At 27.5% G+C, this 461,373-nt stretch carries 456 protein-coding genes, 1 tRNA gene, 9 pseudogenes, 3 riboswitches and 2 other annotated features (2 of these 471 cut by a window edge); of the genes and pseudogenes, 180 read left to right on the forward strand and 286 right to left on the reverse strand.

Annotated features, from left to right (window positions below; genetic code table 11):
• From BTM21_RS04810 to BTM21_RS04885, 16 genes are all read left to right on the forward strand, one after another.
• A protein-coding gene (locus BTM21_RS04810) for a UDP-N-acetylmuramoyl-L-alanyl-D-glutamate--2,6-diaminopimelate ligase (protein ID WP_021875841.1) crosses the window boundary here: on the forward strand, positions 1-640 show its final stretch. 803 nt of this gene lie to the left of the window's left edge; only the last 640 of its 1,443 coding nucleotides appear in the window; its start codon lies beyond the left edge, outside the window; it ends in the stop codon at positions 638-640.
• Between the two features lie 15 nt (positions 641-655).
• The gene (locus BTM21_RS04815; protein WP_079481410.1) at positions 656-2,020 is read left to right on the forward strand and encodes a UDP-N-acetylmuramoyl-tripeptide--D-alanyl-D-alanine ligase; all 1,365 of its coding nucleotides are present in this window, start codon (positions 656-658) and stop codon (positions 2,018-2,020) included.
• 36 nt (positions 2,021-2,056) lie between these two features.
• Positions 2,057-3,031: a phospho-N-acetylmuramoyl-pentapeptide-transferase gene (gene mraY, locus BTM21_RS04820; RefSeq protein ID WP_021875839.1), complete on the forward strand. Its 975-nt coding sequence runs from the start codon at positions 2,057-2,059 to the stop codon at positions 3,029-3,031.
• 23 nt (positions 3,032-3,054) lie between these two features.
• On the forward strand, positions 3,055-4,179 hold the full coding sequence (gene spoVE / locus BTM21_RS04825; protein WP_021875838.1) for a stage V sporulation protein E: 1,125 nt from the start codon (positions 3,055-3,057) through the stop codon (positions 4,177-4,179).
• 127 nt (positions 4,180-4,306) lie between these two features.
• On the forward strand, positions 4,307-5,056 hold the full coding sequence (locus tag BTM21_RS04830; protein ID WP_021875837.1) for a cell division protein FtsQ/DivIB: 750 nt from the start codon (positions 4,307-4,309) through the stop codon (positions 5,054-5,056).
• Positions 5,057-5,071: 15 nt separating this feature from the next.
• Complete coding sequence (locus BTM21_RS04835) at positions 5,072-5,791, forward strand: DUF881 domain-containing protein (protein ID WP_021875836.1); 720 nt, start codon at positions 5,072-5,074, stop codon at positions 5,789-5,791.
• 12 nt (positions 5,792-5,803) lie between these two features.
• On the forward strand, positions 5,804-6,157 hold the full coding sequence (locus tag BTM21_RS04840; protein WP_021875835.1) for a small basic family protein: 354 nt from the start codon (positions 5,804-5,806) through the stop codon (positions 6,155-6,157).
• Complete coding sequence (locus tag BTM21_RS04845) at positions 6,154-6,885, forward strand: DUF881 domain-containing protein (protein WP_079481409.1); 732 nt, start codon at positions 6,154-6,156, stop codon at positions 6,883-6,885. The genes BTM21_RS04840 and BTM21_RS04845 overlap by 4 nt, the downstream gene beginning before the upstream one ends.
• Positions 6,886-6,962: 77 nt before the next feature.
• Entirely contained in the window at positions 6,963-7,619 is a 657-nt protein-coding gene (locus tag BTM21_RS04850; protein ID WP_021875833.1) for a YggS family pyridoxal phosphate-dependent enzyme, read from the forward strand.
• 12 nt (positions 7,620-7,631) lie between these two features.
• On the forward strand, positions 7,632-8,081 hold the full coding sequence (locus tag BTM21_RS04855) for a cell division protein SepF (RefSeq protein ID WP_021875832.1): 450 nt from the start codon (positions 7,632-7,634) through the stop codon (positions 8,079-8,081).
• A gap of 30 nt (positions 8,082-8,111) precedes the next feature.
• Positions 8,112-8,360 (forward strand): YggT family protein, encoded by a 249-nt coding sequence (locus tag BTM21_RS14210; RefSeq protein ID WP_350481884.1) that lies wholly within the window; start codon positions 8,112-8,114, stop codon positions 8,358-8,360.
• Entirely contained in the window at positions 8,357-9,127 is a 771-nt protein-coding gene (locus BTM21_RS04865) for a YlmH/Sll1252 family protein (protein ID WP_021875831.1), read from the forward strand. Before BTM21_RS14210 ends, BTM21_RS04865 begins: the two co-directional genes overlap by 4 nt.
• An 18-nt stretch (positions 9,128-9,145) precedes the next feature.
• Positions 9,146-9,742: a DivIVA domain-containing protein gene (locus tag BTM21_RS04870; RefSeq protein ID WP_021875830.1), complete on the forward strand. Its 597-nt coding sequence runs from the start codon at positions 9,146-9,148 to the stop codon at positions 9,740-9,742.
• Between the two features lie 139 nt (positions 9,743-9,881).
• The gene (locus BTM21_RS04875) at positions 9,882-10,793 is read left to right on the forward strand and encodes an RluA family pseudouridine synthase (protein ID WP_021875829.1); all 912 of its coding nucleotides are present in this window, start codon (positions 9,882-9,884) and stop codon (positions 10,791-10,793) included.
• 11 nt (positions 10,794-10,804) lie between these two features.
• The gene (pyrR, locus tag BTM21_RS04880) at positions 10,805-11,353 is read left to right on the forward strand and encodes a bifunctional pyr operon transcriptional regulator/uracil phosphoribosyltransferase PyrR (RefSeq protein ID WP_021875828.1); all 549 of its coding nucleotides are present in this window, start codon (positions 10,805-10,807) and stop codon (positions 11,351-11,353) included.
• A gap of 14 nt (positions 11,354-11,367) precedes the next feature.
• Positions 11,368-12,525, forward strand: coding sequence for a THUMP domain-containing class I SAM-dependent RNA methyltransferase (locus BTM21_RS04885; RefSeq protein ID WP_079481407.1), 1,158 nt, complete (start codon positions 11,368-11,370; stop codon positions 12,523-12,525).
• Positions 12,526-12,564: 39 nt separating this feature from the next.
• On the opposite strand, the gene BTM21_RS04890 is transcribed toward BTM21_RS04885, so the two are convergent.
• Positions 12,565-14,316, reverse strand: a complete 1,752-nt coding sequence (locus tag BTM21_RS04890) for an Rqc2 family fibronectin-binding protein (RefSeq protein ID WP_079481406.1) — start codon at positions 14,314-14,316, stop codon at positions 12,565-12,567.
• 273 nt (positions 14,317-14,589) lie between these two features.
• Between BTM21_RS04890 and BTM21_RS04895 the strand changes: the two genes are divergently transcribed.
• From BTM21_RS04895 to BTM21_RS05090, 41 genes are all read left to right on the forward strand, one after another.
• On the forward strand, positions 14,590-15,114 hold the full coding sequence (locus BTM21_RS04895) for a hypothetical protein (protein WP_096145358.1): 525 nt from the start codon (positions 14,590-14,592) through the stop codon (positions 15,112-15,114).
• A gap of 95 nt (positions 15,115-15,209) precedes the next feature.
• The gene (locus BTM21_RS04900) at positions 15,210-15,572 is read left to right on the forward strand and encodes a hypothetical protein (protein WP_096145359.1); all 363 of its coding nucleotides are present in this window, start codon (positions 15,210-15,212) and stop codon (positions 15,570-15,572) included.
• Between the two features lie 221 nt (positions 15,573-15,793).
• Positions 15,794-16,054: a hypothetical protein gene (locus tag BTM21_RS14130; RefSeq protein WP_341429545.1), complete on the forward strand. Its 261-nt coding sequence runs from the start codon at positions 15,794-15,796 to the stop codon at positions 16,052-16,054.
• Positions 16,051-17,109: a GspE/PulE family protein gene (locus BTM21_RS04905; RefSeq protein ID WP_423236783.1), complete on the forward strand. Its 1,059-nt coding sequence runs from the start codon at positions 16,051-16,053 to the stop codon at positions 17,107-17,109. Before BTM21_RS14130 ends, BTM21_RS04905 begins: the two co-directional genes overlap by 4 nt.
• Positions 17,078-17,413, forward strand: coding sequence for a type II secretion system F family protein (locus tag BTM21_RS04910; protein WP_096145361.1), 336 nt, complete (start codon positions 17,078-17,080; stop codon positions 17,411-17,413). The genes BTM21_RS04905 and BTM21_RS04910 overlap by 32 nt, the downstream gene beginning before the upstream one ends.
• Before the next feature lie 224 nt (positions 17,414-17,637).
• Positions 17,638-18,132: a type II secretion system F family protein gene (locus BTM21_RS04915; protein ID WP_161493124.1), complete on the forward strand. Its 495-nt coding sequence runs from the start codon at positions 17,638-17,640 to the stop codon at positions 18,130-18,132.
• Positions 18,129-18,575, forward strand: a complete 447-nt coding sequence (locus BTM21_RS04920) for a prepilin-type N-terminal cleavage/methylation domain-containing protein (RefSeq protein WP_161493097.1) — start codon at positions 18,129-18,131, stop codon at positions 18,573-18,575. The genes BTM21_RS04915 and BTM21_RS04920 overlap by 4 nt, the downstream gene beginning before the upstream one ends.
• Before the next feature lie 12 nt (positions 18,576-18,587).
• Positions 18,588-19,055, forward strand: coding sequence for a hypothetical protein (locus BTM21_RS04925; protein ID WP_021875821.1), 468 nt, complete (start codon positions 18,588-18,590; stop codon positions 19,053-19,055).
• The gene (locus tag BTM21_RS04930) at positions 19,012-19,515 is read left to right on the forward strand and encodes a type II secretion system protein (RefSeq protein ID WP_079481401.1); all 504 of its coding nucleotides are present in this window, start codon (positions 19,012-19,014) and stop codon (positions 19,513-19,515) included. Before BTM21_RS04925 ends, BTM21_RS04930 begins: the two co-directional genes overlap by 44 nt.
• Positions 19,512-19,961, forward strand: coding sequence for a hypothetical protein (locus BTM21_RS04935; protein ID WP_131431625.1), 450 nt, complete (start codon positions 19,512-19,514; stop codon positions 19,959-19,961). The genes BTM21_RS04930 and BTM21_RS04935 overlap by 4 nt, the downstream gene beginning before the upstream one ends.
• Positions 19,962-19,973: 12 nt before the next feature.
• Positions 19,974-20,663 carry a hypothetical protein gene (locus tag BTM21_RS04940; protein WP_021875818.1) on the forward strand — a complete coding sequence of 230 codons (690 nt, stop codon included), beginning with the start codon at positions 19,974-19,976 and terminating at the stop codon, positions 20,661-20,663.
• Entirely contained in the window at positions 20,590-20,997 is a 408-nt protein-coding gene (locus BTM21_RS04945; RefSeq protein ID WP_079481399.1) for a hypothetical protein, read from the forward strand. The genes BTM21_RS04940 and BTM21_RS04945 overlap by 74 nt, the downstream gene beginning before the upstream one ends.
• Positions 20,990-21,352: a hypothetical protein gene (locus BTM21_RS04950; RefSeq protein ID WP_079481398.1), complete on the forward strand. Its 363-nt coding sequence runs from the start codon at positions 20,990-20,992 to the stop codon at positions 21,350-21,352. The genes BTM21_RS04945 and BTM21_RS04950 overlap by 8 nt, the downstream gene beginning before the upstream one ends.
• 163 nt (positions 21,353-21,515) lie before the next feature.
• A complete protein-coding gene (gene efp, locus BTM21_RS04955) occupies positions 21,516-22,073 on the forward strand; it encodes an elongation factor P (RefSeq protein WP_021875815.1) in 558 nt (185 codons plus the stop codon).
• Between the two features lie 150 nt (positions 22,074-22,223).
• A complete protein-coding gene (locus BTM21_RS04960) occupies positions 22,224-22,586 on the forward strand; it encodes a CD1247 N-terminal domain-containing protein (RefSeq protein ID WP_079481397.1) in 363 nt (120 codons plus the stop codon).
• Between the two features lie 140 nt (positions 22,587-22,726).
• Positions 22,727-23,650 (forward strand): stage III sporulation protein AA, encoded by a 924-nt coding sequence (gene spoIIIAA / locus BTM21_RS04965; protein ID WP_079481396.1) that lies wholly within the window; start codon positions 22,727-22,729, stop codon positions 23,648-23,650.
• Positions 23,638-24,156: a stage III sporulation protein SpoIIIAB gene (gene spoIIIAB, locus BTM21_RS04970; protein ID WP_079481395.1), complete on the forward strand. Its 519-nt coding sequence runs from the start codon at positions 23,638-23,640 to the stop codon at positions 24,154-24,156. The genes spoIIIAA and spoIIIAB overlap by 13 nt, the downstream gene beginning before the upstream one ends.
• A 16-nt stretch (positions 24,157-24,172) precedes the next feature.
• Positions 24,173-24,370, forward strand: a complete 198-nt coding sequence (spoIIIAC, locus tag BTM21_RS04975; RefSeq protein ID WP_021875811.1) for a stage III sporulation protein AC — start codon at positions 24,173-24,175, stop codon at positions 24,368-24,370.
• 8 nt (positions 24,371-24,378) lie between these two features.
• Positions 24,379-24,762: a stage III sporulation protein AD gene (gene spoIIIAD, locus BTM21_RS04980; RefSeq protein ID WP_021875810.1), complete on the forward strand. Its 384-nt coding sequence runs from the start codon at positions 24,379-24,381 to the stop codon at positions 24,760-24,762.
• 9 nt (positions 24,763-24,771) lie between these two features.
• On the forward strand, positions 24,772-26,004 hold the full coding sequence (spoIIIAE, locus tag BTM21_RS04985; protein WP_021875809.1) for a stage III sporulation protein AE: 1,233 nt from the start codon (positions 24,772-24,774) through the stop codon (positions 26,002-26,004).
• 3 nt (positions 26,005-26,007) lie between these two features.
• Positions 26,008-26,592 carry a stage III sporulation protein AF gene (spoIIIAF, locus tag BTM21_RS04990; RefSeq protein WP_021875808.1) on the forward strand — a complete coding sequence of 195 codons (585 nt, stop codon included), beginning with the start codon at positions 26,008-26,010 and terminating at the stop codon, positions 26,590-26,592.
• A 10-nt stretch (positions 26,593-26,602) separates the two neighbouring features.
• On the forward strand, positions 26,603-27,211 hold the full coding sequence (gene spoIIIAG, locus BTM21_RS04995) for a stage III sporulation protein AG (RefSeq protein WP_021875807.1): 609 nt from the start codon (positions 26,603-26,605) through the stop codon (positions 27,209-27,211).
• Positions 27,212-27,249: 38 nt separating this feature from the next.
• Entirely contained in the window at positions 27,250-27,801 is a 552-nt protein-coding gene (locus BTM21_RS05000; RefSeq protein ID WP_079481394.1) for a SpoIIIAH-like family protein, read from the forward strand.
• An 89-nt stretch (positions 27,802-27,890) separates the two neighbouring features.
• Positions 27,891-28,277 (forward strand): Asp23/Gls24 family envelope stress response protein, encoded by a 387-nt coding sequence (locus BTM21_RS05005; protein WP_021875805.1) that lies wholly within the window; start codon positions 27,891-27,893, stop codon positions 28,275-28,277.
• A 124-nt stretch (positions 28,278-28,401) separates the two neighbouring features.
• Positions 28,402-28,806: a transcription antitermination factor NusB gene (gene nusB / locus BTM21_RS05010; RefSeq protein WP_021875804.1), complete on the forward strand. Its 405-nt coding sequence runs from the start codon at positions 28,402-28,404 to the stop codon at positions 28,804-28,806.
• A 30-nt stretch (positions 28,807-28,836) separates the two neighbouring features.
• Complete coding sequence (locus BTM21_RS05015; RefSeq protein WP_021875803.1) at positions 28,837-29,685, forward strand: bifunctional methylenetetrahydrofolate dehydrogenase/methenyltetrahydrofolate cyclohydrolase; 849 nt, start codon at positions 28,837-28,839, stop codon at positions 29,683-29,685.
• Complete coding sequence (gene xseA / locus BTM21_RS05020) at positions 29,675-30,871, forward strand: exodeoxyribonuclease VII large subunit (protein ID WP_079481393.1); 1,197 nt, start codon at positions 29,675-29,677, stop codon at positions 30,869-30,871. Before BTM21_RS05015 ends, xseA begins: the two co-directional genes overlap by 11 nt.
• Positions 30,872-30,884: 13 nt before the next feature.
• Positions 30,885-31,106: an exodeoxyribonuclease VII small subunit gene (xseB, locus tag BTM21_RS05025; protein WP_021875801.1), complete on the forward strand. Its 222-nt coding sequence runs from the start codon at positions 30,885-30,887 to the stop codon at positions 31,104-31,106.
• Positions 31,096-31,965, forward strand: coding sequence for a polyprenyl synthetase family protein (locus BTM21_RS05030; protein WP_079481842.1), 870 nt, complete (start codon positions 31,096-31,098; stop codon positions 31,963-31,965). Before xseB ends, BTM21_RS05030 begins: the two co-directional genes overlap by 11 nt.
• Positions 31,966-31,986: 21 nt before the next feature.
• Positions 31,987-33,840, forward strand: a complete 1,854-nt coding sequence (gene dxs / locus BTM21_RS05035; protein ID WP_021875799.1) for a 1-deoxy-D-xylulose-5-phosphate synthase — start codon at positions 31,987-31,989, stop codon at positions 33,838-33,840.
• 16 nt (positions 33,841-33,856) lie between these two features.
• Positions 33,857-34,666: a TlyA family RNA methyltransferase gene (locus tag BTM21_RS05040; RefSeq protein ID WP_021875798.1), complete on the forward strand. Its 810-nt coding sequence runs from the start codon at positions 33,857-33,859 to the stop codon at positions 34,664-34,666.
• 118 nt (positions 34,667-34,784) lie between these two features.
• On the forward strand, positions 34,785-35,636 hold the full coding sequence (locus BTM21_RS05045) for an NAD(+)/NADH kinase (protein WP_021875797.1): 852 nt from the start codon (positions 34,785-34,787) through the stop codon (positions 35,634-35,636).
• 1 nt (position 35,637) lies between these two features.
• Positions 35,638-36,087 carry an arginine repressor gene (locus tag BTM21_RS05050; RefSeq protein WP_021875796.1) on the forward strand — a complete coding sequence of 150 codons (450 nt, stop codon included), beginning with the start codon at positions 35,638-35,640 and terminating at the stop codon, positions 36,085-36,087.
• A 21-nt stretch (positions 36,088-36,108) separates the two neighbouring features.
• The gene (recN, locus tag BTM21_RS05055) at positions 36,109-37,809 is read left to right on the forward strand and encodes a DNA repair protein RecN (protein ID WP_021875795.1); all 1,701 of its coding nucleotides are present in this window, start codon (positions 36,109-36,111) and stop codon (positions 37,807-37,809) included.
• Positions 37,810-37,984: 175 nt separating this feature from the next.
• Positions 37,985-39,175 (forward strand): SpoIVB peptidase, encoded by a 1,191-nt coding sequence (spoIVB, locus tag BTM21_RS05060; protein WP_079481392.1) that lies wholly within the window; start codon positions 37,985-37,987, stop codon positions 39,173-39,175.
• A gap of 391 nt (positions 39,176-39,566) precedes the next feature.
• On the forward strand, positions 39,567-40,373 hold the full coding sequence (spo0A, locus tag BTM21_RS05065) for a sporulation transcription factor Spo0A (RefSeq protein ID WP_021875793.1): 807 nt from the start codon (positions 39,567-39,569) through the stop codon (positions 40,371-40,373).
• 148 nt (positions 40,374-40,521) lie between these two features.
• On the forward strand, positions 40,522-41,523 hold the full coding sequence (locus BTM21_RS05070; protein ID WP_079481391.1) for a tyrosine-type recombinase/integrase: 1,002 nt from the start codon (positions 40,522-40,524) through the stop codon (positions 41,521-41,523).
• Between the two features lie 66 nt (positions 41,524-41,589).
• Positions 41,590-42,777, forward strand: coding sequence for a hypothetical protein (locus BTM21_RS05075; RefSeq protein WP_079481390.1), 1,188 nt, complete (start codon positions 41,590-41,592; stop codon positions 42,775-42,777).
• Between the two features lie 349 nt (positions 42,778-43,126).
• A complete protein-coding gene (locus tag BTM21_RS05080; RefSeq protein WP_021875790.1) occupies positions 43,127-43,321 on the forward strand; it encodes a hypothetical protein in 195 nt (64 codons plus the stop codon).
• Positions 43,322-43,434: 113 nt separating this feature from the next.
• Positions 43,435-44,175 (forward strand): helix-turn-helix domain-containing protein, encoded by a 741-nt coding sequence (locus BTM21_RS05085; RefSeq protein WP_079481389.1) that lies wholly within the window; start codon positions 43,435-43,437, stop codon positions 44,173-44,175.
• 11 nt (positions 44,176-44,186) lie between these two features.
• The gene (locus BTM21_RS05090; RefSeq protein WP_021875788.1) at positions 44,187-44,327 is read left to right on the forward strand and encodes a DUF1848 family protein; all 141 of its coding nucleotides are present in this window, start codon (positions 44,187-44,189) and stop codon (positions 44,325-44,327) included.
• 91 nt (positions 44,328-44,418) lie between these two features.
• On the opposite strand, the gene BTM21_RS05095 is transcribed toward BTM21_RS05090, so the two are convergent.
• Positions 44,419-45,687 (reverse strand): IS3 family transposase, encoded by a 1,269-nt coding sequence (locus BTM21_RS05095; RefSeq protein WP_021875787.1) that lies wholly within the window; start codon positions 45,685-45,687, stop codon positions 44,419-44,421.
• 238 nt (positions 45,688-45,925) lie between these two features.
• Here BTM21_RS05095 and BTM21_RS05100 point away from each other — a divergent pair, with 238 nt between their 5' ends.
• The 10 genes and pseudogenes from BTM21_RS05100 to scpB all read left to right on the forward strand — a co-directional run bounded on the left by BTM21_RS05100 (position 45,926) and on the right by scpB (position 54,467).
• Positions 45,926-46,300, forward strand: coding sequence for a gliding motility protein GldB-related protein (locus BTM21_RS05100; protein ID WP_021875786.1), 375 nt, complete (start codon positions 45,926-45,928; stop codon positions 46,298-46,300).
• A gap of 78 nt (positions 46,301-46,378) precedes the next feature.
• Complete coding sequence (locus tag BTM21_RS05105; RefSeq protein ID WP_021875785.1) at positions 46,379-46,816, forward strand: hypothetical protein; 438 nt, start codon at positions 46,379-46,381, stop codon at positions 46,814-46,816.
• Positions 46,817-46,828: 12 nt separating this feature from the next.
• Entirely contained in the window at positions 46,829-47,347 is a 519-nt protein-coding gene (locus BTM21_RS05110) for an NUDIX domain-containing protein (protein WP_021875784.1), read from the forward strand.
• Between the two features lie 145 nt (positions 47,348-47,492).
• Entirely contained in the window at positions 47,493-48,128 is a 636-nt protein-coding gene (spoIIM, locus tag BTM21_RS05115) for a stage II sporulation protein M (protein WP_021875783.1), read from the forward strand.
• Positions 48,129-48,198: 70 nt separating this feature from the next.
• Positions 48,199-49,077, forward strand: coding sequence for a tyrosine-type recombinase/integrase (locus tag BTM21_RS05120; protein WP_021875782.1), 879 nt, complete (start codon positions 48,199-48,201; stop codon positions 49,075-49,077).
• Positions 49,078-49,124: 47 nt separating this feature from the next.
• Entirely contained in the window at positions 49,125-50,291 is a 1,167-nt protein-coding gene (locus BTM21_RS05125; protein ID WP_021875781.1) for a phosphopentomutase, read from the forward strand.
• Between the two features lie 61 nt (positions 50,292-50,352).
• The gene (locus BTM21_RS05130) at positions 50,353-51,657 is read left to right on the forward strand and encodes a pyrimidine-nucleoside phosphorylase (protein WP_021875780.1); all 1,305 of its coding nucleotides are present in this window, start codon (positions 50,353-50,355) and stop codon (positions 51,655-51,657) included.
• A 99-nt stretch (positions 51,658-51,756) separates the two neighbouring features.
• Positions 51,757-53,010, forward strand: a complete 1,254-nt coding sequence (locus tag BTM21_RS05135; protein ID WP_021875779.1) for a D-alanyl-D-alanine carboxypeptidase family protein — start codon at positions 51,757-51,759, stop codon at positions 53,008-53,010.
• A gap of 110 nt (positions 53,011-53,120) precedes the next feature.
• Positions 53,121-53,863: pseudogene (locus BTM21_RS05140) on the forward strand (segregation/condensation protein A).
• Entirely contained in the window at positions 53,856-54,467 is a 612-nt protein-coding gene (scpB, locus tag BTM21_RS05145; RefSeq protein ID WP_079481388.1) for an SMC-Scp complex subunit ScpB, read from the forward strand. The pseudogene BTM21_RS05140 and the gene scpB overlap by 8 nt, the downstream one beginning before the upstream one ends.
• Before the next feature lie 59 nt (positions 54,468-54,526).
• Here scpB and ytfJ read toward each other — a convergent pair whose 3' ends face one another.
• Genes ytfJ through BTM21_RS05160 form a run of 3 tightly spaced genes read right to left on the reverse strand, consistent with a single transcriptional unit; the run spans position 54,527 to position 55,614 of the window.
• Positions 54,527-55,027 (reverse strand): GerW family sporulation protein, encoded by a 501-nt coding sequence (gene ytfJ / locus BTM21_RS05150; protein WP_021875776.1) that lies wholly within the window; start codon positions 55,025-55,027, stop codon positions 54,527-54,529.
• Positions 55,028-55,036: 9 nt separating this feature from the next.
• Positions 55,037-55,393, reverse strand: coding sequence for a DUF2953 domain-containing protein (locus tag BTM21_RS14215; protein WP_096145468.1), 357 nt, complete (start codon positions 55,391-55,393; stop codon positions 55,037-55,039).
• The gene (locus tag BTM21_RS05160) at positions 55,363-55,614 is read right to left on the reverse strand and encodes a hypothetical protein (protein ID WP_096145363.1); all 252 of its coding nucleotides are present in this window, start codon (positions 55,612-55,614) and stop codon (positions 55,363-55,365) included. The genes BTM21_RS14215 and BTM21_RS05160 overlap by 31 nt, the downstream gene beginning before the upstream one ends.
• A 114-nt stretch (positions 55,615-55,728) precedes the next feature.
• Between BTM21_RS05160 and BTM21_RS05165 the strand changes: the two are divergent.
• Positions 55,729-56,685 (forward strand): annotated as a pseudogene (locus tag BTM21_RS05165) (D-alanyl-D-alanine carboxypeptidase family protein); the annotation flags it as partial.
• 314 nt (positions 56,686-56,999) lie between these two features.
• Here BTM21_RS05165 and BTM21_RS05170 read toward each other — a convergent pair.
• Together BTM21_RS05170 and BTM21_RS05175 are read right to left on the reverse strand one after the other, a co-directional pair.
• Positions 57,000-58,283, reverse strand: coding sequence for an FAD-dependent oxidoreductase (locus BTM21_RS05170; RefSeq protein WP_079481840.1), 1,284 nt, complete (start codon positions 58,281-58,283; stop codon positions 57,000-57,002).
• The gene (locus BTM21_RS05175; protein WP_021875772.1) at positions 58,283-59,275 is read right to left on the reverse strand and encodes a sulfide/dihydroorotate dehydrogenase-like FAD/NAD-binding protein; all 993 of its coding nucleotides are present in this window, start codon (positions 59,273-59,275) and stop codon (positions 58,283-58,285) included. Before BTM21_RS05175 ends, BTM21_RS05170 begins: the two co-directional genes overlap by 1 nt.
• A 182-nt stretch (positions 59,276-59,457) precedes the next feature.
• Between BTM21_RS05175 and BTM21_RS05180 the strand changes: the two genes are divergently transcribed.
• From BTM21_RS05180 to BTM21_RS05200, 5 genes are all read left to right on the forward strand, one after another.
• A complete protein-coding gene (locus BTM21_RS05180) occupies positions 59,458-60,009 on the forward strand; it encodes a TetR/AcrR family transcriptional regulator (protein WP_021875771.1) in 552 nt (183 codons plus the stop codon).
• A gap of 150 nt (positions 60,010-60,159) precedes the next feature.
• The gene (locus tag BTM21_RS05185; RefSeq protein ID WP_079481386.1) at positions 60,160-61,722 is read left to right on the forward strand and encodes a ClC family H(+)/Cl(-) exchange transporter; all 1,563 of its coding nucleotides are present in this window, start codon (positions 60,160-60,162) and stop codon (positions 61,720-61,722) included.
• Positions 61,723-61,780: 58 nt separating this feature from the next.
• Positions 61,781-62,365 (forward strand): hypothetical protein, encoded by a 585-nt coding sequence (locus BTM21_RS05190; RefSeq protein WP_079481385.1) that lies wholly within the window; start codon positions 61,781-61,783, stop codon positions 62,363-62,365.
• Between the two features lie 100 nt (positions 62,366-62,465).
• The gene (locus BTM21_RS05195) at positions 62,466-62,657 is read left to right on the forward strand and encodes a hypothetical protein (RefSeq protein ID WP_021875768.1); all 192 of its coding nucleotides are present in this window, start codon (positions 62,466-62,468) and stop codon (positions 62,655-62,657) included.
• Between the two features lie 6 nt (positions 62,658-62,663).
• Positions 62,664-63,212, forward strand: coding sequence for a hypothetical protein (locus BTM21_RS05200; RefSeq protein ID WP_021875767.1), 549 nt, complete (start codon positions 62,664-62,666; stop codon positions 63,210-63,212).
• A 39-nt stretch (positions 63,213-63,251) separates the two neighbouring features.
• On the opposite strand, the gene BTM21_RS05205 is transcribed toward BTM21_RS05200, so the two are convergent.
• On the reverse strand, positions 63,252-63,710 hold the full coding sequence (locus tag BTM21_RS05205; RefSeq protein ID WP_021875766.1) for a hypothetical protein: 459 nt from the start codon (positions 63,708-63,710) through the stop codon (positions 63,252-63,254).
• A 203-nt stretch (positions 63,711-63,913) separates the two neighbouring features.
• Here BTM21_RS05205 and BTM21_RS05210 point away from each other — a divergent pair, with 203 nt between their 5' ends.
• Positions 63,914-64,561 carry a hypothetical protein gene (locus BTM21_RS05210; RefSeq protein WP_021875765.1) on the forward strand — a complete coding sequence of 216 codons (648 nt, stop codon included), beginning with the start codon at positions 63,914-63,916 and terminating at the stop codon, positions 64,559-64,561.
• Positions 64,562-64,864: 303 nt separating this feature from the next.
• Here the strand turns inward: BTM21_RS05210 and BTM21_RS05215 are convergent, their stop codons facing one another.
• Positions 64,865-66,304, reverse strand: coding sequence for a DDE-type integrase/transposase/recombinase (locus BTM21_RS05215; RefSeq protein WP_079481036.1), 1,440 nt, complete (start codon positions 66,302-66,304; stop codon positions 64,865-64,867).
• Between the two features lie 178 nt (positions 66,305-66,482).
• Between BTM21_RS05215 and BTM21_RS05220 the strand changes: the two genes are divergently transcribed.
• The 5 genes from BTM21_RS05220 (at position 66,483) to BTM21_RS13570 (ending at position 69,394) form a co-directional block, all read left to right on the forward strand.
• Positions 66,483-67,115: a hypothetical protein gene (locus BTM21_RS05220; protein ID WP_079481384.1), complete on the forward strand. Its 633-nt coding sequence runs from the start codon at positions 66,483-66,485 to the stop codon at positions 67,113-67,115.
• 2 nt (positions 67,116-67,117) lie between these two features.
• Positions 67,118-67,501, forward strand: a complete 384-nt coding sequence (locus BTM21_RS05225) for a GntR family transcriptional regulator (RefSeq protein ID WP_021875763.1) — start codon at positions 67,118-67,120, stop codon at positions 67,499-67,501.
• Positions 67,502-68,401 carry an ABC transporter ATP-binding protein gene (locus BTM21_RS05230; RefSeq protein ID WP_021875762.1) on the forward strand — a complete coding sequence of 300 codons (900 nt, stop codon included), beginning with the start codon at positions 67,502-67,504 and terminating at the stop codon, positions 68,399-68,401.
• On the forward strand, positions 68,382-68,909 hold the full coding sequence (locus tag BTM21_RS05235; RefSeq protein ID WP_096145364.1) for a hypothetical protein: 528 nt from the start codon (positions 68,382-68,384) through the stop codon (positions 68,907-68,909). Before BTM21_RS05230 ends, BTM21_RS05235 begins: the two co-directional genes overlap by 20 nt.
• Positions 68,910-69,079: 170 nt before the next feature.
• Positions 69,080-69,394 carry a hypothetical protein gene (locus tag BTM21_RS13570; RefSeq protein ID WP_151901570.1) on the forward strand — a complete coding sequence of 105 codons (315 nt, stop codon included), beginning with the start codon at positions 69,080-69,082 and terminating at the stop codon, positions 69,392-69,394.
• On the opposite strand, the gene BTM21_RS05245 is transcribed toward BTM21_RS13570, so the two are convergent.
• Positions 69,387-69,776 carry a PadR family transcriptional regulator gene (locus BTM21_RS05245; RefSeq protein WP_079481382.1) on the reverse strand — a complete coding sequence of 130 codons (390 nt, stop codon included), beginning with the start codon at positions 69,774-69,776 and terminating at the stop codon, positions 69,387-69,389. The genes BTM21_RS13570 and BTM21_RS05245 overlap by 8 nt on opposite strands.
• 171 nt (positions 69,777-69,947) lie before the next feature.
• Here BTM21_RS05245 and BTM21_RS05250 point away from each other — a divergent pair, with 171 nt between their 5' ends.
• Positions 69,948-70,190 (forward strand): ground-like protein, encoded by a 243-nt coding sequence (locus tag BTM21_RS05250; protein ID WP_096145366.1) that lies wholly within the window; start codon positions 69,948-69,950, stop codon positions 70,188-70,190.
• Between the two features lie 278 nt (positions 70,191-70,468).
• Here the strand turns inward: BTM21_RS05250 and BTM21_RS05255 are convergent, their stop codons facing one another.
• Positions 70,469-71,908, reverse strand: a complete 1,440-nt coding sequence (locus tag BTM21_RS05255; RefSeq protein WP_079481036.1) for a DDE-type integrase/transposase/recombinase — start codon at positions 71,906-71,908, stop codon at positions 70,469-70,471.
• A gap of 178 nt (positions 71,909-72,086) precedes the next feature.
• Here BTM21_RS05255 and BTM21_RS05260 point away from each other — a divergent pair, with 178 nt between their 5' ends.
• The 4 genes from BTM21_RS05260 (at position 72,087) to BTM21_RS05275 (ending at position 77,117) form a co-directional block, all read left to right on the forward strand.
• Positions 72,087-72,605, forward strand: a complete 519-nt coding sequence (locus tag BTM21_RS05260) for an ECF transporter S component (RefSeq protein ID WP_079481379.1) — start codon at positions 72,087-72,089, stop codon at positions 72,603-72,605.
• Positions 72,606-72,623: 18 nt separating this feature from the next.
• Positions 72,624-73,460: a pyridoxamine kinase gene (locus BTM21_RS05265; RefSeq protein ID WP_079481378.1), complete on the forward strand. Its 837-nt coding sequence runs from the start codon at positions 72,624-72,626 to the stop codon at positions 73,458-73,460.
• Positions 73,461-73,530: 70 nt separating this feature from the next.
• On the forward strand, positions 73,531-74,427 hold the full coding sequence (locus tag BTM21_RS05270; RefSeq protein ID WP_021875757.1) for an HD domain-containing protein: 897 nt from the start codon (positions 73,531-73,533) through the stop codon (positions 74,425-74,427).
• Between the two features lie 110 nt (positions 74,428-74,537).
• A complete protein-coding gene (locus BTM21_RS05275) occupies positions 74,538-77,117 on the forward strand; it encodes a 3'-5' exonuclease (RefSeq protein WP_021875756.1) in 2,580 nt (859 codons plus the stop codon).
• Positions 77,118-77,146: 29 nt separating this feature from the next.
• Here BTM21_RS05275 and BTM21_RS05280 read toward each other — a convergent pair whose 3' ends face one another.
• Positions 77,147-78,097, reverse strand: coding sequence for an L-lactate dehydrogenase (locus BTM21_RS05280; protein WP_021875755.1), 951 nt, complete (start codon positions 78,095-78,097; stop codon positions 77,147-77,149).
• A 264-nt stretch (positions 78,098-78,361) separates the two neighbouring features.
• Here BTM21_RS05280 and BTM21_RS05285 point away from each other — a divergent pair, with 264 nt between their 5' ends.
• The 8 genes from BTM21_RS05285 (at position 78,362) to BTM21_RS05315 (ending at position 85,007) form a co-directional block, all read left to right on the forward strand.
• Positions 78,362-78,691, forward strand: a complete 330-nt coding sequence (locus BTM21_RS05285; protein ID WP_079481377.1) for a hypothetical protein — start codon at positions 78,362-78,364, stop codon at positions 78,689-78,691.
• Positions 78,692-78,828: 137 nt separating this feature from the next.
• The gene (locus tag BTM21_RS05290; protein WP_079481376.1) at positions 78,829-79,770 is read left to right on the forward strand and encodes a hypothetical protein; all 942 of its coding nucleotides are present in this window, start codon (positions 78,829-78,831) and stop codon (positions 79,768-79,770) included.
• A gap of 87 nt (positions 79,771-79,857) precedes the next feature.
• Entirely contained in the window at positions 79,858-80,382 is a 525-nt protein-coding gene (locus BTM21_RS05295) for a FliH/SctL family protein (protein ID WP_079481375.1), read from the forward strand.
• A 239-nt stretch (positions 80,383-80,621) separates the two neighbouring features.
• Complete coding sequence (locus tag BTM21_RS13660; protein ID WP_021875751.1) at positions 80,622-80,789, forward strand: hypothetical protein; 168 nt, start codon at positions 80,622-80,624, stop codon at positions 80,787-80,789.
• Positions 80,790-80,871: 82 nt separating this feature from the next.
• Entirely contained in the window at positions 80,872-81,084 is a 213-nt protein-coding gene (locus BTM21_RS05300; RefSeq protein WP_021875750.1) for a hypothetical protein, read from the forward strand.
• Between the two features lie 192 nt (positions 81,085-81,276).
• Positions 81,277-83,355 carry a nitrate reductase gene (locus tag BTM21_RS05305; RefSeq protein WP_021875749.1) on the forward strand — a complete coding sequence of 693 codons (2,079 nt, stop codon included), beginning with the start codon at positions 81,277-81,279 and terminating at the stop codon, positions 83,353-83,355.
• A 12-nt stretch (positions 83,356-83,367) separates the two neighbouring features.
• Complete coding sequence (locus BTM21_RS05310) at positions 83,368-83,781, forward strand: 4Fe-4S dicluster domain-containing protein (protein ID WP_096145367.1); 414 nt, start codon at positions 83,368-83,370, stop codon at positions 83,779-83,781.
• The gene (locus BTM21_RS05315; protein WP_021875747.1) at positions 83,781-85,007 is read left to right on the forward strand and encodes an NAD(P)/FAD-dependent oxidoreductase; all 1,227 of its coding nucleotides are present in this window, start codon (positions 83,781-83,783) and stop codon (positions 85,005-85,007) included. Before BTM21_RS05310 ends, BTM21_RS05315 begins: the two co-directional genes overlap by 1 nt.
• Positions 85,008-85,069: 62 nt before the next feature.
• Here BTM21_RS05315 and BTM21_RS05320 read toward each other — a convergent pair whose 3' ends face one another.
• A complete protein-coding gene (locus tag BTM21_RS05320; RefSeq protein WP_021875746.1) occupies positions 85,070-86,029 on the reverse strand; it encodes a TDT family transporter in 960 nt (319 codons plus the stop codon).
• 203 nt (positions 86,030-86,232) lie between these two features.
• Here BTM21_RS05320 and mobB point away from each other — a divergent pair, with 203 nt between their 5' ends.
• From mobB to BTM21_RS05370, 10 genes are all read left to right on the forward strand, one after another.
• The gene (mobB, locus tag BTM21_RS05325) at positions 86,233-86,724 is read left to right on the forward strand and encodes a molybdopterin-guanine dinucleotide biosynthesis protein B (protein ID WP_079481374.1); all 492 of its coding nucleotides are present in this window, start codon (positions 86,233-86,235) and stop codon (positions 86,722-86,724) included.
• 9 nt (positions 86,725-86,733) lie between these two features.
• A riboswitch (molybdenum cofactor riboswitch) is annotated at positions 86,734-86,868 on the forward strand.
• Between the two features lie 94 nt (positions 86,869-86,962).
• The gene (locus BTM21_RS05330; RefSeq protein WP_021875744.1) at positions 86,963-88,162 is read left to right on the forward strand and encodes a molybdopterin molybdotransferase MoeA; all 1,200 of its coding nucleotides are present in this window, start codon (positions 86,963-86,965) and stop codon (positions 88,160-88,162) included.
• 16 nt (positions 88,163-88,178) lie between these two features.
• A complete protein-coding gene (locus BTM21_RS05335) occupies positions 88,179-88,739 on the forward strand; it encodes a molybdenum cofactor guanylyltransferase (RefSeq protein WP_079481373.1) in 561 nt (186 codons plus the stop codon).
• Complete coding sequence (locus BTM21_RS05340; protein WP_021875742.1) at positions 88,739-89,230, forward strand: MogA/MoaB family molybdenum cofactor biosynthesis protein; 492 nt, start codon at positions 88,739-88,741, stop codon at positions 89,228-89,230. The genes BTM21_RS05335 and BTM21_RS05340 overlap by 1 nt, the downstream gene beginning before the upstream one ends.
• Positions 89,215-89,988, forward strand: coding sequence for a molybdate ABC transporter substrate-binding protein (gene modA, locus BTM21_RS05345; protein ID WP_079481372.1), 774 nt, complete (start codon positions 89,215-89,217; stop codon positions 89,986-89,988). The genes BTM21_RS05340 and modA overlap by 16 nt, the downstream gene beginning before the upstream one ends.
• Before the next feature lie 8 nt (positions 89,989-89,996).
• Positions 89,997-90,653, forward strand: a complete 657-nt coding sequence (gene modB / locus BTM21_RS05350) for a molybdate ABC transporter permease subunit (RefSeq protein ID WP_021875740.1) — start codon at positions 89,997-89,999, stop codon at positions 90,651-90,653.
• A 23-nt stretch (positions 90,654-90,676) separates the two neighbouring features.
• Positions 90,677-91,693 carry a molybdopterin-binding protein gene (locus BTM21_RS05355; protein WP_021875739.1) on the forward strand — a complete coding sequence of 339 codons (1,017 nt, stop codon included), beginning with the start codon at positions 90,677-90,679 and terminating at the stop codon, positions 91,691-91,693.
• A gap of 17 nt (positions 91,694-91,710) precedes the next feature.
• Positions 91,711-92,187, forward strand: a complete 477-nt coding sequence (gene moaC / locus BTM21_RS05360; protein ID WP_021875738.1) for a cyclic pyranopterin monophosphate synthase MoaC — start codon at positions 91,711-91,713, stop codon at positions 92,185-92,187.
• A gap of 40 nt (positions 92,188-92,227) precedes the next feature.
• The gene (gene moaA / locus BTM21_RS05365) at positions 92,228-93,199 is read left to right on the forward strand and encodes a GTP 3',8-cyclase MoaA (protein WP_021875737.1); all 972 of its coding nucleotides are present in this window, start codon (positions 92,228-92,230) and stop codon (positions 93,197-93,199) included.
• Positions 93,200-93,203: 4 nt separating this feature from the next.
• Positions 93,204-93,650: an MOSC domain-containing protein gene (locus tag BTM21_RS05370; RefSeq protein WP_021875736.1), complete on the forward strand. Its 447-nt coding sequence runs from the start codon at positions 93,204-93,206 to the stop codon at positions 93,648-93,650.
• A 48-nt stretch (positions 93,651-93,698) separates the two neighbouring features.
• Here BTM21_RS05370 and BTM21_RS05375 read toward each other — a convergent pair whose 3' ends face one another.
• On the reverse strand, positions 93,699-94,103 hold the full coding sequence (locus BTM21_RS05375; RefSeq protein WP_079481371.1) for a hypothetical protein: 405 nt from the start codon (positions 94,101-94,103) through the stop codon (positions 93,699-93,701).
• Between the two features lie 127 nt (positions 94,104-94,230).
• On the opposite strand from BTM21_RS05375, the gene BTM21_RS05380 reads away from it, so the two are divergent.
• The 5 genes from BTM21_RS05380 (at position 94,231) to BTM21_RS05400 (ending at position 97,648) form a co-directional block, all read left to right on the forward strand.
• The gene (locus BTM21_RS05380; RefSeq protein ID WP_021875734.1) at positions 94,231-94,791 is read left to right on the forward strand and encodes an ATP-binding cassette domain-containing protein; all 561 of its coding nucleotides are present in this window, start codon (positions 94,231-94,233) and stop codon (positions 94,789-94,791) included.
• Positions 94,792-94,842: 51 nt separating this feature from the next.
• On the forward strand, positions 94,843-95,355 hold the full coding sequence (locus BTM21_RS05385; protein WP_021875733.1) for a hypothetical protein: 513 nt from the start codon (positions 94,843-94,845) through the stop codon (positions 95,353-95,355).
• A gap of 73 nt (positions 95,356-95,428) precedes the next feature.
• Positions 95,429-96,436, forward strand: a complete 1,008-nt coding sequence (locus tag BTM21_RS05390; RefSeq protein ID WP_131431621.1) for a hypothetical protein — start codon at positions 95,429-95,431, stop codon at positions 96,434-96,436.
• Positions 96,437-96,555: 119 nt separating this feature from the next.
• Positions 96,556-96,666, forward strand: a complete 111-nt coding sequence (locus BTM21_RS14135; RefSeq protein WP_341429546.1) for a hypothetical protein — start codon at positions 96,556-96,558, stop codon at positions 96,664-96,666.
• Positions 96,667-96,904: 238 nt separating this feature from the next.
• Complete coding sequence (locus BTM21_RS05400; RefSeq protein ID WP_021875731.1) at positions 96,905-97,648, forward strand: hypothetical protein; 744 nt, start codon at positions 96,905-96,907, stop codon at positions 97,646-97,648.
• Between the two features lie 182 nt (positions 97,649-97,830).
• On the opposite strand, the gene BTM21_RS05405 is transcribed toward BTM21_RS05400, so the two are convergent.
• The gene (locus tag BTM21_RS05405) at positions 97,831-98,844 is read right to left on the reverse strand and encodes a DUF1002 domain-containing protein (RefSeq protein WP_021875730.1); all 1,014 of its coding nucleotides are present in this window, start codon (positions 98,842-98,844) and stop codon (positions 97,831-97,833) included.
• A gap of 173 nt (positions 98,845-99,017) precedes the next feature.
• Between BTM21_RS05405 and BTM21_RS05410 the strand changes: the two genes are divergently transcribed.
• The 6 genes from BTM21_RS05410 (at position 99,018) to BTM21_RS05435 (ending at position 103,918) form a co-directional block, all read left to right on the forward strand.
• Positions 99,018-99,266, forward strand: a complete 249-nt coding sequence (locus BTM21_RS05410; protein ID WP_021875729.1) for a TIGR04540 family protein — start codon at positions 99,018-99,020, stop codon at positions 99,264-99,266.
• A gap of 101 nt (positions 99,267-99,367) precedes the next feature.
• A complete protein-coding gene (locus BTM21_RS05415; protein WP_021875728.1) occupies positions 99,368-100,264 on the forward strand; it encodes an AEC family transporter in 897 nt (298 codons plus the stop codon).
• Positions 100,265-100,352: 88 nt separating this feature from the next.
• Positions 100,353-101,774 (forward strand): transcriptional repressor LexA, encoded by a 1,422-nt coding sequence (lexA, locus tag BTM21_RS05420; protein WP_021875727.1) that lies wholly within the window; start codon positions 100,353-100,355, stop codon positions 101,772-101,774.
• 11 nt (positions 101,775-101,785) lie between these two features.
• On the forward strand, positions 101,786-102,343 hold the full coding sequence (locus BTM21_RS05425) for a metal-binding protein (protein WP_021875726.1): 558 nt from the start codon (positions 101,786-101,788) through the stop codon (positions 102,341-102,343).
• 23 nt (positions 102,344-102,366) lie between these two features.
• Positions 102,367-102,705, forward strand: a complete 339-nt coding sequence (locus BTM21_RS05430; protein ID WP_021875725.1) for a hypothetical protein — start codon at positions 102,367-102,369, stop codon at positions 102,703-102,705.
• Positions 102,706-103,099: 394 nt separating this feature from the next.
• On the forward strand, positions 103,100-103,918 hold the full coding sequence (locus BTM21_RS05435; protein ID WP_021875724.1) for a ZIP family metal transporter: 819 nt from the start codon (positions 103,100-103,102) through the stop codon (positions 103,916-103,918).
• Between the two features lie 59 nt (positions 103,919-103,977).
• On the opposite strand, the gene BTM21_RS05440 is transcribed toward BTM21_RS05435, so the two are convergent.
• Positions 103,978-104,319 (reverse strand): hypothetical protein, encoded by a 342-nt coding sequence (locus BTM21_RS05440; RefSeq protein WP_079481369.1) that lies wholly within the window; start codon positions 104,317-104,319, stop codon positions 103,978-103,980.
• A gap of 223 nt (positions 104,320-104,542) precedes the next feature.
• Here BTM21_RS05440 and BTM21_RS05445 point away from each other — a divergent pair, with 223 nt between their 5' ends.
• The 4 genes and pseudogenes from BTM21_RS05445 (at position 104,543) to BTM21_RS14145 (ending at position 108,065) form a co-directional block, all read left to right on the forward strand.
• Positions 104,543-105,877 (forward strand): APC family permease, encoded by a 1,335-nt coding sequence (locus BTM21_RS05445; RefSeq protein ID WP_021875723.1) that lies wholly within the window; start codon positions 104,543-104,545, stop codon positions 105,875-105,877.
• A 128-nt stretch (positions 105,878-106,005) separates the two neighbouring features.
• Positions 106,006-106,377 carry a DUF1540 domain-containing protein gene (locus BTM21_RS05450; protein ID WP_161493095.1) on the forward strand — a complete coding sequence of 124 codons (372 nt, stop codon included), beginning with the start codon at positions 106,006-106,008 and terminating at the stop codon, positions 106,375-106,377.
• Positions 106,378-106,557: 180 nt separating this feature from the next.
• Positions 106,558-107,498: pseudogene (locus BTM21_RS14140) on the forward strand (DUF1846 domain-containing protein); the annotation flags it as partial.
• A gap of 48 nt (positions 107,499-107,546) precedes the next feature.
• Entirely contained in the window at positions 107,547-108,065 is a 519-nt protein-coding gene (locus tag BTM21_RS14145; RefSeq protein ID WP_341429547.1) for a DUF1846 family C-terminal domain-containing protein, read from the forward strand.
• 24 nt (positions 108,066-108,089) lie between these two features.
• Here the strand turns inward: BTM21_RS14145 and BTM21_RS14220 are convergent, their stop codons facing one another.
• Complete coding sequence (locus BTM21_RS14220; RefSeq protein WP_079481367.1) at positions 108,090-108,599, reverse strand: DUF6512 family protein; 510 nt, start codon at positions 108,597-108,599, stop codon at positions 108,090-108,092.
• A 163-nt stretch (positions 108,600-108,762) separates the two neighbouring features.
• On the opposite strand from BTM21_RS14220, the gene BTM21_RS05465 reads away from it, so the two are divergent.
• The 9 genes from BTM21_RS05465 to BTM21_RS05505 all read left to right on the forward strand — a co-directional run bounded on the left by BTM21_RS05465 (position 108,763) and on the right by BTM21_RS05505 (position 117,752).
• Positions 108,763-109,548: a CPBP family glutamic-type intramembrane protease gene (locus tag BTM21_RS05465; RefSeq protein WP_021875719.1), complete on the forward strand. Its 786-nt coding sequence runs from the start codon at positions 108,763-108,765 to the stop codon at positions 109,546-109,548.
• Positions 109,549-109,621: 73 nt separating this feature from the next.
• Positions 109,622-111,286 (forward strand): ribonuclease J, encoded by a 1,665-nt coding sequence (locus BTM21_RS05470; RefSeq protein WP_021875718.1) that lies wholly within the window; start codon positions 109,622-109,624, stop codon positions 111,284-111,286.
• A 69-nt stretch (positions 111,287-111,355) separates the two neighbouring features.
• Entirely contained in the window at positions 111,356-112,150 is a 795-nt protein-coding gene (locus tag BTM21_RS05475) for a nuclease-related domain-containing protein (RefSeq protein ID WP_079481366.1), read from the forward strand.
• Between the two features lie 110 nt (positions 112,151-112,260).
• Positions 112,261-112,989, forward strand: coding sequence for an HAD-IB family hydrolase (locus tag BTM21_RS05480; RefSeq protein ID WP_079481365.1), 729 nt, complete (start codon positions 112,261-112,263; stop codon positions 112,987-112,989).
• Positions 112,990-113,148: 159 nt separating this feature from the next.
• Positions 113,149-113,508, forward strand: coding sequence for a hypothetical protein (locus tag BTM21_RS05485; RefSeq protein ID WP_021875715.1), 360 nt, complete (start codon positions 113,149-113,151; stop codon positions 113,506-113,508).
• A 90-nt stretch (positions 113,509-113,598) separates the two neighbouring features.
• Positions 113,599-114,840 carry an MFS transporter gene (locus tag BTM21_RS05490; RefSeq protein WP_096145368.1) on the forward strand — a complete coding sequence of 414 codons (1,242 nt, stop codon included), beginning with the start codon at positions 113,599-113,601 and terminating at the stop codon, positions 114,838-114,840.
• A gap of 203 nt (positions 114,841-115,043) precedes the next feature.
• Positions 115,044-115,577, forward strand: coding sequence for a hypothetical protein (locus BTM21_RS05495; protein WP_021875713.1), 534 nt, complete (start codon positions 115,044-115,046; stop codon positions 115,575-115,577).
• A 100-nt stretch (positions 115,578-115,677) separates the two neighbouring features.
• Positions 115,678-116,376: a M48 family metallopeptidase gene (locus BTM21_RS05500; protein WP_021875712.1), complete on the forward strand. Its 699-nt coding sequence runs from the start codon at positions 115,678-115,680 to the stop codon at positions 116,374-116,376.
• A 74-nt stretch (positions 116,377-116,450) separates the two neighbouring features.
• Positions 116,451-117,752, forward strand: a complete 1,302-nt coding sequence (locus BTM21_RS05505; RefSeq protein ID WP_021875711.1) for a hypothetical protein — start codon at positions 116,451-116,453, stop codon at positions 117,750-117,752.
• A gap of 72 nt (positions 117,753-117,824) precedes the next feature.
• Here BTM21_RS05505 and ilvA read toward each other — a convergent pair whose 3' ends face one another.
• Positions 117,825-119,024: a threonine ammonia-lyase gene (gene ilvA / locus BTM21_RS05510; protein WP_079481363.1), complete on the reverse strand. Its 1,200-nt coding sequence runs from the start codon at positions 119,022-119,024 to the stop codon at positions 117,825-117,827.
• 143 nt (positions 119,025-119,167) lie between these two features.
• On the opposite strand from ilvA, the gene BTM21_RS13775 reads away from it, so the two are divergent.
• Positions 119,168-119,308 (forward strand): hypothetical protein, encoded by a 141-nt coding sequence (locus BTM21_RS13775; RefSeq protein ID WP_021875709.1) that lies wholly within the window; start codon positions 119,168-119,170, stop codon positions 119,306-119,308.
• A gap of 3 nt (positions 119,309-119,311) precedes the next feature.
• A complete protein-coding gene (locus BTM21_RS05515; RefSeq protein WP_021875708.1) occupies positions 119,312-120,184 on the forward strand; it encodes an SDR family oxidoreductase in 873 nt (290 codons plus the stop codon).
• Between the two features lie 68 nt (positions 120,185-120,252).
• Here the strand turns inward: BTM21_RS05515 and BTM21_RS05520 are convergent, their stop codons facing one another.
• A complete protein-coding gene (locus tag BTM21_RS05520) occupies positions 120,253-121,065 on the reverse strand; it encodes a TIM barrel protein (protein ID WP_021875707.1) in 813 nt (270 codons plus the stop codon).
• Positions 121,066-121,420: 355 nt separating this feature from the next.
• Here BTM21_RS05520 and BTM21_RS05525 point away from each other — a divergent pair, with 355 nt between their 5' ends.
• The 18 genes from BTM21_RS05525 (at position 121,421) to BTM21_RS05610 (ending at position 144,307) form a co-directional block, all read left to right on the forward strand.
• The gene (locus BTM21_RS05525) at positions 121,421-122,143 is read left to right on the forward strand and encodes a pseudouridine synthase (protein WP_021875706.1); all 723 of its coding nucleotides are present in this window, start codon (positions 121,421-121,423) and stop codon (positions 122,141-122,143) included.
• Between the two features lie 11 nt (positions 122,144-122,154).
• Positions 122,155-122,697: a tRNA 5-(aminomethyl)-2-thiouridylate-methyltransferase MnmM gene (gene mnmM, locus BTM21_RS05530; RefSeq protein ID WP_096145369.1), complete on the forward strand. Its 543-nt coding sequence runs from the start codon at positions 122,155-122,157 to the stop codon at positions 122,695-122,697.
• Positions 122,698-122,836: 139 nt separating this feature from the next.
• On the forward strand, positions 122,837-123,733 hold the full coding sequence (locus tag BTM21_RS05535; RefSeq protein ID WP_021875704.1) for a MurR/RpiR family transcriptional regulator: 897 nt from the start codon (positions 122,837-122,839) through the stop codon (positions 123,731-123,733).
• A 134-nt stretch (positions 123,734-123,867) separates the two neighbouring features.
• The gene (locus tag BTM21_RS05540) at positions 123,868-125,088 is read left to right on the forward strand and encodes a BaiN/RdsA family NAD(P)/FAD-dependent oxidoreductase (RefSeq protein ID WP_021875703.1); all 1,221 of its coding nucleotides are present in this window, start codon (positions 123,868-123,870) and stop codon (positions 125,086-125,088) included.
• Between the two features lie 122 nt (positions 125,089-125,210).
• A complete protein-coding gene (gene cmk, locus BTM21_RS05545) occupies positions 125,211-125,855 on the forward strand; it encodes a (d)CMP kinase (RefSeq protein ID WP_021875702.1) in 645 nt (214 codons plus the stop codon).
• 92 nt (positions 125,856-125,947) lie between these two features.
• Positions 125,948-127,855 (forward strand): bifunctional 4-hydroxy-3-methylbut-2-enyl diphosphate reductase/30S ribosomal protein S1, encoded by a 1,908-nt coding sequence (locus tag BTM21_RS05550; protein WP_021875701.1) that lies wholly within the window; start codon positions 125,948-125,950, stop codon positions 127,853-127,855.
• A 165-nt stretch (positions 127,856-128,020) separates the two neighbouring features.
• Entirely contained in the window at positions 128,021-128,974 is a 954-nt protein-coding gene (locus BTM21_RS05555) for a GNAT family N-acetyltransferase (protein WP_021875700.1), read from the forward strand.
• 18 nt (positions 128,975-128,992) lie between these two features.
• A complete protein-coding gene (locus BTM21_RS05560; protein WP_021875699.1) occupies positions 128,993-129,280 on the forward strand; it encodes a hypothetical protein in 288 nt (95 codons plus the stop codon).
• A gap of 281 nt (positions 129,281-129,561) precedes the next feature.
• The gene (locus BTM21_RS05565) at positions 129,562-130,551 is read left to right on the forward strand and encodes a ComEC/Rec2 family competence protein (RefSeq protein WP_423236784.1); all 990 of its coding nucleotides are present in this window, start codon (positions 129,562-129,564) and stop codon (positions 130,549-130,551) included.
• Positions 130,552-130,827: 276 nt separating this feature from the next.
• The gene (gene miaB, locus BTM21_RS05570) at positions 130,828-132,159 is read left to right on the forward strand and encodes a tRNA (N6-isopentenyl adenosine(37)-C2)-methylthiotransferase MiaB (protein ID WP_372450466.1); all 1,332 of its coding nucleotides are present in this window, start codon (positions 130,828-130,830) and stop codon (positions 132,157-132,159) included.
• Positions 132,160-132,246: 87 nt separating this feature from the next.
• A complete protein-coding gene (locus BTM21_RS05575; protein ID WP_021875696.1) occupies positions 132,247-132,750 on the forward strand; it encodes a hypothetical protein in 504 nt (167 codons plus the stop codon).
• Between the two features lie 70 nt (positions 132,751-132,820).
• Entirely contained in the window at positions 132,821-136,072 is a 3,252-nt protein-coding gene (locus tag BTM21_RS05580) for a DEAD/DEAH box helicase (protein WP_021875695.1), read from the forward strand.
• Positions 136,073-136,133: 61 nt separating this feature from the next.
• The gene (locus BTM21_RS05585) at positions 136,134-136,928 is read left to right on the forward strand and encodes a class I SAM-dependent methyltransferase (protein WP_021875694.1); all 795 of its coding nucleotides are present in this window, start codon (positions 136,134-136,136) and stop codon (positions 136,926-136,928) included.
• A gap of 119 nt (positions 136,929-137,047) precedes the next feature.
• Positions 137,048-139,702, forward strand: a complete 2,655-nt coding sequence (mutS, locus tag BTM21_RS05590; protein WP_079481361.1) for a DNA mismatch repair protein MutS — start codon at positions 137,048-137,050, stop codon at positions 139,700-139,702.
• A gap of 15 nt (positions 139,703-139,717) precedes the next feature.
• Entirely contained in the window at positions 139,718-141,631 is a 1,914-nt protein-coding gene (gene mutL / locus BTM21_RS05595; protein ID WP_021875692.1) for a DNA mismatch repair endonuclease MutL, read from the forward strand.
• Between the two features lie 33 nt (positions 141,632-141,664).
• Positions 141,665-142,600: a tRNA (adenosine(37)-N6)-dimethylallyltransferase MiaA gene (gene miaA / locus BTM21_RS05600; RefSeq protein WP_021875691.1), complete on the forward strand. Its 936-nt coding sequence runs from the start codon at positions 141,665-141,667 to the stop codon at positions 142,598-142,600.
• Positions 142,601-142,640: 40 nt separating this feature from the next.
• Positions 142,641-142,871 carry an RNA chaperone Hfq gene (gene hfq, locus BTM21_RS05605; RefSeq protein WP_021875690.1) on the forward strand — a complete coding sequence of 77 codons (231 nt, stop codon included), beginning with the start codon at positions 142,641-142,643 and terminating at the stop codon, positions 142,869-142,871.
• Between the two features lie 158 nt (positions 142,872-143,029).
• Positions 143,030-144,307 (forward strand): methionine gamma-lyase family protein, encoded by a 1,278-nt coding sequence (locus BTM21_RS05610; RefSeq protein ID WP_096145371.1) that lies wholly within the window; start codon positions 143,030-143,032, stop codon positions 144,305-144,307.
• Positions 144,308-144,334: 27 nt separating this feature from the next.
• Here the strand turns inward: BTM21_RS05610 and BTM21_RS05615 are convergent, their stop codons facing one another.
• Together BTM21_RS05615 and lexA (BTM21_RS05620) are read right to left on the reverse strand one after the other, a co-directional pair.
• Positions 144,335-144,919, reverse strand: coding sequence for a metalloprotease family protein (locus BTM21_RS05615; protein ID WP_021875688.1), 585 nt, complete (start codon positions 144,917-144,919; stop codon positions 144,335-144,337).
• A gap of 75 nt (positions 144,920-144,994) precedes the next feature.
• Positions 144,995-145,609 (reverse strand): transcriptional repressor LexA, encoded by a 615-nt coding sequence (gene lexA, locus BTM21_RS05620; RefSeq protein WP_021875687.1) that lies wholly within the window; start codon positions 145,607-145,609, stop codon positions 144,995-144,997.
• 173 nt (positions 145,610-145,782) lie between these two features.
• On the opposite strand from lexA (BTM21_RS05620), the gene BTM21_RS05625 reads away from it, so the two are divergent.
• The gene (locus tag BTM21_RS05625; protein WP_079481360.1) at positions 145,783-146,166 is read left to right on the forward strand and encodes a hypothetical protein; all 384 of its coding nucleotides are present in this window, start codon (positions 145,783-145,785) and stop codon (positions 146,164-146,166) included.
• Between the two features lie 67 nt (positions 146,167-146,233).
• Here the strand turns inward: BTM21_RS05625 and BTM21_RS05630 are convergent, their stop codons facing one another.
• The 11 genes and pseudogenes from BTM21_RS05630 to BTM21_RS05680 form a co-directional block, all read right to left on the reverse strand.
• Positions 146,234-147,187 (reverse strand): tyrosine recombinase XerC, encoded by a 954-nt coding sequence (locus BTM21_RS05630; protein ID WP_242944855.1) that lies wholly within the window; start codon positions 147,185-147,187, stop codon positions 146,234-146,236.
• 1,013 nt (positions 147,188-148,200) lie between these two features.
• A complete protein-coding gene (locus BTM21_RS05635; RefSeq protein WP_021875684.1) occupies positions 148,201-149,667 on the reverse strand; it encodes a DUF2828 family protein in 1,467 nt (488 codons plus the stop codon).
• Positions 149,668-149,861: 194 nt separating this feature from the next.
• The gene (locus tag BTM21_RS05640) at positions 149,862-150,047 is read right to left on the reverse strand and encodes a hypothetical protein (protein WP_021875683.1); all 186 of its coding nucleotides are present in this window, start codon (positions 150,045-150,047) and stop codon (positions 149,862-149,864) included.
• 22 nt (positions 150,048-150,069) lie between these two features.
• On the reverse strand, positions 150,070-151,194 hold the full coding sequence (locus tag BTM21_RS05645; protein ID WP_242969959.1) for a DHHW family protein: 1,125 nt from the start codon (positions 151,192-151,194) through the stop codon (positions 150,070-150,072).
• Between the two features lie 15 nt (positions 151,195-151,209).
• Positions 151,210-152,588: pseudogene (locus BTM21_RS05650) on the reverse strand (MBOAT family O-acyltransferase).
• A gap of 75 nt (positions 152,589-152,663) precedes the next feature.
• Positions 152,664-153,152, reverse strand: a complete 489-nt coding sequence (locus tag BTM21_RS05655) for a DUF4358 domain-containing protein (protein WP_021875679.1) — start codon at positions 153,150-153,152, stop codon at positions 152,664-152,666.
• Between the two features lie 144 nt (positions 153,153-153,296).
• The gene (locus tag BTM21_RS05660) at positions 153,297-155,219 is read right to left on the reverse strand and encodes an ABC-F family ATP-binding cassette domain-containing protein (RefSeq protein ID WP_021875678.1); all 1,923 of its coding nucleotides are present in this window, start codon (positions 155,217-155,219) and stop codon (positions 153,297-153,299) included.
• 100 nt (positions 155,220-155,319) lie between these two features.
• On the reverse strand, positions 155,320-155,820 hold the full coding sequence (locus tag BTM21_RS05665; protein WP_242944843.1) for a QueT transporter family protein: 501 nt from the start codon (positions 155,818-155,820) through the stop codon (positions 155,320-155,322).
• A gap of 278 nt (positions 155,821-156,098) precedes the next feature.
• Complete coding sequence (locus tag BTM21_RS05670) at positions 156,099-157,571, reverse strand: nicotinate phosphoribosyltransferase (RefSeq protein WP_021875676.1); 1,473 nt, start codon at positions 157,569-157,571, stop codon at positions 156,099-156,101.
• A 34-nt stretch (positions 157,572-157,605) separates the two neighbouring features.
• Positions 157,606-158,247 carry a cysteine hydrolase family protein gene (locus BTM21_RS05675; protein WP_021875675.1) on the reverse strand — a complete coding sequence of 214 codons (642 nt, stop codon included), beginning with the start codon at positions 158,245-158,247 and terminating at the stop codon, positions 157,606-157,608.
• A gap of 156 nt (positions 158,248-158,403) precedes the next feature.
• A complete protein-coding gene (locus BTM21_RS05680; protein ID WP_021875674.1) occupies positions 158,404-160,566 on the reverse strand; it encodes a Superfamily I DNA and RNA helicase and helicase subunits-like protein in 2,163 nt (720 codons plus the stop codon).
• Positions 160,567-160,733: 167 nt separating this feature from the next.
• Between BTM21_RS05680 and BTM21_RS05685 the strand changes: the two genes are divergently transcribed.
• Positions 160,734-161,717 (forward strand): alpha/beta hydrolase, encoded by a 984-nt coding sequence (locus BTM21_RS05685; protein ID WP_096145372.1) that lies wholly within the window; start codon positions 160,734-160,736, stop codon positions 161,715-161,717.
• 32 nt (positions 161,718-161,749) lie between these two features.
• Here BTM21_RS05685 and BTM21_RS05690 read toward each other — a convergent pair whose 3' ends face one another.
• The 25 genes and pseudogenes from BTM21_RS05690 to BTM21_RS13830 all read right to left on the reverse strand — a co-directional run.
• Entirely contained in the window at positions 161,750-162,268 is a 519-nt protein-coding gene (locus tag BTM21_RS05690; RefSeq protein ID WP_197685102.1) for a putative ABC transporter permease, read from the reverse strand.
• Between the two features lie 154 nt (positions 162,269-162,422).
• Complete coding sequence (gene pyrE, locus BTM21_RS05695) at positions 162,423-163,109, reverse strand: orotate phosphoribosyltransferase (protein WP_021875671.1); 687 nt, start codon at positions 163,107-163,109, stop codon at positions 162,423-162,425.
• Positions 163,110-163,358: 249 nt separating this feature from the next.
• Positions 163,359-163,784 (reverse strand): DNA/RNA non-specific endonuclease, encoded by a 426-nt coding sequence (locus tag BTM21_RS05700; protein WP_079481357.1) that lies wholly within the window; start codon positions 163,782-163,784, stop codon positions 163,359-163,361.
• 85 nt (positions 163,785-163,869) lie between these two features.
• Positions 163,870-164,424, reverse strand: coding sequence for a hypothetical protein (locus tag BTM21_RS05705; protein WP_021875669.1), 555 nt, complete (start codon positions 164,422-164,424; stop codon positions 163,870-163,872).
• Between the two features lies 1 nt (position 164,425).
• Positions 164,426-165,259, reverse strand: coding sequence for a hypothetical protein (locus tag BTM21_RS05710; protein WP_079481356.1), 834 nt, complete (start codon positions 165,257-165,259; stop codon positions 164,426-164,428).
• Positions 165,260-165,384: 125 nt separating this feature from the next.
• Positions 165,385-165,816, reverse strand: a complete 432-nt coding sequence (locus tag BTM21_RS05715; RefSeq protein ID WP_021875667.1) for a EutP/PduV family microcompartment system protein — start codon at positions 165,814-165,816, stop codon at positions 165,385-165,387.
• A 9-nt stretch (positions 165,817-165,825) separates the two neighbouring features.
• The gene (locus BTM21_RS05720) at positions 165,826-166,185 is read right to left on the reverse strand and encodes a BMC domain-containing protein (protein ID WP_021875666.1); all 360 of its coding nucleotides are present in this window, start codon (positions 166,183-166,185) and stop codon (positions 165,826-165,828) included.
• A 24-nt stretch (positions 166,186-166,209) separates the two neighbouring features.
• On the reverse strand, positions 166,210-166,758 hold the full coding sequence (locus BTM21_RS05725; protein WP_079481355.1) for a BMC domain-containing protein: 549 nt from the start codon (positions 166,756-166,758) through the stop codon (positions 166,210-166,212).
• A 2-nt stretch (positions 166,759-166,760) separates the two neighbouring features.
• Positions 166,761-168,092, reverse strand: coding sequence for a 4Fe-4S dicluster domain-containing protein (locus tag BTM21_RS05730; protein ID WP_021875664.1), 1,332 nt, complete (start codon positions 168,090-168,092; stop codon positions 166,761-166,763).
• A gap of 27 nt (positions 168,093-168,119) precedes the next feature.
• Positions 168,120-168,368 (reverse strand): EutN/CcmL family microcompartment protein, encoded by a 249-nt coding sequence (locus tag BTM21_RS05735; protein ID WP_079481354.1) that lies wholly within the window; start codon positions 168,366-168,368, stop codon positions 168,120-168,122.
• Positions 168,369-168,416: 48 nt separating this feature from the next.
• A complete protein-coding gene (pduL, locus tag BTM21_RS05740; RefSeq protein ID WP_079481353.1) occupies positions 168,417-169,052 on the reverse strand; it encodes a phosphate propanoyltransferase in 636 nt (211 codons plus the stop codon).
• Positions 169,053-169,068: 16 nt separating this feature from the next.
• Positions 169,069-169,347 carry a BMC domain-containing protein gene (locus tag BTM21_RS05745; RefSeq protein ID WP_021875661.1) on the reverse strand — a complete coding sequence of 93 codons (279 nt, stop codon included), beginning with the start codon at positions 169,345-169,347 and terminating at the stop codon, positions 169,069-169,071.
• Between the two features lie 27 nt (positions 169,348-169,374).
• Positions 169,375-169,680 (reverse strand): BMC domain-containing protein, encoded by a 306-nt coding sequence (locus BTM21_RS05750; RefSeq protein ID WP_021875660.1) that lies wholly within the window; start codon positions 169,678-169,680, stop codon positions 169,375-169,377.
• Between the two features lie 11 nt (positions 169,681-169,691).
• Complete coding sequence (locus BTM21_RS05755; RefSeq protein WP_021875659.1) at positions 169,692-170,885, reverse strand: zinc-dependent alcohol dehydrogenase; 1,194 nt, start codon at positions 170,883-170,885, stop codon at positions 169,692-169,694.
• Between the two features lie 17 nt (positions 170,886-170,902).
• Positions 170,903-172,339, reverse strand: a complete 1,437-nt coding sequence (locus BTM21_RS05760; RefSeq protein WP_021875658.1) for an aldehyde dehydrogenase family protein — start codon at positions 172,337-172,339, stop codon at positions 170,903-170,905.
• A complete protein-coding gene (locus tag BTM21_RS05765) occupies positions 172,315-172,761 on the reverse strand; it encodes a GlcG/HbpS family heme-binding protein (protein WP_079481352.1) in 447 nt (148 codons plus the stop codon). Before BTM21_RS05765 ends, BTM21_RS05760 begins: the two co-directional genes overlap by 25 nt.
• Complete coding sequence (locus BTM21_RS05770) at positions 172,754-173,068, reverse strand: hypothetical protein (protein ID WP_021875657.1); 315 nt, start codon at positions 173,066-173,068, stop codon at positions 172,754-172,756. The genes BTM21_RS05765 and BTM21_RS05770 overlap by 8 nt, the downstream gene beginning before the upstream one ends.
• Positions 173,068-174,897: a diol dehydratase reactivase subunit alpha gene (locus BTM21_RS05775; protein WP_079481351.1), complete on the reverse strand. Its 1,830-nt coding sequence runs from the start codon at positions 174,895-174,897 to the stop codon at positions 173,068-173,070. The genes BTM21_RS05770 and BTM21_RS05775 overlap by 1 nt, the downstream gene beginning before the upstream one ends.
• On the reverse strand, positions 174,894-175,307 hold the full coding sequence (locus BTM21_RS14225) for a diol dehydratase small subunit (protein ID WP_079481350.1): 414 nt from the start codon (positions 175,305-175,307) through the stop codon (positions 174,894-174,896). The genes BTM21_RS05775 and BTM21_RS14225 overlap by 4 nt, the downstream gene beginning before the upstream one ends.
• Entirely contained in the window at positions 175,286-175,870 is a 585-nt protein-coding gene (locus tag BTM21_RS05785; protein WP_021875654.1) for a propanediol/glycerol family dehydratase medium subunit, read from the reverse strand. The genes BTM21_RS14225 and BTM21_RS05785 overlap by 22 nt, the downstream gene beginning before the upstream one ends.
• Before the next feature lie 18 nt (positions 175,871-175,888).
• Positions 175,889-177,553: a propanediol/glycerol family dehydratase large subunit gene (locus BTM21_RS05790; protein WP_079481348.1), complete on the reverse strand. Its 1,665-nt coding sequence runs from the start codon at positions 177,551-177,553 to the stop codon at positions 175,889-175,891.
• A complete protein-coding gene (locus BTM21_RS05795) occupies positions 177,553-178,347 on the reverse strand; it encodes a class II aldolase/adducin family protein (protein WP_021875652.1) in 795 nt (264 codons plus the stop codon). The genes BTM21_RS05790 and BTM21_RS05795 overlap by 1 nt, the downstream gene beginning before the upstream one ends.
• A 376-nt stretch (positions 178,348-178,723) precedes the next feature.
• Positions 178,724-179,488, reverse strand: a complete 765-nt coding sequence (locus tag BTM21_RS05800) for a DeoR/GlpR family DNA-binding transcription regulator (protein ID WP_079481347.1) — start codon at positions 179,486-179,488, stop codon at positions 178,724-178,726.
• A gap of 83 nt (positions 179,489-179,571) precedes the next feature.
• Positions 179,572-180,324, reverse strand: a complete 753-nt coding sequence (locus tag BTM21_RS13825; protein ID WP_197983195.1) for an FGGY-family carbohydrate kinase — start codon at positions 180,322-180,324, stop codon at positions 179,572-179,574.
• Positions 180,316-180,983: pseudogene (locus BTM21_RS13830) on the reverse strand (FGGY family carbohydrate kinase); the annotation flags it as partial. The gene BTM21_RS13825 and the pseudogene BTM21_RS13830, both read right to left, overlap by 9 nt.
• Before the next feature lie 176 nt (positions 180,984-181,159).
• Here BTM21_RS13830 and BTM21_RS05810 point away from each other — a divergent pair.
• A complete protein-coding gene (locus BTM21_RS05810) occupies positions 181,160-182,941 on the forward strand; it encodes an L-fucose isomerase (RefSeq protein ID WP_021875649.1) in 1,782 nt (593 codons plus the stop codon).
• Between the two features lie 147 nt (positions 182,942-183,088).
• Here BTM21_RS05810 and BTM21_RS05815 read toward each other — a convergent pair whose 3' ends face one another.
• The 3 genes from BTM21_RS05815 to BTM21_RS05825 all read right to left on the reverse strand — a co-directional run bounded on the left by BTM21_RS05815 (position 183,089) and on the right by BTM21_RS05825 (position 186,660).
• Entirely contained in the window at positions 183,089-184,087 is a 999-nt protein-coding gene (locus BTM21_RS05815; protein ID WP_021875648.1) for an ABC transporter substrate-binding protein, read from the reverse strand.
• 80 nt (positions 184,088-184,167) lie between these two features.
• Complete coding sequence (locus BTM21_RS05820; protein WP_021875647.1) at positions 184,168-185,145, reverse strand: ABC transporter permease; 978 nt, start codon at positions 185,143-185,145, stop codon at positions 184,168-184,170.
• Between the two features lie 15 nt (positions 185,146-185,160).
• Entirely contained in the window at positions 185,161-186,660 is a 1,500-nt protein-coding gene (locus BTM21_RS05825; protein ID WP_242944842.1) for a sugar ABC transporter ATP-binding protein, read from the reverse strand.
• A gap of 184 nt (positions 186,661-186,844) precedes the next feature.
• On the opposite strand from BTM21_RS05825, the gene BTM21_RS05830 reads away from it, so the two are divergent.
• The gene (locus tag BTM21_RS05830; protein ID WP_096145375.1) at positions 186,845-187,270 is read left to right on the forward strand and encodes an RbsD/FucU family protein; all 426 of its coding nucleotides are present in this window, start codon (positions 186,845-186,847) and stop codon (positions 187,268-187,270) included.
• Between the two features lie 172 nt (positions 187,271-187,442).
• Here BTM21_RS05830 and BTM21_RS05835 read toward each other — a convergent pair whose 3' ends face one another.
• The 21 genes from BTM21_RS05835 to BTM21_RS05930 form a co-directional block, all read right to left on the reverse strand.
• Entirely contained in the window at positions 187,443-191,681 is a 4,239-nt protein-coding gene (locus tag BTM21_RS05835; protein WP_096145376.1) for a glycosyl hydrolase family 95 catalytic domain-containing protein, read from the reverse strand.
• Positions 191,682-191,901: 220 nt separating this feature from the next.
• Entirely contained in the window at positions 191,902-193,068 is a 1,167-nt protein-coding gene (locus BTM21_RS05840; protein WP_161493092.1) for an MFS transporter, read from the reverse strand.
• 99 nt (positions 193,069-193,167) lie between these two features.
• Entirely contained in the window at positions 193,168-194,337 is a 1,170-nt protein-coding gene (locus BTM21_RS05845; protein ID WP_079481344.1) for an aminotransferase class I/II-fold pyridoxal phosphate-dependent enzyme, read from the reverse strand.
• Complete coding sequence (locus BTM21_RS05850; protein ID WP_021875640.1) at positions 194,334-194,816, reverse strand: Lrp/AsnC family transcriptional regulator; 483 nt, start codon at positions 194,814-194,816, stop codon at positions 194,334-194,336. The genes BTM21_RS05845 and BTM21_RS05850 overlap by 4 nt, the downstream gene beginning before the upstream one ends.
• A 73-nt stretch (positions 194,817-194,889) precedes the next feature.
• Positions 194,890-195,148, reverse strand: a binding site (T-box leader).
• 113 nt (positions 195,149-195,261) lie between these two features.
• Entirely contained in the window at positions 195,262-196,107 is an 846-nt protein-coding gene (locus BTM21_RS05855) for a TerC/Alx family metal homeostasis membrane protein (RefSeq protein WP_021875639.1), read from the reverse strand.
• Between the two features lie 111 nt (positions 196,108-196,218).
• Entirely contained in the window at positions 196,219-196,599 is a 381-nt protein-coding gene (locus BTM21_RS05860) for a hypothetical protein (RefSeq protein ID WP_079481343.1), read from the reverse strand.
• A gap of 93 nt (positions 196,600-196,692) precedes the next feature.
• On the reverse strand, positions 196,693-199,842 hold the full coding sequence (locus tag BTM21_RS05865) for a DEAD/DEAH box helicase (RefSeq protein WP_096145377.1): 3,150 nt from the start codon (positions 199,840-199,842) through the stop codon (positions 196,693-196,695).
• Positions 199,843-200,029: 187 nt separating this feature from the next.
• Positions 200,030-200,215 (reverse strand): ECF transporter S component, encoded by a 186-nt coding sequence (locus BTM21_RS05870; protein WP_021875636.1) that lies wholly within the window; start codon positions 200,213-200,215, stop codon positions 200,030-200,032.
• A gap of 147 nt (positions 200,216-200,362) precedes the next feature.
• Positions 200,363-202,510 (reverse strand): ABC transporter permease, encoded by a 2,148-nt coding sequence (locus BTM21_RS05875; RefSeq protein WP_242969960.1) that lies wholly within the window; start codon positions 202,508-202,510, stop codon positions 200,363-200,365.
• 35 nt (positions 202,511-202,545) lie between these two features.
• The gene (locus BTM21_RS13915; RefSeq protein ID WP_242969961.1) at positions 202,546-203,616 is read right to left on the reverse strand and encodes an ABC transporter permease; all 1,071 of its coding nucleotides are present in this window, start codon (positions 203,614-203,616) and stop codon (positions 202,546-202,548) included.
• Entirely contained in the window at positions 203,616-204,320 is a 705-nt protein-coding gene (locus BTM21_RS05880) for an ABC transporter ATP-binding protein (protein WP_079481342.1), read from the reverse strand. Before BTM21_RS05880 ends, BTM21_RS13915 begins: the two co-directional genes overlap by 1 nt.
• 328 nt (positions 204,321-204,648) lie before the next feature.
• Positions 204,649-206,343, reverse strand: a complete 1,695-nt coding sequence (locus tag BTM21_RS05885) for a M3 family oligoendopeptidase (protein ID WP_079481341.1) — start codon at positions 206,341-206,343, stop codon at positions 204,649-204,651.
• Between the two features lie 83 nt (positions 206,344-206,426).
• The gene (locus BTM21_RS05890) at positions 206,427-206,750 is read right to left on the reverse strand and encodes a thioredoxin family protein (RefSeq protein ID WP_021875631.1); all 324 of its coding nucleotides are present in this window, start codon (positions 206,748-206,750) and stop codon (positions 206,427-206,429) included.
• 107 nt (positions 206,751-206,857) lie between these two features.
• Positions 206,858-207,193 carry a hypothetical protein gene (locus tag BTM21_RS05895; protein ID WP_021875630.1) on the reverse strand — a complete coding sequence of 112 codons (336 nt, stop codon included), beginning with the start codon at positions 207,191-207,193 and terminating at the stop codon, positions 206,858-206,860.
• 113 nt (positions 207,194-207,306) lie between these two features.
• Entirely contained in the window at positions 207,307-207,780 is a 474-nt protein-coding gene (locus tag BTM21_RS05900; RefSeq protein WP_021875629.1) for a threonine/serine exporter family protein, read from the reverse strand.
• A gap of 2 nt (positions 207,781-207,782) precedes the next feature.
• Positions 207,783-208,547, reverse strand: a complete 765-nt coding sequence (locus BTM21_RS05905) for a threonine/serine exporter family protein (RefSeq protein ID WP_021875628.1) — start codon at positions 208,545-208,547, stop codon at positions 207,783-207,785.
• A 129-nt stretch (positions 208,548-208,676) separates the two neighbouring features.
• Positions 208,677-210,092 (reverse strand): aminotransferase class I/II-fold pyridoxal phosphate-dependent enzyme, encoded by a 1,416-nt coding sequence (locus BTM21_RS05910; RefSeq protein ID WP_021875627.1) that lies wholly within the window; start codon positions 210,090-210,092, stop codon positions 208,677-208,679.
• Between the two features lie 69 nt (positions 210,093-210,161).
• Positions 210,162-211,379, reverse strand: coding sequence for a M16 family metallopeptidase (locus tag BTM21_RS05915; RefSeq protein ID WP_021875626.1), 1,218 nt, complete (start codon positions 211,377-211,379; stop codon positions 210,162-210,164).
• Between the two features lie 20 nt (positions 211,380-211,399).
• Positions 211,400-212,755: a thioether cross-link-forming SCIFF peptide maturase gene (scfB, locus tag BTM21_RS05920; RefSeq protein WP_021875625.1), complete on the reverse strand. Its 1,356-nt coding sequence runs from the start codon at positions 212,753-212,755 to the stop codon at positions 211,400-211,402.
• A gap of 66 nt (positions 212,756-212,821) precedes the next feature.
• Positions 212,822-212,959 (reverse strand): six-cysteine ranthipeptide SCIFF, encoded by a 138-nt coding sequence (gene scfA, locus BTM21_RS05925; protein ID WP_021875624.1) that lies wholly within the window; start codon positions 212,957-212,959, stop codon positions 212,822-212,824.
• A gap of 79 nt (positions 212,960-213,038) precedes the next feature.
• On the reverse strand, positions 213,039-214,205 hold the full coding sequence (locus BTM21_RS05930; protein ID WP_021875623.1) for an AI-2E family transporter: 1,167 nt from the start codon (positions 214,203-214,205) through the stop codon (positions 213,039-213,041).
• 219 nt (positions 214,206-214,424) lie between these two features.
• Here BTM21_RS05930 and BTM21_RS05935 point away from each other — a divergent pair, with 219 nt between their 5' ends.
• Positions 214,425-214,847, forward strand: a complete 423-nt coding sequence (locus BTM21_RS05935; protein WP_021875622.1) for a zinc ribbon domain-containing protein — start codon at positions 214,425-214,427, stop codon at positions 214,845-214,847.
• Between the two features lie 37 nt (positions 214,848-214,884).
• On the opposite strand, the gene BTM21_RS05940 is transcribed toward BTM21_RS05935, so the two are convergent.
• The 5 genes from BTM21_RS05940 to BTM21_RS05960 form a co-directional block, all read right to left on the reverse strand.
• Positions 214,885-215,517: an ABC transporter ATP-binding protein gene (locus BTM21_RS05940; protein ID WP_079481340.1), complete on the reverse strand. Its 633-nt coding sequence runs from the start codon at positions 215,515-215,517 to the stop codon at positions 214,885-214,887.
• A complete protein-coding gene (locus BTM21_RS05945; protein WP_021875620.1) occupies positions 215,507-217,171 on the reverse strand; it encodes an ABC transporter permease in 1,665 nt (554 codons plus the stop codon). Before BTM21_RS05945 ends, BTM21_RS05940 begins: the two co-directional genes overlap by 11 nt.
• 2 nt (positions 217,172-217,173) lie before the next feature.
• Positions 217,174-218,223, reverse strand: a complete 1,050-nt coding sequence (locus BTM21_RS05950; RefSeq protein ID WP_021875619.1) for a Fe(3+) ABC transporter substrate-binding protein — start codon at positions 218,221-218,223, stop codon at positions 217,174-217,176.
• A 173-nt stretch (positions 218,224-218,396) separates the two neighbouring features.
• Complete coding sequence (locus BTM21_RS05955) at positions 218,397-219,572, reverse strand: MFS transporter (protein ID WP_021875618.1); 1,176 nt, start codon at positions 219,570-219,572, stop codon at positions 218,397-218,399.
• Positions 219,573-219,667: 95 nt separating this feature from the next.
• A complete protein-coding gene (locus tag BTM21_RS05960; RefSeq protein WP_021875617.1) occupies positions 219,668-221,467 on the reverse strand; it encodes an LTA synthase family protein in 1,800 nt (599 codons plus the stop codon).
• Between the two features lie 157 nt (positions 221,468-221,624).
• On the opposite strand from BTM21_RS05960, the gene BTM21_RS05965 reads away from it, so the two are divergent.
• Entirely contained in the window at positions 221,625-222,395 is a 771-nt protein-coding gene (locus BTM21_RS05965) for a 3'-5' exonuclease (RefSeq protein WP_079481339.1), read from the forward strand.
• 70 nt (positions 222,396-222,465) lie between these two features.
• Here the strand turns inward: BTM21_RS05965 and BTM21_RS05970 are convergent, their stop codons facing one another.
• Positions 222,466-223,047 (reverse strand): NUDIX hydrolase, encoded by a 582-nt coding sequence (locus BTM21_RS05970; protein ID WP_341429541.1) that lies wholly within the window; start codon positions 223,045-223,047, stop codon positions 222,466-222,468.
• Positions 223,048-223,262: 215 nt separating this feature from the next.
• On the opposite strand from BTM21_RS05970, the gene BTM21_RS05975 reads away from it, so the two are divergent.
• Entirely contained in the window at positions 223,263-224,552 is a 1,290-nt protein-coding gene (locus tag BTM21_RS05975) for a dicarboxylate/amino acid:cation symporter (RefSeq protein ID WP_079481338.1), read from the forward strand.
• 117 nt (positions 224,553-224,669) lie between these two features.
• On the opposite strand, the gene BTM21_RS05980 is transcribed toward BTM21_RS05975, so the two are convergent.
• From BTM21_RS05980 to BTM21_RS06015, 9 genes are all read right to left on the reverse strand, one after another.
• On the reverse strand, positions 224,670-224,903 hold the full coding sequence (locus tag BTM21_RS05980; protein WP_021875613.1) for a TIGR04540 family protein: 234 nt from the start codon (positions 224,901-224,903) through the stop codon (positions 224,670-224,672).
• Positions 224,904-224,993: 90 nt separating this feature from the next.
• Positions 224,994-227,093 carry a sodium-translocating pyrophosphatase gene (locus BTM21_RS05985; protein ID WP_021875612.1) on the reverse strand — a complete coding sequence of 700 codons (2,100 nt, stop codon included), beginning with the start codon at positions 227,091-227,093 and terminating at the stop codon, positions 224,994-224,996.
• Between the two features lie 183 nt (positions 227,094-227,276).
• Positions 227,277-228,209, reverse strand: coding sequence for a glycyl-radical enzyme activating protein (locus tag BTM21_RS05990; RefSeq protein ID WP_021875611.1), 933 nt, complete (start codon positions 228,207-228,209; stop codon positions 227,277-227,279).
• A gap of 100 nt (positions 228,210-228,309) precedes the next feature.
• Positions 228,310-230,721, reverse strand: a complete 2,412-nt coding sequence (locus BTM21_RS05995; protein ID WP_021875610.1) for a glycyl radical protein — start codon at positions 230,719-230,721, stop codon at positions 228,310-228,312.
• A 225-nt stretch (positions 230,722-230,946) separates the two neighbouring features.
• A complete protein-coding gene (locus tag BTM21_RS06000) occupies positions 230,947-231,411 on the reverse strand; it encodes a response regulator transcription factor (RefSeq protein ID WP_242969962.1) in 465 nt (154 codons plus the stop codon).
• A gap of 5 nt (positions 231,412-231,416) precedes the next feature.
• On the reverse strand, positions 231,417-231,653 hold the full coding sequence (locus BTM21_RS13920) for a response regulator (protein ID WP_242969963.1): 237 nt from the start codon (positions 231,651-231,653) through the stop codon (positions 231,417-231,419).
• A 9-nt stretch (positions 231,654-231,662) separates the two neighbouring features.
• Positions 231,663-232,853 carry a PocR ligand-binding domain-containing protein gene (locus BTM21_RS06005; protein WP_021875608.1) on the reverse strand — a complete coding sequence of 397 codons (1,191 nt, stop codon included), beginning with the start codon at positions 232,851-232,853 and terminating at the stop codon, positions 231,663-231,665.
• Positions 232,854-233,037: 184 nt separating this feature from the next.
• The gene (gene htpG, locus BTM21_RS06010) at positions 233,038-234,909 is read right to left on the reverse strand and encodes a molecular chaperone HtpG (protein WP_021875607.1); all 1,872 of its coding nucleotides are present in this window, start codon (positions 234,907-234,909) and stop codon (positions 233,038-233,040) included.
• A 239-nt stretch (positions 234,910-235,148) separates the two neighbouring features.
• Complete coding sequence (locus tag BTM21_RS06015; protein ID WP_079481337.1) at positions 235,149-236,000, reverse strand: hypothetical protein; 852 nt, start codon at positions 235,998-236,000, stop codon at positions 235,149-235,151.
• Positions 236,001-236,140: 140 nt separating this feature from the next.
• Here BTM21_RS06015 and BTM21_RS06020 point away from each other — a divergent pair, with 140 nt between their 5' ends.
• The gene (locus BTM21_RS06020) at positions 236,141-236,755 is read left to right on the forward strand and encodes a superoxide dismutase (RefSeq protein ID WP_021875605.1); all 615 of its coding nucleotides are present in this window, start codon (positions 236,141-236,143) and stop codon (positions 236,753-236,755) included.
• 238 nt (positions 236,756-236,993) lie between these two features.
• On the opposite strand, the gene BTM21_RS06025 is transcribed toward BTM21_RS06020, so the two are convergent.
• The 3 genes from BTM21_RS06025 to BTM21_RS06035 form a co-directional block, all read right to left on the reverse strand.
• Positions 236,994-238,232, reverse strand: a complete 1,239-nt coding sequence (locus BTM21_RS06025) for an IS256 family transposase (protein WP_079481332.1) — start codon at positions 238,230-238,232, stop codon at positions 236,994-236,996.
• A gap of 112 nt (positions 238,233-238,344) precedes the next feature.
• Entirely contained in the window at positions 238,345-240,057 is a 1,713-nt protein-coding gene (locus BTM21_RS06030; RefSeq protein WP_021875604.1) for a S8 family peptidase, read from the reverse strand.
• 16 nt (positions 240,058-240,073) lie between these two features.
• Entirely contained in the window at positions 240,074-241,795 is a 1,722-nt protein-coding gene (locus BTM21_RS06035; protein ID WP_021875603.1) for a S8 family peptidase, read from the reverse strand.
• 164 nt (positions 241,796-241,959) lie between these two features.
• Here BTM21_RS06035 and BTM21_RS06040 point away from each other — a divergent pair, with 164 nt between their 5' ends.
• The gene (locus BTM21_RS06040) at positions 241,960-242,262 is read left to right on the forward strand and encodes a hypothetical protein (RefSeq protein WP_021875602.1); all 303 of its coding nucleotides are present in this window, start codon (positions 241,960-241,962) and stop codon (positions 242,260-242,262) included.
• Positions 242,263-242,639: 377 nt separating this feature from the next.
• A complete protein-coding gene (locus BTM21_RS06045) occupies positions 242,640-243,932 on the forward strand; it encodes an NCS2 family permease (RefSeq protein WP_021875601.1) in 1,293 nt (430 codons plus the stop codon).
• 182 nt (positions 243,933-244,114) lie between these two features.
• Here BTM21_RS06045 and BTM21_RS06050 read toward each other — a convergent pair whose 3' ends face one another.
• From BTM21_RS06050 to BTM21_RS06060, 3 genes are all read right to left on the reverse strand, one after another.
• Positions 244,115-245,599 carry a methyl-accepting chemotaxis protein gene (locus BTM21_RS06050; protein WP_079481336.1) on the reverse strand — a complete coding sequence of 495 codons (1,485 nt, stop codon included), beginning with the start codon at positions 245,597-245,599 and terminating at the stop codon, positions 244,115-244,117.
• Between the two features lie 119 nt (positions 245,600-245,718).
• Positions 245,719-246,405, reverse strand: a complete 687-nt coding sequence (locus BTM21_RS06055; RefSeq protein ID WP_021875599.1) for a tetratricopeptide repeat protein — start codon at positions 246,403-246,405, stop codon at positions 245,719-245,721.
• Positions 246,406-246,834, reverse strand: coding sequence for a hypothetical protein (locus tag BTM21_RS06060; RefSeq protein WP_242944841.1), 429 nt, complete (start codon positions 246,832-246,834; stop codon positions 246,406-246,408). It lies immediately after the preceding gene.
• Between the two features lie 711 nt (positions 246,835-247,545).
• On the opposite strand from BTM21_RS06060, the gene BTM21_RS06070 reads away from it, so the two are divergent.
• On the forward strand, positions 247,546-248,028 hold the full coding sequence (locus tag BTM21_RS06070; protein ID WP_096145379.1) for a hypothetical protein: 483 nt from the start codon (positions 247,546-247,548) through the stop codon (positions 248,026-248,028).
• A 71-nt stretch (positions 248,029-248,099) separates the two neighbouring features.
• Here the strand turns inward: BTM21_RS06070 and BTM21_RS06075 are convergent, their stop codons facing one another.
• Positions 248,100-249,296 carry a DUF6398 domain-containing protein gene (locus BTM21_RS06075; RefSeq protein WP_079481334.1) on the reverse strand — a complete coding sequence of 399 codons (1,197 nt, stop codon included), beginning with the start codon at positions 249,294-249,296 and terminating at the stop codon, positions 248,100-248,102.
• 254 nt (positions 249,297-249,550) lie between these two features.
• On the opposite strand from BTM21_RS06075, the gene BTM21_RS06080 reads away from it, so the two are divergent.
• On the forward strand, positions 249,551-250,186 hold the full coding sequence (locus tag BTM21_RS06080; protein ID WP_079481333.1) for a GerMN domain-containing protein: 636 nt from the start codon (positions 249,551-249,553) through the stop codon (positions 250,184-250,186).
• A gap of 151 nt (positions 250,187-250,337) precedes the next feature.
• The gene (locus tag BTM21_RS06085) at positions 250,338-251,576 is read left to right on the forward strand and encodes an IS256 family transposase (protein ID WP_079481332.1); all 1,239 of its coding nucleotides are present in this window, start codon (positions 250,338-250,340) and stop codon (positions 251,574-251,576) included.
• A gap of 188 nt (positions 251,577-251,764) precedes the next feature.
• Here BTM21_RS06085 and BTM21_RS06090 read toward each other — a convergent pair whose 3' ends face one another.
• The 5 genes from BTM21_RS06090 to purB form a co-directional block, all read right to left on the reverse strand.
• Positions 251,765-253,057 (reverse strand): hypothetical protein, encoded by a 1,293-nt coding sequence (locus tag BTM21_RS06090; protein ID WP_079481331.1) that lies wholly within the window; start codon positions 253,055-253,057, stop codon positions 251,765-251,767.
• 150 nt (positions 253,058-253,207) lie between these two features.
• Entirely contained in the window at positions 253,208-253,363 is a 156-nt protein-coding gene (locus BTM21_RS13665) for a hypothetical protein (RefSeq protein WP_161493090.1), read from the reverse strand.
• A 159-nt stretch (positions 253,364-253,522) separates the two neighbouring features.
• A complete protein-coding gene (locus BTM21_RS13780; RefSeq protein WP_021875592.1) occupies positions 253,523-253,663 on the reverse strand; it encodes a hypothetical protein in 141 nt (46 codons plus the stop codon).
• A 281-nt stretch (positions 253,664-253,944) separates the two neighbouring features.
• Positions 253,945-257,172, reverse strand: coding sequence for a ligand-binding sensor domain-containing protein (locus tag BTM21_RS06095; RefSeq protein ID WP_021875591.1), 3,228 nt, complete (start codon positions 257,170-257,172; stop codon positions 253,945-253,947).
• 147 nt (positions 257,173-257,319) lie between these two features.
• A complete protein-coding gene (gene purB, locus BTM21_RS06100) occupies positions 257,320-258,750 on the reverse strand; it encodes an adenylosuccinate lyase (RefSeq protein ID WP_079481330.1) in 1,431 nt (476 codons plus the stop codon).
• Positions 258,751-258,889: 139 nt separating this feature from the next.
• Here purB and BTM21_RS06105 point away from each other — a divergent pair, with 139 nt between their 5' ends.
• On the forward strand, positions 258,890-259,108 hold the full coding sequence (locus BTM21_RS06105) for a DUF378 domain-containing protein (RefSeq protein ID WP_021875589.1): 219 nt from the start codon (positions 258,890-258,892) through the stop codon (positions 259,106-259,108).
• An 86-nt stretch (positions 259,109-259,194) separates the two neighbouring features.
• On the opposite strand, the gene BTM21_RS06110 is transcribed toward BTM21_RS06105, so the two are convergent.
• The 20 genes from BTM21_RS06110 to rnpM all read right to left on the reverse strand — a co-directional run bounded on the left by BTM21_RS06110 (position 259,195) and on the right by rnpM (position 280,027).
• Positions 259,195-259,455, reverse strand: coding sequence for an HPr family phosphocarrier protein (locus tag BTM21_RS06110; protein WP_021875588.1), 261 nt, complete (start codon positions 259,453-259,455; stop codon positions 259,195-259,197).
• Between the two features lie 160 nt (positions 259,456-259,615).
• On the reverse strand, positions 259,616-259,876 hold the full coding sequence (locus BTM21_RS06115) for a stage V sporulation protein S (protein ID WP_016206312.1): 261 nt from the start codon (positions 259,874-259,876) through the stop codon (positions 259,616-259,618).
• Between the two features lie 198 nt (positions 259,877-260,074).
• On the reverse strand, positions 260,075-261,619 hold the full coding sequence (rny, locus tag BTM21_RS06120) for a ribonuclease Y (protein WP_079481329.1): 1,545 nt from the start codon (positions 261,617-261,619) through the stop codon (positions 260,075-260,077).
• Between the two features lie 322 nt (positions 261,620-261,941).
• Positions 261,942-262,994, reverse strand: coding sequence for a recombinase RecA (recA, locus tag BTM21_RS06125; protein ID WP_021875586.1), 1,053 nt, complete (start codon positions 262,992-262,994; stop codon positions 261,942-261,944).
• Between the two features lie 163 nt (positions 262,995-263,157).
• Entirely contained in the window at positions 263,158-263,748 is a 591-nt protein-coding gene (gene pgsA, locus BTM21_RS06130) for a CDP-diacylglycerol--glycerol-3-phosphate 3-phosphatidyltransferase (RefSeq protein ID WP_079481328.1), read from the reverse strand.
• On the reverse strand, positions 263,732-265,069 hold the full coding sequence (rimO, locus tag BTM21_RS06135) for a 30S ribosomal protein S12 methylthiotransferase RimO (RefSeq protein WP_079481327.1): 1,338 nt from the start codon (positions 265,067-265,069) through the stop codon (positions 263,732-263,734). The genes pgsA and rimO overlap by 17 nt, the downstream gene beginning before the upstream one ends.
• Before the next feature lie 82 nt (positions 265,070-265,151).
• Positions 265,152-267,572, reverse strand: a complete 2,421-nt coding sequence (locus tag BTM21_RS06140) for an FtsK/SpoIIIE family DNA translocase (protein ID WP_021875583.1) — start codon at positions 267,570-267,572, stop codon at positions 265,152-265,154.
• A 167-nt stretch (positions 267,573-267,739) separates the two neighbouring features.
• Positions 267,740-268,477, reverse strand: coding sequence for a ClpP family protease (locus BTM21_RS06145; protein WP_021875582.1), 738 nt, complete (start codon positions 268,475-268,477; stop codon positions 267,740-267,742).
• Positions 268,478-268,524: 47 nt separating this feature from the next.
• Positions 268,525-269,727, reverse strand: coding sequence for an aspartate kinase (gene dapG, locus BTM21_RS06150; protein WP_021875581.1), 1,203 nt, complete (start codon positions 269,725-269,727; stop codon positions 268,525-268,527).
• Positions 269,728-269,747: 20 nt separating this feature from the next.
• Positions 269,748-270,074, reverse strand: a complete 327-nt coding sequence (locus BTM21_RS06155; RefSeq protein ID WP_021875580.1) for a YlmC/YmxH family sporulation protein — start codon at positions 270,072-270,074, stop codon at positions 269,748-269,750.
• A 67-nt stretch (positions 270,075-270,141) separates the two neighbouring features.
• Entirely contained in the window at positions 270,142-271,449 is a 1,308-nt protein-coding gene (locus BTM21_RS06160; RefSeq protein WP_021875579.1) for a M16 family metallopeptidase, read from the reverse strand.
• A gap of 118 nt (positions 271,450-271,567) precedes the next feature.
• Positions 271,568-273,691, reverse strand: coding sequence for a polyribonucleotide nucleotidyltransferase (locus BTM21_RS06165; RefSeq protein WP_021875578.1), 2,124 nt, complete (start codon positions 273,689-273,691; stop codon positions 271,568-271,570).
• A gap of 143 nt (positions 273,692-273,834) precedes the next feature.
• The gene (gene rpsO / locus BTM21_RS06170; protein WP_021875577.1) at positions 273,835-274,098 is read right to left on the reverse strand and encodes a 30S ribosomal protein S15; all 264 of its coding nucleotides are present in this window, start codon (positions 274,096-274,098) and stop codon (positions 273,835-273,837) included.
• A gap of 131 nt (positions 274,099-274,229) precedes the next feature.
• Positions 274,230-275,153, reverse strand: coding sequence for a bifunctional riboflavin kinase/FAD synthetase (locus BTM21_RS06175; RefSeq protein WP_021875576.1), 924 nt, complete (start codon positions 275,151-275,153; stop codon positions 274,230-274,232).
• A gap of 11 nt (positions 275,154-275,164) precedes the next feature.
• On the reverse strand, positions 275,165-276,043 hold the full coding sequence (gene truB, locus BTM21_RS06180; protein ID WP_079481326.1) for a tRNA pseudouridine(55) synthase TruB: 879 nt from the start codon (positions 276,041-276,043) through the stop codon (positions 275,165-275,167).
• A complete protein-coding gene (locus tag BTM21_RS06185) occupies positions 276,043-277,017 on the reverse strand; it encodes a DHH family phosphoesterase (protein WP_021875574.1) in 975 nt (324 codons plus the stop codon). Before BTM21_RS06185 ends, truB begins: the two co-directional genes overlap by 1 nt.
• 1 nt (position 277,018) lies before the next feature.
• Positions 277,019-277,369, reverse strand: coding sequence for a 30S ribosome-binding factor RbfA (rbfA, locus tag BTM21_RS06190; protein WP_021875573.1), 351 nt, complete (start codon positions 277,367-277,369; stop codon positions 277,019-277,021).
• Between the two features lie 17 nt (positions 277,370-277,386).
• On the reverse strand, positions 277,387-279,438 hold the full coding sequence (gene infB, locus BTM21_RS06195) for a translation initiation factor IF-2 (RefSeq protein WP_079481325.1): 2,052 nt from the start codon (positions 279,436-279,438) through the stop codon (positions 277,387-277,389).
• A 15-nt stretch (positions 279,439-279,453) separates the two neighbouring features.
• A complete protein-coding gene (locus BTM21_RS06200; RefSeq protein ID WP_079481324.1) occupies positions 279,454-279,768 on the reverse strand; it encodes a L7Ae/L30e/S12e/Gadd45 family protein in 315 nt (104 codons plus the stop codon).
• Complete coding sequence (gene rnpM / locus BTM21_RS06205; protein WP_021875570.1) at positions 279,761-280,027, reverse strand: RNase P modulator RnpM; 267 nt, start codon at positions 280,025-280,027, stop codon at positions 279,761-279,763. Before rnpM ends, BTM21_RS06200 begins: the two co-directional genes overlap by 8 nt.
• 178 nt (positions 280,028-280,205) lie before the next feature.
• Between rnpM and BTM21_RS06210 the strand changes: the two genes are divergently transcribed.
• Positions 280,206-281,645: a DDE-type integrase/transposase/recombinase gene (locus BTM21_RS06210; RefSeq protein ID WP_079481036.1), complete on the forward strand. Its 1,440-nt coding sequence runs from the start codon at positions 280,206-280,208 to the stop codon at positions 281,643-281,645.
• Between the two features lie 159 nt (positions 281,646-281,804).
• Here BTM21_RS06210 and nusA read toward each other — a convergent pair whose 3' ends face one another.
• The 17 genes from nusA to BTM21_RS06295 all read right to left on the reverse strand — a co-directional run bounded on the left by nusA (position 281,805) and on the right by BTM21_RS06295 (position 303,070).
• Positions 281,805-282,914, reverse strand: a complete 1,110-nt coding sequence (nusA, locus tag BTM21_RS06215) for a transcription termination factor NusA (protein WP_021875569.1) — start codon at positions 282,912-282,914, stop codon at positions 281,805-281,807.
• Positions 282,915-282,931: 17 nt separating this feature from the next.
• Entirely contained in the window at positions 282,932-283,390 is a 459-nt protein-coding gene (gene rimP, locus BTM21_RS06220; RefSeq protein ID WP_021875568.1) for a ribosome maturation factor RimP, read from the reverse strand.
• Between the two features lie 284 nt (positions 283,391-283,674).
• A complete protein-coding gene (locus BTM21_RS06225) occupies positions 283,675-288,000 on the reverse strand; it encodes a PolC-type DNA polymerase III (RefSeq protein WP_021875567.1) in 4,326 nt (1,441 codons plus the stop codon).
• 104 nt (positions 288,001-288,104) lie between these two features.
• Positions 288,105-289,154, reverse strand: a complete 1,050-nt coding sequence (gene ispG / locus BTM21_RS06230; protein WP_021875566.1) for a flavodoxin-dependent (E)-4-hydroxy-3-methylbut-2-enyl-diphosphate synthase — start codon at positions 289,152-289,154, stop codon at positions 288,105-288,107.
• A 12-nt stretch (positions 289,155-289,166) separates the two neighbouring features.
• Entirely contained in the window at positions 289,167-290,186 is a 1,020-nt protein-coding gene (rseP, locus tag BTM21_RS06235) for an RIP metalloprotease RseP (RefSeq protein ID WP_021875565.1), read from the reverse strand.
• Positions 290,187-290,198: 12 nt separating this feature from the next.
• Positions 290,199-291,359: a 1-deoxy-D-xylulose-5-phosphate reductoisomerase gene (gene dxr, locus BTM21_RS06240; RefSeq protein WP_021875564.1), complete on the reverse strand. Its 1,161-nt coding sequence runs from the start codon at positions 291,357-291,359 to the stop codon at positions 290,199-290,201.
• A 10-nt stretch (positions 291,360-291,369) separates the two neighbouring features.
• The gene (locus BTM21_RS06245) at positions 291,370-292,338 is read right to left on the reverse strand and encodes an AI-2E family transporter (protein ID WP_079481323.1); all 969 of its coding nucleotides are present in this window, start codon (positions 292,336-292,338) and stop codon (positions 291,370-291,372) included.
• 111 nt (positions 292,339-292,449) lie between these two features.
• Complete coding sequence (locus BTM21_RS06250; RefSeq protein WP_021875562.1) at positions 292,450-293,244, reverse strand: phosphatidate cytidylyltransferase; 795 nt, start codon at positions 293,242-293,244, stop codon at positions 292,450-292,452.
• 17 nt (positions 293,245-293,261) lie between these two features.
• A complete protein-coding gene (locus BTM21_RS06255) occupies positions 293,262-294,023 on the reverse strand; it encodes an isoprenyl transferase (RefSeq protein WP_079481322.1) in 762 nt (253 codons plus the stop codon).
• 53 nt (positions 294,024-294,076) lie between these two features.
• Positions 294,077-294,634, reverse strand: a complete 558-nt coding sequence (gene frr, locus BTM21_RS06260; RefSeq protein WP_021875560.1) for a ribosome recycling factor — start codon at positions 294,632-294,634, stop codon at positions 294,077-294,079.
• A gap of 11 nt (positions 294,635-294,645) precedes the next feature.
• Complete coding sequence (gene pyrH / locus BTM21_RS06265; RefSeq protein WP_021875559.1) at positions 294,646-295,362, reverse strand: UMP kinase; 717 nt, start codon at positions 295,360-295,362, stop codon at positions 294,646-294,648.
• A gap of 72 nt (positions 295,363-295,434) precedes the next feature.
• Entirely contained in the window at positions 295,435-296,343 is a 909-nt protein-coding gene (gene tsf / locus BTM21_RS06270) for a translation elongation factor Ts (RefSeq protein ID WP_021875558.1), read from the reverse strand.
• Positions 296,344-296,423: 80 nt separating this feature from the next.
• Entirely contained in the window at positions 296,424-297,125 is a 702-nt protein-coding gene (gene rpsB, locus BTM21_RS06275; RefSeq protein ID WP_079481321.1) for a 30S ribosomal protein S2, read from the reverse strand.
• A 219-nt stretch (positions 297,126-297,344) separates the two neighbouring features.
• Positions 297,345-298,121 (reverse strand): GTP-sensing pleiotropic transcriptional regulator CodY, encoded by a 777-nt coding sequence (gene codY, locus BTM21_RS06280; RefSeq protein WP_021875556.1) that lies wholly within the window; start codon positions 298,119-298,121, stop codon positions 297,345-297,347.
• Positions 298,122-298,322: 201 nt separating this feature from the next.
• Positions 298,323-300,440 (reverse strand): type I DNA topoisomerase, encoded by a 2,118-nt coding sequence (topA, locus tag BTM21_RS06285; RefSeq protein WP_021875555.1) that lies wholly within the window; start codon positions 300,438-300,440, stop codon positions 298,323-298,325.
• A gap of 43 nt (positions 300,441-300,483) precedes the next feature.
• Complete coding sequence (dprA, locus tag BTM21_RS06290) at positions 300,484-301,536, reverse strand: DNA-processing protein DprA (RefSeq protein ID WP_021875554.1); 1,053 nt, start codon at positions 301,534-301,536, stop codon at positions 300,484-300,486.
• A 16-nt stretch (positions 301,537-301,552) separates the two neighbouring features.
• Positions 301,553-303,070: a YifB family Mg chelatase-like AAA ATPase gene (locus tag BTM21_RS06295; protein WP_021875553.1), complete on the reverse strand. Its 1,518-nt coding sequence runs from the start codon at positions 303,068-303,070 to the stop codon at positions 301,553-301,555.
• Between the two features lie 131 nt (positions 303,071-303,201).
• On the opposite strand from BTM21_RS06295, the gene BTM21_RS06300 reads away from it, so the two are divergent.
• Positions 303,202-303,573 (forward strand): YraN family protein, encoded by a 372-nt coding sequence (locus tag BTM21_RS06300; RefSeq protein WP_079481320.1) that lies wholly within the window; start codon positions 303,202-303,204, stop codon positions 303,571-303,573.
• Here BTM21_RS06300 and BTM21_RS06305 read toward each other — a convergent pair.
• From BTM21_RS06305 to smc, 11 genes and pseudogenes are all read right to left on the reverse strand, one after another.
• Positions 303,570-304,381 (reverse strand): annotated as a pseudogene (locus BTM21_RS06305) (ribonuclease HII). The gene BTM21_RS06300 and the pseudogene BTM21_RS06305 overlap by 4 nt on opposite strands.
• Complete coding sequence (ylqF, locus tag BTM21_RS06310; protein WP_021875551.1) at positions 304,381-305,271, reverse strand: ribosome biogenesis GTPase YlqF; 891 nt, start codon at positions 305,269-305,271, stop codon at positions 304,381-304,383. Before ylqF ends, BTM21_RS06305 begins: the two are co-directional and overlap by 1 nt.
• A 130-nt stretch (positions 305,272-305,401) precedes the next feature.
• The gene (rplS, locus tag BTM21_RS06315; RefSeq protein ID WP_021875550.1) at positions 305,402-305,752 is read right to left on the reverse strand and encodes a 50S ribosomal protein L19; all 351 of its coding nucleotides are present in this window, start codon (positions 305,750-305,752) and stop codon (positions 305,402-305,404) included.
• Positions 305,753-305,854: 102 nt separating this feature from the next.
• Positions 305,855-306,574 carry a tRNA (guanosine(37)-N1)-methyltransferase TrmD gene (gene trmD / locus BTM21_RS06320; RefSeq protein ID WP_079481319.1) on the reverse strand — a complete coding sequence of 240 codons (720 nt, stop codon included), beginning with the start codon at positions 306,572-306,574 and terminating at the stop codon, positions 305,855-305,857.
• On the reverse strand, positions 306,564-307,061 hold the full coding sequence (rimM, locus tag BTM21_RS06325) for a ribosome maturation factor RimM (RefSeq protein WP_021875548.1): 498 nt from the start codon (positions 307,059-307,061) through the stop codon (positions 306,564-306,566). Before rimM ends, trmD begins: the two co-directional genes overlap by 11 nt.
• Before the next feature lie 100 nt (positions 307,062-307,161).
• A complete protein-coding gene (locus BTM21_RS06330) occupies positions 307,162-307,401 on the reverse strand; it encodes a KH domain-containing protein (protein ID WP_021875547.1) in 240 nt (79 codons plus the stop codon).
• Positions 307,402-307,448: 47 nt separating this feature from the next.
• A complete protein-coding gene (gene rpsP / locus BTM21_RS06335) occupies positions 307,449-307,694 on the reverse strand; it encodes a 30S ribosomal protein S16 (protein ID WP_021875546.1) in 246 nt (81 codons plus the stop codon).
• 36 nt (positions 307,695-307,730) lie between these two features.
• The gene (ffh, locus tag BTM21_RS06340) at positions 307,731-309,083 is read right to left on the reverse strand and encodes a signal recognition particle protein (RefSeq protein ID WP_021875545.1); all 1,353 of its coding nucleotides are present in this window, start codon (positions 309,081-309,083) and stop codon (positions 307,731-307,733) included.
• 16 nt (positions 309,084-309,099) lie between these two features.
• Positions 309,100-309,429, reverse strand: coding sequence for a putative DNA-binding protein (locus tag BTM21_RS06345; protein WP_021875544.1), 330 nt, complete (start codon positions 309,427-309,429; stop codon positions 309,100-309,102).
• 82 nt (positions 309,430-309,511) lie between these two features.
• Positions 309,512-310,423: a signal recognition particle-docking protein FtsY gene (ftsY, locus tag BTM21_RS06350; protein WP_021875543.1), complete on the reverse strand. Its 912-nt coding sequence runs from the start codon at positions 310,421-310,423 to the stop codon at positions 309,512-309,514.
• Positions 310,424-310,435: 12 nt separating this feature from the next.
• Complete coding sequence (gene smc, locus BTM21_RS06355) at positions 310,436-313,999, reverse strand: chromosome segregation protein SMC (protein WP_021875542.1); 3,564 nt, start codon at positions 313,997-313,999, stop codon at positions 310,436-310,438.
• Positions 314,000-314,284: 285 nt separating this feature from the next.
• On the opposite strand from smc, the gene BTM21_RS06360 reads away from it, so the two are divergent.
• A complete protein-coding gene (locus BTM21_RS06360) occupies positions 314,285-315,724 on the forward strand; it encodes a DDE-type integrase/transposase/recombinase (protein WP_079481036.1) in 1,440 nt (479 codons plus the stop codon).
• Positions 315,725-315,948: 224 nt separating this feature from the next.
• On the opposite strand, the gene BTM21_RS06365 is transcribed toward BTM21_RS06360, so the two are convergent.
• The 8 genes from BTM21_RS06365 to pta all read right to left on the reverse strand — a co-directional run bounded on the left by BTM21_RS06365 (position 315,949) and on the right by pta (position 322,376).
• On the reverse strand, positions 315,949-316,983 hold the full coding sequence (locus BTM21_RS06365; RefSeq protein WP_079481318.1) for an elongator complex protein 3: 1,035 nt from the start codon (positions 316,981-316,983) through the stop codon (positions 315,949-315,951).
• Complete coding sequence (gene rnc, locus BTM21_RS06370) at positions 316,976-317,674, reverse strand: ribonuclease III (RefSeq protein ID WP_021875540.1); 699 nt, start codon at positions 317,672-317,674, stop codon at positions 316,976-316,978. The genes BTM21_RS06365 and rnc overlap by 8 nt, the downstream gene beginning before the upstream one ends.
• A 108-nt stretch (positions 317,675-317,782) precedes the next feature.
• Entirely contained in the window at positions 317,783-318,013 is a 231-nt protein-coding gene (acpP, locus tag BTM21_RS06375; RefSeq protein ID WP_021875539.1) for an acyl carrier protein, read from the reverse strand.
• Between the two features lie 77 nt (positions 318,014-318,090).
• Entirely contained in the window at positions 318,091-319,092 is a 1,002-nt protein-coding gene (gene plsX / locus BTM21_RS06380; RefSeq protein ID WP_021875538.1) for a phosphate acyltransferase PlsX, read from the reverse strand.
• 55 nt (positions 319,093-319,147) lie between these two features.
• Complete coding sequence (gene rpmF, locus BTM21_RS06385; protein WP_021875537.1) at positions 319,148-319,333, reverse strand: 50S ribosomal protein L32; 186 nt, start codon at positions 319,331-319,333, stop codon at positions 319,148-319,150.
• Positions 319,334-319,335: 2 nt separating this feature from the next.
• A complete protein-coding gene (locus BTM21_RS06390) occupies positions 319,336-319,848 on the reverse strand; it encodes a YceD family protein (protein WP_021875536.1) in 513 nt (170 codons plus the stop codon).
• Between the two features lie 301 nt (positions 319,849-320,149).
• Positions 320,150-321,355, reverse strand: a complete 1,206-nt coding sequence (locus BTM21_RS06395) for an acetate kinase (RefSeq protein ID WP_079481317.1) — start codon at positions 321,353-321,355, stop codon at positions 320,150-320,152.
• Between the two features lie 25 nt (positions 321,356-321,380).
• Complete coding sequence (pta, locus tag BTM21_RS06400) at positions 321,381-322,376, reverse strand: phosphate acetyltransferase (RefSeq protein WP_079481316.1); 996 nt, start codon at positions 322,374-322,376, stop codon at positions 321,381-321,383.
• A gap of 234 nt (positions 322,377-322,610) precedes the next feature.
• Between pta and BTM21_RS06405 the strand changes: the two genes are divergently transcribed.
• Complete coding sequence (locus BTM21_RS06405) at positions 322,611-323,816, forward strand: nucleotidyltransferase (RefSeq protein ID WP_021875533.1); 1,206 nt, start codon at positions 322,611-322,613, stop codon at positions 323,814-323,816.
• 48 nt (positions 323,817-323,864) lie between these two features.
• Entirely contained in the window at positions 323,865-325,052 is a 1,188-nt protein-coding gene (gene ylbJ, locus BTM21_RS06410; RefSeq protein WP_079481315.1) for a sporulation integral membrane protein YlbJ, read from the forward strand.
• On the opposite strand, the gene BTM21_RS06415 is transcribed toward ylbJ, so the two are convergent.
• From BTM21_RS06415 to BTM21_RS06440, 6 genes are all read right to left on the reverse strand, one after another.
• Positions 325,038-325,574 carry a V-type ATP synthase subunit E gene (locus BTM21_RS06415; RefSeq protein ID WP_079481314.1) on the reverse strand — a complete coding sequence of 179 codons (537 nt, stop codon included), beginning with the start codon at positions 325,572-325,574 and terminating at the stop codon, positions 325,038-325,040. The two genes, ylbJ and BTM21_RS06415, sit on opposite strands and share 15 nt — an antisense overlap.
• A gap of 15 nt (positions 325,575-325,589) precedes the next feature.
• Positions 325,590-326,069, reverse strand: a complete 480-nt coding sequence (coaD, locus tag BTM21_RS06420) for a pantetheine-phosphate adenylyltransferase (protein WP_021875529.1) — start codon at positions 326,067-326,069, stop codon at positions 325,590-325,592.
• A 21-nt stretch (positions 326,070-326,090) separates the two neighbouring features.
• Entirely contained in the window at positions 326,091-326,642 is a 552-nt protein-coding gene (rsmD, locus tag BTM21_RS06425; protein WP_021875528.1) for a 16S rRNA (guanine(966)-N(2))-methyltransferase RsmD, read from the reverse strand.
• Between the two features lie 64 nt (positions 326,643-326,706).
• Positions 326,707-328,737 (reverse strand): ATP-dependent DNA helicase RecG, encoded by a 2,031-nt coding sequence (gene recG / locus BTM21_RS06430; RefSeq protein ID WP_021875527.1) that lies wholly within the window; start codon positions 328,735-328,737, stop codon positions 326,707-326,709.
• A gap of 102 nt (positions 328,738-328,839) precedes the next feature.
• Complete coding sequence (locus BTM21_RS06435) at positions 328,840-330,468, reverse strand: DAK2 domain-containing protein (RefSeq protein WP_021875526.1); 1,629 nt, start codon at positions 330,466-330,468, stop codon at positions 328,840-328,842.
• An 11-nt stretch (positions 330,469-330,479) separates the two neighbouring features.
• Positions 330,480-330,830 carry an Asp23/Gls24 family envelope stress response protein gene (locus BTM21_RS06440; RefSeq protein ID WP_021875525.1) on the reverse strand — a complete coding sequence of 117 codons (351 nt, stop codon included), beginning with the start codon at positions 330,828-330,830 and terminating at the stop codon, positions 330,480-330,482.
• Between the two features lie 254 nt (positions 330,831-331,084).
• On the opposite strand from BTM21_RS06440, the gene rpmB reads away from it, so the two are divergent.
• Positions 331,085-331,276: a 50S ribosomal protein L28 gene (gene rpmB / locus BTM21_RS06445; protein WP_008678335.1), complete on the forward strand. Its 192-nt coding sequence runs from the start codon at positions 331,085-331,087 to the stop codon at positions 331,274-331,276.
• Between the two features lie 275 nt (positions 331,277-331,551).
• On the opposite strand, the gene BTM21_RS06450 is transcribed toward rpmB, so the two are convergent.
• The 78 genes and pseudogenes from BTM21_RS06450 to BTM21_RS06835 all read right to left on the reverse strand — a co-directional run bounded on the left by BTM21_RS06450 (position 331,552) and on the right by BTM21_RS06835 (position 410,054).
• Positions 331,552-332,187: a thiamine diphosphokinase gene (locus BTM21_RS06450; RefSeq protein WP_021875524.1), complete on the reverse strand. Its 636-nt coding sequence runs from the start codon at positions 332,185-332,187 to the stop codon at positions 331,552-331,554.
• Positions 332,188-332,835, reverse strand: coding sequence for a ribulose-phosphate 3-epimerase (rpe, locus tag BTM21_RS06455; RefSeq protein ID WP_079481312.1), 648 nt, complete (start codon positions 332,833-332,835; stop codon positions 332,188-332,190).
• The gene (gene rsgA, locus BTM21_RS06460; RefSeq protein ID WP_021875522.1) at positions 332,829-333,698 is read right to left on the reverse strand and encodes a ribosome small subunit-dependent GTPase A; all 870 of its coding nucleotides are present in this window, start codon (positions 333,696-333,698) and stop codon (positions 332,829-332,831) included. The genes rpe and rsgA overlap by 7 nt, the downstream gene beginning before the upstream one ends.
• A gap of 162 nt (positions 333,699-333,860) precedes the next feature.
• Positions 333,861-335,846 carry a Stk1 family PASTA domain-containing Ser/Thr kinase gene (pknB, locus tag BTM21_RS06465; RefSeq protein WP_021875521.1) on the reverse strand — a complete coding sequence of 662 codons (1,986 nt, stop codon included), beginning with the start codon at positions 335,844-335,846 and terminating at the stop codon, positions 333,861-333,863.
• A 4-nt stretch (positions 335,847-335,850) separates the two neighbouring features.
• Entirely contained in the window at positions 335,851-336,570 is a 720-nt protein-coding gene (locus BTM21_RS06470; protein WP_021875520.1) for a Stp1/IreP family PP2C-type Ser/Thr phosphatase, read from the reverse strand.
• Positions 336,571-336,583: 13 nt separating this feature from the next.
• On the reverse strand, positions 336,584-337,615 hold the full coding sequence (gene rlmN / locus BTM21_RS06475) for a dual-specificity RNA methyltransferase RlmN (protein WP_096145380.1): 1,032 nt from the start codon (positions 337,613-337,615) through the stop codon (positions 336,584-336,586).
• Between the two features lie 8 nt (positions 337,616-337,623).
• Positions 337,624-338,943 carry a 16S rRNA (cytosine(967)-C(5))-methyltransferase RsmB gene (rsmB, locus tag BTM21_RS06480; protein WP_021875518.1) on the reverse strand — a complete coding sequence of 440 codons (1,320 nt, stop codon included), beginning with the start codon at positions 338,941-338,943 and terminating at the stop codon, positions 337,624-337,626.
• Between the two features lie 12 nt (positions 338,944-338,955).
• Positions 338,956-339,654, reverse strand: coding sequence for a zinc metallopeptidase (locus BTM21_RS06485; RefSeq protein ID WP_021875517.1), 699 nt, complete (start codon positions 339,652-339,654; stop codon positions 338,956-338,958).
• 22 nt (positions 339,655-339,676) lie between these two features.
• On the reverse strand, positions 339,677-340,603 hold the full coding sequence (gene fmt / locus BTM21_RS06490; RefSeq protein ID WP_021875516.1) for a methionyl-tRNA formyltransferase: 927 nt from the start codon (positions 340,601-340,603) through the stop codon (positions 339,677-339,679).
• A 17-nt stretch (positions 340,604-340,620) separates the two neighbouring features.
• Positions 340,621-341,064, reverse strand: a complete 444-nt coding sequence (def, locus tag BTM21_RS06495) for a peptide deformylase (protein ID WP_021875515.1) — start codon at positions 341,062-341,064, stop codon at positions 340,621-340,623.
• Positions 341,065-341,075: 11 nt separating this feature from the next.
• Positions 341,076-343,276, reverse strand: a pseudogene (gene priA, locus BTM21_RS06500) (primosomal protein N').
• A gap of 63 nt (positions 343,277-343,339) precedes the next feature.
• On the reverse strand, positions 343,340-344,539 hold the full coding sequence (gene coaBC, locus BTM21_RS06505; RefSeq protein WP_372450487.1) for a bifunctional phosphopantothenoylcysteine decarboxylase/phosphopantothenate--cysteine ligase CoaBC: 1,200 nt from the start codon (positions 344,537-344,539) through the stop codon (positions 343,340-343,342).
• On the reverse strand, positions 344,539-344,757 hold the full coding sequence (rpoZ, locus tag BTM21_RS06510; protein WP_079481311.1) for a DNA-directed RNA polymerase subunit omega: 219 nt from the start codon (positions 344,755-344,757) through the stop codon (positions 344,539-344,541). The genes coaBC and rpoZ overlap by 1 nt, the downstream gene beginning before the upstream one ends.
• Positions 344,738-345,379, reverse strand: coding sequence for a guanylate kinase (gene gmk, locus BTM21_RS06515; RefSeq protein WP_096145381.1), 642 nt, complete (start codon positions 345,377-345,379; stop codon positions 344,738-344,740). The genes rpoZ and gmk overlap by 20 nt, the downstream gene beginning before the upstream one ends.
• Entirely contained in the window at positions 345,379-345,648 is a 270-nt protein-coding gene (remA, locus tag BTM21_RS06520) for an extracellular matrix/biofilm regulator RemA (protein ID WP_008678315.1), read from the reverse strand. Before remA ends, gmk begins: the two co-directional genes overlap by 1 nt.
• Positions 345,649-345,662: 14 nt before the next feature.
• A complete protein-coding gene (locus BTM21_RS06525; RefSeq protein WP_079481310.1) occupies positions 345,663-346,544 on the reverse strand; it encodes a YicC/YloC family endoribonuclease in 882 nt (293 codons plus the stop codon).
• Positions 346,545-346,768: 224 nt separating this feature from the next.
• On the reverse strand, positions 346,769-348,112 hold the full coding sequence (locus BTM21_RS06530) for an NCS2 family permease (RefSeq protein WP_372450488.1): 1,344 nt from the start codon (positions 348,110-348,112) through the stop codon (positions 346,769-346,771).
• A gap of 128 nt (positions 348,113-348,240) precedes the next feature.
• Positions 348,241-348,342: riboswitch (purine riboswitch) on the reverse strand.
• 73 nt (positions 348,343-348,415) lie between these two features.
• A pseudogene (locus BTM21_RS06535) lies at positions 348,416-349,386 on the reverse strand (asparaginase).
• Between the two features lie 211 nt (positions 349,387-349,597).
• Complete coding sequence (locus tag BTM21_RS06540) at positions 349,598-350,002, reverse strand: PBECR3 domain-containing polyvalent protein (RefSeq protein WP_021875506.1); 405 nt, start codon at positions 350,000-350,002, stop codon at positions 349,598-349,600.
• A gap of 170 nt (positions 350,003-350,172) precedes the next feature.
• Complete coding sequence (gene spoIVA / locus BTM21_RS06545) at positions 350,173-351,651, reverse strand: stage IV sporulation protein A (protein ID WP_021875505.1); 1,479 nt, start codon at positions 351,649-351,651, stop codon at positions 350,173-350,175.
• Positions 351,652-351,862: 211 nt separating this feature from the next.
• A complete protein-coding gene (locus BTM21_RS06550; RefSeq protein WP_079481308.1) occupies positions 351,863-352,861 on the reverse strand; it encodes an NAD(P)H-dependent glycerol-3-phosphate dehydrogenase in 999 nt (332 codons plus the stop codon).
• A 2-nt stretch (positions 352,862-352,863) separates the two neighbouring features.
• Positions 352,864-354,180, reverse strand: a complete 1,317-nt coding sequence (gene der / locus BTM21_RS06555; RefSeq protein ID WP_021875503.1) for a ribosome biogenesis GTPase Der — start codon at positions 354,178-354,180, stop codon at positions 352,864-352,866.
• Positions 354,181-355,518 (reverse strand): DUF512 domain-containing protein, encoded by a 1,338-nt coding sequence (locus tag BTM21_RS06560; RefSeq protein ID WP_079481307.1) that lies wholly within the window; start codon positions 355,516-355,518, stop codon positions 354,181-354,183.
• A 143-nt stretch (positions 355,519-355,661) separates the two neighbouring features.
• A complete protein-coding gene (phoU, locus tag BTM21_RS06565; protein ID WP_079481306.1) occupies positions 355,662-356,318 on the reverse strand; it encodes a phosphate signaling complex protein PhoU in 657 nt (218 codons plus the stop codon).
• A gap of 31 nt (positions 356,319-356,349) precedes the next feature.
• Positions 356,350-357,114 carry a phosphate ABC transporter ATP-binding protein PstB gene (gene pstB / locus BTM21_RS06570; RefSeq protein ID WP_021875500.1) on the reverse strand — a complete coding sequence of 255 codons (765 nt, stop codon included), beginning with the start codon at positions 357,112-357,114 and terminating at the stop codon, positions 356,350-356,352.
• A gap of 18 nt (positions 357,115-357,132) precedes the next feature.
• On the reverse strand, positions 357,133-357,957 hold the full coding sequence (pstA, locus tag BTM21_RS06575; RefSeq protein ID WP_021875499.1) for a phosphate ABC transporter permease PstA: 825 nt from the start codon (positions 357,955-357,957) through the stop codon (positions 357,133-357,135).
• Between the two features lie 2 nt (positions 357,958-357,959).
• The gene (gene pstC, locus BTM21_RS06580; protein ID WP_021875498.1) at positions 357,960-358,850 is read right to left on the reverse strand and encodes a phosphate ABC transporter permease subunit PstC; all 891 of its coding nucleotides are present in this window, start codon (positions 358,848-358,850) and stop codon (positions 357,960-357,962) included.
• Positions 358,851-358,928: 78 nt separating this feature from the next.
• A complete protein-coding gene (locus BTM21_RS06585) occupies positions 358,929-359,762 on the reverse strand; it encodes a phosphate ABC transporter substrate-binding protein (RefSeq protein ID WP_021875497.1) in 834 nt (277 codons plus the stop codon).
• Positions 359,763-359,943: 181 nt separating this feature from the next.
• Positions 359,944-361,632, reverse strand: a complete 1,689-nt coding sequence (locus BTM21_RS06590) for a sensor histidine kinase (RefSeq protein ID WP_021875496.1) — start codon at positions 361,630-361,632, stop codon at positions 359,944-359,946.
• 3 nt (positions 361,633-361,635) lie between these two features.
• Positions 361,636-362,334 (reverse strand): response regulator, encoded by a 699-nt coding sequence (locus BTM21_RS06595; protein WP_079481305.1) that lies wholly within the window; start codon positions 362,332-362,334, stop codon positions 361,636-361,638.
• Between the two features lie 15 nt (positions 362,335-362,349).
• On the reverse strand, positions 362,350-363,084 hold the full coding sequence (locus BTM21_RS06600; protein WP_021875494.1) for a purine nucleoside phosphorylase YfiH/LACC1 family protein: 735 nt from the start codon (positions 363,082-363,084) through the stop codon (positions 362,350-362,352).
• Between the two features lie 134 nt (positions 363,085-363,218).
• Positions 363,219-363,674 (reverse strand): transcriptional regulator NrdR, encoded by a 456-nt coding sequence (nrdR, locus tag BTM21_RS06605; protein ID WP_079481304.1) that lies wholly within the window; start codon positions 363,672-363,674, stop codon positions 363,219-363,221.
• A 76-nt stretch (positions 363,675-363,750) separates the two neighbouring features.
• A complete protein-coding gene (locus BTM21_RS06610) occupies positions 363,751-364,074 on the reverse strand; it encodes a YlmC/YmxH family sporulation protein (RefSeq protein ID WP_021875492.1) in 324 nt (107 codons plus the stop codon).
• Positions 364,075-364,249: 175 nt separating this feature from the next.
• Entirely contained in the window at positions 364,250-365,023 is a 774-nt protein-coding gene (gene sigG, locus BTM21_RS06615) for an RNA polymerase sporulation sigma factor SigG (RefSeq protein ID WP_021875491.1), read from the reverse strand.
• 81 nt (positions 365,024-365,104) lie between these two features.
• Positions 365,105-365,812: an RNA polymerase sporulation sigma factor SigE gene (sigE, locus tag BTM21_RS06620; RefSeq protein WP_021875490.1), complete on the reverse strand. Its 708-nt coding sequence runs from the start codon at positions 365,810-365,812 to the stop codon at positions 365,105-365,107.
• Between the two features lie 9 nt (positions 365,813-365,821).
• Entirely contained in the window at positions 365,822-366,622 is an 801-nt protein-coding gene (locus BTM21_RS06625) for a sigma-E processing peptidase SpoIIGA (RefSeq protein WP_079481303.1), read from the reverse strand.
• A 226-nt stretch (positions 366,623-366,848) separates the two neighbouring features.
• Entirely contained in the window at positions 366,849-367,970 is a 1,122-nt protein-coding gene (gene ftsZ, locus BTM21_RS06630) for a cell division protein FtsZ (RefSeq protein ID WP_079481302.1), read from the reverse strand.
• An 871-nt stretch (positions 367,971-368,841) separates the two neighbouring features.
• The gene (locus BTM21_RS06635; protein ID WP_079481301.1) at positions 368,842-369,897 is read right to left on the reverse strand and encodes a type IV pilus twitching motility protein PilT; all 1,056 of its coding nucleotides are present in this window, start codon (positions 369,895-369,897) and stop codon (positions 368,842-368,844) included.
• A 109-nt stretch (positions 369,898-370,006) separates the two neighbouring features.
• The gene (gene sigK / locus BTM21_RS06640; RefSeq protein ID WP_021875486.1) at positions 370,007-370,702 is read right to left on the reverse strand and encodes an RNA polymerase sporulation sigma factor SigK; all 696 of its coding nucleotides are present in this window, start codon (positions 370,700-370,702) and stop codon (positions 370,007-370,009) included.
• Between the two features lie 173 nt (positions 370,703-370,875).
• The gene (locus BTM21_RS06645; RefSeq protein WP_372450486.1) at positions 370,876-372,501 is read right to left on the reverse strand and encodes a penicillin-binding transpeptidase domain-containing protein; all 1,626 of its coding nucleotides are present in this window, start codon (positions 372,499-372,501) and stop codon (positions 370,876-370,878) included.
• Positions 372,502-372,545: 44 nt separating this feature from the next.
• A complete protein-coding gene (gene udk / locus BTM21_RS06650; protein WP_021875484.1) occupies positions 372,546-373,163 on the reverse strand; it encodes a uridine kinase in 618 nt (205 codons plus the stop codon).
• Positions 373,164-373,186: 23 nt separating this feature from the next.
• A complete protein-coding gene (locus BTM21_RS06655; RefSeq protein ID WP_021875483.1) occupies positions 373,187-374,422 on the reverse strand; it encodes a peptidase U32 family protein in 1,236 nt (411 codons plus the stop codon).
• Positions 374,423-374,428: 6 nt separating this feature from the next.
• Positions 374,429-375,073, reverse strand: a complete 645-nt coding sequence (locus BTM21_RS06660; protein ID WP_021875482.1) for an O-methyltransferase — start codon at positions 375,071-375,073, stop codon at positions 374,429-374,431.
• A gap of 1 nt (position 375,074) precedes the next feature.
• The gene (mltG, locus tag BTM21_RS06665) at positions 375,075-376,097 is read right to left on the reverse strand and encodes an endolytic transglycosylase MltG (RefSeq protein ID WP_021875481.1); all 1,023 of its coding nucleotides are present in this window, start codon (positions 376,095-376,097) and stop codon (positions 375,075-375,077) included.
• A gap of 100 nt (positions 376,098-376,197) precedes the next feature.
• Entirely contained in the window at positions 376,198-378,024 is a 1,827-nt protein-coding gene (gene typA, locus BTM21_RS06670; protein ID WP_021875480.1) for a translational GTPase TypA, read from the reverse strand.
• Positions 378,025-378,188: 164 nt separating this feature from the next.
• Complete coding sequence (locus BTM21_RS06675; RefSeq protein ID WP_021875479.1) at positions 378,189-379,856, reverse strand: ribonuclease J; 1,668 nt, start codon at positions 379,854-379,856, stop codon at positions 378,189-378,191.
• A gap of 76 nt (positions 379,857-379,932) precedes the next feature.
• Positions 379,933-380,391 (reverse strand): Fur family transcriptional regulator, encoded by a 459-nt coding sequence (locus BTM21_RS06680; RefSeq protein WP_079481300.1) that lies wholly within the window; start codon positions 380,389-380,391, stop codon positions 379,933-379,935.
• 30 nt (positions 380,392-380,421) lie between these two features.
• Positions 380,422-380,697 (reverse strand): DUF1292 domain-containing protein, encoded by a 276-nt coding sequence (locus BTM21_RS06685; protein ID WP_021875477.1) that lies wholly within the window; start codon positions 380,695-380,697, stop codon positions 380,422-380,424.
• A 78-nt stretch (positions 380,698-380,775) separates the two neighbouring features.
• Positions 380,776-381,192 (reverse strand): Holliday junction resolvase RuvX, encoded by a 417-nt coding sequence (ruvX, locus tag BTM21_RS06690; RefSeq protein WP_021875476.1) that lies wholly within the window; start codon positions 381,190-381,192, stop codon positions 380,776-380,778.
• A gap of 46 nt (positions 381,193-381,238) precedes the next feature.
• On the reverse strand, positions 381,239-381,496 hold the full coding sequence (locus BTM21_RS06695) for an IreB family regulatory phosphoprotein (RefSeq protein ID WP_021875475.1): 258 nt from the start codon (positions 381,494-381,496) through the stop codon (positions 381,239-381,241).
• Between the two features lie 132 nt (positions 381,497-381,628).
• Positions 381,629-384,268: an alanine--tRNA ligase gene (alaS, locus tag BTM21_RS06700; protein WP_096145382.1), complete on the reverse strand. Its 2,640-nt coding sequence runs from the start codon at positions 384,266-384,268 to the stop codon at positions 381,629-381,631.
• An 89-nt stretch (positions 384,269-384,357) separates the two neighbouring features.
• Positions 384,358-384,531 (reverse strand) — a binding site (T-box leader).
• 60 nt (positions 384,532-384,591) lie between these two features.
• On the reverse strand, positions 384,592-385,623 hold the full coding sequence (locus BTM21_RS06705; RefSeq protein WP_079481299.1) for an AI-2E family transporter: 1,032 nt from the start codon (positions 385,621-385,623) through the stop codon (positions 384,592-384,594).
• Positions 385,601-386,098, reverse strand: a complete 498-nt coding sequence (locus tag BTM21_RS06710) for a PRC-barrel domain-containing protein (protein WP_079481298.1) — start codon at positions 386,096-386,098, stop codon at positions 385,601-385,603. The genes BTM21_RS06705 and BTM21_RS06710 overlap by 23 nt, the downstream gene beginning before the upstream one ends.
• Before the next feature lie 100 nt (positions 386,099-386,198).
• Positions 386,199-387,278 (reverse strand): tRNA 2-thiouridine(34) synthase MnmA, encoded by a 1,080-nt coding sequence (mnmA, locus tag BTM21_RS06715; RefSeq protein ID WP_021875471.1) that lies wholly within the window; start codon positions 387,276-387,278, stop codon positions 386,199-386,201.
• A gap of 10 nt (positions 387,279-387,288) precedes the next feature.
• Positions 387,289-387,723 (reverse strand): Fe-S cluster assembly scaffold protein NifU, encoded by a 435-nt coding sequence (nifU, locus tag BTM21_RS06720; RefSeq protein WP_021875470.1) that lies wholly within the window; start codon positions 387,721-387,723, stop codon positions 387,289-387,291.
• Between the two features lies 1 nt (position 387,724).
• Complete coding sequence (gene nifS / locus BTM21_RS06725; RefSeq protein ID WP_021875469.1) at positions 387,725-388,906, reverse strand: cysteine desulfurase NifS; 1,182 nt, start codon at positions 388,904-388,906, stop codon at positions 387,725-387,727.
• 1 nt (position 388,907) lies between these two features.
• Positions 388,908-389,360 carry an RrF2 family transcriptional regulator gene (locus BTM21_RS06730; protein ID WP_021875468.1) on the reverse strand — a complete coding sequence of 151 codons (453 nt, stop codon included), beginning with the start codon at positions 389,358-389,360 and terminating at the stop codon, positions 388,908-388,910.
• Positions 389,361-389,470: 110 nt separating this feature from the next.
• Positions 389,471-390,715 (reverse strand): replication-associated recombination protein A, encoded by a 1,245-nt coding sequence (locus BTM21_RS06735; protein ID WP_021875467.1) that lies wholly within the window; start codon positions 390,713-390,715, stop codon positions 389,471-389,473.
• A gap of 20 nt (positions 390,716-390,735) precedes the next feature.
• Positions 390,736-391,218, reverse strand: a complete 483-nt coding sequence (locus BTM21_RS06740; protein ID WP_079481297.1) for a hypothetical protein — start codon at positions 391,216-391,218, stop codon at positions 390,736-390,738.
• 179 nt (positions 391,219-391,397) lie between these two features.
• On the reverse strand, positions 391,398-394,028 hold the full coding sequence (gene adhE, locus BTM21_RS06745) for a bifunctional acetaldehyde-CoA/alcohol dehydrogenase (RefSeq protein ID WP_021875465.1): 2,631 nt from the start codon (positions 394,026-394,028) through the stop codon (positions 391,398-391,400).
• A gap of 498 nt (positions 394,029-394,526) precedes the next feature.
• On the reverse strand, positions 394,527-394,940 hold the full coding sequence (locus BTM21_RS06750; RefSeq protein ID WP_021875464.1) for a HutP family protein: 414 nt from the start codon (positions 394,938-394,940) through the stop codon (positions 394,527-394,529).
• A 93-nt stretch (positions 394,941-395,033) separates the two neighbouring features.
• Positions 395,034-395,849, reverse strand: coding sequence for an acetyl-CoA carboxylase carboxyltransferase subunit alpha (locus BTM21_RS06755; RefSeq protein ID WP_079481296.1), 816 nt, complete (start codon positions 395,847-395,849; stop codon positions 395,034-395,036).
• Complete coding sequence (gene accD, locus BTM21_RS06760; protein WP_079481295.1) at positions 395,842-396,717, reverse strand: acetyl-CoA carboxylase, carboxyltransferase subunit beta; 876 nt, start codon at positions 396,715-396,717, stop codon at positions 395,842-395,844. The genes BTM21_RS06755 and accD overlap by 8 nt, the downstream gene beginning before the upstream one ends.
• Complete coding sequence (locus BTM21_RS06765; protein ID WP_021875461.1) at positions 396,710-398,062, reverse strand: acetyl-CoA carboxylase biotin carboxylase subunit; 1,353 nt, start codon at positions 398,060-398,062, stop codon at positions 396,710-396,712. Before BTM21_RS06765 ends, accD begins: the two co-directional genes overlap by 8 nt.
• A gap of 9 nt (positions 398,063-398,071) precedes the next feature.
• Positions 398,072-398,494, reverse strand: a complete 423-nt coding sequence (fabZ, locus tag BTM21_RS06770; protein ID WP_021875460.1) for a 3-hydroxyacyl-ACP dehydratase FabZ — start codon at positions 398,492-398,494, stop codon at positions 398,072-398,074.
• Positions 398,495-398,496: 2 nt separating this feature from the next.
• Complete coding sequence (gene accB, locus BTM21_RS06775) at positions 398,497-398,994, reverse strand: acetyl-CoA carboxylase biotin carboxyl carrier protein (protein ID WP_021875459.1); 498 nt, start codon at positions 398,992-398,994, stop codon at positions 398,497-398,499.
• Between the two features lie 18 nt (positions 398,995-399,012).
• Entirely contained in the window at positions 399,013-400,248 is a 1,236-nt protein-coding gene (gene fabF, locus BTM21_RS06780) for a beta-ketoacyl-ACP synthase II (RefSeq protein ID WP_021875458.1), read from the reverse strand.
• 14 nt (positions 400,249-400,262) lie between these two features.
• Complete coding sequence (gene fabG / locus BTM21_RS06785; RefSeq protein WP_021875457.1) at positions 400,263-401,003, reverse strand: 3-oxoacyl-[acyl-carrier-protein] reductase; 741 nt, start codon at positions 401,001-401,003, stop codon at positions 400,263-400,265.
• A gap of 9 nt (positions 401,004-401,012) precedes the next feature.
• Positions 401,013-401,942 (reverse strand): ACP S-malonyltransferase, encoded by a 930-nt coding sequence (gene fabD / locus BTM21_RS06790; protein ID WP_079481294.1) that lies wholly within the window; start codon positions 401,940-401,942, stop codon positions 401,013-401,015.
• Positions 401,935-402,873: an enoyl-[acyl-carrier-protein] reductase FabK gene (gene fabK / locus BTM21_RS06795; protein ID WP_079481293.1), complete on the reverse strand. Its 939-nt coding sequence runs from the start codon at positions 402,871-402,873 to the stop codon at positions 401,935-401,937. The genes fabD and fabK overlap by 8 nt, the downstream gene beginning before the upstream one ends.
• 57 nt (positions 402,874-402,930) lie before the next feature.
• Positions 402,931-403,152, reverse strand: a complete 222-nt coding sequence (gene acpP, locus BTM21_RS06800) for an acyl carrier protein (RefSeq protein ID WP_021875454.1) — start codon at positions 403,150-403,152, stop codon at positions 402,931-402,933.
• A gap of 61 nt (positions 403,153-403,213) precedes the next feature.
• The gene (locus BTM21_RS06805) at positions 403,214-404,191 is read right to left on the reverse strand and encodes a beta-ketoacyl-ACP synthase III (protein WP_021875453.1); all 978 of its coding nucleotides are present in this window, start codon (positions 404,189-404,191) and stop codon (positions 403,214-403,216) included.
• Between the two features lie 9 nt (positions 404,192-404,200).
• A pseudogene (locus BTM21_RS06810) lies at positions 404,201-404,652 on the reverse strand (MarR family winged helix-turn-helix transcriptional regulator).
• Positions 404,653-405,018: 366 nt separating this feature from the next.
• Positions 405,019-405,936, reverse strand: a complete 918-nt coding sequence (locus tag BTM21_RS06815) for a tetratricopeptide repeat protein (protein ID WP_021875451.1) — start codon at positions 405,934-405,936, stop codon at positions 405,019-405,021.
• A 16-nt stretch (positions 405,937-405,952) separates the two neighbouring features.
• On the reverse strand, positions 405,953-406,285 hold the full coding sequence (locus BTM21_RS06820) for a hypothetical protein (protein ID WP_079481292.1): 333 nt from the start codon (positions 406,283-406,285) through the stop codon (positions 405,953-405,955).
• Positions 406,286-406,317: 32 nt separating this feature from the next.
• A complete protein-coding gene (locus BTM21_RS06825; RefSeq protein ID WP_021875449.1) occupies positions 406,318-407,451 on the reverse strand; it encodes an SEC-C metal-binding domain-containing protein in 1,134 nt (377 codons plus the stop codon).
• 76 nt (positions 407,452-407,527) lie between these two features.
• Entirely contained in the window at positions 407,528-409,753 is a 2,226-nt protein-coding gene (gene clpA, locus BTM21_RS06830) for an ATP-dependent Clp protease ATP-binding subunit ClpA (protein WP_021875448.1), read from the reverse strand.
• Position 409,754: 1 nt separating this feature from the next.
• Entirely contained in the window at positions 409,755-410,054 is a 300-nt protein-coding gene (locus tag BTM21_RS06835) for an ATP-dependent Clp protease adaptor ClpS (protein WP_021875447.1), read from the reverse strand.
• A gap of 187 nt (positions 410,055-410,241) precedes the next feature.
• On the opposite strand from BTM21_RS06835, the gene BTM21_RS06840 reads away from it, so the two are divergent.
• Positions 410,242-411,870 carry an IS1182 family transposase gene (locus BTM21_RS06840; protein ID WP_096145471.1) on the forward strand — a complete coding sequence of 543 codons (1,629 nt, stop codon included), beginning with the start codon at positions 410,242-410,244 and terminating at the stop codon, positions 411,868-411,870.
• 177 nt (positions 411,871-412,047) lie between these two features.
• On the opposite strand, the gene BTM21_RS06845 is transcribed toward BTM21_RS06840, so the two are convergent.
• The 7 genes from BTM21_RS06845 to BTM21_RS06875 all read right to left on the reverse strand — a co-directional run bounded on the left by BTM21_RS06845 (position 412,048) and on the right by BTM21_RS06875 (position 424,942).
• Positions 412,048-412,236, reverse strand: coding sequence for a hypothetical protein (locus BTM21_RS06845; RefSeq protein ID WP_079481291.1), 189 nt, complete (start codon positions 412,234-412,236; stop codon positions 412,048-412,050).
• Between the two features lie 137 nt (positions 412,237-412,373).
• Entirely contained in the window at positions 412,374-412,934 is a 561-nt protein-coding gene (locus BTM21_RS06850; RefSeq protein WP_021875446.1) for a sugar O-acetyltransferase, read from the reverse strand.
• A 30-nt stretch (positions 412,935-412,964) separates the two neighbouring features.
• Complete coding sequence (locus tag BTM21_RS06855) at positions 412,965-415,850, reverse strand: penicillin-binding transpeptidase domain-containing protein (protein ID WP_079481290.1); 2,886 nt, start codon at positions 415,848-415,850, stop codon at positions 412,965-412,967.
• A gap of 239 nt (positions 415,851-416,089) precedes the next feature.
• Positions 416,090-418,843, reverse strand: coding sequence for a polysaccharide lyase 8 family protein (locus BTM21_RS06860; protein ID WP_096145383.1), 2,754 nt, complete (start codon positions 418,841-418,843; stop codon positions 416,090-416,092).
• A gap of 159 nt (positions 418,844-419,002) precedes the next feature.
• A complete protein-coding gene (locus BTM21_RS06865) occupies positions 419,003-420,973 on the reverse strand; it encodes a bifunctional 2',3'-cyclic-nucleotide 2'-phosphodiesterase/3'-nucleotidase (RefSeq protein WP_096145384.1) in 1,971 nt (656 codons plus the stop codon).
• A 335-nt stretch (positions 420,974-421,308) separates the two neighbouring features.
• Positions 421,309-423,630 carry a bifunctional glutamate--cysteine ligase GshA/glutathione synthetase GshB gene (gshAB, locus tag BTM21_RS06870; RefSeq protein WP_079481288.1) on the reverse strand — a complete coding sequence of 774 codons (2,322 nt, stop codon included), beginning with the start codon at positions 423,628-423,630 and terminating at the stop codon, positions 421,309-421,311.
• On the reverse strand, positions 423,614-424,942 hold the full coding sequence (locus BTM21_RS06875) for an MATE family efflux transporter (protein ID WP_021875441.1): 1,329 nt from the start codon (positions 424,940-424,942) through the stop codon (positions 423,614-423,616). The genes gshAB and BTM21_RS06875 overlap by 17 nt, the downstream gene beginning before the upstream one ends.
• Positions 424,943-425,116: 174 nt before the next feature.
• On the opposite strand from BTM21_RS06875, the gene yjeM reads away from it, so the two are divergent.
• Positions 425,117-426,616 carry a glutamate/gamma-aminobutyrate family transporter YjeM gene (gene yjeM / locus BTM21_RS06880; RefSeq protein ID WP_079481821.1) on the forward strand — a complete coding sequence of 500 codons (1,500 nt, stop codon included), beginning with the start codon at positions 425,117-425,119 and terminating at the stop codon, positions 426,614-426,616.
• A 51-nt stretch (positions 426,617-426,667) separates the two neighbouring features.
• Here yjeM and BTM21_RS06885 read toward each other — a convergent pair whose 3' ends face one another.
• Positions 426,668-428,038, reverse strand: a complete 1,371-nt coding sequence (locus tag BTM21_RS06885; RefSeq protein ID WP_021875439.1) for an MATE family efflux transporter — start codon at positions 428,036-428,038, stop codon at positions 426,668-426,670.
• A 92-nt stretch (positions 428,039-428,130) separates the two neighbouring features.
• Positions 428,131-428,676 carry a nucleotidyltransferase family protein gene (locus BTM21_RS06890; protein WP_021875438.1) on the reverse strand — a complete coding sequence of 182 codons (546 nt, stop codon included), beginning with the start codon at positions 428,674-428,676 and terminating at the stop codon, positions 428,131-428,133.
• 307 nt (positions 428,677-428,983) lie between these two features.
• On the opposite strand from BTM21_RS06890, the gene BTM21_RS06895 reads away from it, so the two are divergent.
• Entirely contained in the window at positions 428,984-431,017 is a 2,034-nt protein-coding gene (locus BTM21_RS06895; protein WP_021875437.1) for a methyl-accepting chemotaxis protein, read from the forward strand.
• Between the two features lie 37 nt (positions 431,018-431,054).
• On the opposite strand, the gene BTM21_RS06900 is transcribed toward BTM21_RS06895, so the two are convergent.
• From BTM21_RS06900 to BTM21_RS06995, 21 genes are all read right to left on the reverse strand, one after another.
• Entirely contained in the window at positions 431,055-431,741 is a 687-nt protein-coding gene (locus tag BTM21_RS06900; protein ID WP_096145385.1) for a hypothetical protein, read from the reverse strand.
• Positions 431,742-431,945: 204 nt separating this feature from the next.
• A complete protein-coding gene (locus BTM21_RS06905; RefSeq protein WP_079481287.1) occupies positions 431,946-432,641 on the reverse strand; it encodes a CbiQ family ECF transporter T component in 696 nt (231 codons plus the stop codon).
• A complete protein-coding gene (locus BTM21_RS06910) occupies positions 432,616-432,897 on the reverse strand; it encodes an energy-coupling factor ABC transporter substrate-binding protein (protein ID WP_021875434.1) in 282 nt (93 codons plus the stop codon). The genes BTM21_RS06905 and BTM21_RS06910 overlap by 26 nt, the downstream gene beginning before the upstream one ends.
• A 34-nt stretch (positions 432,898-432,931) precedes the next feature.
• On the reverse strand, positions 432,932-433,621 hold the full coding sequence (locus tag BTM21_RS06915) for an energy-coupling factor ABC transporter permease (protein WP_096145386.1): 690 nt from the start codon (positions 433,619-433,621) through the stop codon (positions 432,932-432,934).
• Position 433,622: 1 nt separating this feature from the next.
• Positions 433,623-434,402, reverse strand: a complete 780-nt coding sequence (locus BTM21_RS06920) for a cobalt-precorrin-6A reductase (RefSeq protein ID WP_079481286.1) — start codon at positions 434,400-434,402, stop codon at positions 433,623-433,625.
• Entirely contained in the window at positions 434,399-435,115 is a 717-nt protein-coding gene (gene cobJ / locus BTM21_RS06925; RefSeq protein ID WP_021875432.1) for a precorrin-3B C(17)-methyltransferase, read from the reverse strand. The genes BTM21_RS06920 and cobJ overlap by 4 nt, the downstream gene beginning before the upstream one ends.
• Positions 435,116-435,129: 14 nt before the next feature.
• A complete protein-coding gene (cbiG, locus tag BTM21_RS06930) occupies positions 435,130-436,098 on the reverse strand; it encodes a cobalt-precorrin 5A hydrolase (protein ID WP_021875431.1) in 969 nt (322 codons plus the stop codon).
• A gap of 2 nt (positions 436,099-436,100) precedes the next feature.
• Positions 436,101-436,847, reverse strand: a complete 747-nt coding sequence (gene cobM, locus BTM21_RS06935) for a precorrin-4 C(11)-methyltransferase (protein ID WP_021875430.1) — start codon at positions 436,845-436,847, stop codon at positions 436,101-436,103.
• Positions 436,848-436,857: 10 nt separating this feature from the next.
• Positions 436,858-437,523 carry a cobalt-factor II C(20)-methyltransferase gene (locus tag BTM21_RS06940; RefSeq protein WP_021875429.1) on the reverse strand — a complete coding sequence of 222 codons (666 nt, stop codon included), beginning with the start codon at positions 437,521-437,523 and terminating at the stop codon, positions 436,858-436,860.
• Positions 437,523-438,101, reverse strand: a complete 579-nt coding sequence (cbiT, locus tag BTM21_RS06945) for a precorrin-6Y C5,15-methyltransferase (decarboxylating) subunit CbiT (protein ID WP_021875428.1) — start codon at positions 438,099-438,101, stop codon at positions 437,523-437,525. The genes BTM21_RS06940 and cbiT overlap by 1 nt, the downstream gene beginning before the upstream one ends.
• Positions 438,102-438,116: 15 nt before the next feature.
• A complete protein-coding gene (cbiE, locus tag BTM21_RS06950) occupies positions 438,117-438,719 on the reverse strand; it encodes a precorrin-6y C5,15-methyltransferase (decarboxylating) subunit CbiE (RefSeq protein WP_021875427.1) in 603 nt (200 codons plus the stop codon).
• Positions 438,720-438,723: 4 nt separating this feature from the next.
• Positions 438,724-439,809, reverse strand: coding sequence for a cobalt-precorrin-5B (C(1))-methyltransferase CbiD (cbiD, locus tag BTM21_RS06955; protein ID WP_021875426.1), 1,086 nt, complete (start codon positions 439,807-439,809; stop codon positions 438,724-438,726).
• A 7-nt stretch (positions 439,810-439,816) separates the two neighbouring features.
• Positions 439,817-440,440, reverse strand: a complete 624-nt coding sequence (locus tag BTM21_RS06960; protein WP_021875425.1) for a precorrin-8X methylmutase — start codon at positions 440,438-440,440, stop codon at positions 439,817-439,819.
• Positions 440,441-440,452: 12 nt separating this feature from the next.
• The gene (locus BTM21_RS06965; RefSeq protein ID WP_079481285.1) at positions 440,453-441,739 is read right to left on the reverse strand and encodes a cobyrinic acid a,c-diamide synthase CobB; all 1,287 of its coding nucleotides are present in this window, start codon (positions 441,737-441,739) and stop codon (positions 440,453-440,455) included.
• Complete coding sequence (locus tag BTM21_RS06970; protein WP_021875423.1) at positions 441,708-442,565, reverse strand: sirohydrochlorin cobaltochelatase; 858 nt, start codon at positions 442,563-442,565, stop codon at positions 441,708-441,710. Before BTM21_RS06970 ends, BTM21_RS06965 begins: the two co-directional genes overlap by 32 nt.
• Before the next feature lie 178 nt (positions 442,566-442,743).
• Positions 442,744-442,934: riboswitch (cobalamin riboswitch) on the reverse strand.
• Positions 442,935-442,983: 49 nt separating this feature from the next.
• Entirely contained in the window at positions 442,984-443,316 is a 333-nt protein-coding gene (locus tag BTM21_RS06975) for a PTS lactose/cellobiose transporter subunit IIA (RefSeq protein WP_021875422.1), read from the reverse strand.
• Between the two features lie 53 nt (positions 443,317-443,369).
• The gene (locus tag BTM21_RS13670) at positions 443,370-443,522 is read right to left on the reverse strand and encodes a PadR family transcriptional regulator (RefSeq protein ID WP_131431612.1); all 153 of its coding nucleotides are present in this window, start codon (positions 443,520-443,522) and stop codon (positions 443,370-443,372) included.
• A 116-nt stretch (positions 443,523-443,638) separates the two neighbouring features.
• Positions 443,639-445,648, reverse strand: a complete 2,010-nt coding sequence (feoB, locus tag BTM21_RS06980) for a ferrous iron transport protein B (protein WP_021875420.1) — start codon at positions 445,646-445,648, stop codon at positions 443,639-443,641.
• A gap of 40 nt (positions 445,649-445,688) precedes the next feature.
• Positions 445,689-445,907: a FeoA family protein gene (locus BTM21_RS06985; RefSeq protein ID WP_021875419.1), complete on the reverse strand. Its 219-nt coding sequence runs from the start codon at positions 445,905-445,907 to the stop codon at positions 445,689-445,691.
• Positions 445,908-445,924: 17 nt separating this feature from the next.
• On the reverse strand, positions 445,925-446,146 hold the full coding sequence (locus BTM21_RS06990) for a FeoA family protein (protein WP_021875418.1): 222 nt from the start codon (positions 446,144-446,146) through the stop codon (positions 445,925-445,927).
• Positions 446,147-446,162: 16 nt separating this feature from the next.
• Positions 446,163-446,423: a hypothetical protein gene (locus BTM21_RS06995; RefSeq protein WP_021875417.1), complete on the reverse strand. Its 261-nt coding sequence runs from the start codon at positions 446,421-446,423 to the stop codon at positions 446,163-446,165.
• Positions 446,424-446,676: 253 nt separating this feature from the next.
• On the opposite strand from BTM21_RS06995, the gene BTM21_RS07000 reads away from it, so the two are divergent.
• A complete protein-coding gene (locus BTM21_RS07000; RefSeq protein WP_021875416.1) occupies positions 446,677-447,471 on the forward strand; it encodes a TIGR00266 family protein in 795 nt (264 codons plus the stop codon).
• A gap of 58 nt (positions 447,472-447,529) precedes the next feature.
• Here BTM21_RS07000 and BTM21_RS07005 read toward each other — a convergent pair whose 3' ends face one another.
• Complete coding sequence (locus BTM21_RS07005; protein ID WP_079481284.1) at positions 447,530-448,303, reverse strand: endonuclease/exonuclease/phosphatase family protein; 774 nt, start codon at positions 448,301-448,303, stop codon at positions 447,530-447,532.
• 274 nt (positions 448,304-448,577) lie between these two features.
• Here BTM21_RS07005 and pflB point away from each other — a divergent pair, with 274 nt between their 5' ends.
• Positions 448,578-450,809 carry a formate C-acetyltransferase gene (pflB, locus tag BTM21_RS07010; protein WP_021875414.1) on the forward strand — a complete coding sequence of 744 codons (2,232 nt, stop codon included), beginning with the start codon at positions 448,578-448,580 and terminating at the stop codon, positions 450,807-450,809.
• Positions 450,810-450,904: 95 nt separating this feature from the next.
• The gene (locus BTM21_RS13675) at positions 450,905-451,051 is read left to right on the forward strand and encodes a hypothetical protein (protein WP_021875413.1); all 147 of its coding nucleotides are present in this window, start codon (positions 450,905-450,907) and stop codon (positions 451,049-451,051) included.
• A 49-nt stretch (positions 451,052-451,100) separates the two neighbouring features.
• Here the strand turns inward: BTM21_RS13675 and BTM21_RS07015 are convergent, their stop codons facing one another.
• Complete coding sequence (locus tag BTM21_RS07015; RefSeq protein WP_021875412.1) at positions 451,101-451,298, reverse strand: hypothetical protein; 198 nt, start codon at positions 451,296-451,298, stop codon at positions 451,101-451,103.
• A gap of 32 nt (positions 451,299-451,330) precedes the next feature.
• On the reverse strand, positions 451,331-453,073 hold the full coding sequence (locus BTM21_RS07020; RefSeq protein ID WP_079481283.1) for a hypothetical protein: 1,743 nt from the start codon (positions 453,071-453,073) through the stop codon (positions 451,331-451,333).
• Between the two features lie 130 nt (positions 453,074-453,203).
• Here BTM21_RS07020 and BTM21_RS07025 point away from each other — a divergent pair, with 130 nt between their 5' ends.
• Positions 453,204-454,064 (forward strand): S66 family peptidase, encoded by an 861-nt coding sequence (locus BTM21_RS07025; protein ID WP_021875410.1) that lies wholly within the window; start codon positions 453,204-453,206, stop codon positions 454,062-454,064.
• A 75-nt stretch (positions 454,065-454,139) separates the two neighbouring features.
• Positions 454,140-454,607: a hypothetical protein gene (locus tag BTM21_RS07030; RefSeq protein ID WP_096145387.1), complete on the forward strand. Its 468-nt coding sequence runs from the start codon at positions 454,140-454,142 to the stop codon at positions 454,605-454,607.
• Here BTM21_RS07030 and BTM21_RS13925 read toward each other — a convergent pair.
• The gene (locus BTM21_RS13925) at positions 454,585-454,743 is read right to left on the reverse strand and encodes a hypothetical protein (RefSeq protein WP_221255662.1); all 159 of its coding nucleotides are present in this window, start codon (positions 454,741-454,743) and stop codon (positions 454,585-454,587) included. The genes BTM21_RS07030 and BTM21_RS13925 overlap by 23 nt on opposite strands.
• On the opposite strand from BTM21_RS13925, the gene BTM21_RS14230 reads away from it, so the two are divergent.
• The gene (locus BTM21_RS14230; RefSeq protein ID WP_375792606.1) at positions 454,742-455,086 is read left to right on the forward strand and encodes a hypothetical protein; all 345 of its coding nucleotides are present in this window, start codon (positions 454,742-454,744) and stop codon (positions 455,084-455,086) included. The genes BTM21_RS13925 and BTM21_RS14230 overlap by 2 nt on opposite strands.
• A gap of 53 nt (positions 455,087-455,139) precedes the next feature.
• Here BTM21_RS14230 and BTM21_RS07035 read toward each other — a convergent pair whose 3' ends face one another.
• Positions 455,140-455,721: a hypothetical protein gene (locus BTM21_RS07035; protein WP_021875408.1), complete on the reverse strand. Its 582-nt coding sequence runs from the start codon at positions 455,719-455,721 to the stop codon at positions 455,140-455,142.
• Between the two features lie 188 nt (positions 455,722-455,909).
• Here BTM21_RS07035 and BTM21_RS07040 point away from each other — a divergent pair, with 188 nt between their 5' ends.
• From BTM21_RS07040 to BTM21_RS07060, 5 genes are all read left to right on the forward strand, one after another.
• Positions 455,910-456,461, forward strand: a complete 552-nt coding sequence (locus tag BTM21_RS07040; protein ID WP_021875407.1) for a hypothetical protein — start codon at positions 455,910-455,912, stop codon at positions 456,459-456,461.
• A 23-nt stretch (positions 456,462-456,484) separates the two neighbouring features.
• The gene (locus tag BTM21_RS07045) at positions 456,485-456,679 is read left to right on the forward strand and encodes a hypothetical protein (protein WP_079481282.1); all 195 of its coding nucleotides are present in this window, start codon (positions 456,485-456,487) and stop codon (positions 456,677-456,679) included.
• Positions 456,680-456,781: 102 nt separating this feature from the next.
• Positions 456,782-457,903 (forward strand): bifunctional aspartate transaminase/aspartate 4-decarboxylase, encoded by a 1,122-nt coding sequence (locus tag BTM21_RS07050; RefSeq protein ID WP_278336960.1) that lies wholly within the window; start codon positions 456,782-456,784, stop codon positions 457,901-457,903.
• 135 nt (positions 457,904-458,038) lie between these two features.
• Positions 458,039-459,706 (forward strand): DUF2207 domain-containing protein, encoded by a 1,668-nt coding sequence (locus BTM21_RS07055; protein WP_021875404.1) that lies wholly within the window; start codon positions 458,039-458,041, stop codon positions 459,704-459,706.
• Positions 459,707-459,976: 270 nt separating this feature from the next.
• Positions 459,977-460,051, forward strand: a tRNA-Glu gene (locus BTM21_RS07060).
• A gap of 63 nt (positions 460,052-460,114) precedes the next feature.
• Here the strand turns inward: BTM21_RS07060 and BTM21_RS07065 are convergent.
• The 3 genes in view from BTM21_RS07065 to BTM21_RS07075 are tightly spaced (at most 54 nt apart) and all read right to left on the reverse strand, a layout consistent with a single transcriptional unit that may run on beyond the window.
• A complete protein-coding gene (locus tag BTM21_RS07065) occupies positions 460,115-460,663 on the reverse strand; it encodes a hypothetical protein (protein WP_021875403.1) in 549 nt (182 codons plus the stop codon).
• A gap of 9 nt (positions 460,664-460,672) precedes the next feature.
• Positions 460,673-461,011, reverse strand: a complete 339-nt coding sequence (locus BTM21_RS07070) for a hypothetical protein (RefSeq protein WP_021875402.1) — start codon at positions 461,009-461,011, stop codon at positions 460,673-460,675.
• A gap of 54 nt (positions 461,012-461,065) precedes the next feature.
• A protein-coding gene (locus BTM21_RS07075) for an endonuclease/exonuclease/phosphatase family protein (RefSeq protein WP_079481280.1) crosses the window boundary here: on the reverse strand, positions 461,066-461,373 show its final stretch. 481 nt of this gene lie beyond the right edge of the window; only the last 308 of its 789 coding nucleotides appear in the window; its start codon lies off the right edge, out of view; the stop codon is at positions 461,066-461,068.

Genomic DNA, 461,373 nt, shown 5'->3' on the forward strand with positions numbered 1-461,373 from the left:
TGACATTACATTAAAAGAAGGAGATATTCACTTCAAAGTAAATGGTGTAAACTTTAATTCATTATTACCAGGAGAATACAATGTTTATAATGCTTTAGGTGTTATAGGCGCTATGAGAGTAGAAGGTATTGATGATAAATTTATAAAAGCAGGGCTAATGGATGTAATTGTTCCAGGTAGATGTGAAAGAGTTGGATACAAATATGATATTCCATACGAAATAATTATAGATTTTGCTCATACTCCAGATGGACTTAAAAATATATTAGAAACATTAAAAGGATTTACTAAAAATAGATTAATAGCAGTTTATGGCTGTGGTGGGGATAGAGATAAAGTAAAAAGAGCAGAGCTTGGTAGAATAGGAACAGAAATAGCAGATCTTGCAATAATTACTTCAGATAATCCAAGAAATGAGGATCCTATGGCTATTATTAGAGATATAGTAGCAGGTATTAATAGAACAAACTATATAGCAATTGAAAATAGAATTGAAGCTATAAAGCTAGCTATAAAAATGGCAGAACCAGGAGATGTAATAGTACTTGCAGGTAAGGGTCATGAAAATTATCAAATAACTAATCAAGGATATATACATTTTGATGAAAGAGAAATTGTAGAAGAAATTTTAACAAAATAATCTGAGGTGATTTAATTGGAACTAAATTTTTTAGAACTTTTGGAAGCTATTGATGGTGATATAGTAATTGAAGCTGAAAAAAAAGAATTTAATAAGCTTTCAACTGATACTAGAAAAATAGAAAATAATAATATATTTTTAGCTATAAATGGTGAAAACTTTAATGGGAATAAGTATGTAAAAGAAGCGATGCAAAAAGGAGCCTCTATAGCAATAGTAGATGAAATTCTTTTTAATAAAGAAGAGTTAAATAACAATATAACAGTTATAAAGGTTAATAATACAGAGGTTGCTTTATTAAAACTTGCTAATTATTATAGAAATAAATTAGGAGTAAAAGTAGTTTCTGTAACGGGATCTTGCGGAAAAACATCAACTAAAGATCTTATAGCTGGATTTTTAAGTTATAAATATAAGGTTTTTAAGACAAAAGGAAACTTTAATAATCAAATTGGATTACCTCTTATGATTTTAGAGTTAGATTCAAGTATTGATGTTGCAGTCTTAGAAATGGGAATGAGTGACTTAGGAGAAATACACACTTTAGCAGAAACAGCAAGACCAGATATTGCAGTAATTACTAATATAGGATTATCACATATCGAAAATTTAAAAACACAAGATAATATTATGAAAGCTAAATTAGAAATTACAGATTTTTTCAATGAAAATAATACACTTATTGTTAATGGAGAAGATGAAAGACTTAAAGAATTAAGGAATAAAAGTTTTAAAGTTTCAAAAATTGGATATAATGATGAATATGATGTATATGCTACTAATATTATACTAGAGGAGGAGCAAACAAAATTTGATGCTCATCTAAATGGTGAAACATATACTTTCGCTTTAAAAATACCAGGAAAGCATAATGTACTTAATGCTATGCTTGCAATAAAAGTAGCTGATGAACTAGGAATTTCTTTAGAGGATATGAATAAAGGAATAGCTAATATAGAAGCTACATCAATGAGATTGCAGGTTATAAAAAAAGATAAAATAACAATAATAAACGATTGCTATAACGCTAGTCCTGATTCTATGAAATCATCATTAGATGTATTAAGTATGTATAAGGCGGGTAGAAAAGTAGCTATATTAGGAACTATGAATGAACTGGGAGAAGAATCTAAAGTAGCTCATAAAGATGTTGGAACATATGCAACAAGTAAAGTAGATTTATTAATAGCAATAGGTAGCTATAGTCAATCCTTTAAAGATGGTTTTAAAGGAAAGGCAATTGAGATTTATGACACTAAAGAAGACTTTATAAACAATGTACATTTATTAATTAAAGAAAATGATACAATTTTAGTTAAGGCTTCAAGAGGAATGAAATTTGAAGACATTGTTAATTCTTTAGAAGAAATCTCAGTATAACGAAGGAGGTGAGCTGCTTAAAAATAGCAGCAAAACATGGGGGATAAATTAATAGATATAATAACATCAAATTTGGCGATAGCATTAGTATTAGGAGTTTTAATATCCTTAGTACTTGGGCCAATTACAATACCAATACTTAGAAGATTAAAGTTTGGTCAAAATATAAGAAAAGAAGGGCCAAAAAGCCATTTAAAAAAAGCAGGAACTCCTACTATGGGTGGTGTTATATTCCTTTTATCAACAACTATTACTATGATAGTAATGCGCTTTAATCCTACAGATGAAGCTATGATAGCTTTATATTCATTTATAGCTTTTGGTTTTATTGGATTTTTAGATGATATGCTAAAAATAATAAAAAAGGAAAGTGAAGGTTTAAAAGCATGGCAAAAAATGCTTTTACTTTTAATATTCTCAACAGCTATTGCTATTTATGGATATTATAATTTAGGAACTAACCTTAAAATTCCGTTTATAGGAACTGAAATTCCTTTAGGAATTTTATATATTCCATTTGTTATTGTATATTATGCAGCTACTACAAATGCTGTAAATCTTACTGATGGATTAGATGGTTTAGCTTCAACAGTAACAGTTTTAGTTCTTACATTCTTTACAGTTGTAGCATTTACTATGAAACAAAATTCAATAGCGATATTTTCAATAGCTTTAATTGGAGGACTTTTAGGTTTCTTGAAATATAATGCATATCCAGCTAGAGTGTTTATGGGAGACACAGGATCCCTTGCATTAGGAGGTGCTATAGCAACTATAGCATTAGTATTAGAATTACCGTTAATTTTATTCATAGTAGGTGGAATCTATGTTATAGAAACACTATCTGTTATATTACAAGTAGGATCATATAAGTTAAGAGGAAAAAGATTATTTAAAATGGCACCAATACATCATCACTTTGAACAAGTAGGATGGAATGAAACAAAGATTGTTACGATATTTTCAGTTATAACAGTTATATTATGTTTTATTGGTTTTATAGCTCTTTAATCAATTGATTTGGAGGAATATTAATGAGAAAAACTAGGCCTAAAAGAAAAATGGGTGAAATAGATTATGGTATTTTTTATGCTATTTTAATTCTTTTGGCAATAGGAGTAGTCATGGTGTATTCTGCAAGTTCATATTATGCTATGTTTAAAGAGGGCGATAGTATGTTCTATCTTAAGAGACAAATAGTATGGGCTACACTAGGATTATTATCTATGGTTTTTATGATGACAATAGATTATCATAAATTAAGAAGATATACTAAATTATTAATAATAATTACAATACCGTTGCTTATTGCAGTACATTTCTTCCCAGCAGTTAATGGAGCAAAAAGATGGATTCAATTAGGTCCAGCGTCATTCCAACCTTCAGAACTTGCAAAATATGTAGTAGTAATATTTTTAGCAAAAAGTATAGATATTAAAGGTGATGGAATTAAGAAGTTTACTACAGGGATACTTCCTTATTTAGCAGCATCAGGTATGTTTGCAGCTTTAGTACTTGCTCAAAAGAATTTAAGTATAGCATCTATAATAATGATAGTTACATTTATAATGCTATTTGTAGGTGGAGGAAGAATAAAAGATTTATTTGGAAAACTAGCACCAGTACTTCTTGCGGCTGTTGGATTATTTATAGTTCTAGAACCTTATAGAATGGCAAGACTTATGAGTTTTACAAATCCTTGGAAGGATGCAGCAGGAGACGGGTATCAATTAATACAATCTTTTTATGCATTAGGGGCAGGTGGAATTACTGGATTAGGATTAGGTCAATCAAGACAAAAAACATTATATATGCCAGAACCACATAATGATTTTATATTTTCTATAATAGGTGAAGAACTAGGTCTTATAGGTTGTTTATGTATTATGGCATTATTCTTATTCTTTATTTGGAGAGGTATAAAGGTTGCTATGAATGCAAAAGATACGTATGGTACTTTATTAGCAACAGGAATCACTTCAATTATTGCAGTGCAAGCTATAATAAACATAGCGGTTGTTACTGGTTCAATGCCTGTAACAGGTGTACCAATGCCTTTTATAAGTTATGGGGGAACATCTCTTGTAATTAATATGATGGCTATGGGCATACTTTTAAACATATCAAGGCAAACAGAGGGAAAAGAAGATAGAATTTAAAAAGAACACCCCTTTACAGGGTGTTCTTTTTTTGTAAATAAGGTAAAAAGTTAACAAAATAGTAATGAAAAAGTGTGAAGAAAGTGTTATCATATAATAAATTATATTTAAAAAAAGAGAGAGAGATATGAATAAGAAGGCACAAGAATTTATAAGAAAGAAAAAAAGAAAAAAAGCACTTAGAAAATTAGCTGTGGCAATTTTTATATTTATTATTGCTTTAGTAATTTTTATTTATAAGTCACCTATATTTAATTTGAAAACTATTAATTTTGAAGGCATAATAACATTAAATGAAGAGGAATTACAAGAAAACTTAAGAGAATTTAATGGTAAAAATATTTTTACTATTAATTATGATAAGATAAAAAGCAAAATTAAGCAAAATCCATATATTAGTGAAGTTTCAGTAGAAAAAGATGGTGTTAATAGTTTAAATATAACTATTAAAGAAAATAAAATAGCATTTTATATTGAGGATGGAGAAACTAAGAATATAATAAACAATGACTTAGTTTTAGTTGAAAAGGTTCCTAGTATTGAAGGAAGAAACTTAGTAAAATTATTAGGAATCAAAGCTGAAGTAAATGAAATAGGTAAAAAAATAATAGATAATAATCACTTAACTAAAATATTAAATGATTTTTATCCTATTATAGAAAATATGCCGAAGGAGCATAAATTAGAAAGTATTGATGTAGCAGATATAACAAATATAAAAACTAATATTGAAAATGTGAAAATATTTTTAGGTGATACAGAAAACTTAGTAGATAAAATGAATTTAGTATTAAATGCAATAGACCAAGGAGCGATAACGAAGGGCTATATAGATTTAAGCTTTGATGGTCCACCTGTAATAAAAGAAGAAAATTAATAGAGGGGGTACAAAATGAAGAGAGCCACTTCACAAATAGTAGTAGCAGTTGTATGTGCATTATTAGGGTTTTTACTTGCACACCAATTTAAACTTTTAAACAAAAAAGAACAAACAAATTTAAATAGTCAAAATTCAAATATAATAGCAGAAATTGATAGTTTAAAAAAGGAAAAAGAAGAATTAATGAAATCTAATGGTACTTTATTAGAACAACTTAAAACATTAGAAGAAGCAGCAGCTAAAAAAGGGGAAGTTGAAGGGGAAGTAAAAAAACAATTAGATAATGCAAGAATGCATTTAGGTTTAGTAGATGTTAAAGGTCCAGGGATGACTATAACAATAACACCTAAAACTAATATTTTTGGATCAAGTGGAAGTGATTCAGCTAGAGATATTAGTGAAGAAGAACTAGTTCATATAGTTAATTTACTATGGTATTCAAGAGCTGAGGCTATTTCTATAAATGACTTTAGAATAACACCTCAAACTGGCATAAAGAATTCAGGTAATTATATTTGGATTAGTTCAGTTGGTAAAATAGATCCTAAAGATAAAATAGTAATTAAGGTTATAGGTGAAAAAGAAAAGTTGAATGTTGGAATGACTTTTCCAGGATCACTTGATTACGCAGCTCTTCAAAACTACAATGCAGAAGTCAAAACTAGTGATGATATTGTAATAAACAAAACAACACAATCACTTAAATCAGAGTTTATTAAACCAATAAATTAAGGAGGGAAAACAATGATAGCGTTTATAGGATTACTTTTAGGGATTCTTTTAGGACTTATATTAGATGTTAATATACCAGATACTTTTTCTCCTTATATGTCGGTAGCAATACTTGCTTGTTTAGATTCAGTATTTGGTGCTGTAAGAGCATCAATGTCTAAAACTTTTAAAGCAGATATATTTATATCGGGTTTTTTTGGAAATGCAGCATTAGCTGCAGGGCTTGCATATCTTGGAGATAAACTTGGAATTCCAATATATATAGCTGCTGTAATAGTGTTTGGAGGTAGAATATTTGATAACTTTGCAACTATAAGAAGGTTAGCAATTGAAAAAGCGAAGTCATACAAGAGAGGTATGAAATGAAACGGGCAACTGGAAAAATATTAATATTTTTTGGGTCCATACTTCTTGGATTTTTTATAATAAATGGAATAAGCTTAAAAAATATGCCAAGAATGGTTCAGTTAAATGCTATTGAATATAAAAAGGCTATAGATGAGAGGAATCAGTTATATAAAGAAGTAGAAGGATTAAGAGAAGAGAATTATAAAAATAAAGAAAAAATGAACAGCTACAATCATGATGATAAAAGACAAGAAAAAGTTTTTGAAGATATGAAAAATCAAGTGAAAGATTATGGAATGATAACGGGACTAAGTGATGTAAAAGGTCCTGGTGTAGTTCTTAAAATAACAGATGGAGATATAAACTTAAAACAAGATACACAATTTGAAACTTGGAGAAAAATATTACATGATAGTGATATGGCTTTAGTTTTAAATGAAGCTAGGAAGGCTGGAGGAGAGGCTATAGCTGTAAATAACCATAGAGTAATTCCATTAACAGGAGTTGTTTGTAATTGGGCTTTTATAGGTTTTGATGATGATTCAATGGAGTATGCTCCCTTTTATATTTATATAATAGGGGATCCAGAACAATTAAAAACAGCTCTATTATCTGAAGATAGCCATATACAGAAATTAATTTTACGGGAATTAAAAGTAGAAATAGAAATTAAGGATGAAATTACGATTCCAGGTACAATACAAAATTTGGAATCGAAATATATGGAAAGACATGAAGGAAATTAAAAAATAATTAAAAAATAAAGGAAATATTAATTTTTTGTAGAATATTTAACTATGATAAGTCTATAGGGGGAAGCATTTTGAAAATTGAAGACAATATTAAATTAATATCAGAAAAAATTCCAGATAACGTTATGCTTTTAGCTGTTTCAAAAACAAAACCACTAGAAGATTTAGAAAGAGCTTATAAAAGTGGCATAAGAGATTTTGGAGAAAATAAAGTGCAAGAACTATTGGCAAAGGAAGAAAACTTTCATAAAGATATAAGGTGGCATTTTATAGGCAATTTACAATTAAATAAAGTTAAATATTTAGTTAATAAAGTATACCTTATACATTCTCTTTCAAGTATAAAATTATTAGAAAAAATAGAAAAAGAATTTGCAAAAAAGGATTCTATAGCAAATACTTTAATTCAAATAAATATTGGAAGAGAAGAAAGTAAAGGTGGTATTTTACTAGAAGAATTAAATAACATTATAGAATGTGTAGAACATTGCCAGCATGTTAAAGTAAAAGGAATAATGACAATTATTCCAAAAGGTAATGATGAAAGTAATAGACATTACTTTAAAGCAATAAAAAAAGTTTTCGACAATATAAAAACATATAAATACAAGAATATATCTATGGAAATACTTTCAATGGGAATGACAAATGATTATGAAATTGCTATTGAAGAGGGATCTAATTTGGTGAGAATTGGATCAGGTATATTTGGAAAAAGAAACATATAGGGGGATTAAAAAATGGGCAATATGTTTGGAAAATTTAAAGATTTAATAGGAATGGGTGACTATGAGGATGAATTCGATGAATTCGATGAAGTAGAAGGGAAAGAAGAAGAAGAGGAAGTTGAACCAATAATTCCAAATACAAAAGGAACAAAGGTAGTTAATATTCACTCAGCAGCTACTGCAAAAGTAATGGTAACTAAGCCAGTAGGATATGATGATGCGAGAGAAATTGCAGATGCAATAAAGGCAAGAAAAATTGTATTAGTAAATGCTACAGGATTAGAAACTAAAACAGCTCAAAGACTTGTAGATTTTATAAGTGGTTCATGTTATGTATTAGGAGCAACTTTACAAGAAATAGAGCAAAGAGTTTATTTATTATCACCTTCTAATGTAGAAGTAACAAATGAATTGAAAAATGAATTAAGTTCAAAGGCTTTATTTAATTGGAGCAATAAATAGGAGGGGATAATAATAGATATAATTATTACAATTGTAAATTTATTAGTAAGATTATTAGAATTTACAATTTTAGCAGAGGTTTTATTAACTTTAATTCCAAGTTTTAGAGAAAGTGCTATTTATAAATTAATAGAAACCTTTAATAATCCTGTTTTAGAGCCCTGTAGAAGGCTTCAACAAAGAATATTTGAAAATAGTATGATAGATTTTTCGCCTATAATTGCTATAATATTTATTAATATATTAAGAAATATTATATTTATGGTGATGCTTAAATGATGGATAGAGAGTATGTTTTAAAGGCTTTTTCTAAAGAGGAAAGTAATGATGTTATAAAAATTTATGAAAAGATGAAGATAGCATCAGAAAGAGGATTTAATACTTTTACAAACTCTTTCTATCCTCCTAATATATGGAGTTTTTTTGTTGAAAATTATAACTCGAAAATTTTAAAAGTAGAAGCATCTGGTTTCTTTGAAGAAAGTGAAAGAAGAATTATAGCCTTTAATAATATATATGGTATTAATTATCCATTTGTAGTATTAGAAATTATAAATAACTCTAAGTTTACAAATCTATCCCATAGAGATTATTTAGGTGCTATTCTTTCATTAGGTATTGAAAGAGAGAAGCTTGGAGATATAAAGGTAGATAAGGATAGAGCATTTGTCCCTGTAATCGAAGATATATGGAATTATATATATATAAATTTATCTAATATAGGAAAGGCACCTGTTGAAGTAAAGATATTAGAAGATTATAAAAAGGTGCCAAGTACTAATTTCAAAGAAGAGATTTTAATTGTGTCATCACTTAGAATAGATAATTTTGTTTCTAAGCTTGCAAAAGTGTCAAGAGGAAAAGCTATAGAACTTATAGATAGCGGAAAAATTTTGGTTAATTATTCTAAATCTACAGATAAGAGTCAAGATATAAAAAGTGGGTTTAGAATTACAATTAGAGGAACAGGAAAATTTATTATAGGTGATATTGTTGGTGGAACAAGAAGTGGTAAACAGAGAGTAATTATTAAAAAATATACATAAATTTAGAGGTGATTAAATATGAAGCTTACTCCAATGGATATAAATAATAAGGAGTTTAAGAAGGTACTAAGAGGATATAGCCAAGAAGAGGTTGATGAATTTTTAGATGAAATAGTTGAGAATTATGAAGAGTTATATAAAGAAAATTCAAGATTAAAAGAAGGTTTAGCAAGATCTAATGATCAAATTGAACATTATTCTAAAATAGAAAACACAATTCAAAATACATTGTTATTAGCACAAAATGCAGCTGAGCAAGCAAGAGAAAATTCTCAAAAAGAAGCTGAGATTATAATAAAAAACGCAAATGAAACAGCTCAAAAAATTGTAGACAAAGCACATGCAGATGTGATTCATATAAATGATGAGTATGAGAAAGTAAGACAAGAATTTATAAAGTTTAGAGCTAAATTTAGGAACTTTATGAATACTCAAACTGAAACTTTTGATGAATTAGAAAAAGATTTAACTAAGAATTATAGTGTAGCTCAACCTATTGAAGAAATGTTAGAAGAAAAGAACATTCAATTATCAGAAGCGGCTATAGAAATTGTTACAGAAGAAACTTCAACAGAAGATATGGAAGAAATAAAAAGTTTTTTTGCTAAAAATTAACCTTAAAAATCCGTTTTTACGGATTTTTTTATTTGTTTTTTATTTAAATATATAAAGAATGTATATAATATATTGAGTAAGGTTAGTTAATATATTATAATGTGTTAAGAATTACATAAAGAAATGGAGAATTCTATTTATGAATGAATTTATTTTTACAATAGAAGAAAATTACAAAGGATTTAGAATAGATAAATATCTTTCAGAACTTATAGAAGGTAAATCAAGATCTTTTATTCAAGGATTAATTGATAATGAAGGAGTAGAAGTTAATGAAAAGATAGTAAAAAGTAATTATAAACTAAAAATTGGTGATAAAATTATAGTTAAAATGCCTGAAGCTATAGAACTAGATGTAGAAGCAGAAAATATTGATTTAGATATAATATACGAAGATGAAGATGTTGTTGTTGTAAATAAGCCACAAGGAATGGTTGTTCATCCAGCACCAGGGAATTATACAGGAACTTTAGTAAATGGATTATTATATCACTGTAAGGATTTATCAGGAATTAATGGAGTAATAAGACCTGGTATAGTACATAGAATCGATAAAGATACATCAGGGATATTAGTTGTTGCAAAAAATGATGAAGCACATAACGATTTAGCAGCACAATTTAAAGCACATAGTATAAAAAGAGAATATTATGCTTTAGTTAATGGAAAGTTTAGCAAAGTTGAAGGAACTGTAGATAAACCTTTAGGAAGAAATAAAAAAGATAGATTAAAAATTGCAATTATAGAAGAGGGGAAAAGAGCTGTAACTCATTATAATGTGTTAGAACAATATAATAGTGGCATTTCCTTAGTTAAATGTGTTTTAGAAACAGGAAGAACTCATCAAATAAGAGTTCATATGGCATCCATAGGGCATCCTTTAATAGGAGATCCTTTATACGGACTTAAAAAGCAAAAATTTAAACTTAAAGGTCAAGCTTTACATGCAAAAACTTTAGGATTTATACATCCAAGAACAAAAGAATATATGGAGTTTAATTCAGAACTTCCTAATTATTATATTGAGTTATTAGAAAAATTAAGAAATTAAGGGGGATAAATATGAATTTAAAAGCTAATTTATTAGATGATAAGGCAATTAAAAGAAGTCTTATAAGAATATCTCATGAAATTATTGAAAAAAATAAGGGCGTAGAAGATATAGTGCTAGTAGGAATAAAAAGAAGGGGCTATCCATTAGCAAAAAGAATAGCAAAAAATATAGAAGCTATAGAAGGAATAAAGCTACCGGTAGGATATGTAGATATAACATTATATAGAGATGATATTACAGAGATAAGAGATATGCCAAAAGTAAAAAATGAAGATATAGGTGGAGTTGAAGTAAAGGGGAAGAAAGTTATATTAATAGATGACGTATTATACACTTGTAGAACTGTAAGAGCTGCAATTGATGCAATTATAGATGCAGGAAGACCAAAACAAATACAATTGGCCGTATTAATAGATAGAGGTCATAAGGAGTTACCGGTAAGAGCAGATTTTGTTGGGAAAAATATACCAACATCAAAAAATGAAATTATAGCAGTAGAAATAGAAGAAATAGATGGAACAGATTCAGTAAAAATCTATGAAGGTGAAACTGTATAAAGGAGCAAATGAAAATGGAATATAATTTAATTGCAACAACTACCTTTGGTTTAGAAGGAATAACGGCTAAAGAATTAAAAGCTTTAGGATATGAAGATTTAAAAACTGAAAATGGAAAGGTGCATTTTTCAGGAGATGAAATGGATATCGCTATTGCAAATATTCATTTGAGAACAGCAGATAGAATATTAATAAATATGGGAGAGTTTGAAGCTAGAAGCTTTGAAGAATTATTCCAAGGAACAAAAAAAGTTAAATGGAATGAATTAATCCCTAAAGATGGAATTATGCATGTTAATGGTAAGTCAGTAAAATCAACTTTACATTCTGTACCTGATTGTCAATCAATAGTTAAAAAAGCTATAGTAGATAGTATGAGTGAAGCGTATGGCATATCACATTTTGAGGAAGTTGGACCACTATACAAAATAGAAGTATCTATTTTAAAAGATAAAGTAACATTAACAATAGATACCTCAGGACCAGGATTACATAAAAGAGGGTATAGAGAAGAAGCGGGGGCAGCTCCATTAAAAGAAACATTAGCAGCGGCTATGGTTTTAATTTCAAGATGGAAAGAGGATTTTATATTAGTAGACCCTTTCTGTGGATCAGGAACGATTTTAATTGAAGCTGCAATGATAATGCAAAATATAGCTCCAGGAATGTGTAGAAGTTTTACCTGTGAAACATGGCCAACTATGGATGCTGACATCTTTGAACAAGTTAGAGAAGGTGCTGAAAGGGGTATAAAGCACAAGGATATAAAATTGCAAGGATATGATATAGATGGTAGAATATTAAAAGTAGCTAAAAGTAATGCTCAAAAGGCTGGAGTTTATGATTATATAGAATTCCAAAAAAGAGATTTTAATGAATTTTCAAATAGTAATAAACATGGTTTTATAATTTCTAATCCTCCATATGGTGAAAGACTTGGAGAGAAAGAAGAGGTAGCAAAACTTTATAAAACCTTTGGAATGTATAAAAGAAGATTTGAAGGCTGGGATTATAATATATTAACTTCTTTTGAAGGATTTGAAAATCCTTTTGGAAGAAAATCTTCTAAAAATAGAAAATTATATAGTGGTAAAATAAAGTGTTATTATTATCAATATTTTGATAACAATCTAATCAAAAATGACGGAGACATGGTAATTAATCATATATAAATAAAAAGGCTTAAGATTTTTTTATCTTAAGCCTTTTTGTTATTTGATTATTTTTCCATTTTCAATAGTTAACTTTTTAAAATCTGTAGGTTCAGCATATAGTGTAAAATTAGTATGATAAATTACCATACCTGGCTTAGAACCGTTAGGTTTTTTTAAGTTTTTAACCTTTGTATAGTCTACAGGAACTTTAGTAGAATCTTTTGCTTTACTATAATAGGCTGCTAAAATAGCGGCTTCTTCAAAAGTATTATCAAGAAGTGTATCAGTACAAACAATCACATGAGAACCTGGAATGTTTTTTGTATGAAACCACATATAATTTTTATTAGCAAATTTTAAACTTAAATAATCATTTTGAAGATTATTCTTACCAACATAAATATCGATTCCTTCTGAAGAAATAAAATGTAGTGGTTTAGAACTCTTCTCTTTTTTAGAATTTTTATTTTTATTTCTAAACCTTAAGTATCCAGTTTCAATTAACTCCTTTTTTATATCGTCTATTTCAATATAGTTTTCACAATTTAAAATATTTGTAAGTACAGAGTTTAGATATTCTAACTCTTCTTTATTTTTTTCTAGTTGTTCTATAGCAGATTCTTCAGATTTTTTCAATTTATTATATTTTTTATAATAAAATTGTATATTTTCAGATGGTGTTTTATATTCATCTAAAGATATAGTAATATATTCTTCATTTTCGCTATAGAAGTTTAATAAAGTAACTTCCTTATCACCCTTTTTTAGAGTGTATATATAAGAAGTTAAGAGATCTGCCTCAATTCTAAAAATATCTTTTTTTTCACATTCCTTTAAGATATTATTTAATTTCATAGCCTTTTTAGTACATCTATCAATATTTGTATGGATAAGTCTTTGAAGGTCTATAGACCTACTATTTATTCTTTCTTGTTTATCTTTTATAGCAAAGAATTCATCTAATAATTCATGAGTATTACTAAATTCTATATATGATAGGCCATTATCATATGTTTCTAAAGGTAAACAATAGAAATCTTTATATATTTCATTGTTTTTATAAATTCTATAGGAAATTTTCTCATTTAAATCTAAAATAAATTTATTAGTAAAATCAAAAATGTTTAAAATAGTAGGTGTTGAATATGATGCTATAAGCAAGTTATAAAGATTTATAGATAAAATCTTACTAATTCCAGTAAAAGTTTGTGTGAAAAATAATTCGTTCATTGAAATACTAATATCATTTTTATCAATAAATTCTTCTAAATCTTTTAAAGTGAAGTTAAAAGGATTTAATTTATGAGATTTAGGCGGATAAACATAATTTACTCCAGGATATAATATTCTAAATGTATTTATATCAGGAGTAATATGTTTTATGCATTCCATTACTTTATTATCACGCTCTCTAATAAGGGTTATATTGCTGTGTCTTCCCATAATTTCAATAATTAAAAAATACTTACTATCAAAACCAAGTTCATCAGTAGCTTCAACCTCTAACTTAACAACTCTATCACCATCTAATTGTTGAATTTTAGTTATTTTCCCACCAATTAAGTATTTTCTTAAAACCATAGTAAACATAGGTGCTTGAAGAGGGTTTGGTTTAATTGTATTTGTTAAATGAATTCTTGGAAATTTAGAACTTGCTGAGATTAGTAATTTAATATTTTTTCTATCTTTACGTAAAGTTAAAATTACTTCATCTTTTTCTGGTTGATTTATTTTATCAATTTTAGAATTTAAAATTGTTGAATTTAAATTGTCTACTAAACTATATAAGTATATTCCATCTAAAGCCATTATTGTCATCCTTTCTTTAGTTATAAGATTAAAAATAGTATAACATTTAAGTATATAATATAGCAATGGTATAGAAAACTTAGAGTTTTCATTAAAATTATAATTTGAAGTGGGATATGCTATTGTAGTAGATAAAAATCAAGAGTATAATATTTAATGAGAATAGTATATAAAGGAATATTGAATATATACAAAGGATAAATGTTAGGTGAATATAAAATTTTATGTTCATTATATAAAGTAAGTATTAGCAGTAATAGAAGAGGTAAAAAAATGAAAATTAGCAAAAAATATATCCTTTTAATATTGGGGTTAACATCCACTAGTTTAATTTTAAATGGTTGTAGTAAGAAAAATATTTCAGTAGAAAGTATTCAATTATCCAAAGGGTCAATTGTCAAGGAGGTAGATGGAACCTATTCTAATTACAAATTTGAGTCAAATGAATATTCCAAAATAGAAACTGAAAAAGTTATACTTTCTTATGATTTAGATAGTGGAAATTATATCTATAACTCTAATGGAAAAAATGGAGTTGTAGCTAAAGATAATGAAATTCCAATAGATTACAATAACCCGAAGGATTTGAAGTTATCTAAAGGAGGAAATTATTTTTCATATTTTAAAGATGAGAGTTATATGGAATTAGTTATTAGAGATGTGAAAAATAATAAGGATATACAAATTAATAGCAATGTGGCTATTTCAGGAACTTTAGTAGAATGGTTAAACGAAGATACATTAGTTTATTATGGAATTGATGATAAAAGAATAATGGAATCTTTACTTATAATCTAAAAGAAAATAAGGAAGAATTAATATATAAATTACAAAATGGATTTATACAATTTTTAAGGACTTATGAAGAAAATGTTATATTTGTTCAACAAACAATGGAGAATAATCGTTATTTAAAGATTATAGATTTAAATAAGAACGTTAAAGATATAACAAGTGAAATTATAGAGGTAAGTGATGTTTTATCAACTGAAAAAGGATTATTTGTATTAGGAAAGATGAAAGATAATAATTACTCTATATATAAAATTGAAGGTGGAAATGTAAAAAGATTAGTATTTGATTTTCCTAATATTATACATTTGGAAAAAGGACTTTCTTGTGATAAAGATGGAAATCTACTATTTATAGGAAGTACAAGTAGTTTTTCTAAGGAAAAAGTATATACTTATGTAGATGGATCAATAACGAGTTTAACAAACCTAGAAAGTAAATATCATTTTATTGAAGTAAAATAGATTTTAAATAACACTCATGATTAATATATCATGGGTGTTATTTTTTTGTTTAAGAAAAGTTAACAATTAAAGTGTATTTAAATGGTATGAAATGTAAAATATTTAAATAACGAGAAAATTTATTTTTAGATAAATTATGTTTTAAATAATTTAAGGAGGAGGTAATTATAAGAAGTTTAAAAAGAATTTTAGAAAAATTAGATTTAAATATTGCTAGAAAAATAAATAGGAAATTTGCTTTAGAACATAAGGTAGTACCTATATGTAAAAGTGAAAATTCAATAATAGCTTTAGTAGTATTAGAAAGTGAAGAAATAAAGAAAGAATTAACATTTATTTTTAATACAAAAATAGAATTTATATTCCAAGATGACAAAGCTATAGAATCTATTATAAAAGGGGTGTTTAGTGGAGAAGAGGATGATTTAGAACTAGATATAATAAAAAAGCAATATCTCTGGGGGCATCAGATATTCATATAGAAACTAGAGAATCTGATGTAATTATAAGATTAAGAACAGATGGAATTTTATCTATAGAAAGAAAAATAAAAATTAATGAATACAATGTGTTATTATCTAAAATAAAAATTAAAGGGAATATGGACATAACAGAAAAAAGAAGACCTCAAGACGGAAAATATTCTATAGTTTTAAACTCAAGTGAATATAGTTTGAGAGTATCCACAATACCAATTATTTATGGTGAAAAACTTGTTATAAGAATACTGTATGGTATGGTTTTTAATTATACTATAGAAAATTTAAATCTAAACATGACACAAATAAAAAAATTAAAAAGAATAATGTCTTTGAAAAATGGACTTGTAATAGTTAATGGACCAACAGGTAGTGGTAAATCTACAACCTTATATGCTATGTTGCAATATATAAATAGAGATGAAATAAATATAACAACTTTAGAAGACCCAATAGAAACTATAATTCCAGGAATAAATCAAATGAATTTAAATAGAAAAGCAAATATAACTTTTGCAAATGGTCTTAGAAATATTTTAAGGCAAGATCCAGATGTGATTATGGTAGGAGAAATAAGAGATGAAGAAACAGCTGAAATTGCAGTAAGAGCATCATTAACAGGTCATAAAGTATATTCAACTATTCATACTAAAACACCTAGAGATATATATTTAAGGCTTGAAGATATGGGGATTAAACCCTATCTTATAAAGGACTCTTTAGTTGGAATAGTTTCTCAAAGATTAATAAAAATTTTATGTGATGATTGTAAAAGTAAAATTAAAACTATAGATATAGATGGAAATAATATAGATCTATATGATAAGTGCGGATGTATTAAGTGTAATAATACAGGATATAAAGGTAGAGCTATGATAGCAGCTATACATATTATAAATTCAAATATTTTCCAGGAAATAAAATCTTTAAATAACGATGAGATGATAGATGGATTAATTTGTTTGTTAAAAAATGGATATATAACTCAAGAAGATTTTAAGGATTTTATAATTATGGAGGGCTTTAATGAAAAAAAGTATAAGCAATATTTTCTGTAGAAAAAGTGATAGAGCTTTAGCTTTAATAGCTGAAAATATATGTAGGCTTCATGAAGAGGGGATAGATCTTTTATCTATTATGGATTTATTATTAGAGCTTCCTTTACCTAGGAAATATTTAGATAGTATAAAAGATACTAAATCTTCAATAGCACAAGGGAATACATTAGCAGAATCTTTGAAAGTAAATAATACTATATATCCAGAGTTTTTTATTTCTATGATAGATATGGGAGAGAAAAGTGGGAAATTAAGCACTATTTTAAAATGTTTAGAGCAGTATTATAAAAAATTAATTCAATAAAGAAAACTATAGCTAATGCGTTGAGTTATCCTTTTATTATTATAATAGCAATGTTTTTATTACTTATATTTTTAGCTTTATTTATAATTCCTAGTTTTTATGATGTGTATATGTCTTCAGGTAGTGAAATTCCTAGGAGCTGTTTATTTATATATAAATTTGTAGAGTTTTTTAAAGAAAATAAGTTTATAGGAATTACATATATTTTTTGTTGGGGAATAATATTGCCAAGCGTAATATTTAAATTAATATATAACCTCTATTTAAAAGAAAGACTACTTAAAATTCCAATAGTAAAAAAATTTAATGAGTATATCTTTGTATCATTATTATCTATTATTACAAATAGTGGAGTGAATTTATCTAATGGACTAAACTATTGTACAAATAGTTTTAAATCTAAAATCATTAAAAATAAATTTTTAATGATAAATAAAAAAATTTTACAAGGGAATTCCTTAGGAGATAGCTTGATAGATATAGGGGGTTATTCTAAGTACACTATTGCTGTAATAAAGCTTGGAGAAATGGGGGGAAGTATGGATGAAAGACTAAAAAATCTATCTATATATTTAGAAAATGAAATTAATTTATATATTACAAAATGGATAAATTTAATTCAACCTATGACTATATTATGTATGGCTGGAATAGTGCTTATATTTATTGTTATTTTTGTACTGCCATTATTTGATTCATTATTAGGAGGTATTGGGTGAGTAAAAAGACTGGCTTTACAATAATAGAGTTAATTGTGGTTATTTTTATAATAACTATTGTTATAACTGGTGGATTTAGTATGATAGCATCATTTCAAAAAATTAGAGAAAAGGAAAATATAAATAATGCTATTTATGAAGTGGTAGATACATTAAGTTATGCAAAGGCATATTGTAGGAAAAATTCAAGAGAAGGTGTTGTAGCTATAAATGCTAAAGAAGATTATATAGATTTTTCTTTTGATAGATATAATTATAAGTTCAAAAAAGTATATATGCCTAAAGGAATAAAACTAGTTAGCAATTTTACTTCAGGAACTAGAATAAAGATATCAAAAGATGGATACATAAAGAACTCTGGAACTATAGAAGTAAGATATAAGAAAAAAATAGTAGCAACAATAACTGTATCCGTAGGTAATGACATAATAAATATAAAATAGGATGGCAAGTTAATGAAGAAAAAAGGTAGTTTAATAATAGAAACTTTAATGGGGATTATGTTTTTAACTATAGCTGGAACTATAATGTTAAAGTCTATAATAGGAGGTGAAATGTCTAAGGAAGTACGGAAGATTAGAGAGGAATTAAGTAGAGTATCTCATAGTATTATGAATGAAATAAAGTATAACTATACCTTAGAGAATCTTAATGCAGTTAATAACATTGAACTTAAATATTATGATAATTTTATGATAGATTTATTAACAAAAGATTTAAGTGAAATGCCATTAGGAAATGATATTAAAATAACAAAGGTAAAAACCATTTTGGAGCTAGATAGTAAAGATTTAGAATTCATAAATGGAAGTGAAAAAATAGAAGCGTTAGCTCAATACAAAATAGATATAAATTTAAATGTTGGAGATGTTGGAATAAATGAAAATAGAGAATTCTATAAGAGTTTATGGATGGAAATGTAGTAAGAAAAGAGGATATTCATTAATTGAATTAATAGCTACTTTGTTTATGTCAACGATAATTTTAACTATAGGGGTAAAACTTGTTATATCTTCATATAAAGCTTATAGAGAATTAGAAAATGTAAGTCTTCAAAATAACTTTATTGATGATGCATGTCTAACTATAAATAGATTAACTAACGAGATTATGATTGCTGATATAGTTTGTAGTGATGAAACAATGAAAAATAAAAATGAAATAAAAATTTCCTGTGTGTATAAAAATAATAATAAATATTTTATAAAAGATAAAATTATAAAGTTAAATAGAAGTAAACATCTTATAATAGATATTCCAAATGAAACTGGTACTAATTTTATATTAAAGGATCTTAAAGAATTTAAAGTTATAAAAAAGAAGAATATAAATTATATTTTTATTAAGCATAAGTCAGGAGAAATAAGAGTTCAATGTATATGATAAAAGAAAAAAAGAAAGGATTCGTACTTATTGAATCTTTAGGTATTTTACTTATGGTATCTTTCTTTTCGCTATTTTTAAATAAAATAATTGTTAATAATATTAAAAAATCTAATGTCTATTACACAAAAGAAGATATAAGAACTTTAAGTTTAAATCAAGAAGAAGTTTTAATTGAAGCTATAACATATATAAATAAAAATAGTGAATTAAAAGATAAGATTAAAGGAAATATTGAAAATGATAAAAATGAGTATTTTAAAGAAATAATTAAATCTTCAAAATATAAAGATTTATCTATAGTAGTAAGTAATGAAGCTATTTATATAGAAGAGATAAAAAGTAATTTAAAGAAAATTATAGTTTTAGAAAGTAAATTAAAATTTATAAAGAATCAAGAGATTATAATGCTTATTCCTAAATATTATGAAAGTGATTATATTTAAAAGGAGTATAAAATGAAAAATATAGTAGAAATTCAAGGGAGAGAATGTATCTACAAAGGAAAGACACTTAAATCTAAAGATGAACTAGAATTAATTAAAATTCTAAATAAAAATTTAGAAATAATAATAATAGGAGAACCATTACTTATAAAAATATATGATTTTAATAAAGATGACAAAAATTTAGAAGAATTTATAGAAGAAAATCTAGAAAAAGAATTTTTAGTAAATAGTGATATGCTTTTTCACTACGAATATTTTAAAAAGAATAATTTAGTATATATATATTCTATAAAAAGAGGATTAACAGTAGAAAAACTAAGTAAAGATGCTAAAAAACTTAAGGTAATACCGATTCAGTTCTTAATAAAAGATCTGATAAATAGAAAGTTTAAAAAATATAAAGATATTATTTCAATTACTAAGTTTAGAGATATATATTATTTAACAAGCATCAAAAATAAGATGATAGTAGATTGTGACATTTTAGATATAAATAAAGATATTAATGATATTTTAGTCAGTTATGGTAGTAATAATTTAATTGTCCTAGATGATGATATAAAAGAAAAAATAGATACTTCCAAATTTAAATTAATAAATTTTTTAAAGATAGGAGAAATTATTGATGAAAGGATTTATAAAAAACAAAGACTTTATACCAAAGAATTTTTCAAAAAAGAGAGAAGAAAAGTTAACTAAAGAGGATAATAAGGGAATATTACTTTTGATTTTAATAAATATTTTTATATTACCAATGACAATAAGTAGTATATTTTTAAAAGAAGAACCAGAGATAATAGAAGAGAAAAGTGAAATAGAAGAGATATCTAGTGAAAATATAAAGACATTTATAGATGAAATAGATGATAATTTATTATCTATAAAAATAAAAGATGGAATAGGTGAAATATTAGTAAAGGGAAAAGAAAAAATATTTTCTTTAGAAGAAAATAGAAATATCCTAATTGATAATATAAAAAAATTAGAGGATAATAAATTTTTGCTTTCTATAAAAGGTAATATAGATGAATAATAAGAAAAGTTTATACTTAAAGGGGATTATTATTTTAATAACAATAATTCAAGTTGGTGTTTTAGTTTTATATAAATTAGGAAGTCAAAATCTATATGAAGATACTGAAGTGTTTATAAATAATGCTTATGAGAAGTCTATTAAGGAAATAGAAATGGATTTAGAGAATATTAAAAATTATAGTATAGAAAATTACTATAAAGTAGAAGAAAGTTGGTTAATAGACTTAAATTTAGAAGGACTTGAGAATATATTAGCTAATTTAGATAATATAAATAAATTTTATATAAAAAACTATGATTTTTTTTATGAGAATTCTAAATCTATACTGAAATTAACTTTAAAAAGTAAATAAATTGACTATTATTAATTAAAGTTAGCTTAAATAATTGCATTTATTTATTAATTTTGATAAAATATTTTTGTTATGTCAATAAGATATAATAAATTATGATTAGTTAGTTAACCTATGGGTTATAATAAATAATGAATAAAAGTTATTTTTGGAGGGATATTATATGATATCAGCAGGAGATTTAAGAAAAGGTACAACTTTCGAACATGAAGGACAAGTGTATACAGTTATTGACTTTTTACACGTAAAGCCAGGTAAAGGTGCTGCCTTTGTTAGAACAAAATTAAGAAATGTTATCTCAGGTGGAGTTACAGATACTACATTTAACCCAACTGCAAAATTACAAGAAGCAGTAATTGAAAGAAAAGAAATGCAATATCTTTATTCAGATGGAGAATTATATTACTTCATGGATCAAGAAACTTTTGAGCAAATACCTTTAAACTATGAAAAAGTTGAAGATGCTATAAAATTCTTAAAAGAAAACATGTTTGCAATAATTAAATTCTATAAAGGTGAAGCTTTCTCAGTAGAAGCACCAAACTTTGTTGAATTATTAATAACACAAGCAGATCCAGGAATAAAAGGAAATACAGCTACAAATGCAATGAAACCTGCAACATTAGAAACAGGTGCTGTTGTTAACGTTCCTATGTTCGTTAATGAAGGAGATACTATAAGAGTAGATACTAGAACTGGAGAATATATGGAAAGAGTATAATCTCAGTTAGATGCTAAGTTCTTAAGAACTTAGCATTTTTTTAAATAATTTGATACTATTAGCAAATTATAGGTTATAATTATAATATAAGTTAATTATTTAAATCATTTAGTAGTATAGTGTAGTATTTTAAATTAAGGATGTGTGAAAATGCAAAAAATAAAAAGTAATATTCAATTGTTTAAAGGTAAGTTAGAGTTAATACAAGACAAAGAATATAAGGATTTATTTTATAACATATCATCCATATTAGATTCACTTTCAGAAAAGGTAGAAGAGACTTTAGTAAAACAAGAATATTTAGAAGAAAATGTTCAATATATGGATGAAGATTTAACTGATTTACAAGAGGAGCTTTTTGAAGAAGTATCTTTTGAAGAGTTAGATGACTTTGAAGATGAGTATATAGAGATAAATTGTATTAATTGCAATAAACCAATGTTTATAGAAAAGGAATCTTTAGAAAAGAATAAAAATATTTCGTGTCCTTTTTGTAAAAAGAATATTAAATAACACAAATAATCCCATTTGTTATGGTAATAGCAAATGGGATTATTTTTTTAAAAATATTTTACATATTTAATTATAAGTTTGAATATTATTTGATAGTGAGAAATAAGTTTATATAAACAATAGAGTAGGAAGTGATGATTATGGGAAGAGAAGAAGAAATTTTAAAAGTATTACCTTTAAAGGTTGGAAGTTTAATAAGACATAAGGATTTAAAAGATTCTATTCAAGAAATTAGACTTAAAATTGGTAAACCAATTATCATTTATACTTTTAAAGGAGAAGAAGTTTTAAGTTATGTAACAACAGCAGAAGATATAAAACAAACACTTGTTAAAATTTCAAATTATTCTTTATATGCATATGAAGAAGAAATAAAACAAGGTTATATAACCATAAGAGGTGGGCATAGAATAGGTATTGCAGGAGAATGTGTAATTGTATCAGGAACTATAAGAACAATTAAAAATATATCATCTTTAAATTTTAGAATATGTAGAGAGGTAAAAGGTTGTTCTAATGAAGTTATGAGATATATAACTGAAAATGATAGAGTATATAATACATTAATAGTGTCTCCTCCTAAATGTGGAAAAACTACTATATTAAGAGATGTAGCAAAGAATATATCATCGGGGATGAACATAAGAAATTTAAAAGGAAAAAAGGTATGCATAATAGATGAAAGAAGTGAAATTGCAGCAAGTTTTAATGGAGTACCTCAAATGGATGTAGGAATACGAACGGATGTCTTAGATAATTGCTTGAAAAAAGAAGGCATGATAATGGCAATAAGAAGTTTATCACCAGAAGTTTTAATTTGTGACGAAATTGGAACAAATGGGGATATAGAAGCATTGCAAATGGCATTTAATTCAGGGGTAAATGTTGTAGTAACTTTACATGGATACAGTATAGAAGATATTTATAAAAGAAAAGTTTTTAAAGAAATATTATATTCTTCTATTTTAGATAGAATCGTGATATTAAGCAATAGAAATGGAGTTGGTACATTAGAAAATATATATGAAGTAGGAATGGAGGGGAAATTAAAATGCTTAAAATAATAGCGATTTTAATAATATTTTTAGCATGTACCTACATAGGATTTTATTATGGAGAAAACTTTAAAAAAAGAAGTAGTCAATTAAGTGAGATATTAAAAGGGTTGCTACTTTTAAATAATGAGGTTATGTACACAAATACCCCATTACCAGAAGCACTTAGATATGTTGCCCTTAAAGTAGATTATCCTTTAAGAAATTTACTTTTAAAGGTATCTGAGAATCTTGTTAAAGGAGAGTGTGAAAGTGTATATGAAGCCTTTAAAACAGAATATAAAAAAGAAAAACATGAATTTAGAATTATTGAAGAAGACAAGCTGATAATAAGTGATTTTTTAAAATCATTAGGAGAATCAGGAGTATACGGACAAGATAAAATTTTTAATTTGGCAATAGAAAATATCAAAGGGAATTGTAAAACATCAGAGGTTATTGCTAGTAAAAATACAAAAATGTATAGAGCTTTAGGGTTATGTATTGGAGCTATGCTTAGCCTATTCTTAATGTAAGGGGGGAGTAAATTTTATGCTAGATGTAGGAATCTTATTTAAAATAGGAGCTATGGGTATTTTGTTGGTAGTACTAGATAAAGTTTTAAAAAGTAGTGGAAAGGATGATATAGCAGTAATTACTAACATAGCTGGAGTTGTAATTATTTTAATTACCTTAGTTGGATTAATAGGAAATTTATTTAACACAATAAAGACTATGTTTATGTTGTAGGTGATAATATGGAAATTATAAAAATAGTATCCTTTGCTTTTATAGGGTTATTTCTTTTTATGATATTTAAAGATAGAAGAAGTGATCTTGCTATTTCCATATCAATAGCAGTGGGGGTAATTATATTCTTATTTATAATAGGACAACTAAATGATGTTATATATTTTGTTAAAAATATAGCTGATAAAGCAAATATAGATATGGTTTATATAGGAATAGTTCTTAAAATTTTAGCAATAGCATATTTAACTTCTTTTTGTAGTGAAATATGTAAAGATGCAGGGGCTGGAAGTATAGCTTCTAAGGTTGAATTTTCAGGGAAAATATTAATTTTAGCTTTAGCAATACCAATTTTAATGGCAGTACTAGAGTCAATCTTACAGATATTATAGGTGTTAAATATGAAGAGGATAAAAAAGTTAACAAAAAAAGTTATTTTTATATTTTTATTAGGATTATTTTTAGGGTCTTTATCTTCAATTAAAGTAATTCATGCTGAAGAAAATAGTATAAATAAAGATAATGAATATAATTTAAATATTGAAGATGAAGATATATTAAAGGATGAAGGAGTACAAGAAAAACTTAATGGATTATACAGTTATATAAACAATATGAAAACAGATGTAGAATTAATAAATCAATTAGATCCAATTGAATATTTTAAAAACTATATTAAATCAGGAGAAGGAAATTTATCTTTTAAAAGTATTGTAGGAGCAATAGTAAGTTTTTTATTTAGAGAAGTAAAAATAGTTTTATCACTATCATTATCTATCATAGTTATATCTATAATTTGCTCTTTATTAAAGAACCTTCAATCATCATTTTCAAATGAAAGTATTTCTAATATAGCATTTTTTGCTTGTTATGCTTTGTTAATTGTAATATTATCTAAAAGTTTTTTGGTTTCAATAGAGCTTGCTAAAAATGTAATAATAGAAATATCAGATTTTATGGCTGCTGTATTACCAGTTTTAGTAGTTATGTTAGGAACTGCAGGTGGATTTACTCAAGCAGCAACTATGGATCCAATAATTCTTGGTGCTACATTTATAATTCCAAGAATATATTTAAATATAATAATTCCTTTAATCTTAATGACCTTTGTTCTTCAATTTGCAAATAATATATCAACAGAATATAAAATAGATAACCTTTGCAAGTTAATGAAACAAACAACATTAATACTCCAAGGATTAATTTTAACAATCTTTATTGGATTATTAACAATAAGGGGAATTACAACGTCAACTATAGATGCAGTTACCCTTAAAACAGCTAAGTTTGCAGTTGATACTTTTGTCCCAATAGTAGGGAAATCCTTATCTGATGCAATATCAACAGTTGCAGGATATTCATTAATAATAAAAAATGCAGTTAGTTCTATTGGATTAATTGTAATAATATTAATTATGATATATCCAATAATTAAATTAGCATTAATGTCATTAGTTTACAAATTGACTGCAGCTTTAATTGAACCAATAGGAGATAAGAGAATAACAAATTCAATATCAGCAGCAGGAGATGCGTTGGTTCTTATAATGTCAACAGTAATATCGGTTAGTGTAATGTTTTTTATACTAATTGCAATTATGGCATCAGCAGGAAAGTTTGTCATAGGAGGATAAGATATGGAGACATTAACTAATTTTGTTGTAACTTTAGTAACTATGATTATACTAATGACAGCTATAGAATTAATAGCTCCAGATAATAGTATAAAAAAATATTTAAAATTTGTTTTAGGTTTAATACTAATATCAGTAATGCTTACACCGATTATATCTTTAATATCCAAAGGTGAAAAACAAATAACAAGTGCTATATCTAAATATACAGAAAATCCTTTAGATTCTATAAAAAAAGATAATGATAATTCAGTAAATCAAACAAAAGAAAAAACTTTTGAGAAGAATCTAGAAAAAAATTGCGAGAAAATATTAAAAAGTCAATTTACAAATAGGGATTTTCAAAGTGAAGTTACTTGTAATTTGGATTTAGAGAATATGACGTACTCAATAGATAAAGTATCCATAGGAGTAAAAGATAAGTCTATAAAAAAAGTACAAAAGATTGAAATAAATACAAAAGAAAATGTAAGTGAAGCACTAGCTTTAGATGATAAAGTAGAAAACGAAGAGGAGATTAAAAAGTATATAGGAGAAGCTTTGAATATACAAGCGGATAAAATAGAGATATATAGTATTGATAGATAGGAGGGGGAAAATGGGGAAAGATAACTTTAAAAAAGAGGTAGCTGGCATTTTAAATAATCCTAAATTTCTAAATATCGTAAGTATAGCTTTAGTAATTGCCTTTGTATTACTCGCCATTAGTTTTTTATCGAACAATAGAAAAAAAGAAGTTAAAGAAACTGATGGAACCAATATATCAGAACAAGGCAATGAAGATAAGTCTAATGTACCTAAAGAAATTTTAGATTATGAAGAACAACAGAAAAAGAACCTTAAAGATATACTAAGTAAAATGCATGGTGTTGGTGAAGTAGAAGTAATGATGTATTTTGAAACTGGAGAAATAAAAGTACCAGCCATGAATGAAAATAAACAAGTATCTGAAACAGAAGAATCTGATAAAGATGGGGGAAAAAGATTAAACACTCAAAAAAACGATGGAAGCGAAGTTGTTATGAGCGGTAATGGATCAGAAAATGAACCATTTATATTAAAGACATATAAGCCACAAATAACAGGTATAGTAATAGTAGCAGAAGGGGCTGAAAGTAGTAAAATCAAATATGATATACAAACAGCCGTTGCAAGTTTATATGGAATTTCATTAGATAAAGTTAATGTATATTCCATGAAAAGCTAGCATATAATTTAAAAGAAAGTAGATGGAGGGAGATTATCATGACAAAAAAACAATTTGGAATTATTTTCACACTAATGGCTCTTATAGTATGTGTAGGAGTGTTATCAGCAAAACTAAACAAAAATGGATTAAGTGATCCAACAGATTTTAGTCAAGTATTATCAGAGGATACAGTTGGAGATAAGAAAGATGATGCAAACAAAAAAGAAGAAAAGAAAGAAGAGAAAAAAGATAAACAAACTTTAAGTACTCAAGATTATTTTTATAACATAAAAAGTGAGAAGGAACAACAATCAGCAGCAACTAAACAACAATTAAATGCTATAATATCTGATCCTAACACTTCTCAACAACAAAAAGATGTAGCAACTAATGAATTAACAGAAAAGACAATGCTTGAAGATAAAGAAGGAAGAATTGAATTAAGTGTTAAAAATAAAGGCTTTGAAGATGCGTTATGCTTTATTGAAGGAAATAATGTTAGAGTAGTTGTTAAAGCTGACGAAGTATCAGAAGCAGATAATGCAGTTATTCAAGAAATAGTAGAAGACATTTCATCAATAAGTGATGTAATAATCGAAAAGAAATAATTACATTGTAATCTAACAATTGGTTTGATATAATAAACATAAGAAAAATGGTTTTACTATAATGTAAAACATCAAGGAGGGTAAAGTGAATGGAAAATATGAACAATGAGGCAAACCTTGGAATTGTAAAAATTTCAGATGAAGTAGTAAGTGTAATAGCTGGAATTGCTGCTGGTGAAATTAAAGGTATAGTTGAAGGTCAACAAGCCATTAGTAACAACATATCACATTTATTAAAAGGTAAGAAAAGCGTAGGAAAAAATATTAAAGTTACATTAAATGAAGACAGTGCAGTAATAGATTTAAGTGTAGCTGTAGAGTATGGAATTAAGATACCAGAAGTAGTAAGCTTAGTACAAGAAAATGTAAAGAAAACAGTAGAAGCAATGACAGGATTAAAAGTAGATTCTGTAAACATAAGTGTTCAAAGCATTTACTTACCTAGAAACGAAAAACAAGAATGTAAGGAAGATTAATTTCACCCTCTGACTTTCAGAGGGTGTTTCCTTGTGCTTTAAAGAATTTTATTGTAGTATATACATGATTAATACATTTTTAAAAGGTTAATAATATAATTATGAACATACCTAGGAGGATATAATGAATAGAAAAAAATCAAGAGAATTAGCGATGGAATTACTTTTTGGGATGACATTAAGTAAAAATACTTTAGAAGAAACTATGGAGACATTCATAGAAGACTATGAAATGAATTTAAATACGATAGATTTAGATTACATAAAAGAAATATTATTAAAGGTTCAAGAAAACATAGAAGTAGTAGATTCTAAAATAGAAGCAGCATTAACTAATTGGAAGATAGAAAGAATATCAAAAGTTAATTTAACTATTTTAAGAATAGCTGTAGCAGAAATGATGTTTTTAGATGATGTTCCAAGTAAAGTTGCAATAAATGAAGCAATAGAAGTTACAAAAAGATATTCAGATGAAAAAAGTGTATCATTTATAAATGGTGTATTAGATAAAGCTTTAAAAACTATGTAATTAAAACTAGGTATAGAGGGGGATTGTTTTATGGGACAAATGATAAATGGTAAAGAAATTGCTTTAAAAATAAAAGGTGATATAAAAAAATACATAAAAAATAGAGAAGACAAGGGGCTTAAAGCTCCAAAGATAGCATCTATACTTGTAGGTAATGATGGTGGATCAATTTACTATATGAATAATCAAGAAAAGGTTGCTACATCATTAAATTGTGGATTTGAAAAAATAATATTAGAAGATACTATTAAAGAAGAAGACCTTATTAATGTTATAGAAAACTTAAATAATGATGAAAGTTTTCAAGGAATAATGTTACAACTTCCATTACCTAAAAATTTAGATGAGAAAAAAATAATTTCTCATATATCTCCTAGAAAAGATATAGATTGCTTAACATATGAAAGTCAAGGAAAGTTATATATGGGTGAAAAAGGCTTTTTACCATGCACACCTAATTCAGTAATAACTTTATTAGAAAGTTTAAATATAAAATTGCAAGGAAAAGAAGTCGTAGTATTAGGTAGAAGTAATATAGTAGGAAAGCCAGTTGCACAATTATTACTAAATAAGAACGCAACTGTTACAATTTGTCATTCAAAAACAAATAATTTAAAAGAAGTGTGTAAAAGAGCAGATATACTTATAGTTGCTATAGGAAAGCCTAAGTTTATAACTAAAGAATATATAAAAGATGGAGCAATTATAATTGATGTTGGAACATCATCTTTTGAAGGTAAAATAACAGGAGACGTTAACTTTGAAGATGTAGTAGAAAAAGCATCATTTATAACACCAGTTCCAGGTGGAGTAGGAGCGTTAACTACAACACTATTAATTAAAAATGCATGTGAGGCTATGGAAAACAATGAAGATTAAAACATTGTCAGTTTCAGAAGTGAATAATTATATAAAAAAGACATTAGATAATGATTTTATTTTAAATAATCTCTCTGTAAAGGGAGAGATTTCTAATTTAAAATATCATACAAGTGGACATATATATTTTTCATTAAAGGATTCTAATGGTAAATTAAATTGTATAATGTTTAGAAATAGAGCTATGGAATTAGATTTTGACTTAGAAGAAGGAATGGAGGTTACTGTTAAATGCAGATGTTCAATTTATCCAGGTAACGGATCATTACAACTGTATATAGATGAAATTTCTAAAGATGGATTAGGAGCATTATATATAAAATTTGAAAAATTAAAAGCAAAACTATTAAAAGAAGGATATTTTGATGAAGAATATAAGAAACCTGTGCCTTCTATGCCTTTAAGAATAGGAGTTATAACTTCTGAAACTGGTGCTGTTATTAAGGATATAATAAATGTAACTAGAAGAAGAAATAAAATGGTTGATATAGTTTTATATCCAGCTAATGTTCAAGGAAATGATGCTTATAAAAGCATAATAAAAGGTTTAAAGTTTTTTAACAATAAAAGAAATGTAGATGTTATAATAGTAGGAAGAGGTGGAGGTTCTTTAGAGGAACTTTGGAATTTTAATGAAGAGGAATTAGCCATCGAAATATTTAAATCTAACATTCCAGTAGTTTCAGCTGTAGGTCATGAGGTTGATTACACCATATCTGATTTTGTAAGTGATTTAAGAGCGGCAACACCATCACAAGCAGCAGAGATAGTTGTTCCAATAGAAAGTGAAATAAAACAAGAATTAATAGATATAAAATATAGATTAAATGAATTAATAGAAAATAAATTTATACAAGAAAAGTATAAAGTAGAAAACTTAAAGAAAATATTAAACCTAAATACGCCTATGTCTAAGGTAGCAAATGCCTATATGGAGATAGATAGTATAAAAAATAGATTAAATATTAGTATGTTAAATAAGATTAATAACGAAAAACTTAAGCTAGAATCATTAAATGATATTTTAAATGCTCATAACCCAGTAAATATATTGCAAAAAGGTTATACAATTGTAGAGAAAGATGGAAAGATAATTTCATCCAAAAATGAGCTAATAGGAAATGATGAAATAAAAATCTTATTTAAAGATGGATTCTTAAATGGAACATTTACATCTATAAAGTAAGGAGTTGTTTAGCATGGCTAAAAAAGAAACTTATAATGATATGTTAGAAAAGCTTCAGGAAGTTTTGAAAAATTTAGAAGAAAAAGAACTTAATTTAGAGGAATCTATGAAAGAATATGAAGCAGGTGTTAAGCTTGTAAATAAGTTATATAAAACATTGAATTCTTTAGAAGGAAAGTTAATGGTAATAAAAGATAATACAGAGGTGGAAACAACAATTGGAAATGATAATTAATGAGTGTAGGAAAGATATAAATGAATATTTAAGCAATTATTTTAAAGATAAGGGTAGCTATAATAAAGTAATATACAAATCAGTAAGTTATAGTCTAAATGTTGGTGGAAAAAGAATAAGACCAATACTATTATTACTTACTTATGGATTATATAATGAAAATTACAAAGATGTAATGGAAATGGCTGCAGCTTTAGAAATGATTCATACATACTCATTAATACATGATGACTTACCATGTATGGATAATGATGATTTAAGAAGAGGTATGCCAACTAATCATAAAAAGTTTGGAGAGGATATAGCTGTATTGGCGGGAGATACTCTTTTAAACGAAGCAATGATTTTAATGATGAACTATTCTTTAAAACATGGAGAAAGAGCTTTAATAGCATCAAAAGAAATAGCAGAAGCAGCTGGACCTGAAGGAATGATAGGTGGTCAGGTAGTTGATATAATTAACGAAGGAAAAGAAATATCAAAACAAGAATTAGAATATATGCATTTAAAGAAAACAGGCGAATTAATAAGAGTTTCTTTAGTTGCAGGAGCAATTTTAGCAGAAGCACCAAAGAAAGATATAGAGCTTTTAAATGAATTTGGAAAGAAGCTTGGGCTAGCTTTTCAAATAAAAGATGATATATTAGATTTAGTTGGAGATGTAAAGAAATTAGGTAAAAATACAAAAAGTGATGAAAATAATCAAAAGACTAATTTTCTTTCAATATATGGACTAGAATATTGTAAAGAAAAGTGTATCTCTTTAACTAAAGAGTGTATCCACTTATTAGATAGTCTTTCTGTAAATGCAAATATAATAAAAGAATTAACCCTGGAATTATTAAATAGGGAAAATTAAATTGAAAGAAAGGGTTTCAATATGGGAAGATTATTAGAAATGATAAAATCTCCAGAAGATGTAAAAAAATTATCAATAGTAGAGTTAGAAGTTTTAGCTGGAGAATTAAGAGAATTTTTAATTGATAGTGTTTCAAAAACTGGTGGACATTTAGCTTCAAATCTTGGGGTGGTAGAATTAACAATCAGTTTGTTTAAAAATTTAAATTTAGATAAAGATAAAATTGTTTGGGATGTTGGACATCAAAGTTATGTACATAAAATTCTTACAGGAAGAAGAGATGGTTTTAAAACTTTAAGACAATTTAATGGAATGAGCGGATTCCCTAAAAAATGTGAAAGTAAGTATGATTCATTCCAAACAGGACATAGCAGCACTTCAATTTCAGCAGCATTAGGAATGGCAAGAGCTAGAGATGTTATGGGAAAAGATAATCATGTAGTGGCTGTTATAGGTGATGGAGCATTAACAGGAGGAATGGCATTAGAAGCTTTAAATGATGTTGGCTTTAACAAAACCAAAATGATTGTTATATTAAATGATAATCAAATGTCAATTTCTCATAATGTAGGAGGCTTATCTCTTCACTTAAATAACTTAAGAATGGAACCTAGATATAATAAATTAAAGTCAGATATAAATGAAACTTTAAATACGTCTAATACAGGTAAAAAGTTAGCACATTATATATCAAGATTTAAAGATAGTGTTAAACAATTTATAGTTCCATCTATGTTATTTGAAGATATGGGATTAAAATATATAGGTCCTATAGATGGGCATAATATTAAATTAATGAATGAAGTTATAAAAAAAGCTAAAGAAATAGAAGAACCTGTAATTATTCATGTTATGACTAATAAGGGAAAAGGTTATGATTTAGCAGAACAAAATCCAAACAAATTTCATGGAGTATCACCTTTTGATTTAGAAAGTGGAGAATCATATATTCACAAATCTAAGAATTACTCTAAAGTGTTTGGAGATGCCATGATTAATTTAGCTAAAAAAGATAATAGAATAGTAGCAATAACAGCAGCTATGCCAGATGGAACTGGTCTTAAAGATTTTGCAAAAGAATTTCCAAATAGATTTTTTGATGTTGGAATTGCAGAAGAACATGCAACTACACTAGCAGCAGGTATGGCAACAGAAGGAATAAGACCAGTATTTGCAGTCTATTCAACCTTCTTACAAAGAGCTTTTGACCAAGTGATTCATGATGTTTGTATTCAAGAATTACCAGTAGTGTTTGCAATAGATAGAGCTGGGATAGTAGGAGAAGATGGTGAAACTCACCAAGGAATATTCGATTTATCTTATTTAAGTCAAATTCCTAATATGAATATATTAGCACCAAAACATTTAGATGAAATGGAGATAATGCTTCAGTGGGCAGTTAATAGTAATAAGCCAGTTGCAATTAGATACCCAAGAGGTGGAGATATTGATACTTCTTTAGAGCCGATAAAAGAAGTTAAATATGGTAAATGGGAGAAAATATCTAATGGAGAAAAAATTGCTATAATATCAGTAGGGAAGATGACACAGCATGCAATAAAAGCAAAAGAAATATTACTTAAGTCAGGAATAAATCCATTAATAATTGGAGCAACCTTTATAAAGCCATTAGATACAGAAATGTTGAAGGAGCTTGTTATAAAAGGATATAATATAGTAACAATAGAAGATAATATTATTAAAGGTGGATTTGGTAGCTATGTATTATCAGCTATATATGAGTTAGGTTTTAATAAGAAATTTAAAGCTATAGGATATGAAGATAAATTTATTCCTCATGGAGAAGTAGGATTATTATATAAAGAAGAAAAATTAGATGCAGAAGGAATAGCAGAAACTATTTTAAAACTTTAAGATAAAGGAGAATAAAATGGCAGCAAAAAAAGAACGATTAGATATACTTCTAGTTGATAAAGGAATATTTACATCAAGAGAAAGAGCAAAAACTAATATAATGGCTGGAAAGATATTTGTAGATGGCCAAAGAGTTGATAAAGCAGGAGAAAAGGTTAGCGTAGATGCAGATATAATTTTTAAAGGTCAAGAAATTCCTTATGTTAGTAGAGGTGGCTTAAAGTTAGAAAAAGCTATGAAAGAATTTAATATAGGATTGCAAGACAAAGTATGCATGGATATAGGTGCTTCTACAGGTGGATTTACTGATTGTATGCTTCAAAATGGCGCTAAAAAGGTATTTTCAGTAGATGTTGGGTATGGTCAATTTGCATGGAAGCTTAGAACTGATGATAGAGTAGTGTGTATGGAAAGAACCAACATAAGATATGTTACTCCAGAAGACATAGGAGAAAAGTTAGATTTTGCATCTATTGATGTTTCATTTATTTCTTTAAGAAAGATAATGCCTGCAACATTAAATTTACTAAAAGATAACGGTGAAGTTGTTGCTTTAATAAAGCCACAATTTGAAGCTGGTAGAGAAAAAGTAGGTAAAAAAGGTGTAGTTAGAGATATAAATGTTCATAAAGAAGTTGTAACAACTATCGTAGAATTTTTAATTAAAGAAAATATTAATATTCTTGGTGTTAGTTATTCACCTATAAAAGGTCCAGAAGGAAATATAGAGTATTTAGTTTATTTTACTAAGGATCAAGATAAAGAATCTAAATTTACAATGGAAGATATAGACATAGTTGTTGGAGCATCTCATGAAGCGCTTTAATAGCTTATTGAATACTATACAATAAGATATATAAAAAAGAGGCTCCAGAACATAAGGTTTTGGAGTTTTAAGCTATATATAATCATTGTTAAGTATGCGTTTAATAAGGGGATGGAGTATGAAAAATATTGCGATTGCTATAAATCCTTCTAAGGATAATAATGGTGAAATTGTTAAAAAAGTTAGAAATGAAATTCTGAAAGAATTTAAAAATGCTAGCATATGCATATTAAATAGTTATGAGATATTAAACTATAAATTTGACACTCCTATAGATTTTATGGTAGTACTAGGTGGAGATGGAACGATTCTTGGAGTTGCTAGACAGATAAATGGTAAAATGGATATACCACTTTTAGGAATAAACATTGGGAATTTAGGGTTTATTTCAAGTGTTGAAATATCAGATATTAGTAAAGCTATGAAAAAACTTAAAGAAGGAAATTATAAAATAGAAAATAGAATAATGCTTGAATGTGAATTTTCATTGCAGGAAACAAAAGATAAATGTAAGGCTTTAAATGATGTAGTAGTAGCTAGAGGAACTTTATCAAGAATGGTGAAATTTCAAGTTTTTATAGATGGTAAACGTTACTATACCTTTAAGGGGGATGGTCTTATTGTAGGGACTCCAACTGGATCAACAGCATATTCATTTTCTGCAGGAGGACCTTTTGTTTACCCAGATGTTGATATAATTACTTTAACTCCAATTTGTCCACATACTAAAGGAATGCAGACTATTGTATTAAATAGTGATAGTGAGATAGAAATACAAGCTGAAAATGGAGAAGAAGAAATATACATTACTTTTGATGGACAAAAAGCAGTAAGATCCAATCATGAAGCACTTATAAAAGTAAAAAAATCAAAAGAATATGCGAAAATAATATTATTTGATGATTATGATTATTTTAAGGTACTTAGGACGAAAATAATAAATAATTCAAAAGAATGTGAAGGTGATTAGCATGAAGTCAAAAAGACATAATAAAATATTGGAAATAATAAATGAAAAAGATATAGAAACTCAAGAAGAATTAGCTGAAGAGTTAAAGATGGCAGGATTTGATGTTACACAAGCAACAGTTTCTAGAGATATAAAAATTTTAAAATTAATAAAAATGCAAGGTGTATCAGGAAAATATAAATATATAACCTCATCAAAAGAACCAAAAGATATAAATGACAAGCTTGCAAGTATTCTTTCAAATGCAGCTGTATCAGTAGAAAATGTAGATAAATTTGTAGTAGTAAAAACATTAACAGGATCTGCAAATGCAGTTGCAGAAGCTATAGATACATTATTTGATACAGATGTAGCAGGAACTATAGCAGGAGATAATACTATATTTATTTTAGTTAGAAATATAGAAAAGGCAGAAGAATTAGTAACAAGAGTAAGAAAAATGATTATATAATATGTTAAAAGGTGGAGTAGAATGTTATTACAATTAAATATAAAAAACTTTGCTCTAATTCAAGAGATTTCTGTAGAGTTTGGAGAAGGTTTTAACATACTATCAGGTGAAACAGGAGCCGGTAAATCAATTTTAATAGATACGATAGATTATGTTTTAGGTGGGAAATTTTCTAAAGATTTAATTAGATATGGAGAAAGCAAAACCTTTGTAGAAGCTATATTTTCTATAGAAAATGAAGAATTATTTGAAATACTAAGGGAATTAGAAATTGAAATAGATGAACTTTTAATAATTTCAAGAGAAACAACTATTTCAGGAAAAAGTATAATTAAAGTAAATGGAAAGTCTGTAGTTCTTGCACATTTAAAGAAAATTAGAGAAAAATTATTAGATATTCATGGTCAACATCAAAATCAGAATTTATTAAATAGATCCAGCCATATAGCTTATTTAGATAGCTTTTGTGGATTAGAGATAGAAAAATTATTAGATAAATATACTGTTTTAAGGGAAGAATATGTTTCAATTAATGAAAAAATAGAAAGTTTAAAAGGCAATGAGGATAGAGAAAAGCTTATTGACTATATAAAATTTCAAATAGAAGATATAGAGAAGGGAAATTTAAAGATAGGTGAAGAAGAGAATTTAAAAGAAGAATTTAATCTTTTATCAAATGCAGAAAAAATATCGTTATCTTTAAGTAAATCCTATGAAATTTTAGATGCCCAAACACAAGGACTTTCAGTAATAGATGGACTTTCTAAAGTGGTAAATGAATTATTAACAGTTGAAAAACATTTTGATAAATTAAGAGAAAAAAGAGAACAAATAGAAGGTGCATCATATATTTTAGAAGAAGCTTCAAGAGATATTAGAGATATTATGGGAGAAATCTATTATGATGAAGCTGAACTAGAAAAGATTAATGGTAGAATTTACGAAATAAGCTTATATAAGAAAAAGTATGGAGATTCTATAGAAAAAGTATTAGATTATTTAAAGAAACTTAAAAATCAAGAAGAGGAACTTAATAATTCAGAAGAGATCATCTTAAAATTAAAAGAAAAATCTCAAAAAGTTTTATCTGAAATGCAAATACTAGGGGAAAAAATGCATGATTTAAGGGTAGATAAAGCCTTAATATTAGAAAAAGAAATTAAAGAAGAATTATCTTATGTCGGATTAGAAAAGTCTAGAATTAAAATTGAAGTAGAATTAAAAGAAGATTTTAATTTAAAAGGATATGATGAAGTAACATTTTTAATTTCAACAAATCCAGGAGAGCCACTTAAATCATTAGAGAAGGTATTATCTGGTGGTGAATTATCAAGAATAATGCTAGCTTTAAAATGTGTTTTTGTAGATAAGGATAAAATTCCAACATTAATTTTTGATGAAATAGATACTGGGATAAGTGGAGCTGTTGCTAAAAGAGTTGGAGAAAAAATGTATCAAGTTTCTACTAAACATCAAGTTTTATGTATTACTCATTTACCTCAAATTTCAGCATTATCAGACTGTCATTATTTTGTTTCTAAAAAAGTTGAAAATGGCAAAACTTTCACTGAAATAAAGACTTTAAACAAAGAAAATAAAATAAAAGAAATAGCCAAAATGACATCAGGAGATGAATTAAGTGAAGTTACATTAAAAAATGCTTCAGAAATGGTTAACTTTGCTGAAATAAAGAAAAAAGAAATAAAAAATACACACAAATAAATACATAACAATATAATAAATTGTAAACACTAAAATCATGGTATTTTACCATGATTTTATTTTTTATCTTAAAAATCAAATACTTTAAAATATTTAACTCTTATTACAAAGTTACTACAGCATATAAAAACTGTATAAGGGAAAATTAAAAACAGAAGCAAAGGAGGAGATAAAAATGACAGGGAAAAAAATAAAATATTTAAGCATTATAATTGCTCCAATCTTGATTCTGGGTTTAGTTACTTTCTTTAGTGTTGAAAAAATGCCAGAAAAAATATATGTAAATGATGAAATAAGCGTGGATAATATTTCAATACCAAAGACAAGTGCCCTAAGTACACTAAAATATAATCAGGAGGACTTAAAAGTCAAATTTTTAGGTTTAGTAGATTTGAAAACCATACCAGTATTTAAGGTAAATGACTTGCAAGTATATCCTGGTGGAACCAGTGTAGGAGTAAGATTGTCTACAAAAGGAGTTTTAGTAGTAGGACATTCAGAGGTGGAAACTACAGAAGGAAAAGTAGAAAGTCCTGGGAAAAATGCAGGAATAGAATTAGGTGATATTTTAACAAAAGTAAATGGAGAAGAAATTCAAAGCTCTAAAGACCTAGCAAAAAAAGTAAAAGAAATTTCAGAGCCAGTTATAACCTTAGAATTTATAAGAGGAGAAGAAGTTCAATCAAAAGAAGTAAACCTACTAAAAGAAGGCGAAGAATTTAAATTAGGACTATGGGTAAGAGATTCAACAGCAGGCATAGGAACACTAACATTTTATGATAAAGAAAGCTCTATATTTGGAGCATTAGGTCATCCTATAACAGATGGAGATACAAATAAACCTTTTACAATTAAAAAAGGAGAATTGTTACCAGCTTCTGTTATAAGCGTAAGAAGAGGTGAAAAGGGTGCTCCAGGAGAACTAAAGGGATTATTTACAAGCACAAAAGAAAATATAGGTAGTATAGAAAAAAATACTCAATCAGGTATTTTTGGAACTACAAAGGAACCGCTTGTTAATAATTTATATAATAAACCTTTAAAAGTAGGGTTTAGAAATGAGATAAAAGAAGGTCCTGCAAAAATAATAACTACTTTAGATGAGAATGGACCAAGAGAATATGATATAGAAATTGTAAAATTATTATCTCAAGATGAACCAGGCCCTAAAAGTATGGTTATCAAGGTTACAGATAAAGAGTTATTAGAAAAAACAGGTGGTATAGTACAAGGAATGAGCGGAAGTCCAATAATACAAAATAATAAACTTGTAGGAGCTGTAACACATGTTTTAATAAATAAACCAGATGTAGGATATGGTATATATATTGAATGGATGTTACAAGATGCGGGAATACTAAAGTAAAATGTTGATAAAGGAGCATCGATATTTATCGGTGTTCTATTTTTACATTCATAAATATTATTTAATTTAAATGATAATTAATTGAAATAAAATAAAAACAAATTACATATAAATATTATAAACCCTAAAAAATACAATAAACCTCACTTTATGAATAAGTTTCATAATATTTCCTTCAAGAAATTGTAAAAAACCTATCAATTAATAAATAGTTATGATATAATATTGTTAAATTATTCTTTTTAATGGCTATTTAGAATAATTATTAAAAGTAACTAAAGTTTTACTCGAATTAATGAAAAAAATTTAAAAGATAGAAGGAAAAATTCAACTTTAGTAGAATAATATATTATATAAGAATGGAATAAAATGGGAATAAGGGGAGAAGAACATGAATGGAACAAAAATATCAGTTTTAATTGCTGATGATAACAAAGAATTCTGTAGTATCTTAAATGATTATCTATTAAATCAAAGAGATATTGTAGTAACAGGCGTAGCTAAAGATGGAAGGGAAGCTTTAGCATTAATAGAGGAAAAGAAACCAGATTTAGTGGTTTTAGATATAATAATGCCTCACTTAGATGGACTTGGAGTATTAGAAAAGCTAAATACTATGAATTTAGAAAAAATGCCAAGAATAATAGTATTATCAGCAGTAGGTCAAGATAAGATCACTCAAAGAGCTATTACTTTAGGAGCAGATTATTACGTAGTAAAACCATTTGATATGGATGTATTTACTAAAAGAATTAGAGAAATGTTCAACGGTGCTCCTACAGAATCCATTAGAAAAACAACTACAGTTGTAGAAACAGAAGTAGCTACTCAAGCTAAAGGACCTATTGATTTAGAAACAGAAATAACTAATATAATTCACGAAATTGGTGTTCCAGCACATATTAAAGGGTATATGTATTTAAGAGAAGCTATTACTATGGTTGTAAATGACATGGAATTATTATCAGCTGTTACTAAGGAGTTATATCCTTCAATAGCTAAAAAATATAATACAACAGCTTCAAGAGTAGAAAGAGCAATAAGACATGCTATAGAAGTTGCTTGGGGCAGAGGTCAAGTTGATGCAATAAATAAACTATTTGGATATACAATCCATAATGAAAAGGGTAAGCCTACAAATTCAGAGTTTATTGCAATTATAGCTGATAAATTAAGATTAAAAAATAAAGTATCTTAAAGCTAGTAATAGAGCCAAAGTTTGAAAATCTCATACCAACTAACATCAATAATGGGGGTATGAAAATGGAGTTTTCAAACCAATAAATATACAACATATATCACTTCTAATTCATAGGTTGGCAATTTATGATTAGGAGTGATTTTTTGTGCCAAAAATTATTAAAACAAAAACTATTAATAGTATAATTGTAGAATACTTAGAGTATTGCAACTATAAAAATTTAAGATTAAAAACTATAAAATCATATCATCAAACTTTGATGCTTTTTGCAAAATATTTGGAAGAAGAACTAGGAATAATAGATATAAAAAAGGTTAATAAAAAAGTGGTAGAAGACTATTTGGCATTCATAAAAGATATGGGTAAATATAGTTTTGCATCTAGTGAAGCTGGAATAGAAAAAGCAAATTTAGATAAAAGACATGATGTAGGTAAAGAAATATCAGATGTTACTATCAATGGATATTTAAGAAATATTAAAGCATTCTTTACATATGCAGAAGAAAATAATTTAGTTAAGAAAACTAATATTCATTCAATAAAATCATTGAAAGTAAATAGGAGACCAAAGGAACAGTTAACTGATGAAGAGTATAAAAAACTAATTAAAGTATTAGATTTATCAAAGTTTCATGAATTTAGAGATTTTACAATTATTAATTTAATTTTTGACACTGGAATGAGATTAGGAGAAACTTTAGAATTAAGGTTTGAAAATATAGATTTATTTAGATGTACCATATTTCTTGATGGAAATATAACAAAAGGTAGTAAAGATAGAGTGGTTTTCTTTAGTTATGAAATGCAAAAGTTATTACAAAGGTGGATTAAGTTTAAAGATGTAATACAAGAAAGTGATTTATTATTTCCTACACAAAGAACGAATAGAAAGATTGAACAAGGAAACTTTGAAAGAAATTTTAGAGGTTATTTATATAGAGCAAAAATAGATAAAAATATAACTCCACATGGATTAAGAAATAACTTTAGTAGAAGATTTTTACTTAATGGTGGTTCTATTTTTGTTTTATCAAAAATATTAGGTCATAGCAGTGTATCAGTGACCGAAAAGGCATATTTGGATTTACAAGATGAGGATTTAAGAAAAAAATACATGAGATATGCTCCATTAGAAACAATGAGATAAGTATATTGTCTAATTAATAGAAAATTTGTTATAATATCATTAGGGAATTTTTGAGAGGATGATAAGATGAGAGAAATAGAAATACATGAGAAATTGAGGCATTTAACAATGCTTCAAATTGAATCACTAATGAATAAATATTATAACGGAGTAAAAGCAAGTGACATTATCAAAGAATATAATATAGATACTACTAGTTCTAAATTATATACTCTTTTTCCACCTATAATATGTGAAGATATTATATGTCCAGTATGTAATGAACCAATGTATAAAGAAAGAGATTCTAAGTCAAGTTATAGTTGGAATAAAAAGAAGCCTTTTTGTGCAATTTGTGGACATACAGATGAAATAATTTGTAAGTGTAATTATTGTATTGCCGAGAGAGAAAAAGTTAAAAAATTGAATGAAGAAAGAAAAGTGAGAATATTACAAGAAAAAAGAGAAAAAATAAAAAAAGTATATGACTTAAATATAGTACCTGTAAATTATTCAGAGCTTAATTTTAGAGAAAAGGTTTTTTTAGGAGCGTTATTAAGAACTTCATTAAGTGAGGATATGGAGGTTATATTACCTCTAAATGATGCAGAAAGAGAATTGGCTCCAACTATTGGATATATTAAGGAAATCTTAAGTTATTTAATAGGCAGAGGTGTAGTAAGTGTGGATTCAAACTCGAGCATAGATGCTTTTCTTGATTCAAATGAGGAAAAAGATATTGAATTTCCCAATGTATACTATATAACTATGGTTAAATATCGTATCAATATAGTAGGTGATGAAGATATAAAAAATATATTATCTAAAATAATTAATCCTAAAAGTTTTTCCGATGCAGATAAAGAAGATGCATTAAATATATGGAAAGAGATAGCATTAGAAGAATGTATTGAATATTTTGAATATCAAATGAAAAGTGTAAGATTTGATTTTAATATGGGAGAAAAAACAATTGCGATATTTAAAGATTTATTAGAAAATTTTTCTGTATCTCAGATATATGGAATTATTTACAAAAGTGTAGCAAATGCAACAAAGTATTATCAAGAAAATTCAGTTAGTAAGAAACAAGCAGCGAATTCGGTTATAGGTGGTTGTCAAAGATATGCAGAAAGAGCTATGATAAACAATTGGGAGTTGGCAAAGTATAGTAGAATTAAAGAATTATCACAATCTATGATAAGTGAATTTTTCTTTGATAGAGTCATAGGAGTAGGTAGTTTAGGGTTTAATATGCCTCCATCTGAATTATAAATTATGAAATAAAAAATAATATTTATAGATATTTAATAATAATCTAATAGATAATTGATACAAAAAAGCTTCAATCCTTGATATAAAAAGGTTTGGAGCTTTTATTATTACAAAACATATTGCAAATATAGAAGTAGATTAAAAGTATCACAGTGAGCTAAGGAAAAGTATCAAAAAGAATCATTATCTATACTTACTATATCTATACTTAACTTATTAATATATAGAATTAGACTAATTGGAAAATGAATTTCCTATTGGCTTTATTTTGAAAACTATTATAGTCTATGCAAATAACACTAAGTGATGTATAATAATATTAAGATGATTTACTAGGAGGTACTTGAAAATGGCAATTAAAAATAGAAAGAGATTGAGTACATCTTTAAGTTATGAACACTTTGAGTTTTTAACAGAAGTATGTGATAAGAATAAGCAAAAGCAAAGTATAATAATTGAAATGGGATTAGAACTATTAAAAAGAGAACTAGAAAATAAAAATCTATATGAGATAATGGAATCATTAGAAACTGATAAGAATTAAAAAATCTTGTCAGTTTTTATTTTTTTACTTTACAGTAACGTTACTATATATTATTATGTGTATATAAGGTTAGTAACGTATAATAACATCACTAAGAAAGGAGAGAACAACAAATGCAATTCTTAAAATTATCTTATGAATTAATCACTGATAAAAATATCACATCTAATGAATTTCGTATCTATACATACTTAATGAGCCTATACAATGAGAAGCAAGGTTGTTCATTCCCTTCTATAGAAGTAATTGCAGAAAGAACTACTGTATCAATAGCAACTGTGAAAAGAAGTGTTAAAAAGCTAGTTGAGCTTGGTTATATGGTAGTGGAAAAACAAAAAGCAAAGATTGGAAATTATAACAAGTACACTAACTTTAAACATTTAGTTTCAGATAAAAAGTTAGTTACAAAAGAATCTAAAGGTGAAGGTAAAAAGGAATCACCAATAGATTCAAATGGTGAAGCTCCAATAGAAGGGCAAATTCATATTTCTGAAGTAATAGATGATGTTGAAAAAGTTGAAATAAAGACACCAGCAGAAAGAAAAGAGTATGACCAACTTAATAGTGATTCAGTTAGAATTGCAAGAAAATATACTAACGTTGATGGTAATGGTTATTCAATATTAATATTATCTTGTTTAGATTCTCAAATAGTAAGAGAAGCTGGATATAGATTTAAAAACCAACTGGAGTTAGGAAAGCTTAAATTAAATTGTGTGTCCAACTTTCTAAGAGTTGTTGTGGACAAGTATTTTGAAAAAGGAATAGATTTTCCAACTAAAGCATTTAATATGCTTAAAAAATATAACTATGTTACTTGTCAGCCATCTGATGCAAAACTAGCTATGAATTGAAAATTATTCAAATGACATTAGAACATATTAAAGATATTTCTAAAAAATTTTCAGACATAGCTAGTAAATATAGTATGGAAATAGAAACATGTTCTGAGGGATATGATTTATTAGAATTTGGGATTAAAAAAGGAAAGTGTATTGATGATTAAAGTGGTACCTATGTCAAGGACATTTTAAAAAAGAGAGTTAAGAAGCTAAAAGCTGATTTCTGTATTTTACAGGAGTCAGCTTTTTTAAGTTCTACTGACAACGCTCATTGTTATAATAATCAATATAATCATCTATCATTAATTGTAATTCTTCTAAACTCGAGCAAGATTTATAGTTAATTTCATCTTTCATATGTCCAAAAAATGATTCCTGTGGTGCATTATCCCAGCAATTTCCGCGTCTGGACATAGATTGTCCAAGTTTTTTAGATTTCAAAAGTTTTTGGAATATTGGACTTGTATAATGGCTACCTTGATCTGAATGAATAAAAGCTTCTTTAGCGAGTTTTATATTAGGATTTGACATTAACTTATGTATTGTATTTGTAGCAATATCTAAAGTTATTCTATTTGATAAATTATAAGCTAATATTTCATTTGTTGATGCATCTTTTATGGTTGACAAATAGGCGATATTAGAATTTGAATATGGCAAATATGTAATATCAGTAAGTAATACTTTACCTGGTATACCTTGTTTGAAATTTCTATTAAGTAAGTTTGGAACTACAATATGCTCCTTTGTAGCTTTTGCTATACGTTTATATGGATTAGGTTTTCTAATTGGACAAACTATATTAAATTTTCTCATTATTCTTTGTATACGCTTCCTACTATAGTTGATACCGAACTTTTCTTTAAGTGTCATTTTAATAGACCTTGATCCCTTTTTGTAACCTCTGTAATTGAAAGCTTTCAGAACATTATTTTTAATTACTTTATCTTGTTTTTCACGCCTTTTACGATTATTTTTAGATTTCAAATAATTATAATAACCGGAACGTGAAACTCCAGCTACATTACATAGCTGTTTAATTACATTATTTAAATGTAGTTTATTAACTATAGATTTTATTAGCATAAATGCTTGTGCTGCTACTAATTTACCTTTTTTCACCTGCCTTTCGTGCAGCTCTAATTTTTTTAGTAATGCTACCTCGGCCATTAAATACTCAATTTCAGCATTTTGTTTCGCTATTATTTCATCTTTGGTGATTTTACGCTGACGCGGACGACCACTATTATTTCTTCTAGTGTCATCTAAGCCTAGCACACCATTCTCTTTATATGCCTTCCTCCATCTAGTGCCTGCGCAGTCTATACGTCGTACTCCAAGAACATCAACATCAAATCCAGCTTCCTCAAAAATAACCTTTGAAGTTTTACCTTTACTGTATTCAGCTATAAAATGTATCTTAAATTCATTAGTATATGTTATTGCTTTATCACTTACCTTAAGAACATATTTATTTTTTGATAATTTATCTATTTCATTTTTTGAGAATATTATTTTACTCACAACTAATTCACCTCATAAATTTATTGTACAAAAAAAGAACCTATATGAATAGACTCTCTTTTATAAGTGTCTATCTTATAGGTTCCATTTTAGAAATACTATAATTTTATAATAATAAGTTTTTAAATGCTTATGTAGAGGCAAAGGGTTTTGAAGATGGTTTCAAAGAGTTTTCTTTAAGTATATATAATTCCATAGGTAAGTATCCTAATATTTTAGATGAACTCAATAAAGTAGTATGTGGCATTTAATTGAAGAAGGAAGAGCTTCTTATATAACTAATCAATTAGATACAAGAGATGATTTAGGATTACTTATGACTGAAGATGACTTAGAATGGTGTAAGAAAAATGAAAAGTACCTTTTTAATAAAATATTTAATGTTCTTTTGGAAAATGATGAGAATAAATATTCTGATTTTATATGTCCAAGAAAAAATGTAGGAGGTATTTCAAGAACAGGATATTTTATAGGATATAGATTGATTGAAAAGTATATAAATACGTTAGATAAATTAAGTGAAAAAGAAAAAATAAAAAAGTTACTTTTTACAACGGAAACTGAGGTTTATTTTGATGTTTTAAGAAAAATGTGTTTAGAGAATATATCTTAAAATCCCCTTTTAAATAAATGTAACATATAGATAATAGTTACGTAGTAGTGTAAAATTATAAAGGACGGGGGGAGTTTTATGCATTATAATGTTAACGCTAAGTACACAGAACTTGATAATGGAATAGTTAGTTTTTTACAGGCAGTTGTTCCAAGTATTGTAATTCTAGTAAGTATAAATTTAATTTCTATATTTATATTTGAGAAACAACTTTTTTATTGGGCATTTATATTGTTTTTTTCATTAGGATATGGACAAAATAGATCTGTTGGGAATAAAAAAGTTATAGCTACAATACCTTTTAAAATTGATCAAAATACTATGATGAAAATCTTAAAGAGACATAAAGTAAAGTTTGAAGTTAATTCTGAAGAAGTGATAAAAGTTAAGTTGAATTGTATAGCTGCTATGATGAAAATGGAGTTAATAATAAGACTTTTAGATAATAAGGTTGAAATTGAAGGTATAAAGTATATGGTAGAAAATATTATAAGAAAAATAGAAGATATAAGCTAAGGAGGCTTATTTATGGATTTAAATGAAAAAACTTTAAAAGAGAGAGTAATACATAAGGGTAATTTTATGACCTTTATTAATGTAGATGTAGAATTACCAAATGGAAATGTTGGAAATAGGGATATTTTAAAACATCCTGGAGCTTGTGCTATAATTCCATTTTTAGATGATGAAAAAGTTATATTAGTAAAACAGTTTAGAAAACCATTAGAAAAAGTTTTATTAGAAATTCCAGCAGGTAAGCTTGATTTAAATGAGGAACCTAAAGATTGTGCTATAAGAGAGTTAGAAGAAGAAACAGGATATAAAGCTAAAGAAATAATTTATTTAGGTAGTATTGCAACAGCTCCTGGTTTTTGTGATGAGATAATCCATTTATATAAAGCTACTGGATTAATTAAGGGTGAAAAAAATTGTGATGAAGATGAATTTACAGAGTTAGTTGTTATGTCTTTAGAAGAAGTTAAAGAAAAAGTTAAATCAGGAGAGATTATAGATACTAAGACAGTAAGTGTTTTAGCTTATTTATAGATAAAAAGGTATGTAATTTAGATTTTTAAATTACGTACCTTTTTTGTTTAAAAGAAAAAATAGATGTTACATATATTCAATTATGAATAATACGTATTTTATAATCATATGATGTTTTATAGCGACTATAGAGGAGGGTTATAAAATGAGTATAGTAAGTAAATTAAATTCAAATTTAAAAGAAAATAAGGTTCTATATATTTTAGTACTAGTATTTTTCTTTGTTGGTATTATTTTAGGATCTTATGTAGTAAGGTATATGAACGGAGGAGATGCACAAGATTTGTCTAACTACTTTACTGACTTTATTAAAAGTTTAGGAGAAAAACCAATAGATAGAGGAGCATTGTTTTTTGATATATTAAAAAGTAACATTTTTATGATAGCTCTAATAATAGCTTTAGGTTTTACTGTATTTGGAACACCTTTTATATTAATTATAGATTTAATAAAAGGATTTACGTTAGGTTATACATTTAGTTTTTTATTAACAACTTTTAGTGGAAAAGGAATATGGGTAGCACTTGCATCAACTTTGCCGCAGAATATTTTATATATACCATTTTTTATAGGGATAAGTATAATTTCATTAGAAATTTCTTCAAGAAAATTAAAGGAACACTTCTTTAATGGAAATAAGACTAATAGAATAATAACAAACCAATTATTAATGAAACTTAGCATTTTTATTGGCCTCTTTGTGGTCGGGGTTATTGTTGAAACATATATTTGCCCGAGTTTAATTAAAATAATAATCACAAAAGTTTATAAAATAGTATAAACAAATGAAAATAAAAAAAGGGAATTATAAATTTTTGTCGAATAAATATAAAATAGGATAGGGGAGAGTTATGAAAGAGATAGTAAATGATTATAGGGAATCTTTATTAAAAAGTCATAAGAGCGAAAATACAGTATATGCCTATGTAACAGATGTAAATTTGTATGTCAAATATTTAAATAGTAAAAATATGGACATAAATGAAACTGATAATGTTTCAGTTTTAGGGTATATTCAGTACTTATTAGGACAAGGAAAGTCAGAAAGATCAATTAATAGAATAGTTATAAGCTTAAGAAGTTTTTATAATTATTTAAAAGATCAGAAGGTAGTTCAAGAGATTCCTAAGATTTATTACAAAAGTACAGCTACAGCAAAGAAATTACCAGAGATTCTTACTGTAGAAGAAGTAGACAGAATTATCAAGATAGTTGATAAGGATTGTAATAAAGGAATTAGAGATAATGCATTACTTGAGTTAATGTATGCTACTGGAATGAAAGTTTCTGAAATAATTGGTTTAAAAGTATGGGATGTTAACTTAGATTTATCATTTGTTAAATGCCATGATAATAAAAATTACGAAAGATTAATTCCAATTGGAAGAAGTGCATTAGAAGCTTTAAAGGAATATTTTAAAGTAAGAGATCAGATTGCTTCAGCTGGTGTGGACAATCTTTTCGTAAATTTAAATGGAAATCAACTAACAAGACAAGGAGTATGGAGGATAGTTAAGGAATATTCTCATAAGGCGGGAATAAAAAAAGAAGTAAACTTAAATACTTTTAGACATTCTTTTGCTGTACACTTACTTCAAAATGGGGCAAATGTTAGGGCAGTTCAAAAGCTGTTAGGAAATCAGGTTCTTACTTATATGGATACTTACTATGAAATAATAAATAATGATAAAATAAACTTAGTTTATAAAAACTCCCATCCTAGAGCATAATAACAATATAATTTAGGGGCTTTATAAAACGAAAGGAGTTTAATTTAATGAAAAGAGCAATTTTAGTAGTTATGGATAGTTTAGGTGTTGGTGCATTACCAGATGCAGACCTTTACGGAGACGCAGGAAGTCATACTTTAGATCATGTTTATAAAGCTTGTGGGGGATTAGATATACCTAATTTAGAAAGCTTAGGTTTTGGTAACATAGAAGGTGTTACAGAATTAAAAAAAGTAGCTAAAACAACAGGCGCTTATGGAAGATTAATGGAAAGATCAAAAGGAAAAGATACAGTTACAGGTCATTGGGAAATAGGTGGAGTTATCTTAGAAAAACCATTAAATACTTATCCAGATGGATTCTCAGATGAAATAATAAATGAATTCTTAGCAAAAGTAAATAAGAAGGCTGTTTTAGGTAACTGTGTTGCATCAGGTACAGCAATAATAGAAGAGTTAGGGGATGAACATGTTAAAACTGGAAACCCTATAATATATACTTCAGCTGATTCAGTTTTCCAAATCGCAGCTCATGAAGACGTTATTCCACTAGAAGAACTTTACAAGATGTGTCAAATAGCAAGAGAAATGCTTGTTGGAGAACATGCTGTAGGTAGAGTAATAGCAAGACCATTTATTGGTAAATCAGGAGAGTATAAGAGAACTTCTAACAGAAGAGATTATGCATTAGATCCATTCTCAAAGACTATGTTAGAATATTTAAAAGAAGATGGAAAAGAAGTAGCAGCAGTAGGTAAGATTGAAGATATCTACAATCAAAAGGGTGTTACATCAGCTATTCACACAAAAAATAATATGGATGGTGTAGACGTAACTCTTAAATATATGGATACAGTAAAAGAAGGATTAATATTTACTAACTTAGTAGATTTTGATATGTTATATGGACATAGAAATAATCCAGAAGGTTATGGTAAAGCAATCGAAGATTTAGATGGAAGATTAAAGGAAATCTATGCAAAGATGACAGATGAAGATATCTTAATCTTAACTGCAGACCATGGATGTGATCCAACAACTGAAAGTACAGATCATTCAAGAGAATATATTCCAGTTTTAATACATGGAAAGAATATAAAACCAGTTAATTTAGGAACAAGAACAGGCTTTACTGATATTGGTAAGACTATATTAGATTATTTTAATATAGAAAACGATATAGATGGAAAGAGTTTCTTAAAAGAAATACTATAATTTAAATTTAAATTGAAAAAATAGAATGACTTATTATGGGATAAATTAGGAGGCAAATAAAATGAGAATGTACGACGTTATTTTAAAGAAAAGAATAGGTGAAGAATTAAGTAAAGAAGAAATCGAATTCTTTGTAAATGGATATACAAAGGGAGAAATTCCTGACTATCAAGCATCAGCATTATTAATGGCTATTTTCTTTAATAAAATGAATAAAAGAGAAACAGCAGATTTAACAATGGCAATGGTTAGATCAGGAGATGAAATAGATTTAAGCTCAATTAAAGGAGTTAAAGTTGATAAGCATTCAACAGGTGGTGTTGGAGACAAAACAAGTATATGTTTAACTCCATTAGTTGCATCTTTAGGAGCTCCAGTTTCAAAAATGTCTGGTAGAGGACTTGGTCATACTGGTGGAACTATAGATAAATTAGAATCATTCCCAGGATTTACAGTAGAATTAACAGAAGAACAATTTATAAAGAATTCAAATGATATTGGAATAGCTATAATGGGTCAAACTGGAAATATAACACCAGCTGATAAGAAGATATATGCTTTAAGAGATGTTACTGCAACAGTTGATAACCGTTCATTAATAGCTGCAAGTATCATGAGTAAGAAAATAGCTTCAGGCTCAAATGCTATAGTATTAGATGTTAAAGTTGGAGAGGGAGCATTTATGAAAACTCCAGAAGATGCTAAAGCACTTGCACAAGCTATGGTTGATATTGGAACACATTGTGGAAGACAAACAATAGGTGTAATCTCAGATATGGATCAACCTCTAGGATATGCAATAGGTAATGCTTTAGAAGTAAAAGAAGCTATAGAATTATTAAAAGGAAATGGTCCTAAAGACTTATTAGAATTAGTATTAACATTAGGAAGCAACATGTTAGTATGTGGTAAGATAGCTAAAGATTTTGAAGAAGGTAAAAAACTTCTTATGCAAAACATTGAAAACGGTAAAGGTTTAGCTAAATTAAAAGAATTTGTTGCTGCACAAGGTGGAGATGCATCATATGTTGATGATGTAGAAAAACTTCCAAAGGCTAAACATGTAGTAGAAGTTAAGTGTGAAGAAGATGGATTTGTATCAAAGATACATGCTGAAGAATTCGGTTTAATAGCTATGGAACTTGGTGCTGGTAGAGCAACTAAGGAAAGTGAAATAGACTTAGCAGTTGGTATAGTATTAAATAAGAAGAGAGGGGATAAAGTTAGTAAGGGTGATGTATTAGCTTATATCCACAGCAATGATGAAAATAACATAGCTAAAACTTCTAAGAAGATTAAAGAAAACTTTGTTATTACAGAAAAATTTGAAAACAACATTCCATTAATCTATGATATAGTAAAATAGTTTTTAGAAATTAAAAAATATGATAAAAAGAAATTTATTTCTTTTTATCATATTTTTATTTTTTTTGGTAATAATAAGCTTGAAGGGAGGCTATATAAAATGAAAAAGAGTTTTATAAAAAGAATTTCTATCTTTGCTTTGAGTTTATTTTGCCTAACAAGTTTACCAATAAAAGCAGAGGAAAGAAATTATCAAAATGTTGAACAAACATATGAAAATATTGATGATGGTGTTGAGGAAACTTATGAAGAGTGGACTACTGAGGTCTTTAATGATGAAGGTATTGATGTAGAAGCAAGGTCAGCTTTACTTATAGAACCAACCACAGGAAAGTTAATTTATGAAAAGAATATAGATGAAAAATTTGCGCCAGCATCAGTTACAAAAATAATGACTATGCTATTAACTATGGAAGAAGTGGATAGCGGAAAGATAACATTACAAGATAAAGTTACATGTAGCGAAAATGCTAAAAAAATGGGTGGTAGCACTATGCTTCTTGAAACAGGAGAAATTAGAACTGTAGAGGAGTTATTAAAAGGTGTAGCAATTGCATCAGGAAATGATGCGGCAGTGGCATTAGCTGAATATTTAGGAGGTACAGAAGAAGCATTTGTTGGTATGATGAACAAAAGAGCACAAGAGCTTGGAATGACTAATACAACATTTAAAAATTGTAATGGATTACCAGCAGCAGGACATGAATCAACAGCAAGAGATATTTCTCTAATGTCTATGGAATTATTAAAACATCCTCAAATATTAAAATACTCAGGTACATATATGGAAACTATATCAGAAGGTCGTAAATCTCCTATAGAATTAGTAAATCATAATAAATTAGTTAGATTTTTTGATGGTTGTGATGGATTAAAAACTGGTTATACAGAAGAGGCTAAGTATTGTATAAGTGCAACAGCAACAAAAAATGGTGTTAGAATGCTTTCAGTTATAATGGGGGCGCCTACATATAAGATTAGAAATAGAGATGCAGGAATGCTTTTAAATTATGGATTTTCAAAATATGAGGGTAAAAAGCTTGTTGCAAAAGATGAAGATGTTGATACAGTTTATTTAAGTAAACAAACAGATAAATTCTTTATAGCTAAGGCAAAAGATGATTTAATAGTTGTATTACCTAAAGGAAGCAATGGTGAACTAGAAAAGAGACTTGTTATGGATGAAGTTAAAAAGGAATACAAAGCTGGAGAAATAGTAGGTAGATGTGAAGTTTACTTAGGAGAAGAAAAAGTTGGAGAAGTAGAACTATATGCAGATAGAGATATAGAAAAAGGTGGTTTCTTTGAAAACTTTAAGTTTAATATGAAGAATATGTTTAAAAAAGGGATATAATAGAAGTGAACCTTAATAGGTTCACTTTTTCTTGTTCTTTTTTATGAAAGTTGATATTATAGAATATATAATAAAGTACATATATTCTATAATATGGAGGTGATAGTTTAATGGAAATGCCTAAGATAAAAGTGGCAGATTTTGAAGGTCCTTTTGACTTGTTATTACATTTAATAAAAAAGCATGAAATGGATATATATAATATAGAAATATATAAAATCACTAATCAATATTTAAAGTACTTAGAAGAAATGAAAGAAATGGATCTAGAAATAACATCAGAATTTATAGTAGTAGCAGCCACTTTAATAGAAATAAAATCTAAAAAATTACTTCCAAAAGTAGTTATTAAAGAAGAAAACGAAGAAGATGTAGAAAAAGATCTTATGACTAAATTAATAGAATATAAGAAGTTTAAAGGAGTTTCTAGATTCTTTAAAGATAGATATATTAGTTCAGGTGATGTATACACTAAAATGCCTGAATTAATCCAAGAGGAAGAAGAAAAAATAAAGACAGAAGATTTGTTAAAAAATGTTACTTTATTAGATTTATATAAGTTATATAATGAATTACTTGAGAATTATAGGCTTAAACAAAACCGAGAAAATGTAATACAAAAAAGATATTTGTAGATAGGTATAAGCTTGAAGATAAAATGCAATATGTATTAGATAAACTTAATAGTGTTAAAGTATTTGAATTTAATGATTTTATAAAAGAAAGTGAATGTAAAATGGAAACAGTTGTAACATTTTTAGCTTTATTAGAACTTATAAAGTTAAGAATGATTAAGGTTTTTCAAGATAATAGTTTTGGGAACATATTAATAAAAAGGAGAAATAATGAATAAAATAGAAATAAATCAGTTCGAGTTTCAGGGTGCATCTAAAAAGAATAGAATAAAATCTTCAATTGAATCCTTATTATTTGTAAGTGGAGAGCCTTTAAATTTAAAAACATTGAGTTCTAATGTAGAAGTTGCACCTAAAGTATTAGAAAAAATATTAGATGAGATGATGGATGAGTATGAAGAGGAATCTAGAGGGATAAAACTAATTTCTATAAATGGAGAATATCAATTAGTAACTAAAGCACAAAATAGTGAATTTGTACAACGTTTATTAAAGAAAAACAAACGTCAATCCTTATCTCAAGCTTCTCTTGAAAGTTTAGCTATTATAGCATATAAACAACCAATTACAAGAGTTGATATAGATGAAATTAGAGGGGTAAAGTCAGAAAGTGCTATTCAAAGATTAATAGAAAAAGAGTTGATAAAAGAAGTTGGAAGATTAGAGGTTCCAGGAAGACCTATTTTGTTTGGAACAACGGAAGAGTTTTTAAGACAATTCGGGCTTAAGGCTTTAAATGACCTTCCATCTTTAGATTTATATTCTGAAAAAGAACAAGATGAGTCTTTGGAAATTTTAAATAACGCAATGAAAGAGTTATAATATAAAAGTACAGAAATGAATTTATTTCTGTACTTTTTACATTTGAAATGTTATGAAAATTAATGAAGATTATTAGATGAAGAATCAGTATCATCACAGTTACATTGATCAATTGAAGAATCACAAATATTACAACTATCAGATTGATGCTTATCTTTATGTTTTTTATGTTTACCTATATCATTAAAGAAGCCTTTAAACATTTCTAAAACAGTAGGAATAGAATCAACTACTCTATCGCAAGCATTATCTTGATCTACAGGTAATAATCTAACAGAATCTTCTCGTACTACTAGAAATGCTACAGGTTTTACAGTAACTCCTGCACCAGAACCACCACCAAAAGGATGTTTTGCATCTTGATTAGGTGAGGATTTACTTTGATTTCCAAATTCACTACCTCCTGAAGCAAATCCAAATGTAACCTTTGAAATTGGGATGATATAACTGCCATCTCTAGTTTCTACCGCTTCACCAATAACGGTGTTTACATCTATCATATCTCTTAAATTTTCCATAGTACTTCTCATTAAATTTTCTACTGGATGTTCATTTGCCATAATATATCCCTAAACAGGGGACACCTCCTCTATGTTTTCAAAAGAATTATATATTAAATATAATATACGTATAGCATGTGCAAGATTAAAGTAAATTATACTAGAGATAGTAAAATTTAATATTTTATCTTCATTAAAATGAGGATTAATTTGTAATTTGAATTTTTTTACTGAAAAAATCTGATTAAAAACAGCAAAAAGTATAGGGTTAAGATTACATAATAATCCATAACCTATAGCAGTATATGCAGCATCATTAAAGGCGAAATCAAGCTCGCCTTTAAGTTTAAACCAAGGTCTAAATTTATTATTTGTAATACTTCTATATAGTGATATTAAGGAAAGCTTTTTATTTTTTTTGAAAATAGATTATGCTTATTAACTTTAGTATTTATATTTTTATTTGAAGATTTTTTTTCGTTAGGTTTTTTTAATAAATCATTTAATATTCCTTTTTCAGGAGATAATAAAACTAAGTTGAAGACCTTTATATGAAAGTAAGCCTTATTTTTATATATTGTTATTTTTAGTGGAATAGGGAGTAAAAATAATAAAAGTATACATGAAACTATAATAATTATAACCATTAATATCCTCCTAATGAGATTATCTTATAGTATTACCATAAATTATTAAAATAAACTAAAATTTTTTTTGATTATCAGGTTTAAAATTTTACTTTTAGAACACACTAGTCATAGATGGTTAATTTAGAGGGTGATTTTATGAAAAAAATTAAAAAAATACCAATAGTATTAATAACATTGTTATTAACAACACAATGTATTATATTTTCTCCAAAAGCAGTAATTAAAGAAGAAGATATAGATACAGACGATGAAATTATTAATTTAGATGAGGAAGATAGCTATGATGTAGATAATACTAAAGTTGATACTAAGGGGCCATTAAGAGTAAGTGCAAGAAATGCTATAGCAATTGATGCAGAATCAAAGCAAGTACTTTGGGATCAAAAAGGATACGAAATAGTTCCAATGGCAAGTACTACAAAAATCCTTACATCATTGATAGCCATTAATTATGGAGATTTAGATAGAAAAGTAACCATCAGTAAAAATGCTTCATCAATTAGAGGATCAACTGTAGGGTATAAGGCCGGTGAAGAAATAACTATGAGAGAACTTCTATTTGGACTTATGTTTAGGTCAGGAAATGATGCTGCAATAGCAATAGCCGAAGACATAGGGGGATCAGTAGAAGGATTTGCAAATATAATGAATGATTTTGCTAGAAGTATAGGAGTTTTAAATTCACATTTTGAATCTCCTCATGGATTAGATAGTCAAAAGCATTATTCATCTGCATATGATTTAGCTGTTTTAGCTTCAAAAGGGATGGAAAGTGAAGTTTTTAGAGAAATAGTTGGAGAAAAATCTATAGGTAAAGAAAAATATAATTTTACAAGGGATTATCAAAATATAAATAAAATATTATATAGAATTCCAGGAGCTAATGGCGTAAAAACTGGATATACAGGTCAAGCAGGAAAGTGTTTAGTTTCTTCTGTAAATCACGATGGAAGAAATATAATAATAGTAGTATTAAATTGTGTTGATAGATGGAATCAAACAGAAAAAATTTATAATTATGTAATAGAAACAAACACCTTAAAAACAGTATCTAAAAAAGAATTAGTAGAAAAGGAAGGTTTCATGGATTTAGGTGCTGTAATTCAAGATGAAGAATTTAAATATGGATATAAAGAGAATGATAATTTAGAAGTAGAGGTATTTAAACCTGTATTAGATATAAGAGAAGGAGATGTTTTAGGGAAAATAGTTCTAAAAGATAATAATAAAGAACGTTATAAGTCTCCACTTATAAGCAATACTAAAATAGATATTAAGGAATATGAAAAAAAATAATATAACTAAGAAAGCTATATCAATTTATATTAATATAGCTTTCTTGTTTTTAGTTATAGTAAAAACTAATATATAAATTTATATTTTTAATTATTTATAAGTTTTTGAGCAAAAACATTATCTAAATTTACCTTTTTAACTCTTGCTGCAATTTCTTCTTTATCTAAGGTATATAAACCTTGATCAACCATTCGTTTAAAGTATCCAGCTCCAGCAAAGGTATATCTATTTTTTCTACCTTCTCTTGTTTTAGCTTTTTCATTGGCATAAGATATTATATCACCTATAGCTATAGATGCAGGTAGTATTAAAAGAGGTAAACCCATAGCTAATCTAACAGCATTATGACCAGCAAGACTACCAGTGCAAATTGCTTCAGTATGACCAACAAATAATCCACTTTTTTCACCAGCGCAGAAAAGATTATCTACACCTTCTACTTTTAAATCATTAGTTCTTGGAGCTACAGAAAGATATCTTATTGAATTTCCCTTACTTCCGGCATATGGATCTACATATTTCGCTTTTTCCAAGCCTTTTATCTTTCTTAATTTTTGAAGAGGGTAATACGTAGTCATAAGTTTAGCATGTCCAGTATCTAGAAGAATGATATTTTCAGCAAATTCTTTTAAAGCATATTGTTGACATACTTTAGTACTAAGCTTACCATAATTAACATCTTCTTTAGGAACTTGTAGAATAACTTTACCAGTAGTATTTAATTCTTCAAGGATTTCATCAGAAAGACTTTCTTTTGCAAGTTTACAAGAACCTGAAAATGCACCTAAGATATCATCATCTCTTTCACCTTGAATATCAGATACACCACATCTTTCGCTTATACTTAATCTAGGACCAAAAGCAGGGCATCTTAAAACACACATAGAACATCCATTACCATATCTTAAACAGTTACCCATAGGACCTGTAGTTCCTGTAGTTTCCACAAATACATCGCCTTCTACGTAAGAAGCATCACTTAAATATATACCTTTGATTTTCTTTTCTGTTACTTCTACATCAGTAACTCTACTTTCTGTAAAGATATTTATACCAATATTACTTAAATGTTCTCTTACATTACCTTCGATAATATTTACATCATATAAACTAGCGTGTTTATGACCTGGAAAATCAAGATCTTTATGTCTTGAGGAATTATCTACAACATCAATAAGATCACCAGCACCTAATTCTTTTAATTCCTCAGAGGCTGTCCATCTACCATTGTTTCTCATTATTCCACCAACGTTACCTAAACCTAATAGCAAATCGGTTTTTTCATATAGATATACATCAGCACCAGCTTTTTTAGCAGTAACAGCAGCAGCACAACCTGCCCAACCACCACCGACAACTATAACTTTTATCATATAAATCTTCTCCCTTCAAAAACATCTCTTGGATCTGCTTGAACTTTGCAGAATCTTTTAACTTTATGACCTTTAAATCTAGCTGTACAACTACCACAAACGCCTTCACCACAACACATCTTTGTATTATTACAGCAAGATAAGGTTACATCCTTTCTATCTAGTTCATCTAAATAATCAATTACTTTATAAGTTAAAATATCAGCACCAGCAACATGAACATGTGTTATATTTTTTTCGTTTACTAAAGTTTTCAATGCTGTTTTTCCTTCTGCTGATAGTTCACCTTTATCCACCAAATTCATTTCAATTGGAGTTATATTATATTTTTTTAGAAAATTAGTTACATAAATATCTTCATAAGGTTCTCTATCTAATATAAGAGTAATATTGTTATTATTTTCACTAAGTTTTCTTATAACTGGCATCATAGGAGCCATTCCTATTCCTCTTGCCATTACCAAAACATTTTTTTCTTTTTGCTTTTGTATGTTTTTAATACCAAAGACGCCATTCCAATAAGGTCCTCTTATAGTTATTTCATCACCTTGGTTTATATCAAGTAATTTTTTAGTTTTTATACCTCTAACTTCAATCATTATTGAAATAATATTATTTTCTATATCTGATTCTAATATAGAAATAGGGACATCAAAATATACGTTTGTATCTGTTCTAATAAAAACGAAACTACCTGGCTTAACCAAATCTATTGCAAGCTTATGAGGTGCTTCAAATTTAATAAGTAATACATCAGGTTGATGTAAAACTTTTTCCTTAACTAAACAATTATAAGTTTTTCTACCTTCTTTAGCTTTTGAACCATTATACTTAAATTCTTGATAAATACAAACCCCCTTCCAATTAGAACAATCACAAAAACAACTTCCGTGTAATTGAGAACATAATATGCATTCTCCAGATTCTGCTAAGTGACAAGGACAAAATTCTGTACCTGCGTCAATACAATCCATTGCTTCTTTAAACATGTATTCTCTCCGTTTAAATTTCTTACATAGTAATAGATTATTTTAAAATTATAATTTTGTTACAACTTTAAAAAAAGTAAAAATATTACTAATTAATGTATAAAATATAATAAATATATTGGGTTATCTTGTTAAATTTGTTACAATAATATTAAGTAATAACAAAGGAGGCGACTATAGTAATGCCGAAGGTAATAGAAAACCTACAAGAAAAAATATTTGATGCAGCTATAAAACTTTTTGGAGAAAAGGGTTATGAAAATGTAGATATGAAAGCAATTGCAAAAGAAAGCAATATAGCTGTAGGAACATTATATAATTATTATAGTAATAAAAGGGGTTTATATATAAAAGTATTAGAATCTAGTTGGGAAGGTACTTTTAATAAATTACAAAAAATAGTAATCAGTGATTTAAGTGATAGGGAAAAAATAAATAAAATAGTAGAATATTTATATTATGATATTAAAGATAGAAAAGGTTTAGGAAACTATTTTATAACAGGAGATTTTTTACCTAAAGAAAAGGCAGAAATAAATACTGATAAGATAGTTCAAAATATTTTAATATTTTTAAAAGAAAATAATACCATGTTAAAGAATAGAGAGAAGGAAGAGTTAGAAAAATTAATATACATGATTTTATGTACTATAGTTTTATTAGTAAATAAATATGGTGATAAAGATAAAGAAAATTTGAATGCATTAAAGAAACTTTTAGATAGTTTTGTATAATAAAAGCTTAAAGAAAGATAGAAACCTATTAATCTGGGTTTTTGTCTTTTTTTAAGTTAGTTTATCAAAATACAGAAAAATATAGACTTTGATTGATAAGTAAAATAAGTATAAAATATTAAGGTGGAAAATTTAAAAATAGGGGGACATATGAGTACAGAAAATACGTCAAAAGTATTAACAGGAAGAAAGAACTTAAGATTCAAACTAATTGCAGAGGGTGCTGTAATAGGGGTGATTGCAGGACTAGTAATAGTTTTAAACAGAAGATTAGCAGAATGGGGAGGGGAAAAGTTTAAAGGTTTTTATACTTATGCAAGTGGTAACCCCTTTAAAATAGCTATTGTATTTTTTATATTATGTATATTAGGATATATAGTAGGTATTATGGTTGAAAGAGAACCTATGATATCAGGAAGTGGGATACCTCAAGTTGAAGGAATATTAACAAGAAAGTTAAAGGCTAATTGGTTTAAAGTTTTATTCTATAAATTTGTAGGTGGAGTAATAGCATTAGCAGCAGGACTTTCAATAGGAAGAGAAGGTCCTTCAGTTCAAATGGGTGCAGCTATAGGAGAAGGCTTTAGTAAAAAGCTAAAAAGAATTAATATAGAAGAAAAATATCTTATTACATCAGGAGCATCAGCTGGACTTTCAGCTGCATTTAATGCTCCGTTATCAGGAGTTATGTTTGCTTTAGAAGAAGTGCATAAAAACTTTTCACCGCTTGTGTTATTATCTGCTATGGCAGCAGCATTAGCATCTGATTTTATAACAAAACAATTTTTAGGATTAAATACAGCCTTTGAATTTAGTACAGTTTTAGTATTACCTTTAAAGTATTATTGGACATTAATATTATTAGGAATATTAGTTGGTATAAGTGGAGTTCTTTTTAATAAGGGAATACTTAAAACCCAAGATATTTATGGAAAAGCTAAGAAATTAAAAAAACGACATAAGGTAATGATTCCATTTATAATGGCAGGAATAATAGGATTAATAGCACCTATATTATTAGGTGGAGGACATGATTTAATAATGTCATTAGTTACAAGTGGATTCACTTTAAAAGTACTTATTTTATTTTTATTAATAAAGTTTATATTTACATTTTGTAGCTTTGGTTCAGGGGTTCCAGGAGGAATATTTTTTCCTTTATTAGTACTAGGAGCATTGATAGGAAATATTTATGGTTTAATTATTTGTAATTTTACTAATACGCCAGCGTTATTTATAGTAAACTTTATAATATTAGCTATGGCAGGTCATTTTGCTTCAATAGTAAAAGCACCTATTACAGGGATAGTACTTATAACAGAAATGACAGGAAGTTTTGAACATTTACTGCCTTTAACTATAGTAGTAATGGTATCATACATAACTTCAGACTTAATGAAGTCAGAAGGAGTATATGAAAGTTTATTAGAAAAATTATTAAAATCTAAGCCAGAAGAAATAGAAGAAAAACATGAAACCTATAATAAAACACTTTTAGAAATAGGTGTTAATATGGGAAGTATAGTTGATGGTGAAAAAATAAAAAATATAAAATGGCCTAAAAAGGCTTTATTAGTAGCAATAAAGAGAGGCAACAGAGAAATAATTCCAAAAGGAGAAACTGAAATATTATCAGGAGATTATTTAGTAGTTCTTGTTAGTTCAGGAGAAGCAAGTATTATATTGGAGGAAATAAACGAATTAACTATTTAATTAGAATATTTTATGGTAAAATATTAATTAAATAGAGAATTAAGTGGGAGTTGGGATTATGTTTGCATTTGATTTAATGAATATATTTGAAGGTCTAGTTAGAAATTATATTAAATTTGATTTAAATAGAGAAAGTACAAGATATGAGATTCTAAAAAAAGAAATAGATTATATGGTTTCAGTAGGTGAAGTGTTAGGATATTCATCTATAGTTACAGGGATAGATGAAAACAATAATAATATAAATGATAAAATAGAATTGATATGGAGAGATTACGATGATTTAAAGGCTATGCCTAAGGATGTAGTATTTTATTACTCCATAGAAGAGGATTTAGTAAATGATATAAAATCTATAGATAGTTTATTAGAAAATATAGACAAAGAAAAAAGCAATACATCATTTATGCAAGTTGTTGAAGTAGCTTCAACTGAAAGAATACAGTACTTAAATAGGCATATACAAACTTCTAAAAATGTAATAGGGAAAGATACATTAATAATTTATAGAATAAAAGACATATTAGAAGGTAAAAATTATTTATATGCATATCTTTTCAATGGAAATAAAATAGTAAAGGAAAGAATAGCAACATCATATACAGACATTTTCGGATTCTTAAAAGCAAAATTTTCAAAATAGATATAAAAACTCAGTTTATTAAAGACTGAGTTTTTTGTTTAAAACCATATTTAGTAGCAAATAATACTATTATTATATGTTATTCTAAGGAGGTTTTATAATGGATATAGAAAAAGGTAAGATAGTTGAAGTAAGCGATAAGAAAAATAATGTTACTAAATACATTCAAGTAATTAAAAATAAAAATATAAATGAATTAAAAGAGATAGAAGCAGAAAGCTTAAATGCATTAATGTCCAAAGTTAGAGGGCAAATTATAGAATGGGAATCTAATTATAAAATATTAAGGTAGGAAAAGATGATAGATATTTTAAGTTGTATAAAACCAATATCAGAACAAGAATTTAAAAATTTAGTAAATATAAGATTAAATAACATATTTGAAGGATTAGAAAAATATAATAATTCCACTCTTTTAAGTAGCATTAATAAAGATTTTTTAATAAAAGAAAAAAGCTTTATTAGTTTTATGGAAAAATCCTTTGATATAAATAAAGAAAAAAATAAGGATAAGCCATTGATAATAGATTTTTATTTGAAAGATTTAGATTATGAATCCTTTAATAGATTAAGTGAATTATTAGATGAAGAGGATAAATATATTTTAAATAAGATAAAAAATAATATAAATTTAAATACAAATTACTTTATTATTGAGGACAAAAGATTAGTACCTTTTTTTGTGAAGCTATCTACAAGAGAGTTGTTTTTTATAACATTTTATTTTACACAACTACCAATAACAATATGGGGTAATTATGAATTGAAATTTCCAACCTTTTATATAGAAGATGAAGTATTTCAAAAATATAAATTGCTTGCAGAAGATAATAAATTAATTTTATAGCAAATATAAGACTAGTAGGATTTTTACTAGTCTTATATTTTAACTACAAAAATTAGATTTAACTATAGTAGAAAGTCTAAATTCTCCATTATCTAATGCTCGTACATACCAAGATACTGGAGAAGATAATAAGGCATCATAATCATTAAATATTTGAACATAATTTTTTTTAAGAATAGGATATAAAATTTTAATAGTATCACTTTCTTTAATTACAATTAAAGGCATATATTCATTATCTGTACATAAATAATTTAGAGAATCTAAATGAACTTCTAAGATCTTTCCATTAAAATATGAATCACAAATATAAATCTCTTTAGTTTTTATATTCTTAAGAATTACAGTAATATCTCCTAAAGTATCTAATGTTAAAGCTCTAAGTTTAATTTTCAAGGTATAATTTATTAAACTAAAACCATCTATTTCTTTTTTTATAAAATCAGAATTTGATAATTGATTCTTTAAAAAATCGATTTTTTCCAATGTACTTTTCATTATAATCCTCCCATAAATTTTTTTGTTAATAATTATAATATTAAAAATTTCAATTTAGGTTACTTTGATAATAAATAATTATATGAATAAAAAGTAAGTTTTAGAAGAAGTATAAAATTTATTTAATAATAAGTAATAATTTTACAGATATATTTTAATAAAAAATACAAAAAATAAACAAAAGAAGGAGAGGAGGATTTTTTGTGTCAGATAACGTAATTACTACTATAATATCAGCTTCAGCCATTGTAAGTGGATCATTAATAGGTGCTATTTTCAGTTATTATATAAGTAAAAAAACTACATCAAAGTCAATAAAAGAGCAATATAGAATACAAGAAGCTAATCGTGAATATGAAGAGAAATATAAAATAAAAGAAAAATGTACTTATGCCAATGTAGTTAGATTAGACATTTGTACAGCTATATTTCAAAGTATTAGAAGTCTTCAAAATAAAGAAAATATATCATATTTATATATTTTACCTATAAGTAAAGAATATCAAAAGGCTGTTGCATCTTTAAGTGATAAGTATTCTCTAAAAGAGTTAAGTTACATATATCAGCTTTATGGAATTATAGAGAAGGTTAATAAAGATATTTATAATTGGACATATGATAATGTAGAAGGCTACAAAATGATTAAAAGAGGATTTTTAGATATATTAAAAAAATTATACGGAGAAAATTATAAAAAGATATTAAAAATAGAAATTGATAAACTTAGTTATGAAGATCTTTATAATAATGATTTAATAAAAGAAGGGTATAAAGAAGTTTTAATGACATTAGATAATTTATGTTATGCTGAAAATTTAATAAAAGAAAAAGAAGAGCAATCATCAAAATAAGTTGATTGCTTTTTAACTTGCAAAGTATATTAAGGAAAATTTAAGAATTAATAATAAGAATTAAGAAAATTTTAATGCAAAATAGTAAAATAATGTAATATAATAAAGGTGTACTATGTGATATAGTACACCTAGTAATATTAGATAGTGTAAAGTTTCGTATGAAAAAATAGCTTATGGCTAATTTGGAATAATAGTTAAAAATATCTTTATAATATCTAAGAAAATTTTAAAATTGAATATGCTAAAAAGACCTTCGGTAACGGAGGCAAAAACTTAATCAATATTTGATTTTATGATTTATCAAGAAGTTTGTGATTCTTGCATATGTAATATGGTTTGTTGACCGAGACTGATAAGAATTTGCCACTTTGCAGACATATTGTCAATACCATCTAGTTGCTTTAATTCGTTTAAAGGACGCCAGTAATTGTAAGGATGCGGGCGTAAGAAGTTGTAATAAGCAACCCAAAGGGAGAAGCCATAAAGAGCACCTTCATCACTTCCATAACCACAGGTACCCCTGTAGGAAGATTTAAAGGTACGGTTTAAACGCTCTACAACTTGCTTAACCCAACGAAATTCTTCAGATACTGGATCATCGTTAGTAAGTCCGATAACTTGAGTTAGATTAAATTCTTTATTTTTTTCTAATTCAAATTGTTGCTTCGCTAACGGATATGAACTGTAACCATCGGCAACGAAGTTTAAAGCTTTTCCAGGGAAGTCTTTAAACTTATCAAAAGCCATACGCATTGCTAGTATACAAGGGCCAGTATCTCTTGTATCAGATACTTGATAACCTAGAATAGACCTTTTACAAGCATCCATTACAATCCAGACATAATGCTTAATGCCTTTTACTTTTATATAAGTTTCATCGGCAGAAAGTATTTTAGAGGGTTTGTAATCAAAGGTATCAACAAACGGCTTAATAACAGCAGCTGCTGTTAGAGCATAATTAGCAACAGTTCTATGTGAAATTTTTATTCCATGAACTTCTTTTAAAACATGAGCTGTTTGTCTTGTAGACATTTTACAATTAACGTGATAAGTCAAGCATAGTCCCATTATATGCGGGCTAAACTTCTTAAAACTAAATCCGGTAGCATGTTTTGATATTGGATATAGATCCATTTTAAAGAAGTTAATATTAAATTCACGATATATGTAATGAAGCTTATACTTGTATTTATCACAAGGATCAATATTCTTTGGAAGATTCTTAAGATTTCTTTGATAGTATAAGCATTTAGAATTATTGCATTTATGTATTTTAAAGTGCTTGCGTTGCTTTTGTTCCGTAAGCGTAGCACCGCAATAAGGACATATAAATACTATTGGTTTAGTTGTGTGATTAGTTTCTTTAAATGTAAGACCACAAACTTTACATTGAAACTGTCCTTTACTGCCATTGTTATCGTATATATATTCATGTGGTGCACCACACTTAGGACATTTAGTTTTTTTAGGGATAGACTTCCCGTTCCGTCTTTGGACGGGTTTTACGGTCTTGTTATATTTATGTTTGTAATAAGCTAAAAGTAATATATAGTCTACCTTTTCAAATCTAATAATTGTGGGTAGCTTATCTACTTTGAATTTTTGGTATTCTGGACTATTAGAATCATCAAATATCATCTGGTTAAGTGGAATATGTTTTGAGATGAATAAAAGTAATTGACCGATAATGGCAATTAAATATTGATTATAAGTAATTAAATAAGTTATAATTGAATCCATAATAACGACATCCTTTCATGTGTGATTTTGTTTGGTTAGAGATTCAATTTTAACATGAAATTAGGGGGTCGTTATTTTTTTATACAAAAAAACTGGCGAAACCTTGATATATAAAGATTTAAAAAGAAAAGTAGTGTAAAAAACTTTACACTAACTAATATTAAAAGGGAGGGTATTTATGAAGAAACCTACATTAATTGCCACGGCTGCATTATCATTTGCATTATTATTTATATTTACATTTTCAAATAAAGTAGATATGTATGAGAAAAAGGTAATCTATAATGAACCAATTAAAGCGTTGGAAAATTTTATTAAGTATTCTAATATACTTGAGGAAGCTAAAGTTAATAAATCAAGATATAAACTAGTTAGAACTAATGAATTTTATGAAAGTATATCAAGAAGATATAGGCTATATTTAGGAGATAATAAGCAAGAAAATAGAATGATGGGTTTTTATTCAATACCAACATTTATAGAATCTTACAAAATTGAAGAACTTAAAGAAAATCAAGTAGAGAGCATAAAACTTAATCATGAGGAATCTTACTCTATAATAGAAAATTATAAAAGACCAATAGATATAAAGTACTTTAAAGTAACAGGGAAATGTCTTAGAGATTATAATTGGAGTAGAAATAATTTAAATGATAAGGGTGTCCTTAAAAAAGAAGCTTTTGAGAATATCGAAAAAAATACAGGTATATTTAATGGAAATTATGTTTTTATTGTTGTAGATGAAGGTGAAGGATATGTTGTTGATTATTATGAAGAAATAGGTAGTTACGATGTATCTAGGGAGGAATAGATATGATAAAAATAGATGCAAGAAGTAGTACACCTATCTATGAACAAATAATAATTGGAATAAAAGAACTTATATTGAAGGGAATTATTAAACCAGGAGAAAAACTTCCTTCAGTGAGAGAATTATCAGTTATGGTCACTGTAAATCCTAATACGATAAGTAAAGCTTATGGAGAGTTGGAAAAAGATGGAGCAATAGAGAGTTTAAGAGGGAGGGGAACCTTTGTGGTAGAAGATTATAAACCTAAACATTTAGAAGAAAAGTTTAAAAAGATTAAAAATGAATTAAAAAAAATAATGTTAGAAGCAAAATATCTAGGTCTTAAAAAAGAAGATTTAATTAAAGCCCTTAATGAGTGTTTTAACGACATAGAGGGAGGAGAATAGATGCTAGAAGTTAATAGCTTATCATTAAATTTAGGTGATAAATTAATATTAGATGATATAAATTTTACATTAAAAAAGTCAACTATTCTTGGTTTAGTAGGACCAAGTGGTGTAGGCAAAACTTCATTAATTAGAACTTTAGTAGGTATATATGAAGGTACTAAGGGTGAAGTGTTATTAAATGGGAAGAGTATTTATGATAATGCAGAAGCTAAGAAAAAATTAGCTTATGTTCCTGATGAACATAATAGTTTTTATTTAATAACTATTAAAGAAATAGTTAATTATTATAAATCAATATATGATAATTTTGATGAACATAAGTTTAATGAAATAAATAGAATATTTAAAATTCCTATAGATAAGAGGTTTTTTCAATTATCTAAGGGTATGAAGGTTAGAGTTAATTTAATGATATCTTTATCATTAAAGAGTGAATTTTTAGTTTTAGATGAACCAACATCGGGGTTGGATCCTATTTTAAAAGAAAAAGTTCTAAAGCTTATAATGAAAGAAGTATCGGAAGAAGGTAAAGGAGTTATTATTAGCTCTCATAATCTAATAGAACTTGAGAGACTATGTGATGATATAATAATGCTTGATGAAGGAAAAATAGCATATCATAACTCTTTAGAAGGTATTAAGAAAAATATAAAGAAAATACAAGTAGCTTTTGATATGCCTGTTTATAAAGAAGATTTAAGTATTATAGATGGTATATTTAGTATCTCACAAATAGGGAGAGTTTTTACAATAGTTACTGATAAGTATAATAAAGATTTTAAAAAACATTTAAATAAATTTGAACCTTTATTTATAGAAGAAATTGATTTAAGTTTAGAAGAGGTATTTATTCATAAATTAGAAAAGGAGGATGATTATGAGAAAATATTTAAATAGAAGCATTTTTTATCAAGGAGATGCAAATATTATATTACCTTTAGTAGCATGTTATATAGGAGCTTTTATTTTTCAAAGTACCATAATTAATAAGTGGTTTGGATATTTAAAATATCAAGTTTTATATACAACTACAGAAAAATACTTGTCCTCTAGTAATGACATATTTATTTTATTATTATTAGTTTTATATTTAAGTATAATTTATATGATATCAGTTGGAATTTTTAAAAGGAAAAAGTGGTCTACACTTTTATCAGGACCTTTTAGTAAAAAAGATATTAGAAGAAGAGAATTAATTTTGGTAATAATGTCAACAATGGTATTTTTTATTATTTATTATATATTAATAATTAGCGGATATATTAGGAATTCTGAATTAATTAGTTATTTAAATGTATTTAATAATGTAATAATACTTGATTTTATAAGAATGTTTTCAATATCTATTTTAGTAATTGGAGGATTATTTTTTTTAGATTCTCTTTTTCTAATTTATATATGCTAATTTTTAGTGTGGTTTTTATAGGAATTTATTCTATAACATTAATTTTAAATATAGAGTTTTTATTTAATTACTATATACGTTTTAACTCTATAGTTAAACCAATTACGAATTTTATCTTTAATTATAATTACTATAATACAAAAATTATAGAATTTTTTACAGTAGCAATAATGATTATTCTAATTGGAATTATATTAGGTTTAATTTCGAGCTTATTAACTAATAAAATTAAAGTTGAAAATATGACAAATGGAATAATGTTTAAAATACCTAAAAAGGTAGGACTATTTATGATATATACTTTTAATGGGTTATTATTATCACCATTTATAGTAGAAACTATAAATGTAAATTTATTCTACAGTTCAATGGATAGAAATGTTATTTTAATAATAGGAATTATATGTATAATAGTACTATCTGTAATATCATATTTTATTGTAAGAAAAATAAAAGGTAAAAGAAAAAGCGGGTTAATTACTTAACCAGCATTTCTATCATAACATCTAAAGTGGATTTTGTTTTATTTAAATTATTAACATAATCGCTAATATGGTTTTTATAATAATATACTCCTTCGTCAGTGATGGAGTATATTTTTTTACTTCTCTTATTTAAGAATTCATCACCACTCCAATGACTTTTTACATAGCCTTTAGTTTCTAAATCATAAAGAGTTTCATATATAGTACTAGAAGAGACTGGGAAAGGTAATTCAGATCCTTCGAATCTATATTTGAAGGCTTCTAAAACTTTATTACCAAAAATAGTTTCTCCTTTAGCAAGTTCTTTAAGAATATAAAAGCTATAAAGCATTTTCGTATTAACTACGTTTCTAGGTGCAACAAGTCTATTTCTTTTATCCATAAAATTACTCTCCTTTAATTTAATTACATATTAATTTTAACATGTTTTTTATAAAAAATCTACTTAAATAAAATACTCGTAAATGATAATAAATAAAAAAGTTAATTTATAGAACCAAAATAATGATAAAAGAATAATATGTACTATACAAAAGAGTAGGAGTTGATGAACATGTCAAAGAAATCATGTAAGTCATGCTGTTGTTGTAACAGTTGTTGTAACAGTTGCTGTTCACGAGGTTGTGGATGTAGTAATAGGTGTGGTTGTAACTATAATAATTGTGGCGGTGGCTGTGGCGGTTGTGGCGGCTATGGTGGCGGCTGCGGTGGTTATGGTTGCGGCGGAGGATGGGGAGGCGCTTGTGGCGGTTGGTTCCCATTATTATTTATACTATTATTATTTGGCGGCTGTTGATGGTAAAATAAGTAAAAGGGTGCTTTGCACCCTTTTATTTATTTGTTTTACTATAATTGTATCCATACATTTGACTAAAGGAGCTTTGGTAAATATTATATAAACATAAAGAATGTTGGATAGTGTAAAGTTTCGTATGAAAAAATAGCTTATGGCTAATTTGGAATAATAGTTAAAAATATCTTTATAATATCTAAGAAAATTTTAAAATTGAATATGCTAAAAAGACCTTCGGTAACGGAGGCAAAAACTTAATCAATATTTGATTTTATGATTTATCAAGAAGTTTGTGATTCTTGCATATGTAATATGGTTTGTTGACCGAGACTGATAAGAATTTGCCACTTTGCAGACATATTGTCAATACCATCTAGTTGCTTTAATTCGTTTAAAGGACGCCAGTAATTGTAAGGATGCGGGCGTAAGAAGTTGTAATAAGCAACCCAAAGGGAGAAGCCATAAAGAGCACCTTCATCACTTCCATAACCACAGGTACCCCTGTAGGAAGATTTAAAGGTACGGTTTAAACGCTCTACAACTTGCTTAACCCAACGAAATTCTTCAGATACTGGATCATCGTTAGTAAGTCCGATAACTTGAGTTAGATTAAATTCTTTATTTTTTTCTAATTCAAATTGTTGCTTCGCTAACGGATATGAACTGTAACCATCGGCAACGAAGTTTAAAGCTTTTCCAGGGAAGTCTTTAAACTTATCAAAAGCCATACGCATTGCTAGTATACAAGGGCCAGTATCTCTTGTATCAGATACTTGATAACCTAGAATAGACCTTTTACAAGCATCCATTACAATCCAGACATAATGCTTAATGCCTTTTACTTTTATATAAGTTTCATCGGCAGAAAGTATTTTAGAGGGTTTGTAATCAAAGGTATCAACAAACGGCTTAATAACAGCAGCTGCTGTTAGAGCATAATTAGCAACAGTTCTATGTGAAATTTTTATTCCATGAACTTCTTTTAAAACATGAGCTGTTTGTCTTGTAGACATTTTACAATTAACGTGATAAGTCAAGCATAGTCCCATTATATGCGGGCTAAACTTCTTAAAACTAAATCCGGTAGCATGTTTTGATATTGGATATAGATCCATTTTAAAGAAGTTAATATTAAATTCACGATATATGTAATGAAGCTTATACTTGTATTTATCACAAGGATCAATATTCTTTGGAAGATTCTTAAGATTTCTTTGATAGTATAAGCATTTAGAATTATTGCATTTATGTATTTTAAAGTGCTTGCGTTGCTTTTGTTCCGTAAGCGTAGCACCGCAATAAGGACATATAAATACTATTGGTTTAGTTGTGTGATTAGTTTCTTTAAATGTAAGACCACAAACTTTACATTGAAACTGTCCTTTACTGCCATTGTTATCGTATATATATTCATGTGGTGCACCACACTTAGGACATTTAGTTTTTTTAGGGATAGACTTCCCGTTCCGTCTTTGGACGGGTTTTACGGTCTTGTTATATTTATGTTTGTAATAAGCTAAAAGTAATATATAGTCTACCTTTTCAAATCTAATAATTGTGGGTAGCTTATCTACTTTGAATTTTTGGTATTCTGGACTATTAGAATCATCAAATATCATCTGGTTAAGTGGAATATGTTTTGAGATGAATAAAAGTAATTGACCGATAATGGCAATTAAATATTGATTATAAGTAATTAAATAAGTTATAATTGAATCCATAATAACGACATCCTTTCATGTGTGATTTTGTTTGGTTAGAGATTCAATTTTAACATGAAATTAGGGGGTCGTTATTTTTTTATACAAAAAAACTGGCGAAACCTTGATATATAAAGATTTAAAAAGAAAAGTAGTGTAAAAAACTTTACACTAACGAATGTTGCTAGGGGGATTAGAAATGAAATTTAAAACAAAAAGATTAGTAATGATTGCAGTACTTGCAGCTATGTGTTATGTAGGGACATTAATAAATATAAGGATACCAATTGGTGGTTCAATGTCAATGGTTCATTTAGGAACTACTGCAATTTTTATAGCAGCAGTGCTTGTAGGTAAAGATGCAGGTTTAGCTGGAGGAATTGGATGTGCTCTTTTTGATCTTTTAAGTGATTTTGCAGCGTGGACAATACCAACGTTAATAGTAAAGGGATTAACAGGATATGTAGCGGGTAAAATTGCTTTTGCAAATGGAAAAGAAGGAAATAGTTTAAAATATAATGTAATAGGATTTATAGCAGGGGGATTAGTATCTCTTATAGGATATTTTATAAGTAACTTACTTATATTTGGAAAAACATGGGCAGTTGCAATAGCAAGTTTAAGTACATCATTAGTTACAACTACTATAGGAGTAATAATAGCAATACCATTAGCTACAGCAGTAAAAAAAGTAGCACAAAAATCAAATTTAATATAAAGATAAGGAGCGTTAATTTTGAGTAAACCAATTGACAAAATAGCAATCCTTCATGATATGTGTGGTATAGGAAAAGCAGCATTAACCAATATAATGCCAGTAATAAGCGTTATGGGTATAGAAGCTTGTCCTATACCTACTCTTATTTTATCAACACATACAGGAGGATTTGGTAAACCGGTAATTAAATATACAGAAGGATTTATAGAAGAGACAATAGAGCATTATAGAGAAAATGAAATAAGTTTTCAAGGAATATTTGTTGGATATTTAGGAAATAAAGAAAATCTAAATAGTGCTAAAAATTTCATAAAAAAATTTAAAAATGAAAATAATTTAGTTGTATTTGATCCTATTTGTGGAGATTCCGGAAATCTATACTCTAATTTTAATGATGAATATGTAAAAGATTTAAAAGAAATAATAAGATTTTCTAATATAATAACTCCAAATTTTACAGAGGCTTGTTTATTATCAGGTAAAAAAGTAAAAGAAAGTATAAGTGAAGAAGAAATTAAAGATATCTTAAAAAGTCTAATTAATCTTGGTGCTAGAGATATAATAGTTACAAGTATCCCAATGAAAGAAAATGAAATTGGAGTACTTATATATAATAGTAAAATAAATAGTTTTAAAGTAATTTCTCATAAGAAAGAAATAAAAAGTTATCCTGGAACAGGAGATATATTTGCATCTGTTTTAATTGGGAGTTTAATAAAAGGATTATCAATAGAAGAAGCAAGTGAAAAGGCAAGTGATTTTGTACTAGAATGTATAAAAGAAAGCAATAAATATGATTATCCTTCTAAAGAAGGAGTTTTACTTGAAAAGTGCTTATTTAAATTAGTTAATTAAATTATTAATGAATTATAAAGCTTTAATAAAGAAATAATAATTATGTAATAATTTAAGAAGGAGCAAAAAAATGGCATATAGATATTTAAATGAAGCAAAGAGTGGAGAAAAAATAGAAATTTCTTTAATGATAATGAAAATATTATCTAAAGAAGAAAATATTATAACAGCATATATAGGCGATAAAACTTGTGAAGTAAAAGCATTAATAGTAGATTCAAAATTAAATCTTCAAGTAGGAGAAGTAATTAAGGTAAAAGGGGTATTTAAATCACCTTTTAAGGTAGAAGTTATAAAAAAAATAGAAAAATTTGATATATATACATATATACCTTCTGTTAAAAGACCTATTGATGATATACTAAATGAACTTGAAGATATAACAACAAAAGAATTTAAAAGTCCGGATATAATAGCTATTGATAATTATTTTTTTAAAGATGAAGAGTTTTTAAAAAAATTTAAAATGGCTATAGGTGGAGTGTACCATCATCATAATTACTTAGGGGGATTAGCTGAACATACTTTAAATGTAACGTATTTAGCTAAAACTTTTGCAGAGAGATACAATTGCAGATATAAAGAATTAGCAATTTTAGGTGCTAAACTTCACGATATAGGAAAAATAAGAGAGATGTATTATGGAGGGCCTTTTGGGTATACTTTAGAAGGTGAAATGGAAGGCCATATTGTTATAGGAGTAATGATGCTTGAAGAAGCTTTTAAAAAAGAAGCAGAATTATATTCAGATGAATTTAAGGAAAGACTTAAGGGAATAATAGTACAACATCACGGAAAGTTAGAATATGGTTCTCCAAAATCACCTAAAAGTCAAGAATCTTATATAGTCCATTATGCTGATTACGTAGATTCTACATTTAATAAAATAGATATAATTGGAGAAGGGGTAGAACCTGGTCAATGGACAGGATATGAAAGAAGAATAGAAGGGAGAATATTGCTATAGTAAATAGGATAATTTAATATAAGAGACATTTATTCAAAAGGGGATAAATGTCTCTTTTTAATACTATTATGATATAATATTTTAGTAAAGCAAAAATTGGTGGTGAATTAATGGAAACTATACTTAATAAAAAACAAAGAGAAGTAGTAGAAGAAATAGAAAGTAATATTTTACTACTTGCATCAGCAGGAACAGGAAAAACCAATACTTTGGCTCATAGAATTTCTAATATAATAGAAAACAATAAGGCAAAAAGCGAAGAGATACTATGTATTACATTTACAAATAAAGCAAGTAAAGAAATGAAGGAAAGAATTGAAAGTATAGTAAATAAAGATGGTGAAAATGTAATAGTTAAAACTTTTCATAGCTTTTGCTTTGATATTTTAAAAGAAGAAGCAAAAAAGAATACAGATATATATACTGATTTTATTATATGTGATGAAGAAGATTGTAAAGAAGTAATTAAGACAGTAAATTACTATAAATTTTCCTTAGCATCACTTCAAAATTTTATAGCATTAGTAAAAGAATATAAGGGTATATATGATATATATACAGAAGATTCATTAAAGGACTATGAAAAAATCATAAAAAGGTTATATAAAGAACAAAGTGAAAAAATTAAAAATATTTGTATTGGTGAAGAATATTCATTAGATTATAATATGATGAATATTTTAGAAAAAGAAGGCGCTAAAATTGTACAAAGTTACAACAGTGCATTATATAATAATCATAATTTAGATTTTAATGATCTTATTATAAAAGTTCATGAGCTTTTTAAAGATTTTAAAATTATAGAAGGCATAAGGAATAAATTTAAGTATATAAGTATAGATGAAGTACAAGATACAAGTTATTTAGAGTATGAAATAATAGAAAAGCTATTTTATAAAAATAATATATTATTATGTGGTGATCCATTTCAAACTATATATCAATGGAGAGGATCTATACCTAATATAATAATTAAAGAATTCACTGAAAAATATAATCCTATAAAAATAGTATTTAATGAAAATTATAGATCAACTAAAAGACTTATAGAGGCATCTTTTAGATATTTAAAAAATGTATTTTCTTTAGAAGTAGAAGCAACTTATAATAATGAAATAGAGGCAATAAGTAATTTAAATGGAGAAAAAATTTGCTTGAAAGAATTAAACTCTATAAAAGATGAAGCAAATTTCATATTTAGTGAAATAAAGAATTTGAAACTGACGGATGTTTCTAAAGTATGTATATTAACTAGAAATAATAAATATAATATTGATTTATCTAATGAATTAGCAAATATAAATAGAAGTTTAGATGCTTGTGATAAGTTGAACTTTATATTAATTGATGAGTTTAGATTTTTTAGAAGGCAGGAAATTAAAGATGTTTTAGCTGTTTTAAAATTATGTACTAATAAATATGATTCTAATAGTTTAAAAAGAATAATTAAAAGATTTAAAACGGGGATTTCTTTAAGTGCTATAAATACAATTACATCAAAAGATTATAAAGAAGTTGGAATAAATATTAGTGATTTTATAGATAATAAGACTCATGTTTATGGAGATAAATATGGATTACTTATGAAAGAGATAAACAATGATAATGTTATTGTCTTTGATGTTGAAAGTACAGGGGTAAATACTACAGAGGATGAGATTATACAAATTGCAGCTATAAAAATAAATTCAAAGGGTGAAGTTATAGATAGCTTTGAGAAGTTACTTAAAAATAATAAGTCTGTTAGAACTTCAGAAAAGGTACATGGATTCAGTGATGAATATTTAAAGCGCCATGGAGAAGATAAAATAGATGGATTAAAAGAGTTTTTAAAGTTTTCAAAAAGAGCAGTTGTAGTTGGGCATAATGTTCAATATGATATAAATATATTAACTAGTGAATTAAAAAGAAATGGACTTGAGAATCCGAATTTCCTGGATTTTTACGATACATTAGATATTTATAGACGATTCTATCCAAATTTACCCAATCATAAATTAAATACATTAAGTGAGTTATTTAATATAAATAATAAACCAACTCATGATGCCATGGATGATATTTTAGCTACAGCAGAACTTTTACTATTAGCAATAAAAAATAAGATTAAACCATTAGCTTTTGAAAGACAAATGTTAGTAGGAAAACATTTAGAGAGTTTTACAAAACTAAGTTTAAAACTAAATAATATAATAAGATTAAGTGAATTAGAAAGACCTAAAAATATAATAGCTAAAATTATTGAGGAATTTGAAATTAAAAAATTGTATGAGAAAGAAATGCAAAGAGTATATAGATTAAGAGAATTCTATTTAATTGCAAAAGATTTAGATAACCTTAATCTATCACCGCAGGATGCAATGATAGAATTTTTAAAAATAACCTCTCTTTCCAATGGAGATATGGAAAGAATTTTAAAAGGACAAGCAAGAATTCCAATAATAACAGTACATCAAGCTAAAGGGCTAGAGTTTGATTATGTATTTCTAGCAGGAATACAAGAAAATGTTTTTCCTTCCTATCAAGCAATTAAGTCTTCAAATTTAAAGGAAGAAGAACGTGTTTTTTATGTAGCAATAACAAGAGCTAAAAAAAAGTTATACTTAACATATGCAAAAAACTCAAAAGGTAGAAGAAATAATATAAGTAGATTTATAAAAAATATTCCTAACGAGTTTATAGAAAAGTAGCTATCCGTTAATTGATAGCTACTTTTAACTTAGAATTTAGCTTTAGAAAGATGACTTATTAACAAGTCAGAAGACTCTTTAAGCTTAGATATTTCATCAGTTGAAAGAGGAACTTCAAGTATTTTTTTTGCTCCATTTCTATTTAAAATAGTAGGAATGGCTAGATAAACATCATTAATTCCGTACTGTCCTTGGAATAAGGAGGAAACAGTAAGAATAGAGTCTTCATCTCTTAATATAGCTTCAACTATCCTAGTTACAGCTAAAGCAACTGCATAGTTTGTATAGCCTTTTCTATTGATTATTTCATAAGCTGCATTTTTAACTAAGTTAGGAATTTCATATTTGAAATTTTTATCACATTTAGAACACACATTTTGGCAGTAACTATCTGCATTCATACCAGCAATATTAGTTAGACTCCAAGCTGTTATTTCTGAATCACCATGTTCACCAATTATATATGTATGTACATTTCTGGCATCTATATCAAAATGTTCACTTAACATATATTTTAATCTAGATGTATCAAGTACAGTACCTGAGCCAATAACTCTATTTTTAGGGAAACCTGATAATTTATAAGTAATATAAGTCAATATATCTACAGGATTTGACACAACAAGCAGAATAGAATTAGGACTATATTTAACAACTTCAGGAACTATTTCTTTAAAAATGGCTAAATTTTTATTTATAATATCAAGTCTTGTTTCTCCAGGTTTTGGACCTATACCAGCAGTGATGATTATAATATCTGAATTTTTAGTATCTTCATAAGTTCCAGCTTTAATATCCACAGCTTTAACAAAAGCTGCTCCGTGAGAAAGGTCCATTGCTTCAGCTTCAGCTTTATCTTTATTTATATCTACAATTACAATATCAGATGCTAAACCTTGAATCATTAATGAATAAGCAGTAGTAGAACCCACAAATCCAGCACCGATTATAGAAATTTTATTTGCTTTTTCTTTGATCATTGTTATCCCTCCTAAAAACTCTACAAATAAAGCAGAGTAAACAACTAAGATTTATATTAGTATTATATATTAATTAATAATTATTATCAATAGTGATTTGTATATATTTTTATAAAGGTTAAGGATATATACATATATGATTTTTTTATTGTAAAATTATATGAAGATTAATATAATATAAATAAAAATGAACAATAAGTGAAAAGTTATATATAAGAGTTTTATTAGAAATTCAATGGACTATAATTAAAAGACGGAGGTATTATGTTTACTGATAATAGAGGATATTGCGAGAAATGTAAAAAAATAAGATCATATACATTGAAGGAGCATAAAATTGTAAAGGAATTAAATATTGGTAGAATAGAAGTAATAGAGTTATCTGCTCACTGTTTAACTTGTGGGGAATTAATTTATTCAGAAAAAGTTAGAGAAAAAAATAGCAAGGAAGTAGAGCAAGCTATTATGAATTTACAAGAAGAATTAGAGATTTTGCATATGCTTAGAGAAGTTAAAACAAGTGATATTATAAAAGAGAGTTCAGATAAGGAAATTTTGGAAGAAATAAAATCAATATTAAGAGATAAAAAATAAAAGAAACTTATTTAATTAACCTAAAGAAACTGTTAATTAAATAAGTTTCTTTTTAATAGTGTCATTTTAAAATACATTATTAAATATAATATATTGGAATGACTATAGAGTTTCTTAAAAGGGGAAAGGGGGACAGCATGGAAGAGAATCTATTAGATCTCTTTATCTATATTGATGAAGGATTAATTAAAAATATGAATGCATTAGCATTAAATGGATATATAGATATAAGAACAGTTACTAATATAAAAGATAGAACTTTATCAGGAAATGTAAATTTCTCTAATAGAGACGTATATGGAAATAATGAAAAAGATGGTATTGATAAAGTAGAAGGATATAAAACAAAACGTTATTCTTTAGATGATAATTATCAAAATACTAAAGGATCAGATGCTGGAGTAGAAGGTAAAGAGTATGATAGAATTCAAGAACAATTTCAAAGAATAAATACTACTTTTTTATTACATAATCAATTAGTTAGCTCTTTATATAATAATAATAGTATTAGATTAATAGAAAAAAATAATATAATTGAAGAACAACTAAGGGAAGGAGAGATTTTAGAAGTAGAAGGTGAAATTACTACCTTATCTATAGTTCCATATTTAAATACATTAATTAATGTACTTAATTGTTATGGTACTGAAAATCTAAACAATTTATTAAAGGATTCTAATCTTAAGGAGTTAAACTATACAACAATAGTTAAATTGTTGGAATGTATGAAAAATTGTGTTACGGAAAGTGGTACTGAGGAAATGATTTTATCCAATGGAGAAAGTTATTTAATTTTAGTTGTTAACAGCACATATTTTTTAAGTTCTAAAGCATGTATGTATGATTTTATGAATTGTCCATGTAGAGTAATTGGCAAAACTATGAAGGTTTGTTGCGGTAATGAAAAATTAAGTTTATTTAGGAAATCATCCCAAGAAAAATATTATGAAACTTTATTAGAATCAATGAATCCATATTTTGAACTTTTAAATAAAAATGGAATACTGTTGCCAGAAAAACCTAATATAATTATACATGGAAAAGCAACAGTTATGTTACCTATGAGTATTTGCGTATAGCATAAATTTAATTGTTATTAATGTCAAAAATACACACTTGGCATATTATGTTAGTAAAGAAATTAGATTAACTAAGGAGGAGTTTTAATGTGTAACTGCAGTTCAAATAATGGATGTAATAATGTTGCAATAAATAGTAATTGTAGCAATGCTTATAGAATGGGATATAATAGGGGATATTGTTGTGGTAATGAGGAAGGATATAAAGCTGGCTATTTAGATGGTGAAAAAGCTGGATGTCAAAAAGGATATGTTAAAGGATTAAAAGTTGGATGTCAAAAAGGATATCAAAAAGGATATAAAGATGGTGCTGAAAAGGCTTATCAAAAGGGATATGAAAATGGTTATAAAGCAGGATGTCAAAATGGATATCAACAAGGATATAAAGATGGGAAAGAAGCTGGAATAAGAGAAGGCTATAAAAAAGGTAAGGCAGTAGGATATAAAGAGGGAAAAGTAGTAGGATGTAAAGAAGGATATAAGAAAGGTTATAGTGATGGATATAAGGCTGGATTAAATGCTGGTCAAAATAATGGTTGTGATAGTGTTTTAGATAATAATGATTGTGACAATAATAGTTGCAATTTATGGAGTGAAGAAGATTATTGCTAGAAATTATTTTTACAACTTAAATTAAACTAAAATAAAAGAAAGCTTTAAAATGATATGTTATTTTTATAGTAGACAATTTAAATAATAAAATTGTAACTATTAGATGAAAGATATCAAAAAGAGCTTTCTTTTTATTTATAAAATCAAATATTATCACCTATATAGCATATTTTTATAATTTAAAGAATAGATACTATTAAGAGCATAAAAAAGGACAGAAAATATACAGAGGTGATATTATGAACAAAGATAAAATAAAGGAGCTGTATGTAAAGACATTTCATAACTCTAATGATAGTTTATCATTAGATAAAATGGAAAAAGAATTAATTGACTATTATAATGCAGCTGGTTTTGATATTGCTACATTAGAGAAATTAATGGATAGTATAGATCAAGAGCAATAAAAAGTAATAAGGGAACTTTATTTAAATTGTTCCCTTGAAGTTTAATTTCCCAGAGTATATATTTTTATGGAGGTGTATATTTGTGGAAAAAAGAAGGGATCCTAAAAAATTTAAAGAGGTATTTTTAAGTGTAAGAAAAATTATAGCATTATTAGTTACAATAGTATTTTGCTATCTTAGTATTATAGGTAGAATAAGTTCATCAGAATTCATTCCTGTATTTAGTATGATTATAGGGTATTATTTTGGAAAATCTACAGCTTTAGATACTAATATATCAGAAAAAATAGATTAAATATAAAAATTTAAGCCCAATGTAAATAGACTTACATTGGGTTTTTTATATAAAAAACTATATTATAGATTGTTAATAATGTGACAATTATCACGGTTGATTTTATATGGAAATGATAAAATATTTAATGTATAGGATTAAATAATAGTCATAATACTAGATATAAATATAAAAGACTGGAGATGTTATTATATGAAAAAAATACAATCTACTTGTAATTTTTGTGCTTTAGCATGTAATGTGGATTTTTACGTAGAAGATGGGGAAATTAAAAAGATAGCACCAACAGAGCACTATCCTGTAAATAAAGGATTTTGTTGTATAAAAGGCTTAAATTTAGATAAGCAACAAACAAAAATAAAAGCAAGAAAAAGACCTCTTATAAGAAATGAAAAGGGCGAAATGGAAGAGGTTTCATGGGAAAAGGGCTTTGATATATTTGCAACAAAGATGACTGATATTCAAGAAAAATATGGGAAAGAAAGCGTAGCCTTTATTAGTACAGGACAAATGACAACTGAAGATATGGCTCTTTTAGGACACGTTGGCAGAAGTTATATGGGAATAAATGGGGATGGAAACACTAGACTTTGTATGGCTACTTCAGTAGTTGCACATAAGCAAAGTTTTGGCTTTGATGCTCCACCATATACATTAAAAGATGCAGAACTATCAGATACTATTATTTTTATTGGTGCAAATCCTGTTATAGCACATCCTGTATTTTGGGGAAGAGTTAAAAATAATAAAGAAGCTAAAATAATAACTATAGATCCAAGAAAATCAGAAACAGCTTTAAATTCAGATATATGGATAGATATAAAACCTAAGGCTGACTTAGTGTTACTTTATACTTTAGCAAACATATTAATTGAAAAAGGTTGGATTGACACTAACTATATTGAAAATTATACAGAAGGCTTTGAAGATTTTAAAAATCATGTTAGTAAGTTTACCTTAGAATCTGTTGAAGAAGAAACTGGAATATCAAAAGATAGAGTTTTAGAGTTAGCTAAGATTATTCATGAAGGAAAAAAAGTATCATTTTGGTGGACAATGGGAGTAAACCAAGGATATGAGGCTGTTAGAACAGCACAATCAATAATAAATCTTGCAATAATGACTGGGAATATAGGAAGAGAAGGAACTGGTGCAAATTCATTAACTGGACAATGTAATGCAATGGGTTCAAGAGCTTTTAGTAATACTGCAGGGCTTTATGGTGGTGGAGAATACGATAATGCAGTAAGAAGAAAAGCTGTAGCAGAAGCATTAGAAATGGATGAAAGCTTATTACCATCAAAGCCAACATTACCATATAACATGATTATAGAAAAAGTAAAATCAGGAGAGATTAAAGGTTTATGGGTAGTATGTACAAACCCAAGACATTCATGGACAAACAATGAAGAATTTGAGGAAGCTGTTAAGAACTTAGACTTTTTTGTAGTTCAAGATATATATGAAGATACAGATAGTGCTAAACTTTGTGATTTATACTTACCATCAGTACCAGCTATTAAAAAACAAGGGGTATTAATAAACACAGAAAGACGTTTATCATTAGTTTCTCCAGTTTTAGAAAAAGAAGAAGGAGAATTAACAGATTACGAAATATTCCTTGGAATTGGTAGAGCTTTAGGAATGGGAAGTTTATTAGATAATTGGAAGACTCCAAAGGATGCTTTTGAACTTCTAAAAAAATGTTCAAAAGGAATGCCTTGTGATATTACAGGAGTAACATATGAATCTCTTGAAAATTCTAAAGGAATTCAATGGCCTTTTAGAGAGGGAGAAAGTCTTAAAGAAGATGAAAGAAGACTGTTTGAAGACAATAAATATTATACACCATCTAAGAAGGCTAAATTTGTATTTGAAGATATAGCAGAATCTCCAATAAAGGTAAGTAAAGAATTCCCTTATATATTTAACTCAGGTAGAGGCACTGTAGGACAATGGCACACGCAAACAAGAACAAGAGAGATGGATGTAGTTTCTAATATTTCTTCAAAGGAAGCATATGTTTATATAAATAAAGAACTTGCGAAGGATTTAAATATATTACCTAATGAAATAATTAGAATAAAATCTTCAAATGGAGTAGCAAAAGAATTTATAGCAAAGATTACTGAAAATGTTAAAAAAGATCATCTTTATGCACCAATTCATTATATAGAAACTAATGCATTGACACCTTCAATATTTGACCCATATTCAAAGGAACCATCATATAAAACTGTTACAGTAAATATTGAAAAATTAAATGATTAAGGAGCTATTAGGATGAAAAGAATAAAAATAGATAGAAAAAAATGTGTTGGATGCTTAACATGCACTACGGCTTGTATTGTATCACATGAATCAACAGAAACTAGAAGTAGAATAACTATAGATAGCAATTCAAAGTACTCACCAATTTTTTGCAGACATTGTGATAAACCAGAATGTGTTTATACGTGTATGACAGGAGCTATGAGTAAAGATAGAGAAACAGGTCTTGTAAACTATGATAAAAATAAATGTGCTAGTTGTTATATGTGTATAATGGCATGTCCATATGGAGTTTTAAAAGCAGATAGAGAGAAGCATAAAGAGATTATGAAATGTTATATGTGTATGAATACAAAAGAAGAAACTCCTCAATGTGTAGAAAAGTGTCCTATGTCAGCAATTACATTAGAGGAGGTAGAAGAATAATGAGATATATCGTTATAGGAGCTTCAGCAGCAGGAATAAGTGGAGCTAAAACTTTAAGAGAGTTAGATAGAAGTGCAGAAATAATTTTAGTATCAAAGGATACAAATGTATATTCAAGATGTATATTGCATCATTATATTTCTGATCATAGAAATATTGAACAATTAAATTTTACAGATGAAGATTTTTTCACTGAAAATAATATAAATTGGATTAAAGGTGTAGAGGTTGTTTCAGTAAATGAAGATAAACAAACTATATTACTTTCAAATGATGAAGTTTTAGAATATGACAAGCTTTTAATAGCAAGTGGAGCATCGGCATTTATACCTCCAATTGAAAATTTAAGAGAAGCTAATAAAGTAGTAGTACTTAGAAATTTAGATGATGCAATCTTTATAAAAAATGAAATAAAAGACATAAAAAATGTAGTAGTACTAGGGGCTGGACTAGTAGGGATAGATGCAATCAGTGGTTTATTAAACTATGATTTAAATATTTCATTAGTAGAAATGGGTGATAAAATTCTTCCATTACAATTAGATAAATATACTTCAAAAGTTTATGAGGATAAATTTGTAGAAAATAGAGTTAACTTAAAACTTAATGTTAAAGCTGAGAAATTAATATTAGATGAAAATAAAAATCCAAAAGCGTTATTGCTAAATACAGGAGAGGAAGTTCCTTGTGACTTAGTAATTGTTGCAACTGGTGTAAGATCAAATGTTAAGTTCATAGAAGATACGAAAATAGCTACAGACAAATTTGGATTAATTATAAATGAAAAAGGTGAAACTAATATAGGAAATATATATGGTGCAGGGGATGTAACAGGAAGAAATCCTATATGGCCTACAGCGGTAAAAGAAGGAATAATAGCTGCCAATAATATTATAGGAAATGAATTAATAATGACAGACTTTTTTGGAAGTAAAAACACTATGAATTTTGTTGGAATTGCTACAATGTCTATTGGATTAACAGATGCGCCAGATGATACATACAAAGTAGAAATTGAAATAGATGAAAATAATTATAAAAAAATAATCCATAAAGATGGAAAAATATATGGAAGTATAATTCAAGGGGATTTATCTTATGCAGGAGTTTTAACACAACTTATTAAGGCAAATATAGATATTTCTAGAGTGAAAAAGAATATTTTTGACATAGATTATTCAGACTTCTTTAATATAGAAGAAAATCTTGAATACAGTTATAAATAATATTTTTTGCTAAATTAAAAAGGTTATAAAGTAATTTACTTTATAACCTTAAATATGTATTTTTAATTTTCTTCTTTAAATATGTTAGTAAATAATCTTATGAAGTTATAAATAACAAATAAGATTCCAGCACAAGCTAATATAAGTTGTAATGATCCAAATTCTTTTAAGATCATTGAAAATGTGCTTTGTCCAATGTCATTCATCAAAGTACTTACTTTAAAAGTACCAAGAGTTGATATTGCAAGTGGGAATGTTATTCCAGCAAATGATGGTGTAAACTTCATTCTAAATATTTTTGGTAATCTAGTGTACATATATATACAACATAAGATTACTATAAAGTATAAAAATAATGTTAAGTAAACATTTGGTTGTTTAAATAGTGTTAAATAAGCAACTAAGCAAAGACTAGGTGGAGCAGCCATTATACAAAGAGTTGGATATGGTAACTCAGCAACAGGCTTTGTAGCTAATCTATGAATCATAAATGGTAGTATTACAAAATACGCTATAAATGAAAAATAGAATATTACTTTAGTTATTGTTGGTGATTTCATAGCAGGACTAGTTATTACAGCTACTATTATTCCAACAAAAGGTACGAAATAAGGCGGTAAGAATTTATGTATTTCTAATTTTTTTATTAAGTTATTATAAGTAAAGATTATAAGTACTATTACGTTAAGGCATATAGCAAATAACCATAAGGATTTTCCTAATATGAAATTATATTTAACGTAGTAAGCTGCCATTAACATAATTGACATACAAAATGTAGGATAAATGCTTCCTAAAACTGTATCATCAAGTTCTGTAAGTACTTGTTTAGGATGAAATATTAATTTTAAAAAACCAGCTAAGATAATTACTGTACCTATAGCAACTACTAGATGTCTAAAGGAATTAAACCCTAGTATGGCAAATACGTTACTTAGTGTTAAAGCACTTAATAGTGTAGCCATTACACCTATAGGTAAATTTTTAAGTTTTTCTTTAAATATTATTCTTTTGTTTGACAATTTTTTAACCCTCCTATGAGTAAAATTATAAGTTAATTATACAGGAAAAAAAATAAAATTCAAGCATTAAATTGAAAAAATACAAATAAAATACAAAATTTACTTATAAAGGTATAAAATATGTCGATTATAGGATATAATATTCAAGTTAATTGAATTTAATAATTAAATAAAATATAATGATAAAAAACATAAGGAGAAATATGAGTAAAGTAATTAATATAATAGGGGTTGGATCAAACGTTGGAAAAACTATATTAATGGAAGGATTAATAAAGGAGATTAAGGCTAGAGGTTTTAGTGTTGGAACAATAAAACACGATGTTCATAATTTTGATATAGATAAAAAAGGAAAAGATACATATAGACATCGAGAAGCTGGATCAGAAACTGTTATTATATCTTCTAAAAATAGATTAGCAGTAATAAAAGAAATTAAAGAAGAGGCTACTTTAGATAAGTTGATTGAAATAGCAAAAGATAAAGACTTTATTTTAATAGAGGGATATAAAAACAGTAATCTTAGAAAAATAGAAGTTTTTAGAGAAGATATAACTGCTGAAATAATAACACCAAAAGAAAAACTTATAGCTATAGCAAGCAATGTAAAACTAAGTTATTTTGATATACCGGTTATAAAGAAAGATAATTTTAAAGAGTTAGTAGACTTAATTGAGAAAGAAGAAGAGTATTAAAAAATAATAAATTTTAAATTTTCTGGAGCATAATTGACCTAAAGAATATTTCCATGGTTATTATGCCTGAATTATATAATTCACAAGGTTTTGTTTGAAAAAACATAGCCTCCACAATTTGGGAAGGAAAATAGGCAAAGATATGGAATAAATCTATACCTTAAAATAAGCTTATTACTTATACCCAAATATAAGTAATAAGCTTATTTTAAATTACAAGAAGGGAAAAATTTAAGTTATGGAAAAATTTATTACACTAGAAAGAGCTATAGATATTTTAGATAATAATGTACTTAACTTGAATACAGAGGTTATTTCCTTAATGGAATCTGTTAATAGAGTAGTAAAAAATAATATATATTCACCTATAAATAATCCACCCTTTAACAAATCAGCTATGGATGGATATGCCATAAAGCTTTCAAGCTTAGAAAATACTAGATATAGAGTAATAGATAAGATATATGCAGGAGAATATTATAAAAAAGAACTAAAAGATTTAGAAGCTATAAAAATAATGACGGGAGCTCCTATTCCTAAAGGAGCAAATGCGGTAATAAAACAAGAGGATGTTGTTGTTTGTAAAGATTTTATAGAAATAAATAAGTCAGTAAAACAAAATGACAATATATGTTTTAAAGGAGAAGATATTAAAGAAAATCAGCTTCTAGTATCTAAAAATAAAAAATTAAACTATGCAGATATAGGTATATTAGCAAGTGCTGGTATTAGTAAAATAGAAGTTTATAAGAAACCTAAAATAGCAATTATAAGTACAGGTGATGAAGTTTTAGATATAACAGAAAAGTTAGAATTAGGGAAAATATATAATAGTAATAAATATAGCATAATGGCAAGGGTACAAGAGTTAGGTTATGATATATCTAAAATAAATCATATAAAAGATGGAGTTTTAGATATAGCTAAAGAATTAAAAGAAATATCTAAAGAAATGGATTTAATCATAACAACAGGTGGAGTTTCTGTTGGAGAAAAAGATTTACTTAATGATTCTATAGAAGAAAGCAAAGGTACAAGACTATTTTGGAAAATAAAAATCAAACCAGGTTCAGCAGTTTTATGTAGTAAATTAAATAATTCTTTAATAATAAGTTTATCGGGGAATCCAACAGCAGCATTAACTACTTTTGAACTTTTAGTAAGACCAACTTTAGATAAATTAAGTGGAGAGAAAAGAGTTTATATAAAAAGAGAGAAAGCAATACTTTATGATGATATAAATAAAAAAAGTCCTCAAAGAAGATTTGTAAGAGGAAACTTATTAACAGATGAAAATGGGCAAGTAGTTAAAATAACTCAAATAAAAAGTGGAAATGGTATTTTAAGCTCAACTTTAAATTCAAATTGTATAGTTGAAATAGAAGCAGGAAGTATTGGCGTTAAAAAAGGTGAGATAGTAAACATAATAAAACTTTAAAAGAGAGGTATTTTTAATGATTAATAAGACATTGGTCATTCTAGCTGGAGGAAAAAGTAGTAGAATGAATTATAATAACAAGGCCTTTCTTAAATTTAGAGAAAAAACCTTTATAGAAAATATAATTGAAAGTGGAAAAGACTTTAAAGAAATAATAATCGTTGCTAATAATAAAGAAGTTTATAAAAATTTTAATGTAAGGGTTATAGAAGATATATATAAAGAAAAAGGACCTCTTGGGGGAATACATTCTGCATTAAAAAATTCTAAAACAAAATACTGTTTATGTGTTGCATGTGATATGCCCCTTTTAAGCAGAGAGCTTTTAAAAAAGCTTGGAAGTATAGAGGGAGATTATGAAGTTTTAATACCTAAAATAAATGATAAACTTCAACCGTTATGTGCTATTTATTCTAAAAATATAGTTAATAGTTTAGAAGAAAATTTAAAGAAGGATGAAAATAAGTTACAAAGTATAATTTTAGGTTTAAATTATAAAATTATAGAGGGATTATTAGAAAAGGAGTTTTCTAATATTAATACACCAGAAGAATATAGAACTTTGGAGGAAAAGTAATGTATAGTGTTGGAATAATAACAAGTAGTGACAAAGGTTATAAAGGAGAAAGAGAAGATAAAAGTGGAGAGATTATAAAAAAAATATTAAAAGAAAATGGATTTGAAATTAAAAAATATATAGTTCTTCCAGATGATAAGGAAATGCTGGCTAATGAATTTATATACATGAGTGATGACTTAAAATTAAATTTAATTTTAAGTACAGGAGGAACTGGATTTTCAAAACGTGATATTACTCCAGAGGCTACAAAGCTTGTTATTGATAGAGAAGCTCCTGGGATTTGTGAAGCTATTAGATGGTATAGCTTAAATATTACTAAAAGAGCAATGCTTTCAAGAGCTGTTTCAGGTATAAGAAAAGATACATTGATAGTAAACTTGCCAGGAAGCCCTAAAGCCTGCAAAGAAGCATTAGACTTTGTATTAGATGATATTAAACATGGAATAGATATTTTATTAGGAGAGGTTAAAGAATGTGCAAGAAAGTAACTAAGATATTAATAATTTTGTTTTCAATTGGAATTTTATTAACAGGATGCAATAGTAAAGATGTAAATGAAGAGAGTAAGGAAATTACTATTAGTATAGCAGCTAGTTTAAAGGAACCTATGGAAAAATTGAAAAAAGAATATGAGCAAAAAAATAATGTAAAAATAAATTTAAATGCAGCAGGTTCAGGAACATTAAAAAAACAAATAGAAGAAGGTGCCAAGGTAGATATATTCTTTTCAGCAAACGAGAAATACGTAGATCAATTAATAAATAAAGGGTTAGTCTTAAAGGAAGATAAGATAAATCCAATAAAGAATTCTTTAGTATTAATAAAGAATAAAGAATCTAATTATAACATAAGTAATTTACAAGAATTAGCAAATATAGATGGGAAAATAGCTATAGGGGAATGGAATACAGTTCCAGCTGGGGAATATACAAAAGAAGCTTTAGAAAATTTAAATATATTTAATGATATAAAGGAAAAGCTTGTTTTAGGAAAAGACGTTAAAGTAGTAAAAACTTATGTTGAAAATGGAGATGTTGATTATGGGTTCATTTATAAAAGTGATGCTTTAGATTTAAAATCAAGTAATGTTGTTTTAGAAATTCCAAATAATCTTCACAAGGAAATTTTATATTCATTAGTAGCAATAAATTCATCTAGTAATAAAGAAGAATCAAAAAAGATAATTGATTTTATAACATCAAATAAGGGAAAAGAAGTATTTAATGAATTTGGATTTAGCATGTAGGAGTATTTATGATAAAAGAAGCAATATTTATTTCTACTAAGGTGGTAACAATTTCAGTATTTATAACACTAATAATATCAATAGCTTCTTTAAGATTTATTTTAAAGAAGAATACTAAGATAAGAAAGCTTATTGAAACAATAATAATATTACCAATGTTTATACCACCCTCTGCCATTGGATATTTAATTTTACTTATATGTGGCAAAAATGGACCTATAGGAAAGATGGTTAAATATGTATTTAATACATCTATAATATTTACTATTTCTGCAGCTATAATAGCTTCAATTATAGTAACAATTCCTATCATGTATCAAAGTATAAAAACTTCTATTTTATCTGTAGATAAAGAAGTAAAAGAAGCTGCAATGATATGTGGTGCTAATAATTTTCAAATTTTTACTAGGATAATTTTACCGCTTTCCAAAAGAGGAATATTAACAGGAATACTATTATCCTTTGCAAGAGCTTTTGGTGAGTTTGGTGCCACAATCTTAGTAGCAGGTAATATACAAGGAAAGACTCAAACTATACCTATGGCGATGTATTACGCAATTGAAAATAATAATACTAAAGAGGCAATTGAAATATTAATAATAGTATTTATAGTTGCTATATCGTTAATGAGTCTACACAACTATTTGATAAAAAAGTATGATTAACTAAAATTTAGGATGTGATATAAATGAAAATGATAAAAGTTCAAGATGCTATAGGAACTATACTTTCTCATGATGTAACTCAAATAATACCTGGAAAATTCAAAGGAAGAGCTTTTAAAAAAGGACATATTATAAAGGAAGAAGATATAGAAAAATTATTATCAATAGGAAAAGATCACGTTTATGTTTGGGAACCTAAAGAAGGTGAATTACATGAAAATGATGCCGCTAAAAGATTAGTTAATTTAATTAAAGGCGAAGGTATAGCCTTATCAGAAGAAGTTAAAGAAGGCAAGATTGACTTTTTTGCAGATAAAAAAGGTCTTTTAAAAGTAGATAAGGAAAGCTTATTTAAATTAAATTCTTTAGGAGAAATAATAGTTTCAACTATACAAGATAACACTCCAATAAAAAAAGGTGAAAAGATAGCAGCAACAAGAGTTATTCCTTTAATAATAGATGAAAAGAAAATAATACAAGCAGAAAATTTAATAGAAGAACCTATACTATCTATAAAGGAGTACAAAACAAAAAAAGTAACATTAATAACTACAGGAAATGAAGTATATCATGGAAGAATAAAAGATGCCTTTTTACCTGTAATTGAAAGTAAACTAAAGGAATATGGAAATAGTATAGTTAAACAGGTAATATTACCTGATGATAAAGAAAAAATTACAGAAGAGATAAAAAAAGCTATAAGTTGTAAATCAGATCTTATTATATGTACAGGTGGTATGTCTGTTGATCCAGATGATGTTACTCCTACAGCTATTAAAGAATGTGGAGCAGATTTAATTACATACGGATCACCAGTACTTCCAGGAGCTATGTTTTTATTAGCTTATAAAGGAGATTTACCGATATTAGGTGTACCAAGCTGTGCTATGTATTCTAAAAGGACAGTATTAGATTTAGTTTTACCAAGAATTCTTATAGATGAAAAATTAACTTTAGAAGATATAGTCCAATATGGACATGGGGGATTATGTTTAGATTGTAAAGTATGTACATTCCCACATTGTTCATTTGGAAAGTAGAAATATTAGGAGGAATTATGGAAAAAATTTTAACTCATTTCGATGAAAGTGGAAATGCGAGAATGGTAGATGTTTCAGATAAAGATAAAACAAAGAGAGTAGCTATAGCTGTTTCAAAAATAAAAGTTAGTAAAGAAACATTAAAACTTATAGAAAAAGGGGAAATTGGAAAAGGTGATGTTTTAGGAGTAGCAAGAGTAGCAGGAATAATGTCTAGTAAACAAACTTCAAACTTAATCCCAATGTGTCATCCACTTATGATATCAAGTTGTGATATAGAATTCAATATAGATAAAGAAGAAAGTTGTATAAATATAAAAGCTACAGTTAAGATTTTTGATAAAACAGGAGTTGAAATGGAAGCTTTAACAGCTGCAACAATTACTGCCCTTACTATTTATGACATGTGCAAGGCTGTAGATAAGAGAATGATTATAGAGGATACCCATTTATTAAAGAAAACAGGAGGAAAAAGTGGCGAGTTTAATTATTAAGTATAAAGCTTAAAAATTAAATAGTGTAACTAAATAAAGTATGAAGGATAGATTTGGGAGAAACATAGATTATTTAAGAATATCAGTAACAGATAATTGTAACTTAAGATGCATCTATTGCATGAAGGAAAAAAACAATAAGTTTTTAAAGTTAGAAGAGAAACTTACAGATGACGAAATTTATAAAATAGTATATGAATTCTCAAAGCTTGGAATTAAAAAAATAAGAATTACAGGAGGAGAGCCATTAGTTAGAAAAAATATATTAAATTTAATAGAAAATTTAAATAATATAAATGGTATAGAAGAAATATATATAACAACTAATGGAATACTTCTTTTAGATTATGTAGAAATATTAGCTAAAAATGGAGTAAAAGGAGTAAACATAAGTTTAGATTCTTTAAAGGATTATAAATTTAAAGATATAACACGAGGTGGAGATTTAAATAAAGTTTTAAAGGCTATAGATAAGTGTATAGAATGTGGAATAAAGGTTAAGCTCAATACCGTAATAATAGATGAAATAAATAAGGATGAAGTTTTAGATTTTATAGCTTTAACAATTAAAAAGCCTATTGATGTAAGGTTTATAGAACTTATGCCAATAGGAGAAGGTAAAAACTTTAAACCCATAACTAATAGAGAAATATTAGATATAATAAAGAAAAAATACATAGACTTAAAGGAAATAAAAAGAGAAGGAAGTTCTGGTCCTGCAAAATATATAAAAGTAAATAATTCATTAGGGAAAATAGGTTTTATAAGTGCTATGAGTAATTGCTTCTGTAGTGAATGTAATAGAATAAGAATAACTTCAGATGGATTTTTAAAACAGTGTCTACATTGGAATTATGGAGTAGATTTGAAAGAATTATTAAGAAGTGGAATAACAGAAGAAAAATTACAAAAAGTTATAAAAGATAATATTTATAATAAACCTGAAAAACATTTGTTTAATGAAGATACTAAGGATGAAGAATTAAGATTTATGAATGAAATTGGAGGATAATACGATGAATAAATTAATTGCCATATGTACAAGTGAAAAAAAGGGAACGGCTAAAATAATGGTTAATGAAGCAAATGTTATAGAGGATTTTGGAATAGAAGGAGATGCACATGCAGGAAAATGGCATAGACAAGTAAGTTTATTAGCATTAGAAAAAATAGAAGATTTTAGATTAAAAGGAGCAAACGTAGACTTTGGAGCTTTTGGGGAGAACCTAGTTGTTGAAGGAATAGAGCTTAATAAACTTCCAATAGGACAAAGAATTAAAATTGGAGAAGTAGAATTAGAAGTAACTCAAATAGGGAAAAAGTGTCATGATAAATGTGCAATATTTTATCAAGTAGGAGAATGTATTATGCCTACTAATGGAATATTTACAAAAGTAATAAAAGGCGGAAAAATCAAAGTAGGAGAAGAGTGTACTCTTTTAGACTCAGGAATAATCCTTTAAAAAACCACCTTAGAGATATGTATATATTTCTAAGGTGGTTTTTATATATTATTTTATGCAATTTTCACTAGCACTTATTAAAAAACCTATACAAGAACATAAAACATTTTTTAATAATATAAGGAATGGATTATTTACATTAGTATCAAAAATACATGCAAATATAACGACAAATAAAATTATTAGTGCAATAATACCTACAATTAAATTTCTTAAAATAATAACTTTATCTGTACAGACAAAGACCTTTTTCGTAGTATTTTCTAAAAAATATCCTATTATAGATGAAAAAGTATGCCTTATTATAACTAAGTTTCCATTAGCATCTAAATCATTATTAAAAACAGATACTATTATAGAAATCATAGATGCAAAACAAAGAAGGGATAACATTTTAAAACTTATATAAGTAGATTTCCAATATCCTAAAAATTTTAGAAATATTTTTTTCATAAATATCTTCCTCTTTTGTAATTTTTATAATATATACTATGCAATAATGGAGTTTATGTTAAATAAAACCTATTAGTCCAAATATATGATATAATTATTAATAAAATATGAACAAGAGGAGATTGAGATGGAATTAAAATTAGAAAACATAAAAAAGACGTATAGCAATAAGCAAGTTTTAAAAGGGGCATCTTTTAAATTTAAGCAGGGAAAGATATATGGCTTATTAGGTCGTAACGGAGCAGGAAAAACTACTCTTTTTAATTGTATAGGAGGAGAAGTTGAAAAAGATTCTGGGGAAATAATGTTATTAGAGAATGGAAAAGTTTTAGGAGTATTTGATAACTCTAAAGTTGGATATGTATTTTCTGAACCTGTATTACCAGAATTTTTAACAGGCTATGAGTTTTTAAAATTTTATATTGATATAAACAAAGATAAAATAGATAATTTACTTTCTATAGAAGAGTATTTTAACATAATTAAAATAAATGAAGAAGATAGATATAGACTAATAAAGGGATACTCCCATGGAATGAAAAATAAAATTCAAATGTTATGTTTTTTAATAAGTAGACCACCTATAATTTTATTAGATGAGCCATTAACATCTTTTGATGTAATAGTTGCTTTAGAAATTAAGAATCTATTAAAATCAATAAAAAGTAATCATATAATAATATTTTAAATAGTCCTGATTTTGAGGAAAAAATAATGAATATACTAAAGGAGGAACCTAATGATTAAAACATTTATAAATACATATAAAGTAACTTTTGCAGAAGAAGCAAATACATTTATATATTATTTAAAGAAGATTCCTTTTTTAGGTAAGAAAATTTCAGACAATCTATATAGTAAAACTAATATAAAGATAACTTTAGGAGTGATTTCAGAAGTATTTAAATTTGCTTTTGGATTTATAGGGAAAATAATATACACTTATCTTATGATTATGCTACCAATAATGTTATTAGTAAAAGAAGACGTAGATAAAATAACGAGTTTTTTACATATATTTTTCTTTTTAAGCTTGGTTATAGGATCATTAATGGATTCGATAATATTTGATGTTGATAAAACGACTTTTAATATGATAAAGCTAATGAGAGCACAATCTAGAGAATATTATTTAGGTCAGATAATATATATAAAGAATAGTAACCTTTATATTTTTTATTCCAGCATTAATGATGATAGGACTACCTTTTTTAAAAGTTATAATTTTAATGTTAGAATTTACAGCTATTAGAATTATTTCTAACTACCTAGAATTATGTTTCTATAATAAAAGAAAAGTTATTTTGTCAAAAAATGGATGCTTTTTGGTTATAACCGTCCTTAGTGGATTATTATTAGCATATCTATTACCTTATTTAGGATATGTAATAGACTTTAATAATATATTATTTAACAAAGCTATAATACTTAGTATAGTTTTACTTGGGATAGTTGCCTTTATAAGATTATATAAATATAAACATTATAATAAAGTTGCAAAGGAATATATAAAAAAAGAGAAAGTCTTTATTAATGACGGTGTTATGGAAGATATAAACTTTTCAACAGTTAAAATTGATGAAACTAAAATAGATAAAAACGACTTGGTATCTAATATATATGAAGATAAAGAAGGATATGAGTATTTAAATTCTTTATTCTTTTTAAGGCATAAAAATATAATGATAAATTCAATAAAACATATAGGTATAGTGATAGGTATTATATTTATATCTATTATAGTATTTATAATTTTCAAACCTAATGTAAGACCTATAGTAGTTAAAACTTTTATAAATTCAGCACCACTAATGGTATTTATAATGTACACAATATCAACTACTGAAAGAATTTGCAAAGCTATGTTTTACAATTGTGATAAAAGCCTTTTAAGATATTCATACTATAGAAATGAAAAAGTAATTTTAGCTAACTTTACATCAAGATTAAAAAAAGTTATGTCTATTAATATAATTCCAGCTATAGAATTAAGTTTAGCTTTTATAATTATAACAATTTGTTGTGGACAACCTTATTCAATAATTAAAGTGATTCCAACATGTATATGTATAATATGTTTATCAGGATTTTTTTCAATTCATCATTTATTTATGTATTATGTTATACAACCATATACAGCAGAATTAACCATAAAAAGTCCATTATTTAAAACAGTAAATATGGTAATGTATTTTTTAAGTTATATGTGTTTAAGATTAAAAACATCATCGTATTATTTTACTATAGGAGTCATTATTACAACTATAATATATATGATAATTGCACTTATAGTAATCTATAGAGTAGCTCCAAAAACATTTAAATTAAAATAGAAATTAAAAAGAGGGGATTTAATGCTTGAAAAAATAGCTGTAATTTCAGATATACATGGGAATATGCAAGCTTTAGATGGGTACTTAATGATATAAAACAAAGAGGAATAACTAGAATTATATGTTTAGGGGATATAGTAGGTAAAGGCCCTAATACTAGTGAGGCTGTAGATAAAATTAAAAATAACTGTGAAATAGTAATAAAGGGTAATTGGGACTATCTTATATAGAATATTTCAAAGGAAATATCAACAATTACTACAGCAATAATAAGGGTTCCATATGATATAAATAAAGCAATATATGAAGCTAAAATAAGTGGAATGCCTGATATTGATGAATATGTTGAAGAATTAAGATATGCTGTATATAGAGGGTTAGCGAAATAATATTAAAATTAAGTTATTTTTAGACTCAAATAAAATATAAAGACATATATTAATATAAATTAATAATAAGGGTTTTGTTATGATTAAAAGTTTAATAGATAATGATAAAAAAAGAGAGGTTATCATTGAAGTAAAGTATGGAGATACTACGGGAAATGGAACAAATGATCAAATATCATTAATTGAGTTACATGAGAATAACAAAGAGCATAAATTTACTGGTGAAGTATTTATAAGAATCAAAAATATAATGACAGGTGAAGTGTTTACAATAAATTTAGAAAGTCATATAGGTATTTCTTATAAATTGTACATGGGTAAATTTACTAGTGATTATAAAATGGACATATTAGTACAAGGATTTAATTATATTGCCAAAGATGAAAATAATAATTATATATTTTCATATATGAATAGAGCCTATGTAGAAGTATTCAATGGACATAAGTTTTTAAATGAATATAAAGTAGATGCAAATTATAAAGATAATTACTTGGTAGAAGTACTTTGTGAAAAGTTAAAAAAGAAGTATTGTATTAGTATAAAAGAATACGACAAAGAATGGTTATCAAAAGTATATGATAATACAGGAATTTTAAAAGTAAATTCAAAACTTATAAATACAGATTTAAATGCTGTATATCCTATTGGCCCAACTTGGGGAGAAGAATTTGGAGTTCAAACAGAACTATATATATATCAAACTTTAATAAGTCATGATAAATTAAAAGTTATAGCTATAATACAAAATAGACTAAGATGGAAAGATGACAGATTTATAGTTATACTTCAGAATATAGCAGTGCTTGGAAAGGAAATATAAAAAAGCTCATTAATTATTATAAAGAATAAATAAGTATAAAAGTATTTTTAGAGGCTTAGTTTTTAGGTCTCTTTTTTATATAGTATATTATTCCAAAACCTCCAACTGTTAATACAAAAAAACAGTAGATAGTTTTGTTTTTACACAAAACTATCTACTGTCTCGAACCTAAAAGGTTCCTTTTAATTTTGATTATTGTTTTGCATATCAGTTTGTTCTGGAGTTACTGTAGACTCTTTTTTATTTTCTACATCTGTCTTAGGACTTTGATTAGAAGTATTCTGGTCATCTATGTTTGAATTATCTTCAGAAAATAGGGATTTAAAAAAGTCTCCTATAGCTTTGAAAAAATCACCTATAGCATCTGTTATCTTTTTCAATAATCCACTATCTGATAGCTCTTTTCCCGCACTTTCAAGAGCATTTGTTAATTGGTCTCCTAAGTTGTTTAAGGTATCTTTAACTTGGCTATAATCTATATTAAGTCCATTAATTTGAACCATTAAATTCTTAATATCATTTTTTTGAGTATCTGTTAATTCCACTTTATAATCTTTAGTAAGATTATCTACTATTTTATTAACTTCCTTTTCATCTTTAGGAGCTTTTTTTATAACAGCAGTTTTAACATCATTTATAACAGCAGCAGCTTCATCTGCACCAATATCATCAGCTAATTTTGATGTGGTTTCTATTTCTTTTTGAGCTACTTTTTTATTTTTAAGAGATAATTCTTGACCTTTTGCTTGTTCAAATCCTTTTAAAATTCCAGATAAAGCAGAAGTTCCTGTAACTGGAAATGGAGAACTAGCCTTAACTTCTGCATTAGTAACTCCTGATGTTACAAGGGCATTAGAAAGCATTAATCCTGTTACTTCTGTAAGGTTATTAGCTTGTACATTAATTCCTCCATCATTAGTAAGTTTTACATATGATGAAGAATAACAACCACCTTGATAGTTAGATTTATCATTAGGATCAAGTCCTAGTTGTTTTATTATATCATCATTAGTTATTCTATCTATACTAACCTGGTCTTTAGAAACTCCAAACTCTTTTAGCATTTGATCTTCCTGAACATCCGTTAGGTCTGTTCCAAACGTAACTCTCTCTTTATTTTGAGCATGTACATTTACAGTAAAACATGAAGCTACAATAGCAGAAGCTGTAATTAAACTAAAAATCTTCTTTTTCATAATGAATCTCCTTATACATATTATTTATAATTAATATTATTAAACTTTTTAAAATAAAATCAATACTTATTAGTATATTTAAGATTATTTTAAGAAGTACAGTGTTTAAATTAGTAATAAAAAAGTATAGAATATGTATAAAGAATAAATAAACTTAAGATAGGAGAAATAGAATGAGTAGTAATATAAGGATTTTTTATAAAAGTCAATATGATTTAGGATATGCTTTAAGAGGATATATAGACGAATATTTTGATAATAATGTTTCAGATGAGGAGTTAAGAGAAACTATAAAAAAGGTCGTTGAAGAGAATAAAGATAAAATATTTAAAGAAGAAAGCATAGCTAAAAAGCTTCAACAAATTTTAGGGAAAAATAGGTTAAAAATATTACTTTCTATAACTAGTGAAAAAGATAGTTAAAAAAATATATTAAACATTAAAACTAATTGTTCTATGAAAAGTAATATGATATAATTTATAGGTAAATAATGGAAAAACTTCTAAGCTAGGAGGTATCATAAGTGGAATTAGAAAAAGTTTTAATGAAGGTAATATCTGTATTTTTAATTATATTAATAGGAGTTTATGGTAGTAAGAAAAATATAATAACAGAAAGTTTACAAGAGGGTTTAAAAGATTTAATTATTAATATAACTTTCCCTTTTCTTGTGCTTACTTCTTTTAGCTTTAGCTATGATAGTAGTATGCTATCTAATATAGTTAAAGCTTTTATTTATAGTTTGCTTTCTTTTATTATTTTAATAGGTATAAATTATATATTTATAAAACCTGTAAGTAAAGAAAAGAGATTTATAATGAAACTTTCAAATGTATTTTCAAATTGTAGTTTTATTGGAATGATAGCTATAGAAAGTATATTTGGTGCAGAGGGAATGATTTATGCAGGGATTTTCAATATGACTTTTTATTCTTTAATTTGGATATACACTAAATATATATGTATAAAAAATAAAGTAGAGAAAAACTTAAATCCTACAATGCTTGCCATATGTATAGGACTATTTATGATTATCTTAAAAATTCAGTTACCAGTAGGTATATATAATAGTTTTAGTATAATAGGAGAAATTACAACCCCTATAGGATTAATCTTAGTTGGTTCAATAATAAGTAAAATTAATTTGAAAGTAATATTTAGCGATTATACACTATATTATGCTGCATTTATAAAGCTAATAGTAATGCCGCTTATAATATTAGGGGTTTCAAAATTATTAAAGGATGATTCTATGGTTATTTGTACAATAATATTATTACAAGCAATGCCTTCAAGTGAAATTTCAACTATTTTTGCAAAGGAATATGCAAAGGATTATAAATATTCTAGTGAGTTAGTAGTAATTTCAACCTTGCTTTTTATATTAACATTTCCTATAATACTAAAATTAGTAGTGTAACTATAAAATTCTAATTTGACATCTAGAGCTCATAAAGATATTATTAAAATGTAGAATTATATAATTATGAGGGAGAAGGTGACTATATATGGAATTTTCTAAAATACAAAATAAATTTATAAATCAAAAGTCAGTAGGATATAAATTATTAAAAGGAAAAGAAGGTACGGGGAAAAGTATAACATCAATTTATAAGGCTATTAATTTAGAAAATAATTACTGTATTTATGAAGATGATTCTATATTATTTATCTCCTCAGATAGAGAAAATAAAGATAAAGTTACAAGTTTATATAATTTAGAAAAAAATAAAAATCACTTTTATTCATTATTTTCAATGGATAAAGGAAGATTAGAATCCACAGTTTTAAGAGATATTATAGATACTTATTCTAAAGCCTACAAAAGAGAAAATGCTATAAATAATAATTATATAGTAAAAGAAGATATGATAAATATAATTGAAAGTTTATCTTTTGAAATAGATTCTTTAGCTAAAAAGTGTAAATTTTTAAAAAAGACAAGCTGTGAATTTATACTAGACGAAATATTATGGATTAGAGCTTCTAATTTTACGCTAGAAGAGTATTTAAATATAGATAGAAAAGGTAGAGAAAAGAGAATAAATAGAAATTCTTATACGAGAGAATGTTTATTTATTATTAAAGATCTTTATGTAAATCAGCTTAATAAGATGAATCTTAGTGATAAATTCAAAGATCTTCTATATGCTACTGAATATGTGAAGAAATATCATTTAAAATATACGCATATTATCTTAGATGATTCTGAAAAATTAACTAGAGGTGAAATAGAATTTGTAAAATCTATTTATAAAAATAGTCCATATTCATCATTAATCTTTATAGTTAACAGTGAACTTTATAATGATGAATATTCATGGTTAGTTAAAGGGAGAAAGTTGAAAACTTTAGGAGAAGATTTTAAAGGAAAGACATTCTTATATAAAACAACATTTGTAAAGAAAGAGATTATTATGCCAAAGACAATAGATACATATAAATATTTAAATTTAAAAAATAAAAGAGTAGCAAGTTTTGATATAGATACGTCCTCTATAGAAAAGGAAATCTTATTAAATGATGGGTTATCCTTTAAAGAAGAAGAACTTATAGATATTCCAATATTTAATGATATAGCAGCTGGAAGCCCTATAGAAATGAATGATAGTATAGAGGGGGATTTTTATCTTCCTAAAATTTGGCTTGGAAAAGGACCTGATACTTTTATTTTAAAGGTAAAAGGAGACAGTATGATTAACAAGAATATTTGTGATGGAGATTATGTTGTTATTAAAAAGCAATCCACAGCAAATAATAATGATATAGTTGCAGCTAGTTTAGACGGAGAAGCAACTCTTAAAATACTTAATACAAATGGAGAAAATCCTGTACTTACTCCAGCGAACCCATTATATAGCGATATAAATTTAATAAATAGAGAAGTTAATATTTTAGGTGTGGCAATTGGAGTAATAAAGTACAGTTAAGGAGCACTAAAATGGCAAAGGGGAAAACACATGACAAAATAACAATAGCTTTATCCCCTTTAATAGTTATAATATTCCTTATGATTAACGTTAATTTATTTGAAAATAAAAGTCAAATAGTTATTGTAACAGTATTAGCTGTATCAATATATTTATTTGGTGGTTTTATGTTTTCAGGAGATTTAGATATTAAAAGTATGGAATATTACAGATGGGGAAAATTAAAATTTATTTGGAACCCTTATCAAAGTATGTTTAAACATAGAAGTATATTTACACATGGTTTTTTATTAGGGCCTATAATACGTGTTATATACATATATATAATACTTTTAATAGTATGTGGAGTTTTGTATTCTTTAAGAATTATAAACTTAGCAACAGATGAAGTTATAAAAGCTACAATAGAGTATATAAATATAAATAAACTTATCTTTATAAATATAGGCTTTGCATTATTTTTAGGCTCAGGATTACATACAATTACTGATTTTACATATAGCTTTATAAAGAAGAAGTTTACAAATACAAAAGGACATAGAAAAAATAGACGTAAGTTTATAGTATAGTATTACAAATGAGGTGGGTTATTATGAAGGAAACAAAATCGCATATAGCTAAAATATCAAAGGCATCAACATATTTTATATTTAGAAATGGTCCTATTAAAGAAATGTACAAAGAAGGGAAAATTTCAGATGAGGAAATAAAAAATATACAATGTTATATGGAAAATCATTTAGCTTATCTTTATGATGTTTTATTAGAAGAAAATAATATAAATAAGTTTCAATTAATAATGGACACAATGGATAAGTTTTATATAAATGATGCTGAGGAAGTAAAAATAGATGATGAAGGATTTGAGAATTTCTATAATCAGCTATTTCCGAGTGATACAATTAAAAGTAATATAAAAATAGGAAAATAAAATAATTTAATATAACTATATAATAGAAAAAATAATAGCATAATATTACAAATAAAAAAATAAAGCACTAGTTTTATCGAAAGTATTTTAATAATGATAAAAGGTTGTATAATAAGAATTGAGAAATACATAGGAGTAACTTTAAGGGTAATTTAGAAACTATAAAATTGTACGGTTAAATATATTTTATAGTATATATATATTAGTCCTAATATTTCGTAAAGTAACATTATGGTATAAGTTAAATGAGAGATTATGGTTATATTAGGTGAACGGATTTAATAAACTAGTCTACAAATTAAGTAGACTAGTTTATTATTTATGTAACAAAAAGTGATATGAATAAGTATATTAATAATGTAAAGTTTAATAATGTACTTAGGAGGATTAATTAATGGACTGGTTTATTTCATTAAACCCTGTACTTCAAGGACTTCTTGCAACTTTATTTACTTGGTTTATAACAGCATTAGGAGCAGCTTTAGTTTATTTCTTTAAAGAAGTAGATAAAAGAATATTAAATGCAATGCTTGGATTTGGAGCAGGAGTTATGATTGCAGCAAGTTTTTGGTCACTTTTAAGCCCTGCAATAGAACTTTGTGAAGAATTAGGACATAGTGGGTTTATAATACCTGGAATTGGTTTCTTTTTAGGAGGAGTTTTCATTATTGTAGCAGATAAATTAATGGATAAGTATTCATATGGTGTAAGTAATAAGCAATCAACTATTGAAGAGACTACTAAAGCTAAGAATTATAAAAGAAGTATACTTTTAGTTTTAGCTGTAACTCTTCATAATATTCCTGAGGGGCTAGCAGTTGGAGTGGCATTTGGAGGCGTAGCGGTTGGAATACCAGGAACAACTATTATTGCAGCAATGACACTAGCTTTAGGAATAGGACTTCAGAACTTTCCAGAAGGGGCTGCAGTATCTCTGCCATTAAGAAGAGAAGGTTTATCTAGGAATAAAAGTTTTTTCTTCGGACAAGCTTCTGGTTTTGTTGAGCCTTTAGCTGGAGTATTAGGAGTAGTTGCGGCTATAACTATGAGAAGCATTCTTCCATTTTTATTAGCATTTTCAGCGGGAGCTATGATATCAGTTGTAGGATCAGAATTACTTCCAGAAGCGTCTATGGAAAATAAGAATATAACAACTTTAGGCTTAATTCTAGGCTTTTTAGTAATGATGATATTAGATGTGGCTTTGGGTTAGAAATAAAACACCTTAATTTTTTAAGGTGTCTTATTTTGAAAAGAATAGTATATAAAATATTAATTAATAGAATAAAAATTAAGTTTATTTTTAATTTTTATCTTTGCATCAATTAAGTCGCCTGTCAATTTAGTTTCATTATTTAAATTCTTAACATCTATAATTACATCGATATAAACATTATCTTTATTTTGTACATCAATATGAGAATATATTCCTGAATTATTTAAAGGTTCGATTTTTGTTGTAACATAAATTCCAGCTAAATTAAATTCACAAACGTCTCGTACTGTATTATACCTCGTAACAATGAACACTCCATTTTTAGTTGAATATTCTTGAGTATCTGGCTGAATATCTTGAGGTATATTTTTTTCTACAGACTTATTTTGACTTTTCACTTCCTTTTAACTTGTGATGAAGTTGGAATTTGTTATTACTGATATCTTAACATTTAGATATGAGCTTTAATACTTTATAAATTCTAAAGGTTTAATATGTTAATTTTTTATAACCTATCAAGAATATTTCCAGCAAAGACTTTTATTTTTTGACAAATTATGATATATTCATAACAACTATTTATTATTTTAAATAAAGGTTACGTAGGATAGGAGGAATAATATGAAGAAAAATGAATATGGTTTATTTACAGCCATAGGAATGATAGTAGGAGTAGTTATAGGTTCAGGTATATTCTTTAAAAGTGATAATATCTTAATAGCTACTAATGGGAGTGTTAGCTTAGGGGTTTTAGTATTTTGTATAGCAGCTATTGGAATTATTTTTGGAAGTTTAACAATATCAGAACTTGCATCCCGTAACACAAAAGCAGGTGGAGTAATAACATATGCGGAGTATTCTTATAATAAGTCAATAGCGTGCGCATTTGGTTGGTTTCATACATTTTTATATTATCCAGCCCTTATTTCAGTAGTTTCTTGGGTATCAGGAATATATATATGTATGTTATTTGGTTTTGATGGTGGATTAGAAGTTCAAATTTTAATTGGTTTAGCAATTATGATTATAATATTTATACTAAATGTTTTATCAGCTAAACTAGGAGGATTATTTCAAAATGCTTCAACAGTTATTAAAATAATACCATTAGTATTTATAGCAATAGCTGGATTAACTTTTGGAAATCCAACTTCTATATCAATAAGTGATATAACACATATGCAATCTTTTGGATGGATTACTGCAATTGCACCAATAGCCTTTTCTTTTGATGGATGGATTGTTGCTACATCTATAGGACATGAAATAAAAGATTCAAGTAAAAATCTACCAAAGGCTTTAGTGGTAGCACCATTATTTATATTAATAATTTATTTATTATATTTCGTAGGAATAAGCATCTATGTAGGTCCAGAAACAGTAATGAGTCTTGGAGATGCTCACGTTGATCTTGCTGCAAATAGTATTTTTGGATCATGGGGAGCTAAAATAATATTAACTTTTGTTGTTATTTCAATATTAGGAACGGTAAATGGATTAACAATGGGGCTAACTAGATTACCATATTCTCTTTCATTAAGAGGAATGTTCCCTAAATATAAGGTGTTTTCAAAAGTAAATGAAAAATTAGGAATGCCTGTACAATCTTCAATTATTGCATTTATAATATCAGTTTTATGGCTTGGTATTCATTATTTAACTCAAAAATTTGAGTTGCTACCAAATTCAGATATATCTGAAATTTCTATAACTATAAATTATGTTTTATATATATTATTATATGTGAAAGTATTTAGAATGGGGCGTAGTGGAGAAATAAAAGGTTTATGGAAAGGGCTTCTTAATCCATTATTAGCTACGATAGGATCATTAATAATATTAGTAGGTAGTATGGGGAATCCTTTATTTTGGTTAAATGCAAGTATATCTTTAATGGTACTTATAGGCGCAATAGTATTTTGGAATTATCAAAGTAAAAAGATCAATATTGAATAATATGTATAAAGAGATGAAAGAAATATCTTTCGTCTTTTTCTTTATTTAAAATAATGGAATAAAATTCGGAAAGTATGACAATTCTAATAAATATAAGTAGCATAAAATTTATAAAGGTAGGTGAGAAAGTGAATAGACTATCTTGTAATGTAAGGAAATGTAATCATAATTTATTTGGAATTTGTGATATGCATACTATAAGAATTTTAAGTTGTAACAATGAAGCTAATAATATTCCAAGATGCAATAGTTTTGAAAAATATAAAATTTCTAAACGTGTTAGATTAATAGGAAAAACTGATATCTATGAGGATAGATTAAATAACGTTGAAAATAAAGGATTTCAACTAGAGTTACCAGATATTTATTGTGAATTAACAAATTGTAAATATAATGAATGTTCAAAATGTCAATCTAGAACGGTTATGATTGAAGGATTTAAAGCAAAACAATATGGTGATACTAAATGTACTACTTTTTTAATAAATAGTAATATATAAAAGTATAATTAAATTAAAAATAGATAAGTCAGCGTAGATTAATACAATAGTTGCTGACTTATTTATATAAAAAATAGATGCTTTTATAAATTTCAATGTAGAAAATTAGGAAAAAGTGTTGTATAATAAAAACTTAATTACAAGAGATAATAGTAAATTTAAAGTTAGTGAGGCGGTACAATGAAAGCAGGATTTGATCCAAAGAAATATTTAGAAGAACAATCAAAGTACATATTAGAAAGAGTTAATGATTATGATAAGCTGTACCTTGAATTTGGTGGCAAATTAATGTTTGATCTTCATGCAAAAAGAGTATTACCAGGTTTCGATGAAGATGCAAAGATAAAATTACTACATAAGTTAAAAGAAAAAGTAGAAGTTGTTATTTGTGTATATGCAGGAGACATTGAAAGAAACAAAATCAGAGGAGACTTTGGAATAACTTATGATTTAGAAGTTTTTAGACTTATAGATGATTTAAGAGCATATGAGTTAGATGTAAATAGCGTAGTTATAACAAGATACAATGGACAACCAGCTACTACTGTATTTATAAATAAACTTGAACGTAGAGGAATAAAAGTTTATAAGCATAAAGCAACAAAGGGATATCCAGCAGACGTTGATACAATAGTTAGTGATGAAGGATATGGAAAAAATCCATATATAGAAACAACAAAGCCAATAGTTGTTGTAACAGCACCAGGACCAGGAAGTGGAAAGCTAGCAACTTGTTTAAGTCAATTATATCATGAATATAGAAGAGGAAATGTTGCGGGTTACTCAAAATTTGAAACTTTCCCAGTATGGAATGTTCCATTAAAACATCCGTTAAATATAGCTTATGAAGCTGCAACAGTAGATCTTAAAGATGTTAATTTAATAGATTCTTTCCATATGGATGCATACAATAAGCTAGCTGTTAACTATAATAGAGATATAGAAAGCTTCCCACTATTAAAAAGAATAATAGAAAAATAACAGGAGAAGAAGCTGTTTATAAATCACCAACAGATATGGGCGTTAATAGAGTTGGATATGGTATTATAGACGATGAGGTTGTAAAGGAAGCATCAAGACAAGAAATAATAAGACGATACTTTAAAACAGCTTGTGAATATAAAAAAGGTTATGTTGATAAGGAAACTGCAGATAGAGCAAAACTTATCATGGAAGAGTTAAATTTAAAAGAAACAGATAGAAGTGTTGTTATTCCAGCTAGAGAACATGCAGCTAAACTAAAGGAAGCTTCAGATAAAAATGAACTTTGTACAGCTGTTGCTTTAAAACTAACTGATGGAACAATACTAAAAGGTAAAGGCTCAGAGGTAATGGATGCTTCAGCAGCTGTTATATTAAATGCTATTAAATATTTAGCTAATATAAATGATAATATTCATTTAATATCACCTGTTATACTTGAACCTATAATAAACTTAAAATCTAAGACTTTTGGAAATAAAAGTACTGCTTTAACTTGTGAAGAAATACTAATAGCACTTAGCATTTGTGCAGCAACAAATCCAACAGCTCAAGCAGCGCTTGATAAACTATCAATGCTTAAGGGCGGTCAAGCTCATTCAACTACAATAATTAGTGGAAATGATGATCAAACCTTTAGAAAATTAGGTATTGATATTACATGTGATGCAGAATATCAAACAGATAATTTATACTATAATAATTAAAATTAGGCTAGGAACTTAGAGTTCCTAGCCTTTTGTTGTATATTGAATAAATAATTTAGTATTAGGTGGATTATAGGTAAAATAAAAAAAAGAAAGTATTATTAAAGTTGTTAGTAATATACCTAGTATTTCAAAAAAATTAGGTAAAGGAGGAAGGTTTGTTATAAACTTTATAAGTAAAAATGGAAGAATAACTGCTAATATAAAAATAGATATGTCAATTATTAATACTGGTTTTTTTGTAATATAAGTATAACTATAAAATATGGATGGAACTAGTGTTAAAGATAAAAGTAGCGAAAATCCAAGAGAAAAAAATAAATTGTTAATATTTTCATAGTTAAAACAAATAATAATTAGCATAAAAATTAATATAGGAAATATAGAAAGTTTTATATGTTCCCAAACGCTTTCATTTATTGCAGAGAAATATCCAATAAATCTATTATTATTGAATATTTTATAAGTGAAGTGTAGTAGAGTTCCTAAAATAAAACTAAACACAATGCCAATAGTTATAATTTCATTATTCATATATACCCCTATAATTATTATTTATATAGTATATATACAAATAATATAAAAGATTACATTATAGTGTAAATTATATAAAACATATGCAATAAATTTAGACTGAATATATTAAGATGAAAATTCATATATTACTTTGACCAAGAAATTTAAAAGGAGTAATTTTATGAAAAGAATCTTTCTAAATGAGGAATATACTTATAATGAAATAGGTATTAAGCTAGGGTATATGATAATTTCATTTTTAATTTCTATTTTAGTAATGCAAATATTATGTTTATGTAAAGTAACAACATTATTAGATATAAAAATAAATGACATACTTTATATTGGAGAATCAATAGTTATTACTGGGTGTATAATAACTATTTCAGGTGGTAGAAGTTTTTTAAAGAAAAATCTTTTTAGAAGAAAAGAGATTTTTATAGGGATTTTTACTGGAGCTATTTCCGGGTTAATTGTGATGTTTATTACTTATTTATACAGGCTTATTCCAATATGTTTTGGGGAAAGTATAATAGAAATTGGCTCTAATCAAGTTGTAAGTACTTATAAAAATTTTAGTTTTGAAGGGTTGATAGTTACAGCAATTACACCAGCTATATTAGAAGAGACTATATTTAGAGTTGTAGGGTTTTCTATTTTTGCTTGTATATTTAAATTTTGGTTTAGTATAGTAAGAAAAAATGAAATTAAATCAAATAGTATAAATGTATTAAATTTAAAGAGTGGATATGGATTAAGTACTTTATTTATTACTTCGTTAGTATTTGCTCTAATGCATGGGCCAAGCATTTTAAGCCTTCCAATATATTTATTACCAGGATTATTATTTGGATTTTTATATTGTAAGTATGGGTTAGGAGTATCTATATCAGCTCATTGCATTAGTAATTACTTATCATCTTTAGTTTTAACAATAGTAGTATTTTTAATTAATTTATTATTTTAACTTAGGAATTAAATTTAATAATATAAGGAAAACTATTTTTATTAGATATATAAATTAAAAAGGAGGAAACACAATGATATGTAAATCTAATATAAAAGTTATTCCTTTAGGAGGAATTGGAGAAATAGGCAAAAATATTACTGCATTTGAATATAGAGATGAAATAATAGTGATAGATTGCGGAGCCGGTTTTCCCGATGAGAGTATGTATGGAGTAGATTTGATTATTCCAGATATATCATATTTGAAAGAAAATAAAGAAAAAGTAAAGGGGATTTTTTTAACACATGGACATGAGGACCACATAGGAGCTCTTCCTTATATTTTAAAACAACTTAATATACCTGTCTATGGTACTAAATTAACCCTTGGCATTGTTGAAACTAAGTTAAAAGAACATAATATATTATCAGATTGTACCTTAAATAAAGTTGAACCTGGAGATATAATTCAACTTGATAATTTTAAGATAGAATTTATAAGAAGTACTCATAGTATTGCAGATTCTTGCTTTATAGCAATTCATACTCAAGAAGGAACAATTTTGCATACAGGAGACTTTAAAGTAGATTATACACCTATAGATGGTTTAGTTATAGATTTAGAGAGAATAGCTACTATATCAAAATCAGGTGTACTTCTTCTTATGGCTGATAGTACAAACGTAGAACGTAAAGGTCATACAATGTCTGAAAGTATAATAGGAAATACTTTTAATAGAATTTTTCAAGGGGCAAAGGGAAGAGTTATAGTAGCGACATTTGCCTCTAATATACATAGAATGCAACAAATAATTGACTCATCAATATTATATGGTAGAAAAGTAGCTTTTAGTGGAAGAAGTATGGAGAATATATCTACAGTAGCAATAGAGTTAGGATATCTTCATATAAAGCCAGAAAATTTAATTACTATAGATGATATTAAAGATTATCCAAATGATAAAATTACAATAATAACTACAGGTAGTCAAGGTGAACCTATGGCAGCTCTTGCAAGAATTGCATTTTCAAATCATAGAAAAATAAAAATAGAACCTAAGGATTTATATATAATATCAGCATCACCAATACCAGGTAATGGAAAGTTAATATCAAAAGTAATTAATGAGCTTTTCAAAAAAGGGGCAGAAGTTATTTATGAAGATTTAGAAGAAGTACATGTATCAGGTCATGCTTATCAAGAAGAGTTAAAGCTTATACATACACTAGTTAAACCTAAATATTTTATGCCAGTACATGGCGAATATAGACATTTAAAACATCATAGTGAACTTGCTCAAAAACTAGGAATGAGTAAGGAAAATATATTTATTTTAGAAACAGGAGAAGTTTTAAAGGTTAGCAAAGCAGAGGCTAAAATAGATGGAAAAGTTAAAACAGGATCAATATATGTTGATGGGCTAGGAGTAGGGGATGTTGGAACCTTAGTTTTAAGAGACAGAAAACAATTAGCGGAAGATGGAATGGTAACTATTGTAGTAACTTTAGAAAAAGAAACCTTTAGTATAATAGCAGGGCCTGATGTAATTACTAGAGGATTTATATATGTTAAAGAATCAGAAAAATTAATAAATGAATTAAAGGAGATAGCAAGCAAAGAATTAAATAAATGCTTAGAGAAAAACATTATAGAATGGTATGTATTAAAAACTAGTATAAAAAAATCTATAGAAAGATATATCTATGAAAATACAAAGAGAAGACCTAGTGTAATTCCTATAATAATGGAAGTATAATTAATTTTATGTTTAAGTAACAATATATAGGGTAATAATTAGTATAATAGTTTATTTAAGGAGGATGTTATGAGAGAGTTAACAAATAAATTATTATATATATTTACAACTCTAATTTTTGTATTAATAATTTATAATATATCATCAATTTTAATTGATTTTGGAATGATCTCTATTGGGAGACGGTTTTTTCTTATAATAATGACTTTATTTTTGTTTATTCCATATTTTAAAAATAATAAAAAAAGAAATGAAATTATAAGAGAAGGACTATTAGGAGAAGAAAAACTTCAAAATGAAATAAATAAATTAGATATAAATGAAAATAAAATAATAAGTAATGTAATATTAAAGAATAAAAGAAGCAAAAAAGAATTTGATAATCTAATTATAACTGAAAAAGGGATATATAATATAAAATGCACCAATATAAGAGGCGATATTGTAATAGAGAAAGACGGGATTTTAAAAAGGTACTACAATAATCAATACAATACTGTAGATAGTCCTATTAAAGAAATTCAAAGAGAAAGTCTTTTTCTAAAAGAAATTATTGAAGATATAAACATTATGCCTATATTAGTGATTACAAATAAATTTGTATCAATTACAGGTAAAGGAAATTCAAAGATAGCAATATTAACTATAGATGAAATTAATGAATATATAGTTAAGGACAATTTACCTACTAGATATAATAAAGAAGAGCTTTACAATAGAGTAAAGAAAAATATAAAAGAATATAGTAATATATTTTCATTAAGATCAAAATACGATGAATTTAACTATTATTCTTTTGAATACAAAACTAAAATTTCAATTTCATCTTTTTTTATATTATTCTATTTGTTAAATTTAATATAATTTATACCATTATTTTTTAATATTATTTTCATAATTCAAAAAATAATGGTATAATACTATAAATAAAAATCATAGAATAAAAAAACAAATGAAAATTGGAGGAAGTTACAATGGGAAAAATAGCAGCATTCTTTGATATTGATGGAACTATATATAGAGAAGGTCTTATAACTGAAGTATTTAAGAAAATAATTAAGTATGAGCTAGTTAATGAAAATAAATGGTATAGAGATGTTAGACCAGCTTATATAAAATGGGATAAAAGACAAGGAGATTACGATACTTATTTACTAAAAATGGTAGATATCTATACAGAGGCTATTAAAGGAATAGACAAATATCATATAGATTATATAGCTAAAAGAGTAATAGAACAAAAGGGGGATAGAGTATATACATTTAGTAGAGAAAGAATAAAATGGCATAAAGAACAAGGACATATTGTAATTGCTATATCAGGATCACCTATAGAATTAGTAAGAGAGATGTCTAAGAAATATAATATGGATGATTATAGAGGTACTATATACAAGTTAGGAGAAGATAATACCTACAACGGTGATATAATACCTATGTGGGATCACGAAAGTAAATTAAAAGCCATACAAGAATTACAAGATAAATATGATATAGATTTAGAAAAAAGCTTTGCATATGGTGATACTTCAGGAGATTTTACAATGTTTAAATCTGTAGGAAACCCATATGCAATTAATCCAACTAAAGAGCTTATAGGAAAAGCTAAAGAAGATAAGGACATAATGAATAAAATAAAGTTAATTGTAGAAAGAAAAGATGTAACATATAATCTAGACATAAATACTATAGATTTAATATAGAGTATAAATTTAAAATGAAGTTATTATTACAAATAATAACTTCATTTTAAAAAACAAAGTTTTCTGAAAAATCTATTGAAAACGTATTCCATAATTGTTATTATAATAGTATAACTAGAAGTTATATTATTTAACTAGATACTCAGGGAGGGATTTTAAATGAAATTTGATAAATTAGATTTACATTCACCAGTTAAAGTTATGTTAGAGGCAGAAGAGGCTTTTAAAGAGAATTATAGTGAATTTGATGATATGATCAATGGTAGAGTTCATGAAGTGTTTAAAGTTGCAATAAAAGATGAAGACTTTCTAAAAATAGCAGTATTTAATAATGATTATTTAAATATATCACCTGTAGATACTTTTTTATCATATTACTCCAAAAAGCTTCCTAAGCTTTCTGAAAGAAAACTATTATTTGTAAATTCATTATTTAAAAATTTATTTAAATTTGTCCTTAAAAATGAATTTAAAGAAGTTAACTACTCTATTATAAATAAGACTGAAATAGCAAGATAGAAGTAAATAATTAAGATTTTAATATGAAGTTTAGCTTTAATAGACTAAACTTCATATTTTTTTATAACAATAACTATTAGATGCTATTTAATGATTGACAGGAAGTTAAATATTAGATTAATATTACATATAAAGCAATCTACATTAATTTTAAAGAAAAGGAATTTTTATATGAAGAAAAAATCAACAAAGTCTTTACTTATATTAAATTTAGTAATATCAGTAGCATTAAGTATGGCACATCCAGTCACGCCAGCACTTATAAGAAAATTAGGATTACCATCTTTTATGTTTGGTGTATTTTTTGCTACTATGTCATTAGGAAACTTTATTTTTTCACCTATTTGGGGTGGATTATCTGATAAAAAGGGAAGAATTAAGTATTTAATAATAGGTCTTGTAGGATATGGAATAAGTCAATTAGGATTTGGGCTTAGTACAAATACAATTGTTATAGTAATATTTAGATTGTTAGGAGGGGCTTTTGTAACAAGTTACCTAACAGTATCTATAGCCTATTTAACAGATATAACAACAAAAGAAAATAGACTTAAAATAATGTCATATTATGCAGCATGTAACACTATAGGAAGTGCATTAGGATCTCTTCTAGGAGGGGTTATTGGAAATACAAATTATAAAATAGCATTTTTAGTTCAATCTGTACTTTGTATAGTATTAAGTATTTTTATTTATTTTATATTATCTGAAACAATTGTTGATACAGGTGAAAAAGTACGTATAAAATTAAATAAAATTAAGTTTAATAAATTAACAAATAGAGTAGATACTAATTTAATTATGATAATGTTAATGGTTATTATTTTCTATTTTTCATCAACTAGTTATAGTTCATCTATTAATTATTATATAGAATCAATATTGAAGTTACCTCCATCATTTAATGGAGTATTTTTATCTATAGCAGGAATTTGTGGATTCTTAGGAAACTTATTATTGACATCATATATAGGTAAAAAAGTAGATGATAAAGTAAGTTTTAAATATCTAACATTATTATTAGGAGTAATTATATTTTTAGCTTCGATAACTACTAATACAAATTTATTTTTTGTATTAATAATAATTTTTGTAACAATTAGTAGCATATATGTTCCAATTCAACAAAATATAGTAACAAAATTAAGTAAAGATAATTATGGATCTCTTATGGGAATTCAAAATTCAGCTAAGTCCATGGGGATGGTATTAGGGTCATTATTTGCAGGTTTTATATTTGATTTTGGAAGCAAATTGCCATTTATGATAGCTGGTATAGTACTATTTATTGGATTTGGAATTCTTACTAGAACAAAAATAGATATAAAGTAAACAAAAAAAGGTTGCTTATACAACCTTTTTTTGTTTTATTAGAATATAATAAAATATATACCGAAGTATACTCTTATATATAATCCTCGTAAATAAGTATAAATAAAGAAAAAATTTATGATCGCAAGTCTTATGATAGACAACAAGTAAAAGAGATTATATAATATTATTTAAAGTAAAACTTCAATTTAAGGGGATTAAAAATGAATTTAAACGAAAAACATATAGAAGAAAAAATTAAACATTTAAAAAAAGCTATTGAAATAGTAGGAGGAATTGACTTACTAGAAAATAAATTTAAAAATCAAGAAGATTTATTTAAATATATTATTGAAACAGTTTTTAAAGAAGATAAAATAGTATTTGAAATTCAAAATACTATTTTTACAATAAAAGAACTTATGGATATAAAAATAAGATATGAAAAACACTTAATAAAAAATAGATCTAAAGTTATTCAAAGCATAGTTTACAAAATAAATAAGTATAATACAGCTTTAGAGTCATTAGTTAGAAAATATAAGAAAAGTAATAGTATTAGTGAATATAATGAAATAAAAAATCAGATAATACATACATATAGAATGGACATTAACTTATACATATTAAAAGAAATAAATGAAGTAGTACTTAATGATATACGTTTAGCTGACGAAGTTAATTTTTATGGAGAATATCTTACTGAAAAAAGAGAACAATTAGTTATAAGTATTATGAGAAATATTGGAGCAGAATAGAATTTATAAATTAAAAATATATCACCTAGATTAATTTAAAGTCTAGGTGATATATTATTTAAAAGAAAATATTATATTGATTTTAAAAAAGGAGTAAATAGTGAGTTTTTATTATAAAGATGAATTAATAGAATTTGAAATAATCTATAGAAATAGAAAAACATTATCTATAAAAATAGATATAGATGGAAATATAAAAGTGATCTCTCCTGAAAAGTTAAGTGAAAATAATATATTAAATATAGTCGAAAAGAAAGCAAGTTGGATTATTAATAAAAGAAAGATAATGTTAAATAGGAAAAAAGTAATTCCAAAGAATAATTATTTAAATGGAGAGTTTTATCTATATATGGGTGAAAAGTATACTTTGAAAGTGGTTACTACTCCAAAAGATACAGTATTAATTAATCATGAAAATAAAGTTATAGAAATTAGCACTTCTTCTAAAGATAAAATTAGAAATATGCTAGAAAAATTTTATAGAGAAGAAACCTTTAAAATTGTAAAAGAAAGAGTTTGTTATTATCAAAAATACTTTGAAAATACGCCTAAAGAAATAAGGGTTAAACAACAAAAAAGAAGATGGGGTAGCTGTACTTTTGATAATAAACTTTTATTTAATTGGAGATTATCAATGATGCCAAAAGATATACTGGATTATGTTATTGTCCATGAAATGTGTCATATGGTTTATAAGAATCATTCAAAAGACTTCTGGAATGATGTATTTAGAGTTATGCCAAATTATAAAGAAAAATCATTATGGTTAAGAGAAAATGGGATTAAAATTGATTTATAAAATAGAATAATTCGACAAATTTTATTTAAGATGTTAGTATTAAAATATTAGTATATATTTAGGAGAGGTTTAATTTGGAAGATATAACAATTATAGATAAGGTAGCTAATCAAACAAATTTGCCTAATTGGTGGGTTGAATCTATAGCTATTCAATATTTTAATCCTAGAAAAATAACTTTAGAAAAAGAGAACACTTTATGGAATTTAGATTATTCAAAATTAGATGAAGATGAACTAGCTGAAGCATCTATTTATAAAAAAGCTGTAATTTCAAATTACAAAATATTTCATAATGTCCGTAAAGAGATTTTTTATAAAAGATATGTTAAAAATAATAGGCTTAAAGATACTGATAGTCTAATAAAAGAATATAATGAAATAACTGCAAAAGGATTAGTTTCTAAATATTACATAGCTTTTAAAGAATTAGAAGGATATATTGAATCACCAGAACATATATTAAATTCTTATTATCAAGTTTTAGATAATGGAAATATATATCAATGGAGGGTTTTAGATTCAATAAAGTATTGTGAAGAAACTTCTAATTTCAATTATCTTGATGAAATTTTTTCTCTTCAAGATAAACATGATTATTTAGTCAGTCTTTTAATAAATCCAGAAGAAGTTAATAAAGATGAATTAAAAGACAAAATAGAGGAGTATTTAGAATGGTGTAATGTGGTAAAGAGAAGTTTAGTTAAAACTTTATATGATGCACATTTAGCAAGATTAGCTAATTGTAATAAGGAACAATATAAAAATTTAAATACTAGTAACGAAAATTTTCCACCTATAATATCTTCTTATGAAAATTTTACTCTTAGTAAAGGAATTATTAAGAGCAATTATAATTTTGAAGGTATTTTTTATGAAAATTGTTGTAGAAGTTTAGATAAGTCAAAATATCTTGAGAAAGTATCTATTTCAGATACAGAACTTACAAAAAATATAGATAATATCTATAAAGAAAAGATATCTAGTTTAATTATGGGATTAAGTTGTATTGAATCATATATAAATACAGTAGGTTGTATATATTTTGAAAATATTTGGGATGAAACTTTAGATTTTAATTTAAAATCTAAAATCAGGTTTTATATAAAATTAATTAGTAAACGAACTGATTTTTCAGAAGAAGAATTAATTACTATAAATAATATTTATGGTTTAATTAAATTAAAAGAAGAGATTTTTAATAATGATAAATCCTTTGAAGATAGCACTATAGATAATAATACTATTGTGAGTATATTAAATAAAAAACTGTCTAATGAAAACTTAGTAAATATTGATATTATAATTAAAGATTTTATTATTTTAATTTCAAGCATAGGTAATATGAAATTACCTTTTTGGTTAAAAATAAAATAGCCATTTTATGACTATTTTATTTTCAGTTTGTTGAAAAACCCCCTATTAAAAAACAGAGGGTTTTTCTATTATTTAATACATTTGTCTTATGAAAAATCCATAGTTTTTAAAGGCATCTTTAATTATATTTATATGATCAGGACCATTTGTTTCAACTGTTATTTCTAACAAAACATTTTTAAGTCTATTGGTTGCTTTAAATTGATTATGTTCTAATTTTACTACATTTGCAGAGGTTTCTGATAATAATTTAGATATTTCTAATAGTTGACCTGGAACATCAGGTAGTTCTACTGAAAAACAAAATAATCTACCTCTTTCTACTAATCCATTATTTATTAATGATGAAATTGTAAGCATATCTATGTTACCTCCACTAATTATTGAAACTATTTTTTTATCTTTAAAATTTAATTTCTTTAAGGCTGCTAAAGATACAGCGCCTGAAGCTTCTACTAAAAGTTTATGTTTTTCACTTAATATTAAAAAAGCTTCTACTATTTCACTATCGGTTACTGTCACAATATCATCAACATAATCTTTAATTATATCAAAAGTTATATTTCCGGGACTTTTTACTGCTATACCATCTGCTATTGTATTTATTGAGTTAAGACTTATAAGATTTCCATTTTTAAAACTTTGTTCCATGGCATTTGCTCCTTCAGCTTGAACACCTATTATTTTAATATTAGGATTAAGTTCTTTAGCCGCTAATGATATCCCACTTATTAATCCACCTCCACCAATTGGACAAACTATAACATCTACATCATTTAAATCTTCAAATATTTCTAAAGCAATAGTACCCTGACCTTGAATTACAGTTAAATCATTAAATGGATGTAAAAATATAGAATGTTCTTCCTTTTCTATTCGCTTTGCTTCTTTAAAAGCATCATCATAACAATTACCATATAAAACAACATTACCCCCTAAGTCTTTAGTAGATTTAACTTTTACAAAAGGCGTTGTTTTAGGCATTACTATAGTGGCATTAACATTTGATAAAGCAGCTCCATATGCAACACCTTGAGCATGATTACCAGCTGAAGAACAAACAACACCTTTATTTTTCTCTTCATTACTTAATGAATTAATTTTATTTATAGCACCTCTTATTTTATAAGCGCCTGTAACTTGTAAATTTTCACATTTCATATAGATATCATTACCACTTAATATAGAAAAAAAATTGCTATATAACAATGGGGTTTTAATTACAACATCTTTTATTGTTTCTCTTGCCAATTGAATCTTTTCTAGATACATATATATCACCTCTATTACACTAAATTCCATTATATAAAATATTATATCATGACTTGAAGATTAATTCAGAAAATTTAAAATAATGTTTGAAATCACATAAATTAACTATAATAAGCACATAATAAAAATAAAAAGGTGATAATATGAATGATAATAAATTAGAAAATATGAAAAATGTAGGAAATTTTACTAGAGGAGCTATTAAAGAATTCGAAGAAAATATAGTTTCCCAACATAATTACTTAGAAAAGGTAGATAAAAATTTAAAAAGTGGGAGGAAGTAAACTATGTCCTTTGAAGAAAAACTTAAAATTCAAATTTCAGGACAACATCAGAACAAACAACCAGGCGAAGAACATTTAATGAATCCAGCACCTATCTATAATTTAACTAACTATTCTCATCCAGCTTTAAAACTTAAAGACAAAGTAGCTATTATAACTGGAGGAGATAGTGGAATTGGTAGAGCCATTGCTATAGCCTACGCAAAAGAAGGAGCTAAAATAGCAATTGTATATTTGAATGAACATGAGGATGCAAATAAAACAAAAACATTAATTGAAGATTTTAATGGAGAATGTATTTTAATTCCTGGAGATATAGGTGAAGAAGATTTTTGTATAAAAGCTATAAATGAAGTTATAGAAAAGTTTAAAACTATAAATATATTAGTTAATAATTCAGGAGAACAACATACTGCTAATTCTTTAATTGATATTACAAGAAACCAATTAGAAAGAACATTTAAAACTAATTTTTTTGGAGCATTTTATTTATCAAAAGCAGTACTACCTCATTTAAAAAGTGGAGATAGCATAATAAATACTACTTCAATAACTGCATATCATGGAAGTGAAACATTAATAGACTATTCTGCTACTAAAGGAGCTCTTACTTCTTTTACAAGATCATTAGCTAAAAACTTAGCTAAAACAGGTATAAGAGTAAATGCAGTAGCTCCTGGACCTATATGGACTCCATTAATTCCATCATCTTTTGATGAAAATAAAGTTGCAAGCTTCGGTAAAGATACGCCTATGAAAAGACCAGGGCAACCAGTAGAATTAGCTGAAAGTTACGTGTTTTTAGCTAGTGATGGTGCCTCTTACATAACAGGTGAAACTATACATGTAAATGGAGGAGACTTTATAAATTCGTAATTTTAAAGACTAGAATTTAAATCTATTAAATTCTAGTCTTTTTATATGCTTAAATATATATTTAAATTTTATAAGTTTTCATAAGTGTTTTTTAATAGTAAAGCATCGTGTTCAAGAATAGGACTTTCACAAATAAGACAACCCTTTATATTATAATCTATAAAAGCTTTTAAACATGCTTTGTAATTAAAATCACTTTCTTCAAAAGGTAAGTGATGCCTTTCACCTTTATTTGTATATTCAATACCTGACAAGTGAATATGCATATCTTCTAAAGCTTCTCTTCCAAGACCTTCTCCGACTTTTTCTAATATCCTAGCAAAATCGCTATATTCTTTTAATAATCCATTCTCTCTTGCATGTATATGTGAAAAGTCAATACATAATTTACAATAAGGAACCTCTTTGCATAAGGTTATAATTTCATCTATATCTCCAAACTGAGTTGGTTTCCCGGTAGTTTCTAATCTATAATCTATATTACCTGGTAAAGTTAATAAATTTTTTTTAATTTCAGCTAATGCTTCTTCTTTAGATGACTTTAAATAAAATTCTGGATGAAAGATTAAACTTTTTCCACCAATAGATTTTAAAGCCTCTGATCCTTGTAATATTCTATCAATAGACTTTAGCTTTTTTTCTTCTACCTCTGCATTTAAATTAATAAAATATGATCCATGAGCAGAAAGATAAAAATCATATTTTTCTTTTGCTTCAAGTATTGCAGGTCTATTTTTAGGGGTTACATTAACTGATCTAACAAATGGTAATTCCATTGCATCGAGTCCTATACTATGTAAATATTCTATTCCTGTCGGATAAGTAAATTTATCACCTTCTCCAATTGGAAGTCCTGAAATACCAAATAATAATTTTTCCATAATAACTCCTTTTGAATGTTTTTTCTTGAGTATAACAAATAGAAAATATCTTTTCAATATTCTACAGTAAGTACCATATATAGATGTTTCATCCTATTTATCGGAAATTCTTTAGAGGTTTATACTTGCTATTTATTAATAAAAACTAAGAAATACTTTTAAATTCTTCATCTTTTAAGCATATGCTATACAAGAAATTTATTTTAATAAAATACAATAAAAGCCAGAAATAGGGCGTGTTTATTAATAATGTATATACTAGTTCATAAAAATTTATTATTATTTTCTTGTTATTGCATTAAGCCAATTGTAATAGTACTATAATAGTTGGTAATAAAATTATGGAGTGATAATAATGGAAGAAAGATTACAAAAGTATATGGCTAAGTGTGGAGTTGCCTCACGAAGAAAATGTGAAGAGTTAATTTTACAAGGAAAAATAAAAGTTAATGGTATTATTATAAAAGAATTAGGAACAAAAGTAGTGGAAGGTATTGATAAAGTAGAGTTTAATGGAAAAATAATTCATAAAGAAGAAAATAAAATTTATATAATGCTTAATAAACCAGAAGGATATATAACTTCTCTTAAAGATGAAAAAGGAAGGAAAACAATTCTTGATCTTGTAGATGTTAATGAGAGAATATTTCCTATAGGAAGATTAGATTACGATAGTTCCGGTTTATTGCTTTTAACAAATGATGGAGATATATATAATAAAATAATTCATCCACGAGTTAAAATAAAAAAGAAATACATAACTGTATGTGAAGGTGAATTTAGCGAAAGTGATTTAGATAAATTTAGAAAAGGAATTAATATAGGTGATTACATAACAGCCCCTGCAGATATTAAAATTATATCTATTGAAAATATTAGAAATAGAAAAGTCTCAACTGTTGAAATTTCTATACATGAAGGAAAAAATAGACAAGTTAGAAGAATGTGTGCTGCTTTAAATCATCCTGTACTTTCTCTTAAGAGAGTTGCTGTTGGAGATGTAAAACTAGGATATTTGAAAAAAGGAGAATGGAGAAATCTTAGTAAAGCAGAATTAGAATATATTAATTCTTTATAGAAGGAGATATTATGTTTAAGTATGTTGCTGACATTAGTGAGTTATCACATCATATAATAAAAACTTTTTTAGTTAATAAAAAAATTGCTATAGATGGAACCTTAGGAAATGGTTATGATTCTGATTTTCTATCTAAAAACTTTGAAAAGGTATATTCTTTTGAAATACAAAAAGAACCTTGTGATAGATACAAAGAAACTTGTTTGGAAAATGTAATTGTAATTAATGATTCACATGATAAAATTAATGAATATATACTTGAAAATGTTGATTGTATTATGTACAATTTAGGATTTCTCCCAGGAGGAGATAAAAATATTACAACTATGCATGAAACATCCCTAAAGAGTATTAAAACTGGGTTGGAAATTTTAAACTCAGGAGGGATTATGACTATATGTATATATAAAGGACATGATGAAGGTAAAAAAGAAGAAACTTGCATTTTACAATATATAAAAACTTTACCCCAAAAATATTATGGAGTTATGAGTCATAGTTTTTTAAATAGAAGTGAAATGGCTCCAAGTCTTATAGTTATTGAAAAGAAATGATTTTTTCATGATGATTTATATAATCTATATAAATCTTAATTATTAAAGTTATTTCATATAATATGAAATATATATTGATACAGTATTCATAAGGTGCTAAAATAATACTAACTGAAGATTAGAGAAAAGAAGGGATAATATGGATAATAATCTAAATGATAGCTCAAAGGATTTAATGAGATTAATTCAATTAAGATTTTCAAGATTAAGTAAAGGACAAAAGCTTATAGCTGAATATATATTAAAAAATTATGATAAAGCAGCATTTATGACTGCAGCTAAATTAGGAACTTCAGTTGGAGTATCTGAATCAACAGTTGTTAGATTTGCAAACGAACTTGGTTTTACAGGATATCCTAAATTACAAAAAGCTCTCCAAGAACTAATAAAAAATAAATTAACAACTGTTCAAAGGTTGGAACTATCAAATGATTATGTAAGTGAGGGGTATGCACTAAAGGGAGTATTAAAGGCCGATATGGAGAATATAAGGTCAACTCTTGAAAAAATAAACTATAATACATTTGAAGATGTAATTAATAAAATTTTCGAAGCTAAAAGAATCTATATTATAGGACTTAGAAGTTCTACTGCTCTTGCAGAGTTTTTAGGGTTTTATTTAAATATAATACTTCAAAATGTAAAAACAGTAGGATATGGAATATCTGATATATTCGAACAAATGATAAATGTAGGTGAAGGAGATTTAGTTATTGGAATAGGGTTTCCAAGATATGCATCTAAAACAATAGATGCTTTAAGTTTCTCACAAGATAGAGGTGCAAAAGTTGTAGCTATAACAGATAGTTTACTTTCACCACTTGCTTCAAAAGCAGATTATACATTAATAGCTCAAAGTAATATGGCATCATTTGTGGACTCTCTTGTTGCACCATTATCAGTTATAAATGCTTTAATAATCGCTGTTGGAATGAGAGAAAAAGAAAATATAGCAACTATATTTAACAACCTTGAAGAAATTTGGAAAGGATATAATGTATATTCTTATAACAACAGAAATGTTGGAGATGATTAAAAATACGAATTTTTATATAAAGCTTCCTAATCTGTAAATATATGATTTTGGAAGCTTTATTTTGTTGAATAATATAAATTAAAATGATATGCTTTTAAAAGGTATATTTAAATGCCTTAGGAGGATAATAGAATATGAAAACAATAATAGTTATTGGAGCAGGTCCAGCAGGTATGATGGCTGCTATAGCTGCATCCAAAGAAAATAAAGTTATATTATTAGATAGTAATGAACGTATTGGAAAAAAACTTTTTATAACAGGTAAAGGAAGATGTAATGTTACAAATGCAAAGGATATTTCTGAATTCTTTGATTTTATACCTGGTAATCCATATTTCCTATATAGTTCTTTATATACATTTACAAATGAAGACACTATTCGCTTTTTTGAAGATCAAGGAATAAAGTTAAAAGTAGAAAGAGGCGGTCGTGTATTTCCTGAATCAGATAAGTCCTCTGATATAATAAAAGGATTATCTAACGAACTTGCTAAATGTACTATTAAAGTTAGACTTAATAGTAAAGTAACTAATATTATAAGTAAAAACAATATAATTACTGAAGTTGAAATAAATGGTGGCGAAAGAATCAAAGGCGATCATTTTATAATTTGTACTGGTGGAGCATCATATCCTTTAACTGGTTCAAAAGGAGAAGGACAAAAATTTTCAAAAAATTTAGGCCATAATATAGTTGATTTAAAACCTTCTCTTGTACCAATAGAACTTAAGGACACTTGGGTAAAAGAACTTATGGGATTATCATTAAAAAATGTTGAAATATCTATATTTGAAAAAGATACTGTAAAACCAGTTTATAAAAATCAAGGTGAAATGATATTTACTCATTTTGGTATATCAGGTCCCCTTATATTAAGTGGATCAAGATTTATTAAAGAAAATAAGAAATTTTACATAAAACTAGATTTTAAGCCTGCATTAAGTGAAATTGAATTAGATAAGAGAATCCAAAAAGATTTTAAAAAATTTATAAATAAGGATTTTAAAAATGCTTTGGATGAGTTATTACCTAACAAAATCATTCCTTTAATTATTAAACTTTCTCAAATACCTGAAAATAAGAAGGTTAATGAAATAACTAAAGAAGAGAGAAAAAATTTATTAAAATTATTAAAAGAATTTAAAATGGAAGTAAAAGGATTAAGACCAATTGATGAAGCTATAGTTACAGCTGGTGGAGTAGATACAAAAGAAATTGATCCATCTACTATGAAATCAAAAATAATTTCAAATCTTTCTTTTGCTGGTGAAGTAATAGATGTAGATGCATTTACAGGTGGTTACAACGTACAAATTGCTTTATCAACTGGCTATATAGCTGGAAGTAATATTTAATAATTTTAATATCTTATAAAGTATTTATAAAGGAAATACAATTTAACCTTGAGAAAGAAAGTTATAAATTATATAATTTATAAGTAAGTATTTTTGATAAGACGGGAAAGGCGGTAAAAATTTTGAGAATTTCGGTAGCAATAGATGGTCCAGCAGGAGCAGGAAAAAGTACAATCGCAAAATTAGTAGGTGAAAAATTCAATTTAATGTACATAAATACAGGTGCTATGTATAGAGCTGTTGCTTTAAAATCAATAGAAAATAATATAGATATAAATGATGTAGAATCTATATGTAATCTTATAGACTCTATGGAAATGAAATTTGAAAATGACGACTTAATATTAAATGGTGAAAATATACAAAGTAAAATAACTATGCCTGAAATAAGTTCAGTAGTTTCAGCTTATGCATCTATCCAAGAAGTAAGACTTAAATTAGTAAATTTACAAAGAAAAATGTCAGAAGAATTTAACGTTATAATGGATGGAAGAGATATAGGGACGGTAGTTTTAAAAAATGCGCCTTATAAATTCTTTTTAACTGCAACACCTGAAGAAAGAGCAGATAGACGATATAAAGAACTTAAAAATAGAGGACTAGAAGTTAATTATGATAAAATATTAGAAGATATTATAAAAAGAGATTATATAGATACCCATAGAGACGTTGATCCATTAAAGAAAGCTGATGATGCTATAGAAATTGATACAACTGGATTAAATATAGAAGAAGTTACAAACAAGATAATCTCTTATATAAAATAAAAATTTGAAATATATTTTATGATAAATTTATTCTTAAAAATGTAATATAATAATATAAATAATATATATAATTTTTTAACTTAGGAGAAAATATGAGAAAAGTAATTTTAGCTGAAAATGCAGGATTTTGTTTTGGAGTGCAAAGAGCTGTAGAAGAGGCATTAAAAATTAAAAAACACTATAATAAAAAAATATATACACTAGGACCACTTATACATAATAATGATGTGGTTAATTACTTAGAAGAAAATAATATATTTGCAATTGATTTTGAAAATATTGATGAATTAACTGAAGGTGATGTAATAGTTATAAGATCTCATGGTGTACCAAAATCAATAATAGAAGTATTAGATATCAAAGGACTTAAAGTTATTAATGCAACTTGTCCATATGTTACTAATATACATAAAAAGGTTGATAAATATTCTAAAATGGGATATAGCATTGTTATCTTAGGTGATAAGAAACACCCTGAAGTTGTAGGGATTAATGGTTGGTGCGAAAATAAAGCCATTATTACTAAAAATGGTGACTTTAAAGAAAGTCTGCCAAATAAAGTTTGTGCTGTTTCTCAAACTACAGAAAAAGAAGAAAATTGGGAAAATACTTTAGACAATTTATCTAAGAATTGCAAAGAATTATTACCATTCAATACAATTTGTTCTGCTACAGAGGTTAGACAAAAAAGCGCTAAAGAGTTATCAAAAAATGTAGATGCTATGATTGTTATTGGAGGTAAAAATAGTTCTAATACAACTAAACTTTATCAAATTTCTAAAGAGAATTGTGAAAATACTATTCATATAGAGAATTCTAAAGAACTAAAAGAAGATTTTATTAATAACGAAAACTTTAAAACAGTTGGAATAACTGCTGGAGCTTCAACTCCAGATTGGGTAATAAAAGAAATTATAGATATTATGGAGGGGAAATTTAACATGGATGATCAATTAAAATTAATGAATGAACTAGATAGAAGATTTCGTATAGGTGATGAAGTTACTGGTGAAATATTATCAATAACTAGAGATGAAGTAGTAGTATCTTTAGTAGGATACAAATCTGATGGAGTTATTCCTTTTAAGGAATTAACAGTTCTTGAAAATATAGATGATGCTGTAAGTAAATTAAAGGTAGGAGATAGTATTACAGCGAAGGTAATAAAATTACAAAACCAAGATAAAAATGTAGTACTTTCAAGATTAGAATATGAAAAAAATTCTACTATTTTAGAATTAGAGAAATTATTTGAGAATAAAGAAACTTTAATAGTTACAGTAAAAGAAGCTAAAGAAAAAGGATTAGTTGCTTATTATAAAGGTGTAAGAATATTTATTCCAGCATCTCAAATTGATATAAAATTTACTAAAGACAAAGAAATATACGTTAAAAAAGATTTAGAAATTAGATTAATTGACTTTTCTAAAGAAAATCCATCTAAAATAGTTGGATCAAGAAGAATACTTTTAGAAGAAGAAAAAGCTATAAAAGAATCAGCTGTATGGGATAACTTATCTATTGGAGATGTAGTAAAAGCTGAAATAAAGAGATTTACTAATTTTGGTGCTTTTGCCGACATAAATGGGGTAGATGGATTGATTCATCTTTCACAAATTTCTTGGAGTCATGTAAAATCTGCTGAGGATATATTAAAAAAAGGTCAATTTGTAGATGTAAAAATAATTGATTTAAATAGAGAAGAAAATAAGTTGTCTTTAAGCATAAAAGAATTAACTCCTGAACCATGGTCAAATGTAAATGAAAAGTATCCAGAAGGTTCTATTGTATTGGGTAAAGTTGTAAGATTAAATGATTTTGGTGCTTTTGTTGAATTAGAACCAGGAGTAGATGGATTAGTTCATATTTCTAAGATAACTCATGATAGAGTTAATCATCCAAAAGATGTTTTAACTATAGGTGAAGAAGTAAAAGCTAAAATACTTTCAGTTGATGGAGAAAATAAAAAAATAGCCTTAAGTATTAAGGATGCTGAATAATAAATAAAAGAAACTTTTACTAAGAAGATGCATATATATTTAATATGCATCTTCTTTTTTATGTGTTAAAACTAATTATATATCAATTCAATTATTTCAAATATTCTTGACTATAAATAAATGGAAGATTTATACTATTCTTAGAAGGTTTAAAAGGGGATATTTATGATAACATTAGAGAAGCTAACATCAAATACAATGGATATATTTAAAAATCTATATAATAAGAATCAGAAAATAGACAGCTATGATAAGGATTTTTTTTATTTATATGAGCATCAAAATTTTATAGTTAAATATATATTTAGAAAATTTCTTAAATTAATAAGATATAATGATAAAATAATAGGATATATATGGTATGATACACCATTAGATTCAAATATTAGAATTTGGTCTTTATATATTGAAAATGAATATTTAACTATTTTAGATAGAACTATTTTTAATAAATTTAATGATAGTATATTATCTTATGAAGCTATTGATAATACTAGAAATTCAATTATTTTAACTAATTTAGGGTTTAAGCGAGTTAGACCTACTATTTTAATGGAACTTGATTTAAATACTTATCATAGATATGAAGAAATAACTGATTTAAGATTAAAACTTCAATCAAAGAATAGTAATATAAATAACCATTATAACTCTATTTATAATGCGAATTATTCAGAGTCTATCTATCACTTGAAAAAATTTATTATGGGGAAAGATGAAAAATTAAGATGTAAAATTCAGAATAACGTATTTTCTAATTGGAATAGAGAGCCATTAAAAATAGAGGATATTTATAATGACATAAGTCAAGAATATTATATTAATGATTTATCAATATTTGGTATGATTAATGAAAAATGTGTAGGATATGGACAAGTTATCTATAATAGAAATATGTACACAGTTGTTAATTTTGGAATAATAGAAGAATTTAGAGGTTTAGAAATAGGAAAATTACTATTACATGATTTAATACTTCTTTCTAAAGAGAAAGGATTAACTAAACTTTATATACGAGTTGATATAGATAATCTAAGAGCTAGATCATTATATACTTGGGCTGGTTTTATAGATAAATGTACTATTTCTAGATGGGATAGAAGATGTAATACTTATTAATCTATGAGGAGATATATTATGAATGCATTAAAAATAAAAGCCAATATTGAAACAACAGAGGATTTTTCACCTGACATTTTTGAAGAAGCATTTAAAATATCATTTTTTAATACAGGATATAAACTTTATTCTTTAAATATAATTAAGATTTCTGAAGTAACTTATGATGTTATTTATTATGTAGAAGTTACTGAGAATATGAATTTTGTTTTTGCAGTAGAAGCATTAAATAATACTATTAACCAGTATGATACTTTTAAAGTGAATAATGTAGATAAATTACAATTAGTTGAATTTAATAATTAAGGTACGGGATTTTTCTCGTACCTTTTTATTTTTAATAAAAATCTGAATATAAAATATATTTACATAAATTATAAAAAACATTTGAGTTTTATGATAAAATATTACAAATTATATTTATTAATTTTATTCTATATAAATAATTCAACGTAATTTTACAGTAAACGAATTCATTTTAAAAATACTCCTTATTTATCCATGATATAATCAAGTTGAAAATATAAATAAGGAGTTGATATTATGAATAAAATAAAAAAATATTAAGTTTCTTTTTAATTTTATTAATTTCATTTTTTGGTATTCCAGTAATATCACAAGCTAAAGTACAAGATAACCTTGTAGTAAATTATATTGATGTTGGACAAGGTGATTCAGAGTTAATTCAAGTATCTGGTAAAAATATATTAATTGATGCTGGAAATAATGATGATTTAGCTTATAATTATCTAAAAAGTAAAGGAGTAAAGCATTTAGATTATGTAATAACTACTCACCCTCATTCAGACCACATAGGTGGAATGGCAAAGATAATAAACGAATTTGATATTGGAACTTTTTATGCTCCAAAAGTATCTACAACAACTAAAGTATTTGAAGGAATGATAAATTCACTTAATAATAAAGGAATTAAAATTACAGTTCCTAAAGTTGGTGAAAAACTTAATATAGGCAATGCTACTACTTTTGAGTTTTTAGCACCTAATAGTAGTGAATATAAAAATTTAAATAATTATTCTATAGTAACAAAATTAAAATATGGTAATACCTCTTTCATATTTACAGGAGATGCTGAACGCTTAAGTGAAAGAGAGATATTAAATAAACAACTAGATATTAGTGCTGACGTTTTAAAATTAGGGCATCATGGAAGTAGAACTTCAACAAGTACTAAATTTTTAGATGCTGTTAATCCTAAATATGCTGTAGTTTCTGCTGGTGAAGGAAATGATTATGGACATCCTAATAACGAAACTATTGAAAAGTTAAATAAAAGAAATATAGAAATACTTAGAACAGATAAAAGTGGAACTATTATAGCTATAAGTGATGGTAATAAAATAACTTTTAACTGTGAAAGTGATACTACAACTAATATAGAAGATACAAGTAATATAGAAGAACCAACTGAAAATAATGTTGTATGGATATCTAACACTAATTCTAAAGTTTATCATACTAACAATAAATGTAGTAAAATGAAAAATCCTATTAAAATTTTATTAAAAGATGCAGAAACTGAAGGTTTACATCCATGCTCTAGATGTGCAAAATAAAAAAAGTAGGGGTTAACCTTGTTAGTGTTACATTAAATAGATTACTATTGTTTTTTATTAAAAGTGAGTATTATTGAAAAAATTCGATAATACTCACTTTTAATTTATTATACTTTCTTAAACTTTTACAATTCGTATTATAATATGTAAATAAAGTAAATATTTTTAGAAGCTAAACTTTATTTTAAAGACTAAATTTGGTATAATACATTGGAAATTAAATTCTTGGAGGTAATTAAATTGACTATAGAATATAACGAATTAGAAGTTGAAAATATAAGTGAAAATGAAAATAAAACTTTCTTTATTTGTACTTATGGTTGTCAAATGAATGAAGAAGATTCAGAAAAACTTTCTGGAATGCTTAAAAGAAGTGGATATTCTGAAACTGATACTCAAGAAAATGCAGATATTATAATATATAATACGTGTTGTGTTAGAGAAAATGCAGAAAATAAGGTTTTTGGAAACTTAGGTCAATTAAAAAATCTTAAGAAGAAAAAACCTAACCTTATAATTGCTGTTTGTGGATGCATGATGCAGCAAGAAGGAATGGCAGATAAGATTTTAAAAACTTTTCCACATGTTAACATAATTTTTGGAACACATAATGCATATAAATTCCCAGAATATTTAAATAGAGTAAAAACTGAAGGAGTTCAAGTTAAAGAAATTTTTAATAAAGAGACTGAAATAATAGAGGGACTACCAATAGATAGAAAAAGTGATGTTAAAGCATTTGTCACAATTATGTATGGATGTAATAATTTTTGTACATACTGTATAGTTCCATATGTAAGAGGTAGAGAAAGAAGTAGAAAATCAGAAGATATAGTAAAAGAAATTAAAGATTTAGTATCAAGTGGATATAAAGAAATTACTCTTTTAGGTCAAAATGTAAATTCATATGGTAAAGGATTAGAAGAAGATATAACTTTTGCTGGATTACTTAGAAAAATAAATGAAATTGACGGATTAGAAAGAGTAAGATTTATGACATCTCATCCTAAAGATTTAAATAGAGATGTAGTTATGGCTATAAAAGAATGCGATAAACTTTGTGAACAAATCCATTTACCTGTACAAAGTGGTTCAAATAGAATTTTAAAGAAAATGAATAGAAATTATACTAAGGAATCTTATTTAGAATTAATCAAAATGATAAAAGAAGAAATTCCAGGAGTAACTATTACAACAGATATAATAGTTGGATTCCCTGGAGAAACCGAAGAAGATTTCTTAGAGACTTTAGAACTTGTAAAAGAAGTTGAATATTCATCTGCATTTACATTTATATATTCAAGAAGAAATAACACTCCTGCTGATATGATGCCAGATCAAATTTCTGATGAGGATAAACATAATAGATTTAATAGGTTAGTAGATGCTGTTAATGTTGGGGTTATTAAAGGGAATAAACAATATGAAGGAAAAATAGTAGAAGTCCTTGTAGAAGGTCCAAGTAAAAATGATGAAGATAAATTTACTGGTAGAACTAGAAATGGACGACTAGTTAACTTCACAGGAGAAGGGGTTAAGGCTGGAGATATTGTTAATGTTAACATAGTAAGAGCTCAACCATTCTCATTAATTGGAGAAGTTGTTTAAAATATAATACACCTTCCATTAAATACAGATTAAAATTAATATACCCCTATAGTATAATAATAATATATTATTATGCGGGGGTATATTATGCTTTATGAGGAATTAAGCTCTACTGAAATAGGTAATTTAACTAATTATATATGTAAGTTTAAAGATAATATGATTTTTTCAACATTTATTTTAAAAGAAAACAGTTGTAGTATATCAAAAATAAAAAACAATTTAACATTAGAATTAAAAAATATATCATATTTTTCTAATGGACAAGCCGCCTTTCTAATTTTATTTAAATTTAGTGATAATGATAAATTAATTTATGGAAGATGGTTTAATTATGCCGATAAGAATCATAGAGAAAACTTAGAGATGCTTTTATTTCAAAATGAAATACCTATTACTATAGTAGATGAAAATAATAAGAGTATTTGTACAGTTTGGTGTTCAAATATCTTAAAAGATGGTATAAAACAACATATAAAAAAAGCAAGTAGATTACACATAGAATCTACTAAATTTAAAGAATTTACATCTTCTATAGAAAGTAAATTTAAAAATATAATAGATATCTGGAAAGAAAGTAAAATAGATTAAATTTAGAGAAGTAGCACAGACTACTTCTTTTTGTTATAATTAAAGGATATTCAAAATAGAGGAGATTATAATGATAAAACAAACATTACTAGAAAACTTTAATAGAGATACTTCAGGCAGAAATCACATAGCTGGAAAAAGAGTATTTGAAAATGATCTTATATCTAACTTCTCTATAAATTTAGAAGAAGATCTTATACATTTAAAAGGTAATGTAATTTCTGAAAAATTTATTAGTGAATATTCTACTGAAATAGAAGTTGATAGCTATAATAAATCTATAATATCAACGTATTGCACTTGTAAAAATTATGAAAAAAATGAATTTAATAAAGATAATTATTGCTGTAAACATTTAGTAGCAACTTTTTATAAGTTTCTCCAAGAAATAGATAAAAATAAAGGATTGAAAGATAAATTATATTATAAGAAAGATACTTTAGGTATATTTAAGAAAAATACAAGTAGTATTCTAAATATATTATTACCTGATAATAAAAACTTAGATGAACTGAAGATAGAAGTTTTTATTAATAAAAAAGGCTTTAATAATAAAATTACTGCTGATTTTAAAATTGGTGTTAAAGGAATGTCTTCTAATAAATTATATGTTCTTAAAGATTTAAATCAATTTTTAACTGCATATTATAATAAAATTCCAGTTAAATATGGTAAAGATTTTACTTTTGATATAAAAAAACAAAAGCTTTCAACAAAAGATAAAAGACTTTTACATTTTATAGAACAACTTAAAGAACTGGATAATACTTCCGCATTTAATAGAAGACAGGATAAGTATGTAGATGGTAAATCTATAATAATTCCTAAATATTTATTAAGAGATTTTTTTAATATTATAAAAAAACATCGTATTTACTTAAATGAGGGTTTTTATTTAAGGCCAGTAGAAGGAGAAATATTATTAACTTCTCCTGAAATACAATTTGATTTAAAACTTATACAAAATGAATATATCTTAAATATAGGTGAAGGATTACCTGATGTTTTAAGTGAAAATGGTGACGTATTTTTATTTGGAACCACTATTTACTTACCAAACTATGATTTTTGTTATAAAATTGCACCCTATTTAGAGGTATTTAGTAATACAAGAAGTATTTCTATCCCTAAGGATGAAGAAAAGAAGATTTTGATAAGACTTATACCTGAAATTAACTTATTATCAAAAGATCTTTCAATATCAAAAAACATTAGAGATAAAGTTGTATCAGAACCAGTAGAATTTAAGTTCTATTTTGATAAAGAACAAAATAATATTTCCTTAGTTTTAAAAGTTAAGTATGGTAAATATGAATTTAATATATTTGATGATTTTGAAAAAAAGATAATTTACAGAGATTCTAAGAAAGAAGAAGAAGTGTTATCTATTTTAAGATCATTGGGATTTGATGCTCATACAAATAAGTTCTATTTAGTAATGGGAGATGACTATATCTTTAGATTTTTTAAGACTGAGATAGAAAAACTACAAAATTTAGGTGAAGTATTTTATTCAGAGAATTTTAAAGGACTTAAAAATATATCTTCTAAAAATATTAAAGGAGAAATAAGAGCAGGTAAATATAATTATTTCGAAATAGAATTTAAAATAGGTGATATTAGTCCAGATGAAAGTACTAATATATTAAGAGCCTTTAGAGATAATTTAAAATATTATAAATTAGTAAATGGTGAGTATTTAGATTTAGAGCAATTAGAATTAAATAACTTTTTACATCTTTTAGATATAGTATCAAATGTTGATGAAATAGAAAATAATATAATTTCTTTTGACAAAAATAAGGGAGCTTTTATAGATTATTACTTAGATGAAAAGAAAATAAGATATGTAAAGGGAAAAAAAGAGTTATCAGAAATTAGAAACAAATTTAAAGATATTAATAAACTTAAATTTAAGGAGCCTAAAGATTTAAATGCTCAGTTAAGACCTTACCAAAAACATGGATTTAATTGGCTTAAAACTTTAGAATACTTGGGTTTTGGAGGTATATTAGGGGATGAAATGGGCCTTGGAAAGACTCTTCAAATGATAAGCTTTTTATTATCAAATAAAGATAAGTCAACCATAGTTATTACACCAACTTCTTTAGTTTATAATTGGAATTTAGAATTTAAAAAATTTGCTCCTTCTATGAAAATAGCAGTAGTTAATGGGGCAAAAGATGAAAGAGAAGAAATTATAAAAAATAGAGATAAATTTGATGTACTATTAACAACATATAATCTTTTAAAAAGAGATTTGGATTTATATAAAGACATAGATTTTGATTATTGTATTTTAGATGAAGCTCAATATATAAAGAATAATAATTCTCAAAATTCCAAAGCTGTAAAAATGATAAAAGCAAATAATAGATTCGCTTTGACAGGTACTCCTATAGAAAATTCCTTAATGGAATTATGGTCTATATTTGATTTTATAATGCCTGGATATCTTTATGATGAAAAAAGATTTAGTGTACGATATCATAAAAAACTTAAAGAGAGTCCAGAAATTTTAGAGGATTTAAATAGACTTATTAAACCATTTATATTAAGAAGATATAAAAAGGAAGTTATAAAAGAATTGCCTAGCAAAATAGAAAAAAGACTTATTGTCCCATTAAATGAAGAACAAAAGAAAATATACGGAGTATATTCTAAACATGCTATAGAGCTTATTTCTAAAAAAGTAAAAGAAGATGAATTTAAAAATAGTAAAATTGAAATATTATCATATATAACAAAATTACGACAATTGTGTTTAGATCCATCAGTTTTAATTAATGATTATACTGCTGGAAGTGGTAAAATAGATGCCCTTCTTGAACTTTTACATCAAAGTATAGAAGAAGGACATAAAATTCTTGTGTTTTCACAGTTTACATCAATATTAAAAAATATATCTTTAAAATTAAAAGAAGATAAAATAAAATATTGTTACCTTGATGGTTCTATTCCTGCTGATAAAAGAATGCCTATGGTAGAGGAATTTAATAATGGTGATATACCTGTATTCTTAATAAGCTTAAAAGCTGGAGGAACAGGACTTAATTTAACTTCTGCAGATATAGTAATTCATTTTGATCCTTGGTGGAATCCTGCTGTTGAAGATCAAGCAACTGATAGAGCCCATAGATTAGGTCAAAAGAACGTAGTAGAAGTGATAAAAATGATTGCAGAGGGAACTATAGAAGAAAAAATTGTTTCTCTACAAGATGAAAAAAGAAAGTTAATATCAAAATTAATAGGAGAGGACTTAGCAAGTTCAAAAGCTTTAGTTTCTTTAAGTGAAGATGAGATTTTAAATCTATTTAATTAAGAACAATTATAAATTCTAATTAGTATACTACAAATAAATAGACTTTAATTTGGAGGTACTAATGTCATATAGTGATATATATAAATCTTTAGGACTTAATACAGAAATTGAAAGACTAAAAAAACAAGCATATATGGGATGGGATAGAGAAATTAATATGCTTAAGTTCTTAGGTCTAAAAGATGGAATGAAAATTCTAGAAGTCGGTAGCGGTCCTGGATTTGTCACCGAACTTTTACTTAATGAATTTAAAAATAGTAGTGTTATATCTTTAGATGTAGATAAAAATCTTATGGATATTTCAAAAAATAGATTGAAAAATATTTTTAATGAAAGATTAGGATTTGTACAAGAATCAATATTAAATACTTCCTTTAATGATAATACCTTTGATTTTGTATTAGTTAGATTTGTATATCAGCATATTAATAATACTAATACTGCAACTAAAGAAATATATAGAATTTTAAAACCAGGTGGGAAAGTAGTTATAGTAGATATAGATAATGGAATATGGGGAGTTACAAATCCTGAGCTAAAACTAATTCCATATTTAAATAATAACCTAGCTAAATTTCAAAATAGTTCTGGTGGTGATAGAAATATAGGTAGAAAGCTTATCAAGTTATTAAAGTACTCTGGATTTACAAATCTAGATTTTCAAGTAGTAGCAAAGCATAGTGATATTTTAGGTATGGATAAATTTAAAAATTTAAGTAGTATTCCGAATGCTGATAGATTTATGGTAAATCCTCAAATATCAAAAATTATTTCAAGCTATAACAATTTCTATAATTCTAAAGATTCTACTATAATTTTGTTAATTCTTATGGCTTGTGGTGAAAAACCTAATTAATAAGATACGGGCTATTTATTTAATGGCTCGTATTTTCTTAATTATATAACTCTTATTTTAAAAATAGTTTTGTGATAGAATATGATTATATTAATTTTTATATAGACGGAGGATTGAAAATGGCATTAACCCCAATGATGAGACAATATCTTGAGATAAAGGAAAGATATTCTGATTGTATACTTTTCTTTAGACTTGGAGATTTTTATGAAATGTTTTTTGAAGATGCAAAAACAGCTTCAAGAGAACTTGAATTAGTATTAACAGGAAGAGATTGCGGATTAGAAGAAAGAGCACCTATGTGTGGTATTCCATTCCATGCATCTACTTCATATATATCAAGACTTGTAACTAAAGGATATAAAGTAGCTATTTGTGAACAAGTTGAAGATCCAGCAGTAGCTAAAGGAATCGTTAAAAGGGATGTAATAAAAGTTATTACGCCTGGTACATATACAGAACAAAATAATGATAGTGAGTATAAAAATACATATATACTATCATTATACGAAGATGATGAATATTTTGGTATAGCTTCTTCTGATATATCAACAGGAGAATTTAAAACAACATCATTTAAAAATTTAAAATCTACTTTATTTGATGAAATTTCAAAAATAAATCCTAAGGAAATTATAGTTGATTTAAATATTAGTGAATTATTATTAAATGAAATATCATCAATAAATGGTGCATTAATAACTAAGAGGAATTTAAAAGATTTTCATTGTACAGATAATGAGCTTATTGAACAATTTAGTGAGGTAGAAATTATAGGATTACATAATAGTTCAAAACTTGCATCTTCCGTATTACTTAAATATATACATGAAACACAAAAAATAAGCTTAACTAATATAAATACGCTTGAATATTACGATATAGTAAATTATATGACTATAGATGGTAATTCAAGAAGAAACTTAGAGTTAACAGAAAGCCTTAAGGAAAAATCTAAAAAGGGCAGTCTAATTTGGGTGTTAGATAAAACAGCTACTTCTATGGGGGGGAGATCTTTAAGAAAATGGATAGAAGAGCCTCTAATAATAAAAAAGGAAATAGAAAACAGATTATTAGGTGTTGAAGAGTTAACAACTAATCTTTCTTTTAATGATGACTTAAGAACAAGTCTAAAAGATATTTATGATATTGAAAGAATTGTTGGTAAAATATCAAATAAAAATGTTAATGGAAAAGATTTAGTATCCTTAAAAATTTCTCTTGAGAAACTTCCAGGAATTAAAGAGCAACTTAAAAACTGTACATCACCATTACTTAAAACTTGGTTTAATGAATTAGATGAGATTAGGGATATTAAAGATTTATTATCAAAATCTTTATTAAATGATCCATCTATTGCATTAAAAGAAGGAAACATAATAAGAGATGGATATAATAAAGAAGTAGATGAACTAAGAAAAGCTAAATCCCACGGAAAAGAGTGGATAGCTTCTCTTGAAAGTAAAGAAAGAGAGTTTACTGGGATTAAATCTTTAAAAGTAGGCTATAATAAAGTATTTGGATACTATATAGAAATATCTAAAGCCAACTATAGCTCTATTCCTGAAGGAAGATATGTAAGAAAACAAACTCTTTCAAACGCTGAAAGATTTATTACACAAGAGCTTAAGGAAATGGAAGAAAAAATCTTAGGTGCTGAAGAAAAGTTAGTTGCATTAGAATACGAACTTTTTATAGAAATTAGAGAAAAAGTTGAAAAGGAAATTTCAAGACTTAAAAAGAGTGCTAAGATTATAGGGAATTTAGATGCTTTATCTACTTTAGCTTTAGTTGCAGTAGAAAATGATTATGTAAAACCTAATATTAATGAAGATGGAATAATAGATATAAAAGATGGTAGGCATCCAGTTGTAGAAAAAGTAATTGGAAATGGAGAGTTTGTCTCTAATGATACTAGCTTAAATCAAAAAGAAAATCAGTTGCTACTAATTACAGGGCCTAATATGGCGGGTAAATCGACTTATATGAGACAAGTCGCATTAATTACACTTATGGCTCAAGTAGGGTCCTTTGTCCCTGCTAGAGAGGCTAATATAGCCATATGTGATAAAATTTTTACAAGAATAGGTGCCTCTGATGATTTAGCTGGTGGTAAATCAACTTTTATGGTAGAAATGTGGGAAGTTTCTAATATATTAAAAAATGCAACATCTAAAAGTTTAGTTTTATTAGATGAAGTAGGAAGAGGAACTTCAACTTATGATGGACTAAGTATAGCTTGGTCAGTAATTGAGTATATTTCTAAAAATAAAAATCTAAAATGTAAGACATTATTCGCAACGCATTATCACGAGTTAACTAAGCTTGAGGGAGTAATAGACGGAGTTAAAAATTACTCTGTAGCAGTAAAGGAAATAGAAGATAACGTAATATTCCTTCGTAAAATAGTAGAAGGTGGAGCAGATCAATCTTATGGTATCGAAGTAGCTAAACTTGCTGGATTACCTATAGATGTTATTAATAGAGCTAAAGAAATTCTTCAGTCTTTAGAAAATACTACAGATTTAAATAAAAAAACTGAAAATAAATCTGAATCTGAATCAGTTAAGTCTGAAATTTCTATAGATACATATAAAAAAGAAGAAGAAATCCTTAAAAAGGATATAGGAAATAATTATCAAATGGATTTTACTATGATAGAAAAGGAAAATCTTATAAATATAATTTCAGATGTAGATGTTATGGGACTAACACCTATGGAAGCTATGAACACCTTATATAAATTTGTATTAGAAGCTAAGAAGTTTAAGTAAATTTGAGGTGGTTTAATGAAAAGAATAAATTTACTAGATGAAAATACATCAAATAAAATAGCTGCAGGAGAGGTTGTTGAAAGACCTTCTTCTGTAGTTAAAGAATTAGTAGAGAACTCAATTGATGCTAACTCTAAAAATATAATTATAGAAATTGAAGATGGGGGAAGCTCATTAATTAGAATAATTGATGATGGTGATGGAATCCATAAAGAAGATATAAATAAAGCATTTCTTCCCCATGCAACATCTAAAATAAAAACAGTTGAAGATATATATTCTATAAATACCTTAGGATTTAGAGGAGAAGCACTTCCATCTATAGCATCAGTATCAAAAATAACATTAAAAAGTAAACCAAATGATGAGGATTTTGGCAGAGAAATTAAAATAGAAGGTGGAGAAATACTAGGAACTAGTGATATTGGTATGAATAAAGGAACCTTTATAGAGGTAAAAGACTTATTCTATAATGTTCCTGCTAGAAAGAAGTTTTTAAAATCAACTTCAAGAGAAGCAGCTTTAATAAATGATATAATTACTAGAATAGCATTATCTAACGCTGAAATATCTTTTAAATTATATAATAATGGCAAAAAGTTAATTCATACTTATGGAAATGGAAATCTAAAAGATGCAATAAGAACCCTTTATAATAAAACAATTAGCGATAATATAATTTATTTTGAACATCATGAAGATGAAATCTCTTTATATGGGTATATAGGAAAAGAAGATATTGCACGAGGCTCTAGAAATAATCAAAGCATCTTTGTCAATGGAAGATATATCAAAAATAAAACTATTGTTGTTGCTATAGAAAATGCATTTAAATCTTTTTCTACAGTAAATAAGTTTCCTTACTTTGTATTATTTATAGAAGTATATCCAGAATTTGTAGATGTAAATATACATCCAACCAAAGCAGAAATAAAGTTTAAAGATGAACGTTTAATATTTAAAAAAGTATTTGATTCTGTCCATGGAGCTTTTAAAGAAGAAGTATTTAATACTTTTAAAATTAATGAACCTGATGTTAATAAAGATAATGATAATACTATAGAAAACTTAGCTTTTGATATGGATTATAAAGAACCTCTATATGAATATGAGAAGAAATTAAATATTCCATTATTTCAAAATGTAGAAGAAGAGAAAAAAGAAATAATTAATATTGCTAATAATATAACTAAAGAAGATATTAAAAAGGAAGAAGATATTTATAATAGTTTACGTAATTTAAAAGACCATAAAGAATCTATCTCTATACCTGTTGATTTACAATCTAATAATAAAGAATTAGCTGTTAATGAGAATTCATATTCTATAAATGAAAAACTTAATCCTAAATTTCCTAAACTTAAAATAATAGGACAGTTTAATAAAACTTATATTTTAGGAGAATATGATGAAGTTTTATATATGATAGATCAACATGCAGCACACGAAAAAATATTGTTTGAAAAATATTTAAATAATATAGAAAATGGAAGTATAGTAGTTCAAACATTACTAATACCAACATTAATTGATTTAACTATAGATGATTATAGTTACTATGAAGAAAATGTTGAAATCTTTAATAATGCAGGGTTTACAGTAGAAAACTTTGGTGGAAATACTTTATCTTTAAAAGAAGTACCTTATTTTTTAGGAAAACTTGATGCCAAAAGGTTATTTTTAGAAATATTAGATAATCTAAAAATATTAGGTTCAGGGAAAACTACAGAAGTAAAATATAATAAAATAGCAACTATGGCTTGTAAGGCTGCTGTTAAAGCTAATGATTATTTAAATGAAATGGAAATAGAAAAATTAATAAACGATTTAAGATATATAGAAGATCCCTTCCATTGTCCTCACGGGAGACCAATTATAATTAAATTCACAGGATATGAACTAGATAAAAAATTTAGAAGAATAATTTAGTTTAAAACATTAAAATTTTATAAGGAGAATAGGATGAAGGATAAAGTATTAGTTATTGCTGGTCCTACTGCAGTGGGAAAAACAGAGTTATCAATAAAACTTGCTAAAGAGCTTAATGGAGAAATTATTTCAACAGACTCAATGCAAATATATAAATATATGGATATAGGCTCAGCTAAAATATCGCAAGAAGAAATGGATGGAATAAAACATCATATGATAGATATTATAGAGCCTGATAAAGCGTTTTCGGTTTCTGATTATAAAGACATAGCATCAAAATGTATAGAAGATATTTTAAAACGAGGAAAGTTACCTATTTTAACTGGAGGAACTGGACTATATATAAATGCTCTTACATGTAATATGAATTTTACAGATGCAGGAAATGATAAAATTTATAGAGATTTTCTTGAAAAATTAGCTGATGATAAAGGAAATGAATATATCCATGAAATGCTAAAAGATATTGATTCTATAAGTTATAATGAAATACATTATAACAACAGAAAAAGAGTTATTAGAGCTTTAGAGGTATTTAAATTAACAGGTAAACCCTTTAGTTCTTTTAATTCAGGAGAAGACTTCTATAAAGGGAATTATGATGTTTTCTATTATGTACTTAATATGGATAGAGCTATGTTATATGATCGTATAAATAGAAGAGTCGATATAATGATGGAAAAAGGTTTATTAGAAGAGTGTATAAAATTAAAGGAAATGGGATATAATTCATCTATACAATCAATGCAAGGTATAGGTTATAAGGAGATTTTATATCATATTGAAGAAGGTATTCCTTTAGAATCTGCTGTAAATATGGTTAAACAAGGTTCAAGAAATTATGCTAAAAGACAATTAACATGGTTCAAAAGAGATCCTAGAGCTAAATTTATAAATAAAGATACCTTAAATGATGATCAAATATTCAGAAAAATCATTAGTGAAATTAATATTAATTATGTATAATAAACTATATACATAATTTTATTCTTAGGAGGTGTGTAATTTGAATAAAGGATTAAATAATCTACAAGATATTTTTCTAAATGAAGCAAGAAAAAATAGAATTCCAGTAACTATCTATTTATCAAATGGCTTTCAACTTAGAGGTTTTGTAAAAGGCTTTGATAATTTCACAGTTGTTTTAGATTGTGATTGCAAACAAATGCTAGTTTATAAACATGCAATTACTACAATTACACCAGGGAAATCAATTTTATTTAATGAATCAGAATAAAAAAGGCAAATTTAAATTTGCCTTTTTTTAGTACACATTCTATTATATAGGGTGAATACTAGTTAAATACACTATTCTATGTTATTATATTTAAAGTAATATAAATGCCTATTTAAAGAGAGGAGGAACTACATATTAATTTATGTAGTGCTATTTAAATGTTAAACTTAACAGAAGAATTAATGAAAAAAACTTATAATTTTAAAAAAGAAACCTTAGATTTATATGGAAAAGCTCTTAAAGATGTTGAAGAACAATTTAAGATATATAATGAAATAAGAGAGTATAATCAACTTAAAGTATTAAATGCATTCCAAGAAGAAAGAATTAGTGATTCACATTTTACTAATTCATCTGGATACGGATATGATGATATTGGAAGAGATTCATTAGATAAAGTTTATGCAAGAGTTTTTAATACTGAATCAGCTCTTGTAAGACCTCACTTTGTTAATGGTACTCATGCTATTGGATGTGCCTTAATGGGGAATTTAAGAACTGGAGATACTATGCTTGCTATTTCAGGTGCACCTTATGATACACTACATAATATAATTGGTATTAGTGGTAAAGAAAATATAGGTTCACTAAAGGAATATGGTGTTAAATATAAACAAATTGATTTATTAAAGGGTAAATTTGATTTAGAAAAAATAAAAGAAGCTTTAATTTCTGATAATTCAATAAAGCTTATTCATATACAAAGAAGCACTGGATATGGATGGAGAAATTCATTTTTAGTTTCAGAAATAGGAGAAGTTATTAAATTTGTTAAAGATTTAAGAGATGATGTTACTATCTTTGTAGATAATTGTTATGGAGAACTTATTGATACAATAGAGCCTACAGATGTAGGAGCTGATCTTATAGCTGGATCTTTAATAAAAAATATAGGTGGAGGAATCGCTCCAACAGGAGGTTATATTGCTGGTAAATCTAAATATGTAGAACAAGCAGCATTTAGATTAACAACTCCTGGAATAGGAGGGGAGTGTGGCTCTACTTTTGGAGTAATGAGACAACTATATCAAGGGTTATTTCTTGCTCCACATATAGCTATAGAAGCCGTAAAAGGCGCTATATTCTGTGCTAAAATAATGGAACTTGCAGGATTTGAAGTATTACCTAAACCTACTGATAAAAGAAGTGATATAATACAAGCTATAAAGTTTGGAAATAAAGAAAATCTAATTAATTTCTGTAAGGGAATACAAAAAGGTTCTCCGATAGATTCTTTCGTTGAATGTGAACCTTGGGCTATGCCTGGATATACAGATGAAGTTATAATGGCTGCAGGTGCTTTTATTCAAGGTTCATCAATTGAATTATCTGCAGATGCACCTATAAGAGAACCATATATAGCTTATTTACAAGGTGGGTTAACTTTTGATCATGCTAAAATAGGCGTATTAATAGCTTTAAATAATATATTATAAAAATAAAGGCAAAGAAATTCTTTGCCTTTATTTTTCGTTATAATACAATTTTTCATCTTTCATATATATTTTAGAATTATTAGGTGTATTTTTAACTATTAAAAAGAAATTCATAAAATCTTCAGCAGATATTATTGCATTTACAGAAGCTAATACATAAAGATATATGCTAAAACCAAGTATATAACTAATTATAGTAGGAATGATAGTTAATAGTAGTAAAGGCATAGCTAAAGTTAAAAGCATCCTTCCTTTGCTAATTTCTATATTAGAATAAGCATAAATTGATAATCTTTTTAAATTATATCTAATAATAACACTTTCTGATAAACAGTTAGGTAAAATTAAAGAATGAATAAATTCATGTAGCATCATAATTATATAGTAAGTTAAAGCAAATAATATTAAAAAACTAATCCCTGTATAAATAACCTTACCAGTACAATAGGAGAGACTATAGCCAAAACCGAAAGCATATATACTAGCTATAAAAGTCCCTGTTAGAAGTTTTATTGATTTAAATTTATTATCATGCAACTTAGTTATTGATTTAATAGATATAGAATCGATATCATTATCAAAGCTTTGGTTATTATTCTTTAATATTTTCATGTTTTTTCCTCACAATCTAAATAAATTTATATAAAAAATAAGAGTCATATATTAAAATATATGACTCTTAAAATACTAATATGCTCTAAATATACCTATTAACTTACCAAGAATTTTACAATTGTCTACAATTATTGGTGCCATAGTATCATTTTCAGGTTGAAGTCTAATATGATTATTTTCTTTAAAAAATCTTTTTATAGTTGCTTCATTATCTATTAATGCTACGACTATATCTCCATCATTAGCAGTTGCTGATTTTTCTATAATAGCTAAATCTTTATCATTAATACCAGCTTTAATCATACTTTCACCTGTAACTCTTAGAATAAATAATTCTTCATTATGTTTTATATACTCTATAGGTAATGGGAATGTATCTTCTATATTTTCAGTAGCTAAAATAGGAACTCCAGCAGTTACTCGTCCTATTATAGGTATATTAATCATTTCTTTTTTATTTAAGGAATTACCTAAAATCTCAACAGCTCTAGGCTTAGTTGGATCTCTTCTTATAAGTCCATTATTTTCTAATTTTTTTAAATAACTATGTACTGTAGATGTAGATTTTAAAGAAACAGCAGCACATATTTCTCTTACTGATGGGGGATATCCTTTGTTCTCTATATATAACTTTAAAAATTCATAAATTTCAAGTTGTTTATCTTTTACTTTTAATGATTCTCTCATAATATATCACCTCGCTCTTTCTAAATATTATAACATAATTTTTACAACAACTCAAACTTATGTTCTTAACTTTTTAGAATTATTCCTGTTCAATTTGATGTTTTAATAAACTTTTGTTATAATGAAATTTGATTGTTTTAAACAATTATTATAAATTATTAGGTGGTGCAATTATGAAAAAAGATAAATACACTGAAGATGATTATTGTGATTTAAATAAAAATAAAATATGCGATAACTGTGGTAAATGTTTAGAAGAACAAGGCGTAGATATAAGAGCTATAAATATAGAGGATATTGCAAAAACTGTAGAAGAAAATGAATATTTAGAAGCTGAATTAAAAAAAGCTCTAGAGGAGGCTAAAATTACTGAAAACAATTCCCAAATAGCTCAAACAGCAGAAGAATTTCTAAAAGAAAATGAGTCTGACTCTGAATATATAGATGCTTTTGATCATATTGAGTACTTAGAGGATGGAGATTTCTTTGATGAAATGAATTTAGAAGAACTTACTGAGGAAGTATTTCCAGGTGTAAGAAAGTTAAAATCTAAATAATTAATAAAACTACCATTAACTTGGTAGTTTTATTTTTAACTTTACATAATAATTAATACGTATAACTTTATAATTTTGATAGAGGATTTGATTTAGCGGCATCTCTTAAAGTTTCATCATCTACATGAGTATAAATTTGAGTTGTAGATATATTTTCATGACCTAATATATTTTGTAAGCTTCTAATATCAACATTTCCATGTTTATACATAAGTGTAGCAGCTGTGTGTCTTAATTTATGAGGAGTATATTTATTATCTATAAATCCCGCATTTTTTATATGTTTTTTCACTAAAAGTTCAACAGTTCTTTTATTTATAGGTTTATTACGAGAGGAGAGTAGAAGAAAGTTTTTTTCATTATCTATAACCTTAGAATCATCTCTAACAGCCATATAATTTTGTATAGCTTTTAAACAAGCATCATTTAAATATACTGTACGTTCTTTATTACCTTTTCCTATTATAGTTAATGTATCTCCTTTGATTTTATTTATTTGAATAGAGCATAATTCTGAAAGTCTCATACCACAATTTAAAAATAAAATAAGAATACAATAATCTCTTTGAAAATTATTATCATTTCTATCTAAAGAGTTTAACAAATCTATACTTTGATCTAAGGTTAAATACACTGGATGACGTTTATTTATCTTAGGGGATTCCAATTCTAATGTAGGGTTTTCTTCAATAATTTTAGCTTTTACATTTAAAAATTTAAAAAAAGATTTTAAAGTAGCGACTTTTCTAGCTCTTGCATAAGTTCCATTATTTCTTTGTTTTTCAACATAAGCTAAAAATGCATATATGTCAGTTAATTTAACATTCTTTATAAAACTATTATTTATATCAGAAATATCAATTTCTTCAAATTCCATATTTTCATCTATTATAAATCCTTTATATACTTTTAAAAATCTAAAGAATAATGTTAAATCAACTTTATAACCCGCAACAGTATTAGTAGATTTACCTTTAATAGTTTCTAAGTAATTTAAAAAATCAACAACACACTCTGGCATTTTTTCAGTTTCAGATATTTGAATACCAAACTTAGACGCTATGTTAGTTGTATTTGAATTTGATTTTTTAACAGAATCGAAAACTAAATCAATGTTTTTAGCTTTAGTTTTTTTAGCTTTTTTGCTAGTTTTGTTAAGTCCTAATTCTTTTAGCCAATTCTGAACATTTCTCACACCTGTATCATATATGGTAGCTATTTGACTAGTTGTTAGTTTTTGTTTCTCAACTAATATATATAGATCTTTAATTATGTATTTGTATCCACGTTCTGAATTTAATTCATAATAGTTTTTAAAGATTTTATCTATCTTTTTTAAATCAGAATTATTTAATTCTACTGATAATAACTCCTTAATTTTGACTTGGTAATCAAAATCTTTATATTTATATGTTTTATTTCGCGAATTATTCATTTTTTATACCTCCGATACCTTGTAAACCCTTGATTTTATTATATCATAGCCATTTTTATTTTTCAATATAACGAACTTCACTAAATGTATATTTAGCGAAGTTATTTTTATGAAATTATATATAATTAAAGATATTTATTAATCTAGTACTTATATTTTAATTTTAGACTTTATATTAATAAAAGATTTTTTAATTACACTTATAAATGAATCTAACAAAGTTATATTAGCTCTTATTAAAAGCAAATTACTAATTCATTATTGCTAAATCAATTTTATCGATAAAATAAATTTTAAAATTAATTTAATTGAAGTTAAGTATATTTGATTTATTTTGAAATTCATTTTGTAATATAAATTAGAATAATGTTATAAAACATAATTTTATATATTTTACAATATAAAATTGCTATACAGTATTAATGAATAATTATATTCACACATTAATTAACAATTGTTAATTAATTACAAATTCGAATTTATGAACAAGACCCTTTGGTAAATTGTAATTATTTCCCAAATTATCTAAAGTGGTATTTTACCATATTATTTGTTATGTAAAGTAATTTTTATAGACACTCTTAGAGCGTCTATAAAAATTATAATATAACATCTTCATACATATCTTCTAAAGTTTTTATCAATAGCATTTCCTCAGAAACCTCTTCCCCTTTTATAGATAACTTAAACAACTCTTTACTATATCCAGTTATTAAAACATTTTCATTTATATTTTTAATGTTCTTTTCTTTATTAGAATCATCTATTATCCAAATTTTTATCTTAGGTATTAAAAATTTAGCTAATTTCCATTTTTCTTTAATATTTTCTTGTATCTTATTATCTAAATAATCTTTGCAAGTTGGATCATCTGATATAACAAGAATGTTTTGAGGTAATTCTTTATGATTTAACCCTTCTTTTAACGCTGTAAATAATAACATATCCAACGCAGCACTTATATTACATTTAGCAAAAGAGTTTGTATAATGAATATTTTTAATTTGTTGTTGAAAACTATTACATCGAATCTTTCCAAACTTAGGATTTTTATCAAAATACATATAATAATCTTTAAATCTATTTGTATTAAATTTATGATACATAAGAATATTGCTTATAGCAATTTCAAAAGCCTTTTTATAATTATTGCACCCTATTCCACTAACAGCAATAATTATAAAAGTATCTTTAATATAAGGTGTATAGTTATCGCAAACCATATTCCATAGATTAGAATAAATATCATTGTTATTAGAGTTGGTATTTTCTAAAAAATCACTTATGATGTCAACAGGAGTTTGATTTAATGTTTTTTCATTGAAATTAATATTCTTAGTTTTTTTTATTTTCTCAATACTTTTTAAATATTTCTTAAATTCATTTCTGTCATTTCTTATAAAAGCTTTTTTATATCTAATTATAGTCTCTAAGGAGAAATTAAAATATTTTATATCTTCATATTTTTTTCTACTAAGTATATTTTCTATAATACCTATTTTTCTTCTAAGACTACTTAAAATCATCCTATATTCTTTAGAAGAATAACCTAATAATTGTCTAGTTCTTTTAGCTAATTTTCTTGACTCCTTGGATGAGGTATTTTCAGATTTTAACCATTTCCCTAATGTTGTTGGACTTTTACAGTTTGAATCTAATAATATCTGTCTTTTAAAAATTGAAATAACATTATCCTCTAAGGGAGTATAAAATAAGGCATAAAAATCATCCCATCTTCCATATTTAGGTATGAGATGTAGATTCTTTCTAATATCATCTGGGTATGTCAATGCTAAATACTTAATTAACACTCTAAAGATTCTTCTCTCCCCTAGTCCATTTTCTTTATCTCTTACATAAAATAAGGCTTTCATGGATAATGATTTATTTGAAAAAAAAGCTCTCCTAAAGACTTCAATTATATTATCTTCCTCTGAATTTCTAAGTCTTTTAGCTACTTGAAGAAATTCAAGAATAGCAGATGTGTCCTCATCATTTTGTAAGTCTTCTATAGCAGATACTTTGTATAATCCTTCTCTAAATTTACTTATAAAATTACGTGCCATACTATCATCCCTTCTCTATTGTTTTACAAGACACTAACTATTTATAATAAAGGAGATTGTGTATAAAAGCTGTATGTGTCTTTAACAAGATACTATTTTTCACAAGTAATTAATTATATAGCTGTTAGTATCTTAATGTTATAAATATATGAATAAATATTATCTATTAGAACAAAAAAAGTGCCTATTGGCACTTAGTTTTTTTCTTGTATTTTTATTATTAGAGATTTTTTTATTAATTCAGATTTAGAAAATCCCCCTTTAAAAACTCTTATTTGTTTATATTCTACTTGATTTAACGTAAAATCTAAAATATCTATCCTATCTCCTTTATAAATTAAAGGCTCTCTTTGCCCTTTTATCCCAATATGTATTTCCATTATTATTCCTCCCCCATTTACATTAATATTTGAGTTTTGATATATTAACATCATCAGCTATATTTATAAAATTATACATTATTAAAATATCAGTAAAAGAGTTTTCTCTCATAAATTCACTTAATTTTTTATTATAACTTCTCAAATCTATTACGTATATTTCTTCAAAGTTATAAATTAAAAAATCAATAAAACAATTAGAATAAGAGTCTTTAATGACTAATAGTTTTGTTTTCTTCCTATCATTACTTATATCATTATTTTTTATAATTGTTAATCCATTGTTGCCTCTTAAAAAAGCTGAATACTTATCTCTTTTATCAAATTTATTTAAATCATGTAATCCCTTATAACTTTTACCATCTATTAGTATATCTAGATTATCATTTTTAAAATATGTTATAGTATCACTAGATGCATTAAATAACTTAGCTTTTGAAAAATAACTTCCATAAAAATCAGCTACAGTATTTTGTGTTAAGTTATCTACATCTATTGGTTTTAATTGTAAAGATTTTATATACTCACAATAAGCAATATAAGCTCCGTAACTAGTCCAATGATGATCAGTCTTATAATATATATAATTATCTTTATTTTTAATAAGTGGAGTTATAAGATCTGGTATGTTTATATAGTTTTTATAATAACCATTAATCTGATTTATTATCTCTTTTTGATCTACTAATTTTAAACCCACGGGAATTTGTTCACTATATATAGCATAAGAATTTGGTATTATCATTAACGTTGAGTTTATTTTAAAATCACCTAAGAAATTATCTATTATTTCTAAATTAGAGATTAATCTATCCTCATTTAAATTTTGATACTTTTCAAACATAAAATTATCTTTAGTATATACTATACCATTATTTTCATACTTCCCTAAAGTATATTCTATTCTTGATTTTAAATCAATCCAATAATCCCTAAATATAAATTGATCATTAATATACTTATTATACTCATTAAAATAATCATTGTAAAATAAATTGTATAATGTAAATCCAGGCTTTTTAGATAGAGATCTATTTTCAACTTCAGAAAAGTATTTAATTGGTTCTATTAAATCAAAAATAGTAAGACTTACAATTATTAAAATAAAAAATAGTACTAATGGGTATTTAAATATTCTATTTAACATTTAACCTTTCCTCCACTAAAATCTAAAATATAAAAAAGGATTATATGTAGAATCTACAAGATAGGCTATAGATAATATAAATAAAATTAACATTAAAATAGATTTCAATAGTTTTATTTTTCTATATTTAATATATATATTTCTAGGTAAGGGGATTGCAAAAATAAAAGCAGTAAAAATCATTATGATATAATTTTTTAAGTAATATATATATAATCTATACCGCCTTTAAAAACAAAGAGTCTTTTTAAAAACAATGTAAGATTGCTTAAGTCGCTTATGGCAAATATAGAAAATCCTATTATAAGAAAAAATATTACATAAATATGTGATATTATTATATGTTTATCTAAAAATTTTATAAATCCTGCTTTTTCAATAGATATTAAAATAAAGAATAATATTCCCCATATTATAAAATTATATTCTGCTCCATGCCAAAGACCTGTTAAAACCCATACTATTAATAAATTAAAGTACCTTCGTTTTTTAGATACTCTATTTCCTCCTAATGGTATATAGACGTATTCCTTAAAGCAAGATCCAAGAGTAATATGCCACCTTTCCCAAAATTCTTTTATACTTCTAGATATAAAAGGATAATTAAAATTATTTGGAAAATCAAATCCCATCATTTTTCCAAGTCCTATTGCCATATGTGAATATCCACTAAAATCAAAGTATAATTGAAATAAAAAAGCTATAATAGAAATCCAAGCTAAAGGAGTAGAGATATTATTAAATCCTAATAAATTAACTTCATCCCAAAGCATTCCTATGTTATTTGCAATAAGTACTTTTTTTGCTAACCCTACAATAAAATACTCTATTCCCTCTTCAAATTTTTCTAATGTTGTATTCCTTCTTTTTAATTGTTTGTTTATATCAGTGTACTTAACTATTGGTCCTGCTATTAACTGAGGAAATAGTGCTACAAAAGCAGCAAAATCAATAATATTTTTTTCAGCCTTTACTTTACCTTTATATACATCAATACTGTATGATAATGTTTGAAAGGTATAAAAGCTTATTCCTAAGGGTAATGTTAAATACATTTTTGAAATTGAGGTATTAAAAATAATGTTCAAATTCTCTATAAAAAAATCTATATATTTAAAGAAAAATAATATACCTAAATTAAACACCAAAGAGATTATTAACATAAATCTACATAACCTTTTATTTTCTCTATTTTTTTCTATTAGATTTGAAACTAAAAAATCTATTAATGTAGAAATAATAATAATCGGAAAATATTTAGGCTCTCCAAAAGAATAAAATAATAAACTCAAAATGATTATACAAAAATTCTTAAACTTTTTTGGTGTTAGAAAATAAGAAATTATCGCAAAGGGTAAAAATCTAAATATAAATACAATACTACTAAAAACCATATTATCACCTATTTATATAAATCAAAAGCTAGATATTAAGCGTTAACTTAACAATCTAGCTTTTACTAACTCAATTTATTTTTTTGTTTCAAAACAACTATATACAGCTTTTTCTGCTGCTTTTATATCATCATTTATTAATAAAATAACGTAATTACCTTTTACTAATATCTTACCATTAGCTGCTTTTTCTTTTTGATCTGGTAAGTATTGTTCAAAAGATTTTTGAACATCTAATAACCTATTCTCTAAAGATTTTTTCACATCATCTACCTTACCTTCTTTAGCTTTTACAATTACAGTATTATCTGCTGAATTCATTACCATAGCACTTTTTATATAATAATCTTCTATATCATCTAAATTTAAATGATATATATCTTTAGCCATTTCTTCATCAGCTTCCATTGGCATTTGCATTGGTGCAGCCTCTTCTACTTTTGTTATTACATCTTTAAGTGATAAATTATCTTTCAATTCATTTCCACCACTCTTATCTGAACATCCTGCAATAATAACTTCAAGAGTAAATATAGATAATAAAATCATACCTAGTTTTTTCATAATAGCCCCCTAATTTATATAGTATTATAAATATAATATTTATTATGTACTATATTATATTATAAACATATACTTTATTAAATAGCCCTAGTAAAAGTTTACAGTTAATTAATAAGCTCAGTTTTAATATGCTGAGCTTATTAATTAATTTCTATATTTTTCTATCTTTTCTGCTTTATCTTCAAGATACTCTAATCTCTCATACTTTTCTAATAATAATTCCTCTAATGACTCTTTTTCTGTTGTAAGTTCATTTAATAAGCCATAGTTAGAAAAGTTCTTTTCCATCTTTTTATCTATTGCTACTATATTATCCTCTATTTTTTCAATAACTGAATGTATTTCCTCATATTCCTTTTGTTCTTTAAAAGTAAACTTAGGTCTTTCATCTTTCTTTTTAACATATTCTTTTTTAGAATCAGAAGATGATTTTTTAGTAATTAAATTTAATTCCTTTTGCTTATCCTTTTCTATTTCTTTTGTTATTAAAAAATCACTATAATTACCTAGATACTCTTTGATATTTCCATTCCCTTCATAGGAAAATACCTTATGACAAATTCTATCTAAGAAATATCTATCATGGGATACTACTAATACAACTCCTATAAACTCGTCTAGAAAATCTTCCAGTATTTTCAATGTTTCTATATCTAAATCATTTGTAGGCTCATCTAAAATTAATACATTAGGAGCTTCCATTAATACTCTTAATAATTGAAGCCTTCTTCTTTCTCCTCCAGATAGTTTGCCAATTGGAGTGTATTGCATTGTTCCATCGAATAGAAATCTTTCTGCTAATTGAGAAGCTGTAATATCATTACCTTCATCTGTCGGGATTCTTTCTCCCCCTTCTTTTATATAATCGATAGCTCTCATATCTATATTCATATCTATAGAATCTTGAGTAAACGCACCTATCTTAACTGTATCTCCAATTTCTATATCTCCAGAATCTTGTTTAATTAAACCTTGGATTATATTTATTAGAGTTGTCTTTCCCATTCCATTTTTTCCAATTATACCGATTCTATCATCTCTTAAAAATATGTAACTAAAATCATTTATAAGATTTTTATTAGAAAAACTTTTAGATATATTATTTAATTCAATAATTTTCTTTCCAAGTCTTCTCCCTATAAAAGGCATTTCTATATCAGATTTTACTTCAATATACTCTTTATTAACTAACTCATCAAATCTTTGTAACCTTGCTTTTTGTTTAGTTGTTCTAGCCTTTGCACCTCTTTTTACCCATTTTAATTCCTTGATTATTAATTTCTTTCTTTTTTCTTCATTTGCAGTTTCTATTTGTATTCTCTCTGCTTTTTTTTCAAGAAAATCACTATAATTTCCTTCGTAAGAATACATACTTCCTCTATCTAACTCTAATATCTTATTAGCTACACGATCTAAGAAGTATCTATCATGTGTAATCATTAAAAGAGCACCTTTTCTTGAGTTTAAGTACTCTTCAAGCCATTCTATAGATTCAGCATCTAAATGATTGGTAGGCTCATCTAATACTAAAAGTTCACAAGGAGTAATTAAAGCTGATGCTAAGAAAACTCTTTTCTTTTGTCCACCAGATAGCTTCCCCATTTTAGCATTAAAATCATTTATTCCAAGTTTAGTAAGTATTGATTTTGCATCACTTTCTAAATCCCAAAGATTCATAGTATCTATCTTTTCTTGAAGCTTTATTAACTTATCATTACTTTTTTCATCCATTATGCCACTATTTATATTTTCAAGTAAGTTTTCATACTCCATAATTAATTTCATTTCTGGAGTATCCCCTCTAAATATTTGTTCTAAAACTGTTGCTTCAGCTTTAAACTCTGGATTTTGAGATAAGTATTCAATTCTTATATTTTTTCCCTTTACAACTGTTCCTTCAAAAAACTCTTCTCTTCCTGTAAGAATCTTTAAAAAAGTAGATTTTCCTGCTCCATTAACTCCGATTAAACCAATTTTATCTCCAGAATTTATCCCTAAAGACACATCTTTTAATAGAACTTTTTCACTATATGTTTTATTTATATTTTCTAATGTTAATAAATTCATATGACTCTCCCTTTATAAAAAATACAATACTGGTATTATAACATAGTATAATATATAAAAATACCTAGTAAATAACCTTTAGTTAATTACTAGGTACTTTTTATACTATACTTATTTTTTTACCGTACTTTCTCTTTATAATAGTAGCTATTGGAACTCCTATTATAGTTACAACTACAAACTCTCCAAGTGCAACTTGTGACATTGTTAAAACTAGTGGCGCTCCTGCAACAAAGTTTAACATCCATCCTATTATTAAACCATTAAATAATGTTGGCCATATAGAAGCTATTATTAAGGAAAGTTTCTTTCCATTAAATAATTTAGCTGTTAATGCTATGGAAGAAACACTTAAAAATGTAGCAATTGTTCCAAATATCATATCCATAGGTCCATATCCACCAAAAATATTGGATAGTAAACATCCTAATGTTAGACCTCCTATATAGAAAGGGTCGAAAAATGCTAATAAAACCATAAGTTCTGATAATCTAAACTGTATTGGTCCATAACTAATAGGCGCTAATGCTACTGTTAAAACTGTGTATAATGCTGCTACCACAGCTGTTTTTACTAATCTTTTTGTTAAAATGTTTTCCAAATTAAAATCCATCCTTTACTAATTTATAAAATATTAGAGGGAGCTAAATACACTACCCCCTCTAATTAAATTTAATACATAATTATAAAAATAGGAGATTACAACGTGTAACCCCCTAGATAAAATCATTACAAATAATTTATATAACAATGTAATTAATTTAACCTAGTTTTGTTTTGAGACAGGAGGCTTCCGAACTGTCTTATTCTTTTTACTATATTATATAATATACTCTTAAACAAATAAAATCAAGAGGAATTTAAATAAAAAACCAACTTTTAATTAGTTGGTTTTACGCTTAATTTTTTTATTAATTCATCTTTTAAATTCCAAAGATCTGATGATAAGTCAACATAATATGTATGTGGATTTTCAAATCTCTTTATTTCATCCCATAAAGTATCTACTTCTCTTAAACATCTTTCTCTTATTGTTTTAAGATTTGGCGATTCATAAACGAGCTCTCCATTTATAAAGACAGGGACTTGTAACTCCTTTATATAAAAATTAGTTAGTTTTTTCTTCTTCCATATGTGAACAGGATGAAAAATAGTATATGGCTTATTCTCTTCTATTGTTTCATTCGCTAATGTAATTACATCACATAAAGCTTTATTTGAATATTTATCAAAAAATCTGTATACTTTCTTATGTCCAGGATTGCTTACCTTCTCTGGATTCTCTGATATTTTTATTCTTGCTTCAGCAACTCCTTCATTATTTTCTACCGCTACTAATTTATATACACCACCAAATACTGGTTCTGCTTTAGATGTAACTAATCTTTCTCCTACTCCAAAAAGATCTATTTTGGCTCCTTGGTTAAATAAAGAAGTTATAGTATATTCATCTAAAGAGTTAGAAGCAACTATTTTACAGTCAGTCATACCTTGACTATCTAACATTTTTCTAGCCTTTCTTGATAAATATGCCATATCACCACTATCAAGACGAACGCCTTTTAACCTGTATCCCCTAGGCTCTAAAACCTCTTTAGCAACTTTAATTGCATTAGGAATTCCAGATTCTAAAACAGAATATGTATCTACTAAAAGTGTACATGCATCTGGATAGTTTTCAGCATATGTTTTAAAAGCCAAATATTCATTCTCAAATAATTGAACCCAGCTATGAGCCATTGTCCCAAATACCGGTATATCAAATAACTCTCCTGCTAATGCAGTTGCTGTACCTAAAGCCCCGCCTATATAAGCTGCTCTAGCTCCATATATAGCTCCATCATATCCTTGAGCTCTTCTTGCTCCAAACTCCATTACTCCATGCCCATTTGCAGCTCTAACTATTCTATTAGCTTTAGTTGCTATTAAACATTGGTGATTCAATGTTAATAATATCATAGTTTCAATTAGTTGAGCTTCAATAACTGGGGCCTTTACAGTTAAAATTGGCTCATTTGGAAAAATAGGCGTTCCTTCTTCAAAAGAATAGATATCACCAGTAAATTTAAAGTTTATTAAATACTCTAGAAATTCTTCTTTAAATATCTCTAAGTTTCTTAAATAATTAATATCTGCTTCTTCAAAACGTAATCCTTTTATATATTCTATAACTTGTTGAAGACCTGCCATAATAGCAAATCCACCTTTTTCTGGAACTTTTCTAAAAAAAACATCAAAATATACTATCTTATTGCCTAAATCATTATTTAAATAGCCATTGCTCATTGTAAGTTCATAAAAATCCATAAGCATAGTCATATTTCTAGTTTCTGACAAGTTTATTCTGTTCATTTAAAATATCCTCCGATGTTAGTTAGTTAATAATTTAACATAATTCTATATTTTTTACAACTTTTATACCATTTGATTTAAGCTTAAAAAAAGTAATTAAATTCATTAAATCTCCATTATGATTTCCAAAATCATATGTTTCTGCAGTATTTATTGGAACTATTATATCTTTCTCTAAATTCATTTCATTAAAATATGTAGCTAAACTTAGCGTAAATGTTTCTACACAAATATCTGTACATACCCCTGTAATTATAAAAGTATCTATATCTTTATTACTATTAAGCCAATTCTTAAATCCTATTGAATGAAAGCCATTTATTGAATTCTTCTTTACAATAGTTGTCTTATCTAGATTAGTAAGCTCTTGGATTTCATCTATAAGCTTTTCTTCTTCACTATCTTTTATACAATGCTTAGGATAGCTTCTAAATTCAACGGAATTTTCTTTATGACTATCTATAAAAAATAATTTTTCATCATCTTTTAATTTATTTGCTAATTCTACTATTGGATTAATAACTCTAGATACTCTTGGTGAAGATAATGCCCCAACACTATAAAATCCTTTTACCATATCTACAATAATTAATGCCCTCTTACCTTTTATATCATTTATATTTATTTTTTCTATAGAACTAATTTCTTTTTCTATATTTTTTATTGTTTTAATCATAGATTCCTCCTAAATATTGCATATTTATATGTAAAATCTAACTAATATTAATAATATATTAAATATAGGCTATTTTCCTATTTATGTCAACAATTGCATTTGTAAAACTTTCGTATAAAAAATAGGTATCTATATAATACCTATCTTTTATAATAACTATTTAATTATATCATATATACTATTTATAACTAGATTTTTATTTTTCCACCAATCAATACTCCACACTCTAAAATATTTAATATTCATTTTCTCTAAAAGTCTATTAATATATATATCATTCTTTAAAACCCTATAATTTTCACTATAAACAAGATTGTCAAAATCTATAACTAGTATAGGATTTTTATCCTTTTTATCAAATACAACTAAAGGTAATATATTATCTTCTAACAAAATATTAGTTTTCACTAAATATTGAGAATTAATCAAAATATTATATACTTCTTCTTGAATTCTATTATTATAAGTTACATCTTTATTATCATTAATTAATAAAGATAAATTTTTTTCTATATCTATAGTTTTTATAATATGTTGTTTTATATTTTCATCTTTTAAATTTAATTCTTTATTAGAAAAGATTATATATCTAGTATTATTTTTGTCCAATTTATATAAAAACTCATCATTTATATTTTCAGTATTGCATGTAATAATTAAATCAAACTCTTCAATATTATTTTCTATTATATCTTTTGCCATAGAAGAATTTGAAATAACACAAGGAAATGTATTATTTATAATATCTATAATTTTTGAATCTATTTTTATCTCTGATTCCTTTTTTAAATATCTAGTCTCCTCCAAAAAGCCTATTAATTTTTCTAAATTATCATTACTATATTCAATACTCTTTAAGATTTTAGCATCCCATATATATTTTATTCCTTGAGGAATAAGAGCACTTCGATTTTCTATAGTAAGATTTATATTTTCTAAAATATCACTATAAGCTTTATATTTATCAATAATATTACTATGCTTAACTTGTATTTCTTCTATATTAAGCAATATATGAAAATTAGGTATATTTTTTAATAACATTTCCATTTCATTTTTATTTTCTAGATTATTATAACAATAATCTAGAATTTCTCTTTCAGTATCATCTAATTTATTTATACTTTCAGTTATAATATTAAAGTTTTTGAAGATTGTTAGGTTATCTTTTAATGATATTAAGTATTGTGTAACATTATCTTGTTTTAATACTTTTTCAATAAAATGTAGATATTCTTCTTCTACTAAAACATATCTTAAAAAATCGAAAGCCTTTATATATATTTTTATATTCTGTAAGTTTTCTTTATATTCTAAAACCACCCTATCTTCACGTTTTTTAAACTCAATTCTATATTCACTACGCATATTTTTATATTTTCTATAATTAATCCAATACAATGGATTAAATTTTTTATTTAGAGATTTTTTATTAGTTAAAATATATCTATTTAATTTTTCATTTATATCTTTAGCAAAATTCTCAATTTCTATTTCTGAAATATTTTCATTATCTATAAATCTATCTATAAATCTATCTATAAAGTATTCTGTATATTTTGATTTAAATAATGGCAATTCCATAGCTAAAGGATTATTTATTAATACTCCTAATTTTCTTAAAGCTATATCTAGATAATCTTCATTAATATCTGTGTTTAAATTTTTAAATATTTTATTTCCATAAAACTTTCTATACTTAATATAATTTTTAATAATATTATTTTTTAATATGTTACTTATCTTATTGTTTAGTATTTCATAACTATAATTTATAAAAGGTTTTTTTATTCTATACGGTCTATAATAGTTATATTCCTCTATATTATCAATATTATTGCTTAAATTATACATCTCTAATAAAGTAAGTTTACAATATCCCTTGGTATTTAATATATTATGTATATCTACTAAGGAATCTATCTTTTTTTCAATATTTTTTGATAATAAATTTAGCTTGCTTATGGTTGTTTTTCCTGTATTTTGAGATAAATTAAAAATCTCTCTATAAGTTTTCTGAAGTATAGTCATTTTTATATTTTCTTTAATATTAATATTTAAATACTTACCTTTAATAATGGATAAGTGATCTTCAAGTAAATTTATTTCATTAATATCATCATTAACTATTAATACACGCTTACCTTTTATAAGACTATCTATAACTATATTTACTATAGATTCAATTTTATTAGCTTCTCCCTGTGTACGAAATATTAATTTCTTTTCTTTATTGGCTAAGTTAATAGCAATTTCTTCTGTATAATCTGATAAAGATATATAAAACATATCTTTTTTACTAATACTTAAATCCCTCATAAATTTATGCTACAAAGGTAGCTTCATCCCCCTTTGATATATTTTAAAACTATATTCCTCTTACATTCTATGAAAAAAATTTAATATTTATTATTATTAATTATATTTATGGTTATAATATTAATTGAGATAATATAAATATTAAAGAAAGGACTCAGTAATTATTTATGAAAAAAATTTTTAAGATACTTTCTATAACTATTCTCATATGTATAGTAAGCATTGGTACACTATTATTTACTTTTAAAAATCGTATTAACTTATGTGTAAACATAGCGAAAAATTATTTTAAAATAGAAGAAGATTTTGAATCTATAGAAGGTTTAACCTGTTATACACCTTTAGACAATATGGACTATAAAGACGTTGTATATAAAGGTCAAAATGGTGTAGATTTAACACTAGATATATTTGGACCTAAAAAGAAGCTTGAAAATGGCTCTCCAGTTATAGTATTTGTTCATGGTGGAAGTTGGTTATATGGCAATAAAGCAATCCCTAAAGAACTGTCTCCTGTCTTAAATGCTTTTAGAGAATCTGGTTATACCGTAATAAGTACCTCATATGAACTTTTAAAAGATGGTATTACTTTAGATAAACCAATTTCAGATGTAAAAGATACTATAAGATGGATTAATAAGAATAAAGACTACTATGGGTTTAATACCGAAGAAGTAGGTATAATAGGATTTTCAGCAGGAGCTCATCTTTCATTATTATCTGCTTATTCAGATAATAATGAATTTATAGGTGATGAATCTTTATCTAGTTACGCCTCTAAAATAAAATATGTAGTTGATATTTTTGGACCAACAGATTTATCTACTTTAGATATAAAGGCTGTTGATAATGTTATAGCTGAAAAATTATATTCTTTATCAAATTTAAATGATATACAATATAAATATAGTCCAATAAATTATGTAAAAGAAGGCGTTCCTGAAACTCTTATAATAAATAGCAAAAATGATAAACTTGTTCCATACGAAAACTCTACTATTCTTTATGAAAAGTTATTAAATGTATCTACCAAAACAAAATTAGTTTCTTTAGATAAAAGTGATCATGATTTAAGTAGTATAGATACAGAAGATATAACTCCTTTAGCTATAGAACTGCTTCAATTTATTATTAAAAATTCTCCTATATAAAATAATAGAGAGCATTTAAGCCCTCTATTATTTTAATTTAAAATCTCTTTTCTAGTTTTATATAAATTTAAAAAGGTTAGCCCAGTATCTATTATAAATATGGCTAATATTCCTCTAGTAATCTTATTCAATAAATATATAGGTACTTCTATTATAATCATAGATATCATGGGGTGTATAAATTCAATTAAACAAACGGATAAAGATCCAAACATTGTTGAATTTAATAAGCACACTCTACCTTTTATATTTAATTTATTTTTAGAATAATCCCACCATTTGCGATTAAATACTTTTTCTAAACAAAAGGATGTAAAAAATTCTAATATTGATGTCATAATCAAACCCAAAATAAATATAATGAAAATGTTCCCTCTATATTTATCTAATAATGTGATAACAAATAATGCTCCAAATCCATAAATAGGACATATAGGACCTTTTATCATCCCTCTTTTAACAAATTTTTTAGCTGGAATTGAACAGTAAATAGTTTCACATATCCAACCTAAAAAACTATAGATATAAAACCATAACATAAATTGGTACAATTATTACATCCCCTTTATAGTACTAATAACATTATATTATAGTTTGTGTTAAAATTTCACATTAACCAGTTGAATATTACATTAAATTAACAAAAAAAAACAGTTTATTTAAATAGAAAAGTACTATCTAAATAAACCGTATTATTTTCATTATTTATTGAGCTTTATAAGTTACTCCATATTTCTCATAATATGTATTTATAGAATTCTTCATAGCATCATCTATATATACTTTTCCATTTATTTCTCTCATATAAAGATGCTCTACAACTTCTTGCATAGTAACTATAGAATAAGTTGTAATATCAAATACTTCTTTTATTTCTTGCTGAGCTGATTTATCTGATTTACCTTTTTCCATTCTATCTACTGAAATTATAAGTCCTTTTATATTAACATTTCCTTGTGATTTTAATATAGGAGCTGTTTCATATATAGAAGTTCCTGCTGTCATGACATCTTCAACTATTATTACATTTGAATTATCTTGTAACTTAGCACCTAATAATATGCCTCCCTCACCGTGATCTTTTACTTCTTTTCTATTTGAACAATATTCAACGTTCATATCATATAATTCATTCATTGAGATAGCGGTAGTTACAGTTAATGGAATACCTTTATATGCTGGTCCAAATAAAACATCTATATCTTTTCCAAAATGCTTATTTATTGCTTGAGCATAGAATTCACCTAATTTTTTTAATTGCTCCCCTGTAGTATAGTTTCCTGTATTAATAAAAAACGGAGTCTTTCTACCGCTTTTAGTAGTAAAATCACCAAATCTTAATACATTACTTTCAACCATAAATTCAATAAACTCTTGTTTGTATTTTTCCATTAAATATCAGTCCTTTCAAAATCATATCTTCTATAGTATTTCTCTATCTGTGTTTGTCTTTTCCATTTTATCACTAATGTATAAATATTACTAATATTTTATTAATAAGTTTCTGTTAATATATATAGTGAAAATGGAAAAGGTGTTTTTCATTTTGAAGAAAGAAAATTGGTTGTATTAATCTAAAAAGGATAATGATTTTTAAATTCATTATCCTTTTCTTTGTGAATAAAATTAGGCCTTTATTATCTACTTACCTGTTGCTTCTTTATCTAACTCATATAATCTAGCTCTTTCTTCTAAAGTCAAGTCTGTAGAACCTTCTCTTTTTTCTATTAACTTTTGAAGTTCATTAAACTTTTGTTCACCAAGCTTTGTTTTTATTACTTCTGCTTTTAACTCTTTGATTTCATGCTTTTCATGTTCAGATAATCTTTCGCCTTTTTCTACCTTTTCCCTAAATGAATGTATTTTCTCTTTTCCATCGGAAGTTAAAAACCCTTCATTTTCTGGAGTCCAAAACTCATCAAAATTACCTGCAGTTTTAGGTACAGATATTTCACCGGATACTCGAAGACTATTAGGTTTACACTCCATCGCCATAACATTTAGGCTATTAGTTGACCCTATAACCATAGTCGTTAACACTAAAGATGTTAATAATCTCTTTTTCATGCCTTGGTACCTCCTTTATTTTATTCACCTTTATAGTATGTCCTATTTCAAAGAATTTAGGATAAGTAAAAAATGTAATTATTAGCTATATTTCATTAAAAATTTTCATAGTTTTTCTAACTAATAATATTATTAAAATATTAATAATTGTTATTAATATATATACGTACATCAATATCAGTTCAACATATGTACTTAAATTTATATAGAATGCAGAAATAAGCAAAGCAATACAGGTTAAATAAAACTTCAAATTCCACCTAAAACTACAAATATTTTTTAATTCTATATTATTAACTTTTTCACTTTGATTATATATCCCTTTACATATATAGTAATATAATATTAAATTAATTATATTAAATAAATTACTAATTATTAATATAGCGATATTTTCAGTAGAAATAGTAAAATTAAAGTTTGGGAATGGTATAAACAATTTAAATATAGAGAATAATATCATTATTTCTGAATACTTTTTACCTTTTATATACGCTTCTTCTACTTTACTTAACTCTGTCAAAGCATAAGTTATGAGTATATAACCTATAAAATCAGGAAGAATATTTATGTTAAAAAAGGTAAAATTAAAACTTATAAAAATAAGTCCCCAAAACAATTTTTTATATTGTTTATTCATCTTATAAAATTCTCCCTTCTTTTAGCTTATCAATTGATTTTTTATTCATATATTTACTATAATCACTATTTTGATTAGTAAAATATAATTTTTTATAATCTATTGTTCCCTCCGGATCTACGAACTTAAAAGCAATAAACATATTATACATAATCCCAAATCCTACACTATCACTATTTTCATACTTTTTTTTGTAACTTAATTTAATATTTTCGTCTCTTTTAAATTCTATAGGATATGATATATTTTGAATAGGTTCATCATTTATATATATGTAATAATTATCTAATATAAATTCTTTATACTTGCTAGTATACTCTTCTAACTTTACAGTGTCTTTGGCTATAAAACTTATAGTACTAGTATAATTCTGTGTATAACTTAAATTTTCTTTTAAAATTAAATATTTTTTATCATATAGAATTGGTTTAGAGAAATTTATTTCACCTATATTAACTATATTTGTTGCACCTTCATTAGTATAGTATTTTATTTTTGTAACATTAACATCACTTTCTTCTTTTACTAATAAATCATTTATAAAATTATTATCTAATATAATTTCTCTTAATATATATCCATTATTATTCATTATGTTATGATTATTTACATAAAATCTTTCCTCATTTATTTCTGGAAATGAAATTGATACTATATAATCTTCATTATAATCATTGTCTAAGTAATTAATGTACATATTACCATCTGAATCTATATAGTTTTTAAAGAATATTGGATTCTCTAATCGTTTACTGTAAAATAAACTTATATTAACCCCCCAAACTAATATTGTTACTATAGTTATACATAATACAAAAATTTTATTTATCTTCATAAGTTCTCCTTTTCTATATAGCATAGCTGGCAAATTTATATGTAAAATTATATCATCTATTCAATATATTTTCATCAAAAATAATAAGAACTAGTTTATATAAAACTAATTCTTATTATTCATCATTAAATATTTAGATAATCGCTTAATTCAACTATCCCTTCTCCTGTAATAGTTGACACTTTAAAAATTCTTTTTACTCCTGCAGCTTTTAATTGATTCTCAGTAATTTGTATATTGCTATTTTTATCTAACTTATCAATTTTAGTTATAATTCCTATTACTTCTTTACCAAAAGTCCCTGAGAAAGCTGGTGGAATTTTAGTATTAATATCTCCACACTCTTGAACTAGTGCTATAATTTTAGCATCAGCTGCTGTAATTATTAAAGCACTATAATAATGTCTATTCTCTATATATTCTCCTGGAGTATCAATGGAATTTATAAACATTTCTATAGATTGTGTTTTTTTATACTTTAATTTTTCACCTTGAAGCTTTTGACAAAGGGAAGTTTTTCCACAACCACTTTTACCCATAAAAATTACTTTTTTCATATAATTCTCCTAAGAATGCGTTATATCAGTTGTTGTAAATTTCAAATTATCACATAAAACATGTATTACTTCTTTTAAAGCTTCTTTAACAGAAGAAACACTTCCTGTAATAACAAGTGAGCCACTAAATCTATCTATAAATCCTATTGAAACATTTGATGTTTTAGTTGCTACATCTGCGGCAATTATAGATGCTTCACTAGGCGTTATAGTCATTATTCCAAGTGCATTTCTTCCTTCTATTAGTAATCCTAATTTTTCATATAATTCAGGAACTGGATTCGCAATTAAATGCGCTAATGTTACCTGTTTTCCAGGTACATATTCTTGAATAACTCTGGTTTTATCTCCATTATCAAAAATATTCATTTATATTACATCCTCTCTCATTAGTTAATATAAATTATCAATAAAATTCTTATCAGGCTTTGCAATAATAGCTGAGTCTAAATACATACCACTTTTGTATAAAAAATTTTTACTATTATTTATAGCCATATCTACTGCAGCTAATTCACCACCTATAATAAAAAAGCTTTTTCCACACATTCCTCTTGCAAGACGTACTTCTATCAAATCAACTCTTGCAGTTTTAGACGCTATATCAGCAGCTTCTATAATAGATGCTACAGAGTAACTTTCTACTATTCCTATAGCTCCATTTATATTTATCTCACAACTCCCTGTTATAGCACTATAAATTTTTTCAGTTGGATTTCCCAATAAAAAACTATCTACAACAGTATTTTCAAAATTTTTCACTCCAACTTCCAAAGCAGATTTAACAGCTGAAAGGCTGCCTTTAAATAATACTATATATTTACCTGGACATACTGTAGCTGCATGAATTATTTTTATATCAGAGGTCTTTACCATTTTATCTGCAGCAATCATTCCAGTTGGAACTTTTAAATACTCCACTAATCCTAATGCACTATTCAAGGTTACTCCTCCTTTCTTATGGATATGCTATCTTTATCAATATCTATAATTATCCCATCTATTGGTGAATGTAAATATACGCCTAAATCTTTTTCATCAATTACCCCTATTACATCTTTCTTTTTTACTCTATCACCAATTTTGACTACTGTATTAACTAAAATTCCAATAGATTGTTTTTTGTTTATTTTTAATATACTAGGCTTATCTTTTATATCTGCTATTGGTGCATCCTTATCAAATTCTGATAATTTAAGCCTTGATATAACTCTTTTTACAGGAACTCTTCTATATTCTCTTTCCTCTTTAACTATAGCTTCATTATTAAACCTTGGCTTTATTCCTTGTTCTCTTAGTTTAGTTTTCAATTCTGAAATAATAGCTTTAGGATTTAAACTTTGATGACATGCATAGGCAGAGCATAAGTTACATTCACAACAAGCTAAAGCATTTATAAAAACTTCTGAGTTAAAGTCTAATCCAAAGATAAGAGAATTCATTATTTTATGTGGCTCAATAGAATGTCCTACTAAATTTCTTGGACAAAGATCAGTACACATTCTACATTGTGAACAAGTTCCCATAGATCTCTTCACTAAACTATTTAAATTATATTCTTTTAATTCTATTATTGGATTATCTTTTGGTAATATAAATATTCCTTTTGTAGTTTTTGTTACTGTTTCATTTAAATTGCCTATTCTTCCTGTCATTGGTCCGCCAACTAATAATTTATATTCTTCTATATTTATACCATTAACTTCAGGGATTAACTCTTTAAATTTAATTCCAATAGGAACATATAATGTTTTTGGTGTATTTACAGCACCTGAAACAGTTAAATATTTATGTGTAACTGGATTATTTTTTCTTACTGCATTATATACATTAAAAGCTGTTTCAACATTCATAACCATAATTCCAACGTTTAATGGTATTCCACCTTGTGGCACTACTCTTCCAGTAGTTTCATAAGTTAAAATAACCTCATCTCCCGCTGGATATCCATCTTTAAGTAATTTCTTTTTTAACCTAGGAAATGTAGATATTATATTGTCAATAGCTTGATTAGCTTCTATATAATGTTCCTTTATTGCTACTACTCCTTCTTTAGCATCTAATATATCTACTATAAAATTTAAGCCTTCTAAAACTTGTAAAGAATGCTCCTTTAATATGTTTCTATCTACTCTAAAAAGTGGTTCACATTCAGCTGCATTTAAAATAACAGTATCAACTTCTTTTGACAACTTAGCATATAAAGGAAATCCTGCTCCTCCAGCCCCTACTATTCCTTTCTCTTTTAATAACTGTTTAATGTCTTCAAGCTCCATAATAACTTCCTTCCTTCTTTTACAACACTATTCATCTACTATGCCAATTATAGTCGCATCTATTGGAACATTATCCTTATGTAGACCTACTCGAGCACTAGAACCTGTGCTAACTATAACTATACTTTGAATCCCAGCTCCAACTCTATCAATAGCTACTAAATTTTTATTGTTATTATATTCTTCCAACGGTTCTACGATTAACAATTTATAGCCCATAAGGCTCTCTTCTTTACGAGTGCTAACTATGTTTCCTATTACTTTTCCTAATATCATAAATCTCCCTCCTTTAAGGAGAAAAGGCTTTAAATAAATAAAGCCCTCTTAAATTATTTCAACAAATTCTCCATTTTTTATATTTAGCGCATTAGCTTCATCAGTATCTATATGCATCTCCAAATCATATCCTTCTCCAACTCTTATATCTACATCCTCTAACAAAGCTTTTCTTATACCGTTAGTTCTAACTGAAACTATATTTCTCTCAATACCTAATTTAATATAATCTTCTTTAGTCATATGAATATGTCTTTTGGCTACTATACATCCTTCTTCTATCTTTACAACACCTTTAGGGCCTACTATAGTAATATCTTCTGAATTATTAATATCTCCTGATAACCTTATTGGCGCTTTTATTCCTAATGTAATGGCATCAGTTAATGATATCTCTACTTGAGTTTTATCTCTTACTGGACCTAATACTCTTACTTTTTCAATAGCTCTAAGGTTATCCCCAATGATGGTAACGGTTTCTTCAGCTGCAAATTGATTCCCCATTAACTTTTTCTTTATCTTTAACTTATAATTTAATCCAAAAAGAGCTTTTAAATGTTGTTCTGATAAATGAATATGCCTTGCAGATACACCAATTTTCACTTTTTTTTCTTTAGTAAGCTTACTTTTATCTATTTCCTCCACAAACGCTTTGGTAATTAATTCTATTAAAGCTTGGTTCATTTAAATCACCAACCAATTAAATGCTTTTAGGTAATATACATTCAACTGATGAGTGTGGTCTTGGTATTACATGAATGGCTACCACCTCTCCTAATCTAGCTGCTACTTCTGCTCCTGCTTCTGTAGCCGCTTTAACTGCTCCAACATCACCTCTTACCATAATTGTAACAAGCCCTGAACCTATCTTTTCTGTTCCTATTAATACTACATCAGCTGCTTTTACCATAGCATCTGCTGCCTCAATAGCAGCTACTAAACCTCTAGTTTCAATCATTCCTAACGCTTCTTGTTTCATAATAAAATCCTCCTTAAAATTAAGTTTTTATTTAATACAACTCTTATTTATAAAATTTTCAATACCCTTATCCGGATTAGCAATAATTTTGCTACAATTTATTCCAGATATTTTTTTTGCAGCACTTATTGCAGCTTTCATTGCCATTTCAACATCACTTATACTTCCTCTAAACTTTACTATTATAAGTACAGGAACTAACAACTTATCTGCGTTTGCTGGTTTATTATTATCTAAAGCTTCTATCTTTATATTTCCAGCTTTACAAGCTGCATCTGCTGCTACCAATGCTGTTGTTAATCCGAAAACTTCTATAATACCTAAAGCTCTCATAATAGCACCTCTTATTTGTTTATTATTGCTATTTTTATTACCTCTTGTTTGATATTAGTTTCAATAGCTTCCTTAAGTTTTTCTAGTGGAAATTCATGAGTTATTAATTCTTTTATTGGAAGTCCTATACCTTTAGCTCTTTTTAAAAAGTCAAAAGTAGTTAAATAATCTTGTGGTGTATATACCCATGAACCAACTACAGTAATTTCCTTATTACAAATATCAAAATGTGGATTTATAGTTGCATCTCCATTGTCTACAAAAAATCCTACTTCACATAATCCACCACCACGTCTAATAAACTTCCAAATTCCTGACGCTGCCTTAGGGGATCCTGTACATTGAAAAGCAAAGTCTACTCCTATACCATTAGATAGATTCTTTACTTCTTCTAAAGAATTATTTTTCATAATATTTATTATCTTAGTTGCTCCTAACTTTTGAGCCATTTCCAATCTCTTTTCATTTCCATCTACGGCTATTATATTTTCTATACCAAGGGTTCTAAGAACTGATAAAAGTAATAGTCCTATAGGCCCACACCCTTGAACTAAAACTTTTGAATTAAATTTTAATAAACCTGTACTTTTTGCTCTTTCGACAGCATGTACAACTACAGCAGAAGGTTCTATTAATAATCTTGAATGTAAATCCATATCTGATACATTAAATATAGTAGATCCTTTTCTTAAAACTAAGTATTCACTAAACCAACCATTTAAATGAATGTTATCATCACTAATCAATCCATATATGCCCTGATTATCACAAAGATTGGTTTTTTCTGGATGATTTAAGCAAACATCACATTTTCCACAAGGAATAATACATGTTACTATTTTATCTCCTATATTAAGAGGTACACCAGCTGAATCCTTATTAATATTTTTGCCTATTTTTATAATTTCTCCTGTTCCTTCATGTCCTAATACTACTGGTATAATGTTAAAAGGATCCTTTCTATATTCATGTACATCTGTACCGCAAATTCCACATCCTTCTACTTTTATTAAAATTTCATCATCACCTATTTCAGGAATGTCAAATTCTTTTATTTCTATTTCCTCTTTTGCTATAAGCATACCTACCTTAGATGTATTTGTATTTAACTTTGAAGTATTTAAATCACTTTTCTCAGTTTGTTGTGTCATTTCTCTAATTATACTTTTAACTATGTCTTCAATATTAATATTATTAACCTCCATACTAACCTCCCTATTTATTATCTAATTGAAAGACCATCTGATAATACACAACGTCTATTTTTAGTAAACGTTTTAGTGGAACTTAATCCCTCTCCTGTTTTACTAGCTATTGTAAAAGTTGCAAATCCTTCAGCATTTACCCCTAAAGCTGAATAAGATGGAGCATTTTTAACAAAAATAGCTGTATCAATAACTCTCGCAAATGTAGTTAAATTATCTATATTTTTGGAATGCATATGAGCTGAATGTCTATTACCATGTTCAAGCTCTAACGCACATTCTACTGCTTCATCAAAATTATTAACTTTAACAATTCCAAGTATTGGCATCATTAATTCTTCTTTAATTAATAAACTATCCTTATCTCCTTCAAAAATTATACATTTTATAGAATCGTCTACTAAAATATCTATAGAATCTAATATTACTTTTGCATCTTTTCCAACAAAATCTCTATTTAAAGTTACTTTTTTACCATTTTTAATTAGCAATTTATCTTCAAGCCTTTTAATTTGCTCCTTATCTTTTAATAAATAGGCTCCAAATTTAATCATATATTCTATTAACTTGTTACTGACACTATCTATTACTATTACTTCCTTTTCTGCTATACATGGAAGATTATTATCAAAAGTTGCTCCATCTATAATATCTTTAGCTGCTTTTTCTATGTTAGCTGTTTCATCAACTATAACTGGTGGATTGCCTGCACCAGCCCCTAATGCTCTTTTTCCAGATGATAGTGCTTGGTTTACAACTCCGGGTCCACCTGTTGCAGAGATTAATGCTATATCCTTATGTTTCATTAATTCTGTAGTTATATCTATACTTGGCTTTCTAAATGAAACTGCAATATTTTCTGGTCCTCCAGCTTCTTTTGATGCTTCGTTTATTAGTTTTACTGCTAAATTAGAACATTTAACTGCATTAGGATGCGGTGCAAAAACTATAGTATTTCCTGCAGATATCATCCCAATAGCATTACATAAAACTGTAGCTGTTGGATTAGTTGAAGGAGTAATTGCTGCTATAACACCAAATGCCCCTTGCTCAATTAATGTAAGACCACCATCACCACTCCATGCTGTAGTTTTCAAATCCTCTGTTCCTGGAGTTTTTTCTGCTATTAATATATGTTTTGTAACTTTATCTTCAACTTTCCCCATTCCAGTTTCTTCAACAGCCATAATAGATAATTTATCTGCATAGTCTAAACATTTCTTTCTTATATTTTTAATTATCTCCTCTCTTTCTCTAATAGTAAGTTTTTTTAATTCAAAAAATGATTTCTTAGCAGCTGCTACAGCATCATCTACTGACGAGAATATAAATTTATCTTTATTACATCCACAATTACTATTGCAATTTTTATTACATTTAGTTTTTCTGTCAGTATGAATTTCTTCTAATACCTTAATAACAATTTCCTCTATTGACTTTTCATCGCTAAACACTCTATGACCTCCTCACATATCAGCTTACCTAAAAAAGCAAGCTTATTATCATAATCTGATGTTCCACCACTTATCCCAATAGCCCCTATAACTTTCCCATTAACTATTAATGGAAAACCTCCTGGAAAAGCTATAATTTTATTATCATTAGTATTTATTATTCCAAATAAATCTCCATCATCTTTAGATAGATTCCTTAATTCTTTTGTCGATAATCTAGTAGTTGCAGATGTAAAAGCTTTATTTACCGAAATATCAAAACTAGCAGGGAGAGCTCCATCCATAACATGAACTGCTATAGGATACCCCCAATCATTACAAATAGTAATAACTACTGGTGTACCAAGTTCTTTTGCTTTTATTTCAATTCTTTCTATTATAGTAGTAACTATTTTTAAATTTAGATAATTACAATTACTCATCCCAATCACCTTTTAATGGAAACCCTTTAATATATCTACCTATATCAAGACCTACTTCTTTTAAATATTTATTTGATATATTTTCAACATTAAAGTTGATTCTTTTTATAAAGTTTATACTTTTAATTAATATATCTTTGTTATCTATAATTATGGCTAAACTAAATGGATGTTTTTTTATATCTAAATTATAGGCTGACTTTAAAGATAAAATTTCATAACATATTCCTTGCTCTTCTATACCCTCTTTAACCAATTTTAATTTAGTATCATTACTATCGCTATATATCTTTAAAAGATTATTCATTACTTTATTTTAATCCTTTCTATATAATGTAAAACTAACCCTGTAGATACAGCATGTCTAGGCCCTTCTGAATTTCTTATATTTCCACATCCACTAACTATTCCATAATTAGATAGCTCTTGAACAACCATATTAGGAATCTCAAAATCTAATGCTGAACCTCCTACTAAAACAACATTAGGTATAAAATGTAAATTACCCATAGGACTAATTGTTTTTAAACCCCTTATTATATTTTTAATAAATACAGATTCTTTAGCTCTTCGCCTTACTTTAACTACTTCTTCAATTGTTATATTTTTGTATATTGGTAACAATTTATCATTCTTTATAACCACTATTCTCCCATATAATTTAGGATTCAATGGTTTATCAAAAAACTTAACCTCTCCCGCTTCTGTCCTAAGGGTATAAAGAGATTCAACTTTACCAATTATATTTCTTTTTATTTCTTCTGCTAAACTTACATCATTAAGCCCAAGTTCTAAATTAATTATCATAGTAACAAGTTCACCGGCTCCTGCTAAATGAATTGATTTAACCTCTCCTGTTTTTTCTAATATAGCAACATCAGTTGATCCTCCACCAATGTCAACAATTGCAATTGGTAATTTAGTTCCTGGTGTTGTTAACGCTCCTATAGTTGCCATTACGCCTTCAATTCCGTTAATTTCTACTGGTGTCTCCAATTCACTCTCTAGTATACTTTTAATACTATTTAATGGTAGCTTATGGGTTTTAACCATAATTGCAATTGCAACTGCTTTTTCTTTATATGTTTCATTAGCTATTCCTCCTTTTATTTTCAAAGGAATAGTTGTATCTACTGCTAAAATATCTTTTATTTTAACTTTAGATGTGTCTATTTCAGAAATTTCTGACATATGGTTTTTTATGTCATTTATCATAAAGGCTATATTGGTTCCTTTTTCACCATCTACATCTTTAATTTCACCGATTTTATTAACTTTTCTCATTATATATTCAGCACCAGTATTTATATCTACTTCTTCTATTAAATTTTTTCCTATTATTTTCAATGTTCCAGCTTTAATTTTTCTTTCTTTAACTTCACCTTGTGGAGTTCTAATTACGACTCCTGAACGCAAGCCTATAAGTCCCTTTGCAATTGGTACTATCTTTTTTGTTTCCTCTGCTGTTAAAGTAAAAATACTTGCTATCCCAAAGGGATTACATAACTTTTTTATAGTTTGTCCAACCTCTGCTACTTCAATAGCTGCTAGTTTACTTAATGGAACCTTATCTATATTGGAGACTTCATCAATAATAGGGATTTTAATTTTTAATCTATTATTTAAAAGTACACCTTCATCTTCTTCTAAAATTGCTCCTTTGATTTTCACTTCATTTTCAAATAAATTGTTTATTTTTATTGCTGCTTCTTCATAACTGAATTTATTTGAAACTACTACTATATAATCCTTATTAATATCTATTTCATTTAAATATTCAAGGTTTATAGTTTCCCCTAATGCTAATCCATATCCACCAGGAGTTTCAGGATTATGACCAATCATTGCTGAATCAGTGATAATTGTTTCTGATATAGTTTCCATTGCATTTTCACCTATTACAGGAGCTGCTTCATTTATTTTTATTAAGTCTATATCTTGAATTTTAATATTTAAATTCTTGACTAACTTATTTATTGCATTTCTAATTCCAATTACATTATCTTTAGTTCCCTTTATACCTGTTGTTTTTACCGAGAAAGATCCCAAATAGATAATATCTTTATTTAAAAGATTAATATCACATAAGGTTACCTCAGTTGTTGAATTACCAATGTCAACACCGCATATTTTCATGAATTTCTTAAAATACCCCTTTTTTTATAGGTCTTTAAAGCATCCATTATTAATTCACTACACCTTATAGCTCCAAATTTCACTTTTATCTCCTTAGCTTTCTGTAAAAGTTCATTTTCACTACTTCTATAAGGTCTTAACATATTATAAATAATTAGTAATTCATCATCAGGAATCTCTACAAGCTCCGAAGCTCTTTCAAAATTTTCTCCTAGTTGATCCCTTCCTTCTTTTTTAGCTATTTCACCTTGAATCTTAAGAGTCTCTTTTGAAACTTTAATATCTTCTCCTGTTATATTTCCTTTAATAACTTCATCTATTGATATATCTTTAAGATATTTCCCGCTTTTACTCTTTATATTAAAATCATTTTCACTTAATGGGTACTTTATATTAATTCCTCCAATGATATTTCAATTGATTTAACACCTCTTATTACTTTTTCAGTATCTTTTATATGAAAAAGTGCAGCTTTAACTTGGTATTTAGGTCTAACCATGCAATCACTAATAACTTTTATTGGAATTGGATTTGTCATCTTTGCATATTTAGCAGCATTTTTTCCTATATTTCTATAAGTTTTTAAATCAATTAATGGAGCTTGAGGAAATAATTCTAAATTACTTAAGGGATATAAATCTCTTTGATGTATTAATGTAGTTCCTTTAGATTGAAGCCCTATTCCTATTCCAGAGCCACTATACTCGGCAGCCTCTTTACCAATAAAAGCTACATCAGCACTTTTAAAAACTTTTATTATTCTAACCTTTAAGCCTTCCTCTTCAACTCCTAAAGCTATTTCTCTTATTACATCTTTGTGCTTAAGTCCCGAAAGTGTTGTAGTAACTTCTTCATTAAAAGTTGGACTTACACCTATTACAACTTCTCCTTTTTCAATAGTAGTTATTTCTATTTCTTTAAGCTTTTCGATAACTAACTTAGTAATTTTCTTTACTAAAATATCTTCATTCACTTTTATTCCCTCCTAAATTTATTGATAGGAGTTTCTATCTAATAGATTATTTACGTTCTTAACTTTTTCCCAACTATCTCCATCTAATCTATATCCAGTTCCTGGTCCTAAGTAGTCATTTTTATTATTAATTGAAGAAACTACATTAAATTCTTCATCTAATATAGCAGATGTTTGAAGGTAATCTCCAGATATTCTTTGTTTTAACATCTCAAGAATATCAGTTGCTACATCTTTATGACCTGAATTTACTAGAGACTTAACTAAATCTATTCCAGTTAATTTATTTTTCATAAGCTTATCTATTGCTTCAAAATCCTTTATTACATCTCTATCAGGAATATCTTTACTTCCATGTGCATAAGTTGCTGCTATAACTTCATCATCACTTATACTACATAAATCTAATTCTCTAAATAAATCTTGAATTACTTTTGCTGCTTTATATCTTACCTTTATTACATCATCTTCTTTTACAGGTCTTAACCCACCATCAACTTTAAGGTCTCGTTGAAGTACATTATAATCATCAAAATCTTCTGCATCAAAATTTGAACCTGCGAACATGTTGTCATAATTTGGAGTTCCACTATATCCTGAAAATATAAAATCAGTTCCTGGTAAAAACTGCATTAATAATCTTGCTGTTCTCCTTATATCACTGTGAGAAAATGTTTGGTCATTTGAAGATGCTACTTCTAAATCTAATATAGCTGCAATTAAATTCTCAGCAAGAACTGCTCTAATTCCAGATGGAACAGATGATGTTATTCCAATAGTTGAGACTGATCCATTTTGAATGCCTTGAGAACCTGCTCCCTTAGTAACCATTAAACATCTAGTTTCTAAATATAACATTGATTTTTTTTCAGAATCCCCCATTAATACCTCAGAGCCTGTACCAGATGTAAACCTAGTTTTTAATCCTCTTGATGCATATGCTGAATTTAAAAATGCCTTAGAATATGGAGTATCATCGCCATCTATAAATACATTCTCTGTTCCATATACAGATATAGTTTCTGCATATGTAGTGAATCCTCTCATTGCTAATTCCAATTCTGTAGCTTCTTCAATGGCACACTGGGTTAATACTCCTTTACTACCTATTTGAGAACCTATCAATAATGCTATTGCATTAAAAGGAGCATATCTTACAATTCCAACAGTGGTTTCTTCTTCTCTAAATCCTCTAAGAGCTCCTTCTGCTGCATCAGCTGCTATAAGTATAGGATTATCCTTTAAATTTGTAATATGAGCTTGATTTGCTGGCATTTTCCTTGCTCTAATCTTTTGCATACTCATCATCATTTCAACTACATTTAAATTATTTACTATCTCAACAATTTTAGCCGGAGTAAACCCTTTTGCAATTTTAATAATTACTTCTCTTGGTGTAACTATATCAACTAAAAGTCTTGCAAACTCTAAAGAATCTATTTTCATTGCATCCTTAGCTATATTTTTATCTATAGTATAATCTGCAATGAAATAATCCAAAAAATCAAAATCTGCTCTCTTTTTTCCATCTAATTCTATAATTGTTTCTCCATCTATTTTTATAGATGGAGAAGGATCATAAGGACTACTCATTGCTATAAAGCTCTTTTCAGGCCACTCTTCCATAAAAACATCCTGATTTATAGGTCTTTTTCTAAGTACCTCAAATCGTTTAGATTTCATTATTTAATAGCTCCTAATATTTTAGCAGTAACTTCTTTTACTATCTTTTCTATTTCATAATCTTCAATTTTATTTTGTTTATCTTCTATATTCTTTGAATTATATTTACAATCCCCATCTTTACAACATAAACCTGGATGTTTTCCTATTAAATTCATATTTTTTCTTATATCTAATAATTTATCAACTTGTTTGTTATTTAAAACTTGTGGTTCGCCAATTTGACTAGATATAAACATTAACTTTGCATAGAATTCTAATGATTCCATTTTAAAATAAGCTCCCATTAAATCTGGCCCATATGTTAAAGCACCATGGTTTTCAAGGAGAACAGCATCATAACATTGCAAATATTTTGATACAGCATCTGGAATTTCATCTGTTGATGGTGTACCATATTCAGCTATTGGAACATTACCTAAAGCTATAACAGCCTCGGGCATAATAGCTTTATCTAAAGGAATCCCAGCAATGGCATAGCTTGTACCATATGGTGGATGGGCATGTACTACTGAACTAACATCAGGTCTTTCTTTATAAACTCTTAAGTGCATTTTTATCTCTGAAGAAGGTTTAAACTTTCCATTTGCAGTTATAATATTACCATTAATATCAACTTTACATATCATATCTGGTGTCATATACCCTTTTGAAACACCAGTTGGTGTACAAAGCACCTCTTTATCATTAATTTTAACTGATAAGTTCCCATCATTAGCAGCAACAAATCCATTCATATAAATTCTTTTTCCAATTTCACACATTTGCTTTTTAACTTCATATTCTGATATCATATTTTATCCTCCTTTTATTTTTGTTTTATTTGTTTTATCTTTGTTTTCCTTTATTTTACCATTCAAGTTCTTTATTGTCAATAAAATACAATTGTATTTATAGTAGATATATGTTATTTGTTTTTCGAATCTAGTAAAAGAAATAGATAATTATAAAGACTAACATAATAAATGGAACTAAAAAAAGATATACATATCTATTAAATTTAGGTATGCATATCTTTTTTGAAATAGACTAAATAAATAATTAACTTCTACTAATTTTATATTCGTAATATCTAAAACATGATGAAGAATATATTAAAGTCATTACCCTTTGGATTAGCCTTAACTACAACTCCATCGTTAAATTCTATTATCATGATTTTTACTTAATTTAACAAAAAGTTAATTGTACTTTGTTAATTTTCAATGTTGATTCCCACTCTTCTGAAATTTTTTCATCTGTGTAAATAATATCTATATCTTTAAAATCCATAATTTTCACAAAGGAACTTTTATCAAATTTAACCTTATCTACTACTAGTACTACTTGATTAGAACACTTAGCCATATATTTTTTAATTTCAGCTTCTTGTTCATTAGAATCCATAACTCCTCGATTAATATCCATTCCTTTACAGCATATTATCGCTTTATTTACATAATAATTTTTTATTACATTCTCTGCCCATTTCCCAACAAAAGATTTTGAACTTAATCTAAAGGTTCCACCTGCCAAAATTAGATTAATATCCTTTACATCTTGTAGTTCAGTTACAACTTTAAAGGAGTTTGTTATTATAGTAACCTTTTTATTATTTTTCTTTAAACATTTAGCTACATAAAACGCTGTTGAAGAAGAATCCAACATTAATGTTTCCCCGTCTTTTATTTCTTCTGCAACCTTTTCTGCTATTTTTAACTTTCCTCCCTTATTTACAACCTCTCTCATGTCTAAAGGCATATCTACATTAGTACCTTCATTTACTATAGCTCCACCATAAGTTCTCTTTAATATTCCTTGATCTTCAAGCTTTTCCAAATCTCTTCTTATGGTTTCTTCTGTAACCGAGAAATTAATTGCAAGCTCTTGTACTAGTACCTTTTTTTCTTCTTGAATTATTTCAACTATTTTCTGTCTTCTTTCTATTGCAAGCATATTACTTCCCCCAACTTTCACTATTTATTTTAATATTAATTACATTATACCAAAAAAATTATTTATTAAAATATTTTCAAGTTTTATGGAATATATAAATCTATATCAAAAGATTTATACACTAGATTTCTTCCTTCTTTAATAGATGACAAAAGACCAACTGAAATACATTGCAAAATAACGTTTCCTAAAATAGCAGCTTCAACAGGACCTGCTATAATATTCTTTCCAGTTCTCTTTGCTGTAAGTTCACATAAATAGCTATCTTTTATTCCTCCACCTACTACATTTATAGCATTAATTTTATATCCTAAAACTTCTTCTATTTCTTCAATTGTCTCTTTATACTCTTTAGTAAGCCCATTATATACTGCCATAGCAAGTTCACCTAGTTTTTCTGGTGTTCCTTGTCCATTTTCTACACAATATTCTTTTATTGATTCTATCATATTTTTAGTATTCATAAGTCTTTCATCGCTAGTATTAACTATAAATGTACATTTTTCAAATTTCTTTGCTTCTTTTATAATATCCGGAAAATCTATCTTTTCATAAAACTCACACCAAGTTTTTTTTAGCTGTTGTAATAACCATAAACCATTTATATTTTTTAGTAATCTAACTTTATTACATACGCCTCCCTCATTAGTAAATGAATAATTAAATGTTTTATCATTAATTATTGGAGATTCAATTTCTACTCCTAATAAAGACCAAGTACCAGAACTTAAAAATGCATTTTTAGTATTAGTAAATGGAGTTGCAGCTACTGCTGAAGCTGTATCATGTCCTCCAACAGCAATTACAGGTATTTTACCTAATCCTGTTTCCTCCATTACATCTTTTGTTAAATATCCATATATTTCTCCCGGTTCAATTATTTCATTAAAAATACCTGTAGGAATTCCTAATTTATCTATTAATTCATAATCCCAAGTTCTTTTTTTATATCTAAAAGACCTGAGGTTGAAGCAATTGTAAATTCATTCTTTTTAGATCCAGTTAAATAATAAGCAAATAAATCTGGCATAAACAATAGGCTTGTACTATTTTTTAATATTTCAGGTCTCATCATTTTATCTGCAACTAATTGAAATGATGTATTAAATGCATTTAATGATATACCTGTTTTTAAATAAAGCTCTTCCAAAGATATTATTTCTTTAGTTTCTTTTATTGATGAATATGTTCGTTTATCTCTATAATGCATAGGCATTCCAATTAAATTTTCATTATCATCTAATAAACCATAGTCAACACCCCAAGTATCTATTCCTATCCCAGCAATTTTCTCATTTAATAACGAAACTTTTTTTAAAGCTACTTTCATATCATTTAATAATCGTGGAAAGTCCCAAAAGTATTTATCGCCTAAAAATACAGGCTCATTAGGAAATCTATATATTTCCTCAATTTCAATTTTATCATTAGTAATCCTTGCAATTATAGCTCTTCCAGATGATGCACCAAAATCAAAAGCTAAAAATGTACTCATTATTTTCCCCCTTTTTAATTAATTATTATATTAATATAATACACCACAACACAAACACAAACAACATTGTAAACGATATTTTTTCTGTGTTTTCTTTGTTTTTGGTTGACTTTGGTTTTTGTTGGACGTAAAATTAAATTGTAAATAAAATTATTTATAATTGGGAGGAGAATTTTATGAATAGGTTAAATGGGGACTTTCCAAAAGTAAGTATAAGACCTACTATAGATGGTAGAAGACAAGGGGTAAGGGAATCCTTGGAAGAACAAACTATGGGAATGGCAAAACAAGTCAGCGAGTTAATTTCAAAAAATTTATATTATCCAAATGGTGAATCTGTAAGATGTGTAATTTCAGATACTACTATAGGAGGAGTTTCAGAAGCAGCAAGATGCGCAGAAAAATTTTCAAAAGAAGGGGTAGGACTTACAATAACCGTTACTCCATGTTGGTGTTATGGAAGTGAAACTATTGATATGGATCCTCATATACCAAAAGCTATCTGGGGATTTAATGGTACCGAAAGACCTGGTGCTGTTTATTTAGCTGCCGCTTTAGCTGGACACACACAATTCGGGCTTCCTGCATTCGGAATTTACGGAAAAGATGTTCAAAATGCTGATTGTACTGAAATCCCTGAAGATGTTAAGGAAAAGTTATTACGATTCACTAGATGTGGACTAGCTATAGCTATTATGAAAGGAAAATCTTATCTTTCAGTTGGATCAGTATCTATGGGGATTGCTGGATCAATAGTTAATCAGAAATTCTTCCAAAAATATTTAGGTATGAGAAATGAATATGTTGATATGAGTGAAATAACACGAAGAATTGATAGAGGAATATATGATAAAGATGAGTTTGAATTAGCTTTTAAATGGGTAAAAGAAAATTGTAAAGAAGGCAGAGATCGTAATTCCATTGACAAACAAAGAAGTAAAGAAGAAAAAAATAAAATTTGGGAAACAGTTATTAAAATGACTTTAATAACTAGAGACTTATTAATAGGAAATCCTAAACTTGAAATTTTAGGATTTAAAGAAGAGTCCGAAGGACATAATGCTATCGCTGGTGGATTCCAAGGGCAAAGACATTGGACGGATCACTCTCCTAATGGAGATTTTATGGAAGCTATATTAAATTCCTCTTTTGATTGGAACGGTATAAGAGAATCCTTTGTTTTTGCAACTGAAAACGATTCACTAAACGCTATCCCAATGTTATTTGGACACTTATTAACAAATACTTCTCAAATTTTTGCTGATGTAAGAACTTACTGGTCAAAAGAAGCCGTTAAAGAAATAAGTGGTAAGGATTTAACTGGTAAAGCTTCAAATGGTTTTATTCATTTAATTAATTCTGGAGCAGCTACTTTAGATGCATCAGGAAAACAAAAGGATTCAAATGGTGACCCTACTATGAAACCATTTTGGCAAATTAAAGAAAGTGAAGCTAAAGCATGTTTAGATGCTACAACTTGGTGGCCTGCTATAGATGAGTACTTTAGAGGTGGAGGTTTTTCATCTAAATTCATTTCTGAAGGTGGAATGCCTCTTACAATGTCTAGAATTTGTATGGTAGATGGACTAGGCCCAGTTCTTCAGTTAGTAGAAGGCTATTCTGTAGATTTAGATAATGAAATAGCAACTCTAATAGATAATAGAACTGATTGTTCTTGGCCAACAACTTGGTTTGCACCAAATTTAACTGGAGAAGGAGTCTTTAAAGATGTTTACTCTGTTATGAATAATTGGGGCGCAAATCATGGGGCTATATCATATGGACATATAGGGGCCGAATTAATAACTCTTGCCTCTATGTTGAGGATACCTGTAGCAATGCATAATGTACCTGAAGACAAAATATTTAGACCTAGTGCTTGGGCAATGTTTGGTAGCAAAGATTTAGAAGGTGCAGATTATAGAGCATGCAACAATTTTGGTCCTATTTATAAATAATTTTTAAATACTAAGCTTCAATTTTTCGAAGCTTAGTATTTTTATATATTATAACTATTAATGATTTAATTATCCTTTAAAATAAACCACTAATAGTATTTAATAAAATAAAGGTTTGGAAATTATTCCAAACCTTTATTTTTCAAATTATTGTTTACCTAATGGATATAATAACTTTTGAATATCATCATTATTCATGTTATTTTTATCTACATAAGTAGCCCCTGTATCTATTCTCTTTTCAATAGTCTTATCATTTAAAAGGTCTGATGCGGCTTTAACACCAAGATATCCCATATTGTAAGGATTTTGAACTACGAACCCAGTTATAATACCTTCTTCTAAGAATTTAATTTCTTGATCTGAAGAATCAAAACCAACAACTTTTATTTTATCAGCATTTCCCTTTTCTTTAACTGCTGTTGCAACCCCAATTGCTGCTCCTTCATTAGTAGCATAAATAGCCTTTAAATTAGGATTTGAAGTCATAATATCTGTAGACTTTGATAAAGCTTTTGCATGATCTCCATCTGAATATTGAATAGAAACTATTTTTATATTAGGATAATTCTTTTCAATTTCCTCTTTGAATCCATCTCTTCTTTCTTGAGCTGTTGAAGTTCCTTCATTATGTGCAACTATTGCAACTTCACCTTCATTACCTATAAGCTTTGCCGTTTCTTTAGCGGCTATTGAACCAGCTACTTTATTATCTGTTGCAATAAAGCTTTTTTGAATATCTGAATTTAAATTAGAATCAAAGGTAATAACAGGAATACCTTTTTCTTCAGCTTTTTGAACAACTGGTAAAAGAGCTTTATTGTCAAGAGGAGCTAACATAATAACATCAGCCTTTTTAGTTATTGCATTTTCAACCATTTCTATTTGCTTATCAACCATAGTTTCATTATCTGGCCCTTCAAAGGTTACTTTTAAATTTGCTTCTTCCCCAGCCTTCATAGCCCCTTTTTCTACCGTTTTCCAGAATTCATGTTGGTAACCCTTTGAAATTACAGCAACATACTTTTGTTCTCCACCACCTTCGCCTTCACCTTGTGCTCCTTCACTTTTACCCCCACATCCAAAAAGAATAACAGGTACAATAAGTGCAGTAGCTACTAGAGCTGTTAATTTTTTCAATCTCATAATTTAATCCCTCCCATAAATATCTTTTATAACTATTTTTAATAATTTATATAAATTAAAATAATTATTAAATTAATTTTCTATTTTCTTTTTTTTCTTAACATATCCATATAAACAGCACCTATTACAACTACTCCCATAGCTAACATTTGCCAGTTTTGTGATACATTCATAAGATTTAATCCATTTTTAAGAACCCCCATTATAAATGCACCTATAAATGTCCCAACTATAGAACCTTCCCCACCACTTAGTGAAGTACCTCCAATAACAACTGCTGCAATTGCATCAAGTTCATATCCTTGTCCTGCCGTAGGTTGTCCTGAATTTATTCTTGCTGCCATTACTATACCTGCTATAGCACACATAAGTCCACAATAGGAGTAAACAAACATTTTAGTTTTAAAAATATTTATTCCTGAAAGTCTAGCTGCTTCTTCATTACTACCAATTGCATAAGTATATCTTCCTATTAATGTTTTCTTTAAGATAAATGATGATATAATTGCTATAAGAATTAAATATATAACTGGATATGGAATTAATCCAAATAATTTTCCTTGTGATATTTCTGCAAACTGTGGAGCTGCATCAAAATATACTGGCTTTGCATCTGTTAAAATAAGAGTTAATCCTCTAGCAACCATCATCGCTCCAAGAGTTGAAATGAATGGTGGTAACTTTAATTTGCCTATTAAAAATCCATTTAGTGCTCCAAATAAAATTCCTATAACTAAAGCTATTATTACTGATACAACTACTCCCATCCCTCTATTTACACATATCCCAGCTGAAACACCACTTAATGCAATAACTGCACCTAATGATAAATCAATTCCTGAAGTTACTATTACAAAAGTTACTCCCATAGCCATAATACCTATAACAGAAGTCTGTAATGCTATGGTAATAATATTATCAAACTCTAAAAAATATGGAGTTGCTATAGAAAAGAATATACACATTACTAGTAAACTAAGACCAGCCGCCATCTTTTGTATTAAATCTTTATTATCTTTTAACACATTTTTCTTATTGGTTTCCTTCATTACTTGCATAATTAAATCCTCCCTTTAATTCAATCCTCCTGATGCTAATTGCATTATTTTTTCTTGATTCGCATCTTTAATATAAATCTCTCCCGTCTTCTTACCTTCATGCATAACTAAAACTCTATCACTCATACCTAATATCTCTGGAAGTTCAGATGATATCATAATAATTGCAACACCCTTTTCAGCTAACTCTTTCATTAAGGAATATACCTCAAATTTAGCTCCTACATCTATACCTCTAGTAGGCTCATCAAATATTAAAACTTTAGTATCTCTACATAACCACCTTCCTATTAAAACCTTCTGTTGATTACCACCACTTAAAAATTTAGTTTTTTGATTTATATTTGGAGTCTTAATTTTTAAGTCAATAACCTTAGAGTCGGTTATATTTTTACAAGTTTTATTATTTACTATAGTTCCTTTGCTATATTCTTTTAAATTTGCTAATACAGTATTAAATTCAACATCTAAATTTAATAAAAGACCATCTCTTTTTCTATCTTCTGATAGATATGCTATTTGATTTTTTATTGCATCTACAGGAGATTTAATTTTTATCTTTTTACCATCTAAGTAAAACTCACCTGAATCTATAGGATCAGCTCCAAAAATTGCTCTACAAACCTCTGATCTTCCAGCCCCCATAAGTCCTGCAAATCCAAGTATTTCTCCTGATCTTACATTGAAGCTTACATCCTTTATAATATTGCCCCTCTTAATATTTTTAGCTTCAAAAACCACTTTACCGATTTTAGGGGTTCTAATTGGATATTTATTTTTAATATCTCTTCCTACCATCATTTTTATAATTTCATCAATACTTGTTTCATTCCAAAGTCTAGTACCAACGTAAGTACCATCTCTTAATACAGTTACTCTATCTGCTATATGTTTAAATTCTTCCATTCTATGAGAAATATAAACTATTCCCACACCTTGACTTTTTAATTTTTTTATTATTCTAAATAACTCATCTATCTCACTTTCTGTCAAAGCTGATGTAGGTTCATCTAACAATAAAACCTCTGATTTTACACATAAAGCTTTAGCTATTTCTACCATTTGTTGTTCAGCAACTGTCAAAGAATTTACAATTGCATTGGGATCTATTTTTAAATGCATAGATTCCAATAATTCCTTTGTATCTTTTATCATCTTTTTATCATCTACAATAAAACTTTTACCCATCCTTGCTTCTCTTCCAATATAGATATTTTGCGCAACAGTTAAATGTGGTAAAAGGTTAAACTCTTGATGTATAATAGATACCCCTAAATCTTCTGCTTCCTTTGGATTTTTTACACAAAACTCTTTTCCTTTAAAAGTAATAGTTCCACTATCTTTAGTATAAACTCCCGTTAAAACTTTCATTAATGTTGATTTCCCTGCCCCATTTTCACCTATCAAAACATGTACCTCTCCTTTTAATACTTCAAGTTGTACACTTTTAAGTGCTTGTACACCTGGAAACCCCTTATTGATATTTTCCATTTTTAATAATACGGTTTTTTCCATGAAATCACCCCTCACGCCCTTATACCTTTTTTGATTTTGTTGTTTTGTTTTGTTTTTCTTTGATTACGATTACATTATAACCTTTTTTATCTTTATATACAATAGTTTTTTGGGTTTTTGTTGTTTTCTTTCCATAAAATGTATTATAATAATTACATACCACACTTTTAAAGGAGATGATTGTATGTTAAAAGGAATTCCAACAATAATTTCACCTGAACTTTTAAAAATATTAATGGAAATGGGACATGGAGATAACATTGTAATTGCAGATGGAAATTTTCCTGCTTCAAATTATGCTAAAAGATTAGTTAGAGCTGATGGTCATAATATACCTGATGTTTTAAAAGCAATTTTAAAACTTTTTCCAATTGATACCTACTCTAAAAATCCTTTAAGTCTTATGAGTATAGTTCAAGGAGACACAGTAGTTCCTACAATTTGGAAAGATTATGAAAATATTATAAAAAAAGACTTTAGTAATTTTTCACACTTTAATTTCCTTGAAAGATTTGATTTTTATGAAAAGTCTAAAGAAGCCTACGCTATTATTTCCACTTCTGAAGAAGCATTATATGCTAATATAATCTTAACTAAAGGTGTTCTTTAGTGAGGTATTCTATTGAATAATTTTGTATTAGGATTTATTTTAATAATTCAATCTAAAAAAAGTAATAAAAATAATGAATAACCTTTTTAAATTAAAGGAGTTATCTCAATAAGCGATAACTCCTTTAACTTTTATTACCTTTCCTCTATAGGATATATTTTATTTAAAATTACTAATTTCCTAAAATCTTATTTGCTATAAAATCAATTTCATATCTATCTATAATATTATCATTATTTAGGTCATATTCTGGTATATTTCTATTAAAATACTTTGATGAAATTGATAAATCACCAATATCTATTTTACCATTTTTATTAAAATCGGCTGATTTTTCTATTATCACTTCTTTTCTAATCTTACTTATCTTTATATCATTTATTTTTCCCTTTAAATTTTCTTTCCCACTACCATTAGCCCCTATTATTAAATCTAAATCACTTATTTCTAATTTTTTACTTATATCAACTGCTTTATCTAATTTATCATTTATATAAATTTTCGCTTTACCTTCTTCATTCTCAAATATCACTTTAATTTTCACCCATTTATTCAATGGTATAATTTCGTTAGATATAAATTGACTTATTGATTCTTCTGCATGAAATCTTAACTTTCCCTCTGGTGAAATATCTAGTAAAAATCCTCCTTTACCTGTAGTATTATCAATTTTTTGTAGTATTTTTTGCCAATAAGAAGTAGATCTTTCTAAATATATTTCTGTTTCAACAGCAAAGTTTTCATTAAATTTAAGATCATTGGAGCTTTTAATTGTTATATATCCACTGCCAAATTGAGCTGCCTTTCCATCATGAGACGTTACTTGTTGTATATCTCCATTTAAAACTCCATTATGTTTATTATTAGATATATCTTTGCCCAAATCATTTATATTTTCAAAATCATACTGGGCTATTATATCCTCTATTATTTCACAATAAGGATTTATATTAATGGAATATTCTTTAGTAATACTTTCATCTGCTGAAGTAACTTTTATTGTAACTTTTCCTGGAATAGTGGTTGGTTTTATTATTTCAACCTTTGCATTACTATTTTGAGCTATAGCTGATATTTTTAAATCAGATAAATTTTCTTCTTTTGCTAAATTATAAGTATATTCATATACATCAGGACTAAAATCTTTTAATTCATTCTCATATATATATATATTACTTAAATTTGCATTAGTTTTAGGATGATTTCTAGTAAATTTTGCATCTGCCCAATCTCCATGATCAGCTCCTATCCCATTACCACCATCTCCTACTACTAATTTTAATTCTCCTTTTCCTTTTATAGGAACTTTTGCGTATTTTTGATTAGTATCAGGTTGCATAATGCCAGAACTGAAAACTTCTTCGCCATCTAAATAAATTCTAAAATCTATTGAGGCAGTTGTTGTCATTTCTCTATCAACACCTACATATGTCTCAAAATAATCATAGTATTTATAATCTGATAAATCATAAATTATAGTAGATGTTGCATGAACCCCAAGTCCTTTATCATATATTATATTAGCTCCGTCCTCTCCCTTTAAGGTTAACTTATTTCCATCAACACTAAGGTCTTTTCCTATATTTCCCCAACCTGTTGTTGCCGATTTCCATTCTAAATCACTTAAATATAACACTATTTCTGCTGTTACCAAGTTAGAAGCTTCACCTTCGCCTAAAGAGTTTATAGCTTTAATATAATATACATAATCATAATTATCATTTACCATTGCATTTTTATCTATAAATGATATATCCTTTATATTTTCAGCTATTTTAATAAAATCATTACCTTCTCCTTTTCTATAAACATTATATCCATCCGCAAACTTAGCCTTTTCCCAAGTTAATTTAATAGAATTGTCATCATTTCTTATAGCTTTTAACCCTTTTGCTTTTTCTACTTTTTGATCTGGAATGTTCTCTATAGTATATACCATCCCTTTTTCAGTAGAAAATCTAATTCTTCCCTCTTCAGTTATCACAAAAGTTACATTATTTCCATTAGAATCTTTTACTATTGCATCTTTTATACCTGGATAGTCTAGTGCACACTCATTTCCTGAACCAGATAATATAGTTGCTGATTTTAAATTACTATTTTCCCAGTTTACAGAAACTTCAAAGTTACCTCTAGCTTTTAAACCTGAATATGATCCATTAGTCCAAGCATTTGGAATTGCAGGTATTAAACTTATATAATCCATATGACTTTGTATTAACATTTCTCCTATACCTGAAGTTGCTCCTAAATTTCCATCGATTTGAAATGGTGGATGAGTATCAAATAAGTTATCCAACGTACCATTTTTCAACAAATTGCCTAATAACATATGGGCTTTTTCTCCATCTAGTAGTCTAGCCCAAAGATTAATTTTATTAGCCATGGACCATCCGGTACCACCATCGCCTCTTTCCTCCATAGTTACTCTTGCCGCTTTAAATAATTCAGGCGTATCTTTATTTATTTCTTTTCCAGGATACAACCCTACAAGATGTGAAATATGTCTGTGATTAGCTTCTCCTACATTTATATCATCCTTCCATTCTTGTATTTGTCCACGATTTCCTATTTGAGTTGGAAGTAATCTATCTCTTTTATTTATTAATTCTTCTTTAAATTCTGTATCTTCTTCTAATCCTAAAATTTCTATAGCTTTTATAGTATCATTAAACAATTGTCTTACTAATTGCTGATCAAAAGTAGTTGCTATAGTTCTTGGCCCATGTTCAGGTGAATAACTTGGTGATGAAACTAAATATGTTTTTCCATCTGAATGATTATATTCAACTAGAAATTTAGTCCAAAATTTTGCTGCCTCTTTAATTATTGGATATATTTTTTCTCTTAAATACTCCTTATTGTCTGTAAACTGATAATTTTCCCATAAGTTTTGTGAAATCCAAGCATTTGCTGTTGGAGCCCACCCCCAATCAAAGGCCCACCCCATAGAAGTAAACCCAAAAGGATTATTCATTGTATTAACTATCCATCCTGGTTCTCCCGTTTCATCATTATTAATTCCACAATGAACATTTGCACTTACTCTTCCTGGTTCTCTTAAGCTATCTACATAATCTATTAATGGAATAGCACATTCCGAAAGATTAGTTACATCTGCAGGCCAATAATTCATTTCAAGATTTACATTAAAATGATAATCTGATTGCCACGGTGCCGCATTTGAATTATTCCAAATACCTTGTAAATTTGCAGGTAATGACCCTTCTCTTGATGATGAAATTAATAAATACCTACCATATTGAAAAAATAATACTTCTAAACTATTAAATTTATTTACTCTGTAATCATCTAATAACTCATCTGTAGGCTTATTAAGATTTAATTCACCTAATTTCAAATCAACTCTATCAAATAAATTTTTATAATCAGCTAAATGAGTATCCTTAATAGAATCATAACCTTTATTTATAGCCTTACTTAATCTTTCCGTTACCATAACATGTGGGTCTTCACCTCTATATGTTGGATATTCATTTTTATAATCCGTTCCTGCTGCCATAATTAATGTTACTGAATTAGCATTATTAATTTTAACATTATCTCTTTTATCTTCAATTACTCCACCATCATTAACTACTTTTATTTGTGACTCATATTTCATTCCATTTCCAACATTCCCATCACTACCATATACAACACCAGGAGTTAACTCTCCTTTTAAAGTTATAATATTATCTTTTACCGTTGTTGTTTCGTTAGACTTATTTCCCTCATGAACCCCTTCATTTCTAACTTCAATATTAATTGATTCAGGAGTATCAGATGATATTTTGATAACCATTACATTATCTGGATAACTAGTAAAGTATTCTCTCGTATAATTTATATCGTTATATGTGTACTTTACTCTTGAAATAGCCTCTTCAACATCTAATTCTCTTCTATAATTAGTTATTTGTGAATTATTAGGGATATCAAAATCTAAAAATATATTACCGAAATTTTGATATGACCCAAATCCTTTAACATCACCACATATTGCTTGGTATAAAGAATTTGATGGTTGTTCACCATTTGCAAGCATCTCTCTTATTTGAACAAGAGATTCATATGCCCCCTCTTTATTTCCTCCATTATACCCCTCTACAGAACCTGGGCCTCCTGACCATAGTGTTTTTTCATTATATTGAATTTGGTCTCTTTGAACTCCTCCAAAAACCATTCCGCCAATATGTCCATTTCCTATAGGCAAAGCTTGACTTTCCCATTTTGTAGCAGGCTCATCATACCAAAGTAATAATTTATCTTGTGTAGCTATACTATCACCTATTATAGATATATTTTTGTCGAAATCCCCATTTACAACGTTTGCATACGAGGCTACTCCTTGAGTTGTAATTGCTAGAGTAATAAAAAGTGTTAACTTCTTTAAAAATTTACTATTCATCATATCCCCCTCTTTTTAACATTGAATAACTTCTAAATATTTTCTTATCCTTACCTCCTTTTACAATATACTATTGATGTCAACGCTTCTTCTCTTATTTTTTATTAATTCTTTATATTCTGAAAATTTCCTTTAAATATCTTTCTACAAATTCTTTTATTAATTTACTTTAAAATAAAAAGCTAGTTTCTATCTAATTAGAAACCAGCTTTCATCTTATTTACACAGCTTTTTTATTTTTTAAAGTTATATTTATACCACTTACAAAGAAAAATGTCATTAAAATTGCTATAGGAACTAGAAAAATTGCTTTTTGTATTCCTAGCAAATCAGATAAAAATCCTAAAGCTAAATTCATACTAGTATTTACTATTCCTGCAAAGCTAATTATAACACCTGTTGTATAAGCTGTACCTATTTTAAAAGTATTACCGATTATTATAACAAGGGTTGGAAAAATTATTGAGAAGAAAAATCCTGATAATGAAATAATATATAATCCATTTATACCTAAAAATAATCCAAGTATAAATAAAGTACCACCTAAAAGTGAAAATATTATTACAGTCTTAATTTCTCCTAATTTATCAGCTATAAATCCGCCAACTAGTCTTCCTATTGTAAGTAATATAAAAAATAAAGATATATAGGATGCTATTTGAGATTCATTTAAATTAGAATATGAAGTCTCTATAAATCCTGGTAACCATCTACCCGTACTTTGTTCTGCCATAATATAAAAGCCCATAGCAAAAATAAAATACCAAGAAACCTTTTTATCCAAAATTTCTTTTAAAGAAACCTTATTTTCTTCTCTTGAAACCTTATTTTCTGGTAATTTTATAAATATAAATACTATAAATACAATTAATGAAATTACAACTCCTATTAAATAAACATTTCTCCAACAAATTCCATTATTTAAAAATACCCCTGACACTTTTTGTGTAATAGATAAACCTGCTCCATATGCAAAATGTGTTAAATTCATTATGATAGCTTGTCCTGTGATCCATAAAAGTGGAATTATAGTATTAGCAGCAATAGACATCATTCCTATAAATAATTGCATTATTACAAAACCTATTGTAAAAACAGTAAAATTTGGTGCTATTGAAAGCACTAAATTACCTAAAGCTGCGCCTATTAATCCTATTAAAAACAACTTTTTTTGACCGAGTTTATCACATAAAGATCCACCTACATAATTAAAAGCCAAATAAGCTATAGAACCTAAAGTAAACATTAAAGAATATCTAGTATCACTTAATGCAAAATCATTTTTTATTGTTGTTCCAAAAATATTTATAAAACCTTCTGTTGTAGCCATAAGAATCATTATAACCAGAATCATTAGAGTTTGTATATACTTATATTTTGCTCTCAAAAATCTCTCTCCTTTATTTTCATTAGTAAAATGCATAGAATTTATTATATCATAAAAACAAAAGAGACCATAGTATTTAGCTATAATCTCTTGATATATTTAATTTCTATGTTTTTCAATAAATCTTTCTATTCTTTTAATAGCTTCTATTAAATCTTCCATAGAAGCTGCATAACAGGCTCTTATGAATCCTTCTCCACAGTCTCCAAAAGCATTACCTGGCACTGCCAAAACTCTCTCTTCTATTAAAAGTTTTTCACAAAATTCATCTGAAGTCATTCCTGTAGATTTTATACATGGAAAGACATACAATGCTCCTAAAGGTTCAAAACACTCTAATCCCATTTTTCTAAATCCATTAACAAGAAATCTTCTTCTTCTATTATATTCTCTTGCCATCTCTTTAACACTATCATCTCCATTTTTAAGAGCTTCTATTGCTCCATATTGAGCAGTAGTTGGAGAACACATAATAGCATATTGATGTATTTTCTTCATTGCATCAATTAGTATTTTATTTCCACAAATATAGCCTAATCTCCATCCAGTCATAGCATAAGATTTTGAAAACCCATTTATAACTAAAGTTTTATCTTTAACTTCTTCAAAACTTGCTATAGAAACATGTTCTTTATCATAAGATAATTCTGCATATATTTCATCTGAAATTATTATTATATTTTTGTCTTTTAAGACTTCTACTATTGACGCTAATTCTTCCTTTGTCATTATTGCCCCTGTTGGATTATTTGGGAAAGGAATTATAACAACTTTTGTTTTTTCTGTTATAGCCTCTTCAAGGATTTTAGGAGTAAGTTTAAAATCATCTTCTGCTCTTAAATTTATAACTTTTGATATTCCTCCACAAAATGCAGTACATCCCTTATAAGCAACAAAACTTGGTTCTGGAATTATAACCTCATCACCTGGACCAACTAAAGCTCTTAAAGCTAAATCTATACCTTCACTCCCACCAACTGTTACAAGTATCTCATCTTTAGGATTATAATAAATATTAAACCTTCTATTTAAATATTTAGATATTTCCTCTCTTAATTCTATAAAGCCAGCATTTGCTGAATAATGTGTATTTCCTTTTTCTAATGAATATATACCCGCTTCTCTTACATTCCATGGCGTAACAAAATCAGGTTCCCCAACCCCCAATGATATTACATCTTCCATTTCATTTACCATATCAAAGTATTTTCTTATACCTGATGGTGGCATATTTCTAACATTATCTAAAATCATGTTCTCTAGGATCATATAAATATTGCCTCCCTATCTGATACTTTCTTCTCTTTAAATATAGTTCCATGATCTTTATATTTTTTTAATACAAAATGTGTTGCTGTTCCTGTAACATACTCTTGTATTGCAAGCTTTCCAGATACAAACATAGCAACTTCTTTCATAGTTTTACCTTCAACTATAACAGTTAAATCAAATCCACCTGATGACATTAGATAACATGCTTTGACTTGTGGAAAATTATATATTCTTTCAGCTACTTTATCAAATCCAACTCCTCTTTGAGGTGTTATTTTTACTTCTATTAATGCAGTAACAGTTTCTTTCCCTGTATTTTCCCAATTAATTAATGTAGTATATCCTGCAATTATATTTTTTTCTTCATAATCTCTAATAGCATCTCTTACTTCTTCAACTGTCTTTCCAGACATAATAGCTATTTCCTCATCAGTATATCTACTATTTTTTTCTAAAATTTCAAGTATATCATCCATACTTTAATCCTCCTTTTAAAATTAAATATATTCTAAATTATATATATTTTTATAAAAAAAGTCCTCCATCCCAAAAAGGGACGAAGGAACTACTTCGCGGTACCACCCTAATAAGCAAGTTATACTTGCTCACTCATCTAGAATATAAAATAAATTATATTCTATCCTCTATAACGTAAGGAAAACGTCATTATCTAATTAAGAATTTAAATTCTTATTTTTCAATAAGAGATTCAAAGGCTGCTTCTATAAAGTTTACTTACTGAAATTCCACCATTTTTCAGCTCTCTTTAAAGTTTTCTTTATATACTCTTCCTTATCATTATCTTTAAAATATTATTTTTCTATATTATAATCAAAGTTTTTAATAAATACAATAGTTTTTTAATAATATATTAACAGATTTTGCGTTAATAATTTTTATATTCTGAAAACAATTCAAGTTTTATCTACTATATTTCCGTTTTTTAATATCTTTATCATCAAATATTAATGAAATTAAAATACTTAATAGTAATATTATAATAATTATTAAAACTGATATTATAACTGATATTTCAATTCCTATATACATTATCATAAGTTTAATTCCAGTAAATATTAAAATACATGCCACTCCATATTTCATAAATTTAAACATACTATTCATTCTAGCTAATATATAATACATACTTCTTAAACCTAATATAGCAAATATATTTGATGTGTAAACCAAAAATATATCTGTAGTTATAGAAAATATCGCTGGTATAGAATCTAATGCAAAAATAACATCTGAACTTTCTATAATAATCAATATTACAAATAGTGGTGTTGCATAAATAACTTTATTAATTTTCACAAAGAAGCTATGTCCATGCAAGGTGTTAGTAACTGGTATCATTTTCCCAACTAATTTGATAATAGGGTTATTGCTAAAATGCATATTAGGATGCTTATCTAAAATCATTTTAAATCCGCTAAAAAATAATAAAATACCAAAGAAATATATTATAAAGTGAAATCTATTAACTATGGTAACTCCTAATAATATAAATATTAATCTTAAAATCATAGCTCCAAATATTCCATACTTTAAAACACGTTCTTGATAAGGTTCAGGTATGCCAAAACTTTCAAATATCATTAAAAATAAAAATAAATTATCTAAACTTAATGACATTTCTATTATGTACCCGCCAAAAAATTCTACAGCTGCTGTTTCCCCTTGTGCCAAATATATATAGATATTAAATAGGATAGCTAATAATATCCAAAAAATTAGATTTAATAGTGATTTTTTTGTTTTCATTTTATCTACTTCCTTATATAAACTACTGAAATAATTATATGAAGAAATTTTTTATTATATATCTACAAAGTAAAATATCCTAAAGATAGTTTTTATCTCTAGGATATTTACTTATATTTTCTTCTTTTTTTTGTTTAATTCACTCTCAATTTTATTAGTAATATCATCAAGATTATTATCTATATTTTCTTCTATAAAAGAGGTATTACTACAAATAGTATCTATTATAATATTAACCCATTTTATAACTTTATTAGCATCTAATTTTTTTATATCATAACTAACACCAATCAAATTTCTAGAATAATCAAAATCAATATTTTTTATTCCTTCTAGTAATTTAGCTCCCTTTAGTATAAATACATCATATTTCTTAAATTTATCTTCTATCTTTATATTATCTGAAAACTTCAATAAAATTTCTCCTGGTATGTTTCTAACAACTTTGAACTTTAAAAATTGTTTGATAAATTTTCCTTTTAAATCTAACATATAATCACCTCTAATTAATTTATTATTTATCATATGCTAGAAAGAAAACTTGTTGCGTATTTCTACCATTAATCTTATATTAATATTTTATTCTTATTTGAAAAGTTCTAGGATCTCTTCGTAAGTTAATTTATTAATTACTATTTTATCTGATATGTCACTATTCATTACTTCATTTATTAATTCCCTTTTATCATCTTGCATAGAAATTATTTTTTCTTCAATTGAGTCTTTTGATATTAATTTTATTACTTCTACTATATCCTTTTGTCCAATTCTATGAGCTCTATCAGTAGCTTGATCTTCTACTGCTGGATTCCACCATGGATCAAAATGTATAACTAAATTAGCTGATGTTAAATTCAATCCAGTTCCCCCAGCTTTTAAAGATATCAAAAAAACACTTTTATTTACACTTATATTAAAATCATTAACATACTCTAATCTTTCTTTAGCAGGAGTCTTTCCATCTAAATAAAAATAATCTATGTTCTCTAGTTTTAGTCTCTCTCCAATCTTTTCTAAAACGGAGGTAAATTGGGAGAATATTAATATCTTTCTATTATTATTAATACCATTTTTTATTAATGTTATTGCAGCATTTATTTTACCACTCCCACCTTTATAATTATCTATTAAAATAGATTGGTCTAAACATAACTCTCTAAGTTTAGTTAAATAAGAAAATACTGTAATATTATCAGTTTTACTATTTTTAATTTTATTTTTTATATCTATAACATAAGAATTATAAATTTGTTTTTGCTCTCTTGTCATTTCAACTAAATGTTTTTTCTCTATCTTATCTTTTAATTCTGTTATAACATCACTTTTAAGCCTTCTTAAAATAAAGGGATTAATTAGTTTTTTTAATTCTTCTATATTGTCTAGAAATTTATTTTTAAATTGTTCCTCAGTGTACAAATATCCTGGCATAACAAAATCAAAAATGGACCATAATTCATATAAATTATTCTCTAGTGGTGTTCCTGTAAGTGCAATTTTACAATTTGCCTTTATTTCTTTTACTACTTTTGAATTTTGAGATTTAGAGTTTTTAATATTTTGAGCTTCATCAATAATGCAGTAATCATAGACTCTATCTTTATAAAAAGTAAAATCATTTTTTAAGGTTCCATAGGTAGTAAGTATTACATCATAGTTATTTTTATTCTCTAAAATATCTAGTCTTTCTTTACTATTCCCATGAATTATACCTACATTTATTGTTGGTGCAAAGGTTTTAAGCTCATTTTGCCAATTATATATTAATGAAGTAGGTGTAACTATCAAAGCTTTTTTATTTTCTTCTGAAAGCAGAAAAGCTATTATTTGAATAGTTTTTCCAAGTCCCATTTCATCTGCTAATATTCCTCCAAAGTTCATAGACGCTATAGTTTTAAGCCAATTGTAGCCTATTATCTGATAATCTTTAAGGACTCCATTAAAACTTGATGGAACAATACACTTTACAGCTTTTTTATTTTCTAATTTAGTTGATATTTTTTTTAACGTTTCATCACATCGTATAAAAGACAATCCCTTATTCTCTATTATATTTTCTAAATATATAATCTTATTTTTATCAACTTTTAAATGCCCATCACTAAGATTTTCTTCATAATTTAAAATATCTAATAACTTAAAAAAATCCTTAACCTTGGTATCTGTTAAGTCTAAAAAATTATTATTTTTAGTTTTAAAATACTTTTTGTTATCTTTAATGGAACTTAATATATTCCTATATTCGTAAAAATCAATACCATCTATATCATAATTAACATTATAATAAGAGTTTTCATAATTTATAAAAGAATTTATATAAGACGAGTCTAAAACCTTAATATCTTTAAAGGAATTTGATAATATGACTTCTCCAAATGCACTTAAAATATTTAATCCCTCTTTTAAGAAATAGTATAACTCATCATCATTTCCTATAAACTCAAATTTATCATTTTTCTTTATAAATCTAAATCTTTCAAGTTCTATATCTATTTTATCCTTTAATTTAAACTCTTTAAAAAAATCTATATCATACTCTTCTTTTAAAATATTAATCTCTTTATCTAAATATTTAACTTTAACAGTACAGGAAATATTATTATAAATTTTATTGAAATAAAACTTAGTATCCATTATCTTACTTATATATTCTTTACTACCTTCATCTAAAAATATCTTGTTTGCTATATTATTAGATATCTTAAGAAAGCTTTTAATGGTATTTATATTTTTACTTAAATTTATTTCTCCAATAGAAATAAATTCTCCAACTATTTCTTTGTAATAATTTTGTATATCTTTAGGTAGAATATATATTTCTCTATTATAGATATATACATCACCTTTTTCATTTAATATAATAGGCACTTTCTTCTGTGTCTTTACTGTAAACATATTATTATTTTGTTTTATTGTAAGAGAAAAAGGTAATTTTGTAGTATTTATTTTTGATTTATAAGTAATATAATTATAACTTAACTCTATTTTTTTATCTTTTTCTATAAGTAAAAGAAATCTCTTTAAGTTATTAGATAATATCCTCAAGTTTTTTCCATTAACTAAATTACTTTTATTATTTATTTTTTCTATCTCTAAATACTCTTCTATAAAATCCAGTATATCTTCATCAGATTTACTAAAGATATGCTTATTAGGATCATAGGTGAATTCATTGTTAAATTTTAGTAATTCCTTTTTATTTTTAGCTTTTATAAAATCTTCTAAAGAAGCAATCAAGTTATCATGTTTATTAGCTATTCTAAACTCGGCTTCATAATAATTACATTTTCCTGTATTTATGTTCTTTATTTTTATATTTAAATCTAAAATTTCAATAGTATTTTTATCTACTATACATTTAACTAGTCTATCTCCGTTTAATTTATAAGGCTGTTTTAAATTAGGAATTTTTTCTTGTGCTAAATGATAAAATTTATAAGTTGTTGCAATGATATGTTTACAAATAAATCTATCTTTAAATTTTGAATTATTATAAAAATCATCACAATTACAAGTACTCCCAATAACTTTTCCAGTTTTCAAATCTATCTTTATATGGCAATTATATTCCTTAGCTTTATTTTCACTAAATACTTTTCCATAAATATGATATATATTATCTATTTTCTTACTTTTTATATTTGTTGCTAAATCTAAATCAAATAGTTTTTTTCCTTGACTTTTTGTAAGATTTGCTCCTAAATTTAATATTTCATATACAATATTTTTAAGCTTCAATATGTTACCTCCATAAAAATAAACAATTCAATTATTTATAAATAATCTATTATATTATCTTAAAACAATTTTATAATAAAGTAAAATTAAGAAATTATCTTATTTATTCCCTGGGAAATTTTGTAAAACAAAAGATAGATTTAAATATTAAATCTATCTTCCTTAATTAAAAATATTTAATTACTTTTTATAGAAATATTGCATATGGTGTTGGAAGTAATGAAGCAGCTATATAAATAAATGCATCTCCAATATGAATATATCCCCCATTCATTCCTGTTGGAATATGAAAAATAAATGCTGTTGTAATACAAATTATAGCTGCAAATAATGCTGTTAAGACGATTCTCTTAGTTTTATCCATATTATTCATTTATAAAATCAACTCCTTTAAAAATAATTACATTTATAATAATATATAAGCTTACCCCTGTCCATTGTATAGGTACAATTTAAAACTCAAAAAAGCAACATATAATTTAACTTTTTAGTAATGTTAAATTATATGTTACTTAATTATTTAATCAACAGACTTTAAAGATTCTACCATTTTAATATTTTTAAGTTTATAATACATTGTAAAGTTTACAAGTAATGCAAAGAACAATGTTAATCCTATAGAGTATATAAAACTTGAAAAATCAATTACTCTACCAAACATCATGTTATCCATTTCAACAGTAACCATAATAAATTTGTGTAATAATCCCCCAACTCCAAGACCTAATATTGTCCCAACTAAAGTTAAAATTATATTTTCCCTATAGATATAAGCCGATACTTCATTATCATAAAAACCTAAAACTTTAATAGTTGCAATTTCTCTCATTCTTTCACTTATATTAACATTAGTAAGATTATATAATACTACAAAAGCTAATGCTCCTGCTGATGCTATCATAATTAATACTACGTAATTTAAACTTTTAATAGTATCATCAAAACTTTTTTTAATAACAGAATTATAACTAACTCCTGTTATATGTGATTCTTTAGTAATATCTTTTGCTAAAATATCCTCTGCCTCTTTAGATGTATCTTTTAAAGAAGTAAATATTGAATTAAATTCAACTGTTGTTCTAAAAACTTCATTATAAATTTCAGGGGTAATATAAATATAATTAAAAGTATAATTTTCTGCTATAGCTGATATTCTGACAGTCCCCTTTTTATTATTACTATTTATAATGCTAATTTCATCTCCAATATTAGCTTTTATTTGTTTAGCTACCTTTTCTGAAATAACAACACCATCATTAGATAAAGTTATTGAATCTCCAGTTTTTCTATTTTTTAAGGATATAAAGGTTTTAAAATTATCTAAATCCTTTGGAACTATTAAATTTACATCTTTTTCCTGACTATCTTTAAAGTGTACCTTTCCATTTTCACTATTCACTTCTAAACAATTAATTATTCTTGAATCTTTAGATAAATTTAAATATGTCTCTTGTTTTTCTTTTAGGGTGGCTTTTTTATCTAAATTAATTACCATGTTATATTTAAAGATTTCACCAAACTGTTTAGATGCTATTGTTTCAATAGAATCTTTTATACCAAACCCAGTAAGAAGTAATGCTGTACATCCTGCTATTCCAAAAATGGTCATTAAAAATCTCTTTTTATATCTTAAGATATTTCTAATAGTTACCTTACCAATAAAATTTAGTTTATTCCAAATAAATGAAACTCTTTCCAATAATATTCTCTTACCTTCTTTAGGTGCTTTCGGTCTCATAAGAGTAGAGGGTGTTTCTATTAACTCCTTATAACATGCAAAAAATGCTGAAAGGGTTGTTACTAATATTGCTGTTAATGTTATTCCTAAAGAAATTGGAATATTAAATTCTAAAATAACCTTAGGTAAAGTGTACATAATTCCATATGCATCAAAAACTATTTTAGGGAATATAGTAAGTCCAATAGCTAACCCTAAGCTACTTCCTATTATACTTGCTAATAAAGCGTATATTATATATTTTGAAGCAATAAGGCCCTTTGAATAACCTAAAGCTTTTAACGTTCCTATATTCACCCTTTGTTCATCTACCATTCTAGTCATTGTAGTCAAACACACTAAAGCTGCTACCATAAAGAAGAATACTGGAAATACTTTTGCTAAAGCATCAATACTATTAGCAGAGTTTCCATAATCAATATAAGAAAAATGTGAATTTCTATCTAAAACAAACCATTCTGGCTTTTCTAATTCATTTAAAGCTTCCTCTCCATCTTTAATTTTACTTTCTGCTAATTTAATTTGTTCATCTAATAAGTTCTTAGATTTATTATATTCCTCTTCACCTTTTATAATTTCTCTATTTCCCTTTTCTATTTTTTCTCTTCCTAAGGAAAATTCCTTTTCTGCTGTTTCTCTTTTATCTTTTAACTTTATTTTCTCATTTTCTAGTTTGTCTCTAGAAGTTTTTAGTAATATTTCTTTATTATAAAGCTCTTCTTCACCTTTGGATAGATTATTTTTTTGTTCTTGAAGTAAATTTTGTGTGCTCTCTAATGTACTATTTAAATTTTCTAATGAAGTCTTAGTTGTTTTTAATTCATTCTCTAAAGTTAATCTCTCTTCCTCTGTAATTAGTGGATTTTTTAACTTCTCTTCCAAATTATCTATTTTAGTCTTTAAAGTTTTAGAATTATTTCCTAAATTCATTATTAAATTCTCTAATTTTAAGAATTCTTCTAAAGTTATTTTTTATTTTCATTAAATATATTTAATTCATATAGATAGTTTTTTTCTCCTTTAAGTAGCTCCTCTTCTGAAGACCTAATCTTTTCTTCACCTTTTGAGATGGATAAATTAAATTCTTTTTCGTTAATATCCAATTGTTCTTCAGATTTTTCAATCTCTAACTTTGATTCTTCTATTCTTTTTTTAGCTTTTTCAAGATCTTCATTAGCTAAAATCTTTTTCGTTTCAAGATCTTTTTTACTAGAATTTATTTTATCTTTACTCTCCTTTAAAACCTCATCATATCTTATTCCCGCTCTTACTTCCCCTAATTTTTCTACCTTTTCCTTTACACTATCTACAATATCAAAATACTCTGTATTATAACTATTAACATTTTTAGCTCCTTCTATTGTAAGAAAAATTTCTGTATAAGCTTTACTTATAAAATCATCATTAGGAATCATAATGAAATTATTTACTTGACCATTTCCTATGTTAGATTTCCCTTTGTCATATGTTAAATAGTAGGGAGTTTCTACTACCCCAACTACTTTATACTCTGAAGTTTTTAATAAATCTAGTATATTAGTATCTAAACCAGATGCTAAAGTTATAGTAGTTCCTATTTCAATGTCTAAGGCATCCATCTTAGCTTTTTCAATTACACACTCTCCAGATTTTTCAGGATATCTCCCTTGAACAATATGTACTCTATTAATATAATCTAAATTATCACTTTCTAATTTATCTGTTGGTAATCCATGGACCTTTAATACATATTCTTTTGAATTTATAGTTGTTAAAGCATCCATTGAATACGTAGGAAAAACTCCCTGAACACCTTCTATTTCCTTTAAAGCCCTGGAATCATCATCTGTTAATCCAAGAGTAGATAATAATCTAATATCCATGAGGTTATAATCATCAAAATATTTATCAGCTGTTTTTTTCATATCAACAGGTGAAATTTTAACTCCTGAAAAAAAAGCTACTCCTAAAGCTACAATTGCAATTATTGATATAAATCTTCCCTTAGATTTTCTTATATCTCTAAATATATCTTTGTTAAATGCACTTTTTTTCACTACCACTCAATCCTTTCTACTGGCATTGGATTTTCATTAATAGTAATACTTTCTATTCTACCATTCTTCACTTTTATTATTTTATCTCCCATTGGAGTTAAAGCTAAATTATGTGTGATTATTACCACAGTCATCCCTATTTTTTTACAGGTATCTTGTAATAATTTCAAAATTGCTTTTCCTGTATTGTAGTCTAAAGCACCTGTTGGCTCATCACATAAAAGAAGTTTTGGATTTTTAGCAAGTGCTCTTGCAATAGCTACCCTTTGTTGTTCTCCTCCTGAAAGCTGAGCTGGAAAATTATTTTTTCTATGTGATAAACCCACAGCATCTAAAGTTTCACTTATATCAAGAGAATCTTTACATATTTGAGTTGCTAATTCTACATTTTCTAAAGCTGTTAAATTTTGTACTAAATTATAAAATTGAAATACAAATCCTATATCGTACCTTCTATAAGTTATTAACTCCCTTGAAGAATACTTACTAATATCTTTTCCATCTACAATTACTTTTCCACTAGATACTGTATCCATTCCCCCTAATATATTTAATACAGTACTTTTTCCTGCTCCACTAGCACCAGCTACAACTACAAATTCTCCCTTATTAATATCAAAGTTAACTCCATTTAAAGCCTTAATTTCCACTTCTCCCATTTTATAGATTTTTTTTACATCTATAAATTCAATGTATTTACTCAAATTTAATCCTCATATTATATTAATTTGTAGTTAATTACTCTTATTATTTACTTATCTTTTCATTTATTATTATACATATTGATATTACTATTAACAATAAATTAAAGTAAAAAGAAGCTACTATTTTTACTAGTAACTTCTAATTTTTAATCTTTTTATTAAATTTATTTAATCCATTAAAGGTTGGCTCTATTCCCTTCTTTAAACAGTCCTCTACATAATTTATCAATACATATATACTCATAAATCCCTCTCCTTAAATCTGATTTACTTATATATATGTACGTAAATTTCATGTTATAACTAGTAAGTTAAAGAAATTTACATATTATAATTTTTTATCTTCTATATTATATAAATATTTATCTATATCATTAATAATATTTTCCATACACCCCTCTTTAAATGGTGAGTTAAGATTTGCAATCTTAACTAATTCTAAAAATGATTTAGTGCCACCTTCTTTACATAAAGATATATAATCTTTCCATGCTATATCTTTATCTTCCTTCATCTTTTTCCAAAATTGTAATGCACATATTTCAGCTAATGTATAATCTATATAGTAAAATGGAACTTCAAAAATATGACCTTGTTTAAACCAGTAAGTCCCTTTATCTAAAAATAAGTTTTCACTATAATCTTTATAAGGCAAATACTTTCTTTCTATTTTTCTCCATGCAGCTTTTCTCTCTTCTTTCGTTGCTGTATAATTTTCATAAACATAATGTTGGAATTCATCTACAGCAACTCCATAAGGAATAAAGGTTAATGCACTTTGTAAATGAGTAAATTTATATTTTTCTGTATCTTCTTTAAAGAACAATTCCATCCATGGCCAAGTTAAAAACTCCATACTCATTGAATGAATTTCGGCACTTTCATTAGTAGGCCAGATAACTTCTGGAGTTTTTATCCATCTAGATAAGTAAACTTGGAATGCATGTCCAGCTTCATGTGTCAATACATCTACATCTCCTGATGTTTTATTAAAATTAGCAAATATAAATGGTGATTTATAATCAGCTATATAGGTACAATAACCTCCTGCTGATTTATTCTTTTTACTTTCTAAATCAAGTAGCTTGTTATTTACCATAAAACTAAAAAATTCTTTAGTTTCTTTTGAAAGTTCAGAATACATTTTAGATGCTTTATCTAGCATCCATTCTTTATTACCTTTAGGAATAGCATTTCCTGATAAAAAGTTTATAGATAAATCATAATAATTAAGTTCTTTTAACCCTAATCTTTCTTTTTGTTTTTTAAAGGCTTTATTTGCTATAGGTACAATATATTTCTCTACTTGCTTTCTAAAAGTATTTACCATATCTTTATTATAATCTGTTCTAGACATTCTTATATATCCAAGTTCTATAAAATTCTTATACCCAAGTTTTTTAGCAATTTTAGTTCTTACTTTAACTAATGAATCATATATTTCATCAAATTTATTTTCATTTTCTTCAAAGAAACCCCAAAGTTTTTCTGATGCTTCTTTTCTTATATTCCTATCTAAATCCTCTGTATATTTACCTATAGAAGATATATTTAATTCCTCACCATTATAAATTATTTTAGCTGATGCAATTAATTTACCATATTCAGTTACAAGCCTGTTTTCCTCTTTTAAATCATCTATAATTTCAGATGAAAAACTCTTTAATTTAAGATCAATTAATTTTATAAATTGCTCTCCATATCTATCTATAAAAATTTTTTTAAACCTTGAGTTATTTATAAATTTAAAAAAGGCATTATCTACTTCTGAATAAAGAGGACCATTTTCATCAAAGTATTCTTGTTCTTTATCATAAAATTCATCTTTTGTATTTATAGTATGTCTAATATAACTTAAGTTAAACATTGTATCGTAATTGCTTCTTAGCTTTTCTATATTTTCTAATTTAATTTCAATTTCTTTAAAATCCCCAGCTATTTCCATTTCACTAATTGATTTTAATATAGTATTTTTATATACTTCAAAATTTGGTCTTTCATATTTATATTCTGAAAACATAATTATCCCCTCACTTATTTTTTATAATATCTTTAATTATACACTAATTTTATAATTAGAAAATATTTGTAATACTTTTTTAAATATTATTTATATAACTCTATAAGTCTGTTTAATTTACTCTCAAGCTCTAATATACTTATATATTTTGATTCTCTAAAACTTTCTTTGCCATCAATAAAAAATATAATAGCTGGCAACATAAATAAATTTAATTGTGCAGATACCTCTAATGATTTATCTGCTTTAACCTCTGAAATTTGAATACATTCAAATTTATTTACTAAAGATTCTATTTTAGGTTTTAATGCCTGACAGGCCGTGCAGGTATTAGTACTAAAATATATACAACTTAAAGAGTTTTTATTTATAAATTCTTTTAATTCCTTCATATTATTTAAAACATTCATTATATTCTCCTCTTTTCCTTTTTAAACAGTTATCTAATCTTAGTATATATAATTTTAAAAAAGATACTCATAGATAAAAGCACCTACTTTTAACTAAGTAAGTGCCTTTATAAAATCTTTTTCAATACTTCTTTATACAGTTCTCTGAGCGTTATATTTTTAAGATTTAAACCTAATTCTTCATCTTTATAATCTAATAGCCCTACATCAGGCAAACAATTTTTTTCTTCTATATTATTAAACAATTCTTTAACATTAGATATTTCAATATTATCTGGGAGAACTTCATTCTTTCTAGTGTTTGTTAATACCGTATACTTATAAGGTACCTCATATTCATCAGTATAATGTCTCTCAGTATTAAAATTTAGAGTTATGCAAGAATCCAATATCTTATTATCACAAACATAATCAAATGTAATATTATCTACTTGTCTTCCCATAAAAGTTCTCCTCCTTTAATAAAGCTCACAAAATAGAAAAGGTATATTATTACATAAAATAAAATGTCTACGTAAATGATTTAAAAATAATTTACAAGACAGCTCCTTGTTTTCTAGAGCTTCATATGCTTACTACGCCTAAATTTCAATTGGATATTATTAGTATTTTTATAAGACATAATAATTCTTGTAATAGTTGATACAAATATTATTCCTAAAGCAAGAGCCCCAGCAGATGCTAAAGTGTTTATTCCTGTTTCTAAGGATTTCATAATGTCACCTGTTATGGCTTCTACCATTGTATAATACATTCCACCTCCAGGAACCAAAGGAATAAGAGCACATACTATAAAAGTTGTAACAGGTGTTTTTAATATTCTTGCATATACTTCTGAAAAAATACTGATACTAATTGCAGCAATAAATAATGCTGATACTTGGGATAATCCTGCCATTAAAATTAATTTATATACAAACCATCCTATAGCACCATCAATTCCAGCAAAAATAAGTTTTTTTCCTTTAATATTAAATAATATTCCAAAGCCTATAGTAGCTACAAACGCCGCTAATGTTTCCCCTAACATTCTTATATTCCTCCAAATATATTAATCCACAAACTTAAAATAGTACCAGTTCCTATAGCTATTGCTATTGCTGTTAAAAAAGCATCTGTACCTCTTGCCAAGCCTGAAACTAAGTCCCCAGCTACAGTATCTCTTATTGCATTAGTTATAGAAAGACCAGGTACAAGAAGCATTATAGAACCTATAATTACTTTATCCATATCTTCTGCTAGCCCAATTTTTATAGATAATATCGCAAAAAGTGCTAAAACTCCTGCTGATATACTATTTATAAAAAATTGATTTATTTTCACTTCACTTCCTCTTATAGTTACATACTTAACTATAAGAGCTATTAAAAAAGCTGATATAGCATCTCTAAAAGAACCACCAAATAAAAATACAAAGCCAAAAGCTCCTAATGCTGAAAATAAAAGAGTAGTTTTAAAAGAATACCTTTCAGCATTCTCTATATATTTTAATCTACCTTCCAATTCTTTTAAAGATAACTGTTCTAATTGTATGGTTCTTGATAAATCATTCACTCTATCTATTTTATGCAAATCAACTGATATACCTGATATTCTTCTAACTAATGAAGAGGTTTTGCCATTACTATATACAGATACTATTATTACAGTTGGTGTTGCATAACTATCTGCTTCTTCTACCCCATAATTTTTACATATTCTATCTATAGTTTCCTCTACTCTATAGGTTTCTGCTCCACTTTCCAACATAATTTTTCCGGCATACATGGCCACATATAGTATTTCATTTATATCCATTAAATAGCCACTCCTTATTCGAAATTATAACTTAATTTTTTGATTCTATTTATTATACATTTAATAATAAATACTTGTCCATAACTAAGATATAAACTTTCTAAATAAAATTATATACCAAATATAACATTATTTAACTATTACATTAACTTTGTTGTTTTTTATTCCAATTACACTCATATTATTATAAATATATTCTTTAATTATAGAAATTGCTTCCTTTGATATCAATTCTCCTGGACAAATTAAAGGTATTCCTGGTGGATATGGAACTATTGCTTCATTGCATATTCTTCCCTCTGCTTCTTCTAAATTTATATTTTCAAATTTTTCATTAAAAACTTCATAGGGCTGCATAACCCTTTTAGGGTTTAAGCTATATTGTTTATTAAAAGTATTTCCATCATATATTGAAGTTAAATCTAAAGATTCTATAGCTTTAAATATGGATATAAAGTCTTCCTCATTATTAAAAGGAGATAATATTAATACTACCCCTGAATTAAAGCTCATTTCTGATTGAATTTTACATTTTCTTAAATACTCTAGAAGTTTATGACCATTATATTCACTAGGAATTGTGATAACATATCTACTTTTATCAATATCATAATCCTTTGGTAAATCCTTTTTATCTATTATATGAACCTTATTTAAAGAATTTATATTTTTTTTCCACTTCTCTGCTAAATTTATAAGTTTTTCATAATCTTCTTTTCCGTAATTATCTAAATAATATCGTCCATAATCTAAAGATGCCATAATTAGATATGATGGTGATGTAGTTGTAAAAGCTTTTAAATAAAATTCTAAACTTTCATCTTCATCATTTACTAAAAGATAGGCACCTTGTGTTAATGAAGGTAGTGTCTTATGTGCACTTAAAACCATATAATTACATAAATTCACTATAGATTTAGGCAATTTATTATTTACTCCAAAATGTGCTCCATGTGCTCCGTCTATAATTATTTTTAGCCCTATATTTTTTAAATCTTTTAAAATATTTTCTAAATCATAAGTAATACCGAAGTAATTAGGATATGTTAAGATTATCCCTTTAGGATTTTCGCATTGTTTTAATGATTTATATATATTATTACTATTAGGTGGCATGAAAATACCATGTTTTTCATCTATTATTGCTTCAATGTATTTAACTTTAAGTTTTCTTAATATAAGTCCGTTATAAATTGATTTATGACAGTTTCTTTCAACTAAAACTTCATCACCTTCATTAAAAGCTGAAAATATAGCTGAAAGATTTCCACTTGAACTTCCATTTACTAAAAAATAACCTTTTTCAGCTCCATAAGTTTTGCTAAGTAACTCTTGAGCTTCTTTAATAATTCCTTCAGGATAATGAAGATTATCTAAGGGATCTACTTCTGTTATATCTAAAAATCCCAATTTCTTCGCAAAGTTTTCACCTACTTCATCTCTTAAAAAACCTTTTCCACATTTATTTCCTGGCATAGATAATATTAAGTTATTCTCTTCATTATATTTTATAACTTCACTTAATAAAGGTAATTTATTTTTCAATAGTTATTGCTCCTTATCTTTAAATTTATTTTTATTATAAAATAAAGGAATGAAAAATAATTCATTCCTTTATTTACCTAGTATAATCTCTGTAGAAGGATTCTTTAATACCTTTTTTGCAATATCAATTACAAAATCTAACTCTAAATCCTCTAAGTTAATAATTTCATCTAAATATCTATTAAAATCACCAAACATTGTTCCGTAAGTTGAGAGTTCTTTAGCTAAAATTATATTTTGTTCTTCTCTAAATAATCTTTTTAATTTTATTCCCTTAATAAGTCTATACTTATCATCTTTATTTAATATAGATTTTAAATTATCTATATTATCAATACATTCATTTATTAATTTTAATGTATAATCTAAGTTTTCTTTTGAGGTGCTAAAATTTATTTTATATAATTTTATATGGCTTTCTAAAGATATTTTTGTAATTATATCATAAATAAGACCATTTTTAGTTCTTAATGTATCATAAAGAATAGAGTTAACACCTTTTCCAAAATACTCATCAAATATAATTAAAGCTTTTATCTCTTTTGGTGTTAATTTATGGATAGGATAGATAATCTCTACCTTACATGTATTTACACCTTCTCTATAGTCATAAAAAACTCCACCCTTAGGTGCTTCATATTCTATATTTTCTTTAATTACTTTCTTATCTTCCCAAATAGAAAACTCTTCTTCTATTATATTTTTAATATCTTCAAAGTCTAAAGATGAAATTACTGCAATTGAAGTGTTACTTGGAATGTAATATTTAGCATAAAAATCCTTTATATCTTCTAAGGTCATTTCTTTTAAAGTTTTTATAGTGCCTATAATAGGATTTTTTATTCTTCTATAATTAAATGAATTAAGAAAAAGTTTATCTTCTACATATTGCTCTAAATCTTCATCCCATTCATTAAGCTCTTCAATTATAACTTGCATCTCTTCTTTAAATCCATCTTCTTTAAAGGTAGGATTAACAATTATGTCTTTAAATAAAGCTAACCCCTCTTTAAAGTCTTCGCTTAAAAGAGTCCCATAATAAATTACATATGGATAATTTGTCATAGCATTTTGAAATCCAAATACATTGCTTAAATCTTTATTTATTTCAGATTCACTTCTATTTTTAGTTCCTTTATAAACCATATGTTCAGTTGCATGAGCTACTCCTAGTTTTTCTCCATCCATAATAGCCCCTGCATCTAAAGAAATAGAAATAGACGTTAAGCTTGATGTAGTCTTTTTATATACTAACTTAATATTATTTTTTAGGATATACTCTTTCAAAATATACCTCCTAAATTTTATTATTCAGCTTTTAAAGCAATAGCACATTCAATTCTCTTCTTTTGCATTTTACAACCAATTTCATATGGAATTTTCATATCTCCATTAAAGTTAAAGTTGTTAGCTTGGCATCCACCACTACAATAGAATCTAGCCCAACATTCTCTACATTTTGGTTTGTTGTAGATGTGAGCTTTTTTAAATTCTTTTCCAAGATTTGTATTGTAAGTATCATCATATATAGTTCCAAGTTTAAATTCATCTTTTCCTACAAATTGATGACATGGATAAACATCTCCTTGTGGTGTTATCGCAACATATTCAAATCCTGCACCACAACCTGATATTCTCTTATATACACAAGGACCACCATTTAAACTTATATTGAAATGGTAGAAATTAAATTCATCCTTTGATTCTTTCTTTCTTCTAGCCATTTCTTCATATAGCTTATCATAGTTTTCAAAAATTTCATTTAAATCTTCTTCTCTTAAAGCAAGATGATGTCCATTTTCTAAAACTACTGGTTCTATTGATATTTCTCTAAACCCTTCATTAATCATAGCCATTACATCTTCATAAAAATCTGTATTAGCTCTAGTAAATGTTCCTCTTACATAATAAGTTTTTCCTTCTGTTCTCTTTTTAATCATCTTCTTTATATTAGGAATAATGTCATCATATGATCCGCTACCATCTACTTTAATTCTAACATTATCATTTACGCACTTTCTTCCATCTAATGAAAGTATTATATTTCCCATTTCTTTATCCATATATTCCATCATTTCATCATTTAGAAGGGTTGCATTTGTTGTCATAGTAAATCTTATATTTTTATTCCATTCTTTTTCATGATCTCTTGCATATTTAATGATACCTTTAATTGTATCCATTATCATTGTTGGTTCTCCACCAAAAAGATCAATTTCTATATTTCTTCTTGGACCACTTCTTTTTACTACGTAATCTATTGCTTTTTTAGCAGTTTCAAGAGACATAACACCTTTATTTCCATGGTATTCTCCTTCATCTGCAAAGCAATATTTACATCTTAAGTTGCATCCGTGAATTATATTTAAGCATACTGCTTTTATGTAATCCCTATCATCCATTGAACTATGAGCTATATCCTCATAATTATCTCTTGAGTAAAGAATATCCTCATCTATAAGTTCTATTATTTCATCATAAGCTTCTGAAATAACATCTTCTCCATACTTTTCTTTAAACTCAGCTATAAGATCTTCTTTATCTCTCATTTTATCTTCATCAACTAAGTCATATACTAATTCATCAACTATGTGAACAGCACCTGTATTTACATCTAAAACAAAGAAATTTTCTCCTTGTTTAAATTTATGAATCAAAGCCATTATAATTCCTCCACTAATAATAATTAAAATAAAATTAGCAGCAGCTTAATTGCTACTGCTTAAATATTAGTTTTCACATTCTAAGTTTGCAACTGTGCATGAAGTCTTACATGCTGATTGGCATGAGTTTGCACATTCTTTACATCCTGGTTTAGCTAAACTATTTTTGATGTTTGTTTTGTTGATTGTTTTTATATGTTTCATCTCAAACTACCTCCATAAAAAATCTACTTTGAATTATATCATATAAACAGCTTGTTTAACAGTAAAAATTTCCTAAATATTATATTATATTTTTAGATTTTGCGTATCTATTAAAATAAATTCTAATTATACCTGCTATTGGTATAGATAGAATCATTCCTATAGCACCAAAATAGCTTCCTCCAATTAGCACTACAATTAATATCCAAACAGGTACTAATCCTACTTTGTCTCCTACTATTTTAGGTTGAACAAAGTTTCCGTCTATTTGTTGATATAAAAGAAGTAAAATAGCTCCCGTTATTCCAAGACTTAAAGTATTAAATATTCCAAGTCCAAAAGCTAAAGCTGCTCCTATAACTGGTCCTATATAGGGTATTATATTTGTAAAACCTGCAACACATCCTATTAAAATAGCAAAAGGATGATTTATAATTAACATTAAAATTGTTGAAACTACTCCCACTATTACAGAATCTAAAATCTCAGCAACTAAAAATTTCCCTACAATTTCATCTATATCATTAAAGAAAATAGTTAAGAACCTTCCAACCTTTCCTGGCATTATTACGTCTCTAAATTTTCTAAAATTCCTAAAAAGAATCTCTTTATCTTTAAGAAAATAAAATGTAAGTATAATCGTTAATATTAAATCTAATAAAAAAGAACTAAGGCTAGTTATACTATTTGTAATAAAAGCTAACACTTCATTCCCAAATAAAAATAACTTATCTGTAAAGACTGTAGCTAATTCACCTGTAGTTTGTATATCTATATTATTTTTATTTAAACTTTCAACTATTCCTTCAATCCAAACTTTCATTTGAATTTGATATTCTGGTAACTTATTAAGTAATATTTTAATATTTTCAATTATTGGCGGTATTATAAAATTTATAACTAATGCTAAAGTAATAATTATAATTCCAAACATGATTATTATTCCTAGAATTCTAAAGGCTCTATAAAGTCCATCACTAACTTGTTTCTTAGTAATTTTGTTATATAACTTTGAAAATAAATTTTGAAAAAAGACTACAGGTCTAAATAATAGATATGAAATAAGAAATGCATAAAAAACAGGAGATATTATGTTAAAAAAGTTAAATATACTCTCCTTCATATTATTTATTAGATAACTTCCATTATCTATTATTTTATATCCTAAAAATAATACCAATATTGATATAATACCATATATCCCACATCTTATATATTTATTTTCTATCCTTAACTTTTCTAACATTTTTTCAAATCCTTTCTATATTATTTATACGATTATATACTAAAAAGCAAACAATTTAATGAACATATTGTTAATTTAAATTTAAGTTCTATTCATATTCACTAAAATAATCAATGTTATTCTCTCTACATACTTTACAAAATATACATAATATAATAATTTGTCCAAAATATCTTTTTATATTATAATAAATTTACTATATCTTTTAGGAGTGATTACATGAGATTTTTAAAAGATGCCTATGGAATTGATATTTTATCTATCTTCTTAATATTCTTAGGATCTATTTTTAACATATTCCATACAACTAGGATAGTTGGTTTTATCTTTGTACTATTAGCAATTTTTAGATGTTTTTCTAAGAATAGATATAAAAGACGAACTGAACTTGATAATTTTATTTTTTACTTAAATAAAGTTTTAAACAGATTTGGAAAGTCTATACCTAAATCAATCCCTGTAATTGATTTTAACGCTCTATACCTTTTAATTAATATATACAAACAACAAAGAAATCAAAATAAGGGATATAAAATAGTAAAATGTCCAAAGTGCAAACAAAAATTAAGATTACCTAAAGGTAAAGGAAATATTCTTGTAACTTGTACTAAATGTAAAAATAAATTTGATTTAAGAACTTAAAATAAAATTATAAAAAGTTAGCTATATAGCTAACTTTTTATAATTGAATTACTCTATCACTTATTGCGTTTACATCTTCAATATCATGAGTTACAAAAATACAAGTAGTTTTCGATTTTTTTATAATGCTTTTAAGTTCTTCTCTTATCTTTCCCCTTAGGTGACTATCTAAATTACTAAAAGGTTCATCCATTAAAAGCACTAATGGTTTTGGGGCTAAGGCTCTAGCTAATGCTACCCTCTGTTGTTGTCCGCCCGATAATTCATATGGATATCTTTTCTCATACCCTTGTAAATTTACAAGCTTTATCATATTTAATACTATATCCTTTTGCTCTTCCTTTGAAAATTTATTTAATCCAAACTTAATATTTTCATATATATTTAAATGTGGAAATAATGCATAATCTTGAAATACCATTCCAACTGATCTATTTTCTGGTTGTATAAACTTTTCTTCATTTACTACTACTTTATTTTCAATTTCTATTTCTCCTAATATAGGTTCTTCAAGACCTGCAATTAATCTTAGAATAGTACTTTTCCCACATCCACTTGGCCCTAAAATAGCAACAATTTCTCCGTTATCTATATTCATAGAGAAATTATCTATAACCATATCTTTAGAGTTATCATATTTAAAACTTAAATTTTTAACTTTAACTTGCAATTTTTTTCCTCCTCTTCTTACCCATCATATTAAAAATACATATTGATACAATACTAATTGCTATTATTATTAATGATGGTATTGCTGCTTCATATAATCTTTCATCATTTGCAAACTCATATGCCTTAGTTGCTAAAGTATCAAAATTAAAAGGTCTAAGAGTCATAGTAAGAGGTAGTTCTTTTATTATATCAATAAATGTTAAAATTCCTCCGCTTATTATTGCACCTTTTATCATATTAAAGTCTACTTTTATAAAAGTTTTAGTAATTCCGTAACCAAGTAACCTTGAGGCCTCAAAATATTTAAATCCTACCTTTTCAAAACCTGCTTGTATATTATTAAATCCTACAGCTAAAAATCTAATTACATATGCAAATATTAACATTGCAAGTGAACTACTTAAAATTAAAGTTTTATTTGATATTCCTATACTTTCATAAACATTCGATAAACTTCTATCTATTGATATGAAAAATACTATTACCGAAATTGCTATTATAGCCCCTGGAATTGAATACCCAATTGTTGCAACCTTAGCAAATATTTTAGATAACTTTGATTTATTTATTCTACAAAAGTTTCCTATGATAATTGATAAAAACATTATTATAGAAGTTGATATTATTGCAACTAACATTGTGTTTTTTAGTAATTCTAAAAAATTATGATTTAATACGTTTTTATAACTTATAGTTGCCCAACTTATCAGTTGAATAACTGGTATTAAAAATGATATGGAAAATACTATAAAACATATAGAGAATGCAACTATCCCTTTTATCCCTTTTAGCTTATACCTTTTTATTGGTCTTATTTTACTATTTGAAAAGGAGTACTTTCTTCTTCCTCTTAATATGGTTTCCGAAGTTAATAATACTAAAACAAATATAATTAATATTCCGCTTAATCTAACTGCTGTATTAATATCTCCCATTCCATACCAAGTTTTAAATATTGCTGTTGAAAATGTACTAACTCCATAATAATTAACAACTCCATAATCACTAAGAACTTCTAATATAACTAAACTTACTCCTGCTATTATTGAAGGTCTTGAAATCGGTAATATAACCTTGATAAATATAGATATAGAATCATGACCTAGTATTTTAGCATTTTCTATAAGCGCTGAACTTTGATTTTCTAAAAATGCTTTAGTTGATATATAAACATATGGAAAAAGAAAAAATGTAAAAATAAATACAGCACCTTCTATAGACATTATGTCAAAATATCTTGGATCTAAATTTGAAGAAAATATATTTCTTAAAGTTTTTTGTATAATACCTGTATAGCTAAATATTCCCGCATATGTATAGGCAGCTATATATCCAGGTATAGCCATAGGCAAAATTAAAGCCAAACTAAAAAATTTCCTAAATGGAAATTCATACATACTTACTAGCCATGCTAAAACAACTCCAATTATAAGTGTAAATATAGCTGTAAAAAATGCTATTTTTAATGAATTTAATGTATAATCTTTAAGTAAAAATTCTTTGACATGATACCAATTTTCATTAGGCTCTTTAAATATATTAAATAAAACATCAAGGGTAGGTGCAAGAATAAGCACTACCCCTAATGTACTTAAAAGAGCCCAAATATTAAAATCCTTTTTAAATTCTCTTTTAAGCTTTTTTATATTCATTATTATTTCCATCCAACTCTATTCATTATTTCAACTGCTTTAGCATTATATTCACCAAGTACTGATAAATTTATATCTTGAGGCTTAAATTCTCCCCATGATTTCAATAATTCTGCAGCTTCAACATTAGGATTAGCTGGGTACTCAAAATTAGTTTCTGCAAATTGCTTTTGAGCTTTTTCTGATGTTAAGAATTCCATAAATTTAATTGCATTTTCTTTGTTTTTACTATATTTAGTTAATCCTATTGCACTAACATTTACATGAGTTCCTGTTGTATCTTGGTTTGGGAAAAATACACCTACATTTTCTCCTACTTTAACTTCTTCTGGATCTTTTGAATTTATTAGTTTACCTACATAATAAGTATTCATTATAGCAACATCACCTTCTCCAGCTACTATTGCTTTAGCTTGGTCTCTATCATTTCCCTTTGGATCTCTTGCAAAATTTAAAACTAATTCCTTAGCCCATTTTTCGGTAGCCTCTTCACCATTAATTGCGATCATTGATGCAACTAATGATTGATTATATATATTACTTGATGATCTAGTTAATACTTTTCCTTTCCAATTTGGTTCTGTCAAAGCTTCATATGTAGATAAATCTTCAGGTTTTACTCTATCTTTAGCATATACTAAAACTCTAGCTCTTACAGCTAAACCAAACCACTCATTATCTTTATCTCTTAAATTTTTTGGAATATTTTTATCTATAATGCTTGAATTAACTTCTTGAAGAAGATTTTTTTCCTTAGCTGCGTATAATCTCCCTGCATCTGCTGTTATAAACAAATCTGATTCTGTATCAGCTCCTTCTCTTTCTAGTCTTTCTAAAAGAGCATCTGGATCACCTTTTACAACATTAATTTTAATTCCTGTTTCCTTAGTAAACTCTTCATATAAAGCATCATCAGTATCATAATGTCTGCTTGTATATAAGTTTAAAACTTTATTTTCTTCCCCTTTACCTTCTCCAGCTTTTGTACATCCTGAAAATACTCCTAAAGACATAACTCCAATCATAAGTGTAATTAATAACTTTTTCTTCATTGGCTCCTCCTAAACTTATTATCTATTGATAATAATAATCATTATTTGTTAATAATATATCATTTTTTCTTTTTGTTGTCAATATCTATTAATAATAATTTTCATTTAAAATTAATTAAATACAACAAAAAACGTCTTAAAATCAACTAGATTTTAAGACGTTTTTTTATATTCTATAAACTTGAAGCTTTTAACTCTTCACTATTATTTAATTTTCCTTTAGGCAATGCTGTATAAGTTAATACTATAGCACTTATTATTAAAATAAATCCAAATAAGTACATAAAAGTATATCCAAGCTTTTCTTGTATTAAGCTATAAATATATGGATATATGAAATTAGCTCCTCCACTACTTAAAACTGATAATATTGCAAAAGCACTTGGAATTATTCTATCATCTAACACTTCTCTTAAATATTTAAATATAAATGTTAAATATAATCCATACATAATACCATGTAATTGATCACCTAAAACTATAAGCGGAAGTATTCCAGTTGAGAATAATAGTATTTTAATTGATGCTATTGAGAAAGCTATCATTATACATTTTTTACTATTTGCTTTAGATAAATATTTTGAAACAAGCATAAATGATATAAACTCAATAAATACTCTAAACCCTATAGATCCACTATATATTTTATTGGCTAAACTTACATCCTTAGTAATATCAACTAAATATGATGAATATGCAAAATCTACACCTGCATAACTACCAATACTTAGAAATACTATTATAGATAAAAGTACTACTGTTTTATTTTTTATTAAATCTTTAAATCCAACTTTTGATAATTGTTCAACTTTTATCTCTGTATTTTCAAACTTAAATATTATTACTAACGCTATTAAAATTATCATGGATAAAGCTAATATATGTAGGATTCTATAACCAAACTTGGCTATAATACCTCCCCCTAATAAAACTATACATCCATATCCAATAGAGCCCCATTTTCTAATATCAGAAAACTCAAATCCTTTTTTTACACATAAGTCTTCTATATATATTTCAAAAATACCTGCCACTGGTGCAAGAACTCCTCCATATATAGGTGCAAATATAATAGCCCAATCTTTATTTATAAAAATCAATCCTATTATTGCTAAAAATACAAAAGCTAAATATATAAGAATGAATCTATTTCTATTTTTAACCTTTGAAAATTGATTTGATAAAACCGGTTGCGCAATTAATGTAAATAATGCCCCTATTGAAACTACAGTTCCAACTTCAGCTAATGATAATCCAACATGTTGATTTAAATATGGAAAATAAAATGTAGTTAATACACTAAATACCCCAAAAACAACATAAGTTGTTAAATTAAAATATTTTTTCAAAGCTTTTTCCCCCTCGTTTTTGTGAATACGTTATTTCATATTCTCGAGTAATTTTACCACCCTGTAATATTAAAGTAAATAACTAAATATCCCAGCTAATTAAAATATCTATTTTTTATTATTTTTTCTCCAATATTATAAGCATTTTTTAGATGTTCCTCTTCTTGTTTATCCTTAGGAATACCTATAATTTCATTACCTTTAATTACTGTTGCATCTCTATTTGTATTTACAAGGATTCTTCCCATAACTTTTTCTTTATAATAAGAATCTTCTATCCCTAATAAATATAATAAAGTTGGTGCTATATCTACATGACCTCCATGCACTTCTAAGGTTCTACCTTTAATATTTTGTCCATTACTATCTTTTCCATAAATGATTAAAGGAATTTTCTTTTCATAATTTCTCCACCAATCACCTTCTAAAGGTAAATCTTGAATTTTATCATTATAATATTTATGAACTCCACTATGATCTCCATAAATAACTACTACCGTATTTTCCATCAATCCACTTTCCTCTAAAAGAGAAATAAACATACCTATTTGCTTATCAGTATAATTTATACTTTGAAAATATCCCCCAAGATAATTTTCATCTAACCATTCAGGTAATTTTAAGCTTCTATATTTATCTTGAATATCAAAAGGCCCATGACTTGTTAATGTACTAATAACTCCATAAAATGGTTGTGGTATCTTAGTTAGTTTTTCATGGAATTGAGTTAATGTTGTTCTATCTGATAATCCAAAACCAGCATACTCGTCCTTTTTATATTCTCTAATGTCCCATATCTCCTTAACCCCTAATCCATTACTATGAAGTTCTCCAAATCCCCAATCAGATCCTTTTTCTATATGTGTAGAAACAGTATGATATCCATTTTCTCCCAATACATAAGGAAAAGAATTGTATTTTGTTTCTGGATTAGTAAGGGCCGTTATAGATTCTCCTAATGTAAAAACAGAACCATTAACTAAGACATCACAATCTATACTATTTGCACCATTGTTTTGCTCGTAAATATTGTTGAAATAAAGAGAATTTTCTATAAGTTTATTTAAATTAGGTGTTATAGTTTGTCCAAATACTTCTCTTCCAACAACAAAATTTTCTAGAGATTCTATTTGTAAGAAAACCACATTCTTATCTTTGAACATAGCTTTATATTGATTATCTGGTAAATTTTCATTATTATACTTTAACCAATTATCTATATCTTTAATAGCAGCTTCATCCTTAGGTATAGTTAGCTTTTTATAAGTATCTGAAGCTTCATAAATATGAAAACCAATAGGTCCAAGGTTATTCATATTTATATATTGAGCCCACTCAACCTTAAAAAATTCTATTTTCCCCTCTGAAATATCTTTAATATCAAAGCTTATATGAAGTCCTAATATTACTATAAAAGATGCTATTAAAGCTATAGCTCCTTTTAAAAAGCTCCTTTTAGCTACTACTTTTATTTTTTTATATTTATAATCAAATAACATAAATACTATATCTATTAAAAATAGTATATCTATTATAGCAAACTGTATAATGCTTTTATTAAATGGATTTATTAAATCTTTAAAAAATATTAACTTAAAGCCTAAAAAACCATTTGTAGCTCTAAAATACCAAAGATCAAAAATTAATAATAAACTTATTATTAAATTTAAAGAAATATTATATAATCTTTGTGATTTTTCTTTTAAAAAATATCCTGGAGCTATTAATATCATTATAAAAGCACTATAAAAAAGCAAATGAAAAACATCTAGGTTTACAGCTACTCCCGATATTGCTACTAAACCTAGGAATAATATATTTTTAAATAATAAAAATATAAATGTTAAAAGAACTATACTACGTCCTTTTGCTAAAATGTCTTTTAAAAATTTCATATTTTACTACCCCTTTGTGTTTTTTATCATAGGTCATGTACTTAAAAATTATATCATAAAAATACTTTTTTTATTACCTTCAAAAATTATATTTTCTATTTATATTAAACTTTTTAATGATATAATAATTGATATGTTTAACTTTAGGAGTGATATTATGTCTTATATTGTATTTGATTTAGAATTTAATCAGTGTTACAGTCCTACCGATGAAATTAAAATAGAGTCTAATCCAGTATGCCCTTTTGAAATAATTCAAATAGGAGCTGTTAAATTAAATAATACTATGCATAATATATCTTCATTTGATAAATTAGTAAAACCTACTCTTTATCCTAATATTCACCCATTTGTTAGTGAACTTACAGGTATTAAAGATGAAGATTTATTAAATGAAAGTATTTTTACTAATGTTATTGAAAACTTTTTTAATTTTATTGATTCTAAAAATAGTATTTTTGTAGTTTGGGGAACTACAGATATTAAAGAAATTATTCGAAATATGAAGTTTCATGAAATAAATATAGATTTATTTCAAATAAAATATATAGATTTACAAAAAGTTGTTTCTAAAAAACTTAACTGCCCAAAAGGAATTAAAATAGGTCTTAGTAAAGCTCTTGAAGTCTTTGATATAGAATTAAATAAAGAATTGCATAATGCTTTTAATGATGCCTATTATACAGCTGAAGTTTTCAAAAAAATTAATACTTCTAATAATATAAAGTACTCAATATATAAATCAAAAATAACTAACAGAATAGCTACTAATGATAAATCAGAACTTGATTCTAATAAGCTATTTGCTCAATTCGAAAAAATGTATAATAAACAATTAACTTTACAAGAAAAAGAAATGATTAAACTTGCATATATTATGGGAAAAACTAATCAATTTCAAGTTAAAAATAATAAGAGTAAACAATAATAATATTATTTACTCTATCTTTATATATTTTAATACAGCTATTTTTTCATTAAATATTTAATAAAATTTTCTAAAATCTTAGCAGTAATTCCCCATATAACATATTCATTATATATATAAAATAATGATGGATAATTTCCATTTTTAAACTTATATTTTTCCCATTGTTTATTAAGTGAAATGGGAAATTAGGATTTCTATTTACTGTTATCTCATTATCAAATATTAAAGGCTTGTTGTTTATCAAAAAATTTATTGGTACAGAAAATAAGTGATCTACTTCTGACTTATTTATTTTTATTTTATCTATATTTTTTACATAACAAAGAAAAGGATGAATAATTAATCCATAATGTGTTACAAAAATATCTAAAGGCGCTACTATTTCAAAATCATTTTTTTCTAAACCAATTTCTTCAAATATCTCTCTTATAACTGCATTCTTAGGTGTTTCATTTTTTTCTATTTTTCCTCCGGGAAAAGATATATCTCCAGGTTGTTCTTTCATATTTTTTGCTCTTACTTGAAAAATTATTTTTTCTGTTTCATCTTCTTCTATTATCATTATTGCTACAGCGGCTTTTCGCATTTCTTCCCATCCGTTTATATAAGGGGTAAAGTCTTTAAATTTTTTTCTTATTTCTTTTATCATTGCTCCTCCTTTCTTTTACTTAATTATACTCGATTTTGTTATTATTTTTTCAAATTAGTTTGTACTTTAATAATTTATTTTTTATTTATACTCATTTACGAGTATATTATATAAGTGTATAAATCAAACTGACAACTTTATTTTATTCTACAACTTGCCAAATTTGTATTTAATATGTAAAATATACTTATAAAATTATTTTAAGGGGTCAATTTATGCGAAATAGAAAAAATCTTACAACTAAAATATTTATTTCTATGTTATTAGGCTTGATTTTCGGTTTAGTTCTTAAGTCTTTTCCTAATACTTTTATTAAAGATACTATTTTTTTAAATGGTATAATCAAAGTCTTAGGTGATGGTTTTTTAGCTATTATAAAAATGATGGTAGTTCCATTAGTTCTAATTTCTTTAACTTGTGGAGCATCCTCTATGGGAAATGTTAATAAATTGGGTCGAATAGGTTTTAAAACTTTTATATTTTATGTTTCTACCACTTGCGTAGCAATAACAATAGCAATCTGTATAGCATTTTTAATTAATCCTGGTGTTGGTCTTGACATGTCACATCTAGTTTCTGAAATGCCAGTTATCTCTGAAACAAAATCCTTTAGTGAGCTCCTACTTAGTATAATTCCTTTAAACCCATTTAAATCTATGGTTGAAGGGGAAATGTTACAAATTATATTCTTTTCAATTTTATTAGGTCTTTCTATCAGTTTAGTTGGGGAAAAAGCTAAAGTTTTTAAAGAATTTTTTGAAAGCGCAAATGAAGTTGTTATGAAAATGGTACAAGTAGTTATGAATCTAGCTCCTTTTGGAGTATTTGCCTTAATTACAAATACTTTTGCAACAACAGGTTTTGATGCCATGATTCCATTATTTAAATATATGTCTGTTATTTTAATAGCTCTTTTAATCCACGGCTTATTTATATATGGTGGAATGTTTAAATTATTTACAGGTCTTAATGTTAAACCTTTTCTGAAGAGATTTATCAAACCTGCTTCTATAGTATTTTCTACTGCGTCTAGTAATGCAGCATTACCTGTTACTTTAGACACTATGGATGATATGGGAGTTAGTAACTCAATTTCATCTTTTACTATTCCACTTGGGTCTACTATAAATATGGATGGAACTGCCATAATGCAAGGTGCCGCTGCAATATTTATAGCTCAAATTTATGGTATTGATCTTTCTATAAGTACTATTATTACTATTATTTTAACAGCAACATTAGCTTCTATCGGAACTGCTGGTGTTCCAGGTGTTGGAATGGTTATGTTATCTATGGTTCTTCAATCTGTTGGATTACCTATTGAAGGTATTGGTTTAATCTTAGGAGTAGATAGAATTTTAGATATGTGTAGAAGTACTCTAAATACTATGGGAGATTGTATTTGTACTATGATAATTGCCAAAAGCGAAAATTCATTTAATGAAGATAAATACTATTCTGTTGATAATACTATCATTGATAATAGTGAAGTACTCCCTAGTTAAAAATAAAAGATCTGTTCTTAAATTATTAATTAGTTAAGTTTATGCAAAAAAGGTGAATTCTATCGAATTCACCTTTTCCTATTAATTGGCTAGTTACTAGTATAATACCAATTTTATTTACTTTATTTTATTAAATATCTCATTTATAATTTGGACTCTTTCTTCACCTAAAGTATTAGATAATTTTACTGGCATATGCTCACCCTTATAAACTCTATCTTCATTAGAATTTATAATTTTAATTACTTTTCCTTCTAAATCTTCATAAGATAAAAGGTCCTCCAAATATAAATCAACTAAATCCTTTAAGTGTGTTGCTAGTTCCTTTGGATTTCTATAAACTGCTCTCATTAGTATTCCTCCATATTAACTTAAATAAATATAATATTCTATTGTATTATATATTATTATTAAACTTTTTCCTATATTATATTTTGATTTTTATAACATTCCAAAGGTTAATACAACTGTTGCAAAAACTATTGATACTATAGACATTAATTTTATTAATATATTTAATGAGGGACCTGTTGTATCTTTAAACGGATCTCCTACTGTATCTCCTACTACAGCTGCCTTATGACAATCTGAACCCTTTCCACCTAATACACCTGATTCTATATATTTTTTAGCATTATCCCAAGCTCCACCTGAGTTTGCCATCATGATCGCTAATACAAATCCTGTTACTGTTGATCCAGCAAGTAATCCTGCAACTCCATTAGGCCCTAAAATTAGCCCTATTATAAGTGGAGTTAATATAGCTATAGCTGCAATTATTATAAGTTCTTTTTGCGCAGATTTAGTACATATATCTACACATGCACCATAATCTGGTTCTGATTTCCCATCCATAAGTCCTGGTATTTCTTTAAATTGTCTTCTCACTTCTACAACTATTTTTGAAGCTGCTCGTCCAACTGCATCCATAGTCTTAGATGCAAATAAGAATGTTACCATTCCCCCTATAAATAATCCTATTAAAACTTGTGGATTAAGTATTGATAAATTAAAAGTAAATTCTATATTATTACTTTTAGCTATACTCTCAATTGAATCTTTATATGCTGCTATAAATGCAAGGGCTGTAAGGGCAGCTGAACCTATAGCAAATCCTTTTCCTGTAGCAGCCGTTGTATTGCCTAATGAATCTAATGCATCGGTTCTTTCTCTTACTATTGGATCTTGATTAGATATCTCTGCTATACCTCCAGCATTATCAGCTACTGGTCCATAAGCATCTGTTGCTAATGTCATAGCTAATGTTGATAACATTCCTACTGCTGATATAGCTATTCCATAAAGGCCTAAACTAAAATCATTATATCCCCCTGAAAAATAGAAGCTTGCAATTATAGAAATTCCAACTACTATAACAGGCATTGCAGTTGATGCCATCCCAAGAGATAATCCACCTATAATAGTTGTAGCAGCTCCTGTTTTTGTAGTCTCTGCAAGTTTTTTAGTAGGTTTATAATTATCACTTGTATAATATTCAGTAAAAAACCCTATAAATATTCCTGCTAAAAGTCCTGATAATATACTAAAATAAATCCCTATATTTTCAGTACCAAGAATACCTCTTACTATAAAAAATGATCCTATAGCAACAATTGCTCCTGATATATAAACTCCTCTTCTAAGTGCACTTAGTAAGTTCTTTTGTGTAGAATCTTCCTTTGCTTTAACAAAGAATGAAGCAAAAATAGATGCTATAACTCCAAGAGAAGCAACTAATAAAGGTACTGTTACTCCAGATTTTCCAAGTCCTGCTGCAACAGCTAGTGCACATGATGAAAGTAACGAACCTACATATGATTCATAAAGATCTGCTCCAAGTCCTGCTACATCTCCAACATTATCTCCAACGTTATCTGCTATAACTGCTGGATTTCTTGGATCATCTTCTGGAATACCAATTTCTACTTTTCCAACTAAATCAGCTCCTACATCCGCTGCTTTTGTAAATATTCCTCCTCCAACTCTTGCAAATAAAGCCATAGATGAAGCTCCTATACCAAAAGTCAACATGGTAGATGTTATTTTAGCTATACGCTCTACTTCTGGTAAGGATTCGTAATACCAATCAAGTACGTTATACCATATTCCTAAATCTAAAAGTCCAAGCCCTACTACTACTAACCCCATTACAGAACCACTAGCAAAGGCAACCTTTAATGCACCATTTAAACTTTTCTTAGCAGCATTAGCTGTTCTTGCATTAGAATTAGTTGCAACTTTCATTCCTAAAAAACCACTAAGTCCTGAAAAAAATCCACCTGTTAAAAATGCAAAAGGAACAAATATAGACATATATCCTAGTCTGCTTAATATAAAAAATATTATAAACATAATTAAGAAAAAGATACCAATACCCTTGTATTGACGAACTAAAAAAGCATTAGCACCTTTTCTAATACTTTGTGCTATACTTTTCATTAAGTCTTCACCTTTATCTAGCTTAAAAATAGTAAAGACTAAGTAAGCTGCAAATAGTAATGCCACACTAGCAAATACTGGGATAAAAACAATTAAATCCATTATAATTCCTCCTTATTTTAATAAATCTTTCCTTTTTTATAAGGTATTACATTTTATACTATGAATTTTAAATTACTATTAGACTAAATACTGATTAATTGTTTTAAATTATACTTATTTACGAGGATATTGTTTAAAAGCAAAAAGGATTCTAAAATAAAATTTATTTTAGAATCCTTTTTATTATAAAGCTCCGATATTACATTTTATTCCTATATTCTCTACTACCTTTTTTAACTCTTCCATATATTCTTCTGTTGGTGTAGTTATACTATCTTTTATTTTATATTTTCTTCCTATACATTCATATTTATTTACACCTAATCTATGATATGGCAATATATGAATTTCTTTAACCATTTTAAGAGTTTTAGCAAACTTAGCTATTTTCCCAATACTCTCTTTGTCTGAATTAAATTCTGGAATTACAGGTATTCTTATTATAGTTTCTACTCCAAGTTCAGAAATTCTTTTTGCATTTTCTAATATAATCTCATTTCTTTGTCCTGTATTTTTTAAATGTTTATCAGAATCCAAGTGCTTAATATCTAAAAGCACTAAATCTAACCACGGAATTACCTCATCTATAATTTCTTTAGATGCAAAACCTGTAGTTTCCATAGTCGTATGCCAAGCATTTGCTTTAAATCCCTTTAATAATTCTAAAGTAAATTTAGGCTGCATTAACGGCTCTCCACCTGATAAAGTAACTCCACCATTTGAATGTCTAAAATGAGTGGCATCTTTCTTTACTTCTTTAATAACTTCTTCTACACTTTTTTTCTCTCCCGATATAACTAAAGCTCCTGGATAACAAATATCTGAGCATTCTTTGCAATTTATACATTTTGTTCTATCTATTCTATTAACATCATTAAAATCAATAGCTCCTACATCACAAATATCTTTGCATCTTTTACAACCTAAACAATTTTTTATATTAAACATTAATTCCTCATTAGGATTTTGTGATTCTGGATTACTACACCATAAACAAGATAATGGACACCCTTTTAAAAATACTATTGTTCTTACTCCCGGTCCATCATTTACTGAAAATCTTTGTATATTAAAAACAGTTCCTGTCTCATCATAATTTATCTTTTTATCTACCATACTCTAGCCCTTCTTTCATTTCATTATTAAATTTAAAAGTCCTGCTTTAATAAATATTGAATTTCAATATTTTAATAAAACAGGACCATAGGCTTAAGTTTTACATACTTTGTTCTGTTCTCTTTATAATATCATCCTGTACCCCTTTATCTAAACAGATAAATTGAGCACTATAACCTGCAACACGTACTATTAAATCCCTATAATTTTCTGGATGTTTTTGAGCATCCACTAATGTTTCTTTATCAATTACATTAAATTGTACATGCATTCCCTTTTTATCAAAATAACTTCTTATTAAGGCTGCTAAATTTTTTAATCCATTATCCCCTTCTAGAGAACGTGGATTAAACTTTTGATTAAATAGTGTTCCACTAGGAGCACTAAAATGATCTAGTTTAGCTACTGAATTTGCTGCTGCTGTTGGTCCATTTAAATCAGCTCCCCTAGTTGGTGATACCCCATCTGCTAATGGTGTATATGCACTTCTACCATCAGGAGTAGCTAAAACTAAACTACCTAAGTGAACATTATTAGATACTGGATATAATCCTGGAATAAATTTTCCACCACGTTGATTTGTGTGTTTTGATACTTCATTACAATATATTAAAGAACCTATACGTGTAAGTTCGTCAACTTCATCTATATCATTACCAAATTTAGGAGATCTATTAAGTAACATTTGCTTAATAGCCTGATGATTTAATTTCTTCATATCATCTTTTTCAAATTCACCAAAATTTGAATCAAGGGCTTCCTTCAATTCTTTTAAAGTTATCTTATTTTCATCAAATACAAGCTTTTTAATAGCCATAAATGAATCTCCAACATTAGCAACTCCTACCCCTAAAGGACCTGAAAAACGATAGTGTCCTCCACCTTCTTGAATTGATTTTCCTCTTTCTATACAATCATCTAACATACATGATAAAAATGGAAGTGGTGCTCTTTCTCTATGTGCAATATCAACACAATTATCTGCTGCAACCATTTGAGAAACAAAATATTTCATTTGCTTTTCATATGCATTTATCAAATCATCTAAAGATTTAAATGTAGTAAAATCTCCTGTATCTACTCCAACTTTCTTTGAATTACTGTCTCCATTATTTACAACTAACTCTAATATCTTAGCTAAATTAAAGAATGCTGCATCATACCATCCATCTGTTTTCGCTGGTTTTTGTGGTTCAACACAGCCTACTATTCCATAGTCTCTTGCATCTTCTAAAGTTAATCCTTGATTTACTAACATAGGTACGATTACTTCATCATTATAAAAAGCTGGAAGGCCTGTTCCTAATCTAGTTAATTCACAAGTTCTTATTAAGAAATCATCTGGAGTTTTACTCCATATTCTAACTGAAAGAGATGGTTGTGGTAATAATAAGCTTCCTGTTGCTTCAAGACACATATAAGATAATTCATTTGTTGCATCTTTTCCCTCCTCAGTTTGTCCTCCAACTATTAAATTTTGAAACATTGAATATCCACTAAAAGCTTTAGTTGTAGTTTCATCACGAACTTTGGTAAGATCATTAAATTTAACCCATAGACAATGAAGAATTTCTGTATTAAATTCTCTCATACTTTCATTTAAATTTATATCATGTTTATAATATGGGTACATATATTGATCAAAACGTGCAGGAGATATTGCATGCCCATTAGATTCTAAGCTTATAATTGCTTGTACAAACCAAAATGATTGACAAGCCTCATAAAATGTTTCAGCTGGATATTCAGGAACTTTAGTACATATTTTAGCTATATTTAGCAATTCATCTTTTCTTCTAATATCTGTTGTATCTTCTGCTAATTTTTCTGCTAATTTAGCATATCTTTTAGCATAATGTATTGCTGCTTTACAAGAAATTATTACAGAATCCCAAAACATTCTTTTTTCAACATAGTCCGGAGCTGACTTATCATAAGTATTTAATTTTTCTTCTACCTCTTCTATAATTCCCTTAAAACCTTTTTCTAAAACTTTTTTATAATCTACAGAAATATGTCCAAGACCATTAAAATAATAATTTGCTACAGTAAATACATTTGCTGCCATAGCATTTTTTGTTTCCTCTGACATATAAGATGTTGCTAATTCACTAACAGTTCTGCCTTTCCAGTATTTAAAAGTTTCTTTAAGATCTTTCTTAGTTTTTTCAGTAATTTTAAATGCATCAGATGTTCTCTTTTCAAATTTATCAAATTCATTTACCAACCACTCATTTGAAAATTCCGGAAAAACCTGTGCTGATCTAGGATTCTTTGTTAAACTTCCAACTATAAGTTCCTCATCCCTAATTACTATAGGAATTTCCATTAATACTGCTTCTAAAGATTTGGCTTTACGAATAATCATGGGTTCGTTTTCATTTTCTTTAAATGCTTTAGTTAATATTATTGCTCTATCTGCTTCAATGCAAGGCATTGCTGACATAACTTCTTCTTTTAATTTCTCAATTCTCTTAGTAGGCTTTATAAATCCTTTTGCTAAAATATCCATAGTGTACCCCCTAGCCTTATAATATATTTTAAAATTTACTCCTAAAGTATAGATTAACTATAGGAGTAAATCATTTTAATTTCTATATATTATAGTACCTTAAAATTTTATATTTCTTTAACACTTAATTGCCTACTTTATTATACTTTTTTTCCATTTTGTACAAGTTAATTCTTTTTATAATTTTTATGATACATTTTTGTTTTTTTCTCTCAAATATATACTTTACTTATTGTTATACTTTTCTCTATACTCTAAAGGTGTCATTCCTTCTACTTTTTTAAATACCTTACAAAAATAATTTGGTTCATTATAACCAATATAAAAAGTTATATCGCTTATACTAGTATTTGTGTTTTTAAGAATTTTTTTTGCTTCTTCAATTTTCCTATTTGTAACATATTTATTGAAATTAGTTCCCATAGTATTTTTGAAAGCTTTACTTAAATATGATATACTTAACTTCATACAACTAGCAATATCTTGCAACATGATATTGCTGTTTATATTATTTTCTATATAATTCAATACAAACTTTATTTCGTTATCTATAGAATAATCCTCACTTGTACCTATAATATCATTTATTGACTCTATTACTTTATCTGCCTTTATAGGCTTTAATAAATAATCATCGACTTTTAGCTTCAATGCTTGTCTTACAAGTTCAAAATCATCGTATATACTCATTAATATTATTTTTTATCTTTATCTTTCTTTTTTATTATTTTGCAAACCTCATATCCGTTTAATATAGGTAATAATGCATCAATAAATATAATATCTGGATTCAAATTTTCTACCATGTCTAAAACTTCATCACCATAGTTTGCTATACCTACAACTTTAACATTTTTAAACTTGTTATTTATAATTATTTTTAATGCTTCAACTTCTAAATTCTCATTATCAGCAAGTATGACTTTAACCATTTTTTACCTCTATTTATTTAAAGGAATTTTTATTTTTATTATATTCCCTAGATTTTCTCTACTTGTTATCTTTATCTTATATTCTTTACCATAATAATTATTAAATAAATCTCCTATATTTGAATCACTATTATTTAACATAAAAAATATCTCATTTTCCTTAATTCCTATACCATTATCTTCAATAATAATAACTCCTTCATTTTCTATAATCTTACCATTAATAACAATAAATCCATCTTTCTTTTTATAAGATAAACTATGCGTAATTATATATTCAATAAAATATAATAAAGTCATAGGAATTATCTTTAACCCTTTTGCTCTATCCTCTATATTAATTTTACACTTTATTCTATCCTCAAATCTTAAAGACTGAATCTTTAAGTAATTATTTATATTTTTTACTTCCTCTTCTATTGTAACTTGCTTTCCTATATTTTTTGATAAGTATCTTGTTATATCGCTGAAAGTGCAAATGGCCTCTTGAGTCTTTTTTGAATCTTCTATCAATGCAAGATTTGATATAGAGTTTAATGTGTTTAATTGAAAATTCAGACTTAGAGGTGTTTGTAAGAATTTAAAATCTGAAAAAATAAGCTTATTTTTAAGATAACTAATTTCATCTTCCTGTTTTTTTAGTTTAATATTATTAAAAGTTATTTCTTCTTTTAATCTATTTAAATCAGATTTATTTATTAATTGATTTACTATTATTTCTACTACTGAATATATTGATTTTAATTTTGAGTATTCTACATATCTTATATCTTCATATTTTCTTTTTATAATTGGATATTTTTTAAATAACCTTATTATTTCTTTTGACTTTTTATTTGATGAAAACTCTTCTTTATCTGTTTTTACTTGGCCAAAAAAAACAGCTCCAATATACTGATTATCTATAACGATAGGTATTGCAATATCTACTAATCCTGCTGGACATTTAAATATATAAGGTTTTTTCCTTATTGCTGATTCTAACCCCCCATGAGCATTAGCTGAACAGCATAAATCTAATCCTTCTTCAATGCTTCTTAAACTACTGCAAAAATCACAAAAATTAGAATAATTATTTATAGGATTCCCTCTAAAATCAACTATATTAAATGCAAGATCTGTAATTTCAGCAAGCTTATCTTGAAGGTCTTGCAACAAATCAATGTCTATTAAATCTTCTAACTGTCTATTTCTATCCATTGTAAGTCATCTACTTTCTTTATATTGTAAATTTGCCATTTAATACAATTATCGCATATTGGATTTTCATGTCAATATAACTAAAAGTTTATTTTAAAATATTATAAACTAAAGTCCAACAAATTTCTTTGCTGGACTTTTCTAAATAAAATAATTTAATATATAATATTTTATTTTGCTACTATTAATTCATTATCTTACAAATGTTATTTGTAAATTCTACTGGATCTTCTATAGTTAATCCTTCTATAAGTAACGCTTGATTATATAGTATATCTGTATATAGTCTAAACTTATCCTTATCACTTTCATAGTTTTCAATTAACTTTTTGAATACATCGTGATTTATATTTATTTCTAATACCCTATCAGCCTTTACTCTTTCTCCATTTGGCATAGCATTTAATACTTTTTCCATTTCAATTGTAACTTCCCCATCATTGGATAAGCATACTGGATGATTTTTTAACCTCTTAGATGCTCTTACAGCCTTAACTTTATTTGATAATATTTCTTTCATAGAATTAAATAACTCTTTATTTTCGTTATCTTCTATATTTTTATTATCCTCTGTATCTATACCTAAATCACCACTAGAAACTGATTTAAACTCTTTATCTTTATAATTCATTAATACTTTTATTGCAAATTCATCTATATCGTCTGTAAAGTATAGTATTTCATATCCTTTATCTAAAACAAGCTCTATTTGTGGAAGCTTTTCTATTCTTTCTTTTGATTCTCCTGATGCATAATAAATATACTTTTGATCCTCTTTCATTCTAGAGATATATTCATCTAACGTTACCATTTTCTTTTCCTTTGATGAATAGAACATTAAGAGGTCTTGAAGAGTATCTTTATTTATTCCAAAATCACTATATACTCCATATTTCAACTGTTGACCAAAAGATTTATAAAATTCTTCGTATTTTTCTCTTTCATTCTTTAATATATTTAATAGTTCATTTTTAATTTTATTTTTTATATTCTTAGCAATAAGTTTTAATTGTCTGTCATGTTGAAGTATTTCTCTTGAAATATTAAGGGATAAATCTTCTGAATCTACTATTCCTTTAACAAATCCAAAATAATCCGGTAATAAATCTGAACACTTATTCATTATTAAAACACCATTTGAATATAACTCTAATCCTTTTTCATATTCTTTAGTATAGAAATCATATGGTATCTTTTCTGGAATAAATAAAATTGCATTATAACTTACCGCACCATCTACACTAATATGAATATGTTTTATTGGCTTATCAAACCCATAATGCTTTTCAGCATAAAAATTATCATAATCCTCCTTTTTAAGTTCATTTTTATTTTTTCTCCAAATAGGAACCATACTATTTATAATTTCTTCTTCTTTAAACTCTTCATACTCATTTTCAGTGCCATCTTTTAATTTTCTATTAGTTACATCCATCTTTATTGGATATCTAATAAAATCTGAATACTTTTTAATTATTGACTTTAATCTATACTCCTCTAAATATTCATCAAAGTTTTCGTCTTCTGTATTTTCTTTTATATTAAGTATTATTTCTGTTCCTACAACATCTTTTTCACATTCTTCTATTGTATATCCATCTATTCCTTTAGATTGCCATTTGTAAGCTCTATTACTACCAAAAGCTTTACTTATAACTGTAACCATATCTGCTACTAAAAATGCTGAGTAAAAACCTACTCCAAATTGACCAATTATATCATATCCATCTTTAATTTCATTTTGCTTTTTAAACTGTAATGATCCACTTTTAGCTATAACCCCTAGATTATCATCTAACTCATCTTTAGTCATACCTATACCTGTATCTGAAATTTTTACAACTCTATTTTCTTTATCTACTGATATCTTGATAAAATAATTATCTTTTTCAAAACTTAAAGATTCATCAACTAATGCCTTATAGTAAATTTTATCTATAGCATCACTAGCATTAGAAATAAGCTCTCTTAAAAAAATTTCCCTATGTGTATATATTGAATTAATCATAAGGTCTAAAAGTCTTTGGGATTCTGCCTTAAATTGTTTTGTTTCCAACGTAAATCTCTCCTTCCAAAATAAAACTTACTTTTTATCAGCACTCTTTTATATCGAGTGCTAAACCTCTTATTTTTTATATATCACATTTAAATTTTCATGTCAACATCTCTATAAATAGTGTATTTCAGGTTAGTGTTAAAAATTTTCTGATTTATATAAATTATCTCCTTTTATTTTTAAATTTCATTTAAATGTTTAACTTAAATAAAGTAGTGTAAATACATACACTACTTTATTTATACAATTCTACTTATAACTTTTACTGTAAAATCACTTTCACTAAAAATATGAATATACTTAACAACCTCATCATTTTTATTTATAGCATAAAATTCAATTACTGGATAATCTTCATAATTGTAATAAAAATGTGGTAATTCTTCATTTATGTTTTCTATTGATTTTATTTCGTTATTTTCTTTTAACCTATGATATAAAAGTGCTGCTTCTAAATAACCTTCTTTTGTTTTTTCACCTTCTATAGCCTCCATAAAATTTCTTAATGCATTTTCTGGTTTAAGTGGTTTATTAAAAACATCATATTCATCAATTTCTCCATCTAAACATTCCTCGGGATTTGGAACCTTTTCCTCTTTGTTAAAGGCAAACACTAATTCCTTTTCTTCTACGTCATCTTTTATTTTATATGATACTAATTTAAATTTATTCTTAATAGCTAGTGTTTTTAAATCTTTTAATCTTTCTTCTACATTTTCCTTTGATATATACCATTTTTCATATATGTTTTCGTTTTTATCTTCTTTATTATATCTAAAATATTTATCTGAGAAATTTATATTAAAATCAAATCGTTGATTTTTAACTTCTCCTAAAAAATTCTTTTTATAAGTTTCAAATAAAACCTTTTCAAGTTGTTCTTCTGTTTCTACATAAAATCCATCATTTTCTACTAAAGATATCATAAACTGGATATAATCTTCATATGTCATTGTATTTTCATTTATAAAAGGCTCACCTTTCATTGCTTCAAGATATCCTTTATATTGTTTATATAATCTTTTTTCTTCTATTTTTTCCATAATTACACCATCACTTTTTATAATGTTTTTTACAATATTATTATACATTTTCATTTTCCCTTTAACAACTATTTATAAATCCTTGTAACTTTTCTGTTTTGCACTCTATTTAGTATATAAAGTATATTAAATTACATATACTATAAAATAAAATATATTATTTTAATAATTAGGAAGGAGTTTATTTAATGAAATACGACAAAATAGTTTTACCTTATTCTTTTGATGCTTTAGAACCTTATATAGATACTTTAACTGTAGAAACTCATTATGGAAAGCATCTTCAAAGTTACGTAAATAATCTTAATGATATAGTATCAAAAGATCCTATATTTTTTGAAAACAAAACTTTAGATGAAATATTATCTGATACTAATTCAATCCCTGTAGAAATAAGGCAAGGAGTTATTAATCAAGGTGGTGGTGTAGCTAATCATAACTTTTATTTTTCTATATTATCTCCTAAAGCCAAAACTAGTCCATCAGGTAATTTATTAAATGCAATCAATAATACCTTTGGAAGTTTTGAAAATATGAAAGATAAACTTAATAAATTATCTTTAGGAAAATTTGGATCTGGTTGGGGCTGGCTTGTAGTTAATGAATATTGTGGACTTGAAATAATAACTACCTCAAATCAAAATTCTCCCTTAAGCATTGGTAAAAAGCCACTTATTACTATAGATGTTTGGGAGCATGCTTATTACTTAAAGTATAAAAATTTAAGAGCTGATTACATTAAGAACATATGGAATATAATAGATTTTAATTTTATTGAAAGTTTATATAATTCTATTTGTTAATAAATTATAAATATAAAAAGTATGAAGTCTACTTTCTATTTTAGACTTCATACTTTTTCGTGAGAGAATAGATAATTCTGTGTAATTATCATTTTTATTATTTTAATATTACTGGAAATTTTCATTTCCAGTAATATTTTTTTATATTTAAGAAATACTAATAATGTTTCTTATTACCTTTTTTAGTATTTCAAAAAAATCTAATAGTATGCATATAATTTATAAAAAGTACAAGCTTTTAAGCTAATTCATCTTTTAATTGATCTTCAAATATTATTGATAGCTCCGCTAGCGTAGCACCCCAATTATGTATAGGTTGAGTCCATTTTTCTAGTATCTCCATTGTTGCTAAGTAAACACACTTATTTAAAGATTCATCAGTTGGGAATATGACTCTAACTTTAGTGAATTTACGTATTTGACGATTAAAACCCTCTAAGATATTTGTAGTATAAATCATCTTTCTTATAGTTGGAGAGAAGTCAAAAAATGTTGAAAGGTTACTCCAATTGTTATACCAGGAATCTATTACTATTCCATATTTATCTCCCCATATCTCCTTTAAATTATCTAGCTGTGCTAACGCAAGTTCCTCTGTTGTAGCCTTATAAACCTCCTTCAAATCTTTCATAAATGCTTTTTTATCTTTTGAAGCTATGTATTTTATTGAATTTCTTATTTGATGAACAATACATGTTTGAATATTTACTGATGGAAATACTGTTTTTATAGCTTGTGGAAGACCTTTTAATCCATCCATACAAGCAATTAAAATTTCTTTTACACCTCTATTTTTTAAATCATTGCAAATTCCTAACCAGAATTTAGCACCTTCAGCTTCATCAACCCATATACCTAAAATATCTTTATATCCTTCCATAGTGTATCCTAAGCATATATAGACAGCCTTGTTAACTATCTTTCCATTACTTCTAACTTTAAAGTACATAGCATCTAAATAAACTATTGGATATATTTTATCTAATACTCTATTTTGCCATTCGGCGGCGCTAGCAAGCACTTTATCAGTTATTTTAGATACCATCGATGGTGATATAGTTATTCCATATAAGTCTTCAATTTCAGCCTGAATATCAGATGTTGACATACCTTTAGCATATAAAGATATAATCTTTTTATCTAACTCAGTACACACGGTTTCATATTTTTTTATAATTTGTGGCTCAAATTCAGCATTTCTATCACGGGGTACGTCTAGGTCGACGTCACCGAAGGAACTTCTTAAATTCTTGCGACTATAACCATTCCTGTAGTTCTTCTTAGTTTGATCAACTGCTTCTACACGTTCATATTTATTTCTTCCTAGATGTTCTTCCATTTCACCTTCTAATATATTTTCAAGAACATCTTTAACTAATCTTTGTATTAATCCGTTTTTACCCATTACATCATCGATTGTTTTGCATCTTTTAATTTCCTCATTGTAATCAAAGTTGGTATCAATTTTTCTTGTCATAATAATTCCTCCTAATTTATATAGTATATTATTCCAAAACTTCCAACTGTTAATACAAAAAACAGTAGATAGTTTTGTTTTTACACAAAACTATCTACTGTCTCTTTTTCGTTTATTTAATATTTTGAAATAATGTTAACATATCTAATTTACCATACCCCCATTCAGGGTTTGGATATACATCTCCAGGTCGTTTTCTTACTCCTCTCATAAAATAAGTTATCATCTTTTGAGCATTTATAATTTTATCATTTCCATCTACGATTCCCCATTGAAGTAATAATGAACATGCCCCTGCTGTAATTGCTGATGAAGCACTACTTCCAGAAACATATATTATTTCACTATTTTTCCCAATGGTCTTAATTTTATCTCCTCCAACAGTCATTATTGGTTCTGTATTTTGTCCATACCCTATCCATTGCTCTCCTCTACCAGAGTAACCATTTATAGTATTATTATTTTGATTATACCAAGAATTAACTATTATATATCTAGACATTCCTGGTATTGTCATTGTTAAATATGGATTAGAAGATATAAAACTTGTTCCTTCTTGTAAAATACTTTCAGGAGGTAACCACGCATTAAACTCTCCATTTAATATATAATCTCCTCTAACCTTAAATCTCCATATTCCTGGTTTTAAATCTTCTAATACAACTCTTATTATTTCATCTCCTGTTAATTCATCAGGCCAATAATAATAAACTTTTAAATTTGTATTTTCAAATACAAATTTACTTTCTATAGTTCCTCTTGTTGTTATTGGTAATATCCCTGTACTTTCCCCTGATGGAGATATTACGTTTAACGATACTCTACTTGGCTTTTTTACCCATATATCAAAGTATATATTTCTTTGTTTTTCCCCTATTAGAAGTTCTATTATTTGAGTATCTAAAGGTTTATGTATTTTTCCATTTACATGTCCTCCAAATATCCCTTGATTGCCTGTACCAGTTACTACTACTGTTCCTCTAGTTTGTGATATTAAATCTATATATTTCTCTATTACAGTATTTCCTGTATGACTTCCTTCTGTACTTCCAAGTGGTATATATATTACTAGCGGCTTTTTTAAAATACGACTTTTTTCCACTATAAATTGTATTCCTTCTAATATTTCACTTACGCTATATATTATATTATTAGTACCAAACCATTTTTGAGCCTTTATATTTTCTTTAAGTTTTACAATTATATAATTACATTTATATGCAACACTTTCTATATTTCTATTTTCTAGTCTTCCTCCTACTATTGCCGCCATACTTGTTCCATGTCCATATTGATCTTTTGATTTAACAATTTCATAAGGATTCTTTCCTTCAGATTTTGCCTTTATTGCACTATTTATATCTTCTTTTGAATAAACTACTCCATATTCAAAATTATTTTTTTCATCTATAATACTTTTATCAAAAATATATTCTATCCTAGACATCCCATTTTCATCTAAAAATGCTTCGTCTAAATAATTTATTCCAGTATCTAATATTGCAACTATAGTTCCTTCTCCATTTAATTTCAAATAATCTCCTGATTGAACCTGTGGAATAAAAGCTGTAGATATAGCTGATACATCTTCTAATACATATACACTATCAAATTCAAAATATGTTATTGTATTTAAGTTATTAATTAAATTCATTAAATCTTTTTGTTTTACATATACAACTCCATATCTATCATTTATAACTCTCCCACATACATCATCTATTTTTGATATTTCATCAATAAAATCACCTTGATATTCTACTATTATCTTCATATATTCAGGATCTTCATCAAATTTTTTACAGGCCTCACTTTTTAAATACAAAATATCACCTCAATTTCTATTGTGGTTTTCCTGCTGCTATTTGTTTAAAAACTCCTTCAAAATCTAAAATTCCATATCCCCAATTTTGATTAGGATAATCATCTCCTTGTCTTTTTCTACATCCTGAAATTAAATATGTTCTTATTTTTTCATTAGTTATACTTATATCATTTTTATATATAATTCCCCATTCTAATAATAATCCACAAGCACCTGCGGTAATAGCTGCTGCAACACAGCTTCCTGAAATATAATTTACTCCTCCACCAGGTTTTATTACAGCTTGTCCAATGCCTCCTGCTACTAAGTCTGGTTTTATTAGTTCATCTTGGGTATATCCCTTACCAGATTCACTTAATATAGATATGTTTTCTTGGTTATAATATCCAACGCTTATTACAGCTCTTGTTGTTGAAGGAATAACTAAAGTTGTAAAAGGATTAGAATTTAAAAACTTAGTCCCTTCTGGTATAAATTCTTTCACTGGTAGCCAAACATCATATCTTCCATCATCTATATATTCTCCTTTCAGTATAAAACTCCATACTCCAATCTTTATATCCTTAAAAACTATTTTTATATTTTCATCTCCACTAATTTCATCTGGTGATATATATTGTATTGAAACTAAAGTATTTTCATAAACAAATTTAAAATTTTGCTTATTTCCTACATCTATTGGTACATTCCCTATTTCCTCACCCGAAGGGGCTACTATATTTATGGACATAAGATTAGGTCTTCTTACCCATACATCTATATCTAATTCACTTTGTACTCTACTAATTTTAAAATCAACCCGACTAGTTAAATATTTTTGTGACACTTTCCCTGATGCATGAAGTTCTGATGAACCTTGATTTCCTGTTCCAGTAACAATAACTACCCCTCTATCAGAGGATATTCTTTCAATATATTGCTCCACAACACTACTTCCAGAATGTGAACTACTATTACTTCCTAAAGCTATTAACATAACTATAGGTTTTATTAATTCTTTAGCCTTTTTTAAAAGATACATCATTGCTACAATAATATTGGAATCGCTATATACTGGTATATTTGTAATTCCATTTGATTTTAATATTTCTTTATAAACTTCATTTTCTTTTAATTTTACTATTGCAAAAGTACAGTTACTCATTACTCCTTTTACTTCTATATTATTTCCTTTTGCCCCTATTATACTTGCCATAGCAGTACCATGACCATTTGTATCCTTAGTTGGTACTAAACTATACGGATCTTTACCCTCTTTAGATAATTTTATTGCATTATTAATTTCGTCTTTTGAATATTCACTTCCAAAAACTAAGTTGTTTGGCTTATTTGGTTTTATATTTTGATCCCATATATATTCAATTCTTGTAGTATCATCTTCCCTTATAAATTCACTATTTAAATAATCTATTCCTGTATCTATTATCCCAACTAAAACTCCTGACCCATTTAAATTAATATAAGGATTCTGTATTATACCTTGAAAATTTCCTGCCTCTATTGGTGCTAAAGCCTGTAAAGCAAATAAACTTCTAGGTGCAGCATATATAATAAAATCATTATCTTTAATTAATTCCTCATATCTGTCCTTTTCTACTGCTACTAATGCAAAATTTCTATCTATTACTTTTCCGTAAGCATAAGAAATGTCCTTAATTTTATTATCAAAGTCTCCTGTATATTCAACTATAAAATTTTCATAATTAGGATTGTAAAAAAAATCTTCTTTATCAATCACTCTAAAAACACTCCTATTTTATTAATTGTTATATATTTTATGCTTACATAGACTATATATTGTATAATAATTCATTAAATATTTTAAAAAAAAATATTTAATTTATTAACATTTTCTATTTATTTTGCATAATACAGTAAGAGTAATTTAAAAAGGAGTAATTTATGAAAAAAAATTTAAAAATTCTTAAATGGGTAACTGGAGGAATTGAAGCTTTCCTTGCTATTCCAGTTATAGGTGGATCCTTTATTGTTAGTCTGTTATGGATTCCACTTGCAGTAATGCTTGCTTTACACATAACTATATTAGTTTTCTGTAAAAAAGAAAACCTTCCTATAACAGGAAACATATTAGGTATAATTGCTTCTGCTTTAGGTTGGGTACCTATTGTCGGATGGATACTTCATATCCTTACAGCTATATTTGTAATGATAGAGGCTTCTAAAATAGAAGTTGTAGAAGAATAATAAAAAAAGACAAGTAGTTAATCTGCTTGTCTAATAATATTTTCTTTAACCAATTTAACTTAATAGTATTAATAGCTAATTTAATTTTAATTATTAAGAATAATAACTTTATAAATGCTTATAATACAATCATTAGTGATTATTTTGATCATTAAAATCTAATTATCTAGCAAGTCTCTACAATTCACTTTTTACCATTTTTGCATACGTTTAATTAATTAAATCAAAATAATAAATATTAATTTATATTATTTTGCTAAAATTTATGCATTATTCGTCAAAAAATTTGTATGTTTTTAAGTGTTTATGATATAATAATCACGCACTTTAAGTGTGGGTGGGAGAGGGCTATAAAAGAAAGATAGGTTTAAGAAAGGATGGAAAAATTATTCAAATTAAAAGAACATGGTGTTAACGTTAAGACTGAGGCAATAGCTGCCTTTACGTCATTTTTTGCAGCAGTTTATATAATTGTTGTAAATGCAAGTATATTAAGTGATGGAGGTATACCAATGGAGCCTCTTATAATCGCTACTGTATTAGCTTCTCTTTTTGGATGTTTATTAGTAGCATTTATAAGTAATACTCCTCTTATAGTAATGCCTGGTATGGGTATAAATGCTTTATTTACTTATACAATAGTAAATACACTAGGATTAACTTTTTATCAAGCATTAGGTGCAGTTTTTGTTGCTGGTATATTATTTGTTGTAATCGCTTTAACACCATTAGCTAAAATACTTACAGAAGCGATACCTGCTTCTTTAAAAGAAGCAATTACTGTTGGTATAGGACTTTTTATTACTTTTATAGGATTACACAAAGCTGGAATTGTAGTTGCAAGTGATAGTACATTAGTTAAGTTAGGAGATATTACAAGCCCAGAGGTACTTGCTTTTATCATAATAATGATAATTACTTTAATTTTATTCTTAAAAAATGTACCTGGAGCATTTTTAATATCAATTATCCTTGGAACTTTAATCTCAATAGGTTTTGGAATTGTAGATCTTTCAAGTATTTCTTTTTCATTACCTGATTTTAATGCTTATAAAGATATTTTCTTTAGCATGGATTTTTCAGCTATAGCTACTCCAACATTTTGGGTTGCTACATTCTCACTAACTTTAGTGTTAGTTTTTGAAAACATAGGACTTTTACATGGTCAAGTTTCAGGTATGTTAAAAAGACCTGAAGAAACTCCAAAAGCACTACATTCGGTTGCTTACTCTGTAATCGGTTGTGGAATATTTGGAACTAGTCCAAATGTTTCAACTGTTGAAGGTGCTGCTGGTATCGCCGCAGGGGGAAAAACAGGATTAACATCACTTATAACAGGTCTATTATTTTTATTATCTTTATTCTTTATTCCATTTATAAAAATAATACCAAACGCTGCTATATCTCCGATACTTATAATTATCGGATGTTTAATGTCTCAAAACTTAAAGAATTTAAATTTTGATGACTTAACTGAGCTATTCCCTGCTTTTGTTACTATAGTATTAATTCCTTTAACATATAGTATTGTAGATGGGATTGCATTTGGATTTATACTATATCCTATATGTAAGTTATGTACTAAAAAGGGCAAAGATGTGTCTGTTGCAATGTATGTTGTATCAGCTATATTCCTTGTTTACTTCATACTTCATGGTATGCAACATTAATATATTTTAATATAAAGGATGTCCACAAACTACCTCTGTCAATTAGACAGATACGTAGTTTGTGGACATCCTTTTAAATTATAATAATTTAAAGCTATTAACTAATAAAACCACCTTAAATATATTCTAACTATATTTAAGGTGGTTAATAAAATTTCTACAATTTATTAAAAGAAAATCTTTTAAATTTGATTCGATATTTTAAATAGTGTTTCAATAGTCATTTCTAAAGAAATTATTCCAGGCTTGTCCTTTCTTTTTATATGCATATATAAATTTGTTTCACCAGTATCTTCTCTCTTAGATAATGGATATATCTTAAATATATCTGTACTATTAAAAAATAATTTTGCAGCTTTATTTATCTTAAATAAATTAAAATCAACTTCTCCACTTTCAGAACTTAATTCAAAGAATCCATTTTTATCAATATAATAAATTCCTTCTGCTCCTATTTTATTAGCATAACTTTTTAAGGATTGTTTATCTTTTTTTAGTTCAGTATTATATATTTCTATACATATATCTTCTAATTTCTTTCTAACATCCTTGCCTATAGCTAACTCAACAAGAATGTCGCAATTATTTATTAATTCTTCTGTAACTACTTGGAATCCATCTAAAATAGTGGCTTGAGAATCTATCTCTTTTACTACTGCTTCTACTGAGTCAAGAGTTGTATAATGTGCTCCCTTTAAATCATTTGATACATTTTCTATTTCATTAGCCATCTTTAGTATCTCTAATGAATTTTCTTTTATATCTGTTATTTTATTTTTCAAACCACTATTACTATTTATTATTGATTCAAAAGAATTACTTAACATAGACACTGATTCTGCTGTCTCTCCCATTGCTGAATCTGTTTCTTTTGAGTTTTTATTTAATTTATCTAATTCGCTTTTCATTAAATTTAATTGCTCACTTATATTAGAACTAAATGTTTTTGAAAGTTCCGATAAACTTTTAATTTCCCTAGCAACTACAGCAAACCCCTTTCCCTGTTCTCCTGCTCTTGCAGCTTCAATACTTGCATTAAGTGACAATAAATTAGTTTGATTAGCTATTTCATTTATATTAGAGGTAAACCCATATATTTTATCAAAGGAATTTGTTAGTTCGATACACGTATATAATACTTCTTTATAATATACCTTTAAATCACTAACTCTTTTCTCTACATTAGTTAAAACCCTATTTTGATCTTCAATAGTTTTTTCACTAAACTCTGAACTTAATTTTGCTTCTTCTAATAATTTATCCATTATACTAATTTTATTTTTAATATCTTTACAAGAATTATCTAAATTATTTACACTACAATTATTTTCTTCAGTTAACCCAAGTATTACTCCTGAAGATTCTTTTACTTGATTAGAAATATTACTTAAGCTTTTATGTGACATAAATATCTCTTTCCCTGTCTTATTAAGGTTTAATACAGATTTTCTAAGGGTCTTTCTGTCTTTGCTATCATCTAATTTAATAGCATTTCTATTTTCAGTATTTTCTTTTATTTTATAAGTTTTATAATTTAGATAAATTCCTAAAATAATTAAAATTAAAGCAAAGTTTAAAACAAAAATTGTATTAACTTTGAAAACCAATAGTATATTAGACATTATTAAAACTAATAACCAGTAGATAAATATTTTTTTACTTTTCATAAGCTTTTTATGCAAAACTATTTTTACATATTTCCTCCATTCTTTTTAAATTTATATAAATTTATTATAGCATATTTTTAATATTTTTAAAACTTTATATAAAACATACTCATTATATGTTAATAGTTTTTGCACTTTTTATTAGCTTCATCCATTCCTTTATAAATCTCATCACATTCTTCTCCAAGTTCAATAGCTCTTTTAAAACTTGTTATGGCTTCACTATAATTTTTTATATTTAAATTATAAAATCCTAAGGATACATAAGCACTTCCGCAATTTTTATCTATTTCTAAAGCATTTTTTATATTTTTATATCCTTCACTAGCGTTATCTAAATACCTTAATTGAATCCAAGAAAGTTTTGATAATATAAATGCTTTATCCTCTTTATTTAACTCATCGATAGTTAATAATTTTTCTGCTATTTCTTCGGCTAAAATATAATTTTTCTCATATATACTTATATCAATTAAATATATGTTAGCAAAAAAACTTTTTTTATCTATGTTTATTACTTCTTTAAAAGCTTTTTTACTTTCATCATATAAGTCCATATAAAATAAAGCTTCTCCAAGTAAGTTATATGCAAGTAAAGTATTTTCACAATTATTTTCTATTCCTCTTTTTATATATATAATAGCTTCTTTAAAATTATCTTTAGCCATATATGCTTCTCCAAGATATATTAATATATCTTCATTACTAGTATTATTAAATTCTTCAATGCAAAAATTAATAGCTTTTTCAACATCCTCTTCTATAAATTCCTCATATTTATTTATAAAAACTTTATCTAATTTCATTTATTCCTCCAAGATATTTTTAATAGGTTTTAACCTTCTAAAGGCTACATCTTTTTTTAATTCTAACGTCTTTGGATTTATTGTTATTTTAAATATATCTGGACAATTTTCCTCTCTCCATAATTTCATAAATTTAGGAGTAGCTTTTAAAATAGCATAATATTTTTCTTCAAAATCATCCCAAAACTCTAAAAATTCTAATTCGCTATTTTCATCTACCTTTAATTCTTCTTTTTTTATATTATTAAAGATAGGTAAAAAAAATCTTAAAGGTATCTCATAATTATATCCTCTAGATATTTTCTTGCTTTCTAATAAAGGTCTCTTTAAAAATTTATATTTTTCTACTTCACTTTCTTTTATATAAAGTTTAAATATTGGTTGTTGTTTTTTATTTTTATCTATTTTTACTTTCACCATATTACTCATAATTTTACTTTCTATTTTCTCCCAATTTTCTTCTGTTTTCAACAATGTTATTATATCATATAATTTTTATCTATATAATTAAAGAACATATATATACTAAATTAATATTAATTTCACTTATAAAAGCACTCTTTATATTTTTTTTACTATACTAATAACAAGTATTATTTTAAAAGGAATTGATATTTTGTTTTATTTAATAATGTTATTAAAAATAGCACTAATTGAATATATATTAATTTTTCTTCATGAGTTTGTGCATTTTATAGCATCCTTATTTATAGATTTGAAGTGTACTTTTTATTATGTTTTCCCTTTTACATTATATAAAAAAAATAATAGATTTAAACTTCAACTCTCTCCTAGATTTGAAAAAAGTTCTACAAGTAGAATGCACTTTGAATCTATTAAACTTACTTCTAATAAAGATTATGACATTCTATTAAAAAGATTAAAAATATTTTTATGGTCAGGTCCTATATTTGATTTTTTATCCTTTATAATTCTATTTTGTATTGGCTTATGCTTACCTAAATACTTTTTTCTAACTCTTACAGCCTTAGTTCACTTTGCTATAACAACTTTAAATTTTTTAATAGTGATGGTAAATACGCTATTGGATCAAAGGAAGATCCTAGAATTGCTTTTGATTTAGTTAGAGACTTTACTTTATGTGGTAGTGGGAAGGTTTCTAATAGAACTAAAGAAATAATGACTAATCGCCATATAGAAGTTAGTAGCTATATAGACTTCTCAGAATTCGATGTACATGACTTGTGGAATTTTTTAAATAATTTATCCTTCTACACTAATTCATTACTTAGCTATATTAATAAAGATTTATTATATTTAGACGAAAGTACAGAAAGCTTCTTAGAAAGTTTAATTCAAGATTTTGATAAAATTCAAACTTATGATTATAGACAAATACCTAAAACTTCAATTTCTATAATTCTCTATTTTATATTTACTAAAATTCAATACAAAAATTTCATCCCGGAGGAAAATATTTTAAATAAAATTTATTCAGGATGTTCTAGTGACTATTATAAAAAGCTTATAGGTTATTATTTTTATGATGAATATATTTATAAAGATTATTTATTAAATGAAAAAAATATGCCTATAATAAATTTAAATTGCCCTGGATATAACAAACTTTTAATTTCATTAATAAATAAAAAATCTATTTAAAATACTTTCTATTAAATAATAAGGGAGGATTTCTATTAAAAATTCTCCCTTATTATTTAAATATATAAAGATTAGAATGGTTGATTCTTCTTAAATTCTTTTACCCACTCTATAGCTCCTGGAACCTTATTCCACGCAGCTTCTCCATTTTTCATATAATATATTGCATCTTCCTCTGTTCCAAGCTTCTTTAATTCTGGAAGCATTTTAGGCATTCTTTTTGTTTTAATAATATAATCAATAACAAAAGGATTTTTTACGCTTGCAACCTTTAAAGCTCTTTCTGCTTCATCAATATTACCTTTTTTAAATAAATATAAAGCCTTGCTATATTTAGTTGCTGTTAAGAAATCATTTTTAAACATCTTTAATAATTCTTCTGTTTCTTCATCCTTACCCTCAAATATAAGCCAAGATAATAAATATCCTCTAATCATTATATTATCTTCTGGGCATAGCTCTATAAGATTTTTAAATTCTTCTATAGCTTCTTCTCTCTTGCCTATAAGCCATAATATATTTCCTAATCTATATTTAGCACTAAAATATGGTTTAGTTACTTCTGAATCTAAAAATTTACCTATATACTTTGGTATATTTTCTTCTCCTATTACTCTTTTAGCAGCTTCTACAGCTTTTATAGCTAATTCCTTTTGTCTTTCTTGTGAAATTGAATTATCATAAGATAAAATTATATAAGCCTCTGCACAATCATCACTTAAACTTAATGCTTCCTTAGCTAATTTTATCTTTTGTTTAAAATTCTTTTGATTCCAAGCACTATCTGCAATGGCTATTGCTTTAAGCAGATTTTCATCTTCTATTTTTAACTCTGAAATATCAAAAGTTATTGTTTCATCTTTTTCTATTGTTGCCGCAACTTCTTCTAATGCTCTTTCTTTTATATCAACATTATCTATACTCCACTTTTGATTTTCTAAATCTATAAGGGAACGTACTTCTTTTGATTTAGAAAGGCCTGTACTGCTGCTTATTCCAAAAGATTCATATAACTCACTAGCCTTAATTGCTTGTTTTCCTTTACCGCCTAATAAACCATTTTTCATTCCTAAAGCATGTACTATTCCACAAGCCCATGAGTTTGCCTTTCCCTTTTTTATAGAATTTCCTTCTATAGAACATATTGCTTTACAAATGTCTTTAGAAAGTTTTAAATAAGCCTCATTTAGGTTTTCTTTACAAAAAACTTCAATGATTTCAACTATCTCTCTATATCTTTCTTCAAATTCCGTAGGCACTTTAAGCATTATTTAATTTCTCCTTCTTTCTTCTGGTGGATATTTAGATAAATTTTTATCTAAACCGATGTCTATTATTATATGACATTTATGTATTTTTTTCAAATAATAAAGAGTATCATCATTCTATTATTTTTTTATTTTTTTAAAATTATTTAACAAAATAACACAAAGATTTTTTTATTTATTTGTTTTATTTTTCTTTTAATGTTACAATATAGTGAATAAAGTAAAATGATATTTTTATAAAGGAGGTCATTTTTATGAAAAAAAAGTTAACTTTTATCTTGTTATTAACATCTCTGCTATTTCTATTTATAAGTTGTAATAAAGCCTCAATAGATTCAGAGAACCAAAAAGTTACTATTGAAAAACCTATTATTAATAATGAATCTTCTTCTACTAAAGGAAATAATAATGTAGAAAAGTCATCTAAAGCAGAAAAAAAGCCTACTACCCCAACTCCTGAAATTAAAAATAGAGACGTTAGACTTTACTATTATGATGTTAATTTAGATAAGCTAGTTTATTTAGATACTGTAATAGAAATTAAAGATAAAGCTGTTGCTACAGCAATAGTAAATGCCCTTAAAAGTCCAAGTAATAATAAAATAACACCTGCTATCTCATCAAAGATAAATATAAAATCTGCCTCTGTAGATTTAGATAATGATTTAATCAGAATAGATTTTACAGATAACTTTGTTAAAGAACAAAACCTTGGAAGTGGTCCAGAAGCTATGACTCTTCAAGCTATTGTAAACACTTTAGGTTATAATTTCAATGTTAATAAAGTTAAAATAACTCTAGGTGGAAAACCTTATAATTCAGGACATTTTTCATATAATGAAAATGAATATATTCCTGTTAACTATAATGACTGTGTAGAATTTAAATAGCAAAAATGTAATGCTTCATATAGTACAATTGAAGCATTACATTTATTGAGACAGTAGATAGTTTTGTGTAAAAACAAAACTATCTACTGTTTTTTGTATTAACAGTTGGAAGTTTTGGAATAATATACTATATAAATTAGGAGGAATTATTATGACAAGAAAAATTGATACCAACTTTGATTACAATGAGGAAATTAAAAGATGCAAAACAATCGATGATGTAATGGGTAAAAACGGATTAATACAAAGATTAGTTAAAGATGTTCTTGAAAATATATTAGAAGGTGAAATGGAAGAACATCTAGGAAGAAATAAATATGAACGTGTAGAAGCAGTTGATCAAACTAAGAAGAACTACAGGAATGGTTATAGTCGCAAGAATTTAAGAAGTTCCTTCGGTGACGTCGACCTAGACGTACCCCGTGATAGAAATGCTGAATTTGAGCCACAAATTATAAAAAAATATGAAACCGTGTGTACTGAGTTAGATAAAAAGATTATATCTTTATATGCTAAAGGTATGTCAACATCTGATATTCAGGCTGAAATTGAAGACTTATATGGAATAACTATATCACCATCGATGGTATCTAAAATAACTGATAAAGTGCTTGCTAGCGCCGCCGAATGGCAAAATAGAGTATTAGATAAAATATATCCAATAGTTTATTTAGATGCTATGTACTTTAAAGTTAGAAGTAATGGAAAGATAGTTAACAAGGCTGTCTATATATGCTTAGGATACACTATGGAAGGATATAAAGATATTTTAGGTATATGGGTTGATGAAGCTGAAGGTGCTAAATTCTGGTTAGGAATTTGCAATGATTTAAAAAATAGAGGTGTAAAAGAAATTTTAATTGCTTGTATGGATGGATTAAAAGGTCTTCCACAAGCTATAAAAACAGTATTTCCATCAGTAAATATTCAAACATGTATTGTTCATCAAATAAGAAATTCAATAAAATACATAGCTTCAAAAGATAAAAAAGCATTTATGAAAGATTTGAAGGAGGTTTATAAGGCTACAACAGAGGAACTTGCGTTAGCACAGCTAGATAATTTAAAGGAGATATGGGGAGATAAATATGGAATAGTAATAGATTCCTGGTATAACAATTGGAGTAACCTTTCAACATTTTTTGACTTCTCTCCAACTATAAGAAAGATGATTTATACTACAAATATCTTAGAGGGTTTTAATCGTCAAATACGTAAATTCACTAAAGTTAGAGTCATATTCCCAACTGATGAATCTTTAAATAAGTGTGTTTACTTAGCAACAATGGAGATACTAGAAAAATGGACTCAACCTATACATAATTGGGGTGCTACGCTAGCGGAGCTATCAATAATATTTGAAGATCAATTAAAAGATGAATTAGCTTAAAAGCTTGTACTTTTTATAAATTATATGCATACTATTAGATTTTTTTGAAATACTAAAAAAGGTAATAAGAAACATTATTAGTATTTCTTAAATATAAAAAAATATTACTGGAAATGAAAATTTCCAGTAATATTAAAATAATAAAAATGATAATTACACAGAATTATCTATTCTCTCTTTTTATTTTATTAATTATATTCAAGTCCTCTTGAATAAAACAAATCATCTGAAATTATAGAAATACCTCTTACTTTATATCCTTTTTTAAGTTTATAACCATCTTTAGGATTTGCAGGATATGAATTGCCATTAAATTTTAACGCTCTATAATTACTGAAATTTTTCTCATTAACTTTTAAAATAATATCTTTAAAGTTGTTATTAACTTCATTAGATATTATAATAGGAACTTGTACTTCTTTTATTTTAGATATTATCCTATACTCATCATTAAACTCTTTTAAAACTACTAATGTTCCCCCTTCTTCATCGCAAAATCTAGGTCCCTCTAAATATACTATAACTTCATTTTTATTATCATTATTCAAATCGACTTTATTATAATAATATACTAATTTATCTACTCCTGGTTTTAATTTATACTCTGACTCTAAGACTCTTTCTATTTTATAGTTTCTATTTTCTTCTGAATCCATAAAGTCTATCATAGTAAAATCTATAGACAACTTAGATTCTTCTAAATCCTCTTTTATATATCTATACTCTCTATCTAATTCTATAGGTATTCCATCAGATGCTATAAATGTACTTATATTTTTAAATGATTCTCCTATATAACTTATTCTGCTTAATACAACTCCTAATTTATCATTACTATTTTCACCACTAATATCTTGAACCATTAAAAGATCCGCTTTATTCTCTGGAGTTTTTATTATACAACACTTATTTGTTGGAGAAATTTTTCCCTTTTTAGGTGTCTTAAGTTTTCCAGTATCACTATATAATTTATCTAAATAAACTTTACTTTTATCGCTTATATCTAAAGTATACTTTTTATTATTTTCATAATCTAAAACAGTTAATTTATAATTATCATTATATATTACTTCATAGTTCTCACTTGTATAAAAATTCTCATCATCAAATATTTCTATTTCCTTATCTCCTACAAATCCATATATAAATATATTTAATTTCCCATCACTATCTTCTGTATTTGATATAAATAGTATTTCTTTATTGCAATCTCCAGTAAAATTCTCTAATAATATATAAGGATTATAACCTACATTAGTTCTAATAGGTATTCTTGTATAATCTCCATTTCCACCATCTAAAACTATAATTTCTAAATCTCTATAAAGTGATTTAGATGATTCGCCTTCTTTTTTTCCAACTAAGTACACTATATCTTCTTTCTTACTACCTTTTACATCTCCTCCAAGAGATTTTATTATAGTTTTTCCTAATATCTCATTTTGCCTATACATATTTATGTTGTTATCAAAAAAAATCATATCTACTCCTAATGTATTACTTATAATATCTTATTACTATTACATCTAAATTGTGTTTATTAAAAAAAGCGATTATTAAAAATCGCTTTTTTTAATGCAACAAATTATTTGATTTAAGGATTAATAAAATAACAAAATCCTATTTATGTATTAGAACCTACCTGTACCTTCACATACAGGGCATTTAAAACTTCCATTTCCTGAGCATATAAAACATTGATTATCTCCTTGACAATCACACTTTATCTTTCCTGTTCCATTGCAACTTATACAAATTTTAAAATTTGATTCATTATTTTTACTCATAACTTTCACCTCCTATATTAAATAACATATATAATTCTTGACAAAAAAATTATCTTTAATACACTAAAAATAATTATAAATTATACATATCTTTAAATTAAAAAGCATTAAACTTATTCTTATATATAAGTTTAATGCTTTTTATTATATTTATATATTCTAATCTAAATTTTCTATTTCAAATTCTTCTTCATTATTAATTCCTAGTTCGTCGCAAGCTGATTTAAAATCACATCCTGTTTCATCCATAAACTTAGCAACATAAGAATTTAATTCTGGTTTAACATCAAATATATTCATAAATATCACCTCTTTTTATTTTCTTTACATTAATTATTTTGTTCTTTCAATATATATATTATGCATATTATTAAGCTATAATAATTAGAATCGTTCGTGTTATTTTATCATTTTATTAATATTTATTCTATAATTTTATAAATACCCTTTATTTTTTATATTTTAAAAGAATAATATAAAGAATTTAGTCTTATAATCTCTTTATTTTTATAAAAAAATAAAGAATGCTATTATCCTTTGGATTTTAAGCACTCTTCAAATGTCTCTTTTTGTAATTTTTATTATTCTTTTCTAGGTTGTTTATATGGTAATACTATTTTAAATAAACTCCCTTTATTTAATTCACTTTCTACCATTATATCTCCATGATGTAATTTAACTAGGTTTTTAACAAGATTTAATCCTATTCCACTACTTGCTTCTTTTACCTTATTACTATTATCTCCTTGAATAAATCTGTCGAATATACCTTTTTGTTGTTCTTTTGGAATACCAACTCCAGTATCTTTAACTATTACTTCAACCTCTTCTTTATCCTTAATATCATTAACTAAAACTAAAATCGTACCACCTTTATTAGTGAATTTAGCTGCATTAGACAATAAATTAGTTATACATCTTTCTATAGCTATTTTATCACACTCTATAATTTTTTCTTCTACTTCTGGATCTATAATAAGGTCTATTCCTTTACTTTCAATGTAATCCTTCATAGATAATGTTAATTCTTCTGTTAATGAAACTATATCATATTCTTTAATATTTATATTATATTTACCCACATCTAGTTTAGATGTATCTATAAGGTCATTTATCACTTCTAATAAGGACTTAGAATTTTTTTCTATATGAGTTAAATACTTATTACCTTGTTCTTCTGTTAATACTTTATTCTCTTTTATTATTAATCTTATTAATTGTAAAGATGAAAGTATAACATTTAAAGGTGTCCTTAATTCATGTGAAAGGTTTATTAATAAAGAATTTTTAGATTTTTCTTGCTGTATAAGTTTATGATATAATTTATCATTTTGATATAACTTTTCGTTTAATTCTTTTGTTCTTTTTGAAACAATCTTCTCTAGATTATATATATATTTCCATAACAAAATTATTATTAATATACTAATTAATATATAAAATCCTATGGCAATTGGTGTTTTCCATATTTGTTGGTTTATACAAAAATTTTCAGTTTTTATGTCTGAATACTCTCCCCAACGGCTTCTACCTCTTACCTTAAATTCATATTTCCCTGGCTTTAGATTAGTGTATTTGACTTCGTTTTTATTTTCAATAGTTATCCACTCATTATCATATCCTTCTAATTTATACTGATAAATATTATTTCTAAAGCTTTCATAAGCTGTGATAAAAAATTTAAATTCTATATTATTTTCATAATACTTTAATTTTAAATCTTCGGTAAAATCTTTATATGCATCGTTAACTTTAATAGAGTCGATAAATGCATCAGCTTTTGTAACATTGTTCTCTATTATTTCTTGAGGATAAAAGCTATTTATTCCATTTATACCTCCAAAAACCATTCTTTTATCATTGGCTTGGCACGATGCATTACTATGAAATTCTGACTCTTGAAGACCATCTACTTTAGTATAATTATAAAACTGTCCATTTTTTATATCATATTTTGATAATCCAAGTTTTGTACTTACCCAAGGATTGTTCTCTTTATCTATTAGTACACAACATATGTAATTATTTATTAATCCATTACTATCATTATAAACAGTTATATTATCCGTGGATGTCTCTATCTTATTTAATCCATCCGTAGTAGCTATCCATATATTGCCCAAACCATCTTCCCTTATATCTCTAATTTCATTACTACTTAACTTATTTTCAATATTAGAGTTATTTTGATAAATCTTAACTTCTCTTGTCCCCGCATTATACTTTAAAACTCCACCTCTAATTGCTGATCCAATCCAAATGTTTCCTTTAGAGTCTTCATATATTACCTGCACTGATGTATCTTTAAGATTTTCTTGTATAAGATAAGTTAAATTAGTTATACCATTAGTTTTTTTATCATAAGTATATAATCCTTCTAATGTACCTATCCACATTGTATTCCTTGAGTCTATGAAGATATCTTTTATATAATCACAAGCTATGCCTGAGTTTTCGTTATTTATAACTCTTTTTATGTTATAATCTTTAGTATTTAATTTATCTATACCTTCAGAAGTAGAAATCCATAGCATACCATCATTATCTATTTCTACATTACTTATTTTATTAGAGCTTAAACTTCTATCATTATCTTTATCATGAACAAACTTTAAAAATTCTTCATTCTCAAAATTATAAAGATATAACCCTCCATTATCTGTTCCAAACCAAATTTCTTTATCATTTTCAAAGGTCATTCCTCTTATACTATTATCTTCTATTATTTTATTTGAATCTATCTTTGTAAAATCGCTTGAAAATGGCTGATAGGGATTTATTAAATTTATTCCATTACTTTTCCCTATCCATATTCTATCTTTTTTATCTTTATATAAATCTAGAATATTATTTACTTTAAAATCCTCTATATTTAATACATCTTCATAATTTACCTTATAGTCATTGGATTTATCAATAATTATTGCACCTTTTTCAGTTGAAAGTATAAGCCTATTGTTATCTACTTGTAGAAAATCAGTAATAGCAATTGATGAAAATTTTTTATCCCATTCTAAGTTTATTTCTTCAACCTCTTTAGTATCTATACTGTATTTAATTACTTGTCCATCCTTGCTTCCCACCCATAATTGATTGTCATCATCAAGATAAATGGCTGATATATCTCCATAATTTAAAAGATCATTATTCCATTTATGGGAAGTTAATTTATTAGATTTTAAATCTATATTTTTAATTCCTCTTTTAGTAGCTAACCAAAGGTATTCATCTTTTATTTTAGCAATCTTATTTATTAACTCTTTAGATTTAATTTCTGAAATTGATGTTATCTCATCATTATCAACATTATATTTATCTAATCCATTACTAGTAGCAATCCATATATTACCTGAATCATCCATTTCAAGATTAAAAATACTTTTATTATATATTTTTTTCTTGCCATTAATATTTTTATATATTCTTTTCACTTCTAATGTCTTTTTATTTACTTTATTTAATCCTTTAAGAGTAGCTACCCATAGGTTTCCGTTTTTATCTTCCAATATATCTGTAATATTACTAGATGTTAATGAGTTTTCATTCCCATTTTCATGTCTTAATATTCTGTATTCAAAACCATTATATCTATTTAATCCATCCATAGTTGCAAACCACATATAACCTGAACTATCTTGTAATATTTTTTTAACTGTACTTTGAGATAATCCGTCTTCTACAGTTAATTGCTCATATTTGCATATTTTTTCTGCAAATACTACCTTTTCTATTAGAGAATTTAAAAATAATATAATTAAACATGAATTTACTATTAAAAATAATTTTTTAAATAAATATTTATTATTCATGTTTTCCTCCTAGTGTTACTTTTACTACTTGTAACTATTATACCATATTATGTTCATTTTATAAAATTTTTTATTACTATATTAAATTTTACACCTTTGTATAACAAAAATACCTCTTATTTATACAAATAAGAGGTATTTTGTTAATTATACGTTTATTTCACTTTTTATATTTAAAGAGTCTTTATTCTTATCCATTATAGGCTTAATATATTCCTCTATGAATTCTATTACCTGACTTGGAGCTCTTCCAACAAATTTACTTGGATCTATTATATCTAATATTTCTTCTTTAGATAATTTAAAACTTTTATCATTTATTATTCTTGATATTAAATCATTATCTAATCCTTCACTTTTTACTCTAGATGCCGCAGCCATTGAGTGAACTCTTATTTTTTCGTGAAGTTCTTGTCTATCTCCACCTCTTTTCACAGCCTCCATCATTATATTTTCTGTAGCCATAAATGGTAATTCATTATTTACATGAGCAGTTATTACCTTTTCATAAACAACCATGTTTTCAGCTATATTCATATAAAGATTTAAAACTCCATCTAATGCTAAAAATGCTTCTGCTACAGCTATTCTCTTGTTTGCTGAATCATCTAATGTTCTCTCAAACCATTGTGTTGCAGCTGTAATAGCTGGATTTAATGAATTTACTATTACATACCTTGCTAAAGCCCCTATTCTTTCACTTCTCATAGGATTCCTTTTATAAGCCATAGCTGAAGATCCTATTTGATGCTTTTCAAATGGTTCTTCTATTTCCTTCATACTTTGAAGTAATCTTAAATCATTACTAAATTTATAAGCACTTTGTGCTACTTCAGATAATGTATTTAAAACTATTGAATCTAACTTTCTTGGATATGTTTGACCAGTTACTCCATAGCTTTTTTCAAATCCCATTTTTTCTGCTACCATCTTATCTAAAGCCTTAACCTTAGCTTCATCATCTTCAAATAGGTTCATAAAGCTAGCTTGAGTTCCTGTTGTACCTTTAACTCCTCTTAATTTTAAAGTTGATAATAGAAAATCTATATTTTCTATATCTAAAACTAAATCTTGCATCCAAAGAGTAGCTCTTTTTCCTACTGTAGTTAATTGAGCTGGTTGAAAATGTGTAAAACCAAGAGTAGGCATATCTTTATATTTTATTGCAAAATTTGAAAGATGATTTAAAACTGAAATTATTTTTCCTTTAGTTAATAAAAGAGCATCTCTCATAATTATTATGTCAGTATTATCTCCTACATAACAACTTGTAGCTCCTAAATGTATTATACCTTTAGATAAAGGACATTGTAGACCATATGCATGAACATGGCTCATAACATCATGTCTAACTTCCTTTTCTTTTTTTATAGCTTCATCATAATTTATGTTATGTATATTAGCTCTTAATTCTTCTATTTGTTCTTTTGATATGTTAAGTCCTAATTCACTTTCGCTTTCTGCTAATGCTACCCAAAGTTTTCTCCAAGTAGAAAATTTCATATCATCAGAAAATATGTAACTCATTTCCTTTGACGCATATCTTGAATTTAATGGTGTGCTATATAAATCTCTCATTTCAAAGTAACCTCCGAATAAAATTTTATTTTCTAATTTCATCATTCGTATTATAACACAAATTTATTATTTTTTCAGTTATATTTTAAAAATTTTTTCATATATATTAGTTAAGAATAACTTTTAAGGAGGATTCAACATGTGTAAAATTACTTTACTTGACAAACTTTCATTTATTTTAGTTCTAATAAGTGCTATTACTTGGGGGATTATAGGAATTTTTAATGTTAATATTATTGCTCTAATAAGTGGTAACTCTATTCTTATTCAAAGAGCTATTTATATTCTAGTCTTTGCAGCTGCTATAAATTTAATTCTAGTTTTATTTAAATGTAAGTCCTTAAGCAAAATTAATTAGATACATAATATTTTACTGGAAAAACTTAAGATTTTTAATTAATACTATTCTAAATAAAAAAAAAGTGCCCATGGCACTTTTTTATTTTAGTCTTCTAAAGTTGCTATTAAATTTGCAATTTCTTCTACTGCTAAAGCTTCGTCATCTCCATTAGCTATAACTGTTATAGCTGATCCTTTAGTAACTCCTAATGAAAGAACTCCGATTAAGCTTTTAACGTTAGCTTTCTTTCCATTAAACTCTATGCTTACATCTGATTTAAATGATGAAGCCTTCTTTACTAATAAAGTTGCTGGTCTTGCGTGTAAACCAGTTCCGTTATTTACTACTACTTCTTTAGATACCATGAAACACACCTCTTTACTAAATTTAATATATTTATCTATTTAACTATTTTATTATATACGGAAATAATTAAAATTTCAAGTTTTTTTAAAAGGTTTTCACTTTTTAAAAAATAGTGACTATGTAAAAAGCATAGTCACTTTTAATAAATTTTATTTTTAATTATCTTGGTTGTACAATTAATTTTATTGCTGTTCTCTCTTCTCCATCAATTTCAATATCTGTAAATGCCGGTACACAAACAATATCCTTTCCGCTAGGAGCTACAAATCCTCTTGCTATGGCTATTGCTTTCACAGCTTGATTTATGGCTCCTGCTCCTACCGCTTGAATTTCCACTATGTTCTTTTCTTTAATTATAGCAGCTAATGCACCTGCTACTGAATTAGGGTTTGATTTAGTTGATACCTTTAATACTTCCATTTTTTCGTCATTACCTCCTAGATAAAAATCGTTTACAATTTTAAAAATAATTACATCTCTCTTTATATATATTCTATCTATTTTCTTAAATTCCTCTTTTATTTATGCTTTTTGAATATTTATTTCTAATAATTTTTTATTAATAAAATATGAGAAATAAATAAAATGCATTTTACTATCGTAAAATGCACTTTATATTTATTTAGCAAAATCTACTGCTCTTGTTTCTCTTATTACATTAATTTTAATTTGACCTGGATACTCTAGTTGTTCCTCTATACTCTTAGCTAAATTTCTTGCTAATTCAACTGATCCAGCATCATCTAAATGATCTGGTTTAACCATAATTCTAATCTCTCTACCAGCTTGAATGGCATATGACTTTTCTACACCTTCATAAGAATTTGCAATCTCTTCTAATTTTTCTAATCTCTTAATATATGCTTCTAAGGTTTCTCTTCTAGCTCCTGGTCTTGCAGCTGATATAGCATCTGCTGCTTGAACTAAAACAGCTTCTAACGTCATCATTTCAACATCTCCATGATGTGCCGCAATAGCATTAACCACAACTGGAGATTCATGATATTTCTTAGCCATATCTCCTCCAATTAACGCATGTGGACCCTCTTGCTCTTGATCTACAACTTTACCAATATCATGTAGTAAACCTGCTCTCTTTGCAAGATTAACATCTAAACCTAATTCTGAAGCCATTAAGCCAGCTAAGTATGCAACTTCTATGGAATGCTTTAATACATTTTGTCCATAACTTGTTCTATACTTTAATCTACCAAGTAGTCTTGTTATTTCAGGATGAACTCCATGAACACCAGTTTCTAGAGTTGCTTGTTCTCCTTCTTCCTTAATGTCATTTTCAACATCCTTCTTAGCTCTTTCTACCATTTCTTCAATTCTAGCTGGATGAATTCTACCATCTACTATTAACTTTTCTAAAGCTATTCTAGCCACTTCTCTCCTTATAGGATCAAAGCTAGATAGTATAACTGCTTCTGGAGTATCATCTATAATTAAATCTACTCCTGTTAATGTTTCTAATGTTCTTATGTTTCTACCTTCTCTACCAATAATTCTACCCTTCATTTCATCATTTGGTAGGGCAACTACGTGTACAGTTGATTCAGATACATGATCTGCAGCACATCTTTGAATAGCAGTTGTTATTATTTCTCTTGCTTTTTTATCTGCTTCTTCCTTAGCCTTTGATTCAATATCTTTTACCATCATAGCTGTTTCGTGAGAAATTTCCTTTCTTACTTCATCTAAAAGAATCACTCTTGCTTCTTCTGAAGTTAGAGTAGCTATTTTTTCTAATTCTTCTCTTCTTTTAGCATACAGCTCTTGTATATTGACCTCCATTTGATCAATTTCTTGCATTCTTTTATTGATTGTTTCTTCTTTTTTCTCTAGAAGATCACTTTTCTTATCTAGTGATTCTTCTCTTTGAATTATTCTTCTCTCAAGCCTTTGAACTTCATTTCTTCTCTCACGAGAATCTCTTTCTAAGTCATTTCTAAGTCTGTGAACCTCTTCTTTTGCTTCTAAAATAGATTCCTTTTTAGTTGCTTCTGCTTCTTTCTTTGCATTTTCTAAAAGAACTTCTGCTTCTTTTTCTAAGCTATCTATCTTTGCCTTAGAAGCCTTGTGTATAGCTTGCTTAAGCACTATATATGCTACTGCTAATAGTGCAATATCCACTATTCCAAAAATAAGATATTTCACCATAAAAACACCTCCTCTATTATAATAAAAAGTTTATATAATCTAATAAGAAAATGAGTAGGTGTCATATTAGTCCTCACTGATAATTGTAATATGATAAACCAGTATTTGCTATTATTTTATCTTAAAATTAAAATTATGTCAAGTTTAGTTGATTAAATACATTTGTATTTTTTAATTGTTTACATTTAGTAATTTGTCAATTAATTTTGTTAATTTTATTTTTTTAATATAAAAAAGAACTAATATCCAATTACAGTAGATTGAAAGGATATCAGTTCTTATTATTTACAATTTACAATAAATTTATTCTTGTTTATGGAAATTATTTTTCTTCAGACTTTGATTTTTTATCTGATTTTACTTCTACTTTTGTTGCCAATGGTAGATTATGTTTTGCTCTAATTTGATTTTCTACATCTAATGCAACATCCTCATTATCTTTTAAGTATAATTTAGCATTTTCTCTACCTTGCCCTAATCTAATATCACCATATGAGAACCAAGCTCCACTTTTTTGTATTATTCCTTCTTTAACTCCAACGTCAACTATATTTCCTGTTCTTGAAATACCTTCATTGTACATAATATCAAATTCAGCTTGTTTAAATGGTGGTGCTACTTTATTTTTCATTACTTTGACTCTAGTTCTATTACCTACTATTCCTTCGCCTTGCTTTATTGAGTCTATTCTTCTAACATCTAATCTAACTGAAGAATAGAACTTTAAAGCTCTTCCCCCTGTAGTTGTTTCTGGATTACCAAACATAACTCCAACCTTTTCTCTTAATTGGTTTATAAAGATTGCTACGCATCCTGTTTTTTGTATAGTTCCAGTTAATTTTCTTAAAGCTTGTGACATAAGTCTTGCTTGAAGACCTACGTGAGAATCTCCCATTTCACCTTCTATTTCCGCTCTAGGTACTAAAGCTGCAACTGAGTCTATTACTATAACATCAATAGCTCCTGAACGTACTAAAGCCTCTGCTATTTCAAGACCTTGCTCTCCTGTATCTGGTTGTGAAACTATAAGACTTTCAGTATCTACCCCTAAATTTCTAGCATAACTTGGATCTAAAGCATGTTCTGCATCTATAAATGCTACTGCTCCACCATTCTTTTGTGATTCTGCAGCTATATGTAATGCTACTGTAGTTTTACCTGAACTTTCTGGTCCATATATTTCAATTATTCTTCCTTTAGGAACTCCGCCAATTCCTAAAGCAATATCTAAATCAAGGCATCCAGTTGAAATAGCATCAACATTTAAAGAACTATCTGCTCCTAATTTCATTACTGACCCTTTACCAAATTGTTTTTCTATTTGGCTCATAGCACTTTCTATGGCCTTTAACTTTTCTGTATCTATATTACTCATAAAGCACCTTCCTCTCCATCTCGAACATTTGTTCTAAATAAATTATAGTCCATTTTTAAAATTAAGTCAACTATATACATTAAAAAATATTTATAATAAAAGTCCCATCTAATTTCTAGGTGGAACTTTTATTATGATTATATCCTATTATTTTATTTTTAATCTATTTATTTGAATTAATTACTTTTTTATTTTTTCTAAAATAATCATATCCTGAAACTATAGTTATAGCCACAGCTAAAAGTAATAAATATTTTGGAGCATATGTAATTAATCCTCTAAACAATTCATTTCTTATAGCTAAATCAGTTAAATAAGCTGATGAACCTACATTTACTTGTAGTAATAATGTTACTATAGCTATTATTTGAATTACTGTTTTTATTTTTCCCCACCAACTAGCTGCTATAACTTTGCCTTCTGATGCAGCTATTGTTCTAAGGCCTGATACTGCAAATTCTCTAGCTATTATTATTACTGCTGCCCATGATGGTACAACTTGAAGTTCAACTAAAGATATTAATGCTGCAGTAACTAAAAGCTTATCTGCTAAAGGATCCATGAATTTTCCAAAGTTTGTTATTTGATTTCTACTTCTTGCAATATATCCATCTAATTGATCTGTAAGTGATGCAATTACAAAAATAAATGTTGCAATTATAGTTCCATAAGGAATCCCTTTTACTGCTATAAAAACTAAAAATAATGGTACTAAAAATATTCTTAGCATAGTTAATTTATTTGCTAAATTCATTATATACCTCTCCTATTAAATCATACTCTAAAGCTTCTATTATTTTTACTTTAATTATATCACCTTTATTTAAATTTTCATCTGACTTTACATATATAACTCCATCTATTTCTGGAGCCATTTCTGAACTTCTTCCTATGAAATATTTACCTTTTCTTCCTTCTATTATAGTATCATAAACTTTTGAAACTTTCAATTTGTTTAAGCCTTCAGATACTATTTTTTGAACGTCCATCAATTCTCTTTCTCTAACATCTTTAACTTCTTCTAAAACTTGATTATCCATTTTAGAAGCAGGTGTTCCTTCTTCTTGTGAATATTTAAATACGCCTACATTATCAAGTTTAAAGTCTTTTAAAAATTCTTTTAACTCTTCAAATTCCTCTTTTGTTTCTCCTGGGAATCCTACTATTAAAGACGTTCTTAAAACCACGCCAGAAACCTTTTCTCTTAATCTATTTATCTTAGATATTATAGTTTGTTTATTTGTTTTTCTTGCCATTCTTTTTAAAATATTATCATTTATATGTTGAATTGGTAAGTCTAAATATTTTACGACCTTATCATTAGTTGCAATTTCATCTATTAATTCTTCTGTTATTTCTTCAGGATAACAATAAAGTAATCTTATCCATTCTACACCCTCTATTTTAGACATTTCTGAAATAAGTTCGTGTAACTTTTTCTCATTATATATGTCTATTCCATAACAAGTTAAATCTTGAGCTATAAGTATAAATTCCTTAACTCCTTGACTTGAAAGTGACTTTACTTCTTCAAGTATATTTTCCATCTTTCTACTTCTAAATTTACCTCTTATTTTAGGTATAATGCAATAGGTACAAAAATTATTACATCCTTCAGCTATTCTTACATATGCTGTATGCTTATCTGTTGTTAATAATCTTATGCCTTCATTTATATTATTATCACTATATTCTGCTGATGAAATTCGCTTTTCTTCTTTTATAAATTGCATTATAAGTTTGTGTAATTTCATATAGTCATTAACACCCATTAATATATCTATCTCAGGCATTAACTCTAAAAGCTCATCTCCATATCTTTGAGTTAAGCAACCTGTTGCAATTAACATCTTACATTTATATTTCGTCTTATATTCTGCCATCTCTAATATAGTATCTATCGATTCCTGTTTTGCCTTTTCTATAAATCCACAAGTATTTACTATTATTATATCTGCTTCTTTTGGATCATTTGTTATTTCATAATGCTTATTTATAGATCCTAATATAAGTTCTGAATCTACTCTATTTTTATCACAGCCTAAGCTAACCATTCCTACTTTAAATTTTTGCAACCTTGTTTCCTCCTGTGTTGTGTACTTTCTAAATTAAACATAAATTAATTTTAATGTAACAATGACATATTTACAAGTTTTTTTAATCTTCTAAACCTAATTCTTCTTTTGAAATCAATACCTGCCTTGGTTTACTTCCATCCTTTGAAGATATTATGCCTCTTTCTTCTAATTCATCCATTATTCTAGATGCTCTATTAAATCCTATTCTTAATTTTCGTTGAAGAAAAGATGTTGATGCTTGACTATATTCTACAACTATATTAATAGCTTCATTTAAAAGTTCATCTGTATCACCTTCTGAATCATTACTATGAGAGTTACTATTTGACACTCCATTTTCTATGTGTTCAATTATTTCTTCCTTATAAATAGTTTCCTCTTCTCTATCTTTAACAAATGAAACAACTTTTTCAACTTCATCTTCATCAATAAAAGCTCCTTGAACTCTTAAAGGCTTACTTTCACCTATTGGATAATATAACATATCCCCTCTACCTAATAATTTTTCAGCTCCTGTTGAATCTAGTATAGTCCTTGAATCTACCCCTGAAGATACTGCAAAGGATATTCTAGATGGTATATTAGCCTTAATTACACCAGTTATAACATCAACTGAAGGCCTTTGAGTTGCAATTATTAAATGCATTCCAGCTGCTCTTGCCATTTGAGCTAATCTACATATATAATCTTCTACATCATTTGGACATGCCATCATTAAATCTGCAAGTTCATCTACTATCATTACTATATAAGGAAGCTTCTCCTCTATCATTCCTTTTTCAAATAAAGCATTATAACTTTCTACATTTCTAACTGATGAATCAGCAAAAAGTTTATATCTTCTAGTCATTTCATTTACAGCCCAATTTAAAGCTGCAGCAGCCTTTTTGGGGTCTGTAACTACTGGTATTAATAAATGTGGTATTCCATTATATACACTAAGCTCTACTACTTTAGGGTCTATCATTAAAAGTTTAACTTCCTCTGGGCTATATTTATATAGTAAACTTATTATTAATGCATTTATACATACTGATTTACCAGAGCCTGTAGCTCCTGCAATTAACATATGAGGCATTTTACTTAAATCTCCAACAACACATTTCCCTGCAATGTCTTTTCCTAAAGCAAAAGCTAATCTATTATTTGAGTTTTTAAATTCTTTAGAGTCTAATACCTCTCTTAAAAATACTGGTGTTTGCTTTCTATTTGGAACTTCAATTCCTATAGCCGCTTTACCTGGTATTGGTGCTTCCATTCTTACTCCACTTGCAGCTAAACCCAACGCTATATCGTCTTGAAGATTTACTATTTTAGATACTTTAACTCCAGGACTTGGTTGAATCTCAAATCTTGTAACTGATGGCCCTTTAGTTACTTGTACAACCTTTGCATCTACTCCAAAGTCATTTAATATCCCTTCAAGTTTATTTGCATTTTCTATAAGTTCTTTTTTATCTTCACTTTTCAATCTCATTTTAGAATTTATATTTAGAAGATCTACTGTTGGATAATGGTATATTTTTTCTTCTATTTTAGTTTCTGAGGATATATTATCTTCTATTTCTTTAGTCATAACCTCTTTTGACTCATCATCAAGTTTTCCCTTTTTAACATGTCTTTCTATAGGTTTTGTATCTTCTTTTAATGCCTTATTGTCATCATCAAAAACCTTTATATCAAAAGGATTCTTTATTGATTTATCCGTAGCAATCTCCCTAGAAGAAATGTCTTCAATAGTTGGAACATCTTCTAAGGATGATGATTTCATAAAATCTAATATTTTTATTTTATTATTTATACCATTAATAAACTCTTCTCTTTCTTTATCTTGTACCTTAGGAACTACGTTAACTAAATCATTCTTTGTTTGTATCGTAGTTTCATCACTTACTTTATTTTCTATTTTTCTGCTTTTTTTATTTAATTTTGCTTTTGAATGTTCATCTTTAAAATACATAATAACATCATACAAAGTAATATCAAAAACTAATATAATTCCTATAAATCCTAATGTTATATAAAGTACATATGATCCTAAATAACCTAATAATTGACTTAGTGGATACGCTATCATATATCCTATAAGTCCACCATGCAATCCACCTTGTAATATAACATTCTTTAAAGTCTCACTAAAGCCTTCTCTGCTATTCATAACATTAAGATTTCCAGTTGAACATCCTAAAATTATTATAAATGCAACCATAGTAACTCCAAAAAACCTTCTTGAAAACTGTATAGTTCCTTTACTTAAAATACTATCTATTCCAAAGTAAACTAAGTAAGCTGGAAGTATAAAAGCTCCAACTCCCAATAAATTATATATTACTTTTCTAGAAAATATAGATAATGCCCCTGCCCAAGTTGTGTATATAGCAATAGCTAATAATATTCCTGTAGATATATATATTATCCCCTTAATATCTCCATTTTCTTTATTCTTACTTGTTTGTTTCCCTTTCGCAGCTTTGGTATTGTTCCCTTTCCCCCTAGCCAATCTATCACCTCGTTTTAAACCTATTCCATATTATGTTAATTTGTCTTTTGCATAATAATATTATACCTCGTAGTTCTAAAAAAACAACTATTATGTATTATACCACATAAAAATAAAGTATACTAAAAAATAGTCACCTGCTAAGCAGATGACTATAAAAAACGAAATTATTCCTTTATATTTTGTTTTTCTATAAGTTCTCTCAATTTATCTATAGCATCTTTAATTCCACCAACTTCGTCTATAAGACCACATTCTACAGCTTGCTTTCCTATTAATATAGTTCCCATATCATTTAACAACTCATCTGATTTTAACATCATTTTTTTAAGTTCATCTTTATCTATTTTAGAAGTTCTTACTATAAAGTTGTCAATTCTCTCTTGCATCTTTTGGAAGTAATGAAAAGTTTGAGCTACTCCTATTACAAATCCATTCATCCTAACAGGGTGTATTATCATTGTTGCTGATGGAGTTATAAAGGAATAACTAGATGAAGTAGCTAGTGGTACTCCTATAGAATGTCCTCCACCTATTACTATTGATACTGTTGGTTTTGAAATAGAATTTATCATTTCTGCAATAGCAAGCCCTGCTTCTACATCTCCACCTACAGTATTCAAAATTATAAGTACTCCTTTTACTTTATCATTTCTCTCCATAGCTATTAATTGTGGAATTACATGTTCGTACTTTGTAGATTTAGTTTGTGGTGGTAACACTTGATGACCTTCTATTTGTCCTATTATAGGCAATATTTGTATACTTTCATCAGGAGTTACTCCGTTAGCATTTCCAAATTCCTTTATCTCTTCTCTTTTTTCTTTTGCTTTATCTAGTTCTTCTTTTTCTTTTTCTATATTTGTATCTGTTTCTAAATTTGCTTTATTAAAAAATTCATCCATAATAAAAACTCCTCCTATACAATGTATTTTGTACAAGAGGAGTTTTTTTATTCACCTAAATTAAATGCCTTATGAAGTAAATTTATAGCTTCCGGAACTTTATTTGAATAAATTAAACACCAAATGGTCATGTGAGAATCTGCTGTTTGCAAAACTTCTATATCATTTAGTATTAATGTATTTATAATTTTAGCCATAATACCAGGAACTCCTGTCATGCCTGTTCCAACCATAGCTATAGTACTACAATTTTCTATTATTGTATAATTTATTTTAGCTTCATTTAAAACTTCTTCTAACAATTCTTTTTCACAGGAATCTATTGTAAATATTTGTTCTGCTGGAAATATATTTATAAGATCTAAACTAATATGATGCTTAGCTAATATATCTAGTAATTGTCTATAATTAGCTTGTTCTTTATTATCTTTAAGTCTAACTCTAACTTGTATTCTATTAGCTAAATGAGTTATTCCTGATAATGCATTATCTATATGGTCTGATCCTAAATTATTAATTAATGTCCCCTTACAATTACTCATAGTATTTTTTATTACTATTGGTATATTTGCTTTTCTAGCTAATTCTACAGCTCTTGGATGAATTACCTTAGCACCTTGATCTGCAAATTGAAAAACTTCATTATAACTTATTACATCTATTAATGAAGCGTCATTTACTATCCTAGGATCGGCTGTCATAATTCCATCAACATCAGTATATATTTCTACTGAAGCTGCTTTTAAAGCAATTCCTAATATACATGCTGATGTATCACTTCCCCCTCTTCCTAAAGTAGTAATATATCCACTTTCAGTAATTCCTTGAAATCCTGTTACTACTGGTACCTTACCTTGCTCTAATACACTTAATATATGCTCTGGATGTGCATCTATAAATTTAGCCTCTGTAAATTTATCGTTAGTTATAATTCCTGCTTGTCCACCAGTTAATGGTACAGCTTGAATTCCAGCACTTACTAATGCATTTGTCATAACTACTGAACTTATCATTTCTCCACAAGACATAATCATATCTGTAGCTTGTGGATTTTGTCTTTTGAAATTATTATCAAGTAATGATAGTAAAGTATCTGTTGCATAAGGTTCTCCTTTCCTCCCCATTGCTGAAACTACCACTACTGGGGAGTACCCCCTATCAATTGCTTCTTTTACCTTCTCTACTACTTGTTCTCTTCTTTCCTCCGTAGAAACGGAAGTTCCCCCAAATTTTTGTACAATAATTTCCAAGAAATAATCCCCCCTAAATTTTAGGCCCTTGCTCTTCTAATTTTTCCTCTATCAGCAGAAACTACTATTACATTAGCCCCAACCTTTGTAACATATCCCCAAGGAATTTCCACATATTCTCTTCCGCCAAAAAATCCAAATTTACTTCCTGCAACGGCTGCTACTATAAATTGTAGATTTCCATCTTCATCAATTATAAAGTCAAGTGCATGCTGAGTATCATATTTTTCAGCTTCTTCAGTATTGAAGATTTCATATCTTTCTAAATCACTTAATAGTCTATACTTAGATTCTTCTCTTTCTTCAATATCATAAAAGTCTTGTCTTTTTCTATCTCCTCTTATCATAAAAGCTACCTCCTTATTTATCTTAAGTAAAACTTATGCTTAAAGGAGGTAATTTATTACACTTTTATTATATCTTAATTTTTCCATTTTGACCAGAATTATCATAAGCTTTTATATCTCTTGATATGGACTGGTTTAACTTTTTATAATCTATTTCTTGACCTACATAAGCTGTACTTATAATTCCAGGCTTAAAACACTCTTCTAATACATAGCTTATGTCATCATTATTTATATTGTTAATTCTTTTTATAACATCTTCTTGTGTATTTATTTTATTTTGTAATAATAGAACTTTAGCATTAGCAAACATTCTTGAAGAAGTGCTTTCTAAGCCTAATATGTAATTTGCTTTTATCTTTTCTTTATTTATTTCCAGGATATCTTTAGTTATACCTTCTTTAGCAAATAATTTAAGTTCTTTATCTATAACTGTAAGAGCTTTATCTGCATATTGCTTACTAACTCCTGTGTATATATTTACTATACCTGTTCCTAAATATGGTTGCCCATATGAATAAATTGTATAGCATAATCCAAGTTCTTCTCTAACTTTTTGAAATAAAATTGAAGATGCTCCACCACCAAAAATATTATTTAATAATACTAATGAATAACCCTTTGTATGTGCATATGGAAGTCCTTTAAAAGATAAATTTATATGAAGTTGTTCAATCTGTTTATTAGTATATTTACTATCATTTAATAATATAGGTGTATTGTATTTAGGTATATATATATTGTTACTTTCCCAACCTCCAAAATACTCTTCAAGAATTCGTTTTAATTCTTTTTCATCAAATTTACCACAAATTGATATAACGGAATTATAAGGTGTATATTTAGAATTAATAAAATCCATTATTTTTTCTCTAGTAAAAGATTTCACGCTCTCTATTGTTCCAAGTATTGGATATGAAAGTGAATTTTCACCAAAAATAGCTTTAGAATGGTCATTCTCTAAAACATCTTCTGGAGTATCTTCACTCATATTTATTTCTTCAATTACTACTCCCTTTTCTTTTTCAATTTCTTCTTCATCAAATTTAGAATTTAAAATCATATCTGATAATATATCAATAGAAAGTTCTAAGTGAGTATTTAATGCTTTTATATAATAACAAGTCGCTTCTTTGCTTGTATATGCATTAATTTGCCCACCTACATTTTCTATTTCTTGTACTATTTCTTTGGATGTTCTTTTGTAAGTTCCTTTAAAGAACATATGCTCTATAAAATGTGATATACCGTTTACTTCTATATCTTCATTTCTTGATCCATTTTGCACCATAACCCCAACACTTATAGAATTAACATGTTCTATATATTCAGTAACTACTCTCAATCCATTTTTAAGGGTATATAAATTATACATAAATCCTCCTATAGCTATTTATCTTTTTTATATTTTTCTTTAGTTTATTTCATACTTATAAAAATTATTCTATATATAGAAAAAAGGCAATATCTTGCCCTTTTATTTAACCTATATATTATTCTGATTTTTCATCTACTTTTTCATCAGTATTTGATTCATCTACTAAAGCATCTTTTCTTGAAAGGTTTATTCTTCCTTGGTTATCTATTTCAGTTACTTTAACTAAAATCTCATCTCCTACTGAAACAATATCTTCAACTTTATTTACTCTAGCTTTATCTAATTTTGAAATATGGCATAAACCTTCTTTATTAGGAAGTATTTCTATAAAAGCACCAAATGTAGCTATCTTAATAACTTTACCTAAGTATATTTCTCCTACTTTAACTTCTTTTGTTAAACCTTCAATTATACTTATAGCTTTATTTACACCATCATGATCTGGTGATGATACAAATACTGTTCCATCTTCTTTTATATCTATCTTAACGCCAGTTTCATCAATTATTTTATTTATAACTTTACCACCAGCACCTATAACATCTCTTATCTTTTCTGGATCTATATTTATTATTGATGTTTTAGGAGCATAATTTGATACTTCTTCTCTTGCAGATGGAAGACAATTCTCTATCTTATCTAAAATATGAAGTCTAGCTTTTCTTGCACCCTTAATTGCATCTTCAATAACCTTAAAGCTTAATCCTTTTATTTTAGTATCAACTTGAATTGATGTTATTCCTTCTGTAGTACCAGCTACTTTAAAGTCCATATCTCCAAAGAAATCTTCTATTCCTTGTATATCTGTTAAAACTTCTTCTTCTGAAAGATCTTCTGAAGTTATAAGTCCCATTGCTATACCAGCTGCTGGTCTCTTAAGTGGTACACCTGCATCTAAAAGTGCTAATGTACTTCCACAAACTGAAGCTTGTGAAGTAGAACCATTTGAACTAAGTACTTCTGAAACTAATCTTATTGTGTATGGGAATTCTTCTTCTGAAGGAATTAATGGTTCTAATGCTCTCTCAGCTAAAGCTCCATGACCTATTTCTCTTCTACCTGGTCCTCTAAGTGGTCTAACTTCTCCTACTGAATAAGCAGGGAAATTATAGTGATGCATATATCTTTTTGATTCTGCTTCTCCTATACCATCTATTATTTGAATATCTCCAACTGCACCTAAAGTAGCAACTGTCATTACTTGAGTTAAACCTCTTGTAAATAACCCTGTACCATGAGTTCTTGGAAGTATTCCTACTTCACATGATATTGGTCTAACTTGATCAAAAGCTCTTTCATCTGGTCTTCTATGATGATTTAAAAGCATATCTCTAACAACTTCTTTTTGCATGCTATATAATATTTCTTTTAAATCTCCTAGATTATCTGGGTACTTTTCTTCAAATTCTGCATAAACCTTTTCATTTATTTCGTCCATGGCAGCATTTCTTTCATCTTTATCTGCTATCCACATAGCTTTTTTAATCATTTCTGATGCAAAGGCTCTTGTTTCAGCTTCTAACTCTTCATTTACAGTAAATAATTCAGGTGTAATTTTTTCTTTTCCATATTTAGCCATAGCTTCTTCTTGGAATTTAACTATATCCTGACATTTTTCAAATCCATATTCAATTGCGCTAATCATAACATCTTCAGGTATTTCGTGTCCACCTGCTTCAATCATCATAACTCTTTCTTTAGTTGCACAAACTGTTAATTGAAGAATGCTTTCTTCTCTTTCTTTTGATGTTGGATTTAAAATAAAGTTTCCATCGATTAGACCTACTTGCACTGCTGCAACAGGTGTTTTAAAAGGAATGCTTGATAAACATAATGCCATTGATGCTGCATTAATTGCTAATATTTCTGGTAAGTTATCTTTTTCAACCGAAACTACTGTACATACTACTTGCACATCATTTCTATATCCCTTTGGAAATAATGGTCTTAACGGTCTATCTACAGCTCTTCCAAAAAGAATTGCGTTTTCTGAAGGTCTACCCTCTCTTTTTATAAATCCACCTGGGATTTTACCTACTGAGTATAGTCTTTCTTCATATTCTACACTTAATGGGAAAAAGTCAATACCATCTCTAGGTTTTTCTGAAGCATTTACATTTGTTAAAATAACTGTATCTCCATAGCTCATAAAAGCTGCTACATTTGATAACATACCAACTTTACCAAATTCTATCTTTAGCTCTCTTCCTGCTATATTTGTTTTCATTATATTGTTCATTTTATAACCTCCCTTCAGGCTTTTCATTATCAATTTAAGTTTAAATTACCATCTTAATTTACTTCTTTTAAATTAAGTAGCTTATATTTTTTGAAATTTGTATAAATTTAAAATAATAGAGCGGCTTAAAACCGCTCTACAGACTATCTTCTTAAGCCTAATTTTTTAATTATAGCTCTATATCTTTCGATATCTTGATCAGCTAAATAATTTAAAAGACCTCTTCTTTGTCCAACCATCATTAAAAGACCTCTTCTTGAGTGGTGGTCTTTCTTGTGAACTCTTAAGTGTCCTGTTAAAGAGTTAATTCTTTCTGTTAATAATGCAATTTGAACTTCTGGTGAACCAGTATCTCCTTCGTGTCTTGCATGTTCTTTTATTATTTCTTGCTTTCTTATTGCGTCCATTTTGCGCACCTCCATTAAATTATCCCCTGAATCCATGAAATGAGATAGCACCCTCAAATCTTAGAATTAGGTTCTTACATTAGCTATTATAACAAATGATATAGCGCTTGTAAATTGAAATTTATTATATTTTAGATAAAAAACTCACTGTAACTAGCAAATTTTTTATCTTTTTTTAGCTGTATTACTAAATCTTCTAGAGAATTAAACTTTTTTTCATCCCTTATTCGATCTATAAAATACACCTTGATTTCTTCATCGTAAATTTGAGAATTAAAATCTAATATATAAGTCTCTATAGTTAATTCTTGACCATTTACTGTAGGATTATTCCCAACAGATGTAATTCCTTTGTATTTTTTATTATTATAAATAATATTAGTATAATATACTCCTATTTTAGGAATTGCCATTTTATAGTCAAATTTTAGATTAGCAGTTGGAAAACCTATCGTCCTTCCACGCTTTTTACCATGAGTTACTAACCCCTTAAGCATAAAGGGTTTTGATAACATCTCTCTTGCTTCTAAAACATCGCCATTTAATATACTATTTCTTATTCTAGTACTACTTATAATTTCATCTTTATACCTAAAAGCTTCCATAACATATAATTCATAGTTATATTTTTCTTTCAAATCTTTTAAAAGATTTATATCTCCTTGATTTTTATAACCAAATTTAAAATTAAATCCAACTATAATCCCCTTTACATTATACTCTTTACAAAGAAAACTTATAAATTCTTCAGGGGACATTCTCATAAAATCTTGAGTAAAGCTTCTAAGGGCTACTATATCTATCTTTTTTCTCTCTAAAATCTCAAGTTTTGTATCAATATCCATAATTAATTTTGGAGCTAGCTCTGGTTTTATTAATGTTTTAGGATGATTTTTATATGTAAAAACCATACTATTGCCATTATTTTTTCCAGCTACCTCAACAGCTTTTTTTACAAGAGATAGATGTCCTAAATGCAGTCCATCAAAGCTTCCTAGAGCAACATAATTGGCTTTATGTCTTTCTTCCATAAAAGAATCATCTAATACTATCATATTATGATCTCCTAGTTATTTATTAATTTTTCTATTTTAAAGCCCTGATTATTCTTTCTTCCAAGTCCAATAAAAATACCATCTTCATTGTAAACTCTATATAATCTATCTATTTCAATTTTATCTTTAGAAAATCTTGTATCAAAAACTCTAACTCCATTCATTAGAAGTTTTCCATATTTATTTCCCACAGTAATTTTATCGTATATCTTAAGTGCTTCCTCTATTGATATAATATAATCACTTATGTTATCTTCTGTTAAGTCATTTATATTAATTGTGTTATCCTCCGTAAAAATAGATGTTTTAAATCTCTTCAGATCAGTCATACAAGCTCCAACCCCTAAAGCTTCTCCTATATCTAAACAAAGACTTCTTATATATGTTCCTTTTGAACAAGTAACCCTCATTTTTATATATGGATTATTAATTTCAACATCTTCTATACTATATATTTTTATTAATCTACCTTCTCGATGTACTTCTATGCCTTTTCTTGCTAACTCATAAAGTCTTACTCCATTTTGTTTTAAGGCAGAATACATTGGAGGTATTTGAGAATATTCACCTATAAATGAATTTATAGCTTCTAATATTTCATTATCTTTTAAGTGAGTTGTATCTTTTTCTTCAATAACTTCTCCCTCTAAATCATAGGTAGTAGTTTTAACTCCAAGCTTAAATACAACTTCATACCCTTTTTCTGAATTCATAATATAATCAATTATTTTAGTAGCTTTACCTATACAAATAGGTAGAACACCAGTTGCCTCTGGATCTAAGGTTCCTGTATGTCCTACTTTTCCTGTTTTTGCAATTTTTTTGATTTTTCTAACAACATCAAAGGAAGTCATTCCTTTGTTTTTAAAGACGTTTATTACACCATTCATTAATGTAATTCTTTCTCTATTTGTTCTAGTATTCTATCCTTTGCTTCATCCATGCAAATCCCTTTAAGTGTTATGCCAGCTGCCTTTATATGACCGCCTCCACCTAAATTTTCTGCTATATTTCTAACATCAAAATCAGATTTTGATCTTAAACTAGCCTTTGAGCCATTTTCAATTTCTTTAATAAGAATTGCTACTTCTACTCCCTTTATTTGTAATCCATAAGAGATTATATCTGATGTATCTTGAAGCTCAATTCCTAATTCTTCAGCATAGGATTTAGGTATTTGTATTAAAGCTACTTTTTTATCTAATAAAAGCTCCATGTTATTTAAAGCTTTTCCTATTAGCCTTACTTTTTCAAAACTCTTATTATCAAAAAGATTTTGATGAATTAAAGTGTTATTTACACCAATTTTCTTTAACTTAGCTGCAATTGTATGTGTTCTAAAAGTTACATTAGAATGCCTAAAAGCTCCTGTATCTGTAACTAGTGAAGTATAAAGACATTGCCCTATATTAAGGTTTTCTTTATTTTGTTCTTCAAAATTTATACCCATACATTCTAATAGCTCAAATACTATTTCTGCTGTTGCAGCTGCTTTATCATCAACATAATTTTCATCACCATAATAATCATTTGATATATGGTGATCTACATTTATTATCTTTCCTTTAAAACTTTTTAAATTCGCAGAAATTCTTTCAAAATTCCCACAATCTAAAACTACAACTGTTGTAGTATCTTCTGTTGGTGTATCAACTTCCCCAGTAGCTTCTTCCGCTAAAGGAAGAAACTTTAAATTATCTGAAAGCGTATCTTTAGAAATTAAATACGCATTCTTGTTTAATTTTCTTAGGGCATTTAATAATGCAAGTGCACTACCTACCGCATCACCATCTGGTGATGCATGGTAAGTAATACCTACTTTTTTACTATTTAAAATGCTCTTACTTATATGCTTTAGAGACATATTATTTTTCCTTAGCCCTTTCTATTAGCGCATCTATTTTCATTCCATAATCTATAGATTCGTCTAATTCAAAGATTATTTGTGGCGTATTTCTTAAGTTTATTCTCTTTCCGATTTCTCTTCTTATATAGCCACTAGCGCTTTTTAAAGCTTTAAAAGTTTCATTTTTCTCTTCTTCATTTTTTCCAAATATACTTACGAAGACCTTAGCATATCTTAAATCTCTTGTAACTTCAACTGCCGTTACAGAAACCATAGCTGTCATTCTTGGATCTTTTATTTCATCTCTTATTATGACGCTAATTTCCTTCTTTACTTCTTCGTTTATTCTTCCACCTCTGTAGTTAGCCATCTAAAATCACCTCTTTATTAAAGCTCTTTTCTCTTAATTGCTTCCATTGTGTATGATTCTATAATATCTCCTTCTTTAAGATCATTGAACTTTTCAACGCTTAAACCACATTCATATCCAGTATTAACTTCTTTTACATCATCCTTGAATCTCTTTAATGAAGCTAATGTTGATTCGAAGATAACTATTCCTTCTCTTATTACTCTAACTTCTGAATTTCTTAATATCTTTCCTTCTATAACATATGAACCTGCAATAGTTCCTACATTAGATATTTTGTAAACTAATCTTACTTCTGCTTTACCATTTACAACTTCTTTGTATTCAGGATCAAGCATACCTATCATAGCTGATTTAACATCTTCTATTGCATCATATATTATTCTATAAGTCTTAATATCAACACCTTCTTTATCTGCTATTGCAGTAGCATTTCCATCTGGTCTAACATTAAATCCTATAAGAATAGCATTTGAAGCTGTCGCAAGAGTAACATCTGTTTCTGTTATTGCTCCAACACCACCATGAATTACTCTAACCTTTACATCGTCAGTTGAAAGTTTTTCAAGTGATTGTCTTATAGCTTGAACTGAACCTTGAACATCAGCTTTAACTATAATTGAAAGTTCCTTAACTGATCCTTCTTGTATTTGATTATATAAATCTTCAAGAGAAACTCTATTAGATGCTTGGAAACTTTCATCTTTAGCCTTTTGTTTTCTTGTTTCTGCCATATTTCTAGCTGTCTTTTCATCTTTAACTACAACAAATCTATCTCCAGCTGCAGGAACTTCTGAAAGTCCTAATATTTCTACTGGAATTGATGGGCCAGCTAGTTTTATTTTCTTTCCTTTATCGTCAAACATAGCTCTTATTCTACCATAAGTAGTACCTACTAATATTGAATCTCCAACATGTAATGTACCATTTTGAATAAGTAGTGTTGCAACTGCACCTCTACCTTTATCAAGTTTAGCTTCTATTACAGTACCCTTAGCTTTTCTATTTGGATCAGCTTTAAGCTCAGCCATTTCAGCAGTTAAAAGTACCATTTCTAATAATTGATCTAGATTTTCTCCAGTTTTTGCTGATACTGGTACACAAATTGTATCTCCACCCCAGTCTTCTGCTACTAATCCATATTCTGTTAATTCTTGTTTAACTCTATCTATGTTTGCTCCTGGTCTATCAATCTTATTTATAGCAACTATCATAGGAACTTCTGCTGCTTGACAGTGACTTATAGCTTCCTTAGTTTGAGGCATTATTCCGTCATCTGCTGCAACAACTAATATTACAACGTCTGTAACTTGTGCTCCTCTTGCTCTCATAGCAGTGAAAGCTTCATGTCCTGGTGTATCTAAGAATGTTAATTTTTCTCCATTTAAATTAACTGTATAAGCACCTATATGTTGTGTTATTCCACCAGCTTCTGTATCTGTAACTTTTGATTTTCTTATAGCATCTAGTAAAGATGTCTTTCCATGGTCAACGTGTCCCATAACAGTAACTATAGGAGGTCTCTTTACTAAATCTTCTTCAACTATGTCATCTTCTTCAAAAGTATCTAATTCTTCTACTTCTTCTTTTTTAACTACTAAACATTCATATTTTTCACATACTTTTTCTGCTGTTGCAAAATCTATTTCTTGATTTATAGCTGCCATAACACCTGTGAATATTAATGTTTTTATAACATCTGCAGTAGGTTTTCCAATTTTTTCTGCTAATTCTTTAACAGTGATGGTTTCACCCATCTCTATAACTCCTGAACCACCTTCTCCAACACTTTCATTTTCTTCATTATCGTCTTTTTTTCTTTTTCTCTTCTTAGCTTGTTTATTTACAGCTTCAGCTAATTCATCTTCATATTCGTCAACAATAGTTTTCTTTCCATCTTCTGATTGAGCTCCACCTAATAATTCCTTTATTAGATCTGCATCTTCATCTTCTATTACGCTCATATGATTTTTTACATCTACACTAAACTCATCCATTAATATTGTTATTAAATCCTTTGAACTTACATTCAGTTCCTTTGCCAATTCATATACTCTGATTTTTGACAATAAAATCACCCCCGGTTAAATTTGGTTTTTCCCATCTTGATAAAGGGCATAAAGTTTCTTAGCCATATTTCCATCACCTATAGCCAAAATCTTTACTTCTTCTCTTCCTATTGAATATCCTAATTCTTCTTTTGAAAAATCTTCAATATAAGGTATCTCCTTTATATTACAATGGTTTATAAACTTTCTTTTTGTGCTATCTGAAGCATCATTAGAAATTATGAAAAGATTTATATCCATTCTATTTCTTTGCTCATTACACTTACTATATCCTTCAATTACATTTCCAGACCTTTTTGCTAATCCTAGAAAATTAAAAAATTTATTCATTTTCTATCTCTTTCCTTAATCTATTATATATCTCTTCATTTATAGCTACATCTAAATTTCTACTAAGTCTTTTAGCTTTAAAGGCCTTTTCTAAACATACCGAATCCTTGCATATGTATGCGCCTCTTCCTGATTTTTTACCAGTTAAATCTACAGATACTTCTCCCTCAGGACTTTTAACTACTCTTATAAGTTCCTTTTTAGGTTTCATTTCCATACATCCTGTGCACATTCTAAGTGGAACTTTCTTTACTTTCATAAAAGATTCCTCCTTTATTCTGCGTTAGTGTAAAGTTTTTTACACTACTTTTCTTTTTAAATCTTTATATATCAAGGTTTCGCCAGTTTTTTTGTATAAAAAAATAACGACCCCCTAATTTCATGTTAAAATTGAATCTCTAACCAAACAAAATCACACATGAAAGGATGTCGTTATTATGGATTCAATTATAACTTATTTAATTACTTATAATCAATATTTAATTGCCATTATCGGTCAATTACTTTTATTCATCTCAAAACATATTCCACTTAACCAGATGATATTTGATGATTCTAATAGTCCAGAATACCAAAAATTCAAAGTAGATAAGCTACCCACAATTATTAGATTTGAAAAGGTAGACTATATATTACTTTTAGCTTATTACAAACATAAATATAACAAGACCGTAAAACCCGTCCAAAGACGGAACGGGAAGTCTATCCCTAAAAAAACTAAATGTCCTAAGTGTGGTGCACCACATGAATATATATACGATAACAATGGCAGTAAAGGACAGTTTCAATGTAAAGTTTGTGGTCTTACATTTAAAGAAACTAATCACACAACTAAACCAATAGTATTTATATGTCCTTATTGCGGTGCTACGCTTACGGAACAAAAGCAACGCAAGCACTTTAAAATACATAAATGCAATAATTCTAAATGCTTATACTATCAAAGAAATCTTAAGAATCTTCCAAAGAATATTGATCCTTGTGATAAATACAAGTATAAGCTTCATTACATATATCGTGAATTTAATATTAACTTCTTTAAAATGGATCTATATCCAATATCAAAACATGCTACCGGATTTAGTTTTAAGAAGTTTAGCCCGCATATAATGGGACTATGCTTGACTTATCACGTTAATTGTAAAATGTCTACAAGACAAACAGCTCATGTTTTAAAAGAAGTTCATGGAATAAAAATTTCACATAGAACTGTTGCTAATTATGCTCTAACAGCAGCTGCTGTTATTAAGCCGTTTGTTGATACCTTTGATTACAAACCCTCTAAAATACTTTCTGCCGATGAAACTTATATAAAAGTAAAAGGCATTAAGCATTATGTCTGGATTGTAATGGATGCTTGTAAAAGGTCTATTCTAGGTTATCAAGTATCTGATACAAGAGATACTGGCCCTTGTATACTAGCAATGCGTATGGCTTTTGATAAGTTTAAAGACTTCCCTGGAAAAGCTTTAAACTTCGTTGCCGATGGTTACAGTTCATATCCGTTAGCGAAGCAACAATTTGAATTAGAAAAAAATAAAGAATTTAATCTAACTCAAGTTATCGGACTTACTAACGATGATCCAGTATCTGAAGAATTTCGTTGGGTTAAGCAAGTTGTAGAGCGTTTAAACCGTACCTTTAAATCTTCCTACAGGGGTACCTGTGGTTATGGAAGTGATGAAGGTGCTCTTTATGGCTTCTCCCTTTGGGTTGCTTATTACAACTTCTTACGCCCGCATCCTTACAATTACTGGCGTCCTTTAAACGAATTAAAGCAACTAGATGGTATTGACAATATGTCTGCAAAGTGGCAAATTCTTATCAGTCTCGGTCAACAAACCATATTACATATGCAAGAATCACAAACTTCTTGATAAATCATAAAATCAAATATTGATTAAGTTTTTGCCTCCGTTACCGAAGGTCTTTTTAGCATATTCAATTTTAAAATTTTCTTAGATATTATAAAGATATTTTTAACTATTATTCCAAATTAGCCATAAGCTATTTTTTCATACGAAACTTTACACTATCTATTCTGCTGATGTTTCAGTTGTTTCTATTACTTCTTCTTTAGTAGCTTCTTCTACTTTAGCAGCTTCTGCTTGTGTTTTGCTCTTTATATCAATTTTCCATCCTGATAACTTAGCTGCAAGTCTTACATTTTGACCTTCTTTACCTATAGCTAATGAAAGTTGATTATCATCTACAACAACTTTTGCTGATTTAGAGTTTTCATCTACTTTAACATTTAAAACTTTAGCTGGGCTTAAAGCACTTGCTATAAATTCTTCTGGATCTTTGCTCCATTTTATTATATCAATTTTTTCACCCTTAAGTTCATTAACTATGTTTTGAACTCTATTTCCCTTTGGTCCAACACAAGCACCCATTGGATCAACATTTTCATCATTTGAATAAACAGCAATTTTACTTCTTGAACCTGCTTCTCTTGAAATACTCTTTATTTCTACTACACCTTCAAATATTTCAGGAACTTCTAATTCAAATAATCTTTTAACTAATCCTGGATGTGTTCTTGAAACTAAAACTTGAGCTCCCTTTGATCCATTTTTAACTTCTACTACATATAATTTTAACTTTTCATTAAATTTATATTCTTCTCCTGGCATTTGTTCGTTAGGGCCTATTGAACCTTCTATTCTACCTAAGTTAACAAATACATTACCTTTGTCTTTTCTTAGTACAGTACCAGTTATTATATCATATTCTTGTTCTTTATATTCTGAATATACTATTGTTCTTTCTGCTTCTCTAATTCTTTGTGTTACAACCCCTTTAGCAAGTTGTGCTGCAACTCTTCCAAAGTTCTTTGGTGTAACTTCTAAATCAACTATATCATCTAAGTCATATCTTGGGCTAATTTCTTTAGCCTCCTCTATGCTTATTTCTGTTACTTCATCATATACATCTTCTACAACAACTTTTTGTGCATATACATGTATTTCTCCTGTTTCTCTATCTATAGTTACCTTTACATTTTGTGCTGATGTAGTTGGACTTGCATAATTTTTCTTATATGCCGCAACTAAAGCATCCTCTATAGTAGTAAATATTAAATCTTCGCTAATTCCCTTATCCTTAACAATTTCTTTAAGAGCACCTATAAACTCTTGGTTCATTTTTTACATCCTCCTTATTAAATTTCCCCTTCTAAATTGGCTGATTTTATTTTATCTTTTGGCACTGTTACTAAAGTTTCTGCCTCTATAACAATTGAATCATCTTTAACTTCTTTTAATATACCTTTTATGTTCTTTCTTCCATCTAATGACTTTGTAAATCTAATTAAAACTTCTTTGCCTATTTGTTTTTCAAAATGAACATCTGTATATAATCCTCTATTAAGACCTGGTGATGATACTTCAAGGAAATATGCTGTTGCAATAGGATCCTTTTCATCTAATATATCACTAACTCTTCTTGATAAAGCTTCACAATCTGATAAAGCAATTCCGCCTTCTTTATCTATATATATTCTTAAATAGTATTCTCCATTTTCCTTCACATACTCAATATGATAAATTTCATAATTTAATTCATCGGCTACAGGTCTTACTAATTGATCAATAGTTTGTATTAAGGCATCAATTTTCATACACTAACCCTCCTTTTCTATATTCAGTTTTTATTAGTTTAAAGCTTACTAAAAAACTATATTAAAAAAGCAACTAAGAGTAGTTGCATTTAAATAGAAAGAGCGGGCATCAAATCTTCCCACTCCAATCTCCAGCTATTAGTAAATTACTTTCTTATAAAATACTATCATAAATTACAAATTAAAACAAGGGGTAAGCTGGATAAATTACAAATACACTATATTTATTACTTACCCTTTATTTATAATTCTTATACCTTTTATATAAATTATAAAATTTATATCTAAAATAATGATAATTGATTAGTTTCAGGTAATCCATCTAAACAACCATGATTTGATAAGGTTTCTATAACAGTTTTTGACACTTTAGATCTTAACCTTAAATCTTCTTTTGAAATAAACTCACCATCTTTTCTTGCTTCTACTATACTCTTAGCAGCATTTTCTCCTACACCTTGTAGTGCATTTATAGGTGGTCTTATTCCATCCTTTTCAATTTTAAACTTCACTGCTTCTGATTCATATAAATTTACTTTTAAAAATTTAAATCCTCTTGCGTAAAGTTCATATGAAAGTTCTAAAACTGTAATCATTCCTTTATCTTTAACTGTAACTTTTGTTCCTAATTCATATAGTTCTTCAAGTCTTGCTTTAACTGCTGAAGCTCCTTTACAAATTAAATCCGCATCAAAATCATCAGCTCTTACTGTAAAATACGTTGTATAATATGCCTCTGGATAATAAACTTTATAATATGCAATCCTTACAGCCATCATAACATAAGCTACAGCATGACCTTTAGGGAACATATATTTTATTCTTTTACAAGATTCTATATACCAATCTGGAACATTATTTTCTTTCATTGTTTTTTCAAAATCCTCTGTAAGACCTTTTCCCTTTCTTACGCTTTCCATTATTGTAAATGCCATCTTAGGTGGTACTCCAGCATACATTAGATAAATCATAATATCATCTCTTGTAGATATACAATCTTTAAGAGTTGTATATCCTTCTTTTATAAAATGTTGTGCATTATTTAACCATACATCTGTACCATGGGATAATCCTGATATTCTAACTAAATCAGCAAAACTTTTAGGTTGAGTATCTACAAGCATACCTCTAACAAACTTGGTACCAAACTCAGGAAGTCCATAACTACCAACTTCACACCCTAATTCTTCTTTTGTTACTCCTAAAGCCTCTGGAGAGGTAAATAATGATATAACCTTCTCATCATTTAATGGTATTGTTTTAGGGTCTAATCCCGTTAAATCTTGAAGCATTCTAAGTACTGTAGGATCGTCGTGCCCTAATATATCAAGTTTTAAAAGTCTACCTGATATTGAATGATAATCAAAGTGTGTAGTAGTAACATCAGATGTTGGATCATCCGCGGGGCGTTGTATTGGTGTAAAATTATATATTTCATTATCACTTGGTACAACCATAATTCCCCCTGGATGTTGTCCTGTAGTTCTTTTAATACCAGTACACCCTATAGTTAATCTTTCTATTTCTGCATTAGAAGCTCTAAGGTTTCTTTCATCTAGATATTTTCTAACATATCCGTAAGCAGTTTTTTCAGCAACTGTACCTATGGTTCCAGCTTTAAAAACGAAACCTTTACCAAATAGCACCTCTGTGTATTTATGAACTTCACCTTGATATTCTCCTGAAAAGTTAAGGTCAATATCTGGTTCTTTATCACCTTCAAAACCAAGGAAAGTTTCAAAAGGTATGTCATGACCATCTTTTTTATATTTCGTTCCACATTCTGGACAAATTTTATCTGGTAAATCTGCACCCGAACTTACTGATCCATCTAAGAAAAACTCTGATTTTTTGCAATTTGGACAGACATAATGTGGTGGAAGTCCATTAACCTCCGTAATATCAGACATAGTGGCTACAAAGGATGATCCAACGGACCCTCTCGAACCAACTAAATATCCATCTTGCAATGATTTTGCAACTAGTTTTTGTGCTATAAGATAAAGTACTGCATATCCATTACTTATAATTGAATGTAGTTCTTTATCAAGTCTTTTCTGAACTACTTCTGGTAATGGATCTCCATAAATTGAATGAACTTTATTCATAGTCATAGCTCTTATTTCTTCATCTGCACCTTCAATTTTAGGAGGATATGTTTCATCTGGAATAGGCTTTATACCCTCTACTGCATCGGCTATTGCTTGTGGATTTTTAATAACTACCTCTTTTGCAACCTCTTCTCCAAGATATGAAAATTCTCTTAACATTTCTTCTGTAGTCTTTAAATATAATGGTGCCTGTTTATCTGCATCAGTAAAGCCTTTACCAGCCATTATTATACGTCTAAAAGCTTCATCATGTGGATCTAAAAAATGAACATCTCCTGTTGCAACTACAGGTTTATTACATTCAGTTGCTAAATCATAAATCTTTTTATTTAAATTTCTAAGTTCATCTTCATCTTTAACTATACCTTTTCCAATAAGAAAACTATTATTTCCTATAGGCTGAATTTCTATATAATCATAAAAATTCATCTTTTCTTTTACTTCTTCGTCTTCTTTTCCATCTAAGACAGCTTTATATATCTCTCCTGCTTCACAAGCTGATCCAATAATAAGTCCATCTCTCATTTCCATAAGACGACTTTTCTTTGTTCTAGCCCTTTTAAAAAAGTTATCTATATGTGCTTCTGATACTAACTTATATAAATTTTTAATTCCAGTTTGAGTTTTGGCTAATATAATTATATGATTAGTATTTTCTTTTTTTATATCTATATGATTTAAAAACTCTTCATTTAAAGACTTTAAATCATTAATTTCTTTTTCTTCAATTATCTTTTTTAAAGATATTAAAAGTATCTCAGCTGTAGCCTTAGCATCATCTATAGCTCTATGATGGTTTTCAAGAGATATCCCAAGATATTTAGCAACAACATTAAGTTTTACTCTCTTTAAATCAGTATATAAAAATCTACATAATGGTACTGTATCTAAAATAGTGTTATCAAAATCTAAGCCCAAATCTTTACAATTCTTTTTTATAAATCCTGTGTCAAAAGGAGCATTATGAGCAACAACTATGCTATCTCCTATAAAATCTAAAAATTTAGGTAGCACCTTTTCTATTGTTTCTGCATCTTGAACCATTTCATCTGTAATTCCAGTAAGCTTTGTTATATGATATGGAATTCTACATTCTGGGTAAACAAAAACACTAAAATTATCTATAATTTCTTTCCCTTTAACTTTAACAGCTCCAATTTCTATTATTTTATCATTTTTAGCAGAAAATCCTGTAGTTTCTATATCAAAAACTACATAGGTATCATCAAAACTTTGTCCTTTTTCATTTAAAGCTATAGGAACTCCATCGTTTACCAAATACCCTTCTACACCATAAATTACTTTTATTTTATTTTTTTTAGCAGCTATTTGAGCATCTGGGAATGCCTGAACTACACCATGATCTGTTATAGCTATAGCAGGGTGGCCCCATTTTGCAGCTCTTTCTATAATTTTACTAACAGATGTTACTCCATCCATAGCACTCATAGTTGTATGACAATGAAGCTCTACTCTCTTTTCTTTTGCCCCATCCATTCTTTCATTCTTTTTCATCTTAATAATATCTCTACCCATTATTACTACTTCTCTAGCGTAAGTATCATAAATAGCTTCACCTCTTACTTTACAGTATAGACCCTTCTTTATTTGATCTAAAACTTCATCCTTCTCTTGAGGCTTTAAGAAACATTTAACTGTTATAGAACTTGTATAATCTGTTATAAAAAATGTTAATATTATTTTTCCTGTTTTAGTTTCTACTATATCGGTTTTAAATACCTCTCCTAATATAGCAACTATTCCTGATGTTTCATCTATTTCATCTATAGAAATAACTTCATTACTTATTCCTCTACCTATGATATTATTTTCAGTTTTCGGTTCTCTTTTGAATTCTCTCTTTTCATAGGTTTTCTTAGGTTTATCTTGCTTATTTTCTTTTTTAGGATGTGAGACTTCTTTTGCGATATTTCTTCCATTAAATATTTCTTTTAATACTTCTGCTTCTTTTTGTATCTTTTCACTATTATTATCAACTACTTCTAAATTCTCATCATATTGAAAAATAACTTTAGATTTAATTCCAAATATATTTTCAATATTTTGAGATACTTGTTTTGGAATATTTTTAGATATAACATGTTCTAGTATCTTATCATATCCACTTCTTACTATGATATTAGAATCTTTAATTTCTTTTACGCCATTTACAAGTAAAACTTTAGCTAATGGGGTTTTCTTTATTATATTTTCAGTAACCTCAATCCAATATTTATCTATTATTTGCTCTAATGTAACATTAGATATATCTCTATAAAATAAAATATCTATGTCTATATCTATGTTTAGAGTGTTTTTTATCGCCATTTTAATTTGTTGCTTTTCTTCTTCATTTAATGAATCTTTCGCCCTTAAAACTACCTTTAATACATTACTTTTTCTTAAAAATTGAAATCTTATTATATTAATTTCTTTATCTTCTAAAGACTCATTTTTATTAATTTCTTTTTTAATCTTTTTTAAAACTTCTTCACTCAAAACATCACCCCCATCTTTTAATTTTATGCAACTAAAAGAATGAAGAGAAGCAAAAGAATCAGAATACCTTTTCTATTTCTTTAGTCTCTTCATTTTAATTTATTTTATAGATTTTCTATTTCTTTCATTAAAGCTTCTATTAACTCTTCTTCTTTTACTTTTTTAACTATTTTACCTTTTTTAAATATTATACCTTCGCCTTTTCCACCTGCAATTCCAATATCAGCTTCTCTTGCTTCTCCAGGTCCATTAACTACACACCCCATTACTGCAACCTTTATATTTTTATCTATATTTTCTAATCTTTTCTCTACTTCTTCAGCAATTTTAATTAAATTTATTTGAGTTCTTCCGCAAGTTGGACATGATATAAACTGCAATCCATTTTCTCTTAAATTTAAGGCTTTAAGAATTTCCTTTGCTACTTTAATTTCTTCTATAGGATCACTTGTTAATGATACTCTTATTGTATCACCAATTCCTTCTGCTAATAAGGTTCCTAGTCCTATACTTGACTTTATAGTACCTCTAAATGGTGTTCCTGATTCTGTAACACCTAAATGAAGAGGATAATCACAAGTTTCACTCATTAGTCTATAAGATTCTATCATCATACTTACATCAGAAGACTTTATTGAAATTACTATATCAAAAAACTTTAATTCTTCTAGTATTTTAACATGTCTCATAGCAGATTCAACTAGTCCTTTAGCGGTTGGTTTTCCATCTCTTTCAAGTATATCTTTTTCTAAAGATCCAGAATTTACTCCTATTCTTATTGGAATTCCCTTTTCTTTTGCTGCCTCTGCTACTAGCTTAATTCTTTCCTCATTACCAATATTACCTGGATTTATTCTAAGAGCTGAAACTCCATTTTTAATTGCTTCTAAAGCTAATCTATAATCAAAATGTATGTCTGCAACTACAGGAATAGGTGATTTTTCACATATTTCCTTTAATGCCACTGCAGCTTCATTATCAGGAACTGCACATCTTATTATTTCACATCCAGCTTTATATAAAACATTTATTTGATCTAAAGTCTTATTTACATCTCTTGTATCTGTATTAGTCATTGATTGAATTGAAACATTAGCATCTCCACCAACATATACATTTCCAACCTTAACTTTTCTTGTATTTTTTCTTTCCATATTTACCTCACTTTAAAACTTAATAGGGAATAATATATCTTTTATGGTAACTAAAATCATAAGCCCAAATAACGCCATTAACCCTATATAATTTATTGTTCCTACTATTTTATCTGGTACCTTTTTCTTTGTAATTAATTCTATAAGTAATATTATAGTCCAACCTCCATCTAAAGCTGGTATAGGTAACATATTAAATACAGCTAAATTTACACTTATAAATGCTACAAAGTACATAAGGTTCCAAATACCATTTTTAGCAGCCTCACTAGACATCTTTATAATAGATACTGGACCACCTACATCAGTTTTTAAATTAGCTTTACCTGTTACTATCATTTTAAGTCCTTTAAAGCTTTGAACTACAACTGATGCCGTTTGCTTAAAGCTTTCTTTAAAGCTTTCTAAAATAGTAGGATTTTCATTTACTTCAAATCCAAAACCTATTCTATAAACTTCTTTCCCATTTTCATTTATTAACTCTGGTGTTATTGTTATCTCTCTTTTTTCACCATTTCTTTCTACTAGAAAATCTACTGGTCTATTCTTTGCCATATTTATCGCAACTATTATATCATCAGCTGAAAATACTTTGCTTCCATCTACCTTTAAAAACTTATCTCCAACTTCAACTCCAGCCTCATATGCAGGTGATTTATCTGATACACTTCTTACTTCTGAAATTCTATATCCAAACTTTGATAAAAAAATCGTAAATATAAGAATTGCAAATAAAAAGTTCATCGCTGCACCAGCTATTATAACACTTATTCTTCTAAGAGGTGATTTAGATGAAAAACTTCTTTCATCTTGAACATCTTCCTCTTCTCCCATCATTTTTACATATCCTCCAATAGGAAATAAACCTATTGAATACATAGTTTCTTTTCCTTGAGTTTTAAATATCTTAGGTCCCATACCTATAGCAAATTCTTCTACTCTTATTCCATTAACCTTCGCCATTATAAAATGTCCAAGTTCATGAACAATTATAAGCAAACTAAATCCTAGTAATGCTAAAATAATATACAATATTTTGTCCTCCTAATTCCATTTTCCTCTAATATACTCTCTTACTTTTTTATCTAATTCTATAATATTATCTAAAGTTAATTTTTTAGTTTTTTCATCTTCAAAATATATCATACATTCTTCTATTATTTCTGCTATTTGAAGAAATTGTATCTTCTCTTCTAATAATAATGCAACAGCTTCTTCATTAGCACCATTTAATATAGTTGTAGCCAATCCACCTTCTTTTCCAGCTTCATAAGCTAGTTTTAAACATTTAAAAGTTTCAAAATCTGGTTTTTCAAAAGTTAACTCTGAAATTTCAAGAAAACTTATTGGTTTAGCGATTTGCGACTTTCTTTCTCTTTTATTAATAGCATATTGAATCGGAAGCCTCATATCTGCTGATCCTAGTTGAGCTATTATACTAGCATCTTTATACTCTACCATTGAATGTATTATACTTTGTTTATGCACAACAACTTCTATATTCTCATATGGACAATCAAATAGAAAATGTGCTTCAATAACCTCAAGTCCTTTATTCATAAGACTTGCTGAATCTATAGATATTTTTTGCCCCATATTCCATTTTGGATGTTTAAGAGCATCTTTTACTGTAACGTTTTTTAAATCTTCTATTTTTTTGCCTCTAAATGGTCCACCTGAAGCTGTTAAAATTATTTTATTTATATCTTTTTCAGTATAACCACTTAATGCTTGAAATATAGCACTATGTTCTGAATCTACCGGTAAAATTTCAACTCCCATTTCCTTTGCTTTTTTCATAACTAGTTCTCCTGCAACTACTAATGTCTCCTTATTAGCAAGTGCAATATCTTTTTTAGCTTCTATAGCCTTCATAGTAGGCTTAAGTCCTATCATACCAACTACAGATGTAACTACCATATCAATTTCATCTAATGAAGCTATTTTTTCTAATCCTTCTATGCCATCTAAAACTACTGTATTTAATGATTTTTCTAAAGTATAAGCCTTTACTTTTTCAGCGCTTTCTTTATCCATCATAGCAATATATTTAGGATTAAATTCGTCTATTATTTCTTTGATTTTATCTACTGATGAATTAGCTGTAACCCCAATTAACTTTATATCACCATTTGATTGTCTTATTACATCTAATGTTTGTGTACCTATTGAGCCTGTTGCCCCTAAAATTGAAATATTTTTCATAACTTACCTCCTAGTATTCTTCCTCTGCATTATAAATTATATCCTTTGCAATTATACAATAAACTGGACCTGCAATTATACCAACAAATCCAAACATTTTTACCCCTACATATATGGAAAGCATTACTACTAACGGATGTATCTCTAATTTATTACTTAAAAATTTAGCCTCTAAAATTTCTCTAAATATTTGAATTAAAAAATATAATGCTATAAATCCTATTACTAGTAAATATCTTTTCATTATAATATTGTATATTATAATTGGTATAAAAACAATTATTGTTCCAACATAAGGTAAGATATCTAACATTCCACATATAATTCCTAAAAAAATACTATTATCTACCCCTAAAATTTTAAATCCAATTATAGTAACAAAGGCTGTTAAAAAAACTAAATTTATTTCTATTTTAAAAACTTCCTTTAAATTAGCTTTTTTTATATATATATTTTTCACTACATCTTTAGGTAAAAGCATGGTTAATAAATCATATACCTTAGTTTTATCTACTAATATAAAATATGTAGCTATATTACCAATAAAATATCCAATTAAACTTTCTCCTGTAATTGAAGCTCCTTGAAGTATAATAGAGCTATTTAGTATTTTAGTTAAAGTTTTTATTGCTTTATTTAAATCAAAATGTAATAACACTCTTATATTATTTACAAAGTTATCTACAGCCAAAGTATTTCCAATATAAAATTTTTGAAATAGTGTAATAAGAGTGTTTCCAAAATAAAATATAATAAAAAACAAACTTAGGTTAACAATTAGTAAACTAATTATTGCTGAAATATTTTTATTTATATTCCTTTTAACTAGAAATTTATAAATTGGGTGATTTATAAGTAACATAAAAATTATAATAAAAAAAGGAGTAAAGTATTCTTTTATTAAAATAGTAATTATCACTAAAACTATAAATAATATTATTAATTTTATAACTTTAGTATATTGCTCATCAAATTTCATCTTATAACTCCTTACCTTAATCATACTATGATTATATTATTTATAAACCTTTATAATTACAAAAAATAAACTACTTCAAAATTATTTTAATAACTTTGAAGTAGTTTTAAATTAAATCTTTACTATAAATGTTAAATAATAAAATACTACCGTAGCATTGAATAATATAGAGTCAAATCTATCTAATATACCACCATGACCTGGAATTAGATTACTATAATCTTTTAATCCTACATATCTTTTTATTGAGGATGCTACTAAATCACCAAATTGTCCCATTATTCCACAAAGAGCTCCTATTAAAAAGAAGTGAATTAATTGAACATTAGGCACATAGTTTCCTACTATAATACCAAAAATTCCACATCCAACAGTACTTCCTAAAAACCCGCCTATCGATCCTGCAATTGTCTTTTTAGGACTAACCTTTGGACATAATTTTTTCTTACCTAAATATTTACCTGAATAATATGCTGCAGTATCTGCAAGCCAAGAACCTAAAAATATAAGCCATACTAAGTATTCTCCAGAAGGTTTAATATTAACTAAAGGTATAAAACTAAATAATACAACAACATATATAAATCCTAATATAGTTAAACCTACATCTATAAAGGTATATTTTAAATCAATTACTGGAAGACAAAGTAATATAAATGTTGCAAATATTATAATAAAAGTTAATATATCAAATTTATTTCCAGTTAAATAGAATAATGCTAACATTAAATATCCTATTAATGGAACAGGTTTAAACTCTTTTTCTTTTAATGCATTATAAAATTCATATAATCCACCTATAGAAAGTAAAATTGTAAATGCCTTTAAATAAATACCACCTAAAAATATAAATATTATAAAAGGTGCTATCATAAGAGCTCCTAAATATCTATTGTTTGATTTCACGTTTTTCACCCCAACTTTTATACTCCACCATATCTTCTATCTCTATTTTGATAATCATATATAGCTTTATGTAAGTGTTCTTCTTTAAAATCAGGCCAACATATATAAGAATACCAAAACTCTGAATATGCACACTGCCATAATAAGAAATTACTTATTCTTTGCTCTCCTGAAGGTCTTATAATAAGATCTGGATCTGGAGTATTTTTTGTATATAAATAGCTTTCAAAAGTTTCTTCCTTTATATCTTCTGACTTTAGTATTCCCTTTTTAACATCTTCAGATACAAGTTTAACAGCTCTAATTATTTCATCTCTTCCACCGTAATTAAAAGCAATATTCATAACAACACCTTTATTGTTTTTTGTAAGCTCTATTGCTTTTTCTACTTCTTCTCTTACAGTACTATTAAGCTTTGAAAGATCTCCTAAAATCCTGATTACTACACCATTTTCATTAAGTTCTTTAAGTTCAGCTCTTAAATATTCTACAAGTAATTTCATAAGAGCTCCAACTTCTTCCTCTGGTCTTTTCCAATTTTCAGTTGAGAAAGCATATAGCGTTAAATACTTTATATCTAATCTATGAGCTTCTTTTAATATTCTTCTAATGGTTTCTACCCCAGCTTTATGTCCCATAGTTCTAGGTAAATTTCTAGCTTTGGCCCATCTTCCATTTCCATCCATAATTATTGCTATGTGCTTTGGAATATTATTTCTGTCTATATCTATATTTTGTACTTCTTTTTTTTCTTTGTTGTTTCTAAAAAATCTAAACATAACTTTTCCCTCCACCATTATACATAAGGAAAAAAACCTGCTAAGAGCAGGTTTTAAATTGACATAATCTCTTTTTCTTTTGCTATTATTACAGCATCTATTTCTTTAACAAAAGAATCCGTTACTTTTTGAACTTTTTCTTCTCCGCTCTTAACTTCATCTTCTGAGATATCTCCATCTTTCTTTAATGACTTTATTTTGTCATTAGCTTCTCTTCTTATTGATCTTAATGCAATTTTAGCATCTTCCCCTGTTTTCTTAACATTTTTAACAAGGTTTTTTCTTGTTTCTTCTGTTAGTTCAGGAACTATAAGTCTTATTATTGTTCCATCATTTGAAGGATTTATTCCAAGATCTGATACTAATATAGCTTTTTCTATTTCTTTTAATAGAGTTTTTTCCCATGGAGTTATTACTAATACTCTTGGTTCTGGAGCTGATATATTAGCAACTTGATTTAGTGGACATGGGCTTCCATAGTAATCTACTTGAATTCTATCAAGCATTGTAGGGTTAGCTCTTCCAGCTTTCATTGTTGAAAGGTCTTTTTGAAGAACTGAAATAGTCTTTTGCATTTTATCTTCCGCTTTTTTAATAATTTCTTTAATCATAAACATCCTCCTTATTTTTTAGATGAAACTAAAGTTCCTATCTTCTCACCTGATATTGCTTTTTTGATATTACCTGATTCGTCTAATCCAAATACTAATATTGGAATATTATTATCCATACATAATGAAGTTGCAGTTGAATCCATTACTTGTAATCCTTGTTCTAAAACTTCTATATATGTTAATGTATCATATTTTTTTGCATCATTATATTTGTGAGGATCCTTATCGTAAACACCATCAACCTTTTTAGCTAAAAGAATTACATCAGCTTCTATTTCAGCTGCTCTTAATGCTGCTGTAGTATCAGTTGAGAAATAAGGATTTCCTGTTCCTGCTGCAAATATAACTACTCTTCCTTTTTCTAAATGTCTAACTGCTCTTCTTCTTATAAACGGTTCTGCTATTTCCTTCATTTCTATAGCAGTTTGAACTCTAGTCATTACTCCTGCTTGTTCTAATGAATCTTGAAGAGCTAATGCATTTATACAAGTAGCCATCATACCCATATAATCAGCTTGAGATCTGTCCATTCCTTCTCCGCTTCTGCCTCTCCAAATGTTTCCGCCGCCTACTACTAGACCTACTTCTACATTCATATCTACTAAAGCCTTAACCTCTAAAGCTATTCTCTTTATTATATCAAAATCAAATCCAAATCCATTTTGACCTGCTAACGCTTCACCTGAAACTTTAAGTATTACTCTTTTATATGCACATTTCTCCATAATTAGTACCTCCATACTTTAATGACTACTTATTTTTTAAAAAAAGAGAACACAAAAGTGTTCTCTTCGGTTTTATTTGCTCATCTTAGCTACTTCTTCTGCGAAGTTATCTTCAGCCTTTTCGATTCCTTCTCCTCTTTCGAATCTAACGAATCTAGTTACAGTTATTGGAGAACCAACTTCTTTTGATTTTTCTTGAAGATATTTAGTTATACTCTTATCTCCATCTTTAACCCAAGCTTGATCTAAAAGACATACTTCTTTGTAGTACTTTTGAATTCTTCCCATTACCATTTTTTCAACTATCTTTTCTGGTTTTCCTTCATTTAAAGCTTGAACTCTGTAGATTTCCTTTTCTTTTTCTAAAGCTGTGTTATCTACATCATCTTTGCTTAAGAATGCTGGATTAGCAGCAGCAACTTGCATACAAACGTCCTTAGCAACTTCTGCTAAAACATCACTTGCAGTATCACAAGCTAATTCTACTACAACACCAATTCTTCCACCACCGTGGATATAGCTTTGAACAACTCCGTTTTCTATAGCGAATCTGTCAAATCTTCTAACTGTCATATTTTCGCCTAATTTAGCAATTAATGCAGTTAATGCTTCTGTTACAGTATTTTCAGCATCGTACTTTTCAGTAACGAATTCTTCTACTGTAGTAGATTTTGTTGTTGAAGCCATTTCAGCTAATCTTGTTGCAAAAGTAACAAACTCTTCATTTGCAGCAACGAAGTCAGTTTCACAGTTTAATTCAACTATACCAGCTGTCTTCTTATCATCTGATATGTAAGTCTTAACTATACCTTCTGCAGCAACTCTTCCTGCTTTCTTTGCAGCAGCAGCAAGACCCTTTTCTCTTAATATTTCAACAGCCTTTTCCATATCTCCTTGAGATTCTGTTAAAGCCTTTTTGCAGTCCATCATTCCTGCACCAGTTTTTTCTCTTAATTCTTTAACTGATTGAGCAGTTATCATAATCTAAATTCCTCCTAACACAATGTAAACCTTATTATTTAAATTAAAAGGTAAATGGGAACCCCCACTCACCTTTATAATTATTCAGCTAATTGTTCGCCTTGTCTTCCTTCGATTATACCATCAGCCATTTTTGCAGTTATTAACTTAACAGCTCTTATAGCATCATCGTTTCCTGGAATTACGTAGTCAACTTCTTCTGGATCACAGTTAGTGTCAACTATTCCAACAACAGGGATTCCTAATATCTTAGCTTCTGAGATAGCGTTCTTTTCTTTTCTTGGATCTACAACAAACATAGCTCCTATGTTTGAAGCATCAAGATTTCTGATTCCGCCAAGGTTCTTTTCAAGTTTTTCCATTTCGCCTTTTAACTTTATAACTTCTTTCTTAGGTAGTACATCAAAAGTACCATCTTGTTCCATAGTTTGTAAAGCTTCAAGTCTGTTTATTCTTGTTTTGATAGTTTTGAAGTTTGTTAACATTCCACCTAACCATCTATTGTTAACGAAGTGCATGTTTGATCTTATAGCTTCTTCTTGAATAGCTTCTTGAGCTTGCTTCTTAGTTCCAACAAATAATATGTCTTTTCCTTCAGTAGCAACTTCTTTGATGAAGTTATAAGCTTCGTCTGCTTTCTTAACAGTCTTTTGAAGATCTATTATATATATTCCATTTCTTTCTGTGAATATATAAGGAGCCATCTTAGGGTTCCATCTTCTTGTTTGGTGTCCAAAGTGTACACCTGCTTCTAATAATTGTTTCATTGATATTACTGACATCTTGTTACCTCCTGGTTTTTCCTCCACTGTCTTTAATTCTTATAAAGTTTCCTTAAATAAGGCACCGACTTTATAAATCGGACAATGTGCGTATTTTATTACCTTTGTTAGTATAACATAAGGTTATTATAGTAGCAACATATTTTTATTTACTAATAAAAATATAAAGAAAAAAATATGGCACAATATACTACTTTATATATTGTACCACATTTTGAATTATTTAATCTTTTTTAATTCATCTAATAACTTTTCATTTAATATTTTTATGTGTGTCCCTTTCATTCCAAGAGATCTTGATTCTATAACACCAGCACTTTCAAACTTTCTTAACGCATTTACAATAACACTTCTTGTTATTCCAACCTTGTCTGCTATTTTTGAAGCTACTAATAATCCTTCTGTTCCATCTAGTTCTCCGAAAATATGTTCAACTGCTTCTAACTCTGAGTATGATAAAGTTCCAATAGCTAATTGAACAACAGCTTTCTTTCTAGCTTCTGCTTCAAACTCATCTTGCTTAGATCTTAAAACTTCCATCCCAACTATAGTAGCGCTATATTCAGCAAGTACTAAATCTTCATCAGTAAATTCTTCTCCGAATCTAGCTAAAATTAAAGTACCTAGTCTTTCTCTATTCCCAATTATAGGTACTATAGTAGTTATTTTATCTTCCATTATACAATTATCTTCTCCATCAAATACACATAGGCCTTTATTACCTAAATTTGATATAGTATCTTGTACATTTAATAACTTCTCATTGTACTCTTGTGGGAATCTCTTTTCTTCTACTACGTGTTTTCTCATTATATCACATTCAAAATTCTTAGAAAAAGTATGTCCTAATACTTTTCCCTTTCTACTTGCAACATAAACATTACAAGATAAAACTTCACTTAATAATGAACATATATCTTCAAAAGCCACTGGATCTGTCCCTGATTTTTGTAAAATCTTATTTAACATTCTAGTTTTATTTAATAATGATGACATTTAATCATCCTCCTCATCCAAATAGTTAATAATAATTATTGTTTTTAGAAAATTTAAAATTGTCTCAATTTTGCGACACCATCTAACTACTTATATATACTATCATAAAGAATATTTGTTTTCAATAATTTTTTTACTATTTTCGACATTTTCTCCTTTGGATGAGGATTTTTTTTAAACTAACTCTAATTTTTATTAAAGTTAGTCTTCTTTACTCTTTTTATCTCCATCATTGTCGCTATCTTCTTTTTTTATTTCTTGTTTATATCCACATTCACTATTAGAGCATTGGGCATAATTACCTTTAGTTTTACTATATTTCAAAACCATATATGCTCCACATTCTGGACAACTATCTTTTAATGGTTCATTCCAACTTACAAAATCACATTCTGGATATCCTGAACATCCAAAAAACTTTTTACCCTTTTTACTCTTTTTAACTACTATCTTCTTTCCACACTTTGGACATGGAGTATCTATTTCTTCAACTATAGGCTTTGCATTTTTACATTCTGGATATCCTGGACATGCTAAAAAGTCTCCATATCTTCCATGTTTTATAACCATCATACGACCACATTTATCACATGGTACATCACTTACTTTATCTTCAATAACAACTTTTGATATTTCTTTTTCTGCCTTTTCTATTGCTATTTTTAAAGGTTCGAAGAATTCTCCAACAACTTTTCTCCATTCTTCACTACCTTCTTCAATATAGTCAAGCTTTCTTTCCATTTCAGCTGTGAAATCAATATCAACTATTTGTTTAAAATATTCACTTACTATATTATTTACAATAAATCCAAGTTCTGTTGGAATTAAATTTTTCTTTTCTCTATTAACATAATTTCTACTTAATAAAGTTGAAATAGTTGGAACGTAAGTACTAGGTCTTCCTATTCCCTTTTCTTCAAGTAATTTAACAAAAGATGCTTCAGTATATCTTGCAGGTGGTTGAGTAAAATGTTGAACTCCTTGTATTGAATCTGGATTTAAAATTTCACCTTCTTCAATTTTAGGTAATGTTACATCCTCCTCATCTTCTGATGTTGAATACTCATAAAGTTTCATAAACCCATCAAAAGCAATTGTTGAACCACTAGCTTTTAATTTATAATCTCCATTTTCTATTTCTATACTATTTGTATTTAATTCACAAGAAGCCATTTGACTTGCCATAAATCTTTTCCATATTAATGAATATAATTTATATTGTTCTGGAGTTAATGAGTTTTTTGCAACTTCTGGAGTTATTTCAATATATGAAGGTCTTATAGCTTCATGAGCATCTTGTATATTTTTTTTACTTTTATATACTCTAGGCATTTCAGGAACATAATCAGTTCCATAAGTATTAGTTATAAAATCTAAAGCCTTTTCCTTTGCTTCATCAGATATTCTAACTGAGTCTGTTCTCATATAAGTAATAAGACCTACTGTTCCATAACCTTTAACTTCAACTCCTTCATAAAGGGCTTGAGCTATAGACATAGTTCTTTTAGTCATAAAGTTTAATTTTTTTGAAGCATCTTGTTGAAGTGTACTTGTAGTAAATGGAGCAAGAGGATTTCTTTGTTTTTTCCCCTTTTTAACTTTATTTACTTTAAATTCACCTTTTTCTAAATTTATAATAATTTTATCTGCTTGTTCTTTACTTGAAATTTCAACTTTCTTTCCTTTATAAGTAGATAATTTTATATTAAATTTTTTTCTTTCTTTTTTCATTTTACAATCTACAGTCCAGTATTCTTCTGGAATAAATGCTTTAACTTCTTCTTCTCTATCGCATATTAGTTTAAGAGCTGCTGATTGTACTCTACCTGCACTTAAACCCCATTTTACATTTTTCCATAATATTGGACTTATTTCATATCCAACTAATCTATCTAATATTCTTCTTGCTTGTTGAGCATCTACTAAATTTAAATTTATTTTTCTAGCTTCTTTAATAGATGACTTTACTGCACTTTTAGTTATTTCATTAAATACTATTCTACAATTTTCTTTTTCATCTATCTTTAAAATATTAGCTAAATGCCATGAAATAGCCTCACCTTCACGGTCAGGGTCAGTTGCAAGATATATTTTATCTGCTTTTTTAGCAGCTTTTTTTAATTTATTAAGCAGTTCACCTTTTCCTCTTATTGTTATATATTTAGGATTAAAATTATCTTCTATATCAACGCCAAGCTTACTTTTAGGTAAATCTCTTACATGTCCCATAGAAGCTTCTACTGTGTAATTTTTCCCAAGATATTTACCAATTGTTTTAGCCTTTGCCGGTGACTCGACTATTACAAGATTTTGTCCCATACTAAAACTCCAGTATTAATTCTGGAGTTACACCCCCTTAAATTCATGTTAATTTCGCATAATAATTGCCTGGAAGGCAAATAATCTCATTTGTATTTTGCATTTCAAATAATAACTCAAATAATACCTTTCTGTCAACTTTTACCCTTTCCATAATATCATCTAAATGACTTGGTTCACTGCTTATAGTAGATAAAACCTGTGATTTTATGGAATTTTCATCATTTTCTATTATTTTTTTCTTTTCTATACTAAGCATTGTATATAAATCTTCTAGTTCTGTAAATACTATAGCACCATCTCTAATTAATTTATTGCATCCTAAACTATATTTTTGCAAAACAGACCCCGGAACTGCCATAACATCTTTTCCTTGTTCTAAGGCAAAGGATACGGTAATAAGAGAACCACTTTTAAGAGATGCTTCTATAACTATAATAGCCTCACTTAATCCACTAATTATCCTATTCCTTCTTGGAAAATTGTAAGAAAAGGGTTTGGTTCCTGGTAAAAATTCTGAAAGTATTAAACCATTTTTTTCTACATCTTTATATAATCTACTATTAGATTTAGGATAAACTACATCTATTCCACACCCTAAAACAGCAATTGTTTTTCCATAATTTAAAGTTTCTTTATGAGCTATAGCATCTATTCCACTTGCTAATCCACTTACTATAGTTATTAAATTTTTTGTTAATTCTACACTTATTGCTTTTGCAACTTCTTTACCATAACAAGTACATTGTCTAGCCCCAACTATAGCTACTCTTCTATTTTTTAATAAGGATAAATCTCCCTTATAAAAAAGTATATAAGGTGGTTCTTCTATAAATAAAAGTTCTCTTGGATAATCCTTTGAGTTAATAGTAATATATCCTATGTTATTATCTTTTAAATGCTTATCAAATAATTTTATTTTATCTTTATTTAATAATTTAATATTATTTATGGTATTTCCTTTAATTATTCCACTTTTAATTATATTATCTATATTATTATATATATTTTCTTCATTCTTATACTTATTTAATAATAATAGCTTACTCCTATTACTTAACTTTAACAATACATACCATAATATATACTCTTCCATTTTATCACCCTTTTCTCTATATAATATCTCCATTTACATTTTTTCTATATCCTATAGCTTCAAATATATGATGATCTAAAACCTCATAAGAATCTTCTAAATCAGCTATAGTTCTTGCTACTTTTATAAGCTTTGAATAGCCTCTCATGGTAAGATTATATTTATTATAATAATTTTCAAGTAAATTCTTAGTACTTTTATTTAAGTTACAATATTCCTCTATTTCATTTCCCTTTAATTCTGAATTATAATTGTACTTTGTATTTTTATATCTCTCTTCTTGGATATATATAGCTTTTAGAATTTTTTCCTTCATTACTTTAGATGTTATTTTATCTTTTTTATTATTTATATCTTCATATTTTAATCTTGGAACAAAATTTAATAAATCTATTCTATCTAAAAGTGCTCTTGATAATTTATTTAAATACCTTCTTTTTTCATTTTCACTACAAATACATTTATCGTCTTCAATTCCCCCAAATCCACATGGACAAGGATTAAAAGCTCCTACTAACAAAAAATTAGAAGGAAATACATAATTTCTATTTAATCTATTTATATTAATAACTTTTTCTTCTATTGGCTCTCTTAAAACTTCTAATACCTCTCTTTTAAACTCTAGTATCTCATCTAAAAATAATACTCCATTATGAGCTAAAGTAATCTCCCCTGCTTTTATTTCTTTCCCCCCACCAACTAATGCTGTTCTAGTTATTGTGTGATGAGGATTTCTAAAAGGTCTTTTTATTCCATTCTCATCTTTTAAAAAACCAGATATACTGTATATTTTAGCAATTTCCTTTTTTTCATTACTACTTAAAGGTGGCATTATAGATGGAAGCGCCTTTGCAAGTATAGTTTTACCTGCTCCTGGTGAACCAAAAAGAATTATATTATGCCTTCCTGCAGCTGCTATTTCCATAGCCCTTTTAGAGCTTCTTTGACCTATTATTTCTCCATAATCTAATAGATAATCTTCCTTTTTATCTTTAAGTTCTTCTATTTTATATGGTAATAAATCATTGTTATTTATAAAGGAAACTACTTCTTTTAAATTAGTAAAAGGATAAAAATTACCTAAATTAAAAGATTTAACTTCTTTTAAATTTTCAAAAGGAAATATAAAGTTATTTTTATGTTTATTATCCCCTTCAAATATTATTGGTACTGCGCCTTTAACAGCCTTTAACTCTCCTCCTAAGGATAATTCTCCAAATATAATAAAATCCCTTAAATCATTTGTATTTATCTGGTTAGACGCCATTAATATACCAACTGCTATAGGTAAATCTAATAATGAACCTATTTTCCTTATATATGCAGGTGCTAAATTCACAGTAATTCTTCCTAATGGAAATTTAAAACCACTGTTTATAATGGCAGACTTTACCCTTTCTTTTGCTTCTTTAACTGATGCATCAGGCAAACCTACTAAATTAAAACTAGGTATTCCCCTACTTATATCTACTTCTACATTTACTAATATTCCGTCTAATCCATGATGAGTTGCACTTACTATTTCTATTGACATAATAAATCACCCCTTAAGATTATTGACATAAGAATTTAAATTAATTGTGAACTTTTTTTTAATTTTGATTAAATATAATAGATAAGGATAGATTTAAAGTAAATTAATAATTTATTTTAAAAGGAGATTTTATGAAAAGTTTTAATAAAGATATTGGAAATTATGGTGAAGATTTAGCTTATAATTATTTAAAAAGTCATGGATATTATATACTAAAAAGAAATTTTAGAAATAGATTTGGTGAAATAGATTTAATCTGTAAAAAGGATGGAATCATTATTTTTGTAGAAGTAAAAAGTAGGTATAGCTCTTTATATGGAACACCAATAGAAGCTATTACCTACTCTAAACAAAAACAAATTATTAACTTGTGTAAATATTACATTACCTTAAATAAACTTTATAATTATAATTGTAGATTTGATGTTATAGAAATATTTCTAAATCCAAAAAACAATCTTTTTTTAATTAACCATTATGAAGATGCCTTTCGAAAATCCTAATTACCTAATATATTTTTAAGAAAAGATAATCTATGTATATCACATGAACCTACTTTTTTTAAGTACTCCACATGTTTTTCAGTACCATACCCTGAATTTTCTTCAAAACCGTAGTTAGGATATTTAAAGCTATATTCTTTCATTAAATTATCTCTATATACTTTAGCTATTATAGATGCAGCTGCAATACAAGCTGATTTAGTATCTCCTTTTATTACTGACTTATTATCTATTTGTATATTTTTCACTAAATATCCATCAGATAAAACTAAATCTGGTTTTATATACATTGAAGTACAAGCATCAAGAAATACTTTATTATTACAATAAGCTATCCCCTTATCATCTATTTCTTTATTAGACGCTTCTTTTATTGAATAAGCTAAAGCTTTTTTCTTTATTACTTCTGAAAGTTCTTCTCTTTTTTTCTTTGATATCTTTTTAGAATCATTAAGCTCCAAAATAATATCCTCATCTAAAGCATTTAAATCTAAAATAACAGCAGCTGCTACAATAGGGCCTGCTAAAGGACCTCTACCAACCTCATCTACCCCTGCAACATATTTATATTCTCCAAAAGATCTATCAAAGCTATACATATTTTTTACTCTTATTACTTCATCTTGATACTTTTTCTTTTCTTTTTTATTTTAGTACCTAAACTTTGAACATTTTTTCTAGTATCTGAAGATAAACCTTCTATTATTTTATTAATTTCTTCTTTTTTTATTAATTCTTTAATATTTAACTTATCTACTTGTTCTTTTATAACTTTATAACTTAATTTAGAGATATCTGAAAAATCCATTATTCTTCTCCTTCTAATGTATCTTCCTCTTCTTCTAATACATCATCTGGTCTTTCTAATCCGATATTACCTACTTTTCCGCCTCTAAACTCATCTAAAAGTATTACTGCTATTCTATTATAGTCAATTTCTCCACCTTTTATTAGGCAACCTCTTTTTCTTGCAATTGCATCTAAAGTTTCTAATGGATCTTCACTTACCTCTGCAATTTTATATCTCTCTTTTAACTTAGCTCCATTATGTACTTGTAATCTCTTTACTAGATTATAAGCTAATTCTTCTATATCCATTATTTCATCTTTTATGGCTCCTGTAAAAGCAAGATTTAATGCAGTTCTCTCATCCTCAAATCTAGGCCATAATACTCCTGGAGTATCCATCATTTCTATATCCATTTTAGTTTTTATCCATTGTTTACTTTTTGTAACTCCTGGTCTATCCCCTGTTTTTGCTATATTATTTTTGGCCATTTTATTTATAAATGTAGATTTTCCAACATTAGGTATTCCAACAACCATAACTCTTGTTTGAATTTTTATTAAACCCTTTGATTTTAACCTATCATGTTTTTCTTTAAGCAATAATTCTAATGTAGGCTTTATTTGATTTAATCCTTTACCTGTTATACAATTAGCTTCAATTACTTTAACATTTTCAGATGTCAAGTGTTTTATCCACATTTTCATAACACTTGGTTCTATTAAATCACTTTTATTTAATAATATTATTCTTGGTTTGTTTTCACATAATTTATCTATATCAGGATTTGCTGAACTTCTAGGTATTCTAGCATCTCTTATTTCTATAACAGCATCAACTAACTTAAGATTTTCTTTAATTTCCCTTTGAGTTTTTTTCATATGTCCAGGAAACCAGTTTATAGTAGCCATATATTTTCCTCCTCATTTCTTTAGTATCTATATTATATCCAAAATTTTATTATTTTAATTTTTCAACATTATTTCCCTTAAATTAAAGAAAAGGGACTTATTAAAGTCCCTTCCTATCAACTAAATATAATTATCTAGTCTTTAATTCTTTAACTTTAGCAGCCTTACCTACTCTATCTCTTAAGTAGAATAATTTAGCTCTTCTAACTTTACCTTTTCTAACTATTTCCATCTTTTCGATTATTGGTGAGTTAACTGGGAAAGTTCTTTCTACTCCAGTTCCTAAAGCAACTCTTCTTACAGTGAAAGTTTCTCTTAATCCACCGTTTTGTTTCTTTATAACTGTTCCTTCGAACATTTGAACTCTTTCTCTGTTTCCTTCTTTGATCTTAACATATACTTTAACAGTATCTCCTACCTTAAAGTTTGGAAGATCATTTCTGATTTGTTCTGCTTCAATAGCTCTTAATATTTCGTTCATTGTGTAAGTCCCTCCTTGTATAAATTTTTGACGTTCTTAACAAATACCTTTTGACAGAGGACCGCCCGTACTAACACAAAGGTTATTTTAACATAATTATTATTATCTTTCAATATTTTTATTTAATATTTTCATATCTTCCTTTGTTAATTTAACCTTTTTATATAGATCATTTCTTCTTTCTTTTGTTATAAGTAATGATTGTAATCTTCTCCATTTTCTTATATTTTCATGATGCCCTGAAAGTAAAACTTCTGGAACTTTATCACCCTCAAAAACCTCTGGTCTTGTATATTGAGGATATTCTAATAACCCATCTGAAAAAGACTCATCCATATAGCTTTCTTCTTTTCCTAAAACGCCTGGTAATAATCTTAATACTGAATCAATTACTGGTATAGCAGCCATTTCTCCACCTGTTAATATAAAATCACCCAAAGAAACTTCCATATCTATATATTTATAAACTCTTTCATCTATTCCTTCATAATGACCACATATAAATATAAGTTCTTTTTCCTTAGAAAGGTTTTGTGCTAATTTTTGATTAAACTTTTTTCCCTTTGGCCCTAAAAAAATAACTTTACTATGGTCATCTTTTTTACAATGTCTTATAGCATCTACTAGAGGCTGAGGAGTCATAACCATTCCTGCTCCTCCACCATATGGATAATCATCTACTTTTTTATGTTTGTTTAAAGTAAAATCTCTAATATTAATAGCTTTAATATCAACTATTCCCTTTTCCTTTGCTTTTCCTATAATGCTATGATTAAAAATAGCAAACATTTCAGGAAATAATGTAAGAATCTTAATCTTCATCTTGCCATTCTCCAACTGGTTTAATTGTTATTATTCTATTTTCCATATCTATATCTATAACTATATCTAAAAGAACTGGTATTAATAATTCTTTAGGTTCTCTTATCCAATACACATCATTGTTTTTGGTTTGAAGTACATCATATATTTTGCCTAAATTTTTCCCCTCTGTATCAATTACAGTACATCCTATTAAATCTGCTATAAAATAACAGTCTTCTTCTAGTTCAACCGCATCTTCTCTATATATTTCCATATATTTATTTTTATACTTTTCTGCTTCTTCTATAGTGTTTATACCTTCTATCTTCACTATAACTCTATCTTTTTGGAATTTACAACCTAAAATTTTTCTTTCTTCACCATTAATTAATACAGATTCTAAGTCATTATATCTTTTAGGATCATCTGTAAGTGGTATAACTTTCATTTCTCCCTTTAACCCATGAGTATTTACTATTTTACCTACCCTTAAAATATCTCTCAAAACGTTCACCTCTTAACGTATTTTATTATGTATATTATATTAATTTAAGTATAAACTTAACGTATTTTAATTTATATGTGTAAAAAGAGTTAGGAAGCTCCTAACTCTTTACATCAATAATTTCTACTACTACTTTTTTATCTTCTTTTACTGCTGCTGCTTTGATAACAGTTCTAATAGCTTTTGCTATTCTTCCCTGTTTACCAATTACTTTTCCCATATCTGCAGGAGCAACCTTTAGTTCCAGAATAATTGATTGCTCTCCTTGAATTTCATTTACTTGAACTTCATTTGGATTATCCACTAGGGATTTAGCTATTACTTCAACTAATTCCTTCATAAACATCTGTAAATCTATAAATAGATTACAGAGTCACCTCCTAAAAATTACTTATTGATTCCTGCTTGAGCGAAAAGTCTCTTAACTACATCTGTAGGTTGAGCACCATTTTGTACCCATTTAGTAGCCTTTTCTTCATTGATTTTGATTTCAGCTGGTTCTGTTAATGGGTTGTAGTAACCTATTTCTTCGATGAATCTACCATCTCTTGGGCTTCTTGAATCTGCAACTACTACTCTGTAGAAAGGTGCTTTCTTAGCTCCCATTCTTCTTAATCTAATCTTTACTGCCATGTTATTTTCACCTCCTTTAAAGGTTAAATTTTTATATTAACTCATAAAAGGTAACTTTCCTAAGAATCCTTTTTTAGCTTTCTTTTGTAATGATTTCATTTGCTTCATTTGCTTTCTCATCATATCAAAGCCTTTAATGAGTTTATTAACTTCTTGTAATGATGTACCTGATCCTTTAGCAATTCTTTTCTTTCTTGAAGAAGATCCAACTAAAAGTTTAGGATTTTTTCTTTCTTTTGGTGTCATGGAGTATATTATAGCCTTTACACTAGCTAATTGTTTTTCTCCTGCATCAAAATCTACATCTTTAAGTTCCTTTGGCATCCCTGGAATCATCTCCATTATCTTGCTTAAAGAACCTAACTTTTTCATTTGTTCCATTGCTGTTAAATAATCTTCATAATTAAAATCATTCTCTAGCATTTTAGCCCCTAAATCTTGGGCTTCTTTATCATCAAAAGCTGCTTGTGCTTTTTCTATTAATGAAAGAACATCTCCCATTCCAAGTATTCTCGATGCCATTCTATCTGGATAGAATACCTCAAGATCACTCATTTTTTCCCCTACCCCAATAAACTTAATTGGCTTTTCAGTCATATGTCTAATGGATAGAGCTGCACCACCTCTTGTGTCTCCATCAAGTTTTGTTAATATAACACCAGAAAGATCTAATGAATTATTAAAACTTTCAGCAACATTAACAGCGTCTTGACCTGTCATTGAATCTACAACAAGTAATATTTCATTTGGATTTACTTCAGATTTAACATCTTTAAGTTCTCCCATTAATTCTTCATCAATATGAAGTCTACCTGCTGTATCTATTATTACAACATTATTTCCGTTTTCTCTTGCATTAGCAATACCTGCTTTTGCAATATCTACTGGGCTAACTTTATCACCCATTTGAAAAACTGGAATGTCTATTTGCTTTCCTACAACCTCTAATTGCTTAATAGCTGCTGGTCTATAAACGTCACATGCAACTAATAGAGGTTTTTTATTTTGCTTTCTTAATTGTAGTGCCAGTTTACCACTCATTGTAGTTTTACCTGCCCCTTGTAGCCCTACCATCATAATTACTGTAGGTCCTACAGAAGAAAAGTTTAGTTTACTTTCACTACCACCCATAAGATCAGTAAGTTCGTCATTAACGATTTTTATAACTTGTTGTGCAGGTGTTAAGCTTTCTAAAACTTCACTACCAACACACTTTTCGCTAACAGCTGATATAAATTTTTTAACTACTCTAAAGTTAACGTCAGCCTCTAATAACGCAAGCTTTACTTCTCTCATGACTTCTTTTATATCTTTTTCAGTTAGCTTTCCTTTGCCCTTAAGCTTTTTAAATGCTTCCTGTAACTTATCGGATAAACCTTCAAAAGCCATGTTAACCCTCCTATGATTATAAATCTTCTAAAGTATTTTTATACTTTTCATAGTCCTCTTCTGAAAGAGAATACTTTTCTTTCAAATCCTTTAAAAGTTCTAATATTACTTTTTCTCTATTTAAACTCTTCTTTAGTAAGTTAAGTCTACTTTCATAGGATAGAAATTGTTTATAACATCTCTTTATCAAATCATGAATAGCTTGACGACTTGTGTTATTTAATTCAGCAATTTCACCTAAAGATAAGTCCTCATTGTAATAAAGCTCCATGATTTTATATTGTTTGTCAGTTAACAAGGGTCCATAAAAATCCATTAATATAGAGATTTCAACTCTATCTTCCATAAATATCACCTTACCCACAAAAGAGATTTTAACAAAACCATTCTAACCTGTCAAGTATTTTTACTTAACACTTTAATTTTTTTTAAAATAATGCTTCTGCAAAGCTTTCTGCATCAAATTCTTGAAGATCATCAATACCTTCTCCTACTCCAATGTATCTAACTGGAATATTTAATGTGTTTTTAATTGAAATTACAACGCCACCCTTAGCTGTACCATCTAACTTTGTTAATATGATACCATCTATAGGACATACCTCCATAAATTGCTTAGCTTGAATAACTGCATTTTGTCCTGTTGTTGCATCTAATACTAATAGTGTTTCTTTATTTGCACCTTCATATTCTCTTTCAATTATTCTTCCTATCTTACCTAGCTCATCCATAAGATTCTTTTTATTATGAAGTCTACCTGCTGTATCACATATTAAAAGATCTACATTTCTTGATTTAGAAGCTGTAATAGCATCAAAAACTACTGCAGCGGGATCTGAGCCTTCTTGATGTCTTACTAAGTCAACTTCTGCTCTTTTGCTCCAAACTTCTAATTGATCTATCGCAGCTGCTCTAAAAGTATCTGCTGCTGCAAGTAAAACTTTTTTACCTTCAGCCTTATTTTTTGCTGCAAGTTTTCCAATTGAAGTAGTTTTTCCCACTCCATTTACCCCTATAACTAAAAGAACTTCTTTACCATCTTTCTTTTCTGGTACTGAAACTCCTTCTAATAGCATATCTTTTATAACTGCTTTTAAAGCTGGATAAACTTCTTTAGTATCATTTATCTTTTCTTTTCTTATTTTTGCTTTTAATGCATCTATAATATCCATGGTAGTTTCCATACCTATATCTGACATTACTAGTATTTCTTCAAGTTCTTCATAAAGATCATCATCAATTGTAATTGCAAGATTTAACGCTTCATTTATTTTATCTGTTAACGCATCTCTTGTTTTAGTTAGTCCTGTTTTTAAGTTGTCAAAAAATTTTCCAAACACTGCTTTATCCTCCTAATTGTTTTTAGTTAAATCTACTGAAACTACTTTGGATACTCCTTTTTCCTCCATAGTGATTCCATACATTATGTCACTTGCCTCCATAGTTCCCTTTCTATGAGTTATTACTATGAATTGAATGTTATTTGAAAACTTCTTTAAAAATTCTGCATATCTATAAACATTAGCATCATCAAGTGCTGCTTCTATTTCATCTAATATACAAAACGGCGTTGGTTTCATCTTTAATATAGCAAATAAAAGAGCTATAGCTGAAAGAACTTTTTCTCCACCAGACATTAGATTTATATTTTGAAGTTTTTTTCCTGGAGGTTGAACATTAATATCTATATTAGCTGTTAATTCATCTCCATCTGAAAGTATAAGTTCAGCATTTCCACCTTTAAAAAGTTCATTGAAAGTTTCATTAAAGTTTTCATTTAATATCTTAAAGTTTTCTTTAAATAAGCCTTGCATCTTAACTGTCATTTCACTTATAACGCTTAAAAGTTCCTCTTTAGCCTTATTTAAGTCTTCTTCTTGTGAAGACATAAACTCATATTTTTCTACAACTTCTTCATATTCTGCTATTGCAGCTAAATTTACAGTTCCAAGTTGTGTAATTTTGCTTTTTAAAATGAAAATTTCATCTTTTATTTTAGAAACACTAGAAATTTCTATAGCAATCTCCATAGCTTCTGCTAAAGTAAGATTTAGTTCTTCATTTAACTTTTTATAATATCCATCTCTTTCACTTTCACTTTTGGCATTTGCTATTTCTTTTTTATTTAATTCATTTTCTTCAACTCTTATTATATCAACTAATTCATTAATTAGTCCCTCTTTTATTTTAGATTTATCTTTTAAAGAGATTTTTTCTATTTCATCATTTTTAAAAACTTCATCTAAAGTATTTATTCTATTTTTATACTTTTCTATTAAATCTTCTTTTTCTTCAATTTGTCTATTTAAATATACTATACTTTCTTCTTTTTCCCTAGCTTCTAATTTTAAAAATTTAATTTTTTCTTCTCTTTCAATCTCTTCTTTTTCTTTTCTTTTTATTTCAGAATATTTTCCTTGAAGAGATTCATCTAATGTTGCTTTTTCTATCTTTAGTTTTATACTATTTTCTTTGTCTAATTCAACCTTTTTACTTTTATCTTCTAGTTTACTTTGAAGTTCTATAACCCTATTTTTATTTTCTTCATTTTTATTTTCAAGTTCATATAGTTTCTTCTCTTTATCTACTACTTGTTCTTTAAGTTTAGTTAAATTATCTTTGTTAAGTAAAAGTTCTTTTTTAGATACATCTAAGGAATTTTTTAATTTAAAAGCTTCATTTTTTAAAGCTTTTATTTCCCCTTCAAACTTAGTAATATCTATAGTTTTGCTATGCACATCATCACTTTTATTTAAATTATCTTCATCTAAAGATTGTACTTGCATTTTTATTTCTTTTAAATTTTTAAATTCTAATTCATATTTTTCTTTGTTTTTGGATATTAGCTCTTCAAGTTCTAAAAGTTCTCTTCTTCTACCTAAAATACTTGAATTATTTTTTTTATATATACTACCACCAGTTAAAGCTCCTCCTGAACTTATAACTTCACCTGCTAATGTAACTATTTTTATTTTATATTTTCCTAATTTAGATATTTTAAGAGCTGAATCCATATCTCTTGCAATAATAGTTTTTCCAAGACAATAATCCATTATATCTTTAAAGATAGGATTAAACTTTAATATATCTGAAGCTATGCCTAAATACCCATCTATATTTTGGATTTCCTTTTGTACTATTAGCCTATTTCCTTTAATTATATTAAGTGGAAGGAAGGTTGCTCTTCCTAGATTATTTTTCTTTAAATATTCTATAAGAAATTTTGCAATTGTTTCATCTTTAGTAATTATATTAGATATCGCTCCACCTAAAGCAATTTCTATCGCAGTTTCATATTCCCTATCTACAGAAAATATTTCTCCTAAAACTTTAGTTCCTAAACCTTCTTTAATTTTGCCTGTTTCAATTCTTTCCATAAGCCTTTTCACAGACATTTGATATCCTTCATAACTCTTTTCTAAATCTTTAAGAGTTGTAAGCTTACCTTGCAGTGTATTTGTTTCTCTTGTAATATTTTTTATTAAAAGCTCTTTTTTCGTTACATTTCCATTTAATATAGCTATTTTTTTTCTATTTTCTAGTATATCATTTTGAATTTGTTGTCTTTCTTTAATAGCATTTTCTATATTTTCTTGTATTTCTTTTGTTGTTGCTAAGTTAATGCTTATATTTCCCTCTATAGTCTTTAAGTTTGATTCACCATTAGCACTTAATTGATTTTTACTTATAATATCTTTCTCTAAAATCACTATACTATTTTTTATCTCAGATATTTTTCTTAATATTTCAAATTCATCATCCTTTAAAACTTTAAGAGTATCTGATACTTCTTTAATTTCATTACTTAAATCCCTTATACTTTTTTCTAAAGCCTCTATTTCTTGCTCTTTATCTTGTTGATTTTTTATTTTTACTTCTAAATCCTTTAAAAGTATATCCTTTTCATTATTAGAATTTACTAAAGCTTCCTCTAACTCTTTTAAACTTAACTTATCCTTTTCTATACTTTCATTTAAATTATTTATTCTCTCTTTAAATATCTCTATATCACTAGAGCTTTTAGTAAGCTTATCCTTTTTGTTATAGTACTCCCTTTTCTCATGCTCATTTTTATTTTCTAGTTGTTCTATATTTTTATTTAAATCTAAAAGTTCTTCTTTATATTTTTGAAGTTTTAATCTCTTTTTTTCTACAGCATCTTTTCGTTCTATAATATCTTTATTAATGTTCTTTATTTCTTCTTCTATTTTTTCTATGTAGTATGTTAAAATTGATACCTCTTTAACCTTTAAATCTTCTGCTAAAGTTTTGTATCTAATAGCCTTTTCTCTTTCTTCCTTTAAAGGACCTACTCTCTCTTCATATGTAGCTATTATATCCCTTATTCTAATTAAGTTATTTTCTGTATTTGATAACTTTTTTTCAGCCTCTTCTTTTCTTGATTTAAATTTAACTATCCCTGCTGCTTCTTCTAAAAGTGACCTTCTATCTTCTGGTTTTCCGCTTAATATAGCTTCAATTTTACCTTGTCCAATTAAAGAATATCCTTCCTTCCCTATACCTGTATCCATAAATAATGTATTTATATCTTTTAATCTACATTTCTTATTATTTATTAAGTATTCAGTTTCTCCTGATCTAAATATTCTCCTTGTAACAGTTACTTCATTATATTCTGTATCTAACGAATTATCAGAGTTATCTAAGGTTAATGACACTTGTGCAAGACCTACTGGCTTTCTAAATTGAGTACCAGCAAATATTACATCCTCCATCTTTCCACCTCTTAGTGTTTTAACACTTTGCTCTCCAAGTACCCATCTAACTGAATCAGATATATTACTTTTACCACTTCCATTTGGTCCAACTACAGCAGTTACACCTTCTTTAAATTTCAACTGGGTTTTATCTGCAAAAGATTTAAAACCTCTAATTTCTAGGGATTTTAAAAACATAAGTCCACTCCTTATCTAACTAATGATACTAATAAACTCACACTAAACATAACTGTCATAATTATAGTAACTATATATATCATTTTCTGTCTTGTTTGTTTTTTCATAATATCACTCCTCTATATTATTTGTTAGTGTAAAGTTTTTTACACTACTTTTCTTTTTAAATCTTTATATATCAAGGTTTCGCCAGTTTTTTTGTATAAAAAAATAACGACCCCCTAATTTCATGTTAAAATTGAATCTCTAACCAAACAAAATCACACATGAAAGGATGTCGTTATTATGGATTCAATTATAACTTATTTAATTACTTATAATCAATATTTAATTGCCATTATCGGTCAATTACTTTTATTCATCTCAAAACATATTCCACTTAACCAGATGATATTTGATGATTCTAATAGTCCAGAATACCAAAAATTCAAAGTAGATAAGCTACCCACAATTATTAGATTTGAAAAGGTAGACTATATATTACTTTTAGCTTATTACAAACATAAATATAACAAGACCGTAAAACCCGTCCAAAGACGGAACGGGAAGTCTATCCCTAAAAAAACTAAATGTCCTAAGTGTGGTGCACCACATGAATATATATACGATAACAATGGCAGTAAAGGACAGTTTCAATGTAAAGTTTGTGGTCTTACATTTAAAGAAACTAATCACACAACTAAACCAATAGTATTTATATGTCCTTATTGCGGTGCTACGCTTACGGAACAAAAGCAACGCAAGCACTTTAAAATACATAAATGCAATAATTCTAAATGCTTATACTATCAAAGAAATCTTAAGAATCTTCCAAAGAATATTGATCCTTGTGATAAATACAAGTATAAGCTTCATTACATATATCGTGAATTTAATATTAACTTCTTTAAAATGGATCTATATCCAATATCAAAACATGCTACCGGATTTAGTTTTAAGAAGTTTAGCCCGCATATAATGGGACTATGCTTGACTTATCACGTTAATTGTAAAATGTCTACAAGACAAACAGCTCATGTTTTAAAAGAAGTTCATGGAATAAAAATTTCACATAGAACTGTTGCTAATTATGCTCTAACAGCAGCTGCTGTTATTAAGCCGTTTGTTGATACCTTTGATTACAAACCCTCTAAAATACTTTCTGCCGATGAAACTTATATAAAAGTAAAAGGCATTAAGCATTATGTCTGGATTGTAATGGATGCTTGTAAAAGGTCTATTCTAGGTTATCAAGTATCTGATACAAGAGATACTGGCCCTTGTATACTAGCAATGCGTATGGCTTTTGATAAGTTTAAAGACTTCCCTGGAAAAGCTTTAAACTTCGTTGCCGATGGTTACAGTTCATATCCGTTAGCGAAGCAACAATTTGAATTAGAAAAAAATAAAGAATTTAATCTAACTCAAGTTATCGGACTTACTAACGATGATCCAGTATCTGAAGAATTTCGTTGGGTTAAGCAAGTTGTAGAGCGTTTAAACCGTACCTTTAAATCTTCCTACAGGGGTACCTGTGGTTATGGAAGTGATGAAGGTGCTCTTTATGGCTTCTCCCTTTGGGTTGCTTATTACAACTTCTTACGCCCGCATCCTTACAATTACTGGCGCCCTTTAAACGAATTAAAGCAACTAGATGGTATTGACAATATGTCTGCAAAGTGGCAAATTCTTATCAGTCTCGGTCAACAAACCATATTACATATGCAAGAATCACAAACTTCTTGATAAATCATAAAATCAAATATTGATTAAGTTTTTGCCTCCGTTACCGAAGGTCTTTTTAGCATATTCAATTTTAAAATTTTCTTAGATATTATAAAGATATTTTTAACTATTATTCCAAATTAGCCATAAGCTATTTTTTCATACGAAACTTTACACTATCTATTATTTAAGTTTATAGTAAATCTTTTAAAATATCAATATAAGGTAGGCCTTTTATGCCTACCTTATATTATTACCTCTTCTATTTTTTTAACTACAATAACTCTTAATGTCCCTCTTTTTAACTTATCTTTAGTAGATACTATTATATTTCCTTTATGATTTGCTTTAAGTTCATTAAAATATACTTTTTTATTAGCATATAATTTACTTAAATCTTTAGAATTAACTTCTACTATTATATCATCTTCTGATGCTACTCTTGACTTTATTTCATCACACATTAAGTTACTTTCTACAAGTTCTCTAAAAGATGGATGAAAAGGACCATCTATAATATCTTTTCCCCAAGTTATAGTTTCTGTAGGTTGAAGCCCTATTCTTATAACTTGAACTTTAGCCGAATTATATAACTTATACATTTCTTTTGATATGTAAACTGCATCTTTAAGGCTATATGGAATATAGTCCCCTCTATTATACATATCCTCCATAGGAGTATCCTTTATAACAAGAGCCGGATATATTCTACAAAGATCTGGTTTCATTTCTATTGACTTTTTAACTGTTTCAATATCCTTATCAAAACTATCTCCTGGAAGACCTGGCATAATTTGATGACCTAATGTAAATCCATATTCCTTAATTAACTTTGATGCTATATAAACATCTTCTGCTGTATGACCTCTACCTGATAATTTTAGAATTTCATCATCTAATGACTGTACTCCAAGCTCTATTATATCTGCCTTAAATTCTTTTAAGTAATCTAATATATATCTATTTATAGCATCTGGCCTTGTAGACATTCTTATTTTATGAATAAGCCCTTTTTCTTTAAACTCTTTTGCTACTGCTAAAAGTTCCTTTTGCTTATTTACATCTATAGCTGTAAAAGTTCCTCCAAAAAATGAAACTTCTATTGTAGCTTCTTTATTATTTATAGTTTCTAGATACTCTAAGATAGTTTTTTTAACTTCTTCTCCTGTTACTTCATCAATGACTTCTTTTGCAATTCTATTTTGGTTGCAAAAAACACATTGATGAGGACATCCTTGATGAGATATAAATATAGGAATAATATAGTATTTTCTACTCATTAACTTCCTCCAAAACTTTCAAAGCCGCCTTTGCAGCATTTTGTTCTGATTCTTTTTTACTGTATCCTTCACCTCGTCCAAATTCTTTATGATCTATTATTACAGCTGTAAAGAATTTTCTTCTATGAGGAGGACCTTCATATTTTAAAAGTTCATATACAATTGAAACTTCTCCTGACTTTTGAAGTTCTTCTTGTAATTTTGTTTTGTAATCTAAGACTATATCATTATTTATTGCCATTGTTATTATTTCTTCAAAATATCCTAATATAAAGTCTTTAACAAACTCTAAACCTTTATCTAAATATATGGCAGCTATTAAAGCTTCTACTGAATCAGCTATAATAGAAACCCTTTCTCTCCCCCCTGTCAATTCTTCTCCTCTACTAATTCTTAAAAAATTACCAAGGTTTAATTTTTTCCCTATTTCATATAAGGAATTTTCACATACAATTAAGCTTCTAATTTTAGTTAATTCACCCTCACTTTTATTTTTATAATTTAAAAATAAATACTCAGTTACACATAATTGTAATATTGCATCTCCTAAAAACTCAAAACGCTCATTATATTCTTGATCCTTATGTTGATTTGCATATGAACTATGAGTTAATGCAGTTTTTAAAAGTTTATTTTCATTAAAAGAAAGTCCTATAGTATTTTCAACTTCTTTAATATTAAATCTATTCATATTTAATACACTCCTTGAAGTTTATTCTTCAATTTGCTTTAAACTAACAAATTCAAGAATAAACCAATAATAGTAAATATAAAATCCCGCTTTAATAGCGGGATCGTATTATTCTTCAACGTTTGCTTTTAAATATTTAACAACGTCTCCAACAGTTTTGAAGTTTTCTGCTTCTTCGTCTGGAATCTCCATATCTAACTCATCTTCTAGAGCCATCATAAGTTCCACTAGGTCTAATGAATCAGCGTTTAAATCTTCAACAAATGATGCTTCCATAGTTATATCATCTTCACTAATACTTAATTTCTCAGCTATTATTTCTCTTATCTTTTCAAACATAACTTTCACCTCCTAAATACACCCATTTAGATAATATTATATATTATTTATCTAGTCAATATACATAAAGGTATAAATTATATATTATTTTTTAACTCTTGCTTTATCTTTTCTAATACTTCATTATCATAAAAAGTTTTTGTTTGTCTTATAGCATTTTTAAAAGCCTTGGAATCTGAACTTCCATGAGCCTTTATACAAATACCTTCAACACCTAAAAATGGCGCTCCACCGTATTCTTTATAATCAAATTTTATTTTTAATTTTTTAAATACTGGTCCTAATAAAGCAGCTCCAATTTTACTTTTAATTCCTGAAGATAATATTTCTTCTTTTATCATACTTAAAAGTGTTTTAGCTACACCCTCATACATCTTTAATAATGTGTTTCCAACAAAACCATCACATACAAGTACATTTACATCTCCTGATGAAGTTTCTCTTGGCTCTACATTTCCTACAAAGTTTAAATTTTCTTCTTCTTTTAAAAGTTTATGTGCAGCTTTTGTAAGCTCATTTCCCTTTTCTTCTTCTGCTCCAATATTGACAAGTCCTACACTAGGATTTTTTTTACCTAAAACTTCTTGATAATAAATTTTACCCATATGTGCAAATTGGACCAAATAACTTGGTTTAGAATCAACATTTGCGCCAGCATCTACTATCATAAAGCTACCATTTTTTCCCGGCATAATTGGTGCTAATGCAGGTCTTTCAACCCCTTTGATTCTTCCTACCAACAATGTACATCCAGCTAAAAATGCTCCTGTACTTCCTCCTGATATAACTGCATCACACTCTTTATCTTTAACTAGTTTTAACGCCTTACATATACTAGAGTCTTTTTTTCTTTTTAAAGCCATTACAGGATGCTCATTTGGAGATATTACTTCTCTTGCGTCTATAACCTTTACAAGTTTTTCGTCATACTTGTACTTCTTTAGTTCTTCTTCTATTTCTTCAGCTTTACCTGTTATATAATATTCTATACCGTCGTATTCCTTAAGAGCCAATATAACTCCCTCAACTACAGCTTTAGGTGCATTATCTCCACCCATACCGTCTATAGCTATTTTCATAATACCACTGCCCCTTTTCTTTATATATAAAGAAAAGAAAGTCTAATGACTTTCTTTATTCTTCTGATGAAGCAACTACTTCTTTACCTTTGTAGAATCCACAGTTCTTACAAACTCTGTGAGCTAATTTCATTTCATGACATTGTGGACATTCAACTATTCCAGGTAAGCTTAACTTAAAAGTTTGAGCTCTTCTTGAATCTCTCTTTGCTCTATATGTTTTTCTAGCAGGATTTCCCATTATTACACCTCCTTATTTCCAAACAACTCTTGAAGCTTTGCCAGTCTTAAGTCTACATCATTTGTCGTACATTGACAAGTGTCGTTATTAAGATTTTTACCGCATTGGTGACAAAGTCCCTTACAGTTGTCTACGCAAAGTCTCTTAATAGGTAAGGTTGAAATAATAATATTTTCAACAACTTCGGTGATATCTATTGAATCACCATCTACAAATACCACTTCTTCATCTTCTTGAAGAAGTTCCCTGTTATTTGTAAACCTTTCTTCTATATCAATATCTATTGGATAGATAAAGGCCTCTAGGCATCTTGAACAATGTAGTTCAAGTTTTGTTTTTATAGAAGCTTTAATAACTATTATGTCTTCAAAAGATTTTGCTTCTCCATTAACATTAACAGCTTCTAATGCTTTTATTTTATCTCCATCGTAATAAATTGGAGATAAATCGTATGTTACATTGATTTCTTTTTTTCTATTCTTTTGTGATATTAAATCTGAAAACTGTATAATCATATGTAATACTCTGAACAAAGTTCTCATGTTCTCTAGAACACATTATGTACATTATGTACATAGCTCGAGTAAAGCCACTTTTCACTCCTTAAATTTATTTATTGAACAAATAAACACAACTTATTATATAAAGTGTAGGATTAAAAGTCAAGCAGTTTATTTTAAATTGCTATTATAATAATTCTGCACTTTAATATTAAGTTTATATTTTAATATAAATAACTATATATAAACAATTATATACAAAGTCGTTATTTAGTAATTTAAAATACTATCTTGAAATTATTTAAATATTATTAATTTAATATTTATTTTTTACCAATTCCATTGTATCTCTTGCAATCATTAGCTCTTCATTAGTTGGTATTACAAAAGCTTTTACTTTGCATCCTTCTTTAGATATTTCTCTAATTTTTCCTCGTACTTTATTTCTTTCTTTATCTATTTCTACACCTAGATACTCTAAGCCCTTTAAACATTCTTCTCTTGTCTCTGGTGAATTTTCTCCAACTCCAGCAGTAAATACGATTACATCTACTCCACCCATTATAGCAGTATACGCTCCTATTTGAGCTCTTATTTTATAATGGAATATATCTAAAGCTAATTGAGCTCTCTTATTATTTTTTTCAACTGCAGCCATTTCAATATCTCTAAAATCTGAACTTACCCCTGAAATTCCAAGCACTCCTGATTTTTTATTTAATAAATCGTTGACTTCATCGACAGTATAGTTACATTCTTTTATTAAGTATGTAGCTATAGCTGGATCTATACTTCCTGATCTAGTACCCATTACTATTCCCTCAAGAGGTGTAAATCCCATTGTTGTATCTATTGATACACCATTTTTTATAGCACAAAGACTTGCACCATTGCCTAAATGACAAGTAATAATCTTTAAATCCTTTACATCCTGTGCCAAAACATCAGCAACTTTTTGTGAAACATACTTATGTGAAGTTCCATGGAAACCATATTTCCTTATGGAATTGTTTTCATAAAGCTCGTAAGGAAGAGCATAAATATATGCCTCCTCCTTCATTGTTTGGTGAAACGCAGTATCAAAAACAACTACCATAGGTGTGTTTGGCATTAACTCTTTACATGCATTTATTCCAATCATGTTAGGTGGATTATGAAGTGGTGCTAATTTAAAGCATTCTTCAATATTTTTTATAACTTCATCATCTACTATAACTGATTTTGAATATTTTTCCCCTCCATGTACTACTCTATGTCCAACAGCACTTATTTCATCCATAGATGCTATAACCCCGTTTTCTTTATCTACTAGCACTTCTAAAACTAGTCTTATAGCATCTTTATGATCTTTCATCGGTTTTTCTAAAATATATTTTTCTCTTCCATCAACTTTTTGAGTTAAAATAGAACCTTCAATTCCGATTCTCTCAACAACTCCTTGAGCCAAAGCTTCTTCAGTTGTCATATCTATTAACTGATATTTTAATGATGAACTACCACAATTAATTACTAATATTTTCATTTTTATAGCCCCTTTCAATATTAAATTACTTTTGTGCTTGAACTGCTGTTAATGCAACAACATTAACTATATCATCTGAACTACATCCTCTTGATAAATCATTAATTGGCTTAGCAAAACCTTGACACATAGGTCCTATAGCTTCTGCATTAGCAAATCTTTGAACTAATTTATAACCAATATTTCCACTTTGTAAGTCTGGGAATACTAATACATTAGCTTTTCCAGCAACTTTACTATTAGGTGCTTTTTGTTTTGCAACCTTTTCAACTATAGCTGCATCTAATTGTAATTCTCCATCTATAAGTAAATCTGGTCTTAATTCTTTTGCAATTTCTGTTGCTTTTCTTACTTTATCAACCATTTCATGATCTGCACTTCCCATAGTTGAGAAAGATAACATAGCAACTCTTGGTTCTATTTTACATAAATTTTTTGCAGTATCTGCTGTAGCTATTGCTATTGCAGCTAATTGTTCTGCATTTGGATTTGGATTTACAGCGCAATCTGAGAATAATAACATTCCGCCTTCACCATATTCTGACCCTGGCACCATCATAATAAAGAAACTTGATACTACTGAAACCCCTTTAGCAGTCTTTATTATTTGTAAACCTGGTCTTAATAAATCTCCTGTTGTATGTACAGCACCTGAAACCATTCCGTCTGCATCATCAAGCTTAACCATCATAGTACCAAAATAAAGTGGATCTTTAACTATCATTTCAGCTTTTTCCATAGTCATCCCTTTATTTTTTCTTAATTCATAAAATTCATTAACGTATGATCCTAATTTGTCTGATTTTGATGGGTTAACTATTTCTACACCTTCTAAGTTTACACCTAGCTTGTTAGCCATAGTATTTATCTTTTCTTCATCCCCTATTAAAACTGGATATGCTAGCTCTAATTCTTTTATCCTTTGAGCTGCTACGATAGTTCTTTCTTCATCCCCTTCAGGAAGAACAATCCTTCTTTTGTCAGCCTTAGCTGCATTCCATAATTTTTCCATTAGCTCCATAATCATTACTCCTTTCAAAAAAAGACGCCTAGCATCTTCTTACTTACTAATATACCCCTAAACAACTATAATTTTCAACACCCAAATTACCCAAAGATTTAATTCTTTATATTTAAAATTTTCTGAAATATCCTTCCAATCATTTCTAATCTAATATATTCCCCTTATTATTCTTAATAATTTCAGCATTTTTATGCTATAATATTTTTATAATTTCCATTAAGGAGTGTAAATATGAATATAACAGGAATAATTACAGAATACAACCCATTTCATAGTGGACATCTTTATCATTTAGACTCTGCTAAAAAGGCTACTAATTGTGATGGAGTAATATGTATAATGAGCGGAAACTTTATCCAAAGAGGTGCTCCTGCTATAGTTGATAAATGGGCTAGAGCTGAAATGGCAGTTTCAAATGGTGTAGATTTAGTTATAGAACTTCCTACATTTTACGCCTTATCCTCTGCTGAATATTTTGCTAAGGGTTCAGTTACTATTCTTCACGCTTTAGGTGTTGTTAATAGTATTTTCTTCGGAAGTGAAAGTGGAAATATAAATGATTTAACAAGTATTTCTAAAATTTTAGCTTATGAACCATTAGAATTCAAAGAAATTTTAAAATATAACTTATCAAAAGGTATTACATATGCAAAAGCTCGTGAAGAAGCTTTAAAGAAAATTTTAAACAATGACGACCTTTCAAATATTTTAACTAGCTCTAATAATATTTTAGGTATTGAATATATAAAAACTTTGCTACGTTTAAATAGTTCAATCAATCCCTTAACTTTAACAAGAGTTGGCTCAACTTATAATGAAAAAACATTAAATAGTAGTTTTTCTTCAGCTACAAGTATAAGAGAAATTATAAAGTCTTCAAATTCTCTTAAAGATATAAAATCTTCAATTCCTTATGAATCGTATGAAATATTAAAAAAATTGCAAGATGATAACTACCAATTTGTATTTGAAGATAAGATGTTTGACTTTATTAAATACAAGTTAGTCTCTAACTGTGTAAATTTTAACAATCTTTTAGAAATATCCGAAGGATTAGATAATAAATTAATTAAAGAAATTTACAATAGTAACTCTTTTCAAGAGTTTTTACTTAATATAAAAAGCAAAAGATATACTTATACAAAAATATCTAGAATTTTAACACAAATTTTTATAGGTTTAGATTCCTTTGCCCCAAAAGAACTTCTAGATTCTAAAAATCTTTATGCTCGTGTACTCGCTTTTAATGATACTGGTAAAAGTATTTTAAAAGAAATAAAGAAAAAAACCTCTATACCTGTAATAACCAAACTTCCTAAAAATATAAATAACCCATTACTTAGCCTTGATATTCAAAGTACTAAGTGTTACTCAATATTAAATGATAAAATAAATCCTTTTAATGACTATTTAAAGTCTCCTATAATAAAAGATTAATAAAGTTAAGCCATCAGCATATAAATACTATAGATGGGAGTTGATTACATGTATAGTATTTATATTCTATGGCTTTTAATTATTGCACTTAGCATCATACTTATAAAGCTACTAAACATAAAAAAAAATTACATAGTATGTTTTTGTACTACAATTTTAATAATCTTATTTATACTTAATTTACAAGACTGTATGGATGCTGCTTTAATGGGATGTTCCTTAGTTGTTAAAGCAATAGTTCCAACTATATTTCCTTTTACAGTTATTTGTAATATTTTAATTTCTTATGATGGTATTGGACTTTATTCTAAAGTAATGGGTCCTCTTTTTTGCAAACCACTTGGTTTATCTAAAGCTTGTTCCTTCCCCCTTGCAGCTAGTTTCCTATGCGGATACCCATTAGGAGCCAAATACTGTAGTGAGATTTATGAAATGGGCTATATTAAAGAAAAAGAATATCTTAGAGTTTTAAATATAGCAACAAATGCAGGTCCTATTTTTTTAATCGGTTCTGTTGGAGCTGCTATGCTTTCTAGCCCCAAATATGGTTATATATTGCTTATAGCAAATTATTTATCTATTATTATTGTAGGATTTTTAACAAAAAGAAAAAATGAAAATTGCCAGTTTGATAGAGCAATTGCTCCAAATTTTAAAACTAAAAATTTTGGAACTGCTTTAAAACAGGCTATTGAAAGTGGAATAAACACAACTCTTACAGTTGGAGCTTTTGTTATTATGTTCTCTGTTTTTATAAGCATAATAAAAAACAATGCTCAAATAAGCATTGTTTTACACAGTTTAGAAGACTTACTTAAATTGCCTACTGATTCTTTATATGGACTCTTTTTAGGAAGCATCGAGTTTACAAACGGATGTAAATTAATTTCTACATCTACCTTATCTATTAATTTAAAACTTAGTATGATAAGTTTTATTTGCTCTTTTTCAAGTTTATCAGTTATAGCGCAAGTAAGTTCTGTTGTTAGTAAATATAATCCTCCAATGAAGAAATATATTTTTTGGAAGTTTATCCAAGGTGTACTTAGCTTTTTTATAACCTTTGGCGTTTCAAAAATATTTTTAAAGACTACTACCGTTTCTAATATAATAATTTCAACTGAAAAAATATATACTAATGCTTTTATATCTATTTTACCAGTTATATTACTTTTAATACTAACTCTAATATGCAAGGTTATTTTTAGAGTTTTAAGAAAATTACATACTTCTTAATTCTGCTATATTTTCCTTTATAACCTCTGAAGCTTCTGACATATTTTCATCTATTTCTTTAGCTACCTGTTCAAAGGAAGTTTGCATTGTTTTGATTAAAGCTATTTTTTTATTTTCTATCTCTCTATCAAGCTGAGTTAAAATTTCGTTTGAATACTCTCTTGATCCTAATCTAATTGCCTTGGCATCTCTTTGTGCTAGGGCAATTATTTCATTTGCTCTTATTTTAGCTTCTTTAACTATATCATGATTCTCTATATTTTTTTTCATTATTTCTAGAGTATCCTTTTTTAAGTTTTCATACTCCTTTTGAGCATCATTAAGTATTCTATCCTTTTCAGTTATAACCCATTTCGCCTTTTTTAGTTGATCTGGAAGTTCATGTATTATTTGATCTATAACTTCATCAATTTCTTTTTTATCCACCATAGTTTTCCCTGTAATAGGAACCTTTGGCGCATTTTCTATAATCTCTTGTAAATACTCTAAAAGTTCAATTATATTAGCTTCTTGTTTGTCCACAAACTCCACCCCTTTTTATTTTTTAATTTTATCTATAATCTCTGGAATAATCTCATCCGGGACAAGCCCCTTAATACATCCCCCAAATTTTGCCACTTGTTTTACAGAGGACGAGCTTACATATGAATACTCTGATGATGTCATCATAAAAACAGTCTCTATATTTGAATCTAATTTCGAATTCATAAGAGCCATTTGAAATTCATATTCAAAATCAGCAACTGTTCGTAAGCCTTTTAGAATTATATTAGAATTATTAATTCTTGCAAAATCAACTAATAACCCCTCAAACCTTAAAACCTCAACATTCTCTAAATCTTTAGTTACTTTTTCTATTAAAGCAACCCTTTCTTCTGAACTAAACAATCCCTTCTTATCTACATTAACTAGAACTGCCACTATAAGTTTATCAAAAGCCTTCGATCCTCTTTTTATTATATCTAAATGCCCATTTGTTATAGGATCAAAACTACCTGGATAAATGGCTACCTTCATTTTTATCCCCCTCAACCTGCTCTATTGGTATTTATAAAAACATACTGTTGTATTACCATATTTTCTACTTTTTGTTAGAACTATATTCTCATAACCTTCATAGATATCTTCTATTGTATCTATTTTTGTGACTATTATACCATTTTCTTTCAGCATATTATTTTCCTTAACTAATTTAATTGCCTCTGGTATCATTTCTTTACAATACGGAGGATCGATAAATATTATATCAAATACCTTTCCCTTTTTAGTTAAAGTTCTTAATGCTTCGTATGAATCCATATTTAAACCAAAACAGAAGTCTTCAAACTTTAAGTTTTCAATATTTTCCTTAAGTAAAGGGAATGTAACCGGACTTTTATCTACTAAATAAACTTCTTTAGCCCCTCTACTTGCTGCTTCTAATCCAAGACTCCCTGTCCCTGCAAATACATCAATAACCACAGCATCAGGTATATATCCCTGAACCATACTAAACATAGCTTCTTTTACTCTGTCTAAGGTTGGTCTAGTTTCCATAGTTGCAGGAGGTATTAACTTACGTCCTCTGGCTTTTCCCGCTATTATTCTCATTTAAATTCCTCCTTAGGTACTATCTTTTTAATTTTATCATAATATTTTTATATATACAATTTTTTTAATTAAAACAAATATACCTACTCCATCTTTCAATTGAATTAGCTATCTCTCTACACACTTTGATAGCATCAGATTCCTTTGACTTTATAAGCATATTAGCTTCTCCTCTTGCACATCTTAGTATATCTATATCTTCATATATATCTGCAAGTATAAGACCTTCAGCTCCACTTTGTTTTAACCCAAACATTTCACCTGAACCTCTAAGCTTTAAATCTTGTTCCGATATATAAAACCCATCTGTAGATTCTGTCATTATTTCCATTCTTTTTTTAGTATTATTACTTTTAGCTTTACCAATTAAAACACAGTAAGATTCATATTCTCCTCTTCCAACTCTCCCTCTTAATTGATGAAGCTGAGCTAACCCAAACCTTTCAGCATTTTCAATTATCATTACAGAAGCGTTAGGCACATTCACTCCTACTTCTATTACTGTTGTAGATATAATAACTTTAATCTTATTATCTTTAAAAGCTGTTATTATTCCATCTTTTTCTTGTGCTTTCATTTTCCCATGTAATATTTCTATTGGAATATTTTCAAACACACCATTTTTTAGCTCAGAAAATAACTTTTCAACTGAATTTAATTGCATTTTTTCATCATCTTCTATTAGTGGACATACTATATAAACCTGTCTCCCCTTATTAACTTCTTTAAGGGCTAAATCATATGCTAGATATCGTTTTTCTTCATTAAAAAATTTAGTATCTATTTTTTTTCTTCCTGGAGGAAGTTTATCTATTATTGATACATCTAAGTCCGAGTATAAATATAAAGCTAGTGTTCTTGGAATAGGAGTAGCTGTCATAACAAGTACATCTGGTCTTCTTCCCTTATTAATAAGCTTACTTCTTTGTTCTACACCAAATCTATGCTGTTCATCAGTAACTACTAAACCTAAATTCTTAAACTCTACATCCTCTTGTATAAGAGCATGAGTCCCTATTACAAGAAAAGCCTTATCAGAAGATATTTTTTCCTTTATTCTTCTTTTTTCTTTTAAGGTAGTGCTTCCAGTTAATAGTTCTACATCTACATCAAAACCCATAAACAACTTTTTAGCCTCTGCATAATGTTGATTTGCTAATATTTCTGTAGGAACCATCAAAGATGCTTGATATCCATTTTTAATAACATTAAATATAGCTATTAATGCAACTATAGTTTTCCCACTTCCAACATCTCCTTGAACTAATCTATTCATAGAATACATACTTTTTTGATCTCTTAAAATTTCACGCACAACTTTAGTTTGAGCATCAGTTAAACTAAAGGGAAGAGATGCTTTTAACTCTCTAAGCTCCTCTACCCATTGAAAGTTTATGCCTTCACTTCCTCTAAGTTTATTTTTTAATAAAAGTAATTTCATAGAGTATGTAAATAGTTCTTGAAACTTAAGCCTTATAATAGCTTTATCTAACTCATTTTTACCTTTAGGAAAATGTATATTTCTAATGGCTTCATCTAAAGAAGTTAACTTATACTTTTCTATAATATATTTAGGTAAATTTTCTGTAATAATTATTTCTTGTAAAATTTGATTAATAAGTTTTGTTATTATCCTATCACTTAAATCTCCCTTTAATGGATATTTAGGTATTATTTCATTTTCTTTAGCATCTTTATAACCATTTATAGGATTTATTATTTCTAGTCTATTTCCAACTTTTTTAAATTTCCCTACTAGATCATAAACTCCACCTATTCTATAGGATGCTTTTATATATTTTTGATTAAACCATTTCCCTTCAACTACATATCCTCTATAATCAAATATAATGGTAGATATAATTTTACCCGTTTTAGTTCTTACATCCCTTCCAAACTCAACAACTCTACATGTTAGAATTTGTTTTTCATTTTCATCTATTTCCTGAAAATCTATATTTCCCCTTATAAACTCATAATCTCTAGGAAAGTATAATAGCAAATCTAAAATAGTAAAAATACCACACTTATTTAATCTTTCTGTAAGCTTAGGTCCAACTCCCTTTACAGAAGATATATCTTGTGAAATATTCATAATATCACCTCTAGCAAATTGTTATATAGCATTAAAGCACAAGATATTACTAACTGTAAACAGCTTTAATATCCTGTGCTTATATCTTTTCTTATTTAAAGTTTATTCTACTGACATTATGAAATAGTAAAGAGGTTGTTCTCCACTATAACATTGAACATCAAAGTCACTATACTTATCTTCTAACTTCGATACAAACTCATTTAATTTTTCTTCATCCACATCTTTTCCATAGAATATGGTAATAAGTTCACTATCTTCATCTATCATTTCTTCTAAAACTTCTTCTGCAATATTAAAATAGTCTTCTCCAACTTTTTTAATCTTACCTTCAACTAAACCTAACATGTTTCCTTCTTTTATTTCTATTCCATCCATTTCTGTATCTCTAACGGCATATGTTACAGATCCTGTTTTAACCATTTCAATAGTTTCTTTTAAAGCTTCTTCATTTTCATCTACTTCACCTTCATGGTTAAACATAGTAATACAAGTTATTCCTTGTGGAATTGTCTTAGTTGGTATTACTCTTACATCTTTTTCTGAAATTTCAGCTGCTTGATTTGCTGACATAATAATGTTTTTATTATTTGGAAGTATAAATATATGTTCAGCATTTAATTTTTCTATGCATTCCATTATATCTTGAGTTGAAGGATTCATTGTTTGACCACCTTCTATTACGTAGTCAACTCCTAAATCTTTAAATATATTTGTAATTCCAGTACCCATTGCTACTGAAATAAACGCATATTTTTTTATTTCTTCTTCTTCCACTGCTACTGTTTCGTTATCATAGAACTCTTTTTCCATAAGTTCTCTATGTTCTTCTCTCATATTATCGATCTTAATCTTTGATAACTCACCTAATTTAACAGCTCTTGAAAGAACGTCTCCAGGGTCATTTGTATGAATATGTACTTTTATTACATCTTCATATCCAACAACCACTGCTGAATCTCCTAAAGTTTCTATTTCTGCTCTAAAAGCTTCTGCTTTAGTAGCATCTCCTAAGACAATAAATTCTGTACAATATCCAAATTTAATATCTATATCTTCTATTCCTTTTGCACTAGCTGTTGCTTGAGCTGGATTAATATCTTTAATTTCAGCTTTTATATCATCTTTTAATGCATCATACATGCCTTTAAGTATTATATATAATCCCATACCACCTGAGTCTACTACTTTTGCCTTTTTTAATGCAGGTAGTAATTCCGGAGTTTTATCTAGCATCTTTTTAGATTCTAGAACTACTATGTTCATAAGTTCCACTAGGTCTTTTGCTTCTGCTTCTATTGCTGCTTCTGCTGCTGCTCTTATAACTGAAAGTATTGTTCCTTCTGTAGGTCTCATAACAGCTTTGTAGGCTGAATTACTTCCTTCTTTTAATGCTATTGCAAATTCAATTGCATCTACTTCTTCTTTTTCTTCTAATCCTTTAGAAATCCCTCTAAGTATTTGTGAAAGAATAACTCCTGAGTTTCCTCTTGCTCCCATAAGAGCACCCTTTGCAAGTTTCTTAGATGATTCTCCTATAGAATTTGAATTAAGGCCTTCTATCTCTTTAACTGCCGCTTTAAAAGTTGCTGACATATTTGTTCCTGTATCTCCATCTGGAACAGGGAATACATTTAAAGCATTAACAAAATCACTTTGTTCTAACAACCTATTGCTACCATTAACAACCATGTTATAAAAGTCATGGCCATTTATTTTTTGATATTTCATCCTTTTACCTCCTAGACTCTAACAGCTTGAACATTTACTGTAACAGATGAAACTTTTAAACCAGTAAAATTTTCTACACTATAACGTACCTTTTGTATTATATTATTTGCAATTACAGAAATTTTATTTCCATATTCGACCATCACAAATAATTCTATTTCTAATTTATTATCTTCATTAAAGTTAAGCTTAACGCCCTTACTTAAGTTTTCTATTCTCATAAGTTCCCAAAAGCCTTCTGTAGCATTTTTAGAAACCATTCCTACTACTCCATAACATTCCATTGTTGAAAGTCCAACGATCTTGCCCAAAACATCTTCTGAGTAATGAATGTTCCCAAGTTCATTTGAATATCCTACCATTTATAGATCCCTCCTTATAAATATCCTTATACTATATTTTATATTACTTATAATTATTATTCAAGTGTAATTATTAAACTGTAGATATCTGTAGAGAATTTTGATAATTAGAATTTTTTTTATAAATTCGTCATATTTTATATTATGTTCAAGTTTTTTTATTTTTTACTTGCAAATTTATCACTTTATATGATAAAATGTAATCTGTCCTATTGAAGAGAAATTATCTTCAAAACATAAGGAGGTGTTTTCAAGTGGCAAGAAGATGCGAAGTTTGTAATAAAGGTGTAGTATCAGGTACTCAATACTCTCACTCACATCGTCAATCAAAGAGAACTTGGGCTCCTAACATAAAGAGAGTAAAGGCTTTAGTTAATGGAACACCAAAAACAGTTCATGTATGTACAAGATGCCTTAGATCTGGTAAGGTTCAAAGAGCAATATAAGTTCAGATAAAAAATGCAATTGATTAGTCAATTGCATTTTTTATATTTTAAAGAGTATAACCACAAACTCTTTATTATTTATACATATCTTAACTTTTTCATATGTACTAATTACTTTCTTCTAAAAAACTTTATAAAGTTTGATAGGAACTTTGGTAATTTTATAGCGATTATTTTCATCTAAAATCCCCCCTTATAATAATAAAAATCACTCATCCCTTTATACTTATTGTATGCAGCATATTGGAATTGAGTGATTAATTTTTAAAAAAACTTTAATCTTTTGTATATAAAACCATTAGAGTTCCATTTTTAAAGTTAATCTCTATAGGCTTATCTAAAAACTCATTAGATACTGTTAATGAATCTCCTACAGCTAAATCATAATTATTTAACTCATACTTAGCTCCCTTTATAGTTAATTCACTTACTAAATCTGAATAAGCATGAAAAGATATAATATCGCCATAATTACCATAAAGAATCTCTGGTTTATTTATCATATATATTTTATTATTATCATCTATTATTTCGGCTTTAACACCTAATTGTAGAGCTTTTAGCAAAAGCCCTATATTACCTAATGCATGATCATATCTAGTGCCTGTAGCTCCAAGTAAGACTATTTCTGTAGCTCCTTTATCTATAGCTAAATTAAAAGCACTAGTTGTATCTGTAAAGTCTTTTTCCTCTTTAAATTTGGTTTTGGGTACTCCAAGTTGTTCTAGCTTTAAAATTGTTTCTTTTGAAGCTGAATCAAAATCTCCTAATACATAATCAGGTATTATTTTATTTTGAATAAGTACTTCACAGCCTCTATCTGCACCAATTATAAGATTTCCATCTTTAATTATATTTTCTAAAAGTTTCTTAGAAGGTGCCTTTCCCCCTGAAACAATTATAGCTTTCATTTATTCCCCTCTTAAAACCTTTATATTTTCTTTGTATTTCCCATCACCAAATACTGCTGAACCTGCAACTAATACATTAGCTCCAGCTTCTATTAAAGTTTTAGCATTAGTTTTATCTACTCCACCATCAACTTCAATTAATAAATCTTTATTTAAATCTTTGCTCATTTCTTTTACTTCTTTAATTTTATCTAAAGCATAAGGAATAAACTTTTGCCCACCAAAGCCTGGATTTACTGACATAATAAGTACCATATCTACACTACTTATAATATCTTTTAATACCATTGTAGGTGTACCTGGATTTAAAGCAACACCTGCTTTAACTCCTTTTGATTTTATATATTGAATGGCTCTATCTATATGTCTATCTGCTTCATAGTGCACTGTTATTATATCTGCTCCCGCTTCTACAAAAGCATCTATATAATTTGCAGGGTTTTCTATCATTAAATGTACATCAAATATTTTTTCTGTTTTATTTCTTATTGATTTTATAATTGGTAATCCAAATGATATATTAGGTACAAATGACCCATCCATTACATCTATATGAATAACCTCTGCTCCTGCCTTGTCTATACTTTGTATTTCTTCTCCTAATTTTGAAAAATCTGCTGATAAAATTGAAGGTGCTATCCTTACCATTTATTATTCCTCCCATCCATTATTTCTTCTAATGTTCTAATATAAAATTTATATCTATATTCATTAATTTTGCCTTCTTGCACAGCTTCTTTAACTGCACATTTAGGTTCTTTATTGTGAAGACATCCTCTAAATTTACATTCATGATTATATTCTTCAAACTCTGGAAAACAATATCTAAGTTCTTCTTTATCTATGAAGTTTACTTCTAGAGTTGAAAAACCTGGAGTATCTACTAAATAACCCTCTGATATCTCTATTAGTTCGCTATGTCTAGTTGTATGCTTTCCTCTACCTATTTTATCTGAAACACTTCCAGTTTCCATATGATCTCTATTTATTAATTTATTTATTAGAGTAGATTTACCTGCTCCTGATGGACCACATAATACTGTTTCATTTCCTTTAAGTTTTTCCTTAAGGCTATCTATTCCTTCGCCTTTTTTTGCATTTATATATAATACTTCATAACCTATATCATTAATTTTTTTCCTTACTTCTTCTCTTTCTTCATTTGAAACTAAATCTACTTTATTTAAACAAACTATTGATTTTATATTATTATGTTCACAAAGAACTAAAAATCTATTTAAAAGATCAAAATTAATATCTGGGTTTTTAATTGCAAAAACAACAAAGGCTTGTGTGACATTTGCTACTGTTGGTCGTATGAGTTCTGATGATCTTTCTAATATATCTTCTATAACTCCCTTACCATTTTCAACTTTTATAATAACATTATCACCAACTATAGGCTTTATATCTTTATGTCTAAACTTCCCTCTTGCTTTACACTCTATTAGCCCGTCTTCAGTTTTAATGTAATAAAATCCACCAATTCCCTTAATTATTTTTCCTTCCATAATATCTCCTTATATTTTATTCTCCTTATTTATAATAAACAGATTTCACCAAAAAATGCAAACAATTTTTCACATATATATTTATTTATATTAATTTTTATAAAATTATATATGTAATAAGAAAAAGGAAACCAATTAAATTGATTTCCTAAATTCTTTCCGTTATTGATTACCTATAGGTGGTTTTTCTTCTCCATTACCACTTTCAGGTTTAGGCGGATTTTCTTGTTCCTTTTTATTTGTTGTTAAAGTAACTGTTTCACCTTCTTTAACACTCTTTGTAAAATCTGCTACTTTATCTCCATCTCCAGATACTGCTACATTTATACCAGCACCTTTAAGAAGTGCTTTGGCTTCATTTACTGGCATATTAATATAAATACCTAATCCTGCAATATCTATTATTTTTTCTTCATATTTTCCTACAGTAATAGAAACTGAAGTTCCTTCTTCTACTTTTGTACCTTTTATTGATTGTGAAAGAACTTTTCCATCTTCATTTTTATTATTAGTAGTTTGATAATTTACTGATACTGAAAGTTTAAGCCCTTCTAATGTTGATTTTCCATCACCTTCACTATATCCTACAACATTAGGTACATCTACAAGTTTAATTTCTGGACCCTTACTTACAACTACCTCTATTTTAGTATCTTTTTTAATTTCAGCCTTAGCAGCTGGACTTTGACTTATAAAATATCCTTTTGGAACACTATTACTAAATTGTTCTGTTATCGTATAATTTTTATATCCTTGTAAATCAAAGTATTGTTTTATATTATCAACTTCATAATCTCTAAAATCAGGCATTTTTAACTTTTCTTCTCCACCTGATACAATTACCTTAACCTTTGATTTTTTCTTTACCTTAGTTCCAACTTTAGGATTCACATCAATAATAGTTCCTTCTGGTTTATCACTCTTTTCAGTTCCTACCTCTTCAAGCTCTAATCCTAATTTATCAAGTTCCTTTTTAGCATCATCTAATTTCTTACTTTCAATATTAGGTACTTCAACTTCCTTGCTGCTTGATCCCTTAGTTAAAAAGAAACCGCCCACTCCAATTGCTAGTAATGCTAAAATCCCTACTATAGCTATAATTACCTTTTTATTATTATTTTTTTTCTTAGGTTTATTTTCTTTAGTCTTTCTCTTTTTAAATAAACCATCCTCTTCATCATCATCTTCGTAGTCTTCTTCATCGTATTCATCATCTTCGTCGTAATATTCATCTTTAAGACTTGTAATTTGAGTTGTCTTATCATTATCCATTGTAATTGGAGACATTACGATTGTATGTTGATCATCCATTGAAGGTTTTTCTCCAATGATAACATCAGGATTTTGTTGTATTTTTTGAAGATCCTGTATAATATCCTTTGCACTTTGATATCTTTTTACTGGTGTTTTTTCCATAGCCTTTAATATAAGCTTATTTAAGCTATCAGGAATTGATGGATTCAAACTCTTTGGTGAGACAGGCTCTTCTTGTAAGTGCTTAAGAGCTACAGTAACTGGGGAATCCCCCTCAAAAGGTAATTTTCCAGTTACCATTTCATATAAAACTACACCTAAAGAATATAAATCAGTTCTAAAGTCAATATAAGTTCCCTTAGCTTGTTCTGGTGATAAATAATGTGCTGATCCTATTATACTTGTTGTATTTGTTATAGTAGAGGAATCTGTTGATTTTGCTATTCCAAAATCTGTAACTTTTATTCCGCCACCTTCTGTTACTAATATATTTTGTGGCTTTATATCTCTATGAATAATGTTATTTTTATGAGCACATTCTAATGCTTTAGCAATTTGAAGCGCTATTTTTATAGCTGTAGCATAACCAAGTTTTCCATTATATTGTATGAAATCTTTTAAAGTTTTACCATTTACGTATTCCATAACAATATAATTTATATCATCTTGAGTTCCAACATCTAAAACATTAACTATATTAGTATCTGACAAGTTTGCAATAGCAGTTGCTTCTCTCTTAAATTTTTGTGATATTTCTTCGTTGTTTGCAAATTCCTTTTTTAGAATTTTAACGGCAACAAATCTATTTAACTTATTACATTTAGCTTTAAAAACTTCTGACATTCCGCCTTCGCCGACTTTTTCAAGAAGTTCATATCTGTCTCCTAATACCATTCACTTACACCTCTCCTTCAAATAGTACTACTGTTATATTATCCCTTCCACCTCTTGATTTAGCTAGGTCTATCAATATTTCACAAACCTCACCTAAATTAGAATACTCACTTAGAATAGATAAAATATCATTGGATTTCACTTCGTTACTTAGACCATCTGAACACAACAAAAACAAATTGTACTTCTTAGGATTTACTTTAAATATATCAACTTCAACCCATTCCTTTGTTCCTATTGCTCTTGTAATTATATTTCTTTGCGGGTGTTTTTCAGCTTCTTCCTCTGTAATACTTCCAAAATCTAATAATTCTTGTACTAACGAATGGTCTTTAGTTATTTTTTCAATTACTTCTCCCTTTATGCCATAACATGAGCTATCTCCCACGTTTGCAACTTGAATAAATTCATCTGTTATTAGACATGCAGTTAGAGTTGTCCCCATCCCTCTATATTCTTCTTCTCCATGAGAAAACTCATAAACTTTAATGTTTGCATATTCTACTGCTTCTTTTAAGATGTTATATCTATTTTCATAGTTAAAATTCTTTTCAATAAATTCAATTACTTTCTTGGATGCCATTTCACTAGCTACTTCACCAGCATTATGACCTCCCATACCATCTGCTACAACAAAAACTCTATATTTTTCCTCTTCTTTATATAAGGCATAATCTTCATTTAATTTTCTAACGTTTCCCACATCACTTTTTATACCAACCATCAATACCCACTCCTTACATTTGGGTTTCTAAAAACTTACGTCTTATTTGTCCACAGGCTGCATTAATATCGCTTCCCATTTCTCTTCTTACTGTAACTTCTATCCCTTGACTTTTTAAAATTTCTTCAAAATCTGTAATAGTTTTTTTAGAAGGTCTTTTTAGTGTATTTTCTTTTATTTCATTAACAGGAATAAGATTAACATGGCATAACATACCCTTTAAAAGTTTTCCTAAAGATTTTGCATCTTCTTTTCCATCATTCACTCCTGATACTAAAGAATATTCAAAAGTAATACGTCTTCCTGTCTTTTCTATGTAATACCTACAGGCCTCTAAAATCTCTTTTATTGAATATTTATTAGCTATTGGCATTATTTCTCTTCTTTTCTCATCACTAAATGCATGAAGTGAAATTGCTAAAGTTATACTTGATTCTTTATCTGCAAGATCATAAATATTAGGAACTAAACCACAAGTTGAAAGTGTAATATGTCGTTGTCCAATATTTAGCCCATAATCTGAATTTACTAATTCTAAAAATTTAAGTACATTTTCATAATTATCTAAAGGTTCTCCACTTCCCATTAACACTACATTTGAAATTCTTTCACCAATTACGTTTTGAGCTACCATAATTTGAGATAATATTTCTCCTGCTGTTAAATTTCTAACTCTTCCATCAAGAGTTGAGGCACAGAACTTACATCCCATCCTGCACCCAACTTGTATTGAAATACAAATTGAATAACCATGTTTATATTTCATAATTACACTTTCAATAATATTTCCATCATTAAAACCAAGTAATAGCTTTTGTGTATTATCTATTTTAGATTCAAATCTTTCTACTATTTTAGGAATACCTATATAAAAGTTACTATTTAACTTTTCTTGTAAAGCCTTAGGGATATTTCTCATTTCATAAAAATCCCAAACTTCTTTATAAATCCAAGAAAGTACTTGTTTTGCTCTAAATGCACTTTCTTTATTGTCCTTCATCCAAGCTATAAGCTCCTCTAAAGTGTAATCTAATATATTTTTCATTATTTCACCTACATTGTTTTTTGTATTTTAGCAATATAGAAGCCATCCATATGTTCATTTGGTAATATAGTTAATGTACCATCTTGGTTATATATAAAGTTACTATTATTTCCAATAAATATCTTTTCTATTTTAGCATCTTTATGCTTTGACATAAACCATTGTATATTTTCTTCATTTTCTTCTTTGTTTAATGTACATGTTGAATATACTAATGTACCATTTGGTTTTAAGTATTGCCAAGCATTATCCATTATTTCTCTTTGTATTGGAACTAAATCCTTTAATTGCTGTCTAGTTTTATTCCATTTTATTTCTGGTTTTTTTCTTATTATTCCAAGACCTGAACATGGAACGTCAATAAGAACTTTATCTGATGAGGATATATACTCAACATTTAATTTAGTTGCATCCATAACTAAAGTCTTTACATTTGTTAAACCAAGTCTATTAATATTTTCTTCTATTAATGATAATTTATTTTCATGTAAATCAAAAGCTAATACTTCTCCTGTATTATTTAATAATTCTGCTATATGAGTTGTTTTTCCACCTGGTGCTGCACAAAGGTCTAAAACTTTATCTCCTTCTTTAGCATCTAAAATAGGTGCTACAAGCATAGCGCTTTCATCTTGAACAGTTATTAACCCTTCATTAAATAATTCATTTCTTTCTATGCCTTTTCCGCCTTTTATTTCAATAGCTTCTGGGCAAGCATATCCTTCTTCAATGTCATATTGCATTGTTTCTAACTTTTCATAAACTTCATCATAATCTGATTTAATACTATTAACTCTTACTGTTGTTTTAGGAGTTTCATTTAAACCTGCCATAAGTTTTAAAGTTCTTTCTTCTCCATATTGTTTTATAAATAATCTTATCATCCATGGTTGAAGAGAGAATTTATATGCTAATTCATCAATTCTATTTCCTGGTACAACTAATTCTTTTTCATCTTTAATGTAATTTCTTAATATACCATTTACAAGCTTTGATGCTTCTAAAGAAACTTCTTTAGCTTCTTCTACAGCTTCATTACATGCTGCATATTCAGGAACTTTATCTAGAAAATGTATCTGATAAATTGCAACTCTTAATATGTTTAATACAGTTTCATCCATAAGTTTAATGTCTTTTACAAAGTTTCCTATAATAACATCTAAAGTCTTTTTTCTTCTTAAAGTTCCGTAAACTAATTCAGTTATTAATCCCTTATCTAAATCTGAGATTTCGTTATTATTAAGTTCATTTGAAAGAACTATATTTGAGTATGCTCCTTCTTCTAAAACTCTTTGAACTATTTGTCTTGCTAGTTTTCTACTATTCATCTTTATACCTCTTTAATTATCATTATATCTATTATTTAATGCTATTAATCTTATTAATTGAGAAATAGCCATCAATGTAGCAGCAACATAAGTCATTGCAGCTGCATCTAATACATTTTGTGCACCTTTTATTTCATCTCCATATAAAAACCCTCTAGTTTTTAAAATGGAAAGTGCTCTAGTTGAAGCATTAAATTCTACTGGAAGAGTTACTAATTGATATAAAACTGCTGCTCCAAAGAATATAATACCAAATCTCGCTAACATAGGAGAACCAAAAAATATTCCAATCATAAATAAAATCATTGAAAGTTGACTCCCTATATTAACTACTGGGGCTATTTGAGTTCTTAGAACTAATGGTTTATAGCTAGTTTGATGTTGAATTGCATGACCACACTCATGAGCTGCTATTCCAGCTGCTGCAATAGTTGCTCCATCATATACTTCTGGCGAAAGTCTAACTACTTTTGAAGTTGGATCATAATGGTCTCCCAAGTGAGTGCTTACTCTTTCCAATCTTACATCAAAAAGTCCTGCTGAGTCTAATATATTTCTTGCAATTTCACTCCCTGTATTCCCATTTATAGTTCTAACACTTCTATATTTTTTGTAAGTACTATCTACTTTCATTTGGGCCCAAAAAGCTATTATAACTGCTGGAATTAAGATTATATATGTTGGATCAAAATAAAAACCTGGATAAAACATACTATCCTCTCCTTAAAAATTACTATCCTAAAATAATATTTTCTTTAATTTCATTCCCATTTATATATTGTTCTATAGTTAAAGGCTTTCCATTTGGAAATTGTACTTTTTTTATTAATAATGTCCCCTTTGATGTAGCAACTTTAATCCCATCCTTTGAAACTTTTAATATAGTTCCTGGTGCTTTATTGCTTTCTTCATTTAAAACATCTGCACTATAAATCTTCATAGACTGATCTTCATATTTAGTATGTGCAATAGGCCATGGATTAAGTCCTCTAATTAAATTATTTATCTTTTCTGCTGAATCATTCCAGTTTATTTTGCCAAGATCTTTATTTAACATTTTAGCATAGAAAGTTTCACCTTCTTGTTTAATTGGCTTTATGGTGTTATTTACTAAACCTTCTATAGTATCTACTAAAAGATCTCCTCCTGTACTCATTAAAATATCATGGAGTTCTCCAGCTGTCATGTCTTCTGTGATATCAACTTCATTTTTAAGAAGCATATCCCCTGTATCAAGGCCTACATCCATAAGCATAGTTGTATTTCCTGACTTCTTTTCACCATTTATTATTACCCAATTTAATGGTGCTGCACCCCTATACATTGGTAGTAAAGATGCATGAAGGTTTATACAGCCATATTTAGGTATATCTAATACTTCTTTAGTTAAGATTTGCCCAAAAGCTACAACTATTATAAAATCTGGTTTTAATTCTTTTAAATATTCTATACACTCTCTATCGTCCTTAAGTTTTATTGGTTGATATACTGGTATATTATTTTCTATAGCAACTTCTTTTACTGGTGAAAAAGCCATTTTCTTTCCTCTACCCTTAGGTTTGTCAGGTTGCGTAAATACGCTTTCTACTCCATAGGTTTCTATAAGCTTTTTTAAAGAAGGTACAGAAAAATCTGGTGTTCCCATAAATACAATCTTCATAAAGTATCCTCCAGTGACTATTTAATATGATCTATAAATAATGTTCCATATAAATGATCATTTTCATGTAATACAGCTCTTGCTAATAGCTCTGTTGCTTCTAAAATAAATTCTTCACCATTTTCATTTAAAGCTTTTACTTTTACATAATTTGGTCTTTCTATTTCAGCCATTTCTCCTGGAATACTAAGACATCCTTCTTCTCCTGTTTGTGATCCACTAGTTTCTAGTATTTCTGGATTTATAAATACTCTAATTCCAGCACCATCGTAAACATCTATTACAAATATTTTTTGAAGAATTCCTATTTGTGGTGCTGCAAGCCCAACTCCATCTGCTTCATACATTGTGTCTGCCATATCATCTAAGATTTGTAACGTTCTAGAAGTTATTTTTTCAACTGTTTTACAATTCTTTCTTAATACTTCATCTCCATTTTTTCTTATATTTCTAATTCCCATTTTATTTCCTCCTATGCTAAATTATTTGGGTTAATGTCAATACTTACTCTTATTTCATTATATACATTCTTATTAAACTGATAAAGTCTATCCTTAATTTTTTTACAAAATTCTATAGAAATATCCCCTTTAAATAAAATTTGCCATCTATAATTATCTTTTATTTTAGTTACAATACAAGGAACAGGTCCTAACATATCTATAGAAGTATATTCATTTTTTATTTTTTCAAAATCTATACTTACTTTTTTCATAAAATCTTTAAGTTTATCTTCATCTTTAGAAATTCCATTAACTAATAGTATTTTACCAAAAGGAGGATAACACATCAAACCTCTCATGGTAAATTCTTCATTGTAAAAACCTTCGTAATCATAATTCTTTGCATATAATAAGCTATAATGATCTGGTGTATAGGTTTGTATAAATACTTTACCTTCTTTTTCCCCTCTACCTGCTCTTCCTGCAACTTGTGTTATTATTTGAAAAGTTCTCTCTGCAGCTCTAAAATCTGAAACATTTAATGAAATGTCTGCAGCTAAAACTCCAACCACTGTAACGTTTGGAAAATCTAATCCCTTCGAAATCATTTGAGTTCCAATTAAAATATCTGCCTCTTTATTCTTAAAGGAATTATATATAGCTTCATGTGAATTCTTATTTCTTGTAGTTTCTGCATCCATTCTTAATACTTTTACATCTTTAAAGTATTTTAAAACTTCTTCCTCTACTCTCTGTGTCCCAGCCCCAAAAAACTTTACATATTTACTTTTGCATTTAGGACATATTTTAGGTTGCTTTTCTACTTTACCACAATAATGACAAACTAAAAAACCATTTTTATGATAAGTCATAGAAATATCACATTTTGAGCATTTAAATACATATCCACAGCTTCTACATGATACAAAGGTTGAAAAACCTCTTCTATTTAAAAATAGTATTATTTGCTCTTTTCTTTTTAAAGCTTCTTTTATTTCATAATAAAGTCTGTTACTAAATAAAGATATATTCCCTAAGCTCAACTCTTTTCTCATATCTATAATTTCCATTATAGGCATAGGCTTTAAATCTACTCTATTTTTAAGTTCAACAAGCTCTATTTCTCCTGAAATAGCTCTATAATAGTTTTCTATAGTTGGAGTTGCAGATCCTAAAATAACTTTGCAATTCTTTAAAGAACTTATAAACTCAGCCACTTCTTTAGTTTGATACTTTGGATTCTGTTCAGATTTATAGGTATTCTCATGTTCTTCATCTATAATTATAAAACCTAACTCTTTAACAGGTAAAAATAAGGCACTTCTTGCTCCTATAATTACTTTAGCCTTACCTTCTTTTATCCTATACCATTCATCAAACCTCTCTCCATCTGAAAGCTTACTATGAAATAATGATACTTCTTTTCCAAATCTACCTTTAAATCGTTCTATCATTTGAGGTGTTAAAGCTATCTCTGGCACTAATATTATTGAAGATTTATCTTCTTTTAATGCTTTATCAACTAAACGCATATAAACTTCCGTTTTACCTGAACCTGTAACCCCTTTTAAAAGTACAACGTTCTTTTCTGTGTTATTTATTTTATTTATGGCTATTTCTTGTTCTTTAGTTAGTGGTTTTTCAATAAAGCGATCATATACATTGGTATTATATCTATAAACTATTTCTTCTTCTGAAGATAAATATCCTTCCTCAATAAGTTTATTTATTTTATATAAGGATAATGAATACTCTTTTGTTAATTCAGCTTTTGTAAATTTCCCATTGTTATTTTTTATAAAATCTAAAATTTCTTTATATCGTTCTCTTTTTTATAATCCAGTATATCCTTTTCAAATACTATTACCTTTTTGCTCTTAGGCTTAATCCCTTTTAAAACTCCATGGGGAATTATAAGCCTTATAGCATCGATGTATTTACACAAATAATTTTCTCTTAAAAACTCAATTAATTTCAAATCATTTTTATTTAATACTGGCTCCTCTAAAAATATTGATTTTACTTTTTTTATTCTTATACCTTTAGGTTCATCTTGATTTTTTACATTTAAAATGAATCCATATGTGCTAGTATTTTTAATACCAAAAGGAACCTTAACAAGCTGCCCTACTTTTATTAATCCTTTTAGTTCTTCAGATACTTCATAAGTAAATGGTCTATCTATATCTAATGCATCGCTATTTACTATTATTTCTGCATATATTTTCAAATTTATCACCTTTTTTATTTAGGTTTTAATATAATTTTTTACTTATAGAAGAAGAAAGCGCAATTAGCGCTTTCCCAAAATAGTTTCAAAAATATTTGATGCTACTTCTCTCTTACTCATTTTATCTAAATGAATTTCTTTACCTGACTTTGATATTATAATAACCTTATTATCTTCACTTCCAAAGCCAGTTTCTGAACTTGTAATATCATTTGCTACTATAAAATCTAAATTCTTCTTAGAAAGCTTTCTTTTCGCATTTTCTATTACATCATTACTTTCAGCTGCAAATCCAACTAATACTTGATTAATCTTTTGCCCTCCAAGTAATTGCAGAATATCATTATCTCTAGTAAAACTTAAAGTTAAGTCGCCATCACCTTTTTTAATCTTCTTATTGCTATATTCTTTTATTTTATAATCTGCAACAGCTGCAGATTTTATAACAATATCACTATTATGAAAATGTTCTAATATAGCATTCTTCATCTCTTCATTAGTATCAATATTTATCATACTAATGCCCTTTGGTGGCTCTAAAGATGTAGGTCCAGAAACTAATATAACTTCTGCTCCTCTATCTCTTGCTTCTTTAGCTATTTCGTACCCCATTTTACCAGTTGATCTATTTGTTATATATCTTACTGGATCTATATGTGATCTAGTTGGACCTGCACTAATAAGTACTTTTTTCCCAAGTAAATCTTGTTTTTTATCTTGTAATTCAAGTTCTTTTAAAACTACCTCTACAATTTTATTAACATCTGCAAGTTTTCCTTTTCCTGTATCACCACAAGCAAGTCTTCCTGATGCCGGTTCTATAAATTCGTAGCCATAATCTTTTAGTTTCTTTATATTACCTTGTACTATAGGATTTTCATACATATTTGTATTCATTGCTGGCGCAAATATAACTTTAGCTTTTGTTGCCATAATGGTAGTTGATAACATATCATCTGCTATCCCATTTGAAACTTTACCAATAATATTTGCTGTAGCTGGTGCGACTAAAAATAAATCTGCTTTTTTAGCTAGTGATATATGCTGAATTTCCCAAGCCTTTGGTTCTGAAAACATATCTGTAACAACCATATTTTGACTAAGTGATTGAAAAGATAATGGAGTTACAAACTCAGTTGCAGAAGATGTCATAATAACATTTACTTCTATATCTTTTTTTCTAAGAGCACTTATAATATCAAGTGCCTTATAAACAGCTATTCCTCCACTTATACCTATGCATACACACTTTTTTTTCATAATTATTTATTGCCTTCCTCTAGTCTTTCATATCCAACAGCACCATCATTAACTTCATTTATTGCTATAGTTAATGGTTTATGTGATTTTGTCTTTATAAGTGGTTCTCTACCCTCTATTAATTGTCTTGCTCTTTTTGAAGTCACTATTACTAGTGAATATCTATCGTCTACCTTTTGTAATAAGTCCATTATTGATGGATTAATCATAGAGTTGTTCATGAATTAAACCCTCCTTAGAATCTAACATTGTATTATCTTTTATTCTATCAACTCGGCATTTTTCTGCGGCTATAATTCCTTCTACTTTTGAAACCGCTAAATCTAAAGTATCATTAACTACTGCATAATTATATTTTGAAACATAATTTATTTCTTTATATGCAGATTTAAATCTTCTCATTAATGATTCTTCAGTTTCACTTCCTCTTTTTATAATTCTTTGTTTTAATTCTTCCATTGATGGAGGAAGGATAAATATAAATACTCCCTCACTAAAGTTTTCTTTAACCTTTAGTGCACCTTGAATATCTATTTCTAATATAACATCTTTGCCTTCTTCAAGCATTTTTTCTACATTTGATTTTGGCGTACCATAACAGTTGCCATAAACTTCAGCGTATTCTAGGAAATCATCCTTTTCTACTCTGTCTAAAAATTCGTTTCTACTTAAGAAATAATAATTTACACCATCAATTTCCCCTTCTCTTGGATCTCTTGTAGTTGCTGATACTGAAAGATATAAATTATCATTTTGGTTAAGTAGTTCTTTACAAATAGTCCCTTTACCAGCTCCTGATGGACCTGAAATAACAATTAATATTCCTCTATTTGTACTGTGCATTATTCATCAACCTCATCTACAGCTTCATCTTTTGCTACTAATCTATGTGCTACTGTTTCTGGTTGAACTGCTGATAATATAACATGATCACTATCTGTTATTATAACTGCTCTAGTTCTTCTACCATATGTAGCATCTATTAGCATACCTCTATCTCTTGCTTCTTGAATTATTCTTTTTATAGGTGCTGATTCTGGACTTACTATAGCAACTAATCTATTTGCTGAAACTATGTTTCCAAATCCAATGTTAATTAACTTAATTCCCATGGCTTTCCTCCTAATTATTCAATATTTTGTCCTTGTTCTCTAATCTTTTCGATTAAATTCTTTATGTTAATGACTAAATTAGTCATGTCCATATCACTAGATTTTGAAGCTATTGTATTTGCCTCTCTGTTCATTTCTTGAATTATAAAATCAAGCTTTCTACCTATTGTTCCTTTTTCTTCAAAAGTTTTTCTCATTTGATTTAAATGACTATAAAGTCTTGTTATCTCTTCATCTACACAAGCTTTATCAGAAAATATTGCAATTTCTTGTGCTATTCTACTTTCATCTATTTCAAACCCTTGTGTCAACTCTTTTAATCTATTTTCTAATTTTTTCTTATAAGCTTTTGGAACTGTTTCTGATATTTTTTCTATTTCTTTAACTAAAGACTCTATCTCTTGTAGTTTATTTAATATATCTTCTTTTAATTTTTCACCTTCAATAATTCTCATTTTCTCCATCATTAAAAGTGATTCTTTTATAAGAGGCTTTATAGTTTCAGCAATTTCTTCAATGGAATCTTCCTCTTCAACTATTGTTATTACATCTTGAAATCTTGCAACTTGACTTATTGTAATATCATTTTTTATGCCTAAAGTATTTTCTATTTCCTTTAAGCAATTCAGGTAACTTTCTGCTAATTTCATATTTACTTTAGCTACCCCATCACCCTTTGAATAGCTTTTTTGATTTATAAAAATATCTACTTTTCCTCTTGAAAGTGTTTCGCTAACTAATTTTCTTATTTCTTCTTCTAAAGCAATTATACTTTTAGGCATTCTTACATTTATATCTAAATATCTACTATTTACACTTTTCATTTCTATAGAAAATAAATGTTTACTACCTTCTTCACTACTTGCTCTACCGAAGCTAGTCATACTTTTAACCATATCTTCCTCCAAGGTTTTACTTTTTTCTTTTTATCTCATAAATTATATATTAATTAAAATATATATCTAAGTCAATATTTTGTTCACAAATTGTTAACATTTAATTTTATTAATTTATAAATCAAAAAGAAGTAGACTAAGGAAATCTACTTCTTTTCTTTATAGGGATTTACGAATATGAAAGAGTTAGTCTTTCAATATAATCTATATTAAATTTATATAAATTATCCAAGGAATACTATCTTTAAAATAAAGATTATTGCTAATGAAATCATTACCCATGATACTCTAGCCTTTTCTTCTTTATTTGCAAAGAATGTATTATATATTAAATTAATTATTACATATGATAATATACCAACTGTTAAGCCATCTCCAATGCTATAAGTTAAAGCCATTGTTATTATTGTTAAAAAGGCTGGCACTCCTTCAGTTATATTATCTAATTCTATATTTTTAACAGCTCCAAGCATTAAATATCCTACATATATTAAGGCTGGTGCTGTAGCACAAGCTGGAATTGATATAAATATCGGTGAAAAGAACATTGCAACTAAGAATAATAATCCTGTAGTTATTGCTGTATAACCTGTTCTACCACCTGCTGCAACCCCTGTTGAGCTTTCAACATAAGTTGTAACAGTTGAAACTCCCATTGCAGCTCCCACTGTAGTTGAAACTGCATCTACTAATAAAGCTCTTCCTACATTTGGAACATTACCTTTTTCATCTAACATATTAGCTCTTGATGCAACTCCTACTAAAGTTCCTACTGTATCAAAAAAGTCCACAAATAAGAATGTACATACTACAGCTATAAATGTTCCTATTGTTTCTTTATTTGTAATAAAACTAAAATCTAGTTTTCCAGCTATAGGAGCAATACTTTCAAACTTAAATATACCTTCTGGTAAATATATACCAAGATTTGCTGCTACTTCTCCATTTATAAGAGCAAATCCCCAAGCAAGTAATGTACTTGTTAAAATTCCAAATAAAATTGAACCTTTAACTTGTTTTTTATCTAAAACAGCAATTATTATAACTCCAACTAAAGCTATAACTACTGCTGGCGTAAACTCTCCCATAGCAACTAATGTTGCATCATCTTTGATTACAAGTCCACATCCAACTAAACCTATAAATGCTATAAACACTCCTATACCAGCTGTAACTGCATGTTTCATATTTATTGGAATAGCATTTACTACAGCTTCTCTAACTTTAAATAATGATAGTAATATAAAGATAATACCTTCAAAAAAAACTGCTGTTAGTGCCATTTCCCAGGAAATTCCTTTTCCTAGTACAACAGAAAATGCAAAAAATGCATTAAGCCCCATTCCTGATGCTAAAGCAAAAGGTAAGTTTGCAAATAAGCCCATTAAGATACATCCTAAAGCTGCTGTTAAACAAGTCGCTGTAACTAGAGCTCCTGCTGGCATTCCTGTAGCTGATAAAATATTAGGATTAACCGCAATTATATAAGCCATAGTTAAAAATGTAGTTATACCTGCAACAATTTCTTTTTTAAAATTCACATTTTTGTTAGTTAAAATCGGTATCATTTTCTCTTTTAGTGATAAATTTTTCATAATAGCCCTCCTAAAAAATTTATAAAAAAACCGCAATGAGTTATCTTGTTCTTAAATAAAATAACTCATTGCGGTTTTGCGAAATATCAATTTTAAATAATAGAATTAATATTCGCACTCATAGTCAAGATATTTACGGTATCCTGGTAGAAACTTATGACCCTTATTGTCATATTTATATGAGTTATCTCTTTTACGAATATTATTATATATAACATACTTCATTTTGTCAACCGATACGTATAAATTTTTATAATTTAATATTAATGTTCGATTTTATTCAAAGTGTTGTTTAATTTCGAAGCTTTTTAAGTTTGCAGATATAGCTAATATAAGTTTTATTCTAGCCTTTTGTCCTGGTAAAGTATCGCCAAATATAACACCTAAATCCTTAAGCATCTTTCCTCCACCTTCATATCCATAAGACTCAAAAACTCTACCTTCAAAACATCTAGAAACTATAATAACAGGAACATTATTATTTATAGCTCTCTTTATACCCGGAACCATATTAGGTGGTACATTTCCTCTACCTAATGCTTCTATAACTATTCCTTTACTTCCTTTCTCTATTGCAAAGTCTATATAATCAGAATTCATTCCTGCTACGCATTTTATAAGGGCTACATCTCCTATAATTTCTTTAATCTTATATGTACAAACTTTTTTAGTTTTTCTATAAAATATAACATTATTATTATCTATAATTCCAATAGGACCAAAATTGGGTGTCTGAAATGCATTTAAAGCCATAGAATTAGCTTTAGTAACTTCTGACGCTGAGTTTAATTCTCCATTAAAACAAACTAAAACCCCTCGTCCTTTTGATTCTTCTGATATAGCAGTACAAATAGATGCTGCTAAATTAAATGGACCATCATACCCTAATTCTGAACTACTTCTCATAGCTCCTGTAATTACTACTGGTTTTTCTGTATCTAATGTTAAATCTAAAAGGTATGCTGTTTCTTCTAAAGTATCTGTTCCATGAGTTATTACAACACCATCACAATCTTTTCTTTCCACTAGTTTTTTATAAATTTACTAAGTTCAAGCATATTTTCTACAGACATATGTGGCGACGGCATACTAGAAAAACTATATGATTCTATTTCAGCAAAATCTTCTATCCCTGTTACCATAGACATTATTTCTTCACCTGTTAAACTAGGAACTGCTGCTTTTATTCTTTCATCAACTTTCATGGAAATAGTTCCACCATTAAAAACTACTACTATTTTTTTCATAATTCCTCCTAAATATAAACTTTACTAAAACTAATATAAATAAAATAAAAACTCTTGGTTTCCCAAAAGTTTCTATTGATTACAGGCAGGGCGGCGTATCCTGCATCTCTGTTTACTGCAAGCAGCGTATGAGGAGCCATTTCTCACCTCAATAATCTTATTATCTTAAAACAATATCTCCATTATACATTTACAATTTAAACATTTCAACTCATTTAAATGCTTTCCACTTAATAAGCTTTCCACTATATAATCTACTATCTATTTTAGCTTCTGTAATTGGATACATAGTTAATACTTGAATATAATCATTATTATTATCAATTTCTATACCAACTAAAATATTTCTATCTACCTTTTTAATAAGTTCAACTAAAATTTCTTCTTCTGTTGATTTATATATACCAACATAATCAGGCTCTTCAATTATATTTTTCATTATCTCAATTACATTTTCTCTAACTTTTTTACTTAAATGTCTCCCATGCCTTTTTCTAATATGCTTAAGCACCCCTGGCGAAGCATAAATATTTCCAGTATATTTAAGCCCCAAAGATTCAGCCATTATTTGTTTAAAGTATCCAACTCTCTTATAGGTACAAAATCTTTTTTCCATAAATACCCCTCAATTCTGCATACTGAACATAAGCAACAAATTTAAATACTCTTCTAATCACAGTATATTCAACTTAATAGATTAAATTGACTCTTTTGTACTTTTATTTTAACATAAAAATAAACTGTACCAAATATATTGATACAGTTTATTATATTGTTTGATTTATATTAAAGTATAATACAAATCAAACCGCCATTTCCTTCATTTATAATCTTTTGAAGAGTTTTTTGTATTTTAACTTGTACATCTTCAGGCATTTTATATAGTTTATTTTGTAAGCCTTCTTTAACTAAAACCTCTAAAGACTTACCAAACATATTACTTTGCCATAATGATGATGGATCTTTATCAAATTGTTCCATTAATGATTTTACTAATTCTTCACTTTCTTTTTCTGATCCCATAATAGGGCTTATTTCAGTTTTTATATTTGCTTTTATAAAGTGTAATGAAGGTGCTGATGCCTTAAGTTTAACACCAAACTTTGTTCCTTGCTTAACCATTTCAGGTTCTTCAAATTTCATTTCTGATAATTGTGGTGCTACTAATCCATATCCAGTTTCTCTAACATCAATTAATGCATCCTTAACTTTATCATATTCCTTCTTTGCAAAATTAAGTTCTTTTATTAAAGATAATAAATCACTTTCTGATTCAACATCTAAATCACAAATTTCACTTAGAATTTTATAGAATATTCCATCCTTTGGTTTCATCATTAATCTAGCTGTACCTTCACCTAAACTAACCTCAGTAATTTCAGTTGCGCCTAAGTACTCTTCATCTTTTAATAAACTTAAAGTTTGCTTTATGTCTCTAACTCTAAATATGTTTTCGCACATCTCCTTAACTATGTTAAAGAAATCCTTTTTAAGCCAATGATCTGATTCTAATTTTTCTACCCATGTTGGCATATCTATATTGATTTCCTTCATTGGGAATTCTCTAAGTACATGTTTTAAAACTTCTTCTATATCATCTTCATTCATATTTGCAATGTCCATTGTTTGAACGGTTACGTTATATTTTTCTTCTAACTCCTTCTTTAACTGTCTAGTTTCTGGAGCATTTACATTCTTTGTATTAAGTACAACAATAAATGGCTTATTAATTGATTTTAACTCTTCAATTACTCTTTCTTCTGCTTCTAAGTACTCATCTCTTTCAATGCCTGTAATACTACCATCTGTAGTTACTACTAATCCTATAGTTGAATGGTCTGTTATAACTTTTCTTGTACCTATTTCTGCTGCATCTTCAAAAGGTATTTCGTAGTCATACCATGGTGTATTAACCATTTTAGCTTCTTCACCATCCATATATCCTACTGCTCCCTTTACAATATATCCAACGCAGTCTACCATCCTTACTTTGAATTTTATGTCTTCATCTATTGTTATTTCTACTGCTTCATTTGGTACAAATTTAGGTTCTGTTGTGTGTATACTTTTTCCTGATCCACTTTGAGGCAGTTCGTCCTTTGCCCTCTCCTTTTTATAAGTATTATCAATCTTTGGTATTACCATAAGGTCCATAAATTTTTTGATAAATGTTGATTTACCTGTCCTAACTGGTCCCACAACACCTACATAGATGTCTCCTTGTGTTCTTTCAGCTATATCCTTGTATATATTAAAGCTGTCCACGTTATACCCTCCTAATTATTATTAACAGTATATATATATTCTTGTTTTAAAAAAAGTATACAACTTTCTAAATAAATTTATTAAATTTTTAGCAAGGCATATATTTCTTTTATAGTAGAATTCTATTAATAAATAATTAGAAATATACCTATTTATATAAATTATATATTCTGTAAAAAAAGACATCAGAAATTAATCTGATGTCTTTTAATTAATAATATATTTCGTCTTTTTTTGATCTACTCATAAGATCTTTAACTGATTCTTTTGGATTTTTACCTTCAAATAAAACTTTATAAGAAATATCTGTTATAGGCATCTCAACTCCAAGCTTCTCTTTTAATTCATAAAAGGCTTTACATGCTTTAATACCTTCAACTATCATACCTACTTCTTTTATAGCTTCATCTGGTGTCTTTCCTGAACCTATTAAAAATCCAGCTTTTCTATTTCTTGAATGTAAACTAGTACAAGTAACAATTAAGTCTCCCATTCCTGTAAGACCTAAAAATGTTTCTGGTTTTCCACCTAGCTTTATTCCTATTCTAACAATCTCAGCCATACCTCTTGTCATTAAAGCTGCTTTTGAATTATCTCCATAACCTATACCATCACAAACACCTGCTGCTAAGGCTATAATATTTTTTACAGCTCCGCCTATTTCAACTCCTACTAAATCATTATTTGTATAAACTCTAAAGTTTGGAGTTATAAATAAATCTTGAACTTCTGTAGCTTTTTTCATATCAGTTGATGAAACTACAACAGTCGTTGGAATATTAAAGGAAACTTCTTCTGCATGACTAGGTCCTGATAAAATAACTACAGGATTTTCTGGCAATTCTTCCTTTATAACTTCTGAAAGCCTTAAATTAGTTCCTTGTTCAATCCCCTTAGCTATACTTATAACTGTAACATCTTTGGAAATCTTTCCCTTTAAATCTTGTGAAATATTTCTTATTACATGAGATGGTATAGCTAAAACTACAAACTCTGAATCCTTTAAAGCTTCGTCTATATTAGTATAGGCTGTGACATTCTTAGGTATTTGTAAGTCTTTAATATACTTATCATTTCTTCTATTACAGTTAATATCATTAACTACAAATTCATCTCTATCGTATATCTTTATTTCATTTCCTTTGTTTGCAAGTAACATTGCTAAGGAAGTACCAAAACTACCTCCTCCTAAAAAAGTCACTTTTTTCATGATTATTCTTTCCTTTCTCTATACTCTATTTGTATTCCTGTACCACTAAAATCAAAACTATCTCTTAATTGGTTTTCAAGATATCTTTGGTATGAGAAGTGTGATGCACTTGAATCATTAACAAAGAAAATAAACTTTGGCGGTTTTGTTGCAACTTGAGTTGCATAGTATATTTTCATTCTCTTTAATCCAACAATTGGTGGTTCCTTCATAAGTACAGCTTTATTTATAACGTCATTTAATACACCTGTTTGAATTCTCTTACAGTAATTATCATAACATTCCTTAGCTATTTGTAGTACCTTATGAGTTCTTTGACCAGTTTTTGCTGATATAAATAAGTACTTAGCATATTTTAAGAATTTAAGCTTCATTGCAAGATCTTCTTTATATTTTTGCATTGTCTTATCATCTTTTTCTATAAGATCCCACTTATTAACTATAACCATTATAGCTTTGTTCATTTCATGAGCAAAACCTACTATTTTTTCATCTTGTTCTGTTACACCTTCTGTAGCATCTATCATTAAAATACAAACATCTGCTCTTTCTATTGCTGCATATGTTCTAATTACAGAATATCTTTCTATTTCTTCTTTAACTTTACTTTTTCTTCTAAGTCCAGCTGTATCTATAAGTGTAAACTTTCCTTCTGCTGTTTCTAAACTACTATCTATAGCATCTCTTGTAGTACCAGCTACTTCTGATACTATAAGTCTTTCTTCTCCAAGTAATCTATTTATTAATGATGACTTTCCTACGTTTGGTTTTCCCATCATAGCTATTCTTACAATATCATCCTCTTCTTCGTCAGCATCAAATCTATCAAAATGCTCTACAACTCTGTCTAACATATCTCCAAGACCTAATCCTTGTGATGCTGATATAGTAATTGGATCACCAATTCCTAAATTATAAAATTCCCAAGCATTATCTTCTTCTCTTAAAGAATCTACTTTATTTACAACTAAAACTACTGGTTTTTTACTTTTTCTTAGCATATTAGCTACTTCATGGTCTGCAGGCGTTAACCCTTCTTTACCATCAACGATAAACACTATAACGTCTGCTGTTTCTATAGCTATATTAGCTTGCCTTCTCATTTGTTTTACAATGATATCTTCTCTTTCTGGTTCTATACCCCCTGTATCTATCATTGTGAAATTATAATTAAGCCATTCTGCTTGAGCATAAACTCTATCTCTAGTTACTCCTGGAGTATCTTGAACTATTGATATTCTTTGTCCTGCTAATCTATTAAATAATGTTGATTTACCTACATTTGGTCTCCCAACTATAGCAACTATTGGTTTACCCATTTATATCTCCTCCTTACAGTATTCATTTATTATGTCAATAAGGTCATCTCCTGTATAATCACAAACTATAACCTTAATACCTAATGCTTCTTCTAAATCTTTTATCTTTGTATCATCTAACATGATTCTTTCATTTTGTGGCCCAAGTTCGTATCCTTTTCTAAACATATTATCAGGCATAATTAAATACTTACTTTTTATTTTTCCCTTTAATTGTTCTATTATATCCGTACCTGTTAAAAGACCAGCAACTGTTATTGTCTCTCCAAAAAAGTTATTTATAATTTTATAAACATCAATTTCTATATTATTATTTTTATCTTTTATTTTATTAGCTGCACTTAAAATTTCATTATAAGCTAAAGCTCCTGTTACTATTGAAAAGCTACCTTTAATATCTTTATCTAAAAATTCAAGATCTCTATTTATAGCTTCTCTAAAATATCTTACTATACCAACACCGTCTTCTAATTGTTGATAACCAGAATAAAATTCTTCATTTGGCATATCCATACCTGCAACTAAATAAAATTCGTCAGATAGTCTTACAAAAGGAGCTCCAGTTTCTTCAATAAACTTCTTTTGAAGCTCTTTAACCATTAATATTTCTTGTTTTGATGTTTCTTTGTTAAATATATCAACCTTTGCTAAACCTTCTCTATACTTTGTTATTCCTATAGGAACTACAGCAACATTTTTAACAAAAGGTGATAATTCATAAAGATCAGAAATAGTTTTCTTTAGTTCTTCTCCATTATTAACATTTGGAATACAAACTATTTGTGCATGCATTTCTATTTCTGCATCTCTTAATTTTTTAAGTCTATCCAGTATAGAGCCTGCAAATCTATTTTTAAGCATTTTAACTCTTAATTCCGGATTAGTTGTATGTACTGATATGTTTATAGGACTTATTTTATATCTAATAATTCTATCTATGTCTTCATCCTTCATATTAGTTAATGTTACAAAATTACCTTGAAGAAATGATAATCTTGAATCATCATCTTTAAAATATAGTGTATCTCTCATACCCTTAGGCAATTGGTCTATAAAACAAAACATGCATTTATTTGTGCAACTTTTTGCTTTATCCATTATTCCGCCACCAAATTCTAAGCCTAAATCTTCACCATATTCTTTCTCTATTTCATAAGCCCAAACTTCACCATCTGGTTTTTCTATCTCTAAAACTATTTCTTCATCTACTACTAAAAACTTATAGTCTATTATATCTTCAATTGGAGTATCATTAATAGATAATAACACATCATTAACTTCTATACCAACTTCTTCAGCAATACTACCTTCATCTACTTTTGTAATTAAGTTTTTCATCTTTTTCACCTCAATGCAAACATACTGTCTTTATGTTATATTACATTAATAATATTGTATAGTCAACAAGAGAGGCTTATTAAAGCCTCTCTAAATTAATTAAAAAATAACTTTTTGTCGATTTATGCTTGTTTTTATAAGCATTATTCATTTAAATCTACATAATTACCTTTTTGAGAGAATATTATCCATTCGCATACATTAGTAACATGATCTCCTATTCGCTCTATATACTTTGATGCAAAAAGTATTTGGGTTCCTTGGTTTATAATTGTTTCATCTTTGCTCATTCTCTTTAAAATTATTTTAAACATACCTTGGTATATTTCATCTACTTTATCATCCATATTACAAATTTCATAAGCTGCTTGAACATCTCCATCTACAAAAGCTTCAATTGACGCTTTTATCATTTCTATAACTATATCTCCCATTTCCCATACTGGAGATATTTCTTCTATTAGATTTTCTTCTTTTACTCTTTGAACTATTTTACTAATATCTACTGCATGATCTGCCATTCTTTCTAAGTCTGTAACTATTTTTGATGTTGTATATATTTTTCTTAAGTCTCTAGCAAGTGGCGATTCTGTAGCCATAAACTTTATACATTTTTCTTCAATATGCTTTTGAAGGTCATCTACTTTATCATCATTTTTAATTATTTTCTTAGCTAATTCAATATCTCTATTTTTAAAAGCTCTAATACTATCGTGAATTTGTTTTTCTACTAAACTTGCCATCTCTATTAAATCGTTATTTAATACATTAACCTTATTGCTTAGTAGTCCTCTCATCATACATATCACCTCATAACCTTTTAATTATATTTTAACCAAATCTTCCAGTAATATAATCCTCTGTTCTTTTATCTTTAGGTTTATAGAATATGTCTTCTGTATTTCCATATTCAATAACTTCTCCACTTAGGAAAAATGCTGTTTTATCTGCTATTCTACCTGCTTGTTGCATATTATGAGTTACAATTATAACTGTGTATTTTTCTTTTAACTCATCCATTAATTCTTCCATTTTATTTGTTGAAATAGGATCTAAAGCTGATGTTGGTTCATCCATTAATATTATTTCTGGTGATACAGCAATAGTTCTTGCTATACATAATCTTTGTTGTTGCCCACCTGACAATCCAAGCGCACTCTTTTTAAGTCTATCTTTAACTTCATCCCACAAAGCTGCTCCCTTTAAGCTTTTTTCTACTATTTCATCTAAAGTCTTTTTATCTTTTACACCATGTAGTCGTGGACCATATGCTATATTATCATAAATTGACATAGGAAATGGATTAGGCTTTTGAAATACCATCCCAACTTTTGTTCTTAAAGCAATTATATCTGCATCTTTATAGATATCCTCTCCATCTACTAAAACTTCACCTTCTACTGTAACTCCTTCAATTAAATCATTCATTCTATTAAGGGTTCTTAAAAATGTAGATTTTCCACATCCTGATGGTCCTATAAACGCTGTTACTTTGTTTTCTTCAATATCTAAATTTATCTTTTTTAATGCTTGATTCTCTCCATAAAATAAATCTAAGTTTCTAACTCTTATTTTAGGTAAACTATCCTTTGACATTTTTTCACCTCTATAATCCTAATAATTTGCCTTATTAAATTTCTTTATAATTAACTTTGCAATGGTATTTAATAATAATATTATTAAAACTAATACAATACCAACTGCAGCGGCTTCTTCTATATTTCCAGCTTCCTTTGTTGCAAGATAAGATTGAACTGTAAGAGTTCTTGCACTAGACATTATACCTCGGGGCATTTTAGCAACTGTTCCTGCTGTTAAAAGTATTGCTGCTGATTCTCCAACCACACGACCTATAGAAAGTATTACACCTGCTAATATACCTGGTACTGCACTTGGTACAATAACTTTATATAAAGTTTGAAATTTTGTTGCTCCAAGTCCTAATGAAGCCTCTCTATAAGAGTCTGGAACAGATTTTAATGATTCTTCTGTTGTACGTATTATAACTGGTAATATTATTATTGATACTGTTAATGCACCTGCTAAAATAGAATATCCAAGTTTTAAAGTAACAACAAAGAATATAGCTCCAAATAGTCCATAAACTATTGAAGGAATTCCAGCTAAACTTTCAGTTGAAAATCTTATTATCCTAACTATTTTACCTTGTTTTGCATACTCTCTTAGATATATAGCTGCAAGAATACCTATAGGAGTTGCAATACCAACTGCTAATATAACTGTATATAAAGTAGCAACTATCATAGGGAGTATCCCACCATTACCTGATGCTGAATAATTTGAAGTTAAAAAATTTATATTTATTAATTTATAACCTTTTAAAAATATAAATCCTAATATAAATATTAATGATATTAATGTTATCCCTGCTGAAATCCATAAAAGTATTTTTAATATATTTTCTTTTAATTTCCTCATACCTACATACCTTCCTTACTAGAAAGTTTACTTAATACTAAATTTAGTATTAAAATAAATAAAAATAAAATTACTCCAGTTGCAAATAACATTTCTTGATGAGTTCCAAAAGCATATCCCATCTCTAAGGCTATATTAGTAGTTAAAGGTCTTACACTTTCTGTTAAACCTTTTGGAATAATTGGCGAATTACCTGCAACTAATATTATTGCCATTGTTTCTCCTATAGCTCTACCAACTCCTAAAACTATTGCTGCTAATATTCCTGATTTAGCTGCTGGAAGTACAACCTTAAAGATTGTTTCTATTTGAGATGCACCAAGGGCTAAAGATCCTTCTTTATAAGCTTTAGGAACTGCTCTTATTGCAGTTTCTGCTACTGTAATTATTGTTGGTAACATCATTATTGATAAAACTAATACTACAGCTAAAAGACTTTGCCCCTTTGGTAAGTTAAAAGTTTCTTTTATCCAAGGAACCACAATGGCAAGGCCAAAAACTCCGTATAATACTGATGGTATTCCTGCTAATAACTCAACTGAAGATGAAATTATTTTCCCAATTCTTTTAGGTGCTATTTCTGCAATAAATACCGCTGTTAATATTCCTACCGGTACTCCTATTATTAGTGATCCTAAAGTACCAAATATAGAAGCTAATATCATTGGTAAAATTCCAAACTTATCTAATGATGGAACCCATTCAGTTCCAAATATGAATCCTCCAACAGAATATCCTTTACTTACAAATGGAGTTAGTCCTTTATAAAATACAAATCCGATTATCAGTAATAAACTTATTACTGCAATAAGAGCGCTTCCTAAAAATACACCATGAGATATTTTTTCCATTAAATATTTACTTTTATTATTTCTTTCCTTAGCACTTTCCATACCAAGAACCTCCTAGAAAATACTATTTAAATCTTATAATGAAACTGCCCCAAAATTTGGAGCAGTTCAAATTAAGTATTACTTTATTGTAATTAATTTGTTTTCTTCAACTATTTTTTGTCCTGCATCACTTAAAATATAATCAATTAATTTTTTACCTTCTTCTGTTATACTTCCTTCTTTGCTTGCTAATATAAATGGTCTTGATAATTTATATTCTCCACTTTTAACAAGATTAGCTTCTGGCTTAATACCATCAACTGATAATTGTCCTATTTTATCATCTAAGTACTCAAAAGATACAAAACCAATTGCATTTTCATTGCCTTCTACTGTTGTTTTAACATTACCATTTCCATCTGATATAGTTGCATTTGCTACTAATTCATCTGATTTATACCCAACAATTTCTTGAAAAGCATCTCTAGTACCTGACCCATCTTCTCTTGATACTACAACTATTGGCATATCTGATCCACCAAGGTCTTTCCAATTAGTTATTTTACCTGTATATATATCTTTAATTTTATCCATTGTTATGTCTTTTACTGTATTATTTTTATTTGTTATAAGAGCTATTCCGTCATAGGCTATTATAGTTCCTTTTACTTCTTTTTCTTCTTCAGGTTTAAGCTTTCTTGATGACATTCCAATTTCTGAAACTCCATTTATGGTATCCTTAATACCAGCTGATGACCCTACTTGATTAATTTCTATTGAAAGACTTTTATTTTCAGATTCATATTTTTCTGCTACTTTTTCCATTAACGGCCCTACTGATGTAGATCCTGATATTGAAACTCTAACATCGCCTCTTGAAGCACTTCCTTCTCCTGAACACCCTGCAAATACCCCTCCCATCATTGAAACTAATAAAGCTGCATAAACTAATTTTAAGCTCTTTCTTTTCATTAAAAAATTCCTCCAATTATTCTATAAATTATTATTTTATCAATTTCCCTTTCATACTTATATTAGTCCCTAAAAGTTAAAGAAATATTAGTTAAATGTTAAGAAAAGTTACATTACAGTTAAGTAAATTTAACATATAACACAAGAAAAAACCTAGCATTACTACTAGGTTTTACTTATGTTAAATAATTTGTTTTTTTATCTTAACTGTAAATTTTGTTCCAACTCCCAAAGTTGAATCTACATATATATCTCCATTAAAGGTTTTAGCAATATGCTTAACTATAGCAAGTCCAAGTCCAGTGCCACCTTTAGCTCTTGATTTATCCACTCTATAAAATCTTTCAAAAATTCTTGGAATATCTTCTTTAGGTATTCCTATGCCATTATCTTCAACTGTTATATAAGTAGAATTTCTTTTATTATGAATATTAATTTTAACTAAACTTTTATTCTCTGAATATTTAATAGCATTCTCAACTAAATTTAAAATTAACTGTAGAAATTTATCTCTATCTCCAACTAGCATCCCTTTATTATTATTTACAAATTCTATTTTAGTCATCTTTTCATCACATTGTGTTTTAACCATATTAATTACATTTTCAATTACTTGTACAGGGTCAAACTCTTCATTTCTTGAAATATGATTATTTTCTATGTTCGATAATACTAAAATATCATTAATTAAACGTGTTAATCTTTCCGCTTCGTTATTTATTATATCTAAAAATTTATTTCTAGTCTCTTCATCATTTACTATTTTTAAAGTTTCTGCAAAGCCTTTAATTGAAGTAAGAGGAGTTTTTAACTCGTGAGAAACATTTGCAACAAATTGACTTCTCATATTTTCTAATCTTTTTATATCAGTTATATCTTGAACTGCTATAACTATACCTATCAATGTACCTTTTATACTTATTATAGGAGCTTTTTTAATTCTAATTTCTCTTTCTATTGGATGCAATAATTTTATTTCTCTTGTTTCTATAGCTGGCATTTCTTTTATGAAATTTATAATGTCATAATCTATAATGTGCTCTCCTATTTTTGCTCCTATTATCTCCTTATTAATCCCAAATACTCTCTTTGCATAAGGATTTATAAGCATAACTTCAAGGTTATTATCTATAGCTATAACACCACTTTCCATGCTTTCAAGTATAGCTTCTAGCTTGTTTTGTTTATCTACTGAATCATTTATTTTGCTTTGTAGTTGATCTGCCATATTATTAAAGGTATGTGCTAAAGACCCAATTTCATCTTCTTTATAAATAATTGCTCTTTTATTTAAGTCTCCATTTGCTATTTTATATGTAACTATTTCTAACTCATTTAATGGATATGTAATTGCTCTTATTAATTTCAAAGATAATGCTAATGATAAAAGTGTTACAAATATAATTACAACTATATAATAATTAAAATATTTAAAAGTAAAAAATCTAATTGCATATGTTGGTACAGAAGCCCTTATTACGTAATCTTCGGATATCTTTGTTGCATAATAAACTACATTTGTTCCTTCTGTCTCACTAAATCTACTTGAAGAAGCTTCTTCATCTTGAAAGGCTTTTATTATTTCCTGCCTATTTAAGTGATTTTTAAGACTTTTATTTGTACTATCAAATACCACTTTTCCAGACTTATCTATAATGGTAAATCTAACATTATTATTATTTATCTTAAAATTACTTAATGTTTCTTTACTATAATTATCTATATTTATTATAATTTTATTATAATTTTTTAACGTTTCCTTTGTTTTATCTATCTCTTTTAAATTTACTAAACTTATAAATAAACATGTTACTATTATTAATGCAAATAAAACTGTTATTATAGATGAATTTATTATTTTTCTCTTCATTTTCTAATCATTTAGGGTAAATCTATACCCAACACCTCTTATAGTCTCTATAAATCTAGGGTTTTTATCATCTAGTTCTATCTTTTTCCTCAAATATCTAATATGAACATCTACCGTTCTAGTTTCACCTATATATTCATATCCCCAAATTTTATCAAGTAACATATCTCTTGTTAAAATTTTCCCTCTATTTCTTATAAGTATATCTAAAAGTTCAAACTCCTTTAAAGTTAAATCTATCTTTTTAGAAGCCAAATAAACTTCTCTTCTTTCAAAATTTATAGATAAATTATCATAAGTGAAAGTTTCAAGTTCTTCTTTTGATGGTGCTACTCTTCTTAATACTGCTTTAATCCTTGCAAGTAACTCTCTAATTGAAAATGGTTTTGTTATATAATCATCTGCTCCTAATTCTAATCCTAATATTTTATCTAACTCTTCTCCCTTAGCAGTTAGCATGATAATTGAAGTATTTTTAAGTTCTTTATCTCCCTTTATGACCTTACAAACATCAAAACCATCTATACCAGGTAACATCAAATCTAGTAATACTAAACTCGGTTTGTTTTCTCTCGCCATTTTTACTGCATCATTTCCATTGCTAGCTGTTATCACATCATAACCAGAATTAATTAAATTATAGCTTATAAGTTCAACTATATGTGCTTCATCATCTACTACTAAAACTTTCTCATGTGCCACTTCTTTCATCCCCTTTTACTTTATATATGCAAATGAAAATAATCTGCCATAGGTTCCAACTGATGCTCTATATGAATGCATTTTTAGATCTTTACAACAATGAGTACATATATCTAATGAATATACATTTTCATCTAGTATTCCTGCATTTATTAAATCTTTAATTATTACAGTTTCCATACTTAAATTTCTTCCATCAAATAATAATTTTTCTTCTATTCCAGTATGTTTTATAAAATCTTCTTTTAATTCTTCTGAAATTTCATAACAACATTTTCTTATATGTGGACCTATAAATGCTTTTGTAGTTTTTAAATCTATATCATACTCTTTTATCATCTTATCTAAAGTTTTTAAAACTATAGAATTAAAAGTCCCCTTCCAACCACTATGAATAGCTGCTATTACTTTTTTTTCTTCATTTATAAGTATTATAGGGGTACAATCTGCTGTAAAAACTCCAATTGCAGTTTTTTCTTCATGTGTTATAACTGCATCCCCTTCTTTATCTTTTATAGAGTTATATTTATTATATATATAACTTTTATCACTATGAATTTGGTTTAAATATTCTATATTATCTAAATTAAAATCAGCTTTTATACTATTTAAATTATCCACTCCATCTTGTGTATGTTTATTAAAACTTCTATTATTTTCTGCCGTTGAAAAAACAATACTTATATTATTTAAATCTAATTTTAAAAAGTCCTTATATCTTTTAAAATCATCTATTGTTAACTTTTTCATTTATACACCTCTTAAGAATATATTCTAATATATTTTAACATTTAACTAATAGTTTTTCTATTTATTTTAAATATATTATCCCTTTTTAACATACATTTAACTAAAAAAGCTTATTAGCATACGCTAATAAGCTTTTAATTTTTAGATACTAAACTTTTAATTTCTTCTAAAAATGTATTTATATCTTTAAATTGTCTATATACTGAAGCAAATCTAACATATGATATTTCATCTATCTTTTTTAATCTATTCATAACCATCTCACCAATATGCTCTGATTCTACTTCTGTTATCATTTTATTTGAAATTGTTTTTTCTATATCTGACGCAATTTTTTCTATTTGCATTCTTGATATAGGTCTTTTTTGACAAGCAATAATTAATCCATTTATAATTTTTTCTTTATTAAAATTTTCTCTTGTTAAATCTCTTTTAATTACTAATATAGGAATATCTTCTACTTTTTCGTATGTTGTATATCTCTTGTTGCACTTTAAACATTCTCTTCTTCTTCTAATAGTTGTATTATCATCTGTTGATCTTGAATCTACTACTTTGCTTTCTTCAAAGGAACAAAAAGGACATTTCATTATCTTCACGCCTTTCATATCTTGTTATTAATTCCAGTTTCCCATGTTATTATTATACTATATATTTATAATTTTTCTAGATATTATTTTTAAATTCCTCTTTTATAATATCTGTTGTATCAACTAATAGTACATCTATACCTGCTTTTTTTACATGATCCCAAGGAACTTCTATATCTTCTTCTTTACTAAACCAATTTTTATCAATAGATGGTAATATTATAGCTACCACTTTACTCTCCTTAATATCTATAACAACATCTTTAACGAATCCTAATTTAGCACCATTTTTTATATCTATAACTTCCATTGATCTTAATGCATTTAATGAATGTAAGATTAAATCACTATCCATATTTTCATTATTTTCTTCATTCATCATACCACCCATAAAGTTCATTCTTCATCCCCCCATACATTATATATTAATTATTATATGCATCTCCTCTTTAATTAATGCTTTAGCTAAAATGAAGATTTATTATCCTCATTTTAGCTTTCCTTTAATGTTTTTATAGTTTTTATCTTTGGCGATAGGCTATGAAAAATATATAAAAGAGCTCAAAAATTGAGCTCTATACATATTTTTTCATGTGCTTTAAGGCTGTCTTTTCTAGTCTTGAAACTTGAGCTTGTGATATTCCTATTTCGTCAGCTACTTCCATTTGTGTTCTTCCATTAAAGAACCTTAATGTTAAAATTAATTTTTCTCTATCATTTAATTTTTTCATAGCTTCCTTTATAGATATGTTTTCAAGCCAATTTTCATCGCTGTTTTTAGAATCGCTGATTTGATCCATGACATAAATAGCATCTCCACCATCATGATAAATTGGTTCAAAAAGAGAAACTGGATCTTGAATGGCATCAAGGGCAAACACCACTTCTTCTCTTGGTAAGTTTAACTCCTTTGCTATTTGAGAGACGGTTGGTTCCTTATTATTGTCCTTTATAAGTCTATCTCTAACTAAAAGGGCCTTATATGCAATATCTCTTAAAGATCTGCTTACTCTTATTGAGTTATTGTCTCTTAAGTACCTTCTAATTTCTCCTATTATCATAGGAACAGCATAAGTTGAAAACTTAACATTTTGACCTAAATCAAAGTTATCAATGGCTTTCATAAGGCCAATGCACCCTACTTGAAATAAGTCATCTACATTTTCTCCTCTATTATTAAACCTTTGAATCACACTAAGGACTAATCTTAAATTACCTTTAATAAAAGTTTCTCTTGCAGTAGTATCTCCTGCTCTCATACTAAGTAGTAATTCTCTTTTTTCTTTTTCTTTTAATATTGGTAATTTTGAAGTATTTACTCCACATATTTCTACCTTATTAATGATCAAAATCATCAACCCCTTCGGAAGTAATAACATACTGCATTTAAAAGTATTTCCGATAGAGTTTACTTTTATACTAAAGACAACCTAAATCATTTTATTGATTTCTTTTTTAAGTCTACTTATTATCTTTTTTTCTAGCCTTGAAATATATGATTGTGATATCCCAAGCATGTCAGCTACTTCCTTCTGAGTCTTTTCTCTTGTTCCATTTAACCCAAATCTTAATTTTACAATTTCTTTTTCTCTTTCATTAAGATGTTTTAATGCTAAAAATAATAATTGCTTGTCTACCTCATCTTCTATTAAATTATAAACAGTATCATTTTCTGTTCCCAAAATATCCGATAACAATAATTCATTTCCATCCCAATCTATGTTTAAAGGTTCATAAAAGGATATCTCTGCTTTTACCTTACTATTTCTTCTAAGATACATAAGAATTTCATTTTCTATACACCTTGAGGCATAGGTTGCAAGTTTTATTTTCTTTTCAGGATTAAATGTATTAACAGCTTTTATAAGTCCTATTGTTCCTACTGATATCAAATCTTCTACACAAACTCCTGTATTTTCAAACTTTCTTGCTATATATACAACTAATCTTAAATTTCTTTCAATTAATATATCTCTAATTGATTCATCGCCTTTTATTAATTTATTAACTAGTTCCTCTTCTTCCTCTTTCTTTAGTGGTGGTGGTAAAGAATCATTTCCCCCTACATAGTGAACTTTACTTTTAAATAACTTTAATTTTTGTATAATTCTATTTAATAATACATCTAACCTTAACATACTCTCCTCCTATATAATACCTCTTGATAATAATGCATTAAATTCATTTTCTTTACTTAATTTATTATTCTTGCAACTGCAAATAATTGCATCTATAGTTCTCCAATCTTCATTTTGTTGTCTAACCTTAATCTTTTCTCCTTTGAATCCCTTTAATTTACCATCCTCACCTATAGTGCTGTATGAGATATAATAAGCCTTTTCATCTGGTATATTCATAGTATCTATTAGTTCATTTTCAACTATAATACATGGCAAATTAGTTACTGGCTCTCTTAGTTCATTTCCTGTATCTAAAAATCCTTTCAAACATACTTTTTTTTCATTGTAAGAAAACTCGATATCATATAATAAATTTTTAATTAAAGCTCTTTCTCGTAAATAATCTACAATCCTAACTATAACTATGTATAGTATCATTATTGAAACAATTATATATTTTATTGAATAATTGCTTATAATAAAATCTTTTGAAATAGAATATTGATTTTGCATTAATGAAAAGGTAAAACATATTCCACATAATGTAAAGGACCCTATAAAGAAGGTAATCACTGCCTTTATTATAGTTCCTAAAGTTCTTTTTTTAACCGTTAACATTATCATAATTAATGCTACTAGTATTTTCCCAACTAATGATGTAAGTACAGGAATTTTTATAAATAAAGCTAGAGTATATAATCCTCCAAGTACTGCCCCTACATAAATACTCTTCCTATACTCAAATCTTAGTAGCTTCATAGTAATTAATAATAAAAATAGATTTACAATAAAATTCTCAATAAAAACTACATCAACATACACAACCATTCCTTGTTCCTCCCTTGTATTAAATTATAAACTTTGATACTTCAAAATTTTGTCATAATAACTAACCTTTAAATATATTTTTCCCCCTTGTTTTTTACATTTAATTACAGTTATGTAGTTTATTAATTTAAATATATCTACCTTAATTTATTTTTTATAAAAATAAAAGACGAGGATTTATGAATCCTCGTCTTTTAAATACTATAATAAACTTTTAAGTAAATACTTATTTTCTTGATCTTAAGAAACTTGGTATATTAACACTATCTGTATCAATATCTAATAATGGATCTACTCTCTTTGGCTGCTCCATAACTATTTCTTCTTTTTGTACTGTTTCTTTTACTACAGTTCTCTTTTCTACTACAGGCTTTTCTACAGATAATGAATGGTTTTCTTCTTCAAATCCAGTTGCAATAACTGTAATTCTAATTTCATCTGTTAGAGTTTCATCTATAACAGCACCAAATATTATGTTAGCATCTGGGTCAGCAGATTCTCTTACTATATCAGCAGCTTCATATACTTCAATAGCTCCTAAATCTACGCCACCTGTAAAGTTAATTATAACTCCTGTAGCTCCATCTATTGAAGTTTCTAATAATGGTGATGAAATCGCTTGTCTTACTGCATCTTGAGCTTTATTATCTCCAGTACCATGTCCAACTCCCATGTGAGCTAATCCTTTATTTAACATAACAGTTTCTATGTCAGCAAAGTCAGCATTAACAACCCCAGGAATTGTAATAAGGTCAGATATAGCTTGAACACCTTGTCTTAATACATCATCAGCTAATTTAAATGAATCTAGAAGAGTTGTCTTCTTATCAGCCATTGATAATAATCTTTCATTTGGAATGATAACAAGTGTATCTACAGCATTCATTAGGTTTTCAATCCCCATTTCAGCATGTCTCATTCTTCTTTTCCCTTCAAATGGGAATGGTTTAGTAACAACACCTACTGTTAATATATTCATAGCTTTTGCTATTTCTGCAACTACTGGAGCTGCTCCTGTACCTGTTCCACCACCCATTCCAGCTGTGATGAATACCATGTTGGCACCTTTTATTGCTTCTGCTATTTCTTCTCTGCTTTCTTCTGCAGCTTTTTTTCCTATTTCAGGATTAGCACCTGCGCCTAACCCCTTTGTAAGCTTATCACCAATTTGAATTTTAACATTTGCATGAGATAACATTAATGCTTGTTTATCTGTATTAACAGCTATAAATTCAACATTTTTTAAACCTTCAGCTATCATTCTATTAACGGCATTTCCACCGCCGCCACCACAACCAATAACTTTAATATTGGTTAATTCTTGCATATCTACTTCGAAATCTAACAAAACAATTCCTCCTTTAGAAAATATCTACTAGTAATTTTTACTTTGTTCCACATATTATCTTCTTTTCTATCCTATCTTTTCACTAATTCATTATGGCTTTGCAAATTAAATTCTTCTTCACATAATATAATTTTAACTCATTATGTATATCTTTAACAATAGTAAAAGAGTCAAAGTTGAAGAAATTTGTAATCCCAATTGTTTTTTTGTAAGACAATAGATTTATACTACTATTTATCTTAATTATTAATTCCTTAAAAGAAATTAATACAAATGCCATAGAAAATTATACTACTATTCCTATAAAAATAGCCAGTATTTTTGAATTTAACTTTAATAAAATTCAACATTTCTTTTATTCTAGCATCTAAAATCAAATAAAACAACTGTTTATCTACATTAAGTGTTTTAATTCTAATTATATTTTATTTTACATTTAATAAATAAAACTTTTCTTTCATTCTTCTACATAAATATTAAGATATTTATGTTTTAAGAATGTAATTATACTAACACCCTCTCCCATTTTATTATCTTTTGTTAAAAGCAATAATCTTATAACTATTTAATTAGCTTAAACCTTTTTACTATATAATTAATTCTTTAACGAATTTGTACGCTTCTAATATTAAGCTTCTAATTTAATATATAGCTTTTAAGATTATATTTAGAGTTTTATATTATGTAAAGCCTACTTAAATGAAATTTTATACCCATTAGATTTACAATAACTCCATTCTAATCTGCTTGAAGACACTACTATATATACTATTCAACATTAATATAAATTTTCCTTCATAAAATTTATTCCAAATTATAGATTTATAAAAAAACATTAAAGATGTTAACTAAAAGTTAACATCTTTAATGTTTAAAGCATCATTATTCTCTTTATAGTTTCTCTATCTACTGAGTAACTAAAGGCAGTTTCTATACTTATAATGCCTCTTCTATATAATTCTGAAAGAGACATATCCATTGTTTTCATACCATATTTATTGCCCGTTTGTATAGCTGACTCTATTTGATAAGTTTTTCCTTCTCTAATTAGATTTTGTATTCCTGGAGTTGTTACCATAGTTTCCATTGCTACTACTCTACCTGAATTATCTGAATTAGGTACAAGTTGTTGAGATATCACACCCTTAAGCACAGCTGATAGTTGTACTCTAACTTGTTGTTGTTGATGTGGTGGAAAAACATCTATAATTCTATCTATCGTTTTAGCCGCACCTATAGTATGTAGTGTGGAGAATACTAAATGACCCGTTTCTGCTGCCGTTAAGGCAATAGAAATAGTTTCTAAATCTCTCATCTCTCCTACTAAGATAACATCTGGGTCTTCTCTTAATATTGCTTTTAAAGCACTTTCATAACTTTTGCTATCTTTTCCTATTTCTCTTTGATTAATTATACACTTATTATGTTTGTGTAAATATTCAATTGGATCTTCTAATGTAATTATATGAGCTTCTCTTGTGTTGTTTATTTCATTTATCATAGCTGCTAAAGTAGTGCTTTTTCCACTACCTGTAGATCCTGTTACTAAAACTAATCCTCTTTGATTTTTTAACATATCTTTTATAACATTTGGATGTTTAAGTTCATCAAGTGTTGGTATCTTTAAAGCAATAACTCTTATTGCAATTGCATCACTATTTCTTTGTTTAAATATATTCACCCTAAATCTTCCAATTCCAGGTAATGAGTAAGATATATCTAACTCTCCTATTTTATTATACTCTTCATATCTGGCTTCCAATATTTCATTTGCAAAAGCTTCCATATCATCTGGTGTTAACTTATTAGTTCCAAGTTTCATTAATTTCCCATTATTTCTTATAATAGGCGGTAACCCAACTGTCAAATGCAGATCTGATGCTTCTGCCTCTATTGTCTTACTTAGTAAATCACGTAAAAAATACATTTTTATCCTCCTCTTGCATCATAGAAAAGCCCTATTAGTATTATATTCTATAAAAATCGTCACATTCCTTTTTTTTAATACATAATGTTTCAACAGGAGGATATATATTTTATTTGCTTGACATTTCTTTTTTTAACTTTTTAAGAGCCTTCTTTTCAATTCTTGAAACATATGATCTAGATATCCCCATAAGAGCAGCTATTTCTCTTTGTGTTCTACACCTTCCATCTATTAATCCATATCTCATTTTTAATATTTCCCCTTCTCTATCACTTAGAGAAACCCCTATCTTACTATATAATGATTTTATTTGGAGGTTACTTTCCACTTTTTCTAAAACAGAATCTTTTTCACTACTTAAAACATCAATTAAACATATTTCATTACCCTCTTTATCAACCCCTATTGGATCTTGAAGATATACTTCACTTTTTTGCTTTTTATTATTTCTAAATAGCATTAATATTTCATTTTCAATACATCTAGATGCATAAGTTGCAAGTCTTGTTCCTTTAGAACCATCAAAAGAATCTATTGCTTTTATTAACCCTACTGTTCCTATTGATATAAGCTCATCTACATCTTTATTCGGAAAAGTATATTTCTTAACTATATGTGCAACTAATCTTAAGTTCCTTTCTATAAGAACACTTTTAGCTTCTTTATCTCCTTCCTTTAAAAGTGCTAAGTAATACTGCTCTTCTTTTTCATCTAAAGGTTTAGGAAATGTATTACTACCTGCTATATATCCTGTTAAAAATATAGAATTACATAACAGTTCTATTATATTTGATATAAAAAACACTTAACTTCCTCCTAATAGTGCTTATTATATACTATGATTAAGTACGAAAAAATTGCTTATACTATTAAAAATAAAGTTGGAATACTTTTTCATTTACTTTACATTTATATACTAAAAGTTAAGAAAATAAAAAAGCTCAATATATGAATATTAAGCTTTTTCTATACTTATAACTATTTTGCTATAGCTGTTACTACATCTCTAAATATAGGAGCACCTGTATTACCGCCACCTAGATCTCTACCATCTGGATGTTTTTCTCCTATATGTGGTGCAATAACTACTATTGTGTACTTTTTACCATCTTTAATGAAGTATCCAGCAAACCATCCATGATTTGTACCACCTTCACCTGTTGAGGTTCCTGTTTTACCACCAATTTTAACACCTTCAACTTTCGCTTCAAACCCTGATCCTTCCCATATTACTTTTGACATTGTCTCTTGAGCTATTTTAGCAGAAGTTTGACTAAATATTCTTACTGACTCATTTTTAAACTTATGTATAGAATTATTATCTTTGTCTAATACCTCTTCGATTATTGTAGGTTTTATATATACACCATCATTTACTACTGTATTATAAAGACCTGCCATTTGTAATGGAGTTACCATAGTCGCTTGACCTATAGAAATATTATTCATACTATCTTCTCTTTTAGGTTTAACTCCTGTAGCTTCATTTGTACTTTCTCCTTCTAAACCTAAAACCCTTTGAAATAACCCCATTTTTTGGATATAATCCATAAATTTATCATACCCAATTAATCCACCTACTTTTGCAAAAACATCATTACAAGAAATTTTAAGAGCATCTTCTACAGACATAGTACCATGTGCATAAGATTTTCCGTGTTTACTACAAATAACTCCACTACATACAAATGTATCAGTAGGACGTATTAACCCTAAATCTAATCCTATAGTTTCTGTAATTACTTTAAAAATTGATCCTGGTTCATATCCAAGTTGCTCTATACCTAAATTTACATTTGCTTGACTCTCATCCTTTTGAACCATAGCTCTTATTTTACCAGTTTCTGCTTCTGAAACTACTACGCCAACATTTTTTAAGAAACCGTAGTCTTCTCTTTTTAATATTTCTCTTATTTTATCTTCCCACTCTTTATTTATAGTTAACTTTATATTTTTATTATCTGCCCCTTCATCTACTTCACCATCACTATAAACAGCTTTATCATCTAAATAAAACCTTGATTTGGGATATTTATTTTCTCCTATATATTTATTTAATTCCCATTGTAATGAACCTTCAACTTCTTCTTTATCACCTATTTTAGATAAAAAATTTTCTACTCTCCAAGCTTCCTTCGAATCAACTTCATCGTATACGTATGTGTAAATCCCTTTTACATTCTCTAATTTATTTATTTTATTGTATGTTTCTTCACTTACTCTATAGTATCTTTTTCCACCTTCATTCATGATTTTTGTATAATTAAAATCAGTATCTTCTGACTTCATAATAAAATTAAGAGCCATTAAATCTTCCAAAGTTTCTTCATAATTATTTAGCATGAAAGGTTTTGTATCTAATACCATTATATACTTTTTGCTATAGTTTAACATATCTTTTCCATTGGTATCTAATATCTTATATCTAACTTGTGAAATATCTTCAGTTTGATGATTTGTCATTTCTCCTGTAACCATTTCTGTAGGATGAACCTGAAGAAAATAAAGCCTTCCCCCTAAAGCTATCAACAAAATAATGAAAATTCCAAATGTTAATCTTATTCTTTTTAAATTAATTAACTTCTTTCCACTCAAATAAAACACCTCCCTAGGCTTAATTCTAGCCTAGGGAGGTGTTTTTTATACAACTATTTTAATATATCTTTTATTTTGGTAACCAATATATCTATAGCTACTTTATTTTGTCCCCCTTCTGGAACAATAATATCAGCATATCTCTTTGTTGGTTCTGTAAATTGCATGTGCATTGGTCTTACAACACCTAGATATTGTTCTATAACAGATTCTACAGTTCTTCCTCTTTCGTTTATATCTCTTACTAATCTTCTTAAAATTCTTATATCTGCATCAGTATCCACATAAACTTTTATGTCTAAAAGATCTCTAATTCTTTCGTCTTCTAATACTAATATACCTTCAACAATTATAATGTCTTTAGGTTCTATTCTTACAGTTTCTTTTGCTCTATTATGTGCTGAAAAGTCATAGATTGGTTTTTCTATTGCTTTTCCTTCCATTAAAGATTTTAAATGATCTATTAATAAATCATTATCAAAAGCTCTTGGATGGTCGTAGTTTGTTTTAACTCTTTCATCCATTGTTAAATGACTTTGATCTTTGTAGTACATATCTTGTTGTATCATTGCTATGCATTCATCTGCAAAACTTGAAAATATAGCATCTGCAATGGTACTTTTACCTGAACCAGTTCCTCCAGTTATTCCTATTAATATTGGTTTTTTCATTTTGGAAATCCTCCCCGCTTATCTTATAGTTTTAATGTCTTTTTTCCCTTAACTAACATATCATTTTCTTTTAAAGGCACTTCTACCTTTGCAGTAAACATCATATGGGCTCTATTTGCAACATTTGTTTGAATTTCTTTTTCCAAATCAAACATTTCTTTAAGCTCTACATCAAAATATGGTGTATGTGCTCTTAAAACTTCTACAGTATCATTTTCAAACACTCTATTTTTTTGAAGAATTGTTGCAACTTTAGTTTCCGGGTCATAAGACTTAACTATACCTACAATGTCATAATCTCTAACATATGATGATTCATCATAGTTTTGTTCTCCACTTTTTCCAAAGAAGAAACCAGTATGGTATTGTCTATGGCTTATTTTTAATAGTGTTTCCATCCACTCTTCTTTAAATTCATAGTTTTCAGGATCTTCCATATAAGAATCTATAGCATCTCTATATGCTTTTACAACTGATGCTACATAAAACTCACTTTTCATTCTTCCTTCAATTTTTAATGAATGTATTCCACTCTTAATAAGTTCTGGAATATGATGTATCATACATAAATCTTTAGAGTTCATTATATAAGTTCCATTATCATCCTCTACTACTGGATAATATTGTCCAGGTCTTGTTTCTTCAACTAGATGATATTTATATCTACATGCATTAGAGCAAATCCCCTTATTTGCATCTCTACCTAGCATATAGTTAGATATTAAGCATCTACCTGAATATGCTATACACATAGAACCATGTATAAATGCTTCTAATTCACATTCTTCTGGTAAATTTGCTTTTATTCCATTTATTTCATTGAATGTAAGCTCTCTTGCTAATACTATTCTTTTTACGCCTTGATCATACCAAAACTTAGCTGCTTTCCAGTTTACTGTATTTGCTTGAGTACTTAAATGTATTTCTAAATCTGGTGCAACTTCTTTAGCTGCAACTATTATTGAAGGGTCTGCAACTATTATTGCATCTATTCCTAAATCATTTAGCCCCTTTATATAGTTTTCAACTCCAGTTAAGTCATGGTTTCTTGGGAATACATTCATAGTTACATATAATTTTCTTCCTCTTTCATGACAGTACTTAACACCTTCAGCAATTTCATCATTTGTAAAATTATCTGAGAATGCTCTTAAGTTTAATTTCCCTCCACCTATATATACAGCATCGGCTCCAAAATCTATAGCTACCTTTAATTTTTCTAGACTTCCTGCTGGTGCTAAAATCTCTGGTTTTTTCATATTTAATTACCTCCTTTTAGTCACTGCAATTCCATCCCCCATTGGTATTACAGATGTAATTAGCTCTTTATCTTTTGATACAAGATCTAAATATGTTCTCATTCTTTTCACTATTGTTATTTTTCTTCTTTTTACTAAATCATTTGATGCAACCATACCCCTAAATAGAACATTATCTGCAATTATAATTCCATCTTTTTTTAGTAATCTAAGACAATGTGGTAAAAAATGATTATAATGTCCTTTACCTGCATCCATAAATATCAAGTCATATGGTTCTTGTAATTCCTCTAAAATTTCTAAACAATCTCCAGACTTTATTTCAATTTTATCTTCTAAATTAAACTTTTTAAAGTTTTCTTTAGCATATCTTATCATATTTTCATCACGCTCTATAGTAGTAATACTTGGATTTGTTCCTGATGCTTCATACATTAATGTAGCTGAGTATCCTATAGCTGTGCCTAATTCTAATATTCTTAAAGGTTTTTTCATATTAACCATAAATTCTAAAAATTTTGCTGTTTCTTTTTGTGCAATGGGTACTCCATTTTCCTTTGCAAAATCTTCTAATTCCTTATATTTACCTTCATTTTCTCCTATTAAACCTCTAATATATTCTTCCATATAATCATAGGTTATTCCACTCATTTTATTCCTCCAAATAGCCAAGCTCTTTTAGTTTTCTCATAAATTCATGTTCATCACTTGTAAAGAAGTGATGTTTCATATCCTTTTCTAAGACATAGAATAAATAATCAGTTGAAGCAGGTTTTAATGCTGCTAAAATTGATGGCATTCCTGGATTTGATATAGGTCCTATAGGTAATCCATTAATTTTATATGTATTATAAGGTGAATCTATTTCTAAATGTTTATTTAAAACCGTTTCAACATGTTCACCTAATGCATATATAACTGTAGCATCTATTTGTAACTTCATACCTTTTGATACTCTATTAGAAATTACAGATGATATTAATGGTCTTTCCTTATCTACTCTAGCTTCTTTTTCTATCATTGATGCTATTGTAATTATAGTTTCTACATCTTCATCAGAAACTTTCATATTGGTTTCTTTTAAAGCTTCTTTAAAGGCTTCTTCAAATCTAGAAATCATAGCTTTTACTATGTCTTTAGGACTTTCATCCTGTTTGATAATATATGTATCTGGAAATAAATATCCTTCTAAATTATACCTTTTACTGGAATTTTTTTTAACAAAACTAGGTAATTCATATTCTTTTATAGTTTTTATGAATTCCTCTTTTGTACATATTCCTTCTTTTTCAAGCTTTAATGCTATATCATCTACTGTATATCCTTCTGGAACAGTAAATTTAATAAGTCCTTTTGTAGATTCACTAGTTAAGGTATCTACTATGTCGTTAATACTCATAGTATTATGTATTTCATATGTACCTGGCTTTACTTCAAGATCCTTACTTGTAATCTTTAAATATAGTTTTATAAAAGGTAATCCTTTAATCTTATCACTTTGTGAGAGTTCATTTAAGATTCCATAAAAACTATCTCCCTCTTTTACATTTATTATTATATCGCCTTCAACTTTTACTGGATTTTTTATGGTTCTATTAAAAATTATAGAAGGAACGATAATAACAACAAGTAAAACAGCTATTAAAATTACTTTTTTTATATTAGAATTTTTCATAAAAAACCCCCTATATACAAAAGTAAATAGCCTGATAATAGGCTATTCACTTTATTATAATACTTTTGTATATAATTTTAAAGAAATTTTTACAGTTTTCTTACTTTTTAGTTCTGCTTATCATTCTTTTTCTTTGAGCTGGATCTAATTCTCTTTTTCTCATTCTTACTGTTTCTGGTGTAACTTCTACTAATTCGTCAGCATTAATGAATTCTAAACATTGTTCTAATGTCATTTGTCTTGGAGGTATTAGTTTTACAGCTTCATCTGCTCCTGATGATCTTGTATTAGTAAGTTTTTTACCTTTACAAATATTTATATCTATATCTTCTGCTCTAGCACTTTCTCCAACAATCATACCTTTATATACAGGAACTCCTGCTCCTATAAATAAAACTCCTCTTTCTTGAGCATTAAATAAACCGTAAGCAATTGATTCTCCATCTTCGAATGAACAAATTGATCCTCTGCTTCTTCCTGGCATTTCACCTTTGTATGGTGCATATCCGTGGAATACATGGTTCATTATTCCATTACCCTTTGTATCTGTCATAAATTCATTTCTGAATCCAATAAGTCCTCTAGCTGGAATAACAAATTCTAATCTTGTATATCCATTAACAGCTGAAGTCATATTTACCATTTCACCTTTTCTAGGTCCTAATTTTTCCATAACAGGTCCCATGAATTCTTCTGGAACATCAATTGTTAAATATTCCATTGGTTCTAATTTCTTTCCTGCTTCTTCTTTTAAGATAACATTTGCTTTTGAAACTTGAAGTTCATATCCTTCTCTTCTCATTGTTTCTATAAGTATTGATAAATGAAGTTCTCCTCTTCCTGATACTTCGAAACAATCTGGAGTAATTTCTCTTACTCTTAAACTTACATTAGTTTCTAACTCTTTTAATAATCTATCTCTTAAATGTCTTGATGTAACAAATTCTCCTTCTTTACCTGCAAAAGGTGAATCATTTACCATAAAGTTCATGCTTAATGTTGGTTCGTCAATTTCAACGAATGGTAATGCTTCTGGTTCTTGTGAACTAGCTATAGTTTCTCCTATGTTACAATCTGGAACACCACTTAATGCTATTATATCACCTAAAGATGCTTCTGGAGCTTCTTCTCTATTTAATCCGCTATATGTAAATATATTTGAAACTCTGTAATTTGATGTACTTCCATCTTTTCTTACTAAAGCAACCATTTCATTTTTCTTTACTTTACCTCTATGGATTTTACCAATAGCTATTCTACCTACATATTCATTTGTATCTAATGTAGTAACTAACATTTGGAATGGTCCATCTAAATATCCTTCTGGTGGTGCTACATGCTTTATTATAGTTTTGAATAATGGTTCCATGTTGTTATTTTCATCTTCCACATTATATCTTGCAAAACCTTCTCTAGCTGAAGCGTATATTATAGGGAAGTCTAATTGTTCATCATCTGCTCCTAATTCTAAGAATAGGTCAAATACTTCATCAATAACATTTTCAGGTCTAGCATTAGGCTTATCAATTTTGTTTATAACAACGATTGGCTTTAATCCTAGTTCTAATGCCTTCTTTAAAACGAACTTAGTTTGAGGCATTGGACCTTCATATGAATCTACTACTAATAAAACTGAATCTACCATTTTTAATACACGTTCAACTTCTCCACCGAAATCAGCATGTCCTGGAGTATCTACAATATTTATCTTTATTTCATCATAAATTAAAGATGTATTCTTTGAAAGAATTGTAATTCCTCTTTCTTTTTCAAGATCGTTAGAATCCATTACTCTTTCATCTACTTTTTCATTACTTCTAAATACATGACTTTCTTTTAATAAAGCATCAACTAGCGTAGTCTTACCATGGTCAACGTGGGCTATGATAGCTATATTTCTTATATCATTTCTTTTTGTTAATTCCATTTAATTTCCTCCAATATATATCGATTTATTGTTTTCTTGTAAACCTATAACTTATTTTTCCCAAAATAAAATTGGATACACTTCGTATCCAATTTCTAATTTTATTTCACACTAATACTCTTATACATTCTAAGAGTAAACTCAAAAAATGTCAAGTTAAAGCGCTATATTTCCATTATTATAGGCAATATCATTGGCTTTCTCTTAGTTTTTTCATATAAGTATGTTCTAAGTTCATCTCTTATTCTTGATTTTAGGCTTGCCCAATCTGTAATCTTCTTTTCTTCACACTCTTTAAGCACATTCTTTACTATTTCTTTGGCTTCATCCATTAAACCTTCTGATTCTCTAACATAAACGAAACCTCTTGATATAATATCTGGACCTGCTACTACAGTATTATTTTCTTTTGAAAGTGTAACAACTACTGTTAATATACCATCTTGTGATAAATGTTTTCTATCTCTTAATACTATATTTCCAACATCTCCAACGCCTAATCCATCAACAAATACTTGACCTGAAATTACAGAACCGTTTTTTCTTATTCCTTGTCTATTAGCTTCAATAATATCTCCATTTTCTACAATTACAACGTTACTTTCTGGAAGTCCAAGTTTCATTGCAAGTTCACCATGTTGTATTAAATGTCTATATTCACCATGAACAGGGATAAAATATCTAGGCTTTACTAAACACTGCATTAGTTTTAATTCTTCTTGACAAGCATGCCCAGATACATGGACTTCTGCTAAAGATTCATATATTACATCTACACCTTTTTTAAACAATTGATTTATAACCTTAGAAACAAGTTTTTCATTTCCTGGAATTGGTGTAGCTGAAATAATAACTGTATCTCCTTCTACAAGATTAACTTTTCTATGTTCTGATGCAGCCATTCTAGCTAAAGCTGACATTGGTTCACCTTGACTACCTGTAGTTATTATAACAACTTGATCATTATTATATTTATTAATTTGATCTATACTAACTAGTACATCCTTTTCAAATTCTAAATATCCAAGTTCTATAGCAACTGCAACTATATTTTCCATACTTCTACCTGATACTGCAACTTTTCTTCCATAAATTGTAGCAGCATCTATTATTTGTTGTATTCTATGGATATTTGAAGCAAAGGTTGCTACTATAATCCTACCTTTAGTTTTAGAGAATATTCTTGCAAAACTCTCCCCTACTCTTCTTTCTGACATAGTGTATCCTGGTCTTTCAACATTTGTTGAATCTGCCATCATCACCAATACACCTCTTTTTCCTAATTCTGCAAGTCTTGCAAAATCAGTTGGTTGACCATCAATAGGAGTATAATCTATTTTAAAATCTCCTGTGTGAAGTACAACTCCAAGTGGAGTGTGTATTGCTATTGCTACTGAGTCAGCAATAGAGTGGTTTGTTTTTATAAACTCTACTGATACAGAGTTTAATTTTATTACATCTCTTGGCTTTACTCGTACAAGTGTAGTTGTACTTAATAATCCGTGCTCTTTTAATTTAGTTTCCACAATACCAAGAGTTAGCTTAGTGCCATATATAGGTACATTTAATTGTTTTAGAATATATGGTAATGCACCAATATGGTCTTCATGCCCGTGAGTTAAAAATATTCCTGTTACTCTATCTTTATTTTTTAATAGATAGCTTACATCTGGTATTACTAAATCAATACCAAACATATCATCATCGGGGAATTTTAATCCACAATCTATTACAACTATATCATTTTTGTATTCAATTGCTGTTATGTTTTTCCCGATTTCATTTATTCCGCCTAAAGGAATAATTTTAACCTTAGCCTTTTCGTTTCTCAATATGTCCCCTCCTTTTCATAAGATATGTATTACAAAGGATGTCTTCTCTTAAAGTAAGAGGATTTCCTTTATTTAATTATTTATGTTTACTTTGACATCTTTTACAAACACCAAAGAATTTAACGCTATGATCTAGTATTTTAAATCCATAAGTTCTTTCGATTTCTTCTTCTAATTCATCTAGTAAATCATCTTGAACTTCTAAAACACTTTTACATTCATTACATACTAAATGATGATGTCTATGTGCTTCATCTTTATGAACTAATTCATATCTACTACAACCATCATTTAAATCAAGTTTACATATAACACCTAATTCCTCTAATAGAATTATTGTTCTATATACAGTAGCTAATCCAATTTCAGGGCATTTCTTTTTAACTTCATCGTATATTTCTTCTGCTGTTAAATGTTCGCCCTCATTTTCTATAATTGAATCTACAATAGCTCTTCTTTGAGGTGTTAACTTGTAACCCTTTTGCTTTAATTCTTCTTTTAATAAATTAAAATCAACGCATGTTATATCTTCCATAGACATCACCTCTTCACATTCCTTTTCGATCTATTCAACATCACTAAAAATAGTGTCATAAGCTTCTTGAACTGCCGCAAGTTCTACTTCATCATCTACAGGGATTAATAAATCTTCCCCATCTTCATCTTTGTCAACCTTTAATGCAAATACATCTTCTTCAGTATATTCTTCATCATAAACGATAACATATTCTGACTTTTCTTCTGTATCTGGATTTATCATATCAAAAAATGCAACGATATTTAGTTTTACTAAATTTCCATCTTCATCATATAATTCTATTTGTTTTAAATCTTTATCCATATCTAATATCTCCTTTTTATAATTGTAGTTTTTTAGCTTAGTATTGTCAATAATAATTTTCAATTGGGAATTTCTTGTTTATTTCATGCTTATTCTGTCTAAATATCCTTGCAGAATATATGTAGCTGCTATTTTATCAACTATTTTTTTTCTTTTATTTCTTGATAAATCTGCTTCTAACATAGCTTTATGGGCTGCAACTGTAGTTAACCTTTCATCCCACATCTCTATTTTTAAGCCTGTAGCTGTTTTAATATCTTCTGATAACTCTAAAACACGTTCCCCAGACTCTCCAATACTTCCATTCATATTTTTAGGCAATCCAATAACTATAGTTTCTACAGAGTATTCTTTACATATTCTCTTAACTTCTTCTATGTCTTTTTCTCTATTTGATCTTCTTATTGTAGTTATTCCTTGAGCTGTCCAACCTAATGGATCACTAATTGCTACTCCTATAGTTTTTGATCCTACATCTAATCCTAGTATCCTCACACTTGACTCCTTAAATATTAAGAGTGCCCGAATGAACGGGCACTCTCTATTTTATTTCCAAATAAGATTTTATAACTTCTTCTAAAATTTCATCTCTTTCAAGTTTTCTAAGTAAAGCTCTTGCTCCATTGTAGCTTGTAATGTAAGAAGGGTCTCCAGAAATAAGATATCCAACTAATTGGTTAATTGGATTATAACCCTTTTCCTGTAACGCATTATAAACATCTGTTAAAATTGATTTTGTTAAATCTTCTCTATTAATGTTTAAATTAAATTGCATTGTATGATCTAAGTTATTATTCATAGTATCGCTGCCCTATCTGCAGCTCACCCCCTTACTTTTTTAATATTCATTATAAATATTATATCTAATAAATGATTTTTTATTCATTTATTTACTTTACTTAATTATACCTTAAATCTATAAAAAAGTACACTATTTTACTAAAGTTTCAACTATTGAATAAGTTTTATCTACTGCTTCATTTATCTTTTCTGGATTCTTTCCGCCAGCTTGAGCCATATCCGGTCTTCCACCGCCGCCTCCGCCAACAATAGTAGCCACTTCTTTTATTATTTTACCACAATGTACTCCTGATGAAACTACATCTTTAGTTGCCATAGCTACTAAATTAACCTTTCCTTGTACATCACTTAATAATACAACAACACCACTACCAATCTTATTTCTAACCTTATCAGCTAAATCTCTTAATGCATTACCATCAACATCTGAAACTGAGTATGCAACGACTTTAATTCCATTAATTTCTTTAACTGATTTTAAAATATCATCTTCAGCCCCTGAAGTTAACTTGCTCTTTAATTCTGCTATCTCTTTATCTTTTTCTTTTAATTCTGAAGTTTGAGATGATATTTTCTTTAAAACATCCTTTTCTGTACATTTTAAAGCTTCACAAGCTTCTTTTAAAGTTCTTTGTTTTTCTTCAATAAACTTAATAGCATTAAAACCAGTAACTGCTTCTATTCTTCTTATACCTGCTGCAACTCCTGATTCTCCAATTATCTTAAATAAACCAATTTCTCCTGCATTACATACATGTGTACCACCACAAAGTTCAACTGAGAATTCTCCAACATTTACAACTCTAACTTTATCTCCATATTTATCATCAAATAAAGCCATAGCACCACAATTTTTAGCTTCTTCTAATGTCATAAGGTTAGTTTCTACTTTAAATACTTCCATAACCTTTCTGTTAACTAATTCTTCTACTTTGTCTAGTTCTTCTAAAGTTAATCCTTGGAAGTGAGTAAAGTCAAATCTTAATCTTTCTTCATCAACATATGAACCTGCTTGATTTACATGCTTTCCAACAACTTCTTTTAACGCTTCATGTAACATATGCGTTGCAGTATGATTCTTACATATATTAGCTCTTCTTTCTATATTAACTTCTAAAGTTACAATTTCATTAACTTTTATTTTTCCTTCATTAACTTTTACATAATGAACAGTTTTTCCACCAACATTTTTCTTAGTATCATAAACGTAAGCTTCACCTTGCTGACCTTTAATTATACCTTTATCTCCTACTTGACCACCCATTTCAGCATAGAAAGTAGTTTTATCTGTTACGATATACCCTTTGTCTCCTGCATTAAGCTCATCCTTAAAGCTTTTATCATCAGCTAATACAAGAACTTTACCTTCTATTTTAGTTTCATTATATCCAACAAATTCAGTATTTATTGATGCTTCTATCTTATTTATAGGATTTTCGTCACTTCCCATATATGAAGTTTCGCCTCTTGCACTTCTTGCTCTTTGTCTTTGAGCTTCCATTTCCTTTTTGAAGGCTTCTTTATCAACATCCATTCCAACATCTTCTAAAATTTCTTCAGTAAGTTCTATTGGGAATCCATATGTGTCATATAATTTAAATGCTTCTTCACCCTTTAAGGTAGTTTCTTTAGATTCTTTTAATTTTTCAATATAACTATTTAATATGTGCATTCCTGCATCTATTGTTTCGTTAAATCTTTCTTCTTCTAAAGATACTATTTTTTCGATATAATCTTTATTTTCTTTTAATTGTGGATAAGCTTCTCCATAGTTTTCTACAACTGATTCAACTATATCAGTTAAGAATAATCCTTTTATTCCAAGTAATCTACCATGTCTTGCTGCTCTTCTTAAAAGTCTTCTAAGTACATAACCTCTTCCTTCATTACTTGGTTGAACTCCATCTGAAATAAGCATAGTTACTGATTTAACATGATCTGTAATTATTCTTAAAGAAATATCCTTTGATGAATCTTTTCCATAAACTACTCCTGATAACTTTGATACCTTATCTAATATATTTTTCACTGTATCTATTTCAAATATATTATTAACACCTTGCATTATAGTAGCTATTCTTTCTAATCCCATTCCTGTATCTATATTAGGATGAGCTAATCTATTATAGTTTCCTTCTTCATCTTTATCAAATTGAGTAAATACTAGATTCCAGAATTCAACTACTCTATCTTCTTCACTAGCTTCTAAAAACTCTTCTACAGTTTTTATAACTCCATCGCCTCTATCATAATGAATTTCTGTACATGGTCCACATGGTCCTACTCCAATTTCCCAGAAGTTATCATCTTTTCCTAATCTAAATATTCTACTTGTATCTACATTTGTTTTTTGACACCATATATCAAAAGATTCATCATCTTCTAAATAGATAGTTACATATAGCTTTTCCTTTGGTATTTGTAAAACTTCTGTTATAAATTCCCATGCCCATGGAATTATTTCTCCTTTAAAGTAATCTCCAAAAGAGAAGTTTCCTAACATTTCAAAGAATGTACCATGTCTTGATGTTTTTCCTACATTTTCTATATCACCAGTTCTTATACATTTTTGACAAGTTGTTATTCTTGTCTTTGGTGGCTTTTGAAGTCCTGTAAAATATGGCTTTAAAGGTGCCATACCAGCATTTATTAATAATAAAGACTTGTCGTTTTTAGGTACTAAAGGAAAACTTTCAAGTCTTAAGTGTTCCTTTGATTCAAAAAAGCTTAAATAAGCATCTCTTAGTTCATTTGCTCCCATGAATTTCATAGTAAATTACCTCCATTTATCTTCTTAATGATTTTTATCATTTAATTGCATTTTGAATATAAAAAAAAGTTTTCATCCCTAATAAAAATAAAAGGGACGAAAACATATTTCCGCGGTACCACCCTAATTATGCATAAAAATATGCATCACTTAGAAAATATAGGCTCCAAGATAGCTTCAATATGTTCTATAAGAAGTTTGCACCACCCACTTCCTCTCTAAATATAGATTTCATATTTACTCATTCTCTTCATCGCCATCATATATATTTTGTTATATTTCAATGAAATTATAGTTTATTTATTAAAATATGTCAATTATTTTTAAAACAAATAGTCGTTTATATCATCATAGATAACCTTTATTATAACACCAATAGGTACTGCTAAAACCATCCCTGCAAATCCACCTATTTTTTCTCCAATTAATAATAATATAATAATTATTATAGGGTGCATATTAGTGCTATCTCCAGTTATTTTCGGCGATAAAATATTCCCCTCTATTTGTTGAAGTAAGAAAACTCCAATTATTGTCCATAAAGCTTTAGTTGGAGAATCTATAAGAGCAATAATCACTGCTGGAATCCCTCCTATAATAGGGCCAAAATAAGGTATTATATTAAGAATTCCATTTAAGACTGCCAGTATAAAAGCAAATTTAACATCTATAATCATTAGTATAATAAATGTTAACACTCCTATTATTAATGATAATAACAATTGACTTATTATATATCTTGATAATATTCTATCTATATTATTTATAGCTTTTTTAGCTATAACTCTTTTTTCTGTAGGTAATATAAGTAAAATTTTATTATATATCAAATCTCCATCTACTAAAAAATAATAAGTTACTATAGGTACTATAGCAAAAGAAACTAGATTTTCAAAAATTCCCATCATATTTTCTATAAAATTATTACTAAATCCACTTAAGAATCTATTTACCTCTTCATTTATTTGAGTATATATAGATTGAAAAAATGATATATCATTTATTTTAAGCTTTATCGCTAAATCACTTATATATTTTTCTATATTATCAAGCATTTCTCCAAAATTCAAACTTTCTTTTAATATAGTTGGTACTACTAAATAAAGCATTATTAATATTAAAGTAACTATAAAAATTATTAATATTATAGAAGATATTCTTTTACTTATATTAAATCTTTCACTAATACTATTTCTTATAGGGTTTAATGCATAAGCAAAAATAAATCCTATAAATACTATATTAACTATATTGTTTATAGTATCTACTTTAAAATATATAAATATTGATAATAAAATGAGTGTTATTAGAATTATTTTATTTATTAAGGTTTTATACTTTTTGTATATTTTCATTTATTTTTTTGTGAGGAATCGCCTTAAATTTTATACTTTCACTTCCGTGATATAGTATAAAATCTTCTCCTAATATACACTCATTTACTAAAAGTATTTCTTTACCTTTTATCATTTTATCAAAAAGCCCTGAGCTCATAATTAATCCCTTTATAGAAAGGTCTTTTTTTTCTATAAGTAAATCCTCAAGTGCACCTTTCATAATATTATTAGTGTCTATAATATCCATATCCTTTATATTTCTAAAGGTAAGCCCTTTAAAATGGACTATCTTCTTTACAATTAGAACTTCATCTAACGAAATAATATCATCTATACTTGCAAAATTTTTATTTGATAACAACATAAAATTAGATATAAAAAACCCCTTTACAGCAGCATTATAAAAATCTATACATAAATCTTCTATAACGCCAAGGTATTTCCCCTTAATATCGTAAACTTTCATAAGATAGAAATCTTTGGTCTTTAACATATTACCCTCTCTTTCTTTCCTTTTATACTTTTAGTTTTTCCAAAAAAGCAAAAAAAATCCCCACAATTTAATTGTGAGAATTTTAAAATCTTATATAATATTATAAAACTTTTTCTATAACTCCCCCACCAACAACATCATTTCCGTTATAAAAAACTACTGATTGGCCTTTTGTTATAGCTCTTTGTTTATCTTTAAAGGATACTTTAACCCTTCCATTAGGTAAAGGAGATATACTAGCTTCTGCTGGTTTTGCTGAATATCTAACTTTAGCTGTAACTTCCATCTCCTCTTTTAAAGTATCTATAGCTATAAAATTAACTTCTTTAGCTACTAAGTCAGTTCTAAATATGTCGTCTTCTGAACCTATTATAACTTCATTAGTTTTAGGGTTTATACCAGTAACAAAAACAGGCCTTCCAAGGGCTAACCCTAACCCCTTTCTTTGTCCTATAGTATAATAAACTATCCCTTTATGTTTTCCTAAGATATTTCCTTCTTTATCTACGAAATTACCCTCTTTAACTTTTTCAGGTTTAGCTCTTAATATGTATCCACCATGATTATTATCTGTAACAAAACAGATTTCCTCACTATCTTTTTTATTATGTACAGCAAGACCTATCTCTTTTGCTATTTCTCTTATTTTATCTTTAGTATATTCTCCACAAGGCATTAAAGTTTGACTTAATTGTTCTTGTGTAAAGTTATATAAAGCATAAGTTTGATCTTTTCTATCATCATCAGCTCTAAGTAAATGGAATCTTCCATCTCTATTTTCTATCTTAGCATAATGACCTGTTGCTACGTAATCAGCCCCTATACCCTTAGCTTTTCTTAAAAACTCATCAAATTTTATGTGTTTATTACAAGCAATACACGGATTCGGAGTTTTTCCTTCTATATACTCTTGAACAAAATAGTCTATAACTTTTTCTTTAAAAACTTCCTTAAAATTAAGCACGTAAAAAGGAATACCTAATTTATCAGCTACTCTTCTTGCATCATCTACTGCTGATAGAGAACAACATCCACCTTCTCTTTCAACATAACTACTATCTTCATCATCAAAGTGTTTCATTGTAACACCTATTACGTCATAACCTTGCTCTTTTAAAAGGTAAGCAGCGACGGAGCTATCCACTCCACCGCTCATACCAATAACTACTTTCTTTTTCATAAAGTTGCCTTTATTCTTGATGTCCATGAACATGATCATGGATGTTATCATGTTCTTCAAAATCCCAAACGTCTAATCCATTGCTTTTTCTATAATCATTAATAGCTTTATGAATTGCTTCTTCTGCTAATACTGAACAATGCATCTTAACTGGTGGAAGTCCATCTAAAGCTTCTGCAACTGCCTTGTTTGATAACTCCCAAGCTTCTTCTATAGTTTTTCCCATAATTAGCTCTGTAGCCATTGATGAAGATGCTATAGCAGAACCACAGCCAAAAGTCTTAAACTTAACATCTTTTATTATATTATCTTCTACCTTTAAGTATATTTTCATTATATCTCCGCACTTAGCATTTCCTACTTCTCCAACACCATTTGCGTCTTCTATTTCTCCTACGTTTCTTGGATTCTTAAAATGATCCATTACTTTATCACTATATATCATATTATTTTGCTCCCTTCTTTAAATAGTCTTCCCATAATGGTGACATATTTCTTAATCTCTCTATAATTGGTGGTACAACTTCTATTACATAATCCACATCTTCTTCTGTAGAACCATCTCCAAGTGTTAATCTTAATGATCCATGAGCTAATTCATGAGGAAGTCCTATTGCAAGTAAAACATGAGATGGATCTAGTGAACCTGAAGTGCAAGCACTTCCACTTGATGCACATACACCTTCAAAGTCTAAGGATAATAAAATTGACTCACCTTCTATAAATTCAAATGTTATATTTACATTACCAGGTAATCTTTTATCACCTCTTGGTCCGTTTAATCTTGTGTGTGGAACCTTTAGTAAACCATCTATAAGTTTATCTCTTAAAACAGTCATTTTCTTTGCATGTTCATCTAGGTTTTCTGTTGCTAATTCTATAGCTTTTCCTAAACCTACTATTGATGCAATATTTTCTGTTCCTGCTCTTCGTGCTCTTTCTTGTCCTCCACCGTGAATTAGATTTTCAATTCTTATACCTTTTCTTACGTATAAGACTCCTATTCCCTTTGGACCATAAATCTTATGTCCTGCAAGTGATAGTAAATCTATGTTCATATCTTTAACATCTATGTTAATATTTCCTATAGCTTGAACTGCATCTGTATGGAAGAATATTTTTCTTTCTTTACATATTGCCCCAATTTCTTTAATTGGCTGAATAGTACCAATTTCATTATTTGCAAACATAATAGAAACTAAAATTGTCTTGTCTGTAATAGCATTTTTTAACTCTTCTAAATCTATAAATCCTTCTTCATTTACATCAAGATATGTAACTTCAAATCCATTCTTTTCTAAGTATTCACAAGTGTGTAATACTGCATGATGTTCAACCTTTGTAGTAATTATATGGTTACCTTTCTTTTTATGTGCCCATGCAATTCCTTTTATAGCCCAGTTATCTGCTTCTGAACCACCACCTGTAAAGTAAACTTCATTTAAATCACAATTTAAAGCTTTTGCAATTTTTCCTCTTGAATTATCTATAGCCATTTTTGTTTCTCTTGATATTCCATAAAAAGATGATGGATTTCCAAATTTCTCTGTGAAATATGGCATCATTTCGTCTAGAACTTCTGGTTTTACATATGTTGTTGCTGCATAATCCATATATACAGTTTTCATATTATTCACTCCTCTTTACAAGTTTAATTTCCTCGTTTTTGCTTTTAATATTTGTGTAATCATTAACTATATCTTGAAGAGTAATACTTTCCATTACTTCATCGATACTATTTTTTATTTTTTTCCATAAGAGTCTCGTAGCACAACAATCTATATTGTTACACTCTGAACCCTCTATACAATCAGCTATTTCAATAGGGCCCTCTAAAACATACATAACATCAGATACCTTTATTTCTTGTGGCTCTTTATTTAAAACATATCCACCTTGAGCTCCTCTAATACTTTTTATAAGACCAGCTTTTCTTAATGGTGAAAATAACTGTTCTAAATAATATTCTGATATATTTTGTCTTTTAGAAATAACCTTTATTGAAACTGGGGCCTCTCCATAATGTATAGCAAGATCTACCATAGCCTTTACTCCATATCTACCTTTTGTAGAAAGTTTCATTTCATCACCCCTTAATGTTGACTGTTTTACTAGTCTTTATGTTTATATCTTAGCAAATCACTCTACTATTGTCAATAATCATTACTAATTATTTTATAATTTCATTATTTTTATTTTATAGATGACCAGTATTTTTTAAGACTTTCTTCATATTTATTTCCTTGTGGAGTATAATACTTAGTGTCTTTTAACTCATCAGGCATATATTGTTGTTTTATATAATTATTTTCAAAATTATGAGGATATTTATATCCTTTAACACCTAAATTACTTGCCCCACTATAATGAGCATCTTTTAAATGTTTAGGTATATCTCCGATATTTTTCTTATCCAAATCGTTCATTGCATTATTTATAGCTAGATATGCACTATTTGATTTAGGTAATGTAGCTAAATAAATAACTATTTCTGCCAAAATAATTTGTGCTTCTGGAAATCCAACTTTTAAGGCAAGTTCTATCCCAGAATTTACAACTGTTAAAGCATTAGGATGAGCAAGACCTATATCCTCAGCAACTATTACTGATAATCTTCTAATTATAGCTGTTAAATTACCACTCTTTATTAATCTAGCTAAATAATGTATAGCCGCATCCTCATCACTACCTCTAATGCTTTTTTGAAGAGCACTTAATAAGTTATAAAACTCATCTCCACTAGAATCTGCTCTCATATGAGATTGATTTAAAGATTCTATATATTCAACTGATATTTCTTTTTTATTATTAAGTTGAGAGTTTATAGTAAGCTCTAAAATATTATAAGCTTTCCTATAATCTCCTTGAGATATGGTAGCTATATAATCTAAAGCTTCTTTTGAATACTCAACCTCTATACCTTCTTTTTTAAGTTTTTCTATAGCTCTTTTTAAGCCTACTATTACATCTTGTATATCTAATTGATTAAAATTAAATATATTGCACCTACTTATAATGGCTTTATGTATAGCAAAGTATGGATTTTCAGTTGTACTTGCTATAAGAGTAACCCGTCCATTTTCAATAAATTCTAGTAATGCTTGTTGTTGCTTTTTACTAAAATGTTGGATCTCATCTATATAAATTACAACACCATTATAATTTAATAAGCTATCTAAACTAGAGGTAATTTCTTGAATATCTTTAACTGAAGCTGTTGTAGCATTTAATTTATAAAACTTCCTATCTACGTAATTCGCCATTATATTTGCTAATGTGGTTTTACCTGTACCTGGTGGACCATATAATATACAATTAGGAATTATCTTTTTATTTATCAGATTATATAGAGGTTTCCCTTTACCTATTATATGTCTTTGTCCAACAAAGTCCTCTAAGGTAGTAGGTCTCATTAACTCTGCTAAAGGTTTATACATTTTATCACTCTTTCTTAGTTTTATTTAAAATTAGCATTACTTTCTATTGCCTTTTCTAGACTTTCGTACTCTTTAAAACTATCTATATGATATCCATCAGAATTCTTACTTAAAACTATTTGAACAGGTACATCTTTTCCTTCCGCCTCATCTTTTTTTTCTTCTTCTCCATGAACTTCTTTAGCTTTTGCTACCATATCTAACGTCATATACACAGTGTACTTTCCATCATCTTTCGTTATATGTTTTATAGTACTTTCATATTTTTCTAAAACCGAATCTCCTAAATATAAAGAATAAAAAGTTACATAATTACAAACATAAAAATTAACTTCACTTATTTTCTTATTTATATTTTCATCATACCCTTTATCATAAGATAAAACATAATCTATTGTTTCCTTAATCTTCTTTTCTTCTCTATTTGATACAGTTGTTGTGCATCCTAGTAATATTATTATAACTAACATATATGATAGTACAAAAGTAATTTTCTTTTTCATTTTATACCAACCCCATTTCTTTATAACTTTTTTATTTTAATAAACTTTACTATATTATATAATATCATAAATTTTATTATGTCTTTTATTTTCTTTTCAAAATAAAATAAGAGGTTTTCTATATTTTATAGAAAACCTCTTACCTATTTAATGTAAATTAACCTTAGTGGCTTTATTTGCTATTTCTTTTTATTATCCTTCTTTGCTTCCTTTACAGGTGCTTTTGGAGCTTCGTAGCAATCAATATACATTTGCTTAAGTTCGCTCATTAATGGATATCTTGGGTTAGCTCCTGTACATTGATCATCAAATGCTTGCTCAACCATTTCGTCTAATGTAGCGTAGAAGCTTTGTTCGCTTACTCCAGCTTCCTTTATAGTCTTAGGCATTCCAACTTTAGCTTGTAAGTCTTCTATAGCCTTAACTAATAATTCAACTTTTTCTGCTTCAGTGTTTCCACCTAATTGTAAGTAATCAGCAATTCTAGCATATCTCCATGCTGCATTTGGATACTTGTATTGTGCAAATGCTGCTTGCTTAGTTGGCGCATCTGTAGCATTAAACTTAATTACTTCGTTTATTAATAATGAGTTAGCCATTCCGTGTGGTAAGTGATGGAATGCTCCTAGTTTGTGTGCCATTGAGTGACAAACTCCTAAGAATGCATTAGCAAACGCTATACCAGCTATTGATGAAGCATGAGCCATTTTTTCTCTTGCTTTAATATTTGTAGTTCCTTCATTATAAGCTTGTGGTAAGTATTTAAATACTAATCTTATAGCTTCTAATGCTAAACCATTTGTATATTCTGATGCTAAAACTGAAACATAAGCTTCTATAGCATGAACTAATACGTCGATTCCTGAACATGAAGTTAATCCCTTTGGCATGCTCATCATAAGTTCAGCATCAACTATAGCCATATCTGGAGTTAGTTCGTAATCTGCAAGTGGGTACTTAACTCCTGTTTGTTCGTCAGTTATAACTGCGAATGGAGTAACTTCTGATCCTGTACCTGCTGATGTTGGTACTGCTACCATCATAGCTTTTTCACCCATAGTTGGGAACTTGTAAACTCTCTTTCTTATATCCATAAATCTCATAGCTAAATCTTCAAATCTAACTTCTGGATGTTCGTACATAACCCACATAATCTTAGCAGCATCCATTGGTGATCCTCCACCTAATGAAATTATTACGTCTGGTTGGAATGCAAGCATTGCTTCTGCACCCTTCTTAGCTGCTCTTAAAGTTGGATCTGGTTCAACTTCTGAGAATACTCTAAAGTCCATTCCGAATCTTTCTAATACATTAGTAATATGGTTTGTGTATCCTAATTCAGCTAAAACTTTATCTGTAACTATAAATACTTTCTTTTTACCCATTTCATGTAACTCTTGAAGAGCTATTGGTAAACAACCATATTTGAAGTAAGTCTTTTCTGGAACTCTAAACCAAAGCATATTTTCTCTCCTTTCAGCAACACTCTTAACGTTTATTAAGTGTTTAGGACCAACGTTTTCTGAAACTGAGTTTCCACCCCATGATCCACATCCTAGTGTTAATGATGGTGCTAATCTAAAGTTAAATACGTCTCCGATAGCTCCTTGTGATGCTGGCATGTTTATTAAAGTTCTTGCAGTCTTCATAGCCGCTCCGAATGCTGCAATTCTTTCTGTTGATTTAACTTGGTCTGTATATAATACTGAAGTATGACCCATACCACCTAATTCTATTAATCTGCAAGCCTTAGTTAAAGCTTCATCGAAAGATTTAACTTTGTACATTGCTAATACTGGTGATAATTTTTCATGTGAGAATGGTTCTTCTAATTCAACTGATTCAACTTCTCCAACTAAAACCTTAGCTGATGTTGGAACCTTAACTCCAGCCATTTCAGCAATTTTATAAGCTGATTGACCAACCATGTTAGCATTTAAGCCACCTTTTTCATTTAAGATTATCTTTCTAACCTTATCTATTTCTTCACCCTTTAAGATGTAAGCTCCTCTTTCAGCTAATTCCTTCTTAACTTCATCATAGATTGAATCCATAACTAATATACTTTGTTCTGATGCACAAATTACACCATTATCAAAAGTCTTTGATAAAAGAACTGAGTTTACAGCCATTTTAATGTGAGCTGTTTCATCTATGATCGCTGGAGTATTTCCTGCTCCAACTCCTAAAGCTGGTCTTCCTGATGAGTAAGCTGACTTAACCATTGCAGGACCACCTGTAGCAAGTATTATATCTGATTCTCTCATAACATTTTGTGATAATTCAACTGAAGGTTCATCTATCCAAGCGATTATTCCTTCTGGAGCACCAGCTTTAACGGCTGCATCTAAAACTATTTTAGCTGCTGCGATTGTAGCATGTTTAGCTCTTGGATGTGGTGAAATGATTATTGCATTTCTAGTCTTTAAAGCTATTAAAGTTTTGAATATAGCTGTTGAAGTTGGGTTTGTAGTTGGAACTATAGCAGCGATAACTCCTATTGGCTCTGCAACTTTAGTAATACCAAATGTATGGTCTTCTTCTATAACTCCACAAGTTTTCATATCCTTGTATTGGTTATATATATATTCAGCAGCGAAGTGGTTCTTTATAACCTTATCTTCTACTATTCCCATTCCGCTTTCTTCTACTGCCATTTTTGCTAATTTAATTCTGTTATCATTAGCTGCCATAGCTGCTTGTCTAAAGATTTCATCAACTTGTTCTTGAGTGTATGTAGCAAACACTTTTTGTGCTGCTCTAAGGTCTTTAATTCTTTGAGTTAACTCTTGTGCATTTGTAACTGCCATTGTTATTCCTCCTACAAATATGTAAATTTTATTTTTATCTATTTTAATTATTATGTTTTCATCGATTTCTCATCGACTACAAATTCATTGTATAAGATTGTTTATTTTTTGTCAATCTTTTTTTCTTGTTTTTTTTATTTTTATTTTCTTATTTTTATTAATAAAATATATAAAACTATTGCAAGCTTGTAAAATAGCCATTTATTTTATTGCTACAATCTATTGCCACTCCTATTTTGCCCTATTGTAAGCATATTATTCTATACTTTTTTATTTTTTGTATTTTCTGATTATTTTTTCTCTTCTGAATTATCTATTCGGTTTTAACCCTTTTCTAAATGTTTATTCCAAATATATACAAGGAATATTTTCTACAATTTATTGTTATTAATATAACAATCTATTCATATTTTTTTCACATTTCTAAATTCTATTTAATATTTACATAATTTATTTTAAATAAAAAAAATGAGAATAAAAAAATTCTCATTCTAACACTTACATAGGTACTGCTCTATGTCCAATTCCTATAACTACTTCATCTAAATGTAATAACCCTATACTTAGAAAAATACATACACTTAAATGCTCACCTTTTCTAGCTATTCCAATTTTCCCACCAACATTTTGTCCACTAGCTCTATCCCATATTTGCATAAGAGCATCTCTTGTTGCTCCAATTATACCACCTTCATGAAGATGCTCTTCTCTTATTACATCATTTCTTTTAGATGCAACTAAAGCTCTTTCTAAAATTTTAGAAGTAGATTCGTTTATATTTCCTCCAATATTAACGGCTGTAACTAAAAAACCTTCTTTTTTTAAATCTATTTTCAACTTTTCTTCTTCTTCTCTAGTTGAAATAGCCATTTTAGTTGCTATTTTAGCAACTTCTAAACTATTATTTCTCATAAATATAATCCCCCTATATTCATTTTGCTTTTCATAATAATATCATATTTTTTTACCTATAAAAAGAAAAACAGCCTAAATCGCTGTTTTCTTCTAAGTAAAATTCCCCATTTTTCTAAATTTATCATATCTTTCTGATAAAAGATCTTTTGTATTCTTATTTTCTAACTCTTTAAGTGAATCTAATAATTCTTTTTTTATTCCTAATGCCATTCTTATTTTGTGTTTATGAGCTCCACCTCGTGGCTCTCTTATAACTTTATCTATTATTTTAAACTCCCTTAAATCTTGAGCTGTTATTTTCATAACTTCTGCTGCTTCTTTAGCCTTGCTTCCATCCTTCCATAAAATTGATGCAAAACCTTCTGGAGATAAAATAGAATAAATAGAATGTTCAAGCATAAAAACTTTATCTGCTACAGCTAAAGCAAGAGCACCACCGCTTCCACCTTCTCCAATAATTATAGATATTATTGGAGTCTTTAATCTACTCATTTCCATTAAATTTTGTGCAATTGCTTGCCCTTGACCTCTTTCTTCTGCTCCTATACCGCAAAAAGCTCCTGGAGTGTCTACAAAACAAATTACAGGCCTATTAAACTTTTCTGCTTGCTTCATAAGTCTTAAAGCTTTTCTATAACCCTCTGGATTTGGCATACCAAAATTTCTTTCTATATTTTCTTTAGTGTTTTCTCCTTTAGTAATAGCTATAACTGTAACACTTTTATTATTAATTGATGCAATTCCACCAATTATAGCTTTATCATCTCCAAAATTTCTATCTCCATGTAATTCAATAAAATTTTCAAAAATATTATCTATATAAAACTTCCCATTTGGTCTATCTTTATGTCTTGCTACATTTACCTTATCCCAAACAGATATACTTCTAATTAATTCTCTACTCATTTTCTTTACCTCCATGAAGATATAGAATTTTATAAATATGACCTCTTAAGTTTTTTCTTTCTACTATTGAGTCTATAAACCCTTTTTCTAAAAGAAACTCTGAACTTTGAAAATCCTCTGGAAGTGTTTCTTTTATAGTATTTTCAATAACTCTTCTCCCAGCAAATCCTACTAAAGTTTTTGGTTCACTTAAAATAATATCGCCTTCCATTGCAAAACTTGCTGTAACTCCCCCTGTAGTTGGATCTGTTAAAACTGTTATATAAAGAAGTCCTTTTTCATCATGCCTTGCAATAGCTGCTGATACCTTTGCCATTTGCATAAGAGAAAAAATCCCCTCTTGCATTCTAGCTCCCCCTGAGGTTGTAAATATAATTAATGGTAAGTTATTATCTGTAGCATATTCTACTATTCTAGTAATTTTCTCACCTACTACACTCCCCATACTTCCCATCATAAAGAAGCTATCCATAACAGCAGTAGCTACTTCTATTTTATTTATTTTACCAATACCAGTAATTACAGCTTCATCACTACCTGATGAACTTATTCCTTTTTTTATCTTTTCTTCATACCCATTAAAATTTAAAGGATTTGTTGTTACTACCTCTTTAAAAACTTCCTTAAAAGAGTCTTTATCAAATATTTGTCTTATTCTTTCCTTTGCATTTATTCTAAAATGAAACCCACATCTATTACATACATTTAAGTTTAAATCTAAATCTTTAGTATAAAGTACATTTCCACAACTATCACATTTAGTCCACATACCTGAAGGTATATTGGGTTTTTCTCCCATTTCATTATTGCTAAATGTTACTTTACTTACTGTTGCATATTGACTTTTCTTAAATAAATCCTTAAGCATCTTTCTTCACCATCTTTTCTGCTAAAAAGGAAGTATCATATTCTCCCCTTAAAAATTCCTCTTGTTGAATTAACCAATATTGAAAATCTATATTAGTAACAACTCCCCCAATACCAAACTCTGCCAATGACCTTTTCATTTTTATAATTGCTTCTTCTCTTGTTTTTGCAAAGGTTATTAATTTTCCAATCATAGAATCATAATTATGAGGAATTTTATATCCACAATATATAGCACTATCTATTCTAACTCCCATTCCTGCTGGCATACATAATTCTTTTATAGTTCCAGGACATGGTCTAAAATCCTTACATGGATCTTCTGCATTTATTCTACACTCTATTGCATGACCAGATATTTTCACATCTTCTTGCTTTAAAGTTAAAGGAATTTTAGATGCTATTTTTAGTTGTTCTTTAACTAAATCTATATCTGTTATCATTTCAGTTATAGGATGTTCTACTTGTATTCTAGTATTCATCTCCATGAAATAATATTCTCCGTTTTTATCAACTAAAAATTCAATAGTTCCTGCATTTTTATAGTTAACTGCTCTAGCTGCTCTTTTTGCAATTTCACCCATTTCATTTCTTAAATCTTCATTTAGAAATGTTGATGGAGCTTCTTCTAAAACCTTCTGATTTTTTCTTTGCAATGAACATTCTCTTTCTCCTAAGTGAATTACATTATTAAATTCATCTGCTAATATTTGAAATTCTATATGTCTTGGCTTTTCTATAAACTTTTCTAAATATATTCTATCATCTCCAAAACAAGCTTGAGCTTCTGCCTTAGCGGTATTATAGGCTAATTTAAATTCACTTTCTTCTCTAACTATTCTTATACCTTTACCGCCTCCACCAGCTGAAGCTTTAACCATTAAAGGGTAACCTATTTCTTTAGCTAGCATTAATGCATGCTCTTCATTTTCTATAATCCCCTCATATCCTGGTACTACTGGTACATTAGCATTTTTCATAACTTCTCTTGCCTTTGCCTTATTTCCCATAAGTTCTATGGATTCGAAATCTGGTCCGATAAATTTTATATTACATTCTACACACATTTTTGCAAAACGAGCATTTTCTGATAAAAATCCAAATCCAGGATGTATTGCATCTGCACCTGTTAAAACACATGCACTTAATATATTAGTAATGTTTAAATAGCTATCTTTAGCTAAAGGTGGTCCTATACATACAGCCTCATCTGCTAATTGTGTATGCAAGGCTTCTTTATCAGCTTCTGAATAAACAGCTACCGTTAATATTCCAAGTTCCCTACATGCTCTTATTATTCTAACAGCTATTTCTCCTCTGTTTGCAATTAGCACTTTCTTTAACATAATTATCACCTATCCTATAGCAAATAGTAATTCTGCCTCACAAGCCTTTACTCCATCAACTGTTGAAATACCTTTCCCTACTCCTATTGGCCCTTTTAATTTTATTATTTCAACATATAAATCTAATTTATCTCCAGGAACAACTTGTTTTTTCCATCTTACCTTATTAGTTCCTGCAAATAGAGGTATTTTTCCTTTATTTTCTTCTTTACTTAATACAGCTACCGCTCCTAATTGTGCCATAGCTTCTAAAATTAAAACTCCTGGCATAACAGGATAGTCTGGATAATGTCCTTGAAAAAAAGGTTCATTTATTGAAACATTTTTAAAACCTTTTGCACTAACACCATCAACTATTTCTTCTACTCTATCTAATAATAAAAATGGATATCTATGAGGGATTATTTCCTTTATCTCTTTAGGTCCAAGCATTTTTACACTCTCCTTACACTAAATAATGGTTGACCATACTCTACCATATCACCATCATTTACTAGTACTTTATAGATTTCACAATCATATTCACATTCTATTTCATTCATAAGCTTCATAGCTTCAACTATACATAAAACATTTCCTTTAGATACTTTGTCACCTTCTTTTACAAAAGCATCTTTTCCTGGTGCTGATGAACTATAAAAAGTTCCAACCATAGGACATTTTATTTCTATAAGATCTAAATCTTCCTCTTTAACTTCATTGTCTATAACACTAACTTCATTTTTAACTTCTTTTTCTAAAGCAACTTGTTTTTCTGTATTTTTTACATCTTCTACTGTATTTAATTTATCTTTATCAGAAGATTTTTCTGGAGTATTTCTCGTTAGTGATTTATCCATTTTTATATAACTCTCACCCATTTTTAATTCAAAATAAGCAAGTTCAGATGAGTTAATCATTTCTACTAACTCTCTTATCTCTTTAAAATCCATAAATAATCCTCCTAAAATTTAATCCCACTTTTTAAATACTAAAGATGCGTTATGGCCTCCAAAGCCTAAAGAGTTTGTTAATGCATATTTAACCTCTACATTTCTTCCTACATTAGGTATATAATCTAAATCTAATTCTTCATCCTTTACTTGTAACCCTATAGTAGGAGGTACAAAACTATCTCTTAAAGCATTTATACATATTATACTTTCAATAGCTCCTGCTGCACCTAACAGATGTCCAGTCATTGATTTTGTTGACGATATTGGAATATTATATGCATTTTCACCAAAGACCTTCTTTATTGCTGCTGTCTCAAACTTATCATTTAATTGAGTTGAAGTACCATGAGCATTTATATAAGAAATTTCATTTTCCTCAATATTTGCTTCTTCTATAGCTTGCTTTATAGCTCTAGCTGCTCCTTCTCCTTCTGGATCTGGTGAAGTTATATGATGTGCATCGCAAGTTGAACCATATCCAACAATTTCAGCTAGTATATTTGCTCCTCTATTAATTGCATGTTCTAAACTTTCCATTATTAAAATTCCAGCACCTTCCCCCATTACAAAACCGCTTCTTTCTTTATCAAAAGGAGTAGATGCTCTTTCTATATTATTTGATGAATTTAATGCCTTCATACTATTAAAACCAGCAATAGCCATTTGAGTTATTGGAGCTTCAGTACCTCCAGCAATCATTATATCTGCATATCCATGCTTTATATGTCTAAATGCATCACCTATATTATTTGTTCCTGTTGCACAAGCTGTAACTGCTGAATTGCACATACCTTTAGCTCCATATTTAATAGCTATATTTCCAGCTCCTAAATTTATTATTGCCATTGGTATAAATAATGGTGATACTCTTTTAGCTCCTCTATCAAATAATACTTTAAATCCATTCTCCATTGTTGAAAATCCACCGATTCCAGATCCAACCAGAACACCAAGTCGTTCTTTATTTATTTTATCTAAATCTAAACTTGCACTTTTTATAGCTTCATCACATGCTACAATTCCATATTGTACAAATTTATCTAACCTTCTAAGTTCTTTTTTATCTATAATTCCTTGTGGATTAAAATCTTTAACTTCTCCAGCAACCTTTACATCTAAATTTGATACATCAATAGATTTTATAAAATCTATTCCTAGTTTCCCTTCCTTTGAATTATTCCAAAAGCTCTTAACATCATTTCCAATGGGTGTAATAGCACCCATTCCAGTAATTACTACTCTTCTACTCATCTTTGCTCCTCCATTTATATAGCCATTCCGCCATCTACACTTATAACTTGACCTGTTATATATGATGAAGCATCACTTGCTAAAAATGCAGCTACTTCTGCAATGTCTTCAACATTTCCTAATCTTTTAAGTGGAATATTCCCAAGTATCATTTCTTTATTTTTATCTGATAATTTATTTGTCATATCTGTTTGAATAAATCCAGGAGCAATAGCATTAACATTAATACCTCTTCCTCCAATTTCTCTTGCTAAGGATTTAGTCATTCCAATAACTCCAGCCTTTGCTGCACAATAATTTATTTGTCCTGCATTTCCTATTATTCCAACTACTGAAGACATATTTATTATCTTCCCTGATTTTTGTCTTATCATTATTGGAGATACTGCTCTTAAACAATTAAATACACCTTTTAAATTTACTTCAATTACGCTATCAAAGTCTTCTTCCTTCATTCTCATTACTAATCCATCTTTAGTAATTCCCGCATTATTGACTAAAATATCTACAGTTCCAAAAGTTTCTTTTGCTAAATTTATTAAATTTTGAGCTTCCTCAAAATCACTTATATCAGCTTTTACAACTAAGACTTCTACTCCTAGTTCTCTAAGTTCTTCTTCTAATTTTTTTGCTTCTTCATCACTATTTCTATAATTAATAACAATATTAGCTCCAAGTTTTGCATACTTTTTAGCTATTGCTCTCCCAATTCCTCTTGTTGCTCCTGTTACTACTGCACACTTATTCTTTAACATATAGTCCTCCTATGATTTTAATGCCTTTACTGTAGCTTCTAATGAAGCCATATCTTCTATATTTAAAACTTCTACTTTTCTATTTATTCTTTTAACAAAACCTCTTAATGCCTTTCCTGGCCCTATTTCTACAAAAGTATTAACTCCATTATCTATCATATCTTTTATTATTTTTTCAAATAATACTGAAGACATCATTTGTTTTCTAAGAAAATCCTTAATATCATCTTCTTTTTTATATTGAGTTCCTTTTACATTTGCATATACTATTTTCTTTGCTTCATTTATTTTTACATCTTTTAAAGTATCAAAAAACTCAAAACTTGCATCTTTAAGTAAGGAGCTGTGAAAAGGTCCACTTACTTTTAAAGGTACTGCCATACCACCAAGCTCTTTAGCTATTTTAATAGACGCCTCTATAGCTTTAAAATCCCCTGCTAATGCAACTTGTCCTGGACAATTATAGTTAGCACCTTCTATTACTCCAAATTCTTTTGCTCTTTTTAGTAATTCATTAATTTTTTCATTATCTAATTTAAGGACTGCCGCCATAGTTCCAAGACTTGAAGCTGATCCCATAATTCTTCCTCTTTCTTTTATAAGCTTTACTCCATCCTCAAAAGAAATTACGCCACCATAAATTAAAGCTGTATATTCTCCTAAAGAAAGTCCTGCGATAACATCACTTTCTATTCCATTAATCTCTAAAGCTTTTAAACATGCTAAAGATGTTAATAATATAGCTGGCTGAGTATTCTCTGTTAAAGTTAAAACTTCCTCTGGTCCATTAAACATCATATCTTTAATTGGCATTTTTAATATTTCTTCGCCTCTATTAAAAATTTCTCTACATTCTGGTATATTTTCATATAAGTTTTTTCCCATACCTACATATTGTGCTCCTTGACCAGAAAAAAGAAATGCTATTTTCTTATTCATTGTTCCCCCCAAATCTTCCCATCACATTGGTAGCTTCTAAAAAGATTTCTTCTATTATTTCTTTAGCTGTTTGCTCTTTATTTACAAGTCCTGATATTTGTCCAGCCATTACTGAACCCTTATCTAAATCTCCTTCTTTTGCAGCTCTTGCCAAAGCTCCTCTTCCTAACTCCTCCATCTTTTCAACTTCTCCAGCCTTTTCAAGTTTCATAAACTCTCTTGAAAGCTTAGTTCTTAAAACTCTAACTGGATGCCCTGTAATTCTTCCTGTTACATCTGTATCGATATCTTTAGCTGACAAAACTTTATCTTTATAATTTTGATGAACTGTACACTCCTTTGCAACTAAGAACCTAGTTCCAACCTGAACCCCTTCTGCACCTAACATATAAGAAGCTGCAACTCCTCTTCCATCTCCAATACCACCAGCTGCTACAACTGGTATATTTACTGAATCAACAACCTGTGGTACTAAAGTCATAGTTGTTAATTGCCCCACATGACCACCTGACTCTGTTCCTTCTGCTATTATCGCATCAGCACCTGCTTTTTCCATTCTCTTTGCTAATGCAACTGAAGCTACAACTGGTATTACTATTATCCCAGCCTCTTTCCACATATTCATATACTTACTAGGGCTTCCTGCTCCTGTTGTTACCACTTTAACTTTTTCTTCACACACAAGTTTTGCTATTTCTTCCACATTATCAGCCATTAACATTATATTTACTCCAAAAGGTCTATCTGTTAATTCCTTTGCTTTTCTTATTTCAGATCTAACCCATTCAACCGGAGCTATTCCTGTAATTATCCCAAGTCCACCTGCTTCACTTACAGCAGCTGCTAATGATGCGTCTGCTATCCAAGCCATTCCCCCTTGGAAAATTGGATACTTAATACCTAATAACTCATTGATTCTAGTCGATTCCATAAAAATTCCTCCTATTTAATAAGCCAGATAATACTATCTGACTTAATCTGTTGAGAACTAATTTAATTTTGATTGTACGTAATCTACTGCATCCTTAACAGTTTTTAATTCTTCTGCTTCTTCTAGTTGAATTCCAAATTCTTCTTCTAACTCAATTACAACTTGGAATAAATCTAATGAATCTGCTCCTAATTCTTCAAAAGTTGTTTCTAATTTTACTTCACTTTCACTTACTCCTAATTGATCTACTATTACCTTTTTAATTTTTTCAAATAACATTTTAAATCTCCTCCATGTTTTTCTTTTAATTTTTATATTATAAATTTTACTTAATACTATATTATTTTTTCCATTCAATTAAAACTGAACCATAAGTTAAGCCTCCGCCAAAACCTACAAGTATGATTTTATCACCCTTTTTAAGCATACCCTTTTCCTTCATTTCATTAACAGCAATTGGTATTGATGCTGATGAAGTATTTCCTATCCTATCTAGATTTACAAAAAACCTAGACTTTTCTACACCTAATTTTTTTGAAGCATAATCTATTATCCTTACATTAGCTTGGTGTGGAACTATATATTTAATATCATCTAATGAATATTCTGTTCCTTCTAAAACTTTATTTACACTTTCTTGAATAATTGACGTTGCAAACCTAAATACTTCCCTTCCATTCATCTCTATAAATTTCTTTTTATTTTGAATATTCTGAACGTAAGGATTGCATACATCTACAGATCCAGCAGTTAAGCACTCCCACTTATCTCCATAAGCCTTAGTAAAGGATTTAATTATTCCCTTTTCATTGCTTCTTGATAAAATAGCTGCTCCTGCTCCATCACCAAATAACACACAAGTTCCTCTATCTTTCCAATCTACTATCTTAGATAATACCTCTGCTCCAATTATTAATGCATGCTTATAATTAAAAGATTTCATCATACCTTCTGCAACTTGCATTGAGTATAAGAATCCTGAACATGCTGCATTAATATCAAAAGCTGTTGCATTTAAAGCTCCTATTTCCTTTTGTACCATACATGCAACTGATGGTGTAAACATATCAGGAGTTATAGTTGCAACTATTAAAAGTTCTATATCCTCTGGTTTTAAATCAGAGTTTTTTAAAGCTGCATAAGCAGCTTTAATTGCTATTTCTGATGTATCTTCACCTTCTGATATTCTACGTTCTCTTATTCCCGTTCTTTCGAATATCCACTCATCACTTGTTTCAACAATCTTGCTTAAATCATTGTTTGTTACAATGTTAGAAGGTACATAAGCTCCAACTCCGTTAATTATTATTTCATTCATATAATCTCCTTACTTGATTAACTCATGCTTCTTTTTAAAGTACTCACTTAACCTTTCTAATGATGATATAAGTATTTCTTCCTCTTCTTCTGTTAAGCCTTCTATGGTACTTTGAACCATTTCATTATGGAATTTTTCATGCAATCTAAAAGCAAGCTTTCCTTTTTTAGTTAATCCAACTAATACTACTCTTCTATCTTCTTCTATTCTTTTTCTTTCTACATAATCTTTTTTATTAATTTATTTATTGCTGTAGTTAATGTTCCAACTGTAATATCTAAATCTTGTGCTACTTCACTCATAGTTCTATATGAGTACATTCCTATAGCTTCAATAGTATGCATTTCTGTTACTGATAAATCTGAAAGATGTCCATGCTTTAATGTTTTTTCTTCAATTTCCAAAATATCATCAAATATTTTCACCAATAATTCATTTACTACTTTTTCTGATTTTCTCATAATTATCCACTCTCCATTTTCTTCTTAAAGTTAAACTATGATACTATAATAATCTAACTTTAACTTAAATTCAATTGGTGACCCCAAAATATTTTGAGGTTTAAATAATTTGATAATCAAAATATACTACAATCAAAATTCTTTGTCAACATTTTATTTTTAGTTTTTAAGAAAAATTTGTTAATAAATAATTAAAAGGGCAAGTAATATTAAAACTTGCCCTTATCTTATAAATTATTATAATACTCCAAATACTAAAGCTATAAATATAATCATAAAATCTATAGTTCCAACCATAAAAGATAGTGTATAACTACCTTTTTTAGAAAGTTATATTAAAAATATCTTCTATTATCAATTTTATTTCTAAATAAATTTTTCTTTATATATAGATAAAGTCCTTATTTTATCTAGCTCTTTATCTTTTTTCATATATTCATAAAAAAACTCATTTAACTCTATACTTTTTAATACATCATAAAAAGCTTCTTCTAGCTTTTCTATATTTACATAAAAGCACGCTCTATTATAATATAAAAAGCCTTCATCCTTATTTTCTTCTATTCCCTTAGTTATTATTTCTATAGCTTTTTTAAATTCTTCATTTTCTCTATATATAATTGATAGATTTAAAAAACTATAAGGATAGTTTGGATTTTCTTCAATAGACTTTTCATAATATTTAATGGCTTCGTCTATATTTCCAAGCTTTTTAATAAATACCCCCATATTAAATAGTATTCTAAAATGTTTTGGTGAAATTTCTAAAGCTCTTTTCATATATTTTAATGCATAATCTAAATTTCCTAATTCATCATATATACAAGCTAAATTTGCATTTGCCCATAAATCATTAGGTATTAACTCTAAGACCTTTTTATAATTCTCTATGGCCTTGTCTTTTTCCCCTATCTCATCATATACATTTGCTACAAAAAAGTATGCTCTATCATATTTATTATCTTTTTCTATGGCCTTATTATAAAATTCTATAGCTTCATTATAAAAACCATCTTCATCATATAAAACTGCTAATCCATAATAGGCTCTTGCTTCATTCTCATCTAATTCTAAGACTTCTCTATATTTTTCTTCTGACATATCTTTTCTTAAAACTTTATCATAAAGAAGAGCCATATCTAAAATTAACTCTATATCTTCTTTTCCTTCTTGTAACTTATATGCTTTATTATAAAATTTTAATGCTTTAAAAAGATTCTTTTCAGAAACAAAAGTTCTAGCTATATTTATATAATTGTTAAAAAGATACCTTTGATTCGTCATATCACACCTACTAACTTTAAATAAATTTTTTATATCCTTTAAATATAATTTTAAAGAAAATAATTTCTATTAATGCTATAAATGCTATTACAACAACTACATTTATTTCAAAAAATATAGATGCAGAAGCTAAAAATGTATATAAAGATCCCCCCATAATAATAACTTCTCCTACCCATCTTGAAAAAGCTTTTTTATCTTTTATATCTTCATAATTTATATCACCTGAAAAAATCCCAAAGGTTTCTATCATAGTTTTTACTATCGACTCTTTTTTATTAAACCAAAAGAAAGCACCAAATAAAAATTCACAAAACCCGTAAACTAATAGTATATATTTAAATACCATAATTCCCCCTCCTTAAAGTGACACTTCTATGACTATCTTCCACAACACTTCTTGTATTTTTTATTACTTCCACATGGACAAGGATCATTTCTACCTATTTTTTCTTCATTTACTATAGTCTTTTTATTATTTTCTATTTCTTTTTCTGTATGTCCTTTTAAAGCCCATCTTTTAATTGATTTTGCAAGCTTTGTAAGTTCAGCTGTAAATATATTTTTCTCTTCATCAGATTCTATTTCATAAGCTTCTAAAAAAGTTTCTATAGCCTCTTCTAAAGCTACTTCATTTTTTATAGCTATTGAAAAACTATCTATTTCTTCTTTAAGAATTTTTTTATCTATAACAAATAATTGTCCCATTACCTTCTCAAGCTTTTCACCTTGTTTACATTCTTCTATAAAGTCTGGTCTTGAAGCTTTAATAAGAGTCTTTTTATCTATTTTAATATAATTGATTTCTTTATTATCCTCTTGCTCTTTTAATATAGCTAAAGGTTCTTCTACATCTATATGATAAGCTAAATCTCCCTCTATTTGATAGTCGAATCCTAACTCTTCTCCATTTATAATAAGAGTATTTATATCCATATCATCAATTGAAAAATCTATATAACTTTGAACTAATTCTTTAAACTTATCAAAAGTTAAAACACCATAAAAATAAACCATTCCTGAAAATAGTTTAATAATTTCTGTATTATTTTTAGCTCTTTCCTTTAAGTTATCAGTTAACTTATCTTTTAATATTTTATATACTTCTTCAGGTAAAATTATATTTAGTTTTTTATCAATCATACCTGTAAACATTAATCCTCTATTTCTAAAATAGTTTGCATCTATAAGTTCACTACATTTATAATTTTTTATTCCTTTTAGTCTTATTAGTTCTTCAATATATTCTACTCCATCTTCATCTAGAAGGTTTAATACTGAATCTATGTTGTTTACAATTCCTTCTTTAACTTTTAAAACTGCATCTGCTTTTTTTAATGAAGTAATTCCTCTTACATTATATTTTGATGCTACCTTTACAAGTTCTTCCTTTGTCATTCTATCTAAATGGTATTCTAAAGATGAATTTTCATCCATAGCCTTCCATATTTTTTCTGCTTTTCTAATATCAGCTTTTAAAATATCTTCTTGAATTTTATTTATATCATTATTCAAAATCGTCACCTCTTATTATTCTTGTTACTAAACATTAATTCATTTGTAAAACTCACATATCATTATATATGTTAAATTACATAATAACCAGTTTAAATTTGCCATTCTCTATAGTAATATTACATTTCCCACCTTTAGATAAATCTCCAAAAAGAATTTCATCTATTAACAATGGTTTTAAACTTGAATTTATTATTCTTAGTATTTCTCTTGCTCCAAATTCTCGTGATATTCCTTTTTCTGATAAATAACTTATACACTCATCATTAAAGCTCATTATTACATTTTTATTTAGTAATTTTTCTTTAAACTTATTTATTTCTTTTTTAATTATGTTTATTGCCATTTCTTCATTTATATAATTAAATGTAACTATTTTATCTAGCCTATTTCTAAACTCTGGTGTGAAGACTTTTTTAACCTCTTCATCTATAGCGTCAAAGTTTATTTCTCTTCTTCCAAAACCAACTAAGGATTTTCCTATATCCTTTGCCCCTGCATTAGAGGTCATAATTATAATTACATTTCTAAAGTCAGCTTTTCTTCCTTTATTATCTGTAAGGGTTGCATAATCCATAACTTGTAATAAAACATTTAATATGTCACTATGTGCTTTTTCAATTTCATCAAGTAAAAGTACACAATTAGGGTTTTTTCTTATGGAATCTGTAAGCATTCCACCTTCTTCATAGCCAACATATCCTGGTGGTGTTCCTATTAATTTTGAAGCTGAATGCTTTTCTGTATATTCACTCATATCAAATCTTACTAAATCAATACCAAGCGTTTTTGCTAATGTTTTTGCAATTTCAGTTTTACCAACGCCTGTAGGTCCTACAAATAACATAGATGCAATTGGCTTATTATCATCATTTAATCCTGCCCTTGACATCTTTATACATCTTGAAACCTCATCTATTGCTAAATCTTGCCCAAATACATTCTCTTTTAACCTTTTCTCTAAGTTTCTTAAAGAATTAATTTCAGTACTTTCTACTGTTTGTTTTGGTATATGACAAACTTTAGATATAATTTCTTCTATAACTTTTTCATCTATTATATTAGTTGAATTGTTTTTATTATTCATAGAAACATATGCACCAGCTTCATCTATTATATCTATAGCTTTATCTGGTAAAAATCTATCATTTATATATTTATTACTTAAATTTACGGCTATTTCTATAGCTTTATCTGTATATTTTACATTATGATATTCTTCAAAATTTTTCTTAAGACCTTCTATAATTTTAATAGTTTCAGAAATAGAAGTTTCTTTTACCTCTATAGTTTGAAATCTCCTAACTAATGCTTTATCTTTTTCAAAATGCTTTTTATATTCATCATAAGTTGTTGATCCTATAAATTTTATTTTTCCTTCTAATAAGTAACCTTTAAGTAATGATGCTCCATCTAAGGCTCCACCATTTAAAGCCCCAGCCCCTACTATATTATGAATTTCATCTATATATACAATAGGATTTTCATGTTCTTTTATAGCATCAAATAATTTTTTTACTCTCTCCTCAAAATCACCTCTATATTTAGTACCCGCTAGTATAGATCCTATGTCTACAGAAAATATCTCTGTATTTTCTAATTTACTTGGTGCATTTCCCTCAGAAATAAGCCTTGCAAGTCCTAAAATTATAGCAGTTTTTCCCACTCCAGGTTCTCCTACATGAATAGGATTATTTTTAGTTCTTCTACAAAGAATTTGTATAGTTCGCTCTATTATATCTTCTCTGCCTATAAATGGGTCTTGCTTTTCTTCTTTTACTAGATTAGTTAAATTCACTGCATATTTTTCTATTATATCTTGATTTTTACTTTTAGTCGTTTTATTGTTTTCTTTTTGTATATCTTCTAAATATTCATCCTCTTCCTCTCTATGACATAAGTTAAATAATAAATCGCCCTTAGATATACCTTGCTTTTCTAAAAAATATACAGCATAGCTATTTTCTAAATCATATAATGCCGCTATTATATGTTCTAAATCTATTATTTGACTTTCACTAAAAGTAGCTTGCTTCCCTGCTATGAAAATCAAGTCTTTAACCCCAATGCTTTCTTCTGGTTCCACTCCCTCTATTTTATCTACATAATTCTCTATATAATTTTTTAAGTCCTTTTTTATTTCATCTATATTTCCATTACATTCTATTAAAGCTTTACTAAAAATTTCCTCATCTAAAGCAGCATATAATAAATGCTCAGGAGTTACATACTCATTTTTATTATCTTTTGCAAAATTAAAAGCCCTAATTAAAATATCATTTACTATTTGTGATATATACATATTATTCTTCCTCCACAGTCAATTTAAATGGAAAACCTTCTTCTCTAGCCAAATTCATTGCTTTAGAAACTTTAGAGAAAGCTATGTCATAAGGGTAAATACCAGCTACTCCATTTCCCTTTTTATGAACATCTAACATAATCTTATTAGCTTCTTTAATATCTTTATTAAATATATCCATAAGTATAGCTATTACAAACTCCATAGTTGTAAAATCATCATTATGCATAACTACTCTAAAATTTTTAGGTTCTTTTATTTTTACTTTGTTTTTTTCTTTTATTCCTATATTAGTTTCCAAATTTGTCCCTCCACCATGTCTTATTAATATTAAAGTATACTCTAATCTTATTATTTTTCGCAAGTTATTCTATATTAAATAAAAATATGGGGCTGTCGCACTAAATAATAGTGCACAGCTCCTTTTTGATGCAAAAAAAAATAAATCCCAAACTCAATAGTTTAGGATTTATGGTAAAATGTTTTTTATGCAACTAAAAAATATTTTACAACAAAATTATACTGTAAATCGAAAGTTTTATCAATTAAAACTTCCTTTTGATATAGATTGCATAATTCCAGAAAATGATTCGGTGAGATTACTAAGTCAGTTTGTAGAGGAGACGGATTTAACTGACCTATATTCTACTTATTCTAAAATAAGAGAAAATCAAGTATCGCCAACGAACATGTTAAAGATTGTGCTTTATGGATATATGAATGGTTTCTATTCTTCACGAGATATAGAAACAGCATGTCTTAGAGATATAAATTTTATGTTTTTACTCGAAGGGGCATCTGCTCCGGATCACTCAACATTTGCAAGATTTAGAAGTTTACATTTTGCTCCATGTGCTGAAAAGATATTGGCTGAAATGTCTAATTTTCTTTATGAGATTGGAGAAATATCAGGCAGATCAATATTTATTGATGGTACTAAAATAGAAGCTTATGCAAATAAATATACATTCATTTGGAAAAAAGCTGTGACAAAAAACATGGCTAAATTATTAACAAAAATAGCCGACCTTGTAAAAGAATGCGAAGAACTTTATGGTATTAAATTGATTTATAAAAATAAAGTTCAAATGAGGCACGTAAAAAAGCTAAAGAAAAGGCTTTATGAATTAAAGAAAATTGAAACTATTGAATTCGTCCACGGATGTGGTAAAAGAAAATCACCACTTCAAAAATCTATAGAGAAGCTTGAAGAGTATCTTTCAAAATTCAAAGAATATAACCAAAAAGTATACACCTGCGGAGAAAGAAATAGTTATTCAAAAACAGATAATGACGCTACTTTTATGAGAATGAAAGAAGATGCTATGAAAAATGGTCAACTTAAACCTGCTTATAATGTACAACACGGTGTTGATGCAGAATATATTTCGTGGCTTACTGTGGGACCACAGCCAACAGATACTACTACATTAATACCCTTTTTAAAAAGTATGGAATGGCATCTAAATTTTAAATATTCAAAAATAGTTGCTGATGCTGGCTATGAAAGTGAAGAGAATTACTCATTTATTGAGGATAATAATCAAATAGCATTTATTAAACCTTCTAATTATGAAATATCAAAGACAAGAAAGTATAAGAATGATATTGGCAGAATAGAAAATATGGATTATGACGCTGAGAATGATTTATTTATTTGCCAGAATGGTAAGACTCTAAAAGTCAATGGTATAAAGTTCAAGAAATCTAAAACAGGATATGAAAGTGAAAAAACAATTTATTCATGTGAGGACTGTAGTAATTGTAGCTTTAAGAGTAAATGTATTAAAGGAAATAATTCTAAAATTCCATTGGGGGAAAGAACTAAGAAACTTGAAACTTCAAAAAAGTTTAATCGTCAAAGAAAAGAAGATTTAGAAAGAATTATTACTGATGAAGGCATCTTACTTAGAATGAATAGAAGTATTCAAGCAGAAGGCTCTTTTGCACAAGTAAAACATGATATGAATTTCAGAAGATTTATGTGTCGTGGTCAAAAGAATGTTTTAGCAGAAAGCATCCTAATTGCTATGGCTCATAATGTTAATAAATTACATAACAAAATACAATCTAACCGAACTGGTAAGCATTTATTTGAGCTAAAAGAAGCTTTATAGTTAAATTTTTTAAGTCTTTTTTATTAGCTTTATTAAAGTGCGTCTATTTTTAAATAGAGTTTATTTATATTATAAAATGTGTAATAAATTTTATAAAAATATAGAAAAGGAGCTATCGCTAGCGGATTTTTTTACCCGCTATGCGACAGCCCCATATGAAAATACTATTATTACTTTTTAAAATGTCTTTCTACAATAAGGACAAATATTATTTACTGAATTAATAAATGGCATAACGCCACTAAATCCTGGTCCTGGCATTACGTTAATTGAAGTAAACATAGATTCAAAAAAAGATAGCTCTGTTTGATTTTTTATTGTGTTTTCATCTATTACATTACCACAATGAGGACATACTCTTTCCATTATATTATGACACCACCTTAATTAATTTAAAATAAAACTTTTAGATTCCATAATATAATTAGTATCTCCATTTTAAACTTACTTATCCAAATAATAAAAATAAGTTCACTTAGTATTAGCTAAATAAACTTATTTTATTATTTATTTTTAATTTCCTTTATAACCTTACAAGGGTTCCCTACTGCTATAACTCCTGATCTTATATCCTTAGTTACTACACTTCCTGAACCTATTGTAGTATTGGCACCTATTTTAACTCCTGGATTAATAGTAACTCCGCCACCAATCCATACATTATCTCCAATTTCAATTGGATATGCATATTCAAATCCTTTTACTCTTAGTTCTGTATCTATTGGATGTCCTACCGTAAATATATTTACATTCGGTCCTATTAAAACATTCTTACCTATTTTAACTTCTGCACAATCTAAAATTGTACAATTATAATTAGCATAAGAATTTTCTCCCCAGTGTATATTATAACCATAATCACATCTAAATGGCGGTTCTATAAAAAATCCTTTTTCTATTGAACCAAAAAGCTCTTTTAAAAGTTCATTTCTTTCTTCTACTGCCTTTGGTTCTAATGAATTATACTTAAATATAATTTCCTTGGCATATTGCCTTTCATTAAACAATTCCTCATCAAAAGGAAGATATAGTTCTCCTTTTATCATCTTTTCCTTTTCTGTCATTTCTATTCCTCCATCCCTTTTAAACCATATTTAATGTTGAGTATTTTTATTATCCTTTATAGGTGCTTCTGATACATATTTTCTAAATGATTCTGATTTACTAGCATAATTTGGATCCATCTTTAGCAACTGATCTTTAAAATAAGCTTCATAAATTGCTTTTGTTGGGTATGATGAATAACTACCTCTACCACCATCATATAAAACAGTAAAGGTTGCAATTTGTGGATCATCTACTGGTGCAAAACTAGCATAAGTTGCATAAGGGTCTCTCCCTATATAATCATAAGCTTCATCTGTATTTAAGAAATCGGCTGTACCTGTTTTACCTGCGGTAGGTATTGGGAAATTACCAAATTGTTGAACTACAAATGAACTTGGATCAGCATGATTAACTCTGTACATACCATCTTTTACTACTTTTAGGTTATTAGGATCTATATTAAATTTTTCTACTACTTCTGTATTAAACTCTTGAATAACCTCTCCTGTAGGTGCAGTTATTTTATCTACTAATCTTAGTTTGTATCTTGTTCCACCATTTGCTAATGTAGCTACATAATTCGCAAGTTGAAGTGGTGTAAATCTACTTATCCCTTGCCCAATTGCAGCATTTACTATTTCTGCTGGTGATGTAATCGCACTTGCTTGGTCAAAGATTGTAAATTGAGCAATAGCTGCAGCTATTATTCTAGTTTCTCTATCAAGGTCTACTTTTTTATTATTACTTTTCTCATAGTTTGCTACATTACTCTTATATTTTTCTGATGAATTCATAACAGCTTTTATTTCTTTTTCAATATTTTCAGCAAAAGCATCTGCATCCAATGAATGTTCTTTTGTTCCTACTGTTTCTAAGCTACTTATTACTTTATCTTTTAAAGCTTGTTTTGCTATCTTTAGCTCGTCTGTATCATCATCTGATTTTCTAATATCAAGGGGTATAAAGTTATATCCTCCATAAACACCTTTTTCTAAGAAATCAACTAATGAGAACATAGCTGAATTTACTGCACCATCTTTAAAAGATTCAAAATTATATACTTGCCCAAAATTTTCTTCTATTTCTATTCCTGTTTCTGGCTTCATATTACTATTAGCATCTAAACCGAGTCCAAATTTATAAGCATACTTAGCTATTGTATTAAGAGCCTCTACTTTTGAACCATATTTTTGATATAATCTAAAACCTGTTTCATAAAAATAGAAGTTAGATGATACTTGTAATGCTTTTCTAACATCTACAGGTCCATTAGGTAACTTTCCATAGTTAGTAGGTGCATAATCACCAAAAATATCTTTATGTATGTTCCATATTCCTGTATCATTCATAATTTCACCTGGTGTTATAACACCTTCTTCTAACCCAGCTACTGCTGTTAAAGGCTTAAAACTTGATCCTGGAGGTATTAACCCTTGAGTTGCATAGTTAAAGAAGCTTCTTGGGTAAATATCCTTATCATCTTTTCTAACTCCATCTTCTTCTGGAAACAACTCATCTAAAGTTGCTTTTGCATTTGTTCTAGCTACATAATCTTTATAAAAAGCTTCAAAATCTGGACTAAAGTATTTTTGACTTTCTTCTGCCGTTAATCCACCAGGCACTGCAAAAATATTTGGATCATAGTCTGGATAACTTGCTAAAGCAAGCACTCTTCCTGTTTTAACTTCTATAGCAACAGTAGCTCCTCTTGTTGCTGATGCATAGGTTGCCCCATTAAAGTCTACCATAGTATTTACCTTACTTAATATATCCTTTAATGATTCTTGAGCTGCATATTGAATATCCTTATCTATAGTTAAATGTATATTATTTCCTGGATAAGATTCTAACTTAAATAATTCTTCTGTTTTTCTTCCTTTAGAATTTACCTTTATAGTAGTTCCACCCTTAGTTCCTTTTAAATGACTTTCAAAAGCAGCTTCAATTCCTGAAACCCCTATTAAATCTGAAGATGCATCATATCCTCTTAATTCATATTTTTTTTCTTGAGAACTATTTATAGGAGATATATACCCTAAAACTGCAGACCCTAAATTATTATAAGGATAATGTCTTATAGGCTCTAAGCTTACATCTAATCCTGTTAAATCGTTTAACCTTTGATAAACTATAAATGCAGTATCTTTTTTAATATTACTAGCTATTGTAACTGCTCTATATCCTTTAAAGCTTTGCATTTTAATAGAGTCTTTTACCACCATGTATTTTCTTATGTCATTAGCTGAATATTTATTTAGTAATTCTAAGGTCATATCCTTTCCACTCATATTAGTATAAGCTTTTAGTTGTTCTTCTGTAGGTTTATTGTTTATAAGTTCATACATATTATAAACCTTTACTAGTTCATAAAATGTTTCTTCAGGAGTAATTTTTAACAGTTCTTTGTTTACAGCTTCTATATCATCATCTGTTAAATCTCCCTTTTTATCTTTAAATAATTCTTTTTCTATTTTTTCATTTAATCCTCTATCTCTTTTAAAGAGTATTTCTACTGAATTACGTTCTTCTTTTACATCTGTTTTAAAATCAAAATAGAACTTTCCATTATTATCTATTTTAAGCATTAGATCATCTTGGAACTTCTCTCCATTTTCATCTAGAATCTTAAAGATACTATCCATTGTTCCATAGAAATCTTTTTCTGATTCATCTGTGGTAGTATAAGTTAAAGCATATGTTTGAATATTAGTAGCTAATATATTTCCTTCATTGTCTAGTATTTTCCCCCTTGGAGCTTTTTCTGCTACAAACCTTGTAGACCCAATATCTGCTCTTTCTTTGTAATCTTCACCTTTGTATAATTGAAGATAAACTAACTTAGATATTATTGCTCCAAAAATAACAAACATCACTATATTTAATACTATATACCTAGACAACTTTTTTTTCTTTTTCTTATAGTTTACTATCATTAGCTCCTCCTTATTATTAATTAATAGTCGTAATTAAGTAGTTCAGGTTAGATTATAACATATATTTTTTCTTTTGTTATATTCAACTATATATTTAAGAAAAGTTTAATTATTTTTTGTTATTCTATTAAAATAATAATTAATAATTTCTCCATTATTAATTATTGATCCTTTTTCTAATTTTATACTAAAAAAAGGATACCTATTTAGATATCCCTTTAATTTAAATATGATTCTTATTATCTTTTTCTTTTTTTCATTAATCCTGTTCCTGCTCCAACTAAAGCCAAAGCTACTCCTAATAATCCTGTTGCTCCTACTACAGCACCTGTTTTAGGTAAGTTACTCTTTTTTATTTCTTCCTTTGAAGATAAATTTTCATTAATTATAGGAGCTTCATTTTTATCTTGTGGCTTTTGTGTATTATCTTGGGTTCCTGTATTGTCTGGTTTTACTGTGTCATCTGGTTTTACTGTATCGTCTGGCTTCTCAGTATTATCTGGTTTTTCTGTATTTGAATTATCTGAAAGTTTAACAACTAATTCAAAAGTTTTCCCACTAGCCCCTGTTGTATTAACATCAAAAGATGTTTTATTATTTTCAAAATTAACATTAGTTATTTCATTATCTGAAGATAAAACTTCCATTCCTTTTTTATTTATCTCAACAGAAATTTTATTTTGTTCAAAAGTTGGATCTGATACTGCTATAGTTAAAGTATTGTCTTTATTTTCCTTTATCATTATTGATGAATTACCTGAAGCTGTGATAGAACCTGAAGTATTTTTACCATCTATAAAGAAATTTGCTCCCTCCATATTTAATCCTAAATGCTTCACTCCATGAGCTACTTCATCATTTCTTAGAATTTCAACATTTGAGTTTTCTGAGTATTTTTTAACTTCATCTACTGATTTATTTGGTAATAAAACATAACTATATTTTTCATTATTAATTTTAGAACCATGATTTATATACATAGTTAAATAATTATTTTCTACTACTTTATCTGCTTCTTTTTTAGATGAATTTATTGCAAACCAATTTCCTTCTCTATGGTCTTTTAGTACGTTTACATCTGCACCTTCTGGGAAGTAATAACCTATATCTGAATTACCAACATTTCCTTCTAAATGAGCCCATTTAGCATTTTTAATTTTATCTGTCTCTCCTAATGCTTGTACCTTTTCTGCTCCATCAACTGTAAATTTATTGCTTCCATCTTTTTTTATTTTTCTATTTTCAACTATAGTTTCATTATCATATTCTTCTGGATTTGTAATTCCTGAACCTAATGCTACTATTTCATCATCAAACATAAACCAAGATTTATTTGCAGTTAATGTATCATATTTATTGTCTATCTTCATTCCTGAAATACCATAAACTCCGAGTTTAGAACCACCTGACCAACTGCTTTTTCCAAGTTCATAATAGACTTCATCTTGTGCAGCATCACCTGGAGCTACTTCTGGTAGTATCTCTTTATCTAATCTTGCTCTCTTATCTATTGTTGTTCCTGGCATTCTATATGGATCTATAGTTGGCCAGAAATCCTCTGAAAATTGAGTTAAATCATCATTGTGTAAATATGTCATTCCATCTCCTTGGAACCAAGGTTTTAAATTTTCTTTATTCATAAATTCATATTTACTTATTCTATTTGAACTTCTTGCAATTGCTAGTGCATAATTTTCTCTTTCATGTATAGTCTTGTCCATCATATTTAAAGCATGATGTTCAGCTCCTTGAGTTGCTTGTATAACGTTTCCATCATTTACTATATCGTAATATTTATTTATTACATTTATAGACTTAAGTTTTGTTCCAAAATCTAGTACATCTGAAGCCTCAAAAGCCCATTGTTTAACTAAAGCTTGTATTTTATTTGATGTTTCTACATCAGCTATCATTGAAAGTTTTATCATACCTTCTATTATTCCTGATGCTTGCATATATCCATTGCTATTATATCTTGATATAGATCTTCCTCTAACCATATCCATAACGTATCCTTTATAGATAATTGGGTCAAAACTTTTAAATATCCAGTCATATATATTATTTTTGCTTTCTGATTTAATTTCCCATGGAGTCCCTTCTAATAAAAACATTATATTTGATATTTTATCAATTAATACATTTCCATAAGAACCTGTATAAGCTACTATTCCATGTTGTACATAAGATCCATCTGGATAAAAACCATCTCCATTTGTTACATATTCAAAAACTCCTTCTATATCCTTTGAAGCTTCTTTTATTTTTTCTTTATCTTTTGATATTACACCTTGTAATAATTTATTAACACATACATCTGCTAGGTTTGCACCTGTATGATATTTACTTCCTGGTTCTATACTTGGTAAGAATTTTTGAATTGCATCCATATATCTTTTTATTTGATCTTGTGATAGATCATCATGCATTAAAACGGTTACATTATTTAGCCTAGCAGGTATTCCTATCATCCAATCCCACCAATTTCCATACTGTTCTATGTTTTCATTGTAGGCATTTTTATTTATCCATTCTAAAGCATATATTATCTTGTTTTTTAAAGCTTCATTTTTATAATACTTATCATTAGGTAAGCTGTATGCTGTAGCCATTGAAACTATATTATTAAACATTGAAGTTATTCTTGCTGGATTTTGCTTGTAATCTTTAAGATCTTCCCATAACCAGTCATTAGCAGGATTTTCATTCATACTTGCTATGTATTTATCAGTTTGTTTTATATACCATGAAATCTTTTTATTTATAGTAGGATTAGATGTATTTACTTTATTTCCACCTGTTAAATCTTCTTCCCATTTTAATCTAAGATTATCAATTATAGAAGATTCATCTTTTGTATTTATAGTCATCCCAGAATTAGTATTACCTATTGTCTCTGCATTTACAATAGTTCCCAAAGTAGTAGTTAAGCCTATGCTTGTAACTAAAGTTGCTGCAATAATAATTTTTATTGTTTCTTTACTTCTTTTCATCGCTTATACCCCCATCAATATATTTAATAATTGTGCTTATGTAAACATATTAACAGGCAGTAAATCGGTTTTCAAGGGTTTTATGAAATTTTTTCTAGTTTCAATATAATTTAAAAAATAAAAACTGTTTTCAATTACTCGAAAACAGTTTTATTGTTATTATTTGTTTAAATCATATACATAGTTTTTAAGCTTATCTCCAGCTTTATCTACACTAGTTATTCCTTTATATTCATTTACATATTCTTCTGCTTTTTCATTTGATATAAATTTAGCTTTAACTCCTTCACCTACTAATCTCCAATTATCATCTCTTTCGCATGGTACTGGACTGTGTTCTTTTATATAATCTGATATAATTTGTCTTGTTTCATCAGGAGCTAGATATACAAGTTTATCTCCATTTTTTAAGCATGGGAAGTGTCCACCACCACCTGCTCTATAATTATTAGTTACTACAAGGAACTCTTGCTTATCATCTATAGGACTTCCATTAAAGGATAAGTTTTTAATTCTATTTGCTTTTTCATTTACAATATTTCCTTCTTTATCATATTTAGCATCTTCAGTAACGTCTATATCATAAGTTACTCCATCTATGATATCAAAATTAAATCCTGGATAATTAGTATTTATTAAGTCTTGAGCTTCACTATTATTCTTTTCTAGTTTATTAAATTGGCCTGCACTCATTTCTAGCCATTCTCTAACTTCTGCTCCAGTTACTTTAACAATAGCTAGCATATTTGGGTATTTATAAAGATTAGATACATCCTTAATCTTTAGATCCCCTTGCTTTAAATCAAAATAATCTTCTGCATTTATTCCACCCTCTGTTAATCCAGCTTTAAGTGGTGCTGTTGACGCTAATAGTGGAAGATCCTTATATGCTTTAATTTCTTCAAGGTTATTTAATCTTAATTTTTCTACATACTCTTTTTCTGCATCAGTTATTATTTGCATTCCTGCATTATCTGCTACTAAAGCAAAATAACTATTTATATTTTTAGCAATTTGTCCAACTGGAGAGTTTATATAATTTAATATTTTCTCATGATACGGTTTTAAGAATTCTACTAAATCTTTATCATTTTCAACACCCTTAGCAGTTCTAACTTCACTCTTTCCGTCAGCAACCTTCCACTTATCTCCGTCCTTTTCAAGCTTTAAATCTATAATTCCTAATTCCTTTGCATAATTTAAAGGTTGTACTGTTGGAATTCCATTCATAGTTCCCTTCTCAATATCAACATTTCCTAATTTTTCATATTTTTTATTAGGGAATTGATCATGAGAATGTCCAGTTACTACAGCATCAATTCCTTTTATTTTGGTTAGTTCATATGCTTCATCTTCTTTACCTTCTTCATATTTACCATCACCATATCCACTATGAGATAAAGCTATAACAATATCTGCACCATCTTCTTTAATTTTAGGAACAAATTCCTCTGCTGTTTTCTTTATATCTTTTACAACAACTTTTCCATCTAAATTAATTTTATCCCAACTTAATATTTGTGGAGGTACAAAACCTATTACCCCAATTTTTATAGTTTGTTCTTTACCATTTGAATCCATAACCTTTTCTTCTATTATTTGATATGGAGTAAATACATTAGTTTTTCCATCAGCTTCATAGACATTAGCATTTACTGTTGGTAAAGTAGTATCTCCTAATAATTGTTTAAGATAATCTAAACCATAATTAAATTCATGGTTTCCTATGTTTCCAATATCATAATTCATTTTTTCTAAAGTTTCATATATTGGACTCTTTTCACCTTTTTTAGTTTGTTCAACACGATTATAGTAATCAGCTAAAGGAGTACCTTGAATATCATCTCCATTGTCCACTACTATAGCATTATCTATATAATCTTCTAAATTATTGTTAGGATCTACTTCTTTTTTAGCTTCTTTAATTAATGTAGAAATCTTAACCATCCCTAATTTCTCTGTTGGAGAATCTGTATAATAATCATAATCCATTAAATTTGAATGCATATCTGTTGTAGCCATTATACGAAGATTAACAGTATCTTTGTCTCCACTAGCACTCTTTTTAGATGTTGATCCACAACCTGAAAATACAAATGATGTTGCAACTAATTGCGTAGCTATAAGCATTGCTAATAATTTTTTCTTCTCATCCTAATTACCATCCCTTAGTTTTTTAATTTTTGTTATTTCTGAAACGTTTCATAATCCAAAAGTATTTTTATATAATTTAATTAAACTTATAATCAATATTTTCCCATATAATAACTTAATTTTACCATAATACCGATTACATAACAATTATTTTGACTTTTTTTATAAAAAATTTATATTTAACCTATTTTTTTGATAAGATAACTATAGATTTCATTAAATTGTTTACATTTTAAAATATATTTACTATTTTTAATTAATTTTAATAAAAAAAGGTATTCAGATTAATTTCTAAATACCTTAAAAGTAAATTAGCATTCGTTAGCATATTCAAATCCTAACAAATCTAAAATTTTATCGCCTATATTTCTTTCTTTTCCTTTGTATGGAAAGCAATGAATATGTATAGCTGGGTTAAAATTAAGTTCTATTATTGCATAATCAGAATTTTCATCATTATAATCTTCTATAATCATATCTACTCCGCATATTTTAGCTCCTATAACTTTAGCTGCATCTACAGCTATCTTTTTAAAACTTTCATTTACATCTTCTGTATAGTCTATACTATCTCCACCTGTACTTATATTAGAATTTTCTCTAAGATATACGATTTCTTTATTATGTGGAATATAATCAAAAGTCTTGCCTCTTTGCTTTAAGAAAAGTTCCACTGTTTCATCTAAAACAATTTTTTCTAAAGGAGTTTTATATCCTTTTCCTCTTAAGGAATCTTTATTTTTTTCAAAGACTAAATCTCTTATACTATGTAGTCCATCACCTAATACATTTGCAGGAACTCTATGTAATATTCCTTCTACCTTATCTCCTATAACTAAAAATCTATATTCTTTTCCCTTAATAAATTCTTCTATAAGGACAGTATTATCATATTTAAATGCAAAGGTTAAAGCTTTTATTATATCCTCTTTGCTTGCACCTTTAGTAAATATACTTACTCCTAGACCAAAATTAGTGGATTTAGGCTTAATTACTATTTCCTTATTTATAAATTCATCAATACTATTTATTCCTTCTTCTAAAGAATAAAATTCTTTCCCTAAAGGTACTTTAACTCCATTTTTATGTAATATTTTTTTAGTTACAGTTTTATTTTCCATCATTAAAATAGATATGTAAGTATCTACAGAAGTTTTAGTTGCTTGTTTTATATATTCTATATGGTTTTTCTTTTTTAAAGCTATGAAATTATCATTCTTATCTATTATTTCAATTTCTAAACCTCTTTTAATTGCATCTTTTAATAATATTTGAGTAGATAACTCTAAATTTTCATATCCTACTAATTTATATCTATTATCATAAGATTGATTTTTATACTCTTTAGCTAATTTAAGATTTGCATTTATGTATCCTTCTTTTCTAGCCATTTCTGTAATTCTACTTGCATAAGTAATATTAGGATTTTTAACTTTTTCTATTTGGTTTTCTATAACCTTTTCTTGATTTAAGTTAAAGTCTATATTTAATTTATATATTTCATTAAGTATGACCATTGCCCACTTGTCTTTTTCTATAACTTCTCCATTTCTCTTAAGTAATATATTTTTTTGACCATAATTAGCTACAATTTTTTGATTATATAATGCTTCTTCTTGCCACTTTTCGTAATATACCTCTTCTTCATTTAAAAGAAATAAAGTAAATAAGTTTACAAATTTTAAGTCTTCTAAGCTAATACCTACTTTATCAAAAGGATTAATATCAATACTTCTAATCTCTAAGTATTTAATCCCATCTTCTAGTAATGAATCTAAAAATCTATTATTATCCCTAGCCTTTAATCTAATTTGACTATATAGCTCCTTATGACTATCTATAATTTCTTCTTTTACATAATCTTTTATACTTCCAACATAACTTTTTACATTTGTATAGTCTGGAAATAGCTCTATTTTATTACCATATCCACAGTCTCCATTTCTGTACGATAAAGCTCCATCATTACTAAATGTATCATCTGCTATTTTTTGTAGTTTTTTAATACATTCTCCAGCATAACTGCCATGTATTATTGCTGCTCCTCCTAAAAGATAAATTAAAAGCCATCTATATCTTAAGTAATTTCTAGCTACCTTTAAATAAATATCATCTCTAAAATCTTTATAGCTTTTATCTTTTTTTGATTTTTCATATAGCTTTTCTATTATAGATTCACTATAAGAAAAATTATAATGAATACCTGAAATTAATTGTTTTTTTCCACCATATTTTTTAAATAATTTTTCTCTATACTCTCTAGCTTTTCTTCCTTCTTCTTTACATTTACAAAACTCTGCAATAGGAATGTTATGATTTTCTGGAATATCACACGGCATGGATTGTGGCCATAAATACTCATCTTTAATTTCTGAATCTACAATATCAAAAAGTGCACTACAAAAATTATATACTTCCTCTGCACTATTGCATACTGGAGTTATTAATTCAACTTGACTTTCTGAAAAATCAGTTGTTATATATGGGTTTGACATTTTGCCATGGAAATTTTTTGAGTGTGGTTTTAATGATAATCTCCCCTCACTATCAACTCTTAAGGATTCTCTCTCTAGTCCGTATCCACCATTTAATAATTCTTTTTTACTTAACTTATCCTTAATATTGTACAACATCTTTATAAATCCTCCATATTTTCAATCTATATATTAAATAAGCTATTATCCCCTTTAAAATACTTGATATTGATATACTAAACCAAACTCCACTTATACCTAAATATTTAATTAATAATAAAGCCATTGGAATCCTTAAAACAGTAAATGTCATACTAATAATAGCTGGAATCTTAGGTCTCCCTACTCCAGTAAACATACCATTAGATACCATCTCTACTGCAGCAAATATTTGAGATATTCCAATTATTCTTAAATAACTACTGCCTATTATTATAGTTTCTTGTTCCCTTACAAATAGTTTAACTAAAAATTCAGGGAATATTATAAATATTAAAGATGCTAATCCTGCATAAATTATCCCTATTGATAATGAAATGTTATATCCCTCTAATACTCTTTTAAGTTTATTAGCTCCATAATTTTGTCCAACAAAACTAGACACAGCTCCATTTAATCCACCTACTACAATTAGCATTATAGATTCTATTTGAAGACCTATTTTTTGAGCTGCAATTGCATCTGATCCAAAGGTTGCAATTATCTTTGCTAAAATTATATTAACAAAAGTAAATAAAACCCTTTGAAACGCCATAGGAAAGCCAAGCTTTATAATTTCAATTACTCTTTCTTTTTTTATTCCTAATTTAAAATCAAAGGTTAACATCTTTTTACCTTTAATATTAAATAATATAAACATTACAATATTTGAAAATAATGTTGCTATAGCTGCTCCTGAAACCCCCATTTTAAAAGTATATATAAGTATAGGATCTAAAATTATATTTAAAACTATTCCAAAATCACTTATTTTTAAAGCACTTTTATTGTTTCCAAAACTATTTAAAACTCTAATATACAGTAGATTAAAAAATGCAAAAAACATCATAGGTGCACTAAATAGTAAATATAAATACCCTTGCCTTTCAACTAAAGGATTATTTAAATTAAAAAAGCTTATAAAATTTCCCCCTAAAACTATAATTATAATTGAATAGATTAATCCAATTATAAAATTTAAAAATAACCCTGAATTTAAATATTCTTTAACTTGCTTTTCATCTTTTTGTCCAACAGAATGTGCTACTTTAATTCCTGTTCCAATTATAACTAAAGCATTTATAGAATATCCAAGTCCTATAAAAAAACTAGAAGTTCCTATACTAGCAACACTATCGCTTCCAAGTCCCCCAACCCAAAGCATATCTACTAAATTATAAGTTAATTGTAAAACTGAACTTCCTATAATAGGTAAAGCAAGAGTTAATATTACCTTTTTAACATTTCCTTTTGTTAAATCTATTTTTTTCATATAAGCTCCCTAATTTTTTAATTTTATTTTACCCAAATACTTCAATTTAAAATGTGCTTTTATTATACACTATTCCATTTAATTATCAAGTATCCCTAAAGTTTCCTTAATATATGACTTAAATATGGGCAACATATTTAAGAATAATTTATAAGGAGGAATTAAGTTTTGGGAATTAATAAAAGTAATTCAAGTAAATTAACTTTAAGCGCTCTTATACTTATGATTTTTACATCAGTTTATGGTTTTAATAATATACCAAGAGCCTTTTATTTAATGGGTTATTCAGCTATCCCTTGGTATATTTTAGCTGCAATAACCTTCTTTATTCCATATGCCTTTATGATGGCAGAGTATGGAGCTGCTTTTAGAAAAGAAAAGGGTGGAATATATTCTTGGATGGAAAAATCCGTAGGTCCTAAATATGCTTTTATTGGAACCTTTATGTGGTTTGCTTCTTATCTAATATGGATGGTAAGTGTCTCTTCATCTATTTGGGTACCTTTATCTAATCTTATATTTGGTTCAGATAAAACGGAAACTTGGTCCTTATTTGGTTTAAATGCTCCAAGAACATTAGCTATCTTAGGTTGTATATTTATAATTTTAATAACCTTTATCTCATCAAGGGGACTTAAAAGTATAGCTAAAGTAGCTTCAGTAGGTGGTATTTTTGTAACTAGTGCAAATATAGTCTTAATTATTGGTGCATTAATAGTTTTAGTAGCTAATGGATTTCACATGGCTCAACCAATAAACGTATCAGAGTTTATTCATTCACCAAATCCTAATTATCAAACCCCTTTAGGAATACTTAGTTTTTTAGTTTTTGCATTATTTGCTTATGGTGGTTTAGAGGCTGTAGGTGGTTTAGTTGATAAAACTGAAAATCCTAAAGTTATATTTCCAAGAGGTATTAAAATAGCAGCCTTAGTAATTGCTATAGGATATTCTTTAGCTATTTTATTTGTAGGGTTCTTTATTAATTGGAATAATATCCTAAGTTCACCTAATGTAAATATGGCTAATGTCTCTTATGTAGTTATAAAAAATTTAGGAATCGAATTAGGTAAGGTCTTCAAATTATCTCCTAGTGGAATTGAAATTTTAGGAGCTTGGTTTGCAAGATTTATTGGTCTTGCAATGTTCTTAGCTTTAACTGGAGCATTTTTCACTTTAATATACTCTCCACTTAAACAATTAATAGAAGGAACTCCTTCTGAAATTTGGCCAAAAAAGTGGACAATTAAAGATAAAAATGATATGCCTGTAAATGCAATGTGGGTTCAATGTTTAATAGTAGTTGCTATAATTCTTATTTCATCCTTTGGTGGAAAAAGTGCAGGAGTATTTCTTAACTACCTAATACTAATGGGTAATGTTGCTATGACAATTCCCTATATGTTTTTATCCTTTGGATTTATATATTTTAAAAAGAAAAAAGAAATTCAAAAACCTTTTGAAATATATAAAAACCCAATAATAACTAATGTAACTGCTATTATAGTTACATTTACAGTTGGGTTTGCAAACTTTTTTACAATATTACAACCAGCCTTAGAAACTAAAGATTATACCTCTACTGTATTTCAACTAATAGGGCCTGTTTTCTTTGGAGTAGTAGGATTTTTACTTTACTATATATACGAAAAGAAAGCTTCTAAAAGTAATTAAAAAAAGTTCCATAAGCTTATATTCTTATGGAACTTTTATATTTTAGTAAATTTAAACTTCAACCTGTGCAAAATCTCTAGTTACATCTGTAACCCATTTTCCACTTAATACTCTAAACACACTTACAATAGATTTTAAAATCTCATCTGATTTAAGTACTAAAAATACTATTGTTACTGGAAGCTTTAACACAAAGGCAGCTATAAACCCTACCGGTATAGCAAACAACCACATAAATATAATGTCATTTACTAAAACAAATTTTGCATCTCCACCACCTCTTAGTACACCCATCATTAAATTTACTCCTAAAGCTTGGAATACAACTATAATAGATGTTACTTTCATAATTTCCATTGCAATATTTTTAGTTACTTCACTAACATTATAAAAATCAACTACTATTGGTCTTATTATATAAACAATCCCACTTGCCATAAGTCCCATAAAAATACTAAAGATTCCAATAGTAAAAGCGTATTCCTTAGCTTTTTCCTTCTTACCTTCACCAATAGTGTTTCCAATTATAACTGAGGCTGCATTGGATAATCCAAATATAAACACTGTAACAAACTGATGGGCAACTCCATTTATACTATTAGCTGCAACTACTTCTGTTCCCATTCTTCCAACAACAACCGAAAGCATTGATGCTCCTATTGACCAAAGAAATTCATTGCATAAAACGGGTGTGCAAATTGATATATAATCCTTTAAAATAATCTTGTCCACTATCTTAAAATACCTTAATTTAAGAATTATTTTATCTTCAAATATACTCATAAACACTAAAACTATTAGAAACTCTGAAATTCTAGCTAATACTGTTGCAATAGCTGCCCCTTTTATTCCAAGCTCTGGCATTCCTAAATTACCAAAAATTAATACCCAATTAAAAAATGCATTAATTATTAAAGATGTACTATAAACAATTATTGATATTTTAACTGTTTTAACCGAACGAAGAATCATTATAGTACAATTAGTTATTGCATAAAATAAATATCCAATACAAATTATTCTAAGATAACTCGAACCAGCTTCTATTACAGCCAAATCAGTTGTGAAAATCCCCATAAATTTTCTAGGAATAAATACAGCAATAGAAATAAAAATTAAAGTAATTACAATACAAACTCTATACATTATTGAAAGAATCTTATGTATTGTTTTTCTATCTCCTTTTCCCCAATATTGAGATATCATAATATTAGATCCACCAGCTAATCCAAACATTAAAATCATAAGAATAAAAAATAGATTATTTGCAATAGACACTGCCGATAATTGTACTTCCCCTAAAGAACCCACCATTAATGTATCTATCATACTTACTGCAAAAGTAATTAAATTTTGTATTGCTATAGGCAAAGATATACTTAAAAGTAATCTATAAAATTTTTTATCTCTAGTTATTTTCATATAAACCCCCTTCTTAACATTAAAATTCTACTAATTAATCAGTCTAACTACTATTTTACTATAAATCTAAATATTTTTTAATGTATTTTTTATTAATTTATAATATTTTCTAATCTACTTTTAATATTTCCCGGTAAATCCTTTACCAATGCTCTCTCTATTAATTCTCTATGCTTTATTCCATTCTCTTTTAAATATTTTTCTATTAAACTAACCTTTTTATCTCTTCCTTTTATAAGCTGATAAATTATATACCAATCTTCTAATGACATAAAAGGAACTATTACTCCATTTAAGCTTTTATATGACGTTATAGATTTTTCATCTAATAAAACAATATATTTTCCATTTTCATGATTTATAGTAAAATCAGCCATAACATCTATATCTATTCCATCAACTACATATTCATAAAAATACTTAGTAGAATAATTTAGATTTTCATTTCCTTCTTTTCTTATTCCTATATTTTTTAAAATACTATCTAATTTTTTTACATCTTTAATATCTACAATTATATCTATATCATTAACTTTATTTATTATTTTATATTCTTTTAGTAATATAGAGGCTCCTATTGCCCATCTTATATTACTTTTATTTAATTCTCTAGCCACTTTTTGTAATGTATTAAACATAAACTACCTCTTCCTTTTAATTATTTTTTCTATATTCTAATAATAAAACTTCTAAATCCTAAAGTCTATATTTTAAACAATCTCATACATTTTTATAAGTTTTTTTGGGAAACTAATTTTATAACATCTTTTAGGAGGGCTTTGGATTATTGCAGCTGTAAGTTTACTTAGAGGTTTTCTTGCTCTATTAATTTACTGGGAAATGAAAAGTGAAAAGTCTGAAACATCTAAATAATAAATTTATTAAAGTTTTGTCGTTAAATGTCGATTATTAATTTTGACATACTTTTATAAAGGAGATTTATACATGACTTTAAAAAACCTAAAAACACAAAAGAAAAAGCAAATAACATTAAAATCTAAAATGATAACAACTTTAGTTCCTTTAATGGCACTAATTATATTATTACTTGGATTTTCTTCTTATTTTCTTGCAAAAAATTCATTATTAAAAAATACTGAAGGATTTTTAATATCCTCTGCTAAGCTAGCTAGCATAGATGTTAGTGACGTTATAGCTGAAAGAAGCAATACTCTTCTAGCTTTAGCTTCAAATCCAATATTAAAAGAAAAATCTGACTTTAATAGCAAAAAAACTTTTCTTAAAGAAGCTGTGAAAATAAATAAATATAAAAATATTGGAATAGCTGATACTACTGGAAATATAGAATACACATCAGGTACAAAAGGAAATATTTTTGAGAGAGAATATTTTAAAAATGCCTTATCTGGAAATATAGCTTTAGGTGCTCCTCACTTTGGGAAAGTTAGTGGTGATTTCTTATATGAAATGGCATCACCAATTACTAATTCAAATGGACAAGTAATAGGAGTTTTAGTAGCCATAAGAGATGGGTTTGAATTATGTGATATAATTTCAAATATTAATATTATGGGTGATGGTGGAGCTTATATATTAGATAATCAAGGAACCTTTATAGCTGAGAAAGATAAAAGCATTGTTGAAAAACAAATAAATGCATTAGAAGTTTCAAAAGCTGGAAGTAATATTGATACTCTTCAGGATATACATAAAAAAATGATTGCTAAAGAAACTGGAATATCCACATACTCTAATAAAGGTCATAAAAATTATATTTCCTATACTTCAATTAAAGGAACTGATTGGTCATTAGCTGTATATGTTTCTTATGATATAGTCTTAAAAGAATTTAGTAAAATAAAGATTTTAATTTCATTAATTTCTATTATTTGCTTAATAGTTTTAACTCTATTAATTAATTATATAGCAAATAAAATCTCTAATCCAATTGTTAAGGTTAACACTGCATTAAATTCCTTTGCTAATGGTGATTTTACTAATACAATAGATATAAATTCTATAAATTGTAAAACAGAACTTGAAACTATGAGTATTTCATTAATAAAAGCTAATGAAAGCCTAGTTAACAGTTTTAATAGCATTAAAACTACTACTAACTCTATAGATAATAAATCAGAAGTTTTAAAAAATATATCAAATGAACTTATAAATCTTATTTCCGGAGTATCACAAGCTATTTCTGATGTTGCTAATGGTACAAGTACTCAAGCTATGGATCTTACAAATATAACTAGTAGCTTATGTGATTTTAGTGAAAGTTTAGAAAAGCTTACTAAAGAAGTATTAATCATTACATCAATGAATGATATTATTAAAAAGAAAGCAGAAAATAGCACAGATGAACTTTCGAATTTAACTGAAAACCTTTCAAAATTTAATTCTAATTTTAATAATTTCAATTCTAGATTAGAATCAAATACACTAGAAATAAAGAAAATAAATGAAATGACTGATTTAATTAGAAATATCTCAGATCAAACAAACTTATTAGCATTAAATGCTGCTATTGAAGCTGCTCGTGCTGGTGAAGCTGGAAAAGGTTTCTCTGTTGTGGCTGATGAAATTAGAAAATTAGCTGAACTAAGTAATCAATCTACTGAAAATATTTATTCAGTTGTAAATAATATTATTGTAAATACCGAAGACCTAGTTTCTAATTCTTTAAATATGAAAAAGGATGTAGAATCTCAAGATGTAGTGGTTAACAATACTATTAAATCTTTCAATGAGATATTACTTTCAATAAATGATATTATTCCTAAAATATCATTTATGAGTGAAAATTTAAATTCTATAAATACTAATAAAGATACTATACTTCAAAAGATAAATAATTTATCTGCTATTTCTGAGGAAATTTCAGCAACTACTGAAGAAATTGCTGCTTCAGCAGAAGAATTAAATGCTTCAGCAGTAGTAGTTGGTAATTCTTCAGAAGAATTAAACGAACTTACTCGTAAAACTAAAAGCGAAATGGATAACTTTAAAACTGAATAATTTAAAATTAAAATAAACATCTAAATATAAACTGCCCCTATCTTCTAGATAAGGGGCCAGTTTTAAATTTAGATGTTTTTATATTTCTCTTATGCTTTTTTATTTCTATTGATCCATCTTCATTTTCTACATATATAAAATCACTATTTAATTCACTTACAAAAGCTTTAATCCATAAAGCCCTAAGAGTGTAAAATCTTTCAACATCTCCATTTTCCTTTTCCCAAATATCTTTATGTACACATACTCTTCTTATCCATTTAACTTCATCTTCTTCTGATTTAATTATTTGATGAACTCTATCACAAGGCATTCCATCTAATATATAATCATTCATATCATTAAATATATCTATAGCCGTTCCTGTTTCTACACCTTTTTTAATAGCTTCCTTTGCAGCCTTCATACCTTGAGTTATATATATTTTTTGCAGCTTAGAAAAATTCTTTTCATCTTTTAAAAGTTCTGTTGTCCATGCAGCCATTCTGCCTTCTGCTGAATGAATTTTACTTTGTAACCATCCATGAATATTACTTTTATCTATCATATCTTCAAGAGGTATATTAGGTAGTCTATCCCCATATCTCCCTTTGATTTCTTTTGATAAATTCGCTACCTCTAATCCTTCCTTTTTTGCAAGATCTATTATTTCTTCCTCAAGACCTTCAAACCATATTATTTTATTAAATAACCAATAATGAATTTTACCTAAAAATAGACTCATTTATATCATCCTTTCTGTTTAGCTAGGATTATTTTATCCCTTTGTTCTTTTTATATTCAAATTATACTAAAAAACTTACATTTATTCTGTAACATTTGTTACATTTTCAAAAAAACTTTAACTTGAAATAGAGCAAAGATTTTTTCTTTGCTCTACTTCAAGTTTTAATCTAATTAAGATTGTGATTTTATTATAGAAATTTCACTATAAAATATTTATAAACCCTAATAATACTATATAAATAAGTAAATAACTTAATCTTAATTTACTTATTTTAAAGTTATAACTATAATTGTGTTTACCTACATAACATCTGTTTTTTAATGCTAGATTTATTTCTCTCCATCTAAATATTAAATTTTTAAAGGAAACTCCTAAAGCTTTTCCAAAATCCTTTATACTACTTTTAATCCCACTAAATCCACCTCTTGCTTTTATTGCATTAAAAGTTATTTTAAAGTCATCTTCTAGAACTATTATAAATCTTTCCATAGATTTAATAATATCAGCTACATCCCTTGTATATTCAAACTTTCCAATTATATAAACTATGTGATTTATAGGAGTTGTTAGTGATAAAAAACTTATGCTTAACGCTCCATTTATACCTCTTAAAATTAATATTATAATGTAATTTATTGAATTTCCTTGCCAAATTAAACTTATTGTAGTAAATATAGAAAAGAAAATTGCTATACTTAAAAATTTATTAATTATTCTTATTGGATTTCTAGCTATTAAATTTAATACTATAAAAAATACTATATTTAAAAATATTATATATGGATTTTCTATATAACTACATACTGTTAATGATATTAAAACTAAAATTAGTTTTTCTATTGGATGTATATATGAGTATTTACTATTTAAGCTATACAGATTTATTTCCCGTATCATGCTTTTTCTTTCCTACAAAATATCCTATAAATCCTGCTCCTATTGCTGCTTGCATTGAGAAAAGAAAACTTTCAACTTCTCCTGAAGGTGGTTCCCAAAGACTTTCAAACCATGGTTCATAATCTGAATTTATTTCCGTTATTAAACCTTCTGCTTGTTCATCAGCTCCTGCAAACTCTCCATTTTTACTTATTATAAAAGGACCTACAATTAATAAAATACAAATTATAAATAAAGTTAAATTTTTCTTTTTCATTATAATAGTCCTCCTTCTAAGTCTGAAAGTTCTTTTATGCAGTGTTTTTTATAAAGTCATAAATAACTACTGAAACTATACCTTCAACTATAGCTAAAGGAACTTGAGTTACTGCAAAAACACCTAGGAATTTAACTGCTGATACAATTACTCCTCCATCTGCTGATGGGAAAGCTAAAGCTAATTGAATTGATGTAATTACATAAGTTAGTAAGTTTCCTAAAGCACAAGCTGAAAATACTGCTACTGATTCATTTTTCTTTTTTAATATCTTGTATATAAAATAAGCTACAAAGGGCCCTACAATCCCCATAGATAATACGTTAGCACCTAAAGTTGTTAAACCCCCATGAGCAAGTAAAAGTGCTTGAAATAATAATACAACTGTTGAAATAATAACCATAACTACTGGTCCAAAAACCACTGCTCCAAGACCTGTTCCTGTTGGATGTGATGAACTACCTGTTACTGATGGAAGCTTTAATGCTGACATCATAAATACATAAGCTGCCATAAGAGCTAAAAGCATCTTTATATCACTATTTCTTTTAATGATTTTTCTAAGCTCTCTAATGCTTAAAATTATAAATGGTGCTGCTAATACAAAATAGAATATACACCAGTTTAAAGGTAAGTATCCTTCAGCTATATGCATTGCATAAGCATTGAAAGGAATAGAAAATGATAATATTAATGTAAATAATAAAAATCCTAGTTTTTTCATTTTATATCTCCCCTAAATTATATTTTTTCACTATAAAATCAACTAATTTATGGACATCATTAAAGGTTTGTCCATAATTTATCTTTGGTTTATTTAGAACTATAATCTTAAGATTATTATCAATAGCAGCTTGTACCTTTTCTTTAATCCCCCCTTCTATTCCACTATCTTTTGTTATTAAAATCTTAATTTTAAATTCTTTAATAATTCCATTATTTATTTCATATCCAAAAGGACCCTTAATGGCTATAATATCTTCTACATTAACCCCTATATCTATTAGTTTTTGAAGTACTTTAACTGATGGAAGTATTCTATGTATAACTCTATTTTTAAGCTTTAAATTTAGAATTTTTTCTACATTATTACTTCCTGTAGTATTTAAAACATTTCCATCAATGCTATTTAATATATCTTTTAAGTCTTCATATTTTTCTATTTTAATTATATCTTTATTTTCTAACTTATCATCAAAATAGCTTTTTCTTTCATATCTTATATAATCTATACCTAGTTCTTTACATACTTTAATAGAAGTTCTACTTACCTCTTGTGCATATGGATGAGAAGCATCTACTAAAACCTTTATATTAAACTTTTTAAAGATTTCTTTAAACTCATCTTCCTTTAAAGGTTTATCATTAATATGAAGTGTTTTAAATTCTTTTAAAAGCTCTCCACCATATTTTGTAGCTGTAGATACTAAAATTTTATCTGTATGCTTATTTATTAAAGATAGAATTTCCTTTCCTTCTGAAGTACCTAAAATAAAAGCTATCATATTGAATATCCTCTTGGAGTAACAAACTTACCATCTTTTATATAGCTTTTTGAATTTCCTATTATAACTATTGAAAGCATATCAACTACATTTTCGTCAAACTCCCCAAGTTTAAATAAATTGTAGCTTTCCTCATCTCTTAGAGCATTTCTTACAACTGCTATTGGAGTATTTAAATCTCTATACTCTTTTATTATTTCTATACATTCCTTTAAGTAATGTGGTCTTCCCTTACTTCTAGGATTATATAATGAAATTACAAAGTCCCCTTCTGCTGCTAATTTAACTCTCTTTTTAATATCTTCATAAGGAGTCATTAAATCACTTAAACTTATATTACAATTATCATGCATAAGTGGTGCTCCAACTACTGAACCTGCTGCACTTGAAGCTGTAATTCCTGGTATTATTTCTATATTTTCATCTTTTTTAAGCTCTAATATAAGTCCTGCCATTCCATAGATTCCTGAATCTCCAGTACTTATAAGTGCAACAGTATTATCTTTTGAAAGCCTTAATGCTTCTCTACATCTTTCTTCTTCCCCACGCATTCCTGTTTTGAAAATTTCTTTTCCTTCTATAAGAGGCTTAATCATTGCTACATATTTTGTGTAACCAACTATAATATTACTTTCTTCTATTGCCTTTAATGCCTTAACAGTAATATGATCTAACCCTCCTGGTCCTATACCTATAACATATAATTTACCCATTAATTTTTTCTCCTTTAAATTAACTTTCCAATAGCTAATGTCATTCCATTATTTTTTATTTTCTTAACTATTATTTTTCCTCCTAAAAGTTCAACAACAGGCTCGCATACAGATCTAACGCCAACTGTTGCTTCTACAAAGTCACTACCTTCATAGTTATCTTGAACCTTAGCTATTTCTTCTTTAGTAAAAAATTTTATTTCTGAATTTAAAGTGTTACTTAAATTTAATATTGCCTTTTCATTTTTTTTGATATCTATTGAGGCTATAGACTTAACTGAATCTACAGATAGATTATTTTCCTTTAATGTATTTATTACAAAATCTAAGAGTTTCTTTTCCTCTGTATTTTTTCTACATCCTACTCCAAGGATTATATCTTGTCTTATAAGTTTTAATATGTTCTCTTTATTTTCTGCTTTATTTGTAATCCATAGAGTATTGTCCTTTAAAGTTTCTACTTCCTTATATCCTTTGGGACATTCTATTTTTTGGTCATCATCTTTAAAATAAACCTCTTCATTGTTTACAAGTTTACTTGCAATAATTTTAGCTAATTTTAAATCCTTTATTATAAGATTATTATCTATAGCTATAGTATCTGGTGCTAAAAGCTCTAAATTATCTGTAGCTGTAGTTATAACTAAGGTATTATTTAATATCTTTGATATTTCTTTAGCTAAATTATTAGCGCCTCCTAGATGACCAGATACTAAGCTTATAGAAAACTTATTACATACATCAACCACTACAACTGCTGGATCTTTATCCTTGCTTTTTAAGTAGTTAGCTATAGCTCTAACTGCTATTCCTGTTGAACTTATAAAAACTAGTGAATCATACTTTTCAAAACATTCTTTAGTTATTTTGTCTAAAAGAAAATCTTGCATCTTAGATTTTTTATAAATATCTCCACCTAAAGCTTCTCTTATTTTTTCTCCTAAGATATCTCCTTTTTCTGTAACACTTATTATCCCTATCATAGTTATTTCTTAGCCTCTCTAAACATATGAGTAAACCCTTTATCATATAAAAGGCTCTTTTCATATTTGCAGTCTATAAAGTCTCCTACTAGTATTTGGGCGCATTTTTTTATTCCTGCTTCTTTAACCTTTTCTCCTATATCATCTAAAGTTCCAATAAGTACTCTCTCATCTTGCCAAGTTGCTCTTTCTACAACAGCTATTGGAACATTTCTTCCATAACCATTTCTTAATTTTTCTACAACCTTATCTATCATTGATATTGATAAAAATATAGCCATAGATGCTCCAATAGATGCTAGTTTTTCTAAATCTTCTGTTTCTGGTACAGGTGTTCTCCCTTCTACTCTAGTTAAAATAACTGTTTGAGTTATTGATGGAAGGGTAAACTCTCTATTAATAGCAGATGCTGCTGCTGTAAATGAACTAACTCCTGGTATAACCTTATAATCTATATTTACTTTAGAAAGTTCATCCATTTGTTCTTTTATAGCTCCATAAATTGAAGGATCTCCTGTGTGAAGTCTAACTATTAGCTTATCTTTATTTTCTTTTATTACATCAATTACCTCATCTAAGGTCATTTTTGCTGAATTAAAGATTTCTACATCCTCCTTGCAAAAATCTAAATGCTCACTACTAACTAGTGAACCTGCATATATAACTATATCTGCCTTACTTAAGATGTCTCTTCCCTTTACAGTTATTAAATCAACATCCCCAGGTCCAGCTCCTATAAAATAAACCATTTTTTCTCACCTACTCTTTACTTGCTAATATTAATGACATATATTCTTTAGAATTTATTATTTCTTCTTTATCTTTTAATATTCTTTGACCTTCTCTTCCAGCTTTACTAACATATACATAATCAAAGCCTTTTTCTTCTAAAACATTTATAACTTCTTCCTCATGTTTATAAACCTTCATTATAACAACATATTTTTCATCTTTAATATCACTAACTCTTGTTGCTGGTAAAACCATAAGAGGATTATTTCCTACAACTAAAGTTCTATCAACTATACTAGCTGCTGCACAAAAAGAAGTTATACCTGGTATTGTTTTTACCTTAAAACCTCTTTCTTCAATATGTTTTAATAAATGAATATATGTACTATATACATAAGGATCTCCTATAGTTAAAAATGAAACATTTTTTCCTTCTCTTAATTTTTCTTCTATTAAATCATAAGCTGCCTTTGCCTTTAAAACCCTATCTTTAGTTCCCATAGGAAAGTGTTTTATTATTATTTCTGTTCCTTCTTTTATATAATCCTTTGCAGTTTCTAAAGCTATACTTTCTCCACCATCTATAGCACTTGGAGCTACAATTACATCTGAAGCTTCTATAGCCCTAACTCCCTTTACTGTAATTAATTCACTATCTCCTGGCCCTACGCCTATTCCATATAATACCGCCATTAAATTTCTCTCCTTATTGCCTTAACTATATAAATAGGATTGTTAGCTATCATCATATAGCTATCGCCTCTATTTTTACTTATATTAACCATCGATATATCTATTTTGTAATTTAAACTTCTCATAAGATCTATTGCTTTATAGGCATTATCTATAGTTATAAAATTCATAACTATATTCCCACAATCTTTAATTAATTCATTGCAATCTAAAATTATTTTTTCTAAACTTCCTGAGCTTCCACCTATAAATATAGAGTCAAACTTTTTATTTTGTTTTTTAAGTGTATCTAATATATCTAAAGCTTCACCTTTAAATAATTCTATATTTTCACATTTGAATTTTTCTATATTCTTCTTTGTTACTTCTATTGCTTCTTCATCTTTTTCTATTGAATAAATTTGTCCATTATATGATATTTTAGAAGCTTGTACAGTTATACTTCCAGTACCTGAGCCTATATCTAAAACTTTTGAATCATCTTTTAACTCTAGTTTAAAAATACTTAAAGCTCTTATATCTTCCTTGGTCATTGGGCAATTTCCTCTAATAAATTCCTCATCTTTAATTAAAATCATATATACCCTCCTTTCTTAAAGCCTTTCAACTATAAATATTATTAAATCTCCAAACTCCTCCTCTAATAAAGAAGCTGGGAAATCATAAAAAATTCTTTCATCATCATAAGATAGATTCTCACCTACTATAACCTTTGATGATATATTATTTTCTATAAGTCTTTTACATAAAACCTTTGGCGTATTTATCTTATCTGTTAACCAAATAGACAAAGGATATTCTTTTACTTTTTTTATGAAGTCTTCTTCTCTTCCATGCAAGCTTCCTGTATATGCATTACTCCAACTTTTATTAATTTTGCAAGTTAAATATTGAAAGGAACTTATCCCTGGAATTATACTTAAATCCCCTTTATAATTCTTACCTATATATTCACTTATTCCATAAAAAGTTGGATCTCCTGAAGCTACAATAGAAATATCTTCTTTATTATTTATTTCTATAAAATCAATTATTTCTCTTAAAGTTTTCACTTTTATTTTTTTATTTTCTATGAAATTTAAAGAATCAATGGCTCTAGAAAAACCTAATATTATTTTACTTTTTTTCAAAATAGTTACTGCTTTAGGCATAATATATTCTTTATTTCCTGGCCCTAATCCAACTACATAAATCATATCTTTAATCTCCTAATGAATTGTATAAAATGTTATAATCTGAAAATCCATAATATATTAAAAGCTGTACTTCTAGTTCATTATAAGTATATCCCTCAGCTCTAGTTTTTATCTTCTTACCTATATTTTCATATAAAGCTTCATACCCTTTACCTAAAAATTTAACTGCACCTTCACTAGTTTTTTGTTTAAGAACTTCTTCTATTATAGATTTTTCTGCCCCTAGTAAAGTAAGCTCTAAAGCTAATACTTCTAGCCTTACATCACAAACTCTACTATGAGTATTAAAGCATCCATAAGCTATTTTACTTATCTTTCCTATATGACCAATTAATATAGCTTCTTTTATTTTTGCATTTACACAACACTCAAGAGCAAAGCCTACAAAGTTAGATATTATTACTATCTCTTCTTCCTTAAAGCCTTGTTCTAAAGCACACTTTTCACCTATATTCCCAAAAGTTAAAACTAATTTTTCTCTATTAATAGCCTTTTGGTTTATTTCAAGTTTAATTGAGTCCTTTAATGCATCTTCAGACATTGGATAAACTATTCCTCTAGTTCCTAAAATGGAAATTCCACCTTCTATTCCTAATCTAGGATTAAAGGTTTTTTTAGCTATTTCAACTCCTTTAGGTATAGATATAGTTACTTTAACCCCCTTATTATCTGGTAATACTAAGGATGTTTCCCTTTCTATCTCTGCTCTTGGAACTGGATTTATAGCTGGTTCTCCTTTTTTTACAAATAAACCATCTTTAGTTACTTTACCAATTCCTTCTCCAGCTATAAGTTTAAAACCCTCTTTTAACTTTTCAGCCTTTACAAAAACTTCTATTCCATTTGTAATATCACAATCATCTCCAGCATCCTTTATAACTGATACTGTTACAGAGTCTCTTTCTCTCTTTATAGAATTTATTTTTATATTTAAAGAAATCCCCTTTGGAGTATCTATTTCTATACATTCTAGAGTTTCATTGCTATATAACATAATAGTAGCTGCTTTAGATGCAGCTACTGCACAGGAACCTGTAGTATAGCCACATCTTAGTTTTTTAAAGCCACTTTCTATATAAAGGTCAGTCATTTAATCACTACCTTTCAACTACCATATACATAAGTGCATTTATAATAGAAGCCGCTACCGTACTTCCACCCTTTCTTCCTTTAACTCTTATATATGGAATATTAAGCTCTTCTAAGTTTTCCTTACTTTCACTTGCCCCAACAAATCCAACTGGTACTGCTACTATAAGCTTTGGGTTTGCCTTTTTTTCCTTTATTAACTCCTTAAGCTTAAATAATGCTGTAGGTGCATTTCCAAACACAAAAATGTCTACATTGTCTTCACATGCCTTTTCTACAGCTGCCATTGATCTTGTTATTTCTTTTTCTTTAGCTTCTTTATGAACTTCCTCTAAATTTACATAACATATAGCTTTACCCTTTAGTTTTTCTAAAGCTCTTTTATTAATTCCTGAAAGAGCCATATTTGTATCTGTATATATAATAGGATTCTTCTTTAATATTTTTTTTGCTTGTTCTATAGCATCCTTACTTATATCTAATAAATCCATATATTCAAAATCTGCTGTAGTATGGATAACTCTCTTAACTATTTTTAACTCATCCTTAGAAAAATTATGGTCCCCCATTTCACTACCTATAATATCAAAGCTAGTATTTTCTATTTCCATAGGATTTTTTATATAACTCATATTTACACCACCTTACTTTTCCAATAAATCTTTTAAAAATTCCATGTTAGAAAAGAAATGAATATGAGGATAACCTGCTAAAGTATTATTTTTATAATATCCGCACTCCCAAGTCTTAGTTTCTCCTGTATACATATCTTTTTTAACCTTATAAACTGTCTTTTCTTCTAAATTTACTTTTGATTTATGAAACTCATGACAATTTATTTTAAGACCTTTTGTTTCTACTCTTGCATAACCAAATCTATTTAATCTAGAAGTCATTTCACTTTCGCCTCTTAAAAAACCAACCATAGGTACACCATCTATTTTTTCTGTTAAATACATAAGTCCACCACATTCTGCATAGCATTTAACCCCTCTATCTAAGGCAGATTTTATACTATTTATCATTGATTTATTTTTACTTAAAGCATCTTTAAAAACTTCTGGATAACCTCCACCTAAATATATAAAATCTATATCTTTTTCTAATTCTTTATCTTTTAAAGGACTAAAATAAGTTACTTCTCCAGCTTCCTCTAATAACTCCAAGTTTTCCTTATAGTAAAATCTAAAAGCTTCATCATAAGCTACTGCTATCTTTAAATTTTTATTTTTAATATGAAAGTTATCTTCATACTTATTTATTTCTTTAAACTCATTAATTAATTCATCTAAATTTACATAGGTTTCTATTAAACTTGCACAAAGTTCTATTTTACTATTTAAATTATTTACTTCAACACTTTGAACTAATCCTAAATGTCTACTAGATAACTTCATATCATCATTTTTAGGTAGATACCCAAAAACCTTTAAGTTACAATTCACTTCTATACTTTTCTTTAAAAGATTATAATAACTCTCAGATATAGAATTTAATACAACTCCAACAATATTTGCTTTTTTAAAGTCTTTAATACCATTAAGCTCTGCACATAAAGTTGTACTTTGAGCTTTGGGCGTTATAACTAATAATATTGGAGCATTATCTAAAGTCTTTGATATGCTATAAGTAGAGCCCTCTTCTGTTATTCCCATTCCATCATAAAGCCCCATTGCCCCTTCTATTACAGCTATATCGCCTTTTCCTCTTGAAAATCCTGCTTTAACTCCGTCTTCTCCCATAAGATGCAAATCTAAATTTCTAGAACTTTGTCCTGTTATTTCAGTATGGAATCCTGTATCTATATAATCTGGACCAGTCTTAAAACCTTGAACTTTATATTTTCTATTTTTTAATGCTTTCATTAAACCTAAGGTAAAAGTAGTTTTACCTCCACCACTACAGTTGGATGAAATTATTATTGTTTTCATTTACTTTCCCCTTTTTAGTTTCGCCTGCACCTACATATCTGTTTTCTATAATATCTTCAATTCTCTTTATATATAACTTGTTAAACTTTTCTAATTCTCCTAAGCCTTTCATATGAAGCTTTACCTTAATTCCCTCTGCCTCTAGCATAGACTTCCAAGAATCCTCTTCATCAGATGCCATATCATTTATTGCATGATCTCCTGCAACTACCATAAGAGGCATTAAGGTAACTTCTTTAATATTTTTCTTTTTTATTCTGTTTAGTACTATATCAAAGGTTGGATATCCTTCTACAGTACCAACAAAAACATTATCATAACCATGATCTTGAAGCACTGATTGAAGACATCCATATACTGCATTAGCTGAATGAGCTGTTCCATGTCCAACCATTACTACTGCTTCCTTATTTTCAAACACTTCTTCTATAGTATTTATAAATATTGAATAATCTTGAGGTAAGTCTTCTATTCCTTGATAATAGAAGATTGGTCTTCCAAGCTTTATTGATTTAAATTTATTTATATAAGCTTCTTGAACGTTTTTAATATATTGAAACTCTTCCCCTGGAATAATATGTAGTGGCTGTATTATTACCTCTTCAAATCCACTTTTATATAATTTATCTAAAGCTTCCTCTGGAGTATCTATAAATATATTATTTTTTATCTTTAGTTTTTTTATAATTTTATGAGCTGTAAATGCTCTAAAAACTTCATAACCATCAAAATGATCTTTTATTTGATTTTCCGCCTTTTGGATTGATTTTTCTAATACTTCTAAATAACTCGTCCCAAAGCTTACTACTAATATTGCTTTTTTCATAAAATAAAATTCCTTTCAATTATCCAATTTAATTTTTAAATATAAAAAGCGCCCTCTTCTTGAGGACGCTTAAATTTTCTAACAAAAAACATAAGTAATAAACCATTAGTATCATAAATTAAGACTGTCTAAAGGCTAATTAATTATTGTCTATTTGCTAATTATCTTCCCACCGAAGGATAGCACAGAAATTTAGGCAGGTCTCCTGACTTAAGCTTCATCCTCCTCTCCTCCTTCCCAACTAAAAGTCAGTGGATATTTTAGAGATTTGTCTGCTTTTACAGTAGCGGGGGCTGTAGTGGGTTTTCACCACTTTCCCTTTTAATCTTAAAAGATTTCGCCTTCAAGAACCTAAAATCTACAATATTTAATTACATTAATTATACAGTATTAGTTATATCATTGCAATAAATGAAATTTATTTAAAATTCTTTTCTATTTTTTCTATTCTCTCATATAAACTTATGAACTCATCAGCTAATTGTTGAAAATTCATAGCATTCATTAAATGATCTTGTGCATGAACTAATAATACGTTCATTTCCACCTTTTCTCCTGAAGCTTCTTTTGTTATAAGCTTTGTTTGAAATTCATGTGCCTTATGCATTTCTTCCCTAGATTTTTTAATTAAATTTTTAGCTCCTTCAAAATTTCCTTCTTTTGCTTTACTTATTGCATCAAAAGCAAGACCTTTTGCTTCCCCTGCATTTGCTATTAATCCAAAGGATACTTCCATTAATTCTTCATTCATATTTCAAGCCTCCTAAATATCAGAATAATTTGATATTTCTATATTATTTTCTTCTAATAATTTTTTTTAATACTATCACTAGCATGATTAACATTATTACTTTTTTCTTTTATAGTTTTTGCTATTTCGTATCCATATGAATCTTTAATAGGTAGGGTTGAAAGTATTAATATATTGATGATACCTTTTAATAATTCTTTACTCATTAACACTCTTCCACTACATGGTATTACTATACATATAGTAACATATTGTTTAATATAATAATATAAATTCAAACATAAAAATAAGCCATAGATTACTCTATGACTCATTTTTTATACTATTGGAAACCTAATAAGCTACCTATTTGATAGACTACAGTAGCTGCTACTAAGCCTACTAAAAAAGTATATACTGCAGTAAATAGTGTCCACTTCCATGAGTTTGTTTCTCTTTTTATGGCTCCCAAGGCAACTAAACAAGGTGTATATAAAAGGGACATTACCATAAATGCCATGGCACTAAGAGGTGTGAATACTGTTTGTACAGCGCTTACTAATACTGGCCCTTCAGATATTCCTGAATATATTAAGCCCATTGTACCAACAACAGTTTCCTTTGCAAGAATACCTGTTATCAATGATACTGAAGCTTGCCATGTTCCAAAGCCTGCATATTTAAACAATGGTGCTATAGAAGTTCCTATCATACCTAATAATGTATTTTCACTATATTGTTCTGAGCCTAATGGGAATGTAGATAATACCCAAAGAATTATCATTACTGGTAATATTACAACTCCTGCTCTTTTTATAAATGCTCCTGCTTTATCCCACATAAGCATTAGAATATTTTTAAGTGAAGGAACTCTATAACTAGGTAATTCCATTACAAAATGTGAAGGATCACCTTTAAATATTGTTTTACTAAATATCTTTCCTGCAATTAATGCAATTATTAAACCTGTTACATATAATTCAAATAATATTAAGGCTTGATAACTGTCAAAGAATGCTGATATAAATACTGCGTATATTGGTAATCTAGCTCCACAGGATATAAATGGATTTATAAGTATTGCTATCATTCTATCTTTTTTATTATCAAGAGTTCTTGTTGCCATAATACCTGGTACGTTACAACCTATACTTACAAGCATTGATACGAATGTTTTACCATGAAGTCCTATAGATCTCATAACTCTATCCATAACATAAGCTGCTCTTGCCATATAACCACTATCTTCAAGTACTCCTATTAAGAAATACATTACCATTATAAGCGGAAGAAATGCTACAACAGCGGCAACTCCAGCAAAAAGTGCATCTCCAACAAAACTAAGTAAAAGATCTGGAGCGCCAGATGTTTCTAAAAAAGCAACTGTCTTTTCCCCTAAATCAGCTATAAGTACATCTGTCCAATCTTGAATTCCAGCTCCTACAGTAAAGGTAATTTGGTATAAGATTAGCATAACTATAGCAAAAATAGGTAATCCTAAGAATTTATTCGTTATTACTTTATCAATTTTATCTGTTAAAGTAGTAGTATTCTCTGATTTTTTAACTATAGTTCTACTAACTATTTCAGTAATTTTTTCATATCTTTTATCTACTATGGCTATTTCTGCTTCAAAGCCAATTTTATCTTCTATGGTTGCGGCAGTTTCATCAACTATTTTAGTAAAGCCATTTATATTCTCTTCACTTATTAACTTCTTTATATAGCTATCATTTTCTAATAATTTTATAGCCAACCATCTTTCTTCATATCCTAAAGTGTTTTTATTATTTTTTAAAACTTCCTCTAGAATAGATATATGCTTTTCAAGATCATCCCCATAATTTATTTCTTGGCTTGTACTTTTAATATTATCACTTATAGCAGCTTCTATTAACTCATTAATACCTTCACTTTTTAAAGCTACTGTTGGAATCACTGTTATTCCTAATTCCTTAGATAATTTTTTAATATCTATAGATATACCTTTATTTTGTGCTTCATCCATCATATTTACAGCAAGAATTACTTTTGTATTCATTTCTAAAAGCTGTAAAGTCATATAAAGATTTCTTTCTAAATTTGTAGCATCTACTACGTTAATTACTACATCTGGCTTTTCATTAATTATGTAGTTTCTTGCAATTATTTCATCCTCTGAATATGCACCTAAACTATAAGTTCCTGGTAAATCTACCACCTTATATTCTTTTTTATTATATTTTAAAGTCCCCTCTTTTTTTTCAACTGTTACTCCTGGCCAGTTTCCTACATGCTGCCTTGTTTTAGTTAAAATATTAAATATACTTGTTTTACCGCAGTTTGGATTTCCTGCTAATGCAATAGTCTTCATTTTATCCCCCTACTTCTAAATTAATTATCATTATCAATAATTATTCTCTAACCATTATTTTACCTGCTAAACTATTATCTAGTGCAAATCTACTTTCTCCAATTGAAATAATAATGCATTTGCCATCATTTTTTACAACTGTTACTTTATTTCCTGATACCAAGCCAATTTCTCTCATTCTTTTAGCAAATTCTTCTGATAATGCTAATTTAATAATTTTTACTGATTCTCCCTCTTTAACAAACTTTATTGGAATCATCTTTACCTCCTAGCTTATTATTCAACGAATATAGCACTGGCTTCATTTTTTCTTAAGGTTAATTTATATCCTCTAACCAAAATTTCTATTGGATCTCCCATAGGCGCTTTTCCTGTAACCTTAATTGTTACCCCTGGTGTAATTCCCATATCAAGAAGTCTTCTTCTAACCGTGCTTTCTTTTGCAATTCTCTTAGCCGTTACTTCTTCTCCTATTTTTACCTTTTCTAAAGTACTCATTTAACTACCCCTTTCTTTAACATTTTTCTATAATTTTATAACCTTTATCAGTTATATTCCAATTCACTATTGGATTTAACTTTTTACCTACACAACCACAACTACAAGTTTTACAGGCCTCAAGACTACATTCATCTTGTTTTTTTAAATATCCCATTCTTATTAATTGTTTTTTATATTCATCTACTATAATTTCACTAATCCCTAATTTATCTGCAACAAATCTACTTGAAAAATTTCCATATTTAAAATAAATTTTCAATACCTTTGCTAACATATTTTCCCTCCCCCCAGACTTCTATATCATAATAATCTAATTGATATTAATTTTCAATCCCAAGAATCACCGATGCTTCTACTTGTTGATAATGATATTCATTTTTTCTCTATTTTCCTTAAATTTACTCAGTTTTCAATAAATATTTAATATAGGTATATATTTTAGTAAATTTATCGTTAAAATATTACTATTATTACTTTATTAACATTAAAATAATGTATATACTATTAATATAAGGAGGGATTTATTTATGAATTCACATGAAATAGACTTTGAGCTTTTCGGCGATGATATGCAATTTGTAGAAATTGAACTTGATCCTAAAGAAACTGTCATTGCTGAAGCAGGTGCAATGATGATGATGGATAATGATATTTCAATGGAAACTATCTTTGGAGATGGAAATTCTAAAAATAGCGGTATACTAGGGAAATTAGGCTCTGCTGCTAAAAGAGTTTTAACTGGTGAAAGTTTATTCTTAACTGCTTTTACTAATACAGGAGCTTTTAAAGAAAAAGTAGCTTTCGCTTCTCCTTATCCTGGAAAAATAATTCCTATAGACTTATCATCTTATAGTGGAAAAATAATTTGTCAAAAGGATGCGTTTCTTTGTGCTGCTAAAGGTGTTAATATTGGAATTGATTTTAAAAGAAAGCTAGGAACTGGCTTTTTTGGGGGTGAAGGCTTTATTCTTCAAAAGCTTGAAGGAGATGGGCTTGCTTTTATTCATGCAGGAGGAACTATTGTAAAGAAAACTTTATCTCCTGGTCAAAAATTAAAAATCGATACTGGATGTCTTGTTGCTATGACTAAAGACATTAATTATGACATACAATTTGTTGGTGGAATTAAAAATACTCTTTTTGGTGGTGAAGGGTTATTCTTTGCTACTTTATCAGGCCCTGGAGAAGTATGGATTCAAAGCCTACCATTTAGCAGATTAGCATCAAAAGTATTTGCTGCTGCTCCTGTAACTGGAGGTTCTTCTAAGGATGAAGGAAGTATTTTAGGCCCTATTGCAAATATATTTGAAAATACATTCTAAACTAATAAAAAACACAGCAATAGTTGTGTTTTTTATTAGTTATCTTAAATTTAAAAAATTAAATCTGTAGTTCTGCTATAAGAGGGTAATGATCCGAAGGATATTTACCCTCTTTGTTATACTCTACTATACTAGTATCTTTTACATTAAATTCTTCAGATGTAAATATATAATCTATATGATATCCCTTTTTATTTCCTTTGAATTTACTCATTGTAGATACTCCATATATATCCTTTTTAAATTCTTGAACAGCTGTTAACTTCTTTGAAGTATAGTCACCTTTTAAAAATTTTTTAATTAAATCACTATTAGGATTTGCATTAAAATCTCCCATTAAAATAACAGGAAATCCATCCTTATCATATTGCTTTTCTATATACTCCCCTATTTTTTTTAATCCATATTCTCTTGCTTTAGGAAGTAAACAATCTAAATGAGTGTTGTATACTCTTATAATTTTATTATTATTTAACTTTATAGCAGCTGTTGTACATATACGTGGATACATTGAATACCATACTGAAGTCCCGACTTCTTCTGGTTTATTTGATAACCAAAAAGTGTTATGTTCTAATATCTGATGCTTTTTAGATACTAATAAATCATTTCTCTCTACAAATAATTTTTGAGCTCTTGGTCTTCCCACTATATTATAATTCTCTATATTTTTACTTATATCCTTAAGCATTTTTTCAGTTAATTCTTGAACACCTATTATGTCACATTGATATTTATTTATAACTTCATAAACTATATATCGTCTATTTTTCCATCTATTATTTATATCTAAAATAAAGTCAGTCCTTAAATTAAAGGTCATCACTTTCATAGAAATCTCCTTTTTAATATATAATTCTTTTTTATTAAAATAATATTATGCCAATTTTAACATAAAAATACCCTTGTATGTCTATAGTAAATAAATGTAATACTAGATAAATTTTCACTTACTTTCAATATTTAATATTATTTTTGCTATTTTTTATTAATTTTTCAAAATTGCTATTGCATTCTTTTTAAAATAATGTTATATTTTTAACATGATAATAATTATTAATTAATAACTGTTTTGTTATAAAATATTTTTTTAAGAGGTTGATATAATGAGAAATGAATGGATGCACTTTAACGGTGGAAATTGGACAAAAAATATAGACGTAAGAGACTTTATTCAAAACAACTACAAACCATACGAAGGAGATTCTACTTTCTTAGAAGGTGCTACTGAAGCTACTACTAAGTTATGGGATGAAGTAAGCGAATTATTTAAACAAGAAAGAGAAAATGGTGGCGTATTAGATGTTGATACAAAAACTGTATCAGGAATAAACGAATATGCTCCAGGATATATAGATAAAGCTTTAGAAAAAATAGTTGGTGTTCAAACTGATGCTCCACTTAAGAGAGCTGTTATGCCTCAAGGTGGAATTAGAATGGCAGAAAATGCTGCTAAATCATATGGATATGAAGTTGACCCATCTATATCTACAATCTTCTCTAAATATAGAAAAACTCATAACCAAGGTGTATTCGATGCTTACACTGATGAAATGAAAATTGCTAGAAAATATGGTATAGTAACTGGTCTTCCAGATGCTTATGGTAGAGGAAGAATTATAGGTGACTATAGAAGAGTTGCTCTATATGGTATAGATAGATTAATTGAAGATAAAATGGCTCAAAAGAAAAGTTTAGAAGTAAACTGCATAGATGAAGACATTATAAGATTAAGAGAAGAAATCTCAGATCAAATTGTTGCTTTAAAAGAATTAAAAGGATTAGCTGCTACTTATGGACTTGATATATCAAATCCTGCAACTAATGCTAAAGAAGCTGTACAATGGTTATACTTTGCATACCTTGGATCAATAAAACAACAAAATGGTGCTGCAATGTCTCTTGGTAGAACTTCAACATTCTTAGATATATATATAGAAAGAGATTTACAATCTGGTGCTATAACTGAAATAGAAGCTCAAGAATTAGTAGACCATTTTGTAATGAAATTAAGACTTGTTAAGTTCTTAAGAACTCCAGAATACAATGATTTATTCTCAGGAGATCCAACTTGGGTAACTGAATCAATTGCTGGTATGGGATTAGATGGTAGAGCTTTAGTTACTAAAAACTCATTTAGAATACTAAACACTCTTTATACTTTAGGACCTTCACCAGAACCTAATCTAACAGTTTTATGGTCAACTAAATTACCTCAAGGATTTAAGGATTTCTGTTCTAAGGTTTCAATTGATACAAGCTCAGTTCAATATGAAAATGATGATTTAATGAAACCTTATTGGGGAGATGACTATGCTATAGCTTGCTGTGTATCTGCTATGAGAGTTGGTAAGCAAATGCAATTCTTCGGAGCTAGAGTTAACTTAGCTAAAACATTACTTTACACTATAAACGGTGGTAAAGATGAAAAATCAGGTGTTCAAGTAGGACCTAAGCTTGCTCCTATAACTAGTGAATACTTAAGCTATGAAGAAGTTATGGATAAATTCGAAGTAATGACAGATTGGTTAGCTAATCTTTATGTAAATACATTAAACGTAATTCACTATATGCACGATAAATACTCATATGAAAGCTTACAAATGGCTTTACATGATAGAGATGTATTTAGAACAATGGCATGTGGTATCGCTGGACTTTCTGTATGTGCAGACTCACTTTCAGCAATTAAATATGCTAAAGTTAAGCCTATAAGAAATGAAGAAGGAATTGCTATCGACTTTGAAGTTGAAGGAGATTATCCAAAGTACGGTAACGATGATGATAGAGTTGATGATATCGCTATATTCTTAGTTGAAAACATGATGAAGAAGATCAGAAAGAACAAGACTTATAGAAATGCATACCACACTCAATCAGTATTAACAATAACATCAAATGTTGTTTATGGTAAGAAGACAGGAACTACTCCTGATGGAAGAAAAGCTGGAGAACCATTTGCTCCAGGAGCTAACCCAATGCATGGAAGAGATAATAGTGGTTCACTTGCATCACTAAACTCAGTTGCTAAATTACCATATGAAGAATCACAAGATGGTATTTCAAATACATTCTCAATTATTCCAGATGCTCTAGGTAAGACTGCTGAAGATAGAATTACAAACTTAAGCGCTCTTATGGATGGATACTTTGGAAATAATGCTCATCACTTAAATGTAAATGTATTTGATAGAGAAACTTTATTAGATGCTATGGAACGTCCAGAATTATATCCTCAATTAACTATAAGAGTTTCAGGTTATGCTGTAAACTTCATTAAGTTAACTAGAGAACAACAATTAGACGTTATAAATAGAACATTCCATAAGAAAATGTAATTTTTAAAAGTCATTTGAGATTAATTTCTCAAATGACTTTTTTAGTATATGAAAATTTATTGGGGGAAAAATGATATTAAAGGAGGTGTTTTATTATGAATAAAAAGAATAAAACTGTAACTCACGAATTAGTATCAGATGAAAAAGGTACTTACGTAAGTGAAGTGCAGAATTTTAATAAACCTGAAGATTATGAAGATGCCTTTAAGAATTACTATCCAAGAAATGATTTAAAATCTTAATAAATTTCTTCAAAATAAAATACACCTTAACATGAGGTGTATTTTAAATTTATTCTTCATATAAATTATCTTCTATTATTTTATTAGCTATAAGACCTATATTTACTTCTCTTATATCCATATAAACATCTATAACTCTGTCTACTAATGTAACTTCTACATACTCTACTTTTTCACCATTCTCATCAGTATAAGTTATTATATCATAAGTTATTATATCCTCTTTTAATTGTTTTTTTGTAATCATCAAATTTCCTCCTATATGTTGTTATTTTAAACTTATGCACACCCTAAAGGATTTCCACAATAAATACAAATCCCCTTTTCTAGAGCATAAGTCATATCTTCAGTAATTATTTTTCCACATTTACATATTATCTGTTTTCCCTCTTCAACTCTATAGCTATTCATTATATCTGATATTCTAAAAATATATCTTCTCACCTTATTATTTATTACTTCTTGATTCAAAACAAGTTCTATTTTTTTAGATGGGTTTTTAGCATCAAAAATCTCTGAATACATAGAGGTAACATCACAGCAATATATATTAAGCTTAGGTTTTCCTACTTCTTTTCCTTGAACATTTGCTTTTCTTAAATGAATAAGCCTATAGTATATAAGCTCATTAAATTCTATATCATTAATAAAATTTGAATTTTCTACGCTATCTTCAATAGAAAAGTGTGTACAATTTGTACTTGAAACATATTTCTGAACTTCTATCCATAACTTACTTGTATATTTAGATTTAGAAGCTTGCAAATTATTTTCCTTCTCTACCCCAAGTTTTTTTATCGCCTTTGCAATATGTCTTGTCAAATGTAGCCTTTCAAATTCTTTTCCTGCAAAAAAATCTTCTTTATAAAAATCAAAGGCATAGTTTAGTATTATCCCAAAATCTCTCGTATTTCCCATAGAAGCTTTTATTATTCTATCTAAATTATCATTTGTAACTAATGAATCTATATTAAATTTTGTTTTTCCAAATATACTTTCTATCCTTTTATTGGCTAAACCTCTAAAATAGCTTACACATAAATACCTATCCTCTTCATAGATATACTTTAGATCTAAATCCTTACATGTAGGCATATCTGTAGTTTGCTCAAGAACTCCTAAAGTTCCTCTTGACTTAACATAAGCTATCCAATGAAATATAGGTGATATACTTAAAGCTTTTATTATATTAGATAAAATTAATATATTATCCTCGGATATAGAACTCCATTCATCATAGAAAAATACTATAGATTCTAGCTCTAAAAGCTCCTTAAACTCTATTATATAATTTTTTATAATATTTATATCTATTAAGCTATACAACTCTCTATCATCTATAGATTCCCTTGTAGCTTTACTAGAGGCTTTTAACGCCTTTTTAATGCCTAAAAGTCCCTTATCTAGCTTTCCTTCTATTTCTGAATTTAAGCTATCTTCTTCCCCTTCTGTTACTTTAATTCTACCTATTAAAGATAAGAATTCCCTATCCCCTTCTTTTATTATATCTTCAACTTCTAGATACTTTTTTTGAAATTCACTTATTTTACTTTTCTTTGTTAAATTAAAATAATCTAAAATCCTACTTAGTTTATTTTCTTCATCATTAATAAATAAAGTATCTAATTGTTTCTTAAGTTCTCTTAAAATTACCCATAAATAATATCTTTCAGCAGATATATTTAAATTTTCAATAATATTATGTTCTTTTAAGCTTATATATACACAAAAGCTTTTTTTATTTGAATTTATAGTCTCCCTAGCTAATAACATTAAATGAGATTTTCCTGTTCCCCTTGAACCTGATATTAATCCATTAGTTATAATTGCTTTATTTGCTATAGTTTCAATATCTTTTGTTACATCAAAATTAATAGCCTTTAGTTTTTCTATTCTTTCTTTTGATTTATATAGTGTAGCTACATCAAAATCAGCTCTTAGATCTTCAAATACAATATCCATCTTTTCTCTAAAAGCTTTTCCATAATGCATATTCTTTTTTAAGCTTTTCTTTATATCCATAAGCCTATCTCCCATAAATATATATACTTATATTTATATTATACTTCATAACCTCTTATTGTTATATAATAAAAGTTATAAAACTCCTCATAATAAATATAAAGTAATATAAAAGGAAAGTTATAAAATTATGAAAATATTATTAAACTCAGGTGATACAGTAGGTATAATAGCCTGCTCTAATGGAATAGACAAAAACATGGAGGAAAAACTTAAAGCTTTAGAAGAGAAATTAAAAAAACTTAACTTAAATATCCTATATGCTAAAACTTTATATAAAAAATTCTCAGTTTTTAATGGCTCTTCAAAAGAAAGAGCTGATGAACTAATGAAATTATTTTTAAACCCTAATGTAAAAGCTATTTTTGATATATCTGGTGGGGATTTAGCTAATGGTGTTTTAAGCTATTTAGACTTTGATAAAATAAAAGCTAACCCTAAAGCCTTTTTTGGTTATAGCGATTTATCAGTATTATTAAATGGAATTTATACAAAAACATCTATGAAAACATATCATTATCAATTAAGAAATTTAGTTTCTGAATATGGCTCAAAACAACTTTTAGATTTTAAAAATTCTTTATTTAAAGGAAATAAAGATTTATTTAATTTTCATTATAATTTTATACAACAAAATTCTATGGAAGGTGTATTAGTAGGTGGTAATATTAGATGTCTACTAAAGCTTGCTGGAACTAGCTATATGCCAAACTTTAGTGATAAAATTCTATTTCTTGAAAGCTTAAGTGGTGATGTTGCTAAAATGACTACTTTTTTAACTCAATATAACCAACTTGGAATTTTTAAAGAAATTAAAGGCTTACTTCTTGGTAGCTTTACTGAAATGGAAAATAAAAACTACTCTCCTTCTATTATAGAGTTAGTTAAAAATATAGTTAATGACCCAAATCTCCCTATTGCTAAAACTAATGAAATAGGTCATAGCCCTAATTCTAAAGCTTTAATAATAGGTGATTTTATAAAATTATAAAATATAATTTAAGTCATATTTTCCTTAAAATTAAATATGTTAAAGTAGAAGTATTATCTTAAGGTGGTTTTATTTTTGAGTATAGTTTCTTTAGATAGCAACCTATTTAACTTTAAATCTAATTTTTCTTTTACTTTAGATCTCTTTACTGAATTAATAGATTTAAATATTAAAATATTAAGTATGTTTTTTAAAATAAATGATAAAAATTCTATATTTGTTTATGGAGAATATGAAATCTTAACTTTAATTCTTGAAACTTCTAATGAGCATAATACGTATAATGTAAAAAATATTAAAGCTTCCTTTATAAATTCTTTTAAATATCCTAAGATATCGAGCTTTAAAATTTACGATTTAAACTCAATAGATGTTAAAGGTAGCTTTATAAGCCCTTTAAATTTAGATTTTACAACTAATATAGATAACCAAGGTAAAAAAACTATTGAAGGTTTTGTTACTTCAAAATTAAAAATTAATTTTTATATAGATAAAAAAGATACTCAAAAAGAATTATCTCTTATAAAAAAACTACTGCTATAGAAACTTTAGTTGTAGTTGGATTTGGAGAAGGTAATTTACTTGTTACAAATGAATTAGATTTATTTAATAACTCCCCTGCTATTTTTAAAATTATTTCTAATTCTAATGAAATTAAAATAGAAAAAGCTATTTGCATAGGTGAAGTAGTTCTTATTGATGGTTATATAAATTTTAGCTTTCAATATGCTTCTCTAGAAAAATATCAACTCTCTTCAACTTTAGGAGCTGTTTACTTTTTAAATTATAAATGCCCTTTTTCTATATCAATAGATATTAAAACTATTAATAATAATACTATATTACCTACAGATACTTGCTCTCTTATAAAGGCTACTTCTGAAAATGAAATAATTAATTTAGCTGATGAAAAAGAGGTTTATAATAATTTATTTGTTTATAAAAAAATCATCACCAAAACCTTAATTAAAATTAAGCTTGCAGTTATTAGAAATGAAGCTATTAAAATTAATACTTATTAAGTTAAAAAGATGGGCCTAAAAATAGGCTCATCTTTTTAATTTAATAAAATAAATTATTCTTCACAGAAAGGATGTGGGTGTGGATGATGATGTTCTTCTTCAGTTTCAACTTCTAAATGTTCCCATCTTACAACTTTAAATGTCATTCTAATAGCCATTTTTTCTCTAATTTTTGTTGTTTTTTGATCATCTACATTTCCAGAGGCATCTGTATAATGAGCTATTGGATCATCAACTTCTCCTAATATCTTAGCTTCAACTAATTCTACAAAGTCTGTATCTGGATCAAATTTAACACATTTATCTATAGGAGTTACTTCAACTAATCCATTAAATGGTCTCTTAATAGTGATGTGATTCATTTCACCTATTACTGTGTCATTTTCTCCATCACCAGTACCTGTTTCCTTAGCTTTATACATAATGTTTTTGTGAATATAACCATCAAATATTACAACACTACCTTCTTTAGTAACTTTTGCATCTTTAAGTTCGAACCAACTCTTAATAGTTTCTATCATAAATATAGCTGGTGCTGGTGCTAGTGGATTTGTTAAATCTATATCGTATTCTTGATAAATATTACCCATTCCTTGAGCAATTATTACTTTTGTTTGTATAAGTTTCTTAGCCATAACTTTTCTCCTTTTTAATAAATTTTTCTTAATTTTTTTATAATATATATTATGTTTTAAAATTATATTGGTGTATAACTTTCTAAAAAATCTGTAGATTTATATACTTTTAATATGTAACCATTATTATCCTTTCAACATAGAATGCATTATGTTTTAATTTCAATAATTTTACAGGAGGATTTTTAATGAGTTACTATTCTAAAGGGAAATACCCTAATGATATGGATAATCATTTTGATGATGAAGAATATGGAATGTGTGAAAAAAGTGAGAAAATAGAAAGACCTGAAAAATGTGAATCCCTTGAAAAAGCTAATTTTTGTGATTTTGATAAACCAGTTTTTGAAAAGGAGTCTAAGAAAGATAGACAAGTTTGTAATTTTGAAGCTGTAAAAACTATTTCTTTTAGACCTTGTGATATAAAAGAAAAAGAAAATATTACTTTAAATATAGATTGTACTGGTCGTATATTAACTTTAAATGTTTTTCTTAAGGATGTTTGTATTAATAATACTGTTTTAGTTGGTATATTACTTTGTGATAAAAATGAAGATAAAATAATAGGTTTTAAAGTAAAAAAAGAAACTGTTCCACAAGGAAAATGTGATGAGTCTACTTGTAGAGACTTCTATATGGGAAAATTCACCTTTATAGTTCCTGAAGAAGAATTATGTTCTAGTAGAAAATTAAAAGTTAAAGTAATAGCTCAATATACAGATATAGATTTATGTAAGTAATTAATTATTGAAAGGTGTTTATAATGAATAATAATGCACAAAATGACTTTAAATACATTTACTCTAATACAAATGATTGCATAGATATTAACAAAAAAGAAAAAACACCTAATATAAACTTTGATGCTCTATTTGATGATAATTGTCAAGAGTTTTATATTGACTTTAAGTCCTGCGAAATAAATAAAACACTAAAAATAACTTTAGTGGATATATAAAATTTCACTACAAAGTTAACTTAAATAAAGTTAATTTTGTAGTGATTTTTTACTACTTTTAAATTAAAGAATATCTACTTCTAAACTGCATATTATAAGTTTATTGATTATGGAGTTAGTAAAAAAGGATTTGAAGCAGATGCCTTTATTTATGAACTAGCTGATGGTATTATTGGTGATAACTATCCATTTCCCGATAGAATGCTTACACATATAGAAAAGATAGTTCACGATTATTTAGTTCAAGAAATGTGTTATAATAATCCACCTTCTGGAAAATTTAATATATTTGCTGTTGAAGGTGCCACTGCTGCTATGTGCTATATTTTTGACACTTTAAACTCTAATAATCTTTTAAAAAGTAAAGATAAAATAGCTTTAATGGTTCCTATTTTCACACCATATCTTGAAATACCCCATCTTCCAAGATATGATTTAGATGTAGTTTATATTTTAGCAAATGAATATTCAGACGATGGAACTCATACTTGGCAGTATCCAAAAAGAGAATTAGAAAAATTAAAAGATTCTTCTATTAAAGCCTTATTTATAGTAAACCCTAGTAACCCACCTTCTGTAGCTATAAATAAAGAAGGTAGAGAAAATCTAGTTTCTATAATAAAAAATTACAATAAAGACTTAATGATTATATCTGATGATGTTTATGGTACCTTTGTTAATGGATTTAGATCCCTTATAGCTGATTTACCTTATAATACTATTGGAGTTTATTCACTTTCAAAATACTTTGGAGTTACTGGTTGCTTTAAATCATACCGCTGGACTTTCTACTCCTCAACAAGTACAAATGGCATTTTTTGTGCCTTCTCTTTATTAGATAAAGAAAATATATATAAGAATTTAACTATAGATATATGTCATAAACGTAGAAAACTTTTATTTAATGGGTTGGGTTTACCTTTTAAAGATAATCCTAATGATGCTGCTTACTACACTGAATTTGATTTATTAGAATGGGCAACCAATTATTATGGTGATGCCTTCTGTAATTATCTTCAAATCAACTATAAACTTGTTGATATTTTATATAGGTTAGCTGAAGAATCTTCAATAGTTCTATTAAGTGGTGGAGGTTTCCAAGGCCCTGAATGGTCCATTAGAATATCTCTTGCTAATCTTAATGATGAAGCCTATTCAACTATAGGAGAAGTTCTACATAAGATTCTCAATGAATTTGTTATAGATTGGAAAAATTCTTTATAAAAATAAGGGATTAGCTTATGGCTAATTCCTTATTTTTCTTTTATAAATACTTGATTTCCTTAAAATTACTGTGAATTACTTCTCTATAATGATATAATTATCCTGTACATACAAAATTTCAAGGAGTTGAAGAATGTGAAAAAGCTACTTACAGTATTAACCTTTCTTTTCATATTTGCATTTCCTACTGTTATTTCAGCATCTACAAAAGAATATACTATCGATAAATTAAATGTTCAAGCTGAAATACTTTCTAACGGCGATGTAAATGTTATCGAAGCTATTGGTTATAACTTTTCTGGTGATTTTAAGGGGATTTATCGTCATTTAAAATTAGACGGTACACCAGAATACGAAATTTCTGAAGTTTACGCTTTAGACAAAAACGGCAATAAGCAAATTTTAACTGAGGGCTATAATCAAACTAACTATACTTATGAAGTAAATAACAATGGAGACTATAAAGAAATTAAGATTTTTTGTCCTAGCTCTAATGAAGAAAAAACCTTTTTCTTTAAATATACAATTAAAGAAGCTGCAAAAAAATATACTGATTTAGGTGAACTTTACTGGAATTTCTATACAGTTGAAGATGTTCCTAGTATTAAAGAAGGTTCCCTTGCACTTTCATTAAAAGATAGTTCTTTTAATGCTTCTGATTTTAATTACAAGGTTTTTGGAGATGGAGATTTTGAAACTAACTATGATGATAATTCTGTTTCAATAAATTTTAAAAATCTCACTTCCTTAATAGGAATACAGTTAGACTTTCAAAAAGATTTTCTTTCCTCTGCTTCTGAAATAAATATGACTACTAAAGAAGCAGCTGAAAAATTACCTTCTCTATCTGATGATGATACTAAACCAGTACTTTTTATAGTATTATTTATTATTCTTGGTATAGGAATTATTTTCCTTGGTTTATTTATTAATAATAAAAAATTCAAAAGAGAATTATCTAAATATAGGAGTAAGTTCACATTTTTACCTAACGAAATATATGTAGAAGCTCCTAAGGTTATCTCTCCTGCTCTTGTTAACTTATTAATAAATGAAAAATTAGTTTCTAAAAACATGCTTACTCCAACACTTTTTTATTTAGTTAAAAAAGGTTATTATACAATTTCAGAAACTACTTATTATCCTAAAAAGAATTCTAAAAAGTCAAAGGAAGATTTAATATTTACTAGAGTTTTATCAAAGGGATTCCCTAAAGAAAATCATTTAATATTCCTTATTGATTGGTTTTCTAAATATGAAGTTAATAATAGCTTCTCTTTACAGGGAATAAAAAATAAACTTAAATTCGAAGAAGAATCATTAAACTTTATAAATAAGCTTAATGAGTGGATTGTAGAGGTTGAAGAAGATGCTGAATCTTATCATTTCTTCACCACTATATGTGGAAAAAAAGTTCTTAGAAATAAATATTATAATGAGCAATTAAAATGGCTTTCATACAAAAACTATTTACTTAATCTAAACATAGAAAATTCTACTGCTAATAAAGATTTAACCAAAATAGATGAACCTTTAATTTATGCAGAAGCTTTAGATATTGATTATAAATCTATAAAATCTCTTATAGATATTATATCAGATGAGTCAAAAGTACATTCAGATTCTATTTCTGAATCATCTTATTTATATTGTAATAATTATTTCCTTTATACTTTATTAGTTAATGATATAAACGGAAATGCTCATTCAAATTTAAATAACTCAACAGATTCTAGTTTTAGTGGCTTTTCTAGCGGTTCTAACTTCACTGGTGGTGGTGGAGGAGGTTCAGGAGCCTTCTAAAAATTTATAACAAAAAGGAAGTTAATTACAACTTCCTTTTTTTGTTATTAATATCACTATTAGAAACTTTTCTATAAATCATATTATTAAAATCCAAGAATTCGTTACTTAATTTTAAAAAACTATTAAAATTAACTTTCTTTTACTTTAATTAATTTTGAATCCATATTTTAAAACTTAATTTTTAACAATATTTAACTATGGTATTGAAATGTAAATTTCCATATGTTATCATAAATACATAAGGTTTGAAACACACCTTTATATTATGACTTGTTGGTCAAGAGGTTAAGACGTCACCCTCTCACGGTGAAATCAGGGGTTCGATTCCCCTACAGGTTACCAAAATAACTAGTTATAAAAGGACTCTTTATTATTAATTTAATAGAGAGTCCTTTAACTTATTAATTATAAAATATCCATTCTCATACCTTCTACTTCAATTACCCTTTTTCCAATAGAACTATAAACAACTGTTACCATATCCCTTTCGCTTATGTAACAAATATCCCTAGTTTTAACTTTTATTTCTCTTTTATTCTCATAATCTGTTATATACGCTGTATAATAAATTACTCCTTTTCTTTCATAACTATTAATAGCTGTACATAATCCTGTGGTTTTTGTATAAAGTCCCAATACAATATCAATTATATATAAAATATCAGATAAGAAAACAATAATTATAAAACTGCTTAATATAATATTTCCTTTGCAACTTAATATCCATATCAACATAAAAATCCAATTAAACACTCTAATTCCCTTTAGCCTTTTCTTAAAAGGAACATATACATGAGGATAAATACATATTTTCATTCTCCATAATATACTACTTTGAGTTTCTTCTGATCCTGGAAAGTCGTATGCTTTTCTCCATCTCATTTGTATATCATTTAACTCTAAAGAATAAATTTTTCTTTTAAGAATGCAAATAAATATATAAGTTATTTCCATAATTATAGCTCATAATATTATTTTTCCATTTCTAACAGCAAACAAAGTAAAAGCTATATATCCAATAAAAATAATATTTAATAATTTAAAACTTAACATCTTCTTATTTATTTCATATAGTTTTTCTTCAGTTACTTCTATTTTATAGTTTGCAAATGTCCCTATTGCCATTGCTATTAATGGTAAACTCACCATAATAATACTGCTTTCAATATCAACTAAATGCACTAAGCTATTATATATTCCATTTCTAATAAAAAAATATGATATATTCCCAGCTATACACCAAGCTATAGTTGATATTCCTATAAATATTATTCCTTCTAAATTCTTTTTATCCGACCCCATATTAAATTTCTCCTCTCATTTATGTCAAAATTTATCTAGTCTCTAGCAAAAAATTTAATTTTCTATATTTAAATTAGCAGTAACTGCATAATGATCTGAAGGATATCCACCATTTATAAGTCTGTCATCTATATTTATTTTATTACAACTAATTTCTTTAGAGAATAAAATATAATCTATTATACCTCCTGAATAACCACCTTTGAAATCATGAAAAGTACCCTTTATATTATGACTAACTTCATTATAAGAGTTTTTAATATTAAAATTTTCATTATTATAACTTCTTATTATCTTGAATAAATTCTCTTCCATATAACTATTAAAATCTCCTGTTATAATAAAAGGAAGCTTGTCTTTAT

This window comes from Clostridium chauvoei, from assembly GCF_002327185.1.
Lineage (GTDB): Bacteria > Bacillota > Clostridia > Clostridiales > Clostridiaceae > Clostridium > Clostridium chauvoei.

Excerpts from the sequence above, each read along its gene's own strand:
- codY (WP_021875556.1), bottom strand. The coding sequence starts at position 298,121 with ATGTCATCATTATTAAATAAAACTAGAATGTTAAATAAGATTTTACAA.
- BTM21_RS13665 (WP_161493090.1), bottom strand. The coding sequence starts at position 253,363 with ATGAGTAAAAATAATGAATCAAATTTTAAAATTTGTATAAGTTGCAAT.
- BTM21_RS06470 (WP_021875520.1), bottom strand. The coding sequence starts at position 336,570 with ATGGTTGGTATAAAAAGTGATGTGGGAAACGTTAGAAAATTAAATGAA.
- pstA (WP_021875499.1), bottom strand. The coding sequence starts at position 357,957 with ATGAGGAAATTAAAAGAAAATATATTAAAAATACTTTTATGGATTTCA.
- BTM21_RS06110 (WP_021875588.1), bottom strand. The coding sequence starts at position 259,455 with ATGGTATCTAAAGAAGTAGTAGTAAATAACGGAACTGGTTTACACGCA.
- BTM21_RS05435 (WP_021875724.1), top strand. The coding sequence starts at position 103,100 with ATGGACTGGTTTATTTCATTAAACCCTGTACTTCAAGGACTTCTTGCA.
- BTM21_RS05110 (WP_021875784.1), top strand. The coding sequence starts at position 46,829 with ATGGATTTAAATGAAAAAACTTTAAAAGAGAGAGTAATACATAAGGGT.
- BTM21_RS06730 (WP_021875468.1), bottom strand. The coding sequence starts at position 389,360 with ATGAAACTTTCTACAAAAGGTAGATATGGAGTAAAGGCTATGGTAGAT.
- scpB (WP_079481388.1), top strand. The coding sequence starts at position 53,856 with ATGAATAAAATAGAAATAAATCAGTTCGAGTTTCAGGGTGCATCTAAA.
- rlmN (WP_096145380.1), bottom strand. The coding sequence starts at position 337,615 with ATGAAAAATATATTAGATTACACTTTAGAGGAGCTTATAGCTTGGATG.
- BTM21_RS06560 (WP_079481307.1), bottom strand. The coding sequence starts at position 355,518 with ATGAAAAACTTAATTACAAAAGTAGATGAAGGTAGTATTGCTGAAGAA.
- BTM21_RS05610 (WP_096145371.1), top strand. The coding sequence starts at position 143,030 with ATGTTAAACTTAACAGAAGAATTAATGAAAAAAACTTATAATTTTAAA.
- def (WP_021875515.1), bottom strand. The coding sequence starts at position 341,064 with ATGGGAATTAGAAATATAAGAAAAAATGGAGATGAAGTATTAAGAAAG.
- BTM21_RS05655 (WP_021875679.1), bottom strand. The coding sequence starts at position 153,152 with ATGAAAAAACTAGGTATGATTTTATTATCTATATTTACTCTTGAAGTT.
- BTM21_RS05615 (WP_021875688.1), bottom strand. The coding sequence starts at position 144,919 with ATGAAAATATTAAAGAATAATAACCAAAGCTTTGATAATGATATCGAT.
- BTM21_RS05715 (WP_021875667.1), bottom strand. The coding sequence starts at position 165,816 with ATGAAAAAAGTAATTTTTATGGGTAAAAGTGGTTGTGGAAAAACTTCC.
- BTM21_RS04900 (WP_096145359.1), top strand. The coding sequence starts at position 15,210 with ATGGAGAATAATCGTTATTTAAAGATTATAGATTTAAATAAGAACGTT.
- BTM21_RS05825 (WP_242944842.1), bottom strand. The coding sequence starts at position 186,660 with ATGGAAAAAACCGTATTATTAAAAATGGAAAATATCAATAAGGGGTTT.
- BTM21_RS05190 (WP_079481385.1), top strand. The coding sequence starts at position 61,781 with ATGTTTGCATTTGATTTAATGAATATATTTGAAGGTCTAGTTAGAAAT.
- spoIIIAA (WP_079481396.1), top strand. The coding sequence starts at position 22,727 with ATGGGAAGAGAAGAAGAAATTTTAAAAGTATTACCTTTAAAGGTTGGA.
- BTM21_RS05135 (WP_021875779.1), top strand. The coding sequence starts at position 51,757 with ATGAAAAAGAGTTTTATAAAAAGAATTTCTATCTTTGCTTTGAGTTTA.
- modB (WP_021875740.1), top strand. The coding sequence starts at position 89,997 with ATGATAAAAGAAGCAATATTTATTTCTACTAAGGTGGTAACAATTTCA.
- BTM21_RS06805 (WP_021875453.1), bottom strand. The coding sequence starts at position 404,191 with ATGAATGAAATAATAATTAACGGAGTTGGAGCTTATGTACCTTCTAAC.
- BTM21_RS05385 (WP_021875733.1), top strand. The coding sequence starts at position 94,843 with ATGATTAAAACATTTATAAATACATATAAAGTAACTTTTGCAGAAGAA.
- BTM21_RS06735 (WP_021875467.1), bottom strand. The coding sequence starts at position 390,715 with ATGTATAAACCTTTAGCAGAGTTAATGAGACCTACTACCTTAGAGGAC.
- BTM21_RS04910 (WP_096145361.1), top strand. The coding sequence starts at position 17,078 with ATGAAAAAAAGTATAAGCAATATTTTCTGTAGAAAAAGTGATAGAGCT.
- BTM21_RS04885 (WP_079481407.1), top strand. The coding sequence starts at position 11,368 with ATGGAATATAATTTAATTGCAACAACTACCTTTGGTTTAGAAGGAATA.
- BTM21_RS05310 (WP_096145367.1), top strand. The coding sequence starts at position 83,368 with ATGAAAAGAATAAAAATAGATAGAAAAAAATGTGTTGGATGCTTAACA.
- BTM21_RS06995 (WP_021875417.1), bottom strand. The coding sequence starts at position 446,423 with ATGTTAGCAAAGGTATTGAAAATTTATTTTAAATATGGAAATTTTTCA.
- BTM21_RS06040 (WP_021875602.1), top strand. The coding sequence starts at position 241,960 with ATGAAAAAAAATTTAAAAATTCTTAAATGGGTAACTGGAGGAATTGAA.
- rpoZ (WP_079481311.1), bottom strand. The coding sequence starts at position 344,757 with ATGAACAACTCTATGATTAATCCATCAATAATGGACTTATTACAAAAG.
- mutL (WP_021875692.1), top strand. The coding sequence starts at position 139,718 with ATGAAAAGAATAAATTTACTAGATGAAAATACATCAAATAAAATAGCT.
- pyrE (WP_021875671.1), bottom strand. The coding sequence starts at position 163,109 with ATGGAAAAATACAAACAAGAGTTTATTGAATTTATGGTTGAAAGTAAT.
- remA (WP_008678315.1), bottom strand. The coding sequence starts at position 345,648 with ATGGGAATTAAGTTAATTAACATTGGATTTGGAAACATAGTTTCAGCA.
- BTM21_RS06435 (WP_021875526.1), bottom strand. The coding sequence starts at position 330,468 with ATGAAATATCAAAAAATAAATGGCCATGACTTTTATAACATGGTTGTT.
- BTM21_RS06200 (WP_079481324.1), bottom strand. The coding sequence starts at position 279,768 with ATGAATAAATTTTTTAATTTTCTAGGATTAGCAAAAAGGTCTGGAAAT.
- BTM21_RS06975 (WP_021875422.1), bottom strand. The coding sequence starts at position 443,316 with ATGAATGAAGAATTAATGGAAGTATCCTTTGGATTAATAGCAAATGCA.
- mltG (WP_021875481.1), bottom strand. The coding sequence starts at position 376,097 with ATGAAAAATTCTAATATAAAAAAAGTAATTTTAATAGCTGTTTTACTT.
- BTM21_RS05540 (WP_021875703.1), top strand. The coding sequence starts at position 123,868 with ATGAAAACAATAATAGTTATTGGAGCAGGTCCAGCAGGTATGATGGCT.
- lexA (WP_021875727.1), top strand. The coding sequence starts at position 100,353 with ATGGAATTTTCTAAAATACAAAATAAATTTATAAATCAAAAGTCAGTA.
- BTM21_RS06020 (WP_021875605.1), top strand. The coding sequence starts at position 236,141 with ATGAAATACGACAAAATAGTTTTACCTTATTCTTTTGATGCTTTAGAA.
- rpe (WP_079481312.1), bottom strand. The coding sequence starts at position 332,835 with ATGGTAAGGATAGCACCTTCAATTTTATCAGCAGATTTTTCAAAATTA.
- BTM21_RS05645 (WP_242969959.1), bottom strand. The coding sequence starts at position 151,194 with ATGTTAAATAGAATATTTAAATACCCATTAGTACTATTTTTTATTTTA.
- BTM21_RS14220 (WP_079481367.1), bottom strand. The coding sequence starts at position 108,599 with ATGAATAATGAAATTATAACTATTGGCATTGTGTTTAGTTTTATTTTA.
- BTM21_RS06840 (WP_096145471.1), top strand. The coding sequence starts at position 410,242 with ATGCAACTAAAAAATATTTTACAACAAAATTATACTGTAAATCGAAAG.
- BTM21_RS05635 (WP_021875684.1), bottom strand. The coding sequence starts at position 149,667 with ATGGCACGTAATTTTATAAGTAAATTTAGAGAAGGATTATACAAAGTA.
- BTM21_RS05905 (WP_021875628.1), bottom strand. The coding sequence starts at position 208,547 with ATGGATATAAATGAAATACTATATGTGGCCATGTATGCCGGAAAAATT.
- BTM21_RS05980 (WP_021875613.1), bottom strand. The coding sequence starts at position 224,903 with ATGAGAGCAGTTTATAGAAATCCAAAGGAACTAGCAACACACTTAAAG.
- BTM21_RS05630 (WP_242944855.1), bottom strand. The coding sequence starts at position 147,187 with ATGCCAGAGTGTGTTGTTGATTTTTTAAATTACTTAGAAACTATTAAA.
- BTM21_RS05945 (WP_021875620.1), bottom strand. The coding sequence starts at position 217,171 with ATGAATATAAAAAAGCTTAAAAGAGAATTTAAAAAGGATTTTAATATT.
- rsmD (WP_021875528.1), bottom strand. The coding sequence starts at position 326,642 with ATGAGAATAATAGCGGGAAAAGCCAGAGGACGTAAGTTAATACCTCCT.
- BTM21_RS05990 (WP_021875611.1), bottom strand. The coding sequence starts at position 228,209 with ATGGTAGATAAAAAGATAAATTATGATGAGACAGGAACTGTTTTTAAT.
- BTM21_RS05335 (WP_079481373.1), top strand. The coding sequence starts at position 88,179 with ATGATTAATAAGACATTGGTCATTCTAGCTGGAGGAAAAAGTAGTAGA.
- BTM21_RS06965 (WP_079481285.1), bottom strand. The coding sequence starts at position 441,739 with ATGAAAACAATAATAATTTCATCCAACTGTAGTGGTGGAGGTAAAACT.
- BTM21_RS06075 (WP_079481334.1), bottom strand. The coding sequence starts at position 249,296 with ATGCTTAAAGTGCCTACGGAATTTGAAGAAAGATATAGAGAGATAGTT.
- BTM21_RS05705 (WP_021875669.1), bottom strand. The coding sequence starts at position 164,424 with ATGAATAAACAATATAAAAAATTGTTTTGGGGACTTATTTTTATAAGT.
- BTM21_RS06815 (WP_021875451.1), bottom strand. The coding sequence starts at position 405,936 with ATGACGAATCAAAGGTATCTTTTTAACAATTATATAAATATAGCTAGA.
- BTM21_RS04895 (WP_096145358.1), top strand. The coding sequence starts at position 14,590 with ATGAAAATTAGCAAAAAATATATCCTTTTAATATTGGGGTTAACATCC.
- BTM21_RS05625 (WP_079481360.1), top strand. The coding sequence starts at position 145,783 with ATGAAAAAAGATAAATACACTGAAGATGATTATTGTGATTTAAATAAA.
- acpP (WP_021875454.1), bottom strand. The coding sequence starts at position 403,152 with ATGTTATTTGAAAAAATTAAAAAGGTAATAGTAGATCAATTAGGAGTA.
- BTM21_RS05970 (WP_341429541.1), bottom strand. The coding sequence starts at position 223,047 with ATGATAAAAGAAATAAGAAAAAAATTTAAAGACTTTACCCCTTATATA.
- BTM21_RS06440 (WP_021875525.1), bottom strand. The coding sequence starts at position 330,830 with ATGGTAGGATATTCAAATGAACTTGGGAACATTCATTACTCAGAAGAT.
- BTM21_RS05200 (WP_021875767.1), top strand. The coding sequence starts at position 62,664 with ATGATAGATATTTTAAGTTGTATAAAACCAATATCAGAACAAGAATTT.
- BTM21_RS05765 (WP_079481352.1), bottom strand. The coding sequence starts at position 172,761 with ATGAGTAATTGTAATTATCTAAATTTAAAAATAGTTACTACTATAATA.
- BTM21_RS05490 (WP_096145368.1), top strand. The coding sequence starts at position 113,599 with ATGATTGACAGGAAGTTAAATATTAGATTAATATTACATATAAAGCAA.
- BTM21_RS05960 (WP_021875617.1), bottom strand. The coding sequence starts at position 221,467 with ATGAAATTTTTAAAAGACATTTTAGCAAAAGGACGTAGTATAGTTCTT.
- BTM21_RS05660 (WP_021875678.1), bottom strand. The coding sequence starts at position 155,219 with ATGAATTTATTAACATTAGAAAATATAAATAAAACATATAGTGAAAAA.
- cbiG (WP_021875431.1), bottom strand. The coding sequence starts at position 436,098 with ATGATAGGGATAATAAGTGTTACAGAAAAAGGAGATATCTTAGGAGAA.
- BTM21_RS06160 (WP_021875579.1), bottom strand. The coding sequence starts at position 271,449 with ATGTATAATTTATATACCCTTAAAAATGGATTGAGAGTAGTTACTGAA.
- der (WP_021875503.1), bottom strand. The coding sequence starts at position 354,180 with ATGGGTAAACCAATAGTTGCTATAGTTGGGAGACCAAATGTAGGTAAA.
- BTM21_RS07000 (WP_021875416.1), top strand. The coding sequence starts at position 446,677 with ATGAATTCACATGAAATAGACTTTGAGCTTTTCGGCGATGATATGCAA.
- BTM21_RS06940 (WP_021875429.1), bottom strand. The coding sequence starts at position 437,523 with ATGGCGGTATTATATGGAATAGGCGTAGGGCCAGGAGATAGTGAATTA.
- BTM21_RS06740 (WP_079481297.1), bottom strand. The coding sequence starts at position 391,218 with ATGAAAAAGAAAATTACTTTTGTACTATCATATATGTTAGTTATAATA.
- BTM21_RS06210 (WP_079481036.1), top strand. The coding sequence starts at position 280,206 with ATGGATTCAATTATAACTTATTTAATTACTTATAATCAATATTTAATT.
- xseB (WP_021875801.1), top strand. The coding sequence starts at position 30,885 with ATGGCTAAAAAAGAAACTTATAATGATATGTTAGAAAAGCTTCAGGAA.
- BTM21_RS06095 (WP_021875591.1), bottom strand. The coding sequence starts at position 257,172 with ATGAATAATAAATATTTATTTAAAAAATTATTTTTAATAGTAAATTCA.
- BTM21_RS05255 (WP_079481036.1), bottom strand. The coding sequence starts at position 71,908 with ATGGATTCAATTATAACTTATTTAATTACTTATAATCAATATTTAATT.
- BTM21_RS06660 (WP_021875482.1), bottom strand. The coding sequence starts at position 375,073 with ATGAGTGGAATAACCTATGATTATATGGAAGAATATATTAGAGGTTTA.
- BTM21_RS04835 (WP_021875836.1), top strand. The coding sequence starts at position 5,072 with ATGAAGAGAGCCACTTCACAAATAGTAGTAGCAGTTGTATGTGCATTA.
- BTM21_RS05100 (WP_021875786.1), top strand. The coding sequence starts at position 45,926 with ATGTGGCATTTAATTGAAGAAGGAAGAGCTTCTTATATAACTAATCAA.
- rnc (WP_021875540.1), bottom strand. The coding sequence starts at position 317,674 with ATGAATAGATTTAATATTAAAGAAGTTGAAAATACTATAGGACTTTCT.
- BTM21_RS05275 (WP_021875756.1), top strand. The coding sequence starts at position 74,538 with ATGGAAACTATACTTAATAAAAAACAAAGAGAAGTAGTAGAAGAAATA.
- ispG (WP_021875566.1), bottom strand. The coding sequence starts at position 289,154 with ATGGAAAGAAAAAATACAAGAAAAGTTAAGGTTGGAAATGTATATGTT.
- BTM21_RS04935 (WP_131431625.1), top strand. The coding sequence starts at position 19,512 with ATGATAAAAGAAAAAAAGAAAGGATTCGTACTTATTGAATCTTTAGGT.
- BTM21_RS06600 (WP_021875494.1), bottom strand. The coding sequence starts at position 363,084 with ATGAAAAAGTTAACAATAGATGATTTTAAAAGATATAAGGACTTTTTA.
- pstC (WP_021875498.1), bottom strand. The coding sequence starts at position 358,850 with ATGGAAAGTGCTAAGGAAAGAAATAATAAAAGTAAATATTTAATGGAA.
- BTM21_RS05790 (WP_079481348.1), bottom strand. The coding sequence starts at position 177,553 with ATGAAATCTAAACGATTTGAGGTACTTAGAAAAAGACCTATAAATCAG.
- rimP (WP_021875568.1), bottom strand. The coding sequence starts at position 283,390 with ATGAAAATTGATGCCTTAATACAAACTATTGATCAATTAGTAAGACCT.
- BTM21_RS06390 (WP_021875536.1), bottom strand. The coding sequence starts at position 319,848 with ATGATTATACAGTTTTCAGATTTAATATCACAAAAGAATAGAAAAAAA.
- BTM21_RS05900 (WP_021875629.1), bottom strand. The coding sequence starts at position 207,780 with ATGTTAGGGGAAACATTAGCGGCGTTTGTAGCTACTATAGGCTTTGGA.
- BTM21_RS06960 (WP_021875425.1), bottom strand. The coding sequence starts at position 440,440 with ATGAGTTATATAAAAAATCCTATGGAAATAGAAAATACTAGCTTTGAT.
- accB (WP_021875459.1), bottom strand. The coding sequence starts at position 398,994 with ATGGATTTTAAAGAGATAAGAGAGTTAGTAGAAATGATTAACTCATCT.
- BTM21_RS05445 (WP_021875723.1), top strand. The coding sequence starts at position 104,543 with ATGAAGAAAAATGAATATGGTTTATTTACAGCCATAGGAATGATAGTA.
- BTM21_RS05890 (WP_021875631.1), bottom strand. The coding sequence starts at position 206,750 with ATGAATGTTTTAAATAATATGAAGGAATTAAAAGAATTTATAAATAAA.
- BTM21_RS05795 (WP_021875652.1), bottom strand. The coding sequence starts at position 178,347 with ATGATATCAGAATATGAAGTTAAAAAGCAAATGTGTGAAATTGGAAAA.
- moaC (WP_021875738.1), top strand. The coding sequence starts at position 91,711 with ATGGAAAAAATTTTAACTCATTTCGATGAAAGTGGAAATGCGAGAATG.
- BTM21_RS05215 (WP_079481036.1), bottom strand. The coding sequence starts at position 66,304 with ATGGATTCAATTATAACTTATTTAATTACTTATAATCAATATTTAATT.
- lexA (WP_021875687.1), bottom strand. The coding sequence starts at position 145,609 with ATGAGAGAATCATTAAAAGTAAAAGATAAACAACTTGAAATTTATGAA.
- BTM21_RS05535 (WP_021875704.1), top strand. The coding sequence starts at position 122,837 with ATGGATAATAATCTAAATGATAGCTCAAAGGATTTAATGAGATTAATT.
- BTM21_RS05835 (WP_096145376.1), bottom strand. The coding sequence starts at position 191,681 with ATGAATAGTAAATTTTTAAAGAAGTTAACACTTTTTATTACTCTAGCA.
- BTM21_RS05930 (WP_021875623.1), bottom strand. The coding sequence starts at position 214,205 with ATGTTAGAAAAGTTAAGGATAGAAAATAAATATATAAGATGTGGGATA.
- BTM21_RS05815 (WP_021875648.1), bottom strand. The coding sequence starts at position 184,087 with ATGAGATTGAAAAAATTAACAGCTCTAGTAGCTACTGCACTTATTGTA.
- rpmF (WP_021875537.1), bottom strand. The coding sequence starts at position 319,333 with ATGGGAAATCCTGCTAGAAAAACATATAGAGCAAAGAGAGATTCAAGA.
- BTM21_RS06910 (WP_021875434.1), bottom strand. The coding sequence starts at position 432,897 with ATGAAAAAGAAAAATTTAACTTTATTTATAATTTGTATTTTATTAATT.
- BTM21_RS06855 (WP_079481290.1), bottom strand. The coding sequence starts at position 415,850 with ATGATAGTAAACTATAAGAAAAAGAAAAAAAAGTTGTCTAGGTATATA.
- plsX (WP_021875538.1), bottom strand. The coding sequence starts at position 319,092 with ATGAAAATAGCTATAGACGGTATGGGTGGAGATAATGCACCTAAAGCT.
- BTM21_RS05075 (WP_079481390.1), top strand. The coding sequence starts at position 41,590 with ATGAGAGAAATAGAAATACATGAGAAATTGAGGCATTTAACAATGCTT.
- BTM21_RS06905 (WP_079481287.1), bottom strand. The coding sequence starts at position 432,641 with ATGATACGGGAAATAAATCTGTATAGCTTAAATAGTAAATACTCATAT.
- rbfA (WP_021875573.1), bottom strand. The coding sequence starts at position 277,369 with ATGGCTAACTACAGAGGTGGAAGAATAAACGAAGAAGTAAAGAAGGAA.
- BTM21_RS05730 (WP_021875664.1), bottom strand. The coding sequence starts at position 168,092 with ATGGAGCTTGAAGACATTAAACAGTTATTAAAAGAGAAAGGAATAGTA.
- recA (WP_021875586.1), bottom strand. The coding sequence starts at position 262,994 with ATGAGTAATATAGATACAGAAAAGTTAAAGGCCATAGAAAGTGCTATG.
- BTM21_RS06875 (WP_021875441.1), bottom strand. The coding sequence starts at position 424,942 with ATGAAAAAAATAGATTTAACAAAAGGAAATGTTAAAAAGGTAATATTA.
- BTM21_RS05995 (WP_021875610.1), bottom strand. The coding sequence starts at position 230,721 with ATGGATATTTTAGCAAAAGGATTTATAAAGCCTACTAAGAGAATTGAG.
- mutS (WP_079481361.1), top strand. The coding sequence starts at position 137,048 with ATGGCATTAACCCCAATGATGAGACAATATCTTGAGATAAAGGAAAGA.
- pyrH (WP_021875559.1), bottom strand. The coding sequence starts at position 295,362 with ATGGAGAAATGTGCATATAAAAGAGTAATACTTAAAGTTTCAGGTGAA.
- fabD (WP_079481294.1), bottom strand. The coding sequence starts at position 401,942 with ATGAATAAGAAAATAGCATTTCTTTTTTCTGGTCAAGGAGCACAATAT.
- BTM21_RS06635 (WP_079481301.1), bottom strand. The coding sequence starts at position 369,897 with ATGTATTTTTTACGTGATTTACTAAGTAAGACAATAGAGGCAGAAGCA.
- BTM21_RS05720 (WP_021875666.1), bottom strand. The coding sequence starts at position 166,185 with ATGAATATTTTTGATAATGGAGATAAAACCAGAGTTATTCAAGAATAT.
- pduL (WP_079481353.1), bottom strand. The coding sequence starts at position 169,052 with ATGAACCAAGCTTTAATAGAATTAATTACCAAAGCGTTTGTGGAGGAA.
- BTM21_RS05810 (WP_021875649.1), top strand. The coding sequence starts at position 181,160 with ATGAATAGGTTAAATGGGGACTTTCCAAAAGTAAGTATAAGACCTACT.
- BTM21_RS06885 (WP_021875439.1), bottom strand. The coding sequence starts at position 428,038 with ATGAAAATAACTAGAGATAAAAAATTTTATAGATTACTTTTAAGTATA.
- BTM21_RS06295 (WP_021875553.1), bottom strand. The coding sequence starts at position 303,070 with ATGTCAATAGAAATAGTAAGTGCAACTCATCATGGATTAGACGGAATA.
- efp (WP_021875815.1), top strand. The coding sequence starts at position 21,516 with ATGATATCAGCAGGAGATTTAAGAAAAGGTACAACTTTCGAACATGAA.
- BTM21_RS04925 (WP_021875821.1), top strand. The coding sequence starts at position 18,588 with ATGAAGAAAAAAGGTAGTTTAATAATAGAAACTTTAATGGGGATTATG.
- BTM21_RS06045 (WP_021875601.1), top strand. The coding sequence starts at position 242,640 with ATGGAAAAATTATTCAAATTAAAAGAACATGGTGTTAACGTTAAGACT.
- fmt (WP_021875516.1), bottom strand. The coding sequence starts at position 340,603 with ATGAAGATTGTATTTATGGGAACACCAGATTTTTCTGTACCTTCTTTA.
- BTM21_RS05465 (WP_021875719.1), top strand. The coding sequence starts at position 108,763 with ATGAAAAGAATCTTTCTAAATGAGGAATATACTTATAATGAAATAGGT.
- BTM21_RS05120 (WP_021875782.1), top strand. The coding sequence starts at position 48,199 with ATGAAAGAGATAGTAAATGATTATAGGGAATCTTTATTAAAAAGTCAT.
- BTM21_RS05710 (WP_079481356.1), bottom strand. The coding sequence starts at position 165,259 with ATGAAGATAAATAAAATTTTTGTATTATGTATAACTATAGTAACAATA.
- dprA (WP_021875554.1), bottom strand. The coding sequence starts at position 301,536 with ATGGAAGAGTATATATTATGGTATGTATTGTTAAAGTTAAGTAATAGG.
- fabG (WP_021875457.1), bottom strand. The coding sequence starts at position 401,003 with ATGTTAAAGAATAAGTGTGCAGTAGTAACAGGAGCAACAAGAGGAATT.
- BTM21_RS05495 (WP_021875713.1), top strand. The coding sequence starts at position 115,044 with ATGAATTTAAACGAAAAACATATAGAAGAAAAAATTAAACATTTAAAA.
- BTM21_RS06050 (WP_079481336.1), bottom strand. The coding sequence starts at position 245,599 with ATGAAAAGTAAAAAAATATTTATCTACTGGTTATTAGTTTTAATAATG.
- BTM21_RS05225 (WP_021875763.1), top strand. The coding sequence starts at position 67,118 with ATGATAAAAATAGATGCAAGAAGTAGTACACCTATCTATGAACAAATA.
- BTM21_RS05575 (WP_021875696.1), top strand. The coding sequence starts at position 132,247 with ATGCTTTATGAGGAATTAAGCTCTACTGAAATAGGTAATTTAACTAAT.
- coaD (WP_021875529.1), bottom strand. The coding sequence starts at position 326,069 with ATGAAGGTAGCCATTTATCCAGGTAGTTTTGATCCTATAACAAATGGG.
- BTM21_RS04840 (WP_021875835.1), top strand. The coding sequence starts at position 5,804 with ATGATAGCGTTTATAGGATTACTTTTAGGGATTCTTTTAGGACTTATA.
- clpA (WP_021875448.1), bottom strand. The coding sequence starts at position 409,753 with ATGTATATATCACAAATAGTAAATGATATTTTAATTAGGGCTTTTAAT.
- BTM21_RS05680 (WP_021875674.1), bottom strand. The coding sequence starts at position 160,566 with ATGAGGGATTTAAGTATTAGTAAAAAAGATATGTTTTATATATCTTTA.
- BTM21_RS13775 (WP_021875709.1), top strand. The coding sequence starts at position 119,168 with ATGAATGATAATAAATTAGAAAATATGAAAAATGTAGGAAATTTTACT.
- ffh (WP_021875545.1), bottom strand. The coding sequence starts at position 309,083 with ATGGCTTTTGAAGGTTTATCCGATAAGTTACAGGAAGCATTTAAAAAG.
- BTM21_RS06245 (WP_079481323.1), bottom strand. The coding sequence starts at position 292,338 with ATGAAATTTGATGAGCAATATACTAAAGTTATAAAATTAATAATATTA.
- ilvA (WP_079481363.1), bottom strand. The coding sequence starts at position 119,024 with ATGTATCTAGAAAAGATTCAATTGGCAAGAGAAACAATAAAAGATGTT.
- BTM21_RS05180 (WP_021875771.1), top strand. The coding sequence starts at position 59,458 with ATGCCGAAGGTAATAGAAAACCTACAAGAAAAAATATTTGATGCAGCT.
- cobM (WP_021875430.1), bottom strand. The coding sequence starts at position 436,847 with ATGGTTTATTTTATAGGAGCTGGACCTGGGGATGTTGATTTAATAACT.
- pstB (WP_021875500.1), bottom strand. The coding sequence starts at position 357,114 with ATGTCAAAGGATAGTTTACCTAAAATAAGAGTTAGAAACTTAGATTTA.
- BTM21_RS05640 (WP_021875683.1), bottom strand. The coding sequence starts at position 150,047 with ATGGAAATACATATTGGGATAAAAGGGCAAAGAGAGCCTTTAATTTAT.
- BTM21_RS04950 (WP_079481398.1), top strand. The coding sequence starts at position 20,990 with ATGAATAATAAGAAAAGTTTATACTTAAAGGGGATTATTATTTTAATA.
- BTM21_RS05430 (WP_021875725.1), top strand. The coding sequence starts at position 102,367 with ATGAAGGAAACAAAATCGCATATAGCTAAAATATCAAAGGCATCAACA.
- spoIIIAC (WP_021875811.1), top strand. The coding sequence starts at position 24,173 with ATGCTAGATGTAGGAATCTTATTTAAAATAGGAGCTATGGGTATTTTG.
- BTM21_RS06300 (WP_079481320.1), top strand. The coding sequence starts at position 303,202 with ATGAAAAGTTTTAATAAAGATATTGGAAATTATGGTGAAGATTTAGCT.
- ylqF (WP_021875551.1), bottom strand. The coding sequence starts at position 305,271 with ATGGCTACTATAAACTGGTTTCCTGGACATATGAAAAAAACTCAAAGG.
- BTM21_RS05245 (WP_079481382.1), bottom strand. The coding sequence starts at position 69,776 with ATGGATAAAAGAAATAGACTTGTTGCACCTAGAAACGTAGTTAATACG.
- spo0A (WP_021875793.1), top strand. The coding sequence starts at position 39,567 with ATGAATGGAACAAAAATATCAGTTTTAATTGCTGATGATAACAAAGAA.
- BTM21_RS06920 (WP_079481286.1), bottom strand. The coding sequence starts at position 434,402 with ATGATAGCTTTTATTTTAGGTACTTCAGAAGGAAAGGAAATTCTATCT.
- BTM21_RS06900 (WP_096145385.1), bottom strand. The coding sequence starts at position 431,741 with ATGAGTCTATTTTTAGGTAAAATTCATTATTGGTTATTTAATAAAATA.
- topA (WP_021875555.1), bottom strand. The coding sequence starts at position 300,440 with ATGGGACAAAATCTTGTAATAGTCGAGTCACCGGCAAAGGCTAAAACA.
- BTM21_RS06185 (WP_021875574.1), bottom strand. The coding sequence starts at position 277,017 with ATGTCTCTAAAGCATATAAGTAAGAGCATTTTAAATAGTAAAAAAGTA.
- BTM21_RS06395 (WP_079481317.1), bottom strand. The coding sequence starts at position 321,355 with ATGAAAATATTAGTAATTAATTGTGGTAGTTCATCATTAAAATATCAG.
- BTM21_RS05870 (WP_021875636.1), bottom strand. The coding sequence starts at position 200,215 with ATGAATAATATGGATAAAACTAAGAGAATCGTCTTAACAGCATTATTT.
- BTM21_RS06845 (WP_079481291.1), bottom strand. The coding sequence starts at position 412,236 with ATGGAAAGAGTATGTCCTCATTGTGGTAATGTAATAGATGAAAACACA.
- BTM21_RS06530 (WP_372450488.1), bottom strand. The coding sequence starts at position 348,112 with ATGATACCGATTTTAACTAACAAAAATGTGAATTTTAAAAAAGAAATT.
- BTM21_RS05555 (WP_021875700.1), top strand. The coding sequence starts at position 128,021 with ATGATAACATTAGAGAAGCTAACATCAAATACAATGGATATATTTAAA.
- BTM21_RS05250 (WP_096145366.1), top strand. The coding sequence starts at position 69,948 with ATGTCAAAGAAATCATGTAAGTCATGCTGTTGTTGTAACAGTTGTTGT.
- BTM21_RS06115 (WP_016206312.1), bottom strand. The coding sequence starts at position 259,876 with ATGGAAGTATTAAAGGTATCAACTAAATCAAACCCTAATTCAGTAGCA.
- BTM21_RS06685 (WP_021875477.1), bottom strand. The coding sequence starts at position 380,697 with ATGGATAAAGATTTAAAACAAATAGAATTATATGATGAAGATGGAAAT.
- nifS (WP_021875469.1), bottom strand. The coding sequence starts at position 388,906 with ATGAAAACTGTATATATGGATTATGCAGCAACAACATATGTAAAACCA.
- pflB (WP_021875414.1), top strand. The coding sequence starts at position 448,578 with ATGAGAAATGAATGGATGCACTTTAACGGTGGAAATTGGACAAAAAAT.
- BTM21_RS06055 (WP_021875599.1), bottom strand. The coding sequence starts at position 246,405 with ATGAAATTAGATAAAGTTTTTATAAATAAATATGAGGAATTTATAGAA.
- pta (WP_079481316.1), bottom strand. The coding sequence starts at position 322,376 with ATGGAGCTAATGGAAAAATTATGGAATGCAGCTAAGGCTGACAAAAGA.
- BTM21_RS05105 (WP_021875785.1), top strand. The coding sequence starts at position 46,379 with ATGCATTATAATGTTAACGCTAAGTACACAGAACTTGATAATGGAATA.
- moaA (WP_021875737.1), top strand. The coding sequence starts at position 92,228 with ATGAAGGATAGATTTGGGAGAAACATAGATTATTTAAGAATATCAGTA.
- BTM21_RS05330 (WP_021875744.1), top strand. The coding sequence starts at position 86,963 with ATGGAAAAATTTATTACACTAGAAAGAGCTATAGATATTTTAGATAAT.
- BTM21_RS06165 (WP_021875578.1), bottom strand. The coding sequence starts at position 273,691 with ATGAACAATATAATGAAAACAAATATAGCAGGAAGAGAGCTAAAGATA.
- BTM21_RS13675 (WP_021875413.1), top strand. The coding sequence starts at position 450,905 with ATGAATAAAAAGAATAAAACTGTAACTCACGAATTAGTATCAGATGAA.
- ytfJ (WP_021875776.1), bottom strand. The coding sequence starts at position 55,027 with ATGGCAAATGAACATCCAGTAGAAAATTTAATGAGAAGTACTATGGAA.
- BTM21_RS05235 (WP_096145364.1), top strand. The coding sequence starts at position 68,382 with ATGAGAAAATATTTAAATAGAAGCATTTTTTATCAAGGAGATGCAAAT.
- rnpM (WP_021875570.1), bottom strand. The coding sequence starts at position 280,027 with ATGAAAGTAAAGAAAGTTCCACTTAGAATGTGCACAGGATGTATGGAA.
- BTM21_RS06155 (WP_021875580.1), bottom strand. The coding sequence starts at position 270,074 with ATGATAAGAGGAGATAGAAAAAGACAAGACTTTTATGATATTGAAGAA.
- BTM21_RS05090 (WP_021875788.1), top strand. The coding sequence starts at position 44,187 with ATGACATTAGAACATATTAAAGATATTTCTAAAAAATTTTCAGACATA.
- BTM21_RS05985 (WP_021875612.1), bottom strand. The coding sequence starts at position 227,093 with ATGGATTTAATTGTTTTTATCCCAGTATTTGCTAGTGTGGCATTACTA.
- purB (WP_079481330.1), bottom strand. The coding sequence starts at position 258,750 with ATGAGAGATTTATATAGCACACCATTAAATTCAAGATATGCGTCAAAG.
- mnmA (WP_021875471.1), bottom strand. The coding sequence starts at position 387,278 with ATGAAAAAGAAAGTAGTTATTGGTATGAGCGGTGGAGTGGATAGCTCC.
- pyrR (WP_021875828.1), top strand. The coding sequence starts at position 10,805 with ATGAATTTAAAAGCTAATTTATTAGATGATAAGGCAATTAAAAGAAGT.
- BTM21_RS05845 (WP_079481344.1), bottom strand. The coding sequence starts at position 194,337 with ATGATCCTAGAGAACATGATTTTAGATAATGTTAGAAATATGCCACCA.
- BTM21_RS05185 (WP_079481386.1), top strand. The coding sequence starts at position 60,160 with ATGAGTACAGAAAATACGTCAAAAGTATTAACAGGAAGAAAGAACTTA.
- BTM21_RS05045 (WP_021875797.1), top strand. The coding sequence starts at position 34,785 with ATGAAAAATATTGCGATTGCTATAAATCCTTCTAAGGATAATAATGGT.
- BTM21_RS05775 (WP_079481351.1), bottom strand. The coding sequence starts at position 174,897 with ATGAAAATATGCGGTGTTGACATTGGTAATTCAACAACTGAGGTAACC.
- trmD (WP_079481319.1), bottom strand. The coding sequence starts at position 306,574 with ATGAAGATTAAGATTCTTACATTATTTCCTGAAATGTTTGCTATTTTT.
- BTM21_RS06970 (WP_021875423.1), bottom strand. The coding sequence starts at position 442,565 with ATGAAAAAAGCAATATTAGTAGTAAGCTTTGGGACGAGTTATTTAGAA.
- BTM21_RS05965 (WP_079481339.1), top strand. The coding sequence starts at position 221,625 with ATGTCTTATATTGTATTTGATTTAGAATTTAATCAGTGTTACAGTCCT.
- BTM21_RS05475 (WP_079481366.1), top strand. The coding sequence starts at position 111,356 with ATGAGAGAGTTAACAAATAAATTATTATATATATTTACAACTCTAATT.
- BTM21_RS05735 (WP_079481354.1), bottom strand. The coding sequence starts at position 168,368 with ATGATATTAGGAAAAGTAATAGGAAACATAGTTAGCACTCGTAAAGAA.
- BTM21_RS07020 (WP_079481283.1), bottom strand. The coding sequence starts at position 453,073 with ATGGATATAAAGAAAAGCTTAAAAAAGAATATGCATTATGGAAAAGCT.
- BTM21_RS06255 (WP_079481322.1), bottom strand. The coding sequence starts at position 294,023 with ATGTTTAGATTTTTTAGAAACAACAAAGAAAAAAAAGAAGTACAAAAT.
- BTM21_RS05410 (WP_021875729.1), top strand. The coding sequence starts at position 99,018 with ATGAGTAGTAATATAAGGATTTTTTATAAAAGTCAATATGATTTAGGA.
- BTM21_RS06755 (WP_079481296.1), bottom strand. The coding sequence starts at position 395,849 with ATGAGTAGAGAATTAATTAGAAGTATATCTGTTTGGGATAAGGTAAAT.
- BTM21_RS05015 (WP_021875803.1), top strand. The coding sequence starts at position 28,837 with ATGGGACAAATGATAAATGGTAAAGAAATTGCTTTAAAAATAAAAGGT.
- BTM21_RS05175 (WP_021875772.1), bottom strand. The coding sequence starts at position 59,275 with ATGTTTAAAGAAGCAATGGATTGTATTGACGCAGGTACAGAATTTTGT.
- BTM21_RS04845 (WP_079481409.1), top strand. The coding sequence starts at position 6,154 with ATGAAACGGGCAACTGGAAAAATATTAATATTTTTTGGGTCCATACTT.
- BTM21_RS04875 (WP_021875829.1), top strand. The coding sequence starts at position 9,882 with ATGAATGAATTTATTTTTACAATAGAAGAAAATTACAAAGGATTTAGA.
- BTM21_RS06090 (WP_079481331.1), bottom strand. The coding sequence starts at position 253,057 with ATGATTTTTTTTGATAACAACATAAATATGTATAGGCAAAATGAGATA.
- spoVE (WP_021875838.1), top strand. The coding sequence starts at position 3,055 with ATGAGAAAAACTAGGCCTAAAAGAAAAATGGGTGAAATAGATTATGGT.
- BTM21_RS05380 (WP_021875734.1), top strand. The coding sequence starts at position 94,231 with ATGGAATTAAAATTAGAAAACATAAAAAAGACGTATAGCAATAAGCAA.
- accD (WP_079481295.1), bottom strand. The coding sequence starts at position 396,717 with ATGCTTAAGGATTTATTTAAGAAAAGTCAATATGCAACAGTAAGTAAA.
- BTM21_RS06990 (WP_021875418.1), bottom strand. The coding sequence starts at position 446,146 with ATGAGTACTTTAGAAAAGGTAAAAATAGGAGAAGAAGTAACGGCTAAG.
- BTM21_RS06590 (WP_021875496.1), bottom strand. The coding sequence starts at position 361,632 with ATGAAGAGAAAAATAATAAATTCATCTATAATAACAGTTTTATTTGCA.
- miaA (WP_021875691.1), top strand. The coding sequence starts at position 141,665 with ATGAAGGATAAAGTATTAGTTATTGCTGGTCCTACTGCAGTGGGAAAA.
- BTM21_RS07070 (WP_021875402.1), bottom strand. The coding sequence starts at position 461,011 with ATGGGGTCGGATAAAAAGAATTTAGAAGGAATAATATTTATAGGAATA.
- BTM21_RS06175 (WP_021875576.1), bottom strand. The coding sequence starts at position 275,153 with ATGATAGTATTAGATGATTCTTTTATGGAAGAAAGACATAAAGCCAAT.
- BTM21_RS05130 (WP_021875780.1), top strand. The coding sequence starts at position 50,353 with ATGAGAATGTACGACGTTATTTTAAAGAAAAGAATAGGTGAAGAATTA.
- BTM21_RS13825 (WP_197983195.1), bottom strand. The coding sequence starts at position 180,324 with ATGGAGGAAACAGGATTAGGTAAAATACCTGTAATTGCTGTTGGAGGA.
- BTM21_RS05860 (WP_079481343.1), bottom strand. The coding sequence starts at position 196,599 with ATGTTAGATTTAAAAGGAAAATTTATCAAACAATTTTTAAAGTTCAAA.
- nusA (WP_021875569.1), bottom strand. The coding sequence starts at position 282,914 with ATGAACCAAGAGTTTATAGGTGCTCTTAAAGAAATTGTTAAGGATAAG.
- scfA (WP_021875624.1), bottom strand. The coding sequence starts at position 212,959 with ATGAAACATATAAAAACAATCAACAAAACAAACATCAAAAATAGTTTA.
- BTM21_RS06695 (WP_021875475.1), bottom strand. The coding sequence starts at position 381,496 with ATGAATAATAACTTAGATCATACAATGCAATTTAATTTAAACATTAAT.
- BTM21_RS13920 (WP_242969963.1), bottom strand. The coding sequence starts at position 231,653 with ATGGTTAAAGTCATACTTGCTGATAATGAGAATTTAGAAGTTGAAGCA.
- BTM21_RS05485 (WP_021875715.1), top strand. The coding sequence starts at position 113,149 with ATGAAATTTGATAAATTAGATTTACATTCACCAGTTAAAGTTATGTTA.
- BTM21_RS06765 (WP_021875461.1), bottom strand. The coding sequence starts at position 398,062 with ATGTTAAAGAAAGTGCTAATTGCAAACAGAGGAGAAATAGCTGTTAGA.
- BTM21_RS05750 (WP_021875660.1), bottom strand. The coding sequence starts at position 169,680 with ATGAGAGCTTTAGGTATTATAGAAGTTTTCGGATTAACAACAGCATTG.
- gmk (WP_096145381.1), bottom strand. The coding sequence starts at position 345,379 with ATGCACAGTACAAATAGAGGAATATTAATTGTTATTTCAGGTCCATCA.
- typA (WP_021875480.1), bottom strand. The coding sequence starts at position 378,024 with ATGGAATTAACAAAAAGAAATGATATAAGAAATATAGCTATCATAGCC.
- BTM21_RS05340 (WP_021875742.1), top strand. The coding sequence starts at position 88,739 with ATGTATAGTGTTGGAATAATAACAAGTAGTGACAAAGGTTATAAAGGA.
- BTM21_RS05935 (WP_021875622.1), top strand. The coding sequence starts at position 214,425 with ATGAGATTTTTAAAAGATGCCTATGGAATTGATATTTTATCTATCTTC.
- BTM21_RS06850 (WP_021875446.1), bottom strand. The coding sequence starts at position 412,934 with ATGACAGAAAAGGAAAAGATGATAAAAGGAGAACTATATCTTCCTTTT.
- BTM21_RS05050 (WP_021875796.1), top strand. The coding sequence starts at position 35,638 with ATGAAGTCAAAAAGACATAATAAAATATTGGAAATAATAAATGAAAAA.
- BTM21_RS05480 (WP_079481365.1), top strand. The coding sequence starts at position 112,261 with ATGGGAAAAATAGCAGCATTCTTTGATATTGATGGAACTATATATAGA.
- BTM21_RS13780 (WP_021875592.1), bottom strand. The coding sequence starts at position 253,663 with ATGAATATATTTGATGTTAAACCAGAATTAAATTCTTATGTTGCTAAG.
- adhE (WP_021875465.1), bottom strand. The coding sequence starts at position 394,028 with ATGGCAGTTACAAATGCACAAGAGTTAACTCAAAGAATTAAAGACCTT.
- BTM21_RS04930 (WP_079481401.1), top strand. The coding sequence starts at position 19,012 with ATGAAAATAGAGAATTCTATAAGAGTTTATGGATGGAAATGTAGTAAG.
- BTM21_RS07035 (WP_021875408.1), bottom strand. The coding sequence starts at position 455,721 with ATGGCTAAGAAACTTATACAAACAAAAGTAATAATTGCTCAAGGAATG.
- BTM21_RS14145 (WP_341429547.1), top strand. The coding sequence starts at position 107,547 with ATGGAAGAGTTAAATTTAAAAGAAACAGATAGAAGTGTTGTTATTCCA.
- BTM21_RS05370 (WP_021875736.1), top strand. The coding sequence starts at position 93,204 with ATGAATAAATTAATTGCCATATGTACAAGTGAAAAAAAGGGAACGGCT.
- BTM21_RS05950 (WP_021875619.1), bottom strand. The coding sequence starts at position 218,223 with ATGAAGAAAAAGTTATTAATTACACTTATGATTGGAGTTATGTCTTTA.
- rpsO (WP_021875577.1), bottom strand. The coding sequence starts at position 274,098 with ATGGACGCAATAAGAAAGCAAGAAATAATAAAAGAACATGCAAGACAC.
- BTM21_RS05080 (WP_021875790.1), top strand. The coding sequence starts at position 43,127 with ATGGCAATTAAAAATAGAAAGAGATTGAGTACATCTTTAAGTTATGAA.
- BTM21_RS06610 (WP_021875492.1), bottom strand. The coding sequence starts at position 364,074 with ATGAACTTTATGGGTGGTATGATGAATGAAGAAAATAATGAAAATATG.
- BTM21_RS05040 (WP_021875798.1), top strand. The coding sequence starts at position 33,857 with ATGGCAGCAAAAAAAGAACGATTAGATATACTTCTAGTTGATAAAGGA.
- BTM21_RS06085 (WP_079481332.1), top strand. The coding sequence starts at position 250,338 with ATGACAAGAAAAATTGATACCAACTTTGATTACAATGAGGAAATTAAA.
- BTM21_RS05280 (WP_021875755.1), bottom strand. The coding sequence starts at position 78,097 with ATGATCAAAGAAAAAGCAAATAAAATTTCTATAATCGGTGCTGGATTT.
- BTM21_RS07015 (WP_021875412.1), bottom strand. The coding sequence starts at position 451,298 with ATGATTACAAAAAAACAATTAAAAGAGGATATAATAACTTATGATATA.
- BTM21_RS06750 (WP_021875464.1), bottom strand. The coding sequence starts at position 394,940 with ATGAGAAATAATAGTTTAGAAGTTGCTAAAATAGCAACTAAAATGGCT.
- BTM21_RS06025 (WP_079481332.1), bottom strand. The coding sequence starts at position 238,232 with ATGACAAGAAAAATTGATACCAACTTTGATTACAATGAGGAAATTAAA.
- BTM21_RS05305 (WP_021875749.1), top strand. The coding sequence starts at position 81,277 with ATGAAAAAAATACAATCTACTTGTAATTTTTGTGCTTTAGCATGTAAT.
- cbiE (WP_021875427.1), bottom strand. The coding sequence starts at position 438,719 with ATGATTTATGTAGTTGGATTAGGGCCAGGAAATAAAGAATATATTATG.
- BTM21_RS04960 (WP_079481397.1), top strand. The coding sequence starts at position 22,224 with ATGCAAAAAATAAAAAGTAATATTCAATTGTTTAAAGGTAAGTTAGAG.
- udk (WP_021875484.1), bottom strand. The coding sequence starts at position 373,163 with ATGAAAAAACCAATATTAATAGGAATAACTGGAGGAACTGGTTCAGGT.
- BTM21_RS04870 (WP_021875830.1), top strand. The coding sequence starts at position 9,146 with ATGAAGCTTACTCCAATGGATATAAATAATAAGGAGTTTAAGAAGGTA.
- alaS (WP_096145382.1), bottom strand. The coding sequence starts at position 384,268 with ATGAAATTCATGGGAGCAAATGAACTAAGAGATGCTTATTTAAGCTTT.
- BTM21_RS05355 (WP_021875739.1), top strand. The coding sequence starts at position 90,677 with ATGAAAATGATAAAAGTTCAAGATGCTATAGGAACTATACTTTCTCAT.
- BTM21_RS06360 (WP_079481036.1), top strand. The coding sequence starts at position 314,285 with ATGGATTCAATTATAACTTATTTAATTACTTATAATCAATATTTAATT.
- recN (WP_021875795.1), top strand. The coding sequence starts at position 36,109 with ATGTTATTACAATTAAATATAAAAAACTTTGCTCTAATTCAAGAGATT.
- BTM21_RS06625 (WP_079481303.1), bottom strand. The coding sequence starts at position 366,622 with ATGGTTGTGTATGTTGATGTAGTTTTTATTGAGAATTTTATTGTAAAT.
- BTM21_RS06365 (WP_079481318.1), bottom strand. The coding sequence starts at position 316,983 with ATGAGTAGAAAATACTATATTATTCCTATATTTATATCTCATCAAGGA.
- BTM21_RS07040 (WP_021875407.1), top strand. The coding sequence starts at position 455,910 with ATGAGTTACTATTCTAAAGGGAAATACCCTAATGATATGGATAATCAT.
- BTM21_RS07005 (WP_079481284.1), bottom strand. The coding sequence starts at position 448,303 with ATGAAAGTGATGACCTTTAATTTAAGGACTGACTTTATTTTAGATATA.
- dxr (WP_021875564.1), bottom strand. The coding sequence starts at position 291,359 with ATGAAAAATATTTCAATTTTAGGGGCAACAGGCTCAATAGGTACACAA.
- BTM21_RS06330 (WP_021875547.1), bottom strand. The coding sequence starts at position 307,401 with ATGAAGGAATTAGTTGAAGTAATAGCTAAATCCCTAGTGGATAATCCA.
- BTM21_RS05425 (WP_021875726.1), top strand. The coding sequence starts at position 101,786 with ATGGCAAAGGGGAAAACACATGACAAAATAACAATAGCTTTATCCCCT.
- BTM21_RS05160 (WP_096145363.1), bottom strand. The coding sequence starts at position 55,614 with ATGGTTATAATTATTATAGTTTCATGTATACTTTTATTATTTTTACTC.
- BTM21_RS06485 (WP_021875517.1), bottom strand. The coding sequence starts at position 339,654 with ATGTTTTATCCAGGTTTTTATTTTGATCCAACATATATAATCTTAATT.
- fabZ (WP_021875460.1), bottom strand. The coding sequence starts at position 398,494 with ATGCTTGGACCTAAAGAGATAAAGGAAATAATCCCTCATAGATATCCA.
- BTM21_RS05800 (WP_079481347.1), bottom strand. The coding sequence starts at position 179,488 with ATGCTTGCAATAGAAAGAAGACAGAAAATAGTTGAAATAATTCAAGAA.
- modA (WP_079481372.1), top strand. The coding sequence starts at position 89,215 with ATGTGCAAGAAAGTAACTAAGATATTAATAATTTTGTTTTCAATTGGA.
- recG (WP_021875527.1), bottom strand. The coding sequence starts at position 328,737 with ATGAATATTTCACAAGATATATCTTCTGTAAAGGGAGTTGGACCTAAG.
- BTM21_RS06890 (WP_021875438.1), bottom strand. The coding sequence starts at position 428,676 with ATGTTTAATACATTACAAAAAGTGGCTAGAGAATTAAATAAAAGTAAT.
- BTM21_RS06060 (WP_242944841.1), bottom strand. The coding sequence starts at position 246,834 with ATGAGTAATATGGTGAAAGTAAAAATAGATAAAAATAAAAAACAACAA.
- rsgA (WP_021875522.1), bottom strand. The coding sequence starts at position 333,698 with ATGGAAGGAAAAATAATTAAGGGAATTGGTGGATTTTATTACATTAAA.
- BTM21_RS05285 (WP_079481377.1), top strand. The coding sequence starts at position 78,362 with ATGTTTACTGATAATAGAGGATATTGCGAGAAATGTAAAAAAATAAGA.
- BTM21_RS04865 (WP_021875831.1), top strand. The coding sequence starts at position 8,357 with ATGATGGATAGAGAGTATGTTTTAAAGGCTTTTTCTAAAGAGGAAAGT.
- tsf (WP_021875558.1), bottom strand. The coding sequence starts at position 296,343 with ATGATAACTGCTCAATCAGTTAAAGAATTAAGAGAAAAAACTGGTGCA.
- spoIIIAF (WP_021875808.1), top strand. The coding sequence starts at position 26,008 with ATGGAGACATTAACTAATTTTGTTGTAACTTTAGTAACTATGATTATA.
- BTM21_RS06005 (WP_021875608.1), bottom strand. The coding sequence starts at position 232,853 with ATGGATAGAAATAGACAGTTAGAAGATTTAATAGACATTGATTTGTTG.
- BTM21_RS05315 (WP_021875747.1), top strand. The coding sequence starts at position 83,781 with ATGAGATATATCGTTATAGGAGCTTCAGCAGCAGGAATAAGTGGAGCT.
- rpsB (WP_079481321.1), bottom strand. The coding sequence starts at position 297,125 with ATGTCAGTAATATCAATGAAACAATTATTAGAAGCAGGTGTACACTTT.
- BTM21_RS05875 (WP_242969960.1), bottom strand. The coding sequence starts at position 202,510 with ATGAATTTAGGAAATAATTCTAAAACTTTAAAGACTAAAATAGATAAT.
- feoB (WP_021875420.1), bottom strand. The coding sequence starts at position 445,648 with ATGAAGACTATTGCATTAGCAGGAAATCCAAACTGCGGTAAAACAAGT.
- BTM21_RS05195 (WP_021875768.1), top strand. The coding sequence starts at position 62,466 with ATGGATATAGAAAAAGGTAAGATAGTTGAAGTAAGCGATAAGAAAAAT.
- BTM21_RS05580 (WP_021875695.1), top strand. The coding sequence starts at position 132,821 with ATGATAAAACAAACATTACTAGAAAACTTTAATAGAGATACTTCAGGC.
- rplS (WP_021875550.1), bottom strand. The coding sequence starts at position 305,752 with ATGAACGAAATATTAAGAGCTATTGAAGCAGAACAAATCAGAAATGAT.
- BTM21_RS05295 (WP_079481375.1), top strand. The coding sequence starts at position 79,858 with ATGTGTAACTGCAGTTCAAATAATGGATGTAATAATGTTGCAATAAAT.
- BTM21_RS05400 (WP_021875731.1), top strand. The coding sequence starts at position 96,905 with ATGATTAAAAGTTTAATAGATAATGATAAAAAAAGAGAGGTTATCATT.
- spoIIM (WP_021875783.1), top strand. The coding sequence starts at position 47,493 with ATGAGTATAGTAAGTAAATTAAATTCAAATTTAAAAGAAAATAAGGTT.
- BTM21_RS06540 (WP_021875506.1), bottom strand. The coding sequence starts at position 350,002 with ATGGAAAAAAGATTTTGTACCTATAAGAGAGTTGGATACTTTAAACAA.
- smc (WP_021875542.1), bottom strand. The coding sequence starts at position 313,999 with ATGTTTTTAAAATCCCTAGAAATTAGAGGTTTTAAATCTTTTGCAGAT.
- BTM21_RS06680 (WP_079481300.1), bottom strand. The coding sequence starts at position 380,391 with ATGGAAGATATAACATGCGTTGATTTTAATTTATTAAAAGAAGAATTA.
- gshAB (WP_079481288.1), bottom strand. The coding sequence starts at position 423,630 with ATGTTGTACAATATTAAGGATAAGTTAAGTAAAAAAGAATTATTAAAT.
- xseA (WP_079481393.1), top strand. The coding sequence starts at position 29,675 with ATGAAGATTAAAACATTGTCAGTTTCAGAAGTGAATAATTATATAAAA.
- BTM21_RS05520 (WP_021875707.1), bottom strand. The coding sequence starts at position 121,065 with ATGGAAAAATTATTATTTGGTATTTCAGGACTTCCAATTGGAGAAGGT.
- BTM21_RS04940 (WP_021875818.1), top strand. The coding sequence starts at position 19,974 with ATGAAAAATATAGTAGAAATTCAAGGGAGAGAATGTATCTACAAAGGA.
- BTM21_RS13670 (WP_131431612.1), bottom strand. The coding sequence starts at position 443,522 with ATGAGTAAAGAATTATTAAAAGGTATCATCAATATATTAATACTTTCA.
- BTM21_RS06860 (WP_096145383.1), bottom strand. The coding sequence starts at position 418,843 with ATGAAAAGAAGTAAAGAAACAATAAAAATTATTATTGCAGCAACTTTA.
- BTM21_RS06405 (WP_021875533.1), top strand. The coding sequence starts at position 322,611 with ATGAATATAACAGGAATAATTACAGAATACAACCCATTTCATAGTGGA.
- BTM21_RS05230 (WP_021875762.1), top strand. The coding sequence starts at position 67,502 with ATGCTAGAAGTTAATAGCTTATCATTAAATTTAGGTGATAAATTAATA.
- BTM21_RS06450 (WP_021875524.1), bottom strand. The coding sequence starts at position 332,187 with ATGAAAGCTATAATTGTTTCAGGGGGAAAGGCACCTTCTAAGAAACTT.
- BTM21_RS04890 (WP_079481406.1), bottom strand. The coding sequence starts at position 14,316 with ATGGCTTTAGATGGAATATACTTATATAGTTTAGTAGACAATTTAAAT.
- spoIIIAB (WP_079481395.1), top strand. The coding sequence starts at position 23,638 with ATGCTTAAAATAATAGCGATTTTAATAATATTTTTAGCATGTACCTAC.
- cbiT (WP_021875428.1), bottom strand. The coding sequence starts at position 438,101 with ATGATTTTAATTAAAGATGAGGAATTTATTAGAGGAAATTGCCCAATG.
- BTM21_RS06705 (WP_079481299.1), bottom strand. The coding sequence starts at position 385,623 with ATGAAAATATACAAAAAGTATAAAACCTTAATAAATAAAATAATTCTA.
- pgsA (WP_079481328.1), bottom strand. The coding sequence starts at position 263,748 with ATGAATTTAGCAAATAAATTAACTATGCTAAGAATATTTTTAGTACCA.
- BTM21_RS04855 (WP_021875832.1), top strand. The coding sequence starts at position 7,632 with ATGGGCAATATGTTTGGAAAATTTAAAGATTTAATAGGAATGGGTGAC.
- BTM21_RS05675 (WP_021875675.1), bottom strand. The coding sequence starts at position 158,247 with ATGATTAAAACAATAAAAAATATAGAAAAAGAAATTAGTTCTATAGAA.
- BTM21_RS05290 (WP_079481376.1), top strand. The coding sequence starts at position 78,829 with ATGGAAGAGAATCTATTAGATCTCTTTATCTATATTGATGAAGGATTA.
- BTM21_RS06345 (WP_021875544.1), bottom strand. The coding sequence starts at position 309,429 with ATGGAAGATAGAGTTGAAATCTCTATATTAATGGATTTTTATGGACCC.
- BTM21_RS06655 (WP_021875483.1), bottom strand. The coding sequence starts at position 374,422 with ATGAAAAAACCAGAGATTTTAGCACCAGCAGGAAGTCTAGAAAAATTA.
- BTM21_RS05525 (WP_021875706.1), top strand. The coding sequence starts at position 121,421 with ATGGAAGAAAGATTACAAAAGTATATGGCTAAGTGTGGAGTTGCCTCA.
- BTM21_RS05770 (WP_021875657.1), bottom strand. The coding sequence starts at position 173,068 with ATGAATAATCTTTTAAAGATATATAGCGATAGTAATGATACTAAATTA.
- BTM21_RS05850 (WP_021875640.1), bottom strand. The coding sequence starts at position 194,816 with ATGGATGATATACTTGAAATTTTAGAAAAAAATAGTAGATATACTGAT.
- BTM21_RS05515 (WP_021875708.1), top strand. The coding sequence starts at position 119,312 with ATGTCCTTTGAAGAAAAACTTAAAATTCAAATTTCAGGACAACATCAG.
- cobJ (WP_021875432.1), bottom strand. The coding sequence starts at position 435,115 with ATGGGTAAATTATATGTTATAGGTATAGGACCAGGAGGGTTAGATCAT.
- nrdR (WP_079481304.1), bottom strand. The coding sequence starts at position 363,674 with ATGAAATGTCCTTTTTGTTCCTTTGAAGAAAGCAAAGTAGTAGATTCA.
- fabF (WP_021875458.1), bottom strand. The coding sequence starts at position 400,248 with ATGAGTAGAAGAGTAGTAATTACTGGAATGGGTGCTATTACACCCATT.
- BTM21_RS05975 (WP_079481338.1), top strand. The coding sequence starts at position 223,263 with ATGCGAAATAGAAAAAATCTTACAACTAAAATATTTATTTCTATGTTA.
- spoIIIAE (WP_021875809.1), top strand. The coding sequence starts at position 24,772 with ATGAAGAGGATAAAAAAGTTAACAAAAAAAGTTATTTTTATATTTTTA.
- BTM21_RS05700 (WP_079481357.1), bottom strand. The coding sequence starts at position 163,784 with ATGAAAAAGAGATTATTAACATCTTTAGTGTTAACGACTATGGTTATA.
- BTM21_RS05585 (WP_021875694.1), top strand. The coding sequence starts at position 136,134 with ATGTCATATAGTGATATATATAAATCTTTAGGACTTAATACAGAAATT.
- rny (WP_079481329.1), bottom strand. The coding sequence starts at position 261,619 with ATGGTGAAATATCTTATTTTTGGAATAGTGGATATTGCACTATTAGCA.
- BTM21_RS05375 (WP_079481371.1), bottom strand. The coding sequence starts at position 94,103 with ATGAAAAAAATATTTCTAAAATTTTTAGGATATTGGAAATCTACTTAT.
- truB (WP_079481326.1), bottom strand. The coding sequence starts at position 276,043 with ATGAATGGTGTAATAAACGTCTTTAAAAACAAAGGAATGACTTCCTTT.
- BTM21_RS05755 (WP_021875659.1), bottom strand. The coding sequence starts at position 170,885 with ATGGAGGTTAATAATATTAATATTGAAGACATAGTTAAAAGTATAATT.
- BTM21_RS05895 (WP_021875630.1), bottom strand. The coding sequence starts at position 207,193 with ATGGGAAGACAAGTAGATAATATTACATTTGATTATGTTTGTGATAAT.
- mraY (WP_021875839.1), top strand. The coding sequence starts at position 2,057 with ATGGGGGATAAATTAATAGATATAATAACATCAAATTTGGCGATAGCA.
- BTM21_RS06865 (WP_096145384.1), bottom strand. The coding sequence starts at position 420,973 with ATGCTTATAGCTACGCAATTAGTTGCAACATCATTTGTATTTTCAGGT.
- BTM21_RS05470 (WP_021875718.1), top strand. The coding sequence starts at position 109,622 with ATGATATGTAAATCTAATATAAAAGTTATTCCTTTAGGAGGAATTGGA.
- BTM21_RS05005 (WP_021875805.1), top strand. The coding sequence starts at position 27,891 with ATGGAAAATATGAACAATGAGGCAAACCTTGGAATTGTAAAAATTTCA.
- rsmB (WP_021875518.1), bottom strand. The coding sequence starts at position 338,943 with ATGAATAGTAGAAAACTAGCAAGACAAATAGTTCAAAGAGTTTTAGAA.
- sigE (WP_021875490.1), bottom strand. The coding sequence starts at position 365,812 with ATGTTAAGGTTAGATGTATTATTAAATAGAATTATACAAAAATTAAAG.
- BTM21_RS07065 (WP_021875403.1), bottom strand. The coding sequence starts at position 460,663 with ATGGAAATAACTTATATATTTATTTGCATTCTTAAAAGAAAAATTTAT.
- BTM21_RS06080 (WP_079481333.1), top strand. The coding sequence starts at position 249,551 with ATGAAAAAAAAGTTAACTTTTATCTTGTTATTAACATCTCTGCTATTT.
- BTM21_RS06145 (WP_021875582.1), bottom strand. The coding sequence starts at position 268,477 with ATGGATGAATTTTTTAATAAAGCAAATTTAGAAACAGATACAAATATA.
- BTM21_RS06820 (WP_079481292.1), bottom strand. The coding sequence starts at position 406,285 with ATGGTATTTAAATATATACTATTAGTTTACGGGTTTTGTGAATTTTTA.
- BTM21_RS05670 (WP_021875676.1), bottom strand. The coding sequence starts at position 157,571 with ATGAACAGAATAAACTTGTCAGAAACTAGAAATATGACTATGCTTATG.
- nusB (WP_021875804.1), top strand. The coding sequence starts at position 28,402 with ATGAATAGAAAAAAATCAAGAGAATTAGCGATGGAATTACTTTTTGGG.
- BTM21_RS05000 (WP_079481394.1), top strand. The coding sequence starts at position 27,250 with ATGACAAAAAAACAATTTGGAATTATTTTCACACTAATGGCTCTTATA.
- dxs (WP_021875799.1), top strand. The coding sequence starts at position 31,987 with ATGGGAAGATTATTAGAAATGATAAAATCTCCAGAAGATGTAAAAAAA.
- BTM21_RS05260 (WP_079481379.1), top strand. The coding sequence starts at position 72,087 with ATGAAATTTAAAACAAAAAGATTAGTAATGATTGCAGTACTTGCAGCT.
- BTM21_RS05030 (WP_079481842.1), top strand. The coding sequence starts at position 31,096 with ATGATAATTAATGAGTGTAGGAAAGATATAAATGAATATTTAAGCAAT.
- phoU (WP_079481306.1), bottom strand. The coding sequence starts at position 356,318 with ATGATGAGAGGACTACTAAGCAATAAGGTTAATGTATTAAATAACGAT.
- spoIIIAD (WP_021875810.1), top strand. The coding sequence starts at position 24,379 with ATGGAAATTATAAAAATAGTATCCTTTGCTTTTATAGGGTTATTTCTT.
- pknB (WP_021875521.1), bottom strand. The coding sequence starts at position 335,846 with ATGGTATTAGGAGACAGATATGAACTTCTTGAAAAAGTCGGCGAAGGC.
- BTM21_RS07045 (WP_079481282.1), top strand. The coding sequence starts at position 456,485 with ATGAATAATAATGCACAAAATGACTTTAAATACATTTACTCTAATACA.
- BTM21_RS06895 (WP_021875437.1), top strand. The coding sequence starts at position 428,984 with ATGACTTTAAAAAACCTAAAAACACAAAAGAAAAAGCAAATAACATTA.
- BTM21_RS06550 (WP_079481308.1), bottom strand. The coding sequence starts at position 352,861 with ATGAAAAAAGTGACTTTTTTAGGAGGAGGTAGTTTTGGTACTTCCTTA.
- BTM21_RS05550 (WP_021875701.1), top strand. The coding sequence starts at position 125,948 with ATGAGAAAAGTAATTTTAGCTGAAAATGCAGGATTTTGTTTTGGAGTG.
- mobB (WP_079481374.1), top strand. The coding sequence starts at position 86,233 with ATGAGTAAAGTAATTAATATAATAGGGGTTGGATCAAACGTTGGAAAA.
- BTM21_RS04830 (WP_021875837.1), top strand. The coding sequence starts at position 4,307 with ATGAATAAGAAGGCACAAGAATTTATAAGAAAGAAAAAAAGAAAAAAA.
- BTM21_RS06585 (WP_021875497.1), bottom strand. The coding sequence starts at position 359,762 with ATGAAAAGAAAGAGCTTAAAATTAGTTTATGCAGCTTTATTAGTTTCA.
- mnmM (WP_096145369.1), top strand. The coding sequence starts at position 122,155 with ATGTTTAAGTATGTTGCTGACATTAGTGAGTTATCACATCATATAATA.
- nifU (WP_021875470.1), bottom strand. The coding sequence starts at position 387,723 with ATGATATATAGTGATAAAGTAATGGATCATTTTAAGAATCCAAGAAAC.
- scfB (WP_021875625.1), bottom strand. The coding sequence starts at position 212,755 with ATGGCTTTGATTCATAAATTTAAACAAGGAGAAAATTTCTTTGTTTTA.
- BTM21_RS06000 (WP_242969962.1), bottom strand. The coding sequence starts at position 231,411 with ATGAGTATATACGATGATTTTGAACTTGTAAGACAAGCATTGAAGCTA.
- BTM21_RS06915 (WP_096145386.1), bottom strand. The coding sequence starts at position 433,621 with ATGAAAAAACTAGGATTTTTATTATTTACATTAATATTATCATTTTCT.
- BTM21_RS06070 (WP_096145379.1), top strand. The coding sequence starts at position 247,546 with ATGACTAATCGCCATATAGAAGTTAGTAGCTATATAGACTTCTCAGAA.
- BTM21_RS13660 (WP_021875751.1), top strand. The coding sequence starts at position 80,622 with ATGAACAAAGATAAAATAAAGGAGCTGTATGTAAAGACATTTCATAAC.
- frr (WP_021875560.1), bottom strand. The coding sequence starts at position 294,634 with ATGATTAAAGAAATTATTAAAAAAGCGGAAGATAAAATGCAAAAGACT.
- rpsP (WP_021875546.1), bottom strand. The coding sequence starts at position 307,694 with ATGGCAGTAAAGATTAGATTAAGAAGAATGGGAGCTAAGAAAGCACCT.
- BTM21_RS05270 (WP_021875757.1), top strand. The coding sequence starts at position 73,531 with ATGGCATATAGATATTTAAATGAAGCAAAGAGTGGAGAAAAAATAGAA.
- acpP (WP_021875539.1), bottom strand. The coding sequence starts at position 318,013 with ATGTTTGAAAAGATAAGAGAAATAATAGCTGAGAAATTAAGTATTAGT.
- BTM21_RS05855 (WP_021875639.1), bottom strand. The coding sequence starts at position 196,107 with ATGAAAACAAAAAAATCACTATTAAATCTAATTTTTTGGATATTATTA.
- BTM21_RS13570 (WP_151901570.1), top strand. The coding sequence starts at position 69,080 with ATGATTATTCTAATTGGAATTATATTAGGTTTAATTTCGAGCTTATTA.
- BTM21_RS05085 (WP_079481389.1), top strand. The coding sequence starts at position 43,435 with ATGCAATTCTTAAAATTATCTTATGAATTAATCACTGATAAAAATATC.
- spoIVB (WP_079481392.1), top strand. The coding sequence starts at position 37,985 with ATGACAGGGAAAAAAATAAAATATTTAAGCATTATAATTGCTCCAATC.
- BTM21_RS05685 (WP_096145372.1), top strand. The coding sequence starts at position 160,734 with ATGAAAAAAATTTTTAAGATACTTTCTATAACTATTCTCATATGTATA.
- ylbJ (WP_079481315.1), top strand. The coding sequence starts at position 323,865 with ATGTATAGTATTTATATTCTATGGCTTTTAATTATTGCACTTAGCATC.
- BTM21_RS05830 (WP_096145375.1), top strand. The coding sequence starts at position 186,845 with ATGTTAAAAGGAATTCCAACAATAATTTCACCTGAACTTTTAAAAATA.
- BTM21_RS06015 (WP_079481337.1), bottom strand. The coding sequence starts at position 236,000 with ATGTATAATAATATTGTAAAAAACATTATAAAAAGTGATGGTGTAATT.
- BTM21_RS06105 (WP_021875589.1), top strand. The coding sequence starts at position 258,890 with ATGTGTAAAATTACTTTACTTGACAAACTTTCATTTATTTTAGTTCTA.
- BTM21_RS04945 (WP_079481399.1), top strand. The coding sequence starts at position 20,590 with ATGAAAGGATTTATAAAAAACAAAGACTTTATACCAAAGAATTTTTCA.
- BTM21_RS06525 (WP_079481310.1), bottom strand. The coding sequence starts at position 346,544 with ATGGTTAAAAGTATGACTAGCTTCGGTAGAGCAAGTAGTGAAGAAGGT.
- BTM21_RS07025 (WP_021875410.1), top strand. The coding sequence starts at position 453,204 with ATGAAAATATTATTAAACTCAGGTGATACAGTAGGTATAATAGCCTGC.
- BTM21_RS05405 (WP_021875730.1), bottom strand. The coding sequence starts at position 98,844 with ATGAAAAAGAAGATTTTTAGTTTAATTACAGCTTCTGCTATTGTAGCT.
- BTM21_RS05125 (WP_021875781.1), top strand. The coding sequence starts at position 49,125 with ATGAAAAGAGCAATTTTAGTAGTTATGGATAGTTTAGGTGTTGGTGCA.
- spoIIIAG (WP_021875807.1), top strand. The coding sequence starts at position 26,603 with ATGGGGAAAGATAACTTTAAAAAAGAGGTAGCTGGCATTTTAAATAAT.
- BTM21_RS05220 (WP_079481384.1), top strand. The coding sequence starts at position 66,483 with ATGAAGAAACCTACATTAATTGCCACGGCTGCATTATCATTTGCATTA.
- BTM21_RS13925 (WP_221255662.1), bottom strand. The coding sequence starts at position 454,743 with ATGCAAATAGCTTTTTCTATTTTAATTTCATTAGAATTAGAAATAATT.
- cbiD (WP_021875426.1), bottom strand. The coding sequence starts at position 439,809 with ATGACTGACCTTTATATAGAAAGTGGCTTTAAAAAACTAAGATGTGGC.
- BTM21_RS05560 (WP_021875699.1), top strand. The coding sequence starts at position 128,993 with ATGAATGCATTAAAAATAAAAGCCAATATTGAAACAACAGAGGATTTT.
- fabK (WP_079481293.1), bottom strand. The coding sequence starts at position 402,873 with ATGGAATCGACTAGAATCAATGAGTTATTAGGTATTAAGTATCCAATT.
- BTM21_RS06710 (WP_079481298.1), bottom strand. The coding sequence starts at position 386,098 with ATGTTAAAGACCAAAGATTTCTATCTTATGAAAGTTTACGATATTAAG.
- BTM21_RS05745 (WP_021875661.1), bottom strand. The coding sequence starts at position 169,347 with ATGAAACAAGAAGCGTTAGGAATGATTGAAACTAGAGGTTTAGTAGCT.
- BTM21_RS06985 (WP_021875419.1), bottom strand. The coding sequence starts at position 445,907 with ATGATTCCAATAAAGTTTGTTAAAGAGGGAGAATCAGTAAAAATTATT.
- BTM21_RS05205 (WP_021875766.1), bottom strand. The coding sequence starts at position 63,710 with ATGAAAAGTACATTGGAAAAAATCGATTTTTTAAAGAATCAATTATCA.
- BTM21_RS05820 (WP_021875647.1), bottom strand. The coding sequence starts at position 185,145 with ATGCAAGTAATGAAGGAAACCAATAAGAAAAATGTGTTAAAAGATAAT.